Source organism: Streptomyces angustmyceticus, assembly GCF_019933235.1.
Classification (GTDB): domain Bacteria; phylum Actinomycetota; class Actinomycetes; order Streptomycetales; family Streptomycetaceae; genus Streptomyces; species Streptomyces angustmyceticus.
In genome coordinates, this window is sequence record NZ_CP082945.1 from 3872816 (window position 1) to 4332184 (window position 459369).

Consider the following 459369-nt stretch of genomic DNA (forward strand, 5'->3'; position numbering starts at 1 on the left):
GGCCGTACCGGGCGGACAGGGTCACACGACCTCCTGCCGACCCTGATGGGGCTGGTCGAGCTGCTGCTCACGCTTGCGCTGCTCGACACGCAGGGCCTCGACCCTCTCGGCGAACAGTTCCAGGCTCTCCTTCTCGTCGGAGAGGTTGTACGGGGCGATGGCCAGGTCGAGAGCGGTGACTTCCTGCTCGATGGAATCGGCGGTCTGCTGGAGGTTGAAGCCGCGCTCCTTGAACTTGAAGTAGCCCATTACCGAGGTGATGACGGTGACGGTGCCGCCAAGGCCGATGAGAATGCCCTTGCCCGGCTGCGGCGTGTCATACAGAGCGGTGACGCCGGTGACGGCGGCCGAGCAGAGAATGAGCGTCCATTGGAGCCAGTTGTGCCAGCGGCGATAGCTCGCGCTCTCCCCCCGCAGGCGGTCGATCTCCCGGGGGATGGCGTCCCGGTAGGAATACTGCCGATCGAAGGCCGCCCGCGCGACCTTGGACGCGGCCAGAACCCGCTCTTCCTCGGCCAGTTCGAGGTTCAGCTTCAGCTCCGCGACCGAAAGGTCTTGTTGCGTGCGACTTCCCTCCTCGTTCCTAATCCAGGGCTGCGCAGTGTCGAAGTTACTGCTGAACACGGCGCACCCCACGAAGAGGGCCCCGGCAAACACGACACCGAAGACGTTGATCGGCGCCATGTTGTAGTGGCGCCAGGTGAGAGCGGTCGCGCCGACCAGGGAGAGCAGCAGGAACGGAGGCCCGACCACGCCAATGAGGGTGGCGACGCTGACCAGGCGGGTGCGTTTGATCTGACGTTGGAGGTTGGCGACGGTCCGCCGGTGGTCTATCAGTGCGTTGATGCGATCGTCGTCTCCGACGGGGCCGGACTGCGGCATGAGCTGGCTTCCCCCATGAACTGCTCGGCTGATGGCCAGTTCGGCGATCGGGAGACCAGCAGTGCGGACTCTCCGCGGACCACCCGTCAAGGCTCCGCCGTCAATTCCCGACCGCCTCACAGTCCTCTGATATAGCTCGCCCCACGTGGCCAATAGGTCACATTCCGTGAGGCTGACGCAAACTGCGTACTCATGGCTGAATCCACACCCAGCGGCCTTCATTGGGCGTGGTGTCGAGGCCACCGCACGGCCAGCACTCCCGCTCGCCCGGCAGCTCGGAGCTCGCGTGACCAGAGGACCCCGCCGTCAGAAGGTGAGGTCCCACGGGCCGGAACCTGGCCACAGCCTGGCCACACGCGCTGGTCACGACTGGGATCCGAGCGTCTGAGGTGAGACAGCGCACGCAGAAGGAGCGGGCCCCGGAAGAACCGGGACCCGCTCCGACCTGCAGTTTTCCTACCTCTGCGGAGGCTGTGGGATTTGAACCCACGGTGACGTTGCCGCCACGACAGTTTTCAAGACTGTTCCCTTAGGCCGCTCGGGCAAGCCTCCCCGCGGCACCGGCGCGCGGGGCGCTTGGGTGTCGCGGGATCAGACTAGCGCGTCACTTGTCGCCTGTGCGCTGGCCCAGGGTGACGTGGGCGGTGTGCTCCTTGCCGCCGCGCTTGTAGGTCAGGGTGACCTGGTCGCCGGGCTTGTGCTGCCAGATCTCGCTGATGAGGGTGGGGCCGCTGTCGACGACGGTGTCGTCGAGCTTGGTGATGGTGTCGCCGGGCTTGAGGCCCGCCTTGTCGGCGGGGCCGTTCGGGGTGACGGCGTCGGAGCCGTTGTTGCCGGTGCGGGCGATGGTCGCGCCGTTTCCGGTGTCCCGCATGCCGACCTGGACGCCGATCTGGGGGTAGACCGGCTTTCCGGTCCTGATCAGGTCCTGTGCCACCCGCCGCGCCTGGTCGATGGGGATGGCGAAGCCCAGGCCGATGCTGCCGGACTGCTGGGACTCGCCGCCCAGGCCGCCGCCGTTGCCGGCCGACTGGATGGCGGAGTTGATGCCGATGACGTTGCCGGCGGCGTCCATCAGCGGGCCGCCGGAGTTGCCGGGGTTTATCGAGGCGTCCGTCTGCAGGGCGCTCATGTACGAGGCGCTGGTGCCGCCGCCGTCGCTGGAGGCCACCGGGCGGTCCTTGGCGCTGATGATGCCGGTGGTGACCGTGCCGGACAGGCCGAAGGGGGCGCCGATGGCGATCGTGGCGTCGCCGACCTGGACGTTGGAGGACTTGCCGAGCGGGAGCGGGTTGAGCTGGGCGCCGGAGGCGTTCTTCAGCTTGATCACGGCGACGTCGTAGCCCTGGGCGTGGCCGACGACCTCGGCGTCGTACTTCTTGCCGTTGGAGAACGTCGCGGTGAGCTTGCCGCCGTCGGCCGCGCTGGCGACGACGTGGTTGTTGGTGAGGATGTGGCCCTGCTTGTCGTAGATGAAGCCGGTGCCCGTGCCGCCCTCGCCGGTGGCGCCCTGGGCCTCGATCGTCACGACGCTCGGCAGCGCCTTCTGCGCTATCCCGGAGACGGAGGTGGGCTTGCGGTTCAGCGCCCCGGGGTCGCCGGACGCGGAGACCGTCGTCGAGGCGCTGTCGTTCTGGCCCGCGGCCCAGAAGCCGATGCCGCCGCCGATGCCGCCGGCGACCAGCGCGGCCACCAGGACGGCCGCGATCAGGCCGCCGTTGCGCCGCTTGGGGACGGGGCCGCCGGTCGTGCCCCAGGGGTCGCCGCCGCCGTGGGGAGGCTGCTGGCCCCAGCCGCCTCCGCCCGCTCCGGCCCCCGGGTAGGCGGGGATCTGGGCGGTCCGGTCGGCCGTGGGGTCGTCGCCGGGGTGGCCGTAGCCGGGCTGCGGGACGCGTCCGTCGTGGTACGGAGGCATCCGCCCCGGACCGTCGAAGCCGCCGCCGGAGGCCGGGGTGACCGTCGGCGCGAAGTCCGGCGGCGGGGGCGCCGCGGGCGGGGCGCCGGGAGTCTGGGCGCCGGAGGCGGACGCGGAGGCGCGGTCCGGCTGCGGCCCGGTCGGCGGCTTGGCCTCCGACGGGACGGCGGCTCCCTCGTTCTCGGTGCTCACAGCTCTCTCCTCAGCTTCACGACTGTCGGCGCCCACGGCCCCGGCGGGAGGGGTGTTCCCTCCGCCGGGTGCCCGTCCACCTCTCGGTGTCCGGGGGCGATGCCGTTTCTTCCGGGGCTTGCAGTTGGGCCGGACCCTGGGGGTGCGTCCGGGTGGTGCGGTCGGCGGGCCTGGCGGTCCGCCGGTGGTGCGGTCGGGGGCCCGAGGGCCTCCTGGTCGCATTTTCCGGGCCGGGGAGCCCTGCGGGCCCTCCGGGACCGGAGCGTTCCCCGTACGGGACGGGGGATCCGGTACTCCAGCATCAAGGATCCGGGCGGTACGGGCGAGTCCCGGTCCGCGGACCGGGATCCGCGGGCCCTGAACCGCGGGCTCCGGCCCGCGCCTCCCGGCTGTCGTGAGGCCCGGTCCGCGTCCCCGGCCCGGAAAGCGCGGGCCGGAGGGTACGGGCGAGCCTCCCTTTCAGCCTTTCCCACCACGCGTCAGAGCGCCGTAAGCCGAGGCTGTGACTCTGCCCTCATCCTTTATGCCGGACAAAACCGGCGCATCCCCTGTTCCGCACCCCGGGGCACGCGCCCGGCGGCCCGGCGACGGTGGATGGCACGATAACGCGGTGACCTCTGCGCACCCCGCCCAGGACGGCCGTCCGGGCCGTCATGCCATTTCCGTCATCGCCCACCGCGGCGCCTCCGAGGACGCCCCGGAGCACACCCTCGCCGCCTACCGCAGAGCGATCGAGGACGGCGCGGACGCCCTGGAGTGCGATGTCCGGCTGACCGCCGACGGCCACCTGGTCTGCGTCCACGACCGGCGGGTCAACCGCACCTCGAACGGGCGCGGTTCGGTCTCCGCCCTCGAACTCGCCGACCTCGCGACGCTCGACTTCGGCTCCTGGAAGGACGAGGGCACCGGGTACGAGGCACCGGACCGGCAGCACGAGGACCCCGAGCGGACCTCCGTGCTCACGCTGGAGCGGCTGCTGGAGCTGGTCGCCGACGCCGACCGCCGGGTCGAGCTGGCCATCGAGACCAAACACCCCACCCGCTGGGCCGGACAGGTGGAGGAGCGGCTGGTCGAGCTGCTCACCCGGTTCGGGTACGCCGGACCGGCCCCGCGCACCGACCGGACCTCCCCGGTGCGCGTCATGAGCTTCTCGGCGCGCTCGCTGCACCGGGTACGGGCCGCGGCGCCCGGCATCCCCGGGGTCTACCTGATGCAGTTCCTCACCCCGCGGCACCGCGACGGCCGGCTCCCGCCCGGCGTCGGCATCGCGGGCCCGGGGATCCGGATCCTCCGCGCGCACCCCGAGTACGTCGAAAAGGCGCACCGCGCCGGGCACCGGGTGCACGTCTGGACCGTCAACGACAGCGCCGATGTCGAGCTGTGCCGGGAATTGGGCGTGGACGCCGTCATTACAAATCGTCCCAAGCAGGTGCGAAACCAGCTGGGTCTTGGGTAAAGCCCTTCACAGGGTGTGCACCGGCGCATTCGGGCCGTATTCGGTTATGTCCAATGCGTCACCGCGTGTCGCTTGGCCGGTTTCCGGTCCAGTCCATTGGGGCATTCATCCCGTGGCGTGGGGCAAAGGAGGTCTCGGGGGTGGCGTTGGTGGTGGCACAAGAGGTGCCGACGTCGTCGATCATGGCCGTACCCCATGGTCCAGTGGGTGTGGGCATGGCCAGGCGACGCATGCGTGAAGAACTGTTGGCAAGTGGAGTTCAGGACACCGTCGTCGATGACGCGGTCCTCGTTCTTTCGGAACTGTTGAGCAATTCGTGTCGCCATGCGCGTCCGATATACGAAAACGGATCGCCGGATTCCGTAACGCCCGACGCACAGGACACCCCGGCATCCGTACGGGCCTCCTGGCGCATCGACGCACAGGGCAGGCTGACCGTCGCGGTCACGGACGGCGGCGGCCCGACCCGGCCTCTTCCGGCCACTCCGTCGGTCACCGCGCGCGGCGGCCGCGGGCTGGCGATCATCCGGTCGCTCGCCAAGGACTGGGGCGTGCGCGACACGGCCGGCGGCGAGGTGACGGTCTGGGCGGCCCTCTCGCTCCAAGGCGCGTTCGCTACGCGCGTGGACCTCACGCCCGATCTGCCGCCCTCGCTCACCACGGGCGCGGGCGTGCCGGGCGGCCGGCCGCCGGCTCCGGGCTTCCCGGACTTCGACGACCTGCCATAGGGACACGCCGGGACACACCGGCGTGCACGGCACCAGGGGCGGGACACGGCCCGGCGCGCAACCGGGCGCGACCCCGGACGCAATCCTCTAGGCTCGCGCCGAAACGCGTCCGTACGCCCAGGATCGACCAGGAGACACCGTCGCCATGGCCAAGAAGCGCCGTCCCCAGCCCCAGGCCGCAGCACCGCAGACGCAGGACGGCGAGGTGCCGGTCGCCGGCGCCCGTGAGCCCTGCCCGTGCGGCTCCGGCCGCCGGTACAAGGCCTGTCACGGGCGGCAGGCGGCGCACGCCGCCACCGAGCTCGTGCAGCGCCCCTTCGAGGGTCTGCCCGGCGAGTGCGACTGGGTGGCCATGCGCGAGCTGGTGCCCGCCGCCACCGCCCGGCTGACGCTGAAGGGCGGGCTGCCCGAGGGCGTTCCGTCGGTGACGCTGGCGACCGTGCTGCCGATGGCGTGGCCCGCGCTGCGCCGCGACAACGGCGAGGTGCTGCTCGGCCTGCAGAACGACACCGCCTCCGGCGACCTCAGCCGCGACCTCGCGGACACCCTGCAGCGCGCGCTGGCCACGGAGCCCGGCAACCCGGTCGCCGCCGAGCGGCACTCCGCCGACGGCCCGCGGCTGCAGGACCTGCTCGACGCGGACGCGCCTTTCGAGCCGACCGTCCACACCGGCTTCGAGTTCTGGGTGGAGAACGCCGAGCACGCCACCGGCGAGGTCGCCGCCTCCCTGGAGCGGGCCAACGCGGCGGCCGTCCCGACCGCCCGCATCCCCGGCCTGGAGGGCGCCTACTGGTGCGAGGCGCCGGAGAAGAACCACCTGCGCTGGGTCACCGCGCACCCCGAGGAGCGGCTGCTGGACGCGCTGGCGCGGCTGCACGCCGCGGGCGCCGCCTCGCTCGGCGAAGGCACCCGACTGGTGGGCTCGTTCCGCGCCCACGGCCTGGTCGTCCCGGTCTGGGACCTGCCCTCGGAGATGGGCGCCGACGAGGTCGCCAAGCCGGCCGCGGCGTTCGCCGAGCGGCTGGCCGAGGCCCTGGCGTCGGACGCCCCGCTGACCCCCGAGGAGCGCCGGGCGCGCGGCGGGCTCACCAACCGTCAGATCACGCTGAGCTGACCGGCCCGCCCCCGGCCGTGCGGTCCGGACGCCTCAGGGACCTCGGGCGTGACACCTGTCACAACTGCCCATAGCTTCCGGTCAATAGGCGTCCGGAAATCCACGATCGAATTTGCGAACCACCGATCTCTTGTTACGGTTCTAGAAGCCCGGTCGCTGGTGCATCCCCCGTCGCCAGCGACCGGGCGCTTCCATGTCCGGAACCAGGCATTCCGCTCGGTCTCTCCGGCCCCCGGCGGACCCGCCTCGTCAGCGGCCCGAACCGCCGCCTCCCACCGGCGAGTTGCTGCCGGACCGCAGCAGCAGCCGCTCCCCCGCCGCATCGGCGATCTCCGCCACCGCCGCGTACGGCGGCCGGCTCCGGCGCGCCGTCGGGGCGGACGGCGTCTCGCACAGGCCCGGCACGCCGCCGGCCGGCACCTCGCAGGTCACCTGGACGGTCCTGCCGTCCGGCCGCAGCAGGGTCAGCACGGCGCGCAGCCGGTCCCCGGTCCGGTTGCGGTAGTACGTACGCCCCCAGGTCGCACCGCCCTCGGCGAGCACACAGGTCTGGGCCCCGACCCCCTGGGGAGCGGTGAGTTCGGGACCGCAGCGGGAGGTGCGGCCGGAGAGGTACGCCGGGCGGGGGCGGCCGGAGGAGCCGGCCGGCTCCCTCGACCCGGCGGCGGCCTTCTTGCCCGGCTTGGCGCCGTTATCGCCGCTTCTTCCGTTTTCCCCGGGAGAGCGGTTTTCGGCCTTGACCGCGTCCGCGGATCCCGCCGCCGGAGCCGAGGTGCCGGCCGGGCCGGCCATCGCGGCGCCCAGCGGCACGGCGACGGCGAGCAGCGCCACGCCGGCGAGCCCGATCACGCGGAATTTCTGCGCACGCTGCATGGGCCCCACCTGCACTTGATGTGCCGCTGACGACGGCTTGACGGTGGGCCGAACCTATCGGCCGGCGAGGGCGGGCCCGGGCACCCGGACGCCCCGTTCCCCGGGAGACCGGGGCGGGCCGCACCCGAACGGGTGATGGGCTTCGGGGCGTTTGTGTTCGCCCCTCAGGTGTCCGCCCGACGGTTGCGCGGCCGCGGTCCGCGCCCGCGCAGCAGGAGGGCGCCCGAGCCGAGCGGACTTCGGGCGCCCGGGGCATCCGTGGGCGTCAGTAGGCGAGCCGGCTGCCGCCGTCGGGGGTACTGGTGCTCGCGGTGACGAGGGCGTCCACGATCGTGGCCACCTTCGGCAGCCGGGGCGCGGCGGGCACCGCGGCCGGCGGCCGCTCCCAGCGGACCCGGCCGGTGCCGATCTGGGAGGGCGGGAGCACCACGTAGCCGCCCTCGCCGTGGAACCGCAGCGAGCTGGGCACCCAGTCCTGGGAGTGCAGCAGCTCGCCCAACTCCGGGAGGTCGTACGGCGAGACGAGCAGCGACCAGCGGGTGGGCGTGGCCACCACGGGGCCGAGGCGCACACCGAAGTGGTCCAGGGCCGCCAGGGCACGGACCCCGGCGACGGCGGGCAGGCTCACCGCGCAGGGCGCGCGGCCGCCGGTGGCCAGGATGACCGGGGCGTCGGGGCGGTTCGTCCACCACCAGCGCACCATCCGGGCGTCGGTGGTGGCGGCCAGGAGACCGGGGTCGAAGGGGTGCGCGCCGGGCACCACGCACTCCGGGTCCGGACAGCTGCACCGCCGGGCGCTCCGCTCGCCGAGGCCGAGGCGGGCGCCGGCCGGCGGGCGGCCGGGGGATCCGAGTCCCACACCGGGGAGCACCGGCCACTGCCACTCGGTGGCGTAGTGGAGCGCCGCACCGAGCTGCGCCGACTTTCCGCCGCGTCGGAACAGCAGCTTGCGTCGCCTTCCGAGGATCTCGCGCATGAGCGCTCGTTCCTTTCCGTTAACGCCGAGGGCTTTGTCCATCGCACTGCATGGCACTACATGTCCCGTTTCACCAACGTCCGCGCCGTGCCGCTACCTGCCGTTGTGGGGCGTGTCCTGCGGCCCGGCGGTGGAAACCCGGGGTCGATCGCGCATCGATCACGCCACGTGGTCACTGGTCACCGCGTGTACAAAGCAGCGCATCACGCCGTACGCCGGGCGTGAAGCGTGGCGAGGGGTGGCGTGCGTTGGCGCTTGCGCTTCCGTGGTGCAGTCCCCGCCTCTTGGGAGTGCGTCGCGGTCGTCGGCTTGTTAGACGCCGGTGCCCGCCGGAGAGTTCCGGTACGGCACCAACCGGCCCGCACCTTTCCGAGTACGTACCCGCCACTGTGGTGATGACGCGCTGCTGATCGCCGTCAGTCGACCGCAAATTGACGTTCAGGGGGCTTTTTTCAGGCCAATCTACAGACCTCGTTGACACCACAATCCCCATGGGGACAATGCTGGACATCGCCTCTCTGCTCCGTGTACATGTGGAGGCATTCATAGCGGAGCAGCATGACATGGGGGTTTGCGATGCTATTGAGGAAATTGAGCGGCCGTTCGTACCGCACAACGTCACTCAGCAAAATGCCGCACTCCCTACCAAATAGCGGCCTGACCTGGGGCTATACCAGGCGCAACGAGAGCTGTCGGCCATGACCGCCCCGCACGTTCCGAAAGTGGCTGGAATCGAACCAGCTCTTCCCGCCCCCGCGCACACTGTCGCCCCCCACGGGCCGAAAGCCCCCGCGGAACCCGCCGTCGGCGCCTCCCCGGACCACCTGTCCGGCGCCCTCCCCGACCCCTTGGCCGTCGGCCAACTCGCCGCCGTCCAGGACCGGCTGGCCGGCTGGATCTCCGACCTCAGCACCCTGCACGACCTCACCGAACGGCTGGCGCGCACCCGGACGCTGGAGGACGCCCTCCGTGAGCTGCTGCGCGCCGGCGCCGCCCTGGTCGGGGCGCGCCGCGGGCTGGTCGTCCTCGCCCCGTCCGACGGCCTCGGCCCGGAGACCACCGTCGGCCTCGGCCTCGGCCACGCCGAGATCGGTCACATCGAGACCGTCCCGCGCCGCGCCCTGTCGTACGCGCGGATACTGGACGGCCTCCCGGAGCGGGCCACCGCCGACGACACCCGCACCGGCCCGCTCGACGACCCCTGCCACGACGGACCGGCGGGCCCCTGCACCGAGATCGCCGAGCCCGACATCCCCGGCGAGAAGGACCTCGACCCCCGGCTGCGCGAGGTCGCGGCCCGGCTCGGGTACGCCGCCAGTTACGCGGTGCCGCTCTGCGCCGACCTCCTCGGCAGGACCGGCGCCGCGGTCTGGCTCTACGACGAACCGGCCGAGCCCACCGCGCGGCAGCGCCATCTCGTCGGCCTCTACCGCGCGCACGCCGCCGAGCACCTCGCCCTCCTGCTGGCGCTCCACCGCAGCCGCCGGGCCACCGAGACCCTCCGCGAGGAGCTGCTCCCCCAGCGGCTGCCGCGGATCCCCGGCGTACGCCTGGCGGTGCGGCACAGCACCGGGCCGCGCGGCGGCGGGGACTGGTACGACGCGCTGCCGCTGCCCGACGGCGCCCTGGGCCTGGCGGTCGGTTCGGTGACCGGCTCCGGCCCGAGCGCGGTGGCGGCCATGGGACGGCTGCGGGCGTCCCTGCGGGCCTACGCCGTCATGGAGGGGGAGGATCCGGTCGCGGTGCTCTCGGACCTGGAGCTGCTGCTGCGGCTGACCGAGCCGGCCCGCAGCGCCACCGCGCTGTTCGCCTTCACCGAGCCGCCGCCCGGCGCGCCCGGCGGGCCGGCGGCGCCGCCCGGCGGGGTCACCGACCCCTTCTCCCGCAAGCTGGTGCTGGCCGGGGCCGGCCACTGCCCGCCGCTGATCCTCGGCGATCTGCGGACGGAGTTCGTGGAGACCTCGCTGTCCGCGCCGCTGGGCATGCTGGCCTGCTGGGAAGCGCCGAGCGTGGAGATCGAGCCGGCCGGCGGCGAGACCCTGCTGCTCTACAGCGACGGGCTGCTGCACCGCACCGGCGAGCCCATGGACCGCGCCTTCACCCGGCTGCACGCGGCGGCCGCGAGCGTCCCCCGGGCGAGCCGGCACGATCCGGAGGCGGTCGTCGACCACATCGTGCGCACGATGCTGCCGCAGGGACTGGACGATCCCTCGTCGGAGGAGGACGTGGTGCTGCTCGCGGCGTACTTCGAGGAGTAGGGCCGCCGGTCCGGGCGCGGCCCCCGACGTACGGCGGGCCAGGAGGCGCGCGCCGGAGTCCGCCCCGGCCCCGCCGTCCGCCCCGCCCGGCGCCGTGCGGCCGGGAATCGTCGCGCCGGACAGGTCACACCTTTTTGCCCCTGGACCGCTTTCGATCCGCACATACGATGGAACGCGGTTCACTCTTAAAAGGAGGCATGGTGACCGACGAGCTCACGCCGGAGACCCCGGACGAGGACGAGCAGCCGATCAAGCAGCGCAAGAACGGCCTTTACCCGGGCGTCTCGGATGAGCTCGCGGAGAACATGAAGGGCGGCTGGGCCGACACCGAGCTGCGCGACCTGCGGCCGATCGAGCAGGCGGCGCACGCGGCCCGCCGCCGCGCCGCGCTGTCCGCGCGCTTCCCCGGCGAGCGCCTGGTGATCCCGGCGGGCCATCTGAAGACCCGCTCCAACGACACCGAGTACGCCTTCCGCGCCGCGACGGAGTACGTCTACCTCACCGGCGACCAGACCGACGACAGCGTCCTGGTACTGGAGCCCACGCGGGACGGGCACGAGGCGACGCTCCACCGGCTGCCCCGCTCCAACCGCGAGAACGGCGAGTTCTGGCTCGACGGCATGGGCGAGCTGTGGGTCGGCCGGCGCCACAGCCTCGACGAGGCCGAGGCGCTGCTCGGCGTCCCCTGCAAGGACGTCCGCGAGCTGGCCGGCGCGCTGAAGGAGGCCACCGGCCCGGTCCGCGTGGTGCGCGGCCACGACGCCGGCATCGAGGCCGCGCTGACCGACAAGGTCACCGCCGAGCGCGACGAGGAGCTGCGGGTCTTCCTCTCCGAGGCGCGCGCGGTCAAGGACGCGTTCGAGATCGGCGAGCTGCAGAAGGCCGTCGACTCGACCGTCCGCGGCTTCGAGGACGTCGTCAAGGTGCTGGACAAGGCCGAGGCGACCAGCGAGCGCTACATCGAGGGCACGTTCTTCCTGCGCGCCCGCGTCGAGGGCAACGACGTCGGCTACGGCTCGATCTGCGCCGCCGGACCGCACGCCACCACCCTGCACTGGGTCCGCAACAACGGCGAGGTGCGCTCCGGCGACCTGCTCCTGCTGGACGCCGGCGTGGAGACCCACACCCTCTACACCGCGGACGTCACCCGCACCCTGCCGGTCAACGGCCGCTACAGCGACCTCCAGCGCACCATCTACGACGCGGTGTACGAGGCGCAGGAGGCGGGCATCGCGGCGGTCAAGCCGGGCGCCGCCTACCGCGACTTCCACGACGCGGCGCAGCGGGTGCTCACCGAGAAGCTGGTCGAGTGGGGCCTGGTCGAGGGCCCGGTCGAGCGCGTGCTGGAGCTGGGGCTGCAGCGCCGCTGGACCCTGCACGGCACCGGCCACATGCTCGGCCTGGACGTCCACGACTGCGCGGCGGCCCGCACCGAGCAGTACGTCAACGGCACCCTGGAGCCCGGCATGGTGCTGACCGTCGAGCCCGGTCTGTACTTCCAGGCGGACGACCTGACGGTCCCCGAGGAGTACCGCGGCATCGGCGTCCGGATCGAGGACGACATCCTCGTGACGGACGACGGCAACCGGAACCTGTCGGCCGCGCTGCCGCGGCGGTCGGACGAGGTCGAGTCCTGGATGGCGGGCCTGCTCGGCACGTAACGGGCGGGACATGGCGGGCCGTGCGCCCGCCGCAGGTCATGGAGCGAGGGCCGCACGCGCCCGCCGTCGCGGGGCCGAACGGCCCGGTGTGCGGCGCCCGTTGCCCCGCTCCCGCGTCCCCCGGTGGCCTCAGCCGCCGGGGGACGCGCCGTTCGCCGGGCCGTCGGCCGCGCGTCCGTAGGCGCCGGCCCGCGCCGCCGCCCAGACGGCGGTGGCGGCGGACGCGGCGAGATCCTGGTCGACGGGGCGACGGGCGATCAGAATCCGGTAGTAGAAAGGGGCGCCGAGCGCCGCCATCACCTTCTCCGGGTCCGTGTCGGCGGGCAGTTCGCCGCGCTCCACGGCCCGTTGCACCATCCGCCCGGCCAGCGCGAGCCGTTCGTCGAAGAAGGACCGCAGCACCCCCGCCGCCTGCGGGTCGCGGGCCGCGGCGGAGACCACCGCCTCGATGAGCAGGCGCCTGCGCGCCTCCCCGTAGAAGGCGGCTATCGAGCGGGCGAGTTCCCGCAGGTCCCCGGGCAGGGTGCCGGAGTCGGGCAGCGGCACGTCGGAACTCAGGTAGGTCAGCAGATCGCACACCAGGCCCTCGGTGCAGCGCCACCGGCGGTAGAGCGTCGCGACGTGGATTCCCGAGCGCTGGGCGACCTTCTCCATGGTCAGTCCGGCGAAGCCGCCGTCGCCCAACTCCTCGAACACCGCGGTCAATACGGCCTGGCGGGTACGGGCGGTACGACCGCCGGGTCTGGCCTCGCCCGGGGCATGGTGCGCTGTCGTCACGACGGCTCCGTATTGCAGTGCGGGTTCACGCCAAGTATTGTCCGGGAAAGACTAAAGCGAGCAACTTCGCGTTAGTTATGGTGCGCGCTGGTCTCGTAGGGACAGGGGACGCCGCGGGGGAGGTTCTCTCACCGCGAGACCGCGCTGCCCGCCATCTTCAGGGGCACTTTCCAGCCAGTTTTCCGACTGCTGATGTTAGCCCGGATTGACACCTCATACGCGGACATCCCGCAGCATGACTCCGGCCCCCGGCCGCACGGTCAGGGCCGTCCCCGGGACACCCCCTAGGCGCCGCCCCGTCCCGCGTCGGGCCGCTCCCTCCCCAGCGCGAGGCCGCGCAGCCGCCGCCAGTCCATCGGGGGCTTCGCCCGCGGCACCCCGGGACGGCGTCGCGGCACCCGTACGCGCAGCGCCCCGGGCATGATCCGGCAGCGGACCGGGACCGGCAGGGTGAGGGCCTCGCCGTCGACACCGGCCTGGATCTCGGGCTCGTCGGCGTCGACGACGACCTCGCCGGCGGTCAGCGCGGTCAGGCCGCGCCCGTGCCGGCCGCGCAGAACGCCGGCCGCCTGCGCCGCGTTGTCGACCGTGAGGGCAATGACCCCGAGCACGCCCTGGGCCAGGCCCTCCCGCCGCCCCAGCCCGGCCGGGTCGCCCATGCGGTAGGGGTTGTTGCTGACCAGGACCGCCTGGGGCCCGTCGGCGACGGTGCCGGCGGCGCGCACGGTCAGGCGCGGGCCGCGCTGGTGCGTCAGCAGGTCGGGCAGCATCGCCAGGATGGTCCGCACCTTGTCGTCGCGGTAGGCGGGGCTCTGCACGACGGCCGCGTAGGTCCCGAAGGACGCGTTGTTGACGAAGGCCCGCCCGCCCACGAAGCCGAGGTCGACGCGGAGTTCGACGCCGTCGGTCAAGGCGTCGAGGCAGCTCGCCGGGTCGTCCCGGTCCAGGCCGAGGTCGAGGGCGAAGTGGTTGCGGGTGCCGGCGGAGATCACCATGAACGGGACGCCGTGTTCGGCCGCCACCTGGGCCACCTTCGCCTGGGTGCCGTCCCCGCCCGCGACGCCCAGCAGGTCGGCGCCCGCCTCGACGGCGCCGCGCGCGAGGGCGACCACGTCCTCGTGCCAGGCGGTGTCCAGCAGGTGCACCTCGGCGCCGAGTTCCTCCGCCCGCTCCTTCAGGCGGAAGGCGCCCACCTTTCCGCCGCCCGAGCGGGGATTCATGATCAGGAACGGGCGGCGGGGCGGAGCGGCCCGGACCTCAGGGGCGCGGCCGGGCCGGGCCTCCCGGCCGAGCGCGGCCCCTCCGGCGGAGAGCGCCAGCGCCCACAGGCCGAGCGAGACCACCACCACCCACAGCAGACCGGCCCAGACGTAGAGCGCGAGCACCGCGACCGGGGCCGCGACGGCCAGCGTGCCCGCCAGCACCCGCAGGAGTCCGCGCCGCGCCAGCGCCCACCACAGGCCCGCGGCGGTGACGACGAGACCGGCCGCCCCCGCGCCCAGCAGGACGATGCTGCTGAGCCCGGCGAACACCAGCAGGACCAGGGCGGCCGCGGTCGCGGCGGCCAGGGCCAGCCGCGCGGCCCTGCGCCGTGCCCTCCGGTCGCGTGCGGCGGCGTCCGTGCCCATGGGGGACTCCTGGCGGTCATGGCGCCCGGGCGGTCCGGGACCCCGGGGAGCGCGGCCTCGGATGCCACCGCTCCGGTTCCCCTCCGCTGTGGTGCCGGCCGGCCGGGAGGCCCGCCGGCCCCCGCCCGGCCGGTCAGGACGCCATCGGCAGCGCCGCGCCCTCCCGCCACTTGAGGATCTTGTCGAAGCTGACGACCGCGCCGGGACGGCCCGTGCGGTCGCGGTAGTGGACGTGGTCGGTGAGCGCCTCGATCAGAAAGAGCCCCCGGCCGTCCTCGGCATAGGCGGGAGCCTGTGCGGGGGTGGGCACGGGGGCCGGCGGGTGGGCGCGGTCCGCGCTATGGGGCGGGGCGGCGGACGCGGGGCGGCGGCGGAAGCCCGGGCCCGAGTCGGTGACCTCGATGCGGCAGGTGTCGCCGTCGATGTAGGCCGTGACGCGGTAGTCCTCGGTGGTGTCGCCGCCGTGCTCGACGGCGTTCGCGCAGGCCTCGGAGAGGGCCACCGCGAGGTCGTAACAGATGTCCGGGTCGACGCCCGCCGTCTCCATCGTGCCCAGCAGCAGACGACGGGCCAGCGGCACGCTCGCAGCCTCGCGCCGCAAATGGAGTGACCACCAGATGCTCATCGCTCCAGCCTCCTGGCCGCGGCTCGACATATCGATACCTATTGCCGCGCCCCAAGGTCCGTAAGCATGTCCGGGACGTGATACCGCTCATTCGGCGGATGCGAACAGCGAGCGCATCGGTGTAGGCGAAGCGCCGTCCATGCGCTGCCGCGCGCCCCTGTGGCCTCCCTGGACACCGGGCGGGGCGACCTCCCGGCGCGCCCTGCCGTAGGTCGCCCGCCCGGCCAGTGGGATGATGGCGCGGCCATGACTCCACCGCCCGCCTCCACAGCGCGCGCAGCCGCCGATCTCCGGCTGTCGAGGGCCGCGGTCTTCACCGCGGTCTGTGTCGCGTTGTCCACGGGCGCCCACATCGCCGCCTCGTGCGCCGCCGTCCCGTGGTGGGCGCCGGTTCTCGCGGTGGCCGTGGTGTTCGCGGTCGCGGCGCCGCTGGCCGGGCGGGAACGCTCGCTGCCGGGCATCGCCGCAGGTCTCGCCGTGGGGCAGCTCGCCCTGCACGCCCTGTTCGCCTGGAGCCAGCTCCCGATGCCCGCCATGGCGCGCGGCGGGGGCGGCGGGTCCGGTGACGGCGGGCTCTCGGACCGGGCGGCGGTCACCCTCGCCCGGCATGTGAGCTGCGGGCTCGGCGGCGGCCGGATGGACGGCGCCGCGGCGCGCCGGATCCTCGGCTCGGGCGGCTTCGACGCGGCCTCCGCCGCCGGGATCGCCCCTCCGGCAGGCCCCGGCACGGCCGGTGGCGCGAGCGCCGCCGACCCCGCGATGACGCACGGCCTGCTGCCGTCGCTGCCCATGCTGCTGGGGCACCTGCTGGCCGCGCTCGCGGTGGGCTGGCTGCTGCGGCGGGGCGAGGCGGCCCTGTGGCGGCTGGTCCGGCTGTCGGCCCCGGCGTACGAACTCGCGGTGCAGGCGCTGATCGGCACGGTGCGCGGGGCACTCGCCCTGGTTCGTGCCCTGCTCACGGGCCTGAAAGCGGCGCACGACAAGGCGCTGCGCGCCCCCGTTTCGTACGGGGATGACAAACCCGGCCCGAAGAACCTCGCACTCCACCACAGTGTGACCAGGCGAGGGCCCCCCTCCCTGGCCTCCCTGGCCCTCGCGGCCTGACGACGCGAAGCACGCTCCCACCTGGGGGCCCCTTCCGTGCCCTGGTGGCACGGGGAGGGTGTGCGGGCTCACGCGCCGTCTCGCACGTGCGCCACCGAACCGTCACCCGCACCTTCCCCTCCCTGTGGAGTGTTTTCCGATGTCGAAGAATTCGAAGTTGGCGAAGTCGCAGCAGCAGTCGGACGTGTCGTCCCGGCGCCGGCTCGCCCGGCGGCTGCCGCTCGTGGGGGCCGCCGCGGCCGGCAGTGTGCTGCTGCTGGCCGGCCCGGCCTTCGCGCACGTCAGCGTGCAGCCCTCGGGCCCGGCCGCCAAGGGCGGCTTCGCGACCGTCAACTTCAAGGTGCCCAACGAGAAGGACGACGCCTCGACGGTGAAGCTCGAGGTCACGCTGCCCACCGACCACCCGCTGGCGTCCGTGATGCCGCAGCCGGTGCCCGGCTGGAAGGTCTCGGTCACCAAGGCCAAGCTCGCCAAGCCGATCGAGATGGAGGGCGAGAAGATCACCGAGGCGCCCTCGAAGATCACCTGGACCGCTGACGGCAAGGGCGTGGAGCCCGGCCAGTTCCAGCAGTTCCCGGTCTCCGTCGGCCAGCTGCCCAAGGACGCCGACCAGGTCGTCTTCAAGGCCCTCCAGACGTACGACGACAAGGAGGTCGTGCGCTGGATCGAGCCGACGAAGAAGGGCGCCCCGGAGCCGGAGAACCCGGCGCCGGTCCTTGAGCTCGGCCCGGCCGAGGAGGACGGCCACGGCGCCGCCGGCGCGGACGACAAGAGCGGTGCCACCACCGGCATGAAGAACACGGCCGCCGCCTCGGACGCGTCCGCCAGTGACACCACGGCGCGCGTCCTGGGCGCCACCGGCATCGTCGTCGGCGTCATCGGAGTCGGCTTCGGCGTGTTCGCCGGCCGGCGCCGCAGCGCCTGATCACCGGCGGGGCCGGCGTCCGACCCGCGCCGGCCCACCCACCTCATTCCCGGACAAACGGGATACCAAGACACGGGATTTATCTGCAATGCACAGAAGGACCCTGCTCGCGTCCGCCCTCGCGGCGGCCGCGGCTTTCAGCCTGACCGCCTGCAACGACGACGACGGCAAGCCCGCCGCCGCGGTCTCCGGCGGCACCACCGCCAAGCCGATCGTCACCCTCGACAGCCCCATCGAGAAGCCCGACCTCGTCCTGACCGACACCAGCGGCAAGAAGTACGACCTGCTGGAGAGGACCAAGGGCCACCCCACGCTGATCTACTTCGGCTACACCAACTGCCCGGACGTCTGCCCGCTGACGATGGCCAACATCGCGGTCGCGGTGAAGCAGCTGCCGGCGGCCGAACGCAAGGACCTGCGGGTCGTCTTCGTCACCTCCGACCCGGAGCGGGACACCCCGGCCGCGCTCAAGAAGTGGCTCGGCGGCATCGACAAGGACTTCACGGGCCTGACCGGCAAGTTCGACACCATCCAGGCCGGTGCGCGCAGCGTCAACATCGGCATCGAGAAGCCGGTCAAGAAGAAGAACGGCGATGTCGTCTCCACCCACGGCGCGCAGGTTCTGCTGAGCTCCCCCAAGGACGACAGGATCCACTGGATGGGCATGCAGGAGGCGACCTCCGACAACTACACCAAGGCACTTCCGAAGATCGTCAAGGGGCAGAACCCGTGAACCGCCGCACCACCCTCGCCGCCGCCCTCGCCCTCACCGCCTCTCTCGCGCTGGCCGGCTGCGGTGGCGCGGACGGCGCACCGCGGCTCAAGGTCGCCGGCCCGTACATGCCGCAGCCCGTCGACCGGAACATGGCCGGCGCGTACTTCACCGTCGAGAACAGCGGTGGCAGCGCGGACAAGCTCACCTCGGTCACCAGCGACCTGTCGAAGGACATCACGCTCCACAAGACGGTCGGCACCAAGATGGAGCAGGTCGACTCGATGGCGATACCGGCGGGCGGCGAGCTCCGGCTCAGCCGCGGCGGCAACCACCTGATGTTCATGGGGCTGAAGAAGAAGCCGGCCGAGGGCGACACGGTGACCCTCGAACTGCACTTCGCCACCGCCGAGCCGGTCAAGGTCACGGTCCCGGTGAAGGCCGCCACCTACGCGCCGAAGAAGTAACAGGGGGCCGGCGACGCACCGCACCGGCTCCAGGGACAACGGACAACGGGAGTAAGGGGAGCGATCACTATGGTCACCACCGGGCTCGGGCCGCGACGGTCCGCCGTGCTGCGCCTGCTGGTCGTCGCGGTGGCGCTGGCCGGCGCGCTGATCGGCGGGCTCGGCGGCGCCGCCCCGGCCTCGGCGCACGCCGCGCTGACCGGGAGCACCCCGGCACAGGGCTCGGTGGTGGACCACGCCCCCGAGCAGGTGGCGCTCACCTTCTCCGAGGGCGTCGCGATGGGCGACGACTCGATCCGGGTGCTGGATCCGCAGGGCAAACGGGTGGACCGCGGCAAGCTGCGCAACCTGTGCAGCGACAGCGTCGTCAAATACGGCGCGGGGCTGCCGCCGGGGCTCGGCGACGGCACGTACACCGTCTCCTGGCAGGCGGTCTCCGCCGACAGCCACCCCGTCTCCGGCGCCTTCACCTTCTCGGTGGGCGCGCCCTCGAAGACCAGCGCGGCGGTGTCCCAGCAGCAGGCCGGCGGCGGCCTGGTCGGGGCGCTCTACGGGGTCGCCCGCTACCTCGCCTACGCCGGGTTCGTACTGCTCGTCGGCGGCTCCGCGTTCGTGCTGGCCTGCCGGCCCGCCGCGTCGCTCGTCCGGTCCGTGCAACGGCTGGTCGTCCAGGGGTGGGCGCTGCTGACCGGCACCACCGTCGCCATGCTGCTGCTGCGCACCCCCTACACCGGGTCCGGCGACCTCGCCGACGTCTTCGACCTCGCCGGCCTCCAGCAGGTCCTGGTCACCAAGCCGGGCGCGGCACTGATCGCCCGGCTGCTGCTGCTCGCCGCGGCGGCGCTGTTCGTGGCGGTGCTCTTCGGGACGTACGCGCGGCTGCAGGAGCCGGCGAAGGACACGGACGACGGGGAGCAGGACGCGGACGGGGCCGGGGAAGCGGTCGAGGACCCCGCCGAACGCGCCCGGCGGCACCGGGACCTCACCTTCGGGCTCGCGGGCGGCGGGGTGGTCGTCGGCACCGGGCTCGCCGCGACCTGGGCGCTGGCCGAACACGCCTCGACCGGTCTGCAGTCCGCCGTCGCGATGCCGGTCGACGTGCTGCACCTGCTCGCGGTCGCCACCTGGCTCGGCGGGCTGACGGCGCTGCTGGTGTCCCTGTACTGGGGCCCGCCCGTCGAGCGGGCCGCCGTACGCCGCTTCTCGCGGATCGCGTTCGGCTCCGTGCTGGTGCTGGTGGCCACCGGCGTCTACCAGTCGTGGCGGCAGGTCGGCAGCTGGCGCGCGCTGACCGACACCGCGTACGGCCGGCTGCTGCTGCTCAAGGTGGGCCTGGTCGTGGTGCTCGTCGGGCTCGCCTGGGTGTCGCGGCGGTGGACCGGGCGGCTGACGGAGGCGCGGGCGGCCGGGGACCGGTCGTCCGCCGTCCAGGAGGGGCGGGCCCCGGCGGACGAGGAGACCGAGGGCGTCGGGGACGCGCGGGCGGACGAGGACCGGGAGGCGGAGAAGGCGGCCGTCGGCGCCCCGGCCACGGCCGGCGCGGCGTCCGGCCCGGACGGAACGCCGGACCGGGCGGCGGACAGGACCCCGGACGAGGCCCCCGACCCCGCCCGCGCCGCCCAACTCGCCCGCCAGCAGGCCGCGTTGCGCACCGCGCGGGTCAAGCGGGAGCGCGACGGCGATCCGGAGCGGCTGGGCCTGCGCCGGTCCGTGCTGGCCGAGGCGTCGGTCGCCGCCGTCCTGCTGGTGGTGACCACGGTGCTGACCGCCACCGAGCCGGCCCGTACGGAAGAGGCGGTCAAGGCCACCTCGGGCGGGCGGTCCACCGCGGCCAACCAGCCGCAGGTGCTGACCCTCCCGTTCGACACCGGCGGGCCGGGCGGCAAGGGCACCGCCCGCCTCGACCTCGACCCGGGGCGCAGCGGCAGCGCCAACGCGCTGCGGCTGCGGATCTCGGACGCGTCGGGCAAGGCGGTCGACGTGCCCGAGGTGAAGGTCTCCTTCACCCAGAAGTCCCGGAAGATCGGGCCGCTGCCCGTCGTCCCGAAGCACGTCGGCAAGGGACACTGGCGCGCGGACGGCGTCCAGCTGCCGGTCCCCGGGCAGTGGCAGCTCTCGCTGCTCGTCCGGACCTCCGACATCGACCAGGTGACCGAGTTCAAGAACGTGAAGATCGGCTGATGAGCGAGCAGACGTCCAGCAAGAAGGCGCCCGGGAAGAAGGCCCCGGGCGCCCGGTCCGCCGGTCAGGGCGGCACGGCGGCCGTGCCCGCCCCGGCGCCCGCGGCCGACGGCGCCCCCTCCCTGGAGCTCTCCCGCCGCCGGCTGCTCGGCACCGTCGGCGCGGCGGGCGCGGCCGGGCTGGTCGCCGGCGGGGCCGGCGGCGCCCTCGGCGTCTCCGTGGCGCGGTCCGGCCCCGAGGACGCCGCCAAGGCCGTGACCAGCATCGGCGCGACCGAGGTCCCCTTCCGGACGGCGCGCGCCGGGCAGCAGGCGGGGATCACCACCCCGTTGCAGGCCACGGGGCATCTCGTCGCCTTCGACCTGGCGCCGGACGCGGACCGCAAGACGGCAGCCGCGCTGCTGCGCCGCTGGTCGCGGACGGCCGAGGAGCTGATGGCCGGGCGGACCCCGGACGCCGACACGGGGGTCGCGCTCGACGCGGGCCCGTCCTCGCTGACCGTCACCTTCGGCTTCGGCCACAGCTTCTTCGGCCGTACGGGCCTGACGAAGCGCCGCCCCGTAGAGCTCGACCCGCTGCCGGACTTCTCGGCCGACGCGCTGGATCCCGGGCGCAGCAACGGCGACCTGTGGATACAGATCGGCGCCGACGACGCGCTGGTCGCCTTCCACGCCCTGCGCGCGCTGCAGAAGGACGCGGCGGGCGCCGCGCGGCTGCGCTGGCAGATGAACGGCTTCAACCGCACGCCGGGCGCCACCGCGCGCCCGATGACGGCACGCAACCTGATGGGCCAGATCGACGGCACCAACAACCCCAAGCCGTCGGACCAGGACTTCGACCAGCGGATCTTCGTGGGGCAGGACGCCGGGCAGGAGTGGATGCGCGGCGGCTCGTACGCCGTGGTGCGCCGCATCCGGATGCTGCTGGACGACTGGGAAAAGCGCTCCCGGCACGAACAGGAGCGGGTCATAGGGCGCCGCAAGGACAACGGCGCCCCGCTGACCGGCGGTTCCGAGACCACCCCGATGCGGCTGGACGCCAGCGGCCCCGACGGGCTGCCGGTCATCCCGGCCAACGCGCACGCGCGGATCGCGGCGCCGGAGTCCAACCAGGGCGCGGCGATGCTGCGCCGCCCGTTCTCCTTCCACGACGGGTTCCGGGAGGACGGCGCCCCGGACGCCGGGCTGCTCTTCGTCTGCTGGCAGGCCGACCCGCTGCGCGCCTTCACCCAGATCCAGCGGAAGCTGGACCGCGGCGACGCGCTGTCGCCGTTCCTGCGGCACGAGGCGAGCGGGCTGTACGCGGTGCCCCCGGCCGCCGAGCCGGGCGACTACGTGGGCCGGCCGCTGCTGGAGGGCTGACGCCCCGGCCCACGGCCCCGGAAGGGGGGCGGTGGGGCAGACCCGCCCCGGGCTCCACGGGGCTGGGTATCGTGGCAGGACAGGGAGAAGATCGGCGGGGTGCCCCCGCAGTCACGCGAGGGAGTCCTCATCCATGTCGGCCAGCCGCTATACCTATCTCGGCCCCGCGGGCACGTTCACGGAGGCCGCGCTGCGCACCCTTCCCGAGGCGGCGCCCCGCGAGCTGGTGCCGATGGTGTCGGTGCCGGCCGCGCTGGACGCGGTGCGGGCCGGTGAGGCCGCCGCCGCGCTGGTGCCGATCGAGAACTCCGTCGAGGGCGGGGTGACCACCACCCTCGACGAACTCGCCTCCGGCGAGCCGCTGATGATCTACCGCGAGGTGCTGCTGCCGATCGCCTTCGCGCTGCTGGTGCGCCCCGGCACCCCGCTCGGCGGCGTGAAGACGGTGACCGGGCACCCCGTCGCCCAGCCCCAGGTGCGCAAGTGGCTGGCGGCCCAACTCCCGGAGGCGGTGTGGGAGTCGGCGGCCTCGAACGCCGACGGCGCGCGGCTGGTGCAGGAGGGCCGCTACGACGGCGCCTTCGCCGGCGAGTTCGCGGCGGCCACCTACGGGCTGGAGCCGCTGGTCACCGACATCCATGACGCGCAGAACGCGGCCACCCGCTTCGTGCTGGTGGGCCGCCCGGCCCGGCCCGCGTCGCCCACCGGTGCCGACAAGACCTCGGTCGTGCTGTGGCTGGCCGAGGACCACCCCGGCGCGCTCCTCGAACTGCTGCAGGAGTACGCGGTGCGCGGGGTGAACATGATGCGGATCGAGTCCCGGCCGACCGGCGAGGGCATCGGCCGCTACTGCTTCTCCGTGGACTGCGAGGGGCATGTCACCGACCGCCGGGTCGGCGATGTGCTGATGGGCCTCAAGCGGATCTGCCGCGAGGTGCGGTTCCTCGGCTCCTACCCGCGCGCCGACGAGGTGCCGCCGGCCGTGCGCCGGACGATGACGGACGCCGCGTTCACCGAGGCGTCGGACTGGCTGGCGCGCTGCATGGACGGGCGGGGCTGAGCCGGACACCGGCGTTCCGCGGGCCCGTCGGCGGACCCTGCGGAACAGCACGACCTGCGGCTTTGGAAGGGCTGTGGGTTATCCACAAAGTTATCCACAGGCCCGGTTCTCGACCTGTGGGTAAGTCGACACGGGAATCGGACAGAGTCGACATATCGCCCTACTGACCGCACACCCCTCCACAGTGCCCCACGTCGGACACCGTCAGCACAATTCACGCGATCAATCCTTTAGAGCGAGGTAATCCCACACGAAAGAGTGCGTGAACGGGGTTTGGACAGGGAATCCATAGCCGAGCATTTCGGGAGCGGAATGATCTGCTCCGACTTCCACAGATCTCACACACAGCCTGTGGATAACAATCCTGAAACCCTCGCCCCCTGTGGACAACCAGGGGTTCCCCGGGGATAACCGGAGCCCCGAGGGCCGCCACGGAGCCCGCCCAACTCCCGCTTTCCACACCGTGGATCACCCGGCGCCCCGGCCGCGAAAGCCCCCTCACGGACACGGCGAAGATCTCGTGACGGACGCCGCGAAGACCTCCGCCGCCGGCCGCTAAGCCGCCCGGCGAACGCGCCCGGGGGCTCCTTCCCGACCACCCCGCGGCACCGGAATGGACGAGAATTCCCCTGCCTTTCCCTCTCCCGCCCCCAGGGGAATAAACGGTTCAAAACGGGCAAAATGACATGCCGGGGAATATCGCGTCGAGGGGCCGGGCGGGGCCCGGTAGCCTGGTGGGGTGATTGACCTTCGCCTGCTCCGTGAGGACCCCGACCGTGTGCGCGCGTCCCAGCGCGCCCGTGGAGAGGACGTCGCACTCGTCGACGCGCTTCTCTCCGCCGACGAGCGGCGCAGGACGTCCAGCGTCCGCTTCGACGAGCTGCGCGCCGAGCAGAAGGCGCTCGGCAAGCTCATCCCCAAGGCCGCCGGCGACGAGAAGGCCGTGCTGCTGAAGAAGGCCGGTGAGCTGGCCGCCGCCGTCAAGGCCGCCGACGCCGCGCAGGACGAGGCCAAGGACGAGACGCAGGCGCTGCTGCAGAAGCTCGGCAACCTCGTCCACCCCGACGTCCCCGTCGGCGGCGAGGAGGACTTCAGCGTCCTGGAGACGCACGGCACGATCCGCGACTTCGGCGCCGAGGGCTTCGAGCCCAAGGACCACCTGGAGATCGGCGAACTGCTCGGCGCCATCGACGTCGAGCGCGGCGCCAAGGTGTCCGGCTCCCGCTTCTACTACCTCACGGGCATCGGCGCGCTGCTGGAGCTCGCGCTGGTCAACGCCGCCATCGCGCAGGCCACCGCGGCTGGTTTCACGCCGATGCTGACCCCCGCCCTGGTGCGCCCGCGCGCCATGGAGGGCACCGGCTTCCTCGGCCAGGCCGCGGAGAACGTCTACCACCTGGAGAAGGACGACTACTACCTGGTCGGCACCTCCGAGGTCCCGCTCGCCGCGTACCACATGGACGAGATCGTGGACGGCGCCAAGCTGCCGCTGCGCTACGCCGGTTTCTCCCCGTGCTTCCGCCGCGAGGCCGGCACCTACGGCAAGGACACCCGCGGCATCTTCCGGGTCCACCAGTTCGACAAGGTGGAGATGTTCTCCTACGTCGCGCCGGAGGACGCCCAGGCCGAGCACCAGCGGCTGCTGGACTGGGAGAAGCAGTGGCTGACCGGCCTGGAGCTGCCGTTCCAGGTCATCGACGTCGCCACCGGCGACCTCGGCGCCTCGGCCTCCCGCAAGTTCGACTGCGAGGCGTGGATCCCCACCCAGGGCAAGTACCGCGAGCTGACCTCGGCCTCGAACTGTGACGAGTTCCAGGCGCGGCGGCTGTCCGTGCGGATGCGCGAGACCGTCGAGGGCAAGCAGAAGGTCCGGCCGCTGGCGACCCTCAACGGCACGCTCTGCGCCGTCCCGCGCACCATCGTGGCGATCTTCGAGAACCACCAGCAGGCGGACGGCTCCGTGCGCGTCCCCGAGGTGCTCCGCCCCTACCTGGGCGGCCGCGAGATCCTGGAGCCCGTCGCCAAGTGAGCGCACCTGCTCCGCTGCCGTACAAGCTCATCGCGACGGATCTCGACGGGACGCTGCTGCGCCACGACGAGACCGTCTCCGAGCGCACCCGCCAGGCGCTCGCCGCGGCCACCGCGGCGGGCGCGGCACACATCGTCGTCACCGGCCGGGCCGTGCCCTGGACCCGGCACATCCTCGACTCCCTGGGGTACCAGGGCCTCGCGGTGTGCGGCCAGGGCGGCCAGGTCTACCACGCCGGTGAGCACCGCCTGCTGACCTCGGTCACGCTCGACCGCCAGCTGGCCGGTCTCGCGCTGGCCAAGATCGAGGCGGAGGTCGGCCCGCTGCACCTGGCGGCGAGCCGGGACGGCCTGGAGGGCGAGGTGCTGGTCGGGCCCGGCTACCGCGTCCAGGAGGGCCCGCTGCCGAACGTCCTGATGGACGACCCCGGCGAGCTGTGGGCGGCCCCGCTCAACAAGGTCTACATCCAGCACCCGACCCTGGACGACGACGCGCTGGCGCTGGCCGCGCGTCAGGTCGCCGGGGACCTGGTGGGCGTGACGGTGGCCGGCGAGGGCATCGTCGAACTGCTGCCGCTGGGCCTGTCGAAGGCCACCGGCCTGTCGCTGGCCGCCCGCCGGCTGGGCGTCACCGCCAAGGACACCGTGGCCTTCGGCGACATGCCCAACGACATCCCGATGTTCGCCTGGGCCGCCCACAGCGTGGCGATGGCCAACGCCCATGACGAACTGAAGGCTGTCGCGCACGAAATCACCGCCTCCAACGAGGACGACGGCGTCGCGGTCGTGCTGGAGCGCCTCTACCGCTCCTGACGGCTCCCCGGGTCCGGCTCCGGATCCGGGGGCGGCTGCGCGCGGTCCCCGCCCGTCGTCGGCCGCCCGTCGTGGTCCCGTAGCTCCCCGGCGGCCGCCGCCGGGGTCAGCGGCCAGGCCGCGAAGCCCATGACCAGGGCGATGGCGTGGCCGAAGTCGGTGAACGAAGCCCCGGTCAGCAGCGGGACGGCGAAGAAGACCAGCAGCCCGCAGAGGTAGCCGTAGCGCCAGGGCGGCCGCAGCCGGTACGTCAGCACACCGGCGGCCGCGGCCAGCCCGTAGGAGACCCCGATGTCCACGACATGGGTCATCGAGCGCGGCAGCCGATGCCCCTCGATGGCCAGCAGGACCAGCTCCTGGCTGGCGAGGGTCGCGGCGATGTGCGCGCCGCCGACGGTCAGCAGCCAGCGCCCGCTGCCCAGCCAGCGCTCCACGTTGGCGTGCACCAGCTCGAACAGCACCGCGTAGAGCACGAAGGACCCGGGCCGCTCGATCCAGAATCCGCTGATCAGCAGCGACGGCAGCGGATGCTCGTTCAGCTCGTGGATGTTGCTACTGGTCCGGTGGACCAGGAACTGCCCCAGCCCCTCGGACGCGGACGCGATCACCAGGCTGGTGATCCCGATGACCAGCAGCCAGATGTGCGTCCCCGGGCTGCTGCGCACCCAGTCCCTCACCCGGGCCACGGGGCTGCCGGGGGACGGGCCGCGGCCGCCGGGGGGCGGCTGCATCAGGGGCTTCACGGGCGGGGGCCGGGGGCGTCGAAACCGGGCGCGCGGGAACCATGGCCGGGGTGGCCGGTGGCTCTCCCCCGCACCTCCTCGCCGGACATCCCGTCTGTTGTCACCATTCGAGGCTAGCGTGTGCCGGTTTGTCCCGCGGGGAGTACGGCGGCTGGGAGGACGGGCGGCGCGGCGGCGCGCGGCCGGGCTGCTCCGCGCGGGGTGGCCGGGTCGGCGCGGGTCGGCACCCGGAACCGTACGGCCGTGTGTGGTTCCGGGTTGCCGCCCTGGGCCCTGCGACGATCTTCGCGGTGTCCGTACACCCAAGTCAATCCTCGGGTTTTCTTCCAAATCCCTTAGCAACGGCTTGGGTTGGCGGCTACCGTACGCGGGTGACCCTCGATGATCTGCGCGTCTTCGTGGCCGTGTGCGAGGCGGGCAGTCTCAGTGCCGTCGCCCGGGACCTCGGATGCACCCAGTCGGCCGTGAGCCAGCGCGTCAGGCGCCTCGAACGGGAGGCGGGCATCGGCCTGTTGGAGCGCAGGCCGCGCGGGGTGGCGCCGACCCAGGCGGGCCGCATCCTGCACCGTGCCGCCTCGGACGGCATCGACGGCCTGGACCTGGCGCTGCGCCGGCTGGCCGACCTGCGCGCGGGGGACGGCGGGACGGTGCGGGTGACCACCGGCGCCACGACCGTCCGGCACTTCATGGCCGGCGCGGTGGTCGCCTTCCGCGCCCGCCATCCGCGGGTCAACCTGGAGTTCCAGACGGAGAGTTCCAGCCGCCGCTGCTTCGAGGCGGTCGCGGACGGCAGCTCCGAGCTGGCCTGGATCACCCTCGGCCCGCCGGTGCGCGGCATCGAGCAGCATCCGGTGGTCCGGCTGCCCTGGGTGCTCGCCGTACGCGCCGATGACCCGCTGGCCGAGCGGGAGCGGATCGAGCCCGGGGAGCTGGCCGGTATCCGGCACATCCGGCTGCCGGAGAACTCCACCTCCCGTATGCGCCTCGACGGCCACCTCGGCCACCGGGAAGCCGGCCCCGTGCCGCCGCCGAGCACCACCAGCGTCGCCGACTGGGACACCGCCCTGCTGCTCGCCGAACTCGGCGTCGGCCCCGCGGTCGTCCCCCGGCTGCCGGGCCTGCACGCCGCCGCCCATCCGGCGCTGCGGCTGGTCCCGATCGCCGCGCTGCCCCCACTGGCGACCGGCTGGGCGGTACGCCAGTGGGAGGCGCTGAGCCCGGCGGCGGTGGCGTTCGCCGAGACGGTCACGGCGTGCCTGGGCGGCGGCGACGGGACGGAGGGCGAGGTTCTGGGCGGTCGGCAGGATCCGGCTCAGCGGGCCGCGGTGCACCACCGGGGCGGCGCGGTCGAGGGCGGGGAGGGCGACGGCGTCGAGGCCGAGCCCGGCCGCGCCCCGGCGTGACCACCGCCGCACCGTCGGCCACCGGGCAGCAGCATCGCGTCAAGTAGCGCCCACAACCCGTCAATGACGCGTCAGGGACCGTCCGGGTCCCCCGCTTCCCGGGAATAGCGTCAGGGCCGAGCCCCGGCGTACGCGTTTCCCACCGGTCCGGGGCCGTGGTCCCGTGCGAGGAGCAACGCCGTGTCCCACCTTCTGTACGCGGAAGATCCCGAACCTGCCGATCGTGTCCCGGCCGGGCTCTACTTCGTCCCTGTCCGGTCGGGCCCCGCGGGCTGCACGGCCCGCCTGTTCCGCACCCCGCTCGGCGGCCGTACCGCCGTCGGCTTCACCTCGCTGCCGCGGCTGGTCGCGGCCCTCGGCGGCGACCAGCCCTGGATCAGGCTCTCCGAGCCCGCGCTGCGTGCGCTGGCCGAACCCGTCGGAGCGCGGGTCCTGACCGTCGATCCGCGGTTCGCCCCGGGCGCTCCCGGCGTCCCACGCCTACGGGCCGTCGCCGGTGAGCGCCTACGGGCCGGCTGAGGGAGGAGCCACCGTCATGAACCATCGAGCCCTGCCCCGGACCGCCCCCGGACCGGGCGCCCCCTCACCGGCCTCACCGACCGCCCTCGTGGCGGCGGCTGCCTCGGCGGCCGGCGGCATGGCCACCGCTGCCATGGGGACGACCGCCGCCGCGCCGCCTTCTCCGGTCGCGTCGCCGGCCGCCGCTCCGTCACCGCCCGCCGCCGCGCCGCCGTCCCGCACCGGTCCGCTGTCCGTCTGGCCCGGGTCCGCGGCGGCGGTCGGCGACGACGATCTCGCGGTGGCGGGCGTGCCGCTCACCGAGGTCGCCGCCCGCTTCGGCACCCCCGCCTACGTCCTGGACGAGGCCGAGGTGCGCGACCGCTGCCGCGCCTATCTCCGGGCTTTCCCCGGTGCCGACGTCTGCTACGCGGCCAAGGCGTTCCTGTGCCGCGCGATGGCGCACTGGGTGCGGGAGGAGGGACTCGGCCTGGACGTCTGCTCCGCCGGCGAGCTGGAGTTGGCCGTCACCAGCGGGTTCCCGCCCGGACGGATCGTGCTGCACGGCAACGCCAAGAGCCCGGCCGATCTGGAGGCCGCGCTGCGGCTCGGCGTCGGCCGGATCGTCATCGACAGCACCTCGGAGATCGCCCGGCTGGCCGCGGCGGTCCCCGCGGGCAGCCGGCAGAAGGTGCTCGTCCGGGTGGTGCCGGGCATCGCCGCCGGCGGCCACGCCAAGATCCGTACGGGGACCGACGACCAGAAGTTCGGGCTGTCCCTCACCGACGGCTCCGCCCAGCACGCCATCACGCGGGTGCTGGGCCAGCCGCGCCTCGAACTCGTCGGCCTGCACTGCCACTTGGGCTCGCAGATCACCACCGTCAAGCCCTATCTGTCGGCCGTACGGCGGCTGATAGGGCTGCTGGCCCGGATTCACGAGCAGCACGGGCTCACCCTGCCCGAGCTGGACCTCGGGGGCGGCCACGGCATCGCCTACCGCCCCGGTGAGCCCGCGCTCGACCTGGCCTCGCTCGCCCACCGCATCCGCGCCGAACTGGCCCGCGGCTGCGCGGCGGCCGGACTGCCCGTGCCCCGGCTGACCGTCGAACCCGGCCGCGCCATCGTGGGCCCGGCGGGTGTCGTCCTCTACCGGGTGCTGTCGGCCAAACGGACCGGCGCGCACACCTTCGTGGCGGTGGACGGCGGGATGAGCGACAACCCGCGGCCCGCGCTGTACGGGGTGCGCTACGCGCCGCGGCTGATCGGCCGCCGCCCGGCCGCCGCGCCGGAGCCGGTCACCGTGGTCGGACGGCACTGCGAGGCCGGCGATGTGCTCGCCGCGGACGTCCCGTTGCCCGGTGACGTGCGCCCCGGCGACCTGCTGGCCGTCCCCGTCGCCGGCGCGTACCACCTCTCCATGGCCTCCGGCTACAACCTCGTCGGCCGGCCGCCGGTCGTCGCCGTGACCGGAGGACGGGCCCGCCTCCTCGTACGGCGCGAATCCCTCGCGGACATCCAGGAGCGGGACATCGGGCTGTGAGACGGGCGGGGGCGCGGGGGCGCGGGGCCGAGGGGCTGTGAGACGGGCGGGGCCGGATGAGCCTGCGGGCCCGCGGCCGCCGTTTCCCGGCGTCTCTGCGTCCCTCGCCCCGCCGTTCTCCCGCTTTCTCTGCGCCCCCCGCCCCGGCCGTTTCCCCGCGTCCCGCGCCCTCTCGACTTCCGTGTACGATGAAGGCATCAGTTGTAGGATGACCGGGCAAGAAGGAAGGCGCGTCGGACATGGCACTGCAGGCGGCGGGACGGCGCTCCCTCGTGGACACCGTGGTCGATGCCCTGCGGTCCCAGCTGACGGCCGGGGAGTGGCCGGTGGGGTCCCGCATCCCCACCGAGCACGCGCTCGCCGAGCAGCTCCAGGTCGGCCGCAACACCGTCCGCGAGGCGGTGCGGGTGCTCGTCCACGCCGGGATGCTGCGCTCGCGGCAGGGCGAGGGCACCTTCGTGGTCTCCACCACGGACCCGGGCGACATCATGCGCGGCGTCCAACGGGCCGGTATCCGCGACGTACTGGAGCTGCGCATCGCCCTGGAGGCGGAGGCCGCCCGGCTGGCCGCGCTGCGCCACGAGCCCGCCGACCTGGAGCGGATGCGGGCGGCCCTGGACGCCCAGGCCGCGCTGGCGGACGCGGAGGGACAGCCCGCCTCCGGCAGCCTGGAGCTCTACGCCGATCATGACGTCGCCTTCCACCGGGCCGTCGTCGAGGCCGCGCACAACACCGCGCTGACGGCGACCTACGGCTGGTTCAGCAGCTCCGTACGGGAGGCGCTGGTCGGCTATCTCGGCGACCGGGCGATGCCGAAGGTCGTGCACGGCGATCATGTCGCGGTCCTGGAGGCGATCGCGGCGGGCGACCCGGAGGCGGCCGCACGGAGCATCCGCGACGTACTGGAGAAGCCGAAGCAGGCCGTGGAGTCCCTGCTGGCCGGTCGTTGAGGCCCGGGGCCGCACCGGCTCCCGTGCCGCCCCGCCCCGCGTCCCCTCGGGTTCACCGGCGAACTCCCTTTTCTCTCCGTTCCTTTCCGCTCCTTCCACTCCTTCCCGCGCTTTCTTCACCGCTCGTTCCGTCTCCTCATCTTCCGTTTCTCTCCCTTTCCGTTTCTTCTCTTGGCGAGGTACGCACGTATGGCAGGGCCCAGGTCCGAAGCACCCTTGATCGACTCCGCGGCACCACTGATCGACGCCGAAGAGGACCTGGTCGCGGCACCGCCGGTCGCCGCGGCCCGCGGACGGCTGCGGGCCCACCCGGCCCTCCTCATGGCCGGGATCGTCCTTGCCGCGCTCAACATGCGGACGGCGCTGGCCGGGGTCTCACCCTTGCTCGGCGAGATCGGCGAACACTTCGGGCTGACCGCGACGGCCAGCAGTCTGGTGACGACCATCCCGCTGATCTTCATGGGCCTCGGCTCGATCGCGGCGCCCAAGCTGGCCCGCCGCTGGGGCACGGAGGCGGCGCTGTGCGGGGCGCTGGTGGCCCTGTGCGGCGGCATCGTGCTGCGGGTCGCCCCGCCGGTGGTCGCGCTGTTCGTCGGATGCGCCGTCGTCGGCACGTCCATCGCCCTGCTGAACGTGCTGATGCCGGGCCTGATCAAGCGGGACTTCCCGGAGCGGGCCGCGGGGATGACCGCGCTGTACTCGACCGCGATGATCCTGGGCGCCACCGTCTCGGCGGCGTCCGCGGTCCCGCTGGAGAGTGCGCTCGGCAGCTGGCAGGGGGCACTGGTCTCCTGGTCGCTGCTGGCCGCCGTCGCCGCGGTCGTCTGGATTCCGCAGGCGCTCATCGCCCGGCGCGGCACCCGCCATGGCGCGGCCGCGGCCACGCCCCTGCACAGTGGCGAGGACGGTCCGAAGCTGAGCCGTTCCCCGCTGGCCTGGCAGGTCACGCTCTTCATGGGCTCGCAGTCGCTGATCGCGTACGTGACCATCGCCTGGATGCCGACGATCTTCACCGACCACGGCATGGGCAAGGGCGAGGCGGGTCTGGTCTTCGCGTTCAGCACACTGGTGCAGATGGCCGGTTCGTTCGTCGTGCCGATGCTCGCCGGGCGGATGCGGCGTCAGCGGCTGCTGGCCGTGGCCGTGTCCGGGCTGATGGCCTGTGGTGTCGTCGGCCTGCTGCTGGCTCCGGTGGCTGGTGCCTGGCTGTGGGCGACGCTCCTCGGTGTCGGGCAGGGCGGCGCGCTGGGGCTGGCCCTGACGATGATGGTGCTGCGCTCCGGCGATGCCCACACCGCCGCCCGCCTCTCCGGCATGGCCCAGACCGGCGGCTACCTCCTGGCCGCCGCCGGCCCCCTCGTCCTGGGGGCCGTCCACCAGGCCACCCACGGCTGGACCGTTCCCCTCGTGCTGCTGATCGCCGTCTGCGTCGGACTGTCCCTGGTCGGCATGGGCGCGGGACGGGACCAGCGGATCGGTGCGCCGGGCGGCCGGTAGCGGAGACGGGGCCGGGAGCGTGAGGGGACGCGGGGCCGGCCGGGGGCCGCAGTCGGCCCGGCTCCTGGTCGCCCCGGCTCCCCAGCTCCGTGACGCGCGCACGTACGGAGCGGGAGCGGGCGCACACAAAGGCCGGTACCGGCCGCCCGTACGAGCCGGGGCCACCGCAACGTGTGGCCGGTGGATGGCGAGCCGGTGAATGATCTCCGCCGTCGGCAACGATCAGGGAAGCAGCCGCCTCGCGCCCCCGTGGTCTCGCCTACCGTGCCCCCATGAGCGATGTTGAGCGCACCGTTCGCCGGCCAGGACCGCGGCTCTCCCGCACCGGCCGGCTCGTTCTTGTGGCGGTGCTGTGTGTCCTGGTGGTCCTTGCGGCGCTGCTGCTGCCGCGGTTGTTGCGCGGGTTGCGGCCGGGGCAGACACTGACCGTCCCGGAGGGGCAGCGGGCCGCCCAGGTCTACGCGGCCGCCGACAAGGCCCTGCACCGGCCCGCGGGCACCACCGCGAAGGCCGCCAGGAGCGCGCATCTGGCGCTGCCGGCCGAGGCGAAGGGCAACGCCGAGGGCTACCTCTTCCCGGCGACCTACCCCATCGACGCGGACACCACCCCGGCGTCGCTGCTCTCCTACATGGTCAAGACGGCCCGGCAGCGGCTCACCGCCGACGGCATCGGCTCCTACCGCACGGTCGTCATCGCCAGCATCGTGCAGGCCGAGGCGGACCGGCCGGCCGACATGGGCAAGGTCGCCCGGGTCATCGACAACCGGCTGGCGCACCACATGCCGCTGCAGATGGATTCGACGATCAACTACGCGCTGGGCCGCAGCACCCTGCACACCAGCCACGCCGACACCAGGACCAAGAACCCGTACAACACCTACCGGTACCCGGGGCTGCCGCCGACGCCGATCGACAACCCCGGGGCCGACGCGCTGAAGGCGGCCGGCGCGCCGCCCGCGGGCGACTGGCTCTACTTCGTCACCGTCAAACCGGGCGACACCCGCTTCACCGCCGACTACCAGGAGCATCTGCGCAACGTCCGGGAGTTCAACAGCCGGCAGCAGGGCGCGGGAAGCGGGGGAAGCGGCAAGGGCGGAAGCGGTGGTGGCGGGGCTTAGGGGGTTCCCCTTCGCGCCCGCCTCCACGCCCTCGCTCCCACGCCCTCGCTCCCCCGCCGGGCGCGCCTCGGTCCGTCCGGCCGCGCCGCGCCCCGGGCGTCGTTACTCCTCGCCGGCCAGCGTGAGCGCCTTCAGGCGGCGGGCGGCGTACCAGGTGGCGGCGGCCGTGACGGCCACCAACAGGCCGATCGCGAGCGGCATCTGGACATCGGAGGTGATCGCGCCCTCCGCGGCGGCCTTCTGGCCGACCGCCAGCGCCCACTGCTGGACGCTGAGCGTCTTCGCGCCGGGGATGAGGTTGCCCACCAGCGCCTCCCAGACCAGGGCGTAGACCAGGCCGAACACGACGGCGTGGCGGGTGATCGTGCCGAAGAGGAGGAAGAGGGCGCTGTAGGCCACCGAGGCGACGGCCGCCGCCACCGCGTATCCGACCGCCATCTGCTGGCTGTTGCCGTTGAGGAGGAAGCCGGCGAGCAGCACGGGAAGGGCGGAGAAGGCGACCGTGACGCCTATCGCGACGCCGAGTTTGGTGAAGATGATCGTCGACCGGGACACCGGCTTGGAGAGGAGATAGACCACCGAGCCGTCGTCGATCTCCGGGCCGATCGCCCCCGTACCGGCGATGACGCCGATCAGCGGGACCATCGTGCCCAGCGCGAAGCCGCCCAGGATGCCGCCGGCGGTGGAGTCGTCGGCACCGGCCAGCACGCGGACGGCCACCGAGAGCACCACCAGCAGGGCGGGCAGCACGAAGAGGATCAGGGCCCGGCGCCGGCCGAGCAGGGCGCGGTAGGTGAGCCGGGCGACGGTGGGGTGGAACAGTGACGTCTTCGGCGCGCCGGGGGGCGCGGCCGGGGCCGTCGGGGTGGTCGTGGACATGCGTCAGGGCTCCTTTCAGGCCTCAGGCCGCTACGAGGTAGGAGAAGACGGATTCCAGCGACTCGTCGGAGGGCGAGACCGTCAGGAGGCGGATGCCGTGGTCGCGGGCGACCCGCGGGAGGAGTTCGGTGAACCGGCCGAAGTCGATCGCCTGGACGCGCAGGGCGCCTTCGGCGAGGTCCACCTCGATGCCGGCCGTCGAGGGGTCGGCGATCAGCGCGCCGGCCAGCGCCCGGTCGTTGTCGGAGCGGACCAGATAGCGGTGCGGGCGGTCCGTCATCAGCCGGCGGATCTTGCGGAAGTCTCCGGAGGCGGCGTGCCGCCCGGCCACCACCACCTCGATGTGCGAGGCGAGTTGCTCGACCTCTTCGAGGATGTGCGAGGAGAACAGGACCGTGCGGCCCTGGTCGCCCATCTGCCGCAGCAGCTCCATCAGCTGCATCCGCTGGCGGGGGTCCATGCCGTTGAACGGCTCGTCGAGCAGCAGCACGGACGGGTCGTGGACCAGCGCGGAGGCCATCTTCACGCGCTGCCGCATGCCCTTGCTGTACGTCGAGATCTTGCGGTCCTGGGCGTACTCCATCTCGACGGTGGCCAGCGCCCTGGCGGCCTCCGCCCGGCCCAGGCCGTGCAACTCCGCGTTGGCGAGGACGAATTCGCGCCCCGTGAGGAAGTCGTACATCGCCTCGCGCTCCGGGACGACGCCGATGTGGCGGTAGCTGCCGGCCTGACGCCAGATGATGGTTCCGTCGAGGGTGACCGAACCGTTGGAGGGCGCGAGGAAGCCGCCCATCATGTTGATGAGGGTGGACTTTCCGGCGCCGTTGGGGCCGAGCAGGCCGGTCACGCCGGGGCCGATGGTCATGGTGATGTCGTTGACGGCGACGACGTTGCCGAACCAGCGCGAGACGTGGTCGATGGTGAGAGTGCTCATGGGCGCAGCCCATTCCTTTGGAGGGTGGTGGTCGTCGGGCCGGAGACGCGGGCGGCCGGGAGCCCGCGACGAGGGGCGGTCACAGTCCGGCCTTCCGGTAGCGGCGCATCAGCAGGGCGTAGCAGCCGACGATGACGGCCAGCGTGACGAGGAGGTAGACGAATCCCGCCCCGGTCGACGGCTCCAGGCCGTTGGGGAAGGAACTGGTGCCGCCGAGGAGGGTCGACTGCACCCCGTCGATCAGGGTGATCGGGGAGAACAGCCCCAGCCACCCGACGGCGGCCTCGTTGCCCTGGACGAAGGCGATCCCCTGGACGGCGCTCACGGCGGCGTAGGGAATGGTGAGCACGGCGATCACGGCGGCGACGCCGAAGCCCCGGCGCGGCGTCACCGCGGAGACGACCAGTCCTATCCCGGCGAACAGCAGCGACAGCAGCACCACGGAGACCAGTCCCTGGCCCAGCCCCTTGGTCTGGTCGCCGAAGTCCAGCTTCGCCAGCAGCGCCCCGACGTAGAGGACCAGCAGCGGGGCGGCGGTGAGGATGAACAGGGCACTGGCCATCGCCGCGAACTTCGACGCCACGTAGTCGACCCGCTCGATGGGCCGGGAGAAGTACAGCGGGATGGACTTGAAGCGCAGGTCCCGTGAGACCGACTGCGGGGCCTGGGCGGCCAGATAGAGGCCGATGACGGCCTGGAGGTAGACGGCGTAACGGGAGTAGCCGACGGGGAGGCTGGATGCCTTGGTGACCACCGCCACCGCGACCATGATCGCGGCGGGCAGGCACATCACCGCGAAGAGCAGCATCGGCAGCACCTTGCTCTTGGCCGAACGGCCCAGACCGTAGGCGCCGCGCAGGCTCTGCGAGAAGAGCGACCGGCGGGCGTAGGCGCGGCCCAGGCGGGGGCCGTCGTAGTGGCGGTAGCCGATGTTGTGGATGTAGGCGCCGCCCGGCGCGGCGGATACCGGCGCCGCGGACGCGGGCGTCGTGGGCTCAGGCGACATCGTGGGCGCCTCCGTCCTGGGTGGCGTACGGGGCGCTCGGGGCGCCTGCGGTGGCGGGGGTGGCGGCCGCCGTGTCCGCCTCGCGGAAGACCTCGGCGATCCGGTGCCGGCGCTGTTCCATCCGGATCAGGCCGAGCCCGAGACCGGCGACGGCGTCCCGCACCAGGTCGTAGGTCTCCTCCCCGGCCGCCTCGACATACAGGAGGTGCCCGGCGGAGGCGAGACTCTCCGCGGCGGCCGTACCGGTGGTCACCGTGGCTCCGGCGGCGGTCAGGGCCTCGCGCAGCGCCCGGGTGCCGTCCGGGTGCGCGTCGGTGTCCGTGACCTCGACCGCCAGCGAGGCGGTGACCTGGGTGAACTCGTCGGTCGACGAGGAGCGCAGCAGCTTCCCGCCGTCGATGACGACGACGTGGTCACAGGTCCGCTCCAGCTCACCGAGGAGGTGGGAGGTCACCAGGACGGAGATCCCGAAATCGGTGTGCACACGGCGGATCAGGCCGAGCATCTCGTCCCGCCCGGCCGGGTCCAGGCCGTTGGTGGGCTCGTCGAGGAACACCAGCTGCGGGTCGTGGACCAGCGCCTGCGCCAGCTTCACCCGCTGCTTCATGCCCGTGGAGTAGCCGCCGATGGGGCGGTAGCGCTCCTCGTAGAGGCCGACGTGGCGCAGGGTGTCCGCGGTGCGCTCGCGGGCGGCGGCCGGCGGCAGGCCGGACATCCGCGCCATGTGCACGACGAATTCCGTGGCCGAGACGTCCGGCGGCAGGCAGTCGTGCTCGGGCATGTAGCCGACCCGCTCACGGATGGTGGCGCCGTCCTTGGTCACGTCCAGACCGAGGACGTGCGCCGTCCCTTCGGTGGCCGGAGCCAGGCCCAGGAGGATCTTGATCAGGGTGGACTTACCGGCACCGTTGGCACCCACCAGGCCCGTTACGCCGGGGGCGATGTCAAGGGAGAGCCGGTCCAAGGCGGTCACCCGCGGGAACCGCTTGCTCAGGCTTTCGGTCACGATCACAGTCACGTCCTCGACGGTAGTGGCGTCGGCCACAGCGGTCGTCAGACCAGACGATGGGATGTGCCTCCCCCTGCGGTATTACGTGCCCGTAGGGGTCTCCTTCTCCGAGCTGCCATGGCGTCGGGGTCGCGGTGCGGATCCGACGGCCCTCTTGACGCAGCCTCCGGTCATTGTCACATTCATCCATGTCAAGTTACGGGCACGTACCGCGATGCACCGCTCACGGACGGACGGTTGGCGATGGCCTCAGTCACCTCAGCGACCTCACCACGAGCCGGAGAACTCACCGCCGGGCTACGGGGGTTCAGAGAGGTCCAGCGGCTCGCCTACGCCTGCGCGGAGGCGGTGGCCGCGCAGCTCAGGCCCGGTGTCACCGAGCGGGCGGCGGCACGGATGCAGCGCGAGTGGCTGCACGAGCGCGGCGTGCGGGACTGGTTCCACCTGCCGTTCGCCTGGTTCGGCGACCGCACCGCCTTCGTCAACTTCCGGGTACCGCTGCAGTTCTTCCCGACCCACCGCGAGCTGGAGCCGGGGATGCCCTTCATCCTCGACATGGCACCGGTCCACCGGGGCTTCACGGCCGACATCGGCTACTCCGGATGTCTCGGCCTCAACCCCGTGCACGACCGGCTGCTCGCCGACCTCGAAGCGCACCGGGAGCTGATCCTGTGCGAGGTGCGCGAGCGGCGCCCGCTGCGGGAGATCTACGAGGACGTCGACCGGCTGATGACGCGGCAGGGCCACGCCAACCGCCACCGCGCCTACCCCTTCGGCGTCATCGCGCACAAGGTCGACCGGGTCCGGCAGCGCCGCTGGGCCCCGACCCTCTTCGGGTTCGGCACGCGGGCCCTGAAGGGTCTGGCCTCCGACGCGCTGCACGGCCACCGCGAGGGCTGGTCCCCGCTGTGGAGCCCCTACACCTTCTCCGACCACCCGCCGCAGCCCGGGCTGTGGGCGGTCGAACCCCACCTCGGGTTCCGGGGGACGGGCGCGAAGTTCGAGGAACTCCTGGTCGTCACGGACTCCAAGGACCCCCAGGAGAGCGCCTTTTGGCTGGACGACGATCTGCCGCATGTGCGGCGCTGGCAGGAGGAGAAGGCAGCGTGAACACGGGACGTGATCAGGGTCCGGACGAGGGACAGGAGCCGGGGCGGGGGCAGGCGCCCGGGCAGGAGCAGGGGCCGGGGCAAGGGCCGGGGCAGGTGCCTTCGCCTGTGCGCGGGCCCGTGCGGAGCAGGGCGCTTGGCCGGCGGGCGGGTCGGCGGCGGGAGGCTGACCGGCGGCGGCCGGGCCGGGTGCAGCGGACCGGGGCCGGGGCCGGGAGCGGTGCGGGGCTCGACGGGGCGCGGGAGCGCCGGGTGCGGACCGGTGGCATCGAGCTGTGCGTGGCCGAGCTGGGGGATCCTGCACGGCCCACGGTGATGCTGGTGCACGGCTATCCGGACAGCAAGGAGGTGTGGTCCGAGGTCGCCCGCGGCCTGGCCGACCGCTTCCATGTGGTGCTCTACGACGTCCGGGGCTGCGGCCGGTCCACCGCCCCGCGGCCGCTGCGCGGCGGCTTCACCCTGGAGAAGCTGACCGACGACTTCCTGGCCGTCGCCGACGCCGTCAGCCCCGGCCGCCCGGTCCATGTGGTCGGCCACGACTGGGGCTCGGTACAGGCCTGGGAGTTCGCCACGGTGCGCCGTACCGAGGGCCGGATCGCCTCCTTCACCTCCCTGTCGGGACCGTCCCTGGACCACTTCGGCCACTGGATCAAGAAGCGCATGGCCCGCCCCACTCCCCGGCGCGCGGCCCAGCTCCTCAACCAGAGCGCCAAGTCCTGGTACGTCGGCCTGCTGCACACGCCCGTCCTGCCCGAGCTGGCGTGGAAGGGCCCGCTCGGCACGCGCTGGCCGCAGATCCTGCAGCGGATGGAGAAGGTACCGGGCGGCGACTACCCGACCGACTCCCTGCCGACCGACGCCGCCCACGGCGCCTGGCTCTACCGCGACAACGTCCTCCCCCGGCTCCGCCGTCCGCGCACCGACGCCTACGCGCACTGTCCGGTCCAGCTCATCACCCCGACCGGCGACGCCTTCCTCTCCCCGCGGCTGTACGACGACCTGGAGCAGTGGGCGCCGCAGCTGGTGCGCCGCACCCTGCCGGCCAAGCACTGGGTACCGCGCACCCGCCCCGATCAGCTCGTCTCCTGGATCGGCGAGTTCGTCACCGCCAAGGAGGAGGGGGACCCGGCGAAGCGGGTCGTGGCGTCGGGCCCGCACGCCGACTGGTTCGGCGGCCAGCTGGTACTGGTGACCGGTGCGGCCGGCGGTATCGGCCGGGCGACGGCGTTCGCCTTCGCCGAGGCCGGCGCGCGGATCATCGCCGTCGACCGGGACGGCGAGGGCGCGGCGCGCACCGCCGAGATGTCCCGGCTGATCGGTGCGCCGGCGGCCTGGGCGGAGGCCGTCGACGTCTCGGACGAGGCGGCGATGGAGAAGCTCGCCGACAAGGCCGACGCCGAGTACGGCACCGTCGACGTCCTGGTGAACAACGCCGGCATCGGGCTGTCCGGCCCCTTCCTGCAGACCAGCACGGAGGACTGGAAGAAGGTGCTGGACGTCAACCTGTGGGGCGTCGTCCACGGCTGCCGGATCTTCGGCACCCGGATGGCGCACCGCGGACAGGGCGGCCATATCGTCAACATCGCCTCGGCCGCCGCCTTCCTGCCGTCGAGGGTGCTGCCCGCCTACAGCACGTCCAAGGCGGCCGTTCTGATGCTCAGCGAGTGCCTGCGTGCCGAACTGGCCGGTCAGGGCATCGGCGTATCGGCCATCTGCCCAGGACTGGTCAACACCGGCATCACCGCCTCGGCCCGCTTCACCGGTGTCCCGGCCGACGAGGAGAAGCGCCGCCAGGCCACGGCCGCTCGGATGTACCGGCTGCGCAACTACCCGCCGGAGAAGGTCGCCGACGCCATCCTGCGTGCGGTGGTCCGCAACCAGGCGGTGGTGCCGGTCACCCCCGAAGCCCGCGGCGCCCACCTGATGTCCCGCTTCACCCCCCGCGCACTGCGCGCCCTCGCCCGCTTCGAGCCCCGGTTGTAGCCGGGAGGTGGGGACGGGCAGTGGGGAGGAGAGCTTGGTGCGGGAGTTGGAGAGGGGAAGGGAGGGGAGGGGAGCTTGGGCGGGAGGTGCGGCTCCCGGAGGTGCGGCTCCCGGAGGTGCGGCTCCCGGGCCAGGGCGCACCGCCCGGTCCCGCCGCGCCGGGTCTCGCCGCTCCGAGTGCCGTCCGACGGGTAGGAGACGCCGCTCTCGCGAGCAGCACCGGCAGGCGCCCACCAGTTCCGCCGCGCCGTCCGCACCGGGCTGCTGCCCAGTCGGCGTGAGCGGGGAGCGGCGATTCCCCGGTGTCCGCGGCGGCCGTACCATCCCTCGCAGGAAGGGTCACTGCGCACGGCCGTCGCCTGTCCGACGTCCTCCCCGGCCGCACGGGCCACGACGGGCGCGACGGGCCGCGCGGCCCTCTCGTAGCGCACGGCCCGTCGTAAGGAGCACCCCCGTGACCGAGCAGCCGCCGACGGCCGAATACCGCATCGAGGATCTGGCGCACCTCAGCGGCGCCACGGTCCGCACGATCCGCGCCTATCAGGACCGCGGGCTGCTGCCCCGCCCGGAACGCCGCGGCCGGGCCAATGTCTACGGGGGTGCCCATCTGGCCCGGCTGCGCCAGATCGCCGGGCTGCTCGACCGTGGCTACACCCTCGCCAGCATCAAGGAACTCCTCGAAGCCTGGGACGCGGGCCTCGATCTCGGCGGGGTCCTGGGCCTGGTCGCCGAGATCGACGGGCCGTGGACCGACGAGGTGGCGTCCCGCATCAGCCGCCCGGACCTGGCCGCCGCCTTGGGGGGGACCTCCGACGAGGAAGCGATCGCCGAGGCCGTCGAACTGGGCGTCCTGGAACGGATCCCCGGCGAGGGCGGCGAGTTCCTCGTGCCCAGCCCGCAGGAGCTCGCCGTCGCCGTCGAACTGCACTCCGCCGGCGTCCCTCTCCCGGCGATCTCCGGTCATCTGCGGGAGGTGCGGGGCCAGGTCGAGCACATCGCGGCCCGCTTCCTGGACTTCACCACCGAGCATGTCTTCCAGCCCTTCCTGGACCACCCGCCCACCGAGGCCGAAGCCGCGGAGGCCGCCGCCCTCGTCCGCCGGCTGCGCCCCCTGGCCCAGCAGACCATCGACGCCGAACTCGCCCGCGCCATGCGCACTCTGGCCACCCGGTACCTCCGCCACCACCTCAGCGAGGCACTGCCGGCCGAGACGTCGTCGGCAGAGGCCCCACCGACGGAGGCGCTGAGGTCCGTCGAGGCGCGGTCCCCGCGGCGGCCGGCAGGGGACAACGCCGAGCGGGAGCAGGCCGGGTCGGCCGGGGCCGGAACGCCGTCCGAGGCAGGAGCGGGGAGCGTGCCCGGCCCTCGCGCCACCCAAGAGCCGTTGCCGGTCGCCCCGTCGGCCGTACCCGGCCCGGTCGCGGACCCCCGCGCCACGCCGGGCTCCGGTGCGGTGCCGGAAACGGTGGTGCTGCCCGCCGAGGCGGTGCAAGCCGTGCGCGCCCTCGTGGGCGCGGAGAACACGGCCGCCTTCATTGCCGCCGCCGCTCGGCGTGAGGTGCAGGCCCGCACCATGGATGCCCTGGCCTCGGGTGGAAGCGGGACGGCGCCGTCAGACTGAGGCGGGACGGCGCCGCGGGGCGACGCGACCAACGCGGCCCAGGGCCATCAAGGTGGCGACGAGTCCTGGTCCGACCGCGGCCCCGCCGACTGCCGCGACCACACCGCTCCGACGACGGACACCGTGCCATGCCCGTCCCGGGCGTCGGCCCTACGCGGCCCGCCCCACGGCCACCCACGTCACATCCGCCGCCCGCCTGAGGCACGGCCGCAGCAGGCAAGCACCGCTTGCCACTTGCCATCCCGCGACAGCCCGCCCGCCGCCCCCGGTCACCCCTCTTGAGTTGTCAAGGACCAGACAGTCCGCGGCCCACCGCGCCTTCACAGAGCCTCAACCAGTCGGATCGGGCAGCCAGTTGCCGTGGAAGCCGTACGGCACACGCTGCGGGAGATGGACCGTGGCGACCGGGTCGGCGGATATGTCCTCCGCGTCGAGTACGACGAGATCGCTGGTGTCCTTGGCGGCGTCGTAGACGTAGGTGATCAGCCAGCCCGGGCCTCCCGGCCGGTCGTCCGCCGGGGCGAAGACGGCCTCGCCCGGGGTGCGCCCCAGACCGAAGTCGTGCCGGACGGCGGCGCCCGTCCACAGGTCGTAGCGGAGCAGGGAACCGGGTATCGGGCCGGTGCCCGGCAGCTCGCCGGTGGTGGCATGACCGAAGCGGGCCGGCAGTCCGGCGAGCCGGTCGTCCACCCTGGGGAACTCGCAGAACCGGTCGTCGAGTTGTTCCTCGGTGACCGTGCCCGTCGTGAGGTCGAGGGTCCAGCGCCAGAGGTGGGCCGGGGTCCTGCCGCCGAAGTCGGCGTAGCGGGCGACGTGGAGAACGATCCGCTGGTCGCCCTCGTCATGGGCGTTCAGCGCGTGGAAGACGTAGCAGGGGTCGATGGGCAGCCAGCGGACCTCGCCATGGGGGTCGTCACGGCGCAGCACCCCGAGCCGGGCGCCGTACTCCGGGTCCCAGCGGTACGGCATGCCGGGGTGGCTGCGGTCGAAGACGACCGGGAGGTCCATGAAGACGACATGGCCGGCGGTGAGGTGGAAGTCGTGCATCATCGTGTGCCCCGGGACGTCGATGGGGCGGGAGATCACCAACTCCCCGGAGGCGTCGGCACGGTGGTAGGTGAGGTAGGGCGGGGTGGGGCCGCCGTACCCGAAGAAGTGCAGCTCGCCGGTGGTGGGACAGGTCTTGGGGTGGGCGGTCATGGCGGTGGTGAGCCGGCCCCCGAAGTCATGGACGCCGACGGTCTCCAGCTCGTGGCCGGGGCGGCAGTCGATCTCGTAGGGGAACGACGACTCGACCAGGGCGAGAGTGCGTCCGGCGTGGCGGACGACGTGGGTGTTGGCCACGCCTGCCGTCAGATCGCGGCGGCCCTGCGCGTCCACCCCCCGCGCGCCCTCGGTGAGGGCGGAGGTGCGGACCCAGCGGTTGCGGTAGGAGACGGCCCGGCCGTCCTCCAGGCGCAGACCGTGGACCATGCCGTCGCCGAAGAACCAGTGCGGGGTGGCGGCGTCCCGCGGGTTGGGGCCGTTGCGCAGGAACCAGCCGGTGAGTTCGGGCGGGATCGTGCCCGTGACCGGGAGGTCGTAGGCGGTCAGCTCGTCCTTCACCGGGGCGAAGTTGCCGGCCATATGGGGCACGGGGACCCGCGATGCGGTGGCGTTGGTCGGAGATGAGGTGGTCATGAGGCCATGTCTCCCTGGATGTCGTTCCGCGCGCCGGAGTTCCCCATGAAGCGGGCACGGGCCCGCTCCGGGTAGGCGGCGGTGAAGCGGATGGGAAGGACGAATCCGGCTATCTGGATGACGATCGAATAGATGACGTTGCCGTGGTAGGCGGAGACGGCTGTCTGGGCGAGCGCGGTGAGAGTGAAGGACAGTGCCCACGCCGCCGTGAGCACGACGTTGATGCGGCGGAACAGCGGGGTGTGCCAGACCTCCGGCCGGGCCATCCGCCGCGCGATCGCCATCGTGAAGGGGCGCTGCGCGGCGATCGACACCCAGGCGATGAGAGCCAGCCAGCCCGTCGACAGAGCACTGCCGTACATCCGGAGGCCGCTGTCGGGACGGGCGAAGGCCAGCACGCTCAGCGCGGCGAAGAACAGGATCGTGCCGTACTCCAGCAGCCGGTAGTCGAGCGACAGGCCCGCGGCCCGGTCGGCGACGAGCAGCGCCGCCGCTGTCACCAGGCCCGCGAGCGCCCCCCACTGCCAGCCGGCGGAGGACACCGCCGCGAAGACCAGCCACGGAATGAAGCTCCGCAGGTAGTTCATGATTCCCCCTCTTCCTGCACGACCGCGCGCCTCGGCACCGGGACCAGCCGCCACACCGCCGCACATTCCAACTTCGACATGTCGAACATAGAACCTTCAGCTTTGACATGTCAACAGTGGAAGGTAAAGTGCCGACCATGAGCCTGAAACATGCGGTGCTGGGTCTGCTGGCCGAATCCCCGGCGAGCGGCTACGACCTGATGAAGCTGTTCAACGCCTCGCTCTCGAATGTCTGGCCGGCCACCCAGAGCCAGGTGTACGGCGAGCTCACCAAGCTCACGACCGCCGGACTCGTCGAGGTCGCCGCACAGGGCCCCCGCGGGCGCAAGGAGTACGCGATCACCGAGGACGGCCTGGCGGAGCTGCGCCACTGGCTCACCGCGGTCGAGCCCAGCGGTCCCCAGCGTCATGACGGTTTGCTGCGCGTCTTCTTCCTCGGCATCGTCACGCCCCTCGAAGCACAGACGTTCCTCCTGCATCAGGCCGAACGCGCCGCACGGACCCGCGCCGCGCTCGAGCACGTCGAGGAGACCACGGAGTGGGACGAGGACATGATTTCGGTCTACGGGCGGATCGCGCTGGAGTACGGCCTGCGGCTCTCGGCGACCCAGGAGGAGTGGGCCCGCTGGGCGGCCGAGGAGGTGACCAGCGCAAAGGCGAGGAAGGCGAGCGAACTCGCCAGGGCGCGGCACACCGAAGAAGGGCAGCAGGAAGGGGAGTGACGGGCCGGGCGACGGCTGCCGAGACCGGCCGCCCCGCAGACCCGCAGACCCGCGGGGCATCGGCCGTAAGGCGCCGACCGCCCCGCCCCACGCCCTGCACACCCAGCGCCCTCGCGCCCCGGGGCCCACGGCCCCGCAAGCCCGCAGCCTCCCCGGACCGCCCGCAATTCAGGTGCCGTCCCACGCCCCGCGCGGCACTCTGGAGCCATGGACACCAAGCGCTCCGTGCGCATCTCGAAGTATCTGCGCCATGAACCGGAGCGGATCGGCATCACCCTCGACGCCCAGGGCTGGGTTTCCGTCGAGGAGCTCATGGCGGCGGCCGCACGGCACGGATTCCGCTTCTCCCGGGCGGAGTTGGACGCGGTGGTCGCCGGCAACGACAAGCAGCGCTACGCCATCGAGGGCGACCGGATCCGCGCCCAGCAGGGCCACTCGGTCCGAGTCGACCTCGATCTGCCGCCGGCCGTCCCCCCTGCCCAGCTCTTCCACGGCACGGTGGCCCGCAGTGTGGCCGCCATCCGGGAGGAGGGGCTGCGGCCGATGGCGCGGCATGCCGTCCACCTCTCACCGGACCGCGAGACCGCGACCCGGGTGGGTGCGCGGCGCGGCAAGCCCGTCGTGCTGACCGTCGACGCCGGGGCGATGCACCGCGCCGGCCATGTCTTCCGGGTCAGCGGCAACGGCGTCTGGCTCACCAGCCGGGTACCGGCGCAATACCTCCGCTTCCCGGGCTGACCCCCTCGCCCTACGGGACCGGCGGACTCCACGGCGCCCAGAGGGGACGGCCGATCCCGCGCCGCCCCGTAGGCCCCAGGGTCCGGCCCGGAAGCCGCCGCGTCAGAGCCCCGGCGCCCCCCATACCGGGAACCACCGCGACAGATCCTGCTCGATCGTCAGGTCGTCCCCGAGCATCGCCCGCACCTCCAGTTCGAGCGGGTTGTCGCGCCGCTCGGCGCCGCCCTCCTTCGGGGAGAAGGGGTAGAACGTGCCGCGTTTGTAGAGGTAGACCAGCGCCAGCGAGCGCTGCCGCTCATCGCGGAAGCCGACCAGCGAACAGAGCAGCTGCGGACCGAACCCCGCCTCCTCCAGCGAGGAGTTGACCGCGTGCAGGTCGTTGACCAGGCCCGCCACGTCCTGTGGCGCATGCCGCGCGAGCAGCCAGGTGTAGCCGTACGCGTCCTGGGTGAACTCCACCGAACCGTCCAGCAGGGACCGGGCCTCCTCCTGGATGCGCGCGAACGTCCCGCCCTCGACGCTCGCGAAACACACCGACCCCAGGCCGGTGGGTTCGAACCCGGCGGCGGCCTGGAGGGTGACGGCCGCGGAAGGCAGCGCGAAGAGCCGGTCGAGGTCGGGGCGTACCGGTTTGCTGCGGCCGAGGATGGCGTCGAGAAATCCCATGCGCGACTGACTCCTTGCTCGATTCGTCCGGCCCCGGAGGGACGGTCAGCGCGTCCGGCCCTACGAGGACGGTCGTCACTCCCGCCCCCGTCACCACACCCGCCCTGGCATCACGCGCACCCTGGCCGCCCGGTCCCTCACGCCCGGCCCAGCTGCGCGGAAATCCTGGCCAGTTGGTCCAGCCGCTGTTCCAGCGTCGGGTGCGAGGACAGCAGCCGGCTGAAGCTCTCCTTGTTGAACGCCGGGGCGAAGTAGAAGGCGTTGAACGGCTGGGCCTTGCGCAGGTCCTCGGTCGGGATCCGGGCGATCTGGCCGGTGACCTTGGTGAGTGCGGCGGCCAGCGCCGAGGGGCGGCCGGTCAGCAGCGCGGCGGCCCGGTCGGCGGACAGCTCGCGGTAACGGGACAGCAGCCGGGTCAGCAGGAAGCTGATCGCGTAGACGACCACGCTCACCGCGGTCACAACGAGCACCGCGATGGCCGCGTTCTGGTCCCGGTTGTTGCGGCCGATGCCGCTCCACAGGGCGGCCCGGGTGATGATCCCGGCCAGTACGCCGAGGAAGGACGCGATGGTCATCACCGCGACATCGCGGTGCGCGACATGCGAGAGCTCGTGGGCCAGCACCCCTTCCAGCTCCTCCGGCTCCAGCCGCCTGAGCAGCCCCGTGGTGGCGCACACCAGGGAGTTCTTCTGGCCGCGTCCGGTGGCGAAGGCGTTCGGCACGTCCGACTCGGCGATCGCGACCCGCGGCTTGGGCATGTCGGCCAGCGCGCACAGCCGGTCGACGGCGCCGTGCAGCTCGGGTGCCTGCTCCGGGGTGACCTCGCGCGCGCCCATGCTGAACGCCGCGATCCGGTCGCTGAACCAGAACTGCGCGACGAACAGGGCACCCGAGATCAGCAGCACCACCACCCACGCGCCCTTGAGCAGCACCACCAGCACGCCGACGACCACGACGTACAGCAGCCCGATGAAGAACATCGTGGTGACCATGCGCGTGGTGAGCCCGCGGTCCGGGGCGAATCGGGTCTGTGCCATGGCTCCTCCGCAAGCGCCGCAGTTCGCGCAGTGCGCCCACCGCTCGCGCGCCGTCCTCCCACGACGCCGCGCGGTCGCACACTGCGCCGCTGTCCCGATTCTCCCTCTTGAGGGCTATATGTGGGGTAAAGCCCAGGCCAGAGAACTGTCGGGCGCGTCGGGCGGCGGAGCACCCGCGACGCCGACGGGTCCGAAGGCCACGCCGGCGCGGCCGTAACGTCACCGGAGGCGCGGAGAGGACCGGCGGCCCGTATCGGACCGCCGGGCCGTGTGCCGTCTAACGGGCGGCGAGCTGCGCCGCCCCCTCCGTGGCGATCCGCTCGAAGACCGCGACATCCGCCTCGAAGACCGAGTCGGCGATCGGCCAGTGGACGACCAGCTCGTCGATGCCCAGCTCCGCGTGGCGTCCGGCGAAGTCGACGAACGCGTCCACGGAGTCCAGCGGGCGGTCCGGGGTGAAGCCGGTCAGCATGATCTTCCGCAGGTCGGCGAGCTCCCGGCCCTGATCGGCGCAGGCCTTCCCCAGCCGCTCGATCTGCCCGCGGACCGCGTCCCGCGACTCGTCCGACGTCCCGCCCCCGTTGGAGACCTTGGGATCACCGGTCGTCACCCAGGCCTGGCCGTACTGGGCGGCCAGCCGCAGCCCGCGCGGCCCGGTGGCGGCCACGGCGAACGGCAGCCGCGGGCGCTGCACACAGCCGGGGATGTTGCGCACCTCGTGCGCGGAGTAGTGGTCGCCGGCGTAGGAGACGACGTCCTGGGACAGCAGTCGGTCCAGCAGCCCGACGAACTCGGCGAAGCGGTCGGCGCGTTCCCGCGGCGCCCAGGGCTCCTGGCCCAGCGCGGTGGCGTCGAAGCCGTTGCCGCCGGCGCCGATGCCGAGGGTGACCCGGCCCTCGCTGATGTCGTCGAGCGAGATCAGTTCCTTGGCGAGGGTGACCGGGTGCCGGAAGTTCGGCGAGGTGACGAGGGTGCCCAGCCGCAGGCGGGAGGTCGCGGCCGCGGCCGCGGTCAGCGTCGGGAGGGCGCCGAACCAGGCCTGGTCGCGAAAGCTCCGCCACGAGAGGTGGTCATAGGTGTACGCGGCGTGGAAACCCAGTTCCTCGGCGCGCTGCCACGCCTCCCGTCCGCCTGCGGACCAACGGTGGACGGGGAGTATCACGGTGCTCAGTCGCATACCCCCGAGCGTACGGGCGTCCGGGCGGCACCCACGATCCGCTCGGTGCCGCCGGCGGCTCCGCGGCCCCCGTCCGGACGCCTCCAGCCCGGCCGCCACTGGCTCATCCGCGCAACCCACCGCACGCCTGTGCGCGGCAATACGGGAAGATGGCCCCGTGACTGATGCCCCCGCCACGCCACCACGGGCGCCCGAGACGGCCGTTGCGCCCCGGCTGATCGCCACCGACCTCGACGGCACGCTGCTGCACGACGACAAGACGGTCTCCGACCGGACGATCGCCGCGCTGGCCGCCGCGGAGCGGGCCGGCATCGAGGTGTTCTTCGTCACCGGACGTCCGGCCCGCTGGATGGGCGTGGTCAGCGACCATGTGCACGGTCACGGCCTGGCGATCTGCGCGAACGGCGCCGCGGTCGTCGACCTGCACCGCGGCGGCCGGATCGTCGAGGTCAGCCCGCTGGAGCGCAGCGTCGCGCTCGCGGTCGTGGACACGCTGCGCGGCGCCGCGCCCGGCACCTCCTTCGCGGTCGAGCGCACCGGCGGCATCCACTACGAGCCGCAGTACCCGCCCTTGCTCCTGGACCCGGCCGCGGTCGTCGCGCCGGCCGAGAAGCTGCTCGCCGAGGACTTCGTCACGACGCTGTGTCCGCACACGGCGGGGCGGCACGACGACGCCCGGGAGCCGGACGGCCCGCCCCGTGGCCCCCACAGCCCCACCGGCCCCGAGGGCCCCGCCTTCCCCGACCAGCCCGTGATCAAGCTGCTGGCACACCACCCCGAGATGGACCCCGACGCGTTCCTCACGCTGGCCCGTAGGACCGCGGGCGGCCTCGCGTCCTTCACCCGCTCCAGCCCCACCGCCCTCCTGGAGATCAGCGGCCCCGGCGTCAGCAAGGCCGGCACCCTCGCCCGGTGCTGCGCCGAGCGCGGCATCTCCCCGGAGGAGGTCGTCGCGTTCGGCGACATGCCGAACGACATAGAGATGCTGACCTGGGCGGGCACCTCGTACGCCATGGCCAACGCGCACCCGGACGTGCTGGCCGCCACGACGGGCCGTACCGCGTCCAACAACGACGACGGCGTCGCGGCCGTCATCGAGCGGATCCTGCACGACGGCGCACCACGGGACGAGCGGTAGCGCGGAGGAGACGGCGGCGACGCCTGGTCTCACCGCACGCGCCGGCCCCGCCCCCTCACAGCGGCGCCTCCCACCGCACCGTCGTCCCCGTGCCGTTCTCCCCCAGCCCCGGGCCGAACGAGCTGGAGCCACCCAGCGACTCCGCGCGCTGGGCGAGGTTCTTGAGGCCGCTGCGGCGCCCCCCGTCCGCGATGCCGACGCCGTCGTCGGCGACGGTCAGCCGGACGCCGTCGACGCCGTCCGGGAGCCGGATCGTGGCGTCGACGACGACCTCGATCCGGGACGCCTGGGCGTGCCGGAAGGCGTTCGACAGCGCCTCGCGCAGCGCGGCGATCAGGTTCTTGCCGGTCAGCTCGCCGACCCGGGAGTCGACCGGCCCGATGAAACCGGCCGACGGCTGGAAGCCGAGCGGCACGGCGGCGGTGCCGATCTCCCGCAGCACCCGGGTCCGCAGCCCGGACGGCGCCTCGGCCGGGCCCTGCTGCAGGGCGAAGATCGCGGTGCGGATCTCCTGGATGGTGACGTCCAGCTCGTCGACGGCCTTGCCGACGCCCTGGGCCACCTCCGGCACGATCGTCCTGCGCTGGGCGCTCTCCAGGATCATGCCCGTCGCGAAGAGCCGCTGAATGACGAGATCGTGCAGGTCACGGGCGATCCGGTCGCGGTCCTCGTAGACCGCGAGGCGCTCGCGGTCGCGCTGTGCGTCCGCCAGGACCAGCGCCAGTGCGGCCTGGGCCGCGAACTGGATGGCGAGCGTCCGCTCGGCGTCGGTGAACGGGCGGGCGCCCCTGGACCGCGGGACCGCGAGGGTGCCGAGCACCCGTCCGCCGCTCTTGAGCGGCAGCATCATGCTGGGGCCGAAGCGGGACGCGATATCCGTGATCATCCGCGGATCGGTGGCCGAGTCGTGCACGAACACCGGCTCCCCGGCGAGGAGTTGCTCGACGACCGGGCTGTGCGGCGGAATCTGCGTCCCCATGATCCCGGCGGGGTCGTCCGCGGACACCGCGACGATCTCCAGGCCGCCCTCCTCGTCGGGCAGCAGCACGATGCCGGCTGCCGAATCCGCCAGCTTGCGGGCCTGCTCGGCGACCACCGCGAGCGCGTCGTCGACATCGCTGCCGGCGAGGAGTTCGGTGGTCACCGCCACGGAGCCGTCGATCCACCGCTCCCGCTGCCGGGTCGCCGCGTGCACCCGGGCGTTGCCGATCGCGATACCGGCCTCGGTGGCCAGCACCCGCACCATGTGCAGGTCCTCCTCGCTGAACTCTCCGCCGCCGCGCTTCTCCGTCAGATAGAGGTTGCCGAAGATCTCGCCCTGGACGCGGACGGGCACCCCGAGGAAGGTCCGCATCGGCGGGTGCCCGGCCGGGAAACCGGCCGAGCGGGGGTCCTGTGTGAGGTCGCGCAGGCGCAGCGGCTTGGGATCATGGATGAGCGCGCCGAGCAGGCCCTTGTGGCCGTCGGGCAGCGCGCCGATCCGTTGGTGCTGCTCCCGGTGCACGCCGTACGTCACGAAGTCCGACAGCCCCTCGCGGGCGTCGTCGATGATCCCGATCGCGGCGTAGCGGGCATCGGCGAGCTCGGCGGCGGTCTCCACGATCCGGTCCAGGGTGACGTGCAGGTCGAGCCCCGCGCCGACCGTGCGCATCGCCTCCAGCAGCTGCGGCACCCGGGCGGTCAGCTCGGACGACAGGCCCTGCAGACTGCGGGTCGCCTCGGTCGCGGCGTCCATGGGGTCGGGGATCGCAGCATCGCTCCCGGGTTCCCCGGGGTCCGAGGGCGGGGGTTCTGCCGTGACTGCCATGCAATGAGCCTAATAAGGGCTGTTTTCTTGGGAAAGTCCACGTATGCGTAAAGGTCGCGTGCAGCGGGCCGGGACAGGCGCCCGGCCGTGCGGCCGCCTCGCCCCACCGATGCCCCGCCCGCCGATGCCCCGACTCGCAGCTGACCGGCCGCGCGCCCTGCGCCACGGGCTGCGAGCCGCCCTATGCCACCGGCTGCGCGTCGCCCCGCGCCACCGGCTGCGCTTCCCCGTACGCCGAGTCCACCGCCCGCTCGCGCTCCAGCATCCGCCGGAACGGGCCGTCGGCCGCGGCCAGCTCCCCGTACGTCCCGCGCTGCGCGACCCGGCCCGCGTCCAGGACCAGCACCTCGTCGACCGCGTCGAGGCCGGTGAGCCGGTGGGTGATCAGTACCGACGTGCGGCCCTCGGTCGCGGCCAGCAGATCGGCGGTCAGCGCGTCGGCGGTGGCCAGGTCGAGGTGCTCGGCGGGCTCGTCCAGCACGAGCACCGGGAAGTCCGCGAGCAGGGCGCGCGCCAGGGCCAGCCGTTGCCGCTGACCGCCGGACAGCCGGGCACCGTGCTCGCCGACCATGGTGTCCAGGCCGTCGGGCAGCCCCCGCACCCAATCGGCGAGCCGCGCGCGGCGCAGCGCGTCCCACAGGTCCTCGTCGGCGTCGTCCGGGGTGCTGCGCCGGTCCCGGCGGGCGAGCTTGAGGTTCTCCCGCAGCGAGCTGTCGAAGAGGTGCGCGTCCTGTGCGCACAGCCCCACCAGCCGCCGGACCGCGTCGCCGTCCACCGTCCGGGCGTCCGTTCCCGCCAGCAGGTACGTCCCCGACTCCTGGTCCAGGAAGCGCAGCAGCACCTGCGCCAGCGTGGTCTTGCCGGAGCCGGACGGTCCGACGACGGCGAGCCGCCGGCCGGCGGTCACGGTGAAGCCGACGCCGTCCAGCGCCGGGCGGTCCGCTCCCGGGTGGCGCGCGGTCAGGTCCCGTACGGCCAGCGGGAACGGCGTCCCGGGAGCGTCGGCCGGATCGGCCGGCTCCCGCACCGGGACCGGGGCGTCCAGCACCTCGAAGACCCGCTCGGCCGCGTGCCGGGTGCGCCGGCGGTACTGCACGGCGAGCGGCAGCCCGGCCACCGCCTCGAAGGCGGCGAGCGGGGTGAGCACGACCACGGCCAGCGCCACGCCCGCCAGCCGGCCCGCCGCCACCGCCTGGACCCCGGCCACCGCCGACGCGGCGACGGTCAGCCCGCACAGCAGCGCCGACAGCCCGGCGCCGGTCCCGGCAACGGTGGCCGAACGGGAGGCGATCCGGGTCAGCTCCCGGTCGGCGCGCCGCACCGCTTCCGTACGGGCGGGGAGGGCACCGGCCACCGTCAACTCGGCGGTGCCGGTGAGCACATCGACGACCCGGGTCGCGAGCCGCCCCCGGGCGGGCGCCAGTTGACGCTCCGCCCGCCGGGCCAGCGCATCCGAGAGCACCGGAACCCCCACGCCCGCGAGCAGCAGCCCGACGGCGAGGATCGCCCCGGCCTCCGGCAGCAGCCACCCGGTGAAGCCCACCGTGCCCGCGCCGACCAGCACCGCCGCGCCCGCCGGCAGCAGCCAGCGCAGGAAGTAGTCCTGCCCCGCGTCGACATCGGCCACCAGCCGCGACAGCAGATCGCCGCGGCTGCGCTCCTTGAGCCCGGCCGGCGCCAGCCGCTCCAGCCGCCGGAAGACGGCGACGCGCACCTCGGCGAGCATCCGGAACACCGCGTCATGGGCGACCAGCCGCTCGGCGTACCGGAACACCGCACGGCCGATGCCGAACGCCCTGGTCGCGGTCACCGCCACCATCAGATACAGCACCGGCGGCTGCTGCGCCGCCCGCGAGATCAGCCACCCCGAGGTCGCCATCAGCCCGACCGCGCTGCCCAGCGCGAGGCTCCCCAGCAGCAGCGCCACCGCGAACTGCACCCGGTGCGCACGGGCCGTCCGCCGCAGCCGGGTGAGCGCCGAACCCCGGGCACCGGTGGGAAGGATGCCGGACCCGCCGTCCTCCTCCGGAGCCGGATCCGCGGCTGCCGCCTCGGAGTCCACGCCGCGAGCGGCCGGTTCGGCGGACGTCTCGGCAGCCGCCACCTGCCCCGCGGAAGCCGCCGTGCCCGGACCCGGCACGGCGCTCCCCGCATCCACAGACCCCGCCGGATCCGGCAGCCGCACCACCCGGTCCGCCACCGCCAGCAGCGCCGGCCGGTGGACGACGAGCAGGACCGTACGACCGACGGCGAGCCGGCGGACCGCGGCCACGATCGCCTCCTCGCTCGCGCCGTCCAGGTTCGCGGTGGGCTCGTCCAGGAGCAGGACCGGGCGGTCGGCGAGGAAGGCGCGGGCGAGCGCGAGACGCTGGCGCTGGCCGGCCGAGAGCCCGGCACCCGACTCGCCGAGCCGGGTCGCCAGGCCGTCCGGGAGCGCGTCGACGAAGTCCAGCGCGCCCGCGTCGCCCAGCGCGGCGCGCACCGCGGCGTCGTCCGCGTCCGGCCGCGCCAGCCGTACGTTCTCGGCGATGGTGCCGGCGAACAGATGCGGGTGCTGCGGCACCCAGGCGATCCGCTGCCGCCAGCTGTCGGGGGAGAGGGACGCGATGTCCCGGCCGTCGACGAGGGCCCGGCCCGCGTACGGTGCGGTGAAGCCGAGCAGCACGCTCAGCAGGGTGGACTTGCCGGCGCCGGAGGGGCCGACCAGTGCGACGGTCTCGCCGGACCGGACCTCGAACGAGGTCGCCGGGAGCGAGTCGGCGCTCCGCCCGGGGTGGCGGACCACCAGGTCCTCCACGGCCAGCGCGGTGCCCTCGGGCGCGGCGGCGGTGCCGGGCGCCGGCAGCGGCGTCTCCAGTACCGCGAAGACCTCCTCCGCAGCCGCGAGGCCCTCGGCCGCCGCGTGGTACTGCGCGCCCACCTGCCGCAGCGGCAGATAGGCCTCGGGCGCCAGCACCAGCATCATCAGGCCGGTGGAGAGGTCGAGTTCGCCGTGCACCAGCCGCATACCGATACCGACCGCGACCAGCGCCACGGAGATCGTGGCGAGGAGTTCGAGGGCGAAGGAGGAGAGGAAGGCGATCCGCAGGGTGCGCAGCGTCGCCCGGCGGTAGGCGCCGGTGATGGCGCGGATGGAGGCGGCCTGGGCCTTGGCCCGGCCGAAGACCTTGAGGGTCGGCAGGCCCTCGACGACATCGAGGAAGTGGCCCGAGAGCCGGGCGAGCAGCCGCCACTGCCGGTCCATCCGCGCCTGGGTGGCCCAGCCGATCAGGACCATGAACAGCGGGATCAGCGGGAGGGTGAGGACGATGGTGAGCGCCGAGATCCAGTCACCCGTGACGATCCGGGCGAGCACCGCTAGGGGGACGACGACGGCCAGCCCCAACTGCGGCAGATAGCGGGCGAAGTAGTCGTCCAGCGCGTCGATGCCGCGAGTGGCGAGGGTGGTGAGTTCACCGGTACGCATTTCCAGGGTGCCCGCGTCGGCGACGGTTTCCGCGCCCTTGGGGGATCCCTCGCCGCCGGGGCCCGTGCGCCCGGTCGCCGCACCGGGCCCCAGCCGCGCCGCCCGCTCGACCAGCCGCATCCGCAGCTCGGACTTGGCCGCCGCCCCGGCGCGGTGCGCGGCCAGCTCGGTGAGCCAGGAAACCAGGCCGCGCCCGACGGATATCGCGGCGAGCAACGCCAGCGGGGTCGCCAGGGCGCCGGCATCGAGGTGGTGCTGGAACGCCCCGACGACGATCTCGGCGATCAGCATCGCCTGGCCGATGACCAGGCCCGCTCCGGCCAGCCCGAGCACCACCACCGCGACCAGGAAGCCGCGGGTGGCACGGGCGTAGCGGAGCAGACGCGGGTCGACCGGTTTCACGTGAAACATCCGTCCTGCCGAGGCCGCCGGGAAGGCGGCGGCTCAGCTAGTGGGCATCGGCGATGTGCTGGGTGCCGATGCGCTTGCGGAACACCCAGTACGTCCACCCTTGGTAGAGCATCACCAGCGGTGTGGCGAAACCGGCGCACCAGGTGATGATCTTCAGGGTGTAGGGGCTGGACGAGGCGTTGCCGACCGTGAGGCTCCAGCTCTCGTTCAGCGTCGACGGCATGACGTTCGGGAAGAGCGTCAGGAACAGCATCGCGACCGTGGCCACGATGGCGAGACCGGAGAACGCGAACGCCCAGCCCTCACGGCCGAGCCGGTTGGCCCCGAGCGCCGCGACCAGCGCGACCACCACCACGATCACGGCGGCCAGGCTGAGGGCGTCGCCCTTGTCGGCCTGGGTCCAGCCGAGGAAGCCGACCGTCGGCACCAGGGTGAGCACTCCGAGGACGGTCGCCAGCCTGCGCGCCCGCTCCCGGATGTCGCCCGTCGTCTTGAGCGAGGCGAACACCGCGCCGTGGAAGGTGAACAGCGTCAGCGTGACCAGGCCGCCCAGGACCGCGTACGGGTTCAGCAGGTCGAGCACGCTGCCCACGTACTCCTTGTGCGCGTCGATCTTGACGCCGTGCACGATGTTGCCGAACACCACGCCCCACAGCACCGCGGACAGCAGCGAGGTCCAGAAGATCGCGGTCTCCCAGTTCCGCTGCCAGTACTCCTCGGTCCGCTTGTGGCGGTACTCGAAGGCGACCCCGCGCACGATCAGACACACGAGGATCAGCAGCAGCGGCAGGTAGAAACCGGAGAACAGGGTGGCGTACCAGTCGGGGAAGGCCGCGAACGTCGCACCGGCCGCGCTGATCAGCCAGACCTCGTTGCCGTCCCAGACCGGGCCGATGGTGTTGATCAGTACGCGCTTCTCCTGCCGGTCACGGGCGAGGAGCTTGGTGTGGACGCCGATCCCGAAGTCGAATCCTTCGAGGAAGAAGTAACCGGTCCAGAGGACGGCGATGAGGACGAACCAGACGTCGTGGAGTTGCACAGTCGCCTCCTAGTACGAGAAGGCCATCGGCCGGTCGGCGTCCGTGCTGTCGCCGCCGATCTTGGTGGGCGGGTTGAGGTCGGAGTCGGTGAGCTCCTGCGGTCCGGCCTTGATGTACTTCACCAGCAGCTTGACCTCGACCACGGCGAGGATCGCGTAGAGCGCGGTGAAGACGATCATCGAGGTGAGGACCTCCCCCTGCGAGACGCCGGGGGAGACCGCGTCCGAGGTGCGCAGCACGCCGTAGACGGCCCAGGGCTGGCGGCCCATCTCGGTGAAGATCCAGCCCCACGAGTTCGCGATCAGTGGGAAGCCGAGGGTGACGAAGGCGAGCGACCAGTACCACTTGCTGAGGCGGGCGCCGAGCACCTTGTTCTTGGTGAGCGCGAGGTGCGGTGGCTCCTCGTCCCCGGTACGCAGCCCCGGCGCCAGCCAGAACTTCTTACGGGTGAGCCAGAGTCCGGCGAGCCCGATGGCGAAGGACGACATGCCGAAGCCGATCATCCAGCGGAAGCCCCAGTAGGCGACCGGGATGTTGGGCCGGTAGTCGCCGGGCCCGAACTTCTGCTGCTCGGCCTTGTTGACGTCGTTGATGCCGGGGACCGGCGAGCGGAAGTCGTTGTGCGCGAGGAAGGACAGCAGGCCGGGTATCTCGATGGCGACCGTGTTGTGGCCCTTCTCGACATCGCCGTAGGCGAAGACCGAGAACGGCGCCGGCTCCTCCTTGTCCCACAGCGCCTCGGCCGCGGCCATCTTCATCGGCTGCTGCTTGAACATGACCTTGCCGAGCGAGTCACCGCTGACCGCGGTGAGGATGCCCGAGATGACCAGCGTGATCAGCCCGAGCCGCAGCGACGTCCGCATCACCTTGATGTGCTTCTTGCGCATCAGGTGGAAGGCGGCGATACCGACCATGAACGCGGCGCCGGTCAGGAAGGCCGCGGTCAGCGTGTGGAAGGCGACGACCAGGGTGGTGTCCTGGGTCAGCACCTTCCAGAAGTCGGTCAGCTCGGCCCGGCCGTTCGCGGCGTTGTACTTGTAGCCGACCGGGTGCTGCATCCAGGAGTTCGCCGCGAGGATGAAGTACGCCGACAGGATCGTGCCGATCGAGACCATCCACATGCAGAAGCAGTGGATCTTCTTCGGCAGCTTGTCCCAGCCGAAGATCCACAGCCCGATGAAGGTGGACTCGAAGAAGAACGCGATCAGCGCCTCGAAGGCCAGCGGGGCGCCGAAGACGTCACCGACGAACCGCGAGTAGGCGGACCAGTTCATGCCGAACTGGAACTCCTGGACGATGCCGGTGACGACACCCATCGCGATGTTGATCAGAAACAGCTTGCCCCAGAACTTGGTGGCCTTGAGGTACTTCTGCTTCGCCGTGCGTACCCATGCGGTCTCGAGTCCGGCCACCAGAGCGGCGAGGGAGATCGTCAGGGGGACGAACAGGAAGTGGTAGACGGTGGTGATGCCGAATTGCCATCGCGCCAGAGTCTCTGGCGCCATCGCCAGTTCCATGCCGTGCTCCTTACGTCGCCGTTGCACTACGGCAATGCCCCATATGCACCACATAAAGTGGGCCATACAGGGACGCGCTTGTGAACGCGTTCACATTCACAAGCAATTATCTCCTATGGGTCTCAGCCATTTCTGCCGGGGGGTACGTGACCGCGGTCACGCCCGATTCCAGGGGCCGGAACGCCCCTCACCTGCCACGTCCCGGACCACGGCAACGACGCCCGGCGCGGGCCGCCCCCTTCGCAGCGGCGGAAACCAGCACCTCACGCAAAGAGGCCGCGGGTCGGGGACCCACGGCCTCTTCACAACCTCGACGACGCCCTACAACGCCTTGCGGAACTCCTCCGCCGCCTGCAGGAACAGGTCCATCGCCGGACCCTCGCCGATCGTGACCCGTACGCCCTCCCCGGCGAACGGCCGCACGACCACCCCGGCCCGCTCGCAGGCCGCCGCGAAGTCGGTCGTACGGTCGCCCAGCCGCAGCCAGACGAAGTTCGCCTGCGTCTCCGGAACCGTCCAGCCCTGCCCCAGCAGGCCGTCCACCACCCGCGTCCGCTCGGCCACCAGGGCATCGACCCGCTCCAGCAGCGCCGCCTCGCTGCGCAGCGACGCCACCGCCGCCTCCTGCGCCAGCTGGCTCACGCCGAACGGCACCGCCGTCTTGCGCAGCGCCGCGGCCACCGGCTCGTGCGCCACCGCGAAGCCGACCCGCAGCCCCGCCAGGCCGTACGCCTTGGAGAAGGTGCGCAGCACGCACACGTTGGGCCGGTCGCGGTAGAGCTCGATGCCGTCCGGCACCTGGGGGTCGCGCACGAACTCGCAGTACGCCTCGTCCAGCACCACCAGCACATCGCTCGGCACCCGGTCCAGGAAGGACTCCAGCTCCGCGCGGCGCACGACGGTACCGGTGGGGTTGTTGGGGTTGCAGACGAAGATCAACCGGGTCCGGTCGGTGACCGCGGCGAGCATCGCGTCCAGATCGTGCACCTCACCGGAGGTCAGCGGCACCTGTACGGACGTGGCGCCGGAGACCTGGGTGACGATCGGGTACGCCTCGAACGACCGCCAGGCATAGATCACCTCGTCACCGGGGCCGGCCGTCGACTGGACCAGCTGCTGGGCCACACCTACCGAACCGGTGCCGGTCGCCAGATGCTCCAGGGGCACCGAGAACCGCTCGGACAGCTCCGCCATCAGGCCCGTGCAGGCCATGTCCGGGTAGCGGTTGAAGGAACCGGCCGCGGCCACCGCGCTCTCGAGGACGCCCGGCAGCGGCGGATAGGGGTTCTCGTTGGAGGACAGCTTGTATGTGACGGGGCCACCGGCCGCCGCCGGCCGGCCCGGCTTGTAGGTGGGGATGCCGTCCAGCGCAGCACGCAGCTTCGGGGTCTTCTCGCTCACCGCAGGTCCTCCTCGACCGTCCCGCTCCTTCTCCAATACTGCACACCTTATGAGGATTGACCCGTTCGGCGGCAGCCCCCGGCCCGCCGCCAGGCCCGACCCCACGTCGCCGGACCGCTGCCGGGAAGGCCCGCGCAGAGCCTCCAGGGGGCGCCGCCCGATCCGGCGTGCGCCGGTGGCTTACGCCGTGGCGCGCGTCCCCCGTCAAGGTGACTTGAGGCCGCTTCGCAACCTCGACTGATCCACAGGCGAAGGCCCCGTTTCCCCACCGGAATGATCACCTGTAACCCCAACTCCCTGCACTTTCCCGGAAATTGAGGGCCGGTGGCCATGCAGAAACGTGCCTTCTCACCTCGGTCGCCCAACCCCCGCGAGCGGACCCCATGAGCCCTACTATCGGGTCGCCATGACAGCAGCAGGGAAGCACCAGGTGAGCCGGTCGACCGGCCGCCGGCTGGGGCGGGCGGGCATCCGGGACGTGGCCGCCGCAGCCGGAGTGTCGATCACGACTGTCTCCGACGCGCTCAACGGCAAGGGCCGGCTTCCGGATGCCACCCGTAGCCATGTCCGCGAGGTGGCCGACCGGCTGGGCTACCGCCCGTCCGCAGCCGCCCGCACCCTCCGTACCGGCAAGTCGGGGCTCCTCGGCCTGACCGTGACCACCTACGGGGACGAACCTTTCACCTTCACCGAATTCGCCTACTTCGCCGAGATGGCCAGAGCGGCCACCTCCGCGGCCCTGGCCCGCGGCTATGCGCTGGTCATCCTTCCCGCGACCTCCCGCCACGACGTGTGGTCCAACGTCGCCCTCGACGGCACCGTCGTCATCGACCCCGCGGACGGCGACCCCGTCGTCACCGAACTCGTCCGGCACGGCATCCCCGTCGTCTCCGACGGCCGGCCCGGCGGCGCGCTGCCCGTCACCGGCTGGGTCGACAACGATCACGAGGCGGCCGTCCTCGGTCTGCTCGACCACCTCGCCGACGCCGGCGCCCGCCGCATCGGGCTGCTCACGGGCAACACCACCGACACCTACACCCGCCTGTCGACCACCGCCTACCTGCACTGGTGCGAGCGCGTCGGCCAGGACCCGGTGTACGAGTCCTACCCGGCGCACGACCCGTGCGCGGGCGCCGTCGCCGCCGACCGGCTGCTGGCCCGCCCGGACCGCCCGGACGCCGTCTACGGACTCTTCGACCCCAACGGCACCGACCTGCTCGCCGCCGCCCGGCGCTACGGCCTGCGCGTGCCCGAGGACCTGCTGCTGGTCTGCTGCAGCGAGTCCACCCTCTACGCCGCCACCGAGCCGCCCGTCACCACGCTGTCCCTCAAGCCGCGCCGGATCGGCACCGCCGTGGTGCAGATCCTCATCGACGCCATCGAGGGGCTCGGCAACGGCCGGCCCGTGGAACAGGTCATACCGACCGACCTCATCGTCCGGGCCTCGTCCCAGCGACGCCCCCCGAGAACGACCGTCAGCCCCCCACGGGGACCCTCCGGCGACTGAGCGCGCTCCCACATACGAGCGACGGTGTGATCACTTCTACGAGGAAAAAACAGGGTGATCCCGGGATAAATCCGCCGTGAATGCCGGGCTTCGGCGGATTGACCACCCCCGGGTGCGTCACAACCCGCGATCGGCATTCCTATGATGGGCGCACGACACCGCGGACCGCCGTCGACCAGGCAAAGGTCCGAGAGGTGCACGGCGGCGCGACGGTGGAGGGGTCGATGACTCAGGGGGCCAGTCAGGGACCCATGGTGTGGACCATGGCGGGAGAAACTCCGGCGTCTGTTCCGCCGCCCGGAGTGCCTTCCGGCGTGCCCGCAGGGTCCCCCGTGCCGCCCGCCGGCCCGCCGCTCCACCTGCCCGCCGGCGCCCCGGCCGCACCTCCCGTGGTGCCGCCGGCCGAGCTGCCCGAGGAGTACACGCCGACCGCGCGCGACCTCCCGGTCATCGAGCCCGGCCGCACGGACACCCTCATCGACCGCCCGGCCGTCGTCCCGGTGCCCGAACCCGCCCAGGACCCCGACGCGCCCGAGGGCATGGGCCCGCTGTACGTCGTCGGCGATGTGCACGGCTACTACGACGAGCTGCGCGAGGCGCTGGCCGCCGAGGGCCTGATCGACGCCGACGGCAACTGGGCGGCCGGCAACGCCCGGCTCTGGTTCCTCGGCGACTTCACCGACCGCGGCCCGGACGGCATCGGCGTCATCGACCTCGTCATGCAGCTCTCCGCCGAGGCCGCGGCCGCCGGCGGCTACTGCAAGGCCCTGATGGGCAATCACGAGCTCCTGCTGCTGGGCGCCAAGAGGTTCGGCGACACCCCCGTGCAGTCCGGTGCCGGCACCGCCTCCTTCCAGGCCGCCTGGCTGCTCAACGGCGGCCAGAAGACCGACATGGACCGCCTGGAGGACCACCACCTCCAGTGGATGTCCCGCCTGGACGCCGTGATGGAGGAGGACGGGCATCTGCTCGTGCACTCCGACACCACCGCCTACCTCGAATACGGCGACTCCATCGAGGCCGTCAACGACACCGTCCACGACGTGCTCACCCGCAGCGACGCGGACGAAGTGTGGGACCTCTTCCGCAAGTTCACCAAGCGCTTCGCCTTCCGCGACGAGTCCGGCTCGCAGGCCGTACGAGAACTCCTCGACGCCTACGGGGGCGACCGCGTCGTCCACGGCCACAGCCCGATCCCCTATCTGCTGGGCGAGGTCGGCGCCGAGGACGGCGAGAGCGAGGCCGTGGCGGTGGACGGTCCGCATGTCTACGCGGACGGTCTGGCCATCGCCATGGACGGCGGTATCACCATGGCCGGAAAGCTTTTGGTCGTTCAACTTCCGCTGGCGGGCTGAGCGTTAAAGCGGCAGGCGCGCGCCGGGCCGGAGACGGGCGGCCGGCGCGCCGTCGGAGGGACGTACAAGCGGAATCCGGTCGCGGCATTACTCAAATTCCGTAAACTCTCTGTCACCCCGCGCCGGAGTCGCTCTACCATCGGACTATCCGTAGCAGGCTCTCCTCCGTTTCCGCCCACTGCCCGGCCAACGCCGGCCGTACGGCCCTACGGAGCATCGGGGGATCCACATGAACAGCGCTCCGCACCTGCTGAACGAGGACCGCGCGGAATTCGCGCGGATCCTTGATGAGGCGTTGCGCACCGCCGAATACCGTCCGGACGACTTCACCACCGTCGCGGGAAACCATCTCAACACCGAGCAGTTGCGCACGATGGCGCTCAGCGCGACCACCGCCATCGCCGCCTGCGCCACGGCCGAATACCAACGCTATGTACAGCTCCGTGCCGAGCTGCGCGCGCCCGGTCCCGTACCGTCCCGTGTCGCGGTGGACGACGAGGAGCTGAGCCCGGAGGCCGGCGAGGGCACAGGACCGGCCAGTGAACCCGCCCTGGACGAGCCCGGAACCACCGGCGCCGGACTCACCGCCATGATCGCCGTCCTCGCTCCTGTCCTCGCCGGCATCGCGGCGGTCCTCTTCCTCCTCATCGGCTATGTGCTGGGCGCCATCAGCCCCGACAAGTCGCTGGCGCAGCCGCTGATCAGTGTCGGCTGGATCTTCGCGGTACTGACCGCGGCGGGCACCCTCGTCGCGATGGCCGGCCTGGTCGTCACGGCGCTGCGCAACGGCTCGTCCGCCGAGGCCGCCAGAGCCGACGAACTGGGCGAGGCGCTCGACACCGCCCGTGAGGTGTGGCGCCGCGCCCTCCTGGAGCGCGGCGTGCTGCCCTTTCTCCGCGAGGCCCTCACCGACCCCGCGGCCACTCCCGACGACGACCCCTCCCGCTACGTCCCCCGCCGAACCCCGGCGCCGGAGAGCCGGATTCCCACCCTCGGCTACACCCGTCCCGATTTCACCAGCCCCGACAGCGGTTCCTCGGGGCCCCGCCCGCGGTACTCCAGCCCGGACTTCACCAGCCCGGATCACGGAGGGTCCGACCACCCGGTGGATTAATGCGTGGGCCGGCCCGTGGCCGAGGCGAAGCCGAGCCAGGTGTGCCGGTTGCCCGCCCAACACCAGCCGACCTTGGGGGCGTTGCGGCGCTCGCGGCCGTCCCGCCCGGTGCCGTTGCTGATCCAGATCGCCGGGGTGCGGGCGTCCAGGGCGCCGTTGTCCTTGCGCAGCCGGGAGCCGATGGTCATGAAGCAGTGATTGCGCTCCAGGGCGGCCGGCTGCTGCATCACCCAGTGGATGCCCTCGGTGAGCAGCAACGGGGTACGGGCCTCCGCGGTGAGAGCGGGGAGGGCCTCGTCCGGGCTCCAGTTGGCCATCCGGTCTCCGCGGTCGAGGCCGGTGAGGAAGTAGAGCGGGGCGTCGGGCAGTTCGAGGGTGTCGAGCGGCGAGAAGAGATCGGCATCGGTCATGTCGGTGACGACGAAGCCGGGCCTGCCGTCGCGGTGGAGCAGCGGCGCGAGGGCGGAGGCCGGGGCCCGCTCCGGATGCACAGCGAGCAGGGCACCGTGGCCGTCGGGGACGCCGGCTGCCGCGGCGAAGGTACGAAGTTCAGCGGCGGGCAGTCCGGCGATCGTGTGCACCCCGAGCTCGATCAGGCGCTCGGCCTGCGCGGTGAGAGCCGGAAGCAAGGGGAGAACGGTGGCGCTGGTGTTGTCGGACACGAGACTCCCAGGGACGGCGGCGTGACGGGACCCCGGGCCAACGAAACGGCCCGCCGGAACATTCCCGCCGCTGCCCGGTCCGCCCCACGCGCACAGCGGCGGCGAAGGCCCGTCCGGACCTCCGCCGCCCTCATGCGCGCCCGGCAGGATCAGTCGGCCATCGGCAGATAGACCCGGTTGCCCGCGGCCGCGAACTCCTTGGACTTCTCCAGCATTCCGGCCTCGATCTCCCCGGCGGTGGCGCCCTCGTCGCCGCCGAACTGCTCCGTGATGCTCCTACTGATCTTCATCGAGCAGAACTTCGGGCCGCACATCGAGCAGAAGTGGGCCGTCTTCGCCGGTTCGGCGGGCAGCGTCTCGTCGTGGAAGGCGCGGGCCGTGTCCGGGTCGAGGGCCAGGTTGAACTGGTCCTCCCAGCGGAACTCGAAGCGGGCGTCGGAGAGCGCGTCGTCCCACTCCTGGGCGCCCGGGTGCCCCTTGGCCAGGTCCGCCGCATGGGCCGCGATCTTGTACGTGATGACGCCGGTCTTGACGTCGTCGCGGTCGGGCAGGCCCAGATGTTCCTTGGGCGTGACGTAGCAGAGCATGGCGGTACCCCACCACGCGATCATCGCCGCGCCGATACCGGAGGTGATGTGGTCGTAGGCGGGCGCGATGTCGGTGGTCAGCGGGCCGAGCGTATAGAACGGGGCCTCCTCGCAGATCTCCTGCTGGAGGTCGATGTTCTCCTTGATCTTGTGCATCGGGACGTGTCCCGGGCCCTCGATCATCGTCTGGACGCCGTGCCGCTTGGCGATGGTGTTCAGCTCGCCGAGCGTCCGCAACTCGGCGAACTGTGCCTCGTCGTTGGCGTCCGCGATGGATCCGGGGCGCAGACCGTCACCGAGGGAGTAGGTGACGTCGTACGAGGCGAGGATCTCGCAGAGCTCCTCGAAGTGGGTGTAGAGGAACGACTCCTTGTGGTGCGCCAGGCACCACGCGGCCATGATCGAGCCGCCGCGGGAGACGATGCCGGTCTTCCGGCGGGCCGTCAGGGGGACGTAACGGAGCAGCACACCGGCGTGCACCGTCATGTAGTCGACGCCCTGTTCGGCCTGCTCGATGACGGTGTCCTTGTAGATCTCCCAGGTCAACTCCTCGGCCTTGCCGTCGACCTTCTCCAGGGCCTGGTAGAGGGGGACGGTGCCGATGGGGACGGGGGAGTTGCGCAGCACCCATTCGCGGGTGGTGTGGATGTTGCGGCCGGTGGAGAGGTCCATGACCGTGTCGGCGCCCCAGCGGGTCGCCCAGGTCATCTTCTCCACCTCCTCCTCGATGGAGGAAGTGACCGCCGAATTACCGATGTTGGCGTTCACCTTCACCAGGAAGTTCTTGCCGATGATCATCGGCTCGATCTCCGGGTGGTTGATGTTGGACGGCAGCACCGCACGGCCGGCTGCGATCTCGTCGCGGACGAACTCGGGCGTCACGTTCTCGCGGACGGCGACGTACTCCATCTCCGCGGTGATCTCGCCGCGCCGGGCATAGGCGAGCTGGGTGACCGCGGCGCCGTCACGGCCGCGGCGCGGCTGGCGGGGACGGCCCGGAAACACCGCGTCGAGGTTCTTGAGGCCACCGCGGGGCGAGGTGTGCTTGAGGCCGTCGTCCTCCGGCCGCATGGGACGACCCGCGTACTCCTCGGTGTCGCCGCGGGCGATGATCCAGTTTTCCCGCAGCGGCGCCAGACCGCAGCGGACGTCGGTATCGATCTGCGGATCGGTGTACGGCCCTGACGTGTCGTAGAGCGTCACGTCCTTGCCGTTGGTGAGGTGCACCCGCCGGACCGGGACCCGAAGATCCGGGCGCGGTCCGGAGACATAGCCCTTGTGCCAGCCGATCTGCGGCTCACCGCTGCCACTGGCACCGTTTCCGTTTTCGGGCGTGCGTGCATCCTGCAGAGTCATGAGACCCCAACTCCCTACGCCGGCATTACCCGGTAACAGGTTCGGCGGTCGACGCAGCGGCTTCCGTCCATGGGCGTTTCACGTGAAACGCCGCTGGGACGAAGGTCAGCGCCCTCTCAGCCCGGTGCTCCGAGCTCCCGCGATTGCAAAGGTGGCACCACGGTAGCGGCCGAGGCGGCGGAGTGAACAGGGGGCCCGGGCTTCTTGCGATGATCGGGCGGTGAGCCCTCACGAGCACCACCACCCTTCCGCCGCGCACTCCCATGCGCACGGCCATGGCCCCGCGGCACCCGTCTCCCGGCATCTGCGCAAGGTCATCGCGGCAGTGCTGATCCCCTTCGCAACCGCGGTGGCGATCGGCCTGGTCGTGCTCTGGCCGGGCGGCGCACCACCCCACAAACCGTCCGGCGTCGGCTTCGACCAGCCCACGGAGCAGGCGCGGGTCATCAAGGTGGCAGAGGTCAACTGCGCCGATGTCCATGCCGAGCAGCAACCCGAGTCGCCCTCCCCGACCGGACAGCCACCGGCCGGGGGAGCGGACAAGGGCAAGCCCTGTCAACAGACGACGATCAAAGTCACCACCGGAAAGAACGCCGGGCGCACCTTCCAGACGGTGGTGACGCCGGACGCCCTGCGCCACTACACCACCGGTCAGGACGTGGTGGTCTCGTACTCCCCCAAGGCTCCCAAGGAGCTGCAGTACGCGGTGAGCGACGTCGACCGGACACTCCCGATGTGGATACTGGCCGCGATCTTCGCGTTCGCGGTCGTGATCGTCGGCAGGCTGCGGGGAGTGTTGGCGCTGGTGGCACTGGCGGCCAGCTTTGTGGTCCTGACGCTGTTCATCCTCCCGGCGATCCTGCAGGGCTCCGATCCGCTGGTGGTGGCGGTGGTCGGGGGTAGCGCGATCATGCTGATCGCGCTGTACCTGTGCCATGGGCTGACGGCCCGCACCTCGGTGGCCGTCCTCGGCACCCTCGCCTCGCTGCTGCTGATCGGGCTGCTCGGGTCGGTGTTCATCAACTGGGCGCTGCTGACCGGCAATACGGATGACACGACCGGGCTGGTGCACGGGCTGTACCCCGATATCGAGATCCGCGGTCTGTTGCTCGCGGGGATCATCATCGGGTCGCTGGGCGTGCTCGACGATGTGACGGTGACGCAGACCGCGGCGGTCTGGGAACTGAAGGAAGCGGACCCGTCGGCCGGCTGGCGCAAGCTGTACGGCGCCGCGATGCGGATCGGCCGAGATCACATCGCGTCCGTCGTCAACACCTTGGTCCTGGCCTACGCGGGCGCCGCGCTGCCGTTGCTTTTGCTGTTCTCGATCGCACAGAGCAGCGTCGGCACGGTCGCCACGAGCGAGGTGGTCGCGGAGGAGATCATCCGCACGCTGGTGGGCAGCATCGGGCTGGTCGCCGCAGTGCCGCTGACGACGTTGCTGGCGGCCCTGGTCGTCTCGGCGGACCGGAAGGGGACGGGCGCATCGGGGAGTGACAGCGGGGCAGCCATCGGCGAGGAGCCCGCGGCGGGTCACATGGCCGGGGTCGGGGTGGGCACCGATACGCCGACCGGCGCCGCGGAGAGCCGTCCGGGCCGGCGGGGAGGCCGTGGGGGACGCGGCAGGCGCCGTAAGCGGTGACGAGGGGGCGGGCGGCGCCTTCCGGCACACCGGCCGGCCACCGCGAAAGCAGCCGGAGACGGGGCGAGTGAGGTGACGGGCCTTTGGCACGGGCGGGGAGGGGCGCACGACCAGGAGGGGTGCCCGGCCCGGAAGAAGTGCACGGGTACGCGGGACGGCCTGCGTACCCGTCGTGGCGTCGGCCGGACGGGTCCGGCCGGGGGCGGGGTCAGCCGGCCGGTGCTTCCGTGAGGATCCGGTCGAGTACGGCCTCCAGGGTGTCGCAGACCTCTTCCTTGCCCAGCGGCACCAGCCGGTCCGTACGGTCCAGGAAGGCGACCAGCGGCGCCGCGCTCACCCGGAACATCGCACGCTCGGAGCCGACTTGAAGGCTGATGAAGACATCGCTGAGGTGCGCGGGGGAGGCCGGTTCGATACGCACATCGCCCTCACCGGAGGGCCTGCTCAGCCCGTCCAGCAGCAGCTCCCGGCCGAACGCCCAGGTGACGGGCGCGTCGCCGGGCAGATCGAAGGTGAGGCGGACGGCGAACGGATCGGCGCTGGCGAAGTCCAGCTCCACCGGAATCCGGAACGCGAGCTCTTCCGAGACGACGAAGCTCATGATCACTTCGGCCTGAACTGTGTCGGTCATCAACCACTGCCCCGCACTTGATCGGAGATGGCCGGGAGACATCCCCGTAGCCCTATTGGCGCCATCGTCTGCCACGCACCAGCAGATCACAAGGAGTGAGTTTTCAGATACTGACAGAGAAAGCGAGTGTCGTTAGTGTCGCCTCCGCCATTCTTCGTAGCCGGTCTGTAACGGACCGCAATCGATGCAGTTCGTCCCGCCGCGGGGAAACCACCGACACCGTGGCGACCGCCGCAACTCGGACGCGGGAAGTCGCACACGCCGTGCCCAGGGCATATTTGCGACGCTCGAAAGACCGGTGATTGCCACGCACCGTATCCAAACGGTGCAGTAATTTGCCCTCAGATCACACGGAAAAGGGCGATATCAACGGGATCAACGGGTGGGCGTGACGCGCGAGTCGATCTCCGCTCGGGGCGTCGTCGAGCTGCCTCGCGGACGCTGCCCGATCGCGCGGCCGGGGCACGGCTCCTCGGAGGCCGGCCCGCTCCTCCACCGGCGGCCACCACCGCCCCGTCGGCAGACTCTGCCACCTCGACTTCACCCTCCCGGTAGACGGCGAAGTAGACGGTCGCGCGGACTCCCTCGTCACACCCCGGCAGACCGGCGCCCCGGGGCTGTCGGAGGCGTCCGCACCTCGGGCCGGACGCCGACCCGCACGCGAGACGAATTCGCCGTTCACGATCGCCAACACCGAACCCCCGGGTCCGCTCTCGCAGCGGGGCACGGGGGCCGGCCGGCGAAAGGCCCTGGCTTACCAGTCGCTCTTCGACGAGGACGACGAGCCGCCGGCCCTGCGGACGAGGTAGATCACTCCGGCGATCAGGGCCGCCGCTATGAGGACCTTGAACAGCACGCTGATCAGGAAGCCGAGCGCGGTGGTGATCAACCCGCCGAAGACCACGAGCAGAACGACCGGCACCACGACCCAGGTGACCCACCACGGAAGTCCCGCCAAAATCCCCTTACCAGCCACTGTTCTGCCCTGCTTTCTGTCTGTTTGCGCTGTCGTTGTCCGTACCGCGCTATCCGTCTGCTGCGCTGTTTGTCGCGGTGGTGGCGCCATCCACGTGCGGTGTATCCGTCGTCACGCCTCTGGTTCCCCCTGCACCCACGATGCTAGGACGCGGACCGCGGCCGTGGGGGCCTCGCAGCCCCGACCCTTCCCTGAGCCTTCCCCTACGGGTTACGGGGCCGGACCCTTAGCTCTCAGGAGGAGAGAAGACCACCATCACCCGGAGGTCCTCGCTGATGTGATGGAACTTATGGGGCACCCCGGCCGGCACATAGACCACGCTGCCCCGCGCCACCGACTGTGTCTCCATTCCGACGGTGATCGCCGCCCGGCCGCTGACGACGAGATAGACCTCGTCCTGGGCGTGCGGCTGCTGCGGATCGGTGCTGCCCGCATCCAGCGCGTACAGCCCGACCGACATGTTGCGCTCCCGGAGGAACTGCAGATACGCACCGTCGTTCGCGGCCCGTTCCGCTTCCAGCTCGTCCAGTCTGAAAGCCTTCATGCCGATCGCACCCCTCTGATGATTCAGACTCGTCTGCGACGATCTCACCATGAAGCATTTTCTGGTCAAGACGATCGCCAACGCCGCGGCGCTTGCCGTGGCCATCTGGCTGCTCAAGGACATCACGCTCACCGGTGAGAACACCGGCCGCAAAATACTGACCCTGATCCTCGTCGCGTTGATCTTCGGGCTGGTCAATTTCCTGGTCAAGCCCGTGGTGAAGCTGCTCTCCTTCCCTCTGTTCATCCTCACGCTCGGTCTGATCACGCTGGTCGTGAACGCGCTGATGCTGCTGCTGACCTCCTGGCTCGCCGGGAAGGCCGACCTCGCCTTCCATGTGGACGGCTTCTGGACGGCACTGCTCGGCGGCGTGATCATCTCCATCGTCGCCTGGGCGATGCACGTGATCCTTCCCGACGAGGACTGAGCCTTGACCGCCCCCTTCCGCATCTGCTTCGTCTGCACCGGCAACATCTGCCGGTCGCCGATGGCGGAGTCCGTCTTCCGCGCCCGCCTCGCGGAGGACGGGCTCGACGGCCTGGTCGAGGTCGACAGCGCGGGGACCGGCGGCTGGCACGAGGGCGACGGAGCCGACCCGCGCACGGTCGCCGTGCTGTGCGCGGGCGGCTATGAAAGCGTCCACTCCGCCCGCCAGTTCCACGCCTCCTGGTTCGCCCACCTCGACCTGGTCATTGCCCTCGACTCCGGCCACCTGCGCGAGCTGCGCGGCCTGGCCCCGACCGCCGAGGACGCTGCCAAGGTCCGCCTGCTGCGCTCCTACTACACGGGCCCCACGGCCGACGCCGGCCCGGGCCAGGAGTCCGGCCGCACGTCGGCACCCGACCTCATCGACGGCCTCGACGTCCCCGATCCGTACTACGGCGACGTCACCGGCTTCGAGGAGTGCCTGGAGATGATCGAGGAGGCGAGCGACGGCCTGCTGGCAGCGGTTCGCGCCGCGGTCACCGCCCCGGAAACCGGGCAGGCCGTCGCTCGCGAGGCTTCGCAGGACCCGCACGAGCCGCGGGAGAAGGAGAGCGCATGACCGCCGACGGCACCCGCGCCGTGCGCGCCGGACTTCCGGAGCCCGAGCCCTATGAGCCGGCCCTCCCGGGGCCGGTGTTCGCGGCGCACTTCCACCTCCCCGGCGATGCCGTCGGCCCGTACACCTACGGCCGCGACGCCAACCCGACCTGGACCCGTCTGGAACAGGCCATCGGCGAGCTGGAATCACCGGACGAAAGCGCCCATACCGTCGCCTTCGCCTCCGGGATGGCGGCGATCACCGCCGTACTCTTCTCCCAGCTGCGCACCGGCGATGCCGTGGTGCTCCCCAGCGACGGGTACCAGCTGCTGCCGGCCGTCCGCTCCCGACTGGAGAGCTATGGCATCGAGGTCCGTACGGCTCCGACCGCGCACGACGCCCAGCTCGATGCCCTGGACGGCGCCCGGCTGCTGTGGATCGAAACGCCCTCCAACCCCGGCCTCGATGTCTGCGACATCCGGCGGCTGGCCGACGAGGCGCACCGCCGCGGCGCGTTGGTGGCCGTCGACAACACCCTCGCCACCCCTCTCGGGCAGCGGCCGCTCGCGCTCGGCGCGGACTTCTCGGTCGCCAGCGGCACCAAGGCGCTGACCGGCCACGGTGACGTCCTGCTGGGGTATGCCAGCACCCGCGATGCCGCGCTGGCGGATTCCGTGCGGCTGTGGCGCAAGACGGTGGGCGCGATCCCCGGCCCGATGGAGAGCTGGCTCGCGCACCGTTCGCTCGCCACTCTCGCGCTGCGGGTCCGCCAGCAGTCGGAGGGTGCGAGGGCACTGGCCGCGGCGCTGGCCGACCGGCCCGAGGTCACCGGCCTGCGCCACCCGGGCCTCCCGTCCGACCCGTCCCATGAGCTCGCCAGCCGGCAGATGCTCCCGGGCCGCTTCGGCTCCGTGGTGTCCTTCGTGCTGCCCGACAAGGCCCGCGCGGAACGGTTCCTGGCCGCTCTGACCCTGGTCGATGAGGCCACGAGCTTCGGAGGAGTACGGTCCAGCGCCGAGCGACGTGCCCGCTGGGGCGGCGACGTCGTGCCGGACGGCTTCATCCGTTTCTCGGTCGGCATCGAGGAGCCGGAGGATCTGGTCGCGGATGTCATCCGGGCTCTGGACGTGGCCGGACAGAACTGACCGGACCGCCGGCCCGCGCCGAAGCAGGGACCGAGTCGAACAAGCGGCGCGCACCCCACACCCGGGGCACCGGAAACGACAAGTGGGCCGGCAGGGCATCCCCCCTCGTCGCCCTGCCGGCCTGCGGCTCCCATGGCCCCGAGTCCACGCGTTTCACGTGAAACTCGGTGTTCCACGTGAAACGAACCGCTCGAACAAGGCTAGTTGACTGAGCGTCATTGTCCAATCACGCCAACGACACAGCCCTATCGACAAATTTATAGTTGGCTCGCGACCAGGCTTCCGAGAGGCGCGGGAGGTACGCGATGGATCTGGCTCTGCTGCGCACCTTCGTCACCGTGCACCGGGCCGGATCCTTCACTCGTGCCGCGGCCTTACTCGGGCTCTCCCAGCCCGCGGTGACCAGCCAGATCCGGGCGCTGGAACGCCAGTTGGGCCGCCCCCTCTTCCTCCGCTGCGCCCGTGGCGTCACCCCCACCACCATCGGCGATGAACTCGCCCACAAAGTGGCACCGCACCTGGACGCACTCACCGAGATCACCGAGTCCGGTCAGGACCGGGACTCCGTCACCCGTACTCTCCACCTCGCGGGGCCCCCGGAGTTCCTCGCCGAGCGCGCGCTCCCCGCGCTGACCCCGCTGATCGCCCAGGGCCTGTCCATACGCACCGCCTTCGGCTCCGCGGAGGAGTTGCTGAGCGGCCTGGCAGCCGGCCACCACGATCTGACCGTCACCACCACCCGCCCGCGCGGCGGGCTGCTCTCCGCCACCCCGCTCTGCGACGAGGAGCACGTCCTGATCGCCGCACCGCACTGGGCGGCCGAGCTGGGCGGCAGCACCGTGCTGCAGGCCGGGGGAGTCCGCGTGCTGGACCCCGTGCCGCTCGTCGAGGTCCATGAAAGCCTGCCGCTGATCGCCCGCTACTGGTCCGCGGTCTTCGACGCCAAGCCCGCCGCCTCCGCCGCCGTGATCGCCGCGGATCTCCGGGCCGTGCTGTCGTGCGTGACGGCCGGAGCGGGGCTCGCCGTGCTGCCCCGCTATCTGTGCGCCGAGGCGCTCGACAGCGGCGACGTGGTAGCCCTGCTCGACCCGCCGGTGCCCCCGCTGCGGACGTACTTCCTGGCCGTCCGGACCGGAACGCTCGGCCTGCCGCACATCGCCCGGGCCCATGAATGGCTGTTGCGAACCGCTGTCGACTGGTGACCGAGAGGCGTGGGTTTCACGGGGCCATGACTGCGGCATCTGTCCCCTATGAACGTACGGCCAGTCGTCAAACGCACCGCCCGCGCGATTCTGCTCGACGGCGCGGACCTCGTTCTGATCAAGCGCACCAAACCCGGGCGGGCCCCGTACTGGATCACTCCCGGCGGCGGCGTGGAGCCCGAGGACGCCACCGTCATCGACGCCCTCCACCGTGAACTGGACGAAGAGCTGGGCGCGAAGATCAAGGACGTGGTGCCGGTCTTCGTCGACACCGTCGAGCACTTCAGCGACGGCGGGGTGGACGGCGTGAAGGTCCAGCACTTCTTCGTCTGCCGGCTCGACTCGATGGACGTCTCGCGCCGGCACGGCCCCGAGGTCGAGGAGCCCTGCGGGGAGTACGAGATCGTGCGGGTGCCGTTCACCCGTGTCGGCATCGCCTCCGTCGAGGTCGTCCCGCTGTCGCTGCGGCACTACCTGGACGGCAACATCGAGGGCGTGTGGGCCATGCACGCCCCTGACCTGGGCTGAGCGGGATTCCGCGGGCCCGCCCCCAGCGGGCAGCGGGTCAGCCGTCGCGCCGGTCGTCGAACCATCCGCGGAACGCGGGAGCGTCGTCGGCGGGCCGGCGGGGCTGGGCGCGGGCGAGCACCCGCTCGACCCGGTCGAGGAACTCCGCGTTCAGCTCCTCCACGAAGTCGTCCCGGCGCGGAACCCGAGGTGCGCCGGAGTACGCGGGACCGGCCGACGGGGCAGGGGCCGGGCCGGCGCCGTACGCCAGGTCGTCTCCGCACGCCGGAGCCGCGGCCTGGTAGAGCGCGTCGTCCGTGTCCTCGTGCAGTCCGCCCCGGAGGTGCTCGTTCCTGCGCTCCGCGCGCCGGAAGGGCGGCCGCTGCCCCGCCTCCGCCGCCGCGCCGAAGAAGTCACCGCCCTTGCGCTTGGCGTCGTCGGTGCCCCAGGCCCGCGCCCCGCGCTGCTGTGCCGGGACCTTCTGCAGATGGGGAATGTGCTTGGCGCAGTGGATGTACGCCTCTTCGACCTCGACGGTGACCCACAGCTGGGCCCGTCGGCCGGGAACCGGGTCGACCGGCAGACCGGGGTGCTGCGCCCGCATGTCCTCGTCCATGACGACCCGCGCCCGCCCGTTGATGTGGAGCCCGATGCGGTCACGGGTGAAGTCGATCATCAAGATGCCCAGGCGGGGGTTCTCCGAGATGTTGCCGATGGAGGCCATGACACCGTTGCCACGGTATTCCGGGTACGCCAGCGTATGGGCGTCGAGCACCTGGACGAACCCCTGCGGACCGGCCCGGAACGTCGCATCGCATTCGCCGTGCCGGTCGGCCGTGGCCAGGAAGAACATCTCCTGACGGGCCACGAACTCCCGCATCCGCACATTGAGATGGTCCAGTACCTGGTCGCCGTAGAAGCGGTCGGCGCGCTCGGTCGTACCGAGCCGCTGCTGCACGAGGTGCTCGCCGTCGCTCCCGGGGCGCTCTTGCCGTGGCATGCCCCACCCCTCCCCTGTCGGACCGTTGTCGACCTGTGCTGTCACGATCTCAATCTCCCGCCGAGACGAGCTCTTCCACGGAGTCGTGCCGTATGCGCTCGGTCGGGATGCCGACACCCACCAAAGCGTCCACACCACTGCGGATCAACCCCGGCGGCCCGGAAAGATAGGCGTCGTACTCCCGGAACGGCCCGTACTGACGGACCGCGTCCGGAAGCTGGCCGGTCTCGCTGCTCGTGCCGCCGCGGGCCGCGGGTCCGGTGGCGACGACCGGGCGGACGGAGAGCCAGGGGTGGGTCTGTTCGAGGGTCAGCATGGTGTCGAGGTCGTAGAGGTCGTGGTCGCTGCGGGCACCGTAGAACACCTCGACGGGGCGCCGGACACCGTGTTCCGCGACATCCTCGACCAGCGCCTTGATGGGGGCGATGCCGGTACCGCCGCCGACGCACAGCAGACCGCTGCGCTTGCTGTGGTCGACGGTCATCGAACCGCCGGGTGCGCCGAGCCGGATGACATCGCCGGGACGGGCGCGGTGGACCATCGCGTTGGAGACCCAGCCGGCCGGGACCGCCTTGACGTGGAAGGAGAGCAGGCCGTCGGAGCGCGGCGCGGAGGCGAAGGAGTAGTGCCGCCAGACCCGCGGCCACCAGGGGGTCTCCACGCTGGCGTACTGACCGGCAAGGAACGGGTAGGGCTGGTCGGGGCGGACCAGCACCACCGCGATGTCGGGCGTGCGCAGCTCGTGCGAGACGACCTCGGCCTGCCACCAGGCGGGCGCCACGGCCTCGTCCTCGGCCGCCGCGTCGATCATGATCTGCGAGATCGCGGTGTAGGCCCGCACCCAGGCGGCCTGGGTCTCCGGCCCCCAACTGGACGTCGCATAGCGCGCGAGCGCGTTGAGCAGGCACTCGCCGACCGCCGGGTAGTGGTCGGGCTGGGTGCCGTACTTGCGGTGCCCGCGGCCGAGGTTCGCCAGGTAGGCGGTGAGCACCTCGGCGTCGTCGACGTGCTGGGCGGCGGTGAGCAGCGCCTTGAACAGCCGGTCGCGCTGAGTGTCCATCGCGGCCGGGAACAGCGCCCGCAGGTCCGGGTACTGCACGAAGAGCAGCGCGTAGAAGTACGAGGTGACCTTGTCGGCCACGGGCTCGATCTCCGCCATGGTGCGGCGGATGAGAACCGCGTCGGGGGAGGCGGGTGCCGTGGAAGCGGCCGAGGCCTGCAGGGCGTCGAGAGTGGGCTCCGGACCGGGAGCGGCGGGACGCGCCTGGGGCGTGAAGACCGAGGGCGCGGGGCCCTGGCTCTGGGCGGCGGGTCCCGTCGCGGGCGCGGTGCCGGCGGGGGCACCCGCGGGTGCTCCCGTGGCGCGCGCCGATTCGTGTACGGGCTCGGGCTCCCGGCCCGGGGGCGATACGCGCTCCCACTCCGGCGGGCGCGGCGCGGGGGACGCACCGCCCCAGGAGGGCTCGGCCTCGCGGCGGGGGGCGGCATGGCCGGGGGCCGCGGCGGGCTGCTCGGAGTAGGCGGCCGCGGGGAACTGCTGCTCGCCGGAGCCTGCCGCCGGGGACGGACGGCCTGCTTCATAGGGCGACGGCGCCTGCGGCGGCTCCGTCTCGCGCTCGCGTGTGGCGGCGGTGCCTACCGGGCGGATCGGGTTGACCGGTCGGCTGGGTATCGGCTCCCCGTCGTTCCGCCCCTCTCTCTGGTTCCGCTCGTGGTGCTCTCTTCGGTCGCCGCGGTCGTGGTGGGCACTCCCGTCGTCCGGTTCGGCCGGGACGTCGTGGTCCTGCTGCCGGTCCTGGCCGTGGTGCTGCTCCTGCTGTTCTCCGGAGGACTTCTTCGCCGGTGGAGTGAACCAACCCCAATCGCCACTGCTCCCGCCGGAAGAGCCGTTATCGGCCGACGTGGTGGTCGGAGCGTCCATGGTCTGCCTCGCCTCGAACGTCTTTCGGTTGTCTTCGCACTTCCGTTGATCGGAACTGCCCGGAATTCCCCCGTCCTGCCCCGGAATTGTTCATCGCCTCACGCGACTCCGGCAACACCCGCCAAAGCGGACAAATCTCACTCCCTTGCGACAATGCGGAGCAGATGCCGCGTCAGCAGCATGCCACTCCTGCTCATCACATCGGACAAATAGTCGGAAGTCCGGGTGCTGGGGGTCGCTTCGCCGCTAGGCTGACGAGCTTTGAGCCCACCCCTCGCGCTCCCACGGAAGCCCTACCTCCGCCAAGCCGGACTCGACCATACCGGCAGGAGTTAAAACCACAAGCCCTGATCTTGGAACACTCCGCACGGCGCTTCCGATAACAGTGATCCTCCCCACAGACTTCCTTTTCAGCGCCACAGCGGACGAATCCGCCGGGGGAGTTCGGAATTACCGGCCAGTACGGACCAGTTCGTATGCCTCGCGAAGATCCCTGCCCGCATACGCAAATGAGGCCAGCCCACTGACATGGTGATCCGCATTCACGGCCACGGACTGCGGTACTGCCGCGAACAGTTCGGTGTCCGACAGGGAGTCGCCGTATGCCACACAGTCGGCTCGCGTCAGCCCGTACTGCACACAGAGTTCATCCGCGATCCGTACCTTCGCCGCCGACGAGAGGATGCCCGCCGGATCCACCGCCTCCCTGATCGGCAGCGCCGGCCAGCGGGAACCATGCGTCGCGTCGGCGCCCCAGTCCAGCAGCCGTTCGACAAAGAAACCCGGCGAGAGAGAAATCACTGCGCACCGTTCGCCGCGCGCCCGGATATCCGCCCAGACTTCCTGGATTCCGGTCAGCCAGGGTGCGCCGTCAAATGCCGCGGCCACCGTGAGTTCGGTCAACTCGGCGGCCCAGAGATCACATGCGCGTTGAGCGAACTGCGGGGGAGTCAGTTCACCCGCGGCAAATGCGCGTTCCAACTCGGCAATCTCCCGGTCCAGTCCGAGCTGCCGGGAGATCTCAATGGCGGCCGCGGACCCATGGAGCAGGGTCCCGTCCATGTCGAACAGATGCAGCTTGCCCATGCCCCGGAGCCTAGGAGGCACGGTCGCGGCAGGCGAGGGCGGCACCGCGGGAAGGTGCATCCGGCCCGCACGGCCGGCGGGGCCCGGAGAGGATGCGGCCGGCTCGTGGAACCGCCCGTGCCGGGTGCGGGAGTGCGGGCGGTGGTCTGCGCCGCATGTCGGGACTACTCACGCCCGCGTAGGTGCGGATACTCCCGCCGGCAGATGTCCTGCGGGGCACGGGGCGCGACCGTGGACGCCATGCGGCAGCTCAGCCGGCCCGCCCGCCGGGCCCTCCTCGTCCTCCATGTCGCCGTCTCCGTCGGCTGGCTCGGTCTCACCGTCGGACTGCTCGCGCTCGGCATCACGGGCTACACGGCCGGCTCCCCCGAGATGGCCGGCGTCGCCTACCGGGCGATGAAGATCCTCGGGGACTGGCTGGTCCTCCCCGTCGCCCTGGCCTCCCTGGTCAGCGGACTGGTGCTGTCGCTGCGCACCTCCTGGGGGCTGGCCAGATACCACTGGGTCCACGCCAAGTTCTGGCTGACGCTCGTCACCGTCCTGTTGTCGGTCTTCTCACTCCGGCCCGGTATCAACCGCCTCGCCGCCGAAGCCGCCGCGGGCACCGCGCGCCCGGACCTCGGTCTGCTCGTCGCGCCGTCGGTCGCCACGGCCACCTACCTCTTCATGACCGCGATCTCCGTCCTCAAGCCCTGGGGCCCCACCAAGCGCGGCAGCCGACTGCGCGAGGCACAGTCGGCCGCGGCCCGCGCCGGCCGTTCGCGAAGCAGCGGCATCGAGGGCGCGGGCATCGGCTAGCGGACAGCGGCGGGGCGCTGTCGGGCCGGGCGCCCGTCAGGCGAGGCCGACCTCCGCTATTGCCGCGGTGGCGATCCGGTGGTCCTGTTCCGGGGCGCCGCCGCCGAATCCGACCGCACCGATCAGCCGGCCGTCCCGGTGCAGCGGCACCCCGCCCGCGAGGAAGAGCAGCGGCCGGTCCAACGCCGTGGGCAGGGTGTGGAAGAGGCCATCGGGCCGTACGAGTTCGACCAGGTCGGCGGTCGGGGTGTCGAGCTGCACCGCCGTGTACGCCTTGCGTGTGCTGGTCTCCCCCGAGATCAGCACGGCCGCGTCGTCCCGCCGGAAGCCGAGCAGCTGACCGCCCGCGTCCACAACGCTGACGCTGCCCCGCACGTCGAGGTCTTCGGCGGCACGGACGGCGGCATCGATGAGGAGCTCGGTATCGCGCGTGGTGAGGGGACGGATGGCGGGGGCGGTCGGGGCAGAGGTGGTGGTGCTCATGAGGATTCTTCCCTGGGGCGTAGTGGTGCTGGTGGTGCGTGCTGCGCACTGCGTTTGCGCTGGTGGCAGGTGGCGCGTGGTGGGCTGGTGGAAGGTGGTGGCCGATGGGTACGCGTCGGTCCGGTGAGGGCCGTGGCGCCGGTCGTCCGGGGGCGCGGTACGGCCGGAACGTCAGCCGTGTGCCACCGCCACGGGCTCGTCGGCACTCGCGGCGGATCCGCCCGCGGCGACCACACGGCCACGGCCCGTCCGGCGCCGCTCCAGAGCGGAGGCGAATATCGCCACTGCCAGCGCCGCGGCGGTCATCAGCGCACCGACCCAGTTGGGCGCGGTGTAGCCGAGGCCGGCCGAGATGACGATCCCGCCGAGCCAGGCGGCCAGTGCGTTGCCGAAGTTGAAGGCCGCGATATTGCCTGCCGAGGCGAGGGTGGGCGCCGAGGCCGCCTGGTCCATCACCCGCTTCTGCAGCGGGGGAACGGTGGCGAAGCCGAAGATGCCGATCAGCGCGATGGTGACGATGGCGGCGGTCTTGTCGTGCGCGGTGAAGTTGAACGCGGCCAGCGACAGCGCCAGACCGGTCATCGACACGAACAGCATCGGCATCATGGCGCGGTCGGTGAAGCGGCCGGAGACCAGGTTCCCGCCGACCATGCCGAGGCCGAAGACGGCCGTCAGCCAGATCACGGAGGACGGCGCGAAACCGGTGACCTCGGTCATCATCGAGGCGAGGTAGGTGACGGCCGCGAAGACGCCACCGAAGCCCAGGATCGTCATCAGCATCGCGAGGCCGACCTGCGGATTGCGGAACACCGCGAGTTCGCTGCCCAGCGGAGAGGCCGCCTTCGCCTGCTGCGCCGGAACCAGCTTCACGATGCCCAGCAGGCCGATCACGCCGAGCGCGGTGATGGCGTAGAAGGTGGTGCGCCAGTCGAACTGCTGGCTGAGCAGGGTGCCGGCCGGCACGCCCACCACATTCGCGATGGTCAGGCCGCTGAACATCAGCGATATGGCGGTGGCGCGCTTCTGGGGCGCGACGAGGTCGGCGGCGACGAGCGCGCCGATGCCGAAGAACGCGCCATGCGTGAACGCGGCCACGATCCGCCCGACGAGCATGATCCAGAAGCTGGGTGCGACGGCCGTGAGCAGGTTGCCCGCGATGAACAGGCCCATCAGCAGCATCAGCATCTGCTTGCGCGTGAAACGCGTGCCGACGGCGGTCATCAGGGGCGCTCCGATGACCACGCCGAGGGCGTAGACGGTGGTCGCGTAGCCGGCGAGCGGGATGGAGACACCGAAGCCCGCCGCCATGTCGGGCAGCAGACCCATGACCGCGAACTCGGTCGTTCCGATCCCGAAGGCACCGATGGCGAGAGCCAGGAGTGCGAGAGGCATGACGGATCCCTTCAGATGATTGCGTCCGTCCCTTACGAGCGTAGACAATAATTGCAGACGCGGGTTAATTGCAAGCGCTGGATATTTCGCTGGTGCCCTATCCTGGGTGATGTGCCCATGCGGTGCGCCCATGAGGAGGTCGTCGATGACGCAGCAGACGCGGGAGATGCAGGAGAAGCGGGACGCGCAGGAGGCGGTGGAGACGCCGCAGGCGGCCGCACCGGCCGATCCCGGCTGTCCGCCCGCGCCGCCGCCCGGGCTGGCGCAGGGTTGGTGCGCGCTCTCCGCCCTGCACAGCCGCATCGAGTCCCACATCGAACGCGCACTGCAGGCGCACGACCTCAGCGTTCGTGAGTTCTCGGTCCTCAATGTGCTCAGCGAGCAGCACGACGGCCCCGGCGGCCATCTGCGGATGCACCAGGTCGCGGACTCCGTCGTCCTCAGCCAGAGCGCCACGACCCGCCTGGTCACACGGCTCGAGGAGCGGGGGCTGCTCTCGCGCTACCTGTGCCCGACCGACCGGCGCGGCATCTACACCGACGTGACGCCCGAGGGCCTCGCGCTCCTGGTGGAGGCCCGGCCGACCCACGACGGCGCGCTGAGCGAAGCCCTCCAGGACGCCGCGCAGCGCCCCGAACTGGCGCCGCTGGTCACCGCCGTGGAGACGCTTGTTCCGCCGCGGTGACGTAGCGGGGGCAGGAGGAGCCGTCCGCCGAACGGACGGTGTGGTGCCTCTGCCGCCCCCGTGATCACACGGCATAGGGTCGCGCCCATGAGCGATATCGAGATACGCCGCGCGACCGAGACCGACCTTCCCGCCATCGTTGCGATGCTCGCCGATGACCCGTTGGGCGCCACCCGCGAGTCACCGGACGACCTTGTTCCGTACCGCGCCGCGTTCGAGAAGCTGGCAGCCGACCCCCAGCAGCACCAGATCGTCGCCGTCCGGGCGGGGCGGACGGTCGGCACGCTCCAGCTCACGGTGATCCCCGGCCTGTCACGGCGCGGCGCCACCCGCGCGATCGTCGAGGGGGTACGCGTCCACAGCGACGAACGCGGCAGCGGCCTCGGCTGGGTTTGATCCGCTTTGACGGACATCCGAGATCAGGGGCCCTGCCCCGGAAGGATGTCCATCATGGAGAGCATGGGGAAGAAGAAGCCACGCCCTCGCCGCTCGTTCACGCCGGAGTTCAAGGCCGAGATCGTCGAGCTGTGCCGACGCGGTGACCGCTCGGTCGGCCAGGTGGCCAAGGACTTCGACCTGACAGAGACCGCGGTGCGGCTGTGGGTCAGCCAGGCTGAGGTCGACGCCGGTGAGAAGGATGGGCTGACCAGCAGCGAACGCGAGGAACTGGCCGCCTTGCGGCGGGAGAATCGCCGACTGCGCGAGGACGTCGACATCCTCAAGCGAGCCACGGCTTTCTTCGCGAAGGAGACCCGGTGACGGTGCACCCGTTCATCGAGGCGGAGAAACGCGCTGGTCACAGCGTCAAGCGCGCATGTGAACTGCTCAAGGTCTCCCGAACCGCCTTCTACGCCCGCCGTAGCGGCAAGCCCGGTCCCCGCACCGTCCAGGACGCCGAGCTGACCCGGCGGATCGCCGCAGTCCACGAGCATTCACGCGGTACCTATGGGGCCCCGCGCGTTCATGCGGTACTCAAGCAGGAAGGCGCCGGCTGCGGCCGCCGCCGGGTTGCCCGGCTGATGCGGGCGGCCGGTTTGGAGGGCCGGCACCGCAGGCGACGGCACACCACCACGATTCCTGATCCTCGATCCGCCCTCCGGCCCGACCTCGTGGTCCGCGACTTCGCCCCCGACGCCGCGGGACTCGATACCCGCTGGTGCGGCGACATCACCTACGTCCCGACCGACGAGGGCTGGCTCTATCTGGCCACGGTCATCGACATCGCCTCGCGGCGGGTGGTGGGCTGGGCCACCGCCGACCACCTGCGGACCGATCTGGTCGCCGATGCTCTGCGATCTGCCTGCCAGCAGCGTCGCCCTGCCCATCCGGTGATCTTCCACTCGGATCGCGGCTGCCAATACACCAGTCAGCAATTCGCCGCCCTGGCATATGAGTTGGACGTCCGTCTCTCTGTCGGACGCACCGGACAATGCTGGGACAACGCCCTTGCCGAGTCCTTCTTCGCCACCATCAAACGTGAGTTGCTCGGCACCGCCGCCTGGCCCAGTCGGGCCTCTGCCCACACCGCGATCTTCGACTTCATCGAGGGCTGGTACAACTTGCACCGACTGCACAGCAGCCTTGGTTACCGCAGTCCCGCCGACTACGAGACCGCCCTCGCGGCCTGACCACCACACCAAGGGTGTCCGTCAAAGCGGAACAAGCTCAGGCAGCCGGCTCATCGAGTGGGCGGTCGCGGAATCCCACACACTCGGTTGCCAGATGGTGCAGCTCACCTCGGACGCGACCCGAATCGACGCCCACCGCTTCTACGAGCGCCTCGGCTTCGAGGCCTCCCACCTGGGATTCAAGCTCCAGCTGTGACACCCGCGGCGCCCGTGACGACCACGCCCGCTCATCCCTGCCGCGTCCGCCCCCGCGCTCGGTGCGCCTTCTGCCGGCAAGCACCACCGCAGTAGCGCGCAGGCCGGCCCGTACGCGCCGCCGCGAGGGCCGCGCCGCACACTTCACACCATGCCCCGTTACGGTTTCCGGGGAGATCGTCGAGTTTCGTTACGGCCGGCCGGGACCGCAGCCCATCGCACATCAGCGCCGTCATCCGGCCCCGCCCCCCGGCCTCCGTGCCGGTTCCCGCCCTGGCCCGCTCCATCGAGAGGCAGCCCACCAGCAGGGCCCTGAGGTCCGCTATCCCCACGTCCTGCCGTACGGCCCCTGCCTCTTGGGCCCTGCTGAGCAGGACTTCCAGCGCGTCGTCGAAGTCCTCGCCGACCCCCGGCGACGGCTCGAATCGGCCCGCGCCGGCCGCCTCCAACGCGTCACACAACGCCTTGTTGCGCGAGGCGATCCGCACCACGGAGGCGAGGAAACGAAAGAACACCGGGCCTGGGTCCGGCGACTCGGCCAAGTCCCGTGCCGTGTCGGTGAAAAGCTCGATCCGCTCCACGACCGTCGCCCTGAACAGGGCTTCCTTGGAAGGAAAATGGCGGTAGACGGTTCCCGCACCGACGCCCGCACGGCGCGCGATCTCCCCGAGCGGGACGCCCAACCCCTGTTCCTCGAAGGCGAATCGAGCCGCCTGGAGCACCAGCGCCCGGTTGCGCCGCGCATCCGCACGGGGGCGCGTACCCTCACCCTCGATCACCGCCGGACCTCCCTGAAAACGTCGCGACCCCCTACGCGCGCACCGCTGCAGCAAACGGGTCGCTCATTCCGATTCTATGGGAGGCTTCAAACAAGATCGTTAAATGCCCCGGCGAGGCGTCGGCCGGAAAATCGGACCGATCGAGGCGGAGTGCGAGAGCACGTGCCTCATCGACGCTGCCGCCCGTGACTGCCTCCCGAGCCGAGGGCCGCGAGCGCCGGCGCCCACGACGCCTTCCGCATCCAGCCTGCCTCTGCCCACCTGGGCGCGCTACCGGACGATTCCCGGCAGGAGACGGACAGGAACACCGCCGGCCACAGGGTCGCCGACGCCCTCGCCGTGGACGTACGCATCGCGCCCCCGCACTGCCGCCCGGGCACCTCAACTTCGGTCCGCATAAAGGAAGTTGGAGACACCGAGCCATTTGCGAACTCATTCACCGGCATGGCCGTTTCACGTGAAACGAAGCTGCGTCCAGACATGCGTATGGGGCCGCGTTTCACGTGAAACACGACCCCACAACGCCCGTCGCCCTATGTCTGGGCGCCGGCTTCTCTCAGCCTGCAGCCACCGCGTCCCACGCCGCGCCCGCCGCCACGGCAGCGCCTTCGGCGTCCACGGACGCACCCAGCGCACGCAGTCCGCCCGCCAGTGCCGTCAGCGAGGCCGTGACCACCGCCCGGTCGGCGGCACGGCCATAGTGGTTGACCCGGATCATCTCCTTGGCCAGCGCACCAGCCGCGGCCTGAACCGGTACAGATGCGTCCACCGCGAGCGCGGCGGTCACGATCTCGCGGGCGTCCACTCCCTCCGGCGCACGGAGCGTCGTAGCGGCCGGCGCCGCGTCCTCGTCACACACGACGTACGGGGTGAGCCCGCCCAGCGCCCGCACCCCGGCCCTGGTCGCCGCGGCCGCCGCCCGGTGCCGGGTGATGACGGCCTCCAGGCCCTCGGCGTCGATCCGGTCCGCGGCCTGCTCCAGCGCGAGCATCTCCAGCTGCGCCGGGGCGTGCGGCAGTGCCGCGCGTCCGCCGTCGATCCAGCGTTCCTTCCAGTCCAGCAGCGAGAGGTAGGAGCGGCGAGGTGCCTGCTCATTGGCGGCGATCCGCTCCCACGCTCGGGCGCTGACCGACGCCACGGACACTCCGGCGGGCCCCGCCATCGCCTTCTGCCCGCCGATCACACACAGGTCCACGCCCCACTCGTCGGTGAGCAGCGCCTCGGCGCCCACCGAGGCGACCGCGTCCAGCATCAGCAGCGCGCCATGTTCGCGCACCACGGCGCCGATCTCCGCGACGGGGTTGGTGTTGCCCGTCGCCGCCTCCGCGTGCACCAGGCTCACAAAGTCGATCTCGGGGTGCTTCCGCAGGGCGTCCGCCACCTGGCGCGGGTCGACCGCACCCGTGAACGGCGCGGTGAGGGTGACGACCTCGGCTCCGCAGGACCTCAGCCAGCCGCCGAACGTCTCGCCGTACGGTCCGGTGATGATGTTGAGCGCGGTGCTGCCGGGCCGCACCGCCGAGCGGATGCATGCCTCCAGGGGCAGCAGCGCCTCGCCCTGCATCGCCACCACATCGCAGCGGGTGCGCATCAGGGCGGCGACCTTGTCCTCGATCCGCGCGAAGTGTGCCGCGGTCAGCGGCGGCAGGTCGAGCAGATCCGGGGCAGCGGCGTTCGCGTTCGGGTCAGACACGGCAGTCACAGGGCCTTCCAGCGGTAGCGAGCCGACTCGGCGCGGCTCCTGACATGTGGGTCGACTGTACGTCCGCTCTCCAGGCCCCTGCCGTACGGGCCTCACACCCGCCAACCCTCCGGATCCACCCCACCGGGCACCGGTTCCGACGGCGCGTACGGACCGCGGGTGAACACGAAGGTGCCGAGGTCCAGGTGGCTGACCGAACCGTCCTCTTCGCGCACCACGCGCAGCGTCTCCCCCGCGTAATAGCCGTCCAGCCCCGTCCAGGTGCCGTCCGTCTCGGCCCGGAACCGCGAGAGCCGTCCCGTCCCGGACAGCGGCGTGAGTTCCAGCTCCCGCCCGGCCCGCAGCCTCAGCACGTGCGGGTTCGCGCCCCAGTACCAGGGCCCGGTCAACGCCAGCAGTTCCGGATCCAGCGGCCCCGGCAGCGGATGCCAGGGCTCGGGGATCCGGGGCTCGTGCTCACTCACGATCGCGGTGAGGTCGGCGGCGAGGGCCGCGACCGCCGGGCCCGAGGTGCAGTTGGCGAGCACGATCCCGGCAACGTCCTCCGCGGGATCGGTCCACAGCGCCGCCAGAAATCCGGGCATCGAACCGACGTGCCCGGCCAGCGGTTGCCCTTCGTGTCGTAGGAGCTGCATCCCGAGTCCGTACCCCGCGTCCCCTCCGTTCCCCTCCGGCGGGACGGCCGGTGTCCGCATCTCGGCAAGGCTCGACGCCTCGAGCACCCGCTCGTCGCCCCGCAGCAGAAACGCCGCCCACCGGCACAGGTCGTCGAGCGTCGACCACAACTGCCCAGCCGGGCCCATCAACCCGGTGTCCTCGGCAGGCTCGGGCAGCACGGCATCGGCCCACGGGTGGACCGCCCAGCCGCGCGCGTACGGCTGCTCCGGCCGCAACGTCGTACGCCTCATTCCCAGGGGTTCCAGCACCTCGTTGCGCAGCACTTCGTCCCACGGGGTGCCGCCTCGCAGCCGTTCGACCAGCGCGCCGAGCAGCGCATAGCCGGGGTTGGAGTAATGGTGGCGCCGTCCGGCGGCATGACGCTGCGGTCGTTCGCCGAAGAGGTCGGCCGGCTCGGGCCGCAGCGCTCCCGCGGTCCGCTCCCACCACGGGCCCCGTGCCTCGGCCGCCAGTCCCGAACTGTGGGCGAGCAGTTGAGCGACCGTCGCATCCGGCACCGGGGTCCCGTCCAGATGCCTGCCGACGGGGTCCTCCAGGCCCAGCAGTCCCTCATCCCGCAGCCGCATGACCAGCACGGCGACGAAGGTCTTGGTCAGCGAACCGATCCGGTACTGCACATCGCCATCCACTACCTCCCCCTCCACCGAGCCCCGACCGGCCGTCCACACCGTCCGCCCGCCGCGGACGACCGCACCCGTCATGGAGGGCGCCCGCCCCTCCGCCTGCCCGACCGCCAGCCGGCGCAGCAACGCCCGCCGTGTCCGGGGCAGCAGCTCCGCGAACTCCTCGGGTGTGGCGGCCGCCTGCGGCCAAGGGCCCTCCGCCCGCGGCTCGTGGGACTGCGTGGACTCTCCGATGGTCATGGCGCTCCTCAGCAGCGGATCCGGTTCGGCCGGGCCCTATCCTCGCCGCATCACCGTGGGGCTGCCGCCCCGATCGCCGCGCGGAGTTCGGTCTGCTCGTCCGGCGGCGGCCAACGCGCCGCATACCGGACTCCCTTCCCCGTTCCGAGCCGACGAACGGCGCTTCCAGCCAACCGTCCCGCTCAGCCGGCCGGACCGCCCCGCCCCGCCCCGCGCATCCTCAGGCGGTCAGTGCCGCGCCGCTCCGGAAGGTCCGCCGGTACGTCTGCGGCGACACCCCCACCGCACCGTGCAGATGCTGGCGCAGGGAGGCGCCGGTGCCGAAGCCGGCGTGATGGGCGACGAGGTCGATGGGCCAGTCCGTGGTCTCCAGCAGGTGTCGGGCCCGTTCGATGCGCTGGCCTGCAAGCCACTGGCCGGGACTCATGCCGACCTCGTCGCGGAAGCGCCGGGTGAGGGTGCGCACGCTGACCCGAGCGTGGGCGGCGAGGGCGTTCAGGGTGAGCGGCTCGCCGAGACGCTCCAGGGCCCAGGCGCGGGTGGCCGCGGTGCCACCGGCCGAGGGCTCGGGAACGGGCAGCCGGATGAACTGGGCCTGGCCGCCGTCCCGCCAGGGCGGCACCACACACGTGCGGGCCACTTCGTTGGCGACGGCGCTGCCGTGGTCACGGCGCACGAGGTGCACACACAGGTCCACACCGGCAGCCGCTCCCGCGGAGGTGAGGACGTCGCCGTCGTCGACGAAGAGCACATTGGGGTCGACGCGGACGGTGGTGAAGAGGCGCTGCAGTTGCAGGGCCTCCTTCCAGTGCGTGGTGGCCGGCCGGTGGTCGAGGAGCCCGGCGGCGGCCAGGACGAACGCGCCGGTGCAGATCGCCACCATGCGGGTCCCGGGCCGTACGTAGCCCAGCACTTTGCGCAGTTCCTCGGGCAGCCGGCCGTCCTCGGCGATGGTGGCCAGCGCGTGCGACGGCGGGATGACGACGGTGTCCACGCTCGCGAGCACGGAGGCGTCCTCGGCGACCGCGATGTCGTAGTCGGCCTCGGCGCGCACCGGGCGCCCGTCCGGACTGCAGGTCACCACGGTGTAGAGCGGCTCACCGTCGGCGCTGCGCGCGGCGCCGAAGATCCGCGCGGGGATGGCGAGCTCGAAGGGGACGACACCGTCCAGGGCAAGAACTCCAACGCGATACATGACCCGATTCTTTCAAACGTTGGCCATCGGGACACCGCCGTGCCCGGGCCGGCCGCGCAAAGCTGACAGCACCCCGGGAAACGCGGCCGGTCAGCGGCGCGGAACACCCGGTCATCGCCGTAGACACCCGTACCAAGGAGACCCCATGTCCGAGACCCGGACCCCGCAGATGCGCGCCGTCAGCCAGGACACCGCCGGCGGACCCGACGTCCTCAAGGTGATCACGACTGACCGTCCGGTGCCGGGCCCGACGGAGATCCTGGTCCGGGTGCACGCCGCGGGCGTCAATCCGACCGACTGGAAGACACGTGCCCAGGGCGCGTTCCTCACCGGCGCCGAGGCGCCGTTCACCCTGGGCTTCGACGTGTCCGGCGTGGTCGAGGAGGTCGGCCCCGGGGTGACCGTGTTCGCGCCGGGCGACCGGGTCTTCGGCATGCCCCGCTTCCCGCACCCCGCCGGAGCGTACGCGGAGTACGTCACGGCCCCGGCGCGCCACTTCGCCCCCCTCCCGGCCGGCCTGGACCATTTCCAGGGCGCCGCCCTCCCGCTGGCGTCGCTGACGGCCTGGCAGGCCCTTGTCGACACCGCGAACGTCCAGCCGGGCGCGCGGGTGCTGATCCACGCCGCGGCGGGCGGAGTCGGCCACCTGGCCGTGCAGATCGCCAAGTCCCGTGGGGCCTACGTCATCGGCACCGCGCGCCAGGCCAAGCACGACTTCCTGCGCGGCCTGGGTGCCGACGAACTCGTCGACTACACCCAGCAGGACTTCGCGGAGACCGTGCGCGACATCGACGTCGTCCTCGACACCATCAGCGGCGACTACGGCCCCCGCTCGCTGCGCACCCTGCGCCCCGGCGGCACGCTGGTGTCGATCCTGCCGCTGGACGACTCCTTCCCGGCCGCGCGGGCGCGCGAGGCCGGGATCCGCGCCGGGTTCATGCTCGTCGAGCCCGACCGGGCCGGACTGCGCGCCGTCGCCGACCTGGTGAACAGCGGAAAGCTGCAGGTCAACGTCGACACCGTGCTGCCCCTCGAGGAGGCCGCGAAGGCGCACGCCCTCGGCGAGACCGGCCGCACCACCGGCAAGATCGTCCTGTCCGTCGCTCCCTGACGGCGCCGCCTGCCGTCGATCCCCCACCGGCCGTCCCTCCGCCGACCGCCGGGACGGCCACATCGGGCGCGTTCAGGCGCACGCTCCGGGACCGAGGCATGCGTCCTGTGCCCGGCACCGGCGATGCGGGATCTCGGCTTCCCTGTCCTGCGACAGCGCCGTGACCTGGGGGCTTCTTCGCTCCGTCGCCACGGGAATCAGGCACCGTCAGGCACCGGTCCGGTTCTCCGTCGCCGCCAGCACGGCGGCCAGCTCGTCCAAGCCGTTCAGCCGCCAGTCGAACGTGTCGGAGCTCTTCGGAGCGTCCCCGCCCGGTCGCCGCACATAGGCGGTTCGCATGCCCACCGCCTGGGCTCCTCGAAGGTCCCAGGCGTGGGCCGCGACCATCAGGACGCGCTCGGGCGGACATCCTGCCGCGTCGAGCGCGAGCCGGTAGACCTCCGGTGCGGGCTTGTAGGCCCGGACGTCTTCGGCGGACAGGGCCTGGTGCCACCGCAGCCCGGCGTGGGCGTGGAGACGGAGCAGGGTCGCGCGACTGGCGTGGGAGAGGCCCAGTACGGGAAATCGCCCGGCCAGGCGCGCGAGTCCGGCCAGGGAGTCGTGCCAGGGCTCGAGGCGCCGGCTCGCGGTGGCCAGTCGCTCGATGGCCTTCGGGCTGGTGAGCCCGGCGCGGTCGGCTACCCGGTGCGCCGCCTCGCGGTCGATGAGCTCGGAGTTGACGTACGGCCGGTCGCGCTTCCCGATGCGTTGCTGCTCGTGCTCGACATGCTCGCGCCACAGGGTGAGCAGGTGGTCGACGGCGGCGTCATCAGCCGCGGGCACCGCGTCGTGAAGGGCCGCGCGCAGTCCGCCCGGCTCATCGACCATCGTTCCGAGGACATCGAAGACGACGACTTCGATGTCGGATGCCTCGGTCATGTGGCCCCCTCTTCCGATTCAGGGTGGTCGGGCGCGACGCAGCCCGGGTCATCCGGTGGTGTGACCACTGACCACCCCGACCGACCGCGTCACCGGTTCAACAGGTGACGAGCCTTGTCCGGCCCCGCGTCACCTGTCAAGGTGGTGACGTGGATTTCGCATTCGTGAGTGGCAACCCGGCCCTGGACCTGGTCGGTACCGTCGAGTCCCGTCGAGGCGCGGCCGCCGACCTGCTGGCCGCCCCGGCCGACCTCGAACAGTGGGTCCGCGCATGCGACGAACTCCCCGACCAGGTGACCGCCGACGCCGCGGGCTTCGCCTCTGCGCTGCGACTCCGCGAGGCTCTCTACACACTGGCGCTCGACCGCATGCGGAATCGTCGCTTCACACCGGCCGGCCTGGAGATCGTCAATGACGTCGCGTCCGCGCCCGCCCTCGTGGTCACGCTGAGCGACGCAGGAGTGCGGCTGTCAGGAGATCTCCGCGCCACGCTCGCGCACCTCGCACGCAGCGGGATCGCCGTGCTCGCCGACCGCCACGCGCACTTGAAGGAGTGCGGACGTCCGGACTGCACCCGCCTCTATCTCGACCGCTCCCGCGGCGCCCGTCGCAGCTGGTGCGGCATGGAGGCCTGCGGCAACCGCGTGAAGGCCGCGGCCTATCGCGCCCGCAGACAAGCCGCCGAGCAGGGACTCGATCCCCGCTAGCACCCCTCGCGCAGGGCTCCGCTCACGTCTGCGCCATGTCCACGAAGCGCGAGTAGTGGCCCTGGAAGGCGACCGTGATCGTCGCCGTGGGGCCGTTACGGTGCTTCGCCACGATCAGGTCGGCCTCGCCGGCGCGCGGGGACTCCTTCTCGTAGGCGTCCTCGCGGTGCAGCAGGATGACCATGTCGGCGTCCTGCTCGATCGAACCGGATTCACGGAGGTCGGAGACCATCGGCTTCTTGTCCGTGCGCTGTTCGGGGCCACGGTTCAGCTGGGAGAGCGCGATGACCGGGAGCTCCAGCTCCTTCGCCAGCAGCTTGAGGTTACGGGACATGTCCGACACCTCCTGCTGGCGGCTCTCGGCCCGCTTCGAGCCGCCGGACTGCATCAGCTGAAGGTAGTCGATGACCACCAGCTTCAGCTCGTTGCGCTGCTTGAGCCGGCGGCACTTCGCGCGAATCTCCATCATCGACAGGTTCGGCGAGTCGTCGATGTACAGCGGCGCGGCGGAGACGTCCGGCATCCGGCGCGCCAGCCGCGTCCAGTCCTCGTCCGTCATGCTGCCGGAACGCATGTGGTGCAGCGCGACCCGTGCCTCGGCGGACAGCAGACGCATCGCGATCTCGTTGCGTCCCATTTCCAGCGAGAAGATCACGCTCGGCAGATTGCTCTTGATCGAGCAGGCCCGTGCGAAGTCCAGCGCAAGCGTCGACTTACCCATGGCGGGACGGGCCGCGATCACGATCATCTGGCCGGGGTGCAGGCCGTTCGTCAGGGAGTCCAGGTCGGTGAAGCCCGTCGGCACGCCCGTCATCTGGCCCTGGCGGGAGCCGATCGCCTCGATCTCGTCGAGGGCGCCTTCCATGATGTCGCCGAGCGGAAGGTAGTCCTCGCTGGTCCGCTGCTCGGTGACGGCGTAGATCTCCGCCTGGGCGCTGTTGACGATCTCGTCCACATCGCCGTCCGCCGCGTATCCCATCTGCGTGATACGGGTGCCGGCCTCGACCAGCCGGCGCAGCACCGCCCGCTCATGGACGATCTCGGCGTAGTACTCGGCGTTCGCCGCGGTCGGTACGGACTGGACGAGGGTGTGCAGATACGAGGCGCCGCCGACCCGGGCGATCTCGCCGCGCTTGGTCAGCTCCGCGGCGATGGTGATCGGGTCGGCCGGCTCACCCTTGGCGTACAGGTCGAGGATCGCCTGGTAGACCAGCTCATGGGCGGGACGGTAGAAATCCTCGCCCTTGAGGACCTCGACGACGTCCGCGATCGCGTCCTTGGACAGCAGCATGCCGCCGAGCACGGACTGCTCGGCGTCCAGGTCCTGCGGGGGGACCCGCTCGAAGCCGCCGGTCCAGGAACCGCCGTCGTCGTCACGGTCCTGCCGGTCACCGCGGCCGCGCCCCTTGCCCTCGCCCCGCCGGGAGCGGGCGGCCGGCAGCAGGTCGCTGGGACCGGAGTCCGCCCAGGGGTCATCCATGGGCTCGGGAATGCTCACCCCGGCACCTCCTCCCGTCCGCGGCGCGGACCTTGCTGTGCTGTTCTTTCTTACGGCACAGCTCTGACAATCGAGACGCCCGACTCCGGTTACGGCGCGTCGAGTTCGGACGATTTCTCAAGCCGGAACAGGCGGCGGGTGCCGGACCACGGTAGGCCCGTGGGCACCGTCCGCCAATCTGGTTATCCACAGGCCATGTGGATGACTGCCCTACAGCTGTGGAGAAGTCCCCGGATCCTGTGCACGGCACGGGGGAAACTTCTGTGGACAAGCACACAATCACCCCGCCCGCGCCCCACTGACCTGCGCCTTTGTCATCCATAGGCTGTGGGGAAGAAAAACTTCCGCCCGGGGCTCAAGATCGCGACAAACGGCACAGGGGAGGTACCTCCACACAGCGGAAAGTAAGGACCACAATGGGTTTGCATCTCTTACCTGTGGACGATTACATTGAGCGCATGACCCAGGCTCCCGCGACACCGCGGCGCACCGGCCGCCGCCATGACCGCGAGATCATCGCCCTCGCCCTGCCCGCCTTCGGCTCACTGGTCGCGGAACCTCTCTTCGTCATGGTCGACAGCGCCGTCATCGGCCACCTCGGCACCCCTCAGCTCGCCGGCCTCGGCGTCGCCGCCGCCCTGCTCACCACCGCCGTCTCCGTCTTCGTCTTCCTCGCCTACGCCACCACCGCCGCGGTCGCCCGCCGGGTCGGCGCCGGCGACCTGCCCGCCGCCATCCGCCAGGGCATGGACGGCATCTGGCTCGCCCTCCTGCTCGGCACCGCCGTCATCGTGACCGTGCTGCCCACGGCTCCCTGGCTCGTCGAGGCCTTCGGAGCCTCCGCCACCGCCGCCCCGCACGCGACGACATACCTGCGCATCAGCGCACTGGGCATCCCCGCGATGCTCGTCGTGCTGGCCGCCACCGGCGTGCTCCGCGGCCTCCAGGACACCCGGACCCCGCTCTACGTCGCCATCGGCGGCTTCTCCCTCAACGCCGCGCTCAACGTCTGCCTGGTCTACGGCGCCGGGCTCGGCATCGCGGGCTCCGCCTGGGGCACGGTCGTCGCCCAGTGCGGCATGGCCGCCGTCTACCTCGCCGTGGTCATCCGCGGAGCGCGTCTGCACGGCGCCTCGCTGCGCCCCGACGCCGCGGGCATCCGTGCCTCGGCCCAGGCCGGCGTCCCCCTGCTGGTCCGTACGCTCTCGCTGCGCGCTGTGCTGATGATCGCCACCGCCGTCGCCGCCCGGCTCGGCGACGCCGAGGTCGCCGCCCACCAGATCGTGCTCACGCTGTGGTCCCTGCTGGCCTTCGCGCTGGACGCCATCGCCATCGCCGGGCAGGCCATCATAGGCCGCTACCTCGGTGCCGAGGACCGCGACGGCGCCCGGGCCGCCTGCCGCCGCATGGTCCAGTGGGGCATCGCCTCCGGCCTGGTCCTCGGCGTGCTGGTCGCGCTCGCCCGCCCCCTGTTCATTCCGCTTTTCACCTCGGACCCCGCCGTGCAGGGCCCGCTGCTCAGCACACTCCTTGTCGTGGCTGTGACGCAGCCGGTCTCCGGCATCGTCTTCATCCTCGACGGCGTGCTGATGGGCGCGGGCGACGGCCCGTATCTCGCGTGGGCCATGGTCGTGACCCTGGCGCTGTTCGCTCCGGCCGCCCTCGCGGTGCCTGCCCTCGGTGGCGGACTGGTCGCTCTGTGGTGGGCCATGGCCCTGATGATGACCGTCCGCATGCTGACTCTGTGGCTGCGCACCCGCTCGGGCCGGTGGATTGTGACCGGGGCCTCGCGCTGAACCATCTCCCGCAACACACAGCGCGTGTCAATAATGACCGTGTGCGCTCGCTTGCCAGGAATTCCGTGCTGCCCCTGACGTTCATCGTCATCGTGGCTGCTGCCGTGGTGGGCTACGCCTCGGAGGAAGCCGATATCAGCCGCGGCCGCGTCAGCGGTCACAGCAGCTTCGGCAAGTCCGGCGAGGCCGGCCAAGATCCCCAGGACCAGGATCCCGCCGCGACGGCCCCGGCCGACGACGGCAGCGCGTACACCCCGCGCAGAACCGAGCAGAACGCCCGGGTCGGCGCGGTCTTCGAGAAGGACGACTCCGGCGACCACTTCTGCACGGCGAGCGTGGTGCAGAGCCCGGGCCGGAACATGCTCATCACCGCGGCGCACTGTGCCTTCGACGCGGACGCCGGGGCGACCGTGGACGATCTTGTCTTTGCCCCCGACTACCGCGACGGCGACGAGCCCACCGGCCTCTGGAAGGTGAAGAAGGTCATCGTCGACGACCGCTGGGCCAAGTCGCAGGACGAGGATCTCGACGTCGCCTTCCTCGTACTCGACAAGAAGAACGGCAAGCAGATCCAGGACGTCCTGGGCGGCAACACCCTCGGCATCGACCGCGGCTTCGACAACGAAGTCAAGATCACGGGCTACCCGACCAGCCGTGACACCCCGATCTCCTGCCAGAACCGCACCACGAAGTACAGCGACACCCAGCTGCGCATCCAGTGCACCGACTTCGAGGGCGGGACGAGCGGCAGCCCCTGGCTGGCCGACTACGACCCGAGGAGCCACACCGGCACGGTCATAGGTGTGCTCGGCGGCCATGAAGGCGGCGGTGACGAGGACGACGTGTCCTACGCCGCGTACTTCGACGACGACATCGCCAAGCTCTACCGGCGCGCCCAGGACGAGGACTGATTGCGGGCCGTCGGCGCCCGGACACGCCGAAGGGCCGCACCCCGGTGACGGGATGCGGCCCTTCGGCGTGGTGCGGAATTACGCGGCGACGACCTCGACGCCGAGCTTCGCAACGACCTCGGCGTGCAGCCGCACGGAGATCTGGTGCGCGCCAAGGGTCTTGATCGGCGAGCCGAACTCGACACGACGCTTGTCGACGTCCGGACCACCGGCGGCCTTGATCGCCGAGGCGACGTCGGCCGGGGTGACGGAGCCGAACAGACGGCCCGCGTCGCCGGCACGAACGGCCAGCTTCACGCTGACGCCCTCGAGCTGGCCCTTGACCTCGTTGGCCTGCTCGATCGTGGCGATCTCGCGGATCTTGCGACCGCGGCGGATCTGCTCGACGTCCTTCTCGCCACCCTTGGTCCAGCGGATCGCGAAACCACGCGGGACCAGGTAGTTACGGGCGTACCCGTCGCGGACGTCAACGACGTCGCCGGCGGTGCCGAGACCGGAGACCTCGTGGGTGAGGATGATCTTCATGATTCGGTCACCCTTCCCTTATCGCGCGGTGGACGTGTAGGGCAGCAGCGCCATCTCACGGCTGTTCTTCACGGCCGTGGCGACGTCACGCTGGTGCTGAGTGCAGTTGCCGGTGACTCGGCGGGCACGGATCTTGCCGCGGTCGGAGATGAACTTCCGCAGCAGGTTCGTGTCCTTGTAGTCGACGTAGGAGATCTTCTCCTTGCAGAACACGCAAACCTTCTTCTTAGGCTTGCGAGCAGGCGGCTTCGCCATTGTCTCTCTCCAATGAGTTCAAGAAGTTTGTGCTGACGCCCTCAAGGCCCCTGGCCGTCTCACGGCGCTGTTTCACGTGAAACAGCGCGGAGCCGAGCCGGTTGTCCGGACCTAGAAGGGCGGCTCGTCCGAGTAGCCACCGCCGGAGCCGCCGCCCCAGCCACCGCCGCCACCCTGCTGACCACCGCCGGCAGGACCGTTGGTCGCCCACGGGTCGTCGGCGGGAGCACCGCCGCCGCCCTGCTGGCCGCCGCCGGGGCCGCCGCCCCAGCCGCCGCCGCCCTGGCCACCGCCCTGCTGACCGCCGCCGAAGCCGCCGCCCTGACCACCGCGACCGCTGGTCTTGGTGATCTTGGCCGTGGCGTTCTTCAGGCTCGCGCCGACTTCCTCGACGTCGAGCTCGTAGACCGTGCGCTTCACGCCCTCGCGGTCCTCGTACGACCGCTGCTTGAGGCGGCCCTGGACGACCACGCGGGTACCCCGCGTCAGGGACTCGGCGACGTTCTCCGCCGCCTGGCGCCACACCGAGCAGGTCAGGAACAGGCTCTCGCCGTCCTTCCACTCATTGGTCTGGCGGTCGAACGTGCGGGGAGTGGACGCGACGCGGAACTTCGCGACCGCCGCACCGGACGGGGTGAAGCGCAGCTCGGGGTCGTCGACAAGATTGCCGACAACCGTGATGACGGTCTCGCCTGCCATTAGGGGAACCTCTCGGCGGGTGTGCTGCTGGCTGCTGGTGTTGCTGCTACTCGGACCCGGTTACCGCTGGACGCTTGCGCGCTCAGTGGGTCTCGGGACGAAGGACCTTGGTCCGGAGGACCGACTCGTTCAGGTTCATCTGACGGTCGAGCTCCTTGACGACCGCAGGCTCGGCCTGCAGGTCGATGACCGAGTAGATGCCCTCGGGCTTCTTCTTGATCTCGTAAGAGAGACGACGACGGCCCCAGGTGTCGACCTTCTCGACCTTTCCGTTGCCCTCACGGACGACGGAGAGGAAGTTCTCGATCAGCGGGGAGACAGCGCGCTCCTCGAGATCGGGGTCGAGGATGACCATCACCTCGTAGTGACGCATGTAGAACCCACCTCCTTTGGACTCAGCGGCCACGGTCGTTCCGTGGCAGGAGGGTCGTATGCGTTCCGCACCGTGTCCGTCCGGTCCTCCGGGCAGACATAGGCGCAGACCGTACAGAGTACCTGCCTGAAGCCTTCCGGTTGAAATCCGCCCGCCGTACCCCTCAATCTGGAACACAACGGGTGTGAGCGGCGTTACAGTGCGCCGCCCTGTCATCGGAGGTGCCGCATGGCACAGGCAGCACGGACCCAGCGCAACCTGCTCTCGCTCCTCAACAGCGACGGCAAGAGCCATCCCGTCGAGAACACCATCGCCATCGTGACCGTGGTCCTCGGCGCGATCGCCGTCTTCACCACGCTCTCTCCCAGCCTGCACCTGGTCAGCTCCTGGGTCGGCCTGATCGGCATCGGCACCGGCCTGTGGGGACAGTTCATCTCCTCGACGACGGGTGAACGCTTCCTGTTGATCATCGGCCTCGGGGCAGCGGCCGTCGGCTTCTACCTCGGCCTGGCTCACGGCGGCCTCTTCGGCGGCGTGATCGGCTAGCCGGTACGGCATACGGGGCCCCGGCCCGTATGGCCCAGACGGGGCGCTCCACGGTCACAGTAGGCTTCGGCGCGAGAGCCGGAGCCCCGACCATGGGGACACACCTGCCGAGGAGCGCCCCGCATGAGCCTGACCCTGAGGACCATCAGCCGAGAGCAGCATCTGGCATATATCCAGAGTCTGCCCGCGGCCAGCCACATGCAGGTTCCTGCCTGGGCGGACGTCAAGGCCGAATGGCGTTCGGAGAGTCTGGGCTGGTTCGACACGAACGGCCAGCTGGTCGGCGCCGGGCTGGTGCTCTACCGCCAGCTGCCCAAGATCAAGCGCTATCTCGCCTATCTGCCCGAGGGCCCGGTCATCAACTGGTTCTCCCCGAACCTCGAGGACTGGCTGCAGCCGATGCTCGCCCACCTCAAGCAGAAGGGCGCCTTCTCCGTGAAGATGGGCCCGCCGGTGATCATCCGCCGCTGGGACGCCGCCGCGATCAAGTCCGGCATCCAGGACCCCGACGTCAAGCGACTGCGCGACGTCGAGGCGACCCACATCGAGCCCCGCGCCTTCGAGGTGGCGGACCGGCTGCGGCGCATGGGCTGGCAGCAGGGCGAGGACGGCGGCGCCGGCTTCGGCGATGTGCAGCCCCGCTATGTCTTCCAGGTGCCGCTCGCCGACCGCTCCCTGGAAGAGATCCACAAGGCCTTCAACCAGCTGTGGCGCCGCAACATCAAGAAGGCTGAGAAGGCCGGCGTCGAGGTCGTCCAGGGCAGCTACGACGATCTGGCCGAATGGCAGCGCCTCTACGAGATCACCGCGGAGCGTGACCGCTTCCGGCCGCGGCCGCTGGGCTACTTCCAGCGCATGTGGACGGCCCTCAACTCCGAGGACCCCAACCGCATGCGGCTCTACTTCGCCCGCCACGAGGGCGAGAACGTCGCGGCGGCCACGATGCTGATCGTCGGCGGCCACGTCTGGTACTCCTACGGCGCCTCCGCCAACCACAAGCGCGAGGTCCGCCCGTCGAACGCGATGCAGTGGAAGATGCTGCAGGACTCCTATGCGCTGGGTGCCTCGGTCTACGACCTCCGCGGCATCAGCGACTCGCTCGACGAGAACGACCATCTCTTCGGCCTGATCCAGTTCAAGGTCGGCACGGGCGGGCAGGCAGCGGAGTACCTCGGCGAGTGGGACTTCCCGCTCAACAAGCTGCTGCACAAGGCGCTCGACATGTATATGTCGCGTCGCTGACCGCTTCACCGCACCGTCCGTACTCCTGACACACCCAGCCACGAGAAAGGTTCCGGGCCCGGCCATGGCGCTCACCCTCTACGTCGACACCGCGCGCTGGCGGGCGCATCAGCAGAGCGTCCTCCAGCAGTTCCCCGGGCTGGTCCCGGTCTGCAAAGGCAACGGCTACGGCTTCGGCCATGAGCGCCTCGCCGACGAGGCGACCCGCCTGGGTGCCGACATCCTGGCGGTCGGCACGACCTACGAAGCGGCCCGTATCAAGGACTTCTTCAGCGGCGACCTGCTCGTCCTGACGCCGTTCCGCCACGGTGAAGAGCCCGTGCCGCTGCCCGACCGGGCGATCCGTTCGGTCTCCTCGGTCGAGGGCGTGGGCGGCCTGGTCGGCGCCCGGGTCGTCATCGAGGTCATGAGCAGCATGAAGCGCCACGGCGTCCAGCCCGAGGACCTCCCCAAGCTGGCGGCGGCCATCGAGGACGTCCGGCTCGAGGGCTTCGCGCTGCACCTGCCGCTGGACCGCACCGACGGGTCCGACGCGGTCGAGGAGGTCATCGGCTGGATGGACCGGCTCCGCGCCGCCCGCCTCCCGCTGCACACCATGTTCGTCAGCCACCTCAAGGCGGATGAACTCGCCCGCCTCCAGCAGCAGTTCCCGCAGACGCGGTTCCGCGCGCGGATCGGTACGCGACTGTGGCTCGGCGACCACGAGGCCACCGAGTACCGCGGTTCGGTGCTCGACGTCACCCGGGTCGCCAAGGGCGACCGCTTCGGCTACCGGCAGCAGAAGGCGGCCTCCGACGGCTACCTGGTCGTGGTGGCCGGCGGCACCTCGCACGGTGTCGGCCTGGAGTCGCCCAAGGCGCTGCACGGCGTGATGCCGCGTGCCAAGGGTGTGGCCCGGGCCGGCCTGGCCACCGTCAACCGCAACCTCGCGCCGTATGTGTGGGCCGGGAAGCAGCGATGGTTCGCGGAGCCGCCGCACATGCAGGTGTCGATCCTGTTCGTGCCGAGCGACGCACCGCAGCCGCAGGTCGGGGAGGAACTGGTGGCCCATCTGCGGCACACCACCACACAGTTCGACCGCGTCGTGGACCGCTGAGCCGGTAGCGTCCCGCCCGGAACGCACCAGGGCCCGGTGCCGCAGACCTCATCTGCGGCACCGGGCCCTGGCGTATGAGGGCCGGTTCCGGCTCATTCCCGTACGGCGCCCCAGCGCACCTGTGGTACCCCCTCGAACTGCACCGCGTGCCGGGGACGGTGGTGTGCCCGGCCGAGCACGAACACATCGGCGCTACGGTCCAGGACGCCGCCCGACGGATCGTCGTCCCCGTCCCTGCGGACCACATCGCGCTCCGGCAGCAGAATGTCCCGTACGACCACGGCGCACAGGTAGAGCGTCCCCAGAAGGTGCAGCACGATGGCCAGCTGGTAGCCCTCCGGCGGCAGCCCTTGGTGCTTGTCACCGTTGCCGGTGTAGGCGAGGTACATCCAGATGCCCAGGAAGTACATGACCTCGCAGGCCTGCCAGATCAGGAAGTCCCGCCAGCGGGGCCGGGCCAGCACGGCGAGCGGGGTCAGCCACAGGACGTACTGCGGCGAGTAGACCTTGTTGGTGAGGATGAACAGCGCGACGACGAGGAACGCCAGCTGCGCGAAGCGTGGCCGGCGCGGCGCGTAGAGGGTCAGCAGGCCGATGGCGCCACAGCCCAGGATCATCAGCAGCGTGGCGTAGGTATTGGCGTTCTCCAGGGGGTTGCCGGTCCGCTGCGAGATCAGCAGCCAGATCGAACCGAAGTCGATGGGCCGCTCCTGGCTGAACGTGTAGAACTTCGCCCAGCCCTCCCGGATGTGGAATCCCGCGCCATCGTGCGTGATCATCACCGGCAGGTTGACCACCAGCCAGGAGACGACGGCACCGGCCAGCGCCCTGCCGTACGCGCGCCAGGCTCCCGCGCGCCAGCACAGCACCAGCAGGGGGCCCAGGAGCAGCACCGGGTACAGCTTCGCCGCGGTGGCCAGTCCGATGAGGACCCCGGCCGCCAGCGGGCGGCTGCGTGACCACATCAGCATCCCAGCAGCGGTCAGGGCGACCGCCAGCAGATCCCAGTTGATGGTGGCGGTGAGGGCGGCGGCCGGCGCCAGGGCGACGAGGAGGCCGTCCCAGGGGCGTCGCCGGTGGGTACGGGCGACGCACACCGCGAGAACCGCGACGCAGATCATCAGCATGCCGGCATTGACCAGCCAGTAGATCTGTTCGCGCTGCTGGATCCCCCCGCCGTGCGGTGTCATCCAGGAGGCGACCTCCATGAAAAGACCGGTGAGCACGGGGTACTCGAGGTACTCCATATCGCCGGGCAACCGGTCGAAATACGGGATCAGGCCGTCGGCGAAGCCCCGCCCCGCGTAGAGATGGGGGATATCCGAGTAGCAGGCGTGGATGTACTGGCTCGTGGCACCGAAGAACCAGCCACCGTTGTAGCAGGGCAGCTTCTGCACCATGCCCAGCGCGAACATGCCGAGGGCGACGAGCGCGATGACCCGTACCGGCGTCAGCCTGCTGGTCCCGAGCGCTGCGCGTCGGCCGATCGGTCCGCCGATCAGCTCGCTGCCGGCCGCCGCCACCTCATCCCGCCTCGTCGGCCGTACCGACTCGTCCCGTCGCACGCTCGTCATGGGCCCATCCTGCCGTACGACCCTGTGCCGAACACGGCGAAGCCCCCGCCCGGCGTGACCGGGCGGGGGCTTCGTGGCTCCGCGTTTCACGTGAAACCTTCAGCGTTTCACGTGAAACGGTCCGCTAGCCGTTAGGGCCGCCGAACAGGCCTCCACCACCGTTCGCGTCCGTCGGGTCGGGTGTCGGACTCGTGCCTCCGGTACCACCGCCGGGCCCACCCGGCCCGCCCGGTCCACCGCCGTTGGCCCCGCCGTTACCGGCACCGCCACTGTTCTTGCAGTTGATGTCCCACGGAGCACAGGTATCCGTCGGGGTCGGGCTGGGACTGTCCGACGGGGAAGCAGAGTCGCTGGGAGTCTCCGACGGCTTCTCCGAGGGCGTGTCCGACGGCGTCGGAGTCGGCGTCGGAGTCGGCATCCCCGGCTCGTCGACCCGTCGCCCGATGGGCGTAGCAGCCGGGAACGGCTGCCCGGTGACACCGTTCATCGCCTTCAGCATGTACTCGGTCCACACCTCGGTGGGCAGGGCACCACCGTGGATCGAGTCGAAGCCACCGACACCGTTCATGGACAGCTGACGCGGATTCTTCGCGTCCTCGCGGAACATGGTGACGGCCGTCGAAAGCTGCTTGGTGTAGCCGACGAACCAGGCCGACTTGTTCTCGTCGGTGGTGCCGGTCTTGCCCGCCGCCGGCATGTTCAGCCGACGGGCCAGCTTGCCCGTGCCGTTCTGGATGACGTTCTCCAGCACCTTGGTCACGTTGTTGGCGATGTTGGAATCCATCGCCGTCTCCTGCTTGGGCTTGTCGAAGCCCGGCAGGTCTTCGCCCTCGAACGTCACCTTGGTCACCGAGTACGGCTCCACCTTCGTGCCCGACTGGGCGAACGTCGCATAGGCATCGGCCATACGAATCGCGCTCGGTGTGGAGGTTCCCAGCGCAAAGGACGGGTTCAGGTTCTTGTCGAAGCTGGCCGGCGCGATACCTGCGGCCTGCGCCATGTCCCGGACCTTGCTCATCCCGACATCCATGCCGAGCTGCACGAAGGGAGTGTTGACGGACTGCTCCATCGCCTTGGTCAAGGGGATGTAGCCCCAGGGGTGGTTGCTCTCGTTCTCCTGGTAGAAGGGCGAGTCGTCGCGCTTCTTGACGTAGCTGCCGTCGGCGTTCTTCACCTTCAGGTGGTCGTCGCCGTTGTAGCGGCTGTCCGGTGAGATCGGCCCACCGCTCGTGGCCGTTCCGTACTTCATCCCGGCGGCGAGCACGAACGGCTTCCAAGTCGAGCCGACCGGAACGCCGAAGGTGTCGGCGTTGTTGCTGAAGTGCCCCTTGTCGTACCCCTCGCCGCCGTACAAGGCGACGATCTTGCCGTCTCCCGGCACCACGGAAGCGCCACCGAACTGGACGTATTTGTCCTTCGCGCGCTTCTTCGGGTCGATGTACCGCTTGTTGACCTTCTTGACCGCGCCCTCGAGCTCGTTGGTCTTCTTCGCGTCGAAGGTCGTCCGGATCGTGTAGCCGCCCTTGTCGAACTTCGGCTCGCTGATGTGCGCGTGCTTCAGCACGTACTTCTTCGCGGTGTCCATCATGTAGCCGATCTGGCCGCTCTTGCTGGCCACCGGCTTCGGCAGGTTCGGCGTGGGGAAATGCCCCTCGTACTGCTTCCGCGTCGCCTTCGACAGGAAGTGGTTCTCGACCTCCCGGTCGAGGATCCAGGACCACCGCGCCTTGGCGCGCGCGGTGTTTGCCGCCCGTGTGGCTCCCGGGCTGGTACCGCCCGCGGGGTCGTACAGGTCGGCGCCCTTGAGCACGGTGGCCAGGAAGGCGCTCTGGTTCGGGTTCAGCTTGGCGGCGTCCACTCCGTAGTACGCCTGAGCCGCAGCCTGGATTCCGTAGGCCCCGCGACCGTAGTAGCTGGTGTTCAGATATCCCTGAAGGATCTCGTTCTTGCTCTTGGACCAGCCGACCTTGATCGCGATGAACAGCTCCTTGAACTTGCGGTCAAGGGTCTGCTCCTGGCTCAGCATCGCGTTCTTCACGTACTGCTGGGTAATGGTCGAGCCACCCTGGGTCTCGCCCCCCTTGGCCATGTTGACCACCGCACGCGCGATGCCCATCGGGTCGACGCCCGAGTCCGTCCGGAACGATGCGTTCTCCGCGGCGATCGCCGCATTCTGCATCGACGTCGGAATTTCGTTGATCGTGACGTTCTGCCGGTTCGTCTCACCGTCGCGCGCCATGACCTTGCCATTGGCCCAGAGGTAGACATTGTTCTGCGACTTGGCGGCCAGGCTCTCGTCGGGGACCTGCACCACCGCCAGTGCGACGCCGGAGGCACCCACGATCAGCCCTATGAAGCCGACGCTCAGGGTCGCGACCTGCTTCCAGGACGGCACGAAGCGCCGCCACCCGACGCGGTTGGCGCGCGGGTAGTCGATCAGACGCCGCTTGGCGGGCTGCCCGCCCCCGCGGCCGCGTCCCCGGCCTCCCTCTGGGCCACTGCCACCGCCGCCGCCACGCCGGCCACCACCACGGCCGCCGACGCCGTCGCCGGAAGCCACCGCGGAGGCATCGGCCCCCCGTCGGCGGCCGCCGCGCTGGGCAGCTCTGCGGGCCTCGGCACGTCCTCCTTGCCGCGGCTCATGACCGGTCGGCTCGGAGTGTGAGTCGGGACCGGCTGCGGAGCCACGCGAAGAGGCGGATCGGCGCCCCGGTGGCTGCTGTGCGGCGCGTCGGGCCGCGGCACGTCCGCCACTCTGCGGCTGTGGCGGTTTGCGACGGTGCTCGCTCATGGAACGAATACTCCTCGGGCAGGCGCGCTATCTCGTCGCCTGAAGGCGGCAGTTGTCTTCAGGTCCCCCCGATGCACAGCTCGCTCCTGAGGCGCGAGCCGCACTACACCGAGGATGGGGACGCCAGATATCGGCCCACGGTTCCCGGCAGTCTGCATGCCGCACAGACTACGCACGGCCAAAACCTGCCCAGTGTTGAAATTCACTCCAAATCAGTCAGGCGGATGAGAACGATTCGGTGATGTGATGCCGTTCACCGTCCCCCCACTTGTTCCACCCTGGGGACCGCTCTATCGTCTGGATGTATCGAGTCGATACATCAGCACGACATAAAGAGCGCACAGGACCAAGGAGGCGGAGGATGAGCAGGCGTTCCGGCATCCTCGAGTTCGCCGTCCTCGGCCTGCTCCGCGAGTCCCCGATGCACGGCTATGAGCTGCGCAAACGGCTCAACACCTCGCTCGGGGTCTTCCGCGCGTTCAGCTACGGCACCCTCTATCCCTGCCTCAAGGCGCTGGTCGCGAACGGCTGGCTCATCGAGGAGTCGGACGGTGCCGCGGAGGGTGTACCGCCCGCGGCGCTGACGGGGCGGCGAGCCAAGATCGTCTACCGATTGACCGCTGCGGGCAAAGAACACTTCGAGGAGCTGCTCGCCCACTCCGGTCCGGACGCCTGGGAGGACGAGCACTTCGGCGTCCGCTTCGCGTTCTTCGGCCAGACATCCCGGGACGTGAGGATGCGCGTGCTCGAAGGCCGCCGCAGCCGGCTGGAGGAGCGCCTCGAGCGGATGCGCACCTCCCTGGCCAGGTCACGCGAGCGGCTGGACGACTACACCCTCGAACTGCAGCGGCACGGCATGGAATCCGTGGAGCGCGAAGTCCGTTGGCTGAACGAGCTCATCGAGAGTGAGCGCGCCGGGCGTGACCAGCGCCCACCAGGTCCGGCAGCACAGGACAAGAAGAACCAGTCAGGAGATACGGGCGGCCTGCCCCGGCACCGGGGTGGTTCCCGGCCGGACCCGTCCGATGACACCACCACATGAGGGCCTGCTGCGCAGGGCCTCATCGAGAACACAGGGAGCAACCGGAATGGGTTCGGTTCGCGTAGCCATCGTCGGCGTGGGCAACTGCGCCGCCTCGCTGGTACAGGGCGTCGAGTACTACAAGGACGCCGACCCGAAGAGCCGCGTGCCCGGCCTCATGCACGTGCAGTTCGGCGACTACCACGTGCGTGACATCGAGTTCGTGGCGGCTTTCGACGTCGATGCCAAGAAGGTCGGGCTCGACCTCGCGGATGCCATCGGCGCCAGCGAGAACAACACCATCAAGATCTGCGACGTGCCCAACGCGGGCGTGACGGTCCAGCGCGGCCACACCCACGACGGCCTGGGCAAGTACTACCGCCAGACCATCGAGGAGTCCACCGAGGCGCCGGTCGACGTCGTCCAGATCCTCAAGGACAAGCAGGTCGACGTCCTGGTCTGCTACCTCCCCGTCGGCTCCGAGGACGCCGCAAAGTACTACGCCCAGTGCGCCATCGACGCCAAGGTCGCGTTCGTCAACGCCCTCCCGGTCTTCATCGCCGGCACCAAGGAGTGGGCGGACAAGTTCACCGAGGCCGGTGTTCCGATCGTCGGTGACGACATCAAGTCGCAGGTCGGCGCCACGATCACGCACCGCGTGATGGCCAAGCTGTTCGAGGACCGGGGCGTTATCCTGGACCGCACGATGCAGCTCAACGTCGGCGGCAACATGGACTTCAAGAACATGCTCGAGCGCGAGCGCCTGGAGTCCAAGAAGATCTCCAAGACGCAGGCCGTCACCTCCCAGATCCGGGACCGTGAACTCGGCGAGGACAACGTCCACATCGGCCCCTCGGACTACGTGGCCTGGCTGGACGACCGCAAGTGGGCCTACGTCCGCCTTGAGGGCCGCGCCTTCGGTGATGTCCCGCTGAACCTGGAGTACAAGCTCGAGGTCTGGGACTCCCCGAACTCCGCGGGTGTCATCATCGACGCGCTGCGTGCCGCGAAGATCGCCAAGGACCGGGGCGTCGGCGGCCCGATCCTCTCCGCGTCCTCGTACTTCATGAAGTCCCCGCCGGTGCAGTACTTCGACGACGAGGCACGGGAGAACGTCGAGAAGTTCATCAACGGCGAAGTCGAGCGCTGAGACGCCCGACGTACCCTCGCTACGCAGGCCCCCGGGTATTCACCCCGGGGGCCTGCGGGCTGTGTGAGGCTGTGCCCCATGCATGCTGTGCGCGACCTCCGCGTATTACTCCGGCTACGCGACTTCCGTTCGCTCCTTGCCGCACGGCTCCTGTCCCAGGCGGCCGACGGGGTGTTCCAGGTCGCGCTCGCCACCTTCGTCGTCTTCTCTCCCGAGAAGCAGACCTCGCCCGCGGCCGTCGCCTCCGCCATGGCGATCCTGCTGCTGCCGTACTCGCTCCTCGGGCCGTTCACCGGCGTACTGCTCGACCGCTGGCGGAGGCGGCAGGTCCTGCTGTACGGCAACCTGTTGCGCACCCTGCTGGCCATGGGGACAGCGGCACTGATCGTGTCGGGGGTACCCGACTGGCTCTTCTACGCCTCGGCCCTGTCGGTGACCGCCGTCAACCGCTTCGTCCTGGCCGGCCTCTCGGCCGCGCTCCCGCGCGTGGTCGATGGTGAAGAGCAATTGGTCATGGCCAACTCCCTGGCTCCCACGGCCGGAACGCTCGCCGCGACCGCCGGCGGCGGGCTCGCCTTCGCCGTCCGCCTGGCCGGCTCGAACGTGGACGCGTATGTCGTGCTGCTCGCCGCCTTCCTCTACTTCTGTTCGGCCCTCACCGCCCTGCGCATGGCACCCCAGTTGCTCGGCCCCGACCCCGCACGCCTGCAACCTCACGTGCGCGAAGCCCTGTTGAGCACGGTGCGAGGGCTCGTGGACGGGCTGCGCCACCTCGCCGAGCGGCGCACTCCCGCACGGGCGCTGATCGCCATGACCTTGATCCGCTTCTGCTACGGAGCCCTGACGGTCATGGTGCTGATGCTGTGCCGGTACTCCTGGTCCAGCACCGAGTCGGAAGGCCTGGCACTGCTCGGCATCACTGTCGCGGTGTCAGGAGCGGGCTTCTTCACGGCCGCTGTCGTCACCCCCTGGGCCGTGGCCCGGCTCACCGCGTTCGGCTGGATCGGCTGCTGTGCCGCGATGGGCGCCGTGCTGGTGCCGTCCCTCGGGCTGTTCTTCACCCCAGGTCCGATGCTGGCCGCCGCGTTCGTGCTCGGCCTCGGCACCCAAGGGACCAAGATCTCCACCGACACGATCGTGCAGTCGTCGGTCGACGACGCCTTCCGCGGCCGGGTCTTCGCTCTCTACGACGTTCTCTTCAATGCCGCCTTCGTCGGCGCGGCCGGGGTCGCCGCTCTCATGCTGCCTCCGGACGGAAGATCAGCGGCGCTGCTCGGTGTGGTGACCGTCCTCTACGCCGGCGTCACCGTGGCATTGGTCCGCTTCCGGCGCGGCTGAACGCCCGCCCCTCTCACCGGAGCCGATGAGGCCTCTACGGCGAGGCAGCAGGACCAGATACCTTACGGACGTCCTACACCAGCCTGTACACATCAATATCGGGGGAGATCCATGACGACGCCGCCTCACGGCCAGCAGCCATACGGCCAGGCACCGTACGGACAGCAGCCTTACGGGCAACCGCCCTACGGACAGAGCCCGTACCCGCAGGCACCGCCGGCGCCTCAGGCCCCCTACGGCCAGCCCCAGGGCGGATACGCCTACCCCCAGCAGCCGCAGGCTCCGTACGGGCAGCCCCAGCCGGGTTACCCCGCGCCGCCACAGCAGCCCTTCATGCAGGGCGGAGCTCCCGTACCGCCGCCCCAGCCCGCCAAGCGGCGTTCCCCCAAGACGATCCTGAGGATCATCGGAGCCGCTCTCGGAGCGATCCTCCTCGTCGTTGCCTGGATCAGCAGCATGGACGACGCGAGCAGTGCCGAGGTCGGCGATTGCGTGAAGAAGTCCAGCAGCTCGCTCGACGACGGCCTCGAGGTGGTGGATTGCGGCACCTCGGGAGCCCAGTACAAGGTGACCGCGGTGCACGATGACACCTCGGACCCGACCGTGTGCGCCGCCAACGAATCGGCGTACACCAAGAGCGTCCACCGGCGCAGGGGCTCCGACACTCACATGGTGCTCTGCCTGACCTCGGCGAAGTAACGCGCGACAAAGCCCTTGGATACGCCGTGGGGCGGTGTTTCACGTGAAACACCGCCCCACGTTTCACGTGAAACATGGCGGTTCACCGACCGCCGGTTTCACGTGAAACGTCAGCCCTGGGTGGCCCACCACTCCTTCAGAGCGGCGATCGCGGCATCCCGCTCCATCGGCCCGTGCTCCAGCCGGAGCTCCAGCATCTGCTTGTACGCCTTGCCGACCTCGGGGCCCGGGCGGATCCCCAAGACCTGCATGATCTCGTTGCCGTCCAGGTCCGGGCGGATCGCCTCCAGCTCTTCCTGCTCCTGCAGGCGCTCGATGCGCTCCTCGAGCCCGTCATAGGCGCGCGACAGGGCATTGGCCTTGCGCTTGTTCCGCGTGGTGCAGTCCGAGCGCGTCAGCTTGTGGAGCCGCTTCAGCTGCGGGCCGGCGTCCCGTACATACCGCCGGACGGCGGAATCCGTCCACTCTCCCGTCCCGTAACCGTGGAAGCGCAGATGCAGCTCCACCAGTCGCGAGACGTCCTTGACCATGTCATTGGAGTACTTCAGGGCGGTCATCCGCTTCTTGGTCATCTTCGCGCCCACCACCTCGTGGTGGTGGAAGGAGACCCGACCGTCCTTCTCGAAACGCCGCGTCCGGGGCTTGCCGATGTCGTGCAGGAGGGCCGCCAGGCGCAGGACGAGATCGGGCCCGTTCTCCTCAAGATCGATCGCCTGCTCCAGGACCGTCAGCGAGTGCTCGTAGACGTCCTTGTGGCGGTGATGCTCGTCACTCTCCAGCCGCAGCGCGGGCAGCTCGGGCAGGACCTTGTCGGCCAGGCCCGAATCGACGAGCAGCCGCAGTCCCTCGCGCGGGTGCGCCGACAGGACCAGCTTGTTCAGCTCGTCCCGTACCCGCTCCGCGGAAACGATCTCGATGCGGTCCGACATCGCCTTCATCGCGGCGACGACCTCCGGAGCCACCTCGAAGTCCAGCTGAGCGGCGAAACGGGCTGCGCGCATCATCCGCAGCGGGTCGTCGGAGAAGGACTCCTCCGGCGTCCCCGGCGTGCGCAGCACGCGCGCGGCCAGGTCCTCCAGGCCGTCGTGCGGGTCGACGAACTCCTTCTGCGGCAGCAGCACCGCCATGGCGTTCACCGTGAAGTCCCGACGCACGAGGTCGTCCTCGATGGAATCGCCGTAGGACACCTCCGGCTTGCGGGAGGTGCGGTCGTACGCCTCGGAACGGTAGGTCGTGACCTCGATGTCGAACGATTCCTTCTTGCAGCCCACCGTCCCGAAGGCGATGCCCACCTCCCAGACCGCGTCCGCCCACGGCCGGACGATCTTCAGCACGTCCTCGGGGCGGGCGTCGGTGGTGAAGTCGAGGTCGTTGCCGAGCCGGCCCAGCAACGCGTCCCGGACCGAGCCGCCGACCAGGGCAAGCGTGAACCCGGCCTCCTGGAAACGACGGGCCAGGTCATCCGCGACAGGGGACACCCTCAGCAGCTCGCTCACGGCACGGCGCTGCACATGGTTCAGCGCGTTCGTCGACTGCGGGGTCCGCTCGGCGGTCGGGGCGGGGAGGTCATTGTTGGCGTTCGGCACAACAAAACAGGGTACGTGGCCGCGCAGTGCAAAGCGTCACGTAATAAAGGGGACAGGCCGGGCCCGAAACCGGGGACGGCCTGGGCTCATGTCCCTCTGCGCCGAGATCATGTGGAGCAGTCCCTGGCACGCCGTCGCTTCGCGCCTCGTTACCATTCGTGGACGCACATTCCGAACGACCACTGACGACGACGAGGGACGGGCGAGCGCGTGGCCGAGGCGGCAGGGTTCCAGCGGACTGAACGGCCGCGTGGTCGATGGCTGCGACGGACCGTGACACTGCTCACTGGAGTGCTCCTTCTCATGGGATTGCTCCAGGTTCCGCATGCCTCTTCCGCCCAGGCGGCCCCGACCGGCTCCCGCACCGTCGACGTCACCATCGACTCGATGTCCCCGTCCACTCCCGCCAAGGGCGACACGGTCTCCGTCTCCGGCACGCTGACCAATGACGGCCGCAGCACGATCACGGACGCGCATGTCGGCATGCACCGGGGAACCCCGCTCGGCGGGCGTAGCTCCATCGAGACCGCGTCGCGCCGTACCGGCTACCTGCCGGGCACGGACGGCAAGGAGATCAAGGGGCACACCGAGAAGATCGGCAAGCTGGAGCCCGGCGCAAGCCGGTCCTTCAGCATCAGCGTGCCGGTCAAGGATCTCGGCCTCAATGACAACGGCGTGTACCAGATCGGTATCTCTCTGTCAGGGCGCTCGCAGGCGGCGCCCTACGGAGAGGTGCTCGGCTTCGACCGGACTTTCCTGCCCTGGCAGACGGCCAGTGGCGGCAAGAAGACGCAGCTCACGTACATGTGGCCGCTGATCTCCCCCACCCACCTCACCGCCGAGACGGACGCCGACGCCCAGCAGACGCCGGTCTTCCGCAACGACGACCTCGCTGCCGAGCTCGCCCCCGGAGGCCGGCTGCAGCAGATGGTCGCGCTCGCCAAGAACCTGCCGGTGACCTTCGTCATCGACCCCGACCTGCTCGCGACCGTCGACGCGATGACCAAGTCGTACCGGGTGAACGGCCCGGACGGCCCCATGGGCAAGAACCAGGCGGTCGCCAAGCAGTGGCTGCACGACCTCGAGGAAGCGGTCAAGACGCACGAGGTCGTCGCGCTGCCCTTCGCCGATCCCGACCTGGCCTCGCTCGCCCACCACGGCAGGCACGTGCCCAGCGCACTCAGCCACCTCGGCCCGGCCACCGACCTCGCCGACAAGACCGTGGACACGATCCTCGGCGTCAAGCCCCGCACCGACTTCGCCTGGCCCGTCGACGGAGTGATCGACTCGTCCATCGTGGATGTCGCGACGTCCGCCGGCGCACACAACGTGATCACCCGCAGCGACAGCCTGCGCGACGCCGACCGGCTCTCCTACACCCCGACGGCGGCCCGCCCCATCGGCGGCGGCAACACCGCCGTCGTCGCGGACGCGCAGCTCTCACGGGCCTTCGAGGGCGATATGTCGAAGACGGGAAACTCCGCCCACGCGGTCCAGGAGTTCCTCGCCCAGACTCAGATGATCAACCTTGAGGACCCGGGCCGGCAGCGCAGCATCGTGGTCGCGCCGCAGCGCATGCCGTCGGTCAGCCAGGCCCACGCCATGGCCACCGCCCTGCGGAACCTGGACGAGTCCGGCAGCTGGGCCCAGTCGCTGAGCCTCGGGAGCGCGGCCAAGGCCAAGCCCGACCCCTCGGCCAGCCGACGCGTGCCGAGCGGCGCCGCCTACCCGTCCTCGCTGCGCAGGCAGGAACTCCCCGTCAGCGCCTTCAGGCAGATCCAGGGCACCCAGTCCGCCCTGGACGACTTCCAGGTGATTCTGGCCCAGCCGGAACGCGTGGTGACCCCGTTCGGCAACGCCATGATGCGGGAGATGTCGACGGAGTGGCGGGGCGATGCCACCGGCGCCCGAACGTACCGGCACTCCGTGCGCAACTACCTCGACGGCCTGACCAAGAAGGTCCACCTGATCCAGAAGTCGGGGGCGACGCTCTCCGGGCGCAGCGCCACGATTCCGGTGACGGTGCAGAACAACCTGGTCCAGGGCGTCAAGGACATGACGCTGAAACTGTCCTCGTCCCAGCCCAACCGCCTGGACGCGGGGAAGTCGCAGCAGATCACCGTGGACGGCGGGCACAGCCAGTCGTTCAAGTTCGACACCACGGCGAACGCCAACGGCCGGGCATGGGTGACCGCCCAGCTCTACACGGCGGACGGGAAGCCCTACGGTGAGCCGATGATGTTCCAGGTGAACGTCACGGAGATCACCGCAACGGTGATGCTCGTCATCGCGGGCGGTGTGCTGCTGCTCGTCCTCGCCGGTGTGCGGATCTACCTCCAGCGCAAGCGGGCGGCCGCCCGGCGGCCCGAGGACGGGTCCGATGGCGACGAGCCCGATGACGGCGCCGGCACGGACGGCGACAACGGCGGCACCGATGGCGACGAGCCGGAGCAGCCGAGTGACCCCACGCCGGACACCGGATCGGAAAGCTCCGACCCGTCCGGCTCAGGTGAGAAGGTGGACCGTTGATAGATGGCGGGGCCGGATGGCCGGCGACGGATGAGGTGGGGCAGCGATGAATGCGCCGTACGACGGTGACCGGGGCCGGGGCGCCAACGGCGACCCCGCGGGACCGGTCCCTCCGACGCCCCCGCCGCCAGCGGACCAGGACCCGTACGCCCAGGACCCCTATGTCCAGGACGCCTACCGCAACGACCCGCACCGCGCCCAGGACCCGACGGCTCAGGACCCGGTGGCCGAGGCCCTCTACGACCGCGCCGCGCACCCCCCGCCGCCTCCGGGGCAGCCCGCGCACCCGCTCTATCAGCAGCCCGCCGCGGGCCCCCACACACCGGACCCGCAGCTGTGGGCCACGCCCCCGCCGCCCGAGCCGCAGGGTCCGTCCCGCAATCTCCCGTACGGCGACGCCGCCGCGACGACGCAGTTCGTGGGCGTGGACGACCTGATCACCCAGGCGGCCGACGAACGTCCGGAGGCGGACGCCTTCGCGCACCTCTTCCGCGACCAGCAGTCGTACGAGCCCCAGCAGGCCGTTCCGGCATCGGCCGGCCCCGCGGTGGCCGGTGCGGTGCCCGGACCGGAGGCCGTGCCGCAGCAGCCCGCACCGGAGCCGGAGCCGACACCTGTGGCAGCGGCCGGCAAGCCCTCCGGGGGCCGCGCCTCCGGCCTGCTGAAGTCCAGCGCGGTGATGGCCGCCGGCACGATGGTGTCGCGTCTCACGGGCTTCATCCGCTCGGCGCTGATCGTCGCGGCCCTCGGTGGCGCGGTCCTCGGTGACTCCTGGCAGGTCGCCTACCAGCTGCCGACGATGATCTTCATCCTGACCATCGGCGGTGGCCTCAACTCCGTCTTCGTCCCGCAGCTGGTGCGGGCGATGAAGGAGGACGAGGACGGCGGTGAGGCCTACGCCAACCGGCTGCTGACGCTGGTGATCGTGGTGCTCGGCGTGCTCACGGTCCTGGCGGTCGTGGCGGCGCCGCTGCTGGTGAAACTGGTCTCGTTCGACATCTCACGTGACCCGGCGGCCAACGAGGTCGCCGTCGCGTTCACCCGCTACTGCGTACCCACGATCTTCTTCATGGGTCTGCATGTCGTGATGGGACAGATCCTCAACGCCCGCGGCCGCTTCGGCGCGATGATGTGGACCCCCGTCCTGAACAACATCGTCATGATCGCCACCTTCGGCCTGTTCATCTGGGTCTACGGCACGGCGAAGACCTCACACATCGGCGTCACCACCATCCCCGACGAGGGCATCCGGCTCCTGGGGATCGGCACCCTCCTCGGGCTCGTCGTCCAGGCCCTGGCGATGATTCCCTACCTGCGCGACGCCGAATTCAAGCTCCGGCTCCGCTTCGACTGGCGCGGCCACGGCCTGGGCAAGGCCGCCAAGCTCGCCAAGTGGACCGTGCTGTTCGTGCTTGCCAACCAGGCGGGCGTGCTCGTGGTCACCCAGCTCTCCACCTGGGCCGGCAACACCGCCAACGATCAGGGTCACCCGGGCACCGGCTTCATCTCGTACGCCAGCGCCCAGCTGATCTGGAACATGCCACAGGCGATCATCACCGTCTCCGTCATGGCCGCGCTGCTGCCGCGGCTGGCGCGCTCCGCGCACGACGGTGACACCGGTGCCGTCCGCGACGACATGTCGCAGGGCCTGCGCACGTCCGCCGTCGCGATCGTCCCGATCTCGTTCGGCTTCCTCTCCCTCGGCATCCCGCTGTGCACGCTGGTCTACGGCTCGTCCGGCGCCGGCGTCCCGATGGGCTACATGCTGATGGCCTTCGGTGTGGGGCTGATCCCCTTCTCGGTGCAGTACGTCGTGCTGCGCGCCTTCTACGCCTACGAGGACACCCGCACGCCCTTCTACAACACGGTGATCGTCGCGGCCGTCAACGCCGCGGCCTCCGGTCTGTGCTTCCTGGTCCTGCCCGCCCGCTGGGCCGTGGTGGGCATGGCGGCGTCCTACGGCCTGGCGTACATCATCGGCGTGGGTGTGGCCTGGCGTCGTCTGAGCAAGCGGATGGACGGCGACCTGGACACAGCCCACGTCGTGCGGACCTACGCGCGGCTGGCGGGTGCCAGCATCCCGGCGACGATCATCTCCGGAGCCGTGGTGTACGGCATCATGCAGGCACTCGGCACCGGCGTCCTCGGATCGCTGGCCGCTCTGATCGCCGGTGCCGCCGCACTTCTGGCCGTGTTTTACGTGGCCGCACGCAAAATGCGCATCGAGGAACTGAACGCCCTGGTCGGCATGGTCCGGTCGAAGCTTGGGCGTTGATTGAGCACAACCATCGACTGCCACCGTGTGTCGTGCATAGTGGCGGACTGTGGGCACAATTGTCTTGGCTCATTGAGCCTGCAACGGATGGGGAGGCAGGAACGACGGTGGCGGAACGGAGCACGGCTGCCGTCGACGTGGCAGACACGAGCGGTGAGGAACCGCTGACCGCCAAGGCGGGTAAGGCCACGGACGACGGTGCTAAGGCCGAGAAGGTATCCGGCAGGGAAAAAGACGCCGAGGGCACCGACGAGGAGCGTGCCGCGGCGATCGAAGCCCAGCCACCGGAACTGCACAGCGGCCACAAGCTTGCCAGACGCTACCGCCTCGAGGAGTGCGTCACCCGTCTGGACGGATTCAGCAGCTGGCGCGCGGTCGACGAAAAGCTGCGCCGCGCCGTCGGCGTGCATATCCTCCCGGCCGACCACCCGCGGGCCAGGCCGGTGCTCTCCGCCGCCCGTTCCTCGGCGCTGCTGGGCGACCCCCGGTTCGTGCAGGTTCTGGACGCGGTCGAGGAGAACGACCTCGTCTACGTGGTCCACGAGTGGCTGCCGGACGCCACCGAGCTCACCACGGTGCTCGCCAACGGCCCGCTGGAGCCGCACGATGCCTACCAGCTCGTCAGCCAGGTTTCCCAGGCCATGGCAGCCGCGCACCGCGAGGGCCTGTCCCACCTGCGGATCACGCCCGGCTCGGTCCTGCGCACGGAGTCCGGGCAGTACCGCATCCGTGGTCTGGCGGTCATGGCGGCGCTGCGCGGCATCACCTGCGAGCACCCGCAGCGCACGGACACCGAGGCGATCGGGGCGCTGCTCTACGCCGCGCTGACCCAACGCTGGCCGTACGAGAACGATGCTCATGGCCTCACCGGCCTGCCCAAGGGTGTCGGGCTGATCGCGCCCGATCAGGTGCGCGCCGGTGTGCACCGCGGGCTCTCCGAACTCGCCATGCGCGCTCTGATCAACGACGGTGCCACGGCCTCCCGCCAGGAGCAGCCGTGCACCACCCCGGAGGAGCTGGCCAAGGCCGTGGCGGCCATGCCGCGCATCCGGCCCCCGGAGACCGCCTTCACCCAGCCGCCGCCCTACCAGCGGACGGGATACCAGCAGGGCAGCTACGGACAGTCGCCGGCCCGCGCCACCCAGTCGACCCGGGTGACTCAGCCCGTCGCCACTCCGCCGCCGCCGCTGCAGAGCCGCACCGGGCGGGCGCTGAAGTGGTCCGTCTCCGCGCTGCTCATCGCGGCGCTGGGACTGGGCAGCTGGCAGCTGGCGGACACCCTGCTGAAGCGTGAGAAGGACCAAGAGGACCCGCGGAACTCGCAGACGCACGGCGGCACGAAGAAGAAGCCCGCCAAGCCTCTGTCGATCGCCGGAGTCACCGAATTCTCGCCGCTCGCGGAGCCCTTCCACGGCAAGAACGCCTCCAGCGTGTCGGACGGCGACCCGTCGACGGCATGGGTGACCCTGCGTTTCCTGGGCTGGCCGAACTTCGGAAACCTGCCGAACCGCAAGGAGGGCAGCGGCGTCGTCATAGACCTCGGGAGCACCAAGGAGGTCTCCGGCGTCGACGTCAGCATGTACCGCCCGGGACAGACCGCGGAAGTGCTGGCCGCGGATCCTTCCGCTTCCGGCCCGACGAACCTCAGCGACTTCCCCCAGCGGCTCTCCAAGCTCTCGAAGGCCGGGGACAAGCTGTCGGTAAAGCCCGACAAGCCCGTGAAGACGCGGTACGTCCTGATCCACATCACGGAGCTGCCGAGTGACGGGGGCTCGGACGGGTACCGCGGCGGCATCTCCGAAGTGAAGGTGACCGGCTGACCTGCCGCTGATCCCACGACCACGGGCCGCCCGCGGCCCTGTCCGGCGCCGAGTCTCTGTGGCTCGGCGCCGGTCTCATTTCGGGAGCAGCAGGGCGCGTCCACCAAGCTCAGCCGGCTCAGGTGGAAGACACCCCGGGACAAAGTGTTCGCTGCGCTCAAAAACTCTCTTCTCCACGGCTTTCTGGGGTAGTTGATGCCTCGGGCCCTTGCTCAGAGCCGTGAATGGGGGCGGTGTCATAAGCTGAGCAGCGGGCCTTGCGACCGAGGAACGATCTTGGTGAGATCAAGTCAGTCCGAATGGGAGGGGGTCTCCGTGAGCTCGTTGGACGACTGCAGCGATCAAGATCTCCTCACTCGCCACGTCGCCGGCGACCCCGACGCGTTCGGGGAAATCGTCCGACGCCACCGTGACCGGCTCTGGGCCGTGGCAATGCGCACCCTCGGTGATCGCGAAGAAGCTGCCGACGCCGTCCAGGACGCCCTGGTCTCCGCCTACCGCGCCGCTCATACCTTCCGCGGCCAGTCCGCGGTGACGACGTGGCTCCACCGCATCACGGTCAATGCCTGTCTTGACCGGGCCCGTAAGGCCGCCTCACGGCGCACCTCACCCCTCGCCGAGACCGAGCGGCTGGAGCAGCTCCTCGAACCCGAGGAGTCAGCCTCGGCACCCGCCGAGCGTCAGGACCTCCACCGGGAGCTGATCGGGGCGCTCCGCACGCTTCCCGAGGAACAGCGTGCCGCGCTCGTCCTCGTCGATATGCAGGGCTACCCCGTCGCGGAAGCGGCGGCGATCCTCGAGATCCCCACCGGAACGGTGAAAAGCCGCTGCGCACGAGGCCGTGCCAGGCTCCTTCCGTTGGTCACCCATCTGCGCGCCGATGCCGGGGATAGTGAAGCCCCGGGCAGGGGAAGGAACCGGGCGCAGGGGACATCCGTCCCACCGACGGCAGAGCCGAAGGACACAGGTGCCGTGAAGGGCGGAGGTGGGCGAGCGTGACGTCGACAACCGACACGGGTGAGCACCCCACAGGTGAGCACCCGGAGGTCTCCGAGATCTCTGAACTCACCGACGGGCTGGTCTCCCCATCCCGCACTACGGAACTGCGCGCCCATCTCGCAGGCTGCGCCCTCTGTGCCGACGTCTATGCCTCTCTGGAAGAGATCCGGGCGCTGCTCGGCACTCTGCCCGGTCCCCTGCGCATGCCGGCCGACGTCTCCGGCCGCATCGATGCCGCCCTCGCGGCTGAGGCGCTGCTGGATGCCACCACTCCGTCCGCCGGGGGTCATGTTTCACGTGAAACAGCCGCCACCCCTGTCTCGGTTTCACGTGAAACCGAGAACGAGGCGTCCAGCCGGGGAGCATCGTCGACCCGGCCCTCCGGACGGCCCCGCGGGTCCACCGGGCCGGGCCGCCGGACGCCGGGAGGCCGCTCCGCCCGCACACGGCGCTGGCCCCGGGTTCTGCTGGGTACCGCAGCAGCCGCGGCCGTCCTCAGCGTCGGCGGCTTGCTCATCCAGAACGCCGCTGTGGACAGCCCCCAGGCGGGCAAGCCTGGCCGGGGCACTGCCACCGAGCGGAGCACCGGGGGCGGGGACGCCCTGACGGCAGCCAGTCTCGGCTCGCACGTCCAGGAGCTGCTGGCGTCCCAGCACGCCCACAAGTCCCCGGATCTCGGCACCCGAAGCACTCCCGACACCCCGCTCAGCGGAAGTGCCGACACCGTCCCCTCCTGCGTACGGCAGGGCATCGGGCGCCCGGAGGCTCCTCTGGCGTCCAGCCACACGCGTTACGAGGGCAAGGACGCCTACCTCGTGGTCCTGTCGGATCCGGCCGACCCGAAGCGCGTCTCCGCGTACGTCGTCTCCGCCTCTTGTGTCTCCGCCACACCGCCGGCTCCCGGAAAGATCCTGCGGTCTCACTCGTACCAGCGAGACTGAACGACGGGCAGTGCGCTGTGACACTCCGGGAATGCTCGCCCCGTAGGATCCGTTGGGTGGGGTGAGAGTTCCGAAGAGCCCCAGCAAGCAGTCGGCAGAGACAAGGAAGACACCCGTGAGCGACGTCCGCAACGTGATCATCATCGGCTCCGGGCCCGCGGGCTACACCGCAGCGCTCTACACCGCCCGCGCGTCCCTGAAGCCGCTGGTCTTCGAAGGTGCCGTCACCGCCGGAGGCGCGCTGATGAACACCACTGACGTGGAGAACTTCCCCGGTTTCCGCGACGGCATCATGGGGCCGGACCTCATGGACAACATGCGCGCCCAGGCGGAGCGCTTCGGCGCCGAGCTGGTGCCGGACGACATCGTCTCGGTGGACCTCTCCGAGGAGATCAAGACCGTCACGGACACCGCCGGCAATGTGCACCGGGCGAAGACCGTGATCGTCAGCACCGGCTCCCAGCACCGCAAGCTCGGCCTCCCCCGCGAGGACGAGCTATCCGGCCGTGGCGTCTCCTGGTGCGCCACCTGTGACGGGTTCTTCTTCAAGGACCAGGACATCGCCGTCATCGGCGGAGGCGACACCGCGATGGAGGAGGCCACCTTCCTCTCCCGCTTCGCCAAGTCGGTCACGGTGGTCCACCGCCGCGACACCCTGCGGGCCAGCAAGGCGATGCAGGAGCGTGCCTTCGCCGACCCGAAGATCAAGTTTGTGTGGGACAGCGAGGTCGCCGAGATCCACGGTGAGAGCAAGCTCTCCGGTCTGACGCTGCGCAACCGCACCACGGGCGAGACGTCCGAGCTCCCCGTCACCGGTCTCTTCATCGCGATCGGCCACGACCCGCGGACCGAGCTGTTCAAGGGACAGCTGAAGCTCGACGACGAGGGCTACCTCAAGGTCGATGCGCCCAGCACGCGGACCAACCTCACGGGCGTCTTCGCCGCCGGCGACGTTGTCGACCACACCTACCGCCAGGCGATCACCGCGGCCGGCACGGGCTGCTCCGCCGCTCTCGACGCCGAGCGGTTCCTCGCTGCGCTGTCGGACAGCGAGGCGTCCGAGCCGGACAAGACCGCTTCGGTCTGATCCGCTCACCCAGCTTTCCCACCACCCACCGAGTAAGGAGATTGCCATGGCCGGCGCCACGGTGACCGTCACGGACGACAACTTCGAAGAGGTCGTCCTCAAGAGCGACAAGCCCGTCCTCGTGGACTTCTGGGCCACCTGGTGCGGCCCGTGCCGCCAGGTCGCCCCGTCCCTGGAGGCGATTGCCGCTGAGCACGACGAGATCGTCATCGCCAAGCTGAACACCGACGAGAACCCGGCCACCACCGCCAAGTACGGCGTCATGTCGATCCCGACCATGAACGTCTACCAGGGCGGCGAGGTCGTGAAGACCATCGTCGGTGCCAAGCCGAAGGCCGCGATCGAGCGCGACCTGGCGGACTACCTCGCCTGAGTCGCACCGCTACGTTTCACGGGAAACGGGCCCGCCCCTTGAGGGGTGGGCCCGTTCTCTGTTTCACGGGAAACGAGCCCCCTACAGCGGCCGGAGCGCAGGTTCCTTCTGTACCGCTCCCAGCAAACGGTCGAGCGCCAGCTCGACGTCTTCCTTCCACGAGATCGTGGTCCGCAGCTCGAGGCGCAGCCGGGGAAATCGGGGATGGGGACGTACGGTCTTGAAGCCGACCGCGAGGAGGTGATCGGCGGGCAGCACACACGCCGGCTCGCTCCAGCGGGCGTCGCCGAAGGCCTCGATCGCCTTGAAGCCGCGCTGGATGAGGTCCTTGGCGACCGTCTGAACCATCACCCGTCCCAGCCCCTGGCCTTGGTACCCGGGGATCAGCCACGCTGTCAGCAGCTGCACCGCGTCCGGCGAGACCGGGCTGGTGGGGAAGGCCGTGGAGCGCGGCACATAGGCCGGCGGGGCGTACATCACGAACCCGACGGGCACCTCGTCGACATAGACCACCCGTCCGCAGGACCCCCACTCGAGCAGTACTGCCGAGATCCAGGCTTCCTTTTCGAGCTCCGGACGCCCCGCCTTTACCGCGGCCTCACCGCTGACGGGGTCGAGCTCCCAGAAGACACAGGAGCGGCAGCGCTTGGGGAGGTCCGGAAGGTTGTCCAACGTGAGCGGTACGAGCCGACGGCCCATGGAACCAGGTCCTCACTTCTCTCGCCTGCCGCACCACGAAGCCCTGTCAGCGCCGCCTGCTCTCTGAGCAGACCGCCGACGAACCCTCCAAGGGCTGCGAGGCCGAACCCCGCTGCCAACAGTCCGGTGCGGCTCACCGATTGCATGGCCCTCTCCTCGGTGTGAGGTCTCTCCAGATGGATGCGTGCCATACCCGATCGCATCGTATCCACCCTTTACGGGCACGGGTACCGCAAGAGAGCAAAGGGCGGGCCGTGTTCCGGTAGGAGTTCCGGAACACGGCCCGCCCAGGAGCCGAGCGTGTCAGCTCACTCTTCCTCGTCGTTCTCCTCGGTCAGCGAATCGCCCAGCACGCGCCCCTCGCCAGGGGCCAGCGTGCCGAGGATGCGCTCCAGATCGTCCATCGAGGCGAACTCAACGACGATCTTTCCCTTCTTCTGGCCCAGGTCGACCTTCACCCGGGTCTCGAAGCGGTCGGACAGCCGGGAGGCCAGACCCGTGAGCGCGGGGGACACCCGGGCGCCCGCACGGGGGCCCTTGGTCTTGCTCGTGCTCGTGGGGGTGGACCCCATCAGCGTCACGATCTCCTCGACGGAACGAACCGACAGCCCCTCCGCCACAATGCGGCGAGCGAGGTGGTCCTGCTCTTCCGAGTCCTCCACGGACAGCAGGGCACGCGCATGACCTGCGGAGAGCACACCCGCGGCGAGCCGCTTCTGGACGGATGGCGAGAGCTTCAGCAGCCGCAGCGTGTTGGAGACCTGCGGGCGCGAACGCCCGATCCGGTCGGCCAGCTCGTCGTGCGTGCACTTGAAGTCCTTGAGCAGCTGGTCGTAGGCGGCTGCCTCTTCCAGCGGGTTGAGCTGTGCCCGGTGGAGGTTCTCCAGAAGCGCATCGAGCAGCAGCTTCTCATCGTCCGTGGCCCGCACGATCGCGGGAATCTTCTCCAGGCCGGCTTCCCGGCAGGCCCGCCAGCGGCGCTCACCCATGATGAGCTCATACCGCCCCGGTCCCGTCTGACGGACCACCACCGGCTGAAGCAGGCCCACCTCCTTGATGGAGGTGACCAGCTCGGCAAGGGCGTCCTCGTCGAAGACTTCTCGCGGCTGGCGCGGGTTCGGCCTGATCGCGTCCAGTGGCACCTCTGCGAAGTGCGCGCCTGCCACTTCCGAGACACCCGCCGAGGATGCCTCCGTCGCGGCCGGCGCTTCCGTTTCACGTGAAACACCGGGCGTCGGCAGCGACGTGACCTTGGCGGCCGCTACTCCTCGCTCCGGGGCCAATACCGGCGCGGACGACGGCGCCGCCGCCCCCTGCCCCGCGGAACCGGCATGGTCCGTGCTCTGCGGTGCGGCGGGGATCAGCGCACCGAGCCCACGGCCCAGGCCTCTACGTCGTTCGCTCACTGAGTCCCCTCCGGGATGCTGTGCTGTGCTTCATAGTTCACGCTGAGGCCCTGGCCCCCGGTCTGCGGGACCCCACGCAACGCGATCTCGCGGGCCGCTTCGAGATAGGAAAGCGAACCGCTGGATCCCGGGTCATAGGTGAGCACCGTCTGCCCATAGCTGGGTGCCTCGGAGATACGCACCGAGCGGGGGATGCTCGTACGGAGTACTTCGTGGCCGAAGTGGCTGCGCACCTCGTCTGCGACCTGAGAGGCCAGCCGGGTCCGGCCGTCGTACATGGTGAGCAGAATCGTCGAGACATGGAGTTCGGGATTGAGATGCCCTCGTACCAGATCGACATTCCGGAGCAGCTGGCCCAGCCCCTCCAGCGCGTAATACTCGCACTGGATCGGGATCAGGACCTCGGCGCCGGCCACCAGAGCGTTGACCGTCAGCAGGCCGAGCGAGGGCGGACAGTCGATGAAGATGTAGTCCAGCGGCTGTTCATACGCCTTGATGGCGCGGTCGAGCCGGCTCTCACGGGCCACCAGCGAGACCAGCTCGATCTCGGCACCCGCCAGATCAATCGTGGCCGGCGCACAGAACAGGCCCTCCACGTCCACGACCGGCTGCACCACATCGGAGAGCGGCTTGCTCTCCACCAGCACGTCGTAGATGGAGGGCACCTCGGAGTGGTGGTCGATCCCCAGTGCCGTCGACGCATTGCCCTGGGGATCGAGGTCGATCACCAGAACCCGCGCACCGTGCAAGGCCAAGGAGGCTGCCAGGTTCACCGTGGTCGTGGTCTTGCCGACCCCGCCCTTCTGGTTGGCAACCACCATGACCCGAGTCTGTTCAGGCCGGGGCAGCCCCTCACCCGCGCGGCCGAGTGCCTCCACCGCCAGCTGAGCTGCACGACCGATCGGGGTGTCGTCCATCGGGGGCGGCGTTTCACGTGAAACGTCGTCCCCGAACGACTCGCTACGGGGACCGGGGACCGGATCGGTCATCGGTCCCGCGATGTTGGCGTCGGACCGCAAGGATTCACTCTCCTCGACATCAGGCTCGCAATGTTCAGAGCCTGCCATGCTTTCGGCGTCGTGAACCAGTGAGGTCCGTTCTCCTGTGGACGAATCCACTTCTGTGGATACTTCGCTCACCCTTGTGGGTCCAGGGTCGCGCGGCGCAGCGGCCGCACGACCACGATCGATGATCCCTTGCAGCAGAGAACGACGTTTCACGTGAAACACGATGCCAGCGTCGCGCCCGAATGAGCCGCGACACTCCGTCTTGTGTTGCTTTGGCGGCATTGATGAGGTTCGTCCGTCCCTGTTCCATTACGAAACGGACGAACCTTCATCTCCCTGCCGCTCTGTGGTGGTGCTCCGGCACCAGAGCCTCAGCGTCGGCGCCCCCGCGACGCACGGCCCACCCGGGCCGCCTTCGCCCGCTTGGCCGCGAAACGCACACCGCCGGGGCTCTCGCCCACCTCGACCCGCACCACGGTCGACGGCGGATCCACCACACCCTCGCCCACGTGCACCACCGAGGTCTCCACCACGCCGAGCTTGCTCAGCGCCGCCCGGGCGCCCTTGAGCTCCTCCTCCGCGGCATCTCCCTTGAGCGCCAGCATCTCGCCGTAAGGACGCAGAAGCGGCACCCCCCAACCGGCCAGCCGATCGAGCGGAGCGACGGCCCGCGCCGTCACCACATGCACCTGGGGCAGCTTGCCCATGACCTCTTCGGCGCGCCCGCGCACGACGGTGACATGATCAAGCCCCAGCAGCTCGACGACCTCCTGAAGGAAGTTCGTCCGCCGCAGCAGTGGCTCCAGCAGCGTGATCTTCAGGTCCGGACGCACGAGGGCCAGCGGGATACCGGGCAGTCCGGCCCCCGAGCCCACGTCACAGACCGAGACGCCCTCGGGCACGACCTCGGAGAGCACCGCGCAGTTCAACAGATGCCGCTCCCACAGCCGCGGCACCTCGCGCGGGCCGATGAGCCCACGCTTTACGCCGGCATCGGCGAGAAGTTCGCCGTACCGCACGGCCTCCGGAAAGCGCTCGCCGAAAACCTCCTCCGCCGCCTTCGGCGCAGGAGGGAGCTCCGCTGCTGCCTCCGTCACGGGAACCGCCCTTCCTCTGGACTGCTTTTCCTGTCGGGAACCCGGGTTCCGCACCCGGGGTAACACAGAACGCTGACAAGTTTTGGCCCCGCCTGCGAGCAGACGGGGCCAAAGGAAAACGGGAGCGCTGAGCGGTCAGGCCGGGAGAACAACCACTCGGCGCTGCGGCTCCTCACCCTCGGACTCGCTCTGGAGCCCGGCCGCCGCCACCGCGTCGTGGACGACCTTGCGCTCGAACGGGGTCATGGGGTCGAGCTTCAGCGGCTTGCCGGTGCCCTTGACCTCCTCGGCCGCCTTCGCACCGATCTCCGCGAGCTCCTCGCGCTTGCGCGCCCGGAAGCCGGCGATGTCCAGCATCAAACGGCTGCGGTCACCGGTTTCACGGTGAACGGCCAGCCGAGTCAGCTCCTGCAGGGCCTCCAGCACCTCACCGTCGCGGCCCACCAGCTTCTGCAGGTCGCGGCTGGTCGAGTCGCTGATGATCGACACAGCGGCGCGGTCGGCCTCGACGTCCATGTCGATGTCACCGTCGAGGTCGGCGATGTCCAGCAGACCCTCGAGGTAGTCGGCCGCGATCTCGCCTTCCTGCTCCAGACGCGTCAGGGTGTCGGTGCCCTTGGTGGCAGGGGTCGTGTCCGTCACGAAAGGACTCCTTCTTACTTCTTGGACGGGTGCTTGGGGCGCTGCTGGCCCTTGCGCTGGCCGGACTTGGCGGTGCGGGACCCGGAGGCGCCGCCCTTCTCCTTGCCGTCCTGCGCGTCCTTCTTCTCCAGCGACTGCTTCTTCGCAGCACCCTGTCCGGCGCCCGAAGCGGATCCGGCTCGCGTGCGGTTCTGCGCACCGCCGGCCGGGGCCGCGCCGCCGGTCTGCCGCTGGGACTTCGACTGACGCTTGGGCTGCTGGCGGTTCTGGCGCGCCTCCTCGGCGGCCTGCTTCGCCTCGACGGCGGCCGGGTCCTCGACGAGCTTGCCGGCGGCCCGCAGCCGCTCCTGGCGCTCCTCGAAGGCCTTGCTGCCCGGGGTCGGGTTACGACGGATGACGAACATCTGCTGGCCCATGGTCCACACGTTGGTGGTCAGCCAGTAGACGAGAACACCGACGGGGAAGTTGATGCCGAAGACGGCGAACATGATGGGGAAGACGTACATCAGCATCTTCTGCTGCTGCATGAACGGCGTCTTCACCGTGAGGTCGACGTTCTTGGTCATCAGCTGGCGCTGCGTGTAGAACTGCGACGCCGACATCAGGACGATCATGATGATCGTGACCACGCGGACGTCGACCACGGAAGCGCCCAGGCTCTGGATCTTCTCCGCGCTGTCCATGAACTTCGCCGCCAGCGGCGCACCGAAGATGTGCGCCTTCTGCGCGCTCTCCAGCAGGGGCTGGTCGATGACGCCGACGGTCTTGTTCTGCGCGATGTGGCTCAGGACCTGGTACAGCGAGATGAAGAACGGCGACTGGGCCAGAATCGGGAGACAGCTCGAGAGCGGGTTGGTGCCCGTCTCCTTGTAGAGCTTCATCATCTCTTCGGACTGGCGCTGCTTGTCGCTCTTGTAGCGCTCCTGGATCGCCTTCATCTTCGGCTGGAGCGCCTGCATGTTCCGCGTCGACTTGATCTGCTTCACGAAGAGCGGGATCAGGCAGATACGGATCAGCACCACCAGCGAGACGATGGACAGACCCCACGCCGCGCCACTGTTCTTGTCGAAGATGAGGCTGTAGAACGAGTGGAACTGGACGATGATCCAGGAAACAGCGATATAGAGGGGACCGAGGATCGTGTCCACGAATCAGGCTCCTTGGGCGTTGGGCTGAGTCTCGGGCTGGGCGACAGGCTCAGGGACGGTGGGCCCGCCCAGGCGGCTCCTCAGCCGCTGATGCCAAACCGGACGCTTCCGGGGAGGGACGTGGTCGACGCCACCGAGCGACCACGGATTGCACCGCAGGATGCGCCAGGCTGTCAGCGCAGTCCCTTTCACCGCGCCGTGCCGGTCGATGGCCGTGTAGCCATAGTGCGAGCACGACGGGTAGTACTTGCAGACCGGTCCCAGCAAAGGGCTGATGGTCCACTGGTAGATCTTGATCAAAAGCAGCAGCGGGTACTTCACTGTGCGCTCCCTCCCGGGTCCCGTCCGGGGTTCCGGGGGCCTGCGGCGATGCCGCCGCCAGTCACAGCCCCCGGGGGATTGCAGCCTCTCGGCACCCCTCCCAGCAGCCGCTCCAGGGCGGCATCCAGGTCGCGGGCCAGCTGGTCGTGATCCGCATCACCCGCGCAGGGCAGGGCCCGTACGACAACCAGGCTACCGGCGGGCAGCCGGTCCAGCCGGTCGCGCACGAGATGCCGGAGCCTGCGCTTGACCTTGTTGCGCACGACCGCGTTGCCCACTGCCTTGCTCACGACGAAACCCGCACGTGCCGAGGGAACACTTTCCCCCGACCCGTGCGGGTCCGTTGAGCCGCTGCGGAAATGAACGACAAGGAGCGGGCGACCGGCCCTGCGTCCCCGGCGTACCGCGTTCGCGAAGTCCTCGCGCCGCCTCAGCCGATTCTCGGTAGGCAGCACGTCATGGACCTAGGTTCTGGCTGCTCAGGCCGACAGGCGGGCGCGACCCTTGCCACGGCGGGACGCGAGAATCGCGCGGCCGGCGCGGGTCCGCATGCGCAGGCGGAAGCCGTGGGTCTTCGCGCGGCGGCGGTTGTTCGGCTGGAAGGTGCGCTTGCTCACTCGGGGGCTCCAGGAATGCTTGTTGTCTCAAAAGAGACAGATGTGGGGCGTCGACTGGCTGTCACCGTGCGCCCACGAGTAGCTCGCAACGCCTAAGTGCACCGCTACACGATCACTTCGAGCGTGATCTTTGCCCATCGGAGGCAGGCGGCAGCAGCCATCGACAACTCGACCTGGTCACGGTACGCGCGGCTACGCCATCCGGTCAAACCGGCTCTTCGGCAGCGCCGGCCGGCGCCTTGTCAGGACACACTATGCACAGGCTGTGGACAACAACTTGAATCCCCAGGCCCGGCCTGACTACCGTGACGGAACCCCGATTCCTTCCCGCCCGTCCTGAGAATCACACATTCGTGGGACTGCTGAGAGAGCGTGCCCCGTGGCTGATGTACCTGCCGATCTTGCCGCAGTGTGGCCGCGCGTGCTCGACCATCTCCTTCGCGCGGAGGCCGACGGCCTCAAGCCCAAGGACCAGGACTGGCTCAAGCGCACCCAGCCCCTGGCGCTGGTCGCCGACACCGCACTGCTCGCCGTCCCCAACGAGTTCGCCAAGGGCGTGCTCGAAGGCCGGCTGGCGCCGCTGATCGGGGAGGCCCTCAGCCATGAGTGCGGCCGCCCGATCCGGATCGCGATCACCGTCGACGACTCCTCCGAGGAGCCCCCGGCGCAGTCCGCACCGCCCGCGTCCCAGCACCAGCCGTCGCCGCAGCACCAGTCGCCGCAGCAGCACGCGCCGCTCCACCAGCAGCCGCATCAGTCGCAGCAGCAGCACGATGCCTACGACGGCTACGAAGCGCGGCACGAGAACCGGCACGACAGCCGTCATGAGAACCGGCAGGGCTACGGGCACCAGGGCGACGACCTGCCCGGCGTCCGCCCCGCCTATCCGGACTACCAGCAGCCCCGGCACGAGCCCGGCGGCTGGCCGCAGCACTCCTCCGGCATGGCCGGCGGCCCCGGCCCCCGCGAGGACTACGGCTGGCAGCAACAGCACCTCGGCGGCTACCCCGAGCGCGACCCCTATGCCGGCCCGTCGTCCCATGGGTCTCAGCACCAGCAGCGGCAGAACGACTACCGCGGGCAGGCGCCCGAGCGCGGCGGGCCGCCGCAGCACTCCGACGGCCGCTCCCCCTATGACCAGCCGCGCCGTGACCTCTCCGAGCACCAGCCCGGCGGGCACAACGGCCGCGCGGGCGTCTCCGGCCCCGGCGCCGTGCTGCCCGCGCCCAGCGGGGCGCCCAGCCCGCTCGCCGCGCAGCCCGCGCCGGCGACCGGCCCCGGGGAACCGACCGCGCGGCTGAACCCGAAGTACCTCTTCGACACCTTCGTCATCGGCGCCTCCAACCGCTTCGCGCACGCCGCCGCGGTGGCCGTCGCCGAGGCGCCGGCCAAGGCGTACAACCCGCTGTTCATCTACGGGGAGTCCGGTCTCGGCAAGACGCACCTGCTGCACGCGATCGGGCACTACGCGCGCAGCCTCTATCCGGGCACCCGGGTGCGGTACGTGAGCTCGGAGGAGTTCACCAACGAGTTCATCAACTCCATCCGCGACGGCAAGGCGGACGCGTTCCGCAAGCGCTACCGCGACATGGACATCCTGCTGGTCGACGACATCCAGTTCCTGGCGAGCAAGGAGTCGACGCAGGAGGAGTTCTTCCACACCTTCAATACGCTGCACAACGCGAACAAGCAGATCGTGCTCTCCAGCGACCGGCCGCCCAAGCAGCTGGTCACCCTGGAGGACCGGCTGCGCAACCGCTTCGAGTGGGGTCTGATCACCGACGTCCAGCCGCCCGAGCTGGAGACCCGGATCGCGATCCTGCGGAAGAAGGCGGTCCAGGAGCAGCTGAACGCGCCCCCGGAGGTGCTGGAGTTCATCGCGTCCCGCATCTCGCGCAACATCCGCGAGCTGGAGGGCGCGCTGATCCGGGTCACGGCGTTCGCCTCGCTCAACCGGCAGCCGGTGGACCTGGGGCTGACCGAGATCGTGCTGAAGGACCTGATCCCCGGGGGCGAGGACGCGGCCCCGGAGATCACCGCGACCGCGATCATGGCTTCGACCGCCGACTACTTCGGGCTGACCATCGACGACCTGTGCGGCTCGTCGCGCAGCCGGGTGCTGGTCACCGCCCGCCAGATCGCGATGTATCTGTGCCGGGAGCTGACCGACCTCTCGCTGCCGAAGATCGGCGCACAGTTCGGCGGCCGGGACCATACGACCGTGATGCACGCCGACCGAAAGATCCGCGCGCTGATGGCCGAGCGGCGCTCGATCTACAACCAGGTCACCGAGCTCACCAACCGCATCAAGAACGGCTGAAGGCCGGCCACCGCCGGTCCAGCGCGGCCCGCTTCCGGCGCACGCCGGTCACCGCAGGACGTCCGAGGGCACTGCCGGATCCGTTTCCGGCAGCGCCTTTCGTCGTGTCGGAGCGGACCGCGCGGCGAGGCACCCGCGCTCCCTCCCTCTTCCTCCTTCTTTTCCGCTTCCTGCCCCGGCCTGCACCGCCCGCGACGTGACACCCACCGGGCGAGCGTCCCCGAGCGCTCCCGATGAACGCGTCACGCCCCGCTCTCCGTCCCGCTCCGAGGCTCTCCCGGCCCCTCCGACGCCCGTTCCGATCCGTCCCGACGCCGTCCCAAACCTGTGGAGCGCGCCGGCGGTGTTCGATTCCGCGGCCGGTCACGGCCTCTCTCCACAGATTGGGCAAGAATCTTCCGTCCACACGCTGGGGAGGGGAAAGTTATCCCTGTGGGATCCACAGGCAGGTGTTCTGACGGGGCATCGGAGGAGGTCAGCCGCGTGTGGATTTGTGGTCAACCCTTCTCCACAGGGTGTGGACAGCGAATCCGTCCACAGGAGGGGCCGCCGCTTGTCCACCGCCCGCCCACAGGCAAGCCGCTGTTGTCCCCAGCAATCCCCGGCTTCTCCACACCGCTGTCCACTGTTCGGCAACGCAACACCCGCTCTCACCGGGCCGAGTGAAAGCGGTCACACCAAGGTGATGGATTGGGCTGTGGGGAACGGGGGTAAAGCTGGGGATGGCGCTGGGGAGAAGTACCCGTCCCCTGTGCACCGGGTGTGCAGAACTTCCGGCGGTCCACAGAGACGCCGGCTTTTCCACGGCCGCCGCCCACAGGAGCAGTGGACAAAAAATCCGCGTTGACCTGCGCAAAAGCAGTTGTCCACGGTTTCCACAGCCCCTACTACTACGACCACGGATATCTACCGGGGAACTCGTTCGGAAACGGGGCCTGTGCACAAGTTGGCCGCCGGGCGTCCGGCATCGGTCGAGCCGACTTGACCCCGAGCCGCACCGACTGTCGGTGGCGTGCGTCAGACTGGTCTCCGGCAACCCAGCCGACGACGAAGGCCAGCAGGGCGAGAGCCAGCAACAGCAGGAGGCGGTTTCCGGTGAAGATCCGGGTGGAGCGCGATGTACTCGCGGAGGCAGTGGCCTGGGCGGCCAAGAGCCTCCCGGCCCGTCCGCCGGTGCCCGTCCTCGCGGGCCTGCTGCTGAAGGCGGAGGACGGCGCGCTGAGCCTCTCCGGCTTCGACTACGAGGTCTCCGCGCGGGTCTCGGTGGAAGCAGAGGTCGACGAAGAGGGCACGGTCCTCGTCTCCGGCCGCCTGCTCGCCGACATCTGCCGTGCGCTCCCCAATCGCCCGGTGGAGATCTCCACCGACGGTGTACGGGTCACCGTCGTCTGCGGCTCCTCGCGCTTCACCCTCCACACACTGCCTGTGGAGGAGTACCCGTCCCTGCCGACGATGCCCACCGCCACCGGCACCGTCCCCGGTGAGGTCTTCGCCGCGGCCGCCGCCCAGGTCGCCATCGCCGCCGGTCGTGACGACACCCTCCCGGTGCTCACTGGCGTACGCATCGAGATCGAGGGCGACACCGTCACCCTCGCCTCCACCGACCGCTACCGCTTCGCGGTGCGCGAGTTCCTGTGGAAGCCGGAGAGCCCGGACGCCTCCGCGGTCGCGCTGGTCCCCGCCAAGACGCTGCTGGACACCGCCAAGTCCCTGAGCAGCGGCGACACTGTCACGCTCGCGCTGTCCGGCTCCGGCCAGGGCGAGGGCCTGATCGGTTTCGAGGGCGCCGGGCGGCGGACGACGACGCGTCTGCTGGAAGGCGACCTGCCGAAGTACCGCACCCTCTTCCCGACCGAGTTCAACTCGGTCGCCGTGATCGACACCGCCCCGTTCGTCGAGGCCGTCAAGCGTGTGGCCCTGGTGGCCGAGCGGAACACCCCGGTCCGGCTGAGCTTCGAGCAGGGTGTGCTGATCCTGGAGGCCGGCTCCAGCGACGACGCACAGGCTGTGGAGCGGGTCGACGCCGACCTGGACGGCGACGACATCTCGATCGCCTTCAACCCGGGCTTCCTCCTGGAGGGCCTGTCGGCCATCGACTCCCCGGTGGCGCAGCTGTCCTTCACGACCTCCACCAAGCCCGCGCTGCTGAGCGGCCGGCCGGACAAGGACGCCGAGGCGGACGACGCGTACAAGTACCTGATCATGCCGGTGCGGCTCTCGGGCTGACGGCCGGACGGCAAAGGGGTGGCGGCTGTCCGGCGGACACCGGACAGCGCCCTGGCCACGGACCTTGCGGCGACCGGCTGACGGGCCCTGATGAGCGGCTGAGCCCACAGGTGTGCGCGGACCTGCGGGCGTAGGCTCGGACCCGGGTACGAACAGCAACCACTACGTGCAAAGAGGGTCTCTGATGGAGCTCGGTCTCGTCGGTCTCGGCAAGATGGGCGGCAACATGCGCGAGCGCATTCGCCGCGCCGGCCACACCGTCATCGGATACGACCGCAACCCCGACGTGGCGGATGTCAACAGCCTCCAGGGGCTGGTGGACAAGCTCAAGGGTCCGCGGGTGGTCTGGGTCATGGTGCCGGCCGGTGCCGCCACCCAGTCCACGATCGACGAGCTGGCCGAGCTGCTCTCGCCGGGCGACATCGTGGTGGACGGCGGCAACTCCCGCTGGACCGACGACGAGAAGCACGCCGAGGAGCTGAAGGCCAAGGGCATCGGCTTCGTCGACTGCGGCGTCTCCGGCGGCGTCTGGGGCCTGGAGAACGGCTACGCCCTGATGTACGGCGGCGACAAGGACGACGTCGCCAAGGTGCAGCCGATCTTCGACGCGCTCAAGCCCGAGGGTGACTTCGGCTCCGTGCACGCCGGCAAGGTCGGTGCCGGCCACTTCGCCAAGATGGTCCACAACGGCATCGAGTACGCGATGATGCAGGCCTACGCCGAGGGCTGGGAGCTGCTGGAGAAGGTCGACTCCGTCACCGACGTGCGCGAGGTCTTCCGCTCCTGGCAGGAGGGCACGGTCATCCGCTCCTGGCTGCTCGACCTGGCCGTCAACGCCCTCGACGACGACGAGCACCTCGAGAAGCTGCGCGGCTTCGCCGCCGACTCCGGCGAGGGCCGCTGGACGGTCGAGGCCGCGATCGACAACGCCGTGCCGCTGCCCGCGATCACGGCCTCGCTCTTCGCGCGCTTCGCGTCCCGTCAGGACGACTCCCCGCAGATGAAGATGATCGCCGCGCTCCGCAACCAGTTCGGCGGCCACGCGGTCGAGAGCAAGAAGTAGCGGACCACCGCACACACCACCAGCAAGCAGCAGCAACAGCCGGGGGAGGTCGGCGCCCAGCCATGCACGTCACGCACCTGTCCCTCGCCGACTTCCGCTCGTACGCCCGGGTCGAGGTTCCGCTCGACCCGGGCGTCACGGCGTTCGTGGGCCCCAACGGGCAGGGCAAGACCAATCTCGTCGAGGCGGTCGGCTACCTCGCCACGCTCGGCAGCCACCGCGTCTCCTCGGACGCCCCGCTGGTGCGGATGGGCGCCGAGCGGGCGATCATCCGGGCCGCTGTCACCCAGGGCGAGCGGCAGCAGCTGGTCGAGCTGGAGCTCAATCCGGGCAAGGCCAACCGCGCCAGGATCAACAGGTCGTCGCAGGTCAGGCCGCGGGACGTGCTGGGCATCGTCCGGACGGTGCTGTTCGCGCCGGAGGACCTGGCGCTGGTCAAGGGCGATCCGGGCGAGCGCCGGCGGTTCCTGGACGAGCTGATCACCGCGCGTTCGCCGCGGATGGCCGGGGTGCGCTCGGACTACGACCGCGTCCTCAAGCAGCGCAACACCCTGTTGAAGACCGCGGCGCTGGCGCGCAGGCACGGCGGGCGGCAGATGGACCTGTCGACGCTGGACGTGTGGGACCAGCATCTGGCCCGCGCGGGCGCCGAGCTGCTGGCGCAGCGGCTGGACCTGATCGCCGCGCTGCAGCCGCTCGCGGACAAGGCCTATGAGCAGCTGGCGCCGGGCGGCGGGCCGCTGGCGCTGGAGTACCGCGGTTCGGCGGGCGAGGCGATGGCCGCCGCCGCGACCCGCGAGGAGCTGTACGGCGTGCTGCTGGCGGCGCTCGGCGAGGCCCGTAAGGGGGAGATCGAGCGCGGGGTGACGCTGGTCGGCCCGCACCGCGACGATCTGGTGCTCAAGCTGGGGCAGCTCCCGGCGAAGGGGTACGCCAGCCACGGCGAGTCCTGGTCGTATGCGCTGGCGCTGCGGCTGGCGTCGTACGACCTGCTGCGGGCCGAGGGCAACGAGCCGGTGCTGGTGCTCGACGACGTCTTCGCCGAGCTGGACGCGCGGCGCCGCGAGCGGCTGGCGGAGCTGGTGGCCCCGGGCGAGCAGGTGCTGGTGACGGCCGCGGTGGACGACGATGTGCCGGGCGTCCTGGCCGGGGCGCGCTTTGCGGTGTCCGACGGCGCCGCGGAGAAGGTGACCCGGTGAGCGAGGAACAGCCCGACCGGCCGACCCCCGAGCTCTCGGGTGTGGACCTGGCCCGGCAGGCGCTGGTGGCCGCGAAGGAGCAGGCGCGTGCGCGGGGCGCGGCCGCGCAGCAGAAGAAGCAGGCCCGGCGCGGGGGGCTGCGCTCCGGCGCGCGGGCGGACGGACGCGACCCGCTGCCGCTCGGTGCGGCGATCAACCGGCTGATCACGGAGCGCGGCTGGGAGACCCCGGCCGCGGTCGGCGGGGTGATGGGGCGCTGGCCGCAGCTGGTCGGGCCCGAGGTGGCGCAGCACTGCGAGCCGCAGAAGTACGACGAGGACGCCCGGGTCCTGACGGTCCAGTGCGATTCGACGGCCTGGGCGACGCAACTGCGGCTGCTGGCGCCGACGCTGGTCGCCCGCCTCAACGAGGACCTGGGCCACGGCACCGTAAAGATGATCAAGGTGTTGGGTCCCGGGGGCCCCGCGCGCCGGTACGGATCCCTGCGGGCACCGGGCAGCAAGGGCCCCGGCGACACCTACGGCTGACCCCTGGGACGCCCCTTGACGGGTGAGGCGGATGAGACCCCGCTCACGGTAGTCGCCGGTTGACAGTCCGAAGCGCTGAGTGCCCGTGTGAGCGTCCTGAGGCCCCTTCTCGGATATGGGGAGTCGGCGGACGCCAGTTCAGGGCGGCACATGACGACTCAGGTGCCTCCAAACCCCCATGAGTGTCGGCGCTACCGGTAGACTGGTGCCAATCCCGCCCACTCGCGGAACATGTCGAACGACGCAGCCCCGCCCGCCTGTCTTCCCAGGGGTGATCCCCGCAGGCGCGGAAGGGCTCGTGCTGTGCCAGAAAGGGCGCTTCGTGGCCGACTCCGGCGACCTCAACGAGAACAACACGGCTTCTACTGAAGAGGGGGTTCCGGCCGGCGCCCTGGGCGACTCCGCGGTGGAGAAGTCGTACGACGCCAGTGCGATCACCGTCCTCGAAGGCCTGGACGCGGTCCGCAAGCGCCCCGGCATGTACATCGGCTCGACGGGCGAGCGGGGTCTGCACCACCTCGTGCAAGAGGTGGTCGACAACTCCGTCGACGAGGCGATGGCCGGGCACGCGGACACCATCGACGTGACGATCCTGCCGGACGGCGGCGTGCGCGTCGTGGACAACGGCCGCGGCATCCCGGTCGGCATCGTGCCGTCGGAGAACAAGCCGGCCGTCGAGGTTGTCATGACGGTCCTGCACGCCGGTGGCAAGTTCGGCGGCGGCGGCTACGCGGTCTCCGGTGGTCTGCACGGCGTGGGTGTCTCCGTCGTGAACGCGCTGTCGCAGCGGGTGGCGGTCGAGGTCCGCACGGAGGGCCACCGCTGGACGCAGGACTACAAGCTCGGTGTGCCGACCGCGCCGCTGGCGAAGAACGAGGCGGTCGACTCGACCGGCACCTCCGTCACCTTCTGGGCCGACGGCGACATCTTCGAGACCACCGAGTACTCCTTCGAGACGCTCTCCCGGCGCTTCCAGGAGATGGCCTTCCTCAACAAGGGCCTGACGATCTCGCTGACGGACGAGCGCCCGGACCACGTGGACGAGGAGGGCAAGCCGCTCTCGGTGCGGTACCACTACGAGGGCGGCATCGTCGACTTCGTGACGTACCTCAACTCGCGCAAGGGCGAGCTGGTGCACCCGACGGTGATCGCGGTGGAGGCCGAGGACAAGGAGCGGATGCTCTCGGTCGAGATCGCGATGCAGTGGAACACCCAGTACAGCGAGGGTGTCTACAGCTTTGCGAACACCATCCACACCCATGAGGGCGGTACCCACGAGGAGGGCTTCCGCGCGGCGCTGACGGGTCTGATCAACCGCTACGCCCGCGACAAGAAGCTGCTGCGCGAGAAGGACGACAACCTCACGGGCGAGGACATCCGCGAGGGTCTGACGGCGATCATCTCGATCAAGCTCGGCGAGCCGCAGTTCGAGGGCCAGACCAAGACGAAGCTCGGCAACACCGAGGCCAAGACCTTCGTCCAGAAGATCGTCCACGAGCACCTCACGGACTGGCTGGACCGCAACCCCAACGAGGCCGCGGACATCATCCGCAAGGGCATCCAGGCCGCGACCGCGCGGGTGGCGGCCCGCAAGGCGCGGGACCTGACCCGCCGCAAGGGCCTGCTGGAGACGGCGTCGCTGCCGGGCAAGCTGAGCGACTGCCAGTCCAACGACCCGACCAAGTGCGAGATCTTCATCGTCGAGGGCGACTCCGCCGGCGGCTCGGCCAAGTCCGGCCGCAACCCGGAGTACCAGGCGATCCTGCCGATCCGCGGCAAGATCCTCAACGTCGAGAAGGCCAGGGTCGACAAGATCCTGCAGAACAACGAGGTCCAGGCCCTGATCTCGGCCTTCGGCACCGGCGTGCACGAGGACTTCGACATCGAGAAGCTCCGCTATCACAAGATCATCCTGATGGCGGACGCCGACGTCGACGGTCAGCACATCAACACCCTGCTGCTCACCTTCCTCTTCCGCTTCATGCGTCCGCTGGTCGAGGCCGGGCACGTCTACCTCTCCCGCCCGCCGCTGTACAAGATCAAGTGGGGCCGGGACGACTTCGAGTACGCCTACTCCGACGCGGAGCGGGACGCGCTGATCGAGCTCGGCAAGCAGAACGGCAAGCGGATCCGCGAGGACTCGATCCAGCGGTTCAAGGGTCTCGGTGAGATGAACGCCGAGGAGCTGCGCATCACGACCATGGACACCGACCACCGGGTCCTCGGTCAGGTCTCGCTGGACGACGCGGCCCGTGCGGACGACCTGTTCTCCGTGCTGATGGGCGAGGACGTCGAGGCGCGCCGCTCGTTCATCCAGCGCAACGCCAAGGACGTCCGCTTCCTCGACATCTGAGCCCTGTCGGCCCGAACAACAGCCGCAGCTCGAAAGGACTTTGAACCACCATGGCCGACGAGAACCCCCCTGTGACCCCGGACGGCGTGACCGCCGAGGGCGCGCCCGCCGCCATCGAAGGCGTCGGGATGCGTGTCGAGCCCGTCGGGCTCGAGACGGAGATGCAGCGCTCCTACCTCGACTACGCGATGTCCGTCATCGTCTCGCGTGCGCTGCCGGACGTCCGGGACGGCCTCAAGCCCGTCCACCGCCGCGTCCTGTACGCCATGTACGACGGCGGCTACCGCCCCGAGAAGGGCTTCTACAAGTGCGCCCGCGTCGTCGGCGACGTCATGGGTACGTACCACCCGCACGGCGACTCCTCGATCTACGACGCCTTGGTCCGCCTGGCGCAGCCCTGGTCGATGCGGATGCCGCTGGTCGACTCCAACGGCAACTTCGGCTCACCGGGCAACGACCCGGCGGCCGCCATGCGGTACACCGAGTGCAAGATGGCGCCGCTGTCGATGGAGATGCTCCGGGACATCGACGAGGAGACCGTCGACTTCCAGGACAACTACGACGGCCGCAACCAGGAGCCGACGGTCCTGCCGGCCCGCTTCCCCAACCTGCTGATCAACGGCTCGGCCGGCATCGCGGTCGGTATGGCCACCAACATCCCGCCGCACAACCTGCGCGAGGTCGCGGCCGGCGCCCAGTGGGCGCTGGAGCACCCGGAGGCCTCCGCCGAGGAGCTGCTGGACGCGCTGATCGAGCGGATCAAGGGCCCGGACTTCCCCACCGGCGCGCTGGTGGTGGGCCGCAAGGGCATCGAGGAGGCCTACCGCACCGGCCGCGGCTCCATCACGATGCGCGCGGTGGTCGAGGTCGAGGAGATCCAGAACCGCCAGTGCCTGGTGGTCACCGAGCTGCCCTACCAGGTCAACCCCGACAACCTCGCCCAGAAGATCGCCGACCTGGTCAAGGACGGCAGGATCGGCGGCATCGCGGACGTCCGCGACGAGACCTCCTCGCGCACCGGCCAGCGCCTGGTCATCGTGCTCAAGCGGGACGCGGTCGCCAAGGTCGTCCTCAACAACCTCTACAAGCACACCGACCTCCAGACCAACTTCGGCGCGAACATGCTGGCGCTGGTCGACGGGGTGCCGCGCACGCTCTCGCTGGACGCGTTCATCCGCAACTGGGTGACGCACCAGATCGAGGTCATCGTCCGCCGGACGAAGTTCCGGCTGCGCAAGGCCGAGGAGCGGGCGCACATCCTGCGCGGCCTGCTCAAGGCGCTGGACGCCATCGACGAGGTCATCGCGCTGATCCGGCGCAGTGAGACGGTCGACGTGGCGCGCGAGGGCCTGATGGGCCTGCTGGAGATCGACGAGATCCAGGCGAACGCGATCCTGGAGATGCAGCTGCGCCGGCTGGCCGCCCTGGAGCGCCAGAAGATCACCGCCGAGCACGACGAGCTGCAGCGCAAGATCAACGAGTACAACGCGATCCTGGCCTCCCCGGAGCGCCAGCGCCAGATCATCAGCGAGGAACTCGCCGCCATCGTCGACAAGTTCGGCGACGACCGGCGCTCCAAGCTGGTGCCCTTCGAGGGCGACATGTCCATCGAGGACCTGATCGCCGAGGAGGACATCGTCGTCACGATCACCCGTGGCGGCTATGTGAAGCGGACCAAGACCGACGACTACCGCTCGCAGAAGCGCGGCGGCAAGGGCGTGCGGGGCACGAAGCTCAAGGAAGACGACATCGTCGACCACTTCTTCGTCTCCACCACCCACCACTGGCTGCTCTTCTTCACGAACAAGGGCCGGGTCTACCGCGCCAAGGCGTACGAACTCCCCGACGCGGGACGCGACGCCCGGGGTCAGCATGTGGCCAACCTCCTCGCCTTCCAGCCGGACGAGCAGATCGCGCAGATCCTGGCGATCCGCGACTACGAGGCCATGCCGTACCTGGTGCTCGCCACCAAGGCCGGCCTGGTGAAGAAGACGCCGCTCAAGGACTACGACTCGCCGCGTTCCGGCGGTGTCATCGCGATCAACCTGCGCGAGCAGGAGGACGGCACCGACGACGAGCTGATCGGCGCCGAGCTGGTGTCGGAGAACGACGACCTGCTGCTGATCAGCAAGAAGGCCCAGTCGATCCGGTTCACGGCGACGGACGAGGCGCTCCGCCCGATGGGCCGGGCCACGTCCGGTGTGAAGGGCATGAGCTTCCGCGAGGGCGACGAGCTGCTCTCGATGAACGTGGTCCGCGCCAACACCTTCGTGTTCACCGCCACCGACGGCGGCTACGCCAAGCGCACCGCGGTCGACGAGTACCGCGTCCAGGGCCGCGGCGGTCTGGGGATCAAGGCCGCGAAGATCGTGGAGGACCGGGGCTCCCTGGTCGGCGCGCTGGTCGTCGAGGCGACCGATGAGATCCTCGCGGTGACGCTCGGCGGTGGCGTGATCCGTACGCGGGTCAACGAGGTGCGGGAGACCGGCCGTGACACCATGGGCGTTCAACTGATCAACCTGGGCAAGCGTGATGCTGTGGTCGGCATCGCATGGAACGCCGAGGCCGGTCGTGAAGCCGAAGAGGTCGACGGGGGCGCGGTGCCCGACGAGGCCGGCGCGGCCGAGGAGACCGCGCCCACGGCGGCCGAGGGCGAGCAGCCCGCGGCGGAGTAGCACGAGGAGTAGGTCGTGAGTGGAGCCACGGGCGCTGCGGCGGGTCGATCGGGAGCCGGGAAGGATTCCCCGTCCGGACCCGCAACCGTGACGGAGGACAGCGCCCGTGGCTCCGCCGTTTCCGACAGCGGGCCCCGGGACGAGGGCCCGCACGAAGGGGGAGCCGTGACCGAGACCCGTCAGCCGCAACCGCAGCCCCAGGGGAAGGCCGGGGGCGGCACTGAGCAGCCGTACCAGCCGCCTCAGGCGTATCCCACCGGCGGGGGGAAGGGCGGCGGGCAGGCGGTGCGCCTGCCGCGTACGGGTGCCCGTACGGCCCCGCGGACCCGCAAGGCCCGGCTGCGGGTGGCACGGGCCGATCCGTGGTCCGTCATGAAGGTCAGCTTCCTGCTCTCCGTCGCCCTGGGCATCTGCACGGTCGTGGCCGCCGCGGTGCTGTGGATGGTCATGAACGCGATGGGTGTCTTCTCCACGGTCGGCGGGACGATCAGCGAGGCCACCGGCTCCGGCGACGGCGGCGGCTTCGATCTGCAGTCGTTCCTGTCGCTGCCGCGGGTGCTGCTCTTCACGTCGATCATCGCGGTGATCGACGTGGTGCTGGCGACCGCGCTGGCCACGCTCGGCGCGTTCATCTACAACCTGTCGGCGGGCTTCGTCGGCGGTGTGGAACTCACCCTCGCCGAGGACGAGTGACCTCCTCTAGGGAGGGCGTTCGGGAGGCTCCGGGAACCGATTTTGGGAACGCCTCTGAAGTGCGCTAATCTTCTGGTGCAGCGAGCGCGCGGCTATAGCTCAGACGGTTAGAGCGCTTCCCTGATAAGGAAGAGGCCCCAGGTTCAAGTCCTGGTAGCCGCACTGCACAATCGGCCCGGCCGGGGAACTCCCCGGCTGGGCCGATTCGTTGTACGGAGGCGGAAGTTGGCTCGCGGCAGCGGCCTCGGACGAGGTGTCGCCGGCCGTGGGCTAGGTAACCAATCGGTATCGGCCGGTGTGTATCATCGGCCGACATAGGTCCCCTACGTCAACGAAAGACGAGGTCGCGCGGTGAAGAAGCTTCTCCTGGTCGCACTGGCCGCCATCGGCGGGCTCCTCGTGTACCGCCAGATCCAGGCGGATCGCGCCGAGCAGGATCTGTGGACGGAGGCGACCGACTCCGTGCCCGCAGGTTCGGGTGTCTGAGACCCCTCACAGCACAGCAGGTTCGTACGGACCCCGATTGCCCCTGGCGATCGGGGTTTCGTGCGTCTGAGGGGGGACGGGGCGGCCGGGGTGGCGGTTGTGGGGGCCATGGTGGGCTGGCGGGTGGCCGGATGTTGTTGCTGGACCGCGCTCCCTTCCTTTCTTCGCTAAAGCAACTAATTAGCTTGCGATGGCAAATGTTGTGGGGTGGTCGCAGGTCATCAGGGGGGCGGGGCATGGCATGCCGATCGCGCAGCGGGGTGGCGGCGTTGCCGGGGGATGCGGCCTGTCCTGGCCGCCGGACCACTTCAGGCCACCCGCCTCAAGCGGGTGCGAGGCAACTGCCGCGCGACGTCGCCCTGCAGGGCTGCCGCCCAACTCGCTGCATCCGGCGTCGAACTGCGCATCGACGCGGCTCCGTCAGATCGGCCAACATCCGCGTGGTGGCCGATGGGCGGTGGTCGATGGTCGTTGGCCGGTGGAGCTGATGTTTCACGTGGAACATCAGCGGGGGAAGGCGAAGAGCGGTCCGGAGGCCGGGGTGACGGCGGTCCGGACCGATGCCCCGCTGGACGATTACCGGGCCTCGGCAGACGGCACACAGGACGGCGGTGGAGGATGGTCCACAGGACGCGTGGTGGCCGTCGCCATCGGGCGGTGGGCGTAGCGCTGCCGGCTGGTCTCGCGGTTTCCCACGGGGCCCGCGGGAGGCCATGGTCCGGTCCGGGAATTCCGATCCGATGAGGGGTGGCTCGTGGTGACGGGGTGCATGACGCACAGGGGCATGGCCGCACTGACGGCGCTCGCCGCGGTGATGCTCCTGCCGGGGGCGGTGGGCGTGGCCTCGGCCGACAGCGTCCACGGCTACCGGACGGGGGACGGTGCCACGGCGACCAAGGGCGCCTCCGACTCCAGCCAGGCGCCGCAGCTCAAGCCCGGACTGCACACCGACTCCATCAAGAGCGGTGAGCAGAAGTACTACGCCGTCACCCTGGACGACCGGACCAGCGCGTACTTCTCGGCCGTCGCGGCTCCCCGGCCCGGCACCAAGGTCAAGGACTACGGCGACAAACTGACCCTCACCGTCCAGGACAGCGACGGCACGACCTGCGGTGCACAGGCCCGTCCGTCGTTCAACGGCGGCGGCATGGCGTACCCGATCGCCGACTACGCCAGCCGTCGCATCGGCGCCGACCGTACGGAGTGTCAGAAGGCCGGCCGGTACTACCTGGTGATCAGCCGTGAGGGGGCGGCGGCCTCCGGCCCCGGGAGCTGGCCGCTCGAAATCGACTACCTCGTCGAGCCTCCGCTCCGGGGCAGCACCCCCGCCCGGCCGGGCCAGGGCAGTTGGAGCACCGCCACGCCCGCACCGCGCACGGATGCCACGAAGCGCAGCGCCAGGGGCGGCACCGGCTTCAACGACGCGGGTTCGGTCGACACCGGGGTCTGGAAGGACCGGATCACGCCGGGCGAGACCCGCTTCTACCGCGTACCGGTGGACTGGGGGCAGCGGCTCAACCTGAGCGCGGAGCTGCCGAACGCGCCCTCCGGGGCCTCCGGCTTCCTCGCCCGGATGCTCGGTCTGGGGGTCTACAACCCGGCGCGGGGGGCGGTCGGCGACCTCCGCTTCGTCTCGTACACCGGCAAGCCGGCCGCCGCGAAGGCGTTCACCGCGCCTGTCGAGTACGGCAACCGCTTCAACCCGACCCACTCGGTCAGCGCGATGCGGTTCGCGGGCTGGTACTACCTGGAGGTCAGCCTGCACCCCGATGCCGAGCGGTACTTCCCCAAGGGGGCGCAACTCACCCTCCGGGTGGATGTCCGCGGCACCGCCAAGGCCGGGCCCGGTTACGCGAAGCCGACCGGCATTTTCTCCGTCACGCCCGACGACCGGGAGACGGCGGAGAAGGGCCAGACGGCACACGAGGCCGCGAAGAGCGGCACCCTGATGACGGTGGCCTACACCGGGATCGGCACGGGGGTGGTGCTGCTGGCGGGCCTGGGGGCGTGGACGCTGATGGCACGGCGGGCCTACCGGAGCGGTGCACGGGTTGCGGCCGGCGGTGCGGTCTCGGCGGTCGCTCCGGGGGCGGCGAGGGCTCCGGGCACGGCGGGCGGTCCGGGCGATCAGCCCTCGCTGCCGGGACAGGCGACGCAGTCCGCCCAACAGGCCCGGCAGAAGCCGCCGTTCGGCCCGCCACAGGGCTGGTAGCGGGCGGTACGGGGGGCCGCGGTTCCCCGGCCGCTCAGCGCCCGCCTGGCGGGGCCGCCCGGCCGGCTCACCGCGCCGCCTCAGGCGGAGAGCAGTGCCCAGACGCCGACCGCGATGCACAGCAACGCTACGACCAGCACCGGGATCGCGACCTTCGCCGGCGGTCCGGGCTTCCGGTACGCGGCGGGGGCCACCATGGCCGGTGCGGCGGCGACGGCACCGGCCGGAGGCTGTCCCGGGACCGGGTGCGGCCCCGCCGTGTAGGGGCGGGTCGCGGACTGCTCCGGGGGGACGGCGGCCGTGGGCACATACGCGGGCGCCGGGGGCGGGGGAGGAGTCAGGGGCGGACCGGACGCCGGGCCGGACCCGGCCCAGGCGCCGTGCCCCGTGGGCGTACTGCCGTGGCCCGGGGCCGTGGTGCCGTGCCCGGTGGGTGTACGGCCCTGGCCGGTGGACGGACCGCCGTGGCCGGCGGGCGCGGCGGTCCGGCCGGTGAACGCCTCCCTCTGCCCCGTGAACGCATCTCCCTGCCCCGTGGGCACATGTCCGTGTCCGGTGGGCACCGCCCCGTGCACCCCGTGCCCGGTGGGCGCACCGACCGGGCCGGTGGGCGCCCCGCCCGGCATCGGCGGCGGGTGCTGTGCCGACGGGGTGCTCGGCTCCGGCGGGGCGAGCTGGAAACTCCCGGTGTCCGACATGGACACCTGCCCGGTGGTGCCGGTGCCCGCGGCGGCACCGGCCGTCACGGGCCCCTCGGCAGCCCGGTTCCGCAGCGGCCCGTCCGTCCCGAAGCCGGCCGGGAGCGGGCCTATGTGGTCGAAGACCTCGACGATCTCGTCCTCGATCGTTGCGTCCGGCAGCAGTTCGGCCGTCGAGATGACCGCCTTGCGGGCCCCTGTGGCCGTCCTGAACCGCGCTTCCGGGTCGGGGTGCACCAAGGACGCCAGCACCTGCCACAGCGGCTCCGGCACCCCTTCGGGGGCGTTCGGGACGCCGTGCCGGGTGAAGTGCTCGACCAGGGCGTCGGCGTCCGGCTTGGTGCCGGTGACCAGGTAGAGCGCGACCAGGCCGACCGCGAACAGGTCTGCGGGGAAGTCCGGTTCGGCGCCCTGCAACTGCTCCGGCGCGAAGTAACCGGGCGTGCCGACCACGAGGTTGGCCTCGGTGAGCCGCGGCTCGCCCTTGCGCATGGCGATGCCGAAGTCCGACAGCCGCAGGTGCGGTCTGCCGGTGCCGGTGGCCTCCAGCAGGATGTTCGCCGGCTTGATGTCGCGGTGGACCACGCCCTCCGCGTGCACCGCGGTCAGCCCCGCCAGCAGCTGGTCCAGGAGCAGGCACACGAACCGCGGCGGCAACGGGCCGTAGTCCCCGATCAGATGGGCCAGCGAGCCGCCGTGCACCAGGTCCATGGTGAACAGGACCTTGTCGTCGTCCGCGGCCCAGCTCGCCGGGGCCAGCACATGCGGATGGTCGATCCGCAGCGCCTGTTCGCGGACGAAGCGCAGCAGGGTGTGGGCGTCGCTCTGCTGCAGCACCTTGGCGGCGACGTAGCGGCGGCGCCGGGCGTCCCAGGCCCGCCAGACCGCGCCCACCCCGCCCCGCCCGATCGGGTCGACCAGCTCGTACCGGCCGGCGAAGATCTCACCCATGGCGCCCCGTCCGCTTCCCGAACTCGCAAGGTCCCCTGTGGCTAGCTCTGATGCGCCTCGTAATGGGCGACCGCGTCCGCGGTGCGACCGGCACCGTAGACCCGGAGGAACTCTGCCAGTTCGGGGTGAGCGGGGGCGAGGGTGTTCGCCGCATCGATGATGTCCCCGGCGTCGGAGACCGACCGCAGCAGCGACTGGATCTCCCGCACCACACGCCGGACCGTGGTCGCCCCCGTCGACGACGTCTGCTGCGCGGTGTTGTTGAGCACCGAACCCCCCGCCGTCTTCTTGATTTCCTCCATGCGGTCGGTGGCCTCGGCGGCGCTGACGCTGCCGTCGGCGACCTGGCCGGCCAGGTCCTGCAGCGCCTGCACCCGCTGCACCACGGCCGGGTTGCCTATCTTCGCGCGCTGCCCGCTCATCAGCTGCGACAGCATCGGGGCCGACAGGCCGAGCACAGCGGCGAGCCGGGCCTGGTTGAGGCCGAGATCGTCGATGAGACGGCGGAACAGCGCACCCAGAGGCTCCCCGTACCAACTGCGCTGCAGCTCCCGGGCCCGCGCGGTGGCTTCCTGCTGTGCCGTGTCCATACCGTCTCCCCTGTCTCCCCGGTCGCTTCGCTGCCGCGAATCTCGCGAAGCATCCTACGGAGAGCGACGGTGTGCGGCGATACCCGGTCGGGAAAGCGGTCGGACACCGGGTACCCTGGTGCGCGAAGGGGCCTTAGCTCAGTTGGTAGAGCGCTGTCTTTGCATGGCAGATGTCAGGGGTTCGACTCCCCTAGGCTCCACTCCCCAAGCCCTTCCGATCCGCGTAGCCGCTGGTCAGAGGGGCTTTTGTGGTTCCTGACGGGGTGTTGGCCCGCCCGCTGTGGCGCGGTCGCACCCGGTACGCGAACGGGCCGTGCCCGCGCCCCTCGTAGGGGGTGGGGACACGGCCCGTGCAACCTGCGGGGTCCGTGGTCAGGCTGTGGTGCCGCCGCCGCGCTCGTCGGCCTCCGCATCGGCCTGCTTGGCCTGGACCTCGGGGTCGAGTGAGGCGCCCTCGCTGCCGTCGACCGCGCTCAGCCGTCCGCGGTCGCTGACCTCGGTGGGCGCCGGCGGCTCGACCAGCCAGTCCGGGTTGGCCTGCTTGTCCCACCACTTCCAGGCGGCGACCGCACCGCCGGCCAGGATGCCCAGCACGGCCAGGCGCTTGGCGAGCTTGCCGCACTTGGCCCGCCGGCTGTGCTTCTTCTGGAGCTTGGCGATCTCGGCGGCCGTCACCTGGCCGCGGAGGGCGGCGAGGGCCGCGGTGCCGCGGGCGAGGGCCTCCTCGCGCACCGGCTCGGCCGCGGCGCGCGCGTGGGTCACGGCGTTCTCCAGCCTCGGTGCCGTGTAGTCGGCCGCCTGGCGGGCCGCCTTACGGGTCCGGCAGGCCGCGCGGGTCGCCGCCGCGTCCACCTTGGGCGGCAGCGTGCCCCGGGCGTGCTCGATGCGCGGGTGCAGGTGGGTGTCGTACTGCGTACGTGCCTGGTGGGCGGCCTCCGCCACCTTGGGAGCCGCGCGCGTCCGGGCCTCGTGAGCGAAGTGCACGGCGGCGTCCTTCGCCGTACCGGCATAGGGAGCCACCACCTCCGCGGCGTGCCGCACGCTGTCCTTGGCCGAACCGGTCGCGGCGCGCACGCTGTCCTTGCGGGTCACGGGATCCTCCTCCTCGGTGGCGTGTCCGGGGCTTGGGGGCTGGTCCCCCGTGTCTTGCTCTATCGCCTGTCCACCCGTTTGAAGATCATGCCCGCTCATGCGCGGTACGGCATGTGCGAGCGGGCATCCGGGTCATTGCGGACGTTCCGGAGCCTTGTGAACGACAATGCCACGATTTCCCCGTTCAGGCGCAGGAAATCAGTACGAAAGCCTCCACGAGAAGAGGGGCGGACGGCGCGCGCGAGGCGGCCGAGGGCCCGATGGGCGGCCGCGGGCGGGCATCGGCGAAACGCCGCGCGCAGCTCGGTGCGGCGCCGTGGTCGAGCCATGGGAGGGGTCTTCCGTGCGAGGATCGGGAACCGTCAGTGAAGACTTATGGAAGGTTGATCGTGGCTGAGCAGCTCTACGCCACCCTGAAGACGAACCAGGGCGACATCGAGATTCGGCTCCTGCCGAACCATGCACCCAAGACGGTCAAGAACTTCGTCGAGCTCGCCAACGGTGAGCGGGAGTGGACCCACCCGGCGACCGGCAAGAAGTCCACGGACCGGCTCTACGACGGCACCGTCTTCCACCGGGTGATCAGCGGTTTCATGATCCAGGGCGGCGACCCGCTGGGCAACGGCACCGGCGGCCCCGGCTACGAGTTCGCGGACGAGTTCCACCCGGACCTGGCCTTCAACAAGCCGTACCTGCTGGCCATGGCCAACGCCGGTCCGGGCACGAACGGCTCGCAGTTCTTCATCACCGTCGGCGCGACGGCGTGGCTGACCGGCAAGCACACCATCTTCGGCGAGGTCAGCAACGAGGCGGGCAAGAAGGTCGTCGACGCCATCGCCGGCACCCAGACCAACCCGCGTACCGACCGTCCCGTCCAGGACGTCGTCATCGAGTCGGTCGTCGTCGAGACCCGCTGAAGCGCGTCTTGCGCCCCGGCCGGGTCCGGGGAACCATTGCGCCCCGCCCGGTCGTACATCAGGCGGGGCGCGAGCTCGTCCGGAGAAGGACGGCCGGGCGACGTGAAGCGCTGACGCGCCCGGACGGAGAAGAGGACGAGGGGACGATGGACCAGGTGCCAGGCAGCCCGCACACGCCGCAGGACGCGCAGGGGAACGACGGTCTGCCCGGCTGCTACCGCCACCCGGACCGTCCGACCGGCATCCGCTGCACCCGCTGCGAGAAGCCGATATGCCCGGAGTGCATGGTCAGCGCCTCGGTCGGCTTCCAGTGCCAGGCCTGTGTGCGCGGCGGCAGCGGCACCGGCCACGCGCCGCACGCGACGACGCCCCGCACCCTCGCGGGCGGCACCATCGCCGCCGACCCGCGGCTGGTCACCAAGATCCTGCTGGGGCTGAACGCCGCCGTCTTCCTCGCCGTGTGGGCGACCGGTGGCGGGGCGAGCCCGCTGATCGGCCGGCTCGACCTGGTGGGGCTGGCCGCCGACCCGAGCCGGTTCCAGCTGGTCGGGGTCGCGGAGGGCGAGTGGTACCGCCTGCTGACCGCGATGTTCCTGCACCAGCAGATCGCCCACTTCGCGTTCAACATGCTCTCGCTGTGGTGGCTGGGGCCCCCGCTGGAGGCGGCGCTCGGCCGGGTGCGGTACATCGCGCTCTACCTGCTCGCCGGCCTGGGCGGCAGTGCCCTGTCGTACCTCCTCGCCGCGCAGAACCAGCCCTCGCTGGGCGCGTCCGGCGCGATCTTCGGGCTGCTCGGCGCGACCGCGGTGCTGCTGCGGCGGATGAACTACGACATGAAGCCGGTGCTGATCCTGCTCGGCCTCAACCTGGCCTTCACGTTCCTGTGGCCGAACATCTCCTGGCAGGCCCATGTCGGCGGCCTGGTGGTGGGCGCCGCGGTGGCGTTCGGCATGGTGCACGCGCCGCGTGACCGCCGGACCCTGGTGCACGTCGCGACCTGTGCGGTCGCGGGACTCGCGATCGTCGCGGTGGTGTGGGTACGGACCCTTCAGCTGCTGGGCTGAGGGGCCTGCTCCGGCCGGTTGTCCACAGTACGTGGCCGATCTTGTGCAAGCTGTGCGGGACGCGCGCTCCGGGCCGCCCTGACCTGCGTTTCCCCAGTAAGGATGCGGGGAGACGCAGGCCGGGAGACGGGTCCGCCGATCACACCGGCGTCAATCTCCGGAAGGTTATCCACAGATCTTCTGAAGTTTTCCCCGGCTGTGGATAACCGTGTGGATGGCCTTGGGCAGGGCTTGCGCTACTTCCACTGGGTGGATACGCCGAAGCCCACCGCGATGAAGCCGAAGCCGCACACGATGTTCCAGTTGCCCATGGCCGCGATCGGCAGATCGCCCTCGGACACGTAGAACATCACGATCCACACCAGCCCGATGAGGAACATCGCCAGCATCAGGGGCGCCACCCAGCCGCGGCCTGAGTTCATCTTCAGGTTGGTGGTCTTCGCCGGCGGCGGCGTGAAGTCGTCCTTCTTGCGGATCCGTGACTTCGGCACGAGGAACTCTCCTGTCGATGCGCTGCTCCCCCGCTCTCGGGTCGGCGCGAGCGGGCGGTGCCCCCATCCGCGGGGGAGGTACGTGGTGTGTGCCGGGGGCACGGACGCGGTGGGGAGCGGATTCCTTTTCCCGGGCGTCCGTTAGCGTAGTGCTTCCGCGGCGCCGTAAGGAGTAAGGGTACGTTGAGCAATTCCGCTGACTCCCCCGACAGCCCCACTCGGCCCCGCCTGCGGCCCGTGCGGTTTCTCACCCTCATCGTATTCGCCCTCGCCGGGCTGATGTTCTGGCTGAGCTTCGACACCGCGCGGGGCACGAATCTGCGCTCCGACGACTCGATGCTGCGGCTGTCCGACCTCATCCAGGAACGCAGCCACAAGAACGGCTCCCAGGACGAGCGCAACGCCCTCCTGCGGCAGGAGGTCGACGCCCTCGCGCGGCGCGACAACGGCAGCTCCAAGGCCGAGGAAGCCAAGGTCAGGGCGCTGGAGACGAACGCCGGCACCAAGCCGCTCAAGGGCCAGGGCCTGACGGTCACCCTGACCGACGCCCCGCCGAACGCCACCGCCAAGATCCCCGGCGTGCCCCAGCCGCAGCCCAACGACCTGGTCATCCACCAGCAGGACCTGCAGGCTGTGGTCAACGCCCTGTGGCACGGCGGCGCCAAGGGCATCAAGGTCATGGACCAGCGGCTGATCTCCACCAGCGCGGTGCGCTGCGTCGGCAACACCCTGATCCTCCAGGGCCGGGTCTACTCCCCGCCGTACAAGGTCACCGCCGTCGGCGACCGCGAGGCCCTCACCAATGCGCTGACCGCCTCCCCCGCCATCCAGAACTACCTCCAGTACGTGAACGCCTACGGCCTGGGATGGAAAGTCGACCAGCACGAGGCGGTGACTCTTCCCGGCTACTCCGGCACAGTGGATCTGCACTACGCACAGCCTGTGAAGCCGTAGTCCGCGCGCCGCGGGGCGGCGGGAGGGGCGGGGCCGGATGACGCTGCGGGGCCGGACGGCGGTGCGCTGGACCGTACGGACGCTCAGCGAGATCTGCCTCACCGCCGGTGCGCTGATCGTGCTGTTCGTGGTCTACCTCCTCTTCTGGACCGGCGTACGGGCCGACAGCGCCATGGACGGCGAGATCGGCAGGCTTCGGCAGCAGTGGTCCACGGGCGGGGCCGCCGGCCCGGGCGGCACCCCGTCCCCGGACGGGAAGCGGGCCCCCGGCCGCGGACCCGCCCAGGACGCACGGCCCCGCCCCTACACGTCGGGAGCGTCCTTCGCCGTCATGTACATCCCGCGCCTGGGCGCCGACTGGGCCAAGCCGGTGCTCGAGGGCACCACGACCGGCGTCCTCCAGCGCGGCCTCGGCCACTACGACCGCACCGCGCACCTGGGCGAGACCGGCAACTTCTCCGTCGCCGGCCACCGCCGCACCTACGGCGACCCCTTCAAGGACTTCCCCCGGCTGCGCCCCGGCGACGCCGTGGTGCTCACCGACGGCGCGACCTGGTTCACCTACCGCATCGACAACCGGCCCTACACGACGCTGCCCGGCGACATCGGGGTGATCGACCCCGTACCGCGGAAGTCCGGGTTCAACGGCCCCGGCCGCTATCTCACGCTGACGACCTGCGAGCCGGAATGGGGCCACAGCCACCGGCTGATCGCCTGGGCACACCTGGATTCCACCCAACCCGTGGCACAGGGACGGCCGTCGGCTTTGACCGGCTGACCCACCTGGGCCCGCCCTCGCCCCTTACTCTGGTGTCGCAACCGTCATCGTCATCGGCAAGGGGACAGCGACAGCATGTACGGCTGGATCTGGCGGCATCTGCCGGGCAACACATGGGTGAAGGCGCTGATTTCCCTGGTGCTCGTCCTGGCGGTCGTCTTCGTACTCTTCCAGTACGTCTTTCCGTGGGCGGAGCCGCTGCTCCCCTTCAATGACGTCACTGTCGACCAAGGAATGGCAGCCGTCCGATGACCGCACGGATTCTCGTCGTCGACAACTACGACAGCTTCGTCTTCAACCTCGTGCAGTACCTCTACCAACTGGGCGCCGAATGCGAGGTGCTGCGCAACGACGAGGTCGCGCCGCGGCACGCCCAGGACGGCTTCGACGGCGTGCTGCTGTCGCCCGGCCCCGGCACCCCCGAGCAGGCCGGTGTCTGCGTCGACATGGTGCGGCACTGCGCGGACACCGGTGTCCCGGTCTTCGGCGTGTGCCTGGGCATGCAGTCGATGGCGGTGGCGTACGGCGGCGTGGTGGACCGGGCGCCCGAGCTGCTGCACGGCAAGACCTCGCCGGTCCTCCACGAGGGCGCCGGTGTCTTCTCCGGCCTGCCCTCGCCGTTCACCGCCACCCGCTACCACTCGCTGGCCGTGGAGCCGGACACCGTCCCCGACGAACTGATCGTCACCTCCTGGACGGAGGCCGACGAGGTCCCCGGCGGGCGGATCGTGATGGGGCTGCGGCACCGTGAACTGCCGGTCGAGGGCGTGCAGTTCCACCCCGAATCGGTATTGACGGAGTGGGGGCACCGGATGCTGGCCAACTGGCTCGTCGAATGCGGTGACGAGAGGGCGGTGGAGCGCTCCACGGGGCTGGCCCCGGTGGTCGGCAAGGCCGGCGCGTGACCGACCTACGCCCCGGGCGGGAGGGGAGATCCTACGAGCCGGACGGCTCGCAGCAGTCGTACGGGCCGCAGGAAAAGGATCCGTACGGATACCCCGACGCGTTCGAGGCGGCGGTGGAGCAGCTCGTCGACCCGCTGAACGATCCCCTGCCGGGCCAGGCCCCGCCGGCATCCGCGCCCGCCGCGTACGGGCAACCGGGCCGGGGCCGGCGACGGGGCAAGGCGGCCCAGGAAGGCGGGGGACAGGGCTCCCCGTGGTTCCGCCCGCACCTGGAGCCGGAAGCACCATCCCGCCCGGACCGGCAGTCGTACGGCGCCGAGGCCGCCCGCTACGGCCAGGGGCACGGCCCCGGCCAAGACCCCCGCCCCACGGCGCCCGAGGCGATATCCCAGCCTTATGCCACCCCGGAGACGCCGGCCCCGCCCGCCCCCGCACCGCAGGTGCGCCCCGCGCCGAGGGTGAGCCCCGCTCCCGCTGTGAGCCCCGCTCCGGCCGCCGCCACTCCGTGGCTGGACGACAACGAGACCATGGCGCTGCGTCAGGCGGAGCAGCCCGACGACGAGACCGTTTCACGTGAAACCGGCACCTCGGTTTCACGTGAAACCGAGGAATCGTCCGCGGGCGGCCGCGCGGCGAGGCGTAAGGCCGCTCAGGAGGCCGCCAAGCGCGGCGGCGGCAGGCGCCGGCGCCACAGTGGTGCGGCCGCCGCCACAGCGGCCGCACCGACGGCCTCCGAAGCGGCCTCCGCCCCCATGTCCCGGCTGGAGGCCCGCCAGGCCGCGCGAGCCGCCAAGGACAGCCCCAGCCTGATCGCCAGCCGCGCCCTGGGCGAAGTGTTCATCACCCTCGGCGTGCTGATGCTGCTGTTCGTCACCTATCAGCTGTGGTGGACGAATGTGATGGCCGAAGAGGAGGCGGGCGGCGCCGCCACCAACCTGCAGCACGAGTGGGACAAGGGCGGCGGCGAGAAGAAGAACCTCGCGGACGGTGAGCGCTTCGGGATCATGTACATCCCCAAGCTGGACGTGAAGGCGCCGATAGCTGAGGGCATCGACAAGCACCGCGTGCTGGACCACGGCATGATCGGCCACTACGACAAGAACAGCGGGATCAAGACGGCGATGCCCTGGGACAAGAAGGGCAACTTCGCCGTGGCGGCACACCGCAACACGCACGGCGAGCCGTTCCGCTACGTCAACAAGCTCACCAAGGGCGACAAGATCATCGTCGAGACGAAGAACTCGTATTACACCTACGAGATGGAGAGCATCCTCCCGCAGACGTCTCCGAGCAACACCAGCGTGATCGGCCCCGTGCCGCCCGGTTCGGGCTTCACCAAGCCCGGCCGCTACATCACCCTGACGACCTGTACCCCGGAGTTCACCAGTACCTTTCGGATGATCGTCTGGGGCAAGATGGTCGACGAGCGGCCGCGAAGCAAGGGCAAACCGGATGCGCTCGCCGGCTGAGAACACAAGAGGGGTGCTACGCGGTGACAGCAACCGGAACCGACGAGAAGAGCCACCGGTCCGCGCCGCCGCCCAAGCCGCGCCGTGTGCGCCGGACCATTGCCGCCGTTGTCAGCGTCATCGGTGAGCTGCTGATCACGGTCGGCCTGGTACTGGGCCTGTTCGTCGCCTACTCGCTGTGGTGGACCAACGTCCTCGCCGATCGCGCGGCACACCAGCAGGGCGACCAGGTGCGCAAGCACTGGGCCAGCAGCGGGCCCAAGGGGCCGGGGAAGCTGGACACCAGGGACGGCATCGGCTTTCTGCACGTCCCGGCGATGGACAACGGTGAGGTGCTGGTCAAGAAGGGCACCGACTCCGAGATCCTCAACGAGGGCGTGGCCGGTTACTACACCAAGCCGGTCAAGTCCGGGCTGCCGGAGGACAAGAAGGGCAACTTCACCCTCGCCGCGCACCGCGACGGCCACGGCGCGAAGTTCCACAACATCGACAAGCTCAAGGACGGCGACCCGATCGTCTTCGAGACCAAGGACACCTGGTACATCTACAAGGTGTTCGCGTCGCTGCCCGAGACCTCGAAGTTCAACGTGGACGTCCTCGACGAGGTCCCGAAGGAGTCCGGCAAGCGCAAGGCGGGCCGCTACATCACCCTCACGACCTGCACCCCGGTCTACACCTCGAACTACCGCTACATCGTCTGGGGCGAGCTGGAACGCACCGAGAAGGTCGATGCGGAGCGCACACCGCCGAAGGAACTCCGCTAGCCGGAGCCGGAGCCGGAGCCGGAGCCAGACGGGACGGACCGGCCGGACGCGGCCCGGATTCCGTCCGGCCCTGAGGGGACGTGCATCCCGGCGCCCGGGACGCGGAAGCACGAAGAAGCCCCGGCACCCTTCAAGGGTGCCGGGGCTCTGTGCTGCTCGACGTACGGACGGTCAGTTGTGTCCGCCGAACGCTCCGCCGATGAAGCCGCCGCCGCCACCACCGTTGTCGTTCCCGCCGCCGACGGTGGTCAGCGTCACGGTGGTGTTCTTGGGATCGGACGGGGTGTTGGGCTGGGGGTCCTGGCTGATGACGCGGGCCTTGTCGTCCTGCGAACTGCCCCCGGCGAGCTGGAGGTTGGTGAAGCCGGCCTGCTGCAGCGCCTTCTTCGCATCCTTCAGGGTCTGGCCGACTACACCCGGGACCGGCGTCTGCGCCCCTGCCTTGCCGACCGTGAGGGTGACCGTGGATCCGGTCTTGGCCGGGGTGTTGCCCTCGGGGCTCTGCTTGAGCACCTTGCCGACCTGGTTCGGGTCGGGGGTTTCCTGCTCGGTCTTATCGACCTTGAAGCCCAGAGACTGCAACTGATTCTGGGCCGTCTCGAAGTCTTGCCCCGTGACGGACGGGACCGTCTGCTTGGGGGCCTCCTGCGCGACGGTGAGGACGATCACTGTGCTCTTGGCCGCCTCGCTCTGGCCTGCGGGGTTCTGCTTGAGCACGGTGCCCGGTGTCCGCTCGGACTCCTGAGAGACCTTTTTGACGTTCTTGAAGCCCTTGCGCTCGAGACGGGCGACAGCGTTTTCGTACGACAGGTCCTCCACGTCCGGAACGGTGACCTTGACGGCGCCCGTGCACATGGTCACGGTGACCGTGTCATTCTTGGCGATGTCTTCGCCCGACTTGGGGTCCTGCTCGGTGACCTGGCCCTTCTTGACGTTGTCGCAGGCCTTGCGGCCCCCCTCGGAGACCTGGAAGCTGCCGTTCCTGCCGAACGCCTTGGCTTCCTTCAAGGTCTTGCCGACGAGGTTGGGCACGGGCATCGTGCCGCCCTTGTTGTGGCCGGTGAACATCGCCTTGCCGATGAAGATCGCGCCGACCAGGACGAGGACGGCCGCCAGCACCAGCAGGATCGTCGAGGTGTTGCTCTTCTTCTGGCCGCCGCCACGGCGCCGGTCGCCGCGGTCGTCGTAGTTGTAGCCCCCGTCGTCCGGGTTCATCGGCGGCAGCATGGACGTCTGGCCGGCCGGGTCCTGCGGCCGCAGCATGGTGGTCGGCTGGTCCTGGTCGTAGCCGGCCGCGCCCAGGGCGGAGGTCGCCGCGACCGGCTGGCCGTCCAGTGCCGCCTCGATGTCGGCCCGCATCTCGTCGGCCGACTGGTAGCGGTAGTCCGGGTCCTTGACCAGCGCCTTGAGGACGATGGCGTCCATCTCCGGCGTGATCTCGGGGTCGAAGTTGCTCGGCTTCTGCGGCTCCTCGCGGACATGCTGGTAGGCCACCGCGACCGGGGAGTCACCGACGAACGGCGGCCGCACGGTGAGCAGCTCGTAGAGCAGACAGCCGGTGGAGTACAGGTCGGAGCGGGCGTCGACCTGCTCGCCCTTGGCCTGCTCGGGCGAGAGGTACTGCGCGGTGCCGATGACCGCGGCGGTCTGCGTCATCGTCATCCCGGCGTCGCCCATCGCGCGGGCGATGCCGAAGTCCATGACCTTGACCTGGCCGGTGCGCGTCAGCATGACGTTGGCCGGCTTGATGTCGCGGTGGACGATGCCGGCCCGGTGGGAGTACTCCAGCGCCTGGAGGACGCCGGTGGTCATCTCCAGCGACCGCTCGGGCAGCAGCTTTCTTCCGGAGTGCAGAAGCTCACGCAGCGTGGAGCCGTCGACGTACTCCATGACGATGTACGGGATCGAGACACCGTCGACGTAGTCCTCGCCGGTGTCGTAGACCGCGACGATCGACGGATGGTTCAGCGAGGCGGCCGACTGGGCCTCACGGCGGAACCGGGCCTGGAAGGACGGGTCACGGGCGAGGTCCACCCGCAGCGTCTTCACAGCTACGGTGCGGCCCAGGCGGGTGTCATGCGCGAGGTACACCTCGGCCATGCCACCGCGGCCGAGCACCGAGCCCAGCTCGTACCGGCCGCCGAGGCGACGCGGCTCTTCCATAAGCTTCTCCAGCCCTCTCCGTCAGTCCCGACCGCACCGGTGTGTGGTCCGGCGGTGTGCTGTCCGGGCATACCGTACCCGGCACGCCGTGGCGGACCGGGCCGGAGCCGCAACCTGATACGTGACCGGTACTGGCATGATCCGGGTCACTTCTCGCCTTCGAGTACCGCCTGCATGACGCGCTTCGCGATCGGAGCCGCGAGCTTTCCGCCGGCGATGTCGTCGCGAAGGGTGTCGGATCCCTCAATGACGACGGCGACCGCGACGGGGGTGCCCTTGTCGGTCTTCGCGTAGGAGATGAACCAGGCGTACGGGTTGTCCTTGTTGTTCTCGCCGTGCTGCGCGGTACCGGTCTTTCCGCCGACTGTGACGCCCGGGATCTGGGCGCTGGTTCCGGTGCCCTCCTTGACCACGGTCTCCATGATGCTCTGGACCTTCTGGGCGTTCTCGGGGCTGAGCGGCCGGCTCATCTCCTGCGGCGTGTGCTGCTGCACGACGTTGAGGTTCGGCGCGACCAGCTGGTCGACCATGTACGGCTTCATCAGCTTGCCGCCGTTGGCGACCGCCGAGGCGACCATGGCCATCTGCAGCGGCGTGGCGCGGTTGGAGGCCTGGCCGATGCCCGCCATGGCGTTCTGCGGCCGGTTGTCCGTGGGGTAGATGCTCTCCGAGGCGCGGACCGGAGTGTTGATCCCCGGGTCGTTGAAGCCGAACTTCTCCGCCTCGGCCTTCATCTTCTTGTTGCCGAGGTCCGCGCTGATCTTGCCGAACACCGTGTTGCAGGACCAGCGCAGCGCCTCGCGCAGGCTGGCGTCCTTGCAGGGGATGTTGCCCTCGTTCTTCAGCGGCAGGCCCGAGGTGTCGGGGAGCGTGTAGGGCAGCGGCGAGTCGGTCTTGGCGTTGACGTCGTGGTACAGCCCGTTCTCCAGCGCCGCCGAGGCCGTGACGACCTTGAAGGTGGAGCCGGGCGGGTAGGTCTGGCGCAGCGCCCGGTTGAGCATCGGCTCGTCCGGGTCGCTCTTCTTCTGCAGCGCGTTGTACGCCTCGGCGTCCTTGTTGCTCATGCCCGCGAAGGTCGACGGGTCGTAGGACGGGGTGCTGGCCAGGGCCAGGATCGCGCCGGTCTCCGGGTTGATCGCGGCGACCGCGCCCTTCTGCGTGCCGAGACCGTCGTAGGCGGCCTTCTGGGCCTTGGCGTCGAGGGTGGTGACCACGTTGCCGCCCTTCTGCTTGCCGCCGGTGAACATGTCGACCGTGCGGCTGAAGAAGAGCCTGTCGTCGGTGCCGCTGAGTATGCCGTCGTTGAGCTTCTCGAGCTGGTTGGCGTCGAAGGCCTGCGAGGCGTAGCCGGTGACCGGCGCCCACATCTTGCCGTTCTTGTACGTGCGCTTGTACTTGAAGTCGCCGCTGTCGGTGGTCGTGGAGCCGGTGATGGCCTTGCCGTCGACGATGATGTTGCCGCGCGGGGTGCTGTAGCGCTCGATGGCGACCCGGCGGTTGTGCGGGTCGTTCTTGAGCGCGTCACCCTGGACGAACTGCACCCAGTTGACGCGGACGAGCAGAGCGAGGACGAGCAGGCCGCAGAAGATCGCGACCCGGCGCAGGGGCTTGTTCACGGGCGGACCACCTGAGTCATCTCGGCGTCGGTGGACGGGGCGGGAGCCGGCGCCGGGCGGCGCGCGGTGTCGCTGATCCGGAGCAGGATCGCGACCAGTGCCCAGTTGGCGATCACGGACGAGCCGCCCTGGGCGAGGAACGGCATCGTCATACCCGTCAGCGGGATCAGGCCCGTCACGCCACCGGCGACGACGAAGACCTGCAGCGCGAAGGCGCCGGACAGGCCGATCGACAGCAGCTTGCCGAAGGGGTCGCGGGCGGCCAGCGCCGTACGGATACCGCGCTCGATCAGCAGGCCGTACAGCAGCAGGATGGCCATCAGACCGGCGAGGCCGACCTCCTCGCCGACCGTGGCGAGGATGTAGTCGCTCTTCGGGGCGATGCCCAGGATGAGGCGGGAGTAGCCCTGTCCCAGACCGGAGCCGAGGATGCCGCCGGACCCGAAGGAGTACATGGCCTGGGCGGTCTCGGTGACACCGCCGTTGGACAGCTCCAGCGGGTTGAGCCAGTTGTGCACACGCGTCTGGACGTGCGACTCGAACGTCGCCACCGCGACCGCGCCGCCCGCGCTGAGCAGCAGGCCGAACACGATCCAGCTGGTGCGCTCGGTCGCCACGTACAGCATCACGACGAACAGGCCGAAGAACAGCAGCGAGGTGCCCAGGTCGGTCTCGAAGACCAGGATCATCAGGCTGAGCGCCCAGATGACGAGGATGGGCCCGAGGTCACGGCCGCGCGGGAGGTAGAGCCCCATGAAACGGCGGCTGGCCAGCGCCAGCGCGTCCCGCTTCACCATCAGATAGCCGGCGAAGAAGATCGCGATGATGATCTTCGCGAACTCACCGGGCTGCAGTGAGCCGAGACCCGGGATCGTGATCCAGATCTTCGCGCCGTTCACGCCGGGGAAGAACACCGGCGCGACCAGCAGGATCAGCGCGACGACCATCGAGATGTAGGTGTAGCGCTGCAGGACACGGTGGTCCTTGAGGAAGATCAGGATGGCGAGGAAGAAGGCGACACCGAGCGTCGACCACATCAGCTGGTTGGGCGCCATCGCCTTGCCGAGCGAGGGCTCCTGGTCCAGCCGCCAGATGAAGATCAGTCCCAGCCCGTTGAGCAGGGTGGCGATGGGCAGCATCAGCGGATCGGCGTACGGCGCCCACTTGCGGACGACGAGGTGGGCGACGCCGGCCAGCAGGCCCAGGCCGAGGCTGTAGCCCAGCACGCCGGCGGGTACCGAACCGTCCTTTGCCAGACCGACGTTGACGTACGCGAACACCGGAATCAGCACCGCGAAGACGAGCATCGCCAGCTCGGTGTTGCGGCGGCTCGGGGCCCCGATGGTGCCAATGGTGGTGGTGTTGGTGGTGCTGCTCATGGAATCTCCGGCCCCCTACGCCCTCACTGCTGGGTGCTGCAATTCTTTTCCAGCTTCTGCTGGTCCTCGGAGGGGGCCTGGCTGGTGGTGGGTGTGGGTTTCGGAGTCACGGTCGCCGCCAGCGTGCCGGCCGCACCGGTGCCGCTGTCGTTGCCCGCCTTGCCGGTGGAGCCGGGCCGGGTGCTCGGCGTACCGGACTTCGACGGGGTACCGGGCTTGGACGGCGTGCCCGCCTGACCCTTGCCCGGGTGACGCGCCGCCTCGCGTTCGGCTGCCTCCCGCTGCTCCTTACTACGGCAGGCATTGGCCTGCTTGTTCAGTTCGGTGACCTTTTCGCCGGCCTGGGTACGGCTGTCGACCGCGATCGTCTCCTTGACCTGGTTGCGCTGGTACAGCGGCAGGTACTTGAGTTCGATCTCGGGGTGGTCCTCGTCCACGTCGTTGAGCTTTATCCACGCGAGGTCCTGGCTGATGCCCCGGTAGAGCGCGACGTGGTCGTCCTTGGCGCCGACGAAGTACTGGGTCTGCGTCCAGTTGTAGCCCGCGTAGCACCCGCCGCCCACGACGGCGAGCGCCAGCGCGATGAACAGCGACCGCTTGAGCCACCGTCCGCGCCGGCGCGGCTTGACGAAGTCCTCGTCCATGAACGCGCCGAACGAGCCCTGCGGCGGACCGCCGACCTCGTGCTCACCGCTGCCGGGCGGCCCGAAGGCACCTCCGGGACCGGCGGGTGCGCCGCCCGGCCGGCCGAGCTCGGCGGCCCGCGCCGCGGGGGTCTGCAGCGTGCTCGGGTCGCTGAGCTGGTGCTGGTTCTCGGCGACGGCACCGACGACGACCGGGGTGTCGTTGAGCTGCCCGGCCATGGTGTCGTTGCCGTCCACGTCCAGGACGTCGGCGACGATGCAGGTGATGTTGTCGGGTCCGCCGCCGCGCAGCGCGAGCTGGATCAGCTCCTGCACGGTCTCGTGCGGCCCGTGGTAGCTGGCGAGGGTCTCTTCCAGCGTCTGGTGGCTGACCACCCCGGACAGGCCGTCCGAGCAGATCAGGTACCGGTCGCCGGCCCGCACCTCGCGGATCGACAGGTCGGGCTCGACATGATCGCCGCTGCCCAGCGCCCGCATCAGCAGCGACCGCTGCGGATGGGTGGTGGCTTCCTCTTCGGTGATCCGGCCCTCGTCGACCAGCCGCTGCACCCAGGTGTGGTCCTGGGTGATCTGGGTCAGCACGCCGTCGCGCAGCAGGTACGCGCGCGAGTCGCCGACGTGCACGAGGCCGAGGCGCTGACCGGTCCACAGCAGGGCGGTCAGGGTGGTGCCCATGCCCTCCAGCTGGGGGTCCTCCTCGACCATCACCCGCAGCTGGTCGTTGGCGCGCTGGACGGACGTGCCCAGCGACGTGAGGAGGTCGGAGCCGGGGACGTCGTCGTCGAGCTGGACGAGCGTGGAGATCACCTCGGAGGAGGCGACCTCACCGGCGGCCTGCCCGCCCATGCCGTCGGCGATGGCGAGCAGCCGCGGCCCGGCGTAGCCGGAGTCCTCGTTGCCCTCGCGGATCATGCCCTTGTGCGATCCGGCGGCGAAGCGCAGTGACAAGCTCATGTGCACCTCACCCGTCGGCTCGGGGTACAGCCGGTCTCGTCGAGCCACACTGCCCACCCTCCGGTCGGGAGCACGCCCGGGTCCGCCGAGTGGACCGTCGCGGCTCGCTCGCTCCGCTCGCTCATTGTCGTACTACTTCCGCAGCTCGATGACGGTCTTGCCGATGCGGATCGGGGCTCCCAGCGGAATCGGTGTCGGGGTCGTCAGTCGGGTCCGGTCCAGGTACGTGCCGTTGGTGGAACCGAGATCCTCGACGATCCACTGGCCGTCACGGTCCGGGTAGATCCTGGCATGCCTGCTGGACGCGTAGTCGTCGTCCAGCACGATCGTGGAGTCGTGTGCACGGCCCAGGGAGATGGTCTGGCCTTGGAGGGCGACGGTGGTGCCGGTCAGCGAGCCCTCGGAGACCACCAGCTTGGTGGGTGCTCCGCGCCGCTGACGGTTGTTGCCGCGGCCGCCTTCCTGGCGGCGCTGTTGTTGTTGCTGCGACGGCGCAGCCTGCCGCTGCGGACGCGCTTCCTGCCCGCCGCGCCGGGCGGCACCGCGCTGTGTGACGCGCGTGCCGAACAGATCGCTGCGGATGACCTGAACGGCCACGATGACGAACAGCCACAGTACGGCGAGGAAACCCAACCGCATGACCGTGAGGGTCAGCTCTGACATTGCCCCCGCTTCACCCTTCGGCTTGCCGGTAAACGATGGTGGTACTGCCCACGACAATCCGCGAGCCGTCGCGGAGATTAGCGTGAGTGGTGTGCTGCCCGTCTACCACGATGCCGTTCGTGGAGCCCAGATCCTGGATCGTGGGGGGCGTTCCGACCCGGATCTCACAGTGACGCCGGGAGACACCCGGGTCGTCGATCCGTACGTCAGCGTCGGTGCTGCGGCCCAGCACGAGCGTCGGGCGCGAGATCTGGTGGCGGGTGCCGTTGATCTCGATCCAGCGCCGGGTCTGCGCGTGGGGCTGCGGTCCTGCACCGGGCGGTGCCGTACGAGGTACGGGCTGTGCGCCGCCGGGAGGCGGGGACGAAGGCATGGGGGGCGGGCTCACATGGCCGCCGCCGGGGCGGCCGCCGCGGGGTGCGGCGGCGCGTTGGGAGGCCCCGGGACCGGGCTGGTCCTGGGACGAGCTGGAGGCGAGCGTGCGGCTGCGGACGCGGTACAGGCCGGTGTCGAGATCGTCGGCCTTCTCCAGGTGGACCTTGATCGAGCCCATGAAGGTGTACCGCTGCTGCTTGGCGTAGTCGCGGACCATGCTGGAGAGCTCGTCGCCGAGCTGCCCGCTGTAGGGGCTCAGCCGCTCGTAGTCCGGGGTGCTCAGCTCGACGATGAAGTCGTTGGGGACGACCGTGCGGTCGCGGTTCCAGATGGTGGCGTTGTTGTCGCACTCGCGCTGCAGCGCACCGGCGATCTCAACGGGCTGCACCTCGGACTTGAACACCTTGGCGAAGGTGCCGTTGACGAGACCTTCGAGACGCTGCTCGAAACGCTTCAGTACTCCCACGGGGCACCTCCTTCCTCAGTCTTCGTCGGGGTCGTCCTGATCGAGTCGTCCTGATACTGCTTACTGATCGTATCCACGCGTCGGGAAATCGGCTGGTTCCCCTTTCCCGCCTTGAGGACGAGTGTCGCCCCTCACAGGGTTGCCCGGTGCTTGCCTTGCTTGCTTGCTCCTGCCCACTGCTCGTGCACTGCGATCGTAGATGTGCCCCGAAGACAGTGTCCCGCAACCGCCGGGCACTCCCGCCGGGCGGGGGCCGGAGTCGGACAGGACCCGTCTGCCGGCCCGGTCCGGCCGGCCCGGAGGCGGTGCGGACGGCTCCGCTCCTGTTGCGGCTACCGCGAGTGTGAACCCTTTGGGCAGTGCTCGGCGAATGTCCGAGGCACGGCGGGGTGCGGCCCGGGGTTGCCGCAGGTCGGGGGCCGGGGGAAAGGCGTGTGAACGCACCCCCGACAGCGTGCTAGTGTTCTGGATGTCGGAAGGCGGTCGCACAAGACCCGGGCGGAACACCCCGGATCATGTGAGAAAATCAACCGGCAGCACCCATGCGCGGGTGGCGGAATAGGCAGACGCGCTGGATTCAGGTTCCAGTGCCCGAAAGGGCGTGGGGGTTCAACTCCCCCCTCGCGCACAGATGAGACCCCCGGTCTCCGGAGAAATCCGGAGACCGGGGGTCTTTCGTTGTGTTCGTCACGTTGTTGTGTGCGTCACGGGGCGGTGGGAGCGGCGGGTGCGGCGGGGATGACCTCGGGACTTGGGGTGGGGCGGGGTCCTGAGGGGTGCGTCACATGTGTGGTGAGCAGGGGCTCCGGGTGTGGCCTCGGTGGCCTTTTGTGACGCGATTGTCACCGTGTGTGCCCTGGTAGGACCGCGTTCTCGCCGGGCGCTTCCGGGGTGTTGGGTGTGCCGGCCTTCCCGTGGGGCTCCGGTGTGGTCGCGGGGTGGGCGGGGTGCGCGAGGCGATCTGCCGTGTGGGCCGGGGAGTTGGGTGTGGCGTACGCCACGGGGCGGGCGCCGCGGTGGGGCGGCGCCCGCCCCGTGGGGTGGCGGCGGACCGTGTGGCGCTGTGCGACGGGGTCGCGTCGAGGCCGGGTGGGCCGCATGGGGCCGCACGAGCGCTTGAGGCGACGTCAGGCGGCGCTCCTCGGGGAGGGGCCGTCGGGCTCAGGCGGCGAGGCGTGCGGCGAGGGCCTTCGCCTTGGCGGTCGCGTCCTCGTGTGCCTTGTCGCGGGAGGTCTCGTACAGCGGCACCAGCTCGGCCATCGCCGGGTTGCTGGGGGCCATGGTCAGCTCCGGGACGATGAAGTCGACGTCCAGGCCCATCCCGCCGCCCAGTACGGCCTCCAGGTAGTTCTGCACGTACTCGAAGGGCTCACGGGGCGTGCCCGGCGCGTAGGAGCCGCCGCGGCTGGCGACGACGGTGACCGGGGTGCCCTTGGCGGACGGCTGCTCGCCCGCCGTGCGGCCCATGAGGATCACCTGGTCGAGCCATGCCTTGAGCGTGGAGGGGATCGTGAAGTTGTACATCGGGGCGCCGATGACGATCGCGTCGGCCTGCTCCAGTTCCTCGGCCAGCTGCACGCGCAGCGCGAAGGCCGCCTGCTGCTCGGGGGTGTGGGTGGCCGGGTCGGAGAAGCCGGCGGAGGCGGCGACCGCGTCGAGATGCGGCAGCGGGTCGGCGGCCAGGTCGCGGTGGATCACGGTGCCGTCGGGGTGCTGTTCCTCCCATGCCTTGCGGAAGGCCGCGGTGACCGAGCGGGAGGCGGAGCCGCCTTCGGGGAACACGGAGGAGTCGATGAGCAGGAGCGTGGCCATGGGGGGGGGTGCCCTTCGGTACGCGGCCGGGCGATGCGCGGCCGGTGATTGAATTCCGTACGTCCCTATTAATAGCACAGCGGCTTACTTTTCTGCAGTAGCCAACGGGAGGGCGGTACCCTGGCTGTATGGCGGATCATGGCGAGGCGACGTGCAGGCAGGTCGACGGCGGCATGACGCGCGTCTTCGAGCTGTTCGGGAAGCGGTGGACGGGGCTGATCGTCGCCACCCTGATGCCGGCCCCGGTGCACTTCGCCGATCTGCGGCGGGCCATCCCCGGCATCAGCGAGCGCATGCTCTCCGACCGCCTCATGGAGCTGGCGGCGACCGGGCTGGTCGTGCGCGAGGTGGACGCGGGGCCGCCGCTGCGCGTCTCCTACCGGCTCACGGAGGCCGGTCTCGCGATGGAGCCCGCGCTCAAGGAACTGGCGCGCTGGGCGGAGACCTACCTCGCCGACGGCGGGCAGTGTCCGGAACAGTTCCGGAAGTGAGCAGCCCGGGGGCCGTGGCGGGGTGTTGTTGTCGGGGTTGACGGCTCTGGGGGTGGCTTCAGGGGCGGGTGGTTCCGGGTGGGGGTTTTCCGGGGGGCTCGCCGGTTCCGGGGTCTCGCCGGTTCTGGGGGTGCGTCGGTTCCGGGGGTGCGCCGGTCTGCGGGCAGGTGCTTCCGGGTAGGGGTTGAGTGGGGCGTGGGTGCTCGCGTCCGTGGTTGCCCCGTTCCTGGGCCGATGGTTCCCCTATCCCAGCCGTTCCTGGGCGGCGTTGTAGCGCAGCAGGTAGGCGGCGAAGCGGTCGAGGTCGTCCTCGTCCCAGTCGGCCAGTCGCTCCCGGAAGGCTTTGCGGCGGCTGGCGGTGACGTTGGCGAGAACCTGGGCGCCCTTCTCGGTGGGGTGCAGCACCTGGACCCGGTGGTCCTCCGGATCGACGCGGCGTTCGACGAAGCCGAGTTTCTCCAGTGCGGCGATCTGCCGGCTGACCGTGGACTTGTCCAGGAGGTAGTGCGCGGCGAGGTCCGTGGCGCGGCATCCGTGCTGGTCATCGAGGTGTGCCAGCAGGGTGTAGGAGACCAGTGACAGCTCGGGGTGCATCCGGGCGGCGGTCGCGCGGGCCCGGCGGGCGAACGCGGTCATCTCCTGCTGGATGGTCTCGACGGAGTCGTCGCGGTGGGTCACGAGTTGCCTTTCACAGAGGTAGTTGTATAGTACAACGCGTATGAGAGTTGTATTTGCCAACTACTGTTCCCGGCCGGTCAGTGGTGGCGACAGCTGAGCCGACGAGCTGAGAAGGGCTGCCCATGAGTACGGTCCGACGCCCCGACCACCGAAGCGAGCAGCACGGCAGCCACCGTTCCGCGCGCTCCTCCCACTCCGCCGGGCTGCGTCATGTGCTGACGCACCTGATCACGCCGCTGCTGATGTGCATCGGGATGGGGCTGGCGTACCTGGGGGCCTTCGCGAACCCCGCGCCGCACCACCTGCCCGTCGCGGTCGTCGGATCGGGCCGGAGCGCGCAGCTGCTCGCCCAGTCGATCAACGACAAGGCGGACGGTGACCTGGAGGTGCGGACCGTCGCCGACCGGTCCGCGGCGGTCGACCGGCTCAAGCACCAGGAGATCTTTGGTGCGTATGTGATCCATGCGCAGGGGGCGAGGGGCGAGACGTCGGCGAAGGGGGCTTCGGCGAACGAGGCATCGGCTAACGGGGCATCGGCTGACGAAGTGTCGAAGGGCGTGACGCGCCAGAAGGGTGCGATGAAGAGCGCGGCGGGGAGGGCCGGTGACGGCGGAGTCGCGGGCGGCTCGGTGCGGCAGACGCCTGAGCTGTTGGTGGCGACCGCCGGGTCCGACACCAGCGCCTCCGTCGTGCAGAAGGTCTTCACCCCGATCGCGGCGCACCAGGGCGCGCCGCTGAAGGTCACGGACGTGGCGCCGCCGGCCGAGGACGATCCGACGGGCCAGGGCATCTTCTTCCTGCTGGTCGCGATCAGCATCGGCTCGTACGCCTCGGTCGCGGTGATCGGCGGTGCCGGGGCCGTGCTGCCGGTCCGGTGGCGGGCGGCGCTGGCGATCGGCACGTCCCTCGTCGTCAGCCTCATCGGTACGGCGTTCGCCGGTCCGGTCTTCCACCTCGTCGAGCACGGACTCCGGGGCCTGTGGGGCATGGCCTGGCTCTACTCCGCCGGCATCCTGCTGATCGGCACCGGCCTGCACACCTTCCTCAAGCGCTGGACCACGCTCGGCGTGATGGCCCTCTTCGTGATGCTCAACTTCACGTCCTCCGGCGGCATCTTCCGCCCGGAGATGCAGAACGGCTTCTTCGCGGCGCTGCACTCCTTCTGGAACGGTGCGGGCTTCGTGGAGGGCACGCGCAGCCACGTCTACTTCGACGACTACGGCCTGCCGGGGCACGTCTGGACGCTGGTGGGGTGGCTGGTCGCCGGCCTGCTGATGGTCGGGGTGGCGGCACTGGCCGAGAAGCGGCGGCGCAGCGCTGAGGCGGAAGCGGCGGCCCATGCCACGGCGGTGGCGGCGGCCGCGGTGGCGGCGACGGTGCCGGAGCCGATGTCGGAGCGGGGGAGCCGGGCGGTGCGGTCGGCGGGTGCGACAGGGGCTGGTCAGGGCAGTGGGGCCGTGGAGGCTGATGCGGCGGACGCTGCGGAGGCGGAGATGGAGGAGGCTGTGGGGGTCTAGGGGGTGATGTGGGGCGGTGGCGCTTTGGGGCGCTGGCGCTTCGGGGTGGTGGGGGGCGAGGGCGTAGGGCGTGGGCCGGTGGGTGGGGCCTGGTGTTTGGGCTGGGGTCGGTCTCGTCCTGGCCGTTGGTCCGGGGGCCCGGGGCGTGTGCGTTGGGGGAGCCGGAGCATGCGGGTACCGGACTCGGGCGTTTCGAGATCCCGCTCCCAGGCCTCCCGTTGCTTCGAGTGCTTTCGAGACTCCTGCGGTGCGAAGCCTCGGGACTTTTGAGGTCCGGGCTTTCGTGGTGTGAGAGCCGGAGAGTTATCCACAGGCTCTGCGGGTTGTGACGGGATCTCGGTAACGTCATTGCTCGTCGGCGGGCCGGGTTCGCCCGGCGGGTTGATGGACGCAGCGGACAAGGACACAAGAGCGCAGGTCGTGAAGGGGGAGGTGGCCCGCTATGCCGCGTGTGCCGTACGTAACGGGGTTTGCGAAGGCGGATGTGCAGGGATCGTCGCCCAAGGCGGCCGGGCGGGCGTTGCGGGAGCGCGTTCCGCGTGCCGAGCATGCCGCGCTGACGATCGCGGCCGGGCGGCCGGATGCGGTGGCGGCGGTTGAGCGGTCCAATGCCGGCCGTCTGCCCGAACTGACGCCGATACGGGTCGGCCGGATGGCCGCGAGCCCCTTCGCCTTCCTTCGTGGCTCAGCGGGCCTGATGGCGTACGACCTGACGGGCAGCCCCGTGACCGGCATCGGCGCGCAGATCTGCGGAGACGCCCACGCCGCCAATTTCGGACTGTACGGCGACGCCCGCGGCCAGCTCGTCATCGATCTCAATGACTTCGACGAGACCCTGTACGGGCCGTGGGAGTGGGATGTGAAGCGGCTTGCGACGTCGATGGTGCTGGCAGGCCGGGAGGCGGGCGCGGACGAGGACGCCTGCCGCAAGGCGGCACAGGACGCGGCGGGCGCGTACCGGCGCACGATGCGACTGTTGGCGAAGCTGCCGGTGACCGAGGCATGGAACGCGATCGCCGACGAGGCGCTGGTCTCCCACGCTGACGCCAAGGACCTGGTGGGGACGCTGGAGCGGGTCGCGGACAAGGCGCGCAAGAACACCAGCGCGCGCTTCGCGGCGAAGGCGACGGAGGAAACACCGGACGGTGGCCGCCGGTTCGTGGACGCGCAGCCGGTGCTGCGGAGGGTGCCGGACGCGGAGGCGGCAGCGGTGGCCGCATCCCTCGCCGGCTACCTGGAGACGCTCCCCGAAGACCTGCTGCCGCTGATAGCTCGGCACGCGATACACGATGTGGCCTTCCGCGTGGTCGGCACCGGCAGCGTGGGCCTGCGGTCGTACGTGGTGCTGCTGTTGGACCACCGGGGCGAGCCGCTCGTCCTGCAGGTGAAGGAGGCGCGCGCCTCGGTGCTGGCGCCGTTCGTGGCGAAGGTCGGCTTCCCGGTACCGCCGGTGGTGCACGAGGGGCGCCGGGTGGTGCTCGGGCAGCGCCGGATGCAGGTGGTCAGCGACATCCTGCTGGGCTGGACGACGGTGCACGATGCTGCGGCGCCGGGCAATGGAGCGATCGCGGGGAACGGCCGACGGGAAGGACGGGAGTTCCAGGTCCGCCAGTTCCGGAACCGCAAGGGCAGCGTGGACCCGGCGCAGTTGTCCGGCGATCAGATGGACGACTACGCCCGTATGACCGGCGCGCTCCTGGCCCGGGCCCATGCGCACAGCGCCGACCCACGCCTCCTGGCCGGCTACTGCGGCAAGAACGAGGAACTGGATGAAGCGATCGGGAAGTTCGCGGTGTCGTACGCGGACCGTACGGAGGCGGACCATGCGGAACTGGCCGCGGCGGTGAAGAGCGGGCGGATTCCGGCGGAGACGGGAGTGTGAGGGAGAGGGCAGGAGCCGGCGACGCGGGGGAGGAAAGAGACGTCTAGGGGCTGCGGCCGGGCTCCGGAGGCTGGAGCTGGGGTGGGCGTGGGCGCTCGGCCGGTGTCGGAGTGCGGTCGGCTTCTGGGCCGGAGACCGGGGAGTGGGCGGAGGCTCTGACGGGATCGGGGCTGTGCGTGGCGGTCTGCTGGGGGCGTGTGCCGTGGGCGGCGTGTGCGTATACGGGGTGTGGCGTGTGTGAGCTTCTGCCGGGAGCCGGGAGCCGGGAGCCGGGAGCCGGGAGCCGGGAGCCGGGCTGCGGGAGCCGGGCTGCGGGCGTGGGGTGGGAGCGGGGGCCACCGTGCGGCTGGCTGGTGGGCGGAGGGGGCCTGAGGGGGAGGGAGGGCTGGGGGGGCTGGGGGGGGGAGGCCCCCCGGTAGGAAGCGAGGGAATGGCCGTGGAGGGTTGGGTCCGGTGTGGGCCGTACGCTGACCGGGTGACGAACTCGCACGCGGAGAACACGCAGGACGGTCAGCACCGACCGGACGTACCGGGTATCCCGGACGCCTCGGCCGAGCCGCAGGCACCGGACGCCCGCGGCGGCGGTCAGAGAGCCCAGGCCGGGCAGGACGGGGGCCCGAGAGATCAGACCGGGGGGCCCGAGCAGACGGATGCCCACCAGGGTGTTCAGGGCGCCCAGGGTGGTTCGGCCAGCGGTCAGGCGGAGGCCGGGCCCGAGCAGGGTGGCGCGCCGGATGGCAAGGCGGCTCACGACCAGGCGTCTCAGAAGCAGGCGGCTGAGGCCGAGGCGACGCGGCGGCTGGCCAAGGCGGTGCTGGCCGCGGAGCAGGCGCTGATCGAGTTCGAGATCGCCGTGGAGACCTTCCGGGTGGAGGTGGAGAACTTCTCCCGCCTGCACCACCAGCGGCTCGGCCCCATGTACGCGCGGCTCGACGAGCTCGACGCGCAGATCGCCGAGGCGGTGGCGGCGCGTACGGGCGATCCCGAGGACGTCCGTAAGGCGCAGGAGGCTCGTGCGTCGGTGCTGCCGATGCCGGAGGTGGAGGAGCTCTTCCACGGCTGGATGGGCTCGGACGGACTGTTCTCCGAGGCGCAGGCGATGCTCACCGAGCAGCCGGTGCAGCCGCCGCAGAAGGTGCGGCCCAGTGAGGAGGCCCGCAAGGTCTACCGCGACCTGGTGCGCAAGGCCCATCCGGACCTGGCACGGGACGACGCGGAGCGGGCCCGGCGGGACGAGTTCATCGCGCGGGTCAACGCGGCGTACGGCCAGGGCAACGAGGCCGTGCTGCGGGAGCTGGCGCAGGAGTGGGAGGCCGGTCCGGCCCCGGCCGAGGAGCGGCTCAGCGAGAGCGAGGAGCTCTACGCCCGGCTGGAGTGGCTGGCCGAGCGCAAGGAGCTGCTGGCCGCCGCTGCCTCCGAGCTGGAGGAGAGCGCGATCGGCGCGATGATCAAGATGGCGCCGGAGGACCCGGACGCGCTCCTGGACGAGATCGCCGAGAAGCTGCTCGCCGACGTCGCGGAACGTGAGACCTACCTCGCGCAGCTGGTCGGGTAGCGTCGGACCATGCAATTTGGTTCTGTGCCCACGGTCGGTGTCGACGCCCTCACGCCGGAGGACTTCCTCCTCGACGTGCGCGAGAACGACGAGTGGGAGGCGGGGCACGCCGACGGCGCGCTGCACATCCCGATGAGTGAATTCGTCGCCCGCTACGGTGAGTTGACCGAGGCGGCCCCCGCGGACGGCAAGGTGTACGTGCTGTGCCGGGTCGGCGGGCGCTCGGCGCAGGTGGCGCAGTATCTGGTCCAGCAGGGCATCGACGCGGTGAACGTCGCGGGCGGAATGCAGGCATGGGAGGCCGCCGGTCGCCCCGTGTCGGATGGCAAGGGCGGCCCCGGCGCGGTTATCTAGCGGGAGCCGGGAGCCGGGAGCCGGGAGCCGGGAGCCGGGAGCCGGGAGCCGGCCTGTTGGGCTGCTCGGTGGCTGAGGCGGTCGGGCGGCCTCCCGCGGTCGGGCGGGCGATGGCCGCTGCGGACTCGGGGACTCGACGCCGCAGGTGGACACCCGCCGTGGCTTGCCTTCCACCCTGCCCTTGCCCTCAGCGCAGCGGGTGGGCCGCGAGCAGGTCGCCGAGGGCTTCCTCGTGGGCGGCGGCGGGGCCGAGGGAGAGCTCCAGCTGTTTGGCCCAGGCGTGGTAGCGGTGCAGCGCGTAGTCGGTGTCGGCACCGAAGCCGCCGTGGAGGTGCTGGGCGGTCTGGACGACACGGCGTACGCCCTCGGAGGCCCAGATCTTGGCGACGGCGACGTCCCCGGCGGGCGGTAGCGGGCCGGCCGCGTCGGTGGTGATGCGCCAGGCTGCCTGCCAGAGCGTGGCCTCCATGGCGCGCAGGTCGATGAAGCGGTCGGCGGCCTGTACGGCGACGGCCTGGAAGGTCGCCACCGGGAATCCGAACTGCTCGCGCTTGCTGGTGTAGTCGCTGGTCATGGCGAGGACGCTCTCGCCCACGCCCAGGGCGAGTGCACAGGTGCCGGTGGTCAGCACGTTGCGCAGCGACTCCCAGGCGTGTGGGGCAGTGATCGTTTCCTGGGCGCCGAGGCGTACGGCATTCAGCCGGACCTCGGCGAGGCGCTCGCCGGTGGTGGATATCTGGTCGTCGAGCGTGATGCCCGGGTGGGTACGGGGGACGAGGGCGAGTACGGCCCGGCCTTCGGGGGTGTGGGCGGGGAGCAGGATGCGGTCCGCTGTCTGGGCCCAGGGAACGGCTGTCTGGACCCCGTCGAAGATCCAGTCGGCACCCTCTTGGCGGGCGGCTACGGCGAGTTCGGCCGGTTCGTGGCCCGTGCGGCCGGCGGCGGCGACGGTCACGACGAGGTCGCCGGCCGCAAGGAGGGGCAGCACTTCCGCGGAGAGCTCGTCGGTGGCGTACCGCTGGAGGGTGAGTGCGGCGGCGCCGGTCTCCAGCAGGGGTACTCGCGCCAGTACTTTGGCCGACTCGCGGAGTACGAGGCAGAGCGCGATCGGGTCCAGGCCCGCGCCGCCGTGCTCGGGCGCGATCGGCAGGCTCAGCAGGTCGGCGTCGGCGAGCTTGCGCCACAGCACGCGGTCGAAGTCGTCGGCGACCGCACCGGGGGTGAGTGCCGGACTGGGCACGCTGTCCGGAGCGACCCCCGAGAAGACGGCCTTGGCCGCTTCGACGGCAGCCTGCTGCTCCTCGGTGAAGGTGAAGTCCATTGCTCTGTCCTCCCACGCGGCGCCTCGAACTGACGATGCGTCAAGGTAGAACAGGTTGCAGGAATTGGGAATGGCGGAAGCGGGGAAGGGCGGGAGGAGTTGGGGGCGTGGGGCGGCCGCTGGGGCTGCCCGGTGGTGGGCGTGGTTGTTGGCGGAGAGGTGGAGGACTTGGTGCCGGGCGGAGCTGTGTGGCTATGCAGCTGTGTAGGCGCGAGACGTGGCGTACGCAGTTGATGCAGGCCCGGTTGATGGCGGATGCCGCTGTGGGACCGGCGCAGCCTTCTCTGCCTGCTCGGGCGGCCCATGGACCGGCAGGCAGTTGTTCACGGTTGCCGGTCCCATCCCGGACCCGCTCCTGGGGAGGGAGCAGATCGGCGCCCGGCGCCGTACCGCCTGCCCCTGCCTCCGCCTCGGGCCCGCCCCGGAGCGGACCTACCGGTCGAAGTCCAGCTCGACCTTCTCCGTGACCGGGTGGGACTGGCAGGCCAGGACATACCCCGCGTCGACCTCGTCGGATTCCAGGGCGAAGTTGCGGTCCATGCGTATCTCGCCCGACACCAGGAAGGCGCGGCAGGTGCCGCAGACGCCGCCCTTGCAGGCGTACGGGGCGTCCGCGCGGTTGCGCAGGACGGCTTCGAGCAGCGACTCGCTGTCGTGGACCGGCCAGGTGCCGGAGCGGCCGTCGAGGGTGGCGGAGACGGTGCTGTGTGCTGGAGTGGTGGTGGCGGGGGCGGTCGGGGTGCCGTTGTCGACGTGGAAGATCTCTTCGTGGATGCGGGTGCGGGGCACGTCGAGGGCGCGGAGGGCGCGTTCGGCGCCTTGGACCAGGCCGTAGGGGCCGCACAGGTACCAGCCGTCGACGGAGTCGATCTTCAGGAGCGCGGGCAGGAGGGAGCGGAGCCGGGTCTCGTCCAGGCGGCCGGAGGGCAGGCCGGCTTGTTGTTCCTCGCGGGAGAGGGTGTGGATGAGCTGGAAGCGCTGGGGATAGCGGTCCTTGAGGTCGGCCACCTCCTCCAGGAACATCGTCGATGCCGCCGTGCGGTCGCTGCGGATGAGGCAGAAATGGGCGTCCGGCTGCCGGTCGAGCAGGGTGGCGGCGATGGACAGCACGGGCGTGATGCCGCTGCCGCCGACGATGCCGACGAAGTGGCCGGGGCGGGGTTCGAGGGTGAAGCGGCCGGCCGGGGCCATCACGTCCACCGTGTCGCCGACGGCCAGTTCCTTGAGCGCGTAGGTCGAGAAGGCGCCGTCCTCGACGAGGCGGATGCCCACCCGCAGCACGGGCCGGTCGGTGGCGGGGGCGCAGATGGAGTACGTACGGCGGATCTCCTGGCCGTCGACGGATCTGCGCAGCGCGATGTGCTGTCCGGGAGTGTGCCGGAAGGTGGTGTGCAGCTCGGGCGGGACCTCGAAGGTGACGGCCACCGCGTCGTCCGTGAGCCGCTCGATCTCCCGGACCTGGAGCGGGTGGAACATCACAACTCCTTGAAGTGGTCGAAGGGTTCGCGGCAGGACTCACAGCGGCGCAGTGCCTTGCACGCCGTGGAGGAGAACCGGCTCAGCAGGGTGGTGTCGGTCGATCCGCAGTGCGGGCAGCGGATGGTGAGGTCGACGGTGACCGGGCCGTCGGCCGGTCCCGTGGGGCGCGGGGGCGCGATGCCGAATTCGGCGAGCTTGCGGCGGCCCTCGGCGGTGATCGCGTCCGTGGTCCACGGCGGGCTGAGGACCGTACGGACCTCGACCTCGGGCATCCCGTGGTCGTGCAGCACGCGCTCGATGTCGGCCGACATCGCTTCGATGGCGGGGCAGCCGGTGTAGGTCGGGGTGAGGTGCACCTCGACCCGGCCGGGCGCGGTCAGGTGGACATCGCGCAGCACACCGAGTTCGGCGAGGGTGAGTACCGGCAGCTCGGGGTCGGGAACGGAGCCGGCCAGCGCGCGCAGTTCCTCTTCGAGGGCGGCGGTGGTCACCATGCCGCCCCCGGGTGGCTGCGGTGGAGGTGCTGCATCTCGGCGAGCAGCCGTCCGAACGACTCGGTGTGCAGGCCCTGGCGGCCCGCGCCGGCCGTCCAGGCGCCGTGCCGGGGGCCTTCGGGGACGGTGAGGGCGGCCTGCTCCAGGGTGGCGGTGATGCGCGCGGTCCAGCTGTCGTGGAGGGCCGGCCAGGGCACCGTTTCCAGGCCCTCCACCGGTTCGAAGAGTTCGCCGGTGAAGCGCCAGAGGGCGTCCAGGGCGTGTTGCATCCGGGTGTGGCTCTCGTCGGTGCCGTCGCCCAGGCGCAGTGTCCACTGGTGGGCGTGGTCGCGGTGGTAGGCGACCTCCTTGACGGCCTTCGCGGCGAGCGGGGCCAACTCGCTGTCGGTGGTGGCGAGATGACCGAACAGCAGCTCCTGGTAGGTGGAGAAGTAGAGCTGGCGGGCGATGGTGTGGGCGAAGTCGCCGTTGGGCTGCTCGACGAGCTGGAGGTTGCGGAACTGCCGCTCCTCGCGCAGATAGGCCAGTTCGTCCTCATCGCCCACGAGGGAGAGCAGCACACGGGCCTGGCCGAGCAGGTCCAGCGCGATGTTGGCCAGCGCGACCTCCTCCTCCAGGACGGGCGCGTGGCCGGCCCATTCGCCCAGACGGTGGGAGAGGATCAGGGCGTCGTCCCCGAGGGGCAGGGCCGGGGTGGCGGTGACGTTCATCAAAGGTGATGCACCCCGTCCGGAATCTCGTAGAAGGTCGGGTGGCGGTAGGGCTTGTCACCGGACGGCTCGAAGAAGGAGTCCTTCTCGTCCGGTGAGGAGGCGGTGACCTCGGCGGAGGGCACCACCCAGATCGAGACGCCCTCCGAGCGGCGGGTGTAGAGGTCGCGGGCGTTGCGCAGCGCCATCGCGGCGTCCGGCGCGTGCAGGCTGCCGGCGTGGGTGTGGGAGAGGCCGCGGCGGCTGCGGACGAAGACCTCCCACAGGGGCCAGTCCGCGGGCCGGGCGGGCGCGTCCGCGGTGGGCGCGGGGGCCTCGGCGGGGCGTGGAGTCGTCATCGGGTGGCCTCCCCGTGCTTGGCCGCGTGTGCGGCGGCTGCCTCGCGCACCCAGGCGCCTTCCTCGTGCGCCTGCCGGCGGCGGTTGATCCGCTGTTCGTTGCAGGGACCGTTGCCCTTGAGGACCTCGCGGAACTCGGCCCAGTCGATCGGGCCGAAGTCCCAGTGGCCGCGCTCGTCGTTCCACGTCAGGTCCGGGTCGGGAAGGGTGAGCCCGAGGGCCTCGGCCTGGGGGACGCAGATGTCGACGAAGCGCTGGCGCAGCTCGTCGTTGGAGTGCCGCTTGATCTTCCAGGCCATGGACTGGGCGGAGTGCGCGGACTCGTCGTCCGGCGGCCCGAACATCATCAGCGACGGCCACCACCAGCGGTTCACCGCGTCCTGCGCCATGGCGTGCTGTGCCTCGGTGCCGCGGCTGAGGGTCAGCAGGAGTTCGTAGCCCTGCCGCTGGTGGAAGGACTCCTCCTTGCAGATGCGGACCATCGCGCGGGCGTAGGGGCCGTACGAGCAGCGGCACAGGGGGACCTGGTTGGTGATCGCGGCGCCGTCCACCAGCCAGCCGACTGCTCCGACGTCGGCCCAGGTCAGGGTCGGGTAGTTGAAGATCGAGGAGTACTTCTGGCGGCCGGAGTGCAGCTTGTCGAGCAGTTCGTCGCGGCCGGTGCCCAGGGTCTCGGCGGCGCTGTAGAGGTACAGGCCGTGGCCGGCTTCGTCCTGCACCTTCGCCATCAGGATCGCCTTGCGGCGCAGGGACGGCGCCCGGGTGATCCAGTTGCCCTCCGGCTGCATGCCGATGATCTCGGAGTGGGCGTGCTGTGCGATCTGCCGCACGAGTGTCGAGCGGTAGGCGTCCGGCATCCAGTCCCGCGGTTCGATGCGCTCGTCCGCGGCCACGGTGGCGTCGAAGACGGCCTCGCGGGCCGCCGTCTCTTCCGGCGCGATCGTCGTCATATGGTGCCCCCTCGCTCCCGACCGACCGATCGTTCGGTTCAATGGTGAGTGGGCGGACCTCGGGTGTCAAGCCTGTGGATAACCCGGAGAGGGTGTGCCCGCTGCGGCCGCGTAGGTACGGTTCCGGAGCGGAGTCGGCCGCATGGATTCTGGGAACGGGGCGGGAATGCAGTCATACGGGGACGAAACGCGGCCATTGTCCGCGCTCTCGCTGCCCTCGCGGATCGTCATAGGGGTGGCGGCCTGTGCCGTCGCGGTCATCGTCGCGATCCACATCGCCATGATGTTCCTGCACGTCGCGCCGTCGAACACGCTCAGCAAACAGCAGGGCGCCCTGATCAGCGACTACGTCTACCCGGAGTACGAGCAGAACTGGAAGCTGTTCGCACCCAACCCGCTCCAGCAGAACATCGCGGTCCAGGTCCGCGCCCAGCTGCGCACCGGGGACGGCACCTCGCGGACCACCGGCTGGACCGATCTGACCGCCCGCGACGGCCAGGGCATCCTCCACAACCCGCTGCCCAGCCACACCCAGCAGAACCAGCTGCGCCGCGGCTGGGAGCTCTTCCTCAGCACCCACAACGCGCAGAACCGCCCCGTCGGCCTGCGCGGTGAGCTGTCCGAGCGCTACATCCGCCGGATCGTGCTGCTCCGGATGGACGGCGAGTGGACGACGGGCGGCAGCAGGGTCGAGCAGGTCCAGGTCCGCTCGCAGACGACGCCGGTCCGCCCGCCGCCGTGGAGCTCCGAGAAGATCAGCGAGAAGCCCGTGTACCGCGTGCTGCCCTGGTGGCAGGTCACCGCAGACGACCTGCCCGAGGGGGCGAAGAACCAGTGACGTCACCGACTCCCCACCAGCCCCAGCCGACGCCGGGCGCTCAGCAGGCCCCGCACACCACGGACCCGGCCGGCGGCCACAGCGCGGAACCGGCCGACGTGCCGCAGCAGGCGCAGGCACCACAGACGTCCCCGGAGCCCGTCCCCTACCAGGAGACCCGCATCGAGCGCGCCATCGGACGCGGCTTCGGACGGGTCACCAGCAGTGCGCTGGCCCCGTACCAGACGGCCGTGATCCGGATCGGCTTCTCGGCGACGTGGCTGCTCTTCCTGCTGCGCGAATGGCCGCACCGCGCGGTGCTCTACGGGCCCGACAGCCCCTGGAACCTGGACATGGCGCGCCGCCTCCTGGACGGCAACCACGCCTTCTCCGTGCTCCCCTGGTCGGACGGCCGCGGCTGGTTCGAGTGCGTCTACCTGATGGCCGTCGTGGCCAGTGCGCTGCTGATGCTCGGCTGGCGCACCCGCACCATGTCGGTGCTCTTCATGGTCGGCGTGCTCTCGCTGCAGAACCGCAGCATCTTCATAGGCGACGGCGGCGACAACGTCATCCACCTGATGTCGATGTATCTGGTGCTGACCCGGTGCGGGCAGGTCTGGTCGCTGGACGCGCGCCGGGCGAAGCGCGCGGCGGCCGCCTCCGGTGAGGGCGCGAACGCCCCCTCCCGCGACCTGCCCGGCGTCGTCCTGTGGGCCGCGCTCGGCCTCATCCTGGCCGTCGCCCAGCTGAGCGGCAGCTACGGTCTCGACTGGTCCGAGGGAGGACCGTTCCCGCACCTCGGCTGGAGCGTGGTGCTGTGGGGCCTGTGGCTGGCGCACGGCCTGTGGTGGGCGGTGCAGCGCTACGCGCCCGGTGAGCCGCGCACCGTCCTGGACACCCTCGCCAAGCTCGCCCACAACGGCGCGCTGCTGGTGATCGTGGTCGAGGTCTGCCTGATCTACGCCACCGCCGGCTGGTACAAGATCCAGGGCTCGCGCTGGCAGGACGGCACCGCGGTCTACTACCCGATGCACCTCGACTACTTCTCCCCCTGGCCGGCGCTGTCCGAGCTGCTGGGCAGCAACGGCGTGATGGTCATGCTGATCACCTACGGGACGGTGATCGTGCAGGTCGCCTTCCCGTTCACGCTCTTCAACCGCCGGCTGAAGAATGTGCTGCTGGTCGCGATGATCTGCGAGCACCTCTCGATCGCGTTCCTGCTGGGACTGCCGTTCTTCTCGCTCGCGATGGTCGCCGCCGACGCGGTCTTCCTGCCGACGAACTTCCTGACCTGGCTCTCCGGGCGCCTCTCCGACCTGCGCGAACGGCTGTTTCCGCGGGGCGGTGCGACCCGGCGGGGCGACGGTGCCGGGGGCGGCGGGCCGGCGGCCCGTACGGGGCACGACGGCGAGGGCCATACGCTCGTGGGGTGAGCAGCGAGAAAACCGCCCCCGCCGAGCCCCTTCAGTACGACGAGGGGTTCGGGACCCAGATCGGCGTGGGACCCCATCCGGAGCCCTGGCCCGAGGACGACCGCCTGGATCCCGAGCTGCTCGCGCACGGCGACCGCCGCAACGTCGTCGACCAGTACCGCTACTGGACGCGCGAGGCGATCGTCGCCGACCTCGACACCCGTCGCCATGACTTCCATGTGGCGGTCGAGAACTGGGGCCACGACTTCAACATCGGCTCGGTGGTGCGGACCGCGAACGCGTTCCTGGCCAAGGAGATCCATATCGTCGGGCAGCGCCGCTGGAACCGCCGCGGCGCGATGGTGACCGACCGCTACCAGCATGTCCGCCACCACCCGGACACCGCGGACCTCACCGCCTGGGCGGCGGCAGAGGAGCTGCCGATCATCGGGATCGACAATCTCCCCGGTTCCGTGCCGCTGGAGACCACCGCGCTGCCGCGGCGCTGTGTGCTGCTGTTCGGCCAGGAGGGGCCGGGGCTGACCGAGGAGGCGCGCCGGCACGCCTCACTGGTCTGCTCGATCGCGCAGTTCGGCTCCACCCGCTCGATCAACGCGGGGGCCGCGGCCGCCATCGCGATGCACGCCTGGATCGGCCGCCATGCGCGGATCGACGGGCCGGACGGCCGCTGAGGGAGCTTCCGCCCCATCGGCCGCCCGGCGCGGGGCCCGGAGAGCCTCCCGGGCCCCGGTGCCCCGGCCCGTCACGCGGGCCGTCGCACCTCCACCGTCCGGAAGCGGCCGGCGACGAAGGCGCCGTCGCACAGCGCCGCATTGGCCGCCGGGTTGCCGCCCGAGCCGTGGAAGTCCGAGAACGCCGCGGTCTGGTTCACATAGACCCCGCCGGTCAGATTCAGCGACAGCTGGGCGCACTCCTCCAGGCAGGCCTCCTCCACCAGCTGCTCGATCTCGGCGGAGGTGGTGTACGCGCCGACCGTCATGGCGCCCTTCTCGCGGACCGTGCGCCGCAGCAGATCCACCGCGTCGGCCGTGGAGCCGACGGCCACCGCGAAGGACACCGGGCCGAAGCGCTCCTCCAGGCAGGTCGCCTCGGTGCCCGGCTCGGCGCCGTCCAGCTTGACGATCACCGGCGTCCGGACCGTGGCGCCGGGGAACTCCGCATGGGCGACCTCACGGGAGGCCAGGGCCACCTCGCCGAGCCCCGAAGCCGCGTCGATCCGCTCCTTGACCTGCGGGTTGACGATGGCGCCCAGCAGGGCGCTGGCCCGCGCGTCGTCGCCCAGCAGGCCGTTCACCGCGCCCGCGAGATCGCTGACCACCTCGTCGTACGACTTCGGGCCGGCGTCGGTGGTGATGCCGTCGCGGGGGATCAGCAGATTCTGCGGGGTGGTGCACATCTGGCCGCTGTAGAGCGACAGCGAGAAGGCGAGGTTGCCGAGCATGCCCTTGTAGTCATCGGTGGAGTCGATGACGACGGTGTTGACGCCGGCCTTCTCCGTGAAGACCTGCGCCTGCCGGGCGTGCGTCTCCAGCCAGTCGCCGAAGGCGGTCGAGCCGGTGTAGTCGATGACGCGGACCTCGGGTCGGACGGCCAGCGTCTTGGCCAGGCCCTCGTCCGGCCTGTCCACCGCCAGGCACACCAGGTCCGCGGGGAAGCCGGCCTCGGCGAGCACCTCGCGGGCCACCTCGACGGTCAGCGCCAGCGGCAGCACGGCGCGCGGGTGCGGCTTGACCAGCACCGGGTTGCCGGTCGCCAGAGAGGCGAACAGGCCCGGGTAGCCGTTCCACGTCGGGAAGGTGTTGCAGCCGATCATCAGGGCGACGCCGCGCGGCACGGCCGTGAAGCTCTTGCTGAGTTCGAGCGGGTCGCGCTTGCCCTGCGGCTTCGACCACGGCGCCTGCTCCGGGACGCGGACCTGCTCGGCGTACGCGTACGCCACCGCCTCCAGGCCGCGGTCCTGGGCATGCGGGCCGCCCGCCTGGAACGCCATCATGAAGGCCTGGCCGCTGGTGTGCATCACGGCCTGCGCGAACTCATGGGTGCGGGCGCTGATCCGGGCCAGGATCTCCAGACACACCGCGGCGCGCGTCTCGGGGCCGGCGTCCCTCCAGACGGGGAGCGCGGCGCGCATGGCCGGCAGCAGCACGTCCACGTCCGGGTGCGGATAGGTGATCTCCAACTTCAGGCCGTACGGGGAGACTTCCTCGCCGGTCCAGTCGTCGGTGCCGGGCTGGTCGAGCTCGAACCGCTGCCCGCGCAGTGCCTCGAAGGCGGCCAGCCCGTCGGGCGCGGCGGTCTCGCCGTACGCCTTCGGGTGCTCGGGGTGCGGGGACCAGTAGGCGCGGGTGCGGATCGCCTCCAGCGCCTGGTCGAGCGTCGGGCGGTGCTTCTCGATCAACTGCGCTGCGGTCATTTCGGCGGCCATCGATGACCAACTCCTCGTCGAGCCGGGCGGAGAGCGGATAAGGGCTGGGAGCGGACAGGCAACAGAGTTAGAGTAACCGAACGATCGGTCGGGGCAAGAGGTCCCGGCCCGCCTGTGGAAAAGTCGGTCGGGGAGGATCAGCTGGCATGACGGCAATCGGAACCAGCAGCACCGTGGCAGTGGTCGGCACCGGCACCATGGGGCAGGGAATCGCGCAGGTCGCGCTGGTCGCGGGCCATCCGGTACGCCTCTACGACACCGCCCCCGGACGCGCCGGGAAGGCCGCCGGGGAGATCGTGCGCCGACTGGACCGGCTCGTCGAAAAAGGCCGGATCACGGCGGACGAGCGGGATGCCGCCCGCGCGCGCCTCTCCCCCGCCGACGCCCTCGCGGAGCTGGCCGACGCCGCACTCGTCATCGAGGCGATCCTGGAGCAACTCCCCGCCAAACAGGAGCTCTTCACCGCCCTGGAGGGCATCGTGGCGGCGGACTGCCTGCTGGCCACCAACACCTCCTCGCTGTCCGTGACCGCGGTCGCCGGCCGGCTGCGCCATCCCGGCCGCTGCGTGGGCATGCACTTCTTCAACCCCGCGCCGCTGCTGCCCCTGGTCGAGGTGATCAGCGGCTTCGCCACCGACGAGGCCGCCGCCGCCCTCGCGTACGACACCGCGGCGGCCTGGGGCAAGACGCCGGTGCGCTGCACGGACACCCCCGGTTTCATCGTCAACCGCATCGCCCGCCCCTTCTACGCCGAAGCCCTGCGGGTCTACGAGGAGCGCGTCGCCGATCCGGCCACCATCGACGCGGTGCTGCGCGACGGCACCGGCTTCCGGATGGGGCCCTTCGAACTGACCGACCTCATCGGGCAGGACGTCAACGAGGCGGTCACCCACTCCGTGTGGCAGGCCTTCTTCCAGGACCCCAAGTTCACCCCCTCCCTGGCGCAGCGCCGGCTGGTCGAGTCCGGGCTGCACGGCCGCAAGGCGGGGCGGGGCTGGTTCGACTACTCCGAGGGCGCCACCCGGCCCGAACCCCGGACCGCCGCGCCCTGCCCGGCCCCCGCGTCCGTCGGCCTGCACGCGAAGCTCCCCGGCCCCGCGGCGGTGCTGCGCGAGCTCATCGAGGAGGCGGGCATCAAGGTCACCCGCGACCGGACGCCGTGGGAGTCGGAAGGCTTCCTCCGGCTGCCCGGCGGGGCGTGTCTGGCGCTGACCAACGGCTATCCGGCGACGTCCAACGCCTACGGGAAGTACATCCGCTTCGACCTCTCCCTGGACTACCGCGCCGCCACCCGGATCGCCCTGGCGCCCTCGGCGGCGGTCTCCGAGGCGGACCTCGCCGAGGCGGCCGGGCTGTTCCAGGCGCTGGGCAAGCAGGTCAGCGTCATCGAGGACGTACCGGGGATGATCGCCGCCCGGACCCTCGCGATGATCATCGACTTCGCCGTGGACGCCGCGGCCCGCGGGGTCGCCGCCCCCGAGGACATCGACACGGCCATGCGGCTGGGCGTCAACTATCCCGGCGGCCCCATGGAGTGGGTCGAGCGGCTCGGCGCCCAGTGGGTATGGGATCTGCTGGATTCGATGCACCACCAGAATCCCGGTGGACGCTACGTACCGTCCTGGGCGCTGCGGCGCCGTGCGGACCTCGAGGAACAGGTGCTCTAATCATGACCATGGCCAAGCGCGACACCTACACGCCCGATTCGCTGCTCGCGGTCGCCGTCGAGGTGTTCATCGAGCGCGGCTACGACGGCACGTCCATGGAGCACCTCTCCAAGGCGGCCGGCATCTCGAAGTCCTCGATCTACCACCACGTCCGCAGCAAGGACGAGCTGCTGCACCGCGCCATAAGCCGCGCCCTGGACGGGCTGTTCGCCGTGCTGGAGGAGCCGGGCGCCCTGGAGGGGCGGGCGATCGAGCGGCTGGAGCACGTCACCCGGCGCGTGGCCGAGGTGCTGATGGACGAACTCCCCTACGTGACGCTGCTGCTGCGGGTGCGCGGCAACACGGACACCGAGCGATGGGCCATGGAGCGCCGCAGGGAGTTCGACCACAAGGTCTCCGACCTGCTCAAGCAGGCCGCCGCCGACGGCGATCTCCGCGACGACGTGGACGTCCGGCTGGCCACCCGCCTGCTCTTCGGCATGATCAACTCGATTGTGGAGTGGTACCGGCCGGGGCGGGGCGGCGCGGTGAGCCGTGACGAGGTGGCCGAGGCCGTGGTGCGCACGGCGTTCGCGGGACTGCGCAGGCCCTGAAGCGGCCCGGCCGGCCTGGCCGGCGGCGGGTGTCGTGCTGCGCGCCGGCGCCCCTGGACGGGCCCTGTGGCAGGGCGGGCCGTGGTCCGCCCCGGCGGGTGGTCCGCCGCACCCGGCAGGGACGGTCTCCGCCCCGGCGCGGATCAGTCCTCCTCGGGCCCGAGGTCGGTCTCCTCGAAGACCAGCAGGGTGCGGGTGCTGAGCACCTCCGGGATCGACTGGATCCGGGTGAGGACCAGCTCCCGCAGCTCGCGGTTGTCCTTGGTGTGGACCAGCAGCAGCACATCGAAATCGCCGCTGACCAGCGCGATGTGGGTGGCGCCCGGCAGCGCCGTGAGCTGCTTGCGCACGGTCCGCCAGGAGTTCTGCACGATCTTCAGCGTGATGTACGCCGAGGCGCCCTGACCTGCGCGTTCCTGATCGATGAGGGCGCTGAAGCCGCGGATCACGCCGTCGTCGATCAGCCGGTTGATCCGCGCGTAGGCGTTGGCGCGCGAGACGTGGACCCGCTCGGCCACGGAGCGTATCGAGGCCCGGCCGTCGGTCTGGAGCATGCGCAGGATCGAACGGTCGATGGTGTCCAGCGGGCGTGCGGCCGGCGACGGCGGGGCGGGGGCGGGCGCCGCGGGCGGCTGCCCGCCGGAATTGGCCATCTGTTCGTCCGGCATATGGTCCCGCCTCCCCTTCGTGGACGCCCTGTCTTCATCTCAAGCTGTGCAGAACCGTTTGTCCACAGGCTGACCCCGCCTGTAGCCAAAATGCATCGGCGACCGAACAATCGGTAGGGCAGGGCGTACCCGCCCTGGCCGATTCCATCCTGCCCATCCGCCGTCCGCCCACCACCCACATGAGGCGCATCGCGCCACCCCTTCCCTCCGAGGAGGTGCTCGACATGACGGTCCTTGAGCAGCCGGGCAGCAGCAGGCACAAGAGCAGCCTGGCCGGCCCGCCGCCTTCCTGGCGGCCGCGCGTCGATCCCGCGCCCCTCCTGCCCGACGAGGAGCCGTACCGCCTCCTGGGCACGGACGCCGCGGCCCGGCTCGACTCCGGACTGCTGACCCGGCTCTACACCCAGCTGGTGCGCGGCCGCCGGTACAACGCGCAGGCCACGGCCCTGACCCGGCAGGGACGCCTGGCGGTCTACCCGTCCTCCACCGGCCAGGAGGCCTGCGAGGTCGCCGCGGCGCTGGCCCTGGAGGAGCGGGACTGGCTCTTTCCCAGCTATCGCGACACCCTCGCCGCCGTGGCCCGCGGCCTGGACCCGGTGGAGGCGCTGACCCTGCTGCGCGGCGACTGGCACAACGGCTACGACCCGCGCGAACACCGCATCGCCCCCCTGTGCACCCCGCTCGCCACCCAGCTCCCGCACGCGGTGGGCCTGGCGCACGCCGCCCGCCTCAAGGGCGACGAGGTGGTGGCGCTGGCCATGGTGGGCGACGGCGGCACCAGCGAAGGTGACTTCCACGAGGCGCTGAACTTCGCGGCGGTCTGGCAGGCCCCGGTGGTCTTCCTCGTCCAGAACAACGGCTTCGCGATCTCCGTGCCGCTGGCCAAGCAGACCGCCGCGCCCTCCCTCGCCCACAAGGCGGTCGGATACGGCATGCCGGGCCGCCTGGTCGACGGCAACGACGCGCCCGCCATGCACGAGGTGCTGACCGAGGCCGTGCAGCGGGCCCGCAGGGGCGGCGGCCCCACCCTCGTCGAGGCGGTCACCTATCGCATCGAGGCGCACACCAACGCCGACGACGCGACCCGCTACCGCAGCGATGCCGAGGTCGAGACCTGGCGGGCCCACGACCCGATAGCCCTTCTGGAGCATGAGCTGGCCGGCCGCGACCTGCTCACCGACGCATTCGTCTCCGCCACCCGTGACGGCGCCGAGCAGATGGCGGCCGACCTCCGGGAGCGGATGAACGCCGACCCGGAGCTGGACCCGATGGACCTGTTCACCCATGTCTTCGCCGAGCAGACCAGCCAACTGCGCGCCCAGGCGGCGCAGTTGCGTGCCGAGCTGGACGCCGAGGCCGATGGACACACCGACGACGCAGCGGGCGCCGAGGGCTCCGCCGAGGAGGCCAGGCCATGACCACCACCGCTGCTCCGGCGACCGCGCGCAAGCCCGCGACCATGGCGCAGGCACTGACCCGCGCGCTGCGCGACGCCATGGCCGACGACCCGTCCGTCCACGTCATGGGCGAGGACGTCGGCACCCTCGGCGGCGTCTTCCGGGTGACCGACGGGCTCGCCAAGGAGTTCGGTGAGGACCGCTGCACCGACACCGCGCTCGCCGAGGCCGGCATCCTGGGCACGGCCGTCGGCATGGCGATGTACGGGCTGCGGCCGGTCGTCGAGATGCAGTTCGACGCCTTCGCCTATCCCGCGTTCGAGCAGCTGATCAGCCATGTCGCCCGGATGCGCAACCGCACCCGCGGCGCGCTGACGATGCCGTTGACCATCCGCATCCCCTACGGCGGTGGCATCGGCGGCGTGGAGCACCACAGCGACTCCTCCGAGGCGTACTACCTCGCCACCCCCGGGCTCCAGGTCGTCACTCCGGCGACCGTCGAGGACGCCTACGGGCTGCTGCGCGCGGCCATCGCCTCCGACGACCCGGTCGTCTTCCTGGAGCCCAAGCGCCTGTACTGGTCCAAGGCCGACTGGTCGCCCGACGCGCCGACCGAGGTGGCGCCTCTGGGCCGGGCCGCGGTCCGGCGCCGCGGCAGCAGCGCCACGCTGATCACGTACGGGCCGTCGCTGCCGGTCTGCATGGAGGCTGCGGAGGCCGCCGCCGCCGAGGGCTGGGACCTGGAAGTGGTCGATCTGCGCTCGCTGATGCCGTTCGACGAGGACACGGTCTGCGCGTCGGTGCGGCGCACCGGACGGGCCGTGGTCGTCCACGAGTCCAACGGGTTCGGCGGTCCCGGAGGGGAGATCGCCGCACGGATCACTGAGCGCTGCTTCCACCACCTGGAGGCGCCGGTCCTGCGCGTCGCCGGGTTCGACATCCCGTATCCGCCACCCATGCTGGAGCGGCACCATCTGCCGGGCGTGGACCGGATCCTGGACACCGTGGCCCGCCTCCAGTGGGAGTCGGACTGGACCGAGGGACGTGGTGCGTGATGGCCGTGGTCCGCGAATTCACCTTGCCCGACCTGGGCGAGGGCCTCACCGAGGCGACGATCGTGCACTGGATGGTCGAGGTCGGCGAGGTGGTGGCCGTCGACCAGCCGGTGGTGGAGGTCGAGACCGCCAAGGCGATGGTGGAGGTGCCGTGCCCTTACGGGGGCGTGGTGACCGCCCGCTTCGGCGGGGAGGGGGAAGAGGTCCCCGTGGGGGCGCCGCTGGTGACGGTCGCGGTGGGGGCCGTGCCCGATGACCTGGCGGGAGAGGGGCCCGGCTCCGGGGCAGGAACGGCAGAGGGGGCGCCCGGCGGCGGAGCGTCGGCGCCGGCCTCCGCCGGTGCCTCCGGGCCGGCGGCGAACGGCTCGGCGGATGCCGGGTCCGGGAACGTCCTCGTCGGGTACGGCACAAGCGCGGCGGCGGCACGGCGGCGCCGGATCCGTCCGGGGAGCGGTACGGCCCCCGGGGCGGCGGCGCGGACGCCCGGAGGAGCGGCGGAAGGCCCGGCCGGAGCCGGGACGGCAGAGGGCGCGCCTGGTGGGACGGCGGCGGTGGGGGCGGTCGGTGCCACCGGGGCCGCTGGGACCGCTGCGGCCGCCGGGGCCATGAGGGCGGGCGGTCCGGCCGGAGCGCCTGCGGCGAACGGGTCGGCCGAGGTCGGCGCGGCGGACGCCGGCGGTCGTACGGTGGCCGTCATCTCCCCGCTGGTGCGCCGGATGGCCCGGGAAAACGGACTGGATCTGCGGGAGTTGACGGGGTCGGGACGGGACGGGCTGATCCTCCGTACGGACGTCGAGAGTGCGATCCGGGCGCGGCAGGAGCGGGAGTCGGCGGGCGGCGCCGCGGCGGTGACCCCGGAGGGTGCCCGCGGGATGAGCGGTGCCACCGGAATCGTCGGCGCCGGGACGACGGACGCGGTGGGCGCCGCGCCCGCTCCCGGAGGCGTGCGGCCCCTCGGAGCGACCGGAGCCGGTGCCGCGGCGGCCGAGGAGCGGATCCCGCTGCGGGGGATGCTCGGAGCGGCCGCCGAGAAGTTCAGCCGCAGCCGCCGGGAGATCCCGGAGGCGACCTGCTGGGTGGACGCCGACGCCACCGAACTCCTCGCCGCCCGGAGGGCGATGAACGTCCCGGGCGCCCCCAAGGTGTCACTGCTCGCCCTGCTGGCGCGGATCACCACGGCGGCGCTGGCACGGTTCCCCCAGCTCAACGCCACGGTCGACACCAGGACCCAGGAGATCGTCCGGCTGCCCGCCGTCCATCTGGGCTTCGCGGCGCAGACCGACCGCGGGCTGGTCGTGCCGGTCGTACGCGACGCCCAGGCCCGTACGGTCGAGGGGCTGTCCGCCGAGATCACCCGGCTCACCGAGACCGCCAGGGCCGGTGGGCTCTCCCTGGCCGAGCTGACCCACGGCACCTTCACCCTCAACAACTACGGAGTCTTCGGCGTCGACGGCTCCACGCCGATCATCAACCACCCCGAGGCGGCGATGCTCGGCGTCGGCCGGATAGCCGCCAAACCCTGGGTGCACAAAGGGGAGTTGGCCGTCCGGCAGGTCGTCCAGCTCTCGCTCACCTTCGACCACCGGGTGTGCGACGGCGGCACCGCCGGAGGCTTCCTGCGCCATGTCGCCGACTGTGTGGAACAGCCCGCGCTGTTGCTGCGGACGATGTGAGGGCGGTGCGGCGGGCCGGGGCGAGGAGGTGAGGGCGCGCCGGCCGCCGGGAGGCGGGGGCAGCCGTAGCGGGTGTGGCGAGTGTGCCGAACCACCCGTGGCTGCCCCACTCCGTGGTCGTCGCGTTCGCCGTGGTCGCGTCCGTGGCCCCGCCCGTTGCCCGTCCCCACCGTTGCTGTCGCGTCCGCCGTTGTCGCGTCCGCCGTTGTCGCGTCCGCTGTGGCAGAGCCGACAGCGGAAGCGGCTCCGGACCGGTGTGACGCGTCCGCACCCGGCGATACTCAAGGGGTGAACGCCCTCACCGACTACGACACCATCGTGCTGGCCGGAGGCGCGGCCCGGCGGCTCGGCGGGGCGGACAAACCCGCGCTGTCCGTCGGAGGCCGCCCTCTGCTGGACCGGGTGCTCGCGGCCTGCCCCGATGCGGCGATCACCGTCGTCGTCGGCCCGCACCGCCCGACCACCCGCACCGTCGTCCGCGCACTGGAGGACCCGCCCGGCGGCGGTCCGCTCGCCGCACTGGACGCGGGCCTGCGGCACACCACCGCCCCGACGGTGCTCGTTCTCTCCGCCGATCTCCCGTTCCTGACCGCCGCGACCGTGCACACCCTGTTGGCGGCGGCGACGGGAATGTCCGGGGGCGCGGCGCCGGACGGCGGTGCCCGTGCGCAAGACGGTGCCGCGCCGCGTGAGGATGCCGTACTCCCCGGTGCCGACGCGGCCCGCGACGGGGCGATGCTGCGGGACGCCTCGGGGCGGGACCAGCCGCTGGTGGCCGCCTACCGGGCCGAGCCCCTGCGCCGTGAGCTGGCGCGCGTACGGGACGGACACGGCACCCTGGCCGGGCTGCCGCTGCGTGCCCTGGTGAACGGGCTGCGGCTCGAACGGGTCCCGGACACCACGACCACGGCCTCCTTCGACTGCGACACCTGGGAGGACATCAGCGCGGCACGCGCCCGCATCAGGGAGCATGGAAACGTGTTGGACGAATGGATCACCGCAGTCAAGGCCGAACTGGGCATCGAGCTCGATGTCGACACGGCGGCGCTTCTCGATCTCGCGCGGGACGCGGCGCACGGCGTGGCCCGGCCGGCCGCGCCGCTGACGACCTTCCTGATCGGCTACGCGGCGGGCCAACAGGGCCGGGACGTGCAGGAGCTGACCGAACGCGCTACCGCGCTGGCCAACCGCTGGGCGGCGGAGGCCGAGCAGTCCGCCGGACCGGCCGGGGCCGACGGCGGCACGGGTGCCGAAACGAAGCCCGCAGAATGACGGTCGGAGAGTTCGACGGCGACTTCGACTTCGTCGGCGATTTCGGCGGGGAGCCCGGCGGCCCGGCGGGCCGGGCCAGGCGCGGGGCAGCCGCGGACGAGAGGCCCGACGACCCGTTCGAGGAGGCGCTCGCGCTGGCCAACGCCTCGACGCGGGCGCGCGTACGGCCCGAAGCCGGGACCGGAGCGGGGGCAGGGACCAGGGCCGGGACCGGAGCCGGGACCTGGACCGGGACCGGGCACACGACCGCGAGGGGGCCGTCCGCCGGCCGTGAGGCCACGGCAGCCCACTCGTCCGCAGACGGGGGCGGCCGCGACGTCCCCTACACGCCGGACGATCCCTTCTCCCTCGACGACCCCCTCGCCCTCGGGAACAGGCGCTCCGGTGCCTCCGACTCCCCCGACTCCTCCAGCACCCCCAAGTCCCCCAGTTCCCCCGGTTCCCCCGGTTCCTCCGGTTCCCCCGTTTCGCCCCGCTCCCTCGGCTCCTCCCGCTTTTCCGAGCCGTCCGGCTCACCCGAGCCCTCCGGCCCCCACGACCCCTCGGCACCCACCGGCCCCGGCCCCGGCCCTGACCCGGGCTCCGGCCCGGCCCCCGGCCACCGCCCCAAGGCCACCCCGGGCGCCCTCCCCTGGCACACCGCCCGGGAGATCGCCGAGCGCGCCGTATCCGGTCCGCCCGCGCCGGAGAACTCGGCGCTCGGCGAGGCGCTCGGCCGTACGCTCGCGGCGCCCCTCGTCGCGCTCACCGACCTGCCGTCGTTCGACACCTCCGCGATGGACGGCTGGGCGGTCTCCGGCCCCGGCCCCTGGCGCATCGACCACCCGGCCGGCACGGCCGCATCCGATGCCCCTCCCGGCATACTCGCCGGTCACCCCTCTGCCGAGGCGCTCCGCGACGGCCATGCGATCCCGATCGCCACGGGTGCGCGGGTGCCGTCCGGCGCCACCGCGGTGCTCCGCAGCGAGCACGGCGAGGTCCGTGAGCCGAGCGGCGGCGGACGGCGGCTGTACGCACCGCGGCCCGCGCCGCCCGGCCAGGACATCCGCCCGCGGGGCCAGGAGTGCCGGCGGGGCGACCAGCTGCTGCCCGCCGGTTCCCTGGTGACCCCCGCCGTCCTCGGCCTGGCCGCAGCGGCCGGTTACGACGAGCTGACCGCGTACCCCAGGCCGCGCGCCGAAGTCCTCGTACTGGGCGACGAGTTGCTCGACCAGGGCCCGCCCAGGGAAGGCCGGATCCGGGACGCGCTCGGCCCGATGCTCGCCCCGTGGCTGCATGCGCTGGGCATCGAGGCGGTCGCGCCGCGCCATCTTGCCGACGACGCCGACACCCTGTACGCCGCCGTCGACCGGTCCACCGCCGACGTGGTGATCACCACCGGTGGCACCGCGTCGGGCCCCGTCGACCATGTGCACCCCACCCTGCGCAGGCTGGGGGCAGAGGCGCTGGTCGACGGCGTGGCGGTACGCCCGGGGCACCCCATGCTGCTCGCCCGCCTGGCCCCGCACCGGCACCTCGTCGGCCTGCCCGGCAACCCGCTCGCCGCCGTCTCCGGCCTGGTCACGCTCGCCGAACCGCTGCTCCGCGCGCTCGCCGCCCGACCGCCCGCCGCGCCGTTCTTCATGCCGCTGGCCGCCCCCGTCCACGGGCATCCCCAGGACACCCGGCTCGTCCCGGTGGCCTACCGCGAGGACGAACGGCACGGCCTGATGGCGATGCCGCTGCACTTCCACGGCCCCGCCATGCTGCGCGGCATCGCGTCCGCCGATGCGCTGGCCGTCGTCCCGCCCGGTGGCGCGGAGCGCGGCACCGAGATCGAACTCCTGGAACTCCCCTGGGCGGCCGGGCTGTCGGCAGGCTGGTCCCCGGGGTCCTCGACGGGCTGGACCGCACCCGGAGGCGCGTAAGGACGGGGTCCAGGGCAAGGACCGGGGTCCAGCCGCCGCATGGCCTGCCGCGGGCCGTCCGTCGTCGCCCCGCCCGCCGGCCCGGTGTCCCCGTCGCGGCCTCGGCCGGGACGGCGTCAGCTGCTCGGCACCGCCTGGCTGATGGTGATGACGCGGTCGGTGAGTTCGAGCGTCGCGGCCTGCGGGTCGCCGAAGTTCAGCACCCGGTGTCCCCGTACGACGGCCACCACCAGGTCGTCGAGCTCACGGGGAGAGCGGCCCGCCTCGCTCCTCGTCACCGGCCGTTCGTCCAGATCCAGGCCGCTGCCGTAGGTCAGCAGATCCTCCAGGACCGTGCCGACGTACGGGCTGGCCATGGACATACCGAGCAGCCGGCCCGCGGCGCTGGAACTCGTGATGACCAGGTCGGCGCCGCTCTGCTTCAGCAGCGGCACGTTCTCGTCCTCCCGGACGGCCACCACGAGGGATGCGTGCTTGTTGAGCTGCCGCGCCGTCAGCGTGACCAGGGCCGCGGTGTCGTCGCGCTGGGTGGCCACGACGATGCGCGCGGCACGCTGCAGTTCGGCCCTGGTCAGGGTGTCGGAGCGGGTGGCGTCGCCGTGCACGCCCACGAAGCCGTCGCTGCTCGCGGCGTCCACGGCGGCCTTCTGCGGGTCGACGACGACGATCTTCTCCTGCGGGACGCCCTGACCGATCAGGGTCTCGATGGTGTGCCGGCCCTTCGTCCCGTACCCGATGACGACGGTGTGATCTCGCATGCGGGACCTCCAACGGTGGATGCGCACCTGGTGCCGGGTGCGCGCGGTGAGCACTTCGAGCGTGGTGCCGACCAGGATGATCAGGAACAGCACGCGCAGCGGCGTGATGACCAGGATGTTGGTCAGCCGCGCGCTGTCGCTGACCGGAGTGATGTCGCCGTAGCCGGTGGTCGAGAGGGTGACCGTCGCGTAGTAGGCCGCGCTGAGGAAGTCGACGGTCTGGTGGGCGTTGTCGCGGTAGCCGCCGCGGTCCACCCAGACGATCAACGTCGTGAGGGCCAGGACGCCGAGCGCCATCATCAGCCGCCGCAGGACCTGTTGGAGGGGCGGCGCCATGTCCTGGGCGGGCATCACGATGGAGCGGCCGGCCTCGCTGTCGTCCCTGGCCTCGGTCCGGGTGCGCGACCAGAGGGAGCGGAGGACGGCGAATCTGCCGGTCCTGCGGCGTGGTTGCTGCTCGTCGCTCATCCGGTCGGCGCTTCCGGAACGGCCGGAGCGGCGGCGGTCGGTGAAGGTGTCATGCCTCCCATGCTCCGGGATCGCGGTACCCGTGCGGGCGTGGCCGGGGCGGGAGTCGGCGGGCGGCGGCAGGACGCCGCCGTACCGGGGAAGGGGCGGGCCGTCTTCTTGATCATGGAGCGTTGATATCGGCGCCGGCGGGGCGGCCGTGGGCCGATGCCCGGGTGCTCACCCGGTGGAGTGGCAAGTCGTACCGGGAGGCGGGCACCGGTCCCGTCCGAGCGCCGGTGCCCGGCCGCCCCTACGCCGCCCCGTGGACGCCCGAGGGGTGCCCCGCCGAGGCGCCGCCGGCCGCCCGCACCGGGGCCGCCCCGGCACCGGTCCCGCGGCATCGCCGCACTTCATCCGGGGGCCGGCGGCCGACCCGGCGGTGGCCCCGGGACCCCGCACCGTCGCTCCGGACGCGGACGACGAGTAGCCTCGCGCCCATGCGAGCGATCACTATCCCGGAGCCCGGTGGACCCGAAGCACTTGTCTGGGCGGATGTGCCCGATCCGCAGCCCGCCGAGGGCGAGGTCCTGATCGAGGTCGTGGCCAGCGCCGTGAACCGCGCCGACCTGCTCCAGCGCCAGGGCTTCTACGACCCGCCGCCCGGGTCCTCTCTGTACCCGGGGCTGGAGTGCGCGGGGCGGATCGTCGAGGTCGGTCCCGGCGTGCACGGCTGGGCCGTCGGCGACGAGGTGTGCGCGCTGCTGGCGGGCGGCGGCTATGCGGAGAAGGTCGCCGTCCCGGCCGGTCAGGTCCTGCCGGTGCCGAGCGGCCTGGATCTGGTCTCGGCCGCCGCGCTGCCCGAGGTGACCTGCACGGTCTGGTCGAACGTCTTCATGATCGCGCACCTGCGGCCCGGCGAGACGGTGCTGGTCCACGGCGGTGCCAGCGGCATCGGGACCATGGCCATCCAGCTCGCCAAGGCGGTCGGTGCGCGGGTCGCGGTCACCGCGGGCGGTCCCGACAAGCTGGCCCGCTGTGCCGAGCTGGGCGCGGACATTCTCATCGACTACCGCGAGCAGGACTTCGTCCAGGAGATCCGCAAGGCCACCGACGGCAAGGGCGCGGACGTCATCCTCGACATCATCGGCGCGAAGTACCTGCAGCGGAACATCAAGGCGCTGGCGGTCAGCGGGCGGCTGGCCATCATCGGTCTGCAGGGCGGGGTGAAGGCGGAGGTGAACCTCGCCGCGCTGATGGCGAAGCGCGCCGCGATCACCGGCGCCGGGCTGCGCGCCCGCCCGCTGAACGAGAAGGCGGCCATCGTCGCCGCCGTTCGCGAGCACGTCTGGCCGCTGATCGGCAACGGACAGGTGCGGCCGATCGTGGACCGTACGCTCCCGATGTCCGAGGCCGCCGAGGCGCACCGCGTCGTGGACGACAGCGCGCACGTCGGCAAGGTCGTGCTGACGGTCTGAGAAGGTCGTGCTGACGGTCTGAGCAGGCCCGTCATGCCGCTTCCGTAGCCGGTGCCGTCCGGGTCCGCCCTCCCGTGTTGCGTCAGGTAACCCGCCTGATATGTCCGAGATGCCGTGAATCTCATCACATGTGACGCTGGGGTGGTCACTCGACGGCTCGGCACGGGAGGGGCACTGTGGTCGCTCCAGGTTTCCGTTCGCGCATTGCCACCGGTCTGTTGGTGGCCGCCGTCGTCCTGCCCGTGCCGATAGGGGCGACCTCAGCGGCGGCGGCGGACCGGCGGGCACCTTCCGACCGTCCCCCGCATTTCGTCCGCCCGGGCGATCAGCCCGAGGACGACTTCGCGCAGGAGGAAGCCGGGGCCGAGGAGTACGCCTTCGACGGTGACGGGGCCGACGACTTCGCGGGCGACCGTCGTCCGGTCGACGGCCGGGGCGGCGAAGGGCGCCGGAGGTACCACGGGCGCCACGGTCACCCGGGCGCCCCGGCACGCTTCCCCGAGCTGCCGCCTCGCTTCTCCGGCATGCCGGAGTCCTTCCCGGACTTCCCGCACCGGCCCTCGCGCCACTTCGGCGGCCCCCGTATGCACGGACGGTGGCACCATCGCCCGCATCACCCGTTCGGCCCTGCCTTCATCGGGCCGGCCGGCCCGCCCTACCCCCTCCCGGGGTCCGACTACGGCAGCGTGGACTACCCGCGGCGCGGTCATCACGGGCCGTCCGCCGGTGCGGACTCTCCCGACGCCGACCGTGCGTACCAGCGGCCCGGTCGCCGCGCCCCGGCGCCGAAGCACCACAGGCCCTCGGCGTCCGCGGCTCCCGCCACGGGCGAGAGCCCGGCTCGCTCGTCCTCCTCGCGCCGCTTCGACGTCGCGGACCGGCTCACCCAGCACCCCTACGAGGCGCTGCCGCCGCTCCCGACCCCGGCCCCCCCGGACAAGGGCGTGCGCTCCGGGCCGGACAGTGCGGATGGTGACGTGGTCGCCACGGCCGGTCCCTATGCCCTGGAATCCCCGGGCGCGCCGGTCGAGCGGGTCCTTCCGCTGGGCGCCGGTCTCGCGCTCACCGGCCTGGGGCTCGCCTTCTTCGCCCTGCGGCTGCGCCGGAGCTGAGGTCGCTGGTTTCACGTGAAACGGTGGGAATCCGTCGTTTCACGTGAAACGACGGCAGCCGGGTCCGCCCAGAAGGGTGGATCACCTTCTCTCAGGGGCACCACCTTTCATAACCCCTCGTACGAGAGAATGGCGGCATGGATATGCCGATGAATGAACGGTCGCAGGAGAATCCGCACGTCCTGGTCGTCGGCCCGGACGGCATGGCACTCGGCAGCACCGGCTCCGGTGGCGGGGACGACGGCGACGAGCCTCGTGAGACCCCTGTGACGGACATGGTCGAACAGCCTGCGAAGGTCATGCGCATCGGCAGCATGATCAAGCAGTTGCTGGAAGAGGTGAAGTCCGCTCCCCTGGACGAGGCGAGCCGGGTCCGGCTGAAGGAGATCCACTCCAGCTCGGTCAAGGAGCTGGAGGACGGGCTGGCGCCCGAGCTGGTCGAGGAGCTGGAGCGGCTGTCGCTGCCGTTCACCGATGAGTCGGTGCCGACGGATGCGGAGCTGCGGATCGCCCAGGCGCAGTTGGTGGGCTGGTTGGAGGGCCTCTTCCACGGCATCCAGACCGCGCTCTTCGCGCAGCAGATGGCCGCCCGCGCACAGCTGGAGTCGATGCGGCGCGCGCTGCCGCCCGGCGCCATGCCGATGGACGGCGAGGAGGGCAAGCCCGGCCAGGGCGGCGCCCGTTCGGGGCCGTACCTCTGACCCGTATCTCCCGCCCGGGCTTTTGCTTCTCCCCGCTGCCCCAGGACCGTCACGGTCGAGCCGCCGCACCACCTACGGAACAGACAGACGCAGAAAGAAGGGGCCGGCACGCATTCCGCGTGCCGGCCCCTCCGCTGTTCACGGTGGCCCGGGTGGGCCCGCTGCCGTCAGCCGCTACGACCGGTCGAGATCGTCAGCTCGATGGTGGTGTCCTTGCTCGGGTACCACCAGCTGACGGCGGCCGGGGTCTGATTGGTGACGGTGTTCTTGCCCCAGATCGCGCTGTCCTCCTGGCCCACGATCTTGTACTTCCAGCCGGCGGCCGCGATGCACTTCTTCACCGACTCCAGGTTCTTGAAGCGGAAGGACGGCATGAGGACCTTGCCCTTTTCGCTGAAGCTCTTGGTCGGGTTGGTGCACTCGGACGCCAGGATCGTCGCGGTCTTGTCCTCGGGCCGGACGCTCTCGGTGGGCGACGCCGACGTGGAGTCGGAGTACGCCGACGTCGGGGAGAGGTCACCGCCCTCGTCGTCGCTGGAGCCGGCGCTCAGACCGATGCCGATCGCGATCGCGGTCACCACGATCACGCCGACTATCGCCGAGACGACGATCACGGCGGTGTTGCTCTTCCGCCGGCCGGGACCGCCGGTCGACTGCATCGAGGCCGTCACGGGCGGCGGGGTGTACGCCGGCGGCTGGAAGCCACCCGAGTTGAAGGGCGCCGGACCCGGAACGGGCCCCGGAACAGGACCGGGCACGGGCCCCGGCGCGGGCGTCGGGTAGGCGTTGTTCGGCGGCGGGGGCGTCGACGGGCCGAACCCGGCCGCCTGCGTCGGCTGGTACGGCTGCTGCACGCTCGGCGGCGCCGGGGTCTGCAGGTTGCCGGAGGCGGTGGGGAACACCGCGGAGGAGACCGACGAGCCGCTGGTGCGCGCCCGCGGGCCCTCACCGATGATCAGCGGCGTCGCGCCGGACTGCCCGGACCCGACGATCCGCAGGCACTCGTCCCGCATCGCCTCGGAGGTGGGGAAGCGCTCGTTGGGGTTCTTCTTCAGCGCACGGGCCACCAGCGCGTCCACGGCCGGCGGCAGCGAGCTGTTGATGCTCGACGGGACCGGGGGTTCTTCCTGGACGTGGGCGTAGGCGATGGCGAGCGGGGAGTCCGCGTCGAACGGCAGCTGGCCGGTCAGCAGCTCGAAGAGCATGATGCCGACGGAGTAGAGGTCGGAGCGGGCGTCCACCCCGCGGCCGAGGGCCTGCTCGGGCGAGAGGTACTGCGGCGTGCCGACGACCATGCCGGTCTGGGTCATGGACGTCACGCCGGACTGCATGGCGCGGGCGATACCGAAGTCCATGACCTTGACGACGCCCCGCTTGTTCAGCATGACGTTTCCGGGCTTGATGTCCCGGTGGACCAGGCCCATCTCATGGCTGACCTCGAGCGCGGCCAGCACATCGGCCGTGATCTTCAAGGCTTTTTCCGTCGGCATCGCGCCATGCCGGGCGATGTCGTTGTCCAGGTCCGAGCGCAGCGGCTGGCCCGCGACGTACTCCATGACGATGTACGGCACCATGCCGCCGTCGAGCTCGTCCTCGCCGGTGTCGTAGACCGAGACGATGTTGGTGTGCGTGAGTTTCGCCACGGACTGGGCCTCGCGCCGGAAGCGCTCACGGAACGCCTGCTCGCGGCCGAGCTCGGTGTGCAGGGTCTTGATCGCGACCTCGCGATCCAGCACGCTGTCGTAGGCGAGGTGCACGGAGGCCATGCCGCCGGCGCCCAGAAGATCACGAAGCTGGTAACGTCCACCGCCGACCGAACGGCCCTCGATTTGGCCCTGAGCGCCGTCCTGGCTCATCGTTCCGCTTCCCCCTAGGCGCCATACTCGTATGTATAGCGATCAAAATCTGGAATTCCGCAGCCAAGTCTGCCCCAGGCCCCGGACACGTCAAGCCGTGTGCCCGTTCCGTGACCAGATGTGCAAGATCCCGTCACGGCCAGGGGACTTTTGTGCGTCCCATTACCCCAGGTGAGCTTGCGGCATTTCGCTTCCGCCGGGTTTGATGGCCGGTCCACGACGGACCGGCGAGTGCCGCGGAGCCTGTAGCGTGCTCTAGCGAAGACCGATGACCTTACCGCTCTCATGCGGATCGATTCGACGGCGAGGACCGATGGCACCGACGCAGAGCCCCCAGGGCCCGTCCGATCCTGAGGCCACCGGCTCCAATATCCCCGACGCACCGGAGATGTGGGGCAACGGCGGGCTGGTCGGCGATGGCCGCTACCGGCTCACGCGACGGCTCGGCCGCGGTGGCATGGCGGAGGTGTTCGCCGCCGAGGACGTCCGTCTCGGCCGTACCGTCGCCGTGAAGCTGCTGCGTGCCGACCTCGCCGAGGACCCGGTCTCCAAGGCCCGGTTCACGCGGGAGGCACAGTCCGTGGCCGGGCTGAACCACCACGCGGTGGTGGCGGTGTACGACTCCGGCGAGGACCTGGTCGGCGGCAACACCGTGCCGTACATCGTGATGGAGCTGGTCGAGGGCCACACCATCCGTGATCTGCTGCTCAACGCCGACGCCCCGCCGCCGGACCAGGCGCTGATCATCGTCTCCGGTGTGCTGGAGGCCCTGGCCTACAGCCACCAGCACGGCATCGTGCACCGTGACATCAAGCCCGCGAACGTGATCATCACGAACAGCGGCGCCGTGAAGGTCATGGACTTCGGCATCGCCCGTGCGCTGCACGGCGCCCAGTCCACCATGACCCAGACCGGCATGGTCATGGGCACCCCCCAGTACCTCTCCCCGGAGCAGGCGCTCGGCAAGACCGTCGACACCCGCTCCGACCTCTACGCCACCGGCTGCCTGCTCTACGAACTCCTCACGCTGCGGCCGCCGTTCACCGGCGAGACCCCGCTCTCGGTGGTCTACCAGCACGTGCAGGACATGCCGGTGGCGCCGTCCGGCGTCGCCGACACGGTGCCGCCGGAGCTGGACGGCCTGGTCATGCGGTCGCTGGCGAAGGACCCCGACGACCGGTTCCAGTCCGCCGAGGAGATGCGCGGCCTGGTCCAGTACTCGCTGCAGATGCTGCACGAGCAGGGCGGTCACACCGGCACCTGGAGCACCGGACCGGTCGCGATGCACGAGGGCGGTCACCACACCTCCTCGCTCGGTGCCGCGGCCACCACCGCGCTGCCGCACCCCGACGCCGGACGCACCACGGCGCAGCCGATCCTGACCCCCGGCATGCGGGACGACGACGGCGGCTTCGAGGGCGGCCCCCGGCCGGCCAGGGGCGGCCGGGGCAAGGTCTGGCTGATCGCGGCGCTCGCGGTGATCGCCATCGCCGTGGGTGTGGCCTTCGCGCTGCAGAACACCGGTGGCCAGGACAAGAAGCAGCACACCCCCACCACGCAGTCGCCGAAGCCGACCAAGGACGACAAGGCGAGCGAGGAGCCGAGCCAGGAGCCGAGCACGCCGGAGACCGACCCCGGCGGCACCGGCGGTGACGGCAGCACGTACAGCCAGCCGCCCAGCGAGCAGCCCAGCACGCCGGAGACCTCGCAGCCGCCGTCGTCCCAGCCGCCGACGTCGGAGCCGCCGACGTCCGAGCCGCCCACCGACACCGGCGGGACGTCCGACGGCGGCCCCACGGACGGGGGCACCGCCGACGGTGGCACCGACAACGGCGGCACCGACAACGGCGGGGCGAGCGCCGGTACGGACGGCGGGCCCGCCGCGGGCGGCACGGACGCCGGCACCACCACGCTCGGGGCGAACGGCTGACCTGCGCGCCGCCCGCGTTCAGCGGGTGAATGCGCGGTGCACGGCCCGGTATTCGCGGGTCCACCACACGGCCAGGGCGGCCGCCGCCGGGAACTGCGGATCGGTGCGGCGGTCGCCGAGCTGGTAGCGCCAGGTGAGCATCCAGAAGTCGTTCAGCCGCTCCCACCACACCCGGTGGACGGCCGCCGCCAGCTCGTCGGCGCCGGCCTGGCTGGTGTGGCGGTAGGCGCCCGCGTACGCCGCCACCTTCGCCAGGTCCAGAGTGCCGCAGGGGCGGACGAAGAAGATCGCGGCGGCGCGCACCGCCTCCTCGGCGCGCGGCTGGACGCCCAGCCGGTCCCAGTCGACGATCGCGGTCGGCTCCGCGTCCCGGTAGAGCACGTTCAGCGGATGGAAGTCGCCGTGCACCCAGCCCGCCGGGGGCTCCGCTCCGGGGGCCGGACGGTGGTGCGCCAGCCGCGCCAGCAGGGCCCGGCGCTCGAGCAGACGGTGCTCGGCGAGTTCGTCGAAGCTGGTGCGGGGCAGGGCGCCGCGGGCCAGGGCCAGCAGCTCGTCGATCATCTCGAAGGTCCGCTCGGGGTCGGCTCCGGCGTCCGCGCAGGGCGGCCGGGGCGGATGCGGTTCGTCGGCCATGACCTGCTCCAGCGTGGTGTGCACGAGTCCGAGCAGGGCGCCGAGCTGCCAGGACTGGCCGCGGGTCAGGGCGGCGCCGCTCAAGTGATGGCCCTCGACCCAGGGGTGCAGGGCGTAGCAGCGGCCGTCGAGGACGGTGACGGTCCGGCCGTCCGCGTCGGCGACGGGCGGGGCGACCGGCAGGCCGAGCGCGGCGAGCCGGCGGGTGGCGCGGTGCTGGCGGGTGAGGGCCGCGCGGTCGCCGTCGAGGTGGTGTTTGAGGAAGTAGCGGCCGCGGGTGGTGGCGAGGAAGTAGCCGTGGTTGAGCAGGCCCTCGGCGACGGGCTCGCAGGACAGCGGCGCGCCGGCGCCGGTGTAGTGGCGGAGCAGGGATCCGAGGGTGTCTTTGTCGGGCGTTGCCGCCGTCCGGACTACAGATGAGCGCAGCACGCGCCAGATGTTAGATCAACTGCGCCCGTCGGAGTGGGTGCGCCGGAAAGCCTTACGCAGAGTACGCGCAGTGGGCGGCGGGCACCTCGCTCAGGCAGTGCAGGGTCACGAACTCCGGCTCGACGCGCAGGAAGACCGGGTCGAAGGGGGCGCCGTCGGCCAGCAGCGGGGTGCGGCCGAAGAGCGCGCGCTCGGCGGAGGCGGGCTCGGCGACCCGGGAGGTGCCGGTGAACTGCACCGACCAGGTGTCGCGCTCGCCGCTGTTGACGTTGTCGGCCTCGTAGGCGACCACGCTGCCGTCCAGCGCCTGGTGGTAGCCGTAGCCGCGGTGCAGCCGCAGGACCAGCCGCCCGTCGAGGACGAGGTGGCGGGTGACGGTGGTGAAGGGCAGCGCCCGCCGGCTGGCCGAGACGCGCCCGTACGGCGTGCGGCTGAGCAGCTCGATCGCACGGAGGTTGTCGGTGGACATGCCGCCACCATGCCGGGCGGGCCCGGCCGGAAGTAGGGGCCGCCAGCCCCGAGGGGCCGGGCCCATGGTCCTGAATCACCACCAGCCGGGCAGGGCGCGGCCGCGAGGGAACCGGTGCGTCAGTGCCGCTCCGCCTGCCGGCGTGCGACATACGCGGCGGCCTGGGAACGGCGCTCCATGCCGAGCTTGGAGAGCAGGCTGGAGACATAGTTCTTGATCGTCTTCTCGGCGAGGTGGAGCCGCTCGCCGATGGCGCGGTTGGTCAGACCCTCGCCGATCAGATCGAGGATCCGGCGTTCCTGTTCGGTGAGGCCCGCCAGCCGGTCGTCGCTCTTCGTGGCGTTGCCGTCGCGCAGCCGCTCCAGCACCCGGGCGGTGGCCACCGGGTCGAGCAGGGACTTCCCGGCCGCCACCTCGCGGACCGCGGAGAGGAGTTCGTTGCCCCGGATGGCCTTGAGGACATATCCGGCCGCACCGGCCATGATCGCATCGAAAAGGGCCTCGTCGTCCGCGAACGAGGTGAGCATCAGGCATTTGATGTCCTCGTCCTGCGAACGGATCTCGCGGCAGACCTCGACGCCGCTCCCGTCCGGCAGCCGGACATCGAGCACCGCGACGTCCGGGCGCGTCGCCGGGATCCTGACCAGGGCATCTGCGGCGGTGCCGGCCTCGCCGACCACCTCGATGTCGTCCTCGACGGAGAGCATTTCGTGAACGCCACGCCGGACCACTTCGTGGTCGTCGAGCAGGAATACCGTGATTTTTCCGTCTTCGCGCACCACCCCAGTCTCACACATCAACCCTTCCCGTGCTCCAGGTCAGCGATATAACGTGCCGTTGTCCCGGCGGCCTGCAACGCTGTGACCAGGAGTTGTTCCAAGCCTTAGCGATTTACTTGGAAATCCAAGCAAAATCGCAGGTCAGCGCCGTTTCCACTTCGGCTTTGACAATGGGTAACGTGCAATGAGCAGGCCACCTTCCGGGAGCTTTGTTCCACCCGGATCCGGGCCGCGTTCGCACACACCCCGTGCGCCGTATCGGATACCGGGTGAGCCGCAATACGGCCACCGGCGGACCCCGGGGGTCGGACAGACGGAGGAGCAGCACGTGACCGTGGAAGGCACTGCGCAGCGGAAAAACGCCCGCGGCAGCAGCAAGCGCACCACCGCCAAAAAGGCGACGTCGGCCAAGAAGACGTCCCCGGCCAAGACCCGGAACTCAGGTCGGCCCGAGCAGGCGGAGCAGGACCAGCTCGTACAGCTGCTGACCCCCGAAGGGCAGCGGGTCGAGCACCCGGACTACTCGATCGATCTCTCCGCCGACGAGCTGCGCGGGCTCTACCGCGACATGGTGCTGACGCGGAAGTTCGACGCCGAGGCGACCACCCTCCAGCGCCAGGGCGAACTGGGTCTGTGGGCTTCGCTGCTGGGCCAGGAGGCCGCCCAGATCGGCTCCGGGCGCGCGCTGCGCGACGACGACTACGTCTTCCCGACCTACCGCGAGCACGGTGTGGCGTGGTGCCGCGGCGTCGACCCGACGAACCTGCTGGGCATGTTCCGCGGGGTCAATCACGGTGGCTGGGACCCCAACAGCAACAACTTCCACCTCTACACCATCGTGATCGGTTCGCAGACGCTGCATGCGACCGGCTATGCGATGGGCGTGCAGAAGGACGGCGCGGATTCCGCGGTCATCGCCTATTTCGGCGACGGCGCCTCCAGCCAGGGAGATGTCGCGGAATCCTTCACCTTCTCCGCGGTCTACAACGCCCCCGTCGTGTTCTTCTGCCAGAACAACCAATGGGCGATTTCCGAACCCACCGAGAAGCAGACCCGGGTGCCGCTCTACCAGCGCGCCCGCGGTTACGGATTCCCCGGTGTACGGGTCGACGGCAATGACGTCCTCGCCTGTCTCGCGGTGACCAAGGCGGCGCTGGAGCGGGCGCGCACCGGCCAGGGCCCGATGCTCGTCGAGGCGTTCACCTACCGCATGGGCGCGCACACCACCTCCGACGACCCGACGAAGTACCGGGAGGACGAGGAGCGGGCGGCCTGGGAGGCCAAGGACCCGATCCTGCGGCTGCGGACGTACCTGGAGGCCGAGGGCATCGTCGACGAGGCGTACCTCGCCTCGATCGACGAGGAGAGCGAGGCCCTGGGCAAGCGGGTCCGCGACGCCGTCCGTGCCATGCCCGACCCGGACGACATGGCGATCTTCGAGAATGTCTACGCCGACGGGCACGCGCTCGTCGATGAGGAGCGCGCGCAGTTCGCCGCGTACCAGGCGTCGTTCGCCGACGCCCCCGTCGCGGAGGGGAACTGACCATGGCCGTCTTCGAGAAGATCACCATCGCCAAGGCGATCAACGAATCGCTGCGGGCCTCCATGGAGGCCGACCCCAAGGTCCTCGTCATGGGCGAGGACGTCGGCAAGCTCGGCGGCGTCTTCCGGGTGACCGACGGCCTGCAGAAGGACTTCGGCGAGGAGCGGGTCATCGACACCCCGCTCGCCGAGTCCGGCATCGTCGGCACCGCGATCGGCATGGCGCTGCGCGGCTACCGCCCGGTCGTCGAGATCCAGTTCGACGGCTTCGTCTTCCCCGCCTACGACCAGATCGTCACCCAGCTCGCGAAGATGCACGCCCGCGCGCTGGGCAAGGTCAAGGTGCCGGTCGTCATCCGCATCCCGTACGCGGGCGGCATCGGCGCGGTCGAGCACCACTCCGAGTCCCCCGAGGCGCTGTTCGCGCATGTCGCCGGACTCAAGATCGTCACCCCCTCGAACTCCTCCGACGCCTACTGGATGCTCCAGCAGGCCATCGCGGGCGACGACCCGGTCATCTACTTCGAGCCCAAGCGCCGCTACCACGACAAGTCGCGGCTGGACACCGAGTCGATCCCCGACCCCCTGCACAAGGCCCGGATCGCCCGGACCGGCACCGACCTCACCCTGGCCGCCTACGGCCCGATGGTGAAGGTCTGCCAGGACGTCGCCAACGTCGCCGCCGAGGAGGGCAAGTCGCTCGAGGTCGTCGACCTGCGCTCGCTCTCCCCGATCGACTTCGACACCGTGCAGTCGTCGGTGGAGAAGACCGGCCGGCTGGTCGTCGTCCACGAGGCCCCGGTCTTCTTCGGCGCGGGTGCGGAGATCGCCGCCCGGATCACCGAGCGGTGCTTCTACCACCTGGAGGCCCCGGTCCTGCGGGTCGGCGGGTTCCATTCCCCGTATCCGCCCTCCCGTCTGGAGGACGAGTACCTCCCGGGGCTGGACCGGGTGCTCGACGCCGTCGACCGTGCGTTGGCGTACTGAGGGTTTGAGGAGAGTTCGTGACCATGACTGCAAGTACCGCCCAGGCCCAGCGCTTCCGCGAGTTCAAGATGCCCGACGTGGGCGAGGGGCTCACCGAGGCCGAGATCCTCAAGTGGTACGTCCAGCCCGGCGACACCGTCACCGACGGCCAGGTCGTCTGTGAGGTCGAGACCGCCAAGGCCGCCGTGGAACTGCCCATCCCCTACGACGGGGTGGTGCACGAGCTGAACTTCGGCGAGGGCGTCACCGTCGACGTCGGCACCGTCATCATCTCCGTGGACACCGATCCCGGAGCCGGGCCCGCCGCGGCACCGGCTGCGCAGCCGGCGCCGCAGGAGGCCGCCGCCTCCCCGGAGGAGGAGGCCGAGCCGCAGGGCCGGCAGGCGGTGCTGGTCGGCTACGGCGCCGCGCCGTCCTCGACCAAGCGCCGGGCGCGCAAGCCCCAGGCGGGGGTGCCGGCCCAGCCGGAGCCCGCGCGCGCCGCGCTCCAGGCGGAGCTGAACGGGCGGGCCGCCGCCGCACCGGCCGCTGCTCCCGTGGCGCCGGTCGCGAACGGCACGGGTGCCGGGCAGGCCGGCCGGCCGCTGGCCAAGCCGCCGGTGCGCAAGCTCGCCAAGGACCTCGGCATCGACCTGGCGGCGGTCGCCCCGACCGGTCCGGGCGGCCTCATCACCCGTGAGGACGTCCATGCCGCCGCCGCGCCTGCGGTGGCGTCCGTGGCCGCACCGGCCGAGCCCGCCGGGCAGGTCTCCGCCGCCCCGGAAAGCGTCCCGGCCGAGCACGGCGTCGTCGATGCCGCCGCCCGCGAGCGGCGGGTGCCGGTCAAGGGCGTACGCAAGGCCACCGCGCAGGCCATGGTCGCCAGCGCCTTCACCGCGCCGCACGTCACGGAGTTCATCACCGTCGATGTGACCCGCACGATGAAGCTGGTCCAGGAGCTCAAGCAGGACCCCGACATGGCCGGGCTGCGGGTCAACCCGCTGCTGCTCGTCGCCAAGGCCTTCCTGGTCGCCATCAAGCGTCACCCGGAGGTCAACGCCGCCTGGGACGAGGCGCGGCAGGAGATCGTCTACAAGGACTACGTCAACCTCGGGATCGCGGCGGCCACCCCGCGCGGGCTGATCGTCCCGAACATCAAGGACGCCGGGGTCAAGACGCTCCCCCAGCTCGCCGCGGAACTGGGCGACCTGGTCGCCACCGCCCGCGACGGCAAGACGTCCCCGGCGGCGATGACCGGTGGCACGGTCACCATCACCAATGTCGGCGTCTTCGGCGTCGACACCGGTACGCCGATCCTCAATCCGGGGGAGTCGGCGATCCTCGCCTTCGGAGCGGTCAAGCTCCAGCCGTGGGTCCACAAGGGCAAGGTGAAGGCGCGTCAGGTCACCACCCTCGCGCTGTCCTTCGACCACCGGCTCATCGACGGCGAGCTGGGCTCCAAGCTGCTCGCGGATGTGGCGGCTCTGCTGGAACGGCCCAAGCGCCTGATCACCTGGGGCTGAGCCGGGAGGCGGAGCCGGGCGGTTCGGAGCGGCGTTTCACGTGAAACGCCGCCTCGGGGCCGCCCGGGCGTCATGGACGAGCACCCGCTCGCCCGCACCGCGCCTCCGCTGCGGCCGCAGCCGGTTCGGGAATGCTGAGGTCGGCGGCCCGTCAGGGCGCAGACCGACGCGACCGAGGAGATCCGGCGATCATGAACCAGCACCGGTCCGGCACCATCCCCGCACCGCAGGTATGGCCGACGCTGCGGGCCCACGACGCCCACGCCCTGATCCGTTTCCTGGTCGAGGCGTTCGGCTTCGAGGAGACCGTGGTCCACGGCGAGGGGGAACGCGTCGAGCACGCCCAGCTCTCCTGGCCGGAGGGCGGCGGGATCATGCTCGGTTCCGTCCGGGACGCGGACGAGGACCGCTGGCCGCTGCGGCCGGGGACGTTCGGGGCCTATGTGGTCACCGACCACCCCGACGACCTGTGTGCCCGCGCCCGGGCGGCCGGCGCGGAGATCACCGATGAGCTCTCCGACACCGGGTACGGGTCGCGGGGCTTCGGCGCCCGCGACCCGGAGGGCAACCGCTGGTCGTTCGGTACCTATCGCGGCGAGCCGCGGAAGGCGTAGCGGGCGCCCGGTGCCGGTCAGCCGCGGATGAGCTCCACCGCGCGGCTGAAGTGGGCCACCGGCCCGACCGGGCCGGACTCGTCGGGGTGGGTGGCGCCGCGGGTCAGTGCGAAGCCCGCCCACAGGCCGGCGACGATCAATGCCAGCACGACGGAATTCCGCATACGGCGGCCGGCGTTCGTCCTGGGCTGCATGGTCAACTCCCCCTTGAGTGCGGGAGCTCTCCCCGGCTCCCTGTCTCTATTCACCCATGGGATCCGCGCCGATCCGTACGCGGCAGGTATGGAGTCCTGTCCGACTTGAGGCGGACCCGGCGTCGGCCCGGGGTCCCTCTTTCGGCAGAGGCGGGACCCGTGGCGGGAAAGGATTTGCCGCGGTCGGCCGGGCTGCCTACGGTCGGCGAAATGAGCAGCGAAATGATCATCCGGCGTTACCGGGCATCCGACCAGGGCGTGGTCACCGATCTGTGGTCCCGTGCGGTGGAGCGGGCGCATCCGTTCCCCGACGGGGAGGGCCGGGGCGAACGGGCCCGGGTCCTCCGTGAGAGGGACCTCGCCGGGGCGGAGAGCTGGGTCGCCGAGCGCGAGGGCGTCGTCGTCGGGCTCCTCGGGCCGTTACGCGGCGGGTCCGCCGGCGGGGACGGCAACAGGGCCTCGGTCGGCGGGCTGTTCGTGGCGCCCGAGGCCCAAGGGAGCGGTGTAGGGAGCAAGTTGCTGGAGCATGCGGCGGCGTCGCACGGTGCGCTGTCGCTGGAGGTCTTCGAGGGGAACGACGCCGCCCGCGGCTTCTTCGCGCATCTGGGCTTCACGGAGCGCGGGCGGCGGACGGACGCGGAGACCGGCCGTCCGCTGATCGCCCTGGAGCGTGCCGCGCCGCTGAAGTCGGTGGGCTGGCTGCATGTGCGCGACGGGCGGCTGCTGAGCGTACGGACGCGGGGGAACGACACGTTCTATCTCCCGGGCGGCAAGTACGAGCCCGGGGAGACCGCGCGGGAGGCGCTGTCGCGTGAGCTCGGTGAGGAGCTCGGCCTGGTGGTGCCCGCCGAGGAGCTGTCGGAGGCGTTCGTCATCCATGACGTCGCCCATGGCAAGAACGGGCGGCGGCTGCATATGACCTGCTTCACCGGCGGGCCCCAGGACATCGTGCCGGCCCCCGGCCGGGAGATCGCCGAGTTCGCCTGGTTCGACCGCCGGGAGGCGCGTGAGCGCTGTGCCCCCGCCCATTCGCAGGTCGTGAACCGTCTGATCGCGCAGGGGCGGATGCCGGGCTGAGGGCGCGCCCCGGGCGGCGGTCGGCACGAGCCCCGGCCGCCCCCGGCCGGTCGTGGCCCGCGGTTCCGGCGGCGCCTCCACCAGGGCAGCTGTCCGCACCGTTGTCCGCATCGCGAAACGAAGTGTCGGACGCATACCTGTTGTATCTATCCTGTGCGCATGCCCTCCTCCACGCCCACCGCTCCCGTCAGAGAGCCCGCCAAGCAGCCGCCCGCCGCCGAACGGGTCTATGCGCATATCAAGGACGCCGTCCTGGACCGCCGCTACGAGGGCGGGATGCTGCTCACCGAGGGTGAGCTGGCCGATGCCGTGGGGGTCTCGCGGACGCCGGTGCGGGAGGCGCTGCTGCGGCTGGAGGTCGAGGGGCTGATCAAGCTCTACCCGAAGAAGGGCGCGCTGGTGCTGCCGGTCTCCGCGCAGGAGATCGCCGATGTCGTCGAGACCCGGCTGCTGGTGGAGAAGCACGCCGCGGCCAAGGCGGTGCCCGTGAGCGACGCGCTGATCGGCGAGCTGACCGGGCTGCTGGAGACCATGCGGGCACAGGCCGCTTCCGGTGATCTGGCGGCGGTCTCCGTCGCCGACCGCGCCTTCCACGCCGCGATCGTGCGCAGCGCCGGCAATCAGATCCTGGACCGCCTCTACGAGCAGCTGCGCGACCGCCAGCTGCGGATGGGGGTCGCGGTGATGCACGCCCACCCGGACCGGATCGCCAAGAACATCGCCGAACACGCGGAGATCCTTCAGGCCCTGCGGGCCGGGGACGCGGATGCCGCGACCGACGCCGTGCAGCGGCACGTCAGCTGGGTCCGTAACCTCGCGCAGGGAGACGTGCGATGAGCGAGGGGACCGACAGTGCCGGGCGCTCCGGCATAGGCGGCGGCTCCGCACGGCTGCTGCCCGCCGACCCGCCCGGCGGCCGTAGGGCCATGGCCGTCTGGGGCATCGGCGTCGCGGTCTACTTCGTCGCCATCACCTACCGCACCAGCCTCGGAGTGGCGGGCCTGGACGCCGCCGAGCGCTTCCACATCAACGCCTCGGCGCTGTCGACCTTCTCCATCCTCCAGCTGCTGGTGTACGCGGGGATGCAGATCCCCGTCGGCCTGATGGTCGACCGGCTCGGCCCGAAGAAGGTGCTGACCCTCGGCGCGGTGCTCTACACCGTCGGCCAGTTCGGCTTCGCGCTCTCCTCGTCGTACGCCATGGCGCTCGGCTCCCGCGCGCTGCTCGGCTGCGGGGACGCGATGACCTTCATCAGCGTGCTGCGGCTGGGCTCCCGCTGGTTCCCGGCCCGCCGCGGCCCGATGATCGCCCAGATCGCCGCGCTCGTGGGGATGGCGGGCAATCTGATCTCCACCCTCATCCTCGCCCGCTTCCTGCACAGCTTCGGCTGGACCCCGACGTTCGCCGCGAGCGCCGCCGGCGGCATCGTCGTGCTGATCGTGCTGCTGGTCTTCCTGCGGGACCATCCCGAGGGCTTCGAGCCGCCGCCCGCGCCCACCGCGCACACCGGTGCCGGGTTCGTGCGGCGGCAGATCGCGGAGGCCTGGCGGGAGCCCGGCACCCGGCTGGGCATGTGGGTGCACTTCACCACCCAGTTCCCCGCGATGGTCTTCCTGCTGCTCTGGGGCCTGCCGTTCCTCGTCGAGGCGGAAGGGCTCTCGCGCGGCACCGCCGGTGAACTGCTCACCCTCGTGGTGCTCTCGAACATGGCCGTGGGACTGATCTACGGCCAGGTCATCGCCCGTCACCATGCGGCCCGCATGCCGCTGGCGCTGGGCACCGTCGGCGCCACGGCGCTGCTGTGGGCGGTCGTCCTGTGCTGGCCGGCCGATCATGCGCCGATGGGGCTGCTGATCGTGCTGTCCACGGTGCTGGGCGCCTGCGGTCCCGCCTCGATGATCGGCTTCGACTTCGCGCGGCCCGCCAACCCGCCGGAGCGTCAGGGAACCGCCTCCGGCATCGTCAACATGGGCGGCTTCACGGCCTCGATGACGACCTTGTTCGCCATCGGTGTCCTGCTGGATGCGACCGGCGACAACTACCGGATCGCCTTTGCCTCGATCTTCGTACTGGAAGCGGCCGGGGTCTCCCAGATCCTGCGGCTGCGGCGGCGCGCGGCGCGGCGCGAGCGCGAGCGGCTGGTCGTCAGCCGGGTCGAGGCGGTCCACGTTCCCGCATGAGGCCCGTGAGGCGCGCGGGCGGCGGCCGGGTCCGTTTCACGTGGAACGGACAGGGCTGTTTCACGTGAAACGGCGCACTCCGGGGCCATCAGTTCGTGGGCCGGCCGACGGACGGGGCATCGGTGAGGCGGCCCCACCGGAACCGTCCCGCTACGGCGTGATGGCGAAGTTGTCCAGGATGGCCTGGGCCAGTTCCTGATCGCCGTCGATCTTGATCTGCTCGGCGACCGCTGCCGGGCGGACCCGGCCGCAGGCCAGCTGGTGGAAGGTGTCCCAGTCCAGGGCGAGCGTCACCGTCGGGCCGAGCGAGACGCTGCCGTCGATGGTGGCCTTGCCCTCGGCGTCGAGACGGACCGTGCGCAGGAACTCCACCGGCCCGCTGACATCGAAGACCACGGCCGAATCGGCGGGCGCCTGGGCCCGCTTGGCCACGATGCCGGGCAGCACCTTCACCAGCAGATCGCGGGTCACCTGCGCGCCGGGGGAGTCCAGATTGCCAGGCTTGCCGAGCGCCCGGCGCAAGTCCTGCTCGTGCACCCAGACATCGAAGGCCCGCTGCTGCAGCACGAATTCCAGCGAACGGTCCTCACCGAGCGGACTGCGCACCACGGCGTCCGGCTGGCGGGACTCGTTGCGCAGCTGCCGGGAGCGGCGGATGACGGTGTATTCGAGCTCGCTGAGCATCTCCGGCGCGGTGTGGTGCCGGCGGACGTCGACCTGCACCTCCATGCGCCGCGCCGACTCGCTGCGTACGTGGTAGAGGTCGCGCGGCAGCGTGTGGATCGGCCGCGGGTCGCCCAGCATTTCGCATTCCAGGCCGATGACATGGGAGACCACATCGCGAACAGACCATCCTGGGAGGCCCGTCGCCCTGCTCCACTCGCCCTCGACGAGCGGAGTGACCAGCTCGGTTATCGCTTCTATGGAGTGAGTCCAGGCATCGATGGAGGACTGAAGGCTGGGATGGACGGTCACGGGACCCCTCGGACGGTTCGTACGCGGGCTGCTGTCTGTGCAGTTAAGTTACGCTGCGCACGGGCACCCCGGCAGTGCTTTCGGGTGACCATCGTAGGCCGATGCTTCCGGGCCGCAGAGGGGTCCGCCACACGGCCACGCGGCCCGTTCCTCAGTCGTCGCCGCGCTCCCGCTCCGCCAGCCGGATCACACACACCGCGACGGCGATCAGCAGCGCCGGATCGGCATCGTCCCGTACGACGTTGACCACATAGGTGTCGCGTACGGTCAGCCAGCGCCGCGAGATCTCCGCCAGCAGCTCGCCGTCGTACTCGACCGCGAACTCGCGGTCCAGGATCTTTCCGCTGACGTCCAGCTCCGTGCCGTCCACCAGCGCGACGCGGTAGTGGTTGCGCAGCAGCGAGAGCCGCTTGCGCTTGATGGTGGCCAGCGGCTTGTCGTCCCGTTCGATGGTCATCGTGTCGCGCACGCTGAGCATCTTCTTGCGGATGGTGATCAGCACCCGCCGCTCGGTGTCCTTCAGCTCGAAGGTCTCCCGCAGCCGCAGCGCCTTCCCGTCCACGAGGAAGGCGTGCCGCCCCTGCTCGTCGTCGATCCAGTAGTCGTCGCCGATGCCGAAGATCCGGTCGCGCACCGCGTACTTGCCCGAGTGCGGGGGTGCTCCCCCGGGAGATTGCCGCATGGCTGACGTGTTCCCGCGGGGGCCTGCGGAATGTGCGCGCACCGGAGTGACGTTGAATGTGCACATGGCTTCACGTGCACGCGTCCGGGCCCCCGAGCTGATCGGCAAGGGCGGCTGGCTGAACACCGGTAACAAGGACCTCACCCTCTCCGACCTGCGAGGGCGCATTGTCGTCCTGGACTTCTGGACGTTCTGCTGTGTGAACTGTCTGCATGTCCTGGACGAGCTGCGGGAGCTGGAGGAGCGCCACCGCGACACCGTCGTGATCATCGGCGTGCACTCCCCGAAGTTCGTGCACGAGGCCGAGCACCAGGCGGTCGTGGACGCCGTGGAGCGCTACGGCGTCGAGCACCCGGTCCTCGATGACCCCGAGCTCGCCACGTGGAAGCAGTACGCGGTACGGGCCTGGCCGACGCTCGTGGTGATCGACCCCGAGGGGTACGTCGTCGCCCAGCACGCCGGCGAGGGCCATGCGCACGCCATCGAGAAGCTCGTCGAGGAGCTGGAGGCCGAGCATGCGGCGAAGGGCACGCTGCGCCGCGGCGACGGCCCCTACGTCCCGCCGGAGCCGGTCGCCGGCGACCTGCGCTTCCCCGGCAAGGTGGTCCGGCTCCCCACCGGCAGCTTCCTCGTCTCGGACACCACCCGGCACCAGCTGGTGGAGCTGGCCGCGGACGGTGAGCGGGTGCTGCGGCGGATCGGCACCGGCGAGCGCGGCCTGACCCCGGACACCTTCAACGAACCCCAGGGCCTGGCGCTGCTGCCCGACGGACGGGTGGCGGTCGCGGACACCGTCAACCACGCCATCCGCGTCCTCGACCCCGGGACCGGGGAGCTGGAGACGGTGGCCGGCACCGGCAAGCAGTGGTGGCAGGGCTCGCCGACCTCCGGTCCGGCGCGCGAAGTGGATCTCTCCTCGCCGTGGGACCTCGCCTGGTGGCAGGACCGGCTGTGGATCGCGATGGCCGGGGTGCACCAGCTGTGGACCTACGACCCGGCCGCCGGGACGGTCGAGGTCGCGGCCGGCACGACCAACGAGGGACTGGTGGACGGCCCGGCCGCCGAGGCGTGGTTCGCCCAGCCGTCCGGCCTCGCGGCGGCCGGCGACCGGCTGTGGATCGCGGACTCGGAAACCAGCGCGGTCCGCTGGGTGGAGCGCGCCGAGGCGGGCGACGGCCATGTCGTCCGGACGGCCGTCGGCACCGGCCTCTTCGACTTCGGGCACCGCGACGGCGCCGCCGACCAGGCGCTGCTCCAGCACCCGCTGGGCGTGACCGCCCTGCCCGACGGCTCGGTGGCCGTCGCGGACTCCTACAACCACGCCCTGCGCCGCTTCGACCCCGCGACCGGCGAGGTGACGACGCTGGCGACGGATCTGCGCGAGCCGTCCGCCGCGGTGCTCGTCGACGACGACATCGTGGTGGTGGAGTCGGCGCGGCACCGGCTGACCCGGCTGCGGCTGCCCGAGGAGGCGGTCCGGGTCGAGTCGGTGGCGCACCGCACTCAGCGCGCCGCCACCGAGGTCGCCCCGGGCGCCCTGCGGCTGGACGTGGTCTTCCGGGCGCCAGCCGGCCAGAAGCTCGACACCCGTTACGGCCCCTCGACGCGGCTGGTGGTCAGCGCGACGCCGCCGGAGCTGCTCGCCGAGGGCGCGGGCGCGGGCACCGATCTCACCCGGGACCTGGTGCTCGCGGACGGGGTGACCGACGGCGTGCTGCACGTCTCGGCGATGGCCGCGTCCTGCGACGACGCCCCGGACATCGAGTACCCCGCCTGCCATGTGCACCAGCAGGACTGGGGCGTCCCGGTCGAGGTCGCCGAGGGCGGGGTGGCCCGGCTGGGACTCGTCCTGGCGGGGCTGGACGCCGAGTAGCAGCGAGTCCCGGGCCCGTCGGCCGGGCCCGGGGAGCGGGGCGGCCGACGGGCGGGGTGCTGTGCCCGGGAGCCAGGGGCGGCCCGAGGGGGCACGCGCCCTTACACCCCGTCCCGCCCGGAAGCCCTGGTCCTGGCTATTTCGCGACGCCGCCCGCCAGTTGAGCGGCGTGCAGGCTGGAGTTCCAGTTGGTGACCTTGCTGTTGCCGACGGAGAGGTGGAGCCGCTTCTCGGCGAAGTTCACGGTGACCGGCTCAGCGGTGACGGAGTGCGCCGAGGCGCCCATGAAGGCGACGGTCACCGACCTCCGCGTGGTGCCCTTGGCGGCCGCGGTGCGGGTCGGGACGACCGCGTAGGCGTGGCCGTGGGCGGGCACGGTGACGCGGGTGCCGTCGGGGTCTCCGGGCGTGCCCTGCAGCAGGGGCAGCGGGGCCTTGGCGTTGTCGAAGCGCAGCAGCGGCGCGTCGTGGAGCGTGCAGGCACGGCCGCCGGTGTTCTTGAACGTCACCGTCACATGGCTCTTGGGGCCGGTCTGCTGGGCGAACGTGACCCGGTACGTGCTGGGGCGGCAGTCGTGCGCCCGCCGGGACGCCGCCGCTCCCGCGCCCGCCCCTGCCGCGCCCCCGCCGGCGAACCCGCGCTTCTTGCTCTTGAGGGACGACTTGCTCCTGGCGGACGAGGAGAAGGACTTCTTCGACTTCCTCGACTTCGAGGAGTGGCTGTTGCAGCCGGTCAGTGCGAGTGAGCCGGCCAGTGCGAGAGCCAGCGCGGCGTATGCGGCGCGGCGGCTGCGGGAGCGGCGTGCGGTCATGGATGGTCCCCCGTGGAGTGCTGCGAGTGCGGTGCGCCTGTCATGGCACGGACACGATATCCCCGGCCCGTCGATGTACCGGGGCGGGTCCACCGGGCCCTGTGGAGAGGCACGGAGCCCGGTACCGCGCGGGCCGCGGTACCGGACATCGACGGGCGCCGGGCACGCGAAAGGGCGCCCGCTGGGGGATTGCGGGCGCCCTGCTCAAGGGGGATCGTCTCGTGGCGATCCTCGGTCGCGTCGGCCGAAGCCGGCCGGGTGGGTTCGTGCCGTCTTACCGGACGCTGCTCACCAGGCCGCCGCCTCGTTCGCGTCCGGCTGCCAGTACGTCACCCACGCGCTGTCGTCGGCGTACACCGAGCCCCCGGGGAGTGCCACCGCCGCCGGTCCGCCGATGCTGCCCTTGCCGTCGCGGCCGGGGAGGCCGACCGACAGCGAGGTCATGGTGCGGCCGTTGCGGCCGGAGCCGTCGGCGGACGAGGTCAGCACGCCGGCGTATCCGGACGCGCCGGGGGCGAGCGTGACCGTGGACCGCGGCTTGCTGTCCGGCAGGTCGGGGAGCAGGGACGGGGCCCCGCCGAACCGCACGTGGGGGACGGAGTAGAGGTCGCAGGTGGTGCCGGAGGTGTTGGTGGCCTGCAGCAGAAGGTGGTCGACCGGCCGGGTCAGCGGCCGGGCGACGAGGCGGATCTTCGCGGCGTCGCAGGCGGTGTGGCGGACGCCGGGGGCGCCTCCGGACGTGGCTCGCGTGTTCGCTCCGGTGGCTCGCGCGCCCGCTCCGTCGGTCCGGGTGCTCGCCACCGTGCCGACGCGGTTGCCGCCGTGCCCCGCGGACGCCTGCTCCGTCCGGCCGCCGCCGGTCCGTGTGCCGCCCTGCGCGGCCTCCTCGGGCTGCGCCACCGGGGTCCGGGAGACCTGGGGCGTCGGGTGGAACGGCTTGGCGGCGCTGGTCTGGAGCGGGTTGTCCTGGCCACCGCAGGCGGTGAGGGCGAGCGCGGCGACGGCGGTCAGCCCGGCCGCGGCGAGCCGCGGCGCACGGCGGCGCACCCCACGGGAACCGCGCGGAGCACCGGCGGCCGTCTCGACGACGGCCTCGGAGCGGGTGTGGCTGCGCGGCATGTCCGGTCTCCCCCCGGTCGGTGGCCGCACCGCCCCCGCGGTACGTCCTGCGGCCTGCTGGTCTGTCCTGCGTCGATCACCAGACTGCCGCCCGCCGCTGCCGTGCCACTAACGTGCGCCTAACGCTCCCGCCCCCGGGCCGGGGCGCGGCCGCGGATCAGCCGCGCCCGCCGCTCCCCTTGCTCCCGTCGTCCGTCCCGTCCGTGCCACCCTCGCCGCTCTCACCGCGCTCGTCGCGGGCGAACAGCTGCGTCAGCGTGCTGATCGTGTAGACGTCGGTGGCCTCCTCGTCCACCAGGTGCATCTCGGTGAGCCGGTCCAGACCGTCCTGGGTGCGCTCCGGGTCGTACCCGGCGAGTGCCGCCGCCAGCGACGCGTTGAGGTGCCCGTCCGCGCTGGTCGCCAGCGCGCTGAGCAGCTGGGCGTCGTCCGCCGACAGCCGCGCGACGGACATCCGCAGCGCCGCCGCGATGCCGGTGTCCTCCGCCGACAGCAGCGACAGCCGCCGCCGTTCGTCGCGCAGCGCCGACGCCAGCCGGGCCAGCCGCCAGCGCGGCCGGGCGGTCAGCTGGGCGGCCGCGGCCCGCAGCGCCAGCGGCAGACCGTCGCACAGGTCGACCAGTTCGCGCGCCGCGGCGGGATCCTCGGCGACGCGGTCCGGGCCGAGCATGGCGCCGAGCAGCGCCACGCCCTCCTCGTGCCCGAGCGTCTGGAGGCCGACCGGCCGGGCGCAGTCGGTGGCGACCAGACCGTCGAGCCGGCTGCGGCTGGTGACGACCGTGGCGCAGTGCGGGCCGCCGGGCAGCAGCGGCCGCACCTGTGCCGAGCTGCGCGCGTTGTCGAGGACGACCAGCAGCCGGCGCTCCGCCACCAGCGACCTGAACAGGGCCGAGGCGGCCTGCGCCGAGCCGGGCACCCGCTCCGGCGGGGTGCCGAGCGCCAGCAGGAAGTCCCGCAGGATCTCGGCCGCCGGCGCCTCGTCGCCCTCGCCGAAGCCGCGCAGATCGGCGAAGAGCTGCCCGTCGGGGAAGGCCCCGGCCTGCAGATGCGCCCACTGCACGGCGCAGGCGGTCTTGCCGACACCGGCCGGACCGGTCACCACCGCGAGCGGGCTCTCGCCCGTCGTACGGTCCGTCATGACCGAGGTGAGGGCCGAGAGCTGGTCCTCCCGGCCCAGGAAGCGGGCGGGCGGCCGGGGCAGCAGCCGCGGTCCCGCACCGGCCCGGCCGGAGCCGTCCCGTGCGCCGTCCGCCGGGCCGGAACCCGTCCGGCCCGCACCCGGCGCACCAGGGCCCCCGGGCACCTCCTCAGGGCCGGCATCCCCCTGGACGGGCACCCGCGTCTCCCCGTCAACGGGGGGAGCCCCGGCGCCCGTTGCGGAAGGTGCCGCGCCGGAGGAACCGGGGCAGCCGCTTCCGGAAGCCGCCCCGGAGCGGGCCCCTGCCGACGGCGCACCACCGGGAGCGGAGCCCGCCGCTCGCGCACCGCCCGCGGGCTTCGCCGCGGCGGGCCGTGCGCCGGCCGCCTCCGCCCGCAGGATCTCCTCGTAGGCGCCGCGCAGCCGCTCGCCGGGATCGACGCCCAGCTCTTCGTTGAGCAGCCGCCGGGTGCGGTGGAACCACTCCAGCGCGTCGGACTGCCGCCCCGTGTGGAACAGCGCCCGCATCAGCCCGGCGATCAGCCCCTCGCGCAGGGGGTGGTTGACGGCGGCGGAGTAGAGGACGGCGGCGGCCTGTTCGTGCTCGCCGAGCGCGCCGTGGGCCCGCCCCAGCGCCTCCACGGCCGTCAGCCGGCGCTCCTCCAGCGCATGCGCGGCGGCCGCGAACGGCGGGCTGGTGACCGTGCCGGTCAGCGCCGGGCCGCGCCACAGCCCCAGCGCCTCGCGCAGCAGCGGTACGGCATCGGCCGGCGCCGCCTCGGGGCGTGCCAGAGCCACCAGCTCACCGAAGCGGTGGGCGTCGATCAACTCCTCCGGCAGCCGCAGCAGATAGGCCGAGCCGTGGGTGGTCAGCTCGATGCCGTACGCCTCCGCGCCGCCCTCGGCGAGCGTGGCGCGCAGCCGCGAGACATGCCCCTGGACGACCGTACGGGCGTGTTCGGGCGGCTCGTCCTCCCACAGGGAGTCGATCAACTGCTCCAGTGGGACGGTGGTGTTGGGCTGCAGCAGGAGCAGCGCCAGCACACTGCGCCGTTTGGCGGGTCCGAGCGACAGCTCCGCGGAGCCGGTCGTCACGGAGATCGGCCCGAGCAGTGAGAATTCCAACTCAGCCCTCCAGGAAGGCCGTCAGGGCATTTGCCAGCAGGTACGGGTCTTCGGCGCCGCACAGCTCGCGCGCCGAGTGCATGGAAAGGATCGCCACGCCGATGTCGACCGTGGCGATGCCGTGCCGGGCCGCGGTGATCGGCCCGATGGTGGTGCCGCACGGCATCGAGTTGTGGGACACGAAGCTCTGCCACGGCACCCCGGCCCGCTCGCAGGCCGCCGCGAAGACGGCCCGCCCGCTGCCGTCCGTCGCATAGCGCTGGTTGGCGTTGACCTTGAGGATCGGTCCGCCGTTGGGCATCGGGTGGTGCCCCGGGTCGTGCCGTTCGGTGTAGTTGGGGTGGACGGCGTGGCCGGTGTCGGAGGACAGGCAGACGGTGCCGGCGAAGGCCCGTGCCCGGTCCTCGTACGAGCCGCCGCGGGCGAAGACCGAGCGCTCCAGCACCGTGCCGAGCAGCGGCCCGTCGGCGCCGGTGTCGGACTGGCTGCCGTTCTCCTCGTGGTCGAAGGCGGCCAGCACCGGGATGCCGGTCAGGTCGCTCCCGGCGGCCGCCGCCGCGGTGAGCGCGGCCGTGCCGGCGTGCACCGACAGCAGGTTGTCCATCCGCGGTCCGGCGACCAGTTCGCGGTCGCGGCCCAGATAGGCGGGCGCCTCGATGCTGTGCACCATCAGGTCCCAGCCCTTGATGTCGTCGGCGGGGACACCGGCCTCCTCGGCGACGAAGGCGATCAGATCGCCCTCGTCCCCGTCGCCCAGACCCCAGATCGGCGTCATGTGGCGCTGCTTGTCCAGCTTCAGGCCGTCGGCGTTCACCGAACGGTCGAGGTGCACGGCCAGTTGGGGCACTCTCAGCAGTGCCCGGTCGACGTGGACGAGCCGGTGGCTGCCGTCCGCGAGCGTCACCCGCCCGCTCAGACCCAGATCGCGGTCGAGCCAGGTGTTGAGCAGCGTGCCCCCGTAGATCTCCACGGCGACCTGCCGCCAGCCGCGGGAACCGGTGTCCGGAATCGGCTTGACCCGCAAATTGGGAGAGTCGGTGTGAGCACCGACAATTCGGTACGGAGTCGAGGCGCTCGTGCCCTCCGGCACGTACCAGGCGATGATCGCGCCGCCGCGCAGCACATACTTCCCGCCGGTCCCGCCGTCCCACTCGTCGACCTCGGCGACCTGCCGGAACCCGGCCTTCTCCAGCCGCTCCGCCGCATTCGCCACGGCGTGATAGGGCGACGGACTGGCGGCGAGGAAGGACATCAGGTCGTCGGTGTGGCCGCGATCGAAGCGGGCGGAGTTGGTCATGGATTCAGCATAAGGAGCCGGACGCCGCATTCCCCGTGCGCCTGCATGGTGACTCCGCTCCCTTCCGGCCAGGATGTCAGTATTCAGGACCGATGGCCCGCCGGAGCGGGCGAGGGAGGGATTCCCCTCCGACGCCCCGGTGGCGGCCGCCACCTCCGCACCACCGGCACCGTCCGCACCCTGTGTCCCGGCCATGGCGGCCGGTTGCCCTGCCTGCTCCGGGACATGACGGTGCCCGCCTCTCCGGGGGAAGAGAGGCGGGCACCGTCGGTGCGGACGGCTCGTCCGGGAACTCCCGGAGGCGCGCCGCGGGACGCCGCGGGCGCGCGCCCCTAGAACGCGGCCTCGTCGAGCTCCATCAGCGACTGGTCGACGGACTCGGCCAGACCGCGCTGGACGCCCACGCCCGGCAGGACGTTGTGCGCGAAGAACTTCGCCGCGGCGATCTTGCCGGTGTAGAAGGGCTTGTCCTTCGCCGAGGCGCCGGCCAGCTTCTCCGCGGCCACGGCCGCGCCCTTGAGCAGGAGGTAGCCGATGACGACGTCACCGGAGGCCATCAGCACGCGGGTGGTGTTCAGGCCGACCTTGTAGATGGACTTGACGTCCTTCTCGGTCGCCGCGAGGTCGGTCAGCATGGCGCCGACGATCGCCTCCAGGTCGGCGGCCGCCTTGGCCAGCTCGCCGCGGGCCTGCTCCAGCTCCTCGCCGCCGGTGTTGTCCGCGAGGAACTTCTTGATCTCGTCGGAGAGGGCGGTGAGCGCCTGGCCCTGGTCGCGGACGATCTTCCGGAAGAAGAAGTCCTGGCCCTGGATCGCGGTGGTGCCCTCGTAGAGGGTGTCGATCTTGGCGTCCCGGATGTACTGCTCGATCGGGTACTCCTGCAGGTACCCGGAGCCGCCGAAGGTCTGCAGCGACTGCGCCAGCTGCTCGTAGGACTTCTCCGAGCCGTAGCCCTTGACGATGGGCAGCAGCAGGTCGTTGAGGCGGATCGCGGCGCTCGCGTCCTCGCCCGCGGCCTCCTTGACGATGATCTCGTCCTGGACCGTGGCGGTGTAGAGCACCAGGGCGCGCATGCCCTCGGCGTACGCCTTCTGCGTCATCAGCGAGCGGCGCACGTCGGGGTGGTGGGTGATGGTGACGCGGGGGGCGGTCTTGTCGGTGAAGGCCGCGAGGTCCGGACCCTGCACCCGCTCCTTGGCGTACTCCAGCGCGTTGAGGTAGCCGGTGGAGAGGGTGGCGATGGCCTTCGTGCCGACCATCATCCGGGCGAACTCGATGATCTTGAACATCTGGCGGATGCCGTCGTGCTTCTCGCCGAGCAGCCAGCCCTTGGCCGGGTGGTTGGCGCCGAAGGTCATCTCGCAGGTGTTGGAGGCCTTCAGGCCCATCTTGTGCTCGACGTTGGTGGCGTAGGCGCCGTTGCGCTCGCCCAGCTCGCCGGTCTCCCAGTCGAAGTCGTACTTCGGCACGATGAAGAGCGACAGGCCCTTGGTGCCCGGACCGGCACCCTCGGGGCGGGCGAGGACGAAGTGCACGATGTTCTCGGACATGTCGTGCTCACCGGAGGTGATGAAGCGCTTGACGCCCTCGATGTGCCAGGTGCCGTCCGCCTGCTGCACGGCCTTGGTGCGGCCGGCGCCGACGTCCGAACCGGCGTCCGGCTCGGTGAGCACCATGGTGGAGCCCCACTGCTTGTCCACCATCAGCTGGGCTATGCGGTGCTGCTCCTCGGTGCCCTCCTCGAAGAGCACACCGGCGAAGGCGGGGCCGGACGCGTACATCCACACGGCCGGGTTGGCGCCCAGGATGGTCTCGGCGAAGCCCCACAGGAGGGAGCGCGGCGCGGTGGTGCCGCCGAGCTCCTCCGGGATGCCCAGCCGCCACCACTCGGCGTCCATGAAGGCCTGGTAGCTCTTCTTGAAGGTGTCCGGTACCGGCGCGGTGTTGGTGTCCGGGTCGAAGACCGGCGGGTTGCGGTCGGCGTCGGCGAACGACTCCGCCAGCTCGTTCTCCGACAGCCGGGCGATCTCGGACAGCACGCTCTTGGCGGTGTCGACATCCATCTCCGCGAACGGTCCGGTGCCGTACACGCTGTCACGGCCGAGCACCTCGAAGAGGTTGAACTCGATGTCGCGGAGATTCGACTTGTAGTGCCCCATGGATACGGCTCCGTAAGGGTTCGGGAGGGAGGACCTCAAACGCAAATACCAGCAAGTAGCAAGTGCCTACGATGATGCTACCCACCGGTAATAAGAATCAACCCCTACCGCCCATCTGTGACGAGCGTCCCCCGGCGAATCGCCGACTCAGTACGCTGTGGCGCATGTACGGCTACGACCAGAACGCGGGTGCCGGGCAGCAGCAGTACGGAGCGCCGCCCCCGCCGCAGCAAGCGGCCCCCGGGGGCTATGGCGAGGCGCCGCTGTATCCCGAGCCGTCCCCGCCCTCGCTCGCCGACGCGGTGCGCGCCTTCACCACCGGCTCGATGTCGGCCGAGGACTTCCAGGGCATCTTCTCCACGTCCAAGATCTACTGCCCGCGCGGCGACAACCCCGGCTTCCTGGCGCTGCACAACACCCAGCAGCCGGTGATCCCGATGTTCACCTCCCTCAAGGAGCTGCGGCGGTACGCGGGCAAGGAGTCCAAGTACTTCGTGATCACCGGAGCCGAGGTGCTCGATCTGCTGCCGACCGGCTACGGCTTCGTCCTCGACATGGAGGGGGACCACCGGATGGTCTTCGACGCGAAGGCCGTGGAGCAGATGGTCGACTTCGCGATGCGGCGCATGTACGGCTGACGCCGCTTGCTGCGCGGCGGGCCGAGGGCCGTCGCGGTGACCGATCGAGGGCCGGTCCCGGGAGGGGGCCGGCCCGATGTGTGTCCTGGGCCGGCGATCCGGTCCGGCGCACCCTCTTCGACCTGCGCAAACGCGTTCGGGAATGCCGCACGCCTTGCGTGTTGTTCACCATTCAACTAAGTTGGGGAACGACCGAGGAGGCGTCATGCCCGCTGTGACCGTTGAGAACCCGCTGACCCTGCCGCGTGTGGCGGCGCCCGTCGCGGCGCACGCACGTCCCGTGCTGGCCGTTGCCACCGCTCCGAGCGGTTTCGAGGGCGAGGGCTTTCCGGTGCGCCGGGCGTTCGCCGGCATCGACTACCAGCACCTCGACCCGTTCATCATGATGGACCAGATGGGCGAGGTGGAGTACGCGCCGGGAGAGCCCAAGGGCACGCCCTGGCACCCGCACCGTGGCTTCGAGACGGTGACCTACCTGATCGACGGCACCTTCGTGCACCGTGACTCGCACGGGGGCGGCGGTGTCATCAACGACGGCGACACCCAGTGGATGACGGCCGGCTCGGGGCTGCTGCACATCGAGGCCCCGCCGGAGTCGCTCGTGCTGTCCGGCGGTCTCTTCCACGGCCTCCAGCTGTGGGTGAACCTGCCGAAGAGCGACAAGATGATGGCCCCGCGCTACCAGGACATCGGCGGCGGGCAGGTCAAGCTGCTGACCTCGGCCGACGGCGGCGCGCTGCTGCGGCTGATCGCCGGTGACCTCGACGGCCACCAGGGTCCGGGCGTCACCCACACGCCGATCACGATGATGCATGTGACGGTGAATCCGGGTGCCGAGCTGACCATCCCCTGGCGCAAGGACTTCAACGCCCTCGCCTACGCCCTGGCCGGACGCGGTGCGGCCGGTGCGGAGGGGCGCCCGTTCCGTATGGGGCAGGCGGTCGTGTTCGGCGGGGGAGGGGACTCGCTCACCATCCGGGCGGACGAGTCCCAGGAGTCGCGCAGCCCGAACTTCGAGGTGGTGCTGCTCGGCGGGCTGCCGATCCGTGAGCCGATGATGCATTACGGCCCGTTCGTGATGAACACCCACGCCGAACTGGCGCAGGCCTTCGAGGACTTCCAGGCCGGCCGGCTCGGGACGATTCCGGCCGGCGAGCACTGACGCCACGTCGGCGGCAGGGGCGGCGTTTCACGTGAAACGCCGCCCCTGACCCGTTCCAGGGTTCCGGGCGCGGGCCCGCGGCCGTGGTGGACTGTCGGGGTGCACAACGACTCGGATGGAAACGGGCACGGCGCCGAGCGGGAACGGCCGCGGCCCGCCCCGCCGTTGCTGCCGGTCCAGGCCCGCCGTGCCGCGGCCTGGTGCCTGGTAGGGCTGCTGATCGCGGCCGTGGTGGCCCTCGTGGTGTGGCTGTGCGTCGAACTGAGCGCTGCGGTCACGCCCGTCCTGCTGGCACTGCTCGGCAGCGGTTTGCTCGGGCCGCTCTACCGGCGGCTGGTGGCGATGAAGGTCAATCGTTCGCTGGCGGCCGGACTGACCTGTGCCGTCCTTGTGCTGGTGGTCGGCGGTGCCGGGTACATCGTCGTCAGCGCGCTGGTCGACACGGGTGACCAGATCCTCTCCTCGCTCAGGCAGGCCGCAAAGGACCTCTCCCAGCACTTCGGGGCGGCCGGGACCTCGCTCGACGATCTCGCCTCCAAGTCCAAGGGGCTCGTCGCCAAGTTCGGGGGCACCGCGGCCTCGGGGCTGCTGACCGGGGTCAGTGCGGTAGGCCAGTTCCTCGCCGCCGCGGTACTGGCCCTGCTGCTGACCTTTTTCTTCCTGCGCGACTCCGACAAGGCGGTTCGCGCGCTGAACGACTGGGCGCCCGGCAGCTCCGCACCGAAGCTGGAGCGGATGGCCCGCCGCGGCTTCCACTCCATCGAGGGCTTCATGCGCGGGACGACCTTCATCGCGTTGATCGACGCCATCTGCATCACCATCGGACTGCTGATCCTCCGGGTGCCGGGCGCCGTCGGCCTGGGCGCGCTGGTCTTCGTCGGCGCTTACATCCCCTACCTCGGCGCCTTCATCTCCGGCGCCGTGGCGATCCTGGTGGCGCTGGCCGACCGCGGCTTTGTGATCGCGCTCTGGGCGCTCGGCGTCGTTCTGGCCGTGCAAGTGCTGGAGGGGCATGTACTGCAGCCGATGATCCAGAGCCGGACGGTCAAGATGCACCCGGCCACGGTGCTCCTGGCGATCACCGCGGGCGCCAGCGTCGCGGGCATCCTCGGCATGCTGCTGTCCGTGCCGCTGACCGCGGCCGTCATCGGCGTGCTCCACGAGCTGCGGGAGTACTACGTCGCGGGCCCGGACTCCGGCCCCGACGAGACCGGCCCCGCCGCGTCCGCCGCGTCCTCGTAGAGTTCGAACCACGTCGACTTGCCGTCCCCGCGCGGGTCCACGCCCCACGCCCCGGCCAGCAGCTCCAGCAGCATCAGACCGCGCCCCGACGAGGCCAGTTCGCCGGGGCAGCGACGGTGCGGCAGCTCGTCGCTGCCGTCGGCCACCTCGACGCGGACGCGCCGTGCGCCGGGCGCACCGGTGATCTCGGCGACCAGCAGCGCGTCCCCGTCGGTGTGCAACAGGACGTTGGTGACCATCTCCGAGACCATCAGCACCGCCGAGTCCACCTGGTCCGGATCGGCCCAGTCGTGCAGCACGTCACGGACCTGCCGGCGCGCCTCGGCTATCCGCTCCGGCTCGGCCTGCGCGATGGAGAGCACGGTGCGCCGCACCGGCCGCGGCTCCGGTCCGCCGGCCGCGACCCCGCACCCGGCCGCCTCGCGGCCCAGCAGCAGCACGGCGATGTCGTCCTCGCGGCGGTCCACCAACGGCCCGGTGGTGTGGTGCGAGGAGGGTCCGTGCACGGCCTGGACCAGGGCGTCGGCGAGCCGCTCCAGGCTCTCGCCGTCCTCGCCGGGCTCGTGCGCCTCGATGACGCCGCGCAGCCGCGCCCAGCCGGTCTCCAGGTCGTGGCCGCCGGTCTCGATCAGCCCGTCGGTGCAGACCATCATCGTCTCGCCGGGCTCCAGGACGAGCCGGGTGGTGGGGTAGTCGGTGTCCGGGACGATGCCCAGCGGCAGCCCGCCCGCGGTCTGCCGGATCAGCAGGGTGCCGTCGCCCAGCCGGATCGCCGGGTCGGGGTGGCCGGCCCGGGCGATGTCCAGCAGCCCCGTCGCCGGATCCACCTCGATGTAGAGGCAGGTCGCGAAGCGCTGGTCCTCGCCGTGCCCGCGGAGTTCGGTCTCGTTGATCCCGGCCAGGAACCGGGAGGCGCGGGAGAGCACCGCATCGGGGTGGTGGCCCTCGGAGGCGTAGGCCCGCAGCGCGATCCGCAGCTGCCCCATCAGGCCGGCGGCCCGTACGTCGTGCCCCTGGACATCCCCGATGACCAGCGCGATCCGGCCGGACGGCAGCGGGATCATGTCGTACCAGTCGCCGCCGACCTCCAGCCCGCCACCGGTGGGGACATAGCGGGCCGCCACCGTCATCCCCGGGATGTCCGGCTGCACCGTCGGCATCATGCTGCGCTGCAGCCCCAGCGCCAGTTCCTGCTGCTCCTCCTGCACCCCGGCCCGGGCCAGCGCCTGCGCCAGCATCCGGGCGACGGTGGTCAGCACCGAGCGCTCGTCGGGCGTGAAGGCCACCGGCTGGGCGAACGCCGCCATCCAGGCGCCGATCGTCCGGCCCGCGTTCACCAGCGGCAGGAACGCCCAGGACGTCCGGCCGAAGCGGGCGGCCAGCGGCCAGGTGCCGGGGTAGCGGCGGCTGTACTCCTCGGGCGTGGGCAGATAGAGGGCCCGGCCGGTGCGGATGACCTCGGCGGCCGGGTAGTCGGCCGCCAGCGGCATGGCGGCGAACGGCCGCTCGTCGTCGCCGTGGTGGCCGTGGTGGCCGATCACCGACAGCCGGTCGCCCTCGATGCCGAAGACCGCCAGCCCGTCGGGCATGAAACCGGGCATGGACAGCCCGGCGGCGACCCGCAGCACCTCGGCGGTGGACCGCGCCTCGGCCAGCCCCCGGCCCGCGTCCAGCAGGAACGCCTCGCGCGAGCGGCGCCAGTCGCCGGTGATCGGGGTGTGGGCGGCGGAGGTCCCCGGCTGCGGCTCGGGCACCTCCTGCAGGGTGCCGACCAGCTCGAAGCCGCCCTCGACGACCCGGGGGCGGGAACGGGAGCGGACGATGCGCCGCACCCGCCCGCGCTCGTCCACGATGCGCAGCCGGGCCTCGGCGAGCGTCTTCTCGGCGAGCGCGAGCTGCACGATCCCGTTGACCTCGGCGAAGTCGACCGGATGGAAACGGGAGCGCACCGCGGCCTCGGTCAGCTCCGCCGGGGCGGCGGGCAGGCCGAGCAGCCGGGCCGCTTCGGAGTCGAGGGTCACCCGTCCCGATGCGTTGTCCCAGCGCCACAGGCCGGTCGCGATGGCGGCCAGGAGATCCTCGGTGCGCATTGCCTCACTTTATGTGCGTTTGGCGAGGCGCCACCAGCGAGCGGGACGTGACCATCGTCCCAGTCGGGGCGCCGGTTTCCGGGCCCCGCCGAGTTGATGCGTATATGTCAACGAAGGCGTGCGGGCCGGGACGGTAACCTGGAGCGGTTATGTCAATCCTGGGGTGGCCTTTCGGGTGATCCACGGGGAGAGCGACCGGGCATCCGAGCCCGTACTCCTTTTCCTCTCCCTCTCCCGACAACTCCTCACCTCGACCTCGCGACGACTTGGATGAGCGATGCATCGGTACCGGTCCCATAACTGCGGCGAGCTCCGAGCCGCGGACGTCGACACCGACGTCCGCCTCAGCGGCTGGCTGCACAATCGACGTGACCTGGGCGGCATCCTCTTCATCGATCTGCGCGACCACTACGGTCTCGTTCAGCTCGTCGCCCGCCCCGGCACCCCCGCCAACGAGGCCCTCGGCTCCCTGACCAAGGAGACCGTCGTCCGCATCGACGGCAAGGTCAGCGCGCGCGGCGCCGACAACGTCAACCCCGACCTGCCGACGGGCGAGATCGAGATCGAGGTGTCCGCCGTCGAGGTGCTCGGCGCCGCCGATCAGATCCCCTTCACGATCAACGCGGACGACGGCGTCAACGAAGAGAAGCGCCTCGAGTACCGCTTCCTCGATCTGCGCCGCGAGCGGATGCACCGCAACATCATGCTGCGCACCGCCGTCATCTCCGCCATCCGTCACAAGATGGTGGCCCTCGGCTTCAACGAGATGGCGACCCCGATCCTGTCCGCGACCTCCCCCGAGGGCGCCCGCGACTTCCTGGTCCCCTCGCGTCTGCACGCCGGCAAGTTCTACGCCCTGCCGCAGGCCCCGCAGCAGTTCAAGCAGCTGTTGATGATCGCCGGCTTCGACCGCTACTTCCAGATCGCGCCCTGCTTCCGCGACGAGGACGCCCGCGCGGACCGCTCGCCGGGTGAGTTCTACCAGCTCGACATCGAGATGAGCTTCGTCGAGCAGGAAGACGTCTTCCGGCCCGTCGAGAAGCTGATGACCGAGCTGTTCACCGAGTTCGGCAACGGCCGCAAGGTCACCTCGCCCTTCCCGCGCATCCCGTTCCGCGAGGCGATGGTCAAGTACGGCTCCGACAAGCCGGACCTGCGCGCCGAGCTGGAGCTGGTCGATGTCTCCGACGTCTTCGCGGGCTCCGGCTTCAAGGCCTTCGCCGACAAGCACGTCCGCGCCCTGGCCGTGCCGGACACCGCCGACCAGCCGCGCAAGTTCTTCGACCAGCTGGGCGACTTCGCCGTCCAGCAGGGCGCCAAGGGCCTGGCATGGGTCCGCGTGGGCGAGGAGAACGCGCTGACCGGCCCGATCGCCAAGTTCCTCACCGAGGACGACATCAAGGCGCTGGTCGCCGCCCTGGACCTCAAGCCCGGCCACGCCGTCTTCTTCGGCGCCGGCGAGTTCGACGAGGTCTCCAAGATCATGGGCGCGGTCCGCGTCGAGGCCGCCAAGCGCGCCGGTCACTTCGTCGAGGACGAGTTCCGCTTCTGCTGGATCGTCGACTTCCCGATGTTCGAGAAGGACGAGGACACCGGCAAGATCGAGTTCTCGCACAACCCCTTCTCCATGCCGCAGGGCGGCCTGGAGGCGCTGGAGACCAAGGACCCGCTGGACATCCTGGCCTGGCAGTACGACATCGTCTGCAACGGCACCGAGCTGTCCTCCGGCGCCATCCGTAACCACGAGCCCGAGGTCATGTACAAGGCCTTCGCGATCGCCGGCTACGACAAGGAGACGGTCGAGGCGGAGTTCGGCGGCATGCTGCGCGCCTTCAAGTTCGGCGCCCCGCCGCACGGCGGCATCGCCCCCGGCGTCGACCGCATCGTGATGCTGCTGGCCGACGAGCCCAACATCCGCGAGACCATCGCCTTCCCGCTCAACGGCAACGCCCAGGACCTGCTGATGGGCGCGCCGAGCGAGGTCGAGGAGGCCCGCCTCAAGGAGCTGCACCTCTCCCTGCGCAAGCCGCAGGTGAAGTAGGCATCGCCCGGGGGCGGCAGGCCCCCGACAGGCCGAGGGGCGGCGTTTCACGTGAAACGCCGCCCCGGTCCGTATCCGGGCCTGTGCGCCGCAGGCCGGGGCCGGCGATCGGGGGCCAGGCCGGCGGGCGTCTGTCCGCCGGGAGGGGCTCCCGGCCCGGCCCGCGTGCCCCGACCGCCCCGTCCGTGTGGCCGTGTTCCGGTGCGGCACGCACTGTGGTGCCCATGCAGCAAGCCAGTCTCCTCTCCGCCAGGTCCGCCCTGGGGCCGCAGGCCCGTGAGATGCGTCCGGTCCCGAGCGGCGACCTGTGGTGGCTCACCGCCGTGGCCGTCCTCTTCACCGCCTGCCTGCTCGCCTCCGCCGTCGCCGTCCCCGGCCTGGGATGGGACGAGACGGTGTACCTCAGCCAGGTCGACCGCCAGGTGCCGGCCGCGTTCTTCAGCGCCCCGCGCGCCCGCGGTGTCAGCCTCCTGCTCGCCCCGATGGCCGCCCTGACGACCTCGGCGCCCGTGCTGCACTGCTACCTGGCGGTGCTCTCCGGCGCCGCGCTCCTGCTCACCCTGGGCATCTGGCGGCGCCTGCTGCCCGCCCCCGTACCGGCCCTGGGCGGCGCGCTGTTCGCCGGGCTGTGGATCACCCTCTTCTACGGTCCGCAGGCGATGCCCAACCTGTGGACCGCGTACGCCGCGCTCGCCGCCACCGGCTGTTTCCTGCGGGCCGTACGGCAGCCCTCCCGCCAACTGGCCCCGCGCGCCGACCGGCGGGCCGCCGCGGGGCTCGCCGTCGCGGTGGCCGTGGCCGCGCTGATGCGTCCCACCGACGCCGTCTGGCTGGCCGTGCCGCTCTTCGCCGCGGCGCTGTGTGTCCCCTCCTGGCGGCGCCCCGCCGTGCTGCTGGCGCTGCCGGCCGGCCTGGTGCTGGGGTGCGCCCAGTGGGTTGTGGAGGCGTATCTGTCCTACGGCGGGCTGCTGGGCCGGCTGCGGAGGGCCGCGCAGATCCAGGGCGGGCTGGGCTGGCACCTGTCCTTCGACGACCACGCACGGGCGCTCCAGGGCAGGACCCTGTGCCGCCCCTGCCATCTGACCTGGGATCACCCCGTGACGGCGGTGTGGTGGCTGGTGCTGCCGCTGGCGGTCGCCGGGGCGGTGTGGGCGGCGCTCCGCGCCCGCGAGCCCCGCGACGACCTGCACGGGTACGGGCCGGCGGCGCGCAGCGGTGCCCGGCACCCGCTCGGGCTGGCGCCCATCCGGCCCGGCAGCTTCGGCCCCGACCCGGCGGACGACACCACGCCCCACGGCGGACGGAACGGCTACGGTCCCGCCTGGCCGCTGGTGCGGCTGCGCGACTCCCGCGGCCCGCTGCACCGTTACGGTCCGGCCCCCGTCGTCCTTCCGGCGCTGGCCGGCCTCTGCCTCGCCGCCCCCTACCTCCTGACGGTGGACTACGCCGCCCCCCGCTTCCTGTTGCCGGCCTACGCGCTGCTGATGATGCCCGCCGCGTGGTTCCTGTACTGGCTGACCCACCTGCCGCGCCGTCATCACGCCTGGGCGGTGGCCCTCCTCGCCCTCGTGCTGCTGAGCCACCAGGTCGTCCAGCTGGTGGTGTGGCAGAAGATGGTGCGGAGCACCGCCCGTTCGCAGGCCGGTATCGAGCGGATCACCGCGTCGCTGCGGGCGGCCGGGGTGCGGCCGCCCTGTGTGGTGAGCGGCGAGGAAGCGGTACGGGTGGCGTACCGGGCGGGCTGCGCGTCCCGCCAGCCGCAGGGCCATGACGCCAGCATCACCCCCGCGGCGCTGGCCCGGCTGGGCGCGGGCCGCCCGGCCGCCGTGATCGTCGCGGGCGGGCAGCGCCCGCCGGACTACGCCCGGGGCTGGCGGCGGGTGACCCTCCCGCCGGTACCGGGCTTCCGGCTGCTGCACGCCTACCTGTCCCCGCCGGCCCGCCCCGCACCGGCGCACGCCCGCTCCGCACCGGCGGCCTCCCGCTCCGCACCGGCGCCTACCCGTCCCGCACCGGCGGCCTCCCGTCCCGCCCCGGCGCGTACTCACCCCTGACCGGCGAGTGCCCGCTCGGGACCGGTGGCCGTCCGGCCCGGACCGGGGAGTGGCGTCCGTCCCCGGCCACGGCCCGCCCGGCCCCGAACGCGCTCGCGCCCGTCCGGCCGCGAGGGCTGGACGGGCGCGAGGACGGATCTACTGCTCCGCCGCTAGGGCCGGCGGGCCGGGCTTACTGCTCCGCGCCGCCGAAGCGCTCGCGGTAGGACTCCAGGTCCTCCTCGGTGATCTTCGCGAAGAGCACCGGCGGGACCGTGAAGGGCGTCCCGGCGGGCACCGAGGCAAGCGCCCTGGCCTCCTCCGGGGAGACCCACACCGCGGTGTCGTTCTCCAGCGCGAAGGCCCCCCGCATCGCCTTGGCCGACGACGGGATGAAGGGCTCGGAGACGATCGCGTAGAGGTGGATGAGGTTCATCGCCGTACGCAGCGTCAGCGCCGCCGCGTCCTTGTCGGTCTTGATCTCCAGCCACGGGGCCTTCTCCTCCAGGTAGGAGTTGCCCGCGCTCCACAGGGCCCGCAGCGAGGCCGCGGCCTTGCGGAACTGCAGGGCCTCCATGTGGCCCTCGTACTCCGCCAGCAGCCCGGCGATCTCCTCGCCCAGCTTCTGCTCCGCGGCCCCGGGCTCGGCGCCCGCGGGCACCTCGTCACCGAACCGCTTCCGGGAGAACGACAGCACCCGGTTGACGAAGTTGCCGAGGGTGTCCGCCAGGTCCTTGTTGACCGAGGCCGAGAACAGCTCCCAGGTGAAGGAGGTGTCGTCGGACTCCGGGGCGTTGGCGATCAGGAAGTAGCGCCAGTAGTCGGCGGGCAGCAGCTCCAGCGCGGCGTCCGTGAAGATGCCGCGCCGCTGGGAGGTGGAGAACTTCCCGCCGTAGTAGTTGAGCCAGTTGAAGGCCTTGAGGAAGTCGACCTTCTTCCACGGCTCGCGGGTGCCCAGCTGGGTCGCCGGGAACATCACGGAGTGGAACGGCACGTTGTCCTTGGCCATGAACTCCGTGTACCGGACGTCGTCGGCCTCGTACCACCACGACTTCCAGTCGCGGCTGCCGTCGGAGACCGCGTCCGCCCACTCCTTCGTCGCCCCGATGTACTCGATCGGCGCGTCGAACCAGACGTAGAAGACCTTGCCCTCGGCCGCCAGCTCCGGCCACACATCGGCCGGCACCGGCACGCCCCAGTCCAGGTCGCGGGTGATCGCCCGGTCCTGGAGGCCCTCGGTCAGCCACTTGTGCGCGATGGACGAGGCCAGCGTCGGCCACTCCTTGCTGCCGTTGCCGTCCAGCCAGCCCTCGACCTCGTGCTGCAGCTTCGACTGGAGCAGGAAGAGGTGCTTGGTCTCGCGCACCTCCAGGTCACCGCTGCCGCTGATCGCCGAGCGGGCGTCGATCAGGTCGGTGGGGTCGAGCACCCGGGTGCAGTTCTCGCACTGGTCGCCGCGCGCCTTGTCGTAGCCGCAGTGCGGGCACGTGCCGACGATGTAGCGGTCCGGCAGGAAGCGGTCGTCGGCGACCGAGAAGACCTGGCGGATCGCCCGCTCCTCGATGAAGCCGTTCTCGTGCAGCTTGCGCGCGAAGTGCTGCGTCAGCTCCACGTTCTCCTGCGAAGAGCTCCGGCCGAAGTAGTCGAAGTCGAGGCTGAAGCCCTCGTAGATCGCCTTCTGCTTGTCGTGCTGCTCGGCGCAGAACGCGTCGACCGACTGGCCCGCGTCCTTCGCCGCCAGCTCGGCGGGGGTCCCGTGCTCGTCCGTCGCGCAGATGTAGAGGACGTCGTGGCCGCGCCGGCGCATATAGCGCGCGTACACGTCGGCCGGGAGCATGGACCCCACCATGTTGCCCAGGTGCTTGATCCCGTTGATGTACGGAAGGGCGCTGGTGATGAGGTGTCGAGCCATTGCCGGCTGCTCCCAAGTCGCTACGGTGAGTGAGGATTTGCTTTACGGAACGTCAATATCGTACTGGACGGGCCGGGGGTGCCCGCGCGGCCTTTTCCGGGGCGGCCGGCCCGCCCGCCCAGCCCTCTCAGGCCGCCGCGTCCGCCGACTCCGCGCCCTCCGCGGCAGGGGCCCGGCCCTGTTGCGGGGCCCGGCCGTTGACCAGCAGCCCGGCGGCGAGTGCGGCCAGCAGCATGATCGCCGAGCCCACCCCGATGGCCACGGTGAACCCGTGCACCACCCCGCTCTTCACGATCCCGTCCCGCACCGCCGGGGTGAGTCCGAGAGCCCCGCCCCTGCGGGCCGCGTCCGCCAGACGACCCGCGATGAACGTCGCGCTGGTCGAGGTCGCGATGGTGTTCAGCAGCGCCGTACCGATCGAACCGCCCACCTGCTGCGCCGTGTTGACCGTCGCGGAGGTGACGCCGGAGTCGTGCGGCGCCACCCCGGAGGTGGCCGTCGCCATCACCGGCATGAAGGTCAGGCCCATGCCGAGGCCGACGAGCAGCATGGCCGGCAGTACATGGGAGACGTAGGCGGGCTCGGTCGTCAGGAACGTCAGGGTGAAGAGCCCCGCGGACGCGAGGACGGCCCCCGGGACCATCAGGAACCGCGGCGGGATCCGGTGCAGCAGCCGCGCGGAGATCTGCGTCGAACCGACGACGATCGCGACCACCATCGGCAGGAACGCCACTCCGGTCCTGACCGGTGAATACCCGAGCACGGTCTGCAGGTAATAGGTCATGAACAGGAACATTCCGAACAGCCCGATGACCGCCAGCGCCATGGTCAGGAAGGCGCCCCCGCGATTCCGGTCGCGGACGATGTGCAGCGGCAGCAGGGGGTGGCGCGCCCGCGATTGCCACCAGGCGAAGGCGGCCAGCAGCACCACGCCCCCCACCAGCAACCCGAGGACCAGCCCGTCTCCCCAGCCCCGCGGCTCCGCTTCGCTGCACCCGTAGACGATCGCGACCAGGCCGCCGCAGCCCAGCACCACACCCGGGGCGTCCAGGGAGACGCGCCCCCGCTCGGGCCGGTCGCGCAGGAACACCGCGGCGCCGATGAACGCGATCACCGCGATCGGGACGTTCACATACAGGCACCAGCGCCAGTTCAGATACTCGGTCAGCAGCCCGCCGGCGATCAGCCCGATGGCCGCGCCGCCGCCCGCGATCGCCCCGTAGATCCCGAACGCCTTGCTCCGTTCCTTCCCGATGGTGAAGGTGGTGGTCAGCAGGGACAGCGCGGACGGCGCCAGCAGCGCGGCGAAGGCCCCCTGCAGCGCCCGCGCCCCGAACAGCAGCCCGGACCCGGTGGCCGCGCCGCCCAGCCCGGACGCGATCGCGAAGCCGACCAGCCCGATCATGAAGGTCTTCTTCCGCCCCACCAGGTCGGCGACCCGGCCGCCGAGCAGCAGCAGCCCGCCGAACGCGAGCGTGTACGCGGTGATCACCCACTGGCGGTTCGCGTCCGACATCCCCAGGTCCCGCTGGGCCGAGGGCAGCGCGATGTTCACGATGCTGGCGTCCAGCACCACCATCAGCTGCGCGATGGCGATCACCACCAGCGCCCACCAGCGCCGGGGATCGGGCTCGGCCGCAAGGGCCCAGCTGGGAGTGGCGGGCCTGCGCGGTGCCGGAGGCGGCTCGCCGCCCCCCTCTCGGCTCGCCTCACCCATCACGACCCACCTCGCTCGGCTGGTACGGCTACCCGGCACCGCCCCGCCGGCCGGAAACGGGCGCTACGGGGAGGAAACGGGGCGCTTCATCCATTCAGCCTAGGCAGTGGGGCGGGGCGGCGCCTGCTGTGCCGGGGCGGGCCGGGAACGGCGCCGGCCGCGGCGGGCTCGGGGCCGCCGCGGCCGGTCGGGTGTCGTCAGCTGACGGTGCGGACGAAGAGGAACGGGTGAGGGGCCCGGGGGTCAGTCGTCCTTGACGATGCCCGCGGTGCGGGCCTCGGCGAGCCACTCGGGGAACTCGACCATCAGCTGCTGGTAGAGCTCGTCGTGGGAGAGGCCGCGCGGGTCGCGGCCGGCGTGGAAGAAACCGGCGTTGTCGACGGCGCGCTTCTCCGGGACGGCCAGGTCGTCGAGCTTGCGGAGGAAGTCGAAGCCCTTGGCGTCCGGGTCCCCGAAGCCGATGAACTGCCAGAAGATCGGGAGTCCGGCCGCCTCGCAGAGCGCCTTCTCGGCGGCCGGCTTGGAGGTCGGGGCACCGTCGGTCTGGAAGATGACGAAGGCCGGCGCGGTGGAACCGGACTTCTTGTAGTGGTCGACGACGGCGTTGACGGCCCAGTGGTAGTTCGTACGGCCCATGTGGCCGAGACCGGCGTGCAGTTCCGCGATGCGGCCCTCGTAGTTGGCGAGGTCGATGTCGGCGGTGCCGTCGATGTCGGTGGAGAAGAAGACGACCGGGACGGTGGCGTCGTCGTCGAAGTGCGCGGCGAGGCCGAGGGCCTGCTCGGCGAGGTTCTGGACCGTGCCGTCCTTGTAGTAGTTGCGCATCGAGCCGGAGCGGTCGAGGACGAGGTAGACGGCGGCGCGCTGGGTGGCGAGGCCGTGCTTGTCCAGGGTGGCGCCCGCGGACTTGTAGAGGCTGAGCAGCGCGGGGGCGACGGCGGGGAGCGAACCGGGGGCGCCGGGGGTCTCGGGCCGGGGCTCGGCTTCCGCCGTTGCCGGGGCTGCTGCCCGGGGCTCGGGGGCCGTCTGGGGCTCGGGGGCGGCCGACGGGGCGGTGGGGGCGGCTTCGGGCGTCGCGTCCGCCTTTGCGTCCGCCTTCGGCTCCGGCTCGGGCTTCGCCTCCGCGTCGGCCTTCGGCTCCTCGGGCGCCGGGGCGGCAGCTTCGGGCTTCGTCTCCGCTTCGGGCGCCGGCTCCGGCTCGGGCGCGGCCGCCGGCTGGTCCGCGGCCTTTGCCTCGGTCTCGGTCTCGGCCTCGGGCTCCGGGGCGGGCTCCGCCGCCGCCTTCGCTTCCGGCTCGGGTGCGGTCCCGGGCTCTGCCGTCGGCTCGGCAACGGCCGCGGCCTCGGCGACGGCCGCGTCTGCGGGCTCCGCGACGACCTTGGAGTCCGCGGGCTCCGCCACGACCTCCGCCGCGGGCTCGGCCTTGGGCTCCGCCGCGTCGGCCGTCGCCTTCGCCTCGGCCACCGGCTCCGCGTCGGCCGTCGTCTTGGCCTCGGCCACCGACTCCGCCGCAGGCGCTTCCTTCACCTCTGCCGCCGACTCCGCCTGCGGCTCAGGGGCCTCAGCGGCCTCGGCGGGCGCGGCGGCCGGCTCGGCGTCCGCTGCCGGCGTCTGCGTCGGGTTGTCGAACGCCTGGCTCACGAGGTCGGAGGCGGCCGGGGCGGCAGCCTCAGGGGCCTCGGCCTCGGCGTCGTCCCGTCCCGCGGAGGTCTTTTCCGCCTGGTCCGCCCGGCTCACCTGGTCGGCCCGCTCGCCCCGGTCCGCGTGGCCGCCCTGGGCCGGCAGCGTCGGGGTCTTCGGGGCGGGAGCGGGGTCGGTGTCCGGGGTCTCCGTGGGAGCCGTCCGGGCGGCCGGAACCTCGGCCTCCGGGGTCGCGGCACCCGGGGCGGACTCCGCGCGCGCCTCCGGGATGGTCGCGGACTCCGGCTTGTCGGCGCCGCTCGGGGCCGCGCCGGTTTCTTCACGGGTCGCCTTGGAGCGACCGAAAGCGTTGCGCAGCAGACTCCGAATGCCCATCGGCGAACCTCTCTTGCGGGTGCTGGGTGCGGCGTATGTCCGTGAAGCACGGACATGTCCCTGACCAGGACGGATACGTAAGGGTAGCGGCCGGGACCGGCCTCACAGTGGGACCCCGCGCCTGGTTTGGTGGGCCATCCGGGGGTGTTGCGGAGGCGGATGGTTTCAGCCGACCGGGCCCGGCTGCGTTCGCCCTGCGTACGAGGTTGTCCGGCCGCCCGCACCCGTTCCCCGGCCGTCCACAAAACCTCCCCGCAGTCCGTACGAGCACCCTGCCGCGACGTACCACCGCCCCGTCGGCAGCCCGCCCCGACTGCCCCGACCGTACGCACCGCCCGCCCCGCCCCCGTGCACCGCCCCCGCCCCTCGCCCCCGCGCCCGCACAGCACACGCCGCCCTCCCCCCATACGGCATGCGGGTGACCGGGCGAGGAGGTGAGGGGGCCGGGGCGAGCGCGGCGGAGCCCGCGTCGCAAGGGCCGGACACGGAAGGTGAGTTGAGGGGTGCCCCCGTGTGGTGGGTGGGGAGCGGGAGGACGTAACGGGACATCGGGGCGCGAGAGGTCCCGGGCCCCCTGGGGGCGGAGGGTTCTCCCCGTCCCACGGGAGCCCCTCCCCACATCACGCCGCGGAAACGAAGTGGCAAGAGCTGGGTAAGAACTGAGTCGCTCAGGTATCCGATGCGCAGGTGTGCCCGTCTTCTCCGGTGACCATTGTCCGGAGCCGCCCGTTGTGCCATAGGCGGCCGTTGAGAAGGCAAGAACCCTTTCGAGGGTGACGGGAGATGTGGGCGCATGGGGCTGACCAGTCAGTCGCTCGAGTACACGGTGATCGTGCTGGCGGTGGCCTGTGTCGCCGCCACGGTGTGGCTCTGGCCCCGGTTGTCGAGGCGCGGGGTCGGCCCCGTCCTGGGCAGACTGGGCGCCATCGTGGTCACCCAGGTGTCGATCGTTTGTGCGCTCGCCCTCGCCGTGAACACGAACTTCGAGTTCTACGGCGACTGGGACGAGCTGCTCGGCAACAACGACAAGGCCCCGGTGTCCGTGAGCGAGGGCGGCGGGCAGTACGCCTCGGTCGGCAACATGAAGGGCGGGCTGGTCCAGCCGGCCGGTCCGCAGGGCCTCGATCGGGTGACCGGGCTTCCCAAGGGGCCCGCGGACAAGGTGGGCAAGGTCGAGTCCGTACGGATCGTCGGCCGCCGCACCCGGGCCATCAACCCCGGCTTCGTGTATCTGCCGCCGCAGTACTTCCAGCAGCAGTTCCGCCGGCAGCGGTTCCCCGTCATGGTCGTCATCAGCGGCTACCCGGGCGGGATCATGAACCTCGCGCAGCACCTCCAGGTGCCGCAGAACGCCGGCCGGCTGATCGCGCAGGGCCGGATGCAGCCGACGGTGATCGTGATGGTCCGGCCGACGATCGCACCGCCGCGGGACACCGAGTGCGTGGACGTGCCGGGCGGGCCGCAGGCCGAGACGTTCTTCACCAAGGACCTGCCGGACGCCATGAAGTCGGCCTACCGGGTGGGCCACGACCCCAGCGCCTGGGGCGCGTTCGGATACTCGTCCGGCGGTACGTGCTCGCTGCAGCTGGCGATGCGCAACCCGCACGCCTACACCTCCGCGGTCTCGCTCTCCGGCGACTACGCGATCAAGGACGACCTGACCACCGGCAGTCTCTTCGGCCCCGGCGCCCAGGGCGCCCAGCGGGAGCGCGAGCACGATCTGCTGTGGCGGCTGAAGAACCTGCCCGCGCCGCAGATCTCCGCGCTGGTCGCCAGCAGCCGTAAGGGCGAGGCGGACTACGGCGAGACCATGAAGTTCCTCCACGCCGCCAAGTCGCCGATGTCGGTGGACTCGATCATCCTGCCGCAGGGCAGTCACCAGTTCGCGACCTGGCGCCGCGAGGTCGTGCCCGCCCTGGAGTGGCAGAGCCAGCAGCTGACCTTCCCGCAGGACACCGAGGCGGCCGCCCCGCAGCGCAAGCCGAACGCGGGGGCGCCGGGCAAGAGCGGCGCCCCGGGCCCGCAGCGGACCGGGCCGTCCAAGGCGCCGACGACGTCCGACGACAAGGGCCGCCGTCGGGTGGAGGCGGAGCGCCCCCGGGGGTAGCCGCAGGGCAGCTGAGCAGTACCGCGCAGGGGCGCCGGAGTTGTCCGGCGCCCCTGTGGCGTGTGTGCGGCCGTGGCACGGGCCCGCGGCGGCTGCCCGTCGTCCGTCACATGATTCGCCGGACCCCGGGTAACCGAACGTCCCATCGGCGCACTGCGCATCTCGCACACCGGGGAGTGACCTCATGGCGCGTACGCAACAGGGTGACGAGGCGGCGTGGTCCCCCGTGGCCGCGCGGGCCCCGCTGGCCGTTCGGATCCTTCTGCTGGTGCTGGCGTTCGCCGCGATGGTGGCCTTCGCGGTGGCGCTGGCGCGGGTCACGCTGACCCCGTCGGCGGCCTCGGTGCCGCTGACCCATCCCAACCTCCGCCCCGGTGACTCGATCCGGAGCTACCTGGCGCAGCCGCACCTGGCCGACACGGCCAAGCAGCTCGGCGGCAACGTCCTGCTGGGGGTGCCGTTCGGGGTGCTGCTGCCGGTGCTGGTGCCGCGGGCGCGGGGACTGCTCAGGGTCGGCGTGGCGACGGCGGTGGTGATGCTGCTGGTGGAGCTGGTGCAGGGGGCGCTGATCACCGGCCGGGCGTTCGACATCGACGATGTGATCCTCAACTGCTCCGGCGCGCTGCTCGGTTATCTGCTGCTGGGGCTGCGGCTGGGCCGTGCGGTGCATCCGCGGCGCCGGCACTGGTGGCACCGGTTCAGCGGGAAGGGGGCGGCCGTGGGGAGCCCCGGGGCCTCCGAGACGTCCACCCCGTAGGGCCGCCTCACCGGGGGGCCGCTCCGCAGGACCGTCGCGCGAGGTGTGGGCTTACGGGCGCTGCCTTCCTCCCCGGGGGGCGGGCGCTGCGGCCGGTAGACCATCCCCGGCTCCGGCTTCGCCGGGGACAGCAGCTGGGAGACCGTGACGACCGTGTAGCCGCGCTTCTTAGATCACCGTCAGCCGGAGGTGCCGGCCCGCCGGCGGCGGAGGCCGGCGCGGGCGGCCGTCCGCCGTCACCCCGATCGGACGCGTCCGCCGCGACACGCCGCGCCCGCCGGGGTGGACTCGTAGCGTGACCGCACCGCCGCCGGACGACTGCCTGGCCCGTAACGACTGGATCTGCGGCGACTACCTGAGCACCCGTCGGCAGATCCTGCTCGACGCGGTCGGCCAGCACCTCCAGCTGACGGTGATCTCGGTGGCGCTCGGCCTGGTGGTCGCGGTGCCGCTGGCGCTGCTGGCCCGCCGCAGGCGCTGGACGGCCGGACCGGTGCTCGGCATCACGACGGTCCTCTACACCATCCCGTCGCTGGCGATGTTCTCGCTGCTGCTGCCGGTCTACGGGCTGTCCGCCACCCTCGTGGTGGTCGGCCTCGCCCTGTACTCCCTGACTCTGCTCGTACGGAACATCCTGGCGGGGCTGGACGGCGTCCCCGCCGAGGCCACAGAGGCCGCCCGCGGCATGGGGTACGGGCCGCTGCGGCAACTGCTCACCGTCGAACTGCCGCTGGCGCTGCCGGCCGCGATGGCCGGGCTGCGGATCGCCACCGTCTCCGCGGTCGCGCTCACCACGGTCGGGGCGATCGTCGGGTACGGCGGGCTGGGGAACCTCATCTACGCCGGGATGAACTCCTTCTTCAAGGCGCAGGTGCTCACCGCGTCCGTGCTGTGCGTGATCATCGCGGTCGTCCTCGACCTGCTGCTGCTCGGTGCGGAGCGGCTGCTCACCCCCTGGCGCCGGGCCGGGCGCCGGACGCGGGTGCGCGCACGGGCCGGCGCGGGGGCGAAGCGGCCGGTCACGGCCGGGCGGCGGCCGTGAACACCCTCTCCGCGGTCTGGACCTGGCTGACCACGGCCGCCAACTGGTCCGGTGAGAACGGGGTCTGGCACCGCCTCGAACAGCACCTCGTGCTCACCTTCTCCTGCCTGGTCATCAGCGCCCTGATCGCCCTGCCGGTCGCGCTGACCCTCGGCCACCTCGGCCGCGGTGGCGCGCTGGCCATCAACCTCGCCAACATCGGCCGTGCGGTGCCGACCTTCGCCGTACTCGTCCTGCTGCTGCTGACCCCGCTCGGACGGCACGGGCAGTGGCCGACGATCATCGCGCTGGTGCTGTTCGCCATCCCGCCGCTGCTGACCAACGCGTATGTGGGGATGCGCGAGGTGGACCGGAGCGTGGTGCGGGCCGCGCGAGGGATGGGGATGACCGGGACGCAGCTGGTGTGGCGGGTCGAGGTGCCGCTCGCCTTCCCGCTGCTCCTGACCGGCGTCCGGATCGCCGCCGTCCAGCTGGTGGCCACCGCCACGCTCGCCGCGCTGGTGGGCGGCGGCGGCCTCGGCCGGATCATCACCGCGGGCTTCAACCTGGCCAGCACCCCACAGGTGGTCGCCGGGGCGGTCCTGGTCGCGGTGTTCGCGCTGCTGATGGAGGGCGCCTTCGAGCTGGCACAGCGGTGCGCGCCGATCTGGGCACGGGGGCCGGTCCGGTGAGGGCGGCGGCCGCGGCGCTGGCGGCCCTCATGGCCCTCGGGCTCTCGGCCTGCGCCGGCGGTCCTTCCCTGGAGAACCGCTCCGCGATCACCGCCTCCCCCGGTGACAGCCACGACCTGGCCATCGGTTCGGCGGGCTTCACGGAGAGCGAGCTGCTCGCCCAGATGTACGCGGCGCTGCTCCAGCACGCCGGATACCGCACCCGCGTCCTGACGGTCGGCAACCGCGAGCTGTACGAACCGGCGCTGGAGGCCGGGCAGATCGATGTCGTCCCCGAGTACGCCGCGACCTTCGCGGACTGGCTCAACGCCAAGAGCAAGGGGCCCAAGGCGGCCCCGGTCGCCTCGCCGGACCTCGGGACGACCATGACCGCGCTGCGCCGGCTCGCCGGACCCCGCGGTCTGACCGTGCTCCCGGCCGGCCGGGCCGTCGACCAGAACGCCTTCGCGGTGAGCGCCGCCTACGCCCGCAAGCACCACCTCAGGACCCTCAGCGACCTGGGACGCGCCAAGCTGCCGGTGCGGCTGGCGGCGGGCGACGAGTGTGTCCAGCGGCCGTTCTGCGCGCCGGGGCTGAAGAAGACGTACGGGATCGACATCACCGCCGTCGACCCGAAGGGCGTCGGCACCACGCCCGCCAAACAGGCCGTCCAGAACGGGCAGGACCAGATGGTGCTGACGACCAGCACCGATGCCACCCTCGACCAGTTCGGGCTGGTGCTGCTCGCCGACGACAAGAAGCTCCAGAACGCCGACTACGTCGTCCCCGTCGTCAACCGCGCACGGGCGGGCGGCGCACGGGCGGCCGCCGCGCTCGACCGCCTCAACAAGGTCCTGACCACGGCCGATCTGGCACACCTCAACGAGCAGGTGGACAGCTGGCGGCGGCTGCCTGCGGATGTGGCCCGCAACTACCTCCGGTCCAAAGGGCTGTTGCCCAAGGGCTGACCTCTGCCGGCGGGCGGAGCGGGCTGTTTCACGTGAAACGGCCCGCAGGCGGGCAGGGCAGGCGTTTCACGTGAAACCCGCCGTCCCGGACCGCCCCCCATGGCCCGTGCCGCCTTGCCCCGGCCTGTGCCGCCTCGCCCCGCGGGCTCACTCCGTCGGCACGGAATCCACCTCGGCCCGCTCGCGGGGCACTCCCCGTGCGTCGGAGCCGATGGTGCGGCGCAGGGCCTCATGGAGCGTGGTCGGGGTGAGCACGCCCAGGAACCGGTGGCCGTCCAGGACCGCGATCCAGCCGGCATCGTGCTTGAGCATCTCGCTGAAGGCCGCCTTGAGCGTGCCGGTCACCGGGACCCATGCCTCCATCCGGCGGGCGTGACCGGCCACCGTGCCCGGCACCCCGGCCAGTTCCTCCGTGGCCGCCCAGCCGTGCAGCGCGCCGTCCTCGTCGAGCACCACGGCCCAGCGGGCGCCCTCGGCCCGCAGCCGTCTCCCGGCGTCCGCCGCGGGTTCGCCGAGCCGGACCAGTGGAGGGTGTTCGAGGTCGCCCCGGTCGATACCGGTGACCGAGAGCTGCTTCAACGCGCGGTCGGTGCCGACGAATTCGGCGACATAGGACGTGGCGGGGGCGCCGAGGACGCTCGCCGGGGTGTCGTACTGCTCGATCCGGCCCGCTCCGTAGACCGCGATCCGGTCGCCGAGCCGGATGGCCTCCTCGATGTCATGGGTGACCAGCAGCACCGTCTTGTGCAGACCGGCCTGCAGCCGCAGGAACTCCTTCTGGAGCCGGTCGCGGACGACCGGGTCGACCGCACCGAACGGCTCGTCCATCAACAGCACCGGGGGATCGGCGGCGAGCGCCCGCGCCACCCCGACCCGCTGCCGCTGTCCGCCGGAGAGCTGGTCGGGGTAGCGCGAGCCGTGGACCGCGGGGTCCAGGCCGACCAGGTCCAGGAGTTCGGCGGCCCGCTCGCGCGCCCGCGCCTTCTTCCAGCCGCTCAGGAACGGCACGGTGGCGGTGTTGTCGAGGACGGTGCGGTGGGGGAAGAGGCCGGTCTGCTGGATGACGTAACCGATCCGGCGGCGCAGGGCGACGGGATCGACACCGGCGACGTCCGCGCCGTCGACCCAGACCTGTCCGTGGGTGGGGTCGATGAGCCGGTTGACCATCATCATGGTCGTCGTCTTGCCGCAGCCGGACGGTCCGACCAGCGTCACCAGCTCGCCCTCGCCGACCTCGAAGGAGAGGTCGTCGACGGCGGTGGTTCCGTCGGGGTAGCGCTTGGTGACGGAGTCGAACCGGATCATTGCGCCATTGAATCCCGCGGTCTGCGGCCGGACCCGTCATGCGGGCAATCGGGTGGGCGGGCGCCGGAGCCCTCCGCCCTCCCCCGGCGGATCACGGGCCCTCGGCGCCCGCTCCCGGCGTCACGCCCGCGGCCTCGCCGCCGGGCCCCGCGCCGTCCCCCGTCCCGGCCCCGTCCTCCGCCGCCGCCCCGCCACCCATCCGGTAGCCGCCGCCCGGGACGGTCTCGATCACCGGCGGGTCGCCGAGCTTGGCGCGCAGCCTGCCGAGCGCGACGCGTACGGCGTTGGTGCGGTAGCTGGTGTGCTCCTCCCAGACCTCCTCGATCAGCTCGTCGCCGCTGACCGGCGCGCCCTGGGCGCGCAACAGCACCTCCAGCAGCCCGAATTCGGTGCGGGACAGCGCCAGCGGCCGGCCGTCGCGCAGGGCCAGCCGGCGCGCGGTGTCGACGCTGACCCCCGCCCGCTCGATGACCTGCGGCCGGACGGGGCGGCCGGGCCGGCCCAGCGTCAGCACCCTGCCGAGCAGGTCCTCGTGCGCGAACGGCCTGGCCAGGTGGTGACCTGCGCCCGGCTCCGCGTCCTCGGCCCGCTCGTGGCCGGTGCCGGGTGCGGTGAGCAGCAACACCCGCGTCGGCAGGCCCTCTTCCGCCAGGTGCCGGCAGATCTCGTCGGCGTGCGGGCCGGGCAGCTCCTCGTCCAGGACGAGGACGTCGTAGGCGTCCTGCCGGAGGGCGGCCAGCGCCGCGCTCCCGTCGTGGGCGGTGTCCACCGTGAGCGCCGCGCGGCGCAGCGCCGCGGCGACTCCCTCCGCGACCCGATCCTCGGCTTCCGCCACCAGTACGCGCATGGCGTCATATGTACCCGAGGCGGACCGGCCGGGGCCGGAGCCGGGGCCCGCGCGGCCGTGTCCCGCCGCCGGGAGGGCCGTACGGACCCGGCGCGCGGGGCCGTACGAGTTGCTTCCGCCGCACCGCCTCTCCTCCTGCCGCGTCCGGCCCCACCCGCGTGCTTACGATCCCCTTCGGCCACCGGTCGGAAGGGTGGAAGGGAACGCCACGATGAGAGCCGTAGCAGTCAGCGCATTCGGTGAAAAGCCGCAGCTCATGGATCTGCCACAGCCCGAACCAGGGCCCGGTGAGGTTCTGGTGCGGCTGTCCGCCGCCGGACTCAACCCCATCGACTGGAAGATCGCCGACGGCATGTTCGGCGACGCCGTGCCGGCGGCCTTCCCCCTCGTCCTGGGGTCGGACGGGGCGGGCGAGGTGCTCGCGATCGGGAACGGCGTGCGGCGGTTCACCGTCGGCGACGCGGTGTTCGGCCAGTTCCAGCGGCCGGAGCGGGGCGGCGGTTCGTACTGCGAGCTCGCCGTCGCCGACGAGGGCCGCCTCGCGCACGCCGCCCGCAGCGTCACCTACGCCACCTCCGCGGGGCTGCCGACGGCCGGCATGACCGCGTACAACCTGGTCGAGGAGACCCGGGTCACCGAGGGCACCCGGGTGCTGCTCGTCGGCGCGACCGGCGGCGTCGGCACCTTCGTCACCCAGCTCGCGGCCGGCCGCGGCGCCGAGGTGATCGCCACCGCGCGCGCGTCGAAGGCGGAGCTGATGCGGACGCTGGGCGCCGCGGAGACCGTCGACCACACCGCGGGCCCGCTCGACGACCAGGTCCTCGCGGCCCACCCGGACGGCGTCGACGTGCTGATCGACATGATCGGCGGCCCCGCCGAGTTCGCCGGGCTGACCCGGACCGTACGGGACGGGGGCACCGCCGTCTCGCTCATCGGCTCGGCCGACGCCGACGAGCTGACCGACAACAACCTGCGCGGCTTCAACTTCGTCAACCGCCCCTCCCCGCAGTTGCTGGAGATCCTCGCCGGCCAGGTCGACGCGGGCCGGCTGACGGTCCTCGTGGGACGCGAGGTCTCCCTCGAAGAGGCGCCGGAGGCCCTGGAGGCCAGCCGCACCGGCCGGTCGCAGGGCAAGACGGTCCTGGCGATCTGAGCGCGGGTCAGGGCCCGGCGGCGGCGCGGGCGAGGCGGCGGGCGAGCAGCGCACGGGCCGCCGGCGGCCCCGCGGCGGCCAGCCTCGCGGTCAGGGCGCCCGCGCCGGCGAGGAGCCAGACCCCGCCGAGCAACGGCCCGGTGAGCGCGTCGGCGTAGGCGCCCGCGGCGGGCCGGGAGACCACGGCGGGCAGGGCGTCCAGGGCCCGGCCGCGCACCAGCGCCAGCGCGGCGGCCAGCAGCGCGGCGGCGACCGCGCAGCCCAGCCCCGTACAGATCAGCGCCCGCCGCCGGTGCCGCGCCAGCAGCAGCCCGCCGGCCAGGCACAGCACCGCGGCGGGCGGCAGCAGCAGCGCCCCGGTGCGCACGACGCGGTAGACGGCCCGGACCCGCGGCACGTCCGGCGCCTTCAGCAGCACGATCTCCACCCCGGCCCGCGGCACCCGGTGGACGAGGTCGAGCCCCATGCCGTTGTGCGACAGCTGACGCCTGACCCGGTCCACGACCGGGGTGAGGTCGAGGGTGACCGGGGAGCGGCCGGACGCGGCCAGGCTGCCGTCCAGGGTCCGGTGGGCGGCCCGGTGCACCCCGTTCCACATCGCGGGGAAGCCGCGCCCGGTGACGACCTGCCGCACCTGCTTGTCCACGAACCCGCGCAGGCCGCGGGTGACGTGCCGCCGCAGCGCGGGGCGCTCGGCGCGCGGCACGGCGTCCAGCAGCCCGTCCAGCCGGATGTGCGCCATCACCCCGTCCGTCACGTCGTGGACGACCGCGTCCTGGACGGCGGTGTTCCCGGCCAGCGGGGCCACCGACGCCACATAGCTGTCGGTCTGGGACAGTTCGGCCCGCGCCCAGGTCGCGGCCAGCCCCAGCGGCAGCAGCACCACCCCCACCAGCAGCAGCACCCCGCCGGCCACCGCCCGCCCGCGCCGCCACGGCGCCCGCGCCGCCACCGGTCCGCCCGGGGACGCGGGGGCGCTCGCTGGCATCGCGTGGGTCCTTCCTGCCCGGCGGACGGCGGGCGCGTCCGGGGACCGGCCGGACCGGGAGGACCCTCACGACGTGCCCTGTGGCCTGCTTCCAGGCAAGTGCGAACCCCCGTGGCGCGCGAGCGGGACCGGTGCCAACGGGTGACCGCGCGCGGCCCGGACCGGGCTCAGCGCGGCTGCGGGGCGCGCCGCCGCCGTACCGCCCGCACCACTCCGGGACCGAACAGCGCGGTGACCGCGGCCGCCACCGCCCACCCCACCCAGCCGCCGCCGCTCGCGGCCTGCGCGCGCGTCTCCGGCAGGTCGTCCAGATCGCCCGAGCAGGCCGTGGGCGCGTAGGACCCGCCGACGTAGACACAGACCGTGGAGGCGGCGCGCAGGGTGCCGGGCGCGGCGCTGCCGGTGTCCCCGGTGCGGTCGCCGAGCACGGCCGAGGCGGTGAACACCTGGATGTCGTGCGCGGGCAGGTCGGCGCGCCAGACCGCCTTCTGCTCCCGCTCGCCGCGCCCTTCGACGGTGGCGCCGGGCGCGGTGGCGGAGACCGTGGTGGCCGGCATCTCCTGCTCGATGCGGGCCCCGCGGACGGTGGTGGCGCCCAGGTTGTGCACGGTGATGCGGTAGTCGAGCCGTCTGCCGGCCTCGGCGTCGTCCCGGCCGTCGGTGACCGCCACGGTGACCGAGACGGCGGGCGGTGCCTGGGGGGCGTGCCGGGCGGCGGGCGGTGCCTGCGCGGCGTACGCGGCGGACGGTCCGGGGAGCGCGGCGGCGCACAGCAGTGCGCAGACAACGGCGGTTCTCATGCCGTCATCCGAGCATCGCGGCGCCCGTCACCGGCGGCAGGCGGCGTTCTCCCGGCCCGGGTTCACCCGAGTGAGGGGGCGGCGGCCCCGCGGTCGGTGCTCCGGCCCGCGGCTGCCGGTCCCTCAGCGCCGGCGCGGCCCCGACCGGTGCACCGGTCCGTGGGCGTCCTCGCAGTGACCGGCCTGCCGTTCCGGGTCGGCCGCGGGGCGCGGGCCCAGCGTCAGCACGTCGTGGTGCGCGCCCTGCTCGCCGACGTGATCGACCTGGAGGGTGGCGTGGCTGATGCCGTACTCGCCGCTCAGCAGCTCCTGCAGGCTGCGCCGGACCTTGTGGCAGTCGCCGCCCGGCGCCACCAGGATGTGCGCGGACAGCGCCGGCTGCCCGGAGGTGATCTGCCAGATGTGCAGGTCGTGCACCTCGACGACCTCGTCCGTGGCGACCAGGTGCTCGCCCAGCGCGTCCGGGTCGACGCCGGCCGGTGCGGCCTCCATGAAGATCCGTCCGGACTCGCGCACCAGCCCCGTGCCGGCCCGCAGCATCAGCACGACGACCACCAGCGAGGCGATCGCGTCCGCCCGCTCGAAGCCCGTCGTCAGCACGATCAGACCGGCGAGCGCGGTGGCGACGAAGCCGAACAGGTCGGTGAGGATGTGCTGGTAGGCGCCCTCGACGTTGAGGCTGGAGCGGTTGGCGCGGGACAGCAGCCAGGTGCAGATCAGGTTCACCACGATCCCGGACAGCGCGGTGACCAGCACCAGCCCGCCGGTGACCGCGGGCGGCGAGATCAGCCGCTGGACCGCCTCGTACGCCAGCCAGACGGACAGCAGCAGCAGGGTGATGCCGTTGGCCTGGGCGGAGAGGATCTCGGCGCGCTTGAGGCCGTAGGTGTACTCGCCGCGCGCGGGCCGCGCGGCCAGCCGCATCGCGACCAGGGCCAGCACGATCGAGACCGCGTCGGTGAGCATGTGGGCGGCGTCCGAGATCAGCGCCAGGGACTGGGCCACGACACCGATGACGACCTCGACCGCCATGTACGCGGTGAGCAGGATGAGCGCGCTGCGCAGCCAGCGCCGGTCGGCGTCCGGTGCGACCCCGTGGGCGTGGCTGTGACTGTGCCCGTGGCTGTGGGCGTGCTCGGTCATGGGCGCGCTCCTTCCTGGCTCCTCCCTGCGAAGCAAACCGCACTTCGGCGAAAGATCCAAAGGCTGCATCGGTGACCGTTGTCATTACCGTCGAACGGCTCATCGTGCCTGGTCAGAGCGGTGTGAACGGGGACGGGGCGGCGACGGGAAGCGGAGCGCGGATGTCCGCTCCCCGGCGGGCGTGGGAAGCCGGCGCGGCCCCGGCGCCCGGGTAGCATCCGGCGCTATGAGCGCTACGGGCGTCACCGCGCGGCCCGCCCCCGGCAAGGGCCAGATCCTGACGGTGCTGGGCCTGCTGACCGCCGTCGCCGTCCTGTACGGGCAGCACGACGGCCTCCCCTTCTGGCTGGGCGCCCTGACCGGTGTGGTCTCCGTGCTCGGCTACCTGGTCTGCTTCGACTCCCCGCGCGGCATCTGGCAGTGGCTGCCGGCCGGGGTGGGCTTCTGCGCGGCGTTCCTGTTCGCGGGGCAGTTCCTCGTCGCGCTGCTGGCCTGAGGGCCGGCGCGGGCGGCACCGGCGGGCGCCGCGGAGCGCGGGTCCACGGGGGGCAGCGGGACGGCACGACCCGACCGGTCAGTAAAGTTCGGCTCCCGTCCCCCGGACCGGTGCCCCGTCCTCGGGTGCCTCGGGTCCGGCCCTCCCGACCTCTGAGGTACTCGGCAGTGAGCCCCGCACCCCCCGCCCCGGCCGCTCCTGAACCCGTGTCCGTCGTCGGCATCGGGGCCGACGGCTGGGACGGCCTGCCCGCCGCCTCCCGGCAGGCCCTGCGGACGGCCGAGGTGCTGATCGGCGGCCCCCGCCAGCTCGCGCTGCTGCCAGAGGAGTGCGCCGGTGAGCGCGTCCCGTGGCCCTCGCCCCTGCGCCCCGCCGTCCCCGGACTGCTCGCCGCGCACGCCGGGCGCCGGATATGCGTGCTGGCCAGCGGCGATCCGATGTTCTACGGCATCGGGCGGACGCTGACCGAGGTGCTGTCGGAGCAGGAGCAGGAGCAGGAGCAGGGGCAGGGGCAGGAGCCGGCCGCGGCGGGCGGCCCGTCGCGGCCGCGGCTGCGGATCCTCCCCCACCCGTCCTCCGTCTCCTACGCCTGCGCCCGCCTCGGCTGGCCCCTGGAGGACACCGAGGTCGTCACGCTCGTCGGACGGCCCGCCGACAACCTGGCCCGCGCCCTGTACGACGGCCACCGCCTGCTGGTGCTGTCCGCCGGCGCCGGCACCCCCGCCGAGGTCGCCGCCCTGCTGCGCGACCGCGGCTTCGGCCCGACCCGGATGCGGGTGCTGGAGCAGCTCGGCGGTCCCCGCGAACGGACCGCCGAGAGCACCGCCGACGGCTGGGACGCCCCGCCCTCCGACCCCCTCAACGTCATCGCCCTCGACTGCCGCCGCGCGCCCGGCACCCCGCCGCTGGCCACCGTCCCCGGCCTCCCCGACGCCGCCTACGAACACGACGGCCAGCTCACCAAGCGGCATGTCCGCGCCGCCACCCTCGCCGCGCTGGCGCCCGCCCCCGGCGAACTCCTGTGGGACATCGGCGGCGGCTCCGGCTCCATCGCCGTCGAATGGCTGCGCGCGCACCGCACCTGCCGCGCTCTCAGTGTCGAGCGCGACGCCGTACGGGCCGAGCGGATCGGCCGCAACGCCCGCGCGCTCGGCGTCCCCGCGCTGCGCGTCGTCCACGGGTCGGCGCCCGCCGCCCTGGACGGACTGCCGACCCCGGACGCGGTGTTCATCGGCGGCGGGCTGACCGCCCCCGGCCTGCTGGCCGCGTGCTGGGCGGCGCTGCCCGCGGGCGGCCGGATCGTCGCGAACACCGTGACGCTGGAGTCCGAGGCGCTGCTCGCCGACTGGCACCGGCGCTACGGCGGCGAACTGGTCCGGCTCGCCGTCTCGCACGCGGTGCCGGTCGGCGGCTTCACCGGCTGGCGGCAGGCGATGCCGGTCACCCAGTGGTCGGCCGTGAAGCCGCCCGCCGCCTCCCCGTCCCCGTCCGCCCTGCCCCAGGAGACCGAGCAACCATGACCGTCCACTTCATCGGCGCGGGTCCCGGCGCCGCCGACCTGATCACCGTGCGCGGCGCCCGCACGCTCGCCTCCTGCGGGGTCTGCCTCTACGCCGGCAGCCTGGTGCCGCGCGAGCTGCTCGCCGAGTGCCCGCCCGGCGCCCGGCTCGTCGACACCGCGCAGCTGGACCTCGACACGATCACCGCCGAGATGGTCCGCGCCCACGAGGAGGGCCACGACGTCGCCCGGCTGCACTCCGGCGACCCGTCCGTCTTCAGCGCGGTCGCCGAGCAGATGCGCCGGCTGGACGCGGCCGGGGTGCCCTACGAGGTCGTGCCCGGCGTCCCCGCCTTCGCCGCCGCGGCCGCCGCCCTCAAGCGCGAACTGACCGTCCCCACCGTCGGCCAGACCGTCATCCTCACCCGCGTCGCCCAGCGCGCCACCCCCATGCCCGAGGGCGAGGACCTCGCCACCCTCGGCCGCAGCGGCGCGCTGCTGGTCCTCCACCTGGCGGCGATGTACGTCGACCGGGTCGTCGGCGAACTCCTGCCGCACTACGGCGCCGACTGCCCGGCCGCCGTCGTCGCCCTGGCCTCCCGCCCCGACGAACTGGTCCTGCGCGGCACCCTCGCCGACATCGCCGGCCAGGTGAAGGCCGCGGGCGTGGTCCGCACCGCCGTCATCATGGTCGGCCGCACCCTGGGCGCCGAGCAGTTCCGCGACAGCCACCTCTACTCGGCCGACCGCGAGCGGCCGCACGGCGGGTGCGGTGCGGGAGGAGGCGGTGCACAGGATTCCGTGCCCGCTCCCGCCGACACGCCCTGAGCCGGCCGGCACGCCCTGCCCCAGGGCGGACGCGGACGCACCGGAGCCCCGGGACGAAGGTCCCGGGGCTCCGGTGCGTCCGGCTGCGTGAATTGCCGGTCTGCTCAGAGGCCGTTGGCGTGCACCGAGGCCAGGGCGGAGCCGGAGACCTGCGCGGAGACGCCTTCGGGGGAGATCGACGCGCCGGCGCCGACGAAGCCGCCGACGTTCACGGAGGTGCCGTGCCCGGCGATGTCGGCGCCGGCGCCGGCGCCGCCGCCGGCGAGACCACCGGAGATGTTCTCCAGCTCGCTGTCGGAGATCTCCGTGGCAGGGGTGAAGTCGTTGCGCATGGTGTGCCCTTTTCGTGAATGCTGTGGATTGTGAACCAATGCAGGCCGAACTGTGGAGCAACCCGGCCGCAACGTGGTCACCTGGCACCGGACGCCGAAAACCGCGAAATGACGCGTATAACGGCGCCCGTGTGTTCATGAAATGCAATCACGGAGAGGGGTTTCGCCGCAACGTGACGTGGCGATTTTCATCTCCCCGAAAAGTGCCAGCACGACCGCGTTGACGTGCGGCTTCGTCCGACTCTTGCCCGATGGGGAGCGTGGCGTCCCCGTCGCGCGGGATGGTGCGGGATGTCGGCATTTTCCGCGTAACGAGAATTGTGATGCGGGTTGTCGGCCTGGTCGTCACACGGGTTATGAATTTACGGTGAACCCGGAAATACGCGGTAGGTCGCCCGAGATGCGCGCCGTCTCTCGCGGGCGCCGTCGCGCTGTCGGTCCGCTGTTTTCGAATATGGGTTTTCGGTGAAGGGAATGTACCGAAAGGCGGTACGTCCGCCAAAGACACTCCCCCTGCCGCCGGGCGGACCCGCGTCCCGGGCCCGTCCGGCTGACCGCACGACCGCATAGGGGTGAATGTCCGTTACGCGGCAGGCGGGGGCCGGTAAGGAAGCTGCGACACCCCAGGGGGGCCGAAGCAAAGGAGTGCGCCACGATGCGTACCAGACTGGCCGCCGGTGCGGTCGGCGCCGCCGTCCTGCTGACGCTCTTCGGCGGCGGCGTCGCCGGAGCCGACGGCAGGGACCACACCCCGCAGGCGGCGAACACCCCGGCACAGCCCCCGGCGCAGACGCACGACAGCTCGCCGTGGACGCACGACAGCCCGGTCCGGCTCAACACCCGCCCGGCAGGCCGCTACGACCGCCGGCAGGCCGGCTTCGACAGCATGGGGCGCTTCCGCGACAACCCGCTGCAGCTGACCAGCTGCGCCCTCGGCACGGCGCTGGGACGGCTCACCGGCCGCGGCAACGACTGCGTGGCCACCCGGTACGGGCTGCGCACCTGACGGGTGCACAGACAGGGGGAGCCCGTCAGCGGAGCGGGCCTGGCTGACGGGCGTCCCCCGGTCCCCGCGGCTCCGCCCGCCCCACCACCATGCCCGCCCGGTCGATGCAGATGACGTCGACCGCGACGGGCGCCCCCCGCAGCACGGCCAGCGACTCGTCCCGCGCCGTCGCCGCCACCAGATCCCCCAGCGGGACGTCCGCCGCGGCGCACAACTGCAGCGCCGCCAGGCCCGTGTTGGCCTCGGCCACCGCCCGCGCCAGCGCCTCGTCGGCCCCGCCCCGCCGGGCCAGCTCCGCCAGGAACCCCTTGTCGACCTGGGACCGCGCGGAGTGCAGGTCCAGATGCCCGGCCGCCAGCTTGGACAGCTTGGCGAACCCGCCGCAGATGGTCAGCCGCTCCACGGGATGGCGCCGGATGTACTTCAGCACCGCCCCCGCGAAGTCCCCCATGTCCAGCAGCGCGTCCTCGGGCAGGTGGTGCAGGGCGACGGCGACCTTCTCCGACGTCGACCCCGTGCACCCGGCGACATGCCGCCGCCCCGCCGCCCGCGCCACGTCCACGCCGCGCCGGATGGAGTCGATCCAGGCCGAGCAGGAGTAGGGCACCACGATCCCGGTGGTCCCCAGGATCGACAGCCCGCCCAGGATCCCCAGCCGCGGGTTCCAGGTGCTGCGGGCGATCTCCTCCCCGTGATCGACGGAGATCTCCACCTCGATGTCGGCCGCCGCCTCCGCGCCGCCGTACCGCTCCGCGACCCGCGCCAGGTGCTCGCGCATCATCTGCCGCGGCACGGGGTTGACCGCCGGTTCCCCCACGTCCAGCGGCAGTCCGGGCCGGGTCACGGTCCCGACCCCCGGCCCCGCCCGGAACACGACCCCCGACCCGGCCGGCAGCGGCCGCACGGTGGCCCGGACCAGCGCCCCGTGGGTCACGTCCGGATCGTCGCCCGCGTCCTTCACCACGCCCGCCATGGCGGCCGTGCGCCCCGGCGCGAGCTCCTCCACCGCCAGCGCGAAGGACGGCGTCTGCCCCTTCGGCAGGGTGATCGTCACCGGATCCGGGAACTCCCCGCCCAGCAGCGCCGTGTACGCGGCCGTGCTCGCCGCCGTCGCACAGGCCCCGGTCGTCCAGCCGGGCCGCAGCCCGGTGTGCGCGAGCTGCGCGCTGCGCCCGCCCGCGGCCTTGCCCGTCCCCTGCCGCCCCGTACCCTGCGGTTGCGCCTCAGCCACGGAGGAACCCACATCCCATGCCCGACGCAGCCCGCCCGCCACGCCACGTCCTGATCCTCGGCGGCACCACGGAGGCCCGCCGCCTGGCCGCCGCCCTGGCGCCGGAGCCCGCCGGGGCACCGGGGTCCGCCACGGTGCCGGAGCCCGCGCCGCGCGTGACGACCTCGCTCGCCGGCCGGGTCGCCGCGCCGCGGCTGCCCGCCGGGGAGGTGCGCATCGGCGGGTTCGGCGGCCCCGAGGGCCTCGCCCGCTGGCTGCGCGCGCACGCGGTGGACGCGCTCATCGACGCCACCCATCCTTTCGCCGACACGATCAGTCACAACGCGGCCCTGGCCGCCGCCACCGCCCATGTTCCCCTGCTCGTCCTCCGCCGGCCCGGCTGGGTGCCGGGACCCGGCGACGACTGGCATCAGGTCACCTCCCTGGACGAGGCCGCCGCCGCCCTCCCCGCCCTCGGCAACCGCGTCTTCCTCACCACCGGCCGCATGGGCCTCGCCCACTTCGCCCACCTCACCGACCTCTGGTTCCTCGTCCGCTCCGTCGACGCCCCCGAGCCGCCGCACCCGCCCCGGATGACGACCCTCCTGGGCCGCGGCCCCTTCACACTGGAGGGCGAACGGGCCCTGCTGCGGGAGCACCGCATCGACGTCCTCGTGACCAAGGACAGCGGCGCCGCCGCGACCGCCCCCAAGCTGACGGCCGCCCGGGAGGCCGGCGTCCCCGTAGTGGTCGTACGACGCCCACCGCTCCCGGAGGGCGTGCCGGTGGCGACGGACCCGGACGAGGCCGCGCAGTGGCTGCGCCGCGTTTTCAGCGAGGCCAGTGCACGCTGAAGTGATTGGCCTCGCGCACCCTTTTCGCTAATTCCTCGCGGCGGCTCACGGGGCCCTCGGGTCTCTCGGGTTCCCCGGATTTCCGGGCTTCCTCCGAGGCGCCGCTTTCCTCCTCCCCGTCCGGCGCACGGACCGCCGCGGAATCGCCGTTCCCCTCGCTCACGGGGCGGAGGTCCGCACCGCGTCCGCGAGCCGCCGCGCCACCTCCGGCGTACACCGGCCCAGCTCCACGAGCGGCCGCGGAAAGTGATCCGCCAGCGAGACCGCGTCCACGGCCAGGGACGGAAGGGTGATGCCCGCCCCCTTCAGCGCCGTCCGCAGCTCCCCGCACGCCTGCTCCGCGTCCCTGATCTTCCCGGCCACCGGACCGCGCTCCGCCATTCCCATTTCCTCTCCTCGGTTCGAGTCCTGACTGGGCTGCGACAGCCCTTTCACGGTCCTAGAGTCGGCACAACGGACGGCTTCCAAAAGGGAGTTGGCGTTGCCGTCGGGACGGGACAACAAAGGGATCGGGGAATGGTCGAAAAGAATTCCGAGGAGTACGAGGGCTCGGCCCGCTGGGTCCTCGCCTGCGAACTCCAGCGGTTGCGGGAAGAGTCCGGAAAGTCACTGGCCCAGCTCGCCGAGGAGACCAACTACGACCGCACCTACCTGCACCGCCTGGAGACCGGCGAACGCCTCTCCAAGCTCCCGGTCATGGAGGCCCTGGACCGGGCCTACGCCACGGGCGGTCTCCTGATGCGGCTGTGGGGGCTGGCGCGGCTGGATGCCTTCAATGACAAGTACCGGGAGTTCATGAGGCTTGAGGCGAAGGCGACGATTCTCCATACGTACGCGAGTGCCATCCCCGGATTGCTGCAGACCGAGGGCTTCGCACGAGTGGTGCTGTCGTCGGCGACCACGCCCATGGACTCCGATTCGATCGAAGAGGACGTCGCTGCCCGACTGGGCAGACAAGAGCTGCTGCAGCGTCCCCGACCGCCGCATGTGCGGGTCATCCTCGACGAGTCGGCGTTGCGGCGGCCGGCGCGCGACCCCGTCATCTGGCGTGACCAGCTGATGCGGATTTCGGAGGCCGCCAAGTCACCGCACGTGACCGTTCAGGTTCTTCCGTTCTCTGCCGGAGTGCATAGCCTGATGGGTGGTTCGCTCTGGCTCTTGTGGATGGCAGACGGTAGTGCCGTTGCCTACTTGGAAGGCAACAGGTCGGGTGAGCTGATCGAAGAGCCAGAAGGAGTTGAGCAATATCGCCTGTCCTACGATCGGCTCCGCGACGAGGCCCTCTCGCCGTCTGATTCAGCAGCGTTCATCGAGCAGTTGGTGGAGGACAGCAGACCATGAAGACAGTCAGCGACCTGGTCGATCCCGTGTGGCGTAAGAGCAGCTACAGCGATGGCGGAGCCGACAACTGCGTCGAAGTATCCGACGGCTTCCCCGGTGCCGTCCCGGTGCGTGACAGCAAGAATCCGACCGGTGGCGTGCTGCTGTTCCCGGCTGCTGCGTGGTCGGCGTTCATAGCCACGGTCAAGGCGAACCCACTGAGCTGAGGACAATGGGAGGGCAGCAAGCCGTGAGGACGATCCCGAACCCGTCCGTCATCGCGTGGCGCAAGAGCAGCTACAGCGATGGGGGAGCCAACAACTGCGTCGAGGTATCCGACGGTTTCCCCGGTGCCGTCCCGGTGCGTGACAGTAAGAATCCGACCGGTGGCGTGCTGCTGTTCCCGGCCGCTGCCTGGGCGGCCTTCATAGGGGGCGTGAAGGACGGTCGGCTCGGCTGAGACGGAGCGCCAGGGGTACGGGTACGCGCCCGTACCCCTGATGGCTGGCACACGCCTGACCGCGCCCCCGCGAGCGCGCAGGTCGGCCGGGGCCCGTCTGTAAGCCCCGGCCTTCCCGCCCCGGATCACGCCTCCGGATACCTCCGCGGCGTCCACACGATCTCCGTGCCGTCGTCGCGTCGTACCGCCTGGGTCTGGGAGGAGCCGACGATCAGGAGGGTGCGCATGTCGACCTGGGTGGGGTCGAGGTCGGCCAGGTGCACGGTGCGGACGGACTCCTCGGGGCCGCCGATGTCGCGGGCGAGGATGACCGGGGTGTCGGGGACGCGGTGTTCCAGGAGGAGTTCGCGGGCCTTGCCGACCTGCCAGGTGCGGCTGCGGGAGCCGGGGTTGTAGAGGGCGAGGGCCAGGTCGGCGGAGGCCGCCGCGTGGAGGCGTTCGGCGATGACCTCCCAGGGCTTGAGGCGGTCGGAGAGGGAGATGACCGCGTAGTCGTGGCCGAGGGGGGCGCCGGCGCGGGCGGCGGCGGCGTTGGCGGCGGTGACGCCCGGCAGGACGCGTACGGGGATCGCGCGGTACGGGTCCTGGGCGGCGACCTCCAGGACGGCGGTGGCCATGGCGAAGACGCCGGGGTCGCCGCCGGAGACCACGGCCACCCGGCGGCCGCGGCGGGCCAGGTCGAGGGCGAGTTCGGCGCGTTCGGACTCGACCTTGTTGTCGGAGGCGTGGCGGCGCTGGCCGGGGCGCAGCGGGACGCGGTCCAGGTAGGTGGTGTAGCCGACGAGGTCCTCGGCGGCGGCGAGCGCGCCGCGGGACTCAGGGGTCAGCCAGAGGGGGCCGGCCGGGCCGGTGCCGACGACCACGACCTCGCCGGGGAGGGCGGCGGGGGATGCCGGCGCCGTGTCGTCAGAGGCGGTCGGAGCGGTGGGGGGTGCCGACGTCGTCTCGTCGTCGGCGTCCCCGGCGGCGGGCGTCGCGGAGGCACCGGCAGCGGCCCCGGCACCCGACGAAGCCTCCGCCGGCGGCAGGTCCGCGATGCGGCTCGGGACGACGCTGACGGAGAAGTACGGGACGGTCTCCGCGTCGATGTCGGCCAGCTTCCGCGTGCGTTCGCCGGACATCGTGGCGCGTTCGACGTAGTGGGCCTCGGGGAGGCGGCCGGAGCGTTCCATGGCGCGGCGGACGGTGGGGAAGGTGCGGCCCAGCTTCATGACGACGGCGGTGTCGGTCGAGGCCAGGCGGGCAGTCAGCTCCTCCTCCGGGAGCGTGCCGGGGAGGATCGTCAGGACCTCGTCGGCCTCGGCGAGCGGCTTGCCCAGGCGGGCGGCGGCGGCGCTGATGGAGGTGACGCCGGGGACGACCTCGGTCGGGTAGCGGTGGGCCAGCCGCTTGTGCATGTGCTGGTAGGAGCCGTAGAAGAGCGGGTCGCCCTCGGAGATGACGGCGACGGTGCGGCCGGCGTCGAGGTGGGCGGCGAGGCGGGCGGCCGCGGACTCGTAGAACTCGTCCAGGGCGCCGCGGTAGCCGCCGGGGTGGTCGGTCGACTCGGTGGTGACCGGGTAGACCAGCGCCTCCTCGATGTGGTCGGGGCGGAGGTGCTCGGCGGCGATGGAGCGCGCGATGGACCGTCCGTGGCGGGCGCTGTGGTAGGCGATGACATCGGCCCGCGCGATGACCTGGACGGCCCGGACCGTCATGAGGGACGGGTCGCCGGGGCCGAGGCCGACGCCGTAGAGGCGGCCGGGTCCTGCCGGGGTCGCGGCGCTGCTCGCACCGGTTGCCTGCTGCTCGCTCACGCTCACTCTTCCTCGCTCGCCATGGCGTTGATCGCGGCCGCGGCCATGGCGCTGCCGCCGCGGCGTCCGCGCACCACGATGTGGTCCAGCTTCGACGGATGGGCGATCAGCGCGTCCTTGGACTCGGCGGCGCCGATGAAGCCCACGGGTATGCCGATGACGGCGGCCGGGCGGGGCGCGCCCTCCTCGATCATTTCGAGGAACCGGAAGAGGGCGGTGGGGGCGTTGCCGAACGCGACCACGGCGCCTTCCATGCGGTCCCGCCACAGTTCCAGGGCCGCGGCGCTGCGGGTGGTGCCCATCCGGGCGGCCAGGCCGGGGACCGACGGATCGGCCAGGGTGCACAGCACGTCGTTGTCCGCCGGCAGCCGCTTGCGGGTGACGCCGCTGGCGACCATGTTCGCGTCGCAGAGGATCGGGGCGCCGGCGCGCAGGGCCGCGCGGCCACGGGCCACCACGTCGGGGGTGTAGGCCAGGTCGCGCACCAGGTCGACCATGCCGCAGGCGTGGATCATGCGGACCGTGACCTGGCTGACGTCGGCGGGCAGGCCGTCGAGGGCCGCCTCGGCGCGGATGGTGGCGAAGGACTGGCGGTAGATCGCCGCACCGTCCTTCTCGTAGTCGAACGCGGTCACGTGGGCCTCGGGGGTGTCGGGTGCGGGAGGGCTCGGGTGGTTCATGGGGTGGTGCACGGGGCTTGGGGGCGGTTCGGGTCGGTGCGGTGGACCGGGTGGTTCATGGGGCCGGGGGCGGGGCCGTCGTGCCGGGCGCGGCGGGCGGCTCGGTGTCCGGGCCCACCAGGGCTGTCCGGTAGCCCTCGGCCGTGGCGAGTACGTCGACCCAGGCGCCGTGCGGGTGTCCGCAGCGGCGTTCGCAGCCGGACCAGTACACGGGCAGGCCCGCGGGCGGGCGGCCGGCGGGTGCCGCGTCCGGGACCGTCGTGCCGGCGGCGACGGCGGCCGTGGCGTCGGCCCGTACGTCGGTGCGGGACTTGGCGCAGCCGGGGCGGCCGGTGCAGGCGCCGAGGCGGTGCCAGGGGGAGGCCGGGTCGGTGACCAGGCCGGCGGCGGCGAGCCGCGCCAGCCGGTCCGGCGCCGCGGCGGCCGGCAGTCCGGGCAGGACGATGCCGCGCCAGGGGGTGAGGCGCAGCGCGCCGGCGCCGTCCTCGGCCGCGATCGCGGTCAGCAGCCGCCACTGGGCCACCGTCAGCCGGCCCAGCGGCGCCAGGACCGAGAGCGAGCGCGTGCCGCCGGGGCCCTCGACGATGCCGGGGGCGGAGGAGTCGGCGTACGGCGGACGGGTCCGGGCGCCGGGTGCGGGCGGTTCGGCTCCGTAAGCGGGCCCGTGCGCGGCCACGTACGCCGCTTCGAGGCCCGCCGACCGCAGGGCTTCGGCGATGTCCCGGGCCCGCAGCGCGTGTGCGGCGGGGAGTTCGCGGACCCGCCAGGCGCCGCTGCCGCTCGCCCCGGCGGCGGCGAGGAAGGCCCCGGCGGCGGCGAGCGCGGCGCGCGGCGCGTCCGGGCCGGCGATCCGCAGCGCGGCCGGATCGTCGCCGACGCGGAGCAGGGCGCCGCCGCCCGCCGGGCCCGTGCCGTCGTCGCCCGGTCCCGCTTCTGCGAGCAAGGTCACATCTCCGCCGAGCGCCGCCACGTCGCCCCGTCCGTCGTCCAGGACGAACAGGAAACGGCCGGAGAGGGCGGTCGCCCACTCGCCCGCGCAGAGCAGCGCGTCCAGCTCACGGGCCCACCGTCGCACGTCAGACGGGGTGTGCCGGTCCAGTCCGGCCAGCGGCGAGGCGAGGATGTTGCGGATGCGTTCGTGGGCCGCGGAGGGCAGCAGGCCCGCGTCGCGCAGCAGGCCGGCGAGGCGGGCGCCGCAGCCCTCCGCGAGGCCGCGGAGTTCGGCGTTGCTGCGGGAGGTGAGGGAGAGGTGGCCGTCGCCGAGCAGCTCGGCGGCGTCGGCCAGGGCAGCTGCCTGATGCGCCGTCAGATCACCGGCGGGCAGCCGGACTCGGGCGAGTCCGCCGTCGGCGGCCGGATGCAGTCGCAGCGCTCCCGGGCAGGCGTCACCGCGGTCCCGCGGAAGCGGTGCGGCGGCCTGCGGCCGTGTCGAGGGGGAGGGCGGCATGGCCGCGAGCATACCCACGGGTGCGGGCGCCGATCCGGGCCGGATCCGGCCACGCGCGCGGGCCGCCGCGGCCGGTCCGAAGGCCCGCTTACCTCGCCCGGCCACAGCCCTTACTATGCAGGTCGGTGGGTCGGCTGACCCGCCGGACGCCAGCGACGGCGCAGGGGCTGCGGCCCCGGGGAGGAAGCCCGGTGAGAATCCGGCGCGGTCCCGCCACTGTGAACCCGGCAGCTGCCGGGCGAGCCAGGAACTCCCGCCGTCCCTACGACCACCCGGGGCGCGGACACCCCGAGGAAGGCCTGCGCTCGCATGCTTCTGCTGCTGTCGACCTCCGACACCGACCTGCTCAGTGCCCGCGCGGCCACGGGTCCCGTGCCGTACCGGCTCGCCAACCCCGCCCGGCTCGACGTCGACGGGCTGCCCGCCCTGCTGGAGGGCTGTGACCTCGTCGTCGTGCGCCTCCTCGGCGGCATCCGCGCCTGGGAGGAGGGCCTGGAGGTGCTGCTCGCCGAGGACCAGCACCGCCCGGTCGTCGTGCTCACCGGTGAACAGGCCCCCGACGCCCAGCTCATGGAGCAGTCCACGGTCCCGGTCGGCATCGCGGCCGAGGCGCACGCCTACCTCGCGCACGGCGGCCCGGCCAACCTCGACCAGCTCGCCCGCTTCCTGTCCGACACGGTGCTGCTGACCGGCCACGGCTTCGAGCCGCCGGCCCCCGCCCCGAGCTGGGGCCCGCTGGAGTGGGAGCCCCGCAACGCCACCGGCCCGCTGATCGCCGTGCTCTACTACCGCGCGCACCACATGAGCGGCAACACCGGCTTCGTACGGACCCTGTGCGAGCAGATCGAGGCGGCGGGCGGCCGCGCCCGCCCCCTGTTCGTCGCCTCCCTGCGCACCCCCGAACCGGAGCTGATCGAGGAGCTGGGGGCCGCCGACGCCCTGGTCACCACCGTCCTCGCGGCGGGCGGCAGCAAGCCCGCCGACGCCTCGGCCGGCGGCGACGACGAGTCCTGGGACGCGGGCGCGCTGGCCGCCCTGGACGTGCCGATCCTGCAGGCCCTGTGCCTGACCGGGCCGCGCAGCGCCTGGGAGGAGAACGACGAGGGCCTCTCGCCGCTGGACGCCGCCTCGCAGATCGCCGTCCCCGAGTTCGACGGCCGGCTGATCACCGTCCCGTTCTCCTTCAAGGAGGTCGACGAGGACGGGCTGCCGGTGTACGTCGCCGACCCCGAGCGGGCCGCCCGGGTCGCCGGGATCGCCGTCCGGCACGCCCGGCTGCGCCACATCCCGGCCGCCGACAAGCGCCTCGCGCTGGTGCTGTCCGCCTACCCGACCAAGCACTCCCGGATCGGCAACGCGGTCGGCCTGGACACCCCGGCCAGCGCCGTCGCCCTGCTGCGCCGCCTGCGGGCGGACGGCTACGACTTCGGCACCGAGGAGGTGCCCGGCCTGGAGTCCGGCGACGGCGACGAGCTGATCTACGCCCTCATCGAGGCCGGCGGCCACGACCAGGAGTGGCTCACCGAGGAGCAGCTCGCCCGCAACCCGGTCCGCATCCCGGCCGCCGACTACAAGCGCTGGTACGCCACGCTGCCGCAGGAGCTGCGCGACTCCGTCGAGGAGCACTGGGGGCCGCCGCCCGGCGAGATGTTCGTCGACCGCAGCCGCAACCCCGACGGCGACATCGTGCTGGCCGCCCTGCGCCGCGGCAATCTGCTGATCCTCATCCAGCCGCCGCGCGGCTTCGGCGAGAACCCGATCGCGATCTACCACGACCCCGATCTGCCGCCCTCGCACCACTACTTGGCCGCCTACCGCTGGATCGCCGCCTCCGCCGACGACGGCGGGTTCGGCGCGGACGCCATGGTCCACCTGGGCAAGCACGGCAACCTGGAGTGGCTGCCCGGCAAGAACGCCGGCCTGTCCGCGGCCTGCGGCCCGGACGCCGCCCTCGGCGACCTCCCGCTGATCTACCCCTTCCTGGTCAACGACCCCGGCGAGGGCACCCAGGCCAAGCGCCGGGTCCACGCCACCCTCGTCGACCACCTCGTGCCGCCGATGGCGCGCGCCGAGTCCTACGGCGACATCGCGCGCCTGGAGCAGCTCCTCGACGAGTACGCGGCGATCTCCGCCATGGACCCGGCCAAGCTGCCCGCGATCCGCGCCCAGATCTGGACGCTGATCCAGGCCGCCAAGCTCGACCACGACCTGGGCATGGAGGAGCGGCCCGACGACGAGGGCTTCGACGACTTCCTGCTGCACGTCGACGGCTGGCTGTGCGAGGTCAAGGACGCCCAGATCCGCGACGGTCTGCACGTCCTGGGCGGCGCCCCGGCCGGTGAGGCGCGCGTCAACCTCGTCCTGTCCATCCTGCGCGCCCGTCAGATCTGGGGCGGCACCTCCGCCCTGCCCGGTCTGCGCGAGGCGCTCGGTCTCGACGAGTCCGCGGCCACCCGGACGACCGCCGACGCGGCCGAGGAGACCGCCCGCGCGCTGGTCCAGGCGATGGAGGACGCGGACTGGGACCCGGCGAAGGTGGCCGGTGTCGCCGAAGGGCACCCGGCCGCGGTCGCCGACATCCTCGACTTCGCCGCCCGCCAGGTCGTGCCGCGCCTCGCCGCCACCACCGACGAGATCGACCACGCGGTGCACGCCCTGAACGGCGGCTTCGTGCCGGCCGGCCCCTCGGGCTCCCCGCTGCGCGGCCTGGTCAACGTCCTGCCGACCGGCCGGAACTTCTACTCCGTCGACCCGAAGGCCGTCCCCTCCCGCCTGGCGTGGGAGACCGGGCAGGCGCTCGCCGACTCCCTGGTGGAGCGCTACCGGAGCGACAACGGCGACTGGCCGCAGTCGGTCGGTCTGTCCCTGTGGGGCACCAGCGCGATGCGGACCAGCGGCGACGACGTCGCCGAGGCCCTCGCCCTGCTGGGCGTCCGCCCCGTGTGGGACGACGCCTCGCGCCGGGTGAACGGGCTGGAGCCGATCGGTCTCGCCGAGCTCGGCCGCCCCCGCATCGATGTCACGCTGCGCATCTCGGGCTTCTTCCGGGACGCGTTCCCGCACGTCATCGGCCTGCTCGACGACGCCGTCCGGCTGGTCGCCGGCCTGGACGAGCCCGCGGAGTCCAACTTCGTGCGCGCCCACGCCCAGGCCGACCTGGCCGAGCACGGCGACGAGCGGCGCGCCACCACCCGCATCTTCGGCTCCCGCCCGGGGACGTACGGCGCGGGCCTGCTCCAGCTGATCGACTCCCGCGACTGGCGCACCGACGCCGACCTCGCCGAGGTCTACACCGTCTGGGGCGGCTACGCCTACGGCCGCGGCCTGGAGGGCCGCCCGGCCCGGGACGAGATGGAGACCGCCTACAAGCGCATCGCGGTCGCCGCCAAGAACACCGACACCCGCGAGCACGACATCGCGGACTCCGACGACTACTTCCAGTACCACGGCGGCATGGTCGCCACCGTCAAGGCGCTCAAGGGCAAGGCCCCCGAGGCGTACATCGGGGACTCCACCCGCCCCGAGACGGTCCGCACCCGCACCCTCGTCGAGGAGACCTCCCGGGTCTTCCGCGCCCGGGTGGTCAACCCCCGCTGGATCGAGGCGATGCGCCGCCACGGCTACAAGGGCGCCTTCGAACTCGCCGCGACGGTGGACTACTTGTTCGGCTACGACGCCACGACGGGCGTGGTCGCCGACTGGATGTACGACAAGCTCGCGCAGACCTACGTCCTCGACCCGGAGAACCGCGACTTCCTCCAGCAGGCCAACCCCTGGGCCCTGCACGGCATCGCCGAACGCCTCCTGGAGGCCGAGTCGCGCGGGATGTGGGAGAAGCCGGACGCCGAGACGCTGGCGGCGCTGCGGCAGGCGTTCCTGGAGACCGAGGGGGAGCTGGAGGGCGAGGACTGACGTCCGGGCGGGGCGGCGCGTCCGCCCCGCCGGCGCCGCCGTCCGGTCCCGCGGCGAGCCCCGGGTGCGGCCCGTCGAGGCCGGTGCGAGGATTTTCGTGGGGGCGGTTCACGAACTGCTCGGGGGGCGGAACGAGGAGGCTTCCGGTGACTGCCACGAAGACATGGAACGCCGAGATCAGCATCACCGAGACCGGCAGCGAGGTCCGTGCCGAGGCCAGGCTGCGCGGCAAGGCGGGCGGGCAGATGGTCGGCCAGGGGGAGGCCCGCTGCAACCCCGCTGACGAGAACGTCCCGGCGATCGGCGACGAGCTGGCGGTGGCCCGGGCGATGTCGGACCTCAGCCATCAGCTGGTGCAGCGCGCCGCGCACGACATCGAGGTGCACACGGCCCGGCCGGTCGAGCGCCTGCGCTTCTGAGACCACCGGCCGGCCGGGAGCCCGGGGCCGTACGGCCGTGCCGGGCGGCCCCGGCGGAGTCCGGCACGGGGGCCGCCCCGGGGAACGGTGCGGCCGCGGCCGTCCTCCGGGGGCCGGCTAGGGCATCTCGGCCGGGAAGTCCGGACCGATGGTCAGGGTCACCGCGCCCGGTGCCGCCCCGGCCGACTCCGTGGCCTTGACGCCGGGGAGCCGGGAGGCGAGCACCTCGCTCTGCGTCCTGAGCGCGGCCGGGTAGCTGACGCCGGTCTTGTCCGCGGCGGGGGCGTTGCCGGTGCCGACGACGGCGAAGCCCAGCTTGCGCAGCTGCTCGGCGGCGGAGGCGGCCCGGCCGGGGACGCCCGTGCCGTTGAGGACGCGGACCTGCACGGAGTGCGCGGTCACCGGGTTCTTGGCGGCCTCGGCGAGCTTCTTCTTCCCGGCGGCGCCGATCTCGCGGTCGTGCGCGAGGTCGCTGAAGAGCCGACCGGCCTGCGGGTACTGCCACACGACGTTGGCCTTGTCGGTGGGGACGTCGGCCTCGCGGTAGTAGTTGGGGACGGTCAGGAAGGTCAGGCGGTCGGTGGGGATGTCCTTGACGGTCGAGGCCAGGTCGTAGAGCGGCTTGAGACCGGCGAGGTCCTTGTCGGTGGTGATCGACTTGGTCGCCGAGTCCAGGAAGTCGTAGAGCTCCCCGGGGCTGGTGAGCTTGGACTGCGCCCTGGCGGCCAGCGCCTTCATGAACTCCTGCTGGCGGCCGATGCGGCCGAGGTCGGAACCGTCGCCGACGCTGTAGCGGGTACGGACGTAGCCGAGCGCCTTCTCGTCCCGGACGGTCTGGCAGCCCGCGTCCATGTCCAGGTGGGCCTTCTTGTCGTGGATGGCGTGCTTGGGGCAGACCTCGATGCCGCCCAGCGCGTTGACCATCCCCTTGAAGCCCTGGAAGTCGACCGAGGTGAAGTGGTCGATGCGCAGCCCGGTGTTCTTCTCGACGGTCTTGATGGTGCAGGCCGCGGCCTTGCGGATGTCGCCGGAGTCGCCGCCGATCGAGAACGCCTCGTTGATCTTGAAGTGGTGCGGGGCGGACTTCGAGCCGTTGCCGCGGGTGCAGGCGGGGATCTGCACCCACGAGTCCCGCGGGAAGGACAGCGCGGTCGCCCACTGACGGTTGGCGGCGATGTGCACCACCATCAGGGTGTCCGACTGCATGGTGGTCAGGCCCCTGCCGTACTTGGCGTTGGCGCCGGCGCGGCTGTCGGAGCCGACCACCAGGATGTTCTTGGAGCCGGGGCTCAGGTTGACCGGCCGGGCGCCGTCCACCTGGATGTCCGCGCCGTGGATGTTGCCGTCCAGGTGCTGGTAGACCCACGCCCCGACGCCGGCCGTGCCGAGCAGCACTATGCCGAGGGCGCCGCCGGTCCAGGCGAGGATGCGGCCGCGCCGGGTCATCCGGAGCTTGCCCGTACCGCCCGCCGGTGCGCCGTCGCCGGTTCCGCAGGCGGCGCCGGGCGGCCTGCGGCGCGCGCCACCGGACGCGCGGGAGCCACCGGGCGCGCGGGAGCCGTCGCCGCCGGTACGGGACGGTCCCGGCGCGCCGCCGGTGCCCCGCCGGGCCGTCTGCTGGTGCGTCTGCCTGTCATGCACGCCGATGGCCCTTCTGGTCCTTCTGATGCTGGGGGTGCGCTGCGGGGGAGGGGACGGCGGCCGGCCGGAGCGGGCGGGTCAGAGGCCGGTGCTGGGCAGCAGCAGGATGGACTCGGGGTCGTAACGCCGCCACTGCGCACGCGCGCTGCCGGGCAGGGTGCGCAGCCGGCACCACAACTCGCCCGCGCCGTCGGTCCACCAGGCGTTGATCCGCCCCAACGCCCATCCGCCGTCCGGGTATTGGACCTCCACCGGCTGATAGACCCATCGCACCTCCGCCTCCGGGGGCGGGCAGTCCCAGGTCAGGAGTCCGCACCTCGTCGCCATCTCCCCCTCCGGCCGCGCCTGTTGCGCATGTGGGCGGCCACTCTACCGGGAAGATCTACAGGTCTGTAGAAGTTGCCTGGTGCGGGCGGACCACGGCGGGTGCGCCGGGTGTGCCCGGTGAGGGTCAAGGGTCAGTGTGCCCCTAGAGCGGCGTTGCCGCCTTCAGAACAACGAACAGGGCTACCGCCGCGTTGAGCGCGGAGACCGCGGAGGCGGCCGTGCCCGCGGCGGCGACCAGGGCCGCCAGACCGGCCGGGGTCAGCGTCGGCGGCCAGTGGCGGGCCGGCGGCACGGGCCCGAGCAGCGCCGCCACCCGCCGTGGCACCGGCCCCGGTTCGGGCGCCGCGAAGTGCGCCAGCCCGGGGGCCGCGCGCCGGGTGACCAGCGCCGCCTTGCCCACCGCGCGCGCCGTCAGCCGCCGGTCGCCGACCACCTGCGCCGCCTCCTCGTCCGCCCAGCGCTCGGCGGCGAAGGCGACCGCGGAACGCAGCGGCAGCAGCAGCGGGTTGACGCAGCCGGCCAGCCGCACGGCCAGCAGGGCGCGGTGGTGACGGCAGCGCAGATGCGCGTGCTCATGGGCGAACAGGGCGCGCCGCTCGTCGTCGTCGAGGCTGCGCAGCATCCCGCGGGAGACCGCGACCCGGCCGGGCCTTGCGGGCCGTCCGGGCCGGGCCGGGGTGCCGGGCACGGCGTAGGCGTAGGGCTCGTCGTCCGGCAGCACCGCGGGGTCGGCGCCGGCCGGCAGCCCGTCCAGCGCGCGGTGGGTACGGGCCCGGATGCGGCGGTGCCGGCGCAGCGCGGCGGCGCACACGGTGAGCGCGGCGGCCAGCAGCGGGATCGCGGCGACGCCCGCGACCTCGGCGAACGGCACCGCGGCCCGCACCTCCGGGTCCGACCAGCCGTCCGGCAGCGGATTGCCGCGCAGTTGGGCGGTGCCGACGACCACCAGCAGGCCCAGGCAGAGCGTGCTGCACAGGCCGAGGACGGCGGCGAGCAGGGTCAGCAGGCGGGTGGTGGCGCGGGGGTGGAGGTGCTGCTCGGCGAGCCGGGCGATCGGCAGGGCGGTGAGCGGCAGGACGAGCGGCAGGAACACGAAGACGCCCACCGGTCAGGCTCCGTGCGCTTCGTCCGGGCGGTGCTGCCTGCCGGGGGCGGGGGCCGGGCCGTCGGCGGGCGTGGGTGTGCCGGCGCTCCCGCGCGCGCCCAGCGTCCCGGTCCCGTCGGCCGCGTCGCGGTCGAGGAGGGCGCGCAGCAACTGCTCGTCGTGGTGGGAGAGCGCGGAGACGAAGCTGGTCAGGACGGCGTCCCGGTCCGGTTCGCCGTCCAGGACGCGGCGCATGCGCAGCGCGGCGAGCCCGGCCTCGTCGGCGGCCGGGGTCCAGACGTAGGCGCGGCCGGACCGCTCGCGGGTGACGGCCTGCTTGGCGTGCAGCCGGGACAGGATGGTCATCACGGTCGTGTACGCGAGGTCGCCGCCGAGCCGGTCCTGCACCCAGGCGGCGGTGGCCGGTCCCGGCGCGTGGTGCAGCGCGGCCAGCACCTGGGACTCCAGCTGCCCCTGTCCCCGCCTGCGGGCGCGTTCCCGCCCGGAGCCGCCGAAGTTCCCGAAGGACTTCCCGCCCATGCCGTCGCCTCCCGTCGCGCCGGGCGTCCCGCCGGCCGGGACGCCGGGCATCTTGACGTCGGGGCATCTTACTGAGCGCCCGGCCGGGGCGGCGCTCTCCCCGCACGGTGGCCGGACGCCGCGGATTCCGGCCGCTTACTTCTACACTCCTGTAGATTTTGAGGCTCATCCGGAACGCAGGCAACACCTGGAGGGAAGCCATGGGAGTCTCGCTGGCCAAGGGCGGCAACGTCTCGCTGTCCAAGGAAGCGCCCGGACTGACCGCGGTCACGGTCGGCCTCGGCTGGGACGTGCGGACGACGACGGGCGCGGACTACGACCTGGATGCCAGCGCCCTGCTGTGCACCGAGGCCGGCAAGGTCGTCTCGGACGCCCACTTCGTCTTCTACAACAACCTGACCAGCCCGGACGGCTCGGTGCGGCACACCGGCGACAACCTGACCGGCGAGGGCGAGGGCGACGACGAGGCCGTCGAGGTCACGTTGTCCACCGTGCCCGCCGAGATCGCGAAGATCGTCTTCCCGGTCTCCATCCACGACGCGCAGAGCCGCGGGCAGAGCTTCGGCCAGGTACGCAACGCCTTCATCCGCGTCGTCAACCAGGCGGACGGGGCGGAGCTGGCCCGCTACGACCTGAGCGAGGACGCCTCCACCGAGACTGCGATGGTCTTCGGCGAGCTCTACCGGCACGGCGCGGAGTGGAAGTTCCGCGCCGTGGGCCAGGGCTACGCCTCCGGCCTGGCGGGCATCGCGGCGGACTACGGCGTCAACGTCTGAGCGCGGCCGGCGTCCGGGCGGCGCCGACGTCCGGACGGGAGGCCGTGGGGCACCCCCGCGGCCTTCCGCCCATAACCCCCACAACGGGAGATACCCACCCACTGCGGGGTACCTTGGAATCACCGGAACACCGACGGATGCCCAGGGGTACCTGGAGATGCCGCGTATTCGGTGAGGTGAGCACCGTGCAGACTCTGTGGACCGTGGTCGTGCTGCTGGCGCTGGTCGGGCTGGGGGCGCTGTTCATCGCCCGGGTCAATGCCCAGGGAACGGGACGGATGCCCACCCACCGGTACGAGGACTGGAAGCAGTCGATACGGGACCGCAAGCACAAGCCGCCGGACGACGGCTCCGGCCCCGAGCCGCCGGCGCCCCCGGACAGGGCGGGTGGTGACCCGTGACGTCCACCGCGCGAGGCGGCTCGACGGCACCCGACTACGACGGGATCTCACCGTTCCCCGACAGCGGCGCCGAGCCCCCGCCGACCGCCGGCCGCCGGATGTACGTCACGGTGACCGCCCTCATCGTCATCGCCCCGTTCATCGGCCTCGCCGTCGCCGTCCCGCTCCTGTGGGGCAGCGTCGTCCACCTCACCGACCTCGTCCTGCTGGCCGTCTTCTACGTCATCAGCGGCCTGGGCGTCACCATCGGCTTCCACCGCGGCCTCACCCACGGCAGCTACACCGCCGCCCCCGCCCTCCGCGTCGCCCTCGCCCTCGCGGGCTCGCTCAGCTTCCAGGGCGACGTCATCGACTGGGTCGCCACCCACCGCCGCCACCACGCCTACACCGACCGGCCCGGCGACCCGCACTCCCCCTATCGCTACGGCACCAGCCTGCGCGGTCAGTTGCGCGGACTGGTGCACTCGCACATCGGCTGGCTGTTCGGCAACGACCCCACCTCGCACCGCCGCTACGCGCCCGACCTGCTCGCCGACCCGAAGATCCGCGCCGTCGACCGGGCGTTCCCGGTGCTGTGCCTGCTCACGCTCGGCCTGCCGTTCGCACTGGGCTGGGTGCTCGGCGGTTCCTGGGTCACCGGGCTGACCGCCCTGCTGTGGGCGGGGTTCATCCGGATCGCGCTGCTGCACCACGTCACCTGGAGCGTCAACTCGCTCTGCCATGTCATCGGCGAGCGGCCGTTCCGCACCCGGCGCCACGACCGCGCCACCAACCTGTGGCCCCTGGCCCTGCTCTCGTTCGGCGAGAGCTGGCACAACCTGCACCACGCCGACCCGACCTGCGCCCGGCACGGCGTGGACCGCGGTCAGATCGACGTGTCCGCCGCCGTCATCCGGCTCTTCGAGCGCCTCGGCTGGGTCCGGGACGTGCGCTGGCCCGACCCCGCACGGGTGGCGGACCGCCGTGTCAGGAGCACCGCATGACCACCGCCGGGGACCGCCCCCACCCCGCTCCTCCCCCGCACCACGCGCCGCCCCCCGTCGCCCGCCTGACCATCGCCCCGCACACCGGCACGGCGCGGCGCATCGACGGTGTCTGGTGGCCGCACTCCGCCGACCTGCTGGCGGAACTCCCCGAACTGCTGGCCGCGTTGCCCTTCGACTGGCCCCGGATCACCCATGCCACGGTGAACGGCGCGCCCTGGCCCCCGCTCCCGGCCCACATCCTCGTCGAGGGCCATGTCGTCCGCCTCCGCAGGACCACCGGCCGCCCCGGCCCGGACACCGTCTGCCTGGTCTCCCCCGGCCACGGCCGCTGGGACCTGCTGATCATCCCGCCCGGCACCCCCGAGCCGGAGGCCGTCCGCATGATGGCGGAGATGGCGCGCACGGGGGAACTGACACCGGCCTGAGGGGGCTCCGGTACTGAGGGGGCTCCGGTACCAGGGGGAGGGCGCCTGCCCGGGGGCCATAACCCGGGAATCCGTCCTGTGCACCCCGGTGGCACCTCGCCCGCCCCGCTCGAAGCGGTGGCATGCGACGGCCGTCCGGTCCCGCGGCCCGCTCCGGCCCGGCCTCCGACGGCTGTGGCTACTGCGTACGGGTGGTGTTCATCCGAAGAACGCCGATCCGGGGGCGTCGGTCCGTGAATCCTCCCATTGCGTACTCATCATAAGAAAACGCAACAGAAGCGACGCCTATCCAACCGGTGCACCGGAAGCGGCGCAACTGCGGCGAAGCAATCGAGGAAGCACGACGGAAGCAGACGCAACGGATCTCTCGGGGAGATCCCGACCGAAAGTGAGGGGCCATGGCTGCGACCAAGGTCATGAAGTTCTGGGCGGTGTGCCTTGCCATGCTGGGCAAGCTGCTGGCATCACTGGGTGTCTCGGCGACGGCCTCGGCCGCGCGCCGGGATGCCGCACTGTACGAGCGGACCCTGGGCAACGAGAACGGGGGCACCGACGCCCCGGGTGCCGACGCCCCGGAGGTGGTGCGCTGCGCCGCACCGGACCGCGGGCCGGGGACCCGAACCCCCGCGGTGCCCGCTCCGCGCGCCGTACCGCAGTACTGCCACCCCGCCCCCGCCCGGCGGATGTTCGCCCGGCCCGAGCTGCCGCCGACGATCAAGCAGCGCATCAGCGCCGAGGCACACGGCACCTCGCCCGGCCTGCGCACCCGCCTGCGCTCCCGCACCGAGCGGTCGGCCGATGAGCTCGCCGCACCGGCCGGGGCAGCACCGTCCGGTACCGCACCGTCCGAGGCCGCATCGGCGGGGGCCGCACCGGCGGGGGCCGCATCGGCCGGGGCCGCATCGGCCGGGACCGCACCGGACGCCGGTGCCGAGGCGGTTGCCCGTCCCGCGGCGATTCCGGCGGCCCGCCGCCATGCGCACACCGCTCGTGCCGTCTGAACCGGCCCTGAAAAAAGGCGCAGTGGCGCGTGATCGTTCCGCGCCAGGGAAACGGGACGCCGACGCGGTCCACCGGGACCACGCAACCGCGGTTCACCCGGAGCAGGCGCCCCCGCAGAGCGGACGGTGACCCGGCCTCTCAGGCAGGCGCCCCCGCAGATGCCCACGAAGACACCCGCACAGACATCTGCACAGATGCCCGGTGCGGATGAAGGCACAGGCACAGGCACAGACGCAGGCACGGACGTAGCCACACAGGCAGACGTAGACGCAGGCACAGAAGCAGAAGCAGAAGCAGAAGCGGAAGTAGACGCAGACGCAGACGCAGACACAGACGCAGGCACAGATGCCGACGCCGCTACCGGCGCCGGCGCGGACGAGGAAGCGACGCGGATGACGGAGCGGCGCCGACGAGGATGAAGCACCGGTCGGCATGTTCCACGTGAAACATCACCCACAGACCTGAACCACCCCTCCTTCACCCGGAGTTCTCCGGCTCAGCCCCCGACCGGGGCGCCGGTCCCCGGACCCCCTCCCAGCTCCAGCCCGAGCTCCGCACGCAACGCACGCGTGTCGGGCTTTCCGTTGGCCGTGAGCGGGAAGTGGTCGACGACATGGACCGCATTGGGCTGTTCGTACTCCGCCAGGTGCTCGGCGAGCCGCCGGCGCCAGGTGAGGGGGGCCGCCCCTTCCGGGTCGGCGACCACGAAGTGCAGCGCACTGCCGCGGCGTTGGTCCTCGACCGCCAGTACCTTCACCGGCCGGCCACAGGCCTCGGCACGGCGTTCCAGGCTCTCGGGGTAGAGCGTGAAGCCCAGCCGGTGCACGGCCTGATTGCGGCCCACCACGCGTACCGTGCCGTCGGCGTCGACGCTGCCCAGGTCGGCCGTCGGATACCAGGCGTCCGGATCGACGGGCGTCAGCGAGCCGTCTTCCTGGAGGTAGCCGGCCATCAGCCCGGGTGAGCGCACCTCGATGCCGCCGAGCTCGCCGGGTCCGGCAGGCGTGCCGTCGGGCCGCATCACGCGCAGCCGTACGCCGGGCAGCGGACGCCCGCAGCCGTGCGGTGCCTCCGGCGTGGCCAGTGCGACATTGCCGAGTTCCGTCAGGCCGTAGCCGTCCAGGAGCGGGCGGCCCATGGTCCGGTGGAAGTTCTCGGCCAGCGGGGCGGGCAGCGGTGCGCCGCCCACGCCCCAGAGCCGTACGCCCGCGAGTCCGGCGCGCACCTCGGGGCGGCGGCGCACCACGCCGAGGAGCGAGTGGTACGTGGAGGGCGCGGCGTCCACGGCGGTGGCGCCATGGGCCGCGGCCTGCCCGGCGGCCGCGTCGAGCCGCTGGTAGGGGGTGACCAGCAGGGTGCAACGGGCCAGCCACCACAGCAGGATGACGGAGAGTCCGTACTGGTGGGAGAAGGGCAGCAGGGGCGCGAGGACGTCGTCGTCCCGGTAGCCCATGGCCCGCAGGGTGCGCACCGAATTGTCGAGGACGGCCCCGCCCGGCTTGATGATGCCCTTGGGCCTTCCGGTGGTGCCCGAGGACCACAGGACGAGGGCGTCGGGGCGGCGGAACCAGGGAGCCAGGTCGACCGCGGCGGGCGCCGGCGGTGCGTCGGCGGAGGGCCGCGGGTAGGGGACGACGCGCCCGTCGGGGAGGCCGGGGAACGCGGTGGCGCGGTCGGCGGCGGTGACCAGCCAGCGGGCGCGGGCCTGGCGGCCGGCCGCGTCGGCGTCGGCGGGGGAGAGCCGGTGGTCGAGCGGGATGAGCGAGGTGTCGAGGTGCATCAGGGCCAGCAGCGTGACCACGTAGTCGACGCTGTTGTCGCCCTGCACCAGGACCCGGTCGCCGGTGCGCAGGCCGCGCTGCCGTAAGGCGTGCGCGGCCGCGCGTATGCGGCGGTCGAGGGTGGGTCCGTCGAGGCGGCCGGTGCCGCCGAGCGGGGCCGCGGTGCCGTCGACGAGGCGGGCGGCGGCGACCGGAGGGGCGATGGTGTCGGTCATGGGTGTTCCGATCCCGTGGTGTCGAGCGGGTGTGGGCCGGGCGGTGCGGTGGCCGGGCACAGCAGCGTGGACGTGGTGGTGGCCACCGGGTCGCCGTGCGCGTCCCGGAACTCGCAGTCGAGGGTGAGCAGGGGTCGGCCGGCGAGGGTGGTGGCCGCGGCGAGGCGCACGGTCGCGTGCAGGAGGTCGCCGGCGTGGGCGGGGCGGGTGTGGCGCAGGGTCTGTGCGCGGTGCACGACGCCCTCGGGGGCCGGGCATTCGGGCCGGGCGGCCAGGAGCCGGTCCTCGGCGTCGCCGGCGAGGGTGGCCAGGTAGGTGGGCGGGGCGATGACGTCCGGGTGGCCGAGGGCGCGGGCGGCGGCCGGGTCCGTGTAGGCGGGGTGGGGGTCGCCGAGCGCGGCGGCGAAGGCCGCGATCCGCGCCCGTCCGATGGGGTACGGCCCGCAGCACAGGGTGGCGGGCGCCGCCGCTCCGTCCGTCATCGCCGCTCAGTCGCCGATCATGTGGTGGCCGCCGTCGGCGTGCACGATCTCGCCGGTGGTGGCGGGCAGCCAGTCCGACAGCAGCGCCACACAGGTACGGGCGACCGGTTCGGCGTCCTGCGGGTCCCAGCCGAGCGGGGCGCGGGTCGCCCAGCTCTTCTCGAAGGACGGGCCGTCGCCGCCGATACCGCGCGCGGCCAGGGTGCGCAGGGGCCCGGCCGCGACGAGGTTGGCCCGTATGCCGTGCGCGCCGAGGTCGCGCGCCAGATAGCGGGAGCAGGCTTCCAGTCCGGCCTTGGCGACGCCCATCCAGTCGTAGCCGGGCCAGGCACGGGAGGCGTCGAAGTCGACGCCGACGACGGAGGACCGGGGGCGGAGCAGCGGCCGGCAGGCCATGGTCAGCGCCACCAGGGAGTACGTCGAGGTGTGCAGGGCGGCGGACACATCGCGCCACGGTGCGGTCAGGAAGCCGCCGTCGAGGCAGGCGGCCGGTGCGTTGGCGACCGAGTGCAGCACGCCGTCGATGCCGTCGAGGTGCTCGCCGACCCGGTCGGCGAGGGTGCTGAGCTGCGCGTCGTCCGTGACGTCCAGCTCCACCACGGGGGGTTCCTCCGGCAGTCGGCGAGCGAGCCGGGTCACCAGGCTCGGCCGCCCGTAGGCCGTGAGGACGATCTTGGCGCCCTGTTCCTGGGCGAGCCTGGCCACCGCGTAGGCGATCGAGCTTTCCGTGATCACGCCGGTGATGACCAGCTGCTTTCCGTCGAGCAGACCGCTCATGCGGTTCCTCCGTCTGACTCGTTCTCGACTTCGGAGTCAATGAACTCAACTCAGAAGCATTGTCCTGGCTTGGTCTTGAAAGGAAGCCGTTGACAACATATCGGACCTCCAGTTGACTAGAACAGTCAAGTGTAGTCATGGGAATGACTCTGATGTCACGGAGAGGTGAGCGTCATGACCGTCCCGACCGTCCCGACCCGCGAAGAGATCGTTGCTCAACTCGCCGAGATCCTGCACGAGGTGGCCGGCGTGGTACCGGCCGAGGTGACCGAGGAGAAGTCCCTGGTCGAGGAGTTGGACGTGGACTCGCTCGCGATGGCCGAGGTCATCGTCGTCGCCGAGGAGCGCTTCGGGATCGAGCTGCCCGAAGAGGAGATGAAGGACATGCGCACGGTTTTGGACATCGTGATCCGGGTGGAGAAGCGGGCGGCGTCCTGAGGGCGGCCCCGGCGGGCGCGCTTCTGCCGGCGCCGCCACACCGGCAGAAGCGCACCCGTACAAGGGATGTGAAGAGCAGTCAGATTCTTGTCAGCGGAAGAACGGCCCGGCCCGGACTTGCGGTCGCCCGGAGTTCGGCGCGGTGCACCCCGTGCCATGTTGGCGAAATCTGGTAATGCCCCCGGGTAAACCGTAGTTGATTTTCGGTCGTCGCTTGTTGACGCAGGCATAGGCCAGGGTTACCTTTGAGGATCTCCGGAGAACAATCAAATCTACTCAAGGCACTGCTTTCTCGGATGTGACCATTCCGGAAAGGAGACATGGTGCGAGGGGATCTATGCGGGGGGACCAGCCTTCCTGTGGCGCGCATTCGCTCAACCATGACGACAGCCCCGCCGACGTGCGGGAAGAGGGCGTCAGTTGGGAACCGTCCCGCTCCCGGGAATTAGCGGACGGCTGTTTACACATATTCGCGAACATCCCCGTCGACATGAGCCGGGCCCATGGTGTGACGGAATTTCTGGGACGGCTTCTGCGGTGTTCCCCGGGCGATATCCGGGTGACCCGGGACGGTTTCGGACGTCCGGTGTGCGCGGAACCGCCCGCCGCCGTCGGCCGGACCACGGGCGACCGCCTTTTCCTCGACACCGGCGGAGACGCGGGCCGGCAGTTCCTGGCCCTGATCCGGGACCTTCCGGTGGCCCTGTCCGTGCACACCGTGCCGCGCGGACCGGTCGGCGAACTGCTGCGGCCCTTCACCCCGTTGGAGCGCGACTACGTCCAGGAGGCCCCGGTGGGCCTGCGGGCGCGGCGACTGGCCCGGCTGTGGACCCGTAAGGAGGCGGCGCTGCGGCTGACCGGCCGGGGCGAGCTGGCCGCCGCCGACGCGATCGACGCGCTGAGCGGCGCCCGCGACGGCCGGATCGACATCCCCGGGACCCCCGCGGGGCCCGGCTCCCCCGTACGCCCCGGCGGCACCGCCTACGTCCGCGAACTGCCCGCCGGCCCGCAGACCGTGGCCTGCGCGGCGACCCCGTCCCCGGTGCCCGGCGTCCGCGTCTGGCGGGCCGAGTCCCCCGACGGGCCGGACGGCGCGCACCACGGCCGCGGCCCGGCGGCCGGCACGGGCGGCTCCCGGCCCGCGGGCTCGGCCAGGGCGTGAGCCACGGGCTGCTCCCCGGCCGAGGGCTCCACCAGGGCATGAGCAACGGGCGGCTTCCCGGCCACGGGCTCCACCAGGGCATGAGCGACGCGCGGTTCCCCGGTGGCGGGCGCCGCTAGGGCATGAGCACGGCGTGCGGGTCGGGCCCCTCGCCCGTCCGGCCGCCGGCGCTCAGCTCGCGCCAGCTCTCCAGCGCCAGCCGGAACGCGCCGGCCTGCTCGTAGCCCTCGGCGGCCTTCTTGAAGGCGTCCTCCGCCAACTCCCCGGCACCGTCCGCGCGGTGGGCGCGGGCCAGGTGGAGCAGGCAGCGGGCCCGGTCGAGGGGCGTCAGCGCGGCGGCGTCGGGGTCGATCGCGGCGGCGTGCCCGGCGGCCGCCGCCGGCTCTTGCCTGCGCAGCGCCGCGGCCGTCTCCAGGACGGCCAGCCAGATCCGGGTGGACGGGGTGTCGATGAGCGCGGCGGCCTGCCGGGCCCGCTCCAGCAGGGCGTCGGCCTGGTCCTGCGCACCGGCCGCGAGCGCCAGCAGGGTGCGGGCGCGGGCCAGCCGCAGCCGCAGCCGCATCCCGTCGGTCGCGGCGAGCAGTTGCTCCGCCTCGGCCAGCAGCTCCAGCGCCCGGTCCGGACGCCCCTCCAGGTACTGCGCGCCGGCCACGGCCCACAGCGCGCTCGCCCGGAGTTCACCGGGCGGGAGCGGTGCCACCTCCTCCCGCAGCTCCGCCCCGAGCTGCGCGGCGCGGCTCCACTCCCCGCTGTCGACGGACAGGGACAGCAGCGCCACCCGGGCCTGCGCGCGCTCCGGGCGGCCGGGCTCCAGCTCGCCGGTGACCCGTACCGCCTCCTCCGCGAAGCGGACGCCGTCCGCGAGGCGGCCCGCGGCGCGCAGTAGTTGGGCGAGTTCGACGGCGACGCGGGCGTGCAGCACGGGCGCGGAGCGGGTGAGCGGATCGTCGAGCAGCTCCCGCAGCGCCGCTTCGTGGCGGGCCGGTTCGTCGAGCCGCCCCAGGACCGTGGCGAGTTCCCAGCGGGCTTCCCAGCGCACCTCGTCCTGACCGGCGCCGGCCTCGGCCACCACCGACTCCAGCTGCCGCCGGGCCGCCGGCCAGTCCCCGGCCAGCTGGCCGGCGCGGGCGGCCACCAACTGGCCGACCAGGCCCAGGCGCCGGGTCAGCCGGTCGCCGGGCTCGTCGGTGGCGGACAGCGCCTCGACCGTCGTGCCGAGGCGCTGCGCGAGGGAGCGGGCGATCTTGGCGCCGGGGATTCTGCGGCCGTTCTCGACCAGTGAGACATAGCTGGGGGAGAGGTCGTCCCCGGCGAGGTCCCCCTGGGACAGACCCTGAGCGCGCCGGACCTCCCGCACTCGCTTACCGAAAGCAGGCTGCTCAATCGTCAAGAAAATCGCTCGCAGTTGAGTGGGACGGACGGACGGTGACGGGCGCCGGGACGCTGCGGACAGGGGCACTGATGACCGCGATTCTACTCATCGCGGCCCCGCCGAGGGGCGCCTGTGGACGGCCCGACTTCCGGCGGACAGTCATTTTTTGTCACGTTCGGAGCATGGCATTCCCCTTGCTCAAGCGAGGGTATTACGACAGATGAGAAGCCGACTCGTGGGTTGGGCCCCCGAAGAGCAGGGGTGAGGGCGACCTCGCGGCCCGACCGCGGGCGAGGTTGCTTGTCATAGGAGCCAGTCGAGTGCAATGACTTTACTTGACAATAAATGACAATTGGCTGACGCTGACCCTCCATGGACTACGCCCCGAGGAGGGACATATGAGCTCCGCTCCCGCATGGCCGACCGTGGCCGCCGAGCCGGAGGACAGCACCGACAGCCGGCGCGCGGCGGCCGTGCACCGGGTCCGGGACTTCCTGGTGAACGACGCCGGTACCGTGCACGAGCTGCTGTGCGAGATCTCCACCCACCGCGCCGCGGCCTACGAGATCGAGTCGACCATCGCCACCCTCGACGGGGCCCTGGACGAGGTGGCCGCCCACCGGCCCGGCCGGGTCCCCCGGCTGGCCGCCTTCATGCCGTCGAACGTCATCCTCTACTCCTACGCCCTCTACCTGCTGGTCCCGGCGCTCTACACCGACCGGCTGGTCTTCCGCCCCTCCAGCCGGGTCAAGGACCAGATGTGCCGGCTGCACGCCCTGCTCGCCGAGCGGCACGGCCTGCCCATCACCCTCTCCGGCGCCAGCCAGCGGGAGTTCCTGCAGGAGCAGGTGCGCCCCGCCGATGTCGTCGTCTTCACCGGCGCCTACGCCAACGCCGAACAGATCCGGGCCCGGCTCGCCCCCGGGCAGCTCTTCCTCTTCCTCGGCTCCGGCGTCAACCCGTTCGTCGTCGCCCCCGGCGCCGACGTCGAGCAGGCGGCCCGCGACGCCATCGCCATCCGGGTCCTCAACACCGGCCAGGACTGCCTGGGCCCCGACCTGTTCACCGTCCACGAGTCGCTGCTCGACCCGTTCGTCGACGCGCTGGTCAGCGAGCTGAAGGGGCTGCGCTACGGCCCCTACACCGACCCGGACGCCGACTTCGGGCCGATCTTCTACGAGAGCGCGCTGGAGGACGGGGCACAGTTCCTCGCCCGCAACCGCGGCGGCATCGTGCACGGCGGGCACGTCGACTTCCGCGGCCGGCGGCTCGATCCCACCGTCGTCGTCGGCGCCGAGGTCACCCCGCGCACCCATGTGCCGGAGTTCTTCGCCCCGATCTTCAACATCGCCGGCTACCGCGACCAGGACACCCTCGCCGCGACCCTCACCACGGGCATGTTCACCGAACGCGCCCTGGGCTCCAGCGTCTACGGCCACGCCCCCCGCCTCGTCGAGGCGCTGCGCCGGCGCACCACCGTCACCCTCGACACCACCCTGCTGTCCATCGACAACGGCAACGCCCCGTTCGGCGGCTACGGCCGGATGGCCAACTACATCGCCGACGGCGAGGACGTACGGGCCGAACCCGTCCTGATCTCCCAGGCCGTCGCCGCCCACCGACCGGGAGCCGGACGATGACCCCCACCACCCACCCCAACGCCTGGGCCGCGCTCGCCGACCACCTCCGGCACCTGGGCACCGACGTGGTGTTCGGGCTGCCCGGCGACGACATGGCGCTGCTCGGCGAGCTGGAGCGGTCCGACACCACGGTCGTGCTCTGCCGCGACCAGCGCAACGCCGTGTTCATGGCGACCGGTTACGCGCTCGCCGCCGGCCGCCCCGGCGTCTGCGTGATCGGCAAGGGCCCTGCGCTGACCAACGCGCTCACCGGTGTCCTGGAGGCGCGCTCCGCCGGCGCGCCGCTGATCCTCGTCGCCGACGGCACCCGCCTCGACCGGCTCGGCACCGGCGCCTTCCAGGAGCTGGACCAGCTGACCGCGATCCGCCCGTACGTGAAGTGGGCGACCCGCGTCGACCACCCCGAGCGGCTGCCCGCCGCCCTGGAGAAGGCCGCCGCGCTCGCCGTCAACGGCGCCCCGGGGCCGGTCTACGTGGAGCTCGCCGAACAGGTCGCTGCCGAACCGGTCACCCGCGTCGCGCCGTGGCGCCCCGTCCGGCCGCAGCGGACGGCCCCCGACCCGGACGCGCTGGCCGCCACGGCCGCCCGGATCGCCGCGGCCGAGCGGCCGCTGCTGCTGGTCGGCGGCGGCGCCCGGCACCGCAACACGGGCCGCCGCATCGAGCGCCTCGCCGAGCTGCTCGGCGCCGGGCTCTTCAGCACCGCCTCCGGCCGCGGCACGGTCGACGAGGACCACCCGCTGCACTGCGGCGTCAGCGGCCTCTACACCGTCGCCCCGGTGGACGCCCTGTGGCGCGAGGCCGACCTCGTCATCGCGCTGGGCAGCCGCCTGGAGGAGACCGCCACCTTCGGCTGGCCGGAGGAGATGGATCAACTCCCGGTCATCCAGGCGGTGTTGGGTGAGGAGAATCTCGCCATGGAGCGGCCCGGCGACCATGTGCTCGGGGACGCCGGGCGGATCGTCGACGGCTGGGCGGAGCTGCTGGCCGGCCACCGGCCCGCACCGGCCTGGCCGGCCCGCGTCCGGGAGGCACGGGCCGCGCTGGCGCGGCGCGCCGCCGACCGGGCCGAGGAGGCCGCCAAGACGGTGACCGAGGGGGCCGTGCCGGTCGCCCGGGTGCTGGCCGCCCTCGACCGCGCCGTCCCCGCCGACCGGGTCCTGGTCCAGGAGAACGGCCTGCAGGACATGTGGTCGTACTACTTCCCGCACTGGTCGCTGGGGTCCGGCGGCGGCTCGGTGGTGCCCAGCGAGCAGACCCCGCTGGGTTTCGGCGCGGCCGCCGCGGTGGGCGTCCGGCTGGCCGAACCGGCCGGGCGGCCGGTGGTCGCGGTGGTCGGCGACGGCGCCTTCAACCTCTTCCGCGGCGAGCTGCCGACCGTCGCCGACTCGGGCGTCGCCGTCCTCTACGTCGTCCTCGACAACGGCGGCTACGGCTGGCTGCAGTCCAACCTCGACCGGGTCTGTCCCGACGGCTCGCGCTTCGCCTTCACCCGGCCCCGCCCGACCGGCACCGAGGGCCTGGCCGCCGCCCACGGCCTGGGCTACCAGCGGGTGACGGACGCCGACGCGCTGCCGGCGGCGCTGGCGGACGCCTGGCGGCAGGTCGCCGCCGGGACCACGGCCGTGGTGGAGGTGGCGGCCGCGCTCGCCGACCTCCCGCCGGGGATGACCGCCGCCGCGGGGGACTTCCCGGAGCGGGAGTCCGCCCAGGAGGAGTGACACCCCGCAGGCCCCTCTTCGGACCCGCACCCCTGTGGTGGCCGGTCGCCGTCGCGGCGGAAGAACTTCCCCGGGCGGCGCGGCACCGCGGTGGTGCGGGTCCGTTGCGCGGGGCGGTGGTCCGGGTGCGTACGCGGGCGCGGCGCGTACCGGCCCCGGAGGGCCCCGGGTATGCGCGTGCCCGGTCTCCTCGGGCCCGGGGGCGGCCGGAGGAGACCGGGCACGTCTTCTTCGTACGGGGGAGTCACGCCGAGGGCGTGCCGGGGGAGGTCTCCGCTCCGTACGGATCGGTGTCAGGTCTTGGTGCGGAACTTGGCGACGGCCACCGGGGCGGTGAGCGCGGTGAGGCCCACCGACCACACCAGCGTCCAGAACACCGGGCCGGCCACCGGGCCCTCGCCCAGGGCGAGTCCGCGGGCCGCGTCGGCCATATGGGTCAGGGGATTGAAACGGGTGAACGTGTGCAGCCAGTCCGGCATGGTCGAGGTCGGTACGAAGATCGAGGAGCCGAACTCCAGCGGGGTCAGCACCAGGACCGAGAGGCCCTGGATGGCCTGCGCGGTGCGCAGGGTCAGGCCCAGCAGCATGAAGCTCCACACCAGGGAGGTGCCGAAGACGGCGGTCAGGCCGACCGCGGCCAGCAGCCCCGGCCAGTGCCCGGCGACATCGAAGCCGAGCAGCGCGCCGACCACCAGCAGCACCGTGATGGCCACCAGCATCCGGCCGGTCTCCACCACGAGCTTGGCCACCAGCACCGAGGAGCGGCCGATGGGCATCGCCCGGAAGCGGTCCATCACGCCGGTACGGAAGTCGTCGTGGACGCCGACGCCCACGGCCATCGCGATGGTCAGCCCGAGGATCACCATCAGCCCCGGTACCAGGAAGGCGGTGTACTGCGCCCGTCCTCCGTCGCCGCCGATCGAGCCGCCGAAGACGAAGACGAACAGCACGGTCAGCACGATCGGTGTGAGCAGCGCGTCGGTCATCGCCGTCGGGTTCTGCCGGATCTGCAGGACGCTGCGGCGGGCCAGCGCGCCGGTGTGCCGCGCCCGCGCGCGCAGGCCGATCCGGCGCTCGTCGAGGACGGCGGCGGGCGGCGCGGGACGGGGCAGGGCCGGGGCGGACGTCATGGCTTCTCCTCCCCTCAGGCCCGCTTGCGGCGCTCGTCGAGCCACTTCTGCCAGTACGTGCGCCGGTCGCTGTCGGGGTGGGCGACGACGATGTCGCCGAGGACGGCGGAGCCGGTGACGCGCACGAGCGGGGTGATGGCCTCCGGACCGGCGTGCTCGCGGGTCAGGTCGCGCAGATCGCCGAAGACCTTGCTGCAGTTCATCTCGACCCGGACGCCCTCGGGGAGGAGGAGGTGCACGTCGCCGACGATCGCGCGGGCCACGATGGTCAGTTCGCCGGTGGACGGTGCCGGGGAGGAGCGCAGGTCGAGGGTGAGGTCACCGAAGACCGCGGTCGCCTCGATGCCGTGTTCCAGCACGGGGCTGTGGTGGACGAGGTCGCCGAAGGCGGCGCGGAAGGCGCGCTGTCCCGGCTTGCCCGCCGGGGCGGGGGGCGTCACATGCGGCAGGTCCTCGCCGACGGACAGCAACTCCGCGCGGGTACGGGCCAGATAGGCCGCCTCGGACCGCTCGGCCAGCTCCTCCAGGGTTAACCGGCCCTCCGCGGTGGCCTCGCGGAGCTGTTCGACCATGTTCTCCCGCTCGGCGTCCGAGGCCAGCACCGCGGGCGACGAGGTGGCGAGGGACGCCGGATCCTTGTGCAGATCGGGGCGTTGGGGCTGGGTCATGGGGTGGTGCCTCCGCGGAGTCCGGCGGTGGTGGGGGCGCGTGCTGCCTCATCCGACCACGTCGCCGCGGGGTGTGCATCGCCGTGCGGTAGTACATCGAAAGGTTGACCCGGGGTGGCGCGGCACACAGTTCGGTGTACCCGGCGGCCGGTTATCCGGTGTGCGCACCGGACTCCCGTGAACCGCCGGGCGCAATGCGGCGGTCTCCCGAAAATGATCTCGGCGGACCCGGTGAAGAACAGTGGGAGGAATCCGAATATCGGTCGACTTCTTCTTGACTAGTTGGTAAAGTGCCCAGCACTCATTGTGACTCGGCGCGTTTTGAAGCAGCCGGCCGGGGTCATCCACTGTTCGAAATCCGGAGGGCTTGTCGAATGCCTGAGCTGGCGGACACCGGGAGGAGAATCAAAGAGCTCCGGGTCGGCGCTGGAATGACACAGCACGACCTCGCCGGTTCCGACATGTCGTCCAGCTACATCTCGCTGGTGGAACGCGGGAAGCGTATTCCCAGCGGCCGGGCACTCAAGATCCTCGCGGAACGCCTCGGGGTCGGCGTCGACGAAATATCCGGAACCGCCGAGCCGGCCGAAACCACCAGCCGGGTCCGCAGGCTCGACCTCGTGGGGCGATTGGTGGCGGCCCGCAGGCAATGGGACGGCGGCGACGCCGAGGGGGCGCTGTCGGAATTCCGCGCACTGGCCGAGATGGACCCCTCCGGCCGGCAGGACGACGTATTTACCGAGGCGCAGCTCGCCATTGCCGAAATACTGGGCACACTCGGCCGCGCCGACGAGGGCGCCGAGGTCCTGCTGCGGATGCTGGACGCGCCGGCCCCCACGCCGTACGCGGAGCCCCGGCTGCGCGCCCTGATCGCCCTCGCCGACCTGCTGGAGTCGGCCGGCCGGGTCCAGGACGGGCTGCGCCACGCGCTCACCGCCTTCCTCGAATGCGCCGGCCGGGAGCCCGGTACCGGGTTCCACTCGCTGCTGGTCCACGAGGTGCTCACCCGCTGCGCCTATTGGAGCGGCTGCCCCGACTGGGCGCCCGGCGGCGACCACGGCCGGCCCCCGGCGGACGGGGTGCTCCCCGGGCCGCGGGCCGCCATCGATCTGCACCGGGCGCTCGACCTGCGCGACCGGGGCGAGACCGGGCGCGCCGCGGCGCTGCTGGGGGAGTGCGCGCGCCGGGTCGCGCCCGCCGCCGGCTTCCCGCTCTGGGAGAAGATCAACGGCCGGTACGCCCTGCTGTTGCTGCAGAGCGGCGAGCCGGACCGGGCCCGTGGCGTCGTCGAGCGCGGCCTGGTGGTGGCCTCGGTCGCGCAGGAACCGGCGTTCCCGCTGTGGCTGACCACCGCGGACGCGGTGGGGGCGGAGGCGGCCGGTGACACCGGCCGCCTCTTCGCGCTGGGCGAGCGGCTGGCCGCGCTGCCCGATACCGGCCGCGGCCATGAGAAAGCCGCCGCGCTCGGGGAGATCGCGGCGGCGTGTGAGCGGGTGGGGGACCGGGAAAGGGCGGCCGGTTACTTCCGGTATTCCGCCGGGCTGTTCCGGCGGGCCCAGGCCTACCGGCACGCCGAGCGGGCCCGGGAACGGCTGACGGATCTCATCGAAAAGCGGGACTGAGGACCGCCGGGCGGCGGGTGCCGCCGCGGCGCGGATGCCGTCATGGTGAGCAATGCGCGCTTATTTATTAGCTTTCTTTCCCAATCCCAGTAGCGCGAACAGGGCCTCCGCGCCGCCGACGATCGCCAGGATGAGACCGGCCTTGTGAAGCGAGACGATCGGGGTCTCCACTTCCTTTGTGGTCAGCCACAGGACCAGACCTGCGATCGCCAGAACAATGCCGACGGCAATACCCTTCATGATTCCCCTCGTTCCGTGTGACGGGTCGGAGCTCGTTGTACGGACCAGCGTCCCGCGCGGCCGGCGCATTCGGATCATCCGCAGGTAGGCACTTTCCGCCCCGCCGTCTGTCACTTTCTATGTACGCCCGGCCCGGCCGGGGGGCGGCCACGGGGCGCCGGGCGGGGCGCCGGGCGGGGTGCCGAGGGGCCGTCGGGACCGGCCGGGACCCGTCCCAGCAGGGGCCCGACAGTGGTGCGACACCGGTCTGCTGGTGAGCCGGCGGAGCCCCGGCCGCCCCCTGGACGCGGGCCCCGGCACCCCTGTCCGCGCCCGCCGCATGGCCGCCACAGTCAATTTTCATGACTCTCATAGTCATGCCGTTGAGAGCGTTTCCGCTGGTACGGGGCCTGGACTCGCATGGTTGTCGAGCGCGTCAACGGATCGTCTTCGGTGAAGCCTGTTGACACTGCAATGACTCACCTGTCATGTTTCTGGTCATGAGGACGCCCCGAGCGTGACAAAGGGGCAGAAAGTAGGAGGCGGGTTTCATGGAGATGCGCGAGGAGCGGCGGCGCGTTGTCGTCACCGGCTGCGGCGTGGTGTCCCCCGTGGGAAACACCACCGCGGACTTCTGGGACGCCCTCCTGGCCGGCCGCAGCGGCGTCGGCCCCGTCACCCGCTTCGACACCTCGGGCCTCCCGGTCCGGATCGGCGGCGAGGTCACCGGCTTCGACTGGTCCGGCTGCCTCACCCCCCAGGAGGCCCGGCGCAGCGACAGCTTCACCCGGTACGCGGTGGTCGCCGCCACCGAGGCCCTGCGCGACGCCGGCCTCGAACCGCCGGCCGGCGTCGACCCGTACCGCTTCGCCGCGGTGATCGGCTCCGGCTACGGCGCCGCCTCCGCGATCCAGCAGCAGTACGACGTCCTCAAGGGGCAGGGACCGCGCCGGGTCTCCCCCTACCACTCCGTCCTCACCGCCATCGACCACCCGGCGAGCCTGCTGTCCATCAAGTACGGCATCGGCGGCCCCAGTTGCGCGGTCTCCGCGGCCTGCGCCACCGGCGCGGTGGCCATCGGCGAGGCGGCCGAGCTGATCCGCCACGGCCGCGCCGACCTCGTACTGGCCGGCGGGGCGGACGACTCGCTCACCGCCGTCGACCTGGCGGGCACCGCCAACGCCCAGGCCCTCTCGCGCCGCAACGACGACCCCGAAGGAGCCAGCCGGCCCTTCGACCGGGACCGCGACGGCTTCGTGATGGCCACCGGCGCCGCCGTCCTGACCCTGGAGGAGGCGGGCCACGCCGAGCGCCGCGGCGCCACGATCCTCGCGGAGGTCGCCGGGTACGCCGCGACCACGGACGCCCACCACGCGACCGCCCCCGATCCGACCGGCGCCGGAGCCGTCCGCGCGATGCGCGGCGCGCTCGCCGACGCCGGGCGCGCCCCCGAGGACGTGGGGCAGATCAGCGCCCACGGCACCGGGACGGTGCTCAACGACCGCATCGAGGCCGCGGCGCTGCGCGAGGTGCTCGGCCCCGACCACCTGAGCCGTACCCCGGTCACCGCGGTCAAGAGCATGACCGGGCACATGCTCGGCGCCTCCGGGGCAGCCGAGGCCGTCGCCGCGGTGCTCTCGCTCCGCGACCGGCGGATCCCCCCGATCCGCAACTGCGACCACCCCGAGGAGCCCGATCTCGACCTGGTGGTCAAGGGCGCCCGCGACTGGGACGGCGACGTGGTGCTGAGCAATTCCTTCGGATTCGGCGGACACAACGCCGTTCTCGTACTGACCCGCTACACCGGCTGAGGAGGGAGACGCACCGTGCAGGGACGACTGGTGACCTTGGAATGGCCCGGGGACGACGACTGGGCCGCGATCGCCTCCTGGCTGCGGCCCGGCTCGCCGGCCGCCGTGCTCAGCGGGGACTGGGAACTGCTGGGAGCCGCCGAGGTCGAGCAGGCCAACCGCTCGGGCCGGGTCCACCACCTGGTGATCCGGACGAAGGACGGCACGGGTATCGGCACCGTCAGCTACCAGCGCAGCGGCCGGATCGGCGGCTTCACCGTCGGGGGCGCGATCGGCTCCCCCGAGCTGTGGCGGCGCGGCTACGGCGCGGAGGCCGTCGTCCTCCTCGTCGACTACCTCTTCCACCAGCTCGACGCGCACCGCGTGCAGGTCACCACCGCCGGCTACAACAAGGGCATCATCCGGCTGATGACCAAGACCCGGTTCGTGGTCGAGGGCATCCTGCGCGACCACTGCTATCTCGACGGCGCGTACCACGACTCGATCGTGTGGGGACTGCTGCGCGACGAGCACTACGCCTCGCTGAAGCCCAGCGCCGACAACCGCGTACTGGCCGTGGGACTCGCCGACTTCGTGGACGAGGACGACAAGACCCAGGCGCGCGCCATCCTCACCGAGCACCTGGCGGCCACCCGCCGCACCGCGCTCGCCGGGTACCTGGACGACGAGGCCGCCCGCGACCACGACGCCGCCCCGGCCACCGATACCGCCCCCGTCCCCGCGCCCGCCCCGGCCGCCGCCCCCGCGCGAGGTGCCGCATGAGAGACGGCGCCGAGAGCTTCGCCCTGGCCGACCGCACCTTCTTCGACTGGCCCGGCAACTGGGACCTGGAGGCCACCCGCTTCCCCGCCCCGCCGCTGCCCGACGGCTGGACCCGCGACGACAACGAGGCCTGGACCTTCTGCCGCCCGGCCGAGGACCGCCTCCCCGACCAGGGCTGGAAGATCCACGTCAGCGCGGCCCCCGACGACGCCGCGCGCACCCTCGCCGACGTCGCCGCCCACTGCACCGCGCACGGCATCGCCTTCAAGTACCTCAAGAGCGCCAACGTCCTGCGCGCCCTGAGCCGCAAGTACGCCCAGCGCTCCTCGGCCGGCAAGCTGCTGACCGTCTACCCGGTGGACGACGCCGAGTTCACCCGCACCCTCGAAGGGCTCGACGCCGTCGTCGGCGGCCGCCCCGGCCCGTACGTCCTCACCGACCTGCGCTTTCGCGAGGGCCCGCTCTACGTCCGCTACGGCGGCTTCCGCACCCGCTACATGGAGGACGACCACGGCGAGCTGGTGACGGCCTTCCGGCGGCCCGACGGCACACCGGAACCGGACCGCAGGACCCCGGTCTTCCACACCCCCGACTGGGTCACGGTGCCCGACGTCCTCAAGGACTCGCTGGCCGCCCGGCAGGCCGTGGACGACTTCCCCTACCGGATCACCGGGGCGCTGCAGTTCTCCAACGGCGGTGGCGTCTACCGCGCCGCCCCCGTCGGCGACCAGGCCCTCGGCGCCGGCCAGGCGAGCGTCGTCCTCAAGGAGGGCCGGCCCCTCTCCGGGACCGACGGCGTCGGCCGCGACGCCGTCAGCCGGCTCGCCCACGAGCACCGGATGCTGGAGCGGCTGGCCGGACTGCCCGGCATCCCGCGCACCTTCGGCACCCTCCAGGTCCGCGACCACCTCTTCCTGGTCCTGGAGGACATCGCCGGACAGGACTTCCAGACCTGGCTCGCCGCCCACCACCCGCTGACCGTCCCCGACCCCGACGAACAGGCCGTCGCGGCCTACCGGGACCGCGCGCTGGCCCTGCTCGGCCGGATCGAGGCGCTGGTCGCCGCGGTCCACGCCCGCGGCATCCGGATCGGCGACCTGCACCCGGGCAACCTCATCATCAGGGACGGCGACGAACCCGTCCTGATCGACTTCGAGGTGGCCGACGAGGCCGATCAGGCCACCCCGAGCAGCCTCGGCGCCCCCGGCTTCCACCGGGCCGACGCCACCGGCACCGACGGCGACCACTACGCCCTCGCCGCCATCGGACTGTGGCTGTTCCTGCCGCTGGCCGCGCTCGGCGGCCTCGCCCCCGACAAGGCCCCCGCGCTGCTGGCCACCGCGGCCGAGCGGTACGGGCTGCCGGACCACCTGGTCGCACGACTGGCGCCGCAGCTGGCCCCCAACGACAACACCACCTCCGAACTCGCCTCGCCACCGGGGCCGTGGCCGCCCTCCGGCCTGCTCGCCTCCCTCGGCCGCGGGCTGCGCGCCGCCGCCACCCCGGACCGCACCGACCGCCTCTACCCCGGCGACTTCGAGCAGTTCATCGAGGGCGGCGCGGGCTTCGGACACGGCGCGGCCGGCGTCCTGTGGGCCCGGCACACCGCGCTCGGGGAGCGCGACGAAGCCGGCACGGCCTGGCTGCGCGCCGCCGTCGACCGGGTGCCCGCCGAACGGACCGGCTTCTACGACGGACTGCACGGCATGGCCTACGTCCTGCACGAACTGGGCGACGAACCGGCCGCGCTGCACGCCCTCGACCGGGCCGCCGGCCAACTCGCCGCACGCCACTGCCCCAGCCTCTACCGCGGGCTGTCCGGCGTCGGCCTCAACCTCCTGCACTTCGCCGCCGCACTCGGCAGCGACACCCTGCGCCGGCAGGCCCTCGGCCTCGCCGACCGCGTCACCGGGCAGCTGACCGCGGCCCGCGGCGAACCGGTCGCCCGCAGGCGCCGGCACGGCTCGAAGGACGCCGCCGGCCTGATGTACGGCTGGTCGGGCGCCGCGCTCTTCCTGCTGCGCGCCCACCAGGCCACCGGGGATCCCGGTCTGCTGGACGAGGCGGTCCGCGCCGTCCACCGCGACCTCGACCGCTGCTCCCCCGGCCCCCAGGACACCCTCCAGGTCGACGAGGGATTCCGGCTGCTGCCCTACCTGGACAACGGCAGCGCGGGGATCGCGCTGGTCGCGGCCGAGCTGCTGGACCACCGCGACGACGACCGGATCCGCGAGGCACTGCCCGCGCTGCTGCGCGCCTGCGCCGCCGACTTCGTCATCGAGTCCGGGCTGCTGGGCGGCCGCGCGGGACTGCTCGCCACCATGGCGGCGCTGCGCGGACGGGTGCCCCTGCCCCCGGAGGCCACCGAGCGGCATCTGCGCCGCCATCTGACCAACCTCGGCCAGCACGCCATGACATGGCGGGGCACGACCGTCTTCCCCTGTGACGGCCGCGCCCGGATCTCCATGGACCTGGCCGGCGGCGGCGCCGGAGTGCTGCTGGCGCTGTCCGCCACCGAACGGGGCACCCCGCTGCTCCCGTTCCTCACCGACTCGCGCCCCGCGACGGCCGGTTTGCCGGCCGCCCCGGGACGCGCCGGCGGCGCCACGAGCGCCGCCACCCCCACCGCCCCGTCCGGGGCAGCGGGCACTGCGCACCGCGGAAGGGAGGTGTCGTCAGATGACCATCATGGACCTGCAGGGCCTGGAGGTGCCGGGCGAGCGTGACGCCCAGGCGCTCGGCTCGACCGTCTCCGGCGGCTGCTGACGCGACGCCGGGCGGACCGCGCACCTCTCGTGCACGGCCCACCGGCTCCAGGTGTCCCGCAACGGCACCTGGTACGTCATCACCGTGTTCCCTTGCCACGACGAGCCCTCGGAAGGAGGTGTCGTCAGATGACCATCATGGACCTTCAGGGCCTGGAGGTGCCGGGCGAGCGTGACGCCCAGGCTCTCGGCTCCACGATCAGCGGCGGTTGCTGACGCGACGCCGGCTGGACCGTGCACCTGTGATGCACGGTCCACCGGCTCCAGGTGTCCCGCAACGGCACCTGGTACGTCATCACCGTGTTCCCTTGCCACGACGAGTCCCCGGAAGGAGGTGTCGCAATGACCATCATGGATCTTCAGGGTCTGGAGGTGCCGGGCGAGCGTGACGCTCAGGCGCTCGGCTCCACCATCTCCGGCGGCTGCTGACGCAGTCGGCCACACGGTGTGGGTGTTCCACCACACGCCGTGTATCTCACCGTACACATGTCCACCGATCCGCGGAAGGGAGGTGTCGAGATGACCATCATGGATCTTCAGGGTCTGGAGGTGCCGGGCGAGCGTGACGCCCAGGCTCTCGGCTCCACGATCAGCGGCGGCTGCTGACACGGCGCCCGGTGGTCCCGTGCTGCGGCACGGGCCACCGGGCCCCTGTGTTTTCCGGACGAAGGCCCATGGACGGAGGCCAGTTGAACGACCAAGCGGGCGCGGCACGCACCCTCTGCCTCATCGGCTGCGGCCCGCGCGGCGCCTCGATCGTCGAGCGGATCCTCGCCAACGTCCCCGCCCTGTACGGCGGCCGGCCCCTCGACCTGCACGTCGTCGACCCCTGCCCGCCGGGCGCCGGCCGCACCTGGCGCACCGACCAGCCGGAACTGCTGTGGATGAACTCCGCCGCCGAGCAGGTCACGATGTACCCCGACGAGAGCGTGGACTGCGCCGGGCCGCCGCGCCCCGGCCCCACCACCGCCACCTGGCTCGGCTCCCCGCTCCACGACGGCGCCTACGCCGCCCGCCGCGACCAGGGCCGCTATCTGCGGCACTTCTTCGAGACCGTCACCCGCGAACTTCCCCCCGGCGTACGGCTGTTCGTCCACCGGGCCCGGGCGGTCGACCTGCGGCGCACCGGCGGCGCCGGCGCGCCGGACGGGGGCGGCCGCCAGCAGGTGGTCCTCGACTCCGGCGAACCGCCCTTCCTCGCCGACCGGGTGGTGTTCGCCCAGGGCCACACCCCGGTCCTCGCCGAGCCGGTGCCGGCCGGGCTGACCCGGATCGGGCCCGGCCCCGCCGACCCGGACGCGCTGGAGCGCATCCCGCCCGGCGCCCCCGTCGTCGTCCGCGGCCTCGGCCTGGTCTTCATCGACTGCCTGGCGCTGCTGACCGAGGGCCGCGGCGGGCGCTTCGTCCGCGCCCCCGGCGGCACGCTGCGCTACCTGCCGTCCGGGCGCGAACCCCGGCTGTACGCCGGCTCCCGCCGCGGCGTCCCGCTGCCGCCGAAACCGGCGTACCCGGCACCGGCCGGCGCCCCGGCGCCGCCCGCCGCCCCGCGCTTCGCCACCGTCGAGGGCTGCCGGGCCCGGCTGTCCGCGCCCGGTGCCTCCTTCGGCCGCGAGGTCTGGCCGCTGGTGGTGGCCGAACTGGGCTGGTGGCACTACCGCGCGCTCTTCGCCGGGCAGCCCGGCCGGACCCGTACGACCTGGCAGGACTTCGACGCCCAGTACGCCCTGCTGCTCACCGACCCCGACGGCCTGGCCAAGCTCGCCCGGTCGGCGGTGCCCGACCCCGCCGACCGGTTCGACCTGGACCGGCTGGCCGCCCCGCTCGCCGGCGCGCGCTTCGACGGCACCGACGCGCTGCAGCGGCGGCTGCGCGGCCACCTCGCCGAGGTCCTGCGCCGCCGCACCGGCCCGGCACGCGGCGTGGAGACCGCGCTGGTCGACGGCCTGCAGCGGGTCGGCGCGGTGATCGAGGAGCTGTGGCGCTCGGGTGATCTGGACGCCGACCAGGTCGCGGAGGCGCTGGAGAGGTTCGCGCTCGGCACCTACCTCAGCTCGGGCCCGCCGCCGCTGCGCGCCGCACAGCTGCTGGCGCTCGCCGAGGCGGGGATCGTGACGTTCGTGGGGCCCGGGATGCGGGTGGAGGCCGTCGAGGGGGACGGGGCGTCGGGCGGCGCCGTCTTCCGGGCGTCCGGGCCCGCCGTCCCGGGCGCCGTCCACGAGGCGGCCGTGCTCCTCGACGCCCGGCTGGCGGCCCCCGCCTCCGACCGGGTCACCGACCCGCTGCTGCGCGCCCTGTTCGCCCGCGGCGAGCTGTCCGAGGACGGCGCGGGCGGGATGCCGCAGCTGTCCGGGGCCGGTCTGCACCCCGTCGACGCGTCCGGCGCCGTGCACCGGGACCGGATCGTCGCCGGGCCCGCGCAGTTCCCCCGTCCGGGCACCAACGCGGTCTACTTCCGCCAGAACGACGCCCTGGCGCGCCTGCTGCTCACCGACGAGTGAGGCCGCCGGGGGCCGCACCCCCCGTGCCCGGCCCGCTCAGCCCCGCAGGGCGATCCCGTGCTGCTGCGCCAGGATCGCGGCCTGCACCCGGCTGCTCAGGTGCAGCTTCGACAGGATGCGGCTGGTGTGCGTCTTCACGGTGCCCTCTGCGAGGTGCAGGGTCTCCGCGATGGCGCTGTTGGCCAGCCCGCGGGCGATGCAGGCCAGCACCTCCAACTCCCGTTTGGTCAGGGTGTCCAGGGCCTGCGCGGCGCCCTCCGGCAGGGTGGGTCCGGCGGCCGGAGGGCGGCCGGCGAACTCCGTGATCAGCCGCCGGGCGATGGCCGGGGTGAGGAAGCCGTCCCCGTACGCCACCTCCCGTACCGCGCCCACCAGTACGGCCGGCTCCGCGTTCTTGAGGATGAAGCCGCCGGCGCCGGCCCGCAGCGCCCCGAAGATGTACTCGTTGAGGTCGAAGGTGGTCAGCACCAGCACCTCGGCGAGGCCGCGCTCCACGATCCGGCGGGTGGCGGCGACCCCGTTGAGCTGCGGCATCTGGACGTCCATCAGCACCACGTCGGGCCGCAGTTCGGCGGCCATCCGCACCGCCTCCGCACCGTCACCGGCCTCGCCGACCACGGTGATGCCCGGATCGGTCTGCAGCACCAGGACGAGCCCGGACCGTACGGCGGCCTGGTCGTCGGCCACCAGCACCCGTATGCACTCGGGCCGCTCCACCGGGTCCGGGTCCGGGGCCGGGGCCTGGCCCGGCCGGCTCCCGCGCTCGTCCGCCACCAGCTCGTCCACTAGCTCCTCCACTGGCTGCGCCACCTTTCTCGTCGGAATCTCTGGAAACGCCCCAGGGGGTGTCTTCCCGGTCGGTCCGGATCACGGAGACCCTCCCTAGGAGTTCTGTGTCAGCGGGAGCACGGCCCGCACCCGCCAGCGTCCGGGGGCGGTGCGGTCGGGGCCCGCGTCGAAGATGCCGCCGACCAGCGCGGCCCGCTCGGACATCCCGGTGAGCCCGGCGCCCGCCCCGGTGGTCAGCTGTTCCACGGGGCGCTGCCGGACCCGGCCGTCCGGCAGGGTCAGCGGGCTGTCGACCGAGATGGTCAGCTGCTCGGCGCCCGCCTCGCAGCGGATCCGCACCCGCCCCGACGAGGCGTGCTTGAGGACGTTGGTCAGCGCCTCCTGCACGATGCGGTACGCCGTCACCTCGATCACCGACGACACCTCGGGGAAGCGCTCGGGGAACTCGGTGTGCAGGGTCAGCGCCGCCGCGTCCGCGGCCGGCCTGGCCTGCTCGACCAGCGCCCCCAGCGCGTTCAGCTGCGGCCGGTCCCAGTCGTCGTCCACCCCCCGGTCGGACCGCAGCAGCACCACCATCCGCCGCATTTCGGCCAGCCCCTGCACGCTGTTCTCGCGGATCACGGCCAGCGCCCGCAGCACCGGGTCGTCCTCGGCGGCGCCCTCCCCGGACACCTTCGACTCGGTCAGGGAGAGCACGGCGCTGGAGTGGATGGCGATGGCGCTGAGGTGGTTGGCCACCAGGTCGTGCAGTTCGCGGGCCATCCGGGTGCGCTCGGTCTGCAGCACGGTCTTGCGGTCCAGCTCCGCCAGCCGGTTGATCTGCGCGGCGCGCTGCCGTTCGCTGTCCGCCCGTTCCTTGTGGTTCCGTATCAACACCCCGGTCCACACCGGGGAGATGAGCAGCAGCGCGACGATGACACCGGTCGTCACCCCCTCCGAGCGGTCGCCGGTGAGGACGAGGACGACGGTGGTGGCGAGGGTGGCCGTGACGGTCCCGACCTGCAGCAGCCGGCACAGCCAGGGGGCGCCGTACAGCGCGGCGGCGTAGAGCAGGTCGGTGTAGATCAGCACGGGGCCCAGGCCACCGCTGGACGTGGTCTCCACGGTCACGGTGAGGGTTCCGACGGCGACCGCGACCGGCGGGGCCACGCTGCGCAGGGCGGTCGCGGTGCACAGCACCGCGACCGGCAGGACGGCCTGCCAAGCGGGGATATCGCCCCCCATCACCTGGGAGCCGCCCACGACATACAGAATCAGACAGCCGGCGAAGAAACCCACTGCCAATCTGAGGTCACGGAGCGGGACGGGGCGGCGGCGCGCGTGCGTACTGGGGAAAAGGCGTAACCACACACGAGGACAGTACTTCGGTGGGTTGCCCGTTCTCCTGGCCCTGGCGCCCGAATTTGGGGAGGTCCCTCGTACATCGAAGTATGTAGCCGTACATCAGCAGGAGGGATGACTCGAAGCTTCCGGAGGATCTGCAAACCTTGGGCTGTCTGTATCGATCGATGTAGGCGAAAAAGGGGGAGAGAAGCACCGCACGACAGGCCGCCACTCTCCCAGTGCGGCCCTGGTACCGCTCACCTGTGGAGGACGGAAAGTACGTGGAAACGAACGCCGCTCTTCTCGAACTCTGTCCGGAGCCCCTCGACCTGGGCGTTCCCGGCCAGTCGTCCCGTCACGGCCGGGCCCGCCCGGCCCCGCTCGCCGCCGCGCCCCCACCCGCTCACGACCACCCGGACGTCCCCGCCACCCCCGTTCCGGTCTTCGTCGTCCCCATCGGACCCGCCCCGTCCCGCGGCGCGGGAGAGGCCCTGTCCCCCGACGGCTGCCTGGGCCTCAACGGCCACTCCAGGGCGACGCTCGACGGCGCGTCCCGCAGCTGGCTGCAGGCCCGGCTCCCCGACCGGGTGAGCGCCGCGATGGCCGCCGCCCCCCACTGGGAGCTGTACGGCACCCGCGGCCTGCTGGTCGTGGCCTGCGGCGACGACGCCCGCCGGATGGGCTTCTCGGTCGAGTCGGTCCGCCCCACGTCCTCGCCGCACACCCCGTGCGAGGTCCTGACGGCCCAGGAGTCCCGCACCGCCGCGGGCCGCCCGTCCGCCGAGCGCGAGCGCCTCATCACCCGTTTCTGGGTCCGCAAGGACGCCGCGCTGCAGGCCGTCGGCAGTGGCCTGTCCATCGCGCCGGAACGCGTCGAGGCCGGCTTCCCCGCCGACCGCGGCACGGTCACCGTCCCCGGACCGTACGGCACCGAAGTCCCCGTTTACGTCCGGAACTTCACCTTCTCGCCCGCCTACGAGTTCGCCGTCGCCGTCCCGGAACCCCTCGCGCTCACCCCCTCATTCGCCTATTCGGTCAGGTAAATGCCCGTTCCCACAGGGGCGGCGGGGCGCACCGGACCGGAATTGCCGGGCGCGGCCGGAATTCGGGCCTTGCCGCCGGGTGGCGGCGCGGAAATGTGCGGTGCAATCACGGCCCGACGGGCAATGGGAAGCGGGGATTCCGCGCTGCGCCCACCCGGGTGAAACTCGCGCATGTCGCGCTCACCGGGGCCACGGAAAACCATATTGCCGGGTTAGTTGGTGCGTGCCCACCGGTCGTGGCGAGTACTCCGTCACGGCGCTGCCGGAGCACCGCGGAGGTTTCCCGTCATGCCGTCGCCCCTCGCCCAACGGTCCGTCGACACGCTCCTGTCCGTGCTGCTGGTCCTCGTCGGCGGCGTGGGCCTGGCCGCCCTCACCGGACCGAGCGCCGCGGCGGCCGGCCCGAACGCCGCCGACACCGTCCCGTCCGCCGACTCGCCCGGACCCGACTGGGAGCGCATCGCCGCCTGCGAGAGCAGCGGCCGCTGGCACATCAACAGCGGAAACGGCTACCACGGGGGCCTGCAGATCGACCTCCCCACCTGGCGCGCCTACGGGGGCAGCCGCTACGCCCCGCGCGCCGACCTCGCCACCCGCTCCCAGCAGATCGCCGTCGGCGAGCGCATCGCCCGCGACCGCGGCCTGTCCGCCTGGCCCAACTGCGCCCGGACGGCCACCAACGGCTCCGCCGGCAGCTCCGCCCCCGACGCCCGGCAGTCCCCGGCGGCCGCCGGGGACTCCGCCCCGCGCGCCCGCACCACCTCCTCCGGCCCCAGAGCGCGCAGCTATGTCGTCCGGCCCGGCGACTGCCTCTCCGCCATCGCCCACCGCACCCACGCCCCGGGCGGCACCAAGGGCCTCTACCACCGCAACAAACACCACCTCGACCAGGGCCCCGACCACATCTATCCGGGGCAGCGGCTGCGGCTGCGGGGGTGAGGAGCGGCGCCACCGCCCGGCACGGGCGAAAGGGGCGCACACCGCGGGCGGGGCCCGTCCGCACGGTGACGCAGGGAGCCGTCACGGTGAATCCACTGATCGTTCAGAGTGAATGCGCGGGACGGGCCGTTGCTCAGGCTTGGTGGACGGGGCAACGCCCGGTAGCAAGACCGCGGGGTACCCAACCGCGAGGTGCAGGAGCACACAGTGAAGAACATGGCACGCGTCAACTTGGTGATCGCAGGAGCTTGCGGCCTGCTCCTGGCGGCCGGTACGGCGTCGCCCGCCCAGGCATGGGACGGGGGACCGTACGGCCTCGACGGGGTGTGGAACAGCGACACCGTGGCGAGCTTCCACGCCGGCTTCAGCTGCCGCAACCGGGCGAGGATCTGCATCAACGGCCCGCTGAACAGCGGCAACGTCGCGAACTCGCAGAACGTCCACCTGTCCGGCAACAACAGCAACAGCGGTAGCCCGACCAACGTCAACGGCAACACCAACGACGACGCCGGCGGCACGACCGGAGCCGAGAACAAGACCAGCAACGACATCCAGCACATCGGCCGCGGCGGCCGGCAGATCCTGTGATCCGGCGCTGATCCGGCCCTCCGGCCCCGGTTCGTCCGGGGCCGGAGGCGTGCGCGGCGGTTTCCCTTCCCGGGCCGCCGCCCGCGGACACGGCGATCGCCCGGCGGGTGGGTCCGCCGGGCGATCGCCGGACGGCTCCGGTCGTGGCCCGCAGCCGTGTGGGGGAGGTCAGGCGCCGGTCAGTGCAGGAAGCCTCCGAGGATGCGCTGGATGTTGTTGTTGCTGCCCGCCGAGGCGCCGGTGGCGGAGTTCGCGCTGTTGGTCGACCCGTTGGTGTTGTGGATGTTGCCGCTGTTGTTCGGATTCCCGTGGTTCAGGAAGTTGCCGCTGTTGAGGCTGTTGCCACTGTGGACCGGGCCGTTGATGCACGGGTGCGGCGACTTGACCACCGGGGACTTGTAGTTGAAGTCGGCGAGCCGGTTGTTGCAGACCACCCCGGAGACCATGCCCGTCACCGTGCCGAGGTCGGCGCCCACCGCGGCCGCGAGCAGCGACTCGCCCGGAATGCTCTGCGCACCGGCCACCCCGCCGCCGAACAGCACCAGCCCGCACGCCCCGAGGACACTTCCCGCCTTCACGATTCTTCTCACGTCGCTCCTCGCCGATTCGTCCTTCTGATGCCAGACGTATCGTGCTGCCGGTGGCGGCCCGCATCATCGTTCAACCCGCAGGAGCGAAACGCTTGTCGGCGATAATCATTCGGGTGGCCCAACCCTTCGCGGGGGTTCGCGGGGCGGCGCCGGCGCGTACGCGGGCACGCCGGCGGGCCGGGCGGAGGCCCTCTAGAGCACCAGGCGTTCCGGCATCGGCTGCTCCACACCGTCCAGCTCCAGCGTGCAGCGGGGCATGGACGGGACCAGGTGCGGCTGGCGCAGCAGGACGCGGAAGGGGTGGGCGGGCTCCTCGGGGAGCTCGCCGGTGAGCACGTTCATGCCGGGGCTGTGGTGCTTCTGGTACGCGACCACCTTGCCGTCGACCAGCAGCTCGATCTCCCCGGACCGTCCGGGCCCGACGTTCACCGTGATCGAGTGATCACCCTGGTCCAGGTGGAAGTGGTGGCTGTGTCCCATGGCGCACCTCCGGCGGTTCGGTCCGTACCCCCCAGCGTGCCACCCGGACCGCGCGCGGGCCTTTCGTACCGCCGGTGCGGGCCGTGCGAGCGACAATTGTGGTGGGCGCCGGAGCACGGAGCGCGGGCCGCCAGGGCCCGCCCGCGGGGCCGGGCGCCGGGCCGGCGGGAGACGACGATGAACGGCTCGGTCCGTGTGGGACATGTGGTCGGGGTGCCGCTGCGCGTGCACTGGAGCGTGCCGCTGCTGGTGGGCCTGTTCGCGTACGGGCTCGGCCACCAGGGCCTTCCCGTCTGGACGCCGGGCCGCTCGGACGGGGTCTACGCGCTCGCCGGTGTCGTCGGGGCGGCGCTGCTCATGGGCAGTCTGGTGCTGCACGAGACAGCCCATGCCAGGGCCGCGCTGCGCCGGCAGATCTCGGTCCAGGACGTGACGCTGTGGGCGCTGGGCGGCACCACCCGGATGGGGCGGCCGCAGTCCGCGGCGGCCGCCTTCGCCGTGGCCGTCAGCGGGCCGCTGACCAGCCTGGTCATCGGGGGTGTCGCGCTCGGGGCCGGGTTCGGGCTGCACGGGCTGTCCGGCTGGGCGGTGCCCGCCGTCGTCCTGGCGTGGCTGGGCTGGGCGAACCTGTTCCTGGGCGTGTTCAACCTGCTGCCCGCGGTGCCGCTGGACGGCGGGCGGGTGCTGCAGGCGGCGCTGTGGTGGCGCACCGGGGACCGCGACCGGGCAGATCTGGCGGCGTCCCGGGGCGGCCAGATCATGGGGCTGCTGCTGGTGGCCGCCGGCTGGATCTCGGTGCTCCGCGGGGCACCGGGCGGGCTGTGGATCGTCTTCATCGGCCTCTTCGTCCTGATCGTCGCCGGGGCGGAGCGGCGCCGCGCCGCCGTGCACACCGCGCTGCGGGGCATCCGGGTCGCCGATGCCATGTCGAGCCCGGTGGTGACCGGCGCCGACTGGCTGACCGTCGGCCGTTTCATCGACGAGGTGGCCGTGCACGCCCACCACTCCGCGCTGCCGCTGCTGGACTTCGAGGGCCGCCCCAGCGGCATCGTGCAGCTCAGCCGGCTCGCGGCGGTGCCGGGGCCGAGCCGGGAGACGGTGCGGGTGCGCGAGGCGGCGCTCCCGCTGTCCCAGTGCGCGACGGCCGCTCCGGACGATCCGCTGAGCGAGGCCCTGGAGCGGATCAACCTGCGCACCGGCGCGCGGCTCCTCGTCGTGGACGCGGGACACCTGGTGGGGATCGTCACCGGGAAGGACATCGCCCGGCTGATGCGGCGCACCACCCTGAGCGGCGGGGGGACCGGCTGACCGGACCGCGCCGCCGGTGCCGGTGCCGCCGGCGGGCGCGCGGGGCCGGCCGGTGGCCACAATGGGGGTACGGCACGCCACGGGGGCACGGGGCGTGGCGGTAGCGGAGCACCGGAGCCGGGAGATGCCCTACCTCACCGTGACCGCCCTGAGCCACACCGGGCTGATCCGCGAGCACAACGAGGACAGCCTGGTGGTGGGCCCGTGGACGCTCTGCGGCACCGTGACCGAGAACCCGCAGACCCTGGTGTTCCCCCTCGGCAACCCGCTGGTCGTCGCGGTCGCCGACGGCATCGGCGGGCAGCCGGCCGGGGAGGTGGCCAGCGCGCTCGTCGTCCGGCACCTGGCCGCGCTCGGCCCGTCGCTGGAGACCGACGAGGCGGTCCAGGACGTCGTCGAGCTGTGCAACCGCGCGGTGTACGCGGCCGCCGAGCGGGACCCGGAGCTGACCACCATGGGCACCACCGTCGCCGGCGCGGTCGTGCGGGAGAAGTCCGTGGTGGTGTTCAACGTCGGTGACAGCCGGGTGTTCGCGAGCGCCGGGGAGGAGCTGCGCCAGGTGAGCGTGGACGACAGTCCGCCGCTGCCGCCGGGGCGGCGCACCACCTCCGTCGTCACCCAGGCGCTGGGCGGCGCACCGGAGTTCAGCGCCGTCACCCCGCACCTCACCACCGCGCCGCTCACGGTGGGCGACCGCTATCTGGTGTGCACCGACGGGCTGACCGACCCCGTCCCCGAGGACGAGGTCGGCGAGCTGCTGCGGCGCCACAGCGGCGGCCGGGCGGCCTTCGAGCTGTGGAAGTCCGCCATCGAGGCGGGCGGCCCCGACAACATCACGCTGGCCCTGCTCACCATCGGGGAGTGACCGACCGGGGAGCGATCCGCTCGCCCCCGGGGCGCCACCGTGCGGCGGCACCGGCCGGCGGGCCCTCGGGAGAACCCCACCACGGTGCTACCGGCAGCCGGATGGGCACCGGGGAGCCGCTCGACAACCCTTGCCCCATGACGACTCACCCGCCCCGCGCCCTGGCGCTCACGCTCTCCGCCGCGGCCGTCGCCGCCACCCTGGCCGCCCTCGCCCCGGCGGCCCGCGCCCAGACGTCGGGCACGGCGGTGCCCGCCCTCACCTGGGGGCCGTGCGCCCCTCCCGCCCTTCCGGGACAGGAGTGCGCGAAGCTGCCCGTACCGGTCGACTACCGCGACCCGCGGGGCCCGCGGCTCACCCTCGCCGTGTCCCGGGTGCGCAGCGACCGGCCCGCGGCGCGGCGGGGCACGCTGCTGATGATCCCCGGCGGGCCGGGCGGGGCCGGGGTGCCGCGGCTGACGGCGAAGCGGGCGGCGCTGGGCAGGGAGCTGGCCGGCGCCTACGACCTCGTCACCTTCGACCCGCGGGGCACCGGCGGCAGTTCGACGGCGGGCTGCGGGCTCGACGCGGCCGACCGGCACCTGGTGGCCCTGCGGTCGTGGCCCGCGCCGGACGGCGGCATCACGGAGAACGCCGCCAGGGCCCGGCGGATCGCCGACGCCTGTGCCCGGCAGGGCGGTGCCGTGCTGCGCGGCATGTCCAGCGCGAACGAGGCGCGCGACATCGACCGCCTCCGCCGGGCCCTGGGCGAGGAGAAGCTGTCGGCCTGGGCGACCTCGTACGGGGCCTACGTCGGGGCGGTGTACGCGCAGAAGTACCCGCGGCACACCGACCGCTGGGTGCTGGACAGCTCCGGCGACCCCGATCCGTCCCGGGTGGAGCGGGGCTGGCTGGCGAACCTGGCGGTGGGCGCCGACGACCGGTTCCCCGACTTCGCGGCCTGGGCCGCCGACCCGGCCCGGAAGGACGAGGGGCTGCGGCTGGCCGAACGCCCCGGGGACGTAAGGCCGTTGGTCCTCGCGCTGGCGGCGGAGCTGGACCGGGCGCCGAAGCGGTCCACCACCCAGGGCGTCCCGCTGACCGGCAATCTGCTGCGCCAGGCCCTGCAGGACACCCTGCAGAGCGACGCCTCCTTCCCCGGATTCGCCCGGCTGGTCCGGCAGGCCCGGGACCCGCACGCGACGCCGGTGCTGCCCGCCGCCCTCGCCGGGCCCCTGCCCGACGAGAGCGCCGCGGCCGTGCTGCTCCCCCTCTGCAACGACGTGCGCTGGCCGGCGTCGGTCCCCGCCCACCGGCGCGCGGTGGCCGCCGACCGCGCCCGGCACCCGCTCACGGCCGGGATGCCGGCGAACATCACGCCCTGTTCCTTCTGGAAGGAGGCGCCGGCGGAGCGGCCCACGCGGATCACCGACCGGGGCCCGTCCAACATCCTGATGCTCCAGAACCGCCGGGACCCGAACACCCCGTACGCCGGCGCCCTGAAGATGCGGCGGGCCCTGGGCGGCCGGGCCCGCCTGGTCACCCTGGAGCACGGCGGCCACGGCGCCTACCTCGCCAACGGCACCGCCTGCGGCGACCGGGCGGTCACCGCCTTCCTGACGACGGGCCACCGCCCGGGGCGGGACGTGCGCTGCGCCGGCTGACCCGGCGCCGGTGAACCGGCCCGCGCGGCACGGGCGGACGGGCGACATGTCCGGCCGCGTGCGCCGTGCGGGCCGCTCCCGCGTCTAGGTTGGCCGGATGAGCGCGGCAGGGGTCACCGTCCGGGGCGAGGTGCTCCTGGGCACGCTGGGCTCCGTGCTGCTGGGCGTCGGCGGATGGGGGGCGGGGGCGCTGCCGCACGGCGTGCCGGACGGTCTGTGGGGACGGCCCGGCGAGGTGCTGCGGTGCGCGGGCGTCGCCGTGTCGTACGCCGGTCTGGTGCTGCTGATCGCCGCGTGGTGGCGGCTGGGCACCCGCGTCGCGGACGGCACGGCGGGCGGGGGGCGGCCGCTGCGCACGGCGGTGTGGTGCTGGGTGCTGCCGCTGCTGCCGGGCCCGTTGCTGGGCAGCAGCGACGCCTACAGCTACCTCGCCCAGGGCGCGCTGGCGGACCGCGGGCGCGATGTGTACGCGCTGGGCCCGGCGGCGCTGGGCGGCCCGCTCGCGGCGAACGTGCCCGGGATGTGGCACGACGCCCCCGCCCCGTACGGACCGCTGTCCGTCGCCGTGGCGCGGGCCGTGGTGGCTCTCACCGGGGAACAGCACGTGGTGGCCGCGGCCCTGGGCCTGCGGCTGGTGGCGGCGGCCGGGCTGGCGCTGACGGTGTGGGCCCTGCGGCGGCTGGCGGCCGCGTCGGGCTCCGACGAGGCCGGGGCGCTGTGGGCCGGGGCGCTCAGCCCGCTGGTGCTGCTGCACCTGGTCGGCGGGGCGCACAACGAGGCCCTGATGCTCGGGCTGCTGACGGCCGGTCTGCTCGCGTTCCGGCGGGGGCGCTGGGCCGTGGGCACCGTCGTGCTGACCGCGGCGGTGCTGGTGAAGGCGCCCGCCGTGGTGGGCCTGCTGTGCGCGGCGGCGGTGTCCGTGGCGGGGCGGGACGGCGCCGGGCGGCGGGCGCGGCGGGCGGCCGGGATCGCCGCGCTGGCCGCCGCCGCGCTGGTGGCGGGGGTGTTCCTCTGCGGCCAGGGCTGGGGGTGGCTGTGGACCCTGCGCACACCCGCCGCGGTGCACACCCTGCTGTCCCTGAGCACGGACGCGGGCCATGTGCTGGGGTGGCTCGCGCGGGGACTGGGGTGGGGCACGGCGGCCGGGGCGATGACGGCGGCGCGGCTGGCGGGGCTGCTGGTGGGGCTGGGAGCGGTGGGTTACTGGGTGCGGCGCGCCCCGCGCGCCGGCGCCGAGCGGGCGACGGGGACGGCGCTGCTGGTGCTGGTCGCGGCCGCGCCGGTGGCGCAGCCCTGGTACGCGCTGTGGGCGCTGGTGCCGCTGGCGGCGGTGTCCTGGCGGCGGCTGGCGGGGGGCGGCGCCAAGGCGGCGGTGGCGGCGCTGACGCTGGTGGTGATGCCGTCGGGGCAGGGGCCCACCTGGGCGACCGGGCTGGCGGCCGCCGCCGGGGGAGCGGTGGCGCTGGCGGTGGTGCTGCGGTGGGCGCCTAGGGAGCGGCCGGGGCCGGTGCCGGCCGCCGTCGTCCCGCCCGCAGCAGCCAGAGCGCGCCGGTGAGCGCGCCGAGCGGGATCTCCAGCAGGTGCGTGAACGTGGCGAAGAGCAGCATGGCGGAGGCCACGGCGGCCGGGACGCCGCCGAGGGCGACCAGCGCGACGGCGGCGGCGCACTCGGTCACGCCGATGCCGCCGGGCGTCACCGCGATCTGGGTCAGCAGCCGGCTGGCCGCGAACACCGCCAGCGCCTCCCCCGTGCCGCTGCCGGCGCCCGCCGCCTGCAGACAGGCCAGGAACAGGGCGCCCTGCGCCGCCAGGGTGGCGGCCATGCCGCACACCAGCCGCACCCAGGAACGGCGGACCACGTCCCGGCTCTCGTCGCGCAGCCGCACCGCGAGCTGCCGGGCCCGCCGGGCGGCGTGCCGCAGCGGTCCGGCCGGGGCCGGCGGGCGACGGGTGCCGGGAGCCCGGCGGCGGTGGCGCAGGGCGGGCCACCCGGCCGCGAGCGCCACGGGCAGGGCGAGCACCACGCCGCCCGCGGCCGCCGCCCAGCCGATGCCGGGGACGGGGCTGCCCGCCAGCAGCAGCGCGCCCACCGCCGACAGCGCCAGCCGGGCGGCCACGTTGCACACCCCGGTGAGCGCGACGCACACGGTCACGGCCCGCGGCGGATGCCCCCAGCGGCGGGTCATGGCGTAGGTGACGGCGACGCCCGCACCGCCGCCGAGCGGCAGCAGATTGCTCACCGCGCTGCCCGTGCAGTTCACCAACAGCGCCTGACGAAGCGTCAGGCCGGGGAGGGCGGCGCTGAGGACGTAGGTGTAGCTCCACAGGGCGGCGCCGGCCAGCGCGCACAGCAGTGCCACCTGCGGGCCGCCGACGTGCCCGAGCTGGGCGCGGACGGCGGCCCAGTCGGTGCCGGCCGCCCGCGGCAGGGCCAGGGCCAGCAGGATCAGGCCGGCGGCGGAGGAGAGCAGGCCCAGCAGCCGCAGGGCGGACTTCGGCAGCCGCGCGGTGAGCGGTGTCATCGGCCGCGCGCCGCCGCCCCGGCGCCCGGCAGCGTGGCCAGCGGATCGCGCAGGACGGGCCCGGCGGGCAGCCCGCGCTGGATGTACCACTCGGTGCCCAGCACCTGGCGGAAGGCCGGTCCGGGCAGCCGGCCCAGGGCGGCCAGAGTGCGTTCGGAGTCGCCGCCGCGGGCCTGGCTGAGGTGCGCGGACATGCTGGCGCGCTTGGCCCGCCAGTGCCGTCTGACCGGCACCCGGTGGGTGATCTCGGCGCGTGCGCCGTACGCCTGCCGGAAGGAGTCCCGGTCGAAGTGCGGCGGGAAGCGGTGGATCCAGGAGGCGGCGCGCAGCCCGCGCAGCAGGAGGGTGCGGTCGACGGTGGCCTCCAGCACCACCGGGGTGCCCGCCAGGCGCGCGGCGCGGTAGCCGACCCGGTGGACCTGGACGTGATCGGGGTGCCCGTAGCCGCCCGCCGGGTCGTAGACGGTCAGCAGGTCGGCGCGCTCCTCGGTGAGCAGGGCCGCCAGGCGCGCGGCCGCCTCGTCGACGTCCGCCGCGGCGAACGGCTCGGCGCCGGCGCGGGCGGGGGCCGGGGCGGGCCCGTGCCCGGAGTCGGCGTAGCCGAGGAAGGCGACCCGGGAGCAGCCCAGGATCCGGGCGGAGGCGTGCGCCTCGGCGCGGCGCACCGCGCCCAGGCCGCGCTCCCGCAGGTCCTCGGGGGCCAGGCCGCGCTCGCCCGCCGTGGCCAGCACGAGCACCACACGGTGTCCCTGACCGGCCAGGCGCGCCATGGTCCCGGCGGTCAGCAGCGCCTCGTCGTCCGGATGCGCGTGAAAGAACAAGCACGTATGTCTCACGAACCATGCTTTACCACCCCATACTGGGGAACTTCACGCCCCATGTCGGAAGTGCAGCCATGATCCTTCACATTTCAGACTGCTTCGCTCCGCGGACGGGAGGTATCGAGATCCAGGTCGCCGCCCTGGCCGCCGCGCAGCACCGGGCGGGCCAGGCCGCCGAGGTCGTCACCGCGACGCCCGCCGCCCCGGGGGCGCCGGCGGCCGGATGGCCCTACCCCGTGCACAGGATCAGTGCGCGGCTGCCCGGGCACCTGCCCGTTCACCCCAGGGCGGGACACGCCATCGACCGGTTGTTGACGGAGCGTCACCCACGGGTGGTGCACGTCCACCTGGGCGCGGCCTCCCCGTTCGCCTGGGCCGCGCTGGCCTGCGCCCGGCGGCGGGGCATCCCCGCCGTGGCCACCGTCCACAGCATGTGGGACCCGGTGGTGCGCGCCCTGTACCGGCTGCTGAGCCGGACCGGGCACGGCCCCACCGCTCCGGTGGCCGTGACGACCGTGAGCACCTCGGCCGCCCGGCTGATCCGGCAGGCCCTGCCGGACGTCCGCCCGCGCGTCATCCCCAACGGCATCGACGCCGCGTGGTGGCGCGGCACCCAGGGCGCGGCCGAGCGCCAGGACGGCCGGGTGCACATCGTCGCCGTCGGGCGGCTCGTCCCGCGCAAGGAACCCATGGAACTGCTGGCGGCGCTGCACTCCGCCCATGCCCGGATGTCCCGCCGGGGCACCGCGCTGCGCGCCACGTTCGCCGGCGCCGGGCCGAGCCTGCGCCCGATACAGCGCTATCTGCGCCGCCACGGGATGGACAGCTGGATCCGCCTCGCGGGCCGGCTGCAGCCCGGGGAGGTGCGGGAACTGCTGGCCGGCGCCGACCTGTTCGTCAACCCCTGCCGGCGGGAGTCCTTCGGGATCGCCGCCCTGGAGGCGCGCACCAGCGGACTGCCGGTCCTCGCCCGCGCGCACACCGGCGTCGCCGACTTCGTCCGGCACAACCGCGAGGGCGCGCTGTGCGGCCACTCGGCCTTCGCCCTGGCCGACGAGGTGCTCTGGCTGGCCCGCACCCCCGGGGCCCGGCGCAGCCTGGCCGCACACAACTGGGAGACCGAGCCGGTGCACTGCACCTGGCCCGTGGTCACCGAAGCGTTCGCGCACGCCTACGACGACGTCACCCGCTGACGCCCCGTCATCCCGCAGACATCCGGCGGCCTCCCGGAAGCGTGGCCACCGCACCGGCCCGGAAGGTTCTCATGCACCGCCTCCTCGACCGCGCGCACCGCGCCCTCTTCGCCGCGCTCTCCCTCATCGGCCTCCGCGGCCAGGGACGGGTCCTGCACTGGTACTTCGACTGGTGGCACCGGCGGCCCGACCCGTGGGGGCTGGCCGTGGACGACTACGAGCAGTTCAAGTACGCGACGACCCTGCGGCTGCTGCCCCATCGCCCCTACCGGCGGATCCTGGACGTCGGCTGCAGCGAGGGCGCCTTCACCCACCGCCTCGCGGCCGCGTTCCCGCAGGCCGAGATCACCGGGGTGGACATCTCCGAGCGCGCGCTCGCCCGCGCCCGCACCCCCGTGCAGGGGCGCGCCGCCGCGCCCCGGTTCACCCGGCTCAACATCCTCACCGCGCCGCCCGAGGAGCGGTTCGACCTCGTCTTCTGCGCCGAACTGCTCTACTACCTGGGCCGGCCCCCGCACCTGCGGCGGGCCTGCGCCCATCTGACCCGGGCCGTGGCGCCCGGCGGGCTGCTGGTCCTGGTCCACCCCTGGCCGGAGTCCCGCCGGTTCTGCGCGTACTTCGAGACCGTGGCCGGGCTGCACCGCGTGATCGAGCACGTGGAACCGGACTCCTTCCGCCCGTTCGCCGTCACCGTCTACGAACGGCCCGCCGCGCCCCGGCCCGGACTTCCCCGGGACGTCCGCGCCACCGCGGACCCGGGCCGCGGAGCGTGAGGCCCGCGCCGCGCGCCCCGGCCGCCGGCCCGCCGCCCGCCGCACCGCCGGGGACGCGGCCGGGCCGGCGGCGCGTCGAGGAGGCGCGCCGCCTGGCGGCCCGCCGGCCGGGCACGGTGCTGCTCGTCGCCGCCGCGGCGATGCTGCTGCTCACCTGGATCCCGGCCTGCCTGCGGCCGGGCATGGTGGACCTGCGGGTCTACCGGAGCGCGGCCCCGCACCTCCTCGGCGGCGACCTCTACGCCTTCCGCCTGAACCTGCCGGGCACCGACCTCTTCCCGCTGCCGTTCACCTACCCGCCCTTCGCCGCGCTGCTGTTCCTCCCGCTCTCCCGGGTGCCGTGGCCGCCGGTGAGCGCCGCCTGGACCGCGGCCTCGATCGCGGCACTGTGCGTCCTGGTCCACTGCTGCCTGCGGATGGCCGACCCGGACGCGGCCGCCGCCCGGCACCGCCGGCGCGTCCTGCTGTGGAGCGCCGCCCTGCTGTGGACCGAGCCGGTCGCCGGCACCCTCGCGCTGGGGCAGATCAACCTGCTGCTGGCGGCGGGCGTCGCGTACGCGGTCGGGCGGCGCCCGGCGGCCGCCGCCGGGCTCGGGGTCGGCCTCGCCGCCGGCGTGAAGCTGGTCCCGGCCGTCACCGGCGTCTACTTCCTGGCGCAGCGGCGCTGGGCGGCGGCGTGCTGGACGGCCGCCGCGGGCGCCGCCACCGTCGCGGCCGGCTGGTGGGCGGCGCCCGGGGCCGCGGCCGACTTCTGGCTGCACGCGGTCGGCGACGCGGCCCGGGTCGGGCCGGTCGGCTCGGTGCTCAACCAGTCGCTGCGCGGGGCGCTGTCGCGCACCCTCGGCCACGACACCGGATGGTCGGCCGCGTGGTGGGCCTGCGCCGTCCCGGCCGTGCTGCTGGCGCTGGCGGCCGTGGTGCGCGCGGTCCGCCGCGCCGATCCGCTCGGCGCCCTGCTCGCCGTGCAGCTCCTCGGCCTCCTGGTCAGCCCCATCTCCTGGTTCCACCACTGGGTCTGGGCCGTCGCCGCCGTGCTGTGGCTGGCCCACGCCCCGCACCGCACCCGGGGCCGGACCGCGGCACTGACCGCCTGGGGCCTCGCCCTGGGCGGGCACCTCGTCCACTGGCTGGGGATGGCCCAGCCGGACATCTGGCAGTTCGGCCGCCCCTGGTACCTCGCCGCGCTCGGCTGGGGCTACCCCGCCTGCGCCGCGCTCACCCTCGTCACCCTGCTGCGGCCCGCGGCGGGCGAGTGCGCGGGGAACGGCCCGGGGAGCGCCTCGGGGAGCGCCTCGGGCGGGCCCGAGGGCAGGAGCCGCCGGGGGCGCCGGGGCCGCCGGAGGCCGGAGCGGGTGCCGGCGGCCGGCACCGGGCCGCGCCCGGATGGTGCCACCTAGATGGCACCTGTCGCCATCGTGGCGTCACTTAACGCCTTGGTGGCGCCACAAAGGCTTGCGGTGGCGCCATGATGGTGCCACTATGGCGGACATGGACCTCACGCCGTACGTCGACACCCTCCGGAACGAACTCGCCATCGCCGCCGACGCGGGCGGCCAGGACGCCCGCGCCCTGGCCGAACGGCTCACCGCGCCCCTGGAATCGGCCGCCCGGCTGACCCTGCTCAACGCCCTGTCCTCCGCCATGGCCGAGGTCACCCGCGAGCTGGCGCCGGGCTCGGTCGACGTCCGGCTGCGCGGGCTCGACCCCGAGTTCGTGGTGACCCCGTCGCCGGCCCCGGAGCCGTTCGGGGAGGCCGGGCCGCCCGAGAGCACGCCGGCCGGCCCGGCGGCACCGGCGCCCGCCGCCCCGGTGGACGGCGACGAGGGCGGCACCGCCCGCATCAACTTCCGCCTGCCCGCCCCGCTCAAGGCCCGGGTCGAGGACGCCGCGGGCCAGGAGGGCCTGTCGGTCAACGCCTGGCTGGTACGGGCCGTCGCCGGCGCCCTGGAACCGGGGGAGAGCCCCCGCCCCGCCGGCCGCAGCCGCCACGGGGGCCGGCAGGGCTACACCGGCTGGGTCCGCTAGGGCCCCGCCCGGCCACCGAGGCCCGCCCCCGTCGACAGGGGCCGGCCCCGGCCGTCAGGGGGCCGACCCCGGCCGCGCGCCCGGCGCACCGCACTCCACCACTCTTCACCTCCCCCGCCCCACCGGCGGGGAGGCACTCCACAGTCACGAGGACGGGACAGCCATGCCTTCTTTTGAGACCCCCGAACCGATCACCGTCACCCTCGAATTCGACCTCGGCACCGCCCGGATCACCGCGGGCAAGCGCACCGACACGGTCGTCGAGGTGCGCCCGGCCGACGCCACCGCGGACGCCGACGTACGGGCCGCCCAGCAGACCAAGGTCACCTGCTCCGGCGGCCGGCTGGTCGTCAAGGGCCCCAAGAAGCGCTCGATCTTCGGCAAGTGCGGCTCGCTCGACATCACCATCGAGCTGCCGGCCGGCTCGGACGTCCAGGGCACCTCGCCCATGGCGGACTTCACCTGCGCGGGCCTCCTCGGCGAGTGCCGGCTCAAGACCTCGCTCGGCGACCTCCAGGTCGACGAGGCCGAGACCGTGAACCTGCGGACCGACTACGGCGACATCCGGCTGGGCCGGGCGGCCGGGGACGCCGAACTCGTCGCCGCCGGCCGGATCGAGGCCGGTGAGATCGCGGGAGCCGCCGTGGTCAAGAACGGCAACGGCGCGACCACGATCGGCGAGGTCACCGGCGCGCTGCGGGCGAGCGCGTCCAACGGCCTGATCTCCGTCGGCGTCGCCCGAGCCGGGGTCGACGCCAAGTCCGCCAACGGCCCCATCCGGATCGGCGAGGCGGCGCGCGGCCGGGTCGTGCTACGGGCCGCGGCCGGCGACCTGGAGGTCGGCATCCCCGGGTCCACCGCCGCCTGGCTCGACGTGGCCACCGGTGTCGGCAGCGTACGCAACTCCCTCGGCCCGTCCGACGGTCCCGGTGACGCCGCCGAGACCGTCGAGGTGCGCGCCCACACCAGCCTCGGCGACATCGTGATCCACCGCGCCTGACCACGGGCCGCCGGCCGCTCCCGGCCGGCCACCGCCCCTCTTCGAGAGAGGAAGTGTCATGACCATGATCAACACCCCGGCCCGTCCCCGCCCCGCGGCCGTCACCGCGGAGGGGTTAACCAAGTCCTACGGCGACAAGGCCGTGCTCGACGGCATCGACCTGCACATCCCCCAGGGCACGGTCTTCGCCCTGCTCGGGCCCAACGGCGCGGGCAAGACCACCACCGTCCAGATCCTCTCCACCCTGATCCCCGCGAGCGCCGGACGGGTCCGGGTCGCGGGCCACGACCTGGTCCGCGAGGCCGGCGCGGTGCGCGCCGCCATCGGCGTCACCGGCCAGTTCTCCGCGGTGGACAACCTGCTCGACGCCCGGGAGAACCTGCTCCTGATGGCGGACCTGCACCACCTCGACCGCCGCGAGGGCCGCCGGCGCGCGAGCGAACTCCTCGCCCGCTTCGAGCTGACCGAGGCCGCCGCCCGGCCCGTCGCCACCTTCTCCGGCGGGATGCGGCGCAAGCTCGACCTCGCGATGACGCTGGTCGGCCGCCCGCGCCTGATCTTCCTCGACGAGCCGACCACCGGCCTCGACCCGCGCAGCCGGCGCACCATGTGGGAGATCATCCGCGGCCTGGTCGCCGACGACGGCGTCACCGTCTTCCTGACGACGCAGTACCTGGAGGAGGCCGACCAACTCGCCGACCGCATCGCCCTCCTGGACCACGGCACGCTCGTCGCCGAGGGCACCGCGGACGAGCTGAAGCGGCAGATCCCCGGCGGCCACCTCCGCCTCCGGCTCCCCGGCCCGCCCGAACTCGCCGCGGCCGCCGCCCTCTTCCCCTCCGCCGCCCGCGACGACGACGCGCTCACCCTCGACATCCCCGGCGACGGCGGCATCCCGGCGCTGCGCGCCGTCCTCGACACCCTCGACCGCGCCTCGGTCCGGGCCGAGGCGCTCACCGTGCACACCCCCGGCCTCGACGAGGTCTTCCTCACCCTGACGGGCCGGTCTCCGCAGGCCGGCGCCACGGTCGATTCCTCCCGGGAGAACGCCCGATGAGCACCCACGCCCACGCCCTGCGCGACTCGATGACGATGCTGCGCCGCAACCTCACCCGCGCCCGGCGCTACCCGTCCCTGACGCTCCAGGTCGTCGCCATGCCGATCGTGATGCTGCTGCTCTTCGTCTTCGTCTTCGGCGGCGCCCTCGGCAACGGCATCGGCCTGCCGGGCGCGGCGACCGACCGCGGCGCCTACGTCGACTACGTCACCCCGGGCATCATCCTGATGGCCGTGACCTCCGGCGCCATCTCGACGGCCGTGTCCGTCTCCCTCGACATGACCGAGGGCATCATCAACCGCTTCCGCACCATGGCGATCTCCCGGGCCTCCGTGCTGACGGGCCATGTGGTCGGCAGCGTCATCCAGACCATGGTCAGCCTGGTCCTGGTCGTCGCCGTCGCGCTGGCGGTGGGCTTCCGGCCGCACGCCACCCCCGCCGGGTGGCTCGCCGCCCTCGGCCTCCTCACCCTGCTCGCCTTCGCCCTCACCTGGCTGGCGGCCGCGATGGGCATGGTGGCCAGGACCGTCGAGTCCGCGAGCAACGCCCCCATGCCGCTCACCTTCCTGCCCTTCCTCGGCAGCGCCGTCGTCACCCCCGACTCCATGCCGGCCGGACTGCGGTGGTTCGCCGAGTACCAGCCCTTCACCCCCGTCAACGAGACGCTGCGCGGCCTCCTGCTGGGCACCGGGACCGGCAACAACGGCCCCATCGCCGTGGCATGGGGCGTCGGCCTCTCCCTGGCGGGCTACCTGTGGGCACGGTCCGCCTTCCGGCGCGGCGGCACGCGCTGACCCTCCCGCCCCGCACCTCCCGCCCCGCACCCACGCCTCGCACTCCGCACTCCGTACCGGAGGGACACCCATGCATCCCGAACCGCTCACCCCTGCCCGCGCCCCCGTCGCCGGCCCCGGCCCCGGCCCCGTCACGCTCCCGACGGCCCGTGCCGAGGGCTGCCCCTTCGACCCGCCCGCCGGCCTGGCCCGGCTGCGCGCCGGACGGCCGCTCGCCCGGATGCGCTACCCCGACGGGCACCTCGGCTGGCTGGCCACCGGCTACTCCGTGGTCCGCGCGATACACGCCGACCCCCGCTTCAGCTCCCGCTACGAGCTGCTGCACAACCCGTTCGAGGGCGGCCCCACCGGCCCGCTGCCACCGGCTCCGGTCGGTGACCTCACCGGGCTCGACGCACCCGAGCACACCCGCTACCGACGGCTGCTCATGGCCAAGTTCACCGTCCGCCGGATGCGCGCGCTCACCGCCCGTTTCACGGAGATCACCGACGCGCACCTCGACGCCATGGAGCGCCGGGGACCGGCGCTGGACCTGGTGGAGGCGTACGCCAAGCCCCTCCCGGCGCTGATGATCTGCGAACTCCTCGGTGTCCCGCACGCCGGCCAGGAGGACTTCCAGCGTCATACGGCGACGCTGATGACCCGCGGCTCCACCCGGGAGGAGGTGGTCGCCGCCATGACCGCGCTGCAGGACACCCTGGCCGCGCTGGTGACGGCCAAGCGCGCCGCCCCCACCGACGACCTGCTCGGCGACCTGACGACCACCGACCTCACCGACGACGAACTCGCGGGCATCGGGAGCTTCCTGCTCGCCGCCGGCCTCGACACCACCGCCAACATGCTCGCCCTCGGCACCTTCGCGCTGCTGTCCCACCCCGGCCAACTGGCCGCCCTGCGCGCCGATCCGGCCCTGGCCGCCCCGGCGGTCGAGGAGCTGCTGCGCTACCTGACCATCGCCCACACCGGGGCGCGGACCGCGCTGGAGGACGTCGAGGTGGCCGGCCACCTCATCAGGGCGGGTGAGACCGTGACCCTCTCCCTGGAGGCCGCCGACCGCGACCCGGCACGGTTCCCCGACCCCGACACCCTCGATCTGCGCCGCCGGGCCACCGGGCACCTGGCGTTCGGCCACGGCATCCACCAGTGCCTGGGCCAGCAGTTGGCCCGCGTCGAGCTGCAGGTCGCCCTCCCCGCGCTGGTCACCCGCTTCCCGACGCTGCGCCTGGCGGTCCCGCCCGAGGACGTGCCGCTGCGCGAGGGCATGAACATCAACGGGGTGCACCGGCTCCCCGTCACCTGGGACGAGACGTAGCCGGCACGAGGAGCGCGGCCACCCGGCGGCCGCGGACGCCACGGGGGCGGCCGCGACCGCCGCCACGAGCGCGGACGCGGCCACCGACCGCCCACGGAGGAACCCGTTCGCACTCCAGTACGTCTTCCCGCGTACGTGTGGATGTCGAAGGTCCCTGGAGGAACCCGGTGGAGCACAGGATGTTGGGCCGGCGCTACGAGCTGGTGGAGCGGCTCGGGAACGGCGGGATGGGCACGGTGTACCGGGCGGTCGACCACCGGTTGCGCCGTACCGTCGCCGTGAAGACCCTCTCCGCCGAGCTGGCGCTGCAGCCCGAGTTCCTCACCCGCTTCCAGCGGGAGGCGCACGCCGCCGCCGCGCTCAACCACCCCAAGGTGGCCACCGTGCACGACGTGGGCGAGGACGCCGAGGGCGGCGCGGCCGAGCCGTACCTGGTCATGGAGTACGTCGAGGGCCGCAGCCTCGGCCACGTCCTCCAGGACGGCGCGCTGCCGGTGGCGCAGGCGGTCGGCATCGCGGGCCAGGTGCTGGAGGCCCTGGAGCACAGCCACGGGCACGCCATCGTGCACCGCGACATCAAGCCCGCCAACGTCATGCTCACCGGCACGGGCCAGGTCAAGGTCGTCGACTTCGGCATCGCCAAGGCGCTCACCGAGGCGGCCACCCGGCTGACCGGCACGGGCGTGGCGGTCGGCACCCCCGCCTATCTGGCCCCGGAGCAGATCAACGGCGCCGCGACCGACCACCGCACGGACCTCTACGCCGTGGGCTGCCTGCTCTACGAGCTGCTGACGGGCCGTCCCCCGTACACCGGCGACTCCCCGTTCTCCGTCATGCACCAGCACCTGGCCGCGGAGCCGGTGCCCCCCTCGCAGCTCCGCCCGGAGCTGCCGCCCGCCGTCGACGCGGTGATCGTCCGCGCGCTGCGCAAGGACCGGGAGGACCGCTTCACCCGGGCGTCCGAGATGCACCGGGCGCTCGACGAGGCGTCCCGCGCCCCCGCCGCACCGGCGCCCCTCGTCCGGACCCCGACGACCGTCGACCCGGCGCCGGCCCGTCACGCCGCGCCGGGACCGGGCGGCACGTCCCCCGCGCCGGGCGGCTCCTCCGTGCCGGGCGGTTCCCCTGCGGCCCCGGCCGCCGGCCGCGCCGCGGCCCCGCCCGCCCGCCGGAGACCGGCGCGGGTGGTCTTCCGCCCGACGGCCGAGGGCGCGGTCGCCCTGCTCGGCTGCTTCCTGTCGCTGGTGATCTCCCGGACCGACATGATCGAGACCGGCCAGTTCACCCGGGTCGCGCTGCTCGCCGCCGTGGCCGGCGCGGTGCTCCTGCTGTGGTCGGCGCGGCTCGCCTGCGCGGTGGCCTGGGGACCGGTGGCGGAGGCCGTCGCCACCTGGTCCGAGCTGGCCCGCGCCAACGTCGGCTGGGAGACGCGCTACGTCGTCATCGCCCTGGTCCTGGGCATCGTCGCCGCCCTCTGCCTGACCGCCGGACTCCGCGACGAGGAAACCGGCGGCTTCGCCCTGGTGGCGTTCTGGTTCACCGCCCTGGCCTCGGTCTGGTTCTTCCTCGACGACCTCCGCAAGATCGGCGTGTTCTACGTCCTGCTCCTCGCCGTCCCGCTCGCCGTCGGCGCCCAGGTGCTCAAGTCCCGCACCCGCCCGCGCCATCCGCTCCCGGCGCCGGCCCCGTCAGACCGGGCGCAGCCCACCGCGGGGCGCACACCCGGCACCGCGTGAGCCGGACCCACCGGGGCCCGTGACCCCGCGTCGGGACGGGCCGCGAGCGGCTCTCACTCGACGCAGACGAGCCCCAGCAGGCACACATGCGACGGCGAGGTCGGCTGGGCGGCCGGCGCCGTCGGGGTGCTCGGCGCGGGCGAGGCGGCCGGCGCGCTGTCCGACGGTGCCGTGAGGCCCGAGCCGTGGCTCGTGTGCCCGCCGGAAGCGGGGGCGGACGCCGTCGGCGTGGCCGCGTCGGTGTGGCCGACGTGCGTCGTCCCGGACGAGCCGGGCGTGCTGCTGTGCCGCGTCGTGCCCGAGGACACCTGCTGCCGCGCGGGGGCGTCGTGGTGCGGCTGCTGCCGGGGCGCCGGTGTGGCGGCGGGCGGCGTGGCCGCGGCGCTGTCCGGCCGGTGGTCCGTCGTGTGCGGACGCGCCGGGGAATGCCCGGGCGCCTCGGCATCCGGCTGCTCCGACGAGGAGGCGGCCGTCTCCGTACGGGGCGTGCCCACGCTCCCCGGCTCCGGCGACGAGGCCGCCTGCGCATGGCCGGCCGACGGCTTGTTCTGCAGCAGCGAGACGGTCAGACCGCCGCCCACCAGGGCGAAGGCGGTAGCGGCCGCGGCCCGCCGCCGGTGCTTCTTCCACCGCGCCAGCTGCCGGCGCCTCGCCGCCCGGCCCTGCCCGGTACCGGCGGCGACCCCGGCGGCACCGTCGGACGGCCCGTCGTCCCCGGCATCGGCCCGCGCCGCACCGTCCGGCTCCGGCGCACCGCTCCCGAACGCCCCGGCCTCGAACGCCGAGGCCCCGAACGCCCCGGTGCCGAAGGCGGTGGCCCCGGCCGGCGACGCGGCGGCATGCTGCCCCGCACCCCGCGAGAACCCCGCGGTGTCCTCCTCCGCGCGCTGTGCCTCCCACTTCTCGGCAGCGGACATCGCCCGCTCGCGGCGGTGGGAGGGCGGTGCTATGTCGGGCGCGTAGTCCCCGCATCCGGGGCACACGAGGGCCCCGTTGAGACTGCGGCGGCACGAGGTGCAGTAGTCCATCTGCGATCTTTCTGTGCTGACTGCGCCGCCAAGGACGCCGGCGACCTGATCAAGTTCGCACGCGGGATCGAGCGGGCTGTAACGCTAACGGCACCCCCGTCAGGCAAAGCGAAGACCGTGTGACGCTTCCGTGCAGATCCCTCACCAACGGACCCCACCGTTCCGGACATACCCCGAGGAATCCGGTGATGGGCCGCGTCGACGACGCCGACAACGCGACATGCCCTGGCCCCCGGAGCGGAAGCGCCGGGGCCCAGGGCGGCCCTGCCGGTACAGGAGGGGGCCGGCGGGGTGTCACAGCGGACCGGGGTGGTCCTTGGTGCGTGGTGTCTCAGACGGTGAGGCCGCCGGAGAAGCCCGTGCTGCCGGAGACCGGGCCCAGGTGGGCGTTCAGGCCGCCCGCGACCGAGCCGCTCGCGGAGGGCAGGGCGGGCAGGCCGGGCAGGCCGGGCAGCGCGGAGGTCGCACCGTTCGTGAGGTTCTCGGTGCCGAGAATTCCGCCGGAGATGTTCTCCAGGTCGCTGTCGGCGATCTCGCGGGTCTCGTTCTGGGGCATGGCGTCCTTACGCATGGCAGGCCCTTCTCTTTCGTTTTGTGCGGTGATCGTGAGCCATATCGAGCGACCCGGCGCCGAGCTGATGCAACCGGTTCGACGGTCGTCCGACATCCGGAAGCGAAGGAGCAACTCCCGCCTGGTTGGCGGAGATGCAACTTCCGAATGACGCGGATCAAACCACGGTCCACCGCCGCTCGGCCACCCCGATCCGTCCGAAATTTCTGCAGACGTTTCGGTATCGCGGCATGTCGGCGAGCCGGATTTTCGACCGGATGGTGACAACTCCTTCACGGACTTTTCCAAGGCCGGGTCTTGCGACGGAAGACGCTGTGGTCGAGCAGGGGACATAACAACCCCTGACGCGGGCGTGCGCACCGCGACTTGTGTGCACCGGACGTGCGTGTGTGCCCTTTCTGTGTGGAGAATGCGCAGAGTTGCCCGGCCGCCGTGCCGTGGGAATGTGTCGCCGAATTTCGGTTTCACGCGCTGTGTCGTGGTCGGAGAGGCTCCCTTTGGGGTTGGGGTGTTCGCGGGGGTTTCGCCACCGGCGGGGTGCCGGGCTCCCGCCGGTCAGGGGCCTGCGGGAGCCCGGTGACCAGGGGCCGGAAGCGCGGTGGCCAGAGGTCTGCCGGAGCCCGGTGGCCCGAGAGCCCGAAAGTCCCCTCTTTCCGCAGGTCGAGGCGGTGGCGAAGGAATGCCTTCGGAGGGGGCGTCTCGGCTCTCTTGCCGAGCCCGGGTAACGCAATGACGCACTCATGGCGCAGAAGGGAATGCGGGTGTGCCCAGTGACCCGTAGGCGGCCGCCGACGTGATGCCTCTGGAGGAGGAAAGAAAAGCGCCCGGCCGTGTCCGCCTTGCCGTCATGGTCTCGTACGCGTCAGATTGGGAAGCCGTGAATAACATCGAACCCCTGCCGGGAAACCAGCCCTTCGACTACTACGCCCCGAGCGACCCCTACCGCTCCGAACGTCATCGGGACGGATCCGCCGCACGGCGTTCGGCCTTGATCATTCACACGATCGCCGATATCGCCGCCGTGTTCCTCGGCCTGTGGATCTTGCTCTACCTTCTCGAAGCGAACCGGGCCAATGTCTTCGTCGGTTTTGTGCAGGGCGTGGCGGACTTTCTGGCCTGGTGGTCGCAGGACATCTTCACCATGGACGCCGAAGGATTTCGGGTCTTCCTCAATTACGGCCTGCCCGCCGTGATCTACCTGCTGGTCGGACACGGCATCGCCGCCCGGCTGCGGCGCCTTTGAACGGTGCGAGGGGCGGTTCCCCGGGCGGACGACGCCGGCGCACCGTGCGGCCGGAGGCTGCCGCCCCGCCCCTGCTCGGCTACTCCGCCCGGTCCACCCGCACACTGCCGTTCTGACTCGTCAGCTCGATCTTGCGGTCGCTGCCCGTGCTGTTCGGCACCGACGAATGCGCCTGCCCGTTCGTCGCCTTCGTCGCCACCCGGTACGCGTCGTCGCCCTTCGGCAGCGTCACGTTCACGTTCCCGTTGGCGGCCGACGCGGTGACCGTCCGCGGTGCCGCCCCGAACGTGGCGTTCACGCGCCCGTTGGACGTGGTCGCGGAGAACTCCTTCGACGTGATGCCCGTCGCCGACGCGTTGCCGCCCGACACCGTCATCGCCAGTTTCCCGGACACGTCGGACACCGCTGCCGAGGCGTCCTCGACGCGGAGGTCCAGCGGCTGTGCGAGGCCCTGTGCGCTGACCGGGCCCGCGGTGCTCTCCAGCGCCACGGCCGCGCCCTTCGGCACGAACACCGTGTAACTCCCCTCGCAGGAAAGGGAGATGCCGCGGCAATCGGTCCGCAGGGTCAGGGTGGAGCGGTCCAGGGACCACGTGGAGTTGCCCGGGTCCCCGGCCTTCCCCTTCAGCGTCCGCTCCACGCGCACCGTGCCGTCGGCGGCGCCGGCCTTCAGCCGCACCGACGCATTGGTCGCCCTGATGGAGAGCTTCTCGCCCGCGTAGGAGAAGTCCCGCTTTTCGCTTCGGCTTTCCTCGTCGGCCGTCGTGCCGCACGAACTCACCGCAAGAGATACGGCCAACGCTCCCAGCGCGGCAGGAATCACACGTGCACGATGGAACATCGTTCCCCCCTCGGCCGACGGTGACCTGCCCCGCCCCTTATGGCATGGCATACCGTCATGTCCTCGTGGCGGCCCGGCCTTCCGGACCGCGCACCGGCCGATTCACTTTATGCGCACTGGTACCTGATTTCCCCGCTGTGACCGAAAAGCGGTGCCTGGTCGCCACATTCGGGACTTTCTGTCCCTTGCCCATGGCGAGGGAACCTCCCGGGCAACCCTCGTGACACCCGCTGCGTCCCGGCGGAATCGCCTCGCCCCATGACGCTGTCTGCCGCCCCGCCGCCCCTCGCCGTCGGGCCGCCCCTCGTCGTCCCGCCGCCCCGTCAGCCGCGTCCGGTGAACTGCTGTCCCACGTCGAGCCGGCGCAGGTCGGCGAGGACCTTCGGGTCCTGGGCGTCCAGCCAGTCGCAGAGCTGGCGGAAGGACACCATCCGGACGTCCTTGTGCTTGGCGTCGGCGATGTACTTGATCGCCTCCTCGACGGCGTCCATGTAGATGCCGCCGTTCCACTGCTCGAAGTGGTTGCCGACGAAGAACGGCGCGCGGTTGGTCTCGTAGGCCCGCTTGAAGCCGTTGATGTAGGAGTCGGTGGCCTGCTTGCGCCAGGCGGGGTAGTTGGCCGGCGGGGCCTTGGTGGAGTTCTTCGACTGGTTGGCCAGGATGTTGTAGTCCATCGAGAGGACCTCGAAGGTGTGGCCGGGGAACGGCATCTTCTGGAGCGGGAAGTCCCACAGGCCCTGCTTCTTGCTGGGCCAGATCTGCGAGCCGCCGGGGGAGCTCGCGTCGTAGCGCCAGCCGCGCTTGCGCGCCGTCGGCAGCAGGTTGTCCTGCCCGAGCAGACACGGCGTACGGCTGCCGACCAACTCCTTGCTGTAGTCGAAGGGCAGCGGTTCGACGTCGGTGAAGCCGGTGTTGGTCCGCCACTTGGTGACGAAGGACATGGCCTGCTCGATCTCGTCGTCCCACTGGGCGGGGGTCCAGTACTTCACCGAGCCCGAGGCGTCGCCGCAGAAGTGGCCGTTGAAGTGGGTGCCTATCTCGTGGCCCTCCAGCCACGCCGCGCGCACGTTCTTCAGCGTCGCCTTGATGTGCTCGTCGGTGAGGAAGTCGATGTCGGAGTGGCCGACGGGGTTGTTCGGCGGGCGGTACATGCGCCGCTTCGACTCGGGCAGCGTGTACAGCCCGGAGAGGAAGAAGGTCATGGAGGCGTTGTGGTCCCTGGCGAGCTTCCGGAACCGGGGGAAGAGCCCGTTGCCCACCTCGCCCGCGCCGTCCCAGGAGAAGACGACGAACTGCGGCGGCTTCTGGCCCGGCTGCAGCTTCTCCGGCGTGGACGGCTGGTGGGGCTGCTTCCCGGTGTACGCCGTGGAGCCGTCACCGATCGGCTTGCCCTGCCTCTTCTGGCCGGGCTGGGTTCCGACCTTTCCGGAGGCCGACGATCCGGAAGAGGTGCAGCCGGCGACGGAGAGAGCGGCTGCCGCTCCTATTCCGAGCCCGAATATCCCTCGGCGGCTGATTTCACGCATGACGGTCCCCATTGCATTCGTTCGGAGTTCTGGTGAGCGGGGCGCCCGGAGAAGCGGGACGCCCAGAGAGATGAGAAGGCAGCCCCCGAGGTTCCCTTTCGGCCACGAGAAGCGGAATTCTCCACGGAGGGTTGCGAATTGCTTACGCTCCGAATTCCCCGGAACGGGAATGGTGGCTGCCCTCGGGCGACTGCGGTCCGCGGTGGCCCGGCGATGCTCCGCGGCCTCCCGCCGCCGGCGGAGCCTGCCCCGGACCAGGGTTGCCCGATCCGTGCCGCGACCGGCCCGGACCCGGGGGACCCGGACGCACCCCGGGCGTCGCCTAAGCGGTGGAGCCGGCGCGACAGCCCCTGCTGTCCGGCGTCATCTCCTGCATCACGCACCCCCCTATGAGTTGGACGGGGCGAATACCCGAAGGCCGCACCGCCCCCCGAACAACGCCCTTGGACGCCCATGACTCTGTCGGGGACCGCTAGCGAGCCATTAACGCCTCACTAACAAGGGGGCGCCGCGGCAGGGAGCGGCAGAACCGCACCGCACAGCGGCGGTCTCGGCGGCGCTCCGAAGGCAACGCGGCGGTGCTCGCTCGGCCGGGGCCCGTCATTTTCCTCAACCACCGTGCGGGCGCGTGGTGTTCGCGAAAACGGAATAGCGGATATCGCTGAGGGGGAGGGCGTAGGCGCGCCTCACACAAAAAGGGAGTGTCGCGCGACGGGGCAGGGGCCGGTGGCGGCAGTTCGGATTCCCGACCCGCACCGCTCCCGCCGACGACGACCAAGCCCCAGGTACATGACCTGGGGCTTGCCGAGGGAGCGGGCGGTTACTGCCGGGCCTGCGTCATCGTCGGGTAGTCCGTGTAGCCGTGGTGGTCGCCGCGGTAGAAGGTGGTGTGGTCGGCCTCGTTGAGGGCGGCGCCGTTGCGGAGACGGTCGACGAGGTCGGGGTTGGCGATGAAGTGCGTGCCGAAGGAGAGGATGTCGGCGAGCCCGTCGTCCACCAGGTGCAGTTGGCGGGGGCCGGCGGGCCAGTCCTCGGGGGCCGCGTGCGGGTTGAGCATGAACACCCCGTCCCAGCGGCGGCGCAGCTCCACCGTGAGGTCGCGGTGGCCGGGGAACTCGAAGACGTGCAGGTACGCCAGCTGCCGGGGCAGCGCGTCGAGCAGTGCCGGGTAGAGCTCGCGCAGGTCGGGCTCTTCGAGGCCGAACGCGGTGCAGCCGGGGCTGATCCGCAGCGCCAGCCGCTCCGCGCCGATGCGTGCGGCCACGGCTTCGACGAGTTCGACGGGGAAGCGGACGCGCCCGGCGACGCTGCCGCCGTAGGCGTCGGTGCGGAGGTTGGCGTTGCCCGAGAGGAACTGCTGGACGAGGTAGCCGTACGCGCCGTGCAGCTCGACGCCGTCGAACCCGGCGTCGATCGCGCGCGCGGCCGCGTCGGCGAAGTCGGCGATGGTGTCGGCGATCTGCTGGGTGCTGAGGGCGTGCGGCACGGGGTAGGGCCTGCGGACGGCCGGCTCGCCTCCGTGGACGCGCACCATGCCGTCGGCCGCGACCGCCGACGGCGCGACGGGGTGCAGGCCGCCGCCCAGGAGTTCGGGGTGGCTGTTGCGGCCCGCGTGCATCAGCTGTGCGTAGATGCGGCCGCCCGCGTCGTGGACGGCCCGGGTGACGGGGCGCCAGGACTCGACCTGGCGGGCGTCGTGCAGGCCGGGGGTGTCGGTGTAGCCCTGGCCGACGCGGCTGGGCTGGAGGGCCTCGGCGATGATCAGGCCGGCGGTGGCGCGCTGCCGGTAGTACTCCGTCATGAGCGGGGTCGCTGACAGCCCCTCGCCGTACGCGCGGCGGCGGGTCAGCGGCGCCATGGCGATCCGGTTGGGGAGGGTGAGCGGGCCGACGGTGATCGGGTCGAACGCGGTGTGCATCGGGCGGTTCCTTCGGTACGGGCGGATCTCGCCCGCACACCGTCGCCGAGCCCGGCGGCCGCGGCCAGGAAAACCGCCCGCATCGGCGCTATCCGACGCGTGCGGGCCCTTCCCCGGCGCTATCCGACGACGGTGGCGGCCTGCTTGAACACCCGCATGCTGGGCGCGGTCTCCACCGACCGCACCCCGGGCAGCGCCGCCACCGGCCCCGTCAGATACGCGTACAGCGCCGTGCTGTCGCCGCACTGCACGCTCGCGTAGAGGTGGGACGCGCCGGTGGTGGCCGCCGCGAAGCCCACTTGCGGGTGTGCCGCCAGCGCCTCGCCCGCCGCGGCCAGGTGGCCCGGCGCGACGCTCAGCCACAGCGCCGCGCTCGTCCGCAGGCCGAACGGCGCCGGATCGAAGTCCACGTCGAAGTAGACGATCCCGCCCGAGCGGAGTTCGGCCAGCCGGCGCCGCACCCTCGTCTGCGACCAGCCGGTCGCCTCGGCCAGTGACCGGAACCCGGCCCGCCCGTCGAGGGCCAGCGCCGACAGCAGCGCGTGGTCCGCCGCGGACAGGTCCACCGGCGAGGTCACCGGCTCGGCCGCCGGCGGTCGCAGCCGGGCCCGCTGTCCGGATGTCAGCGGCCCGTTCTTCGTCAGCGGGCTGGTGCTGCCGCCGAAGAACATGTGCAGGACGCAGTGCGCGCTGACCTCGGTCACCCGGGGCGTGCGCGGCAGACGGGAGAGCAGCGCCGACTCCTCGGCCGGGGCGTCGGCCGGTGCCTGCACCATGCAGATGATCTCCGAGCCGCCCGAGGCGATCTGCACCCAGGAGGTCTCCGGCTGCCGCGCCAGCGCCCGCGCGAGCCCCACGGCCGCCTCCGGCACACACCGCACCCGCACCACCCACACCTGCCGCCCCACGGCCTGCGGCAGCACCGCCCCGAGCACCCGCACCCCCGCCTCGGCCCGCAGCCGCGCGTACCGGCGCGCGATCGTCTGGTCCGACACCCCCAGCACCTCGCCGACCAGCGAGAACGCCACCCGTCCGTCGATCTGCAGCGCCTGCAGCAGCCCGCGGTCCAGCACGTCCAGCATGTGTCCCCCTTCCCGATGGCGCCGACCACGCTGCCCGGCGCCGCCGCGGGCACCGCCCCGGTCCGTCACCGCACCCGTCCGCGGCCGGCCGCTACGAGCCACCCTCCCCCGAACGTGCCGCCACCCGCGCGAGGTTGTCCTCGATGCGGCGCAGGGTGTCCAGGGCTTCGGTCTGCTGGTCGGGGGTGAGGCCGCCCGCGGAGGCGTCCTCCAGCTCGGCCCAGATGCGTTCGACCTCGCGGCGCAGCGCCTGGCTGGCGGCGGTCGGTTCGATGAGGACGGCGCGCCTGTCGTCGGGGCAGGGGCGGCGGCGGACGAAGCCGGCGTTCTCCAGGCGCTTGATGCTGCGGGTCATGGTGGCGGCATCGGAGTCGATCAGGCGCACGAGGTCGGTCTGCCGCTGGGGGCCGAGTTCCCACAGGTGCATCATGACCAGCTCCTGGCCGAGGTGGAGGCCGAGGGGGCGCAGGAGCTGCCCGGCGATCATGCGGTGCAGGCGGGCCACGCGGAAGATCGCGTGGCTGACGGGCCCCGCGTGGGCGGCGGCGGGCACCGGCACCGAGGCGTCGGCCGGTGCGGATGCCGGCGGGGTGCTGGGCGTGTCCCGGTTGGTCGTCCGGCTCATCTGATCGTCATCGTCCCTTCCCGGCTGAACTTTGCCGGACAGTGATCCGGCTCCCATGGCGCCGATACAGCCAGGATAGCGACCCTCCGCGCTCCGCGGCCCCCTTGTGCCCGCCGGGCGTAACCCGTACGTCAAACAGGGGTTTTCCAGGGAACGGGGCGGCGGGTGACGTGGTTCACGCGGGGATCGGGATGGCCGCGAAGCATTTTGCTTGTTCGGACAGGTAATGGTGTGCTGGGCACCGCACGCCGAGGGCGCGCCGCCAGGCCGGCGGCCTCCCGCTCCCTACGAAAGGAATGATCATGACGACCGCGTTCGACCCGATCGAGCTGGGCGGCAAGCGCCTGGCCAACCGCATCGCGATGGCACCGATGACCCGCAGCCGCGCCTACGGGCCGGGGGCCGGTGCGACGGAGCTGATGGCGGACTACTACGCCCAGCGGGCGAGCGCCGGCCTGATCATCACCGAGGGCGTCCAGCCGTCGGTGGTCGGCCAGGGCTACCCCGACACCCCGGGCCTGCACTCCGCGGAGCAGGTCGCCGCCTGGCGGCAGGTGACCGACGCGGTCCACCGCGAGGGCGGAGTGATCTTCGCGCAGCTGATGCACACCGGCCGCATCGGCCACCCCAGCCTGCTGCCCGACGGCCTGATCCCGGTGGGCCCCTCCGCCGTCGCCGCGACGGGCCAGGTCTACACCCACCAGGGCCCCCAGGACTTCGTCACGCCCAAGGAGCTGGCGCACGACGAGATCGTGCGGACGATCGCCGACTTCGCCGACGCCGCGCGCAACGCCATCGCCGCCGGCTTCGACGGGGTGGAGCTCCACGGGGCGAACGGCTACCTGATCCACCAGTTCCTCGCCCCGAACGCCAACCAGCGCACCGACGCCTGGGGCGGCGACGCCACCGGCCGGGTGCGCTTCGCCGCCGAGGCCGCCCGCGCCGTCGCGGACGCCATCGGCGCGCACCGGACCGGCATCCGCATCTCCCCCGGAGCCCCCTTCAACGACATCGCCGAGACCGACCCGGCGGACCTGGAGCAGACCTACACGTCCCTGGTGGCCGCGCTCGCCCCGCTGGACCTGGCCTACCTGCACGTCCTCGAAGGCCCCGACCGGAGTCTGACCGAGCGCCTGCGCAAGGACTGGCCCGGCACGTTCGTCCTCAACCCCTTCACGCACCCCGAGCCGACCGGCCACGACTCCCTCGACCTGATCGAGAACGGCACCGCGGACCTGGTCGCCTTCGGCGCGCTGTTCCTGGCCAACCCCGACCTCCCCCGCCGCCTCGCCTCCGGCGGCCCCTACAACGCCCCCGACCGCGCCACCTTCTACGGCGGCGACGCACGCGGCTACACCGACTACCCGCCCCTGCCGGCCTGACCGGCCACCCTCCGACGAACGGGCCCGGCGCGTCTGCCGGGTCCGTTCGTCGTGCCGGGGGAGAGGCCGGGGTCCCCCACCCCCCCCGGACTTTGCGGGAACGTTGAACCACTTCCGGACCGGGCACGTGGTCAGCAGTGATAGCTGTATGCCGTACGTCCCGGGGAGATTCATGACGCGCAGATGGTCGCTCATCACCACCATCGTCGTACTGACCGTCGCGCTGGCCTTCGTCGTCGCCCAACTGGTGCGCGGTCAGGGGGCCGAGAAGTCCGGGAAGGACCAGGCCGGGGGGAGCTCGGCCGGGCCCGGGGACGGCGCGGGGGCGCTGCGCGGGGTCGGGTGGTGGCCGCTGCACCGGTCGGGCACCGCGAAGGCGGGGGAGCACGACGCCCTCGTCAATGGCGGCGGGCGGTGGATCGACGGGCCGCAGGGCGGTGCCCTGAAGCTGGACGGGGCCAGCGGATTCGCGGACACCGGGACCCGGATCGACACCGCGGGCAAGGACTACTCGGTCGCCGCGCGGGTGCGGCTCGCGCCCGAGGACATGAACGGCTTCCACACCGTGCTGTCCCAGGACGGCGACCGGGCCAGCACGTTCTTCCTCCAGTACTCCGGCCAGGACCAGAACTTCGCGTTCAGCTTCACCGGCGCCCGCACCCTCGCGGAGAAGGCGGGGCAGCCGCAGGCCGGCCGCTGGTACCACCTCACCGGCACGTACCGGCAGAAGGACCACCGGATGCGGATCTACGTGGACGGCCGGCTCGCGGGAAGCAGGACGGCCACCGGCACGGTGCGGCCCAACGGCTCCGTGGTGATCGGCCGCGGCAAGTTCGACGGGAAGGCCGCCGACGCGTGGAACGGGGCGGTCTCCGATGTGCACCTCTACGACCGGGAGCTGACGCCCCGTGAGGTGAGTGCGCTTTCCTCCCGCGAACCGGGCTGACGGCGGTACCGGGCGGGTTCACCGCCGCCGCGGACACACCGACGGGCACGCCGTACGCAGCGAACGACCGCTCGCGACGGCGCGCTCCGGCGTGTCCGCGGCCGGCCGCGCCCGTCTCCCCACAGACGACCGGAGAGGAACAGGCCTTTGTCGGCCAGCGCTTCGACCGAAGACTGCATACCCCGCACCCGCGCAGCGGAACTCCGCCCCGACGAGTTCCTCAGAGCCCTCTACCACTTCCACGGCAGCGCGCTGCTGCAGTTCGCCGCGCGGCGGCTGGGGGGCGACTGGCACCGCGCCGAGGACGTCCTCCAGGAGGTCGCGATACGGGCCTGGCGCCACGCCGGGGAGCTCGACCCGACCGCGGACTCGGCGCGGCCGTGGCTGTTCACCGTGCTGCGCAACCTCGTCATCGACGGCCACCGGGCCCGCCAGGCCAGACCGCCGGAGGTCGGCGACCCGGAACTCGCCCACCTCCCGGTCTCCGACGAGGTGGACCACATCCTCACCTCCCAGGTGCTGATCGAGGCGCTGCGGGAGCTGCGGCCGCCGCAGCGCGAGGTCCTGCTGCACGTGCACTACCTGGGGCGCAGCGTCAACCAGACGGCCCGGGTCCTCGGCGTGCCGCCGGGCACGGTCAAGTCCCGGACGTACTACGCCGCCCGCGCCCTGCGGGAGGCGCTGCACAGCCGCGGACTGCACGCGGGCGGTCAGGACCGGGCCGCCGGATGAGTCATGCGAGCCGCCCCGCGTGCCGGGTGACCGCCAGGCCGAGCGGCCCGGTGTCGAGGGTGCCGTCCGGACCGGCCCGCCAGGGCCACCCCGCGGGCGCGTCGCCGAGCACCAGCAGCGCGTCCCCGCGCCGCAGACCGTCCAGCGCCCCTTCACGGCGCGGCAGCTGTGAGGCGTCCACGACGAACAGGTGGGGCGCCTCGCCCTGGACGGCGATCCGGCTGCTGCCCTCGATCAGCCGGAAGATCTGGGTGACCTCGGACGCGCCGGGCGCGGGCGCTCCCGGGGCCGCCGAGGCTGCCCTGGCGAACGCCTCCTCCAGGCTCGCCGCGCTGTGCAGCCGCGAGGTCCGCGGCACGGCGCCGGCGAGGAACCCGTCGCCGGCCAGGGAGCCCACCAGGGTGACCTCGGCGAGCGCGCCCACCGGGCCGGCGAGCGCCTCGGCGACGACGGCCTCGGCCAGGCTGCGCACCTCCTCGTCCGGGCCCGACACGGCGACCGGTCCCGCCGCCCGGGAGAGGTCGACCAGCACCCGGTCGGCGCCGTCCAGCCCGACCGTCACCGTCAGCGCGTACGGCAGGGCCGGTTCGCCCTCCGGGCCGGGGCGGTGCAGGTCGTCGGGCGAGACCGTCCAGCGCTCGCCGTCCGCCTCGGCGGTCCAGGGGGCGGGGGCGGTCTCCTCCGGGCCGGCCAGCAGCAGGCCGAGGCGCTCCTCGGAGTAGACGACGGCGTACAGGTCGGGCAGCGACCGGCCGGAGCGCAGGCACTCGCCCGTCAGCCGGCGCAGGCCCGCGTTGACCACGTCCAGCGCCTCCCGCCCCACGACGGCGGCCGAGGCGGTGGCGGGCTTCGGCGGGCGGGGCCGCCGCTCGGTGACGATCAGCGCGGCCACCGCCCCGATCAGCGCCAGCCCCAGCACCACGGCCAGGACGTACCAGATCATCTTCTGACTCCTTGTCGGGTCGCCCCGGCGGCGGAGCCGGGGCGGGCGGAAGCGGGGGCGGCACCGCGGCGGCGTCGCGGTGCCGGGTACCCGAAGGCCACTACGGCGCCCGCCCGCGGATGGTTCACGCACCGGGGACGGCCGGGCCCGTGAACCATCCGCGGGCGGGCGCCGTAGGTCCCCTCAGTGGCACGGGAGCCGTCGATCAGGACTCCCGCGGCCCCCGTTCACGCCGGCTGGAGGACGTTTTCGTGTCGTTGATGTTGACCGTGGTCGAGGGGGGCGGTGAGGCGTTCGACGTCCACCTCGACGCCGACCCCGACACGCCCGTGGGGGCCGTCGCGGAGGCGCTGGCCAAGGCGGGCGGCGTCCCCCGGCCCCCGGAGGGCCTCGGCCTGTACGCCGGTGACCGGCTGCTGCCCGCGGACCTGCGGCTGCGGGAGGCGCCGCTGCAGCACGCGGCGGTCGTGGGCCTGGGGCGCCCGGCGGGCACCGCGTCCGCCGAACCGGACGGGCTGGTGGAGGTCCGTGCGGTCGGCGGGACCGGGGCGGGCGCGGTGCACCGGCTCGACATCGGCGAGTACCGGATCGGCCTGGCGCCCGACGGCACCGCCCAGGTGCTGCGCGCCGCGCCGCACCGTCCGTTCGCCGTCCTGACCGTGGGCCCCGGGGGACGCTGCCGGGTGGCGCCCGACGCGGCGGCGGCGCCGGACGGCCCCGCGCAACTGGACCGCGAGGTCCTCGCCGGGGCCACCGCCTGGCCGGCCGGCGCCCAGCTCCTCGTCGGCGGCTGCCTGCTCGAACTCGCCCTCCCGCAGCCGCCGGACGCGGCGCTGCAGCCGTCGGAGGACGGCACCGGGCGGGACTACAACCGGCCGCCGCGGCTGCGTCCGGCCGAGAACGCCACCCGCTTCACCCTGCCCTCCCCGCCCGCGACGCCCGCCGCCCGGCCGCTCCCGTGGATCACCGCGGCCGCCCCGCTGGTGATGGCGGTCGTCGGGGCGCTGGCCCTCGGCCGTATGCAGATGCTGTTCTTCGGGCTGCTCTCCCCGGTCGTGATCGTCGGCAATTACCTGATGAGCCGGCGCAACGGACGCCAGTCGCACTCCGACGAGGTCGCCGCCTACGAGGAGAAGAAGGCGCGCATCGAGGGCGAGGCGGAACAGGCCCTGGCGGCCGAACGCACCGCCCGGCGCCGCGGCTTCCCGGACCCGGCCGAGGTCGTGCTGACCGCCGTCGGCCCCCGGCGCCGCCTGTGGGAGCGCCGCACCTCGGACGCCGACTTCCTGGAACTGCGCATCGGCACCGCCGACCTGCCCTCCGACGTGGTGCTGACGGACCCGACCAAGGACGAGCACCGCCGCCAGGACCCGTGGACCGCGTACGACGTCCCGGTGACCGTGCCGCTGCGCGAGCACGACGTCCTGGGCATCGCCGGCGAGGGCGAGGCCGCGCGCGCCGTGGCCCGGTGGGCCATCGCCCAGGCCGCCGTCCTGCACAGCCCCCGCGACCTGCAGATCCACCTGCTGACGACCGGCGGCCCGGGCCGCGACGGCTGGTCCTGGCTGCGCTGGCTGCCGCATGTGCGCAAGAAGTCCGGCGACACCCCGGCGAGCATCGGCTACGGCACCGAGACCTGCGCCCGGCGGGTCGCCGAACTGAGCGCGCTGATCGCCGAGCGCGCCGGGCGGGAGGACCGGCGCGGCCGGACCGCCGGGCCCGATGTGCTGGTCGTCCTCGACGGGGCCCGCAGGCTGCGCTCGCTGCCCGGCGTGGCGCAGATCCTGCGCGACGGCCCGTCCGTCGGCGTCCGCGCGGTCTGCCTGGACGCCGAGGAGCGGCTGCTGCCCGAGGAGTGCCACGCCGTCGTCGCCGAGGAGCCCGGCGGCACCGTGCGGGTGGGCCGCTCCGGCCGGGGCACCGTCGGGGGCATCCGGCCCGACGTGGTGTCCCCGGACTGGTGCCGTTCGCTGGCCCGCGCGATGGGGCCGCTGCGGGACCCGGGCGGCGACGCCGAGGAGGCCGCGGTGCTCCCCAACTCCGCGCGGCTGCTCGACGTCCTCGCCCTCGACCCGCCGCAGGCCGCCGGCATCAGGGCGCGCTGGACGGCCGGCGGCCGCTCGACCCGGGCCGCCGTCGGCGTCTCCCTGGACGGCCCGTTCCACCTGGACCTGCGGCGCGACGGCCCGCACGGGCTGGTCGCCGGCACCACCGGCTCCGGCAAGTCCGAACTCCTCCAGACGCTGGTCGCCTCGCTCGCGGTGGCCAACCGCCCGGACGCGATGACGTTCGTCCTCGTCGACTACAAGGGCGGCTCCGCGTTCAAGGACTGTGTGCACCTGCCGCACACCGTCGGCATGGTCACCGACCTCGACGCCCACCTCGTCGAGCGGGCCCTGGTGTCGCTGACGGCCGAACTCACCCGGCGCGAGCACATCCTCGCCGCGGCCGGCGCCAAGGACATCGAGGACTACGTCGACCTGCTGGAGCGCGAGCCGGCCGCCGGCCGCCCCCCGATGCCCCGGCTGCTCATCGTCATCGACGAGTTCGCCTCGATGGTGCGCGACCTGCCGGACTTCGTGAAGGGCCTGGTCAACATCGCGCAGCGGGGCCGCAGCCTCGGCATCCACCTGATCCTGGCGACGCAGCGCCCCAGCGGCGTGGTCTCCTCGGAGATCCGCGCCAACACCAACCTGCGCATCGCACTGCGCGTGACGGACGCCGGCGAGAGCCAGGACGTCCTCAACTCCCCGGAAGCCGCCGGGATCTCGCAGAGCACCCCCGGCCGCGCCTATGTGCGCCTGGGCCAGAACTCCCTGGTGCCGTTCCAGTCCGGCCGGGTCGGCGGCCGGCGGCCCGGCGCCGCGGCGGCCTCGCTGCCGGCGCCGTGGGCGGTGGCGGTCGGCTGGGAGCGGCTCGGCGAGCCGCTGCCGGCCCGGCCGCGCGCCGCGGCCGCGCCCGCCGAGGTGGAGACCGACCTCACCGGCCTCGTCGCGGCGATCCGCGCCGCGGACCGGGAGATGGGCATCCCCGCGCAGCACAGCCCCTGGCTGCCGCCGCTGCCCGACCAGCTGGTCACCGGCGACCTGCCCCCGGTCCCGCCCTCGGACTACGACCTGCCGCCCGTCGCGTACGGCGTGGTGGACCTGCCCGCACAGCAGGCCCGGCTCCCGCTGGTGATCGACCCGGCGACGCTCGGGCACCTGCACGTGGTCGGCTCGCCCCGGCAGGGCCGTTCGCAGACGCTGCGCACCCTCGCCGGCACGCTGGCGAGCGTCCATTCCCCGGACCGGCTGCACATGTACGGCATCGACTGCGGCAACGGCGCGCTGCTGGCCATGGAGGGCCTGCCGCACTGCGGCGCCGTCACCCAGCGCACCCAGCCCGACCGGGTGGCCCGGCTGCTCGTCCGGCTGACGGCGGAGCTCACCCGGCGCCAGGAGATGCTCGCCGCCCGCGGCAGCGCCGACCTGACCGAGCTGCGCCGCGCCCTGCCCGAGCACGAACGGCCGCCGCACATCGTGCTGTTCGTCGACCGGTGGGAGGTCTTCGACAAGCAGCTCGGCGAGTACGACGGCGGGAACCTGCTGAACTCCGTGCTGACCCTGCTCAGGGACGGCGCCAGCGCCGGCATCCACCTGGTGATGACCGGCGACCGGGCGCTGTTCTCCAGCCGGGTCAACAGCTCCACCGAGGACAAGCTCGTGCTGAAGCTGAACGAGAAGTCCGAGTACGGGATGATCGGCATCACCCAGCGGAACGTGCCCGACGAGATCCCGCCGGGCCGCGCCTTCCGCGCCGCCGACAAGGCCGAGGTGCAGATCGCGCTCCTCACCGGCAATCCGGAGGGCCAGGCGCAGGCCGCGGCGCTCCAGCAGATCGCCGAGCAGTGCCGGCAGCGGGCCGCCCACCTGCCGGCCGCCACCCGGCCGTTCCGCGTCGACACCCTGCCGGACCGGCTCACCTTCGAGGAGGCCGCCCGGTTCGTCCCGGCCCGGCGCTCCGCGCGCTGGGCCCTGGCCGGCGTCGGCGGCGACGAACTCACCGCGCTCGGCCCGGACTTCACCGTCACGCCGACGTTCCTGGTCGCCGGGCCCGCCCGCTCGGGCCGCAGCACCGTCCTGTCGACGCTGGCGCTGGCCCTGCTCTCGGCCGGCACCCCGGTCGTGATCGGGGCCCCCGCCCGCTCGCCGCTGCGCCACCTCGCCGGGCGGCCCGGCGTGCTCGCGGTGTTCGACGACGCCGACCTCGACCCCACTGCCCTGGAGACGGCACTGTCCTCCGCGCCCGACGGGGCCGTGGTGCTCCTCGACGACGCCGACCTGCTGCTGAAGACGAAGGCCGAGCCGGTCCTCACCAAGATCGCCAAATCCGGCGCCGAGACCGGCCGCGGCCTGGTGATCGCCGGCCAGACCGACCGCCTCTCCTCCGGCTTCTCCGGCTGGCACACCGAGGCCCGCCGCAACCGGTGCGGCCTGCTGCTCAAGCCGCAGAACATGAGCGACGGCGAACTGATCGGCGTCAAGGTCCCCCGCAGCCGCCTGGGCGCGACCCGTCCGGGCCGGGCGATCCTGCACCTGGGTGACGGCGTCCTGCGCACCGTGCAGGTCCCGGAGACGGTACTCCCGGCACCCGAGGGCTGATCCCCACGGGTTGCGCGACAGAGGGCTCCCGCCGACGAGTTCGGCGGGAGCCCTCTGTGGTGTGCGGACGGCGTTCGCTACTGCGCGATGCGCCGGCGTTGAACGTCGTCCCCGTTCAGATTCGCCTTGTGTACGCGGCTATGTCACGCGCAACCTCGAATGCGATAAGGCTCGCGGCAGGAGAATCGGCGTCGCCCGAGTCACTTCGTGTTGCGTACTTGCCAGCCTTCTCCGTACATGTGGGCGCCCTGCTTGTCGTACACCGTGGCGTAGCACGAGAGGTACTCGGGAATCAGCGACGAATAGTTCCGGTCGATGTCGGCGGCAACCTGGCCAGTGGCCCCCAGGTCCGCCCCGGAGACCTTCCCGTAGTGCGCGATGACCTCGTACTCCACCGTGTTTCCTGCTGCCACTTCCTTCTTTACCGTCCGTTCGATGGAGTTGAGGTGGTTCAGGTTTCCGGTCTTCGTCAACGGGGTCAGATTGCTCAGGGTGTGGCCCGGCCCGCCGAGATGCTCGTTCAGCAGATGTCCTTGCACCATCTGCTTCTGGAACCACAGCGCTGTGGGCCCCTGTCCGGTCGGCCACCAGGCGGGCTTAATCGTCGGGGGCTTTCCGGCCAAGTTGGAGTTGGGCCCCAGCTTGACCTTCATGGAGCTGCCGGCGCCGTTGGTCAGAGGGCCGTACGTCGCAGTGCAGGGCGCGAGGCCGAGGGGGTCGGTCCACGCCAGGGGATTCTTGACGTAGGTGTGGTGGTTGAGGGCGGGTTTGAGACCGAGCGGGTCCGGCGTCGTGTAGCGGGCGGTCTCGGGGTCGTAGTGCCGGAAGTAGTTGTAGTGCAGGCCCGTTTCGGGGTCCTCGTACTGCCCCGGGAAACGCAGCGGTGTGTGAGCGATCGCGTTCCGATTGCGTGTGGTGACGCCCCACAGCGTGGCACGGGAGCGCCAGGCGATGGTGCCCTGCTCATCGACCAGTTCGGTGGGGGTGCCGACGAGGTCGGTGACGACGGCGAAGAATCGGGAGTCGAACTCGTCCTGGCGTCCCGGCTTGCGCTCCAGCTGCGTGAGGGGGCGGTGGCCGTCGTGGTCCCAGGTGAGGATGACGCCGGTGGTGCCGTCCGTCTGCTCGGCGAGGCGCGTTTCGTCCCAGGTGAAGTGCACCGCTTCGGCCGCGGTGACGCCGTCCTCCGCCATGCGGTACTTGGCGGTGCGGCGGCCCATCGGGTCGTAGGTGTAGTGCCACCGGGTGCCGTCGGGGGTGACGCAGGCGACGAGGTGGTCCTCGGCGTCCCACTCGTAGCGCCAGGTGTCGGGCTTCTTCGACAGGCGGCGCTTCTGCCGCAGCACCATGCGGCCCGCGTCGTCGTATTCGTACCGGACCGTGCCGGCGGAGAGCAGACGGGTGTCGGTGTAGGTCCGGGAGCCTCGGGCCTCGGTGCGCGGCGCCTTGTCGGGCCAGTTGGCCACGGTCTGGTTGCCTGCCTGGTCGTAGGCGTAGGACTCGGTCCAGCCTTCGGCGGTGACCGTCAACGGGCGTCCCACCCGGTCCAGTTCCATCTCCTTGCTCGTCCCCGTCACCTCGTCGGTGATGGCGGAGACGTAGTTGTCCGCCCGGTACGCGTAGGTGCCGGCCCGAACGACCCCGCCCGGAGTGGTAAGCCCCTGTGCGACGGGGCGGCCAGCCATGTCCCAGGCTGTGGTCATGGCGACCTGCGAGGCGGTCGCGCCCAGTGCGCGGACGAGTTCATGGCCGAGGAGGTCGTGAGTGAACTCCATCCGGTGGCCGTCGGAGGTCAGGGAGGTACGGTTGCCTGCCTGGTCGTAGGCGAGTTCGGTGTACGCGCCGGTGGGCGTGGTGCGGGAGGTGCGACGCCCCATGAAGTCGTAGGTGTAGCGGGTGGTGCGTCCGTCGACGGTTTCCGACAGCAGGTTCCCCGTGATGTCCCGCTCGAAAGTGAGCGTGGAGGTGGGGGACACCGCGCGGAGGAGCGCGCCTGCGGCGTCATAGGTGTAGTCGGTCCGCACCCCGGCCACGTCCTTGGACGTCAGCTGACCGAGTTCGTTGTACGTGTAGCCGATCTCCTCGCCGAGCGGTGTCGTGCGGGAGGTGATCCGGCCCAGCGCGTCGTGGGCGTAACGGATTTCGCGGTTGTCGAAGTCGGCCTCCTTGATGAGACGGCCGACGCGGTCGTAGGTGTAATCCCAGGTCAGGCCCTGCGGGTTGGTGACTCGGGTGGGGCGGAGCTCGGCGTCGTAGACGAAGGTGGACCGGGCGCCGTCGGGGTCGGTACGCGCCGCGAGCCGGTCGAAATGCGTGTACTCGAAACGGGTGGTGGCACCTGCGGGGTTGGTGTGCGTGAGGCAGTTGCCCTCGCCGTCCCAGGTGAGGCGTTCGGTGCGGCCATCGATTGCTGTGCGCTCCGCTACGCGGCCTTCGACGGTCCATACCGTGCGGGTGATCGCACCCAGTGGGTCGGTGAGGACGGTGGGGCGGCCGAACGAGTCGCGTTCGAGCAGGGCGGTTCCGCCGGAGGCATCCGTGATGGAGAGGGGCAGACCGGCGGCGTCGTTGTCATACGTGGCTGCTGCGCCCGAGGCGTCAGTCGCGGTCGCGATGGCACCCGCGCGGTCGTGGGTGAACCTGAGGGTGCCCCCGTCCGGCCCGGTCATGGCAGTGGGATTGCCCCGCTCGTCGTACGCACAGTGCCAGGTCGTCCCGTCGTGACCGGTCGAGGACACCGGAAGGTTCAGCTCGTTGTACGTCGCCGTGGACCGGCTGCCGTCCGGGAGTTCGATGACGGTGGGGTTGTGGGCCCGGTCGTACGCGAAGCGGGTGGTGTGGCCGAGGGCATCGGTGCGGGCGAGGAGGGCGTCGTAGCGGTCCCACTCGGAGGTGGTGGTGTGGCCCAGCGGGTCCGTCTCACCGACGACCTGGTAGAGGTCGTTGAGCTGGTAGACGGTGGTGGCGCCGCAGGCGTCGGTGTAGTGGGTGCGGTGCTCGACCGTGTCGTAGGACCACTGCGAGGAGAGGCAGCCGTCGGGGCCGACGGTCTCGGTGATGCGGTTCTCGTCGTCGTGGACGTAGCGGTACGTGGAGGCGTTCCGGTCCGTCCAGGAGGTGATGCGGGACTGCTCGTCGTAGCCGAACAGCAGGGGCCGGCCGGAGGAGTTGACGACGTGGGTGAGGTTGCCGTCCGCGTCGTGCTCGTAGGACATGACCTCGACGGGGCCGTCGGGTGTGGCGACCGAGAGGCCGGTGATCAGGCCGGCGATGCAGCGGACGTCGACGCGGTAGCCGCCGGAGTGCAGCAGCGTGGTCGGGGTGCCGTCTTCCAGGCGCTCGACGGTGACCTCGTTGCCGTTGCGGTCGTGCCAACCGCTCAGCCAGTACAGGCCGTTCTCGTCGTCGGGGTGGTCCGCGAAGGTCCGCACGAGACCCGTGTGCGGGTCGGCGACGCGATAGGTGGCTCGGTCCTCGGTGCCGGTTCCCGCACGGGCCAGCGGGAGACGCGGACCTTCCTCGGGCAGCACCCCCTCGCGCTCGCCCGATTCGGCACCGGGAAGCCCCGCGTAGAACAGAATCGACCCGTCCTCACGGGTCCATGACACCCGCCCCCGCTCGTTGACCTCCAGGCGCTCGTCGAGGGTGGAGGCCCAGGAGGGGCCGAAGAACTGGCCGTAGCGGTAGGACGACAGATACGTACGGGAGACCGCGAGCGGCAGGACGCCGGGCAGCGCCAGATCGGTCTGCTGCAACAGCATTTCGCCGCTGGCCACATCGACCGGGTCGGTCGCACACGTGCGCTTGTCGACGCCGCGTCCGGTGAGACGGGAGTTTGGCGATTTGACGGAGTTGGGCTTGACGTTCTTGAGGGCCGAGCCGATCCCCTTGACGCCCTTGAGGAGCGCGCCGCCGCCCGCGACCAGGCCGACGACGTCGAGGACGATTTCGCCGATGTTCCAGTCGCCGGTCTCGGCCATGATCGACATGTTGATGCCCAGTGATGCCGCGCCGGCGACGAAGGCCCCGATGGTGAGCGCGATCCCGAGTCCTTGCAGGCCGGGTACCAGCATTGCCAGCACGCCGAGCACGGCGCTGATGATGGCGAGGGCCTTGCTGAAGGTCTTTTTGATCTTGTCCCAGAGGCTGTAGCCGTCGACGGATTCGTCGCGGGCGTCGTCCAGTTTCCCGGCGGCGACGGCGGCGTCTTCCTCGCGGATCTGGCGGGCGTCCTCGGCGAGCATGCGGGCGGCGTCGAGGTCGGCCTGGGCGTCGTCGGCCTGTGCCTGGGCGCTGGACTGTTTGCTGTGGGCCTCGTCGAGGGCGCGGCGGGTGCTGGCGCGGGCTTCCTTGTCGTCCGGCGGGTGCTTCTGGCCGTCGAGGTGGCTGATGTCGGCGCCGGCCGCCTTGACCACGTCGGTGGCGGACTCGAGGCGGTCCTTTGCCTCGCGTCCCTTCTCCAAGGCGTTGTCGGCGTTGCGCTGCTGATCACGTAGCGAGTGGACGTATGTGTCGAGCGCGCCGGCGGCCTGGTCGTAGGAGCTGTGCAGCTTGCGCACCTGGTTGGCCAGGTCGCCCAGCTTGTCCCGGAGTTTGTCCATCGTCTTGCCCTCGCCGACCTGGTTGTTCTCCAGGCCGGAGACGAGGGGCAGGGCGTCGCCCGCGTTGTCGGCGACGGAGCGGTACTGGCGGGCCAGATCGCCGAGCATGTCCGCATCGCCGGGGGTCGGGTCGTCCGAGAACCCGAAGACGTCTTCCCAATCGGACACCGCTGGACGCGCCATGGTCGCGACCTCACTTTCCCTGTGCTGCGTCGGTCGTGTCGGCTGCGTCGCTCGTGTCGGCCTGGACGTCGAAGCGGAGCGACTCGGCGATCGCGTCGAAGACCTCGTAGAACTGCTCCGCCAGGTCCACGTTGGGAGTGGAGCTGGCGATCACCAGGTAGTCGTGGGTGTGGGGCACCGGGACGAGGGTGTGCCGCACCGCGGTGGGAACCCGCTTCCCCTGGTAGTCCACGTCCTCGACGCGGGAGATCCGCCCGGCCGCCCCGGCATGCGGCAGTTCCACCAACTCCACCTCGCCGGGCGGCAGTCCGGTGCCTTCCGCCTCGGTGCCGAGCTGCACGCCGGCGGCCATGACGAGGTCCGCCAGATCCTCCGACTCCCCCTCGGGAACGGTGATCCGCAGCACCACCGTCGTGGCGCTGAGCACCAGCGGCCCGCTGCCCGCGCGGAGAATCCTGATCATTCCCGAGGCTCGCAGCGCACCCTGCGCATGCGCCTCGCGGGCGATGCGCCGGGTGTTGCGGATCAGCCCGTCCACCCGCTCGCGGGGGAGCTGGGGGGACTTCTCCACCTGTGCCTCGATGCGACGGCGGATCGACGCGTCCCGCGTGCTCGGGTCGAGGTCGAGATGCCACCACGAATCGGGGAACCTCAGGCTGTATTCCGCGGGCGCGGCCGCCTCCGGCTGCTCCGTGGTCGGTTCCGACATGGCGCTGTTCCCTTCGGCGCGACGTTCCTCCGTCACGCGTCCTGCTGGTCTTCGTCCAGCGACTTGATGGTCTCGTCGTCCGTCTGCGTGAAGTTCTCGACGATCGTGTCCGTGTTGTCGGCGAACGTCTTCACGTTGTCGTGAACCCGCTCGTGACCCGCCACCCACGCCTTGTCGAACGCGTCGAGGGCGTCCGCGAGCGTGCTGTCGCCGGCCACGCTCTTGAAGTCCCCCGAGCCGCCGGCGGCGTGGTAGAGCGTCGCGGAGTTCCCGATCAGATCCCCGATGTTCTGGAGCTCCTTGACGGTGTCCTTCAGATCCTGCACGGGAACGCTGATGCGACCCACCGGTGTCTCCTCTCCGGCCGTCCGGCCGTCCGGCCCCGCCCTCACCGCGAGGACGGGGCCGGACGGTACGGGGCACGTCAGCCGATGGAGCCGGACGTCTGGTCGTCGGTGTCGACGAACGCGTCGGCGACCTGCTTGATGAACTCGCTGACACCCTGCAGGCCCTCGATCGCCTTCTCGGTGCCGTTCTTGTACTCCTCCCAGTACGGGCGGAACTTGCTCTCCGAACCGGGGGTGGCGTAGGCCGCCTCGACCATCTCGTCCATCTTGGTGTTGGCCTCGTGCAGGCTCTGCTGCATCAGTTCCTTCTGGTTCTGCAGCCAGGTCGACGCCTCCCGCATCTCCTCCGGGCTGATCTGGATGTTGCCGCCGGCCATGCCGATTCCTTCCCTCGCTCCGTATCGCCGCGGCCAACTGGGCCGCACACACGGGGCTGTACGAGCCACCCGCCCACCCGGTTCACACCTGTTGCGGAACGGTGACGAAGCGGCGGGCGGGGGCGCTGACCAGCGGGTCATGCCGGAACCCGCCCGGCCCTGACAACGCAAAAGGCCCAGGTCGCCGGCCTGGGCCTCAACTGCGGTACGGGTGACGGGAGTCGGCCCTACTGCCCGGTGGACATGCCGCTGGACGGGAGCCGTTCGCCGAGGGCGCGGTTACTTCTCCGGCCGTAGCCGGTCCAGCGTCCCGGTGACGAGCGGGTGTTGGGGGTCGATGGCGCCGACGACGCGGCGGCCGATCGTGGCCAGTTGGCGGACCTGCGCCTGGGTGAGGGCGTCGAAGACGCAGGTGCGCACGGTCTCCACATGGCCGGGGGCGGTGGCGGCCACCTTGTCGAACCCGTCGTCGGTGAGGGTGGCCACGGTGTAGCGGCCGTCGGCGGGGTCGGGGTTACGGCGTACCCAGCCGCGCTTCTCCAGCCGTCCGACGACCTGGGACAGCCGGGGAAGCGAGCCCTCCACGAACGCGGCGAGCTCGCTCATCCGCAGGGTGCGCTCGGGGACCATCGACAGCCCGGCCATCACCTGGTACTCGAAGTGGCTCAGACCGGCGTCGCGCTGCAGCTGCGCGTCCAGTGCCGCAGGGAGCCGCATCAGCATGCTGCTGAGCGCGATCCATGCCTGATCTTCCTCATCGTCCAGCCAGCGGGGCTCCTGCGGGGTCTCCATGCTCGCGATTATAGCTTCACGCGTGAAGTGATCAATTTAATGGATGACTTGCATCTTGAAGTGAATGAGCCCTAGCCTTCACTTCACGCTTTAAGTCATTGAAAGGTTTTGATCATGGTGAATGTTCTGTTGTGGGTCCTCGCGGGCGTACTCGCGGTGGCATTCCTGGCGGCCGGGGCGATGAAGCTGTCCCAGCCGAAGCAGAAGCTGGCGGCCTCGGGCATGGGCTGGACCGAGGGCGTGGGCGCGGGAACGGTGAAGCTGATCGGGGGCCTGGAGATGCTGGCCGCGCTCGGCCTGGTCCTGCCGCCCGCGCTCGGCACCGCACCGGTACTGGCGCCCCTGGCGGCCCTCGGCCTGGTGCTGGTCATGCTCGGCGCCATGGCCGTGCACGCCCGCCGCAGCGAGGCGCAGATGATCGCCGTGAATGTGGTGCTGCTCGCGCTCGCGGCCGTCGTGGCGTGGGGCCGGTTCGGGCCGTACGCCCTCTAGGCCAGGGACGGCCGGGCGGCGCGTCCCGCTGCCCCGGACGGCCGCCCGCCGTACGAACCCCGGGGCCTGAGGTCGCTCGCTGAGCTCTGGTCAACAGGGCCGCGTACGTGGGTCAGTTGGAGGCCGGAGCGCCCGGGCGGCGCCACCACGACCGGTCTCCGGTGGCGCGCCTTCCGTCACTCCAATGGGGCGCATCGGATGGCGGTTCCGTCCGCCCCATTCCTAGCCTGGGCTGGTGCGTTCGATTCGCAGAGAACGCACGAACCACTCAGAGAGGTCACAGCATGTCCCGCACCACGCTCCTCGCCCTGGCCGCTGTACCCGCGTTGGCCGTCACCCTGGCGTCCCCCGCACTGGCCGATGACGAAACCCACCCCCGCGTCGTCACCGCAGAGAGCCCGGTCCGTTCCATCGGGGCCAACCAGACCGAGACCGTCACCGTCACCTGCCCCAGGGGCACCTTCGCCGTCAGCGGTGGCTGGCTCGTGTCCTCGTCCGACATCGACGTGACGGGCAACCGCGCGGTGAGCGACAGACGGTGGTCGATCCGGTTCGAGAACGAGTCGAACCAGTCCGGCAGGGTGCAGGCCTTCGCCCGTTGCGCGACCTGACAGCTGGCACGCGCCGGGCAGGCGGACGGCCAACCAGGCCCAGGTCGCTGACCTGGGCCTCAACCATGGAGCGGGTGACGGGAATCGAAGCCGGGCTTCGAGAGCGGCTTCGGGTCCCCCGGCAGGCGTCGGCCGGGCCGGCCCATGAGCCGGCTGAAGTCGCGGGCACCGGGGACCGGTTCCGTCACTCGGTTCCGTGCCCGGGACATCACCGGCGACACGAGACAGCCCTGAAACCCCGGGAGCGCGATCCGGCCAGGAACCGTTTTCCCGGGCTGCTGCGGCGGGGATACAGTCCGGCCAGGGACCGCAGCACGGGACCAGGGGAGGGGTCGGCGTGTTCGAGATCGTGACGGTGGGGGCGCTCACCGCATTCTTCACCGCGGTGGGGAACGGTGCCGCGGGGGAGATGGGCAAGCAGGTGCTGGTGTCCACGGGTGCTCTGGTGAGACGGACCCTGGGGCGCGAGACGCCGGCTCCGGCCGGCCCGGTGGGGTGGGAGACGCTGGCGCGGGAACTGCACGCGCGGCTGAGCCGGGACCAGCAGCAGAACGACGAGTGGGCCCAACTGCTGCGGAGCATGCCGGAATCCGCGCTGCTGCTGCACCCGGGAGCCGGGCTGCCGCCTGCCACCAGAAACTTCACCGATCGCCAGCGGGTGCTGAAGCAGCTGACACGAGAGGCGGTCCGGCCGGCAGACGGGAGGCCAAGGGTCGCCCTCCTCCACGGACCGCCCGGAATCGGAACCACCGCGGTGGGTCTGTACTGGGGTGCCGGCCGGCCTGCCCGGTACCCCGATGGACAGTTCTACGTCGATCTCCGGGACGCGGCCACCGAGAGCGGACCCGGCCCGTCGGCCGTCCTGCTGCGCCTGTTGCTGAAAATGGGGGTCGAGCGGGAGCGCGTTCCGCCCACGGAGGCCGGGCGGGAGGAGCTGTACCGGCGGCTGACAGCCGGCCGAAGGGCGCTGGTGGTGATCGACCATGCCTCGTCCGTCGCGCAGGTCCGCCCTCTCGTCCCCGCCACCCCGGAGGTCTTCCTCCTGGTCATCGCGTCCGGACCGGCCTTCGCACTGGAGGCGGAGCGCATCGCCGTGCCGCGGCTGAAGGACCGGGACGCGGTGACGATGCTGAGGAAGGTCGCCGGACCGGAGAAGGTCGCTCTCGCCAAGCCCCGGCTGCCGGAGCTCCTGGGCCACTGTGCGGGCAACGCCTTCGCCCTGAAGGCGGCGGCGATGAGCCTGCTGACCGGGGAACGGCCGCTCCCGGATCCGGCGGCCGGCCCCGCCGGGCGGTCTCCGGTGCACGCGATGGCCCACGCTTTGTGCCGGGGGCTCGGACCGGAGACCGCACGGCTGTGCCGGCTGACCGCGGTGGGCGGCTGGCCCGCGTTCGACGCCGGCCTGGCCGCCGCCGTCGCAGGCGTCGCGCCCGAGGAGGCCGACCGCATGCTGGCCGACGCGGCGGTCACGGAGCTGGTGGAGCCCCTGCACGAAGGCCGTTACCGCTTCCGCCCCGACGTACGGCGCTTCCTGGCGGACGCCGCGGGTCCCGAACACGGAGTCGCGGAGTGTGCCGCGGCCGTGTCCCGAGGACTTGACTGTGTGCTGAACCGGGCACTGCACGCCGCCCACGCCGCCCTGCCACGGAGCTGGCGGGTCGAGCCCGCCCCGACGGACGACAGGCCCTACCGCGATGAAGCCGCGGGCATGGCGGCCCTGCGGGCCGACGCGGCGAATGTGATCCGGGCGGTCTTTGTCGCCCACGAATACGGACATCCCGGCAAGGCACTGAAGCTGGCCCGTGCGCTGTGGCCGCTGCAGCTGAAGGCCGGGCACTGGGACGAGGTGCTGCCCGCTCTGCAGCTCGCGGCCCGGTGCGCCGATGAGCTGGAAGCGGACCCCCGCACGGCAGCCGGGCTCCACTTCCAGCTCGGTCACTGCCTCGGCGAGCTGCGGCGATGGGACGAGGCCGACCGCGAGGCGCACCGCGCCGTCGCAGGCGAGCGAGCGGCGGGCCACGTCAGGGGCGAAGCGTCGTCCGTGGAACTGCTCGGCCTGTTGCTGTTGAGCCGGTGGCAGTACCCCGCGGCCTACGAGCGGTTCGTCGAGGCGGAACACCTGTACCGGCGGATCTCCGCCGGGCAGGACGGCGCGGACGACCTGCCGCGCGCCCTTGCCCTCGCCGAGCGCCACCAGGGGCGTGCCCTGCGCGGAGTGGATCGCCTGGAGGAATCGCGCACCCATCTGGAGAGGTCGCTGGACTTCTTCGTGGGACAGGGCGAGGCGTACAACCAGGGCCGCGTCCTCACCGACCTCGCGGAGACGCTGCACGACGCCGGCGACGACGCCGCGGCGCTCGCCAGGATCGCCGAGGCGGAACGTCTGCTCGTGCCGGAGGGGGCGGCTCCGCACCTGGAATACCTCGCTCGCCTCCGGCAGCGATGCGAAGCGGCGCGGTAGCAGGAGAGGCCGTCATCTGGCGCACACCACCGGATGCACGCCGCCGGCCACGTGCACCCGGAGCGTCGCCCCGTCCGGCGGTGCCTCGCCGCTGCGCGTCAGCCATGCGTGCAGTGCCGACGCATACACCGCCGGGTCGGCGTCCGCCTCCGGTCCCGCTGACAGCTGGAGGACACCGAGACCACGGACCCGTACGGTGCACCGGTCCGGCCCGCTGACATACGCGGCGAGAGAACAGTGCGGGTGCTGGTGCAGGACGTCCGCTGTCCACGCGGCCGGGTCCCCGAAGCGGGGATCATCCGGCGGTCCGTCACGCCAGATCACGTCAGCCGTCGCCAGGTCACCCGGATCACGCGTGTCCTCGTGAACGGCGCGGTGCGCCTCGCCGCCGGCGTCGTACGGATGCCCGGCGGACCGCTCGATCACGACGTCGGGGCCGCGCACACGGGCACGGACATCCAGCGGATGCGTACGCAGCGGAGGGTCGTGCTGCGGCAAGGGCAGCGGCTCCAGCAGCGCGGGACCCACGGGCTCCGGGAGGTCCATCAGCGCGTAGAAGTGCCGTCGCAGCAGTTCCGCCGAGGCTCCGGGGGCCGAGGTGGTGAACTCGGCCGGCCCGGCGAGCGGCCGGTGGCGTGCCAGCAGTGCTTCGAACTGTTCGCGCAACGGGCCCTGCGGGTCCAGCCGCGGAGCTTCCCGGACGAACGCCGCAAGCGGTGCCTCGGGGTCCAGCCGCTCCTCCCCGGTGGCGGCCAGCAGCACAGGGCGGCCCAGTGCCGCGGCGTAGTAGCTGACCGCCCCGAAATCACCCAGGACGATGTCCGCGGCCAGGAGGGCCTGGCGCCACGCGTGCACCGGATCGATCAGGGTCAGTCCGCTGCGGCGGGCCCGGTCCAGCCACACCCGGATCTGTCCCGGGCCGTGCCCGTACCAGATGTTCGGGTGCAGGACGGCCGCGAGCCGGTAGTCGTCGGCCGGCAGCTCGGCCGCGAGCCGCGGCAACAAGCTCGGCAGGACGTCCTGGCCACCGCCGTTCCCGAAGAGCCCTTCCGGGTTCCACGTGGAGTTCACCACGACGAGTCGCTGTCCGCGCCGGATTCCCAGAGCGCGCCGGAAACGCTCCCGATGGGGGCGGGCGGCCAGTATGCGGTCGAAACAGGGGTCGCCGGCGAGCACGGCCGCCTTCTCGGCCTCCGGGCAGACCACGCGCAACCGCTCCAATTGCTCCGGATGGGACAGCACGAGACCGTCCACGAACGGCTCGCCGTCCGCCAACAGCCAGTCCGGCGACAGCCCGAACGTCGGCTCCCGGCTCCCGGCTCCCGGCTCCCGGCTCCCGGCTCCCGGCTCCCGGCTCCCGGCTCCCGGCTCCCGGCTCCCGGCTCCCGGCTCCCGGCTCCCGGCCAGCCTTTTAGTGTATCCGACACCATGCGACAAAATAGTCAAATGGCTTTTGAGGCAGTGCAGTTGGCCGCCGAAACTGGCGGAGATCGCAAGGTCCACGGGCGTGCGCAGGGCCTGAGCCCAGGGCATCACAGGCAGGTTCAACTCGGCGAAGAGGTTCCGGATTCCACCTTGGAACACAGACGAATCCGTCGAGGTGATCAGCAGTTGCACCCGGAAGTCGTCGTGGAACAGCGGCAGTACGTCCAGCAGGCGCCCGGCGGAGGCGATGTTGTGCACCACCAACAGAACCCGGCGATGTGCGGCCCGGCTGACCCAACGACCGGAGCCTTCCCCGACCGGCACACGTATCACCGGGGGATCGGTTGGCCCCACTGGTCACCTCCTGTTGGCTGCACAGCGCCTGCCGCACGTCCCGATCACCCTAGCCAGGCCCGGCCGGCGGCATGGCTCTGCCACGTCTCGCGGCGTCGGGCCCCCGAAGGCGCCAGTCGCCCGGGACGCGGTGGAAGGTCACGCCGCCTGGTACTGAGCGTCGCTCGCCGGGAGGTGTTCCTCCGCCCAGACGATCTTGCCGTCGGTCGTGTACCGGGTGCCCCAGCGGCGGGCCAGCTGCGCGACGAGGAAGAGGCCGCGGCCGCCCTCGTCGGTGGTCCGTGCGTGGCGCATCCGGGGTGAGCTGCTGCTGACGTCGGAGACTTCGCAGATGAGCGCGTCCTGCCGGATCAGGCGCAGCCGGATGTGTCCGTTGCCGTAGCGGATGGCGTTGGTGACGAGTTCGCTGACGATCAGCTCGAAGGGGAAGACCAGACCGTCCAGTCCCCAGGCGGTGAGGCGGTCCGCGGTCAGCGTGCGGGCGTCGGCGACGACCGACGGGTCGGACGTCAGCTCCCAGGAGGCCATTTGGTCCGCGCAGAGGGCGTGGGTGCGGGCGAGGAGCAGTGCGACGTCGTCGTCGGGGCCACCGGTGAGCACCTCGTTCAGGACGGTTCCGCAGAGTTCGTCGAGCCGCGCCCCGGGGGAGGCCAGTGCGGTGCGCAGCCGGGCGAGGCCCAGTTCCATGTCCTGGTCGCGGGTCTCGATCAGGCCGTCGGTGTAGAGGGCGAGGACGCTGCCGTCGGCGATGTCGAATTCGGCGGATTCGAAGGGCAGGGCGCCCAGGCCGAGCGGGGGCCCGGCGGGCAGGTCGGGGAAGGTCACCGAGCCGTCCGGGGCGATGACGGCGGCAGGAGGGTGGCCGGCGCGGCACATGGCGCACTTGCGGGTGGCCGGGTCGTAGACGGCGTACAGGCAGGTGGCGCCGAGTGCGGCGGGGGCCAGTGACGGGTCGGCGGTCTGTTCCTCGTCGATCAGGCGCAGCACCAGGTCGTCCAGGTGGGCCAGCAACTCGTCCGGAGGGAGGTCCATGTCCGCCAGGGTGCGGACGGTGGTGCGAAGCCGTCCCATGGTGGCCGCGGCGTCGATCCCGTGGCCCACGACGTCTCCGACGACCATGGCCACCCGGGCCCCGGACAGGGGTATCACGTCGCACCAGTCGCCGCCCGCGCCGTCGGAGGCATGGGCGGGCAGGTAGCGCCAGGCGACATCGAGGGTGCTGCCGCCGGTGAGACTGCGCGGGAGCAGGCTGCGCTGCAGGGCCAGCGCGGTGCTGTGCTGCCGGGTGTAGCGGCGGGCGTTGTCGATGCTCACCGCCGCGCGGGCCACCACTTCTTCCGCGAGGAGCAGGTCGTCCTGCTCGAAGGGGTCGCGCAGCTGCCAGCGGATGAACCTGACGACGCCCAGCACATCACCGAGGGCGAGGATCGGGACGAGGATCAGGGAGCAGAAACCGAATTCCTGGATTTTCGCGGCTCGGGCCGGGTCCGTTGCGAACCAGCTGCTGGTCGAGGCCCCCGGCATGGCCTCCAGACGGGAGCGCCCGTCGAGCATGCACTGCGTTTCGGGCGAGTGAGGGTGGAACACGACGGCCTGTCCGGTCGCCGCGACCGACTCGGGCACGCCTTCGTGGATCGACTGCTGGCCCGCACGGCGCATCTGCGGCGGATGGAGGTGAGCGCAGGGGCGCGGTGCCTCGCCGCGTATCACCGACTCCAGGAGATCGACGGCGACGAAGTCGGCCAGCCGCGGGACGCTGATGTCGGCCAGGGTCTGCGCGGTGTCCATGACGTCCAGGGTGCTGCCGGTCTGCGCTCCGACCTCGTTCAGCAGAGCGAGCCGCTCCCGAGCACGCCAGCGGTCGGTGACGTCGAGGATGATGAAGGACACGCCCAGCACCCGGTTCGTGGCGCTGTGCAGTCGGAAGACGGACAGCGAGTAGGCGTGCGGTCGGTGGGGGTGCGCCTTGGTACCGCCGCGCAGCAGGTGATCGACCAGGGGCCGGCCGGTGTCGAGCACGTCCCGCGTGAGCGACTCGATCCCCTCGATGTCCAGCCGGAAGTCCAGGTGGGGCAGCACGTCCCGCAGCCGCTTGCCCAACCGCTGGTCACGGGGGACGCCCCCGAGGCGCTCCAGAGCCGCGTTGACCCAGACGAAGCGCAGATCCCGGTCCAGCACGGCCATACCTGCCGGCGAAAGGGCGAGAATCCGCTCCAGCATCGGCGGATTCGCCTGCCACCACTCGTCGGAGGGCTCCGGGCCACGGCCGGCCGCACCTGCGCTGTCAGAGCTATCCATGTGCCTGCACCATCGTCCGCGAGAGGCAGCACCTGACGTATCCGGCGCGCTGGACTTCCGGACGCGCCAGAGATTCCTCCTTCAAGGATCGCACCGGCCTCCGAAGCCGTCGCAGCAGCCGAGCCCGGCCCGTCGGCCGATCCGCTGGAGCCGGCCTCGGTGGCTCTCCGCAGCGCCGGCTGGACAGCTGCGGCGTCACGACGCACGGACCGTCGCCCCACCAGCAACGGCATCCATGATCACCTCGCCGCCAAGGGGTCGCGGGTGCCAAGTCGGCGCGTCAGTCGATGGGTCAGGTCACGCGAATGGCACGCGGGCGCGAAACGGCCCGGACCACGAACCAGGCCCAGGTCGGCGACCTGGGCCTCCCGCGGTCTGTGGTTCAGCCGATGGCGGCCGCGCTCGGGCAGGTGCGGTGGCGGACCCAGGCGGCGCCGGCGGCGGTGGCGCCGATCATTGCGGCCAGCGCGGCGGGGACGGTGAACAGGAGCTGGAAGTACCCCACCGCGTAGGACCCGAAGAAGCCGAGGGCGACGCCCAGCCCGGCCGCCGCCACGAGAATGACGGGAAGCGCCTTGGTCAGGGCCGGCACGGTCGCGTCGGTCGCAGCGGCGTGGTGGTAGCGGAGCGTCAGGCGCACGGCCCGCCGGACCAGGAAGAAGGCGGCAAGCGCGCACACGGGCAGGCCCACCCACATCAACGCGACGCCGGGGTTGGCGAACGTGTGCACCTCCCTCAGTACCTGTCCGTCGGCCGTGGTGGTCAGGGATTCGCCGCTGGGGTCGAGGAGGTGGGACCAGCACACGTACCAGAAGGCGACGGCGGCAAGGGCGGGCAGAGCGGCGCCCTGGGCCGCCGCGACGGCGGTCTCCTTCAGGTGCCGGTGCGCCGGCCGCAGACCGCGTTCGTCCGCCCAGGAGGTGGCCAGCGCCTCGACGTCCCCGCCGAGGTAGTCCGTGACCGACCGGCCGTCCGAGGCGGCCGCGGCCAGGTCCGCGGCCAGCTCCTCAGTCATCTCGTCGGCCGTGTCCTGCGCGATGCCGAGACGGCGCCACGTCTCCGTGGCCTTCTGTAGGGCGTCCTCGACCGTCAGTGTCATGATTTCTCCCGCCCGGGTGGGCCGACGATGGTGTCGATGCTCATGGCGAATTCGCCCCAGTCGCGGCTCCAGGACCGGAGCAGCCGGAGGCCCGCTTCGCTGGGCCGGTAGTAGGTGCGGGCGGGGCCCCCGCCCCCGCTGCGGCGCTCGATCTCGACCAGTTCGCGCTTCCGCAGGCGCGCCAGCGCCGGGTAGATCGAGCCGTCCGCGACGTCGAGCCCGGCCTTGGCGAGCCGGACGGTCATCTCGTAGCCGTAGACCGGGCCCTCCGCCATCAAGGACAGCAGGCACATATCCAGTACCCCTCGCAGCCACTGGGCGCGGGGGGCGGATGTCTCTTCCATGGCCGGTACCGTACACAGCATGATTCATGCACTGCAAGCTAGTGCGGTGCACGATAGTGCCGCCGTTTGGTCACGGGCCGACGACCGGTCGTCGTGACCCTGGTGGCCCGGTCCGGACAGCAAACAAGGCCCAGGTCGCTGACCTGGGCCTCAACTGTGGAGCGGGTGACGGGAATCGAATCCGCGCTCCGAGCCTGGGAATCAACGGGGGCTGTCACCATCGTTGATTGCCGGCCCCCGGGGGTCCGACGAGGAGGATTCGCATCAGCGGAGGAACCCTTCGTAGTTGCGCTGCTGAAGCTGGCTCTCGATCTGTTTCACGGTCTCCAGGCCCACACTCACGATGATGAGGATGCTCGTCCCGCCGAACGGGAAGTTCTGGTTCGCATGGAAAAGCACCAACTCCACTGTTGGTACGAGCGCGATCAGCCCCAGGTACAGCGAGCCCGGCCACGTGATCCGGTTGAGCACGTAGCTGAGGTACCCGGCCGTCGGGCGACCGGCCCGGATACCCGGGACGAAGCCACCGTGCGTCTTCATGTTGTCGGCGACTTCTTCGGGGTTGAAGCTGATGGCCACGTAGAAGAAGGCGAAGAACACGATCAACAAGACGTACGCGGTGAGGTAAACAGGGTGGTCTCCCTTGGTGAAGACGGTGGCGGTCCAGGTCGCCCAGGCCGCCTTCGACCCGCTGAACTGTGCGATGAGCGCCGGGACGGAGAGCAGTGACGACGCGAAGATGACGGGAACCACACCCGCCTGGTTCACCTTGAGCGGGATGTAGGTGGACGTACCGCCGTAGGACCGGCGCCCGATCATGCGCTTCGCGTACTGCACGGGGATGCGCCGCTGGGCCTGCTCGACGAAGACCACCAGGGCGACCATCGCCAGGCCCACCAGGATCACCGCGAAGAACTCGATCCAGCCGCCGGCGAGCTTGCCGGTGAGCTTGACCTGCCACAGCGCGCCCGGGAAGCGGGCGGCGATCGAGATGAACATCAGGATCGACATGCCGTTGCCGATGCCGCGGTCGGTGACCAGCTCACCGAGCCACATGGTCAGGCAGGTGCCGGCGGTCATGGTGATGACCATCGTGATGGTGGTGAAGGCCGAGTCGTCGGGCACGATCTGGCGAGTGCAGCCCTGGAAGAGCGAACCGGCGCGGGCTGCGCTCACCAGCGCGGTGCCCTCCAGGGCCGCGAGCGCCACGGTCAGATAGCGGGTGTACTGGGTGATCTTCGCCTGGCCGGACTGTCCCTCCTTCTTGAGGGCCTCCAGCCGCGGGATCACCACGGTCAGCAGCTGGAGGATGATGCTCGCCGTGATGTACGGCATGATCCCCAGCGCGAGAATCGTGATCTGCAGCAGCGCACCACCACTGAACATGTTCACCAGGCCGAACAACCCGCTGTTGGCGTGGGTCCGATCCATGCAGAACTCGACGTTCGCGTAGTTCACCCCTGGGACCGGGATGTGCACCCCGATCCGGTAGAGCACGATGACGCCCAACGTGAACAGCAGCTTCTTGCGCAGGTCGGGCGTCTTGAACGCTCGGGCGAACGCGGTGAGCACGGTGCCTCCTGCGCCTCCCGCCACTTTGGGGCCGGGAGGCGACGGTCTTGAGGATCAACGAATACGTAGCGGCTGTACTGCGCGGAACTCGCCCGCACGAGGGGTTCCGAGGCAGGATTTTGTGGCCGGCTTGGTTGCCCAGGGCGCGGTGCGCGCGCAGACGACGTCGCCGTCTCCCCCTCGCCCAGGTGCACGGACACCGGGCTTCCTTGCACACCCATCGGGACCGCTTGAACGCGGCCAGGGCGCTACCTGGCAGTCGAGGTTCGTGTCGGCGTCGGAACCGGCTCGGCAGTTGAGGGACGGTACGGCATCGGCACCGGACCGGTAGTTGAGGCGCAGCTCGGCATCGGAACCGGCCCGGGGGGTGACGTACGGGTGGGCATCGAAGGACCGGAGGACGAGGGGCGATACGGCATCGGCACCGGCCGGGTGACAGACGTGCAGGTCGGCATCGGCGCCTCCGTGGTACTGGGCACGGGGCGGGGCGTCGACGGCATCGGGACCGACTCCGCGGGGGTGCCGGGACGGTGCTGGGGCCCGGTGGAGTCGTCCTGAGCGAAGGAACTCGGCAGGACCATCAGTCCGACTCCGAGTCCGGCAACGGTCAGCACGGATCCGGTGGCCGCCCAGGCTGCCCGAGCCCGCCGGCGTGCGCGAACGCCGGCGTGCAGCCGGTCTCGGTGCCGGTCCTCGTAAAGCGTGTCCTCCTGGCTGTCGCGCATCATCCGCGCCAGCTCCTGCTCGAAGTGATCCATAGCTCCCTCTTCACTCCACCGGCTCTGCCTCAGCCAGAAGCTGACGCAACCGTGCGACGCCGCGGGTTGTCAGTGAACGGGCGGTACCCACCGGACAGCCCAGCACCTCCGCGACATCCCGCTCGGGCAGGTCCTGGTAGTAGCGCAGCACCACCGCAGCCCGCTGCCGCGCCGGCAACAACGCCAACACGGCCTCCAACCGGGTCTGTTCGTCCACGGCAGCGGTCTCATCTGCCACCTCGGGCGGGTCGGGCAGCTGGTCCACAGGGTGCTCGCCCCACCAGCGACGCCGTGCCGAGCGAGCCGCAGCACGGGCCAGGACCCTGCGCACATACGCCTCGGGCGCCTGCTCGGCCACCTTCGGCCAGGCAAACCACAGTTTGACGAGCGCTTCCTGCAGCAGATCCTCGGCCCGGTGCCGGTCTCCGCCGGTGAAAAGCCGCGACAGGTGAAGCAACGCCGACCACCGAGCCGCCACGAACCGGTCGAACTCATCGGCCCGCAACTGCCCCATCAGCGTCACCCCTCACCTCAACACGCCCCTACACCCTCAATAAAGACACTGGCCCCTGCCCTGCTATGCACCCCGACAAGTGACATGGCTCACGCCCGCCATCCCGGCCGTGCCACGGCGCGACTTGTCCGGGTCGGCGTCGGCAGGTCAGACGGGATGTTTGCGGGTGGTGGGCGCGTCAGACCGAGGCGCCTGCGGGGAGGCATGGCGTTCCTCCTTCCAAGCCGGGAGTTCGGCCTGACCGCGCTGACGGCGGGGGGCGTTTCTCGACACAGTCCGTGCGGTCATGGGGTAGCCCACCGCGGAGCTCCGGAGATCTTTTACGGGACAGCCCTCAGCTGAAGCGGTCAGTTCTCCAGGGCGATCAGTACGCAGGCGCCGAGGAAGGCCATTCCGTCGAGCAGCAGGGACACCGCCGGCCCCCATCATGTGCCGCCACATGTACACCTGGCACAGATGGTCGACGACGTCGTACCCTGCCGGTCCGGTGCGCGACGCCCAGCCCGGCCCGGACAACAAACAAGGCCCAGGTCTCCGACCTGGGCCTCAACTATGGAGCGGGTGACGGGAATCGAACCCGCGCTCTGAGCTCGGGAATCAATGGGTCCTGGAGCGAGCATCCGGCTCTGACCTGTGGAAACGCTGCTTAGTGGTGTCGTCCGACGGTGCCCTTTCGTGCCCCTCGTGACCGTTGTTGACCGGGCTGAAGGGCACGGATGGGGCACGGGCATTCGTGACGCCTTTTCGTGCAGTGTTCCGGGCGCTGGTCGGTGAAGAAAGTTGGCTTCCGGAAGCCCGCCGTGCGGGCGGGGTCGCGCAGGCAAGGCCGGCGCAGCGAGTCGGGGGCTCCTGCATCGTCATGCCGGGTCCTTCTCGTCCGGTGCCTCCTGGGTGCAGCTGTTGCCGGGGGGGAGTGCCGGGCATCAGCTACCGCAGGCGCAACCCGCGACGGGCTCTGCGTCGACGGTCTTGCTCGCACAGCAGGCGTCACCGCCGGTGCTTGCGGACGGGTCGGCGCTCGTGCCGAGTGCGTCGGCGTCGGCCTTGACGACGTAGACCTCCCACGGCTCCTTGCCGGGGCCGTGCACCCACACCTTGTCCTGGAGGGCGTAGCAGCAGGAGGTGTCGTTCTCCTCGAATGTGGCGAGGCCGGCGTCCTTGAGGCGGGTGGTGGCGGCCGTCACCTGGTCCGTGGACGCGACCTCCACGCCGAGATGGTCGAGGCGGGTCTCCTGTCCGGGCTCGCCCTCGATCAACACGAGCTTGAGCGGTGGCTCGGTGAGGGCGAAGTTGGCGTAACCCTCGCGTCGCTTGGCCGGCTCGGTGCCGAACAGCTTCGAGTAGAAGGTGATCGACGCTTCGAGGTCGCTGACGCGCAGGGCGAGCTGTGCACGTGACATGGCGAGACTCCGATCGGCTTGCATTGATGTCTGTCGATTCAAGGTTGCGTCCTGATTCGAGAAACGTCAACATAGAGAAATGTCGAATCAGGAGCTCGTGGTGATCGAGCGGACCAGCGAAGCCGGTGAATGCTGCCCCGGCCTGCTTTCGGCCCCGCTCGATGAGGGCCAGGCCGTGGAACTGTCGAAGGTGTTCAAGGCCCTGGGCGATCCGGTGCGGCTCCGGCTGCTGTCGATGATCGCTTCGAAGGCCGGCGGCGAGGTGTGCGTGTGTGACCTCACTCCCGCGTTCGACCTGTCGCAGCCGACGATCTCGCATCACCTCAAGCTGCTTCGGCAGGCCGGACTCATCGACTGCGAGCGGCGGGGTACGTGGGTCTACTACTGGCTGCTGCCCGAGATGACCGACCGCCTCGCGGGCATCCTCACGCGTCCCGCGGGCGAGCCGCTGCCCGCCCGTGCCGAGGCGGACGGGGTGAGCGCGTGAGTGCCGCGTCCGAGAAGGCGGTCGCGGGCCGGCTGTCCTTCCTCGACCGCTACCTCGCCGTGTGGATTCTCGCCGCGATGGCGCTCGGCCTTGGCCTCGGGCGCCTCGTGCCCGGCCTCGGGGATGCTCTCGCCAAGGTGACTGTCACGGGGGTATCGCTGCCGATCGCGCTCGGTCTGCTCGTGATGATGTACCCGGTCCTCGCCAAGGTGCGTTACGACCGGCTCGACACCGTCACCCGTGACCGTCGGCTGCTGCTGCCCTCGCTCCTGCTGAACTGGCTCGTCGGCCCGGCGCTCATGTTCGCGCTGGGGTGGCTGTTCCTTCCCGATCTGCCCGAGTACCGCACTGGCCTGATCATCGTCGGGCTGGCCCGCTGTATCGCCATGGTCATCATCTGGAACGACCTCGCGTGCGGCGACCGTGAGGCCGCCGCCGTTCTGGTCGCGCTGAACTCGGTGTTCCAGGTGATCGCATTCTCGGCGCTCGGCTGGTTCTACCTGTCCGTGCTGCCGGGGTGGCTCGGCCTTGAGCAGTCCGGCGGGTTGGGGTCTCCCCTGCTCGAGCGGAGCCGAGAGCTTGGGGACGTGTCCGTATGGGAGATCGCCCGCAGCGTGCTGATCTTCCTCGGCATCCCGCTCGCCGCCGGCTACCTCACCCGCCGCATCGGAGAAAAGGCCAAGGGACGCACCTGGTACGAGTCCACGCTGATCCCGCGCATCGGGCCGTTCGCCCTGTACGGCCTGCTCTTCACGATCGTCATTCTCTTCGCGCTGCAAGGCGACGCGATCACCTCGCAACCGCTCGACGTCGCCCGCATCGCGCTGCCGCTGCTTGTGTACTTCGCTCTCATGTGGGCCGGATCCATGGCACTGGGGCGCTCGGTCGGCTTGGACTACCCGCGTGCGACGACACTCGCGTTCACGGCCGCCGGCAACAACTTCGAGCTGGCCATCGCGGTAGCCATCGCCACCTTCGGCGCCGCCTCCGGACAGGCCCTCGCCGGAGTGGTCGGCCCGCTCATCGAGGTGCCTGTGCTGATCGGCCTCGTCTACGTCGCGCTGTACGCCCGGCGCTTCTTCACCGCCCGCACGTCCCTGACCGAGGAAGACCCCGCGCATGTCTGACACCGCCCTGCCCTCCGTGCTGTTCGTCTGCGTCCACAACGCCGGCCGCTCGCAGATGGCCGCCGCGTTCCTCACGCACCTTGCGGGCGACCGCGTACAGGTGCGGTCCGCCGGGTCCGCCCCCGCCGACACCCTGAACCCGGCCGTTGTCGCGGCGATGGCCGAGGTGGGAATCGACGTCTCGGCCGAGGTGCCCAAGGTGCTCACCGTCGAGGCCGTACAGGCATCCGACGTCGTGATCACCATGGGCTGCGGCGACACCTGCCCGGTCTTCCCCGGTAAGCGGTACCTCGACTGGCAGGTGCCCGACCCGGCCGGGCAGGGCGTCGAAGCCGTGCGCCCCATCCGCGACGAGACCGAGCAGCGGATTCGCGGACTGCTCGACGAGATCGCCCTTGAGGGACAGGCATGAGCAGGCCGCCAGGCCGCTGACGCCGGAGCGTGATCACTGGGGAGACCTGTGCCCGCGCTTCCCGGATGCGGCCGGATGGCGGGACCGCCTGTCGACCGTGGTGGCCACACACCCTGCCGACCGCGGCGATCTGTCGGCCGCGCTCATCCGTTCCGACGGCATCGTCGCCTGGGCCGGCGCCCCGGACCTGTCCGCGGACACCGCAGCTCTCGCGACCGCGCTGCGCACCTGGCCCGGCGAACCGCACACGTGCACGACGAACGGCCAGAAAGGTGAACCTGGTCAACCTGCAGGCAGGAAAAGCACCGGGCAACACAGAGGGAAGGTCTGATGGTGTGCGATCCACTCTGACGGTCGGTTCGGCACAGATCTGCCCGCATGCTGTCGAAAGGCCGTCCCCCCTCCGCACCGGCAAAACATCCGAGGAGCAGGAACGACGATGGCACTCGACCCGACAATCTCCCAGGTGAACATGACCCTGGCCGCCCTTGCAGCCACCGGGGCCACCCCGCGTCCGTCCGGGGAATCCCTGGAGCAGCAGACCAAACGCATCATCAGCGGCATCGACGCGCAACTGAGCGATCCCCGCCTTGCGACGCAGGACTCGTGGGAGCTGGTGTGGCTGGCCCTGAGCGAGGCCAACGCCAATATGGCCTACCTCGTACGGAGCACCAGCGGCTCGAACGAGTTCGCCGTGGTCGCTCGCGGAACGGACGCCGATTGGACCGACATCCTCGAAGACCTCGAAGTCGGCACGGTCGTCCAGTTCCCCGAAAGCGGATCGCCGAAGCCCATCTACGTTTCCAAGGGGGCAAAGGACGCGTTCACACGAGTGGTCACCGCCCGCTCGATCGCCTCTCCCTCCCCGAACGTCACGCTCGCTCAGGCGCTCTCCGTCGCGCTCAAGGCGGCGCCCTCCTCGCCACAGCCGACCGTCTATCTGACCGGCCACAGCCTGGGCGGTTGCATCGCCAGCATGCTCGCGCCCTACCTGCAGGCACAGACCTGGACGAACCAGCCGAAGTTCGCGGTGATGACCTACGCCGCTCCCACCGCCGGCGTGCAGAGCTTCGTCGACTACTTCGACTCCATTCCGTGGGTCATCGACGAGCGCCAGAACAACGCCTACGACCTGGTACCGCACGCGTGGGCCGATCTCGACACCACCGCCGACTGGTACCCGAGCCCGGGACCGCAGGCGACCGAAGAAGTGAAGCTGCTCATCGGGAAGATCGCCAGGCGCACCAACGGCAACGTCTACGTCCAGCCCGGCACGCTCTGCCTGATGAACACCGGATACACGAGCTTTTCCGAGAAGCTGATCCGCAAGACCATGCAGGACTTCCTCGGCCAGGTCGCCTACCAGCACGCCAACTCCACCTACCTGGACCTGGTGGGGGCACCTGACGTGCCTTCCCCGCCGGTGGTGACCGACCTGAGCCCCACCTTCGGCGCGGCAGGCGACACGGTGACCATCAACGGCACGGGTTTCAGTAAGGACAGCATGGTCGACTTCGGCCGCTTCGCCTGCACCGAGCCGCCCACCATCGACCCCTCCGGCCTCAAGATCACCGCCAAGGTCCCCACCGGAACAGGCGTCGTCCACGTCCGCGTCACCAACACCCTCGGCACCTCCGCGGCAATCCCCATGAGTCAGTTCGCCTACGGCGGACCCGCACCTGTAGTGGTCAGTTCGGTCAGCCCGACCAGCGGAAAGGTCGGCACCCCGGTCACCATCAACGGCGAGGGCTTCGCCCAGGGCGCCACCGTGCACTTCAAGGACAAGGCATCCGACTCGGTCACGTTCGTCTCCCCCCGCCAGCTCACCGCAACAGCGCCCGGTCTGCTCGACGTCCAACAGACGGTGAACATCACCGTGACGGTCGGCAAGGCCACCTCTCCCACCAGCCCGGACGACGAGTTCACCTACACCGGACGCTAGCGCCCGCACGCCCCGTTCCCGCTTGGCGCCGTTGAGTAGCCCCGGGCCCCTGCCGCCGCCCGGCCGACCTGTGCCCGGGCAAGGATCGCCGCAGGAGCATCCGACCTGCGGCGAGCCGGCTTCCAGAGCTGATGCTGATGGCGGGCCCCGACGACTGGGCGAATTTCAGCCCGACCAACGTGGCCCCGCACGGCGTCAGCGCGGCTGTTGCCTTCGGCGACGCGGGAATCGCGCTGCAGACCGCCCGCCCTGCGTGCGACGCCACATCCCCGTGCCTGAGCGCCGTGCTGCCCTCTGGGGTGAATCCGCTTCCCGTTGCGCAGCGGCCCTGGCCGGCAGGGCGGTGGTGCCGTGGCCGACGCGTTCGGCCTGGCGGGCAACTCCCCCTTCGGGCAAGCGAATTCGCACGCACGAGCCAGGCCTGTGGCGCAGGCCACGAAGAATGCGTCGCGCGATCCGAGATGGGTGCACGTTCCCGGGACGCGGGCGGGGTGTCAGGCCCCGTCCGCCCGGGGCGTTTTGGCGCCATCGGGCACGCGGAGGGCATGCCCACCCCGGAGAGGGCCGGACAACGAACAAGCCCCGGGGCCCTGACCTGGGGCTTGCATATGGAGCGGGTGACGGGAATCGAACCCGCGCTCTGAGCTTGGGAATCAATGGGGCTTTGGCTGTTCATTCAGTGCTGACCTGGCGAAATGCTGCTTTCGTGGTCCTCCGGTGGTGTCCCGTCGTGCCCCTCGTGACCGGTGTTGACCGGGCTGAAGGGCACGGACGGGGCACGGTCGTTCGCGATACTTGTGGGGTGGCGCCTTTGGCCGCCGATCAGTGATGAAGGATGGTTCCCAGGAAACCGCCGTACCGTCGGACCGCGCACACAACGTTGGCGCGAATTCGGGGACTTCCCCATCGCCCCGCCAGTGCCTTGTCGTCCGTGGCCTCCTGGCCGCAGCTAGGGGTCAGCTCGGCTGGTCTCCGGTGTAGCGGTAGATCCCCCCGCCCGAGTTGACGTGCCAGACGGTGCCGTCGGCGGCGACGCCGATGTCCACGGCTTTGCCGGGGATGCCGATCCAGGGGTTGGAGTCGTGTCCGGTGTATCGGTACATCTGGCCGAGGGAGTTGACTCCCCACACGTGGGTCCTGGACCCGACCGAGATCGTTGTGAGACCACCGGAGATCTGCTTCCAGTCAGCCATGTTCGTGTCCCCTCCTTGGCTCGAACGTTGCAAGGAGGAATCTGGTGCTCGACAGGTCGACCCAAACAGCTGGATATGCGGATTGACTGCGGAGATAATCTAAAAATCGCTGTTTGTTTGCTTTCGTGCCTAGTGTCTCCAAGGTTCGGCGCGCCCCCACCGCAAGCAGGAGACCGGAAACGCCGTAACTCACATGGCCGCTGCTTTCGCATCGCCTGGAAGGCGGCCCCGGCCGACGGGTGCGCCGCGCCGTGCCGCCAAACACGGTTGCGGGTATGCGACTTGTGGTCCTGCCGGCCTTCCTCGACGCCCCTCGACTGGTACGCGGAGAAGGTTCGGGACGGACTGCCGTGTGTGGAGGAGAGGGGCAAGCCGTACCGGCGGTCCACCTCCGGGCGGAAGTGGCGCAAGGTGCGGGCACTCGTCGGCATGCCGGAGGGCTTCCGCTTCTACGGCCGGTGGCACACCGGCCACCCCCTGGCGACCCGATCCGGGGCCACCCTCAAGGACACGACGGTCCGCGCCGGCCAGACGTCGGAGAGGGCCGCGCTGATCCACCAGCACTCGGATCTTGAGCGACAGCAGGAAGTCGCGAGCGGGCTGGACGGCCTCGTGCGGGCCGCTCGCAGCAAGGCCCGCCAGAAGCCTGCTGGTGCTGATCTGCTGTGCGACGCCTGAACTGGTCCGGACAACAAACAAGGCCCAGGTCACTGACCTGGGCCTCAACTCTGGAGCGGGTGACGGGAATCGAACCCGCGCTCTGAGCTTGGGAATCACCGGCGGTTTGGCTCGCTTATGGGCGCTGACCAGGAGAAACGGCTCGCTGTGGCACTGCTGCGAACCCCGGGGTCGAACCACTGTTGACCGTGGTTCTCCGCCCCAACTGGTGCGCTTCTGGTGCGCTGGGGCGCCTCCGGTGAGTCACCCCATGACCCACCGGACAGCTCCTATGGAGGGCCTACGTTCGCCGACCACCTGCGAGCGGGACTTACATCAGCCCTTGTCTTCTTTCTTCACTTTGTACAGTTCGAGGTCTCTGTTCACGAACAGGTGCACATAGCCGCAGCTCCAGCAGATCAGCCCGGTCGCCGACTCGTTCGCCCAGCCGAAGTTCATGAGCTCCATGCCGGAGCTGTTGAGCTTCACCTCACGGTCCCGAAACAGATCGCCCTGACAGAAAGTGCACTTGATCCACACCTTCCCGACAGCCGCACGCACAGGCTTGGCCACACCCACACCTCTCCCAAGAGCAACCGGAGTGGCGCAACCGTCTCGCACCCACCGCGCAGCGGTCAGCATAGTCAGAGACTCGAACAGGGCCGCGACCTGGAGGGGCCGCGGAGCGCCCCGGCTACCGCGTCATCCCGGCGACCACCCAACGGTCAGCTTCGCCGAGGGGCGCTCGTAAGTCGCGCGACCCATCGGACAGGCCCCTGGACGTGCGGCAATATCGGGCGCCGAGTTCCAGAAGCGCGGCGCCCTCCACTTCCGCGCGGTGATCCGCATCGACGGACCGGACGGCCCCGGAACACCGCCGCCGTCCTGGGCAAGCGTCGACCTGCTGACCGACTCGATCCGCGCCGCCGCCACGCACCCGTACACCTCGGTCACGGCCCCGGCTGCCGGCGACCAGCCCACCCGGACCTTCCCTGGAGCGGCAACAGGAAGTCGCGAGTGGGCTGGACGGTCTGGTGCGGGCAGCCCGCAGCAAGGCTCGCCAGAAGCCTTCCGGTGAGCCTTCTGGTGCGGATCTGGTGCGCGACGCTTAGCCCGGTCCAGACAACGAACAAGGCCCAGGTCTCCGACCTGGGCCTCAACTATGGAGCGGGTGACGGGAATCGAACCCGCGCTCTGAGCTTGGGAATCAGGGGGCTTTCGGATGGCCAACAGCTTCCTGACCAGCAGAGACGCCGTGACTGGGGTGGGTATGCGCGGTTGAATCTCTGGCCCTTGTTGACCCTTGTTGACCGCCTCATCTGGCACGGTACTGGCACGACGAACGGCGTGGCTGGGCCGTGGGAGCGATCCAGCAGAGGCGGGGCCGCTGGGGTGCCGCGGTACTGCTGCTGAGTGTAGGCCGATTGTGTGCGCAATGGGCTGTACTACTGGGCCGGCGGCATGCCATACCTCGACACGGACCTATGGCTGGAGCGTACGGCTTCAGCGACTGCCCCCCGACCACCAACCGCAGATCCTCGGCCTGCTCGTCGGCCTCGTCACCGCGGGACTGAGGGCACATGGCGCCGTGGCCTGTAAACGACCTCCGCGCTCGTACGTAAGGCAGCCCGTCCTGCTGCTGCTGGTGCCGCCGCTGACCGGAGCCTTGGCCAGGAAAGCGACCGATCCTTGGAGGCAACGGGGAACGGGCCGGCGCCAGGGTGCACCCGTCTCTACAGCCTGCGACATCTTGGCAAGTCCCCCGAGGTGCCGAGGAAAACCGTTGGGCTGCCCGACTTGCTTCAGGCACGATCGACTCGTGGACACCTACCTGGAGACCGAGCGCCTGGCCCTGCGCCGCTTCACTGCCGATGACGCGGACCTGCTGATCGAGCTGGACAGTGACCCGGCAGTGATGCGCTACCTGACCGGCGGCAATCCGACCGCTCCTGAGGTCGTCCGCGAGCGCTACCTGCCGAGAATCCTCGCCGGCTACGAGAAGTGGGGCGGCGACCTCGGGCTGTTCGCCGCGCACGAGAAGGACGGTGGCGCGTTCATCGGCTGGTTCATCCTGCGTCCCGAGCCGGAGGGCCCGCTGGACGAAGTCGAACTCGGTTACCGGCTGCGGCAGGCGGCTTGGGGCAAGGGCTATGCCACCGAGGGCTCGCGGGCCTTGGTGGGCAAGGCGTTCACGGAGCTTGGTGTGCGCATGGTCTGGGCTGAGACGATGTCCGTGAACCACGGTTCGCGCAACATCATGGAGAAGCTTGAAATGACGCTCGTGGGCACCATCCCCACTCCGTCCGACATGGGGATGGTCGAGGGCTCCGAGCATGGAGGCGTACGGTACGAGATCACCAAGGAGCAGTGGAAGCAGCAGTAGCCACGGCGTGAACGCCGTTCTGCATCCATGCTCATCGGAACCGGTAGCTGGCACGGCAGGAGCCGTACCAGGGTGAACCCGAGGCCCGCCACGGACTGTCGGTTACCGTCGACGACACCCCTTACTGGGCGATCAGCGACCGGGCCGGCAGCAGTAGCCGCGGCGCTGACACGGCAGCCCTACCCTGCCAGCAGCCTCGATGGACAACGAACAAGGCCCAGGTCGCTGACCTGGGCCTCAACTATGGAGCGGGTGACGGGAATCGAACCCGCGCTCTGAGCTTGGGAATCAACGGGGCGTGTACGCGCCATTGCGGATCTGACCTGCGCAAACGCTTGCCGTGGGGCAGAGTGAAGAGGGTCGGTGGGGACCCGTATTGACCGTGATTCACCGCTCGTTGGGGCATGCGGAGGGCACGGACGCCTTCGGGAGGCGACTGCTTGCCGTCAAAATTCCCTTGCAGGCAGGGTCGGACGATTCCCCAACTGTCAGGGCCACATCGCGGCGCGGCACGAACTGTACCGGCGCGGTGCGGCCAGGCACGGATGGTGCCCGGCCCGTGCCTGCGGAGCCTGGGCGGTGGCCGAGGAGGGCGGCGCATTTCCGGTCGAATAGAGGCGAGCGCCGGTGCTGAATATCTCATACCGCAACTGTAGAAATGGCCACGGGGGCGGTAGTTGTTTTTTACCCTCTCGAAAGCGTCGGGATCATGTGCCGCGCACGGCCGCCAGTACCGTGCTACCGTCGATCTCAGTTGCAGTTGTGGTTCCCAAGACTTCAAGCGTGCTCGCTGTCGTACACGGCGGAGCGTTTTCGTATTTCCGGTGTTTGTTTCCGGACGGGCAATCAACGCAGCGATACGGAGCCCGCACGGTGTGGGCTCCGGGCACTGCCCCGAAGGAGATATGACATGGCTACTGGCACCGTGAAGTGGTTCAACGCGGAAAAGGGTTTCGGCTTCATCGAGCAGGAGGGTGGCGGCGCCGACGTCTTCGCCCACTACTCGAACATCGCAGCCCAGGGCTTCCGCGAGCTGCAGGAAGGCCAGAAGGTGAACTTCGACGTCACGCAGGGCCAGAAGGGCCCGCAGGCCGAGAACATCGTTCCCGCCTGACGCTGACGCGTACACCGTAGCTGGGGCCCGCACCTTGGGTGCGGGCCCCAGCTCGTTGCTTTTCGGTGTTTCCCGTGTGCCCCACAACGGCCGCACACGCGGCGTGCGGGCAGCCAGTTCGACTTCCCGACGCTATGACACGGCGGGCAATCCGCCCGCATTCATGCTCCGGCAACTGTTTCGCTCTTCTTTGCAGCGTTGCCGGTCCCGCTTCTGCGTGCAGGGTCGACATATTTCCGCCCCGCTTCGTTTCATCTCAATTCATCGGTTCGTTCTTGCGATTCTTTGTGTGCGGCTCATTGCCGCCGGGAATTCCTCGACGTACCGCATCGAGGAAGGTTCTCCATGAACCGCACAGCTCGCACGAATGACCGCTACTCCCGCTCTGCCGGCTCGTCCGGCTCAGGCCGCGGCGGCTACCGCTCCGGCGGGCCGAACCGCTCGGGCACGGGCCGTTCCGGGGGCCCCGGACGGCGTCCCGCGACACTGCAGGGAGAGTTCGCCCTGCCCGTCACCCACACTCCCGCCCTGCCCCCGGCCGAGACTTTCACCGAGCTGGACATGCCGTCGGCGCTGCGGGCGGCCCTCACCGCGGAAGGCATGTCCGCCCCGTTCCCCATCCAGGCCGCCACGCTGCCGAACTCGCTGGCCGGACGCGATGTTCTCGGCCGCGGACGCACCGGATCGGGCAAGACGCTGGCCTTCGGTCTGGCCCTGCTGGCCCGCACCGCCGGACAGCGCGCCGAGCCCCGCCAGCCACTGGCCCTGGTCCTGGTCCCCACCCGGGAGCTGGCCCAGCAGGTCACCGACGCACTCACCCCCTACGCCCGGCCGCTGAAGCTGCGGCTGGCCACCGTGGTCGGCGGGATGTCGATCGGCCGTCAGACAAGCGCACTGCGCGGTGGGGCCGAAGTGGTCGTCGCCACGCCGGGACGGCTCAAGGACCTCATCGAGCGCGGCGACTGCCGACTGAACCAGGTCGCCATCACCGTGCTGGACGAGGCCGACCAGATGGCCGACATGGGCTTCATGCCTCAGGTCACCGCCCTGCTCGACCAGGTCCGGCCCGAGGGGCAGCGGATGCTCTTCTCGGCCACCCTGGACCGCAATGTGGACCTCCTGGTCCGCCGCTACCTCACCGACCCGGTGGTCCACTCCGTCGATCCCTCGGCGGGCGCCGTGACCACGATGGAGCACCACGTGCTGCACGTCCACGGTGCCGACAAGCACGCCACCACCACCGAGATCGCGGCCCGCGAAGGCCGGTCGATCATGTTCCTGGACACCAAGCACGCGGTCGACAACCTCACCCAACACCTGCTGAACAGCGGCGTGCGCGCCGCGGCCCTGCACGGTGGCAAGTCCCAGCCCCAACGCACGCGCACCCTGGCCCAGTTCAAGACCGGCCAGGTCACCGTCCTGGTGGCCACCAACGTCGCCGCCCGCGGCATCCACGTCGACAACCTCGACCTCGTCGTCAACGTCGACCCGCCGAGCGATCACAAGGACTACCTGCACCGCGGGGGACGCACCGCCCGCGCCGGCGAGTCCGGCAGCGTCGTCACCCTCGTCCTGCCCAACCAGCGCCGCACCATGAATCGCCTGATGGCCGACGCGGGCATCACCCCGCAGTCCACCCAGGTCCGCTCCGGGGAGGCCGAACTGAGCCGCATCACCGGCGCCCAGGCACCCTCCGGCATTCCGGTCACCATCGCCGCACCGGTCGTCGAACGCGCCAAGCGCAGCGGCTCCCCCACGCGCGGCCGCCGCAGCCGCCCCGCCCAGGCCCGCCGTGCCGCCGGATCAGCCCGAACCGCGACACCGACTGCGCGGCAGACCTCCTCGGCCCCGGCCGCCTAGGCCGGTCCCGGACAATCACGCTCAGCTCGTCGGATCGCCACCCTCGTCACGGAGGCTTTCGTCGATGCTTCGGAGCCACCCCCAAGCGGACCACTCCGGCAAGGCAGCCGGCGACGCAATGCGCGCTGTGGGACCTCGCCCGTGATCGGTGAGGACGGGCACGCCCTGAGCGTCGTCGTCCTCACCCGTTGATACCGCTCCCGCCCGGCCGGCGATCCGTTTCCGGCTTCTCTTCGACCTTGTAGAGGCACTATGCGCGTCGTCATCGCCCGCTTCCCCTTCGACCTGCTCAAGACCGAGGTGCAGGATGCGATGAAGGGCATCAAACCCGAACCCGTTACGGGTGAGTCCGTGCTCATCGGTCGCCGCCATTACCCCGTCAAGCAGGTCGGGGAGATCATCACCCGGCAGGATCGCCGTGACTTCTCCGCCGGTGAAGTGACCCGAGCCCTGAGCCGCCTCGGCTTCGTGTGCCGCCCAGCCGCCGCGCTCGTGCCCCCGACCGCTCTCACACCACTGGAGACGGCGTCGGCCTTGCTGGGGCACCCGGCCCGGGCCTGACCTGACGGCTGTGGCGATGCAGGCCCGACGGTCCGAGGCTGACCTCCCCAAACGCTGTTGCGGGGTCACTCCTGCCATGGCTACCTGGTTGTCAGCGAGGCCCGACAGCACGAAGGAGGACGGAAGCCGTGTCCCGCGACGCCGCCGAATCCGCAAGTGTGCCCCTCGCCCCGGTGAGGGGAGCACATGCTCCAGCCGGCCAACCCCGCGAAGCGCACCGCGCCAGTGCCGGTGAGGGCCCTCACCCGATTGCCGCTCTGGTGGAGCGAGGGGCCGACCTGGTGGAGCCGATCAAACCGAAGCTTCGTGGCTGGCTCCACGCCGCAACGGTCCCCGCCGCGCTGATTGCTGGCGTCGTCCTGATCCGCCTGGCCCGGACCCCGCAGGCTGCCCTGGCCTGCACTGTGTACGCCGTCACCGCCTTGCTGCTGTTCGGGACGAGCGCCATCTACCACCGCGGTACCTGGGGGTCGCTCGGTGAGGCCGTTCTGCGTCGTCTCGACCACGCCAATATCTTCCTCATCATCGCCGGCACCTGCACCCCCCTGGCCGTGCTCCTCCTCACTTCGGCTCAGCGACCCGTCCTGCTGTGGGTCGTGTGGACGGGGGCGCTGGTCGGCATCGCCTTCCGCGTCCTGTGGGTCGGAGCTCCCCGCTGGCTGTACACCCCCTGCTACCTGGCCCTGGGCTGGGCACCGGTGCGCTACCTGCCCGACTTCTTGCACACCGGCGGAGTGGCCGTACTCACCCTGGTCGTGACCGGCGGTCTCCTCTACAGCGTGGGCGCGGTGGTCTACGCCCTCCAGCGCCCCGACCCCTCACCTCGCTGGTTCGGCTTTCACGAGGTCTTCCACGCCCTGACGGTGGCAGGCTTCACCGCGCACTACATCGCCATCTCCCTCGCCGTCGGCTGACCACTGCGGTCTGCCGGCTCGTGGGCCTCATCGGTCCCATGTCCCGATGGCCCGCCCGGCCCGGAGGAATCAGAGGCGCGGAGCCTCGGACGCTGCCGCCAGATCAGGGGACATCTCGACCGCGGTGCTCAGCCCGTTTGGCGTCAGGCTGACGGCGAAGAGCTCCGGCGGCGATATCGACGGAGCTCGTCTGCGTGCTGATGCGGGGCAGCTGTGACGCCGGCCTGTCCGACGCCGACTGAACGTCCCCGGCGCGGCCGCCGTGCGCGGGCGCGGAAGCGGACTTCAGACGTCGGTCTTGAGGTGGGGACCGGAGGGTGAAGCGCGCAGTTCTTCGTTGATGCGCTGAGCTTCGTCGAGCTGGTCTTCGAGGATGACGATGCGGCAGGCGGCCTCGACGGGGGTCCCCTGGTCGACGAGTTCGCGGGCGCGTGCGGCGATACGCAGCTGGTAGCGGGAGTAGCGGCGGTGGCCGCCCTCGGAACGCAACGGCGTGATCAGCTTGGCCTCACCGAGGGCCCGCAGGAAGGCGGGGGTGGTGTCGAGCATTTCGGCGGCTCGACCCATGGTGTAGGCGGGATAGTCCTCGTCGTTGAGACGGTCGTGAGAGATTTCTGCGGTCATTTGCACCTCTGATGGGGGAATGCATCGTGGGGCCCTGGTGCCGAACACGCACCAGGGCCCCGAGGGATTGAACACCATCTGCCGACTTACTGCGGTGCCGGCTTTCTGTTTCCGCACCGTCGCCCGGGAGAGGGCGGGAAGTGCGGGGATCGCGGATGCGTGACCGGGGACCACCTTCCAATCCGGGGCCTGCGGTACCCGAGCGGACTCACTTCCTCGCCCGGGCGATCCTGATGGCGCCTGCCTCCTTCTCATCCTTCTTCTGGCTTGCTTGCTACTGCGGATCCTGTGATCCCGCTCGCGGCCCCAGGGGCCGCCCGGCCCGGCAGTCAGTCGCGGGGCCCACCTGCGTACTTTCGGCCCCGCGACTCCACTGCCGTGCCTCTTCTGGACTGCACGCGCGGCAGTTCGACCTCTGCCGCGCCTTTCGATCTCTTGGCTACGACGAAAAGCCTAACCCCCGGGGGGCGGCATGTCTACCACCGCCGTGACAGGTTTTCTCTGAAGGTGATGGCCGAGCTTCTGTCGTCCACGCCTGAGGGAAGCTGCACCAGGAAGTGGCGGCGGGCCGTGACGCCCTCCACCTCTTTGCCGGCCCGGACGCGCTGACCGCCGCGGTCGGCGACCTCAGCTCAGCCCCCGCGACCGCACACCTGATCTCAACGGCGGCAGCGGTGGATTCGGCTGGCGCATGATCCGCCACCTCACCAGCCACCTGGCCATCACCCCCACCCCCGGAGCCGGCAAGACCATCCAGGCCCAACTCCCGTGCTAGCGGGGCCCTGTGGCCCCGGGGCCCATGCGGCAGGAGGAGCAGGCCGATTTGCGCTCAAGGTGACCGAGGGCAACACCGGACTTGCGGGGGACAAGCCGTTGCTGCACCTGCGATGCCACCCGATAGCCCACGTACCCGTGGTGGAACCGGTCAGCCCTGAACCGGGCTCCTGCAGCACGCGGCCGGGCCCGTAGCTCCGATCAGCTGGCGCCGCCGACTGCTGGTGGCGTCGGCCGCTCAGCGAGCTGCGCGTGGGGCGGTGGCCTACCGGTGGGCGGCTCGGTGCCCGAACCAGTGCAGTCTGCTGCGATGCCCGCCGTGCGGTTCGACAGGCCGGTCGCTTCGGGGCGAGTCGTTTACCGTCGCTGTCTTCGCCGACCGGCAGCATGGGCGCGGCCCGTCGGCCGACCGTGGCCGCGTTGTGGCCCTGTGACTCTGCTTCGGCAAGCACGGTGGCGAGCGCATCCCAGGCCCGGTCCTGCACGATGCGCTCGGCGTGCTCGGGGATGGCTTGCCGGAGGTGGTGGGCGTAGCGGTGCTTGGCCTGCTGGCCGGGAGCGCTGCGGGCGAGGTCGCCGAGTACGGGTTCGGCGACCGGTCCGTATGCGGCCCGGAGGTGGAGAGGGCTTGCTGGGCCGCCGCCTCCTGCTGGGCGTGCTGGTGCTTGCGGTGCCAGTGGATCGTGAAGGCCACTGCGGTGAGTGCGGCGTCGAGCAGCATCGCCGGCCCCAGCTCAAGGCCATCATGGAGACCGCGGTCGACGACGAGCTGATCCGCCGCAACCCCTGCCGTATCAGGGGCGCCGGAAAGGAGTCCTCCGCCGAACGCCAGATCGCCACCGTCGACCAGGTCGACGCACTCGCCAACGCCCTCGGCCCTCGCTGGCGGCTGATGGTCTTCCTCGGCGCGTACGGTCCCATGCGGCCGGAGGAACAGGCCGAGCTGCGCCGCAAGGACGTGGACCCGGACGCCATGACCATTCGCGTCCGCATGGCCGCCCCCGAGCTGACGACCGGTCGTCGTGCGCCTGGCGACACCAAGTCGGACGCGGGCAAACGACTTGTGGTGGCATGCCGGAGGGCTTCCGCTTCTACGACCTTCGTCACACCGGTCACACCCTGGCGACGCGGTCCGGAGCGACGCTCAAGGACACGATGGTCCGCGCCGGCCAGTCGTCGGAGAAGGCCGCGTTGATCTACCAGCACTCGGATCTGGAGCGGCAACAGGAAGTCGCCAGCGGGCTGGACAACCTGGTGCGGTCCGCCCGCAGCAAGGGCCGTCAGAAGCCTTCCGAAGAGCCTTCTGGTGCGGATCTGGTGCGCGATGCTTAGCCCGGTCCAGACAACGAACAAGGCCCAGGTCTCCGACCTGGGCCTCAACTATGGAGCGGGTGACGGGAATCGAACCCGCGCTCTGAGCTTGGGAAGCTCATGTTCTACCATTAAACTACACCCGCGTTACTCCGCCTCGGATCGAGGGCGGAACATCGTCGCACACTCTACCCCATCGCCGCGTCGCGGTGCATTTGGCATGCCCGGGTGGGATGTCCGGGGGGTCCGGCGGGGGTTGCCGGAGGGGGTTCCGGGGTGTGTGGGCGGGTGGTGTGCGGGGTGGGATGCGGGTGCGGGGTGCGGGAGTTGAGGCGTACCGTGGGGCGTCGGAGTGCCGCGTGCGGAGGCGCCCAGTTCATCCCCTAATGTGGCTTTTGTTGTCCACGCAGTTGGGAGAGGGACTTGATGGAGCGCACCGTCGTACGTTGTGCCGAGGGCCACGTGTTCAGCACCGCTTCGTTCCCGATGCAGACCACCGACCGGCTCGGTCCCGGACGGCTGTTGCGCTGCCCGCGCTGTGCTCGGCTGCGGCACTCGGTGCCCGTCGAGCACGCCAAGCGGTAGCGGTCGAGAGGCGCAGCGGTACGTCGCGGAAAGCGCGGCCGGGCGCCGGTACAGACGCAGTGGTACGTCGCGGCAGACGCGGCCGCAGGCCGTCGGAGGCGCTGCGGTACGTCGTCGGACACGCGGCGGCAGGCAGAAGAAGCGAGGAGTGATCAGGGCCCGGCTCCCCCGGTGGGGGCCGGGCCCCTCGTCGTGTGGTGGGGGTGGTGCGGGCGCGTATCCTCATCTGCGTGCTTCTCTCAGACAAGGACATCCGGGCCGAGATCGATGCTGGTCGGGTGCGCATCGACCCCTACGACGAGTCGATGGTGCAGCCGTCCAGCATCGACGTGCGGCTCGACCGCTATTTCCGGGTGTTCGAGAATCACCGCTACCCGCACATCGACCCCGCCACCGAGCAGACCGACCTGACCCGTGAGGTCGTGCCCGAGGGCGACGAGGCGTTCATCCTGCACCCGGGCGAGTTCGTGCTGGCCTCGACGTACGAGGTCATCACGCTGCCCGACGATCTTGCGTCCCGGCTCGAGGGAAAGAGCTCGCTGGGACGGCTGGGGCTGCTGACGCACTCGACCGCCGGGTTCATCGACCCGGGGTTCAGCGGGCACGTGACGCTGGAGCTGAGCAATGTCGCCACGCTGCCGATCAAGCTGTGGCCGGGCATGAAGATCGGGCAGCTGTGCATGTTCCGGCTGACGTCGCCGGCCGAGCACCCGTACGGCAGCGAGAAGTACGGCTCCCGCTACCAGGGGCAGCGCGGTCCGACGCCGTCCCGGTCGTTCAGGAACTTTCACCGGACGCAGGTGTGACACAGCCGCTCCGGTGCGGGGGGCGCGTTCGACAGGGCGGGCGCGTGGCAGGGCGCAGGGACACAGAAGGTCTGAGAGAGATACGTGAGTGACGTGCGGGAGAACCTGACGTACGAGCGGTTCGGCGGGGCGATCCGTGAGCTGGCGCAGACGATCGCCGATGACGGGTACGAGCCCGATGTCGTGCTGTCCATCGCCCGGGGCGGCGTCTTCGTCGCGGGCGGCCTGGCGTACGCGCTGGACTGCAAGAACATCCACCTGGTGAACGTGGAGTTCTACACCGGGGTGGGCACCACCCTGGAGATGCCGGTCATGCTGGCGCCGGTGCCGAACGCGATCGACTTCTCGGAGAAGAAGGTGCTGATCGCCGACGACGTCGCGGACACCGGCAAGACGCTGAAGCTGGTCCACGACTTCTGCCAGGGGACCGTGGCGGAGGTCCGCAGCGCGGTGATCTACGAGAAGCCGCACTCGCTGGTGAAGTGCGAGTACGTGTGGAAGCGCACGGATGAGTGGATCAACTTCCCGTGGAGCGTCGAGCCGCCGGTGGTGCGGCGTGAGGGGCAGGTCCTCGACGCCTGACGGTCCCGCGGGCCGGGACCGTATCGCCGACCGCCGCTCCTGGTGAGGGAGTTGGCAGTCGGCGCCTTTGTGCTGCGCGGGTTCCGGCCAATTCCGTTCCGGGTGTTCCGCTGTGGGCTACCTGCGAGTACAAACCCGCGGTAACAGCAGACCGGAGGGGAGGTCTCATGGTGCGTGCGAGACGCGGGCGGTGGGCGTTACGCGGGCGGCCGGCGGGAGCAGGGTCCCGTACGGGAGCAGGGGCGCGGACGGGAGGCGGGGCGCGGCGCGGGCGGCGGCTGCGGGGCGCGGTGACGGTCTCGGCGGTGGCGCTGGCCGTGGTGTTCTCCGGGGCGGTGAGCGGGGCGAGTGCCGCCGGGAGCCGCGGGCCGGCCCCTACCGCCAAGCCGCTGGCGGGCGGGCTGGAGGAGGTCCGGGCGCGGGAGGCGGTGAAGCTCTACGGGGACCCGGCCGTGCGGCCCCTCGCGGAGCGGAAGACCTCGTTGATCTCGCTGGGCGACAGCGAGATCTCGGGGGAGGGCGTCGGGACGTACGAGCCCGGCACGGACGGCCCCACGAACTGGTGCCACCGGTCGCCGGACGCGGCGATCCACCGGACCGGCATCGCGGCGGACGTGACGTACAACGCCGCCTGCTCGGGCGCGGGCACCGGCAACATCGTGATCGGCGGCAGCAAGCAGTACGGCGATGAGCCGGTGCAGAGCGACGCGCTCGCGGTCGCGGCCCGCAACACCCGGCTGAAGATGGTGCTGCTGGTGGCCGGCGCCAACGACGATCTGCAGTTCGGGCCGGTGATGACGGACTGCGTGGTGCGCTGGTTCACGCTCCAGGGCACCTGCGAGCCGAAGTACCAGCCGGGGTGGCAGGCGCGGGTGGACGGGCTGGTGCCGAAGGTCGAGCGGACGGTCGGCGACCTGCGGACCGTGATGCGCGACGCGGGGTACGCGGACGGCGACTACCGGCTCGTGGTGATGTCGTATCCGAGTCCGATCGGGCCGGACGTGGAGGACAACCCGCGCTACCCGGGGAAGCTGATCGGCGGCTGCACGGGCTACACCTCCGACGCCGGCTGGGGGCGCAACACCGCCGTGCCGGCCTTCGAGCGGGGCATGCGCCGGGCCGCGCTGAACGCGGGCGCCACCTACCTCGACGCCTCGCGGCTGTTCCACGGGCACGAGGTGTGCATGGAGGACACCTGGGCCCGCGGGCTGTATGTGAACCTCACCAACCCGATTCCGCCGGACTCGAACTCCGTGCGGCAGTCCTTCCACCCCAACGCCCGCGGGCACGGCGCCTTCGCCTCGTGCCTGACCCAGCTCTACGCCACCACGCTGCGCGAGGCCGCCTGCGCCGACTCCGCGAGCACCGGGCGGCCGACGCTGTACGCGGGGGCCTGGGACGAGGCGTACCGGCCGCTGCGGAACGCCGGCACCGGCAGCTGTGTGGACGCGACCGGCGGCGCCAGCCGCAACGGCACGGCGGTCGGCGGCTGGGACTGCCACGGCGGACGCAACCAGGACTGGTGGTACGACGACGCGCGGGGCTCGCTGCACGTGGGCCTGACCCAGGACCGGTGCCTGGACGTGCCGGGCGCGCAGTACCGGGCCGGGGCCCAGCTGGTGCTGTGGAACTGCTCGGGCGCGGCCAACCAGCAGTTCGTCCGGGACGGCGGCGGCACGATCCGGCCCGCCGCCGCGCCGTCGCTCTGCCTGACGCTGGGGGCGGCGAAGGAACCGCTGCGGCTGCAGGGGTGCGACGGGTCGGCGGGGCAGCGGTTCGGCCGGGACGCCTGACGCCGCGCGCCGGGCCGGGTCCGCGAGGCGCCCGGCCCGCCGTACGGCGAGGGGCCCGCTCCGGAGTCTGGTGCTCCGGGGCGGGCCCCTCGCGGTGGCCGGGACGGACCCCTACAGGGTGCCGAGCTTCAGCAGGGCGAGCAGGGCGACCAGCTGGATCGCGGAGGCGCCCAGGGCCTTGGGCCACGGGAGGTCGTGCGACTTGCTGACCATGGAGGTCAGGAGGTAGCCGGTGGCGAGCCAGGTCAGCCAGCCCAGGACCTGGACCAGGGTGCTGTCGCCGCCGAGGAACATCGCGAACAGCAGCCGGGGCGCGTCCGAGATCGTCATGATCAGCATGGCCAGGCCGATGGTCGGCTGCCAGGCGCCGTCGCCGCCGAGCTGGCGGGCCAGGGTGTGGGTGACCGTGCCCAGGATCAGGCTGCCGATGATGAACATCACGGCGGTGATCGCGACCCACGGGATGCTGTTGGAGAGGGTGGCGTTCAGCACGTCCTCGCGGGCCTTGTCGAAGCCGAAGACCGCGAGCAGGCCGTAGACGAACGTGACGAGGAGCGCCGGGGCCCACACCGCGTGGTCGCGCATCTGCCAGAAGGTGGCGTCGGGGCGCAGCACGATGCCGGACAGCAGCTGCTTCCAGTGCAGCCGGGGGCCGGCCGGCGCGCCGGCCTGGCCGGCGCGGTAGGTGCCGCCGGACGCGTACGCCCCGTCGGCGCCGTCGTCGTACTGGCCCTGCGGCCCGTCGTAGGCGTCCGGGCCGTCGCCGACGCTGAACTGCTGGGTGTGACCCGGGTTGTTGTCGTTGGAGTACGGCGCGAAGGACTGCGGGGGCTGATAGCCGCCGTCGCCGAAGTACTCGGGCTCGCCGTGCTGCCCGTGCGGCTGTCCCTGCGGTACGCCGCCGTACTGCTGCGGTGCCTGCTGCCATTGCCCGTGCGGCGGCGGGGGCTGCTGCCCGTACGGCCCTTGTCCGTACGGGGCCTGCTGCCCCTGCTGCCCCTGCTGTCCGTTCTGCGCGGGGCGGGTGTCCCGTCCGCGACCCATCCTGAATCCAGCCACGTAGTCGAAAGTACCTGGTCCGCGCGGATCCGGTGACGGAGCAGGGGGATCGGGGCCCGGTTTGCATCTGACCTGTGACATCCCCTAAGGGGTTCCCCGAAGGGGACGGGGGACCGGGGACGGGGTCCAGCGGAGGGTGAGGTCGGGCAGGTTCTCCATGTTGGCGCTGCCGTCGTTGACGGCCACGACGCGGAAGCCGTGGTGCGCGTAGAACGCCCTTGCGCCGGTGTTGAGTTGGAAGACGTGCAGGTACAGGCCGCCGGGACGGAGGCGTTGTGCCTCGGCGAGGAGGCGGGAGCCGATGCCGGCGCGCCGGACGTCCGGGCGGAGGTAGAGCTGTTCGAGCAGCTCGCCCTGGAGGGCCGCGTAGCCGAGCAGCTCCGGGCCACGGACGGCGACCAGGGTGTGACACTGCGGCAGCACGATCTCCCTGATCCAGCGCGTGACCTCCGCGTGGGTGCGGCGCTGGGGCGGCAGGTACGGCATGGTGACCTGCCGTGACGCCTGGTGGACGGCGGCGATCGCGGGGGCGTCGGTGGGGAGGGCGAGCCGGACCGTGACGGGCGGGGCGGACGGCGTCGCGCGGGGGGCGGGGTGTTCCGGGGCGCTCGGGTCGTCGGCCGTACCCCTGCCCGTGTCTGTGTTCATGGCGTCATGCTGGGATGCGTCCCGCCGCCGCGACAACTGTATTAGCCACGGACCACAAGTGTCTGGCGGTCCGTCAGGGAGCCCTGAAATCCGCCGTGGTGAAGGAGAGGGCGGGCCGCGCCGCGAGCCCTGACGGGGTGCCGGGCCAGACCGTCACCCGGTCGTGGGTGCGGCCGCGCCGGGTGAGGAGGACGAGGTCGGCGCGGTGGTCGCCGTCGAGGTCGGTGAGGGCGAGAACCGTGGAGTGCGGGCGCCCGGGGCCGGGGAGACGGGGCGCGGGCAGGCGGCGGACGGTGGCGGAGAGCCCGTGCGCGGTGCCGCGCAGCAGGGCGGGGCGGGTGCCGCCGACGACGAGGTCCGGGTGCCCGTCGTGGTCCGTGTCACCGGCGGCGAGGGTGGGGACGCCGCCCGTGCCGGTGCGGATCGTTCCGGGGCGGCCGCCGACGGAGAGCAGGCCGCCGGTATCGGCGGTGACGGAGGTCACGCCCCGGCCGGCCCCGGTGAAGCTGCCGAAGACGGTCGCGTAGCCGGGCGGGGAGGCGGCCGGGCCGGCGCGCAGCGGGCCCCGGGGGCCGCCGAGGGCGAGCCGGGCGCGGGCGCGGCGGCCGGGGGCGTCGGAGCGGACGAGGAGGTCGTCGGCGCCGTCGTGGTCGACGTCGGAGGACGGGGCGAGAGGGCCGGGGGCGGCGAGGGCGGTGCCGGGGACGGCGAGGGGCGCGCCGGCCGCCGCGGGGGCGCCGGCGCGGGTGAACGGGCCCCGCAGGTAGCTGATGCGGGGGCCGGAGGCGGTGACGGCCAGGTCGGCCGCGCCGTCGCCGTCGAAGTCGCCGCAGACCGGCTGGTCGGGCCACTCGTTGCCGAACCGCGCGCGGTCGGGGATGCGCAGCCGCACGGCGCGGGCGGTGCCCAGGCCCTGCGGCGAGCCGAAGAGGAGCTGGACGGGGACCGGCGGGCGGCCCACGCCGTCGTAGGGCGGGTCGGTGGTGACGACGAGGTCGCTGAAGCCGTCCCGGTCGAGGTCGCAGACGGCCTCGGCGTCGAAGGCGGCGGGGACGGCCCGGCCGGTGGGGGTGGCGTTGCGGGCCGGGGTGAGCAACTCCCGGGCGGCCGGGGCGAGTCCGTGCGCGGAGCCGTAGACGATGCCGATGCCCGGGTCGTCGTCGCGGCCGCCGGCGGGGGCGAGCAGGCGGTCGAGGACGAGGTCGGGGTGGCCGTCGCCGTTGAAGTCGCCGGCCGTCCTGCTGCCGTAGCCGGCCGGGACCGGGCGGGCGGCGGGCAGCGAGGAGGCGCGGTGGCGGGCGGCGTGGCGCGCGTCGCCGGAGTCGTCGCTCGGGCCGCAGGAGGTGAGGAGCAGGACGAGCCCCAGGCCCGCCGCCGTGACGATCCGTCGTCCCATACCGTCCCCGCCCCGCCCGTCTCGCTGTTGTCGTGGTGTCGTGCTGTTCCCGTGCGCGGCCCCGATGTTCGCCGGTGGCCCGCGGCGCCGCAATGCCCGCCCGCCCGGTACGCCGACGGCCGGCCCCCGAACAGGGACCGGCCGTCGGCCGACGCGGGTGTCCGCGCCGTTACTTCACCGGCTCCGGCTCCGGCGCGTCCTCGGGCTCCTCGTCGCCCGCCGGGTCGACCGGCGTCCTGACGGAGTCCAGCAGCAGCTGGGCCACGTCGACGACCTGGACGGACTCCTTCGCCTTGCCGTCGTTCTTCTTGCCGTTGACCGAGTCGGTCAGCATCACCAGGCAGAACGGGCAGGCCGTCGAGACAATGTCGGGGTTGAGCGACAGGGCCTCGTCGACGCGCTCGTTGTTGATGCGCTTGCCGATGCGCTCTTCCATCCACATCCGGGCGCCGCCGGCGCCGCAGCAGAAGCCGCGCTCCTTGTGGCGGTGCATCTCCTCGTTCCGCAGGCCCGGCACCTTGGCGATGATCTCGCGCGGCGGGGTGTAGACCTTGTTGTGGCGGCCCAGGTAGCAGGGGTCGTGGTAGGTGATCAGACCCTCGACCGGGGTGACGGGGGTGAGCTTGCCCTCGTCGACGAGGTGCTGGAGCAGCTGGGTGTGGTGGATGACCTCGTACTCGCCGCCCAGCTGGGGGTACTCGTTCGCGATGGTGTTGAAGCAGTGCGGGCAGGTCGCGACGATCTTCTTCGACGACTTCGGCTTCTTGGTCGACTCGTCTTCGTCGTCCTCACCGAAGGCGGCGTTGAGCGTCGCGACGTTCTCCGCGCCGAGCTGCTGGAAGAGGAACTCGTTGCCCAGGCGGCGCGGCGAGTCACCGGTGCACTTCTCGTCGCCGCCCATGATCGCGAACTTCACGCCGGCGATGTGCAGCAGCTCCGCGAAGGCCTTGGTGGTCTTCTTGGCGCGGTCCTCCAGGGCGCCGGCGCAGCCGACCCAGTAGAGGTACTCGACCTCGGTGAGGTCCTCGACGTCCTGGCCGACGACCGGGACCTCGAAGTCGACCTCCTTGGTCCAGGCCAGGCGCTGCTTCTTGGCCAGGCCCCAGGGGTTGCCCTTCTTCTCCAGGTTCTTGAGCATCGTGCCCGCCTCGCTGGGGAAGCTGGACTCGATCATGACCTGGTAGCGGCGCATGTCGACGATGTGGTCGATGTGCTCGATGTCGACCGGGCACTGCTCGACGCAGGCGCCGCAGGTGGTGCAGGACCACAGGACGTCCGGGTCGATGACGCCGTTCTCTTCGAGGGTGCCGATCAGCGGGCGCTCGGCCTCGGCCAGGGCGGACGCGGGGACGCCGGCGAGCTGCTCGGCGCTCGCCTTCTCGTTGCCCTCCTCGTCCTTGCCGCCGCCCGCGAGCAGGTACGGCGCCTTGGCGTGGGCGTGGTCGCGCAGCGACATGATCAGCAGCTTGGGCGACAGCGGCTTGCCGGTGTTCCAGGCGGGGCACTGCGACTGGCAGCGGCCGCACTCGGTGCAGGTGGAGAAGTCGAGCAGGCCCTTCCAGGAGAAGTGCTCGACCTGCGAGACGCCGAACTGGTCGTCCTCGCCCGGGTCCTCGAAGTCGATCGGCTTCCCGCCGGAGGTCATCGGCTGCAGGGCGCCCAGCGCCACGCCGCCGTCCGCCTCGCGCTTGAACCAGATGTTGGGGAAGGCCAGGAAGCGGTGCCAGGCCACACCCATGTCGGTCTTGAGGGAGACCGTGATCATCCAGATGAAGGACGTCGCGATCTTGAGACCGGCGAAGAAGTAGGTGAGGTTCTGGACCGTGCCCAGGCTCATGCCCTTGAACGCCACGACCAGCGGGTACGACACGAAGTACGCCGGCTCGTAGTGGTCGACGCCGTGCTGGGCGCCCTCCAGGGCGTGCAGCGTCACGATGCAGATGCCGACGATGAGGATGACGGTCTCGACGAAGTACGCCTGGCCGGTGTTGGAGCCGGCGAAGCGGGACTTGCGGCCCGCGTTGCCGGGGCGGCTCAGCTGGCGGACGACGATCAGGACGATGATGCCCAGGGTCGTCAGCGTGCCCATCGCCTCGACGTACATCTCCCACGGCAGCCAGTCGCCGAGGAACGGGATCAGCCAGTCGGCCTTGAAGAGCTGGCCGATGGCGTTGACGATCGTCAGCAGCAGGGTGAGGAAGCCCACCGCCACGAACCAGTGCGCGACGCCGACGACGCCCCAGCGGTTCATCCGGGTGTGGCCGACGAACTCCTTGGCCACCGTCACGGTCCGCTGGGCGGGGGCGTCGGTCCGGGTGCCGGCGGGCACCGGCTGGCCCAGTCGCATCTGGCGGTAGATCTGCAGGAGGGCGCGGCCGAACAGCGCCACGGCGACCGCGATGAGCACCAGCGACACGATGATCGCGGCGAGTTGCATGGGAGGCTCCTCGTACCTGCGAGAGCGGAAATTAGGAGAGGTCTACTAAGCGGTAACTTTTTGGGTCTGCCGCTGAGGTTACCCATTCTCCTCTGTGCCATGAAGCCGCCCGGCCGGTGATCTGCGTCGCCAAGGCAACCCTGCGTGCGGCCCGTACGCCGTTCGCCGCGCCGCCGGTGACGATAAGCGCCTGATAAAACTTGAGTGCCTCCGACTCAGGTCTGTTGACAGGTTTTCCTCCGTGCTGCACTCTTGAGCCTGTTCCACTCAAGTCAGCTGGAGGAATTGAAATGGCACGTGCGGTCGGCATCGACCTGGGCACGACGAACTCCGTCGTCAGTGTTCTCGAAGGCGGTGAGCCCACCGTCATCACCAACGCCGAGGGCGCCAGGACCACGCCGTCCGTTGTCGCCTTCGCCAAGAACGGCGAGGTGCTGGTCGGCGAGGTCGCCAAGCGTCAGGCGGTCACCAACGTCGACAGGACCATCCGGTCGGTCAAGCGCCACATGGGCACCGACTGGAAGATCGACATCGACGGCAAGGGCTTCAACCCGCAGCAGATGAGCGCCTTCATCCTGCAGAAGCTCAAGCGGGACGCCGAGGCGTACCTGGGCGAGAAGGTCGTCGACGCGGTCATCACCGTTCCGGCCTACTTCAACGACTCCGAGCGCCAGGCCACCAAGGAGGCCGGTGAGATCGCGGGCCTCAACGTCCTGCGCATCGTCAACGAGCCCACCGCGGCCGCCCTGGCCTACGGCCTGGAGAAGGACGACCAGACCATCCTGGTCTTCGACCTCGGTGGCGGCACCTTCGACGTCTCGCTGCTGGAGATCGGCGACGGCGTCGTCGAGGTGAAGGCCACCAACGGTGACAACCACCTCGGTGGTGACGACTGGGACCAGCGCGTCGTCGACTACCTGGTCAAGCAGTTCCAGAACGGCCACGGCGTCGACCTGTCCAAGGACAAGATGGCGCTCCAGCGCCTGCGCGAGGCCGCCGAGAAGGCGAAGATCGAGCTGTCGTCCTCCACCGAGACGACGATCAACCTTCCCTACATCACCGCCTCCGCCGAGGGCCCGCTGCACCTGGACGAGAAGCTCACGCGCTCGCAGTTCCAGCAGCTCACCTCGGACCTCCTGGACCGCTGCAAGACGCCGTTCCACAACGTGATCAAGGACGCGGGCATCAACCTGTCCGAGATCGACCACGTGGTCCTGGTCGGCGGCTCCACCCGTATGCCCGCCGTCGCCGAGCTCGTCAAGGAGCTGACCGGCGGCAAGGACGCCAACAAGGGCGTCAACCCGGACGAGGTCGTCGCCATCGGCGCCACCCTCCAGGCCGGTGTCCTCAAGGGCGAGGTCAAGGACGTCCTCCTGCTGGACGTCACCCCGCTGTCCCTCGGTATCGAGACCAAGGGCGGCATCATGACCAAGCTCATCGAGCGCAACACCACGATCCCGACCAAGCGGTCCGAGATCTTCACGACGGCCGAGGACAACCAGCCGTCCGTGCAGATCCAGGTCTACCAGGGCGAGCGCGAGATCGCGGCGTACAACAAGAAGCTCGGGATGTTCGAGCTGACCGGTCTGCCGCCGGCCCCCCGCGGGGTCCCGCAGATCGAGGTCTCCTTCGACATCGACGCCAACGGCATCATGCACGTGACCGCGAAGGACCTGGGCACGGGCAAGGAGCAGAAGATGACCGTCACCGGCGGCTCCTCGCTGCCGAAGGACGAGGTCGACCGGATGCGCCAGGAGGCCGAGCAGTACGCGGACGAGGACACCAAGCGCCGCGAGGCCGCCGAGACCCGCAACCAGGCCGAGCAGCTCGTCTACCAGACCGAGAAGTTCCTCAAGGACAACGAGGAGAAGGTCCCGGGCGAGGTCAAGACCGAGGTCGAGGAAGCCGTCACCGAGCTGAAGGAAAAGCTCAAGGGCGAGGACACCGCGGAGATCCGCACCGCCACCGAGAAGGTCGCGGCCGTCTCGCAGAAGCTGGGCCAGGCCATGTACGCCGACGCCCAGGGCGCGGCCGGTGCCGAGGGCGCCGCGGGTGCCGAGGGCGCCGGGCAGGCCCAGTCCGACGCCGCCGACGATGTCGTGGACGCCGAGATCGTCGACGACGAGAAGCCGAAGAAGGATGGTGCCGCGTGACGGAGGAGACCCCGGGCTTCGACGAGAAGCCCGACGTCCCTTCCGACGCCGCTCCCGAAGACGCGGCGCAGGCCGAGTCCGCCGACAAGGCGGGCTCGGCCCCGGCCGGGGACGTAACGGACGTAGCGCTCCAGGCGCAGCTGGACCAGGTGCGTACGGCGCTCAACGAGCGCACGGCGGACCTCCAGCGGCTCCAGGCGGAGTACCAGAACTACCGCCGTCGGGTGGAACGGGACCGGGTGACGGTCAAGGAGATCGCCGCGGCGAACCTCCTGTCCGAGCTGCTTCCCACCCTCGACGACGTCGGCCGTGCCCGTGAGCACGGCGAACTGGTCGGCGGCTTCAAGTCGGTGGCCGAATCGCTGGAGACCGTGGTCGCCAAGCTGGGTCTGCAGCAGTTCGGCAAGGAGGGCGAGCCCTTCGACCCGACGATCCACGAGGCGCTGATGCACTCGTACGCACCGGATGTCACCGAGACGACGTGCGTGGCGATCCTGCAGCCCGGGTATCGCATCGGTGAGCGAACGATCCGCCCCGCGCGGGTCGCCGTCGCCGAGCCGCAGCCGGGCGCGCAGAGCGCCAAGTCCGATGACGAGGTCAAGGGTGCCAAGGCTTCGGACGAGGAGAGCGGTGGCCCGGACGAGGGCTGACGTGAGGACAGACAGGGAATCCGCGCGGGAGGAGGGACGTCGGGGATGAGCACCAAGGACTTCGTCGAGAAGGACTACTACAAGGTCCTCGGCGTCCCGAAGGACGCCACCGAAGCGGAGATCAAGAAGGCGTACCGCAAGCTCGCCCGCGAGTTCCACCCGGACGCCAACAAGGGCGACGCCAAGGCCGAGGAGCGCTTCAAGGAGATCTCCGAGGCCAACGACGTCCTGGGCGACAGCAAGCGCCGCAAGGAGTACGACGAGGCGCGGGCGCTGTTCGGCAACGGCGGCTACCGGCCGGGCCCGGCCGGAGGCGGCGGCTCCTTCAACTTCGACCTGGGCGACCTCTTCGGGGGTGCCCAGGGACAGGGCGGGGGCGGCGGCTTCGGCGGCGGGCTCGGGGACGTCTTCGGCGGCCTGTTCAACCGCGGCGGCGCCGGGACACGCACCCACGCGCGCCGTGGCCAGGACATCGAGTCCGAGGTGACGCTCAGCTTCACCGAGGCGGTGGACGGGGCCACGGTCCCGCTGCGGATGTCCAGCCAGGCGCCGTGCAAGGCGTGTTCGGGCACCGGCGACAAGAACGGCACGCCGCGGGTCTGCCCGACCTGTGTCGGCACCGGCCAGGTCAGCCGGGGCGCGGGCGGCGGCTTCTCGCTCACCGACCCGTGCGCCGACTGCAAGGGCCGGGGCCTGATCGCCCAGGACCCCTGCGACGTCTGCAAGGGCAGCGGCCGGGCGACCAGCGCCCGCACGATGCAGGTCCGCATCCCCGCGGGCGTCTCCAACGGGCAGCGCATCCGGCTGCGCGGCAAGGGCGCTCCGGGCGAGCAGGGCGGCCCGGCGGGCGATCTGTACGTCGTCGTGCATGTCGACGCCCACCCGGTCTTCGGCCGCAAGGGCGACAACCTCACCGTCACGGTGCCGGTCACCTTCCCGGAGGCCGCTCTGGGCGGTGAGATCAAGGTGCCGACGCTGGGCGGCCCGCCGGTCACGCTGAAGCTGCCGGCCGGCACCCCCAACGGACGCACCATGCGCGCCCGCGGCAAGGGCGCGACCCGTAAGGACGGGACCCGGGGGGATCTGCTGGTCACCATAGAGGTGCTGGTCCCCGGTGACCTCAGCGACAAGGCGAGGGAGTCGCTGGAGTCCTATCGCGAGGCGACCGCGGGCACGGACCCGCGGGCGGAGCTGTTCCAGGCCGCGAAGGGAGCTTGAGATGGACAGCCGGGGCGGGCAGCGTCGTAACCCCTATGAACTGACCGATGAGTCGCCGGTGTACGTCATCTCCGTCGCGGCTCAGCTCTCCGGCCTGCATCCGCAGACCCTTCGGCAGTACGACCGGCTGGGGCTGGTCTCGCCCGACCGTACGGCCGGGCGGGGCCGCCGCTATTCGGCCCGGGACATCGAACTGCTCCGTACGGTGCAGCAGTTGTCCCAGGACGAGGGCATCAACCTCGCCGGCATCAAGCGCATCATCGAGCTGGAGAACCAGGTCACGGCGCTGCAGCAGCGGCTCGTCGAGCTGCAGGGCGCCCTGGAGGGCGCGGCCAGCGCGATGCAGCAGCGGGAGGCGGCGGTGCACGCCTCCTACCGGCGCGACCTGGTGCCGTATCAGGATGTGCAGCAGAGCAGCGCGCTGGTGGTGTGGCGGCCCAAGCGGCCGGAGTGATCCGGTCCGCCGGGGCGCGGACCGCCGGTGTGTGAGGTGGCGAAGGGCCGGGGAAACCCGGCCCTCGTCGCGTTTCCGGGCGCCGCCCGCCGCCGTGCGCGCCCTTCGCCCGGGGCCGCCCCGCTCGGCTCAGCAGCCGTTGTAGCCCGCCGTCGGCATCGACAGCCGGCGGTGCACCTGCGACTTCATCGCCAGGGTGTAGACGGGCTCGTCGAGGTCGGCGGTCTCCAGGCGTACGCCGGCCTCGGCGCAGCGTGCGGTGAACTCGGCGGTGCCGTCGATGGCGTTCTCCAGCGCCCGGCGGTTGGGCGCCACGAACACGTCCACCAGGCCCGCCGCGACGTCGCGCCACAGGGCGCTGTGGTCGGCCCGCAGGTGGTGCAGGCTGAGCTGGCAGGTCAGGTGGTAGTCACGGGCTGCCGCCCACTGTTTGCACATGTCGTGCTGGCTGCGGTCATCGACCAGGAACGGATCCTCGTCCAGCTCGGACAGCGGCATCAGGCAGGCGATCGCCGTGACTCGGACCGAGTTCATCGTGCCCTCCGGGGCGTGGCGACTGTGGGGGCGACGATACCCCCGCGGGTGGCCCGTGGAGGAGGGGCTGTACCGGGCGGCGAAGCGTAACCGCAGGCGTGGCAGATCTTCCAGCCGTCCTGATTGACGGCCAGTTGGCCGCCGCAGCGCGGGCAGAGCTCGGCGTGCGGGCGTCGCCGGGTGGGGGACGGACGGCGCGGAGCGGTCGTCACGATGCGCACTGCCGACGCCATGCGGCCTCCAGCTGCCGTCTTTTGCCTGGGGCAGGCCCGATGCCGTCCGTCGTTGCACGGAGCTGTTCGGTTCCCGTCGCTCTTGAGTACCAGGTGGACGGCCCCCGGCGGAGCGGAAGGGTCCGTTTTCGGCCAGGCGGCCGGCGGCCGGGCGGGAGAGCCGGCGGTCCGGCGGGCGCGGGGAGGCGGCGGGCCGGCGGCCGGAGGAATGCGGTGGTCCGCGCTCAGGCCCGCCCCATCGCCTTGGTCACCGCGATCTCGATCATGACGCGGTCGGGGTTGGGCGTCGGGGTCCGGCCGTAGCGCTCGGCGTACCGGCGCACCGCGTCGGCCACCGACTCGCTGTCCGTACGCACCCGTGCGATGCCCTCCAGCGTCGCCCAGCGGCCCTTGTCGACCTGGCACACGGCGACGGTGGCGCCGTCCGCCCCCGCGGCGACGATGTTCTTGACCTTGGCGCTGTCCTTGCGGGTGATGATCCGCGCGATCCGCTGCCCGGCGTCGTAGGTGACGCCCACGGGGACGACGTGCGGCGTCCCGTCGGTCCGCAGCGTGGTGAGCGTCGGCATCAGGTACTCGCCCCAGAAGGCGAGGTACTCCGGGCTGAGGGCGCTGAGGTCATGAGCCATGGGAGCAAGGGTAGGCCGGGGCCCGGGGGTCAGAGGAAGTCGGTGGTCTCCAGCTCGAAGGAGAAGGGGGCGGGGAGGGGGAGGGGTTTGCCGGCAGGGGCGGTGTTGTGCCCCGCGTAGTCGTCCCCGGAAGGGTCGCTGAACAGCGTGATCTCGGCCCTGCCCCGGTCCACGAGCAGGCAGAGCGGGATGCCGGCTCGGGCGTAGCAGTGCCGTTTGGCGACGCGGTCGCGCTCCGGATTGCTCGATGTCACCTCGACGACCATGGCGACTCCGTCGCTGGGCATCCAGGGGGCCGCGCCGCGGAACAGGCTGATCTCACTGGGCGCGACGGTGGCATCGGGGATCACATGATTCTTGGGGCACCTGCCGCCGCGAGGCATCTCCAGCCCCTTGTAGCCGGAGACGTCCATGTCCACCGCGGACCTTCGCATGATCTGCGAGAGCACCCTGCTGAAGCAGTGCTCGTGAGTGCCGTCCGTGGGCCGTGTCACAACGATCTCCCCCTCGATCAGCTCGGCTCGGAAGCCCAGGGGCGTTTCCAAGGCGAGGAAGTAATCCAGGAGGGTTTCTTCGTCGGTGGGCATAGGCGCGTGTGCCATAGCCGTCAGGCTGCACCTCCTCGTGGTCGAAGGCCAGTGTCACCGGGTGGTGTGGGCCGCGACGGCGCGTTGGACGGGATTACCTCGCACGAGTGAGCGAGGGTGGGGTCGGGCGGGGCTCCCGGAACAACCTTGAGTGGAATAGACTCAACTTATCGCACGTTGGCATGAGCAGGGTGGGTGCCGTACGGGCGTGTGGACGGGCCCGGACCGGGCCCGCAGAGGCTGTTGAGGACGAGTCGAGGAGGATCGCGAGGACGTGGACGCCGAGCTGACCAACAAGAGCCGGGAGGCGCTGAGCGCCGCCAATGAGCGGGCGGTGACCGCCGGGCATGCGGACATGACGTCCGCGCATCTCCTGCTCGCGCTGCTGGCCGGGCAGGACAACGAGAACATCATGGACCTGCTGTCCGCCGTGGAGGCGGACGCCGCCGTGCTGCGCAACGGCGCCGAGCGGCAGCTCGCCGGGCTGCCCAGCGTGCAGGGCTCGACGGTCGCGCCGCCGCAGCCCGACCGCGACCTGCTCGCCGCCATCGCCGACGCCACCCAGCGCGCCAAGGAGCTCGGTGACGCCTACGTCTCCACCGAGCACCTCCTCATCGGGATCGCCGCCAAGGGAGGGCGCACCGGTGAGCTGCTGGCCGACCAGGGCGCGAGCGCCAAGAAGCTGCTGGCCGCCTTCGAGGCGAGCCGGGGCGGCCAGCGGGTGACCAACGCCGACCCGGAGGGCACGTACAAGGCGCTGGAGAAGTTCGGTACGGACTTCACGGCGGCCGCCCGCGAGGGCAAGCTCGACCCGGTCATCGGCCGGGACCACGAGATCCGGCGCGTGGTGCAGGTGCTCTCCCGCCGGACCAAGAACAACCCGGTGCTGATCGGCGAGCCGGGCGTCGGCAAGACCGCCGTCGTCGAGGGGCTGGCCCAGCGGATCGTCAAGGGCGACGTGCCCGAGTCGCTGCGGGACAAGCGGCTGGTCGCGCTCGACCTCGGGGCGATGGTCGCGGGCGCGAAGTACCGCGGCGAGTTCGAGGAGCGGCTGAAGACCGTCCTGGCGGAGATCAAGTCCAGCGAGGGCCAGATCATCACCTTCATCGACGAGCTGCACACGGTCGTCGGCGCGGGCGCCGGCGGCGACTCCTCGATGGACGCCGGCAACATGCTCAAGCCGATGCTGGCCCGCGGCGAGCTGCGGATGGTCGGCGCGACGACGCTGGACGAGTACCGCGAGCGGATCGAGAAGGACCCGGCGCTGGAGCGGCGCTTCCAGCAGGTGCTGGTCGCCGAGCCGACCGTGGAGGACACGGTCGCGATCCTGCGCGGGCTCAAGGGCCGCTACGAGGCCCACCACAAGGTGCAGATCGCGGACTCCGCCCTGGTCGCCGCCGCCTCCCTCTCCGACCGCTACATCACCTCCCGCTTCCTGCCCGACAAGGCCATCGACCTGGTCGACGAGGCCGCCTCCCGCCTCCGTATGGAGATCGACTCCTCGCCCGTGGAGATCGACGAGCTCCAGCGCGCCGTGGACCGCCTCAAGATGGAGGAGCTGGCGCTGCGCAACGAGACCGACGCCGGCTCGCTGCAGCGCCTGGAGAAGCTGCGCAAGGACCTCGCCGACAAGGAGGAGGAGCTGCGCGGCCTGACCGCCCGCTGGGAGAAGGAGAAGGAGAGCCTCAACCGGGTCGGCGCGCTCAAGGAGCGGCTCGACGAGCTGCGCGGCCAGGCCGAGCGGGCCCAGCGCGACGGCGACTTCGACACCGCGTCCAAGCTGCTCTACGGCGAGATCCCGGGCGTCGAGCAGGCGCTGGAGGAGGCGGCCGCCGCCGAGGCCGAGCAGGAGGCGTCCAAGGAATCCATGGTCAAGGAGGAGGTCGGCCCCGACGACATCGCCGATGTGGTCGGCGCCTGGACCGGCATCCCGGCCGGCCGGCTGCTGGAGGGCGAGACCCAGAAGCTCCTGCGCATGGAGGAGGAGCTCGGCAAGCGCCTGATCGGCCAGACCGAGGCCGTCCGCTCCGTCTCCGACGCCGTACGCCGCACCCGCGCCGGCATCGCCGACCCGGACCGGCCCACCGGCTCCTTCCTCTTCCTCGGCCCGACCGGTGTCGGCAAGACCGAGCTGGCCAAGGCGCTCGCGGACTTCCTCTTCGACGACGAGCGGGCGATGGTCCGGATCGACATGTCGGAGTACGGCGAGAAGCACAGCGTCGCGCGGCTGGTCGGCGCGCCGCCCGGCTACGTCGGCTACGAGGAGGGCGGCCAGCTCACCGAGGCGGTCCGCCGCCGCCCGTACTCCGTCGTCCTGCTGGACGAGGTCGAGAAGGCGCACCACGACGTCTTCGACATCCTGCTCCAGGTCCTCGACGACGGCCGGCTCACCGACGGCCAGGGCCGCACGGTCGACTTCCGCAACACCATCCTCATCCTGACCTCCAACCTCGGCTCCACCTTCCTGATGGACCCGCTGCTCAAGGAGGAGCAGAAGAAGGAGAAGGTGCTGGAGACGGTCCGGGCCGCCTTCCGGCCCGAATTCCTCAACCGGCTCGACGACGTGGTGGTCTTCCACCCGCTCGGCACCGACCAGCTCCAGCGGATCGCCGCGATCCAGCTCGATCACCTGCAGCGCCGCCTCGGCGACCGCCGTCTGACCCTGGACGTCACCGACCGCGCCCTGACCTGGCTCGCCTGGCTCGGTCAGGAGCCGGTGATCGACGCCCCGGCGCCGGACCTGTCCTACGGCGCCCGGCCGCTGCGCCGGCTGGTCCAGACGGCCATCGGCGACCCGCTCGCCCGCGCCATCCTGGCGGGCGACGTGCTGGACGGGGACACCGTGCGGGTGGACGTGGACGGCGACCAGCTGTCGGTGGAGCCGGCCGGACGGACCGCGGGCTGACCGGCCCCGCGATCCGGGCGTACGGCTGCGCCGCCCGCCCCCGTCCGTGATCCTTTCCTTGACCGACACCTTGCCCGCATCCGCTCCGTCCCGGGTTGCCAGGACGGGGCGGATGTGGGGGAGGATGGCAGGGACCATACGAAGGGAATTCCACGGTGAGCATCGACCCGTCCTCGATTCCGAATTTCGGGGGCCAGCCCGAACCCGAGCCCTCGGGGCCTGAGGGCCCCGTCGTGCCTGACCAGGACCTGGTCAAGCAGCTCCTCGACCAGATGGAGCTGAAGTACGTCGTCGACGAGGAGGGTGACCTCGCCGCTCCGTGGGAGCAGTTCCGCACGTACTTCATGTTCCGGGGCGAGGAGGAGCAGCAGATCTTCTCCGTCCGTACGTTCTACGACCGTGCCCACGGCATCGACGACAAGTCGAAGCTGCTGGAGGCGATCGACGACTGGAACCGCCGGACGCTGTGGCCCAAGGCCTACACCCACACCCACGACGACGGCACGGTCCGTCTGATCGGTGAAGCATCGATGCTGATCGGCACCGGTGTCTCGCTCGAACACTTCGTGTCGAGCACGGTCAGCTGGGTGCGCGCCTCGATCGAATTCGACAAGTGGATCGTCGAGCAGCTCGGCCTCGAAGCCGAGATCGAAGGCGACTCCGACGAGAAGCCGGGCGACGACGAGGCCTGAGCCTCACACGCCGCCACCCCGGCTGCGCGGGCCCCGGAGCTTTCGGCTCCGGGGCCCGCGTCTGTCTGCGGTGGGGCGAGGGCCGGCGGTGCGGGGCGCGGCCCGCGCTTCGGCTCCGGACCCTGGGTGATTCCGCTCCCGGCCGGACTTGATCACTTTCGGTCGCGCATGGAACCGTACGGGGCACATCGCTCGTCCGTATACGCGGAGTTGAGCGGACGCGGAGCCAAGGGGGAGGCCGGCGGTGTCCATCGAACTGCCTGGTGAAGTCGTCTGGATCATGGAGTTGATGGGCCTGGAGTGGCCCGACATCGACGAGGACGAACTGCGGGCCTGGGGCGGGCACGTGCGGGAGTTCGGCCAGGGGTTGAAGGAGTCCCACGACGGGATGGACGGGGCTTTGAAGGGCCTCGCCGACGCCTATGAGGGCGCGTCCTACGACGCCTTGCTCAGCAAGTGGAACCAGGTCTCCGGCGAACACCACGTGGTCCTGGCCAATTGCTGCGAAGTGCTCGCCACGGCACTGGAGGCCGCGGCCGTCGGCGTGGTCGCGGCCAAGGGCGTCGTCATCGCCCAACTCGTCATCACCGCGGTCGAAATGGCGGCCGCGGCCGCCGCGACGGTGGCGACCCTCGGCATCGCGGCGGCCGCCGAGGCGGCGGCCATCGAGGTCGGCAAGCGCATCATCAGAGAGGTCATCCAGGAGATCGAGGACGTCCTCATCGCCGAACTCGTCTCCATGGCGATCGAACCTTTCCAGGCCGAGATCGAGAAGGCCGTCTCCGGTCTCGTCTTCAAGGGCGTCGACGCGGCGCTGGGTGCTGCGGGGGGTGCGGCATGAGCAAGGGGTTCCGGGCGCACCCGGACAATCTGGCGAAGGCGGCGAAGGACGCCCACGGGCATGCGGAGCGGGTGGAACGCCACAGCAGCAATCTGGACTCGAAAACGCGCGGCAGACTGCTCGGCAAGGGCAGGTTCGGGTTGGTCGTGGAGAAGGCGGTCCGCCCGATCATCGATTCCATGATCACCGACATGTCGAAGGCGATGGCCAGGGGGCACCGGTCGATCGGGCACGGGCTGGACATCACCAAGAAGAACATCGACGACGCCGAAGAGGCGATCCGCAAGAACATGCGGCGTCACCACGACGAGCGGGACGCGGTTCACCTGAAGCTCGGCCAGCGGGTGCTGGGCGAGGACGACCTTCGTGACAAGCACAAGAAGCGCGTTGGCGAGCGCGTCGATGACCTCCGCCGGCAGGGTCACGGCCCGCAGCGGCATCTCGATCCGACCGACGACATGCTGAAGGACCGGCTGGGCACACCGACCGGGCCCAAGGACGTGAACGGGGATCTGCTCAAAGACGACGACGGTAATCCGCGCATTGCCCGTCAAGGCGGCTATGTGCAGACCGAAAACAAGATCGACCCAGTGCACGGACCGAACGCCAAGGAGCGGTTGGGGGAGGACGCGCACCTGGATGCGGAGACGGGAAAGAAGCATAAGTGTGATTCCTTCTCCACGGCCTTTGGAGAGGGCCAAGGCGAAGCGTTTATGCATGCCGACGAGCACGCCAGGGGTAGAATTGACGGCGATCGAACGCGAATGCCCAACTCTAACAGGCATGAAGTCGTATTCTCGCCCGAAGATGCCTGGGGACCCGGCGATCACAGTCACAGGTTCCGCGGATTTTACATCGACCCCGACAATCCGATGAATCCCGATAAGAGCATCAACTATAAACCGGTGGACTTTCAGCAGGCGAAGATCAAGGCGATCTATGCACCGGATGGCAACGGTGGACATAAATTGGTGACCATGTTCCCGGAGCCGGTAAGAGTCTTTAACAGGTGAGGTGGGGATGTACTCCAGAAAATTCAGACCGTCGAGTATCCCGCATTTTTTCGCGGAGGTGGGCGGGGTCGGTAAATTCTTCAGGTCCTCCCTCAATATTGAGTTCATCGATGACGTTCCCGTTTACAAGTCGTACATCGTCCGAAACCCTAAATCGCCAGACGCCCGGAATCTGCGCGAGGCGTTGGAGTACTTGCTGCGTGAGCGGTCTGCCACCGTGGAGGACTGGTACGAGCTGACCAGGGTCAATTTCTGGCGCGATGACCTTCTGTACGCCTACCTGCAGGATCTCTACGACTACTTCTACGGTGACCGCAAGGAGCCACCGGAGTCCCCGGATGATGTCCCGCCTCCCGGCTACGAGGTCTGACGCCCCGTCGCGCCGCAGGTTGCTCGTGGGAAGATTGGCCACGCCCGATCGGCTCGAACTCTCGATGGACGGAGTCTCCGTTTCATGACAATGCGCGACGAACTGCCGCCCCGCACCGGCCCGTGGGCGAGCCGTTTCGACTCCGAGGAGGCCATGGTCCGGGCGGACGATGCCCTGCGTGAAGCGGCGCTGAAGAATCACGACCTCTCGCCGGTTCTGCCGTTCGAGGCGGTTTACGGAGAGGGCGAGAACTGCCTGGGAAAGGCCACGGCGATCACCATCGATCCCCGGCGGCCGTACAGTCCCAGCGGTGAAGTGAACTACGTCTACGCGGACTTCTCGACGCGCGGCCTGCTGTACGGGGTGTACCGGCCGGCGCGGGATCTGGAGCGCGAGGACGGGCCGGAGAACGACGCCGACCTGCGGAACACCACGCTCTACCCGTACCCGGGCGGCTACGAGGAAATAGACCCGGTCACCGTCTCGCTGGCCGATATCGGGCTGGACGTCCCCGGTGTCGACCGGCGCCTGGTGAACTTCTGCGCCGGAGTGCTCGGCGTCGAAGCCGTCGATGACCTCGGCATGCTGCGGGAGGTTTTCGACCTGGCCTGGCCCGACTATCAGGACACGATCCGGGCGGGGCTGCGGCACCTCGTGGCGAATGAGCCGCTGACGGTGGCGCAGTGGTTCGGGCTGACCTATGTGCAGTTCCCCGACCAGCGGGAACTGCGGGCCTATCTCGCGCAGGTCTACGCGTACCTCTTCGACGGCTTCGACGCCATGCCGGTCGCCCCTCAGTGACGCGCGGCCCGGAACGCGGGCCCGGGTCCCCGCCGCCCGAGGCGTACTGGACCTGACGGCGGGGGCTTGGGCCGGGGCGCGCTGCGGGGCCTCGGGTCAGAGCTTTTGCAGGCGGTTCGCTGCGTCCCGTAGGACGGACTCCTGTTTGCAGAAGGCGAAGCGGACGTAGGGGGCGCCCTGGTCCTTGTGGTCGTAGAAGACGGCGTTGGGGATGGCGACGACGCCGGCGCGTTCGGGGAGGGTGCGGCAGAAGGCGAAGCCGTCGTCGTGGCCGAGGGGGCGGATGTCGGTGGTGATGAAGTAGGTGCCGGAGGGGCTGAAGACGCCGAAGCCGGCCGCGGTCAGGCCGCGGGCCAGGACGTCGCGCTTGGCGCGCAGGTCGTCGCGCAGCCCGGTGTAGTAGCTGTCGGGGAGGGCGAGCGCCTCGGCGACGGCGTACTGGAACGGTCCGGCGGAGACGTAGGTGAGGAACTGCTTGGCGGAGCGGACGGCGCCGACCAGTTCGGGGGGCGCGGTGACCCAGCCGACCTTCCAGCCGGTGAAGGAGAAGGTCTTGCCCGCCGAGCCGATGGTGACGGTGCGCTCGCGCATCCCGGGGAACGACGCGAGGGGGATGTGCTCGCCCTCGAACACGAGGTGCTCGTAGACCTCGTCGGTGATGACGAGGAGGTCGCGCTCGCGGGCGAGGCGGGCGATCTCGGCGAGCTCCTCGCGGGTCAGCACGGTGCCGGTGGGGTTGTGCGGGGTGTTGAGGAGGATCAGGCGGGTGCGGTCGGTGACGGCGTCGCGCAGTTCGTCCAGGTCGAGGCGGTAGGTGCTGGACGCGGGGTCCGCGCGCAGGGTGACCGGGACGCGGCGGCCGCCCGCCAGCGCGATTCCGGCCGCGTACGAGTCGTAGTACGGCTCCAGCGCGATGACCTCGTCGCCCGGCTCCAGCAGGGCCAGCAGGGAGGCGGCGAGGGCCTCGGTGGCGCCCGCGGTGACCAGGACCTCGGTGTCGGGGTCGTAGGAGAGGCCGAGGTGTCCGTAGAAGCGCTGTTGGTGGGCGGCGACGGCGTGGCGCAGCTCGGGGACGCCGGGGCCGGGCGGGTACTGGTTGCCGCGGCCGTCGCGCAGCGCGCGCACCGCCGCCTCCCTGACCTCTTCGGGGCCGTCGGCGTCGGGGAAGCCCTGGCCGAGGTTGATGGAGCCGGTCCGTACGGCGAGTGCCGACATTTCGGCGAAGATCGTGGTGCCGAATTCGGCGAGGCGGCGGTTCAGCAGCGGTCGGTCCATGGGCGCCATCCTCCGCCGAACCTCTGGAGTTCCTCAACTGTGCTTTGAGACCGCCGGGCCAGGGCATCAGCCCCGCACCAAGGATGCGGACGGCCGTCGACGAGGACGGCCACCGGCGCGGGACGGCGCCGGAACGGCGCACCGGGCGCCGGACGGAGCGGGTGCCTCGCTTCGGGGGAAGAAAGGAATGTGAGGCAGATGGGGATCGTGATTTTCCTGGTGATCTGCGCGGCGGTGATCGGCCTGGTGGCCCTGGCCTCGCGGGGCGGCGCCGGCGGACGGGGTTCCGGCCGCGGCCTCGGCCGGAGCTCGGCCGGTGCGGGCGGCGCCAGCTGGTGGGCCGGTGGTGACGGCGGTTCGAGCCTGGGCGGTGGGCACCACGGTGGGCACCACGGCGGCGGGCACCACGGGGGCGGCGGCTGCGGCGGCGGTTCCTCATGTGGTGGCGGCGGCTGCGGCGGCGGTGGTGGCTGCGGTGGTGGCGGCGGCTCCTGAGCCGACGGTTGCGCCAACTCCACTGGCGCGAAAGGGCTGTTGCTGTGCGCATATGCGTCTGGCGGGTGCTGGTGAACGCATCAACACCCGCTGGACGCTTGGTCGTTGAACAGTTGAACTGCAAGGCCCCCGGGCGGATGGAAACCCGGAGAAGATGGGTAAAAGCGCTGTGGGCGGCAGGGCTTTCATGATTCCCTCTCCCTGGAGAATCCCCCACGTTCTCCGTTCCCGCGTGGGCACGAGCCGGCAGGCATTCGGACATTTCCAGGCCTTCAACGGGCGGGCCGGCCCACCATTCCACTGCGTGCTTGCGGAGCCGACCCATGCTCACCACTTTGCAGACGGCGTACACCGATACCCGTGCCTCCGATCTGGCCTGGGCGCTGGGCAGGGAACCCCTGCCGGCCCTCGCCGTGCTCGATCTCGAACTCCACGGCGCACAACTGCAGTTGAGGCTGCTCGGCGCCTCTCACCAGGTGCTTCTCGAAGAGGAGCGCGGCACTTGCTCCGAAACCGTCGCCTGTATGCCGGGCAGCAGCACGCCGCTGCCGCTGGGCGTGGCGAAGCAGCTCGGCGACTGGGAATACGAGTTCGCGGCCCATGTGGAGACGCTGTCGCGCGGCTCGTTCGCGGGGCGGGCGCAGGAACTGCTCGCGCTGGTGGCCGAGCATCCGCACGGCCTCGCCGGGACGTTCCCCGGTTCGCCGCACGCCTTCACCGCGATGCTGGCGCAGTGCCAGCAGGGGCAGGTGCGCTGGCGGACCTGGCACGCGTACCCCCAGGAGGGCCGGTTGGTGGCCACCCGTACCCGCGTGGGCGTACGGGCGGCGGTCGCGGCGGTCTAGTCGGGGCCGGCGAAGGGGACCGGTCCGGTCGGCGGGACGGTGTGGGGGCCTGGGCGGCGCGAGGGGCGTGCGGGCGGGTTGTGCGCCGGGGTGTGGATGTCCGGCGGGGCGTGGGTGGTGTGGAGTGTGCGGTCGGGGCGGCCGGCGGGGCGTGGAGATGTGCCGCGCGCCCCTCGCGAGGGCCGTGCCGCGACCGGCGCGTGCAGCGGGCAGACTGCACCCGTGTGAGTGACAGAGGGCCACGGAATCGTCACGTAGCGTTCACTTTATGATCGACCCGCCAGAGCCCGTCCTCACCGGCGTCCCCGGGCCGCCGGAGGCCATGACACCGGCGCGCCTGCCCGTGCCGGCCGGGCCCGGCCGGCTGCTCGTCCTCGCCGTCGTCTTCGTCTGCGCCGCCTGCGGCCTGGTCTACGAACTCGAACTGGTCGCGCTGGCCACCTACCTGGTCGGCGACTCCGTCACCCAGGCGTCGATCGTGCTGTCCGTCATGGTCTTCGCGATGGGCGTCGGCGCGCTGCTCGCCAAGCGGATGCGCTGCCGGGCGGCGGTCGGCTTCGGCGCGGTCGAGGCCGGCCTGGCGCTGGTCGGCGGCAGCTCCGCGATGGCGCTCTACGCCTGCTTCGCCTGGTTCGGCCAGTCCCGCTCCGCGCTCGTCGGCTTCTCCCTGGCCATCGGCATCCTGATCGGCGCCGAGGTGCCGCTGCTGATGACGCTGATCCAGCGGGTGCGCCGGCAGGACGCGGGCGGCGCGGTCGCCGACCTCTTCGCCGCCGACTACGTCGGCGCGCTCGTCGGGGGCCTGGCCTTCCCCTTCCTGCTGCTGCCGGGCTTCGGCCAGCTGACCGGTGCCCTGCTCACCGGCGGGGTCAACGCGGTGGCCGGCGCCGTGCTGGTGCTGTGGCTCTTCCGCGACGATCTGAGCGCCCGCGCCCGCTGGACGCTGCTGGCCGCCAATGCCGTGGTCCTCGCGCTGCTGGCCGCGGGGGTGCTGCTGGCCGCGCCGTTCGAACGGGCCGCGCGGCAGGCGGTGTACGGCTCCTCGGCGCGGGTCGCGGTGCAGACCGGCATCCAGGAGGTGGTGATGACCGGCGGCACGGGCGCCGGAGGCGGTGCGGGGCGGGGGAGGAAAGGTTTAGGCGGACCGCTGGCGCTCTATCTGGACGGCCGGCTCCGGGTCAGCGCGGAGACCGAGTACCGCTACCACGAGGCGCTGGTGCATCCGGCGATGGCGGGCGGGCCGCACGGCCGGGTGCTGGTCCTCGGCGGCGGCGACGGCCTCGCGGTGCGCGAGATCCTGCGCCACCGCGCGGTCCGCTCGGTCACCGTCGTCGAACTCGACCCCGGTGTCCTGCGGCTCGCGCGCACCGACCCCGGTCTCTCCCGCCTCAACCACCACTCGCTCCTCGATCCACGGGTGCGGGTGGTGACCGCCGACGCCTTCGACTGGCTGCGGCAGCAGGGCCTGCGCGGCCGCGGCCGGCGGGAGGCGCCGTACGACGTCATCGTCTCCGACCTCCCCGACCCGGGCATCGCCGCGAGCACCAAGCTCTACTCGCAGGAGTTCTACGGCCTCGCGGGACGCATGCTGGCGCCCGAGGGGCGGCTGGTGGTGCACGCCGGGCCGCCGGTCGAACGGGCGCGTCTGTACTGGACGGTGGACGCGACGGTCCGGTCGGTGGGCCTGGAGACGGTGCCGTACCGCCTGGCCGGCCGGCCCGCGTCGTTCTACGGCGGCCCGGACCGCGCGGCCCGTCCCCTTCCGCCGGTGGACGCCGAGGTGCCCGCCGCCGCGCCGTTGGCCGGCGGGGGCCGCTACTGGGGCTTCGTGCTGGCCGCCCGGCACCGCCCGCGGTTCGGCCTGGCGTCCGATGCGCCGCCGCCGGCCGGTCTCACCCGCGCGGAGCTGCAGGCCGGCCGGCGTGGGGAGGCCCGCGACCGGATGTCCGGGCTGCCGCCGTCGACGCTGATACATCCGCGCTATCTCGGCTGATCCGTGCGGCCTCGACCGGGCGGGCCGGTGCGGGGGGCCGGTGCAGCGCGGGGCCGGGGTTGCCGCGCAGAAAGTCTGTGTGCGCGGGCACGGGGTGCGGGGGCGCTGGGTAGGCTCCTATGCCATGGAGCATGAGGTGTACGTTCCGTTTCCCGTCGGGACCGTGCGGCAGGCGCTGACCGAGCCGGAGCGGGTGGCGCGCTGTGTCCCGGGAGTCCAGCTCGACGCCGACGCGGCCCCCCGGACGCCGGCCGGCCGGCTGCGGCTGCGTGTCGGAAGCTCCACCATCACCTACCGCGGGACGCTGACGGTCGGCGCGGCCGCGGACGACGGACCGGACGACGACGGCGCCGCGGTGACCGTCGAGGCGAAGGGCACCGAGGTACGGGGCGACGGATCGGTCACGGTGACCCTGGCCGTACGCCTCTCCCCGGCCACCGAGCCCGGCCCCGGTACGACGCTGGCCTGCTCCGGCACGGTCCACGGCGACGGCCGGATCGCCGAGGCCGGCGACCAGTCCGCCGCCTCCGCCGGCCGCCGGCTGCTCGACCGCTTCGCGGACAACCTCGCGGCCGACCTGCGCCGGCGGCCGACGGCCGGGCAGGCCGGCGAGGACACCACGGACGGCGGTCCGGCGGAGAGCGGTCCGGCGGATGGTGCGGCCGGTGCCTCCGGGCCGGATGCGGCCGACGACGGGGCGACGCCGGCGACTCCGGGCCGCGACGCGGACGCGGAAGCAGCGGCGGACGGCGACGGGGCCGAGGGCGTCGAGGACCTCGGTGCGGGCGACGCCGGGGACGCGTTCCACGCGGCGCGTGCCCCGCACCCCGAGCACGCCTACGGCCATGACGCGGACGGCCTCGCCCCCGCCGAGGCCGCGCACGCCCGCCGGACGATGATCGGGCGCAGCGCGGAGGAGGTCGATCACGCGCCGCCGCGCGGACGGTACGCGCCGGTGCCCGCGCCCGAGCCGGGCGGCACCTCGGCGGCCCTGCGCTGGGCGGCGCCCGCCGCCGCGGTGGTGCTGGCGTCCGCCGTGGTCGTCGGCCGGGTGCTGCGCCGGCGGCGCTGACCCCGCAGGCCGCCGGCCGCCCGCGCCCCGTCCCGGCGTCCCGCGCCGGGCGCCGGCGCACCGTTAGGGTCGGTCCCGTGAGTACCGACGAGACCACGCAGAGCGCAGCGTCCGCACCGGCGTCCCCCGGCGTACGACTGGCCGCGGGGGACACCGAAGTGACCGTCCGTCCGGACAACGGCTGCCGGATCGCCGGCCTGCGCGTCGGCGGTACGGAGCTGCTGCGGCAGGGCGACAAGTACGGCTGTTTCCCGATGGTCCCGTGGTGCGGCCGGATCGCGCACGGGCAGTTCCGCAACGGGGGCGAGCTGCACCAGATGCCGCTCAACGCCGCGCCGCACGCCATCCACGGCACCGGCCGCGACCTGCGCTGGCGGACCGCGCGGGCGAGCGCGACGGAAGCGGTCTTCACCTACGATCTCGCCGATCCGGCGGCGCCCTGGCCGTATCCCGGGCGGGTGACCCAGCTCGTGGAGCTGGCCGCGGACGGCGGCTCGCTCACCCTCACCCTGTGCGTCGAGGCGACCGGCGACTCGTTCCCGGCGCAGGCCGGATGGCACCCCTGGTTCCTGCGGAACCTCGGCGAGGGGGGCGAGGACGTCCGTCTCGACTTCACCCCCGAGTGGCAGGAGGAGCGGGGCGACGACCACCTCCCGACCGGCCGGCGCATTCCGCCGCGGCCGGGGCCCTGGGACGACTGCTTCGGGATGCCGCAAGGGGTCGGTGCCACCCTCACCTGGCCGGGCCGGCTGGAGCTGGCGGTCGCCAGCCGCGCCGAGTGGGCCGTGGTCTACGACGAGCAGGAGGCCGCGGTCTGTGTCGAGCCGCAGTCCGGCCCGCCGAACGGTCTCAACACCCTGCCGCGCCTGGTCACCCCCATCGACCCGCTGGAGATCTCCATGACCTGGAGCTGGCGGAGCCCGGCGGGGGACACCGCCTGAGGGCCGCCTCGTGCGCCTGCGGGGGCCTGCCGGGCAGCCCGTAAGCTCGTGCGCATGAGTGACGACGTGCGCGGCGAGCTGCTGCAGCAGATCAAGGACAAGGCCGTGGTGCACGGCAAGGTGACGCTTTCCTCCGGCAAGGAGGCCGACTACTACATCGACCTGCGCCGGATCACCCTGGACGGCCAGGCCGCGCCGCTGGTCGGCCGGCTGATGCTGGAGCTGACCGCCGATCTCGACTACGACGCGGTCGGCGGGCTGACGCTCGGTGCCGACCCGGTCGCGACCTCGATGTTGCACGCCTCCGCCGCGCGCGGCGGCCGGCTGGACGCCTTCGTGGTCCGCAAGGCGCAGAAGGCGCACGGTATGCAGCGCCGTATCGAGGGTCCGGACATCGCGGGCCGCCGGGTCCTGATCGTCGAGGACACCTCCACCACCGGTGGCTCCCCGCTGACCGCCGTCGAGGCGGCGCGCGAGGCGGGCGCCGAGGTCGTGGCGGTGGCGACGATCGTGGACCGGGGTGCCGCGTCGGCCATCGCGGACGCCGGGCTCCCCTATCTCACCGGCTACCAGCTCGGCGACCTCGGCCTCGGCTGACCTCGGGGGCCGACGGGCCGACGGGCCGACGGGGCGACGGACCGATGGGCCGCGCGGAATCGGGAAAGCGGCGCTGAACTGCGGCTTTGCCGAGGGGCGGCTGGTTTCACGTGAAACCGGCCGCCCACACTGCGGGACGGCCGGGCGCGGAATGTGGAGCAATTCGCCGAGTCTGGGAAGATGTGCTCGGCGAAGTCCTCGCCCCCTGGTCAGGGCCAAGAAAAGCACACCCGCATACCTGAAGGAGCGGACAGATGCCCATCGCAACCCCCGAGGTCTACAACGAGATGCTTGACCGGGCGAAGGCAGGAAAGTTCGCCTACCCGGCCATCAACGTCACCTCGACGCAGACGCTGCACGCCGCGCTGCGTGGGTTCGCCGAGGCGCAGAGCGACGGCATCATCCAGATCTCCACCGGTGGTGCGGAGTTCCTGGGCGGCCAGTACAACAAGGACATGGTGACCGGCGCCGTCGCGCTCGCCGAGTTCGCACACGTCGTCGCCGAGAAGTACGACGTCACCGTCGCGCTGCACACCGACCACTGCCCCAAGGACAAGCTCGACGGCTACGTCCGTCCGCTGCTGGACATCTCCGCGGAGCGCGTCGCCAAGGGCCAGAACCCGCTGTTCCAGTCCCACATGTGGGACGGCTCGGCCGAGAACCTGGCCGACAACCTGGCCATCGGCCAGGAGCTGCTCGCCAAGGCCGCCGCCGCCAAGATCATCCTTGAGGTCGAGATCACCCCGACCGGTGGCGAGGAGGACGGCGTCACCCACGAGATCAACGACGAGCTCTACACCACGGTCGACGACGCGCTGCGCACCGCCGAGGCGCTGGGCCTGGGGGAGAAGGGCCGCTACCTGCTCGCCGCCTCCTTCGGCAACGTCCACGGCGTCTACAAGCCGGGCAACGTCGTGCTCCGCCCCGAGCTGCTGAAGGACCTGCAGGAGGGCGTCGGCGCCAAGTACGGCAAGACCGCCCCCTTCGACTTCGTCTTCCACGGCGGCTCCGGCTCCACCCCGGAGGAGATCGCCACCGCGCTGGAGAACGGCGTGGTCAAGATGAACCTGGACACCGACACCCAGTACGCCTTCTCCCGCCCGGTCGCGGACCACATGTTCCGCAACTACGACGGCGTGCTGAAGGTCGACGGCGAGGTCGGCAACAAGAAGGCCTACGACCCGCGCAGCTGGGGCAAGCTCGCCGAGGCCGGGATGGCCCAGCGGGTCGCCCAGGCCTGCGAGAACCTGCGCTCCACCGGCACCAAGATCAAGTAACCGCGGGCCGGCCGCCCGGCCGGCTCCGTTGGGCAGAAGGCTCCGCATCCCCGGGATGCGGAGCCTTCCGCGTGCCCGGGGCCGTCGGCGCGTGCCCGGACCCGTGGGTCGCCGGATGCCTCAGGGCGGGCGAGCGGCTGCGGATGCGGGCATGCTCGCGGTATGAGCGAACCGCGCGCGCCCGGCGGGGTCCGGCTGGCCTCGGCACAGGGACGGTGGGTGCTGGCGACGGCCGTGCTGGGGTCAGGCATGGCGATGCTCGACAGCACCGTCGTCAATGTCGCCCTGCCCAGGATCGGCGAGGACCTCAACGCGGATCTGGCGGTCCTGCAGTGGACCGTCACCGCCTACATGCTCACCCTCTCCTCGCTGATCCTGCTGGGCGGCGCCCTCGGCGACCGCTTCGGCCGCCGGCGGGTGTTCGTCATCGGGGTGGTGTGGTTCGCCGCGGCCTCGCTGCTGTGCGGGCTCGCGCCGGACGACGGGGTGCTGATCGCGGCCCGCGCGCTGCAGGGCGTCGGCGGGGCGCTGCTGACCCCCGGTTCGCTGGCCCTGATCCAGGCCGTCTTCCACCCCGACGACCGGGCGCGGGCGGTCGGCGCCTGGTCGGGGCTGGGCGGGGTGGCCGCGGCGGTCGGCCCGTTCATCGGGGGCTGGCTGGTGGACGGCGCCGGGTGGCGCTGGGTGTTCTTCCTGAACGTGCCGCTGGCGGCGGTGTGCGTTCCGGTGGCGCTGCGGCACGTCCCCGAGACCCGGGAGCGTGACGCCCGCGAGCGCGGCGGCTTCGATGTGCGGGGCGCGGTGCTGGGGGCGCTGGCGCTGGCCGGGGTGACCTATGCGCTGATCGCCGCGCCGGGCGGGGGCGCCGGGGCCGGCGTGCTCGTGCCCGCGGTGGCCGGGGTGCTGCTCGGGGTGCTCTTCGTCCACGTCGAGCGGCGGAGCCCGGACCCGATGCTGCCGCCGGCCATCTTCGGCATCCGGCTGTTCTCGGCGGTCAACGCCGTGACGGTGTGCGTCTACGCCGCGTTCGGCGGGTTCTTCTTCCTGGCCGTGCTCCAGCTCCAGGTCGTGGTCGGGTACTCGGCGCTGCAGGCCGGTACCGCGCTGCTGCCCACCACGCTGCTGATGCTGCTGCTGTCGGCCCGCTCCGGGCAGCTGGGGCAGCGCATCGGGCCGCGCGTTCCGCTCACCGTCGGCCCGCTGCTGTGTGCCGGCGGGATGCTGCTGATGCTGCGGGTCGGCCGGGGCGCCTCGTACGTCACCGACGTGCTGCCCGCGCTGGTGGTGCTGGGCGCGGGGATGGTGACGCTGGTCGCGCCGCTCACCTCGACCGTGCTGGCGTCGGTGGACGTGGACCGGGCGGGCCTGGCCAGCGGCATCAACAACGCGGCGGCGCGGGCGGCGAGCCTGATGGCGGTGGCCGCGCTGCCACTGCTGGCGGGCATCGGCCCGGAGGCATACCGGTCGGCGGCCGAGTTCGGCGCGGCCTTCCGGCGGGCCATGCCGCTGTGCGCGGGCATCCTGGTGATCGGCGCGCTGATCGCCCTGCTGACCGTGCGCACCAACGTCCTGCGCCCCGAGGCGGGCGCCGAGGAGCCGTGCCACGCGGAGACGACCTACCACTGCGGGGTGAGCGCGCCGCCGCTGGACCCGGGCGAGGCCACGGCCCCCAGGCCGGTGCTGCCGCCGCCGGGAGGCAGGGGACCGGGGCGGCCGGCCGAGGGGACCTGAGGGGCCGCGGTGGCCTCCGGGGGAGCGGCCGGCGGCGGGGAAGAAGCCCGCGCGACCGGGCCCGAGGGTCTCCGAGCCCCCCGAGATCCCCGCGGGCCCTGGTGGGGGCGGTCGCCGGCCCGTGTCCGCCGCCCGTCCCGCCGTACCACCGGGCGCATGATCCCGGCTGCCCCCCACCCGTCCCGCACGACCAGGCAGACTGGGAACCATGGCCATTCACGAGAACCTGCTCGGGGGACCGCCCCCGACCCATCTGCCCGACGACCCCGAGCCGCGCGAGCTGCTCGCCGCCGGCACGGCGCCGTCCGACGTCGCCGCGAAGTACCCGACCTCCTCCCTGGCCTGGGCCCAGCTCGCGGACGACGCCTTCGAACAGGGCCGGGTCGTCGAGTCGTACGCCTACGCCCGCACCGGCTACCACCGCGGGCTGGACGCGCTGCGCCGGGCCGGCTGGAAGGGCCACGGCCCGGTGCCCTTCGAGCACGAGCCCAACCGCGGCTTCCTGCGGGCGCTGCACGCCCTCGCCCGCGCCGCCCAGGCGATCGGCGAGCAGGAGGAGTACGAGCGCTGCGCGGCCTTCCTGCGGGACTCCTCGCCGACCGCGGCCGACACCCTCACCTGAGGCGTCACCGGTTCTCCCCGCGCCGGGGCGGGACCGACGGGCCGGCCGCGTGCTCTCGCGGTCGGCCCTTGCGCGCTCGCCCGCGGGCACGGATGATTTCCAGTGGGCCGGGTCATCCCGCGCCCGAGGGGACCGGGGCTCCCGAGCCGACGAGGAAGGGGCGGACCGCTACCCGGTAGTTCGCACTTGAGGAGTCCCTCATGTCGCAGCCGTCTCCCGTCGGCCCCGTCGAGAGCATGCCGACCGCCCCCGCGCCGGGCCTCGCACCGGCCGCCGAGCCCGACCCGCCGTTCGCCCCGGACCTCAGCATCGGCAGCAGCAGTACGACCCCGTACGAGGACTACGTCCAGGCGGACGTCCTCACCCACCTGCAGCACCCGCTCTCCGACGACCCCGGCGAGATGGTCTTCCTGGTCACCACCCAGGTCATGGAGCTGTGGTTCACGGTCATCGTCCATGAGTGGAGCACCGCCGCCGAGGCGCTGCGCCGCGACGACCTGCCGGTGGCGATGGCGGCGCTGGGCCGCTCCATCCACGAGCTGGAGGCGCTGAACGCCGCCTGGAAGCCGCTCGCCCGGCTGACGCCCGCGCAGTTCAACTCCTACCGCAGCGCGCTCGGCGAGGGCTCCGGCTTCCAGTCGGCGATGTACCGGCGGCTGGAGTTCCTGCTGGGCGAGAAGTCCGCGTCGATGCTGGTGCCGCACCGCGGCGCCCCGCGCGAGCACGCCGAACTCGAAAAGGCCCTCCAGGAGCCGAGCCTGTGGGACGAGGTGCTGCGGCTGCTGGCCCGCCGCGGCCACGCCGTGCCCGAGGCCGTGCTCCGGCGGGACCCGGCGCTGCGCTACGAGGCGGACCCGGCCGTGGAGGAGGTCTGGTCCGCGGTCTACGCCGGGTCGCAGGAGTCCGACCTCGTCCGGCTCGGCGAGGTGCTGACCGATGTCGCCGAGCTGGTCTGGCGCTGGCGCAACGACCATCTGGTCGCGACCCGGCGGGCCATGGGCGCGAAGGTGGGGACCGCCGGCTCCGCGGGGGTGGCCTGGCTGGAGAAGCGGGCCCGCAAGAACGTCTTCCCCGAGCTGTGGACGGCGCGCAGCCATGTCTGAGACCCCCGGGTTCCCCGCCGGCGCCGGCTCGCACGAGCCCTCCGGGGCCCGCCGACTGGCCGCCCGCGCCGCCGCCCTGGACGCCGCCGACCCGCTCGCCGCGGTCCGCGACCGCTTCGTCCTGGACGCCGCGCCCGACCACGCCTCCGGCGACGCCGCCGTCTACCTCGACGGCAACTCCCTGGGCGCGCTGCCCCGTACGGTCGCCGGCCGGGTCGCCGATGTCATCGCCCGCGAGTGGGGCGAGCTGCGCATCCGGTCCTGGACCGAATCGAGCTGGTGGACCGCGCCCGAGCGGGTCGGCGACAAGATCGCCCCGCTGATCGGGGCGGCACCGGGCCAGGTGGTGGTCGGCGACTCGACCAGCGTCAACCTCTTCAAGGCCGTGGTCGGCGGCGTCCGGATGGCCGGCAAGGGCTGTACGGAGATCCTCGTCGACGCCACGACCTTCCCCACCGACGGCTACATCGCCCGCTCGGCGGCCCGGATGACGGGCCTGGCGGTGCGCCCGGTCGAGCCCGCGCGGATAGCCGACGAGGTCACCGAGCGGACGGCGCTGGCGCTGGTCAACCACGTCGACTACCGCACCGGCCGGCTCAACGACCTGCCCGGCATCACCCACGCCCTGCACTCCGCGGGCGCGCTCGCCGTCTGGGACCTGTGCCACAGCGCCGGCGCCCTGCCGGTCGGCCTCGACGCGCACCACGTCGACCTCGCCGTCGGCTGCACGTACAAGTACCTCAACGGCGGCCCGGGGGCGCCCGCCTTCCTCTACGTCCGCGAGAGCCTCCAGGAGCGGTTCGAGTCGCCTCTGCCGGGCTGGAACTCGCACGCCGACCCGTTCGCCATGGACCCCGCCTACGCCCCCGCCGAGGGCATCGCGCGCGGCCGGGTCGGCACCCCCGACATCCTGTCGCTGCTCGCGCTGGAGGCGGCGCTGGAGGTCTGGGACGGGGTGTCCGTCGACGCCGTCCGCACCAAGAGCCTGGCGCTGACCGACTTCTTCCTGGAGTGCGTGGGCGCCTATGTGCCGCCGGACCGGGCCCGCTCCGTCACGCCGTACGACCACCGGCGGCGCGGCAGCCAGGTGTCGCTGGAGTGCTCTCCCAAGCTCTCCGCCTCGGCCGAGCAGCAGGGCACCCCGACCGCCGGCGAGGTGATGGACGAGCTGATCCGGCGCGGGGTGGTCGGCGACTTCCGCCGGCCCGACGTGCTGCGCTTCGGCTTCACCCCGCTCTACACCTCCTTCGCGGACGCGGAGCGCGCGGCCCGGGTGCTCGGCGAGGTGCTGGGGGCGCTGCCCGAGGTCGGGACCGGGGCGGCCGGGACCGGCGGGTGAGCGCCGCGGACGAGGAGGCGGCGCTGCTGGGGCTCGCCCCGGTGGCGCCGGACCGGACGGTGGCGTACGGGCCGCATCCGGACCAGCTCGTCGACCTGTACGTGCCGCGGGCGGTCGGCGGCGCACCGACGGCGCCGGCCGGTCCGCGGGTCGTCCTCCTGCACGGCGGCTTCTGGCGCGCGGCGTACGACCGCCGCCATCTGTCGCCGCTCGCCGCCGCCCTCGCCGCGCGGGGCCTGCCGGTCGCGCTCGCCGAGTACCGCAGGGTCGGGGCGGGCGGCGGGGCGCCCGCGACGTTCGAGGACGTCGCGGCGGGTCTCGCGGCGGCGGTGCGCGCGCTGCCCGGGGACGGGGCGCCGGTCCTGGCGGGGCACTCCGCGGGCGGCCACCTCGCGCTGCTCGCCGCCGCCGGACCCGGCGCCCCCGTGAGCCGGGTCCTGGCCGTCTCGCCGGTCGCCGACCTCGCCCGCGCCCATGCGCTGGGCCTGAGCGGCGGCGCGGTCGCCGAGCTGCTCGGCGACGGGACCGGCCTCGCGGAGCGCCTCGCCGCGGCCGACCCGGCGCGCCGTCCGCCGTCCGCGGTCCCGGTCACGATCCTGCACGGCACCGACGACGGGGACGTCCCCCTGGAACTCTCCCGCCGCTACGCCGCGCACCGCCCCGGCACGGAGCTGCACGAGCTGCCCGGCGTCGGTCACTACGCCCCCGTCACCCCCGGCAGCCCCAGCTGTCACACGCTGTTCCGTCACCTGCTCGCACCCCGTAGTACTTGAGGCGGACACCGGCAGATCCCCACTGATGGGGACGCCCTGAGGGGCTGCCGTTGCTTACCTTTGTCAGCGTGAACGAGACGACCCAGACGCAGAACACGCTGCGCTCGGAGGCCCGGATAGCCCACGGCGGGCTCCACCGGCTGCGCCAGGACCTGTTCGTCGGCGCCTTCGCCTTCCGCCCGATGCCGCCGCTGGAGGACGCCAAGGTGTCCCGCTGGGTGCCGTGGCTCCCGGAGCGGCTGCGGTACTGGGCGCGCTGGCTGCCGCACTTCGCCGTCGGCTTCTTCGCGGTCTGCGTCTTCCTGGCGACGCTCGCCGACAACGACGGTGGCGGCGTGCGGGCCCTGCTGGCCACCGGCTTCGGCGCGGTGGTCGCCGCAGGACCGCTGCTCACCCTCTTCCGCCCGGTGGGCGCCTACTGGCTGTCGCTGTGCGCGTTCGTGGTGTCGGTGGTCGTCCATATGGGCTTCTCGTCCCCGTTCAGCAGCATCTTCGGGGACCTGGCCTTCCCCGCGCACCTCGCCGTGATGGTCCTCGTGGTGCTGCGCACCCGGCCCCGGCTGGCCATCGAGATGTGGCTGGTCACCTTCGCCACGGCGGCTGTGCTGACGGCGCTGCTCGGGAGGGACCCGGGCGATCTGCCGCCGGTCGCGGTGTTCTGCGGCGTGGTGCTGGTCTCCGCCGCCGCGGTCCGCGCCTGGCGCGAGGAGCGCCGGCAGGTCGTCGAGACGCAGACCGTCACGGCCGAGGAGCGCTCCCGGCGCACGCTGCTGGAGGAGCGCGCCCTGATCGCCCGAGAGCTGCACGACGTGGTCGCCCACCACATGTCCGTGATCGCCATCCAGGCCGAGGCCGCGCCCTACCGCGTCAAGGACACCCCGCCCGAACTCGCCACCTCCTTCTCGACGATCCGGGAGAACGCCGTCGCCGCGCTCGCCGAGCTGCGCCGCATCCTCGGCGTGGTCCGCTCCGAGGACCCGGACGCCTTCGTCGAGCACGACCCGGAGGCCCCGCAGCCGACGCTGGCCGGCCTCGACGCGCTGTACGAGAGCCTGCGCAGCACGGGGCTGACCGTCGAGTCCGTGATCACCGGCGCGCCGCGGCCGCTGCCGCAGGGCGTCGAGCTGTCCGCGTACCGGATCGTGCAGGAGGCGCTGAGCAACGCGCTGCGGCACTCGCCGGGCGCCGATGCCCGGGTCGAGATCTCCTACGTACTGGGCGGGCTGGGCGTCCGGATCGTCAACGGACCGCCGAGCCGGCTGGCCAAACCGTCCCCGGGCGCGGGGCACGGTGTCCTGGGGATGCGCGAGCGGGTACAGATGCTGGGCGGCGAGATGACCGCCGACCACACCGAGGACGGCGGCTTCGAGGTCGCCGCGTTCATCCCCGTGTCGCACACGGCGGGCGAGACCACTGCGGGGGGCAGGGCATGATCCGGGTACTGATCGTCGACGACCAGGTGATGGTCCGCGAGGGCTTCTCCGTCCTGCTCAACGCCATGCCGGACATCGAGGTCGTCGGGGAGGCGGTGGACGGCCGCCAGGCGGTGCACAAGGTCGGGGTGCTCAAGCCCGATGTCGTCCTGATGGACATCCGGATGCCGGAGATGAACGGCCTGGAGGCCACCCGCGAGATCGTGGCCGCCGACGCGGACGCCAAGGTGCTGGTGCTGACCACCTTCGACCTGGACGAGTACGTCTACCAGGCGCTGCGCTCCGGGGCCAGCGGCTTCCTCCTCAAGGACGCCTCGGCCGGCCAGCTCGCCGACGGCGTGCGCATCGTCGCGTCCGGCGAGGCGCTGCTCGCCCCCACCGTCACCAAGCGCCTGATCTCCGAGTTCTCCCGGCTGGGCACGCCCCGCGCCCCCGCCCAGGAGCGGATCGCCGACCTCACCGAGCGCGAGACCGAGGTGCTGGTGCTGGTGGCCCAGGGCCTGTCGAACGGCGAGATCGCCGAGCATCTCGTCGTCGCCGAGTCCACGGTCAAGACCCATGTCAGCCGCATCCTGGTGAAGCTGGGGCTGCGCGACCGCACCCAGGCGGCGGTGTTCGCGTACGAGGCGCGGCTGGTGACGCCGGGGGGCTGAGGCCGCCGCCCGCGGACCGCCGGCGGCCGGGTCCCGGCCGCCGGCCCGTGCCCCCGCCCTACGGCTGGGGCACCTCCCGCACCAGCTTCGACGTCCACGGGCACCAGACCAGTCCGGGCAGGAAGGCGCCGCCGGCCTCGTCGAGATGTTCCTCGACGTAGGGCGTGGTGGCGTCGCAGACCTCGACGGCGAAGTCGAAGAAGTCGATGGTCTCGGGGCGGAGATGGAAGCTCCAGCGCCAGTTGTAGGGGACCGGGCGCTTGTCGATCCGGCCGACGACGTGCGGCTCCGAGTGGGACGCGCCGCTCAGCAGGTCCCGGGCGTGCCGGATCTTGTGCGGGTCGGTGAGCTTGATGACGAATTCCGCGCGGGTGACGTCGGTCATCACGAAGTAGGCCGCCGCATCGGCGGGGGCGCGGTGCGCGCCGCCCGCCTGCCTGCCCTGGGCGGGCCCGGCCGCCGCGACGGCGAGCAGCGCCGCCGCCGCGAGCATCCCGATCCTGGTGCTGATACGTCGCATGAACCCCTCCGGTGCCGCGGGCCGTGGACACGGCCGTGCATGCGGAAAGTAGTGGCGTGCTCACACACCGCTCCAGCGTTACTCCGGGTTATCGCGCGGGCAGGTGAAATGGCGAAGAGTGACGCCCGGCCGTCAGCCGAGATCGCGCCGGCGCAGCCCCGCCAGGCCCCCGAGCGCGAGGACGGCGGAGAGGGCCGTCAGCCAGACGAACGGGGCGGCGGTGGCCTCGGCGCCGGGGAGCTTGGGGAGGTGGCTGTACGGGGAGAGGTCCATCGCCCACGCGGGGAGCCGCAGGGCGGGGCCGATCCAGCCGAGGGCCAGGCAGCCGCCGGTCAGTGCCCAGACCGCGCCGGTGGCCCGGGGTACCAGGCCGACGACGAGGACCGCCAGGCCGGTGAGCGTCCACACGGCCGGGACCTGGCAGAGGGCCGCGGCCAGGACCGAGCCGAGCGCGCCGCCGAGGTCGTGCGCCGCGAGGCCGTAGCCGGCCCCCAGGGCCAGGCCGCCGGAGGCCAGGACGACGACGGTGCCCCCGTACGCGAACGCCAGATGGCCGGCGGCCCAGCGCAGCCGCCCCACCGCGCAGGCCAGCACCGGCTCCGCGCGCCCGCCGGTCTCCTCGCCGCGCAGCCGCAGCACCGCCCCGGCCGCGTAGAGCGCCGCGACCATGCCGAGCAGGCCGGTCATCGTGGCCAGGAAGGCGTCGGTCAGGCCCTGCTGACCGCCCATCCGCTCGACGATCTCGCGGGTCTGCCGGTTGCCGCCGACCAGATCGGCGGCGCCCTCGGCGAGTTGGCCGAAGAGCGCGCCGGCGCACAGGAAGCCGAGGGTCCAGCCCAGCAGGGTGGTGCGCTGGAGCCGCCGGGCGAGACCGAAGGCGCTGTTCAAGGAGCGCGGCGCGCGCGCCGGTCCGGGGCGGGCCGGCAGGAAGCTCATGCCGGTGTCGCGGCGGGCGGCCAGCGCGTAGGCGGCGCCGGCGGCCAGGGCGGCCGCCGCCGGGAAGAGCGGGGCGGCCCACCAGCGTTCGCCCGCGTACGGCCGGAGGTTCTCCGCCCAGCCGATCGGCGAGGCCCAGGTGAGCGGGGACACCGCCTCCTGGCCGGCGGCGTCGCCCGCGGCGCGCAGGACGAAGGCGAGGCCGAGGACCGCGCCGGTCAGGCCCCTGGCGAGCCGGGCGCTCTCGGTCAACTGGGCGGCGACGGCGGCCAGTGCGGCGAAGACCAGGCCGGTGCCGCCGATGGCGGTGCCCAGCGCGAGCGAGCCGGCGCCCGGCAGGCCGGAGGCGGCCAGACCGCCCGCGATCACGACGGCGAGCCCGGCATCGGCGGCCAGGGCCGTCAGCAGGGCCGCGGTCAGCGGCGCGCGGCGGCCTGCCACGCCGGCGGACAGCAGCTCCTGACGGCCCGTCTCCTCCTCCTCGCGGGTGTGCCGGACCACGATCAGCAGGCTCATCACCGCGGCGAGGACGGCGCCGAAGCCGGCCATCCGCCAGGCGACCAGGCCGCCGAGGGAGTCGTCGAGGACCGGTCCGTACAGCGCCCGCATCGAGCCGTTGGCGTTCATCGAGGCGGCCAGGTGGGCGCGCTCGGCGGCGGTGCCGTAGACCGCTTCGAAGGACGCGCCCATGGCGGCGACGACCGGCCCGAGGGTCAGTGCCCAGGCCGGGATCAGCACCCGGTCGCGGCGCAGCGCGAGACGCACCAGGGTGCCGGTGCCCGCCAGATGGCCCGCGCGGGCGGCGGGTGCGGCCGGCGCCGCGGCCACGGCGGTCATCGCGCGACCGCCGCGGTGCCGCGGGCGTCGTCCTGGTAGTGGCGCAGGAAGAGCTCCTCCAGGGTGGGCGGGGTGCTGGTGAGGCCGCGGACGCCGGAGGCGGTGAGCGCGCGCAGGACGGCGTCGAGCCGGTCGGTGTCGACCTGGAGCTCGACGCGGTGGCCCGCGCCTTCGCGGATCGGCCCGGTGGCCAGGCCGTGGACGCCGGGGAGCGCGGCCAGGTCGCCGGGCGGGCCCGCGAGTTCGGCGACGACCGAGGTGCGGGTCAGGTGCCGCAGCTCGCCCAGCGTGCCGGATTCGACGGTCCGCCCCTTGCGGATGATGCTGACGCGGTCGCAGAGCGCCTCGACCTCGGACAGCACATGGCTGGAGAGCAGCACCGTCCGGCCGCGGTCGCGCTCCTCGGCGACACAGCTCTGGAAGACCTCCTCCATCAGCGGGTCCAGCCCGGAGGTCGGCTCGTCGAGGACGAGCAGTTCGACCTCGGGGGCGGAGGCGAAGGCGGCGACCAGGGCGACCTTCTGCCGGTTGCCCTTGGAGTAGGTCCGCCCCTTCTTGGTGGGGTCGAGTTCGAACCGCTCCAGGAGCTCGGCCCGCCGGGCGGCGTCCAGCCCGCCGCGCAGCCGGCCGAAGAGGTCGATGACCTCGCCGCCCGAGAGGTTGCGCCACAGGGTGACGTCCCCGGGGACGTAGGCGAGGCGGCGGTGCAGCTCGACCGCGTCCCGCCAGGGGTCCTTGCCCAGGAGCCGGGCGGTGCCGCCGTCGGCGCGCAGCAGGCCGAGCAGGACGCGGATCGTCGTGGACTTCCCGGCGCCGTTGGGTCCGAGGAAGCCGTGTACCTCACCGGCCTCGACCCGCAGATCGAGGCCGTCCAGCGCGTGGGTGCGGCCGAAGGTCTTGTGCAGGCCGTCGATCCGGATCGCGGGAGCGGGAGACAGTGCCGTGGTCATGTTTTGGAAGCTACGCTAGTTTCACAAATTTGTGAAGTTAAGAAACCGTATAAACTTGAGGTGGGTGGCTCTGATCAGGGGAGATGATGCGGACATGAGCGAGCAGCAAGAGCAGAGCGCGACCCGGACCGCCCCACCACCCCGGGACGGGCACGCGGCCGGCCGCGACGACGAGGCGGTCTCGCAGTTCGTCGAACGGTTCGCCGCGCAGCTCGTCGACGCCGGGATGCAGCGGATGTCCGCCCGCGTCTTCGCCTGCCTGCTGGCCTCCGACTCCGGCGTGCTGACGTCCGCCGAACTCGGCGAGCGCCTCCAGGTCAGCCCCGCCGCGGTCTCCGGCGCGATCCGCTACCTCTCCCAGGTCGACATGGTCAGCCGGGAGCGCGAGCCGGGCTCCCGCCGCGACCGCTACCGCGTGCACAGCGACCAGTGGTACGAGGCCCTGGCGCGCCGGGACAACGTCCTCACCCGCTGGGAGGGCACCCTGCGCGAGGGCGTCGAGAGCCTCGGCGAGGACTCCCCGGCGGGCCGCCGGATGGGCGAGACGCTGGTCTTCTTCGAGTTCCTGCAGAAGGAGCTCACCGGGATGCTGCAGCGCTGGCGCGAGCACCGCGACCAGCTGCGGGCCGAGCTCGACGCCGCCGGGCGCTGAGCCGCCCGCCGGCGTTCATCCCCGCGGCAGCTGGAGCCGCCAGGCGCCCGGCTGCAGGGTCCAGGTACGGGTCCGCACCGGGCCGCCGACCACCGCGTCCGCCCGGTAGTGGAAGTCCGCGCCGGACACCGTCACCGCCCGCGCCCGGGTCCGCACCGGGCGGCCCCCGCCCGGCCAGTGCACCACGACCTCGGCCAGCGGCCCGCCGTCCCCGGCCCCGGGCCGCGGCCCGTCCGCCCCGGCCCGCCCGCCGGGCACCACCGACACCCCGCGCACCGGCCGGTCCAGATCCGCCAGCAGCACCCCGTCCGCCTCGATCCGCAGCCGCTGCCCCGGCACCCGTGCGCGCCGCCCGCCCAGCCCGGTGGCCGGCGCGGCCAGCAGCGACAGCGCGGTGCGGGCGGTCCGCGCGGCCGGCTGCCACCACGGCCGGGGCCCGTCGGGGCCGCCCGCCGGGCCGTCCGGCCCCTCCGCGGCGTCCCGCGGGCCGGCCGGCGCCACCGCGGGAGCCGCCGGCACGTACGCGCCGTGGCCCTGCCGGGTCGGCGCGCTCCCGCAGGGGATCCGCAGCGCGCCCAGCACGATGCCGTCGCTGTCGTCGGTGAGCAGGTCCCGCGGGCGCTCGCCGCCGTCCAGGACGGTGCGCGCGGCGGCGACCGTGTCCGTGGGGATGCCCAGGGCGCGGCTCAGCGCGACGGCCGACGGCGCGCCCACCGGGACCATCGACAGCGGCACCGCGGCCAGCTCGCGTTCCTTGTGCAGCAGGCCCACCACGCGCAGCAGCGCCCGGTCGTCTCCGATCACCACCGGGCGCCGGTGGCCGCGCCGGGCCAGGATCCGCGCGAATTCCTCCGGCCCGTCCGGCAGGCAGATCTTCGCCCCCGCGCCCGCGCACAGGACATCCTTCGCGATGCGCACGGACTCGCCGTCCGTGCTGCGGGCGACCGGGTCGATGACCACGAGCAGGGGGTGCCCCCGAACGGAGTCCACGGGAGAGTGCCCAGAAGGCTGCGCCGACACCTCGGTCCTTCCTCAGGTAGCATCTCGGTGCAAGAGCCCCTTGCGCTATTGCGCCAGGGGCTTCGTCTATTCCGGGGCACCGGTCCGACGGCTCTGGCGATGACGTACGCGTGAACACGCACGTTGTCGCCGTCCACGCACGTTGGACATGCCCCGCCCGGAAGGGGTGTACGCCTGTGCCCGCACTTGTGCTGCTCGGTGCTCAGTGGGGTGATGAGGGCAAGGGAAAGGCCACCGATCTGCTCGGTGGGTCCGTTGACTATGTGGTGCGCTACCAGGGCGGCAACAACGCCGGCCACACGGTCGTCGTCGGCGACCAGAAGTACGCGCTGCACCTTCTCCCTTCCGGAATCCTCTCGCCGGGGTGCACCCCGGTCATCGGCAACGGTGTCGTGGTCGACCCGGCGGTCCTGCTCTCCGAGCTGAGCGGACTCAACGAGCGCGGTGTCGACACGTCCAAGCTGCTGCTCAGCGGTAACGCGCACCTGATCACGCCGTACAACATCACCGTCGACAAGGTGACGGAACGGTTCCTCGGCAAGCGGAAGATCGGCACCACCGGGCGCGGCATCGGCCCGACCTACGCCGACAAGATCAACCGCGTGGGCATCCGGGTGCAGGACCTCTACGACGAGTCGATCCTCATGCAGAAGGTCGAGGCGGCCCTGGAGGTCAAGAACCAGCTCCTGTCCAAGCTCTACAACCGCCGCGCCATCGAGGCCGGCCAGGTCGTCGAGGAGCTGCTCGGCTACGCCGACAAGATCAAGGGCTATGTCGCCGACACCACCTTGATCCTCAACAAGGCCCTCGACGACGACAAGGTGGTCCTCTTCGAGGGCGGCCAGGGCACGCTGCTGGACATCGACCACGGCACGTACCCCTTCGTCACGTCCTCGAACCCGACCGCGGGCGGCGCCTGCACCGGCGCCGGCGTCGGCCCCACGAAGATCAACCGCGTCATCGGCATCCTCAAGGCCTATACGACGCGCGTCGGCGCCGGCCCGTTCCCGACCGAGCTGTTCGACGAGGATGGCGAGGCGCTGCGCCGGATCGGCGGCGAGCGCGGTGTCACCACCGGCCGCGACCGCCGCTGCGGCTGGTTCGACGCGGTCATCGCCCGCTACGCCACCCGCGTCAACGGCCTGACGGACTTCTTCCTGACCAAGCTCGACGTGCTCACCGGCTGGGAGCAGATCCCGGTCTGCGTGGCCTACGAGATCGACGGCAAGCGCGTCGAGGAGCTGCCCTACAGCCAGTCCGACTTCCACCACGCGAAGCCGGTCTACGAGACGCTGCCCGGCTGGTCCGAGGACATCACCAAGGCGAAGTCCTTCTCCGACCTGCCGAAGAACGCCCAGGCGTACGTCAAGGCGCTGGAGGAGATGTCCGGCGCCCCGATCTCCGCGATCGGCGTCGGCCCCGGCCGCGACGAGACGATCGAGATCAACTCGTTCCTGTCGTAGGACTGTTGTCCACCCGTGGTGTGCCCGTCTGCTTCTCAAGAGGCAGGCGGGCACTGGGCAACATCGTTACGCTGTGCTCCATGAAGGAGACGGAATGCTGCTGAGATTCCGGACGGCAAATGTACGGTCCCTGCGTGCGGAGCAGGAGCTGTCGTTCGTCGTGCCCGAAGAAGAGGAAGGCGCGGCCGCCAAGCTGCTCCCGCTCTCCGACGGCAAGCAACTCTCCGTCTACCCGGTCCTCGGCGTCTTCGGCGCCAACGCCTCCGGCAAGTCGAACGTCATCACCGCCCTGAAGAAGATGCGGGAGGCCGTTCTCAGCTCGTACGCGGCGTGGACGTCGCACGACGGCATCCCGCGTGAAGAGTTCGCGCTCGACCCCAAGGCGGCGGCGGAGACCACCCTCTACGAGGCGGATTTCGTCATGGCGGACGGTGTCCGCTGGTCGTACGGCTTCGAGCTGGGCGAGCGCCGGGTGGAGGCGGAGTGGCTCTTCGCCTACCCCAAGGGGCGGCGGCAGGTCTGGTTCGACCGGGACGCTTCCCGTGAGAAGGAATTCGACTTCCCCGGCGACCGGCTGCAGGACCGCACCCTGTTGGCGCGCATGACCCGCCCCAACGCGCTGCTGCTGACCCGCGCGGCCAACGACGGACATCCGCAGCTCACCCCCCTCTACGACTGGTTCAAGCAGAACCTCTGGGACGTCACTCCGGAGACCGAGCGGCGGCAGCGCGAGGCGTACACCGCACAGCGCCTCCTGGAGAACGAGGAGTCGCGGCGGCGGGTGGAGGAACTGCTGCGCGTCGCCGATCTCGGTATCTCGGGGGCCGAGGTGGAGCGCGACTCCGGAGGCCGTCCCAGGGTCCGGCTGATCCACTCCGGCAGCGGCGAGGAGACGGTACTGGACTGGGAGGCGGAGTCCTTCGGTACCCGCTCCTGGTTCGCCCTGATCGGGCCGCTGCTGCTCGCCCTCGACACAGGCGCGGTCCTGCTCGTCGACGAACTGGACGCCAGCCTGCACTCCCGCTTCGCGGCCGAGGTCGTACGCCTCTTCCAAGCGCCGTGGGTGAACCCCAAGGGCGCACAGCTGATCTTCACCGCACATGATCCGTCGCTGCTGCGGGTTCCCGGCGGCGGGCGTCTGCTGGAGCCGGGGCAGCTCTGGCTGACCGAGAAGGACGCGGGCGGCGCCACCGAACTGTTCCCGGTATCCGATTGGGAGCCGACGGAAGACGAAGACCTGATGGCGTCCTATCTGGCGGGCGCTTTCGGTGGTGTGCCCAAGGTGTCGGAGGGCCAGGTCGGACGGCAGTTGCTGCAGACGAACGAGACGGCGGAGCTGGAGGCGGAAGAGATCTGATGGCGAGAGCCAAGGGAGGGGACCAGGTCCACCGCCGCAAGAACGCGGCAAAGGGGCGCCAGAACCGCGCGCGGCAGGTCTATGTCTTCATCGAGGGAGAGGTCACCGAGAAGCAGTACATCGACCTCATCGTCAAGCACGGACAGCGGGCGGATCCCCGGCGAGGCGTCGAGTACCACATCGAGAACGCCACGGCCACGGGCAAGCACCGCAAGCCTCTTCCCATGGTGCAGGACGCCGTCCGCGTGCTGCGCAAGGTCGAGCGGGAGGCGAGGGACGCCGGGCTGGACAAGAAGAAGGACTGGAACTGGCCGCAGGTGTGGGTCCTCTTCGACCGTGACGATCACCTGGGCATTCCGGAGGCGAGGAAGCTCGCCGACGAGTACGGCGTGAGCATTGCCTACTCACACCCCTGCTTCGAACTCTGGCGCCTGCTGCACTACCAGAATTACACCAGCACTTTCGGCAGGGAGTGCAGCAGCGCCAACTCTCGGCTGCGCCAGCAGCCCGGCTTCGCGCAGACGTACGGCAAGAACGCCAGGACCGTCTCCGAACAGCAGTCGAAGCACATGAAACCGGAGCAGATTCTCGGCGACGGCAAATACGCCACTGCCAAGAAGTACGCCCAGAAGATCAACAAGCAGCACAGTGGCGGGAACCCGAACGACTGGGATCCGTACACCGATGTGTGGAGCTTCGTGGAGGACGGCTTGCTGCTCAGCGGCTACTAGGCTGCTCGGCGCGCCGACACCGGGCGCGCCATGAGATCCGGACCCACACCATCCGCCTCACCCCACCCCCAGACCGCCCTCTTCTTCGGACCAAGGAATCAGGGAGCCGTACGTGGCCAAGCTCACCCTCGCCCAACTGGAGCGCCACCTCTTCGCGGCGGCCGACATCCTGCGCGGCACCATGGACGCCGCCGAGTACCGCGACTTCATCCTGGTCCTCCTCTTCCTCAAGCGGGTCAACGACGAGTACGAGGCCGCGCGTGAGGCGATCATCGCCGAGGCGCGTGAGAAGGACTACTCCGAGGAGGACGTCGCGGAGGAGGCTGAGGAGCCCCGGAACTACAGGACCCGCAAGGTCATGTACGTCCCGAAGGAGGCGCGTTGGGCCGAGCTCGCGGGTGCTGTCGACGACGTCGCCACCCGGCACCTGCAGCCCGCACTCGCCGGGCTGGAGGCCCACAACGAGGGGCTTCGCGGTCTGTTCACCCACGTCAACTTCAACCGCATCGGCGGTGGCGGTGGCAGCGGCGCCTCGGCCGCCAAGCTCGCCGACAAGCGTCTCGCGGCGCTGATCGAGCACTTCGGCAGCCTGCGGCTGCGCGGCGGGGACTTCGAGTTCCCGGACATGATCGGTGCGGCCTACGAGTACCTGCTCAAGGACTTCGCGGACTCCGCCGGCGCCAAGGGCGGCGAGTTCTATACGCCGCGTGCCGTCGTGCGCATGATGGTCGAGCTGGCCCAGCCGACGGCCGGTCAGCTCGTCTACGACCCCTGCGTCGGCTCGGGCGGCATGCTGATCCACGCCAAGGAATACATCGAGGAGCACGGGGGCGACTCCGACAACCTCGGGCTGGCCGGCCAGGACGCCAATGGCGGTTCCTGGGTCATGGCCACCATGAACATGCTCTTCCACAGCGCCCGCCACTTCAGCCTGAAGACCGGTGACACGCTCAGCAACCCACAGCACCTGGACAAGTCGTACGACATCGTCCTGAGCAACCCGCCGTTCTCCATGGACTACTCGGCGGACGAGGTGATGCAGGTACTGGAAGAGCGGATGCCGTACGGCGTGACGTCCGAGCGGGGCAAGGCCGACCTGATGTTCCTGCAGCACATGCTGTACATGGTCGGTGGGCGCGGCGGCTCGGTCTTCACGGTCATGCCGCACGGTGTGCTCTTCCGCGGCGGCGCCGAGCAGGCCATCCGGTCCAAGCTGATCGAAAAGGACCTGCTGGAGGCCGTGATCGGCCTGGCACCCAACCTCTTCTACGGCACCGGCATCCCGGCGTGCGTGTTGGTGCTGCGTGCTCCCGGGAAGAAGGATCCGGAGCGTCGCGGCAAGGTTCTCTTCATCAACGCGGACCGCGAGTACCACGCCGAGCGGGCGCAGAACGTTCTGTTGCCGGAGCATGTGGAGAAGATCGTCTCCACCTTTCACCTGCCGTTCGACCGCTGCGAGGTCGACCGCTTCTCCCGTGTGGTCAGCAAGGAAGAGCTCGCTGCCAACGACTACAACCTCAACATCCGCCGGTACGTGGACAACACCCCGCCGCCGGAGCCGCAGGACGTGCGCGCTCACCTGGTGGGCGGCGTACCGCGTGCGGAGATCGAGGCGAAGAAGCCGCTGCTCGATGCGTACGGGGTAGGCATCGGAGATCTCTTCTCGGAGCGCGCGGACGACCCTGCGTATCTCGACTTTCTGCCGGAGGAGCGGCGCCCCGACGCCGACCGGCTCGCGCAGCTTGCCGAGGCCCGGGAGCGGGTGCTCTGGGAAGCCTTCGAGAAGTGGTGGACGTCCGAGACCGAACAGATCGAAGCGCTCGCCCCGTACGACGGTGACGACCGCACGGAGTCCGAGAAGCGCGGCCAGCTCGCCCGGCTCCGGGCCGACTTGATCACCTCGTTCCGCGACCGTCTGCTCGGCGTCGGCCTCCTCGACGAGCACGCGCTCGCGGGCGCGGTGGCGGGCTGGTGGCAGGAGGCCCGCAACGACCTCAAGGCCCTCTCCACGAACGGTTTCCGTGGCGTGGTGGAAGGCTGGGTCGAGATGGTCGAGACGCTGCTGTCGCCCGAGCCGGACCCGCGCACGGGTGGCGCCCGCAAGCGCTCGGCTTCCGAGCGCCGTCAGGCATACGACCACAAGGTGGTCGCCAAGATCGATCCGGATTTCCTGCGGGAGCTGGCGGAGGCCGACCGGAAGAAGGCGGAGCTGGACGCCAAGCTGAAGGCCGCGGAGGAGGCGGAGGCCGCGCGGGCGGCGGCTGCGGCCGGGGTGACTGCCGAAGACGGGGACGAGGCGGCGGAGGACGTCACGTCCGACGCGCCGACCGCCCTTGATCCGGCGGTGGCGGAGAACCTACTCAGCGAAGCCGAGTTGAAGAAGCTGAAGAAGGACCGGACGGCGGCCGGCAAGGCCGTCAAGGAGCTCGAAGACGACTTCTGGCCCTTGGAGAGCGGTCGTCGGGCAGTAGCCAAGCCGAAGAAGGCGGCGGCGAAGGGGAAGCGGGCGCTTGCGGCGGAGGCCGAAGCCGGTGGTGCGGCGGCACAGGCGACGCTGGATCTCGTCATCGCCGAGGACAGCGGAGCCGAGGAGGAAAAGAAGCCCGATCCTCGCTTGTACCGCGCCCGAGACGGCCTGGGTGATGCGGGTCGTCGCGAGACGGTGCTGGGAATTCTCCGGGACGATCTCGCCTCGAAGCTGGTAGGGCATGTCGTGCGCCGACGCCGCGAACTGATTGATATGTATCGCGTTTTGGAGGACAAGTACGGGGTGTCGCTCCGAAACATTGAGGCCCAGCGGGCGGAAGCTGCCGAGCGCCTGGACGGGTTCTTGAAGGAGCTGGGCTATGTGGGCTGACGGCGATGACATCCGGTGGGTGCCCGTCGGAGACGTTGGCGAGGTCCGCATGGGCAAGCAGCTGTCTCCGGCGAGCCGGGCTGCGGCTGGGCAGATGCCGTATCTGCGTGTGGCCAATGTTCATGATGGTTACATCACCTACCGTGATGTCAAGGCCATGGGGTTCACTTCGGCAGAGCGTGAGATCTATGGGCTTATCCCTGGGGACATTCTGCTGAATGAGGGGCAGAGTCTGGAGCTGGTTGGAAGAAGCGCAATTTATACGCGCGGAGTGGGTGAATTCTGTTTCCAGAACACGCTTGTCCGTTTTCGCTCGGGGCCTGGTGTGCTACCGCAGTATGCGCAGGCAGTGTTCAGGCGCTGGCTGGCTACGGGCGTCTTCGCCAGCATCGCTAAGAAGACCACGAGTATCGCGCATCTAGGCGGCGATAGATTCGCACGTCTTCTCTTTCCTTTGCTTTCTCTTGAACAGCAGCGGCGTATCGTTGAGGCCATTGATGCAGTAACGGAGAGAGTGGAAGTTGAGAGGGAAACTCTGGCAAAGGAGATGCTGCTGTGGGAGGGACTTCTGAACCACGAACTATTCTCACACGTTCAGGAGTACGGCACCGAGCCTCTACGGGATGTATGCCTATCAGGCGGTGCGTATGGAAGTAACGCGGCTGCGGTTCCAAGCGACTTGACAATGCCGCGCTATGTGCGCATCACTGACATCGACGATCACGGGTGCCTTGCCACGGACGCGACATCCACAGTCAGTATCCCTTGGGAGAGCGCCAGGCCTCATCTCCTCGCTGATGGCGACCTGCTCATTGCCCGAACTGGGTTTACTACGGGCAAGTCCTACCTGTATCGCTCATCCGACGGGATCTGTGCGTACGCGGGATATCTCGTCCGCTTCCAGGTCAACCCCGAGAGGATGCTTCCCGAATACGCATTCCTGTGGACCCGTGGAAACGGCTTCTTGTCCTGGGTATCTCAGAATGTCCGTGAAGTGGGCCAGCGAAACATCAGTGCTCGGGAATACAACGAGCATGAGATCGCAGTCCCTCCGCTGGAACAGCAGCGCAAGCTCGTCAACGCCTGGCACGCGGCACGTGAGTCCCACTCGCTTCGGCAGCTGGGAGTCGAGCGACTGCGCACGCTAAGGCAGGCGGTTTCCGATGATCTCCTGAGCGGCAAGGTGCGCGTACAGGGCATGGCATAGGTGGAGTTTTGCGCGGCTCACAATTGGGTTGCGGGAGGAAGAGCGACTGATGGCAGTAACGAAAGCCCCCGACCGAGCGCCAGCGCCGGTTGGGAGCCGAGCTGCGCAAGATGCGTGAGCACGTTGGACTGTCGCTGACCGAGGCCGCCGCCCTGCACGGTACTGACCGGACCACCGTCAGCAACATCGAGGCCGGCCGCTTCGGCGTAAGCGCTGACCGCGTTCGCGTCTGGGCGGCCAACTATTCGTGTCCCGACGCTGCGTATATCGACGCGCTCTCGCAGATGGCCAGAGAGCGGCGCGCGGTGAGCGCGAACTGGTGGGAGTCGTACCGCGACAGGCTCGCCGTCACAGCCCTGGACCTTGCCGAGATGGAGCACCACGCGTCTGCCCTCCGTGGAGCGCAGATCACTCACCTTCCGGGGCTTCTGCAGCACGAGGACTATGTCCGCGCTGTCTTCCGGGAGGCCGTCCCGCCGCTGACGCCCGAGGCGCTGGAGAGCAGGGTCGAGTTCCGGGTGCGGCGCCGCGCGGTGCTCGACGGGGCGGAAGCTCCGGAGTGCACGTTCCTCATCCATGAGGCGGCGCTCCGTATGCGGTTCGGCGAGGATCGGATGATCAAGAGTCAGCTGGACCACCTGCTGAACCAGTCCGATCGGAAGAACGTGACGATCCGCGTGATGCCGTTCGCGGCAGGTGGGTTTCCCAGCGCGGGAAGTTCGACGCTCTACGTGAGCGGGCCCGTACGGCAGCTCGATACCGTGCAGCTGGACGTCCCTACAGGGTCGGCCTTCCTGTCCGCGGACACTCACCTTGCGAACTACCGTTCCGTGCTGGACCGCATGGAGGAGCGTTGCCTCGGCCCGGACCCTTCCCGGGACTTCATTCGCGATGTGATGCAGGACCTATGAGGGTGTGATGAGAGTGCACATTGAGTGGCGCAAGTCTTCGTTCTCCGAGCAGGGGGACAACTGTGTGGAACTCGCTCTGTACGACGGCGAGATCCTGGTGCGCGAGAGCGACATACCTGATGTGGTCGTCAGGACAACCCCGGACAAACTCCGGGCCTTCCTCGCCGGGGCGAAGGCCGGAGAGTTCGACAGCCTTCTGGCCTAGTTGCGCCGCTCGATTGACTGGCTCCCTCATCGCCGCAGGTGAGGGAGCTTTCTGCTGTCGGCGGCCGTGCTGCATGCGCTCTTTCGTGTGGACCTGGATACAACACGTTGTAAGTTCACCAGTGTTGTCGCTACCGTCATTCTCAACACGGCTCACTGGCAGGTGAGTTGAGTGGAGACGCAAGACGCCCCGGCGGCGTGAGCGCGCCCCGGGGCCGGCCAACGCTTATGAGGAGCGTCAGCATGTCCCACCGTATCCAGATCGCTCTTGAACGAGCACTTGTCGGGATCATCGAGTTCTTCTTCCCCGTCGGTAAGGGGAGCCGCCGAGCAGCCCCCGGCACCCACCCATCCCACCCCACCCGCACCTCACGGACATCCGCCCATACGCCCGCCGCGCCCCGAAGCCGAGCGTCCGCACCCCACCCTCGCGCCACGTCCTCCGCCGACGCCCCCACCCTCGACCACCCCAGCCCACTCGTCCGCCCCTACCTCCTCGCGCACGAACAGCACGCCCGCCGTGCCGAGTTGGCGCTCGCGCTCGACGGCATTGACGTCGGCCCGTGGGTCATCCACGGGCACCTCATCGGCACTCCGGGCACATGCCGCCCCGTCCTGGCGGGGGTGGCGGCCTGATGGACAGTGCCCGTGACCGCCGCACACCGACGACGCATACCGGCAGCACCCTCCGCGGGCTGCGCATCAGTCGCGTGCCCGGCAAGCCCGTACAGCGGGAGGACGACGGGCAGATCGCGATCCACCTGTGGCTGCGCCGCGACGGCGCGTTCGACGGGGATGTCGCGCTGCGGCTCGCGCCCGGCGAGGCCGAGCTCCTGCATGCCCAGCTGTGTTACGCGCTCGATGACCCGCCGGTGACGGTGGCCGCACCCACCTCGGCCGGCCCGGCATCCGAGGGTCCGCTTCCGGACTGCCGGAGGAGCGTCCAAAAGAGCCAGGGGGTACGTCACTTGTAAGCCAAGTTTTTCGGAGGACGCGGGAAGCGACGGCATCCCACACATGCCTCCTGGCCCGTCCGGCCCCGCACACCTTCTCCCCAGGTGCCGGACGGGCCGTTCCCCAGCGCGCCCCAGGAACCTGCGCCCAGGCGCACAATGGACCGGCGGGTGATGCCAGTTGGTCCAGGGGAGAGGCACGTACGCATGGCGGTCAGGGGAACGGTCGAGCGGGACGAGGCGGAGCTGCCGCTTCTGACGCACCTCAAGAAGATGGGGTGGCGGCACATCCCCGGGCCGGACCTCCAGAGCGCCGAGCAGCGTGCGTACGGCGACATCTTTCTGGCCGAGCGGACGATGTCCGCAGTGCGGCGTACGAACAGGCTGCCCGGTGCCGCACATGGCTGGATGAGCCAGACTGACGCGCTCCGCTCCCTCGACCGGCTGAAGCAGGCCGCGCGGAACGTGGTCACACGGACGCTCGAAGAGGCCAACGAGGAAGTCACCACGTTGCTGCTGCACGGTGTCCTGGAGAAGGGGCCCGACGAGCGCGACGTGAAGGTGCAGTTCGCCGACTGGGGAACGGAGGCGCTCGAAGGCAGCCGGGAAGAGGCGCTGGCGCGCAACGACTTCCTCGTCGTCGACCAGCTGTGCGTCCGCGACGCCGATGGCAAGGACGTGTTTCTCGATCTGGTGCTGTTCGTCAACGGCATCCCGGTCGTGGTGATCGAGTGCAAGTCTCCCGACCGGCAGGATCCTCTGGGCGAGGCCATCCGGGACCTGCGGGGTTATACGGGCAGGCCGTTGGATGACGGCATACGGGAGCGTGGAAGCATCCCGCGTGGCGCTCCGGAGTTCTTCGCGCCCGTACAGCTGCTGGTGGCCGCCGACGGCAAGAACGCGGTGCTCGGGACGATCTCGTCCGAGGAGGAGCATTACGCGCTGTGGCGGAGCACCGAGCCGGACTACGAAAAGCTGGACGTACTCCGGGAGGAGCTGCGCGGCTGGAAGCTGCTCGGACCCGAGGAGCAGCCCACGCTTCAGCACCAGTTGACCGCGATGGTGCTGAAGCCGCAGAACCTGCTCAACATCATCCGTCACTACGTCTTCGAGATGCCGCTCAAGAGCCGGAAGGGCGCGAAGGGCAGCAAGGGCGCGGGGGCGCGGCCGGTCGGCAAGGCCGGCGCCGGGATCTCCGCGCAGAAGGCGAAGACCGCCAAGGTGGTCTGCCGGCACCAGCAGTACCGGGCCACGGAGAAGATCGTCCGCAAGCTGCGTACCGGCCGGAGCCTGCTGGACCCGGGCGCGGAGCGGGACGAGCGCGGTGGCGTGATCTGGCACACGCAGGGCGCGGGGAAGAGCTTCACGATGAAGTTCCTGGCCAGGCGGCTGCACATGAGCCGGGACCCGGAGCTGAACCAGATCACCCTCGTGGCAATCACCGACCGCAGGGATCTCCAGCGGCAGCTCAAGAAGTCCGTCGCGCTGAGCGGCAGCGAGGTACGGCAGGCGACGTCCCGGGCGGACCTGGAGGGGATGCTGCGACGGGCCGGGAAACACGGCGGCCGGGCGGTGATCTTCGCGACCATCCAGAAGTTCCTCGGCGACCTCCCGGGGATTCCCCGGGAGACGGAGGGCGCGGACGGCGTCGGCGCGGAGGCTTCGGACGAGCCGGAGCGGAGCCCGGGTACGGCTGCGGGCGCGGCTGACGGTGAGGAGCAGTCGCTCACCGCGAAATTCGAGCGTGCGCGGGACCGTATCGACGCCGGTGCGAGCCCCGAGGAAGTGGCGGATCCGTCGCCGGACGAAAAGACGCTGAAGGACGCCGCACGGATCTTCCCCGAGTGCAGTGACTCGGTGAAGGTGCTGGTCCTGGTCGACGAGGCACACCGCTCGCACACCTCCGTCCTGCACGCCTGTCTGCGCAAGGCGCTGCCGAACGCCGCCCGGGTCGGTTTCACCGGTACCCCGCTGATGCAGGGGCGGCTGTCCGACACCGGCCGGATCTTCGGGCTGGAGCCGAGCCGGGAGCCGGGCGGCAAGCCCGCATTCCTCGACACCTACCGGATGGACGAGGCGGAGAAGGACAAGGTGATCGTTCCGGTCCGCTACGAGGGACGCGCCACCTCGGCTGAAGTCCGGGAGAAGCAGAAGCTGGACGAGTGCTTCGCCGACCTCATCGAGCCGCTGGACGAAGCGGAGCGGCAGCGCATACGGGATGCGTACGGAACGCCTTCGGGCCGGGACGTGGCCGAGTCCGCGCCGCTGATCCGGAGCAAGGCGTACAACATGCTCGCCCACTATGTGACGGGGCCGCTCACCGGAGGCTTCAAGGCGCAGCTGGCGGTCGTCAGCAGGCGTGCGGCCGTGTGGTACCGGCACGCGCTGAGGGATGCCCGGGCGCAACTCCTCGCGGAGGTCCAGGAGTTCGACGGGTCCGGTCGGCGCGAGGCGCTGCGGGGGCGCGCCCCCGAGTCGTACACCGAGGAGGAAATGCGGCTGCTGCGTGCCTGGCAGTACCAGGCGGTGCTGCGACGGATGGACTTCGTCCCCGTCATCTCCGCCGGATCGGAGCGGAAGGCGGGCACCTGGCGGGAGTGGACCGACGAGACCTGCCAGCGCGACCACATCGAGCGCTTCCTCCAGCCGTTCCCGGAGCTGCCGCCGGACAACCCGTGGATGGTCACGCACGTACCGGAACCCGACCCGGTGATCGCCGGACGGGTCGCCAGCATGAACCCCTGGAGCGAACTTCCCCCGCACAACGGGGCGGAAGACGGTGAGCCCCCGATCGCCTTCCTGATCGTGAAGTCCATGCTGCTCACCGGCTTCGACGCGCCGATCGAGCAGGCGCTGTATCTGGACCGGCCGATCCAGGATGCCGAGCTCCTGCAGGCGATCGCCCGCGTCAACCGGCCCGCCCCCGAGAAGAAGGAAGGGCTGGTCGTCGACTACTACGGCGTCCTGAACAACCTGGGCACCACCCTCGCCGCGTACCGGAACGATCCGCCTGTGGTCGCCTCACTGCGGGACCTGGCCGAGGAGGCACGGAACATGGGGCACGCGGCCGAGGAGGTCGCGGGGTTCTTCGCTGGGGCGGGGATCGACAAGGAAGATCTCGGCATGCGGGGTGGCCTCTCGCGCGCGGTGCTCGCCCTGCACGACCCGGCTCGGCGGGCCGATTTCGACCGGCGGCTGGGAACTTTCCTGGACGCGGTGGACCGCGTCTTGCCTCATGAGAAGGCGCTTGAACACCTCGCGGACGTCCGTCGCTGGAGCGTCCTCCAGATGCGGGTGCGCCGGCACTACCGGGACGCCCCGGGCGGCGGCTTCTCGATGCGCGGGTACGGCCGGAAGGTCCGCGCGCTGATCGCCGACCATCTGGAGGTCCAGAAGATCGAGCAGGTCATCGCACCCGTTTCGATTCTGGCTCCGGATTTCGACGAGATCGTGGACCGACTGCCGGTACGGGAGGCCGCGGCCGAACAGGTGCAGGCCCTCCGGTACCACTTGGAGGAGCGGATCGAGCGGGATCAGGAGGGCAGCACGGTCTACCGGCAGCTGTCCGAAGAGCTGGAGCGGGTCCTGCAAGAGTTCGAGGGGCGCTGGGAGGACATCAGGCGGGAGGTGGGCCCCCTGGTCGAGCGCGCCCGGCGAGCGGAAGAGGCGGATCCCGAGGCGGCCGGTCTGTCGGCGATGGAACAGCGGCTGTACGTGCTCCTGAAAGAGAAGCTGGAGCAGGACTCGCGCTTCGATGATCCGACGCAGGATCTCCTCCGCCGGCTCGTCGTCGAGGTCAAGGACGTGATCGTCGGCTATGTCACCCGTGCCTCCTTCGCGGCGGAGGCCGCTCACGTCACCGAGCTCGACGCGCACATCTGGCAGTGCCTGCGCACGTCGGGGTTGCGTCCGAGCAGCGGAAACCGTTCCGCGCTCGGGGAGCTGTCGGAGCGTCTGGCGGCGTTCGGTGCCGAGAAGCATGCGGACTTCCGAGCCGAGGGCAGGCGACAATAGGTGGGTGTCCCGCCCGTCTGCCCCTGCCGCCGAGGATCCCTGCGACGAGCGTCTTGCCGAGGGGCAGACGCTCGTCGTGGACGGGCTGTCCCTGCGTGTGCGGGTCAGCGCGCGCCGTGCCCGGCTGGGGCTGACCGTCGAGAGAGACGCCTCGCTCACGTTGCGCACTCCCGAGGACTGCCGCCTTCGCCGGGCCGAGAAGTTCGTCCGGGACAACAGGCCGTGGATCGAGAGCAAGCTGCTGCTGAGCGAGGAACGACGGCAGTTGCACCCCGTGCGGTCGCTGTACGACGGCGAGATACACCGTTATCTCGGGCGGGACTACCCGCTGCTGCTCGTGGACGGGCCGGCGGGTCAAGAGGACGACGGCCAGGGCCGGTCGGATGCGCCGGTGCGCCTGGTGGCGGGCCGGCTGCGGCTGAGCAGGTCGGTGGCCGCAGACCCGCAGCAGGCGCGGAAGGCCATCGCCGCCTGGTACAGCAGAGCGGGTCAGCGTTGGATGCGGGGCCGGTTGCAGCCGTGGGCTGCACGTATGGACGTGGCCGAGCCGCCTGTAGAAGTCCGGGACCTGGGCCACCGGTGGGGGACTTACCGCGCCGGGCCGGACGGCAGCGGCCGCGTGGCGCTGCACTGGGCCGTCTTCCAGCTGCCGATCCATCTCATCGACTACGTGGTCGCCCATGAACTGGCCCATGTCCGGGTGGCAGGACACGGACCTGATTACTGGCGGTTGTTGGGCAGAGCGTTGCCGGAGTGCCGCCGTTTGAAGGCTGAGCTGGACGAGCTGGGACGGCGTGTGTGGATGGGGGACGTGGGCACGCAGCCGTAGCGGACAGGAAGCCGGAAGTCTCCCGGCGGCAGCCGCGTGCCTACTCCGCCCTGGAGTAGGTGCGCGGCTGTTCGTCGTCGCCCAGGAACTCGCGGCGCAGGGTGCCGTCGCCGTTCAGGCGCAGGACGGAGGTGCTGTCCGGGGCGCAGCCGGGGGCGGGCCGGTCGACGACGGACGGGCCGACGGTCAGCCCGCCGTCCCGGGCCGCGAAGAAGTCGGCGTGCGCCGTGCAGCGGCCGCCGCGGCCCTCGGCGACGGTGGTGAGCACCGTGCTGCCCGCCGGGGCGCGCCGGAGGGTGAGCCGCAGGCTGCCCCGGCCGTCGTCGTCCGGCCGCCGCCAGGTGCCGAGGTAGCCGTCCGGGACGGTCTCCTCCGCCGGGCCGGTGCGGTGCAGCGTCGCGGTGCGGCCGGCGGCCGCCCAGACCAGGGTGCCGTCGCGGCCCTCCCGGAGGGTGTGCTCGCCCAGCGCGGCGCAGCGGCCGGCGGGCACGGACCGGACGACGGTGGTGTCCAGCCGGAGCGCCGGGTGCCCGTCGTGCCCCGTGACGGACACCAGCTTGCCGTCGCTGCGGCACTCGTAGGTCGTACCGAGGCTGGTGCTGTTGGCGACCACCTCGCCGACCGTCCCGTTGGTGATCACGAACCGGCGCTGCCCCCCGGTGGGCTCCCCGTCCCGCAGCACCGGGCCCGACCAGGTGCCGAGATAGCGGGCGGGGATGTCGGACGCGCTCCGTCCGGCGTCCGCGCCGCCGCTCAGCAACGGGACCGCGACGGCGGCGCCGGCCGCGGCGAGCGCGGCGGCGAGCAGCGGGAGCCGGCCGGGGCGGCGGCGGGCCGGTGCGGCCCCGGCCGGGGGCGACGGGGGCGGGGGCGATCCCGGCGGGGGAGTGACGCGGGTGGCGGTGGCCGCCGGGGACCGGCCCCCGGGCGGGGTGTCGGTGTCCAGGAGGCGCACGGCGTGCTGCCCCAGGCTCGCGATCAGCTCGGCCGGCAGCCAGGGCGCCGCCGGGGAACCGCCCGGCACCGGCCCGAGGCGGTCGGCGATCTCCCCCGGGGTGGGCCGCGCCGCCGGGTCCTTGGCCAGGCAGTCCAGGATCAGGCCGCGGATGCCGTCCGGCGTCCCGGTCAGCTCGGGCTCCTCCTGCGCGATCTTGAACATCACCGCGTGGAAGCCCGAGTCGGGGCTGCCGAACGGCTGCCGCCCGGTCGCCGCGTACGCCAGCACCGACCCCACGCAGAAGACGTCGCTCGGCGGGCCCGCACGGTGCCCCCGGACCTGCTCGGGCGACATGAAGCTGGGCGAGCCGAGCACCGTGCCGGTACGGGTCCTGGTCCGGTCGCCGACCGCGTCCAGGGCCCGCGCGATGCCGAAGTCGATGACCCGCGGCCCGTCGATGGTCAGCAGCACGTTGGACGGCTTGAGGTCGCGGTGAATGATGCCGGCGGCGTGGATGTCGCGCAGCGCGCAGGACAGCCCGTACGCCAGCCGCCGCAGCGAGTGCTCCGGCAGGGGGCCGCCGCTCCCGGGGAGGCCGTACAGGCCGCTGACGACCTCGCCCAGCGTGGGGCCCGCGATGTAGCCGGTGGCGACCCATGGGACGGCCGCTTCGGTGTCGGCGTCCAGCACCGGGGCGGTCCAGCGCCCGCCGACCCGGCGCGCGGCCGCGACCTCGGCGCGGAAGCGGTCCCGGAACTCCTCCTCCGCGGCGAGTTCGGCCTTCACCAGCTTCACGGCGACGGTCCGGCCGCCCTCCGACCGGGCGAGGAAGACCCGCCCCATCCCGCCGCTGCCGAGACGGCTGAGCAGCCGGTAGTCCCCGATCCACTGAGGATCGCCGGCCATCAGCCCCCGCAGGCCGTCCATCGCGCGTCCTCCCCCGTCTCGTGGCGTGCCTGAGGCGTTGTGGGCAGCAGGCGTCCTCCGAGCGTAGGCGGCCGCGGATCGCGCCCCGGCCGAGAGATCGTCACGACGGGAGAACAATCGGTGCGCGGCGGGGAGCGAGGGAAGCAGCGGGGCGCGGGAAGGGGAGCGCGGCCGGTGCCTGCCGGGCCGTCAGCTCTTCGTGCTGTCCGGCAGCCTGTGGTACGTGAGGGCCTTCCCGTCGTCGGAGGTGCGGCGGAGCTTGCCGTGGACCATCTCCAGGGTGCTCGGCGAGCCCGGGGAGCAGCCGTCGGGACCGGAGACCACGGTGGAGGGGCCGAGGCGGACCGGCGGGCCCGCCTGGGCCAGGGCGGCGGCGAACTCACAGCGGTAGTCCTTCCCGGTCGCCGTCATCGTCAGCACGATGTCCCCGGCCTTGCCCTGCCGGAGGGTGAAGCGCCGTACCTCGTCGGGGAAGTGAGTCAGCGTCGCCTCCCAGGTGCCGAGGTAGGACGCGGGGAGCCCGGCCGCCCTGGCGCTGGCGCGGTCCGCGCCGCCGGCCGGGGCGTCCGTCGACCGCAGGCCGCCGCCGTCCGCGCTCATCAGCGTGTACACGGTGCTCGCGCCGGCCCCGGCGAGCACCAGCGCGGCCGCGCCGGCGGCCAGGGCGGCACCCCGCCGGCGCGACGGCTTGCGGGCCGGGGCGGGAGCCGACGCCGCGTCAGAACGGCGGGAGCGGGCGGCGGGTGCGGGCACGACGGCGGTGAGCGACGCGGGCGGCCCGGTGTCGCCGGCGGTGCCGCGCGTCCCGTCGCGGTCCCCGGGGTGCTCGGCCGCCAGCAGCTCCACGGCGTGCCGCCCCAGCCGGGCGGTCAGCGCCCCCGGCAGCCAGGGCTCGTCGTCCGCCGCAGGACCGCCGCCGCGCTCCGCCCGCGCCACCAACTGCGCGGGCGTGGGCCGTTGTGCCGGGTCCTTGGCCAGCGCCCCGGCGATCAGCTCGCGCAGCCCCTCGGGCACCTCGGAGAGATCGGGCTCCTCCTGGGCGACGCGGAACATCACCGCGTGCGCGATGCTGTCCGGCGTGCCGAACGGCTGCCGCCCGGTCGCCGCGTACGCCAATACGGAACCGAGGCTGAAGACGTCGCAGGCCGGGGTGAGCGGCGTGCCGCGCACCTGCTCGGGCGACATGAAGCCCGGCGAGCCGATCGCCGCGCCGGTGTGCGTCACGCCGTTGCCGGACACCGCCTCCAGGGCCCGCGCGATGCCGAAGTCGATGACCCGCGGTCCGTCGATGGTGAGCAGCACGTTGGACGGCTTGAGGTCGCGGTGGATGATGCCGGCGGCGTGGATCGACTCCAGCGCGCGGGCCAGCCCGGCGGCCAGGATCCGTACCGTCCGCTCGGGCAGCGGGGTGCCGCTGCGGCCGACGACCTGCTGCAGGGAAGGGCCCGCGATGTAGCCCGTGGCGAGCCAGGGGGTCTCGGCCTCGGTGTCCGCGTCCAGCACGGGCGCGGTCCACTCCCCGGCGACCTGCTGGGCGGCCCGCACCTCCCGCCGGAAGCGCGCCCGGAACTCCTCCTCTCCGGCCAGTTCAGCCCGCACCAGCTTGACCGCGACCGTCCGGCCGCGGTCCGAACGGGCCAGGAACACCCGCCCCATGCCGCCCTCGCCGAGCCGCCCGATCAGGCGGTAGTCCCCGATCCGCGGCGGGTCCTGCGCGCCCAGCGGCATCAGCCCCGCGGGCGCTTCCGCGCGCCCCTGCCATCCCCGCTGCCCCGTTTGTCCTGGCTGTTCCACGATCCGCCACCCCTTCCCCCCGAATCCGCCCCCTGCGGGCGAGCGGGCGGGCCGCCCCCGCACCCGGCTGCCCGCGCCCCTTTTCCCCCGCGGTGAGGATAGCGAGGGCGCCGCGGGCCCCGGCAGGCCGTGGGCCCGTCCCGCCCCGCCAAGAAGCGCTCCAACGGCCCGCCCGTGGCCGGGACATGACGTTCCCGGATGTCTGTTTCCGCGTCCCGGAACTTTCCGCGGGCGACGATCGTCGTACGCGTACCCCGACGCCCACCGCGCCCACGGCGGACACCCGGGCCACTCCGGTACGGACCCCGGCACCGCCCCCGGCACCCCACCCGCGCAACAGCACCCGCACACCGACGGAACAGCGCCTCCCGGCCCGCACGCCCCCTCTCCCGTCCCCGCCCGACCGCCAAGGAGACCGTGTGATCCCCGCCGTACGCGCCCTCGCCCGCGCCGCCATGGCCGCACGCCCCGTCCCGCTCGCCGATGTCCAGGCGCGGGCCGCGTTACCCGCCCGCTTCGACCGCCGCTACCTCGTCCCGGTCGAGGTCTTCGCCGCCGTCGCGGCCGAACTCACCGACCACCGCAGGCCGGGCGGCCCGTTCGCGGCGCTGTGCATCAACGGACGCCGCTGGTTCCAGCACCGCTCCGTCCACTACGACACTCCCGACCTGCGGTCCTTCCACGACCACCGGCAGGGCCTGCCGGTGCGCTACACGATCCGCGAGCGGCGCTACGAGGACACCGGGGTGCGGCAGCTGGAGATCAAGCTCCGGGGACGCCGCGGCGAGACGGTCAAGCACCGCAGGCCGCTGCTCGCGGACGCCCCCGCCCTCGGCGCGGCCCCGCGCGGCTTCCTCACCGCCGTACTGGACCGCGCCTACGGCCTCCCGGCCCCCACCGACCTCGGCGGCGCCCTGGAGACCGACTACACCCGCACCACCCTCGTCGCGGACGGCCAGCGCATCACCTGCGACGCGGCGCTGCGCTGCCGGGACCTGGCCTCCGGACGCACGGTGCGCGCCGACGGCGGGCTGGTCCTCGTCGAGACCCGGACCACCGGCCGCCCGACCGAGGCGGACCGGCTGCTCGGCGGTCACGGCATCCCGGCCGCCGCCTTCACCCGGTACTGCGGCGGACTGTCGGCGCTGCGCCCGGACCTGGCCGCCGAGCACTGGCGGCGGGCGGTGCGGACAGCCTTCCCGGCGGCGGCCTGACGGCGTGCGCGGCGCCGCGGCCGCCTCCCGCACGGCCCGCGATTCTGGACAGAATGTCCGCGCGTCGTGGGTGGACTCACACACAGTGTCGGTACCGTCCGGCGGACCGTGATCCCTACGCTGAGAGCGTTCGCCGGACCGTTCCACGGCGGACCCGAGCGACCCGATCCGAGGTACTGACCGTGACCACGACGCCCTCCGCCTCCGCCGCCGACCCCGCCACCGGCGCGGCCGTCAAGGCCGCCGACCGCGCGCACGTCTTCCACTCCTGGTCCGCGCAGGGCCTGATCGACCCGCTGCCGATCGCCGGCGCCGAGGGCTCGTACTTCTGGGACTACGACGGCAACCGCTACCTCGACTTCTCCTCGCAGCTGGTCAACACCAACATCGGCCACCAGCACCCCAAGGTCGTCGCGGCGATCCAGGAGCAGGCCGCGAAGCTGTGCACCATCGCGCCCGGATTCGCCGTGGACGTACGGTCCGAGGCCGCCCGGCTGGTCGCCGAGCGCACTCCCGGCGACCTCGACAAGATCTTCTTCACCAACGGCGGCGCGGAGGCCGTGGAGAACGCGGTCCGCATGGCCCGGCTGCACACCGGCCGCGCCAAGGTGCTCTCCGCCTACCGCTCGTACCACGGCGCCACCGCCACCGCGATCAACCTGACCGGCGACCCCCGCCGCTGGCCCTCCGACACCGCCTCGGCCGGCGTGGTGCACTTCTGGGGCCCGTTCCTCTACCGCTCCGCCTTCCACGCCGAGACGCAGGAGCAGGAGTGCGAGCGCGCCCTCGCGCACCTGGAGCAGACCATCGCCTTCGAGGGACCGCAGTCGATCGCGGCGATCATCCTGGAGACCGTCCCCGGCACCGCCGGGATCATGGTCCCGCCGGCCGGCTACCTCGCCGGGGTCCGCGAGATCTGCGACCGCCACGGCATCGTCTTCATCCTCGACGAGGTCATGGCCGGCTTCGGCCGCACCGGCCACTGGTTCGCCGCCGACCACTTCGGTGTCACCCCCGACCTGCTGACCTTCGCCAAGGGCGTCAACTCCGGCTACGTCCCGCTGGGCGGCGTCGCGATCAGCGCCGAGATCGCCGCGACCTTCGACCAGCGCCCCTACCCGGGCGGGCTGACCTACTCCGGACACCCGCTGGCCTGCGCCTCCGCCGTCGCCACCATGAACGCGATGGCCGAGGAGCGGATCGTGGAGAACGCCGCCGACATCGGCGAGCGGGTCATCGGCCCCGCCCTGCGCGAGATCGCCGAGCGCCACCCGTCCGTCGGCGAGGTCCGCGGCCTGGGCGTCTTCTGGGCGCTCGACCTGGTCAAGAACAAGGAGACCCGCGAGCCGCTGGTCCCCTACAACGCCGCCGGCGCCGCCAACGCCCCGATGGCCGAATTCGCCGCGGCCTGCAAGCGCGGCGGCCTGTGGCCGTTCGTGAACATGAACCGGACGCATGTCGTCCCGGCCTGCACGATCACCGAGGCCGAGGCCAAGGAGGGCCTCGCCGCCCTCGACGAGGCCCTCGCGGCGGCCGACGCCCACACCGTCTGAGCCCTCCCCGACGACGCCGCCGGGGGAGCGGAACCGCAGGTCACGGACGTGCCGTCCGGCAGACCGACGGTAACCTCGGGCGGCACCGGAGTACGGCCCTCGCCTATCGTGGGCGGGGGCCGCTCCCATCTGCGCGGTCAGCGACGTCGAAGGAGACGCACACGATGGCCGCCGGCGGAGACAGCTCAGTCATACGACGCAGCACCCTGCGCCAGCAGATCGCCGACGCGCTGCGCGACGAGGTCCTGGCCGGCCGGCTGCCGTCCGGCCACCCCTTCACCGTCAAGGAGATCGCCGAACAGTACGGCGTCTCCGCCACCCCCGTGCGCGAGGCGCTCCTCGACCTCTGTGCCCAGGGCCTGCTCGACGTCGAACAGCACCGCGGCTTCAAGGTGCACGCCTTCACCGCCGACGACTTCCGCGCCATGGTCGAGGCCCGCACCCTGATCATCGAGGGCATCTTCCGCAGCGGCGCCGACCGGGCGCTGCGGGACACCCCCGCCGGGGTCCTGATCTCCATCCGCCGCCGCGCCGACGAGGCCGAACGGGCCGCGCGGGGCGGCGACCTGGACGTCCTGATCGGCTACGACCTGCGGTTCTGGCGCGAGCTGAGCAGCATCGTGAACAACGCCTACATCAGCGATTTCCTCGACCGGATCCGCGTCCAGACCTGGATGTTCGCGGTCCCGCTGCTGCGCCGCGAACCCGACCTCAAGGGGCTGCTCTGGCACGGCCACAGCGCCCTGGCCGACTCTCTGCTCCAGCACGACCTGGCCACCGCCCAGCGGCTGATCGCCGAGTACAACGAGCACTCCCTCGCTCTCGTCGGAACGCGCGGCTAGCACTACGCTGTCCCGACCATCGGCCGTAATGGGCCGTACCCGTAGCTGTACGTGCGCCGGTGTCCCCGTCCCCGACCGGAAGCGAGCCCACACTCGTGGCATGTGACCTGTGGCTGGTACCCCTCGTCGATGTGCTGTGCCACAGCCCCGACAACCCGTTCTCCGAAGAGATCGCCGCCTACGACAAGGCCCTGACGGAAGCGGGCCTGCCACCGGTCCCGGTCTTCAGCTACATGCCCGGCCTGTCGGGCGACGTCGCCCCGGTCGCCGGCTTCGACTACGACGCCCTGCACTTCCTGCGCCGCGCCTACCTGCTGCGCCTGTGCGGCCTGGAGGTGACTCCGGTCGACGAACTGGGCGGCGACTACGAGCAGTTGCTGGAGATGTTCGAGGCCACCGCGCAGCAGTCCCACCTGGTGTGGCACTACGACCACGCCGGCGCCTACGTCCCGGTCGACTTCCCGCACCCGCTCGCCAACGACGAACTCCTGGAGGGCGGCGGCCCGCTGGGCTCCTCCCACGGCCTCCTGCGCGACCTGGAACTGGTTGCGCCATCCCTCGGTATCGATCCGGCCAATCCGCCCGCCGCCCCCGCACCCCCCGCAGGCCCCACCTCCCTGGAGGAGCGCTCCGCCGCCACCCCCCTGGACGACAGCCCCTTCGCCCGCGAACGCCACGTCTGGCTCGGCCTCCACGCCGCCGCCACCCGAAGCCTCAGCCAAGGCTCCATGATCGTCTTCAGCTGACCCTCACCCTTCAGGTCCCCATCGACCACCTGGCCCCACCCACCCACGGTGCCCACCCACGACCTCACCCACCCACCCACGGTGCCCACCCACGACCTCACCCACCCACCCACGGGAGGGGACGGGCCGGAGGGGCAGGGGTGTGGGACGTAAAGCGAAGCAGTCCCACACCCCTGCCCCTCCGGCCCGGCACCGGCACGTACAGCCCCGCGCAGCGGACCCCGCCCGCCGCTGGGGGTACCTCCCACGCCCTTTAGGCAGTGGGGGAGCAACGGCGACAAGCCCCCACGGCGGGACAGCCGAAAACGCGGCAAGCCAAGCGCTCAGCGCGGCGCCTCCGGCGGCCGCTGCCGCGGCATATTCGCCCGAGGCAATGGCGGCACCACGAACCGCCCGGCCACCCCCGGCTCCTCCTGCCGCGCCCCCACGGCGGCAAAGCCGCCCCCGCGCGCCGCGGCACACCGCAGCGCATCGGCCCGGAACTGCGCCATCCAGTCGGCGGTCTCGGCCCGCACCAGCTCCCCGACGTCCTCGGTGAACCGCCGCAGCACGCCCAGGCACCGCTCCGCCGCCTCGCCCGCGGTGCCCTCGGTCGGCCCGAGCACCTCGCGCACGCTCTCCACCGCCCAGTCGAACTGCAGCGCCTCCAGCCGCCGGTGGATCGCCTGGGCGGTCGCCAGGTCCCGCATCCAGCCGGTGGTCATCCCGAAGTACCGGTCGCAGCCCACGCACACGGCCGCCAGCAGCAGCGACAGCGCGCCCCAGGGCGCCCCGCCCGCCCAGAACCCGGCGAGGTCCAGCAGCGGGAGCACCCCGCCCGCCGTCGCCCCGGCGGCGGCCCCCAGCCGCAGCGCCCGCGCGCCGCGGCGCTTGGCCAGCCGGCCCCGCAGGTACCAGTCGGCGCTGCGCAGCGCGCCCTCCTCGCACCAGAGGTAGAGCGCGTCGAGGCGCTCGGCGGGCTCCCCCCAGTCGCCGAGCGGGAAGACCCGCCCCGCAAGATCCCTCCGGGCGCTGCCCCGGCCGCCGCTCTCCCCGGCGGGACCGCCGCCCTCCCGAGGGGGCCCCTCGGGCTGCATCTCCGGATGACTCACCCGTGCACTCCCTCTCTGTCTCCACGACCCCGCGGCCCACGTGCCGCGGACGAGACGCTCCGTCCCCTGTCTGCATGCCGCAGACGCATATATCCGTGCACATCCGCGCACACCCATGCATCCGAGTACATCCGAGACGCACATGACGAAACGAACGAGGAGGCCGTCACACCCAGCCCCTTCCTACCGCCGAACGGCTGGCGTCGGCCCCACGATCACGCTCTTTCCGCCCGGAAGGGGCGCGTGATCGGATATAAGGCGGCCGACCGCCTCACCCGAAAGAGTTGCCACCGCGGCGACGCGCGGTTTCCGGCCGCCCCGGACCCGTGCGCCGGCCCCGGCCCGGCCGACGTCGGGGCGGCGCGCGCTCTCGTCTAGGCTGCCACCGTGAAGGTCCTCGTCATCGGCGGCGGCGCCCGCGAACACGCCCTGTGCCGCTCTCTGTCCCTCGACCCCGACGTCACCGCGCTGCACTGCGCTCCCGGCAACGCCGGCATCGCCGAGGTGGCCGAATTGCACGGGGTCAACGCCCTCGACGGCGCGGCCGTCGCCGAACTCGCCGTCGGCCTGCAGGCCGACCTGGTCGTCGTCGGCCCCGAGGCCCCGCTGGTGGCGGGCGTCGCGGACGCCGTGCGCGACCGCGGCATCCCGGTCTTCGGCCCCTCGGCCCAGGCCGCCGAACTGGAGGGCTCCAAGGCCTTCGCCAAGGACGTGATGGCCGCCGCGGCCGTCCCGACCGCCCGCAGCTACGTCTGCACCACGCCCGCCGAGGTCGACGCGGCCCTCGACGCCTTCGGCGCGCCGTACGTCGTCAAGGACGACGGCCTGGCGGCCGGCAAGGGCGTCGTGGTCACCGACGACGTCGCGGCGGCCCGTGCGCACGCCCTGGCCTGCGACCGCGTGGTCATCGAGGAGTTCCTCGACGGCCCCGAGGTGTCCCTCTTCGCGGTCACCGACGGCGAGAGCGTCGTCCCGCTGCAGCCCGCCCAGGACTTCAAGCGCGCCTACGACGGCGACGAGGGCCCCAACACCGGCGGCATGGGCGCGTACAGCCCGCTGCCCTGGGCCGACCCCAAGCTGGTCGACGAGGTCCTGGCCACCGTCCTGCAGCCCACCGTCGACGAGCTGCGCCGCCGCGGCACCCCGTTCTCCGGGCTGCTCTACGCGGGCCTGGCGATCACCTCCCGCGGGGTGCGCGTGATCGAGTTCAACGCGCGCTTCGGCGACCCGGAGACCCAGGTCGTCCTCGCCCGCCTCAAGACCCCGCTCGCCGGCCTGCTGCACGCCGCGGCCACCGGCACCCTCGCCACGTTCCCGCCGCTGCGCTGGAGCGACGGCGCCGCGGTCACCGTCGTCATCGCCTCGCACAACTACCCGGACACCCCGCGCACCGGCGACCCGATCGACGGCCTCGCCGACGTCGCGGCGCAGGACGGCCCGGAGGCGTACGTCCTGCACGCCGGCACCAAGCGCGACGACTCCGGCGCGGTGCTCAGCGCGGGCGGCCGGGTGCTGTCCGTCACGGCCACCGGCTCCGACCTCACCACCGCCCGGCGGCGTGCCTACGACGCCGTCGGCCGGATCTCCCTGGACGGCTCCCAGCACCGCACGGACATCGCCGCCAAGGTCGCGGCCGACGCGGCACAGGCGCCGGGCGCCTAGGACCGCCACGACCTCCCGGGCCGTGCCCCGCGCGCACCGCGCGGGACACGGCCCGCGCGGTGCGCGCGGCCGCGCCCGTCGCGCATCCGGCACCCGTCGCGGACGCTGCGGTCGGTGGCATCTCTCCTGGGGCATATGCCACATACGGTGACATATGCCCCAGTCCTGCGTGTGCCGACCGGGCCGACGTGTCCATCGCCCACACCTGCCCGGCGCCGGTTCCCGGCTTTCCCCAAAGCCATTCCATCGAGTGACCGCACCAGGTATACGGCTGACGGGGCCCGCACCCCCAACTAGGGTGCCGCGCAAGCGTCCTGTGGTCGCCGGGCCGGATTCCGGCGCGGTTGCCGCGGCGGCGTCCGGCAAGTGGCTCACCGGCATTGCGATGTCAGTGGCCGGTGCCACAGTGGTGGTGGAGTGCCCGCGCTCGACCCACCGCGCATTTTCTCGTACGTCCGTCCCGTGTTCTCTCCGTCCGGCTCCAGCAGGACAGCAGGGGGTGTACAGGCTCGTGGCAAGTCCGGAAACAGGCGTCCTGGCGGCGCGTGCCCGCGCCCTCGCCGTGCTGCGGATCCGCAGCACGGCGCTGGCCGTCGCGCTGCTGCCGGCGGCCGTGGCCGTGGTGCTGTTCGCCGGCCGGGTCACCGGCCGCCTCGGCACGGGCCCCGGCTGGGAGCTCGCCGGCTGGATCACGGGCGGCCTCGCGGTGCTCAGCCTGCTCCTGGCCACGCTCGTCACCCTCGTCGTCGCCCGCGCCAGACCCGCGCTCAGCCCGTCCGTGCCGATCGCCGAGGAGTCGGCCCCCGATCTCTACCGCCTGGTCCGCGACCTCGCCGACCGCCTCGACGTCCCCGCACCCTCGGCCATAGCGCTCACCCCGGACTGCGACAGCTGGCTCGAGGACCGCACTCACCGCGCCCACGGCCCGCCGCGCCGCGGGGGAGCGGCGGCCGGTGAGGGGCGCCGGACACCCGAGGCGCCCGTCCTGGTCATCGGCTCACCGTTCCTGTGGTGGATGCGGGTCGCCGAGCTGCGCGCCCTGCTCGCCCCCGTCGTCGCCGGCACCGGCCCGTCCGCCCACCCCGACATAGCCGCCGCCCGCCGCTTCATCCGCGGCCTGGACGCCGCCGTCGCCGTATCGGCCCGCGCCCGGGGCCCGCTGCGCGCGCTCCCGCTGCGCTTCGTCGGCCGGGTGGCGCGGCTGCTCCTGCGGGCGGGCCGCGAACACGCCACGATCATGGAACGCGCCGTCGCGGCCGCCGCGTCCGAGCGGGCCCAGGGCGTCGACTACGGCCTGCGGATCGTCGCCCAGGAACAGGTCGGCCTCGCCTACGCGGGCTGGGACCGGCTGCTGACCCGGGTCGCGCTGCCCGCCTGGCGGATGGGCCGCTGGCCGTCCCGGCTGGACGCCGGGGTGGTCTCCGCGCTCACCGAACTCTCCCGCCGCGACCGCCTCGCCAACGGCTTCGCCTCCCGCCTCGGCGAGCGCCCCGCCTGCGACCTCCTGGAGGAGCCGGGCGCCATCGACCGCGCCGCCTCCCTGCTGGCGGCCCGCCTCTTCCACGGCGGCCCGGCCGAGCCCGGACCCGACTGGTCGCCGGTCGGCTGGAGCCAGTACCCGGAAGAGGTCGTGGACCGGAAATGGCGCCTGGAGGCCGCCCGTCTCCACCGCGTTCTGGACACCCTCCCGGCGACCGCGCTCCCGGCGGCCCCGCCCGCGCCGGCGCCCTCGGACACCTGCGCCCCGCACCTCTCGTACGCCCGCTCCGCCCCCGGCCACCCTCCGGACCGCCCGGCCGGCGGCCCGCCGCCCGCCGGCCGTCACGACGCCCCGCCGGCCGCACCGCCCCCGGGCCCGACCCTGGCCCGGGTCATCGACCGGCTCGCGCAGGACGAGCGGGCGGGCGATCTGGTCGCCGCCCGGCTGGGCGCGGAGGTCGAGCGCGAGGAACGCGAGGAGGCGGCCCGCCAGGCCGCCCGCGGCGGCCCGGCGCAGGACGCCGGCATCGGGGTGGCCTGGGGCGACGGCCTGGTGTCCGAGGGCGGTCTGCCGCTGTTCCCGCTGCAGCCGCCCCGTACGGGCCGTGAACTCCTCGCCGACCACGTCACCGCCATGGTCTGCTGCGCCGCCGTCGACACCGCGGGCGCCGCCCCCGGCCTGGACTGGCTCGACGGCCCGGCGCTGCTGGTCGACGGCGCCCGCCGCGCCGACCTCGGCCGCCCGGTGCTCAGCCTGGTCGACGACGGCGACGCGGAGCCGCTCCGCGGCTGGCTGACGACGGTCGGGGTGCGCCCCGAGAAACCGGTCAGGTTGGTATGACCGGAAAGCCGCACTTATCCGCCGGGCGGGGGCCGGGCGCCTCGCTCCTGACCTCCCGCACCACCGGCTGAATGTTCCCTTCCAGTTCGCATTTCGGGGGCGCTGCCCTCTAAATTCACGACGAAGGGTGACGAAGTGAGTGCGTAATGTGATGTGCTGGGGGATGGCCGGCCGGGTTCGCCGGGCCGGACGCAGCACCGGCCCGATCGGCCGAGGCCGACCGGGGACGCGGGAGGGGAGTGGAAGGTGGCGACGGATCAGATCAGGCGCTGGGAGTCGGGTGCGCTCGCCCACGCGGTCACGGACCCGTTCGGCCAGGGCCCGCTGCCCTGGCTGCGCGGCAGCGAGAACTACTTCGACTCCGGCCGCATCATCCCCTGGTACGTCGACCCCGCCGTCGCCCAGGGCGACCTGGCGGTGCCCGCCCCCAGCAAGCACAACGGCCCCCGCACCGCCGACGACGTCCACCGCCAGATCAAGGGCTTCGCCGGCCCCGGCGCGGTGGCCCCCGGCGAGGCCATCGACTTCCGCGTCTCGGTGGACCCGCCCCAGCCGTTCAACATCGACATCTACCGCATCGGCCACTACGCGGGCGCCGGCGCCTCCAAGATCACCAACAGCCCCCGCCTGGCCGGCATCGTCCAGCCGCCCCCGCTGACCGCCGACCGCACGGCCTCCTGCCACCACTGGTGGCTCTCCTGGCGCCTCCAGGTCCCCACGTTCTGGCAGCTCGGCGCCTATGTCGCGGTGCTCACCACCGCCGACGGCCGTTACCGCTCCCACATCCCCTTCACGGTCCGCGACAACCAGCCCGCCGACCTCCTCCTGCTCCTGCCCGACATCACCTGGCAGGCCTACAACCTCTACCCCGAGGACGGCCGGACCGGCGCCAGCCTCTACCACGCGTGGGACGAGGAGGGCGCGCTGCTCGGCGAGGGCGACGCCGCCACCACCGTCTCCTTCGACCGCCCCTACGCCGGCGCCGGACTGCCCCTGCACGTCGGCCACGCCTACGACTTCATCCGCTGGGCCGAGCGCTACGGCTACGACCTCGCCTACGCCGACGCCCGCGACCTGCACGCCGGCCGCGTCGACCCGTCCCGCTACCGTGGCCTGGTCTTCCCCGGCCACGACGAGTACTGGTCGGTGCCCATGCGCCGCACGGTCGAGCGCGCCCGCGACACCGGTACCTCCCTCGTCTTCCTCTCCGCCAACACCATGTACTGGCAGGTCGAACTCTCCCCCTCGCCGTCGGGCCCGGAGGCCCTGCTCCACTGCCGCAAGCGCCAGGGCCCCGGACGTCCCGCGCTCTGGCGGGAGCTGGGCGACCCCGAACAGCGGCTGATGGGCATCCAGTACGCCGGCCGGGTCCCCGAACCGGCCCCCCTGGTCGTCCGCAACGGCGAACACTGGCTGTGGGACGCCACCGGCGCCCATGAGGGCGACGAACTCCCCGGCCTGGTCGCCGGCGAGGCCGACCGCTACTTCCCGCGCACCAGCCTCCCCGAGCACACCAGCCGCACCCTCCTCGCCCATTCCCCGTACCACGACAGCGAAGGCGCCCGCCGCCACCAGGAGACCTCCCTCTACCGCGCCCCCAGCGGCGCCTGGGTCTTCGCCTCCGGCACCTTCGCCTGGTCCCCCGCCCTCGACCGCCCCGGCCACGTCGACGAACGCATCCAACGCGCCACCGCCAACCTCCTCGACCGCATCTGCAAACGCGACTGACCCCACGACGCCCGCCCCGGCCCACATGCCGCCGGCCCCGGGGCGTCGGGCTCCACTCCCGCGCCGCCACGACCGCCGCGCCGGGACACCGGCCCGTTCGGCCCCGGCCACGGTGCCGCTCGGGGCACTGGCCCCGGCTGCTGCCGCCCGTCGGCCGCCCGCGCGTCGATCGCTCGCTGGGGCGCCTCGCCCGCGGCCCGGCGCCCGCCCCGTTCGCGTACCCCAGCCCCCGTCCGTCACCACCGGCCCGCGTAGGGGAGAATCGATATGACTCCTGGATCAACCTACGCGGAGGAAGCGTGCCCGGTTTTGTAGAAAAGCCTGAGCCGGTGGAGGTTCCCGGGCTCACCCACCTTCACACCGGCAAGGTGCGCGACCTCTACCAGAACGCCGCCGGCGACCTGATCATGGTCGCCAGCGACCGCACCTCCGTCTACGACTGGGTGCTGCCCACCGAGATCCCCGAAAAGGGCCGCATCCTCACCCAGCTGTCCCTGTGGTGGTTCGAGCAGCTTGCCGACCTGGCCCCCCACCACGTCCTCTCCACCGACGTCCCGGCCGGCGCCCCCGCCGACTGGGCGGGCCGCACCCTGGTCTGCAAGTCGCTGCGGATGGTGCCCGTCGAGTGCGTGGCCCGCGGCTACCTCACCGGCTCCGGCCTCGCCGAATACCGCCAGACCCGCACGGTCTGCGGGCTCGCCCTCCCCGAGGGCCTCGTCGACGGCTCCGAACTCCCCGCGCCGATCTTCACCCCGGCCACCAAGGCCGCCGTCGGCGACCACGACGAGAACGTCTCCTACGAGGAGGTCGTCCACCAGATCGGCGCCGAGGTGGCCGCCCAGCTCCGGCAGACGACCCTCGCCGTCTACAGCCGGGCCCGCGACATCGCCCGCGAGCGCGGCGTCATCCTGGCGGACACGAAGTTCGAGTTCGGCTTCGACGGCGAGCAGCTGACGCTGGCCGACGAGGTCCTGACGCCCGACTCCTCGCGCTTCTGGCCCGCCGACCTCTGGGAGCCGGGCCGCGCCCAGCCGTCCTTCGACAAGCAGTTCGTCCGCGACTGGCTGACCTCCCCCGCCGCGGCCTGGGACCGCACGGGCACGCTGCCGCCGCCCGCCCTCCCGCACGAGATCGTCGAGAGCACCCGCGCCAAGTACGTCGAGGCCTACGAGCGCCTCACGGGCCTCAGCTGGTCATGACCCGCCCCCGGCCCGGGTCCGCCCCGGGCCGGGACCGTGACGGGCTGGGATCGTGCCGGGCAGGGGCACCGGGTGAGACGGTCCGGTCCCGCACACATACGAAAAGGCCCCGTCCGGCATCACTGCCGGCCGGGGCCTTCTCCTTCTGAGCGGACGACGAGGCTCGAACTCGCGACCTCAACCTTGGCAAGGTTGCGCTCTACCAACTGAGCTACGTCCGCATGCTCCGTGCAAGGCTCCTGAAACCAGTCGCCGGCGCGCGGTGCGGGCACCACTATAGCCAACCTCGCTCGCGGGCGAGACGCGCCGCGGCATGGCGGTTCTCCGCGCCCAGCTTCGCGGTCGCCGAGGAGAGGTAGTTCCGCACCGTCCCCGGCGACAGCGACGCCCGCTCCGCGATCTCCGCGACCGGCGCCCCGTCCTCGGCGCACTCCAGCACTTCCGCCTCCCGGACCGACAACGGTGACTCCCCGGCGCTGATCGCGTCCGCCGCCAACTCCGGGTCCACATAACGGTTTCCGGCGTGGACCGTGCGTATGATCTCCGCCAGCCGCTGCGCCGACACCGTCTTCGGCACGAACCCCCGCACCCCGGCTTCCAGCGCCCGCTTCAGATGTCCCGGCCGCCCATGACTGGTCACGATCATGGACCGGCACCCCGGCACCTCCGCCCGCAAGGATGTGGCCACCGCCACACCGTCCGCGCCCGGCATCTGCAGATCCAGCACCGCCACATCCGGCTCGTGCGCCCGGGCCATCGCCCGCGCCTCCGGCCCCGACGCCGCCTCGGCCACCACTTGCAGATCGTTCTCCATCGACAACAGCGCCGCCAGCGCGCCCCGGATCAGATGCTCGTCATCCGCGAGCAGCACCCGGATCACCTCGCCACGCACCCCGTCACTCACCCGCCACCCTGCCTCTCACCCATGACGCCTCCTCACTCACCGGGCCCCCGCCCACCCCGCTCCCTCGCCCCTGCCCCGCAGCCCCGAGCGGCAGCTCGACCGTCAGGCGGTAGGAGCTCTGCAGCACCGGGCCCGACGTCAGGGTGCCGCCCAAGGGGTGCAGGCGTTCGCGCAGTCCCTTGAGGCCGCTGCCGGGCAGCGAGCCGGCCCGGGCGGTGTCCGGCTGGAGGGCGACACCGTCGTTCTCCATGGTCATCACGAGGACCGAGCGGTGCCGATCGATCAGGGTCCGCAGCGCACAGTGCCGCACCTCGGCGGCGTGCCGCAGGATGTTGGTGGTGCCTTCCCGTACGACCCAGCCGAGTGCCGACTCCACCTCCGGCGGCAGCTGCGCCTCGTCCTCGCCGTCGATACGGCAGTCCACCCCGGCCGCCCGGAGGATGGAGCGGGCCCCGGCCAACTCCGCCTGCAGATCGGCCTTCCGGTAGCCGCGCACCACCTCCCGTACCTCCCGCTGGGACTCCTGGGCGATCCGCTGCACCTCCACCATCTGCTCCACGGCCTCCGGCCGCTCCCGCCGGGCCAGCTGGACCGCCAGCTCGCTCTTCAGGGCGATCACCGCCAGATTCCGGCCCATGACGTCGTGCAGGTCCCGGCCGAACCGCAGCCGTTCCTCGGCGACCGCGAGCCGCGCCTCCGTACTGCGCGCCGCGTCCAGCTTCCGGACCACGCCGAGCAGCCAGCCCGTGGGCCGCGCTATCACCAGGCTCCACATGCCGGCGAAGAGCAGCAGACACGCCATCGCCACCGATCCCGGCCAGGAGCCCGTGAACAACCCGAACAGCAGGATCATCCCCGCCGTGGCGGCGGCCACCCCCGCCAGGAACCTTCGCTTGGACACCACCAGGCACTGCGCCATGAAGTACGTGGTGAGGCTGGCGCCGATCGCGATGAGCACCGTGGCCACATCGTCGCGGTGACCGAGGCCCCGGACCGCGATCAGCGCGATCAGCGCGACTTCGGACGCGAGCGTCAGCACACCCGAGGCGAGCAGCAGGCCGCGCGGCGTCGCCCCCAGCTTCAGATAGCGGTTCAAGGACCTGTTCAGCAGCGGAACGGCCAGCACTCCGTGGACCACGTTCAGCCCGCCGGCGACGACGGCCAGGGCGACCGGCACCGGGCGGCCGCCGGTGGTGCCCATGACGGGCAGCACCCCGCCGAAGACGGGAAGCCACGGTATGGCGTACAGAGTCCAGCGGAAGTACGCCTCGACCATGCCCACTTGGCTCCGTCGTCGCCACATCGCCCGTAGCCGCCCGATCATGTGCTGCCCGCCCCCGTCGTCCGATCGCCTGCGTCGTCAGCGCCGCGGCTCCCACCGGAACCACCGCTGCACAGCAAACAGCGCGAGTCCGGCCCAGGCCAAGCCGGTGAGCAGCTGCCCCAGCGTCTCCTTGACGTCCCCGCCGCCGGTCCAGCCCTCCCGTATCAGCTCCATCGCCGGGGACAGCGGCAGGAACCCGAGGACCGTGGCGACCTTCTCCGGAAAGAGGTCCAGGGGAGCCATCACCCCGGAGCCGGCCATCGACAGCAGCATGAAGGGCAGCACGGTGAGCTGCGCGGCCTCGCTCGACCTCGCGAAGGCCGAGGTCGCCGCCGCGAGCCCGACGACCGTGACCATGCCCAGCAGCACCCCGGCGGTCAGGAGGTGCGGCGCGGTGGGCAGGTCGGTGTCCAGCGCCAGGCTGCCGAGGACGGCGAGGAGCGCGCACTGCGCCAGCCCTGTCAGCACCGATGGGAGCGCGGTGCCGGCGAGTATTTCCTGATCCCGCAGTTCCCCGGTGCGCAGGCGCTTGAGCACCAGTTCCTCGCGCCGGGCGACATAGGCGCCGGTGACGTTGGAGTAGACGGCGAAGAGCAGAACGCAGCCGAGGGTGCCGGGCAGCATCACCGTGCCGACCGAGAGCCCCGTGCCGGCGAGGTTCATCGAACCGACCGCCTGTTTGATGGCGAACGCCATGGCAATCGGGAGGAAGAGCGAGGTGTACAGCGCGGACTTGTTGCGGCCGAGAAGTGTCAACTCGGCCCGTGCCAGGGAGAGTAGACGGCCCGTGGAACGGGTTTCCGCGGGACTTTTCTCCGCCGCATAGCCGATCGCCTGGCTCGTACTGGCACTCATGAGTTCTCCAGCCCCTTTGCGATGTGCAGAAATGCCTCTTCCAGGGATGCGGATCTGACGTCCAGCCCGCGCAGCGTTATCCCCTTGTCCTGCGCCCAGACCAGCACTCCGGTCGCGGCCCGCTGCAGCTCCTCCGTCCGCAGCCGGACCGAGCGCCCGTTCGTCTCATGGGAGAGGACGCCGAGTTCCGCCAGCGGCGGGAGATCGCCGAGATGGAATCCCTCGGGCAGCTCGAAGGAGAGATGCGAGGGATGGGCGGCGACCACGTCCGCCACATGTCCCGCCGTCGCTATCCGTCCCTCGTGCAAAATCGCCAGCCGGTCCGCCAGCTCCTCGGCCTCTTCGAGATAGTGCGTGGTCAGCACGATCGTGGTCCCGGCGTCCCGCAGCTCGCGGATCAGTTCCCAGGTGACATGCCGCGCTTCGGTGTCCAGCCCCGTCGTCGGCTCGTCGAGGAACAGCACCTCGGGCCGCCCCAACAGCGCCAGCGCGAGATCCAGCCGCCGGCGCTCACCGCCGGACAGCTGCTTGACCCGCACATCCCGGCGCCGGTCCAGCCCCACGGAACCGAGCGCCTCCTCGACCGGGCGCGCCCCGGTGGTGCACCCCGCCCACATCCGCAGGGTTTCCTCGGGCGTCAGCTCGGCGGGGAAGCCGCCCTCCTGCAGCATCACGCCGATGTGCGGCCGCACCCTGCCGCGCTCACGGAACGGATCATGACCGAGGACCCGGACCCGTCCGGCGGTGGGCGCGGCCAGGCCCTCCAGCAGTTCGAGGGTGGAGGTCTTGCCCGCGCCATTGGTGCCCAGCAGCGCGAACAGCTCGCCCCGGTCGACGCTGAAGTCGATACCGCTCACGGCCTCGTAACTCTCCCGGGCGCCGGACCGGCCCCGCCCTTTTTTGCTCTGCTCCCCCTTCGCGCGCCGCCCGGCCGGGCCGTAGCGCCTGCGCAGTCCGGTGACTTCGATCACACCGATGCCGGAACCGGCGCCCCCGGCGCCGCCGCGGCCGGCCTCCGCGATGGTTTTCTCCCCGATGTTCATGACTCCAGCGTTTCGCCGGATCAGGCTTCCGGGCAGTGCGAGCTGTCATCGCAGCCGATGACAAATGTCAGTTGCCCCCGCCGGAGCCCGGCAGGCGAGGCAAGCAAGAGAGGTAAGCCGGAGAGGCAAGAGAAGCGAGGGCGGGGAGAGGGAGGAGAGGGGAGAGGGGGAGAGAGGGAAGAGAACAGAGGGGACGGTGAGAAGGAAGGGGAGCCGGGGCGCGATCTGACCGCGCCGATCGCGGACAAAAGAAGAAGGCCCCGGTCGCATTGACCGGGGCCTTCTTCATTCTGAGCGGACGACGAGGCTCGAACTCGCGACCTCAACCTTGGCAAGGTTGCGCTCTACCAACTGAGCTACGTCCGCAGGCATCCACTCGGCTTTCACCGAGCGGCGCGACAGCTACTGTACCTGATCGTTTGACCGGTCGAGCTGTCAGAGCGGGTGACAGGGATTGCACACTGCGCCTCCCTCTTGGAAAGAGGGCGCTCTACTACTGAGCTACACCCGCGTGACTCCGTGAGGTCCGGCCTTTCGGCCTCGCCCCTCGGCGTGCTCCAGACTCTAGCTGATCAGTAGGGGTGCTGTGCAAGTCGGCTGCGCCCGGGCCGCGGGACGCGCTGAAGTCGGTTAGTGGTTGGCGGCGTTGAAGGCCTCGTAGACCTTCTTGGGGATCCGGCCGCGCGGGGGGACGTCCATCTGGTGGGAGCGGGCCCAGGCGCGGACGGCCGCGGGGTCGGGGTTCACCGCGGTCCGGTGGTAGGCCTTGCCGGACTTGGCCCGCTTGCGGCCGGCCTCGACGAACGGTGCGAGGGCGCCGCGCAGTTTCTTCGCATTGGCGGGATTGAGGTCGATCTCGTACGACTTCCCGTCCAATCCGAAGGCGACCGTCTCTGCGGCTTCTCCTCCGTCGATGTCATCGGAGAGCGTTACTACTACGCGCTGCGCCACGGATATCGGTCCTTTCGGGGAGCGACCCCTTGTTGACATGGGGTGATGCTCCGGATCCGGCTGATTGGGATCAATGCTTTTTCATTTGTACAGCGATGGGCATTGCATTGTGAAGCCCAGTTAATTTCGTCAGCGTGTCTTCCCGCAATCCGGACCCCGGATCTTTTCGAGAATTTTTCCTGGGCCGCACTCCCTCCGATACCGGGCCGTGATCGGGCCCGCTGCATATCTATGCGCGTAGATTTTCGAACACGGTACTGTGAGGACACCGCCTTACGCACCACACCACCGGGAGTGCCAGTGGCACGCGTCGTAGTCGACGTCATGCTCAAGCCGGAGATCCTCGACCCGCAGGGGCAGGCGGTGCAGCGCGCACTGCCACGCCTGGGATTCGAGGGGATCGCCGACGTCCGTCAGGGCAAGCGTTTCGAACTCGAGGTGGAGGGTCCGGTCGACGAAGCCGCCCTCGCTCGCATCCACGAGATGGCCGAGACCTTCCTCGCCAACACCGTCATCGAAGACTTCACCGTGCGGGTCGACTCATGACCTCGCGCATCGGAGTCATCACCTTCCCCGGCACGCTCGACGACCGCGACACGCAGCGCGCGGTCCGGGTGGCCGGCGCCGAGGCGGTGCCGCTGTGGCACCGCGACAAGGACCTCAAGCAGGTCGACGCCGTGGTGCTGCCCGGCGGTTTCTCCTACGGCGACTATCTGCGGGCCGGGGCCATTTCCCGGTTCTCGCCGGTGATGGAGACCGTGATCGAGCAGGCCAGGGCCGGTATGCCGGTCCTCGGTATCTGCAACGGCTTCCAGGTGCTCACCGAGACCCACCTGCTGCCCGGCGCCATGCTGCGCAACAACCATCTGCACTTCATCTGCCGCGACCAGAAGCTGCGGGTGGAGAACGCGGAGACCTCCTGGACGTCGGACTACGCGGCCGGCCAGGAGATCAGCGTCCCGCTGAAGAACATCGACGGCCGGTACGTCGCCGACGAGCGCACGCTCGACATGCTCGAGGCCGAGGGCCGGGTCGCCTTCCGCTACCTGGACGGCAACCCCAACGGCTCGCTCCGTGACATCGCCGGCATCACCAATGAGGCGGGCAATGTCGTCGGCCTCATGCCGCACCCCGAGCACGCCGTGGAGCCGCTGATCGGTACGGGCCGTACCGACGGCCTGGGATTCTTCACCTCGATCCTGAAGAAGCTGGTCAACGCATGAGCGACGCACGTGTGGCCGCCGGGCCGCAGCCGACGACGAATGCCGCACCTCTGCGCCGCACGGGCGGAGAAGCGAGTGAAAGGTGCGGGGCATGACTCTCGACACCGTCAAGCACGCAGCCGAGACGCCGGACACCGACCAGCCGTGGGCCGAGCTCGGCCTCAAGCAGGACGAGTACCAGCGCATCCGCGAGATTCTCGGCCGCCGTCCCACCGGCGCCGAACTCGCCATGTATTCGGTCATGTGGTCCGAGCACTGCTCCTACAAGAGCAGCAAGGTCCACCTGAAGCAGTTCGGCGAGAAGGCCCCCGAGAACGACGCGCTGCTCGTCGGCATCGGTGAGAACGCCGGTGTCGTCGACGTCGGCCAGGGCTACGCCGTCACGTTCAAGGTGGAGTCCCACAACCACCCCTCGTACATCGAGCCCTACCAGGGCGCGGCCACCGGCGTCGGCGGCATCGTCCGCGACATCCTCGCCATGGGCGCCCGCCCCGTCGCCGTCGTCGACCCGCTGCGGTTCGGCGCCGCCGACCACCCCGACACCAAGCGCGTCCTGCCGGGCGTGGTGGCCGGGATCGGCGGCTACGGCAACTGCCTGGGCCTGCCCAACATCGGCGGCGAGGTCGTCTTCGACGCCTGCTACCAGGGCAACCCGCTGGTCAACGCCGGCTGCATCGGCGTGATGAAGCACGAGGACATCCACCTCGCCAAGGCGTCCGGCACGGGCAACAAGGTCATCCTGTACGGCGCCCGCACCGGCGGCGACGGCATCGGCGGCGTCTCGGTCCTGGCGTCCGAGACCTTCGACGACACCAAGCCCGCCAAGCGCCCCGCCGTCCAGGTCGGCGACCCCTTCCAGGAGAAGCTGCTCATCGAGTGCACCCTGGAGATCTTCAAGGAGGACCTGGTCGCCGGCATCCAGGACCTCGGCGGCGCCGGGCTGTCCTGTGCCACCAGCGAGCTGGCCTCGGCCGGCTCCGGCGGGATGCGCGTCGAGCTGGACACCGTGCCGCTGCGCGACTCCTCCCTCTCGCCCGAGGAGATCCTCATGAGCGAGTCGCAGGAGCGGATGTGCGCGATCGTCGAGCCCGGCAAGGTCGACCGCTTCCTGGAGATCTGCGAGAAGTGGGACGTCATCGCGACCGTCATCGGTGAGGTGACGGACGGCTCGCAGCTGGAGATCTTCTGGCACGGCGAGCAGATCGTGGACGTCCCGCCGCGCACCGTCGCCCACGAGGGCCCGGTCTACCAGCGCCCCTACGCGCGCCCCGACTGGCAGGACGCCCTCCAGGCCGACGACGCGGCCAAGCTGGCCCGCCCGGCGAACGCGGACGAGCTGCGGGCGCAGGTCCTGCAGCTGGTGGCCTCGCCGAACCAGGCGTCCAAGGCGTGGATCACCGACCAGTACGACCGGTTCGTGCAGGGCAACACCGTCCTCGCGCAGCCGGAGGACGCCGGCATGGTCCGCATCGACGAGAACAGCAACCTCGGCGTCGCGCTCGCCACCGACGGCAACGGGCGCTACGCCAAGCTCGACCCGTACGCGGGCGCGCAGCTGGCGCTGGCCGAGTCGTACCGCAATGTCGCCGCGTCCGGTGCCAAGCCGCTGGCGGTCTCCGACTGCCTGAACTTCGGCTCGCCCGAGGACCCGGCCGTGATGTGGCAGTTCGCCGAGGCCACCCGTGGTCTCGCCGACGCCTGCCAGACCCTCGGTACGCCCGTCACCGGCGGCAATGTGTCGCTGTACAACCAGACCGGCGAGGTGGCGATCCACCCGACCCCGGTCGTCGCGGTGCTCGGCGTCATCGACGATGTGAACCGCCGCACCCCGATCGCGTTCGCGGAGGAGGGCCAGCTGCTCTACCTCCTCGGCGACACCCGCGAGGAGCTGGGCGGTTCGGCCTGGTCCCAGGTCGTGCACGACCACCTCGGCGGCCTGCCGCCGCAGGTCGACCTGGAGCGCGAGCGGCTGCTGGCCGAGGTGCTGATCTCCGCCTCCCGCGACGGCATGATCGACGCCGCGCACGACCTCTCCGACGGCGGTCTGGTCCAGGCCGTGGTGGAGTCGTGCCTGCGCGGCGGCAAGGGCGCCCGCCTCGTCGTTCCCGACGGGCTCGACCCCTTCGTGCTGCTCTTCTCCGAGTCGGCGGGCCGGGCCGTCGTGTCCGTGCCGCGCAGCGAGGAGCTCCGCTTCACCGACATGTGCGGTGCGCGGGGCCTGCCGGCCACCCGGATCGGTGTGGTCGACGGCGCGGAGATCGACGTCCAGGGGCAGTTCAGCATCCCGCTGAGCGAGCTGAAGGACGCGCACGAGGCGACGATCCCGGGCCTGCTGGCCTGATCCGGAGCCCGGGCGCGGCGCCGCGCCCCTGACGGTCCGACGGTCCGTCCCCACTACGGGGGCGGGCCGTCGCCGTTTTCCGGCACCGGCAGCCATGGCCGGGAATCGCCTCACCCATTGCCAGAGATTACGTAATTACGTAATCTCTCACCATGGATCTTGAGCAGCGGGTGGCCGACCTGGAACGCCGGCTGGCCGCGCTGGAACAGTCCGCCGCCCGCCCCGTCACCCCGCCCGAGCGGGGCGGGGACGAGGAGCTGTGGGCGCTGCGGGGCCTCAAGGAGCAGTGGGCCGAACTCGGCGCCGACAACGGCGGAGTGCTCTTCACCGGCGCCGTGCGCACCCCGGCCGGACTGCGCTACGAGTGGCAGTACGGCCTGGCCACCGACACCCTGCTGGACGACGACTGGGCGGCCGCCGCCGAGTCGTTCGCCGCGCTGGGCCAGCCCGTACGGCTGCGGCTGCTGCGCGAGATCCTCGGCGGCCGCTGCACCGCCGCCGAACTCACCGAGCTCGACGGCACGGGCACGACCGGCCAGATCTACCACCACCTGCGGCAGCTGACCGCGGCCGGCTGGCTCCAGACGGCCGGCCGCGGCCGCTACGAGGTGCCGGCCGGCCGCGTCGTACCGCTGCTGGTGATGCTCACCGCCGCCGGGTGCTGAAGCCCGGCCACACCGACCTCACGGGGGAGACGGAATGACGCCCGCAACCGAGCGCAAGCTCGCCAGGAACGCCGCACGCGCCTGCCTGCTGATCTTTCTCGCGATCGTCGTCGCGCGCTTCTTCGTCGACATTCCCTACGGGTGGGGCTGGATCCCCCTGGGCCTGTGGATACTGATCACGCTCGGCGCGAACCGCCGGGCGGCCCGCGCCGAGGGGGACGGTCCGACGGGCCCGGCCGTGGCACCGGTGGCCGTCGCCGCCCCGGTCACCGGCCGCTGGAAGGCCCTCAACAGCCCCGCCGACAAGGTCCCCAGCCATGGCACCCGGGCCTACGGGCAGACGTACGCGATCGACATCGTGGCGGAACCGGAGCCGGGTTCCAGGCCCGCCTTCGGCTGGTGGCCCCTGGTCCGGCGCAACGAGGACTTCCCCGCCTTCGGCGCGCCCCTGTTCGCCGTCGCCGACGCCACCGTCGTCCACGCCGAGGACGGCAGCCGCGACCACCTCAGCCGCACGTCCTGGCCCGCGGTCGTCTATCTGCTCGCCCTGGAGGGCCCGGCCCGCGCGCTCGGCGGCACCCGCCCGATGCTCGGCAACCACGTGATCCTCGACCTGGGCAACGGCGTCCACGCGCTCTACGCCCATGTGCGCCGCGGTTCGCTCACCGTCCGTACGGGCGACCGGGTGCGGGCCGGGGACACCCTCGGCCAGTGCGGCGACTCCGGCAACAGCAGCGAGCCGCACGTCCACTTCCAGCTCATGGACGCCGCCGACCCGGTCACCGCCCAGGGCATCCCGTTCACCTGGCAGGGCATCGGTGTCCCGCGCAACGGCGAGGCGTTCGAGGCCGGGACGACACGGACGACACCGGCGGGCTGACCGGCCGGCAGGTCCCTCGGCCGCTCCCGTGTGCCTGCTGTCCGCCCAACCGTCCTACGGGGGAGCGGAGTTGACCGCCGGTCCCGGTGCCCGCGAGGAGGCGCCGGGGCCGGCCGCTGCCGGCCGCTGCCGGCCCCGGCCGGTCCCCCGTCCCCCGAATCCGGCGGCGCCTGTCGGTGCCGCCTCGTAGGCTGGCGTACATGCCTCCCGCCGCCCGGAAGCCGCGCCCGCGCCGGTACGACCCGAAGAAGACCCGCAGCGCCGTCACGGCCCAGCTCGCTCACGTCCAGCAGGCCGTACGCGCCCTCGCACCCGGCCAGTTGGCGCTGCCGACCCGGCTCGGCGACTGGACGGTGCGCGAGCTGGTGGCGCATCTGTCCATGGCCGTGGGGAGCGTGGCGCGCAGTCTGGAGGGGCCGGTTCCGGAGCGGGCGGAGGCCACCCTGCTGGAGTGGTCGTCGGCGACCGCGCCGCGCGCCGTCGACATCGACGAGCGCACCCGCGCCCTGGCCGCCGCGCACGACCCCGTGGCGCTGCTGGAGCGCACCGCGGCGGAGTTCGCCGAGACGGTCGCGACGGTGCCGGACGACCGGCTGCTGCCGGTCCGCCCCGGCGCGATGCCGCTGGCCGAGGTCCTCGTCACCCGCTGCGTCGAACTCGTCGTGCACTCCGACGACCTCGCGGCCGCGACCGGCACGGTGATCCCCTTCGACCGCCAGGCACTGGCTGCCACCACCCGCCTGCTGGCCGACACCCTGGCGGACCGGGCGCCCGGCGGATCGGTGGAGCTGCGCATTCCGCCGTTCGCCGTGGTGCAGTGCGTGGCGGGCCCCCGGCACACCCGCGGCACCCCGCCGAACGTCGTCGAGACCGACCCGCTGACCTGGATCCGGCTGGCCGCCGGCCGGACGTCCTGGGCCGAGGAGCTGGGAGCCGCCACCATCAGCGCCAGCGGCGAACGCTCCGGCCTCGGCGGCCTCCTGCCGCTGCTGAGCTGACGGCCACGGGCCGGGCGCCCCGCACCGCCGGCGGCGAACGGCCGGGCGCCCGGCCCGCGCCGGCCGCGGCCGAGGGGGCGTCGCGCATCTCACACGAAGCGGAACCCGCCCCCGCACCGCAAGATCCACACCGGCCGCGTCGCGCGCCCCGCACCCCGCGGCGCACCAGGTGGGCCAAGGGATCCGGGGCGTGCGGCGCAGCCGGCACGCGCCCCTTGGACGCCGTGGCCACGTCAAATCCCACCCGTGTGATTCATGCACTCATCCAGGTCCGGGGCCATCCCCGGTTCGGATGAATGCGCGACCTGCCCTAGACTCGGTGCCGTGCCACGTGGTGACGGACGACTCAACCACGACCTGCTCCCCGGCGAGAAGGGCCCCCAGGACGCTTGCGGCGTCTTCGGTGTCTGGGCTCCGGGTGAAGAGGTCGCCAAACTCACCTATTTCGGGCTGTATGCGCTGCAGCACCGTGGACAGGAGTCCGCGGGCATCGCGGTGAGCAACGGCTCCCAGATCCTCGTCTTCAAGGACATGGGCCTGGTGTCCCAGGTCTTCGACGAGACTTCCCTCGGCTCTCTCCAGGGCCATATCGCCGTGGGCCATGCCCGCTACTCCACCACCGGTGCCTCGGTGTGGGAGAACGCCCAGCCGACGTTCCGTGCGACCGCGCACGGCTCGATCGCGCTCGGCCACAACGGCAACCTGGTGAACACCGCCGAGCTGGCGGATCTGGTCTCCGCGCTGCCCCGTGAGGGCGGCCGGGCGACCCAGGTCGCGGCCACCAACGACACCGACCTGGTCACGGCGCTGCTGGCCGGCCAGGTCGACGAGGACGGCAAGCCGCTGACCGTCGAGGAGGCCGCCCCGCGCGTCCTGCCGAAGGTCCAGGGCGCCTTCTCGCTCTGCTTCATGGACGAGCACACGCTCTACGCCGCCCGCGACCCGCAGGGCATCCGCCCGCTGGTCCTCGGCCGCCTGGAGCGCGGCTGGGTGGTGGCCTCCGAGACCGCCGCCCTCGACATCTGCGGCGCCAGCTTCATCCGGGAGATCGAGCCCGGCGAGATGGTCGCCATCGACGAGAACGGCCTGCGCAGCAGCCGCTTCGCCGAGGCCCGCCCCAAGGGCTGTGTCTTCGAGTACGTCTACCTCGCCCGCCCGGACACCGACATCGCCGGCCGCAATGTGTACCTCTCCCGCGTGGAGATGGGCCGCAAGCTGGCCGCCGAGGCCCCGGCCGACGCCGACCTGGTGATAGCGACGCCGGAGTCCGGCACGCCCGCCGCCGTCGGATACGCCGAGGCCAGCGGCATCCCCTACGGCTCCGGCCTGGTCAAGAACTCCTACGTCGGCCGGACCTTCATCCAGCCCTCGCAGACCATCCGCCAGCTCGGTATCCGTCTCAAGCTCAACCCGCTCAAGGAAGTCATCCGCGGCAAGCGCCTGGTGGTCGTCGACGACTCGATCGTCCGCGGCAACACCCAGCGCGCCCTGGTGCGGATGCTGCGCGAGGCCGGTGCGGCCGAGGTCCACATCCGGATCTCGTCCCCGCCGATCAAATGGCCGTGCTTCTTCGGCATCGACTTCGCCACCCGCGCGGAGCTGATCGCCAACGGGCTGAGCGTGGAGGAGATCGGCAAGTCGCTGGGCGCCGATTCGCTCGCGTACATCTCCATCGACGGCATGATCGAGGCGACCACCATCGCGAAGCCGAACCTCTGCCGCGCCTGCTTCGACGGCGAGTACCCGATGGACCTGCCCGACCCGGACCTGCTGGGCAAGCACCTCCTGGAGTCGGAGACCGCGAGCCGGACGAAGTCCGATGTGGACGGCGTCCAGACGCTCACCGCCGGGGTCGGCGGCGCCGACGCGCTGCGTCGCCCGTAGAGCTCGTTCACACACGACAGGAAAGTGCTCAGCCATGTCCGCTGAATCCTCCGGTGCCAGCTACGCCGCCGCGGGCGTCGACATCGAAGCCGGCGACCGCGCCGTGGACCTCATGAAGGAGTGGGTGAAGAAGGCCACCCGCCCCGAGGTCGTCGGCGGCCTGGGCGGCTTCGCCGGCCTCTTCGACGCCTCCGCCCTCAAGCGGTACGAGCGCCCGCTGCTCGCCTCCGCGACCGACGGCGTCGGCACCAAGGTCGACATCGCCCGCAAGATGGGCGTCTACGACAGCATCGGCCACGACCTCGTCGGCATGGTCGTCGACGACCTGGTCGTCTGCGGCGCCGAACCGCTGTTCATGACCGACTACATCTGCGTCGGCAAGGTCTACCCGGAGCGGGTCGCCGCGATCGTCAAGGGCATCGCCGAGGGCTGTGTGCTGGCCGGCTGCGCGCTGGTCGGCGGCGAGACCGCGGAGCACCCGGGGCTGCTGGGCGCGGACGAGTTCGACGTCGCCGGCGCCGGTACGGGCGTCGTCGAGGCGGACCGGGTGCTGGGCGCGGATCGTATCCGTACGGGCGACGCGGTGATCGCCATGGCGTCCTCCGGGCTTCACTCGAACGGGTACTCGCTGGTCCGCCATGTGCTGTTCGACCGGGCCGGAATGGCTCTGGACCGGGAGGTTCCGGAGTTCGGCCGCACGCTCGGCGAGGAGCTCCTGGAGCCCACCAAGATCTACTCGCTGGACTGTCTGGCGCTGACCCGCACGACCGAGGTGCACGCCTTCTCGCACATCACCGGTGGCGGCCTCGCCAACAACCTCGCCCGGGTCATCCCGGACGGCCTGCACGCCACCGTCGACCGCACCACCTGGACGCCGGGCCCGGTCTTCGACCTGGTCGGCGCGGCCGGCTCGGTCGCCCGCCCGGAGCTGGAGAAGACCCTGAACATGGGCGTCGGCATGATGGCCGTCGTGCCGCAGGGCTCGGTGGAGGCCGCCTTGACCACGCTGGCCGACCGGGGTGTGGACGCCTGGGTCAGCGGCGAGATCACCGACCGCGGTGACCGCGCCGAGGCAGTGACCCTGACCGGTGACTACGCGAGCTGAGCGGACGGATCTCTCCCGTGGCCTCCGGGCCGCGGGAGGGGCCACCCTCCCGGGAAGCCGTCGCTACGGCCGCGGTCCCCGGGGTCATCCGGGCAGCACAGAACCCGGTCCGGGCAAAGCCCAGGACCGGGTCCGTGATGCTGTTATGGGTGCCGCGAGCAGAGACTCAAGCGCGACGACGCTGGTCCGACGAGTCGCCCTCGTCCTCTTCGTCGTCGTTGTACAGCTCTGCGTACCGTGCGTACGGGTCGTCGTCCTCGTCATCCTCGAACGGCTCTCCGTTCGGAGGCTGCTGGTTCGACTGCGTTGCACCCAGCTCGTCGGCCAGTCGTGAGAGATCCGTCCCACCGCTGCTGTACTTCAGCTGGCGGGCGACCTTTGTCTGCTTGGCCTTGGCCCGGCCGCGCCCCATGGGTCGACCCCCTCAATGACGGGGCTCGATGGCCCCAGAGTCTTGACACGCGTTCATGGATCAGAGCGGGCTCTCGACAGAGAGACCGGCCCGTAGGGCTTTAACGGTACCTGCTTCCGCGGCCATACGGTACGTCGCCCGCATCACCCGCCGCTCGGCACGACCGGCAAGGTGCCCCGTCCCCGCTGGTCAACTGCGATTTTAACCTGTCCTGTACGGCGACCCGCCGACGGGTGGTGAGGGATATCTCCCCCGACCGTCCGCGGCGGGCCGCGCAAGGCTGTGTTTTTGGCCGATCGGGCCGCCGTCCGGCCGGGTCAGACCCGCCGCGCCTCCGCCATGCGCTGCTCGGCCAGACGGTCGGCGGCCGCGGCGGGCGGAATGCCGTCGGCCTTCGCACGGGCGAATATCGCCAGCGTGGTGTCGAAGATCTTCGCCGCCTTGGTCTTGCAGCGGTCGAAGTCGAAGCCGTGCAGCTCGTCGGCCACCTGGATGACGCCGCCGGCGTTCACGACGTAGTCGGGGGCGTAGAGGATGCCGCGGTCGGACAGGTCCTTCTCGACGCCGGGGTGGGCGAGCTGGTTGTTGGCCGCGCCGCAGACCACCTTCGCGGTCAGCACCGGCAGCGACTCGTCGCTCAGCGCGCCGCCCAGCGCGCATGGCGCATACACGTCCAGGCCCTCGGTACGGATCAGTTCCTCGGTGTCCGCAACCGCCGTGACCTGCGGGTACTTGGCGCGGACCCGGGCCACCGAGTCGGCGCGGACATCCGTGATCACGACCTCGGCGCCGTCCTGGAGGAGGTGCTCGACGAGGAGGTGGCCGACCTTGCCGACGCCCGCGATGCCCACCTTTCGGCCGCGCAGCGTCGGGTCGCCCCAGGCGTGCTGGGCCGAGGCGCGCATGCCCTGGAAGACGCCGTAGGCGGTCAGGACGGAGGAGTCGCCGGCGCCGCCGTTCTGGGGGGAGCGGCCGGTGGTCCACTTGTTCGTACGGGAGACGACGTCCATGTCGGCGACGTAGGTGCCGACGTCGCAGGCGGTGACGTAGCGGCCGCCGAGCGAGGCCACGAACCGGCCGTAGGCGAGCAGGAGTTCCTCGGTCTTGATCAGGTCGGGGTCACCGATGATCACGGCCTTGCCGCCGCCGTGGTCCAGCCCGGCGAGGGCGTTCTTGTAGGACATGCCGCGCGAGAGGTTCAGGGCGTCCAGCACGGCCTCCTCCTCGGAGGCGTAGGCGTGGAAGCGGGTGCCGCCGAGGGCGGGGCCCAGGGCGGTGCTGTGGATGGCGATCACGGCCTTCAGGCCGCTGGCACGGTCCTGGCAGAGAACGACCTGCTCGTGGCCCCCCTGCTCCGATCGGAACAGGGTGTGCAGAACGCCGCCGTCGGTGCCGGCGTGGGCCGGACGTACGTCAGTCACTGTGGTGACTCCCATAAGTCGCGAAGGACGCCCTCCTTCGGGTGGGGAGGGCCGGTTGAAAAGAGCGTAAGACCTGCGGGGCCGGTTGATCGGTCGGGTGCCCAGGATCACCCTCTCCCGGGGGACGGGCATGGGACGATCTGGTCGTATCGCAGGCCGGCGGGGGCCCTCCGGATCTCCCGGCGGTGGACTTCCCCTTTGAAGGAGCGGGCGTGGCCCTGGCGTCGTCGGTGAAGGTCCCGTACATGGCATATCTGCGGGTCTACGAGCCGCTGGCCGCGTTCCCCGAACCGGAGCGCTCCCATTGGGCGCGCTATGCCAAACGGGAGGACACCCCCACCGCCCAGGACGAGCAGCGCCGGGCGCTGGCCGACCTGCTGGCGACCCCGCCGGTGCCGGTCCCGGTGCACGAGAGCGCCGACGCCTTCGTCGCCGTGGTGGACGAGGTGACCTGCGTCTGCCCCTGGCGCACCCGGCTGCGCGGCTGGCAGGCCCTGGAGGCGCTGGACGAGCTGCTCCCGGCGTCGGTGCTGGACGCGGCGCTGCCGCCGGTGGTGCGGATGCAGGCGGCCGGCGACTACGAGCGGTGGCGGGAGCGCAACCCGGACGCCAGGCCCTGGATCCGCGGCGCCGCCTGGCACGTCCCGGTCCGCTGGTTCGTGCTGTTCGACGACGACGAGCGGGAGTACACGAAGGGTGAGCAGGCGCCCGTGATGCGTTACCGCACGCCCATGGTCGAGGCGCGGCGACGGGTCGCCCGGGGGCTGCGCACGCTGCGCGACGCCCTGGAAGAGGGGCCGCTGATCGACGGCCTGGTAGATGTGGGGCGCTGGCTCGAGGAATTCCATCCGCGCTCGCTCGTGGAGCTGGACTACGGAGGGCTGGTGCACGCGGTGCCCGAGGAACAGCTCGCCGAGGACCGCTCCGCCGCCGAGGTGGCGGAGGGGCTCGCGGCGCTGCGCGAGGGGGACGGCGAGCGGGCCGGGGTCGCGTACGAGAAGCTTTCCCAGCGGTGGCGGGCGGTGCGGGAACGCCAGTTCTCCAGCTGAGTGCCGGTGCGGTGCAATGGTAGGTATGCGGAATCGGTTCCTTCGCTTCGTGGTGGCCGGGCGGTAAAGGACGTAGGTCCCTATCCGGGCGATTGCCTCAAGCGTGACCTAAAGCACTGACTTCGGGTCTTGCTCCCAAGCCATACCCTCGTGCCAAAATAGGACAAGGAGCCCGACGTGGGCTCCTTCCGTCCAACTAAGGGCGGATAGATCGGTATTGCGCTCCTTGAGGGGTCTCGTGGCGACTGATCATGCTGTGACTGATCGTCACGGACGGGTGACTGTCCGCTATGGCACGGTCCATCGGCTTCCGCCGAGGTTGAACACCTGAGAGGGCAATTCCATCGGTTTGGCCGACGTGGCTGGACAGATGGTGTAGTTGTAGTGCCGAGGACAAGCCGTTCGTCCTATAACCGACTCGGCCCGCGTCCGCCATTTCGGGCAACGCGGGTCAAGGTGCAGAATTTAGAGGAAAGAACCGTGATGGTTCGGTTCTCCCGAGGAGGCCGCTCATGACCGCTCGCACCCCTGACGCCGAGCCGCTGCTTACCCCTGCCGAGGTTGCCACGATGTTCCGCGTGGACCCGAAGACGGTGACCCGTTGGGCCAAGGCAGGCAAGCTCACGTCCATCCGCACGCTCGGAGGGCATCGGCGTTACCGCGAGGCTGAGGTCCGCGCACTGCTCGCGGGTATCCCGCAGCAGCGCAGCGAGGCCTGAACAACCGCATAACCAGGTCGTTTTCGGGGCCCCCAACCCGAAAGCGCCTGCTTTGCACCCCTGGCTTTGCCTGCTTCACCACGCTCCACACAGCTCCATATGACGCGGCGCCTGCCCCAACAGGCCCCACACCCGCTCCATCTGGGTACGTCACCGATCGCGCTGGACTCCGCCGGGTCCAGCGCGATCTTTTTTGTGTGCGCCCGCTCCAGGGCCCCTCAGGGCGCTCGGGTCGCCCCGGCGCCGACACCGCCCCGGACGCCGGTCAGGGTGCCTTCACGGGCCCCGTGAGGGCCTTCGTGCGCGGACCCTGCGGACTCGTTACTGAGTCGTTCACAGGTGGTGCAATTGCACATATTAAATTGACCGGTTGTAGGCGAGGTGTAAGTTCCGCATCGCGTCAAACTTGTTCGGTGACACCCGTCACACTACGCGGCGCTTGAAGACGATACGTCCGCTGCGGTAGAGAACTTCCCCCGCCACGCCCAACAGCGTGTCACCGCGCGGACGGTGACGCATGCGTCGTTGGTCATCCGGCCACGGGACTTTCGCCCTCGGCTGCCGGCGGCTCACAGACGGCCGGCGACGGCGCGGGGGCGGGCGACG

At 71.8% G+C, this 459369-nt stretch carries 397 protein-coding genes, 8 tRNA genes, 9 pseudogenes and 1 riboswitch (2 of these 415 only partly in view); of the genes and pseudogenes, 242 read left to right on the forward strand and 172 right to left on the reverse strand.

The genetic code is table 11. From position 1 onward, the window contains the following. The 4 genes from K7396_RS17380 to K7396_RS17395 form a co-directional block, all read right to left on the reverse strand. Positions 1–25 carry the beginning of a hypothetical protein gene (locus K7396_RS17380; RefSeq protein ID WP_086716377.1) on the reverse strand. It extends 176 nt beyond the left edge of the window, so 25 of the gene's 201 nt are visible here — the first part of the coding sequence; its start codon is at positions 23–25; the stop codon falls past the left edge of the window. Continuing rightward, positions 22–882, reverse strand: a complete 861-nt coding sequence (locus K7396_RS17385) for an SLATT domain-containing protein (RefSeq protein ID WP_208629095.1) — start codon at positions 880–882, stop codon at positions 22–24. Before K7396_RS17385 ends, K7396_RS17380 begins: the two co-directional genes overlap by 4 nt. Positions 883–1347: 465 nt before the next feature. Further along, positions 1348–1434 (reverse strand) — tRNA-Ser (locus K7396_RS17390). Between the two features lie 52 nt (positions 1435–1486). Next, positions 1487–2989: a S1C family serine protease gene (locus K7396_RS17395; protein ID WP_086716378.1), complete on the reverse strand. Its 1503-nt coding sequence runs from the start codon at positions 2987–2989 to the stop codon at positions 1487–1489. A gap of 610 nt (positions 2990–3599) precedes the next feature. Here K7396_RS17395 and K7396_RS17400 point away from each other — a divergent pair. The 3 genes from K7396_RS17400 (at position 3600) to K7396_RS17410 (ending at position 6287) form a co-directional block, all read left to right on the forward strand. After that, complete coding sequence (locus tag K7396_RS17400) at positions 3600–4445, forward strand: glycerophosphodiester phosphodiesterase (RefSeq protein WP_086716379.1); 846 nt, start codon at positions 3600–3602, stop codon at positions 4443–4445. Between the two features lie 53 nt (positions 4446–4498). Beyond that, the gene (locus K7396_RS17405) at positions 4499–5173 is read left to right on the forward strand and encodes an ATP-binding protein (protein ID WP_086716380.1); all 675 of its coding nucleotides are present in this window, start codon (positions 4499–4501) and stop codon (positions 5171–5173) included. A 145-nt stretch (positions 5174–5318) separates the two neighbouring features. Beyond that, on the forward strand, positions 5319–6287 hold the full coding sequence (locus K7396_RS17410; RefSeq protein ID WP_086716381.1) for a DUF5926 family protein: 969 nt from the start codon (positions 5319–5321) through the stop codon (positions 6285–6287). Positions 6288–6536: 249 nt separating this feature from the next. Here the strand turns inward: K7396_RS17410 and K7396_RS17415 are convergent, their stop codons facing one another. Then, entirely contained in the window at positions 6537–7160 is a 624-nt protein-coding gene (locus K7396_RS17415) for a hypothetical protein (RefSeq protein ID WP_086716382.1), read from the reverse strand. 265 nt (positions 7161–7425) lie between these two features. Further along, a complete protein-coding gene (locus K7396_RS17420; RefSeq protein ID WP_086716383.1) occupies positions 7426–8136 on the reverse strand; it encodes a bifunctional DNA primase/polymerase in 711 nt (236 codons plus the stop codon). Between the two features lie 722 nt (positions 8137–8858). On the opposite strand from K7396_RS17420, the gene K7396_RS17425 reads away from it, so the two are divergent. Both K7396_RS17425 and K7396_RS17430 read left to right on the forward strand, forming a co-directional pair. Continuing rightward, positions 8859–10394, forward strand: a complete 1536-nt coding sequence (locus K7396_RS17425) for a PP2C family protein-serine/threonine phosphatase (RefSeq protein WP_086716387.1) — start codon at positions 8859–8861, stop codon at positions 10392–10394. 200 nt (positions 10395–10594) lie between these two features. Next, positions 10595–12055, forward strand: coding sequence for an aminopeptidase P family protein (locus K7396_RS17430; protein ID WP_174886934.1), 1461 nt, complete (start codon positions 10595–10597; stop codon positions 12053–12055). A 129-nt stretch (positions 12056–12184) separates the two neighbouring features. Here the strand turns inward: K7396_RS17430 and K7396_RS17435 are convergent, their stop codons facing one another. From K7396_RS17435 to K7396_RS17445, 3 genes are all read right to left on the reverse strand, one after another. Further along, the gene (locus K7396_RS17435; RefSeq protein ID WP_086716385.1) at positions 12185–12832 is read right to left on the reverse strand and encodes a TetR/AcrR family transcriptional regulator; all 648 of its coding nucleotides are present in this window, start codon (positions 12830–12832) and stop codon (positions 12185–12187) included. A gap of 284 nt (positions 12833–13116) precedes the next feature. Further along, positions 13117–14460, reverse strand: coding sequence for a diacylglycerol/lipid kinase family protein (locus tag K7396_RS17440; protein ID WP_152104608.1), 1344 nt, complete (start codon positions 14458–14460; stop codon positions 13117–13119). 133 nt (positions 14461–14593) lie between these two features. Continuing rightward, complete coding sequence (locus K7396_RS17445) at positions 14594–15085, reverse strand: ATP-binding protein (protein ID WP_152104607.1); 492 nt, start codon at positions 15083–15085, stop codon at positions 14594–14596. A 246-nt stretch (positions 15086–15331) separates the two neighbouring features. Here K7396_RS17445 and K7396_RS17450 point away from each other — a divergent pair, with 246 nt between their 5' ends. From K7396_RS17450 to K7396_RS17490, 9 genes are all read left to right on the forward strand, one after another. Further along, complete coding sequence (locus K7396_RS17450) at positions 15332–16189, forward strand: hypothetical protein (RefSeq protein ID WP_152104606.1); 858 nt, start codon at positions 15332–15334, stop codon at positions 16187–16189. 139 nt (positions 16190–16328) lie between these two features. Next, positions 16329–17114, forward strand: a complete 786-nt coding sequence (locus K7396_RS17455) for a YcnI family copper-binding membrane protein (RefSeq protein ID WP_086717639.1) — start codon at positions 16329–16331, stop codon at positions 17112–17114. 88 nt (positions 17115–17202) lie between these two features. Further along, positions 17203–17847, forward strand: a complete 645-nt coding sequence (locus K7396_RS17460; protein WP_086717641.1) for an SCO family protein — start codon at positions 17203–17205, stop codon at positions 17845–17847. Continuing rightward, entirely contained in the window at positions 17844–18293 is a 450-nt protein-coding gene (locus K7396_RS17465) for a copper chaperone PCu(A)C (protein WP_086717643.1), read from the forward strand. Before K7396_RS17460 ends, K7396_RS17465 begins: the two co-directional genes overlap by 4 nt. Before the next feature lie 69 nt (positions 18294–18362). After that, positions 18363–20474: a copper resistance CopC/CopD family protein gene (locus K7396_RS17470; protein ID WP_086717645.1), complete on the forward strand. Its 2112-nt coding sequence runs from the start codon at positions 18363–18365 to the stop codon at positions 20472–20474. Continuing rightward, positions 20474–21835, forward strand: coding sequence for an iron uptake transporter deferrochelatase/peroxidase subunit (gene efeB / locus K7396_RS17475; protein WP_167392748.1), 1362 nt, complete (start codon positions 20474–20476; stop codon positions 21833–21835). The genes K7396_RS17470 and efeB overlap by 1 nt, the downstream gene beginning before the upstream one ends. Before the next feature lie 133 nt (positions 21836–21968). Beyond that, positions 21969–22895 (forward strand): prephenate dehydratase, encoded by a 927-nt coding sequence (pheA, locus tag K7396_RS17480; protein ID WP_086717646.1) that lies wholly within the window; start codon positions 21969–21971, stop codon positions 22893–22895. Between the two features lie 739 nt (positions 22896–23634). Continuing rightward, positions 23635–24924 (forward strand): serine--tRNA ligase, encoded by a 1290-nt coding sequence (serS, locus tag K7396_RS17485; protein WP_086717649.1) that lies wholly within the window; start codon positions 23635–23637, stop codon positions 24922–24924. Then, a complete protein-coding gene (locus tag K7396_RS17490) occupies positions 24921–25736 on the forward strand; it encodes an HAD family hydrolase (RefSeq protein WP_086717651.1) in 816 nt (271 codons plus the stop codon). The genes serS and K7396_RS17490 overlap by 4 nt, the downstream gene beginning before the upstream one ends. Here the strand turns inward: K7396_RS17490 and K7396_RS17495 are convergent. After that, positions 25724–26467, reverse strand: coding sequence for a rhomboid-like protein (locus tag K7396_RS17495; RefSeq protein WP_152104605.1), 744 nt, complete (start codon positions 26465–26467; stop codon positions 25724–25726). The genes K7396_RS17490 and K7396_RS17495 overlap by 13 nt on opposite strands. 383 nt (positions 26468–26850) lie before the next feature. On the opposite strand from K7396_RS17495, the gene K7396_RS17500 reads away from it, so the two are divergent. The 6 genes from K7396_RS17500 (at position 26851) to mltG (ending at position 33485) form a co-directional block, all read left to right on the forward strand. After that, complete coding sequence (locus tag K7396_RS17500; RefSeq protein ID WP_223660053.1) at positions 26851–27882, forward strand: LysR family transcriptional regulator; 1032 nt, start codon at positions 26851–26853, stop codon at positions 27880–27882. 180 nt (positions 27883–28062) lie between these two features. Beyond that, the gene (locus K7396_RS17505; RefSeq protein WP_086721352.1) at positions 28063–28401 is read left to right on the forward strand and encodes an SAV_915 family protein; all 339 of its coding nucleotides are present in this window, start codon (positions 28063–28065) and stop codon (positions 28399–28401) included. A gap of 133 nt (positions 28402–28534) precedes the next feature. After that, positions 28535–29920: a diaminopimelate decarboxylase gene (gene lysA, locus K7396_RS17510; protein WP_152104656.1), complete on the forward strand. Its 1386-nt coding sequence runs from the start codon at positions 28535–28537 to the stop codon at positions 29918–29920. Between the two features lie 239 nt (positions 29921–30159). Beyond that, positions 30160–30870 carry a FadR/GntR family transcriptional regulator gene (locus K7396_RS17515; protein WP_086716070.1) on the forward strand — a complete coding sequence of 237 codons (711 nt, stop codon included), beginning with the start codon at positions 30160–30162 and terminating at the stop codon, positions 30868–30870. Between the two features lie 189 nt (positions 30871–31059). Next, a complete protein-coding gene (locus K7396_RS17520) occupies positions 31060–32367 on the forward strand; it encodes a CynX/NimT family MFS transporter (protein WP_086716068.1) in 1308 nt (435 codons plus the stop codon). Positions 32368–32639: 272 nt separating this feature from the next. Next, complete coding sequence (gene mltG / locus K7396_RS17525; protein ID WP_086716066.1) at positions 32640–33485, forward strand: endolytic transglycosylase MltG; 846 nt, start codon at positions 32640–32642, stop codon at positions 33483–33485. Between the two features lie 102 nt (positions 33486–33587). Here mltG and K7396_RS17530 read toward each other — a convergent pair whose 3' ends face one another. The 4 genes from K7396_RS17530 to K7396_RS17545 form a co-directional block, all read right to left on the reverse strand. Beyond that, positions 33588–34307: an ABC transporter permease subunit gene (locus tag K7396_RS17530; RefSeq protein ID WP_167392706.1), complete on the reverse strand. Its 720-nt coding sequence runs from the start codon at positions 34305–34307 to the stop codon at positions 33588–33590. A gap of 79 nt (positions 34308–34386) precedes the next feature. Beyond that, entirely contained in the window at positions 34387–35298 is a 912-nt protein-coding gene (locus K7396_RS17535) for an ABC transporter ATP-binding protein (protein WP_086716062.1), read from the reverse strand. Between the two features lie 79 nt (positions 35299–35377). After that, complete coding sequence (locus K7396_RS17540) at positions 35378–36304, reverse strand: ABC transporter permease (protein WP_223660055.1); 927 nt, start codon at positions 36302–36304, stop codon at positions 35378–35380. After that, positions 36294–37349 (reverse strand): ABC transporter ATP-binding protein, encoded by a 1056-nt coding sequence (locus K7396_RS17545; RefSeq protein WP_086716060.1) that lies wholly within the window; start codon positions 37347–37349, stop codon positions 36294–36296. Before K7396_RS17545 ends, K7396_RS17540 begins: the two co-directional genes overlap by 11 nt. Before the next feature lie 207 nt (positions 37350–37556). Between K7396_RS17545 and K7396_RS17550 the strand changes: the two genes are divergently transcribed. From K7396_RS17550 to K7396_RS35975, 4 genes and pseudogenes are all read left to right on the forward strand, one after another. Further along, a complete protein-coding gene (locus K7396_RS17550) occupies positions 37557–38423 on the forward strand; it encodes a M24 family metallopeptidase (protein ID WP_086716058.1) in 867 nt (288 codons plus the stop codon). 188 nt (positions 38424–38611) lie between these two features. Continuing rightward, on the forward strand, positions 38612–40405 hold the full coding sequence (locus K7396_RS17555; protein WP_086721969.1) for an SDR family oxidoreductase: 1794 nt from the start codon (positions 38612–38614) through the stop codon (positions 40403–40405). Positions 40406–40639: 234 nt separating this feature from the next. Beyond that, positions 40640–40831: pseudogene (locus tag K7396_RS17560) on the forward strand (metal-dependent hydrolase); the annotation flags it as partial. A gap of 28 nt (positions 40832–40859) precedes the next feature. Then, entirely contained in the window at positions 40860–42026 is a 1167-nt protein-coding gene (locus K7396_RS35975) for a MerR family transcriptional regulator (protein ID WP_152104604.1), read from the forward strand. Between the two features lie 330 nt (positions 42027–42356). Here the strand turns inward: K7396_RS35975 and K7396_RS17570 are convergent, their stop codons facing one another. Together K7396_RS17570 and K7396_RS17575 are read right to left on the reverse strand one after the other, a co-directional pair. Then, positions 42357–43706 (reverse strand): carotenoid oxygenase family protein, encoded by a 1350-nt coding sequence (locus K7396_RS17570; protein ID WP_086718499.1) that lies wholly within the window; start codon positions 43704–43706, stop codon positions 42357–42359. Beyond that, the gene (locus K7396_RS17575) at positions 43703–44293 is read right to left on the reverse strand and encodes a DUF3159 domain-containing protein (protein ID WP_086718498.1); all 591 of its coding nucleotides are present in this window, start codon (positions 44291–44293) and stop codon (positions 43703–43705) included. The genes K7396_RS17570 and K7396_RS17575 overlap by 4 nt, the downstream gene beginning before the upstream one ends. A gap of 137 nt (positions 44294–44430) precedes the next feature. Here K7396_RS17575 and K7396_RS17580 point away from each other — a divergent pair, with 137 nt between their 5' ends. Continuing rightward, positions 44431–45015: a PadR family transcriptional regulator gene (locus K7396_RS17580; protein WP_086718501.1), complete on the forward strand. Its 585-nt coding sequence runs from the start codon at positions 44431–44433 to the stop codon at positions 45013–45015. Between the two features lie 207 nt (positions 45016–45222). After that, positions 45223–45753 carry an RNA 2'-phosphotransferase gene (locus K7396_RS17585; RefSeq protein WP_086718497.1) on the forward strand — a complete coding sequence of 177 codons (531 nt, stop codon included), beginning with the start codon at positions 45223–45225 and terminating at the stop codon, positions 45751–45753. 102 nt (positions 45754–45855) lie between these two features. On the opposite strand, the gene pspAB is transcribed toward K7396_RS17585, so the two are convergent. The 3 genes from pspAB to K7396_RS17600 all read right to left on the reverse strand — a co-directional run bounded on the left by pspAB (position 45856) and on the right by K7396_RS17600 (position 48633). Beyond that, positions 45856–46419: a PspA-associated protein PspAB gene (pspAB, locus tag K7396_RS17590; protein ID WP_086718496.1), complete on the reverse strand. Its 564-nt coding sequence runs from the start codon at positions 46417–46419 to the stop codon at positions 45856–45858. 137 nt (positions 46420–46556) lie between these two features. Beyond that, positions 46557–47456: a zinc metalloprotease HtpX gene (htpX, locus tag K7396_RS17595; RefSeq protein ID WP_086718495.1), complete on the reverse strand. Its 900-nt coding sequence runs from the start codon at positions 47454–47456 to the stop codon at positions 46557–46559. A 277-nt stretch (positions 47457–47733) separates the two neighbouring features. Continuing rightward, a complete protein-coding gene (locus K7396_RS17600) occupies positions 47734–48633 on the reverse strand; it encodes an LLM class flavin-dependent oxidoreductase (RefSeq protein WP_086718494.1) in 900 nt (299 codons plus the stop codon). Between the two features lie 157 nt (positions 48634–48790). Here K7396_RS17600 and K7396_RS17605 point away from each other — a divergent pair, with 157 nt between their 5' ends. After that, positions 48791–49771 (forward strand): HAD hydrolase family protein, encoded by a 981-nt coding sequence (locus K7396_RS17605; RefSeq protein WP_152104603.1) that lies wholly within the window; start codon positions 48791–48793, stop codon positions 49769–49771. A 55-nt stretch (positions 49772–49826) separates the two neighbouring features. Here K7396_RS17605 and K7396_RS17610 read toward each other — a convergent pair whose 3' ends face one another. The 5 genes from K7396_RS17610 to hisC form a co-directional block, all read right to left on the reverse strand. Beyond that, positions 49827–51506 (reverse strand): GAF domain-containing sensor histidine kinase, encoded by a 1680-nt coding sequence (locus K7396_RS17610; RefSeq protein WP_086718918.1) that lies wholly within the window; start codon positions 51504–51506, stop codon positions 49827–49829. Positions 51507–51759: 253 nt separating this feature from the next. After that, positions 51760–55455, reverse strand: coding sequence for a thiol reductant ABC exporter subunit CydD (gene cydD / locus K7396_RS17615; RefSeq protein ID WP_223660058.1), 3696 nt, complete (start codon positions 55453–55455; stop codon positions 51760–51762). Positions 55456–55492: 37 nt separating this feature from the next. Then, positions 55493–56494, reverse strand: coding sequence for a cytochrome d ubiquinol oxidase subunit II (gene cydB / locus K7396_RS17620; RefSeq protein ID WP_086718915.1), 1002 nt, complete (start codon positions 56492–56494; stop codon positions 55493–55495). A gap of 9 nt (positions 56495–56503) precedes the next feature. After that, a complete protein-coding gene (locus K7396_RS17625; RefSeq protein WP_086718913.1) occupies positions 56504–58012 on the reverse strand; it encodes a cytochrome ubiquinol oxidase subunit I in 1509 nt (502 codons plus the stop codon). Between the two features lie 321 nt (positions 58013–58333). Next, positions 58334–59413: a histidinol-phosphate transaminase gene (gene hisC / locus K7396_RS17630; RefSeq protein WP_086718911.1), complete on the reverse strand. Its 1080-nt coding sequence runs from the start codon at positions 59411–59413 to the stop codon at positions 58334–58336. A 406-nt stretch (positions 59414–59819) separates the two neighbouring features. On the opposite strand from hisC, the gene K7396_RS17635 reads away from it, so the two are divergent. The 3 genes from K7396_RS17635 (at position 59820) to K7396_RS17645 (ending at position 63389) form a co-directional block, all read left to right on the forward strand. Next, positions 59820–60920 (forward strand): LacI family DNA-binding transcriptional regulator, encoded by a 1101-nt coding sequence (locus tag K7396_RS17635; RefSeq protein WP_086718909.1) that lies wholly within the window; start codon positions 59820–59822, stop codon positions 60918–60920. A gap of 251 nt (positions 60921–61171) precedes the next feature. Further along, the gene (locus tag K7396_RS17640) at positions 61172–62275 is read left to right on the forward strand and encodes a metallophosphoesterase (protein ID WP_174886924.1); all 1104 of its coding nucleotides are present in this window, start codon (positions 61172–61174) and stop codon (positions 62273–62275) included. 229 nt (positions 62276–62504) lie between these two features. Further along, entirely contained in the window at positions 62505–63389 is an 885-nt protein-coding gene (locus K7396_RS17645; protein WP_174886923.1) for a G protein-coupled receptor family protein, read from the forward strand. Here K7396_RS17645 and K7396_RS17650 read toward each other — a convergent pair. Both K7396_RS17650 and thiC read right to left on the reverse strand, forming a co-directional pair. Then, on the reverse strand, positions 63386–64051 hold the full coding sequence (locus tag K7396_RS17650) for a DUF5701 family protein (RefSeq protein WP_086718905.1): 666 nt from the start codon (positions 64049–64051) through the stop codon (positions 63386–63388). The two genes, K7396_RS17645 and K7396_RS17650, sit on opposite strands and share 4 nt — an antisense overlap. Positions 64052–64200: 149 nt before the next feature. Beyond that, on the reverse strand, positions 64201–65994 hold the full coding sequence (gene thiC / locus K7396_RS17655) for a phosphomethylpyrimidine synthase ThiC (protein ID WP_086718903.1): 1794 nt from the start codon (positions 65992–65994) through the stop codon (positions 64201–64203). Positions 65995–66214: 220 nt separating this feature from the next. On the opposite strand from thiC, the gene K7396_RS17660 reads away from it, so the two are divergent. After that, positions 66215–67636 (forward strand): YibE/F family protein, encoded by a 1422-nt coding sequence (locus tag K7396_RS17660; protein ID WP_152104602.1) that lies wholly within the window; start codon positions 66215–66217, stop codon positions 67634–67636. Between the two features lie 208 nt (positions 67637–67844). On the opposite strand, the gene K7396_RS17665 is transcribed toward K7396_RS17660, so the two are convergent. The 3 genes from K7396_RS17665 to K7396_RS17675 form a co-directional block, all read right to left on the reverse strand. Continuing rightward, the gene (locus K7396_RS17665) at positions 67845–68267 is read right to left on the reverse strand and encodes an SsgA family sporulation/cell division regulator (protein ID WP_086719049.1); all 423 of its coding nucleotides are present in this window, start codon (positions 68265–68267) and stop codon (positions 67845–67847) included. 754 nt (positions 68268–69021) lie between these two features. After that, positions 69022–69243, reverse strand: a complete 222-nt coding sequence (locus tag K7396_RS17670; RefSeq protein ID WP_086719048.1) for a DUF5326 family protein — start codon at positions 69241–69243, stop codon at positions 69022–69024. A 226-nt stretch (positions 69244–69469) separates the two neighbouring features. Beyond that, positions 69470–69787 carry a cupin domain-containing protein gene (locus K7396_RS17675; RefSeq protein ID WP_086719047.1) on the reverse strand — a complete coding sequence of 106 codons (318 nt, stop codon included), beginning with the start codon at positions 69785–69787 and terminating at the stop codon, positions 69470–69472. 49 nt (positions 69788–69836) lie between these two features. Between K7396_RS17675 and K7396_RS17680 the strand changes: the two genes are divergently transcribed. The 5 genes from K7396_RS17680 to K7396_RS17700 all read left to right on the forward strand — a co-directional run bounded on the left by K7396_RS17680 (position 69837) and on the right by K7396_RS17700 (position 73686). Then, entirely contained in the window at positions 69837–70214 is a 378-nt protein-coding gene (locus K7396_RS17680; RefSeq protein WP_086719046.1) for a phage holin family protein, read from the forward strand. Positions 70215–70274: 60 nt separating this feature from the next. Next, positions 70275–70832 (forward strand): low molecular weight protein-tyrosine-phosphatase, encoded by a 558-nt coding sequence (locus tag K7396_RS17685; protein WP_373866926.1) that lies wholly within the window; start codon positions 70275–70277, stop codon positions 70830–70832. Beyond that, positions 70829–71956 carry a cystathionine gamma-lyase gene (locus tag K7396_RS17690; protein ID WP_086719044.1) on the forward strand — a complete coding sequence of 376 codons (1128 nt, stop codon included), beginning with the start codon at positions 70829–70831 and terminating at the stop codon, positions 71954–71956. Before K7396_RS17685 ends, K7396_RS17690 begins: the two co-directional genes overlap by 4 nt. Before the next feature lie 305 nt (positions 71957–72261). Then, entirely contained in the window at positions 72262–73158 is an 897-nt protein-coding gene (locus K7396_RS17695; protein ID WP_086719043.1) for a LysR family transcriptional regulator, read from the forward strand. 48 nt (positions 73159–73206) lie between these two features. After that, entirely contained in the window at positions 73207–73686 is a 480-nt protein-coding gene (locus K7396_RS17700; protein WP_086719042.1) for an NUDIX domain-containing protein, read from the forward strand. 37 nt (positions 73687–73723) lie between these two features. On the opposite strand, the gene K7396_RS17705 is transcribed toward K7396_RS17700, so the two are convergent. From K7396_RS17705 to K7396_RS17715, 3 genes are all read right to left on the reverse strand, one after another. Next, a complete protein-coding gene (locus tag K7396_RS17705; protein ID WP_174886922.1) occupies positions 73724–74665 on the reverse strand; it encodes a pyridoxamine 5'-phosphate oxidase family protein in 942 nt (313 codons plus the stop codon). Between the two features lie 49 nt (positions 74666–74714). Beyond that, positions 74715–76586: a globin domain-containing protein gene (locus K7396_RS17710; protein WP_152104601.1), complete on the reverse strand. Its 1872-nt coding sequence runs from the start codon at positions 76584–76586 to the stop codon at positions 74715–74717. 450 nt (positions 76587–77036) lie between these two features. After that, entirely contained in the window at positions 77037–77672 is a 636-nt protein-coding gene (locus K7396_RS17715; protein WP_086719074.1) for an HAD family hydrolase, read from the reverse strand. Positions 77673–77912: 240 nt separating this feature from the next. Between K7396_RS17715 and K7396_RS17720 the strand changes: the two genes are divergently transcribed. Continuing rightward, positions 77913–78470 (forward strand): DUF2269 domain-containing protein, encoded by a 558-nt coding sequence (locus tag K7396_RS17720; RefSeq protein WP_086719077.1) that lies wholly within the window; start codon positions 77913–77915, stop codon positions 78468–78470. A gap of 36 nt (positions 78471–78506) precedes the next feature. Here the strand turns inward: K7396_RS17720 and K7396_RS17725 are convergent, their stop codons facing one another. Further along, a complete protein-coding gene (locus K7396_RS17725) occupies positions 78507–78953 on the reverse strand; it encodes a GlcG/HbpS family heme-binding protein (protein WP_086719075.1) in 447 nt (148 codons plus the stop codon). Positions 78954–79124: 171 nt separating this feature from the next. After that, on the reverse strand, positions 79125–80345 hold the full coding sequence (locus tag K7396_RS17730; protein ID WP_086719076.1) for an MFS transporter: 1221 nt from the start codon (positions 80343–80345) through the stop codon (positions 79125–79127). A gap of 145 nt (positions 80346–80490) precedes the next feature. Between K7396_RS17730 and K7396_RS17735 the strand changes: the two genes are divergently transcribed. The 5 genes and pseudogenes from K7396_RS17735 to K7396_RS17755 all read left to right on the forward strand — a co-directional run. Then, positions 80491–81030 (forward strand): MarR family winged helix-turn-helix transcriptional regulator, encoded by a 540-nt coding sequence (locus K7396_RS17735; RefSeq protein WP_223660060.1) that lies wholly within the window; start codon positions 80491–80493, stop codon positions 81028–81030. An 87-nt stretch (positions 81031–81117) separates the two neighbouring features. Further along, positions 81118–81417 (forward strand): annotated as a pseudogene (locus tag K7396_RS17740) (N-acetyltransferase family protein); the annotation flags it as partial. A 63-nt stretch (positions 81418–81480) separates the two neighbouring features. Further along, positions 81481–81789, forward strand: coding sequence for a transposase (locus tag K7396_RS17745; RefSeq protein WP_223659499.1), 309 nt, complete (start codon positions 81481–81483; stop codon positions 81787–81789). Then, a complete protein-coding gene (locus K7396_RS17750; RefSeq protein WP_107421206.1) occupies positions 81786–82658 on the forward strand; it encodes an IS3 family transposase in 873 nt (290 codons plus the stop codon). The genes K7396_RS17745 and K7396_RS17750 overlap by 4 nt, the downstream gene beginning before the upstream one ends. A 40-nt stretch (positions 82659–82698) precedes the next feature. Then, positions 82699–82854 (forward strand): annotated as a pseudogene (locus K7396_RS17755) (GNAT family N-acetyltransferase); the annotation flags it as partial. A 31-nt stretch (positions 82855–82885) separates the two neighbouring features. Here the strand turns inward: K7396_RS17755 and K7396_RS17760 are convergent. The 4 genes from K7396_RS17760 to K7396_RS17775 all read right to left on the reverse strand — a co-directional run bounded on the left by K7396_RS17760 (position 82886) and on the right by K7396_RS17775 (position 88070). Further along, a complete protein-coding gene (locus K7396_RS17760; protein WP_174886950.1) occupies positions 82886–83632 on the reverse strand; it encodes a TetR/AcrR family transcriptional regulator in 747 nt (248 codons plus the stop codon). 556 nt (positions 83633–84188) lie between these two features. Continuing rightward, positions 84189–85334 carry a pyridoxal-phosphate-dependent aminotransferase family protein gene (locus K7396_RS17765; protein ID WP_086719399.1) on the reverse strand — a complete coding sequence of 382 codons (1146 nt, stop codon included), beginning with the start codon at positions 85332–85334 and terminating at the stop codon, positions 84189–84191. Positions 85335–85426: 92 nt separating this feature from the next. Further along, a complete protein-coding gene (locus K7396_RS17770) occupies positions 85427–86875 on the reverse strand; it encodes a serine hydrolase domain-containing protein (RefSeq protein ID WP_086719400.1) in 1449 nt (482 codons plus the stop codon). Positions 86876–87095: 220 nt separating this feature from the next. Then, positions 87096–88070: a GlxA family transcriptional regulator gene (locus K7396_RS17775; RefSeq protein ID WP_086719401.1), complete on the reverse strand. Its 975-nt coding sequence runs from the start codon at positions 88068–88070 to the stop codon at positions 87096–87098. A 145-nt stretch (positions 88071–88215) separates the two neighbouring features. Here K7396_RS17775 and K7396_RS17780 point away from each other — a divergent pair, with 145 nt between their 5' ends. Further along, complete coding sequence (locus K7396_RS17780) at positions 88216–89181, forward strand: NADP-dependent oxidoreductase (protein WP_086719402.1); 966 nt, start codon at positions 88216–88218, stop codon at positions 89179–89181. 207 nt (positions 89182–89388) lie between these two features. Here the strand turns inward: K7396_RS17780 and K7396_RS17785 are convergent, their stop codons facing one another. Then, positions 89389–90099: a haloacid dehalogenase type II gene (locus K7396_RS17785; RefSeq protein WP_086719403.1), complete on the reverse strand. Its 711-nt coding sequence runs from the start codon at positions 90097–90099 to the stop codon at positions 89389–89391. Between the two features lie 149 nt (positions 90100–90248). On the opposite strand from K7396_RS17785, the gene K7396_RS17790 reads away from it, so the two are divergent. Then, on the forward strand, positions 90249–90806 hold the full coding sequence (locus K7396_RS17790) for a CGNR zinc finger domain-containing protein (RefSeq protein WP_086719404.1): 558 nt from the start codon (positions 90249–90251) through the stop codon (positions 90804–90806). Between the two features lie 22 nt (positions 90807–90828). Here K7396_RS17790 and dnaB read toward each other — a convergent pair whose 3' ends face one another. Continuing rightward, positions 90829–92286: a replicative DNA helicase gene (dnaB, locus tag K7396_RS17795; protein ID WP_174886960.1), complete on the reverse strand. Its 1458-nt coding sequence runs from the start codon at positions 92284–92286 to the stop codon at positions 90829–90831. A 476-nt stretch (positions 92287–92762) separates the two neighbouring features. Between dnaB and K7396_RS17800 the strand changes: the two genes are divergently transcribed. Together K7396_RS17800 and K7396_RS17805 are read left to right on the forward strand one after the other, a co-directional pair. Continuing rightward, entirely contained in the window at positions 92763–94100 is a 1338-nt protein-coding gene (locus K7396_RS17800; protein ID WP_086719406.1) for an MATE family efflux transporter, read from the forward strand. Positions 94101–94141: 41 nt separating this feature from the next. After that, positions 94142–95011 carry a trypsin-like serine peptidase gene (locus tag K7396_RS17805; protein ID WP_086719407.1) on the forward strand — a complete coding sequence of 290 codons (870 nt, stop codon included), beginning with the start codon at positions 94142–94144 and terminating at the stop codon, positions 95009–95011. Positions 95012–95089: 78 nt separating this feature from the next. On the opposite strand, the gene rplI is transcribed toward K7396_RS17805, so the two are convergent. From rplI to rpsF, 4 genes are all read right to left on the reverse strand, one after another. Next, entirely contained in the window at positions 95090–95536 is a 447-nt protein-coding gene (gene rplI / locus K7396_RS17810) for a 50S ribosomal protein L9 (RefSeq protein ID WP_086719408.1), read from the reverse strand. Between the two features lie 18 nt (positions 95537–95554). Next, a complete protein-coding gene (rpsR, locus tag K7396_RS17815; protein WP_003978893.1) occupies positions 95555–95791 on the reverse strand; it encodes a 30S ribosomal protein S18 in 237 nt (78 codons plus the stop codon). A 111-nt stretch (positions 95792–95902) separates the two neighbouring features. Next, positions 95903–96490 (reverse strand): single-stranded DNA-binding protein, encoded by a 588-nt coding sequence (locus K7396_RS17820; protein WP_086720975.1) that lies wholly within the window; start codon positions 96488–96490, stop codon positions 95903–95905. An 82-nt stretch (positions 96491–96572) separates the two neighbouring features. After that, on the reverse strand, positions 96573–96863 hold the full coding sequence (gene rpsF / locus K7396_RS17825) for a 30S ribosomal protein S6 (protein ID WP_006604399.1): 291 nt from the start codon (positions 96861–96863) through the stop codon (positions 96573–96575). 228 nt (positions 96864–97091) lie between these two features. On the opposite strand from rpsF, the gene K7396_RS17830 reads away from it, so the two are divergent. The 3 genes from K7396_RS17830 (at position 97092) to K7396_RS17840 (ending at position 99747) form a co-directional block, all read left to right on the forward strand. Beyond that, entirely contained in the window at positions 97092–97409 is a 318-nt protein-coding gene (locus K7396_RS17830) for a hypothetical protein (protein ID WP_086720974.1), read from the forward strand. Positions 97410–97532: 123 nt separating this feature from the next. Next, on the forward strand, positions 97533–98651 hold the full coding sequence (locus tag K7396_RS17835; protein WP_086720973.1) for a lipid II:glycine glycyltransferase FemX: 1119 nt from the start codon (positions 97533–97535) through the stop codon (positions 98649–98651). Positions 98652–98715: 64 nt separating this feature from the next. Then, positions 98716–99747: an alanine racemase gene (locus K7396_RS17840; RefSeq protein ID WP_086720972.1), complete on the forward strand. Its 1032-nt coding sequence runs from the start codon at positions 98716–98718 to the stop codon at positions 99745–99747. Between the two features lie 92 nt (positions 99748–99839). Here the strand turns inward: K7396_RS17840 and K7396_RS17845 are convergent, their stop codons facing one another. Together K7396_RS17845 and K7396_RS17850 are read right to left on the reverse strand one after the other, a co-directional pair. After that, complete coding sequence (locus K7396_RS17845) at positions 99840–101321, reverse strand: glycosyltransferase family 87 protein (RefSeq protein ID WP_086720971.1); 1482 nt, start codon at positions 101319–101321, stop codon at positions 99840–99842. Positions 101322–101445: 124 nt separating this feature from the next. Next, positions 101446–104112: a transglycosylase domain-containing protein gene (locus tag K7396_RS17850; RefSeq protein WP_373866941.1), complete on the reverse strand. Its 2667-nt coding sequence runs from the start codon at positions 104110–104112 to the stop codon at positions 101446–101448. Between the two features lie 361 nt (positions 104113–104473). Here K7396_RS17850 and K7396_RS17855 point away from each other — a divergent pair, with 361 nt between their 5' ends. The 4 genes from K7396_RS17855 (at position 104474) to K7396_RS17870 (ending at position 108320) form a co-directional block, all read left to right on the forward strand. Further along, complete coding sequence (locus tag K7396_RS17855; RefSeq protein WP_086719263.1) at positions 104474–105154, forward strand: PadR family transcriptional regulator; 681 nt, start codon at positions 104474–104476, stop codon at positions 105152–105154. Positions 105155–105200: 46 nt separating this feature from the next. Continuing rightward, positions 105201–106283, forward strand: a complete 1083-nt coding sequence (locus K7396_RS17860; protein ID WP_086719262.1) for an inositol-3-phosphate synthase — start codon at positions 105201–105203, stop codon at positions 106281–106283. Between the two features lie 78 nt (positions 106284–106361). After that, positions 106362–107621, forward strand: coding sequence for an MFS transporter (locus K7396_RS17865; RefSeq protein WP_086719261.1), 1260 nt, complete (start codon positions 106362–106364; stop codon positions 107619–107621). Positions 107622–107732: 111 nt separating this feature from the next. Continuing rightward, positions 107733–108320, forward strand: a complete 588-nt coding sequence (locus tag K7396_RS17870; protein WP_170314289.1) for an LppU/SCO3897 family protein — start codon at positions 107733–107735, stop codon at positions 108318–108320. A 110-nt stretch (positions 108321–108430) separates the two neighbouring features. Here the strand turns inward: K7396_RS17870 and K7396_RS17875 are convergent, their stop codons facing one another. Beyond that, positions 108431–109906, reverse strand: coding sequence for a CCA tRNA nucleotidyltransferase (locus K7396_RS17875; RefSeq protein ID WP_152104762.1), 1476 nt, complete (start codon positions 109904–109906; stop codon positions 108431–108433). Positions 109907–110209: 303 nt separating this feature from the next. On the opposite strand from K7396_RS17875, the gene K7396_RS17880 reads away from it, so the two are divergent. The 7 genes from K7396_RS17880 (at position 110210) to trxA (ending at position 119930) form a co-directional block, all read left to right on the forward strand. Continuing rightward, a complete protein-coding gene (locus K7396_RS17880) occupies positions 110210–112435 on the forward strand; it encodes a DUF6049 family protein (RefSeq protein WP_233476812.1) in 2226 nt (741 codons plus the stop codon). A 46-nt stretch (positions 112436–112481) separates the two neighbouring features. Beyond that, positions 112482–114710 carry a murein biosynthesis integral membrane protein MurJ gene (gene murJ, locus K7396_RS17885; RefSeq protein WP_152104764.1) on the forward strand — a complete coding sequence of 743 codons (2229 nt, stop codon included), beginning with the start codon at positions 112482–112484 and terminating at the stop codon, positions 114708–114710. Between the two features lie 107 nt (positions 114711–114817). After that, positions 114818–116530, forward strand: a complete 1713-nt coding sequence (locus tag K7396_RS17890) for a protein kinase family protein (RefSeq protein WP_152104765.1) — start codon at positions 114818–114820, stop codon at positions 116528–116530. A gap of 315 nt (positions 116531–116845) precedes the next feature. Further along, positions 116846–117529: an RNA polymerase sigma factor SigM gene (gene sigM / locus K7396_RS17895; protein WP_086715579.1), complete on the forward strand. Its 684-nt coding sequence runs from the start codon at positions 116846–116848 to the stop codon at positions 117527–117529. 509 nt (positions 117530–118038) lie between these two features. Next, positions 118039–118470, forward strand: a complete 432-nt coding sequence (locus K7396_RS35825; RefSeq protein ID WP_308686908.1) for a hypothetical protein — start codon at positions 118039–118041, stop codon at positions 118468–118470. 115 nt (positions 118471–118585) lie between these two features. Next, entirely contained in the window at positions 118586–119557 is a 972-nt protein-coding gene (gene trxB, locus K7396_RS17905; protein ID WP_086715545.1) for a thioredoxin-disulfide reductase, read from the forward strand. Between the two features lie 46 nt (positions 119558–119603). Next, complete coding sequence (gene trxA / locus K7396_RS17910) at positions 119604–119930, forward strand: thioredoxin (RefSeq protein WP_030615259.1); 327 nt, start codon at positions 119604–119606, stop codon at positions 119928–119930. Between the two features lie 81 nt (positions 119931–120011). Here trxA and K7396_RS17915 read toward each other — a convergent pair whose 3' ends face one another. From K7396_RS17915 to rpmH, 9 genes and pseudogenes are all read right to left on the reverse strand, one after another. Then, positions 120012–120629 (reverse strand): GNAT family N-acetyltransferase, encoded by a 618-nt coding sequence (locus K7396_RS17915; protein ID WP_030075726.1) that lies wholly within the window; start codon positions 120627–120629, stop codon positions 120012–120014. Positions 120630–120937: 308 nt separating this feature from the next. After that, a complete protein-coding gene (locus tag K7396_RS17920) occupies positions 120938–122035 on the reverse strand; it encodes a ParB/RepB/Spo0J family partition protein (protein WP_086715548.1) in 1098 nt (365 codons plus the stop codon). Further along, a complete protein-coding gene (locus K7396_RS17925) occupies positions 122032–123102 on the reverse strand; it encodes an AAA family ATPase (protein ID WP_086715550.1) in 1071 nt (356 codons plus the stop codon). The genes K7396_RS17920 and K7396_RS17925 overlap by 4 nt, the downstream gene beginning before the upstream one ends. Positions 123103–123413: 311 nt before the next feature. After that, positions 123414–124139, reverse strand: coding sequence for a 16S rRNA (guanine(527)-N(7))-methyltransferase RsmG (gene rsmG / locus K7396_RS17930; RefSeq protein WP_086715553.1), 726 nt, complete (start codon positions 124137–124139; stop codon positions 123414–123416). A gap of 135 nt (positions 124140–124274) precedes the next feature. Then, positions 124275–124781, reverse strand: a complete 507-nt coding sequence (locus K7396_RS17935; RefSeq protein WP_086715555.1) for a Jag family protein — start codon at positions 124779–124781, stop codon at positions 124275–124277. 14 nt (positions 124782–124795) lie between these two features. Further along, positions 124796–125929: a membrane protein insertase YidC gene (gene yidC, locus K7396_RS17940; RefSeq protein WP_086715557.1), complete on the reverse strand. Its 1134-nt coding sequence runs from the start codon at positions 125927–125929 to the stop codon at positions 124796–124798. 3 nt (positions 125930–125932) lie between these two features. Further along, positions 125933–126250 carry a membrane protein insertion efficiency factor YidD gene (gene yidD, locus K7396_RS17945; protein WP_006604423.1) on the reverse strand — a complete coding sequence of 106 codons (318 nt, stop codon included), beginning with the start codon at positions 126248–126250 and terminating at the stop codon, positions 125933–125935. A gap of 86 nt (positions 126251–126336) precedes the next feature. Next, a pseudogene (rnpA, locus tag K7396_RS17950) lies at positions 126337–126705 on the reverse strand (ribonuclease P protein component); the annotation flags it as partial. 24 nt (positions 126706–126729) lie between these two features. Continuing rightward, positions 126730–126867 (reverse strand): 50S ribosomal protein L34, encoded by a 138-nt coding sequence (gene rpmH, locus K7396_RS17955; protein ID WP_003949374.1) that lies wholly within the window; start codon positions 126865–126867, stop codon positions 126730–126732. A 379-nt stretch (positions 126868–127246) separates the two neighbouring features. Here rpmH and dnaA point away from each other — a divergent pair, with 379 nt between their 5' ends. The 11 genes from dnaA (at position 127247) to K7396_RS18010 (ending at position 142621) form a co-directional block, all read left to right on the forward strand. Continuing rightward, entirely contained in the window at positions 127247–129187 is a 1941-nt protein-coding gene (gene dnaA / locus K7396_RS17960; RefSeq protein ID WP_086715564.1) for a chromosomal replication initiator protein DnaA, read from the forward strand. A 1095-nt stretch (positions 129188–130282) separates the two neighbouring features. Further along, on the forward strand, positions 130283–131413 hold the full coding sequence (gene dnaN, locus K7396_RS17965) for a DNA polymerase III subunit beta (protein WP_086715567.1): 1131 nt from the start codon (positions 130283–130285) through the stop codon (positions 131411–131413). 184 nt (positions 131414–131597) lie between these two features. After that, complete coding sequence (gene gnd, locus K7396_RS17970) at positions 131598–132476, forward strand: phosphogluconate dehydrogenase (NAD(+)-dependent, decarboxylating) (RefSeq protein ID WP_086715569.1); 879 nt, start codon at positions 131598–131600, stop codon at positions 132474–132476. A gap of 62 nt (positions 132477–132538) precedes the next feature. Then, positions 132539–133675 (forward strand): DNA replication/repair protein RecF, encoded by a 1137-nt coding sequence (recF, locus tag K7396_RS17975; protein WP_086715571.1) that lies wholly within the window; start codon positions 132539–132541, stop codon positions 133673–133675. Next, positions 133672–134202, forward strand: coding sequence for a DUF721 domain-containing protein (locus K7396_RS17980; protein WP_086715573.1), 531 nt, complete (start codon positions 133672–133674; stop codon positions 134200–134202). The genes recF and K7396_RS17980 overlap by 4 nt, the downstream gene beginning before the upstream one ends. A 322-nt stretch (positions 134203–134524) precedes the next feature. Further along, positions 134525–136555, forward strand: a complete 2031-nt coding sequence (gene gyrB / locus K7396_RS17985; protein WP_373866942.1) for a DNA topoisomerase (ATP-hydrolyzing) subunit B — start codon at positions 134525–134527, stop codon at positions 136553–136555. A 50-nt stretch (positions 136556–136605) separates the two neighbouring features. Continuing rightward, positions 136606–139230 (forward strand): DNA gyrase subunit A, encoded by a 2625-nt coding sequence (gene gyrA, locus K7396_RS17990; protein WP_086715577.1) that lies wholly within the window; start codon positions 136606–136608, stop codon positions 139228–139230. Positions 139231–139245: 15 nt separating this feature from the next. After that, the gene (locus tag K7396_RS17995) at positions 139246–139923 is read left to right on the forward strand and encodes a DUF3566 domain-containing protein (protein WP_174886952.1); all 678 of its coding nucleotides are present in this window, start codon (positions 139246–139248) and stop codon (positions 139921–139923) included. An 88-nt stretch (positions 139924–140011) separates the two neighbouring features. Then, a tRNA-Ile gene (locus K7396_RS18000) sits at positions 140012–140085 on the forward strand. A gap of 189 nt (positions 140086–140274) precedes the next feature. After that, the gene (locus tag K7396_RS18005; RefSeq protein WP_003958712.1) at positions 140275–140409 is read left to right on the forward strand and encodes a DLW-39 family protein; all 135 of its coding nucleotides are present in this window, start codon (positions 140275–140277) and stop codon (positions 140407–140409) included. Between the two features lie 784 nt (positions 140410–141193). Further along, positions 141194–142621, forward strand: a complete 1428-nt coding sequence (locus K7396_RS18010) for a hypothetical protein (protein WP_223660063.1) — start codon at positions 141194–141196, stop codon at positions 142619–142621. A gap of 80 nt (positions 142622–142701) precedes the next feature. Here the strand turns inward: K7396_RS18010 and K7396_RS18015 are convergent, their stop codons facing one another. Both K7396_RS18015 and K7396_RS18020 read right to left on the reverse strand, forming a co-directional pair. Next, positions 142702–144270 (reverse strand): serine/threonine protein kinase, encoded by a 1569-nt coding sequence (locus K7396_RS18015; RefSeq protein WP_152104767.1) that lies wholly within the window; start codon positions 144268–144270, stop codon positions 142702–142704. A gap of 41 nt (positions 144271–144311) precedes the next feature. Next, the gene (locus K7396_RS18020; protein ID WP_086718572.1) at positions 144312–144860 is read right to left on the reverse strand and encodes a helix-turn-helix domain-containing protein; all 549 of its coding nucleotides are present in this window, start codon (positions 144858–144860) and stop codon (positions 144312–144314) included. Between the two features lie 127 nt (positions 144861–144987). On the opposite strand from K7396_RS18020, the gene K7396_RS18025 reads away from it, so the two are divergent. Beyond that, a tRNA-Ala gene (locus K7396_RS18025) sits at positions 144988–145060 on the forward strand. A 172-nt stretch (positions 145061–145232) separates the two neighbouring features. Here the strand turns inward: K7396_RS18025 and K7396_RS18030 are convergent. Continuing rightward, positions 145233–145952, reverse strand: coding sequence for a DUF5324 family protein (locus K7396_RS18030; protein ID WP_086718573.1), 720 nt, complete (start codon positions 145950–145952; stop codon positions 145233–145235). Positions 145953–146341: 389 nt separating this feature from the next. On the opposite strand from K7396_RS18030, the gene K7396_RS18035 reads away from it, so the two are divergent. Then, the gene (locus K7396_RS18035; protein ID WP_086718574.1) at positions 146342–146869 is read left to right on the forward strand and encodes a peptidylprolyl isomerase; all 528 of its coding nucleotides are present in this window, start codon (positions 146342–146344) and stop codon (positions 146867–146869) included. Between the two features lie 146 nt (positions 146870–147015). Beyond that, on the forward strand, positions 147016–147933 hold the full coding sequence (locus tag K7396_RS18040) for a rhomboid family intramembrane serine protease (RefSeq protein ID WP_086718575.1): 918 nt from the start codon (positions 147016–147018) through the stop codon (positions 147931–147933). 236 nt (positions 147934–148169) lie between these two features. On the opposite strand, the gene crgA is transcribed toward K7396_RS18040, so the two are convergent. Continuing rightward, positions 148170–148424 carry a cell division protein CrgA gene (crgA, locus tag K7396_RS18045; RefSeq protein ID WP_086718576.1) on the reverse strand — a complete coding sequence of 85 codons (255 nt, stop codon included), beginning with the start codon at positions 148422–148424 and terminating at the stop codon, positions 148170–148172. A gap of 183 nt (positions 148425–148607) precedes the next feature. On the opposite strand from crgA, the gene K7396_RS18050 reads away from it, so the two are divergent. From K7396_RS18050 to K7396_RS18075, 6 genes are all read left to right on the forward strand, one after another. Further along, positions 148608–149378, forward strand: a complete 771-nt coding sequence (locus K7396_RS18050; RefSeq protein WP_086718577.1) for a DUF881 domain-containing protein — start codon at positions 148608–148610, stop codon at positions 149376–149378. Between the two features lie 37 nt (positions 149379–149415). Next, a complete protein-coding gene (locus K7396_RS18055) occupies positions 149416–150156 on the forward strand; it encodes a class E sortase (protein ID WP_086718578.1) in 741 nt (246 codons plus the stop codon). Between the two features lie 75 nt (positions 150157–150231). Next, positions 150232–150408: a hypothetical protein gene (locus K7396_RS18060; protein ID WP_033266980.1), complete on the forward strand. Its 177-nt coding sequence runs from the start codon at positions 150232–150234 to the stop codon at positions 150406–150408. Next, positions 150405–151061 (forward strand): aminodeoxychorismate/anthranilate synthase component II, encoded by a 657-nt coding sequence (locus K7396_RS18065; RefSeq protein ID WP_086718579.1) that lies wholly within the window; start codon positions 150405–150407, stop codon positions 151059–151061. Before K7396_RS18060 ends, K7396_RS18065 begins: the two co-directional genes overlap by 4 nt. Further along, on the forward strand, positions 151058–152530 hold the full coding sequence (locus tag K7396_RS18070; protein WP_152104768.1) for a class E sortase: 1473 nt from the start codon (positions 151058–151060) through the stop codon (positions 152528–152530). The genes K7396_RS18065 and K7396_RS18070 overlap by 4 nt, the downstream gene beginning before the upstream one ends. Before the next feature lie 23 nt (positions 152531–152553). Then, positions 152554–153294: a class E sortase gene (locus tag K7396_RS18075; RefSeq protein WP_086718443.1), complete on the forward strand. Its 741-nt coding sequence runs from the start codon at positions 152554–152556 to the stop codon at positions 153292–153294. Positions 153295–153465: 171 nt separating this feature from the next. Here the strand turns inward: K7396_RS18075 and pknB are convergent, their stop codons facing one another. From pknB to K7396_RS18105, 6 genes are all read right to left on the reverse strand, one after another. Then, on the reverse strand, positions 153466–155457 hold the full coding sequence (pknB, locus tag K7396_RS18080; RefSeq protein ID WP_086718444.1) for a Stk1 family PASTA domain-containing Ser/Thr kinase: 1992 nt from the start codon (positions 155455–155457) through the stop codon (positions 153466–153468). A 146-nt stretch (positions 155458–155603) separates the two neighbouring features. Continuing rightward, a complete protein-coding gene (locus tag K7396_RS18085; protein WP_086718445.1) occupies positions 155604–157073 on the reverse strand; it encodes a peptidoglycan D,D-transpeptidase FtsI family protein in 1470 nt (489 codons plus the stop codon). Next, complete coding sequence (locus tag K7396_RS18090; RefSeq protein ID WP_086718446.1) at positions 157070–158452, reverse strand: FtsW/RodA/SpoVE family cell cycle protein; 1383 nt, start codon at positions 158450–158452, stop codon at positions 157070–157072. The genes K7396_RS18085 and K7396_RS18090 overlap by 4 nt, the downstream gene beginning before the upstream one ends. 23 nt (positions 158453–158475) lie before the next feature. Further along, the gene (locus K7396_RS18095) at positions 158476–160050 is read right to left on the reverse strand and encodes a PP2C family protein-serine/threonine phosphatase (protein WP_086718447.1); all 1575 of its coding nucleotides are present in this window, start codon (positions 160048–160050) and stop codon (positions 158476–158478) included. Between the two features lie 132 nt (positions 160051–160182). Then, positions 160183–160713 (reverse strand): FHA domain-containing protein FhaB/FipA, encoded by a 531-nt coding sequence (locus tag K7396_RS18100; RefSeq protein ID WP_086718448.1) that lies wholly within the window; start codon positions 160711–160713, stop codon positions 160183–160185. A 10-nt stretch (positions 160714–160723) separates the two neighbouring features. Further along, positions 160724–161554, reverse strand: a complete 831-nt coding sequence (locus K7396_RS18105) for an FhaA domain-containing protein (protein ID WP_086718449.1) — start codon at positions 161552–161554, stop codon at positions 160724–160726. Between the two features lie 544 nt (positions 161555–162098). On the opposite strand from K7396_RS18105, the gene K7396_RS18110 reads away from it, so the two are divergent. Further along, positions 162099–162182 (forward strand) — tRNA-Leu (locus K7396_RS18110). Between the two features lie 533 nt (positions 162183–162715). Here K7396_RS18110 and K7396_RS18115 read toward each other — a convergent pair. Next, on the reverse strand, positions 162716–163366 hold the full coding sequence (locus tag K7396_RS18115) for an FMN-dependent NADH-azoreductase (RefSeq protein WP_086721585.1): 651 nt from the start codon (positions 163364–163366) through the stop codon (positions 162716–162718). 128 nt (positions 163367–163494) lie between these two features. Between K7396_RS18115 and K7396_RS18120 the strand changes: the two genes are divergently transcribed. Next, complete coding sequence (locus K7396_RS18120; protein ID WP_086721584.1) at positions 163495–163857, forward strand: winged helix-turn-helix transcriptional regulator; 363 nt, start codon at positions 163495–163497, stop codon at positions 163855–163857. Positions 163858–164100: 243 nt separating this feature from the next. On the opposite strand, the gene K7396_RS18125 is transcribed toward K7396_RS18120, so the two are convergent. Further along, a complete protein-coding gene (locus K7396_RS18125) occupies positions 164101–164535 on the reverse strand; it encodes a MarR family winged helix-turn-helix transcriptional regulator (RefSeq protein ID WP_086715089.1) in 435 nt (144 codons plus the stop codon). A 122-nt stretch (positions 164536–164657) separates the two neighbouring features. Between K7396_RS18125 and K7396_RS18130 the strand changes: the two genes are divergently transcribed. The 4 genes from K7396_RS18130 (at position 164658) to K7396_RS18145 (ending at position 169843) form a co-directional block, all read left to right on the forward strand. Continuing rightward, the gene (locus K7396_RS18130; RefSeq protein WP_152104769.1) at positions 164658–166052 is read left to right on the forward strand and encodes an ABC transporter permease; all 1395 of its coding nucleotides are present in this window, start codon (positions 164658–164660) and stop codon (positions 166050–166052) included. Between the two features lie 442 nt (positions 166053–166494). Further along, on the forward strand, positions 166495–167934 hold the full coding sequence (locus tag K7396_RS18135; protein ID WP_086721071.1) for a DUF2252 domain-containing protein: 1440 nt from the start codon (positions 166495–166497) through the stop codon (positions 167932–167934). 475 nt (positions 167935–168409) lie between these two features. After that, positions 168410–169489, forward strand: coding sequence for a J domain-containing protein (locus K7396_RS18140; protein WP_086720992.1), 1080 nt, complete (start codon positions 168410–168412; stop codon positions 169487–169489). A 9-nt stretch (positions 169490–169498) separates the two neighbouring features. After that, positions 169499–169843 (forward strand): rhodanese-like domain-containing protein, encoded by a 345-nt coding sequence (locus K7396_RS18145; protein WP_167392832.1) that lies wholly within the window; start codon positions 169499–169501, stop codon positions 169841–169843. 187 nt (positions 169844–170030) lie between these two features. On the opposite strand, the gene K7396_RS18150 is transcribed toward K7396_RS18145, so the two are convergent. The 6 genes from K7396_RS18150 to paaA all read right to left on the reverse strand — a co-directional run bounded on the left by K7396_RS18150 (position 170031) and on the right by paaA (position 175135). After that, a complete protein-coding gene (locus K7396_RS18150) occupies positions 170031–171164 on the reverse strand; it encodes an acyl-CoA dehydrogenase family protein (protein ID WP_152104770.1) in 1134 nt (377 codons plus the stop codon). Positions 171165–171596: 432 nt separating this feature from the next. Next, the gene (locus tag K7396_RS18155; protein WP_086719467.1) at positions 171597–172640 is read right to left on the reverse strand and encodes a 2Fe-2S iron-sulfur cluster-binding protein; all 1044 of its coding nucleotides are present in this window, start codon (positions 172638–172640) and stop codon (positions 171597–171599) included. Beyond that, a complete protein-coding gene (gene paaD, locus K7396_RS18160; protein WP_086719468.1) occupies positions 172640–173137 on the reverse strand; it encodes a 1,2-phenylacetyl-CoA epoxidase subunit PaaD in 498 nt (165 codons plus the stop codon). Before paaD ends, K7396_RS18155 begins: the two co-directional genes overlap by 1 nt. Further along, a complete protein-coding gene (gene paaC, locus K7396_RS18165) occupies positions 173131–173847 on the reverse strand; it encodes a 1,2-phenylacetyl-CoA epoxidase subunit PaaC (protein WP_086719469.1) in 717 nt (238 codons plus the stop codon). The genes paaD and paaC overlap by 7 nt, the downstream gene beginning before the upstream one ends. Then, positions 173847–174185 carry a 1,2-phenylacetyl-CoA epoxidase subunit PaaB gene (paaB, locus tag K7396_RS18170; protein WP_223660066.1) on the reverse strand — a complete coding sequence of 113 codons (339 nt, stop codon included), beginning with the start codon at positions 174183–174185 and terminating at the stop codon, positions 173847–173849. The genes paaC and paaB overlap by 1 nt, the downstream gene beginning before the upstream one ends. Then, positions 174182–175135 (reverse strand): 1,2-phenylacetyl-CoA epoxidase subunit PaaA, encoded by a 954-nt coding sequence (gene paaA / locus K7396_RS18175; protein WP_086719470.1) that lies wholly within the window; start codon positions 175133–175135, stop codon positions 174182–174184. The genes paaB and paaA overlap by 4 nt, the downstream gene beginning before the upstream one ends. Positions 175136–175301: 166 nt before the next feature. Here paaA and K7396_RS18180 point away from each other — a divergent pair, with 166 nt between their 5' ends. From K7396_RS18180 to K7396_RS18190, 3 genes are read left to right on the forward strand one after another with little or no spacing between them, the layout of a single operon-like run. Next, the gene (locus K7396_RS18180) at positions 175302–175973 is read left to right on the forward strand and encodes a DUF5819 family protein (RefSeq protein WP_086719471.1); all 672 of its coding nucleotides are present in this window, start codon (positions 175302–175304) and stop codon (positions 175971–175973) included. Continuing rightward, complete coding sequence (locus tag K7396_RS18185; protein ID WP_086719472.1) at positions 175970–177385, forward strand: HTTM domain-containing protein; 1416 nt, start codon at positions 175970–175972, stop codon at positions 177383–177385. The genes K7396_RS18180 and K7396_RS18185 overlap by 4 nt, the downstream gene beginning before the upstream one ends. Further along, positions 177382–178056, forward strand: coding sequence for a TrmH family RNA methyltransferase (locus K7396_RS18190; protein WP_086719473.1), 675 nt, complete (start codon positions 177382–177384; stop codon positions 178054–178056). Before K7396_RS18185 ends, K7396_RS18190 begins: the two co-directional genes overlap by 4 nt. A 71-nt stretch (positions 178057–178127) precedes the next feature. Here K7396_RS18190 and paaN read toward each other — a convergent pair whose 3' ends face one another. Next, the gene (gene paaN, locus K7396_RS18195) at positions 178128–179810 is read right to left on the reverse strand and encodes a phenylacetic acid degradation protein PaaN (RefSeq protein ID WP_086719474.1); all 1683 of its coding nucleotides are present in this window, start codon (positions 179808–179810) and stop codon (positions 178128–178130) included. Positions 179811–179956: 146 nt separating this feature from the next. Between paaN and K7396_RS18200 the strand changes: the two genes are divergently transcribed. Then, positions 179957–181477: a 3-hydroxyacyl-CoA dehydrogenase gene (locus K7396_RS18200; protein WP_086719475.1), complete on the forward strand. Its 1521-nt coding sequence runs from the start codon at positions 179957–179959 to the stop codon at positions 181475–181477. A 2-nt stretch (positions 181478–181479) separates the two neighbouring features. Further along, complete coding sequence (locus tag K7396_RS18205; protein ID WP_086719476.1) at positions 181480–182070, forward strand: TetR/AcrR family transcriptional regulator; 591 nt, start codon at positions 181480–181482, stop codon at positions 182068–182070. 143 nt (positions 182071–182213) lie between these two features. Here the strand turns inward: K7396_RS18205 and K7396_RS18210 are convergent, their stop codons facing one another. Then, on the reverse strand, positions 182214–182738 hold the full coding sequence (locus tag K7396_RS18210; protein WP_086719477.1) for an Lrp/AsnC family transcriptional regulator: 525 nt from the start codon (positions 182736–182738) through the stop codon (positions 182214–182216). A gap of 224 nt (positions 182739–182962) precedes the next feature. On the opposite strand from K7396_RS18210, the gene pdhA (K7396_RS18215) reads away from it, so the two are divergent. The 5 genes from pdhA (K7396_RS18215) to K7396_RS18235 all read left to right on the forward strand — a co-directional run bounded on the left by pdhA (K7396_RS18215) (position 182963) and on the right by K7396_RS18235 (position 190042). Continuing rightward, positions 182963–184156, forward strand: a complete 1194-nt coding sequence (gene pdhA, locus K7396_RS18215) for a pyruvate dehydrogenase (acetyl-transferring) E1 component subunit alpha (protein ID WP_086719478.1) — start codon at positions 182963–182965, stop codon at positions 184154–184156. Next, complete coding sequence (locus tag K7396_RS18220) at positions 184153–185190, forward strand: alpha-ketoacid dehydrogenase subunit beta (protein ID WP_086719479.1); 1038 nt, start codon at positions 184153–184155, stop codon at positions 185188–185190. Before pdhA (K7396_RS18215) ends, K7396_RS18220 begins: the two co-directional genes overlap by 4 nt. Next, positions 185190–186863 carry a dihydrolipoamide acetyltransferase family protein gene (locus tag K7396_RS18225; RefSeq protein ID WP_086719480.1) on the forward strand — a complete coding sequence of 558 codons (1674 nt, stop codon included), beginning with the start codon at positions 185190–185192 and terminating at the stop codon, positions 186861–186863. Before K7396_RS18220 ends, K7396_RS18225 begins: the two co-directional genes overlap by 1 nt. Before the next feature lie 288 nt (positions 186864–187151). Continuing rightward, complete coding sequence (locus K7396_RS18230; RefSeq protein ID WP_086719481.1) at positions 187152–188135, forward strand: DUF6457 domain-containing protein; 984 nt, start codon at positions 187152–187154, stop codon at positions 188133–188135. Next, positions 188132–190042, forward strand: a complete 1911-nt coding sequence (locus tag K7396_RS18235; RefSeq protein WP_152104771.1) for a molybdopterin molybdotransferase MoeA — start codon at positions 188132–188134, stop codon at positions 190040–190042. Before K7396_RS18230 ends, K7396_RS18235 begins: the two co-directional genes overlap by 4 nt. A gap of 116 nt (positions 190043–190158) precedes the next feature. Here K7396_RS18235 and K7396_RS18240 read toward each other — a convergent pair whose 3' ends face one another. Next, entirely contained in the window at positions 190159–191268 is a 1110-nt protein-coding gene (locus tag K7396_RS18240; RefSeq protein ID WP_086719012.1) for a potassium channel family protein, read from the reverse strand. Positions 191269–191747: 479 nt separating this feature from the next. Here K7396_RS18240 and K7396_RS18245 point away from each other — a divergent pair, with 479 nt between their 5' ends. The 3 genes from K7396_RS18245 (at position 191748) to K7396_RS18255 (ending at position 194538) form a co-directional block, all read left to right on the forward strand. After that, positions 191748–192725 carry an NAD(P)H-quinone oxidoreductase gene (locus tag K7396_RS18245; protein WP_086719013.1) on the forward strand — a complete coding sequence of 326 codons (978 nt, stop codon included), beginning with the start codon at positions 191748–191750 and terminating at the stop codon, positions 192723–192725. A 176-nt stretch (positions 192726–192901) separates the two neighbouring features. Then, positions 192902–193837, forward strand: coding sequence for a chromosomal replication initiator protein DnaA (locus tag K7396_RS18250; protein ID WP_143589135.1), 936 nt, complete (start codon positions 192902–192904; stop codon positions 193835–193837). A 137-nt stretch (positions 193838–193974) separates the two neighbouring features. Further along, complete coding sequence (locus K7396_RS18255; RefSeq protein ID WP_174886953.1) at positions 193975–194538, forward strand: bacterial proteasome activator family protein; 564 nt, start codon at positions 193975–193977, stop codon at positions 194536–194538. Between the two features lie 167 nt (positions 194539–194705). Here K7396_RS18255 and K7396_RS18260 read toward each other — a convergent pair whose 3' ends face one another. Further along, positions 194706–196394, reverse strand: coding sequence for a protein kinase domain-containing protein (locus K7396_RS18260; protein ID WP_086719016.1), 1689 nt, complete (start codon positions 196392–196394; stop codon positions 194706–194708). A 313-nt stretch (positions 196395–196707) separates the two neighbouring features. Here K7396_RS18260 and K7396_RS18265 point away from each other — a divergent pair, with 313 nt between their 5' ends. Further along, entirely contained in the window at positions 196708–198324 is a 1617-nt protein-coding gene (locus K7396_RS18265) for a protein kinase domain-containing protein (RefSeq protein ID WP_086719017.1), read from the forward strand. Between the two features lie 18 nt (positions 198325–198342). Here K7396_RS18265 and K7396_RS18270 read toward each other — a convergent pair whose 3' ends face one another. The 3 genes from K7396_RS18270 to K7396_RS18280 all read right to left on the reverse strand — a co-directional run bounded on the left by K7396_RS18270 (position 198343) and on the right by K7396_RS18280 (position 200634). Continuing rightward, complete coding sequence (locus tag K7396_RS18270; RefSeq protein WP_086719018.1) at positions 198343–199386, reverse strand: phosphotransferase; 1044 nt, start codon at positions 199384–199386, stop codon at positions 198343–198345. A gap of 52 nt (positions 199387–199438) precedes the next feature. Next, positions 199439–199855 carry a pyridoxamine 5'-phosphate oxidase family protein gene (locus K7396_RS18275; protein WP_086719019.1) on the reverse strand — a complete coding sequence of 139 codons (417 nt, stop codon included), beginning with the start codon at positions 199853–199855 and terminating at the stop codon, positions 199439–199441. 119 nt (positions 199856–199974) lie between these two features. Further along, on the reverse strand, positions 199975–200634 hold the full coding sequence (locus K7396_RS18280) for a response regulator (protein WP_086719036.1): 660 nt from the start codon (positions 200632–200634) through the stop codon (positions 199975–199977). A gap of 328 nt (positions 200635–200962) precedes the next feature. Between K7396_RS18280 and pdhA (K7396_RS18285) the strand changes: the two genes are divergently transcribed. From pdhA (K7396_RS18285) to K7396_RS18300, 4 genes are all read left to right on the forward strand, one after another. Further along, positions 200963–202177: a pyruvate dehydrogenase (acetyl-transferring) E1 component subunit alpha gene (gene pdhA, locus K7396_RS18285; RefSeq protein WP_086719020.1), complete on the forward strand. Its 1215-nt coding sequence runs from the start codon at positions 200963–200965 to the stop codon at positions 202175–202177. Between the two features lie 2 nt (positions 202178–202179). Continuing rightward, positions 202180–203163, forward strand: a complete 984-nt coding sequence (locus tag K7396_RS18290) for an alpha-ketoacid dehydrogenase subunit beta (protein WP_086719021.1) — start codon at positions 202180–202182, stop codon at positions 203161–203163. Positions 203164–203186: 23 nt separating this feature from the next. Continuing rightward, complete coding sequence (locus K7396_RS18295) at positions 203187–204665, forward strand: dihydrolipoamide acetyltransferase family protein (protein ID WP_086719037.1); 1479 nt, start codon at positions 203187–203189, stop codon at positions 204663–204665. A gap of 191 nt (positions 204666–204856) precedes the next feature. Next, on the forward strand, positions 204857–205279 hold the full coding sequence (locus K7396_RS18300; protein WP_086719022.1) for a VOC family protein: 423 nt from the start codon (positions 204857–204859) through the stop codon (positions 205277–205279). Positions 205280–205296: 17 nt separating this feature from the next. Here K7396_RS18300 and K7396_RS18305 read toward each other — a convergent pair whose 3' ends face one another. Further along, positions 205297–205473 (reverse strand): hypothetical protein, encoded by a 177-nt coding sequence (locus K7396_RS18305; RefSeq protein WP_167392787.1) that lies wholly within the window; start codon positions 205471–205473, stop codon positions 205297–205299. 210 nt (positions 205474–205683) lie between these two features. Between K7396_RS18305 and K7396_RS18310 the strand changes: the two genes are divergently transcribed. The 3 genes from K7396_RS18310 to K7396_RS18320 all read left to right on the forward strand — a co-directional run bounded on the left by K7396_RS18310 (position 205684) and on the right by K7396_RS18320 (position 208730). Beyond that, positions 205684–206550 (forward strand): GNAT family N-acetyltransferase, encoded by an 867-nt coding sequence (locus K7396_RS18310; RefSeq protein ID WP_086719023.1) that lies wholly within the window; start codon positions 205684–205686, stop codon positions 206548–206550. A 159-nt stretch (positions 206551–206709) separates the two neighbouring features. Then, entirely contained in the window at positions 206710–207387 is a 678-nt protein-coding gene (locus tag K7396_RS18315; protein ID WP_086719038.1) for a GntR family transcriptional regulator, read from the forward strand. A gap of 89 nt (positions 207388–207476) precedes the next feature. After that, positions 207477–208730 carry an MFS transporter gene (locus K7396_RS18320; RefSeq protein WP_167392788.1) on the forward strand — a complete coding sequence of 418 codons (1254 nt, stop codon included), beginning with the start codon at positions 207477–207479 and terminating at the stop codon, positions 208728–208730. A 150-nt stretch (positions 208731–208880) separates the two neighbouring features. Here K7396_RS18320 and K7396_RS18325 read toward each other — a convergent pair whose 3' ends face one another. Further along, complete coding sequence (locus K7396_RS18325; RefSeq protein WP_086719025.1) at positions 208881–209705, reverse strand: maleylpyruvate isomerase family mycothiol-dependent enzyme; 825 nt, start codon at positions 209703–209705, stop codon at positions 208881–208883. 151 nt (positions 209706–209856) lie between these two features. Next, complete coding sequence (locus K7396_RS18330) at positions 209857–210387, reverse strand: LURP-one-related/scramblase family protein (RefSeq protein ID WP_086719026.1); 531 nt, start codon at positions 210385–210387, stop codon at positions 209857–209859. A 64-nt stretch (positions 210388–210451) separates the two neighbouring features. Here K7396_RS18330 and K7396_RS18335 point away from each other — a divergent pair, with 64 nt between their 5' ends. Further along, positions 210452–212260, forward strand: a complete 1809-nt coding sequence (locus tag K7396_RS18335; protein ID WP_086719027.1) for an NHL domain-containing thioredoxin family protein — start codon at positions 210452–210454, stop codon at positions 212258–212260. Between the two features lie 136 nt (positions 212261–212396). Here the strand turns inward: K7396_RS18335 and K7396_RS18340 are convergent, their stop codons facing one another. From K7396_RS18340 to K7396_RS18360, 5 genes are all read right to left on the reverse strand, one after another. Next, positions 212397–213071: a DUF4232 domain-containing protein gene (locus K7396_RS18340; protein ID WP_086719028.1), complete on the reverse strand. Its 675-nt coding sequence runs from the start codon at positions 213069–213071 to the stop codon at positions 212397–212399. A gap of 288 nt (positions 213072–213359) precedes the next feature. Next, positions 213360–214190, reverse strand: coding sequence for a DUF4232 domain-containing protein (locus tag K7396_RS18345; RefSeq protein WP_086719029.1), 831 nt, complete (start codon positions 214188–214190; stop codon positions 213360–213362). A 157-nt stretch (positions 214191–214347) separates the two neighbouring features. After that, the gene (locus K7396_RS18350; RefSeq protein ID WP_086719030.1) at positions 214348–216453 is read right to left on the reverse strand and encodes an AfsR/SARP family transcriptional regulator; all 2106 of its coding nucleotides are present in this window, start codon (positions 216451–216453) and stop codon (positions 214348–214350) included. Between the two features lies 1 nt (position 216454). After that, complete coding sequence (locus tag K7396_RS18355; RefSeq protein ID WP_086719031.1) at positions 216455–217750, reverse strand: M18 family aminopeptidase; 1296 nt, start codon at positions 217748–217750, stop codon at positions 216455–216457. Positions 217751–218082: 332 nt separating this feature from the next. Further along, a complete protein-coding gene (locus tag K7396_RS18360) occupies positions 218083–219909 on the reverse strand; it encodes an acyl-CoA dehydrogenase (protein ID WP_086719032.1) in 1827 nt (608 codons plus the stop codon). Between the two features lie 164 nt (positions 219910–220073). On the opposite strand from K7396_RS18360, the gene K7396_RS18365 reads away from it, so the two are divergent. The 3 genes from K7396_RS18365 (at position 220074) to K7396_RS18375 (ending at position 222951) form a co-directional block, all read left to right on the forward strand. Then, positions 220074–220547, forward strand: coding sequence for an SseB family protein (locus K7396_RS18365; protein WP_086719033.1), 474 nt, complete (start codon positions 220074–220076; stop codon positions 220545–220547). Positions 220548–220752: 205 nt separating this feature from the next. After that, entirely contained in the window at positions 220753–221709 is a 957-nt protein-coding gene (locus K7396_RS18370) for a pirin family protein (protein ID WP_086719034.1), read from the forward strand. 99 nt (positions 221710–221808) lie between these two features. Then, entirely contained in the window at positions 221809–222951 is a 1143-nt protein-coding gene (locus K7396_RS18375) for an AI-2E family transporter (protein ID WP_152104772.1), read from the forward strand. On the opposite strand, the gene K7396_RS18380 is transcribed toward K7396_RS18375, so the two are convergent. Next, positions 222885–225041: an ATP-binding SpoIIE family protein phosphatase gene (locus tag K7396_RS18380; RefSeq protein WP_152104773.1), complete on the reverse strand. Its 2157-nt coding sequence runs from the start codon at positions 225039–225041 to the stop codon at positions 222885–222887. The two genes, K7396_RS18375 and K7396_RS18380, sit on opposite strands and share 67 nt — an antisense overlap. A gap of 277 nt (positions 225042–225318) precedes the next feature. Between K7396_RS18380 and aspS the strand changes: the two genes are divergently transcribed. Further along, on the forward strand, positions 225319–227082 hold the full coding sequence (gene aspS, locus K7396_RS18385; protein ID WP_152104774.1) for an aspartate--tRNA ligase: 1764 nt from the start codon (positions 225319–225321) through the stop codon (positions 227080–227082). Positions 227083–227306: 224 nt separating this feature from the next. Next, positions 227307–229136, forward strand: a complete 1830-nt coding sequence (locus K7396_RS18390) for a hypothetical protein (RefSeq protein ID WP_143589262.1) — start codon at positions 227307–227309, stop codon at positions 229134–229136. Between the two features lie 172 nt (positions 229137–229308). Here K7396_RS18390 and metG read toward each other — a convergent pair whose 3' ends face one another. The 3 genes from metG to K7396_RS18405 form a co-directional block, all read right to left on the reverse strand. After that, positions 229309–231027 (reverse strand): methionine--tRNA ligase, encoded by a 1719-nt coding sequence (gene metG, locus K7396_RS18395; protein ID WP_086721324.1) that lies wholly within the window; start codon positions 231025–231027, stop codon positions 229309–229311. Positions 231028–231154: 127 nt separating this feature from the next. Further along, a complete protein-coding gene (locus K7396_RS18400; protein ID WP_174886955.1) occupies positions 231155–232744 on the reverse strand; it encodes an MFS transporter in 1590 nt (529 codons plus the stop codon). A 243-nt stretch (positions 232745–232987) separates the two neighbouring features. Continuing rightward, positions 232988–234760: a vWA domain-containing protein gene (locus K7396_RS18405; protein WP_152104775.1), complete on the reverse strand. Its 1773-nt coding sequence runs from the start codon at positions 234758–234760 to the stop codon at positions 232988–232990. A gap of 793 nt (positions 234761–235553) precedes the next feature. Here K7396_RS18405 and K7396_RS18410 point away from each other — a divergent pair. After that, entirely contained in the window at positions 235554–236867 is a 1314-nt protein-coding gene (locus tag K7396_RS18410) for an alpha/beta hydrolase (RefSeq protein ID WP_152104776.1), read from the forward strand. A 184-nt stretch (positions 236868–237051) separates the two neighbouring features. Beyond that, complete coding sequence (locus K7396_RS18415; protein ID WP_174886956.1) at positions 237052–237624, forward strand: VanZ family protein; 573 nt, start codon at positions 237052–237054, stop codon at positions 237622–237624. A gap of 89 nt (positions 237625–237713) precedes the next feature. Here the strand turns inward: K7396_RS18415 and K7396_RS18420 are convergent. Next, a pseudogene (locus K7396_RS18420) lies at positions 237714–237794 on the reverse strand (polysaccharide deacetylase family protein); the annotation flags it as partial. A 125-nt stretch (positions 237795–237919) separates the two neighbouring features. Between K7396_RS18420 and K7396_RS18425 the strand changes: the two are divergent. The 3 genes from K7396_RS18425 to K7396_RS18435 are packed head-to-tail and all read left to right on the forward strand — an operon-like array spanning position 237920 to position 240284. Then, positions 237920–238666, forward strand: coding sequence for an ABC transporter permease (locus K7396_RS18425; protein WP_086717427.1), 747 nt, complete (start codon positions 237920–237922; stop codon positions 238664–238666). Further along, the gene (locus K7396_RS18430) at positions 238663–239337 is read left to right on the forward strand and encodes an ABC transporter permease (RefSeq protein WP_086717426.1); all 675 of its coding nucleotides are present in this window, start codon (positions 238663–238665) and stop codon (positions 239335–239337) included. Before K7396_RS18425 ends, K7396_RS18430 begins: the two co-directional genes overlap by 4 nt. A gap of 29 nt (positions 239338–239366) precedes the next feature. Continuing rightward, positions 239367–240284 (forward strand): ABC transporter substrate-binding protein, encoded by a 918-nt coding sequence (locus K7396_RS18435; RefSeq protein WP_086717429.1) that lies wholly within the window; start codon positions 239367–239369, stop codon positions 240282–240284. 147 nt (positions 240285–240431) lie between these two features. Here K7396_RS18435 and K7396_RS18440 read toward each other — a convergent pair whose 3' ends face one another. Continuing rightward, positions 240432–241589, reverse strand: coding sequence for an ABC transporter ATP-binding protein (locus tag K7396_RS18440; protein WP_152104777.1), 1158 nt, complete (start codon positions 241587–241589; stop codon positions 240432–240434). 91 nt (positions 241590–241680) lie between these two features. Continuing rightward, complete coding sequence (locus K7396_RS18445; RefSeq protein ID WP_152104778.1) at positions 241681–242436, reverse strand: response regulator transcription factor; 756 nt, start codon at positions 242434–242436, stop codon at positions 241681–241683. Positions 242437–242647: 211 nt separating this feature from the next. Between K7396_RS18445 and K7396_RS18450 the strand changes: the two genes are divergently transcribed. Next, on the forward strand, positions 242648–243589 hold the full coding sequence (locus K7396_RS18450; RefSeq protein ID WP_223660068.1) for an NADP-dependent oxidoreductase: 942 nt from the start codon (positions 242648–242650) through the stop codon (positions 243587–243589). Positions 243590–243596: 7 nt separating this feature from the next. Here K7396_RS18450 and K7396_RS18455 read toward each other — a convergent pair whose 3' ends face one another. From K7396_RS18455 to K7396_RS18465, 3 genes are all read right to left on the reverse strand, one after another. Continuing rightward, a complete protein-coding gene (locus K7396_RS18455; RefSeq protein WP_223660070.1) occupies positions 243597–244577 on the reverse strand; it encodes a hypothetical protein in 981 nt (326 codons plus the stop codon). A gap of 167 nt (positions 244578–244744) precedes the next feature. Further along, positions 244745–245377 carry a hypothetical protein gene (locus tag K7396_RS18460; protein WP_086719535.1) on the reverse strand — a complete coding sequence of 211 codons (633 nt, stop codon included), beginning with the start codon at positions 245375–245377 and terminating at the stop codon, positions 244745–244747. Between the two features lie 123 nt (positions 245378–245500). After that, positions 245501–246520: a cation diffusion facilitator family transporter gene (locus K7396_RS18465; RefSeq protein ID WP_086719536.1), complete on the reverse strand. Its 1020-nt coding sequence runs from the start codon at positions 246518–246520 to the stop codon at positions 245501–245503. 226 nt (positions 246521–246746) lie between these two features. Here K7396_RS18465 and K7396_RS18470 point away from each other — a divergent pair, with 226 nt between their 5' ends. The 3 genes from K7396_RS18470 to cobM all read left to right on the forward strand — a co-directional run bounded on the left by K7396_RS18470 (position 246747) and on the right by cobM (position 249342). Then, the gene (locus tag K7396_RS18470) at positions 246747–247016 is read left to right on the forward strand and encodes a hypothetical protein (protein WP_223660071.1); all 270 of its coding nucleotides are present in this window, start codon (positions 246747–246749) and stop codon (positions 247014–247016) included. A gap of 167 nt (positions 247017–247183) precedes the next feature. After that, complete coding sequence (gene cbiE, locus K7396_RS18475; protein ID WP_086719537.1) at positions 247184–248536, forward strand: precorrin-6y C5,15-methyltransferase (decarboxylating) subunit CbiE; 1353 nt, start codon at positions 247184–247186, stop codon at positions 248534–248536. Beyond that, positions 248533–249342, forward strand: a complete 810-nt coding sequence (gene cobM, locus K7396_RS18480) for a precorrin-4 C(11)-methyltransferase (RefSeq protein ID WP_086719538.1) — start codon at positions 248533–248535, stop codon at positions 249340–249342. The genes cbiE and cobM overlap by 4 nt, the downstream gene beginning before the upstream one ends. 104 nt (positions 249343–249446) lie before the next feature. On the opposite strand, the gene K7396_RS18485 is transcribed toward cobM, so the two are convergent. Further along, positions 249447–249674, reverse strand: coding sequence for a bacteriocin (locus tag K7396_RS18485; protein WP_086719539.1), 228 nt, complete (start codon positions 249672–249674; stop codon positions 249447–249449). Positions 249675–250329: 655 nt separating this feature from the next. On the opposite strand from K7396_RS18485, the gene K7396_RS18490 reads away from it, so the two are divergent. Next, positions 250330–250680, forward strand: a complete 351-nt coding sequence (locus tag K7396_RS18490; protein ID WP_086719540.1) for a hypothetical protein — start codon at positions 250330–250332, stop codon at positions 250678–250680. A gap of 25 nt (positions 250681–250705) precedes the next feature. Here the strand turns inward: K7396_RS18490 and K7396_RS18495 are convergent, their stop codons facing one another. Next, positions 250706–251911 carry a cobalt-precorrin-5B (C(1))-methyltransferase gene (locus K7396_RS18495; RefSeq protein ID WP_152104779.1) on the reverse strand — a complete coding sequence of 402 codons (1206 nt, stop codon included), beginning with the start codon at positions 251909–251911 and terminating at the stop codon, positions 250706–250708. Positions 251912–251928: 17 nt separating this feature from the next. On the opposite strand from K7396_RS18495, the gene K7396_RS18500 reads away from it, so the two are divergent. Next, the gene (locus tag K7396_RS18500; protein ID WP_086721132.1) at positions 251929–252744 is read left to right on the forward strand and encodes a cobalt-precorrin-6A reductase; all 816 of its coding nucleotides are present in this window, start codon (positions 251929–251931) and stop codon (positions 252742–252744) included. 159 nt (positions 252745–252903) lie between these two features. Here the strand turns inward: K7396_RS18500 and K7396_RS18505 are convergent, their stop codons facing one another. After that, on the reverse strand, positions 252904–253131 hold the full coding sequence (locus K7396_RS18505; protein WP_086721131.1) for a hypothetical protein: 228 nt from the start codon (positions 253129–253131) through the stop codon (positions 252904–252906). A gap of 129 nt (positions 253132–253260) precedes the next feature. Between K7396_RS18505 and K7396_RS18510 the strand changes: the two genes are divergently transcribed. The 3 genes from K7396_RS18510 to K7396_RS18520 are packed head-to-tail and all read left to right on the forward strand — an operon-like array spanning position 253261 to position 254524. Next, positions 253261–254085, forward strand: coding sequence for a helix-turn-helix domain-containing protein (locus K7396_RS18510; RefSeq protein ID WP_223660073.1), 825 nt, complete (start codon positions 253261–253263; stop codon positions 254083–254085). Next, positions 254082–254291 carry a DUF397 domain-containing protein gene (locus K7396_RS18515; RefSeq protein ID WP_086721129.1) on the forward strand — a complete coding sequence of 70 codons (210 nt, stop codon included), beginning with the start codon at positions 254082–254084 and terminating at the stop codon, positions 254289–254291. Before K7396_RS18510 ends, K7396_RS18515 begins: the two co-directional genes overlap by 4 nt. A gap of 5 nt (positions 254292–254296) precedes the next feature. After that, positions 254297–254524 (forward strand): DUF397 domain-containing protein, encoded by a 228-nt coding sequence (locus K7396_RS18520; RefSeq protein ID WP_086721128.1) that lies wholly within the window; start codon positions 254297–254299, stop codon positions 254522–254524. A gap of 125 nt (positions 254525–254649) precedes the next feature. Here K7396_RS18520 and K7396_RS18525 read toward each other — a convergent pair whose 3' ends face one another. The 3 genes from K7396_RS18525 to cobG are packed head-to-tail and all read right to left on the reverse strand — an operon-like array spanning position 254650 to position 258447. Next, positions 254650–256326 carry a precorrin-2 C(20)-methyltransferase gene (locus K7396_RS18525; RefSeq protein ID WP_086721127.1) on the reverse strand — a complete coding sequence of 559 codons (1677 nt, stop codon included), beginning with the start codon at positions 256324–256326 and terminating at the stop codon, positions 254650–254652. Further along, positions 256323–257000 carry a precorrin-8X methylmutase gene (locus tag K7396_RS18530; protein ID WP_086721126.1) on the reverse strand — a complete coding sequence of 226 codons (678 nt, stop codon included), beginning with the start codon at positions 256998–257000 and terminating at the stop codon, positions 256323–256325. Before K7396_RS18530 ends, K7396_RS18525 begins: the two co-directional genes overlap by 4 nt. 55 nt (positions 257001–257055) lie before the next feature. After that, positions 257056–258447, reverse strand: a complete 1392-nt coding sequence (cobG, locus tag K7396_RS18535; protein ID WP_223660075.1) for a precorrin-3B synthase — start codon at positions 258445–258447, stop codon at positions 257056–257058. A 180-nt stretch (positions 258448–258627) separates the two neighbouring features. Beyond that, a riboswitch (cobalamin riboswitch) is annotated at positions 258628–258700 on the forward strand. Between the two features lie 56 nt (positions 258701–258756). On the opposite strand from cobG, the gene cobN reads away from it, so the two are divergent. Together cobN and K7396_RS18545 are read left to right on the forward strand one after the other, a co-directional pair. Further along, positions 258757–262359: a cobaltochelatase subunit CobN gene (gene cobN / locus K7396_RS18540; protein ID WP_086720576.1), complete on the forward strand. Its 3603-nt coding sequence runs from the start codon at positions 258757–258759 to the stop codon at positions 262357–262359. Positions 262360–262505: 146 nt separating this feature from the next. After that, on the forward strand, positions 262506–262778 hold the full coding sequence (locus K7396_RS18545; RefSeq protein ID WP_086720575.1) for a DUF1876 domain-containing protein: 273 nt from the start codon (positions 262506–262508) through the stop codon (positions 262776–262778). Positions 262779–262895: 117 nt separating this feature from the next. Here the strand turns inward: K7396_RS18545 and K7396_RS18550 are convergent, their stop codons facing one another. From K7396_RS18550 to K7396_RS18565, 4 genes are all read right to left on the reverse strand, one after another. Next, positions 262896–264224 carry an LCP family protein gene (locus tag K7396_RS18550; protein WP_086720578.1) on the reverse strand — a complete coding sequence of 443 codons (1329 nt, stop codon included), beginning with the start codon at positions 264222–264224 and terminating at the stop codon, positions 262896–262898. A 273-nt stretch (positions 264225–264497) separates the two neighbouring features. Beyond that, positions 264498–264746 (reverse strand): hypothetical protein, encoded by a 249-nt coding sequence (locus tag K7396_RS18555; protein ID WP_223660077.1) that lies wholly within the window; start codon positions 264744–264746, stop codon positions 264498–264500. Between the two features lie 142 nt (positions 264747–264888). Next, on the reverse strand, positions 264889–265851 hold the full coding sequence (locus K7396_RS18560; protein ID WP_086720574.1) for a M56 family metallopeptidase: 963 nt from the start codon (positions 265849–265851) through the stop codon (positions 264889–264891). 3 nt (positions 265852–265854) lie between these two features. Further along, positions 265855–266370 carry a BlaI/MecI/CopY family transcriptional regulator gene (locus K7396_RS18565; RefSeq protein WP_086720573.1) on the reverse strand — a complete coding sequence of 172 codons (516 nt, stop codon included), beginning with the start codon at positions 266368–266370 and terminating at the stop codon, positions 265855–265857. Positions 266371–266570: 200 nt separating this feature from the next. On the opposite strand from K7396_RS18565, the gene K7396_RS18570 reads away from it, so the two are divergent. The 5 genes from K7396_RS18570 (at position 266571) to K7396_RS18590 (ending at position 269959) form a co-directional block, all read left to right on the forward strand. Then, complete coding sequence (locus K7396_RS18570; RefSeq protein WP_086720572.1) at positions 266571–267146, forward strand: TerD family protein; 576 nt, start codon at positions 266571–266573, stop codon at positions 267144–267146. Positions 267147–267331: 185 nt separating this feature from the next. Next, a complete protein-coding gene (locus K7396_RS18575) occupies positions 267332–267547 on the forward strand; it encodes a hypothetical protein (RefSeq protein WP_223660079.1) in 216 nt (71 codons plus the stop codon). Beyond that, positions 267544–268530 (forward strand): acyl-CoA desaturase, encoded by a 987-nt coding sequence (locus tag K7396_RS18580; protein ID WP_152104780.1) that lies wholly within the window; start codon positions 267544–267546, stop codon positions 268528–268530. The genes K7396_RS18575 and K7396_RS18580 overlap by 4 nt, the downstream gene beginning before the upstream one ends. Continuing rightward, the gene (locus K7396_RS18585) at positions 268527–268958 is read left to right on the forward strand and encodes a DUF5994 family protein (protein WP_152104781.1); all 432 of its coding nucleotides are present in this window, start codon (positions 268527–268529) and stop codon (positions 268956–268958) included. Before K7396_RS18580 ends, K7396_RS18585 begins: the two co-directional genes overlap by 4 nt. 398 nt (positions 268959–269356) lie before the next feature. Further along, the gene (locus K7396_RS18590; RefSeq protein WP_086720699.1) at positions 269357–269959 is read left to right on the forward strand and encodes a DUF6344 domain-containing protein; all 603 of its coding nucleotides are present in this window, start codon (positions 269357–269359) and stop codon (positions 269957–269959) included. A gap of 497 nt (positions 269960–270456) precedes the next feature. On the opposite strand, the gene K7396_RS18595 is transcribed toward K7396_RS18590, so the two are convergent. From K7396_RS18595 to fabI, 3 genes are read right to left on the reverse strand one after another with little or no spacing between them, the layout of a single operon-like run. Then, positions 270457–271956 carry a class I adenylate-forming enzyme family protein gene (locus tag K7396_RS18595; RefSeq protein WP_086720698.1) on the reverse strand — a complete coding sequence of 500 codons (1500 nt, stop codon included), beginning with the start codon at positions 271954–271956 and terminating at the stop codon, positions 270457–270459. Beyond that, positions 271953–272438: a MaoC family dehydratase gene (locus tag K7396_RS18600; protein ID WP_152104782.1), complete on the reverse strand. Its 486-nt coding sequence runs from the start codon at positions 272436–272438 to the stop codon at positions 271953–271955. Before K7396_RS18600 ends, K7396_RS18595 begins: the two co-directional genes overlap by 4 nt. 6 nt (positions 272439–272444) lie before the next feature. Further along, positions 272445–273215, reverse strand: a complete 771-nt coding sequence (gene fabI / locus K7396_RS18605) for an enoyl-ACP reductase FabI (protein WP_086718720.1) — start codon at positions 273213–273215, stop codon at positions 272445–272447. 174 nt (positions 273216–273389) lie between these two features. Between fabI and K7396_RS18610 the strand changes: the two genes are divergently transcribed. Both K7396_RS18610 and K7396_RS18615 read left to right on the forward strand, forming a co-directional pair. Continuing rightward, a complete protein-coding gene (locus tag K7396_RS18610; RefSeq protein WP_086718719.1) occupies positions 273390–273653 on the forward strand; it encodes an acyl carrier protein in 264 nt (87 codons plus the stop codon). Between the two features lie 559 nt (positions 273654–274212). After that, positions 274213–274815, forward strand: coding sequence for a 4'-phosphopantetheinyl transferase family protein (locus tag K7396_RS18615; protein WP_086718718.1), 603 nt, complete (start codon positions 274213–274215; stop codon positions 274813–274815). 115 nt (positions 274816–274930) lie between these two features. Here K7396_RS18615 and K7396_RS18620 read toward each other — a convergent pair whose 3' ends face one another. Then, the gene (locus K7396_RS18620; protein ID WP_086718717.1) at positions 274931–276205 is read right to left on the reverse strand and encodes a helix-turn-helix domain-containing protein; all 1275 of its coding nucleotides are present in this window, start codon (positions 276203–276205) and stop codon (positions 274931–274933) included. Between the two features lie 380 nt (positions 276206–276585). On the opposite strand from K7396_RS18620, the gene K7396_RS18625 reads away from it, so the two are divergent. Both K7396_RS18625 and K7396_RS18630 read left to right on the forward strand, forming a co-directional pair. Further along, on the forward strand, positions 276586–277827 hold the full coding sequence (locus tag K7396_RS18625; protein WP_086718716.1) for an aldehyde dehydrogenase family protein: 1242 nt from the start codon (positions 276586–276588) through the stop codon (positions 277825–277827). Then, entirely contained in the window at positions 277824–279548 is a 1725-nt protein-coding gene (locus K7396_RS18630) for a thiamine pyrophosphate-binding protein (protein ID WP_086718715.1), read from the forward strand. Before K7396_RS18625 ends, K7396_RS18630 begins: the two co-directional genes overlap by 4 nt. Positions 279549–279841: 293 nt before the next feature. Here K7396_RS18630 and K7396_RS18635 read toward each other — a convergent pair whose 3' ends face one another. Together K7396_RS18635 and K7396_RS18640 are read right to left on the reverse strand one after the other, a co-directional pair. Beyond that, on the reverse strand, positions 279842–280678 hold the full coding sequence (locus tag K7396_RS18635) for an ABC transporter permease (protein WP_086718714.1): 837 nt from the start codon (positions 280676–280678) through the stop codon (positions 279842–279844). Between the two features lie 14 nt (positions 280679–280692). Beyond that, positions 280693–281346, reverse strand: a complete 654-nt coding sequence (locus tag K7396_RS18640; protein WP_086718713.1) for a DUF1707 SHOCT-like domain-containing protein — start codon at positions 281344–281346, stop codon at positions 280693–280695. A gap of 374 nt (positions 281347–281720) precedes the next feature. Here K7396_RS18640 and K7396_RS18645 point away from each other — a divergent pair, with 374 nt between their 5' ends. Then, positions 281721–282968, forward strand: coding sequence for a helix-turn-helix domain-containing protein (locus tag K7396_RS18645; RefSeq protein ID WP_152104783.1), 1248 nt, complete (start codon positions 281721–281723; stop codon positions 282966–282968). A 60-nt stretch (positions 282969–283028) separates the two neighbouring features. Here K7396_RS18645 and K7396_RS18650 read toward each other — a convergent pair whose 3' ends face one another. Continuing rightward, positions 283029–283208, reverse strand: a complete 180-nt coding sequence (locus K7396_RS18650) for a DUF5708 family protein (protein WP_152104784.1) — start codon at positions 283206–283208, stop codon at positions 283029–283031. Between the two features lie 530 nt (positions 283209–283738). Between K7396_RS18650 and K7396_RS18655 the strand changes: the two genes are divergently transcribed. The 6 genes from K7396_RS18655 to K7396_RS18680 all read left to right on the forward strand — a co-directional run bounded on the left by K7396_RS18655 (position 283739) and on the right by K7396_RS18680 (position 291023). Then, a complete protein-coding gene (locus tag K7396_RS18655; protein WP_218039128.1) occupies positions 283739–284998 on the forward strand; it encodes a beta-ketoacyl-[acyl-carrier-protein] synthase family protein in 1260 nt (419 codons plus the stop codon). Positions 284999–285013: 15 nt separating this feature from the next. Next, complete coding sequence (locus tag K7396_RS18660; RefSeq protein ID WP_152104785.1) at positions 285014–285760, forward strand: GNAT family N-acetyltransferase; 747 nt, start codon at positions 285014–285016, stop codon at positions 285758–285760. Next, positions 285757–288486 carry a class III lanthionine synthetase LanKC gene (lanKC, locus tag K7396_RS18665; RefSeq protein ID WP_086720620.1) on the forward strand — a complete coding sequence of 910 codons (2730 nt, stop codon included), beginning with the start codon at positions 285757–285759 and terminating at the stop codon, positions 288484–288486. Before K7396_RS18660 ends, lanKC begins: the two co-directional genes overlap by 4 nt. Before the next feature lie 306 nt (positions 288487–288792). Then, entirely contained in the window at positions 288793–288954 is a 162-nt protein-coding gene (locus K7396_RS18670) for a hypothetical protein (RefSeq protein WP_158101187.1), read from the forward strand. A 57-nt stretch (positions 288955–289011) separates the two neighbouring features. After that, positions 289012–289131, forward strand: coding sequence for a class III lanthipeptide (locus K7396_RS18675; protein WP_208629161.1), 120 nt, complete (start codon positions 289012–289014; stop codon positions 289129–289131). 83 nt (positions 289132–289214) lie between these two features. Then, a complete protein-coding gene (locus K7396_RS18680; protein ID WP_158101188.1) occupies positions 289215–291023 on the forward strand; it encodes an FAD/NAD(P)-binding protein in 1809 nt (602 codons plus the stop codon). A gap of 36 nt (positions 291024–291059) precedes the next feature. Here the strand turns inward: K7396_RS18680 and K7396_RS18685 are convergent, their stop codons facing one another. Next, entirely contained in the window at positions 291060–291722 is a 663-nt protein-coding gene (locus K7396_RS18685; protein WP_174886961.1) for a response regulator, read from the reverse strand. A gap of 183 nt (positions 291723–291905) precedes the next feature. After that, complete coding sequence (locus K7396_RS18690) at positions 291906–293054, reverse strand: sensor histidine kinase (RefSeq protein ID WP_143589220.1); 1149 nt, start codon at positions 293052–293054, stop codon at positions 291906–291908. Between the two features lie 362 nt (positions 293055–293416). Between K7396_RS18690 and K7396_RS18695 the strand changes: the two genes are divergently transcribed. The 3 genes from K7396_RS18695 (at position 293417) to K7396_RS18705 (ending at position 295705) form a co-directional block, all read left to right on the forward strand. Then, complete coding sequence (locus K7396_RS18695; RefSeq protein ID WP_152104786.1) at positions 293417–294178, forward strand: 4'-phosphopantetheinyl transferase family protein; 762 nt, start codon at positions 293417–293419, stop codon at positions 294176–294178. A gap of 288 nt (positions 294179–294466) precedes the next feature. After that, positions 294467–295117, forward strand: a complete 651-nt coding sequence (locus tag K7396_RS18700; protein ID WP_152104787.1) for a transglycosylase family protein — start codon at positions 294467–294469, stop codon at positions 295115–295117. A gap of 216 nt (positions 295118–295333) precedes the next feature. Next, positions 295334–295705 carry a hypothetical protein gene (locus K7396_RS18705; protein ID WP_373866943.1) on the forward strand — a complete coding sequence of 124 codons (372 nt, stop codon included), beginning with the start codon at positions 295334–295336 and terminating at the stop codon, positions 295703–295705. Between the two features lie 179 nt (positions 295706–295884). Here K7396_RS18705 and K7396_RS18710 read toward each other — a convergent pair whose 3' ends face one another. Both K7396_RS18710 and K7396_RS18715 read right to left on the reverse strand, forming a co-directional pair. Then, positions 295885–296283: a hypothetical protein gene (locus K7396_RS18710; RefSeq protein ID WP_086721670.1), complete on the reverse strand. Its 399-nt coding sequence runs from the start codon at positions 296281–296283 to the stop codon at positions 295885–295887. Positions 296284–296487: 204 nt separating this feature from the next. Continuing rightward, the gene (locus K7396_RS18715; protein ID WP_086721669.1) at positions 296488–296775 is read right to left on the reverse strand and encodes a hypothetical protein; all 288 of its coding nucleotides are present in this window, start codon (positions 296773–296775) and stop codon (positions 296488–296490) included. 177 nt (positions 296776–296952) lie between these two features. Here K7396_RS18715 and K7396_RS18720 point away from each other — a divergent pair, with 177 nt between their 5' ends. The 4 genes from K7396_RS18720 (at position 296953) to mptB (ending at position 302146) form a co-directional block, all read left to right on the forward strand. Beyond that, positions 296953–298083: a site-2 protease family protein gene (locus K7396_RS18720; protein ID WP_086721668.1), complete on the forward strand. Its 1131-nt coding sequence runs from the start codon at positions 296953–296955 to the stop codon at positions 298081–298083. Positions 298084–298207: 124 nt separating this feature from the next. Then, positions 298208–298948, forward strand: a complete 741-nt coding sequence (locus K7396_RS18725; protein ID WP_086721667.1) for a PP2C family protein-serine/threonine phosphatase — start codon at positions 298208–298210, stop codon at positions 298946–298948. Between the two features lie 137 nt (positions 298949–299085). After that, complete coding sequence (locus K7396_RS18730) at positions 299086–300591, forward strand: alpha/beta hydrolase (RefSeq protein WP_086721666.1); 1506 nt, start codon at positions 299086–299088, stop codon at positions 300589–300591. A 97-nt stretch (positions 300592–300688) separates the two neighbouring features. Then, positions 300689–302146 carry a polyprenol phosphomannose-dependent alpha 1,6 mannosyltransferase MptB gene (gene mptB, locus K7396_RS18735; protein ID WP_152104788.1) on the forward strand — a complete coding sequence of 486 codons (1458 nt, stop codon included), beginning with the start codon at positions 300689–300691 and terminating at the stop codon, positions 302144–302146. Here the strand turns inward: mptB and K7396_RS18740 are convergent. Continuing rightward, positions 302079–303113 (reverse strand): lysylphosphatidylglycerol synthase transmembrane domain-containing protein, encoded by a 1035-nt coding sequence (locus K7396_RS18740; protein ID WP_086720347.1) that lies wholly within the window; start codon positions 303111–303113, stop codon positions 302079–302081. The two genes, mptB and K7396_RS18740, sit on opposite strands and share 68 nt — an antisense overlap. Next, positions 303110–303934: a PIG-L deacetylase family protein gene (locus tag K7396_RS18745; protein WP_086720346.1), complete on the reverse strand. Its 825-nt coding sequence runs from the start codon at positions 303932–303934 to the stop codon at positions 303110–303112. The genes K7396_RS18740 and K7396_RS18745 overlap by 4 nt, the downstream gene beginning before the upstream one ends. 74 nt (positions 303935–304008) lie before the next feature. Between K7396_RS18745 and K7396_RS18750 the strand changes: the two genes are divergently transcribed. The 9 genes from K7396_RS18750 to K7396_RS18790 all read left to right on the forward strand — a co-directional run bounded on the left by K7396_RS18750 (position 304009) and on the right by K7396_RS18790 (position 313824). Then, positions 304009–305127: a glycosyltransferase family 4 protein gene (locus tag K7396_RS18750; protein ID WP_086720345.1), complete on the forward strand. Its 1119-nt coding sequence runs from the start codon at positions 304009–304011 to the stop codon at positions 305125–305127. A gap of 71 nt (positions 305128–305198) precedes the next feature. Next, on the forward strand, positions 305199–305900 hold the full coding sequence (locus K7396_RS18755) for a class I SAM-dependent methyltransferase (protein WP_143589203.1): 702 nt from the start codon (positions 305199–305201) through the stop codon (positions 305898–305900). Continuing rightward, positions 305897–307297: a glycosyltransferase 87 family protein gene (locus K7396_RS18760; protein ID WP_086720343.1), complete on the forward strand. Its 1401-nt coding sequence runs from the start codon at positions 305897–305899 to the stop codon at positions 307295–307297. The genes K7396_RS18755 and K7396_RS18760 overlap by 4 nt, the downstream gene beginning before the upstream one ends. Positions 307298–307388: 91 nt before the next feature. Further along, positions 307389–307925: a hypothetical protein gene (locus K7396_RS18765; protein ID WP_086720349.1), complete on the forward strand. Its 537-nt coding sequence runs from the start codon at positions 307389–307391 to the stop codon at positions 307923–307925. A gap of 163 nt (positions 307926–308088) precedes the next feature. After that, positions 308089–308925 (forward strand): DUF4097 family beta strand repeat-containing protein, encoded by an 837-nt coding sequence (locus tag K7396_RS18770; protein ID WP_086720342.1) that lies wholly within the window; start codon positions 308089–308091, stop codon positions 308923–308925. A gap of 58 nt (positions 308926–308983) precedes the next feature. Next, complete coding sequence (locus K7396_RS18775; protein ID WP_152104789.1) at positions 308984–309982, forward strand: ATP-binding cassette domain-containing protein; 999 nt, start codon at positions 308984–308986, stop codon at positions 309980–309982. Next, positions 309979–310776, forward strand: coding sequence for an ABC transporter permease (locus K7396_RS18780; protein WP_152104790.1), 798 nt, complete (start codon positions 309979–309981; stop codon positions 310774–310776). Before K7396_RS18775 ends, K7396_RS18780 begins: the two co-directional genes overlap by 4 nt. 70 nt (positions 310777–310846) lie before the next feature. Continuing rightward, on the forward strand, positions 310847–312088 hold the full coding sequence (locus K7396_RS18785) for a cytochrome P450 (RefSeq protein WP_152104791.1): 1242 nt from the start codon (positions 310847–310849) through the stop codon (positions 312086–312088). Between the two features lie 179 nt (positions 312089–312267). Then, positions 312268–313824 (forward strand): protein kinase domain-containing protein, encoded by a 1557-nt coding sequence (locus K7396_RS18790; RefSeq protein ID WP_086721031.1) that lies wholly within the window; start codon positions 312268–312270, stop codon positions 313822–313824. Between the two features lie 53 nt (positions 313825–313877). On the opposite strand, the gene K7396_RS18795 is transcribed toward K7396_RS18790, so the two are convergent. Together K7396_RS18795 and K7396_RS18800 are read right to left on the reverse strand one after the other, a co-directional pair. Further along, positions 313878–314852: an SCO2400 family protein gene (locus tag K7396_RS18795; RefSeq protein WP_143589236.1), complete on the reverse strand. Its 975-nt coding sequence runs from the start codon at positions 314850–314852 to the stop codon at positions 313878–313880. A gap of 331 nt (positions 314853–315183) precedes the next feature. Continuing rightward, positions 315184–315423 (reverse strand): hypothetical protein, encoded by a 240-nt coding sequence (locus tag K7396_RS18800; protein WP_086721029.1) that lies wholly within the window; start codon positions 315421–315423, stop codon positions 315184–315186. An 877-nt stretch (positions 315424–316300) separates the two neighbouring features. Between K7396_RS18800 and K7396_RS18805 the strand changes: the two genes are divergently transcribed. Then, complete coding sequence (locus tag K7396_RS18805; protein ID WP_174886957.1) at positions 316301–316666, forward strand: hypothetical protein; 366 nt, start codon at positions 316301–316303, stop codon at positions 316664–316666. A 79-nt stretch (positions 316667–316745) separates the two neighbouring features. Here the strand turns inward: K7396_RS18805 and K7396_RS18810 are convergent, their stop codons facing one another. From K7396_RS18810 to K7396_RS18830, 5 genes are all read right to left on the reverse strand, one after another. Then, positions 316746–317489, reverse strand: a complete 744-nt coding sequence (locus K7396_RS18810) for a DUF4097 family beta strand repeat-containing protein (protein WP_223660083.1) — start codon at positions 317487–317489, stop codon at positions 316746–316748. 341 nt (positions 317490–317830) lie between these two features. After that, complete coding sequence (locus K7396_RS18815; RefSeq protein WP_086721033.1) at positions 317831–319033, reverse strand: polysaccharide deacetylase family protein; 1203 nt, start codon at positions 319031–319033, stop codon at positions 317831–317833. Between the two features lie 820 nt (positions 319034–319853). Continuing rightward, positions 319854–320951 carry an alkene reductase gene (locus K7396_RS18820; RefSeq protein ID WP_086721027.1) on the reverse strand — a complete coding sequence of 366 codons (1098 nt, stop codon included), beginning with the start codon at positions 320949–320951 and terminating at the stop codon, positions 319854–319856. 119 nt (positions 320952–321070) lie between these two features. Beyond that, the gene (locus tag K7396_RS18825) at positions 321071–322033 is read right to left on the reverse strand and encodes an Lrp/AsnC family transcriptional regulator (RefSeq protein WP_167392835.1); all 963 of its coding nucleotides are present in this window, start codon (positions 322031–322033) and stop codon (positions 321071–321073) included. Positions 322034–322124: 91 nt separating this feature from the next. Continuing rightward, positions 322125–322658 carry a MarR family winged helix-turn-helix transcriptional regulator gene (locus K7396_RS18830; protein ID WP_086721026.1) on the reverse strand — a complete coding sequence of 178 codons (534 nt, stop codon included), beginning with the start codon at positions 322656–322658 and terminating at the stop codon, positions 322125–322127. Between the two features lie 302 nt (positions 322659–322960). Here K7396_RS18830 and K7396_RS18835 point away from each other — a divergent pair, with 302 nt between their 5' ends. The 3 genes from K7396_RS18835 to K7396_RS18845 all read left to right on the forward strand — a co-directional run bounded on the left by K7396_RS18835 (position 322961) and on the right by K7396_RS18845 (position 325718). Further along, positions 322961–324040 carry an alkene reductase gene (locus tag K7396_RS18835; protein ID WP_152104792.1) on the forward strand — a complete coding sequence of 360 codons (1080 nt, stop codon included), beginning with the start codon at positions 322961–322963 and terminating at the stop codon, positions 324038–324040. Positions 324041–324212: 172 nt separating this feature from the next. Beyond that, the gene (locus K7396_RS18840) at positions 324213–324986 is read left to right on the forward strand and encodes a LamG domain-containing protein (RefSeq protein WP_152104793.1); all 774 of its coding nucleotides are present in this window, start codon (positions 324213–324215) and stop codon (positions 324984–324986) included. A 147-nt stretch (positions 324987–325133) separates the two neighbouring features. Continuing rightward, on the forward strand, positions 325134–325718 hold the full coding sequence (locus K7396_RS18845; RefSeq protein WP_152104794.1) for a sigma-70 family RNA polymerase sigma factor: 585 nt from the start codon (positions 325134–325136) through the stop codon (positions 325716–325718). A 1-nt stretch (position 325719) separates the two neighbouring features. On the opposite strand, the gene K7396_RS18850 is transcribed toward K7396_RS18845, so the two are convergent. After that, positions 325720–326661 (reverse strand): hypothetical protein, encoded by a 942-nt coding sequence (locus tag K7396_RS18850; protein ID WP_152104795.1) that lies wholly within the window; start codon positions 326659–326661, stop codon positions 325720–325722. A gap of 260 nt (positions 326662–326921) precedes the next feature. Here K7396_RS18850 and K7396_RS18855 point away from each other — a divergent pair, with 260 nt between their 5' ends. Then, on the forward strand, positions 326922–331304 hold the full coding sequence (locus tag K7396_RS18855; protein ID WP_152104825.1) for an FtsK/SpoIIIE domain-containing protein: 4383 nt from the start codon (positions 326922–326924) through the stop codon (positions 331302–331304). A 200-nt stretch (positions 331305–331504) separates the two neighbouring features. Here the strand turns inward: K7396_RS18855 and K7396_RS18860 are convergent, their stop codons facing one another. The 5 genes from K7396_RS18860 to K7396_RS18880 all read right to left on the reverse strand — a co-directional run bounded on the left by K7396_RS18860 (position 331505) and on the right by K7396_RS18880 (position 338313). After that, positions 331505–336073 (reverse strand): DUF6531 domain-containing protein, encoded by a 4569-nt coding sequence (locus K7396_RS18860; RefSeq protein WP_086715223.1) that lies wholly within the window; start codon positions 336071–336073, stop codon positions 331505–331507. A gap of 25 nt (positions 336074–336098) precedes the next feature. Further along, positions 336099–336797: a hypothetical protein gene (locus K7396_RS18865; RefSeq protein WP_086715225.1), complete on the reverse strand. Its 699-nt coding sequence runs from the start codon at positions 336795–336797 to the stop codon at positions 336099–336101. A gap of 32 nt (positions 336798–336829) precedes the next feature. After that, the gene (locus K7396_RS18870; protein ID WP_086715227.1) at positions 336830–337144 is read right to left on the reverse strand and encodes a hypothetical protein; all 315 of its coding nucleotides are present in this window, start codon (positions 337142–337144) and stop codon (positions 336830–336832) included. A 77-nt stretch (positions 337145–337221) separates the two neighbouring features. Then, positions 337222–337521 carry a WXG100 family type VII secretion target gene (locus tag K7396_RS18875; protein WP_086715229.1) on the reverse strand — a complete coding sequence of 100 codons (300 nt, stop codon included), beginning with the start codon at positions 337519–337521 and terminating at the stop codon, positions 337222–337224. 279 nt (positions 337522–337800) lie between these two features. Beyond that, positions 337801–338313 carry a MarR family winged helix-turn-helix transcriptional regulator gene (locus K7396_RS18880; RefSeq protein ID WP_086715230.1) on the reverse strand — a complete coding sequence of 171 codons (513 nt, stop codon included), beginning with the start codon at positions 338311–338313 and terminating at the stop codon, positions 337801–337803. A 114-nt stretch (positions 338314–338427) separates the two neighbouring features. On the opposite strand from K7396_RS18880, the gene K7396_RS18885 reads away from it, so the two are divergent. From K7396_RS18885 to K7396_RS18895, 3 genes are all read left to right on the forward strand, one after another. Further along, a complete protein-coding gene (locus tag K7396_RS18885) occupies positions 338428–338805 on the forward strand; it encodes a DoxX family protein (protein WP_308686909.1) in 378 nt (125 codons plus the stop codon). Positions 338806–339089: 284 nt separating this feature from the next. After that, complete coding sequence (locus K7396_RS18890; RefSeq protein ID WP_086715233.1) at positions 339090–339416, forward strand: hypothetical protein; 327 nt, start codon at positions 339090–339092, stop codon at positions 339414–339416. Positions 339417–339753: 337 nt separating this feature from the next. Further along, positions 339754–341877, forward strand: coding sequence for an ATP-binding protein (locus tag K7396_RS18895; protein WP_086715236.1), 2124 nt, complete (start codon positions 339754–339756; stop codon positions 341875–341877). 12 nt (positions 341878–341889) lie between these two features. Here K7396_RS18895 and K7396_RS18900 read toward each other — a convergent pair whose 3' ends face one another. The 5 genes from K7396_RS18900 to secY all read right to left on the reverse strand — a co-directional run bounded on the left by K7396_RS18900 (position 341890) and on the right by secY (position 348969). Then, on the reverse strand, positions 341890–343563 hold the full coding sequence (locus K7396_RS18900) for a hypothetical protein (protein WP_308686910.1): 1674 nt from the start codon (positions 343561–343563) through the stop codon (positions 341890–341892). 231 nt (positions 343564–343794) lie between these two features. Beyond that, positions 343795–345954 carry a SpoIIE family protein phosphatase gene (locus K7396_RS18905; protein ID WP_086715238.1) on the reverse strand — a complete coding sequence of 720 codons (2160 nt, stop codon included), beginning with the start codon at positions 345952–345954 and terminating at the stop codon, positions 343795–343797. Positions 345955–346336: 382 nt separating this feature from the next. Continuing rightward, entirely contained in the window at positions 346337–347053 is a 717-nt protein-coding gene (locus K7396_RS18910) for a hypothetical protein (RefSeq protein ID WP_086715240.1), read from the reverse strand. Then, a complete protein-coding gene (locus K7396_RS18915; protein WP_086715242.1) occupies positions 347050–347397 on the reverse strand; it encodes a PadR family transcriptional regulator in 348 nt (115 codons plus the stop codon). Before K7396_RS18915 ends, K7396_RS18910 begins: the two co-directional genes overlap by 4 nt. A 264-nt stretch (positions 347398–347661) precedes the next feature. Further along, positions 347662–348969, reverse strand: a complete 1308-nt coding sequence (secY, locus tag K7396_RS18920) for a preprotein translocase subunit SecY (protein WP_086715244.1) — start codon at positions 348967–348969, stop codon at positions 347662–347664. 378 nt (positions 348970–349347) lie between these two features. Here secY and K7396_RS18925 point away from each other — a divergent pair, with 378 nt between their 5' ends. Next, the gene (locus tag K7396_RS18925) at positions 349348–349527 is read left to right on the forward strand and encodes a hypothetical protein (RefSeq protein ID WP_086715246.1); all 180 of its coding nucleotides are present in this window, start codon (positions 349348–349350) and stop codon (positions 349525–349527) included. Positions 349528–349737: 210 nt separating this feature from the next. Here the strand turns inward: K7396_RS18925 and K7396_RS18930 are convergent, their stop codons facing one another. Together K7396_RS18930 and K7396_RS18935 are read right to left on the reverse strand one after the other, a co-directional pair. Then, positions 349738–350241 (reverse strand): SigE family RNA polymerase sigma factor, encoded by a 504-nt coding sequence (locus tag K7396_RS18930; protein WP_086715269.1) that lies wholly within the window; start codon positions 350239–350241, stop codon positions 349738–349740. 923 nt (positions 350242–351164) lie between these two features. Beyond that, the gene (locus K7396_RS18935; protein WP_086715248.1) at positions 351165–351641 is read right to left on the reverse strand and encodes an ArsI/CadI family heavy metal resistance metalloenzyme; all 477 of its coding nucleotides are present in this window, start codon (positions 351639–351641) and stop codon (positions 351165–351167) included. A 79-nt stretch (positions 351642–351720) separates the two neighbouring features. Between K7396_RS18935 and K7396_RS18940 the strand changes: the two genes are divergently transcribed. The 6 genes and pseudogenes from K7396_RS18940 to K7396_RS18960 form a co-directional block, all read left to right on the forward strand. After that, positions 351721–352128, forward strand: coding sequence for an ArsR/SmtB family transcription factor (locus K7396_RS18940; protein WP_086715250.1), 408 nt, complete (start codon positions 351721–351723; stop codon positions 352126–352128). Further along, the gene (gene arsB, locus K7396_RS18945; RefSeq protein ID WP_086715252.1) at positions 352125–353255 is read left to right on the forward strand and encodes an ACR3 family arsenite efflux transporter; all 1131 of its coding nucleotides are present in this window, start codon (positions 352125–352127) and stop codon (positions 353253–353255) included. Before K7396_RS18940 ends, arsB begins: the two co-directional genes overlap by 4 nt. Next, a complete protein-coding gene (locus K7396_RS18950) occupies positions 353248–353667 on the forward strand; it encodes an arsenate reductase ArsC (RefSeq protein ID WP_086715255.1) in 420 nt (139 codons plus the stop codon). Before arsB ends, K7396_RS18950 begins: the two co-directional genes overlap by 8 nt. After that, positions 353651–353998: an aromatic-ring hydroxylase C-terminal domain-containing protein gene (locus tag K7396_RS35980; RefSeq protein ID WP_359489030.1), complete on the forward strand. Its 348-nt coding sequence runs from the start codon at positions 353651–353653 to the stop codon at positions 353996–353998. Before K7396_RS18950 ends, K7396_RS35980 begins: the two co-directional genes overlap by 17 nt. Positions 353999–354106: 108 nt before the next feature. Then, positions 354107–355609: an IPT/TIG domain-containing protein gene (locus tag K7396_RS18955; protein WP_086715257.1), complete on the forward strand. Its 1503-nt coding sequence runs from the start codon at positions 354107–354109 to the stop codon at positions 355607–355609. A 146-nt stretch (positions 355610–355755) separates the two neighbouring features. Next, positions 355756–355919, forward strand: a pseudogene (locus K7396_RS18960) (helix-turn-helix domain-containing protein); the annotation flags it as partial. A 646-nt stretch (positions 355920–356565) separates the two neighbouring features. On the opposite strand, the gene K7396_RS18965 reads toward K7396_RS18960, so the two are convergent. Then, positions 356566–356802, reverse strand: a complete 237-nt coding sequence (locus K7396_RS18965; RefSeq protein ID WP_223660087.1) for a tectonin domain-containing protein — start codon at positions 356800–356802, stop codon at positions 356566–356568. Positions 356803–357056: 254 nt separating this feature from the next. Here K7396_RS18965 and K7396_RS18970 point away from each other — a divergent pair. Continuing rightward, positions 357057–357480: pseudogene (locus tag K7396_RS18970) on the forward strand (tyrosine-type recombinase/integrase); the annotation flags it as partial. Positions 357481–357795: 315 nt separating this feature from the next. Here the strand turns inward: K7396_RS18970 and K7396_RS18975 are convergent. Then, on the reverse strand, positions 357796–358032 hold the full coding sequence (locus K7396_RS18975; RefSeq protein WP_086715259.1) for a hypothetical protein: 237 nt from the start codon (positions 358030–358032) through the stop codon (positions 357796–357798). 226 nt (positions 358033–358258) lie between these two features. On the opposite strand from K7396_RS18975, the pseudogene K7396_RS18980 reads away from it, so the two are divergent. The 6 genes and pseudogenes from K7396_RS18980 to trhA all read left to right on the forward strand — a co-directional run. Then, positions 358259–358450: pseudogene (locus K7396_RS18980) on the forward strand (replication initiator); the annotation flags it as partial. 828 nt (positions 358451–359278) lie between these two features. Further along, complete coding sequence (locus K7396_RS18985) at positions 359279–359842, forward strand: GNAT family N-acetyltransferase (RefSeq protein WP_086715261.1); 564 nt, start codon at positions 359279–359281, stop codon at positions 359840–359842. A gap of 910 nt (positions 359843–360752) precedes the next feature. Continuing rightward, on the forward strand, positions 360753–360956 hold the full coding sequence (locus K7396_RS18990) for a cold-shock protein (protein WP_006604711.1): 204 nt from the start codon (positions 360753–360755) through the stop codon (positions 360954–360956). Positions 360957–361301: 345 nt separating this feature from the next. Next, positions 361302–362816 (forward strand): DEAD/DEAH box helicase, encoded by a 1515-nt coding sequence (locus K7396_RS18995; RefSeq protein WP_086715262.1) that lies wholly within the window; start codon positions 361302–361304, stop codon positions 362814–362816. A 252-nt stretch (positions 362817–363068) separates the two neighbouring features. Then, positions 363069–363377 carry an SCO5918 family protein gene (locus K7396_RS19000; RefSeq protein WP_042151598.1) on the forward strand — a complete coding sequence of 103 codons (309 nt, stop codon included), beginning with the start codon at positions 363069–363071 and terminating at the stop codon, positions 363375–363377. Between the two features lie 173 nt (positions 363378–363550). Then, the gene (gene trhA, locus K7396_RS19005) at positions 363551–364291 is read left to right on the forward strand and encodes a PAQR family membrane homeostasis protein TrhA (protein WP_373866947.1); all 741 of its coding nucleotides are present in this window, start codon (positions 363551–363553) and stop codon (positions 364289–364291) included. A 285-nt stretch (positions 364292–364576) separates the two neighbouring features. Here the strand turns inward: trhA and K7396_RS19010 are convergent, their stop codons facing one another. Beyond that, complete coding sequence (locus K7396_RS19010) at positions 364577–364915, reverse strand: MerR family transcriptional regulator (protein WP_086715264.1); 339 nt, start codon at positions 364913–364915, stop codon at positions 364577–364579. A 1507-nt stretch (positions 364916–366422) separates the two neighbouring features. Here K7396_RS19010 and K7396_RS19020 point away from each other — a divergent pair. Further along, positions 366423–367021: pseudogene (locus tag K7396_RS19020) on the forward strand (tyrosine-type recombinase/integrase); the annotation flags it as partial. Positions 367022–367072: 51 nt separating this feature from the next. Here K7396_RS19020 and K7396_RS19025 read toward each other — a convergent pair. After that, positions 367073–367146 (reverse strand) — tRNA-Gly (locus K7396_RS19025). A 280-nt stretch (positions 367147–367426) separates the two neighbouring features. On the opposite strand from K7396_RS19025, the gene K7396_RS19030 reads away from it, so the two are divergent. The 4 genes from K7396_RS19030 to K7396_RS19045 all read left to right on the forward strand — a co-directional run bounded on the left by K7396_RS19030 (position 367427) and on the right by K7396_RS19045 (position 370766). Then, positions 367427–367585 carry a hypothetical protein gene (locus K7396_RS19030; protein WP_016573140.1) on the forward strand — a complete coding sequence of 53 codons (159 nt, stop codon included), beginning with the start codon at positions 367427–367429 and terminating at the stop codon, positions 367583–367585. A gap of 230 nt (positions 367586–367815) precedes the next feature. Continuing rightward, on the forward strand, positions 367816–368391 hold the full coding sequence (gene dcd / locus K7396_RS19035) for a dCTP deaminase (protein WP_086719340.1): 576 nt from the start codon (positions 367816–367818) through the stop codon (positions 368389–368391). Positions 368392–368475: 84 nt separating this feature from the next. Next, on the forward strand, positions 368476–368973 hold the full coding sequence (locus K7396_RS19040) for a phosphoribosyltransferase (RefSeq protein ID WP_086719339.1): 498 nt from the start codon (positions 368476–368478) through the stop codon (positions 368971–368973). A gap of 290 nt (positions 368974–369263) precedes the next feature. Continuing rightward, positions 369264–370766, forward strand: coding sequence for a ricin-type beta-trefoil lectin domain protein (locus tag K7396_RS19045; RefSeq protein ID WP_086719338.1), 1503 nt, complete (start codon positions 369264–369266; stop codon positions 370764–370766). Between the two features lie 111 nt (positions 370767–370877). On the opposite strand, the gene K7396_RS19050 is transcribed toward K7396_RS19045, so the two are convergent. The 4 genes from K7396_RS19050 to K7396_RS19065 all read right to left on the reverse strand — a co-directional run bounded on the left by K7396_RS19050 (position 370878) and on the right by K7396_RS19065 (position 376306). Then, entirely contained in the window at positions 370878–371810 is a 933-nt protein-coding gene (locus K7396_RS19050; protein WP_152104796.1) for a Yip1 family protein, read from the reverse strand. A 99-nt stretch (positions 371811–371909) separates the two neighbouring features. Beyond that, positions 371910–372473: a GNAT family N-acetyltransferase gene (locus tag K7396_RS19055; RefSeq protein ID WP_152104797.1), complete on the reverse strand. Its 564-nt coding sequence runs from the start codon at positions 372471–372473 to the stop codon at positions 371910–371912. 73 nt (positions 372474–372546) lie between these two features. Next, on the reverse strand, positions 372547–373869 hold the full coding sequence (locus K7396_RS19060) for an FG-GAP repeat domain-containing protein (RefSeq protein WP_152104798.1): 1323 nt from the start codon (positions 373867–373869) through the stop codon (positions 372547–372549). A 169-nt stretch (positions 373870–374038) separates the two neighbouring features. Beyond that, positions 374039–376306: a (Fe-S)-binding protein gene (locus tag K7396_RS19065; RefSeq protein WP_086720318.1), complete on the reverse strand. Its 2268-nt coding sequence runs from the start codon at positions 376304–376306 to the stop codon at positions 374039–374041. Positions 376307–376596: 290 nt separating this feature from the next. Between K7396_RS19065 and dnaK the strand changes: the two genes are divergently transcribed. Genes dnaK through K7396_RS19085 form a run of 4 tightly spaced genes read left to right on the forward strand, consistent with a single transcriptional unit; the run spans position 376597 to position 380781 of the window. Further along, positions 376597–378459, forward strand: a complete 1863-nt coding sequence (dnaK, locus tag K7396_RS19070; RefSeq protein ID WP_086720319.1) for a molecular chaperone DnaK — start codon at positions 376597–376599, stop codon at positions 378457–378459. Further along, positions 378456–379109, forward strand: coding sequence for a nucleotide exchange factor GrpE (grpE, locus tag K7396_RS19075; protein WP_086720320.1), 654 nt, complete (start codon positions 378456–378458; stop codon positions 379107–379109). The genes dnaK and grpE overlap by 4 nt, the downstream gene beginning before the upstream one ends. A gap of 45 nt (positions 379110–379154) precedes the next feature. Further along, positions 379155–380327: a molecular chaperone DnaJ gene (gene dnaJ / locus K7396_RS19080; protein ID WP_086720321.1), complete on the forward strand. Its 1173-nt coding sequence runs from the start codon at positions 379155–379157 to the stop codon at positions 380325–380327. 1 nt (position 380328) lies between these two features. Continuing rightward, entirely contained in the window at positions 380329–380781 is a 453-nt protein-coding gene (locus K7396_RS19085) for a heat shock protein transcriptional repressor HspR (protein WP_086720322.1), read from the forward strand. Positions 380782–380910: 129 nt separating this feature from the next. On the opposite strand, the gene K7396_RS19090 is transcribed toward K7396_RS19085, so the two are convergent. The 3 genes from K7396_RS19090 to K7396_RS19100 all read right to left on the reverse strand — a co-directional run bounded on the left by K7396_RS19090 (position 380911) and on the right by K7396_RS19100 (position 382779). Further along, on the reverse strand, positions 380911–381315 hold the full coding sequence (locus tag K7396_RS19090) for a hypothetical protein (RefSeq protein WP_086720323.1): 405 nt from the start codon (positions 381313–381315) through the stop codon (positions 380911–380913). A 457-nt stretch (positions 381316–381772) separates the two neighbouring features. Beyond that, the gene (locus K7396_RS19095) at positions 381773–382177 is read right to left on the reverse strand and encodes a pyridoxamine 5'-phosphate oxidase family protein (protein ID WP_086720325.1); all 405 of its coding nucleotides are present in this window, start codon (positions 382175–382177) and stop codon (positions 381773–381775) included. A gap of 29 nt (positions 382178–382206) precedes the next feature. Further along, complete coding sequence (locus K7396_RS19100) at positions 382207–382779, reverse strand: Uma2 family endonuclease (RefSeq protein ID WP_152104799.1); 573 nt, start codon at positions 382777–382779, stop codon at positions 382207–382209. Positions 382780–383038: 259 nt separating this feature from the next. Here K7396_RS19100 and clpB point away from each other — a divergent pair, with 259 nt between their 5' ends. The 6 genes from clpB to K7396_RS19130 all read left to right on the forward strand — a co-directional run bounded on the left by clpB (position 383039) and on the right by K7396_RS19130 (position 389386). Next, positions 383039–385669, forward strand: a complete 2631-nt coding sequence (gene clpB / locus K7396_RS19105) for an ATP-dependent chaperone ClpB (protein ID WP_086718881.1) — start codon at positions 383039–383041, stop codon at positions 385667–385669. 155 nt (positions 385670–385824) lie between these two features. Continuing rightward, positions 385825–386361 (forward strand): YbjN domain-containing protein, encoded by a 537-nt coding sequence (locus tag K7396_RS19110; protein ID WP_086718879.1) that lies wholly within the window; start codon positions 385825–385827, stop codon positions 386359–386361. A gap of 244 nt (positions 386362–386605) precedes the next feature. Beyond that, on the forward strand, positions 386606–387202 hold the full coding sequence (locus K7396_RS19115) for a WXG100 family type VII secretion target (protein WP_086718875.1): 597 nt from the start codon (positions 386606–386608) through the stop codon (positions 387200–387202). Then, positions 387199–388215 (forward strand): hypothetical protein, encoded by a 1017-nt coding sequence (locus K7396_RS19120; RefSeq protein WP_086718874.1) that lies wholly within the window; start codon positions 387199–387201, stop codon positions 388213–388215. The genes K7396_RS19115 and K7396_RS19120 overlap by 4 nt, the downstream gene beginning before the upstream one ends. A 184-nt stretch (positions 388216–388399) precedes the next feature. After that, positions 388400–388585 (forward strand): hypothetical protein, encoded by a 186-nt coding sequence (locus tag K7396_RS19125; RefSeq protein WP_223660089.1) that lies wholly within the window; start codon positions 388400–388402, stop codon positions 388583–388585. 84 nt (positions 388586–388669) lie between these two features. Next, positions 388670–389386 carry a hypothetical protein gene (locus K7396_RS19130; RefSeq protein WP_086718872.1) on the forward strand — a complete coding sequence of 239 codons (717 nt, stop codon included), beginning with the start codon at positions 388670–388672 and terminating at the stop codon, positions 389384–389386. A gap of 96 nt (positions 389387–389482) precedes the next feature. Here the strand turns inward: K7396_RS19130 and K7396_RS19135 are convergent, their stop codons facing one another. Continuing rightward, positions 389483–390661: a pyridoxal phosphate-dependent aminotransferase gene (locus K7396_RS19135; protein WP_086718870.1), complete on the reverse strand. Its 1179-nt coding sequence runs from the start codon at positions 390659–390661 to the stop codon at positions 389483–389485. A gap of 198 nt (positions 390662–390859) precedes the next feature. Between K7396_RS19135 and K7396_RS35695 the strand changes: the two genes are divergently transcribed. From K7396_RS35695 to K7396_RS19205, 14 genes are all read left to right on the forward strand, one after another. Continuing rightward, positions 390860–391156 (forward strand): hypothetical protein, encoded by a 297-nt coding sequence (locus K7396_RS35695; protein WP_086718869.1) that lies wholly within the window; start codon positions 390860–390862, stop codon positions 391154–391156. Positions 391157–391479: 323 nt separating this feature from the next. Beyond that, the gene (locus K7396_RS19145) at positions 391480–392001 is read left to right on the forward strand and encodes a DUF2617 family protein (RefSeq protein WP_152104800.1); all 522 of its coding nucleotides are present in this window, start codon (positions 391480–391482) and stop codon (positions 391999–392001) included. 268 nt (positions 392002–392269) lie between these two features. Further along, a complete protein-coding gene (locus tag K7396_RS19150) occupies positions 392270–393994 on the forward strand; it encodes a polyamine aminopropyltransferase (protein WP_152104801.1) in 1725 nt (574 codons plus the stop codon). A 124-nt stretch (positions 393995–394118) separates the two neighbouring features. Then, positions 394119–395066, forward strand: a complete 948-nt coding sequence (locus K7396_RS19155) for an SRPBCC domain-containing protein (RefSeq protein ID WP_152104802.1) — start codon at positions 394119–394121, stop codon at positions 395064–395066. 77 nt (positions 395067–395143) lie between these two features. Then, a complete protein-coding gene (locus K7396_RS19160; RefSeq protein WP_086717226.1) occupies positions 395144–396007 on the forward strand; it encodes an aldose epimerase family protein in 864 nt (287 codons plus the stop codon). A gap of 54 nt (positions 396008–396061) precedes the next feature. Beyond that, positions 396062–396604: an orotate phosphoribosyltransferase gene (gene pyrE / locus K7396_RS19165; protein ID WP_086717225.1), complete on the forward strand. Its 543-nt coding sequence runs from the start codon at positions 396062–396064 to the stop codon at positions 396602–396604. Positions 396605–396858: 254 nt separating this feature from the next. Beyond that, the gene (gene fbaA, locus K7396_RS19170) at positions 396859–397881 is read left to right on the forward strand and encodes a class II fructose-bisphosphate aldolase (RefSeq protein WP_086717224.1); all 1023 of its coding nucleotides are present in this window, start codon (positions 396859–396861) and stop codon (positions 397879–397881) included. Between the two features lie 162 nt (positions 397882–398043). After that, positions 398044–399612, forward strand: a complete 1569-nt coding sequence (locus K7396_RS19175) for an MFS transporter (RefSeq protein ID WP_086717223.1) — start codon at positions 398044–398046, stop codon at positions 399610–399612. 208 nt (positions 399613–399820) lie between these two features. Continuing rightward, positions 399821–400234, forward strand: coding sequence for a DUF3151 domain-containing protein (locus tag K7396_RS19180; RefSeq protein WP_086717222.1), 414 nt, complete (start codon positions 399821–399823; stop codon positions 400232–400234). A gap of 200 nt (positions 400235–400434) precedes the next feature. Continuing rightward, positions 400435–401337, forward strand: a complete 903-nt coding sequence (locus K7396_RS19185; RefSeq protein ID WP_086717221.1) for a tryptophan 2,3-dioxygenase family protein — start codon at positions 400435–400437, stop codon at positions 401335–401337. Beyond that, positions 401330–402676, forward strand: a complete 1347-nt coding sequence (kynU, locus tag K7396_RS19190) for a kynureninase (protein WP_086717220.1) — start codon at positions 401330–401332, stop codon at positions 402674–402676. The genes K7396_RS19185 and kynU overlap by 8 nt, the downstream gene beginning before the upstream one ends. Then, complete coding sequence (locus K7396_RS19195) at positions 402673–403449, forward strand: alpha/beta hydrolase (RefSeq protein ID WP_086717219.1); 777 nt, start codon at positions 402673–402675, stop codon at positions 403447–403449. Before kynU ends, K7396_RS19195 begins: the two co-directional genes overlap by 4 nt. Before the next feature lie 68 nt (positions 403450–403517). After that, the gene (locus K7396_RS19200) at positions 403518–404882 is read left to right on the forward strand and encodes a sensor histidine kinase (RefSeq protein WP_167392739.1); all 1365 of its coding nucleotides are present in this window, start codon (positions 403518–403520) and stop codon (positions 404880–404882) included. Continuing rightward, positions 404879–405535: a response regulator gene (locus tag K7396_RS19205; protein ID WP_086717218.1), complete on the forward strand. Its 657-nt coding sequence runs from the start codon at positions 404879–404881 to the stop codon at positions 405533–405535. The genes K7396_RS19200 and K7396_RS19205 overlap by 4 nt, the downstream gene beginning before the upstream one ends. A 58-nt stretch (positions 405536–405593) precedes the next feature. Here the strand turns inward: K7396_RS19205 and K7396_RS19210 are convergent, their stop codons facing one another. The 3 genes from K7396_RS19210 to K7396_RS19220 form a co-directional block, all read right to left on the reverse strand. Next, on the reverse strand, positions 405594–406055 hold the full coding sequence (locus tag K7396_RS19210) for a BP74-related protein (RefSeq protein WP_086717217.1): 462 nt from the start codon (positions 406053–406055) through the stop codon (positions 405594–405596). A 132-nt stretch (positions 406056–406187) separates the two neighbouring features. After that, complete coding sequence (locus tag K7396_RS19215) at positions 406188–407828, reverse strand: ABC transporter permease (RefSeq protein WP_086717216.1); 1641 nt, start codon at positions 407826–407828, stop codon at positions 406188–406190. Further along, the gene (locus K7396_RS19220) at positions 407825–408778 is read right to left on the reverse strand and encodes an ABC transporter ATP-binding protein (RefSeq protein ID WP_086717215.1); all 954 of its coding nucleotides are present in this window, start codon (positions 408776–408778) and stop codon (positions 407825–407827) included. Before K7396_RS19220 ends, K7396_RS19215 begins: the two co-directional genes overlap by 4 nt. Before the next feature lie 94 nt (positions 408779–408872). Here K7396_RS19220 and K7396_RS19225 point away from each other — a divergent pair, with 94 nt between their 5' ends. Beyond that, positions 408873–409430, forward strand: coding sequence for a GbsR/MarR family transcriptional regulator (locus K7396_RS19225; RefSeq protein WP_086717214.1), 558 nt, complete (start codon positions 408873–408875; stop codon positions 409428–409430). A 15-nt stretch (positions 409431–409445) separates the two neighbouring features. Here the strand turns inward: K7396_RS19225 and K7396_RS19230 are convergent, their stop codons facing one another. Further along, positions 409446–410420 (reverse strand): diacylglycerol kinase catalytic domain-containing protein, encoded by a 975-nt coding sequence (locus K7396_RS19230; protein WP_086717213.1) that lies wholly within the window; start codon positions 410418–410420, stop codon positions 409446–409448. Positions 410421–410626: 206 nt separating this feature from the next. Here K7396_RS19230 and K7396_RS19235 point away from each other — a divergent pair, with 206 nt between their 5' ends. The 11 genes from K7396_RS19235 to K7396_RS19285 all read left to right on the forward strand — a co-directional run bounded on the left by K7396_RS19235 (position 410627) and on the right by K7396_RS19285 (position 424976). Continuing rightward, positions 410627–411913 (forward strand): adenylosuccinate synthase, encoded by a 1287-nt coding sequence (locus K7396_RS19235; protein WP_086717212.1) that lies wholly within the window; start codon positions 410627–410629, stop codon positions 411911–411913. A gap of 94 nt (positions 411914–412007) precedes the next feature. Next, complete coding sequence (locus K7396_RS19240; protein ID WP_086717211.1) at positions 412008–413270, forward strand: AAA family ATPase; 1263 nt, start codon at positions 412008–412010, stop codon at positions 413268–413270. Further along, positions 413270–414001, forward strand: a complete 732-nt coding sequence (locus tag K7396_RS19245; RefSeq protein WP_086717210.1) for an RloB family protein — start codon at positions 413270–413272, stop codon at positions 413999–414001. The genes K7396_RS19240 and K7396_RS19245 overlap by 1 nt, the downstream gene beginning before the upstream one ends. A 112-nt stretch (positions 414002–414113) precedes the next feature. Further along, positions 414114–416858, forward strand: coding sequence for a type I restriction-modification system subunit M (locus tag K7396_RS19250; RefSeq protein ID WP_086717209.1), 2745 nt, complete (start codon positions 414114–414116; stop codon positions 416856–416858). Beyond that, positions 416848–418065 carry a restriction endonuclease subunit S domain-containing protein gene (locus K7396_RS19255; protein ID WP_086717208.1) on the forward strand — a complete coding sequence of 406 codons (1218 nt, stop codon included), beginning with the start codon at positions 416848–416850 and terminating at the stop codon, positions 418063–418065. The genes K7396_RS19250 and K7396_RS19255 overlap by 11 nt, the downstream gene beginning before the upstream one ends. Before the next feature lie 89 nt (positions 418066–418154). Beyond that, positions 418155–418976, forward strand: coding sequence for a Scr1 family TA system antitoxin-like transcriptional regulator (locus tag K7396_RS19260; protein ID WP_223660092.1), 822 nt, complete (start codon positions 418155–418157; stop codon positions 418974–418976). A 7-nt stretch (positions 418977–418983) separates the two neighbouring features. Further along, positions 418984–419181 carry a DUF397 domain-containing protein gene (locus K7396_RS19265; protein WP_086717227.1) on the forward strand — a complete coding sequence of 66 codons (198 nt, stop codon included), beginning with the start codon at positions 418984–418986 and terminating at the stop codon, positions 419179–419181. Positions 419182–419423: 242 nt separating this feature from the next. Beyond that, entirely contained in the window at positions 419424–419816 is a 393-nt protein-coding gene (locus K7396_RS19270; protein ID WP_152104803.1) for a hypothetical protein, read from the forward strand. Beyond that, the gene (locus K7396_RS19275) at positions 419816–420154 is read left to right on the forward strand and encodes a hypothetical protein (RefSeq protein WP_086721811.1); all 339 of its coding nucleotides are present in this window, start codon (positions 419816–419818) and stop codon (positions 420152–420154) included. The genes K7396_RS19270 and K7396_RS19275 overlap by 1 nt, the downstream gene beginning before the upstream one ends. A 186-nt stretch (positions 420155–420340) precedes the next feature. Next, complete coding sequence (locus K7396_RS19280) at positions 420341–424147, forward strand: type I restriction endonuclease subunit R (RefSeq protein WP_158101121.1); 3807 nt, start codon at positions 420341–420343, stop codon at positions 424145–424147. Between the two features lie 4 nt (positions 424148–424151). Continuing rightward, a complete protein-coding gene (locus K7396_RS19285) occupies positions 424152–424976 on the forward strand; it encodes a M48 family metallopeptidase (protein ID WP_223660094.1) in 825 nt (274 codons plus the stop codon). Positions 424977–425016: 40 nt separating this feature from the next. On the opposite strand, the gene K7396_RS19290 is transcribed toward K7396_RS19285, so the two are convergent. Together K7396_RS19290 and K7396_RS19295 are read right to left on the reverse strand one after the other, a co-directional pair. Next, positions 425017–426840, reverse strand: coding sequence for a serine/threonine-protein kinase (locus K7396_RS19290; protein WP_170314293.1), 1824 nt, complete (start codon positions 426838–426840; stop codon positions 425017–425019). Positions 426841–427029: 189 nt separating this feature from the next. Then, positions 427030–428634 (reverse strand): serine/threonine-protein kinase, encoded by a 1605-nt coding sequence (locus K7396_RS19295; protein ID WP_373866944.1) that lies wholly within the window; start codon positions 428632–428634, stop codon positions 427030–427032. Positions 428635–429053: 419 nt separating this feature from the next. Here K7396_RS19295 and K7396_RS19300 point away from each other — a divergent pair, with 419 nt between their 5' ends. The 4 genes from K7396_RS19300 to K7396_RS19315 all read left to right on the forward strand — a co-directional run bounded on the left by K7396_RS19300 (position 429054) and on the right by K7396_RS19315 (position 432989). Beyond that, positions 429054–429848, forward strand: a complete 795-nt coding sequence (locus K7396_RS19300) for a VTC domain-containing protein (RefSeq protein ID WP_152104805.1) — start codon at positions 429054–429056, stop codon at positions 429846–429848. A 182-nt stretch (positions 429849–430030) separates the two neighbouring features. After that, on the forward strand, positions 430031–431401 hold the full coding sequence (locus K7396_RS19305; protein ID WP_086721847.1) for an aspartate aminotransferase family protein: 1371 nt from the start codon (positions 430031–430033) through the stop codon (positions 431399–431401). A gap of 164 nt (positions 431402–431565) precedes the next feature. Then, positions 431566–432243: a GntR family transcriptional regulator gene (locus tag K7396_RS19310; RefSeq protein ID WP_086721846.1), complete on the forward strand. Its 678-nt coding sequence runs from the start codon at positions 431566–431568 to the stop codon at positions 432241–432243. Between the two features lie 95 nt (positions 432244–432338). Further along, positions 432339–432989 carry a hypothetical protein gene (locus K7396_RS19315; protein ID WP_152104806.1) on the forward strand — a complete coding sequence of 217 codons (651 nt, stop codon included), beginning with the start codon at positions 432339–432341 and terminating at the stop codon, positions 432987–432989. A 323-nt stretch (positions 432990–433312) separates the two neighbouring features. Here the strand turns inward: K7396_RS19315 and K7396_RS19320 are convergent, their stop codons facing one another. Continuing rightward, complete coding sequence (locus tag K7396_RS19320; protein ID WP_086721845.1) at positions 433313–434080, reverse strand: SLATT domain-containing protein; 768 nt, start codon at positions 434078–434080, stop codon at positions 433313–433315. Between the two features lie 387 nt (positions 434081–434467). Here K7396_RS19320 and purD point away from each other — a divergent pair, with 387 nt between their 5' ends. The 4 genes from purD to K7396_RS19340 all read left to right on the forward strand — a co-directional run bounded on the left by purD (position 434468) and on the right by K7396_RS19340 (position 440989). Continuing rightward, the gene (gene purD, locus K7396_RS19325; RefSeq protein ID WP_086721844.1) at positions 434468–435742 is read left to right on the forward strand and encodes a phosphoribosylamine--glycine ligase; all 1275 of its coding nucleotides are present in this window, start codon (positions 434468–434470) and stop codon (positions 435740–435742) included. Positions 435743–436253: 511 nt separating this feature from the next. Next, positions 436254–438062 (forward strand): hypothetical protein, encoded by a 1809-nt coding sequence (locus K7396_RS19330; RefSeq protein WP_223660096.1) that lies wholly within the window; start codon positions 436254–436256, stop codon positions 438060–438062. A 246-nt stretch (positions 438063–438308) separates the two neighbouring features. Next, complete coding sequence (locus K7396_RS19335) at positions 438309–439790, forward strand: N,N-dimethylformamidase beta subunit family domain-containing protein (RefSeq protein ID WP_152104807.1); 1482 nt, start codon at positions 438309–438311, stop codon at positions 439788–439790. A 299-nt stretch (positions 439791–440089) separates the two neighbouring features. Further along, positions 440090–440989 (forward strand): phosphoribosylaminoimidazolesuccinocarboxamide synthase, encoded by a 900-nt coding sequence (locus K7396_RS19340; protein ID WP_086720959.1) that lies wholly within the window; start codon positions 440090–440092, stop codon positions 440987–440989. A 148-nt stretch (positions 440990–441137) separates the two neighbouring features. Here K7396_RS19340 and K7396_RS19345 read toward each other — a convergent pair. The 8 genes from K7396_RS19345 to K7396_RS19380 all read right to left on the reverse strand — a co-directional run bounded on the left by K7396_RS19345 (position 441138) and on the right by K7396_RS19380 (position 446066). Continuing rightward, a tRNA-Gly gene (locus K7396_RS19345) sits at positions 441138–441210 on the reverse strand. A 53-nt stretch (positions 441211–441263) separates the two neighbouring features. After that, positions 441264–441893, reverse strand: coding sequence for a response regulator transcription factor (locus tag K7396_RS19350; protein WP_223660098.1), 630 nt, complete (start codon positions 441891–441893; stop codon positions 441264–441266). Further along, positions 441886–443169 (reverse strand): sensor histidine kinase, encoded by a 1284-nt coding sequence (locus tag K7396_RS19355; RefSeq protein WP_223660100.1) that lies wholly within the window; start codon positions 443167–443169, stop codon positions 441886–441888. Before K7396_RS19355 ends, K7396_RS19350 begins: the two co-directional genes overlap by 8 nt. 84 nt (positions 443170–443253) lie before the next feature. After that, on the reverse strand, positions 443254–444072 hold the full coding sequence (locus tag K7396_RS19360; RefSeq protein WP_086720557.1) for an ABC transporter permease: 819 nt from the start codon (positions 444070–444072) through the stop codon (positions 443254–443256). Next, positions 444069–445115, reverse strand: a complete 1047-nt coding sequence (locus K7396_RS19365) for an ABC transporter ATP-binding protein (protein WP_086720558.1) — start codon at positions 445113–445115, stop codon at positions 444069–444071. Before K7396_RS19365 ends, K7396_RS19360 begins: the two co-directional genes overlap by 4 nt. Positions 445116–445408: 293 nt before the next feature. Continuing rightward, positions 445409–445481: transfer RNA gene (locus K7396_RS19370), tRNA-Gly, on the reverse strand. Between the two features lie 73 nt (positions 445482–445554). Continuing rightward, positions 445555–445626: transfer RNA gene (locus tag K7396_RS19375), tRNA-Gly, on the reverse strand. 119 nt (positions 445627–445745) lie between these two features. Further along, positions 445746–446066, reverse strand: a complete 321-nt coding sequence (locus tag K7396_RS19380) for a histone-like nucleoid-structuring protein Lsr2 (RefSeq protein ID WP_086720559.1) — start codon at positions 446064–446066, stop codon at positions 445746–445748. Positions 446067–446366: 300 nt separating this feature from the next. On the opposite strand from K7396_RS19380, the gene purS reads away from it, so the two are divergent. The 8 genes from purS (at position 446367) to purM (ending at position 455162) form a co-directional block, all read left to right on the forward strand. Then, positions 446367–446612: a phosphoribosylformylglycinamidine synthase subunit PurS gene (gene purS, locus K7396_RS19385; RefSeq protein WP_042151546.1), complete on the forward strand. Its 246-nt coding sequence runs from the start codon at positions 446367–446369 to the stop codon at positions 446610–446612. Continuing rightward, positions 446609–447289: a phosphoribosylformylglycinamidine synthase subunit PurQ gene (gene purQ, locus K7396_RS19390; RefSeq protein WP_086720560.1), complete on the forward strand. Its 681-nt coding sequence runs from the start codon at positions 446609–446611 to the stop codon at positions 447287–447289. Before purS ends, purQ begins: the two co-directional genes overlap by 4 nt. A gap of 91 nt (positions 447290–447380) precedes the next feature. Beyond that, positions 447381–449630 carry a phosphoribosylformylglycinamidine synthase subunit PurL gene (gene purL / locus K7396_RS19395; RefSeq protein ID WP_086720561.1) on the forward strand — a complete coding sequence of 750 codons (2250 nt, stop codon included), beginning with the start codon at positions 447381–447383 and terminating at the stop codon, positions 449628–449630. A gap of 152 nt (positions 449631–449782) precedes the next feature. Next, on the forward strand, positions 449783–450295 hold the full coding sequence (locus tag K7396_RS19400) for an ArsR/SmtB family transcription factor (RefSeq protein WP_086720562.1): 513 nt from the start codon (positions 449783–449785) through the stop codon (positions 450293–450295). Positions 450296–450329: 34 nt separating this feature from the next. Beyond that, on the forward strand, positions 450330–451175 hold the full coding sequence (locus K7396_RS19405; RefSeq protein WP_086720563.1) for a M23 family metallopeptidase: 846 nt from the start codon (positions 450330–450332) through the stop codon (positions 451173–451175). Positions 451176–451375: 200 nt separating this feature from the next. Next, the gene (locus tag K7396_RS19410; protein WP_086720564.1) at positions 451376–452173 is read left to right on the forward strand and encodes a maleylpyruvate isomerase family mycothiol-dependent enzyme; all 798 of its coding nucleotides are present in this window, start codon (positions 451376–451378) and stop codon (positions 452171–452173) included. A 324-nt stretch (positions 452174–452497) separates the two neighbouring features. Next, positions 452498–454057, forward strand: a complete 1560-nt coding sequence (gene purF, locus K7396_RS19415; RefSeq protein WP_086720565.1) for an amidophosphoribosyltransferase — start codon at positions 452498–452500, stop codon at positions 454055–454057. A 34-nt stretch (positions 454058–454091) separates the two neighbouring features. Beyond that, the gene (gene purM / locus K7396_RS19420) at positions 454092–455162 is read left to right on the forward strand and encodes a phosphoribosylformylglycinamidine cyclo-ligase (RefSeq protein ID WP_086720566.1); all 1071 of its coding nucleotides are present in this window, start codon (positions 454092–454094) and stop codon (positions 455160–455162) included. A gap of 166 nt (positions 455163–455328) precedes the next feature. Here the strand turns inward: purM and K7396_RS19425 are convergent, their stop codons facing one another. After that, positions 455329–455574 (reverse strand): DUF3073 domain-containing protein, encoded by a 246-nt coding sequence (locus tag K7396_RS19425; protein ID WP_042151574.1) that lies wholly within the window; start codon positions 455572–455574, stop codon positions 455329–455331. Positions 455575–455891: 317 nt separating this feature from the next. Then, positions 455892–457010: a Leu/Phe/Val dehydrogenase gene (locus K7396_RS19430; RefSeq protein ID WP_086720567.1), complete on the reverse strand. Its 1119-nt coding sequence runs from the start codon at positions 457008–457010 to the stop codon at positions 455892–455894. 197 nt (positions 457011–457207) lie between these two features. Between K7396_RS19430 and K7396_RS19435 the strand changes: the two genes are divergently transcribed. Beyond that, complete coding sequence (locus K7396_RS19435) at positions 457208–458044, forward strand: hypothetical protein (protein ID WP_086720568.1); 837 nt, start codon at positions 457208–457210, stop codon at positions 458042–458044. A gap of 512 nt (positions 458045–458556) precedes the next feature. Next, positions 458557–458763 carry a developmental transcriptional regulator BldC gene (gene bldC / locus K7396_RS19440; protein WP_003949541.1) on the forward strand — a complete coding sequence of 69 codons (207 nt, stop codon included), beginning with the start codon at positions 458557–458559 and terminating at the stop codon, positions 458761–458763. 529 nt (positions 458764–459292) lie between these two features. Here the strand turns inward: bldC and K7396_RS19445 are convergent. After that, positions 459293–459369, reverse strand: the 3' end of a protein-coding gene (locus K7396_RS19445) for a DUF6274 family protein (RefSeq protein WP_086720569.1). The gene runs 157 nt beyond the window's last position; the window shows 77 of its 234 coding nt (coding positions 158–234); its start codon lies off the right edge, out of view; its stop codon occupies positions 459293–459295.

What these genes read in the sequence shown, in the direction of transcription:
- K7396_RS19410 (WP_086720564.1), top strand. Translation starts at nt 451,376, where the DNA reads ATGCCTCCCGCCGCCCGGAAGCCGCGCCCGCGCCGGTACGACCCGAAG.
- cydD (WP_223660058.1), bottom strand. Translation starts at nt 55,455, where the DNA reads ATGTTTCACGTGAAACCGGTCGACCCGCGTCTGCTCCGCTACGCCCGT.
- K7396_RS18205 (WP_086719476.1), top strand. Translation starts at nt 181,480, where the DNA reads ATGACCATGGCCAAGCGCGACACCTACACGCCCGATTCGCTGCTCGCG.
- K7396_RS17725 (WP_086719075.1), bottom strand. Translation starts at nt 78,953, where the DNA reads ATGAGCACCACCACCTCTGCCCCGACCGCCCCCGCCATCCGTCCCCTC.
- K7396_RS17785 (WP_086719403.1), bottom strand. Translation starts at nt 90,099, where the DNA reads ATGACCGAGGCATCCGACATCGAAGTCGTCGTCTTCGATGTCCTCGGA.
- K7396_RS19360 (WP_086720557.1), bottom strand. Translation starts at nt 444,072, where the DNA reads ATGAGTGCCAGTACGAGCCAGGCGATCGGCTATGCGGCGGAGAAAAGT.
- K7396_RS17520 (WP_086716068.1), top strand. Translation starts at nt 31,060, where the DNA reads ATGGCAGGGCCCAGGTCCGAAGCACCCTTGATCGACTCCGCGGCACCA.
- K7396_RS18320 (WP_167392788.1), top strand. Translation starts at nt 207,477, where the DNA reads ATGGCCGTCTGGGGCATCGGCGTCGCGGTCTACTTCGTCGCCATCACC.
- K7396_RS17625 (WP_086718913.1), bottom strand. Translation starts at nt 58,012, where the DNA reads ATGGAACTGGCGATGGCGCCAGAGACTCTGGCGCGATGGCAATTCGGC.
- K7396_RS19425 (WP_042151574.1), bottom strand. Translation starts at nt 455,574, where the DNA reads ATGGGGCGCGGCCGGGCCAAGGCCAAGCAGACAAAGGTCGCCCGCCAG.
- K7396_RS19030 (WP_016573140.1), top strand. Translation starts at nt 367,427, where the DNA reads ATGGAGCGCACCGTCGTACGTTGTGCCGAGGGCCACGTGTTCAGCACC.
- lysA (WP_152104656.1), top strand. Translation starts at nt 28,535, where the DNA reads ATGGGGACGACCGCCGCCGCGCCGCCTTCTCCGGTCGCGTCGCCGGCC.
- K7396_RS18720 (WP_086721668.1), top strand. Translation starts at nt 296,953, where the DNA reads ATGAACGGCTCGGTCCGTGTGGGACATGTGGTCGGGGTGCCGCTGCGC.
- K7396_RS18220 (WP_086719479.1), top strand. Translation starts at nt 184,153, where the DNA reads ATGACCACCACCGCTGCTCCGGCGACCGCGCGCAAGCCCGCGACCATG.
- K7396_RS18630 (WP_086718715.1), top strand. Translation starts at nt 277,824, where the DNA reads ATGACCCCCACCACCCACCCCAACGCCTGGGCCGCGCTCGCCGACCAC.
- K7396_RS18635 (WP_086718714.1), bottom strand. Translation starts at nt 280,678, where the DNA reads ATGACGTCCGCCCCGGCCCTGCCCCGTCCCGCGCCGCCCGCCGCCGTC.
- K7396_RS17715 (WP_086719074.1), bottom strand. Translation starts at nt 77,672, where the DNA reads ATGGGCAAGCTGCATCTGTTCGACATGGACGGGACCCTGCTCCATGGG.
- K7396_RS19240 (WP_086717211.1), top strand. Translation starts at nt 412,008, where the DNA reads ATGCTGCTGAGATTCCGGACGGCAAATGTACGGTCCCTGCGTGCGGAG.
- K7396_RS18290 (WP_086719021.1), top strand. Translation starts at nt 202,180, where the DNA reads ATGGCCGTCTTCGAGAAGATCACCATCGCCAAGGCGATCAACGAATCG.
- K7396_RS17705 (WP_174886922.1), bottom strand. Translation starts at nt 74,665, where the DNA reads ATGCCACGGCAAGAGCGCCCCGGGAGCGACGGCGAGCACCTCGTGCAG.
- K7396_RS19245 (WP_086717210.1), top strand. Translation starts at nt 413,270, where the DNA reads ATGGCGAGAGCCAAGGGAGGGGACCAGGTCCACCGCCGCAAGAACGCG.
- K7396_RS17645 (WP_174886923.1), top strand. Translation starts at nt 62,505, where the DNA reads ATGAACAGCGCTCCGCACCTGCTGAACGAGGACCGCGCGGAATTCGCG.
- K7396_RS19150 (WP_152104801.1), top strand. Translation starts at nt 392,270, where the DNA reads ATGATCGACCCGCCAGAGCCCGTCCTCACCGGCGTCCCCGGGCCGCCG.
- K7396_RS17535 (WP_086716062.1), bottom strand. Translation starts at nt 35,298, where the DNA reads ATGAGCACTCTCACCATCGACCACGTCTCGCGCTGGTTCGGCAACGTC.
- K7396_RS18510 (WP_223660073.1), top strand. Translation starts at nt 253,261, where the DNA reads ATGGTCGAAAAGAATTCCGAGGAGTACGAGGGCTCGGCCCGCTGGGTC.
- dnaB (WP_174886960.1), bottom strand. Translation starts at nt 92,286, where the DNA reads ATGGATGACCCCTGGGCGGACTCCGGTCCCAGCGACCTGCTGCCGGCC.
- K7396_RS17840 (WP_086720972.1), top strand. Translation starts at nt 98,716, where the DNA reads ATGGCGCTCACCCTCTACGTCGACACCGCGCGCTGGCGGGCGCATCAG.
- purM (WP_086720566.1), top strand. Translation starts at nt 454,092, where the DNA reads ATGTCCGCTGAATCCTCCGGTGCCAGCTACGCCGCCGCGGGCGTCGAC.
- K7396_RS17685 (WP_373866926.1), top strand. Translation starts at nt 70,275, where the DNA reads ATGGCGGAGTCCGTCTTCCGCGCCCGCCTCGCGGAGGACGGGCTCGAC.
- K7396_RS18790 (WP_086721031.1), top strand. Translation starts at nt 312,268, where the DNA reads ATGTTGGGCCGGCGCTACGAGCTGGTGGAGCGGCTCGGGAACGGCGGG.
- K7396_RS19180 (WP_086717222.1), top strand. Translation starts at nt 399,821, where the DNA reads ATGGCCATTCACGAGAACCTGCTCGGGGGACCGCCCCCGACCCATCTG.
- K7396_RS18455 (WP_223660070.1), bottom strand. Translation starts at nt 244,577, where the DNA reads ATGCCAGCGAGCGCCCCCGCGTCCCCGGGCGGACCGGTGGCGGCGCGG.
- K7396_RS17680 (WP_086719046.1), top strand. Translation starts at nt 69,837, where the DNA reads ATGAAGCATTTTCTGGTCAAGACGATCGCCAACGCCGCGGCGCTTGCC.
- K7396_RS17720 (WP_086719077.1), top strand. Translation starts at nt 77,913, where the DNA reads ATGCGGCAGCTCAGCCGGCCCGCCCGCCGGGCCCTCCTCGTCCTCCAT.
- K7396_RS19155 (WP_152104802.1), top strand. Translation starts at nt 394,119, where the DNA reads ATGGAGCATGAGGTGTACGTTCCGTTTCCCGTCGGGACCGTGCGGCAG.
- K7396_RS18520 (WP_086721128.1), top strand. Translation starts at nt 254,297, where the DNA reads ATGGGAGGGCAGCAAGCCGTGAGGACGATCCCGAACCCGTCCGTCATC.
- K7396_RS18755 (WP_143589203.1), top strand. Translation starts at nt 305,199, where the DNA reads ATGCACCGCCTCCTCGACCGCGCGCACCGCGCCCTCTTCGCCGCGCTC.
- K7396_RS19270 (WP_152104803.1), top strand. Translation starts at nt 419,424, where the DNA reads ATGTCCCACCGTATCCAGATCGCTCTTGAACGAGCACTTGTCGGGATC.
- K7396_RS18095 (WP_086718447.1), bottom strand. Translation starts at nt 160,050, where the DNA reads ATGAGCTTGTCACTGCGCTTCGCCGCCGGATCGCACAAGGGCATGATC.
- paaB (WP_223660066.1), bottom strand. Translation starts at nt 174,185, where the DNA reads ATGACGACTCCACGCCCCGCCGAGGCCCCCGCGCCCACCGCGGACGCG.
- K7396_RS18655 (WP_218039128.1), top strand. Translation starts at nt 283,739, where the DNA reads ATGGAGATGCGCGAGGAGCGGCGGCGCGTTGTCGTCACCGGCTGCGGC.
- K7396_RS17450 (WP_152104606.1), top strand. Translation starts at nt 15,332, where the DNA reads ATGACTCCACCGCCCGCCTCCACAGCGCGCGCAGCCGCCGATCTCCGG.
- K7396_RS18840 (WP_152104793.1), top strand. Translation starts at nt 324,213, where the DNA reads ATGACGCGCAGATGGTCGCTCATCACCACCATCGTCGTACTGACCGTC.
- K7396_RS18235 (WP_152104771.1), top strand. Translation starts at nt 188,132, where the DNA reads ATGACGGTCGGAGAGTTCGACGGCGACTTCGACTTCGTCGGCGATTTC.
- K7396_RS17710 (WP_152104601.1), bottom strand. Translation starts at nt 76,586, where the DNA reads ATGGACGCTCCGACCACCACGTCGGCCGATAACGGCTCTTCCGGCGGG.
- K7396_RS18055 (WP_086718578.1), top strand. Translation starts at nt 149,416, where the DNA reads ATGACGCTGCGGGGCCGGACGGCGGTGCGCTGGACCGTACGGACGCTC.
- K7396_RS18555 (WP_223660077.1), bottom strand. Translation starts at nt 264,746, where the DNA reads ATGGCGACGAGGTGCGGACTCCTGACCTGGGACTGCCCGCCCCCGGAG.
- K7396_RS18935 (WP_086715248.1), bottom strand. Translation starts at nt 351,641, where the DNA reads ATGTCACGTGCACAGCTCGCCCTGCGCGTCAGCGACCTCGAAGCGTCG.
- K7396_RS18210 (WP_086719477.1), bottom strand. Translation starts at nt 182,738, where the DNA reads ATGCCGGACGAACAGATGGCCAATTCCGGCGGGCAGCCGCCCGCGGCG.
- K7396_RS18565 (WP_086720573.1), bottom strand. Translation starts at nt 266,370, where the DNA reads ATGGGCGGGAAGTCCTTCGGGAACTTCGGCGGCTCCGGGCGGGAACGC.
- cobM (WP_086719538.1), top strand. Translation starts at nt 248,533, where the DNA reads ATGACCGTCCACTTCATCGGCGCGGGTCCCGGCGCCGCCGACCTGATC.
- K7396_RS19430 (WP_086720567.1), bottom strand. Translation starts at nt 457,010, where the DNA reads ATGGGAGTCACCACAGTGACTGACGTACGTCCGGCCCACGCCGGCACC.
- K7396_RS18200 (WP_086719475.1), top strand. Translation starts at nt 179,957, where the DNA reads ATGACGGCAATCGGAACCAGCAGCACCGTGGCAGTGGTCGGCACCGGC.
- K7396_RS18505 (WP_086721131.1), bottom strand. Translation starts at nt 253,131, where the DNA reads ATGGGAATGGCGGAGCGCGGTCCGGTGGCCGGGAAGATCAGGGACGCG.
- K7396_RS17695 (WP_086719043.1), top strand. Translation starts at nt 72,262, where the DNA reads ATGGATCTGGCTCTGCTGCGCACCTTCGTCACCGTGCACCGGGCCGGA.
- rpsF (WP_006604399.1), bottom strand. Translation starts at nt 96,863, where the DNA reads ATGCGTCACTACGAGGTGATGGTCATCCTCGACCCCGATCTCGAGGAG.
- K7396_RS18820 (WP_086721027.1), bottom strand. Translation starts at nt 320,951, where the DNA reads ATGCACACCGCGTTCGACCCGATCACCGTCGGCCCGCTCACCCTCCCC.
- K7396_RS19050 (WP_152104796.1), bottom strand. Translation starts at nt 371,810, where the DNA reads ATGGGTCGCGGACGGGACACCCGCCCCGCGCAGAACGGACAGCAGGGG.
- metG (WP_086721324.1), bottom strand. Translation starts at nt 231,027, where the DNA reads ATGGCTCGACACCTCATCACCAGCGCCCTTCCGTACATCAACGGGATC.
- K7396_RS17925 (WP_086715550.1), bottom strand. Translation starts at nt 123,102, where the DNA reads ATGGCAGGCTCTGAACATTGCGAGCCTGATGTCGAGGAGAGTGAATCC.
- K7396_RS19205 (WP_086717218.1), top strand. Translation starts at nt 404,879, where the DNA reads ATGATCCGGGTACTGATCGTCGACGACCAGGTGATGGTCCGCGAGGGC.
- K7396_RS17745 (WP_223659499.1), top strand. Translation starts at nt 81,481, where the DNA reads ATGGAGAGCATGGGGAAGAAGAAGCCACGCCCTCGCCGCTCGTTCACG.
- K7396_RS17415 (WP_086716382.1), bottom strand. Translation starts at nt 7,160, where the DNA reads ATGCAGCGTGCGCAGAAATTCCGCGTGATCGGGCTCGCCGGCGTGGCG.
- K7396_RS18610 (WP_086718719.1), top strand. Translation starts at nt 273,390, where the DNA reads ATGACCGTCCCGACCGTCCCGACCCGCGAAGAGATCGTTGCTCAACTC.
- K7396_RS17585 (WP_086718497.1), top strand. Translation starts at nt 45,223, where the DNA reads ATGGACACCAAGCGCTCCGTGCGCATCTCGAAGTATCTGCGCCATGAA.
- K7396_RS17730 (WP_086719076.1), bottom strand. Translation starts at nt 80,345, where the DNA reads ATGCCTCTCGCACTCCTGGCTCTCGCCATCGGTGCCTTCGGGATCGGA.
- K7396_RS18485 (WP_086719539.1), bottom strand. Translation starts at nt 249,674, where the DNA reads ATGCGCAACGACTTCACCCCTGCCACGGAGATCTCCGACAGCGAGCTG.
- K7396_RS18145 (WP_167392832.1), top strand. Translation starts at nt 169,499, where the DNA reads ATGCAATTTGGTTCTGTGCCCACGGTCGGTGTCGACGCCCTCACGCCG.
- dnaK (WP_086720319.1), top strand. Translation starts at nt 376,597, where the DNA reads ATGGCACGTGCGGTCGGCATCGACCTGGGCACGACGAACTCCGTCGTC.
- K7396_RS17410 (WP_086716381.1), top strand. Translation starts at nt 5,319, where the DNA reads ATGGCCAAGAAGCGCCGTCCCCAGCCCCAGGCCGCAGCACCGCAGACG.
- purL (WP_086720561.1), top strand. Translation starts at nt 447,381, where the DNA reads ATGACTCTCGACACCGTCAAGCACGCAGCCGAGACGCCGGACACCGAC.
- K7396_RS18245 (WP_086719013.1), top strand. Translation starts at nt 191,748, where the DNA reads ATGCGAGCGATCACTATCCCGGAGCCCGGTGGACCCGAAGCACTTGTC.
- K7396_RS19175 (WP_086717223.1), top strand. Translation starts at nt 398,044, where the DNA reads ATGAGCGAACCGCGCGCGCCCGGCGGGGTCCGGCTGGCCTCGGCACAG.
- rpsR (WP_003978893.1), bottom strand. Translation starts at nt 95,791, where the DNA reads ATGGCGAAGCCGCCTGCTCGCAAGCCTAAGAAGAAGGTTTGCGTGTTC.
- K7396_RS19220 (WP_086717215.1), bottom strand. Translation starts at nt 408,778, where the DNA reads ATGACCACGGCACTGTCTCCCGCTCCCGCGATCCGGATCGACGGCCTG.
- K7396_RS18010 (WP_223660063.1), top strand. Translation starts at nt 141,194, where the DNA reads ATGGCCGCACTGACGGCGCTCGCCGCGGTGATGCTCCTGCCGGGGGCG.
- K7396_RS17800 (WP_086719406.1), top strand. Translation starts at nt 92,763, where the DNA reads ATGACCCAGGCTCCCGCGACACCGCGGCGCACCGGCCGCCGCCATGAC.
- K7396_RS18700 (WP_152104787.1), top strand. Translation starts at nt 294,467, where the DNA reads ATGCCGTCGCCCCTCGCCCAACGGTCCGTCGACACGCTCCTGTCCGTG.
- K7396_RS18590 (WP_086720699.1), top strand. Translation starts at nt 269,357, where the DNA reads ATGGCTGCGACCAAGGTCATGAAGTTCTGGGCGGTGTGCCTTGCCATG.
- mltG (WP_086716066.1), top strand. Translation starts at nt 32,640, where the DNA reads ATGAGCGATGTTGAGCGCACCGTTCGCCGGCCAGGACCGCGGCTCTCC.
- aspS (WP_152104774.1), top strand. Translation starts at nt 225,319, where the DNA reads ATGCATCGGTACCGGTCCCATAACTGCGGCGAGCTCCGAGCCGCGGAC.
- K7396_RS18150 (WP_152104770.1), bottom strand. Translation starts at nt 171,164, where the DNA reads ATGGACTTCACCTTCACCGAGGAGCAGCAGGCTGCCGTCGAAGCGGCC.
- K7396_RS17405 (WP_086716380.1), top strand. Translation starts at nt 4,499, where the DNA reads ATGCGTCACCGCGTGTCGCTTGGCCGGTTTCCGGTCCAGTCCATTGGG.
- K7396_RS17735 (WP_223660060.1), top strand. Translation starts at nt 80,491, where the DNA reads ATGACGCAGCAGACGCGGGAGATGCAGGAGAAGCGGGACGCGCAGGAG.
- K7396_RS18910 (WP_086715240.1), bottom strand. Translation starts at nt 347,053, where the DNA reads ATGACACTGACGGTCGAGGACGCCCTACAGAAGGCCACGGAGACGTGG.
- K7396_RS19365 (WP_086720558.1), bottom strand. Translation starts at nt 445,115, where the DNA reads ATGAACATCGGGGAGAAAACCATCGCGGAGGCCGGCCGCGGCGGCGCC.
- K7396_RS18410 (WP_152104776.1), top strand. Translation starts at nt 235,554, where the DNA reads ATGGGGCTGACCAGTCAGTCGCTCGAGTACACGGTGATCGTGCTGGCG.
- K7396_RS18955 (WP_086715257.1), top strand. Translation starts at nt 354,107, where the DNA reads ATGGCACTCGACCCGACAATCTCCCAGGTGAACATGACCCTGGCCGCC.
- K7396_RS19225 (WP_086717214.1), top strand. Translation starts at nt 408,873, where the DNA reads ATGAGCGAGCAGCAAGAGCAGAGCGCGACCCGGACCGCCCCACCACCC.
- bldC (WP_003949541.1), top strand. Translation starts at nt 458,557, where the DNA reads ATGACCGCTCGCACCCCTGACGCCGAGCCGCTGCTTACCCCTGCCGAG.
- K7396_RS17550 (WP_086716058.1), top strand. Translation starts at nt 37,557, where the DNA reads ATGGCCTCAGTCACCTCAGCGACCTCACCACGAGCCGGAGAACTCACC.
- K7396_RS17780 (WP_086719402.1), top strand. Translation starts at nt 88,216, where the DNA reads ATGTCCGAGACCCGGACCCCGCAGATGCGCGCCGTCAGCCAGGACACC.
- K7396_RS17855 (WP_086719263.1), top strand. Translation starts at nt 104,474, where the DNA reads ATGAGCAGGCGTTCCGGCATCCTCGAGTTCGCCGTCCTCGGCCTGCTC.
- K7396_RS17445 (WP_152104607.1), bottom strand. Translation starts at nt 15,085, where the DNA reads ATGAGCATCTGGTGGTCACTCCATTTGCGGCGCGAGGCTGCGAGCGTG.
- K7396_RS17820 (WP_086720975.1), bottom strand. Translation starts at nt 96,490, where the DNA reads ATGGCAGGCGAGACCGTCATCACGGTTGTCGGCAATCTTGTCGACGAC.
- K7396_RS18300 (WP_086719022.1), top strand. Translation starts at nt 204,857, where the DNA reads ATGAACCAGCACCGGTCCGGCACCATCCCCGCACCGCAGGTATGGCCG.
- K7396_RS17580 (WP_086718501.1), top strand. Translation starts at nt 44,431, where the DNA reads ATGAGCCTGAAACATGCGGTGCTGGGTCTGCTGGCCGAATCCCCGGCG.
- K7396_RS18265 (WP_086719017.1), top strand. Translation starts at nt 196,708, where the DNA reads ATGGCACCGACGCAGAGCCCCCAGGGCCCGTCCGATCCTGAGGCCACC.
- efeB (WP_167392748.1), top strand. Translation starts at nt 20,474, where the DNA reads ATGAGCGAGCAGACGTCCAGCAAGAAGGCGCCCGGGAAGAAGGCCCCG.
- K7396_RS19055 (WP_152104797.1), bottom strand. Translation starts at nt 372,473, where the DNA reads ATGAACACAGACACGGGCAGGGGTACGGCCGACGACCCGAGCGCCCCG.
- K7396_RS18885 (WP_308686909.1), top strand. Translation starts at nt 338,428, where the DNA reads ATGGTGAATGTTCTGTTGTGGGTCCTCGCGGGCGTACTCGCGGTGGCA.
- K7396_RS17455 (WP_086717639.1), top strand. Translation starts at nt 16,329, where the DNA reads ATGTCGAAGAATTCGAAGTTGGCGAAGTCGCAGCAGCAGTCGGACGTG.
- K7396_RS18595 (WP_086720698.1), bottom strand. Translation starts at nt 271,956, where the DNA reads ATGACCGACACCATCGCCCCTCCGGTCGCCGCCGCCCGCCTCGTCGAC.
- K7396_RS17540 (WP_223660055.1), bottom strand. Translation starts at nt 36,304, where the DNA reads ATGTCGCCTGAGCCCACGACGCCCGCGTCCGCGGCGCCGGTATCCGCC.
- K7396_RS18015 (WP_152104767.1), bottom strand. Translation starts at nt 144,270, where the DNA reads ATGGGTGAGATCTTCGCCGGCCGGTACGAGCTGGTCGACCCGATCGGG.
- purQ (WP_086720560.1), top strand. Translation starts at nt 446,609, where the DNA reads ATGACCTCGCGCATCGGAGTCATCACCTTCCCCGGCACGCTCGACGAC.
- paaD (WP_086719468.1), bottom strand. Translation starts at nt 173,137, where the DNA reads ATGGTGACCACCGCCGCCCTCGAAGAGGAACTGCGCGCGCTGGCCGGC.
- K7396_RS18775 (WP_152104789.1), top strand. Translation starts at nt 308,984, where the DNA reads ATGACCATGATCAACACCCCGGCCCGTCCCCGCCCCGCGGCCGTCACC.
- K7396_RS18815 (WP_086721033.1), bottom strand. Translation starts at nt 319,033, where the DNA reads ATGCGTGAAATCAGCCGCCGAGGGATATTCGGGCTCGGAATAGGAGCG.
- K7396_RS18275 (WP_086719019.1), bottom strand. Translation starts at nt 199,855, where the DNA reads ATGTCCACCGACAACCTCCGTGCGATCGAGCTGCTCAGCCGCACGCCG.
- K7396_RS17575 (WP_086718498.1), bottom strand. Translation starts at nt 44,293, where the DNA reads ATGAACTACCTGCGGAGCTTCATTCCGTGGCTGGTCTTCGCGGCGGTG.
- fbaA (WP_086717224.1), top strand. Translation starts at nt 396,859, where the DNA reads ATGCCCATCGCAACCCCCGAGGTCTACAACGAGATGCTTGACCGGGCG.
- K7396_RS17665 (WP_086719049.1), bottom strand. Translation starts at nt 68,267, where the DNA reads ATGACCGACACAGTTCAGGCCGAAGTGATCATGAGCTTCGTCGTCTCG.
- K7396_RS18835 (WP_152104792.1), top strand. Translation starts at nt 322,961, where the DNA reads ATGACGACCGCGTTCGACCCGATCGAGCTGGGCGGCAAGCGCCTGGCC.
- K7396_RS18515 (WP_086721129.1), top strand. Translation starts at nt 254,082, where the DNA reads ATGAAGACAGTCAGCGACCTGGTCGATCCCGTGTGGCGTAAGAGCAGC.
- K7396_RS19085 (WP_086720322.1), top strand. Translation starts at nt 380,329, where the DNA reads ATGGACAGCCGGGGCGGGCAGCGTCGTAACCCCTATGAACTGACCGAT.
- K7396_RS17470 (WP_086717645.1), top strand. Translation starts at nt 18,363, where the DNA reads ATGGTCACCACCGGGCTCGGGCCGCGACGGTCCGCCGTGCTGCGCCTG.
- K7396_RS18850 (WP_152104795.1), bottom strand. Translation starts at nt 326,661, where the DNA reads ATGATCTGGTACGTCCTGGCCGTGGTGCTGGGGCTGGCGCTGATCGGG.
- K7396_RS17610 (WP_086718918.1), bottom strand. Translation starts at nt 51,506, where the DNA reads ATGGACGCCGCGACCGAGGCGACCCGCAGTCTGCAGGGCCTGTCGTCC.
- K7396_RS19265 (WP_086717227.1), top strand. Translation starts at nt 418,984, where the DNA reads ATGAGAGTGCACATTGAGTGGCGCAAGTCTTCGTTCTCCGAGCAGGGG.
- K7396_RS17385 (WP_208629095.1), bottom strand. Translation starts at nt 882, where the DNA reads ATGCCGCAGTCCGGCCCCGTCGGAGACGACGATCGCATCAACGCACTG.
- K7396_RS18800 (WP_086721029.1), bottom strand. Translation starts at nt 315,423, where the DNA reads ATGCGTAAGGACGCCATGCCCCAGAACGAGACCCGCGAGATCGCCGAC.
- K7396_RS18715 (WP_086721669.1), bottom strand. Translation starts at nt 296,775, where the DNA reads ATGGGACACAGCCACCACTTCCACCTGGACCAGGGTGATCACTCGATC.
- K7396_RS19135 (WP_086718870.1), bottom strand. Translation starts at nt 390,661, where the DNA reads ATGGACCGACCGCTGCTGAACCGCCGCCTCGCCGAATTCGGCACCACG.
- K7396_RS18750 (WP_086720345.1), top strand. Translation starts at nt 304,009, where the DNA reads ATGATCCTTCACATTTCAGACTGCTTCGCTCCGCGGACGGGAGGTATC.
- K7396_RS18795 (WP_143589236.1), bottom strand. Translation starts at nt 314,852, where the DNA reads ATGGACTACTGCACCTCGTGCCGCCGCAGTCTCAACGGGGCCCTCGTG.
- K7396_RS18765 (WP_086720349.1), top strand. Translation starts at nt 307,389, where the DNA reads ATGGACCTCACGCCGTACGTCGACACCCTCCGGAACGAACTCGCCATC.
- K7396_RS18065 (WP_086718579.1), top strand. Translation starts at nt 150,405, where the DNA reads ATGACCGCACGGATTCTCGTCGTCGACAACTACGACAGCTTCGTCTTC.
- K7396_RS19405 (WP_086720563.1), top strand. Translation starts at nt 450,330, where the DNA reads ATGACGCCCGCAACCGAGCGCAAGCTCGCCAGGAACGCCGCACGCGCC.
- K7396_RS18855 (WP_152104825.1), top strand. Translation starts at nt 326,922, where the DNA reads ATGTTGACCGTGGTCGAGGGGGGCGGTGAGGCGTTCGACGTCCACCTC.
- K7396_RS18450 (WP_223660068.1), top strand. Translation starts at nt 242,648, where the DNA reads ATGAGAGCCGTAGCAGTCAGCGCATTCGGTGAAAAGCCGCAGCTCATG.
- K7396_RS18360 (WP_086719032.1), bottom strand. Translation starts at nt 219,909, where the DNA reads ATGGGGCACTACAAGTCGAATCTCCGCGACATCGAGTTCAACCTCTTC.
- pyrE (WP_086717225.1), top strand. Translation starts at nt 396,062, where the DNA reads ATGAGTGACGACGTGCGCGGCGAGCTGCTGCAGCAGATCAAGGACAAG.
- kynU (WP_086717220.1), top strand. Translation starts at nt 401,330, where the DNA reads ATGTCTGAGACCCCCGGGTTCCCCGCCGGCGCCGGCTCGCACGAGCCC.
- pknB (WP_086718444.1), bottom strand. Translation starts at nt 155,457, where the DNA reads ATGGAAGAGCCGCGTCGCCTCGGCGGCCGGTACGAGCTGGGCTCGGTG.
- K7396_RS19060 (WP_152104798.1), bottom strand. Translation starts at nt 373,869, where the DNA reads ATGGGACGACGGATCGTCACGGCGGCGGGCCTGGGGCTCGTCCTGCTC.
- K7396_RS18355 (WP_086719031.1), bottom strand. Translation starts at nt 217,750, where the DNA reads ATGACCAACTCCGCCCGCTTCGATCGCGGCCACACCGACGACCTGATG.
- K7396_RS17460 (WP_086717641.1), top strand. Translation starts at nt 17,203, where the DNA reads ATGCACAGAAGGACCCTGCTCGCGTCCGCCCTCGCGGCGGCCGCGGCT.
- K7396_RS18625 (WP_086718716.1), top strand. Translation starts at nt 276,586, where the DNA reads ATGAGCTCCGCTCCCGCATGGCCGACCGTGGCCGCCGAGCCGGAGGAC.
- K7396_RS18740 (WP_086720347.1), bottom strand. Translation starts at nt 303,113, where the DNA reads ATGACACCGCTCACCGCGCGGCTGCCGAAGTCCGCCCTGCGGCTGCTG.
- pdhA (WP_086719478.1), top strand. Translation starts at nt 182,963, where the DNA reads ATGACGGTCCTTGAGCAGCCGGGCAGCAGCAGGCACAAGAGCAGCCTG.
- K7396_RS18405 (WP_152104775.1), bottom strand. Translation starts at nt 234,760, where the DNA reads ATGGGCATTCGGAGTCTGCTGCGCAACGCTTTCGGTCGCTCCAAGGCG.
- K7396_RS18640 (WP_086718713.1), bottom strand. Translation starts at nt 281,346, where the DNA reads ATGACCCAGCCCCAACGCCCCGATCTGCACAAGGATCCGGCGTCCCTC.
- K7396_RS17635 (WP_086718909.1), top strand. Translation starts at nt 59,820, where the DNA reads ATGACAGCAGCAGGGAAGCACCAGGTGAGCCGGTCGACCGGCCGCCGG.
- K7396_RS18905 (WP_086715238.1), bottom strand. Translation starts at nt 345,954, where the DNA reads ATGGATAGCTCTGACAGCGCAGGTGCGGCCGGCCGTGGCCCGGAGCCC.
- K7396_RS19255 (WP_086717208.1), top strand. Translation starts at nt 416,848, where the DNA reads ATGTGGGCTGACGGCGATGACATCCGGTGGGTGCCCGTCGGAGACGTT.
- K7396_RS18340 (WP_086719028.1), bottom strand. Translation starts at nt 213,071, where the DNA reads ATGACCGCACGCCGCTCCCGCAGCCGCCGCGCCGCATACGCCGCGCTG.
- K7396_RS18435 (WP_086717429.1), top strand. Translation starts at nt 239,367, where the DNA reads ATGGCCCTCGGGCTCTCGGCCTGCGCCGGCGGTCCTTCCCTGGAGAAC.
- K7396_RS18730 (WP_086721666.1), top strand. Translation starts at nt 299,086, where the DNA reads ATGACGACTCACCCGCCCCGCGCCCTGGCGCTCACGCTCTCCGCCGCG.
- K7396_RS18650 (WP_152104784.1), bottom strand. Translation starts at nt 283,208, where the DNA reads ATGAAGGGTATTGCCGTCGGCATTGTTCTGGCGATCGCAGGTCTGGTC.
- K7396_RS18440 (WP_152104777.1), bottom strand. Translation starts at nt 241,589, where the DNA reads ATGATCCGGTTCGACTCCGTCACCAAGCGCTACCCCGACGGAACCACC.
- K7396_RS18310 (WP_086719023.1), top strand. Translation starts at nt 205,684, where the DNA reads ATGAGCAGCGAAATGATCATCCGGCGTTACCGGGCATCCGACCAGGGC.
- thiC (WP_086718903.1), bottom strand. Translation starts at nt 65,994, where the DNA reads ATGACTCTGCAGGATGCACGCACGCCCGAAAACGGAAACGGTGCCAGT.
- K7396_RS18120 (WP_086721584.1), top strand. Translation starts at nt 163,495, where the DNA reads ATGGCGGATCATGGCGAGGCGACGTGCAGGCAGGTCGACGGCGGCATG.
- K7396_RS17700 (WP_086719042.1), top strand. Translation starts at nt 73,207, where the DNA reads ATGAACGTACGGCCAGTCGTCAAACGCACCGCCCGCGCGATTCTGCTC.
- K7396_RS18780 (WP_152104790.1), top strand. Translation starts at nt 309,979, where the DNA reads ATGAGCACCCACGCCCACGCCCTGCGCGACTCGATGACGATGCTGCGC.
- K7396_RS17440 (WP_152104608.1), bottom strand. Translation starts at nt 14,460, where the DNA reads ATGGGCACGGACGCCGCCGCACGCGACCGGAGGGCACGGCGCAGGGCC.
- K7396_RS18675 (WP_208629161.1), top strand. Translation starts at nt 289,012, where the DNA reads ATGTCCACCGATCCGCGGAAGGGAGGTGTCGAGATGACCATCATGGAT.
- K7396_RS18725 (WP_086721667.1), top strand. Translation starts at nt 298,208, where the DNA reads ATGCCCTACCTCACCGTGACCGCCCTGAGCCACACCGGGCTGATCCGC.
- K7396_RS18380 (WP_152104773.1), bottom strand. Translation starts at nt 225,041, where the DNA reads ATGCGCACCGAGGATCTCCTGGCCGCCATCGCGACCGGCCTGTGGCGC.
- K7396_RS18890 (WP_086715233.1), top strand. Translation starts at nt 339,090, where the DNA reads ATGTCCCGCACCACGCTCCTCGCCCTGGCCGCTGTACCCGCGTTGGCC.
- K7396_RS17600 (WP_086718494.1), bottom strand. Translation starts at nt 48,633, where the DNA reads ATGCGACTGAGCACCGTGATACTCCCCGTCCACCGTTGGTCCGCAGGC.
- gyrA (WP_086715577.1), top strand. Translation starts at nt 136,606, where the DNA reads ATGGCCGACGAGAACCCCCCTGTGACCCCGGACGGCGTGACCGCCGAG.
- K7396_RS18930 (WP_086715269.1), bottom strand. Translation starts at nt 350,241, where the DNA reads ATGGGGCAGTTGCGGGCCGATGAGTTCGACCGGTTCGTGGCGGCTCGG.
- K7396_RS19130 (WP_086718872.1), top strand. Translation starts at nt 388,670, where the DNA reads ATGACAATGCGCGACGAACTGCCGCCCCGCACCGGCCCGTGGGCGAGC.
- murJ (WP_152104764.1), top strand. Translation starts at nt 112,482, where the DNA reads ATGAATGCGCCGTACGACGGTGACCGGGGCCGGGGCGCCAACGGCGAC.
- K7396_RS18995 (WP_086715262.1), top strand. Translation starts at nt 361,302, where the DNA reads ATGAACCGCACAGCTCGCACGAATGACCGCTACTCCCGCTCTGCCGGC.
- K7396_RS18585 (WP_152104781.1), top strand. Translation starts at nt 268,527, where the DNA reads ATGACCACCGCCGGGGACCGCCCCCACCCCGCTCCTCCCCCGCACCAC.
- K7396_RS18390 (WP_143589262.1), top strand. Translation starts at nt 227,307, where the DNA reads ATGCAGCAAGCCAGTCTCCTCTCCGCCAGGTCCGCCCTGGGGCCGCAG.
- K7396_RS17870 (WP_170314289.1), top strand. Translation starts at nt 107,733, where the DNA reads ATGACGACGCCGCCTCACGGCCAGCAGCCATACGGCCAGGCACCGTAC.
- K7396_RS18400 (WP_174886955.1), bottom strand. Translation starts at nt 232,744, where the DNA reads ATGGGTGAGGCGAGCCGAGAGGGGGGCGGCGAGCCGCCTCCGGCACCG.
- K7396_RS19090 (WP_086720323.1), bottom strand. Translation starts at nt 381,315, where the DNA reads ATGAACTCGGTCCGAGTCACGGCGATCGCCTGCCTGATGCCGCTGTCC.
- K7396_RS17640 (WP_174886924.1), top strand. Translation starts at nt 61,172, where the DNA reads ATGGTGTGGACCATGGCGGGAGAAACTCCGGCGTCTGTTCCGCCGCCC.
- K7396_RS18940 (WP_086715250.1), top strand. Translation starts at nt 351,721, where the DNA reads ATGTCGAATCAGGAGCTCGTGGTGATCGAGCGGACCAGCGAAGCCGGT.
- K7396_RS18460 (WP_086719535.1), bottom strand. Translation starts at nt 245,377, where the DNA reads ATGAGAACCGCCGTTGTCTGCGCACTGCTGTGCGCCGCCGCGCTCCCC.
- K7396_RS18785 (WP_152104791.1), top strand. Translation starts at nt 310,847, where the DNA reads ATGCATCCCGAACCGCTCACCCCTGCCCGCGCCCCCGTCGCCGGCCCC.
- K7396_RS17775 (WP_086719401.1), bottom strand. Translation starts at nt 88,070, where the DNA reads ATGTATCGCGTTGGAGTTCTTGCCCTGGACGGTGTCGTCCCCTTCGAG.
- K7396_RS17675 (WP_086719047.1), bottom strand. Translation starts at nt 69,787, where the DNA reads ATGAAGGCTTTCAGACTGGACGAGCTGGAAGCGGAACGGGCCGCGAAC.
- fabI (WP_086718720.1), bottom strand. Translation starts at nt 273,215, where the DNA reads ATGAGCGGTCTGCTCGACGGAAAGCAGCTGGTCATCACCGGCGTGATC.
- K7396_RS18965 (WP_223660087.1), bottom strand. Translation starts at nt 356,802, where the DNA reads ATGGCTGACTGGAAGCAGATCTCCGGTGGTCTCACAACGATCTCGGTC.
- K7396_RS18550 (WP_086720578.1), bottom strand. Translation starts at nt 264,224, where the DNA reads ATGACCCGGCGCGGCCGCATCCTCGCCTGGACCGGCGGCGCCCTCGGC.
- paaN (WP_086719474.1), bottom strand. Translation starts at nt 179,810, where the DNA reads ATGGCCGCCGAAATGACCGCAGCGCAGTTGATCGAGAAGCACCGCCCG.
- K7396_RS18345 (WP_086719029.1), bottom strand. Translation starts at nt 214,190, where the DNA reads ATGCCGCGCAGCCACACCCGCTCCGAGGCCGTCGTCGAGACGGCCGCC.
- pheA (WP_086717646.1), top strand. Translation starts at nt 21,969, where the DNA reads ATGTCGGCCAGCCGCTATACCTATCTCGGCCCCGCGGGCACGTTCACG.
- K7396_RS18295 (WP_086719037.1), top strand. Translation starts at nt 203,187, where the DNA reads ATGACTGCAAGTACCGCCCAGGCCCAGCGCTTCCGCGAGTTCAAGATG.
- K7396_RS18530 (WP_086721126.1), bottom strand. Translation starts at nt 257,000, where the DNA reads ATGAACCACCCGAGCCCTCCCGCACCCGACACCCCCGAGGCCCACGTG.
- gnd (WP_086715569.1), top strand. Translation starts at nt 131,598, where the DNA reads ATGGAGCTCGGTCTCGTCGGTCTCGGCAAGATGGGCGGCAACATGCGC.
- K7396_RS19275 (WP_086721811.1), top strand. Translation starts at nt 419,816, where the DNA reads ATGGACAGTGCCCGTGACCGCCGCACACCGACGACGCATACCGGCAGC.
- K7396_RS17690 (WP_086719044.1), top strand. Translation starts at nt 70,829, where the DNA reads ATGACCGCCGACGGCACCCGCGCCGTGCGCGCCGGACTTCCGGAGCCC.
- K7396_RS18645 (WP_152104783.1), top strand. Translation starts at nt 281,721, where the DNA reads ATGCCTGAGCTGGCGGACACCGGGAGGAGAATCAAAGAGCTCCGGGTC.
- K7396_RS18100 (WP_086718448.1), bottom strand. Translation starts at nt 160,713, where the DNA reads ATGTCAGAGCTGACCCTCACGGTCATGCGGTTGGGTTTCCTCGCCGTA.
- K7396_RS19210 (WP_086717217.1), bottom strand. Translation starts at nt 406,055, where the DNA reads ATGCGACGTATCAGCACCAGGATCGGGATGCTCGCGGCGGCGGCGCTG.
- K7396_RS17850 (WP_373866941.1), bottom strand. Translation starts at nt 104,112, where the DNA reads ATGAGCGAGCACCGTCGCAAACCGCCACAGCCGCAGAGTGGCGGACGT.
- K7396_RS18335 (WP_086719027.1), top strand. Translation starts at nt 210,452, where the DNA reads ATGGCTTCACGTGCACGCGTCCGGGCCCCCGAGCTGATCGGCAAGGGC.
- K7396_RS17770 (WP_086719400.1), bottom strand. Translation starts at nt 86,875, where the DNA reads ATGACCATCGGAGAGTCCACGCAGTCCCACGAGCCGCGGGCGGAGGGC.
- K7396_RS17570 (WP_086718499.1), bottom strand. Translation starts at nt 43,706, where the DNA reads ATGACCACCTCATCTCCGACCAACGCCACCGCATCGCGGGTCCCCGTG.
- K7396_RS19065 (WP_086720318.1), bottom strand. Translation starts at nt 376,306, where the DNA reads ATGCAACTCGCCGCGATCATCGTGTCGCTGGTGCTCATCGCGGTCGCC.
- K7396_RS19120 (WP_086718874.1), top strand. Translation starts at nt 387,199, where the DNA reads ATGAGCAAGGGGTTCCGGGCGCACCCGGACAATCTGGCGAAGGCGGCG.
- K7396_RS19000 (WP_042151598.1), top strand. Translation starts at nt 363,069, where the DNA reads ATGCGCGTCGTCATCGCCCGCTTCCCCTTCGACCTGCTCAAGACCGAG.
- K7396_RS19145 (WP_152104800.1), top strand. Translation starts at nt 391,480, where the DNA reads ATGCTCACCACTTTGCAGACGGCGTACACCGATACCCGTGCCTCCGAT.
- cobN (WP_086720576.1), top strand. Translation starts at nt 258,757, where the DNA reads ATGCTTCTGCTGCTGTCGACCTCCGACACCGACCTGCTCAGTGCCCGC.
- K7396_RS18445 (WP_152104778.1), bottom strand. Translation starts at nt 242,436, where the DNA reads ATGCGCGTACTGGTGGCGGAAGCCGAGGATCGGGTCGCGGAGGGAGTC.
- K7396_RS18915 (WP_086715242.1), bottom strand. Translation starts at nt 347,397, where the DNA reads ATGGAAGAGACATCCGCCCCCCGCGCCCAGTGGCTGCGAGGGGTACTG.
- K7396_RS19095 (WP_086720325.1), bottom strand. Translation starts at nt 382,177, where the DNA reads ATGGCTCATGACCTCAGCGCCCTCAGCCCGGAGTACCTCGCCTTCTGG.
- rplI (WP_086719408.1), bottom strand. Translation starts at nt 95,536, where the DNA reads ATGAAGATCATCCTCACCCACGAGGTCTCCGGTCTCGGCACCGCCGGC.
- K7396_RS18950 (WP_086715255.1), top strand. Translation starts at nt 353,248, where the DNA reads ATGTCTGACACCGCCCTGCCCTCCGTGCTGTTCGTCTGCGTCCACAAC.
- lanKC (WP_086720620.1), top strand. Translation starts at nt 285,757, where the DNA reads ATGAGAGACGGCGCCGAGAGCTTCGCCCTGGCCGACCGCACCTTCTTC.
- K7396_RS18090 (WP_086718446.1), bottom strand. Translation starts at nt 158,452, where the DNA reads ATGAGCAGCACCACCAACACCACCACCATTGGCACCATCGGGGCCCCG.
- K7396_RS18500 (WP_086721132.1), top strand. Translation starts at nt 251,929, where the DNA reads ATGCCCGACGCAGCCCGCCCGCCACGCCACGTCCTGATCCTCGGCGGC.
- K7396_RS18260 (WP_086719016.1), bottom strand. Translation starts at nt 196,394, where the DNA reads ATGAGCCAGGACGGCGCTCAGGGCCAAATCGAGGGCCGTTCGGTCGGC.
- dnaJ (WP_086720321.1), top strand. Translation starts at nt 379,155, where the DNA reads ATGAGCACCAAGGACTTCGTCGAGAAGGACTACTACAAGGTCCTCGGC.
- K7396_RS18470 (WP_223660071.1), top strand. Translation starts at nt 246,747, where the DNA reads ATGAGCGCTACGGGCGTCACCGCGCGGCCCGCCCCCGGCAAGGGCCAG.
- K7396_RS35695 (WP_086718869.1), top strand. Translation starts at nt 390,860, where the DNA reads ATGGGGATCGTGATTTTCCTGGTGATCTGCGCGGCGGTGATCGGCCTG.
- K7396_RS18570 (WP_086720572.1), top strand. Translation starts at nt 266,571, where the DNA reads ATGGGAGTCTCGCTGGCCAAGGGCGGCAACGTCTCGCTGTCCAAGGAA.
- pspAB (WP_086718496.1), bottom strand. Translation starts at nt 46,419, where the DNA reads ATGGGATTTCTCGACGCCATCCTCGGCCGCAGCAAACCGGTACGCCCC.
- K7396_RS17865 (WP_086719261.1), top strand. Translation starts at nt 106,362, where the DNA reads ATGCATGCTGTGCGCGACCTCCGCGTATTACTCCGGCTACGCGACTTC.
- K7396_RS18865 (WP_086715225.1), bottom strand. Translation starts at nt 336,797, where the DNA reads ATGTCGGAACCGACCACGGAGCAGCCGGAGGCGGCCGCGCCCGCGGAA.
- trxA (WP_030615259.1), top strand. Translation starts at nt 119,604, where the DNA reads ATGGCCGGCGCCACGGTGACCGTCACGGACGACAACTTCGAAGAGGTC.
- K7396_RS18990 (WP_006604711.1), top strand. Translation starts at nt 360,753, where the DNA reads ATGGCTACTGGCACCGTGAAGTGGTTCAACGCGGAAAAGGGTTTCGGC.
- K7396_RS19010 (WP_086715264.1), bottom strand. Translation starts at nt 364,915, where the DNA reads ATGACCGCAGAAATCTCTCACGACCGTCTCAACGACGAGGACTATCCC.
- K7396_RS18365 (WP_086719033.1), top strand. Translation starts at nt 220,074, where the DNA reads ATGTACGGCTACGACCAGAACGCGGGTGCCGGGCAGCAGCAGTACGGA.
- K7396_RS19400 (WP_086720562.1), top strand. Translation starts at nt 449,783, where the DNA reads ATGGATCTTGAGCAGCGGGTGGCCGACCTGGAACGCCGGCTGGCCGCG.
- K7396_RS19280 (WP_158101121.1), top strand. Translation starts at nt 420,341, where the DNA reads ATGGCGGTCAGGGGAACGGTCGAGCGGGACGAGGCGGAGCTGCCGCTT.
- K7396_RS19185 (WP_086717221.1), top strand. Translation starts at nt 400,435, where the DNA reads ATGTCGCAGCCGTCTCCCGTCGGCCCCGTCGAGAGCATGCCGACCGCC.
- K7396_RS17515 (WP_086716070.1), top strand. Translation starts at nt 30,160, where the DNA reads ATGGCACTGCAGGCGGCGGGACGGCGCTCCCTCGTGGACACCGTGGTC.
- K7396_RS18415 (WP_174886956.1), top strand. Translation starts at nt 237,052, where the DNA reads ATGGCGCGTACGCAACAGGGTGACGAGGCGGCGTGGTCCCCCGTGGCC.
- K7396_RS18330 (WP_086719026.1), bottom strand. Translation starts at nt 210,387, where the DNA reads ATGCGGCAATCTCCCGGGGGAGCACCCCCGCACTCGGGCAAGTACGCG.
- K7396_RS19215 (WP_086717216.1), bottom strand. Translation starts at nt 407,828, where the DNA reads ATGACCGCCGTGGCCGCGGCGCCGGCCGCACCCGCCGCCCGCGCGGGC.
- K7396_RS19100 (WP_152104799.1), bottom strand. Translation starts at nt 382,779, where the DNA reads ATGGCACACGCGCCTATGCCCACCGACGAAGAAACCCTCCTGGATTAC.
- K7396_RS18830 (WP_086721026.1), bottom strand. Translation starts at nt 322,658, where the DNA reads ATGAGCCGGACGACCAACCGGGACACGCCCAGCACCCCGCCGGCATCC.
- K7396_RS19290 (WP_170314293.1), bottom strand. Translation starts at nt 426,840, where the DNA reads ATGGACGGCCTGCGGGGGCTGATGGCCGGCGATCCTCAGTGGATCGGG.
- K7396_RS17835 (WP_086720973.1), top strand. Translation starts at nt 97,533, where the DNA reads ATGAGCCTGACCCTGAGGACCATCAGCCGAGAGCAGCATCTGGCATAT.
- mptB (WP_152104788.1), top strand. Translation starts at nt 300,689, where the DNA reads ATGAGCGCGGCAGGGGTCACCGTCCGGGGCGAGGTGCTCCTGGGCACG.
- K7396_RS18465 (WP_086719536.1), bottom strand. Translation starts at nt 246,520, where the DNA reads ATGACCGAGCACGCCCACAGCCACGGGCACAGTCACAGCCACGCCCAC.
- K7396_RS18040 (WP_086718575.1), top strand. Translation starts at nt 147,016, where the DNA reads ATGGACCAGGTGCCAGGCAGCCCGCACACGCCGCAGGACGCGCAGGGG.
- K7396_RS18600 (WP_152104782.1), bottom strand. Translation starts at nt 272,438, where the DNA reads ATGACGGACGGAGCGGCGGCGCCCGCCACCCTGTGCTGCGGGCCGTAC.
- K7396_RS18875 (WP_086715229.1), bottom strand. Translation starts at nt 337,521, where the DNA reads ATGGCCGGCGGCAACATCCAGATCAGCCCGGAGGAGATGCGGGAGGCG.
- K7396_RS18305 (WP_167392787.1), bottom strand. Translation starts at nt 205,473, where the DNA reads ATGCAGCCCAGGACGAACGCCGGCCGCCGTATGCGGAATTCCGTCGTG.
- K7396_RS17495 (WP_152104605.1), bottom strand. Translation starts at nt 26,467, where the DNA reads ATGCAGCCGCCCCCCGGCGGCCGCGGCCCGTCCCCCGGCAGCCCCGTG.
- K7396_RS18770 (WP_086720342.1), top strand. Translation starts at nt 308,089, where the DNA reads ATGCCTTCTTTTGAGACCCCCGAACCGATCACCGTCACCCTCGAATTC.
- K7396_RS18130 (WP_152104769.1), top strand. Translation starts at nt 164,658, where the DNA reads ATGAGTACGGTCCGACGCCCCGACCACCGAAGCGAGCAGCACGGCAGC.
- K7396_RS19310 (WP_086721846.1), top strand. Translation starts at nt 431,566, where the DNA reads ATGGCCGCCGGCGGAGACAGCTCAGTCATACGACGCAGCACCCTGCGC.
- K7396_RS17420 (WP_086716383.1), bottom strand. Translation starts at nt 8,136, where the DNA reads ATGCGCGAGATCCTCGGAAGGCGACGCAAGCTGCTGTTCCGACGCGGC.
- htpX (WP_086718495.1), bottom strand. Translation starts at nt 47,456, where the DNA reads ATGGCACAGACCCGATTCGCCCCGGACCGCGGGCTCACCACGCGCATG.
- K7396_RS18880 (WP_086715230.1), bottom strand. Translation starts at nt 338,313, where the DNA reads ATGGAGACCCCGCAGGAGCCCCGCTGGCTGGACGATGAGGAAGATCAG.
- K7396_RS17880 (WP_233476812.1), top strand. Translation starts at nt 110,210, where the DNA reads ATGGGATTGCTCCAGGTTCCGCATGCCTCTTCCGCCCAGGCGGCCCCG.
- K7396_RS18825 (WP_167392835.1), bottom strand. Translation starts at nt 322,033, where the DNA reads ATGCTGGACGTGCTGGACCGCGGGCTGCTGCAGGCGCTGCAGATCGAC.
- recF (WP_086715571.1), top strand. Translation starts at nt 132,539, where the DNA reads ATGCACGTCACGCACCTGTCCCTCGCCGACTTCCGCTCGTACGCCCGG.
- K7396_RS18135 (WP_086721071.1), top strand. Translation starts at nt 166,495, where the DNA reads ATGCCGCGTGTGCCGTACGTAACGGGGTTTGCGAAGGCGGATGTGCAG.
- paaA (WP_086719470.1), bottom strand. Translation starts at nt 175,135, where the DNA reads ATGACGACGATCGCGCCGGAAGAGACGGCGGCCCGCGAGGCCGTCTTC.
- K7396_RS18490 (WP_086719540.1), top strand. Translation starts at nt 250,330, where the DNA reads ATGCGTACCAGACTGGCCGCCGGTGCGGTCGGCGCCGCCGTCCTGCTG.
- K7396_RS17845 (WP_086720971.1), bottom strand. Translation starts at nt 101,321, where the DNA reads ATGACGAGCGTGCGACGGGACGAGTCGGTACGGCCGACGAGGCGGGAT.
- K7396_RS18060 (WP_033266980.1), top strand. Translation starts at nt 150,232, where the DNA reads ATGTACGGCTGGATCTGGCGGCATCTGCCGGGCAACACATGGGTGAAG.
- paaC (WP_086719469.1), bottom strand. Translation starts at nt 173,847, where the DNA reads ATGAACGTCACCGCCACCCCGGCCCTGCCCCTCGGGGACGACGCCCTG.
- cobG (WP_223660075.1), bottom strand. Translation starts at nt 258,447, where the DNA reads ATGCCGCCCTCCCCCTCGACACGGCCGCAGGCCGCCGCACCGCTTCCG.
- K7396_RS18180 (WP_086719471.1), top strand. Translation starts at nt 175,302, where the DNA reads ATGCAGTCATACGGGGACGAAACGCGGCCATTGTCCGCGCTCTCGCTG.
- K7396_RS17860 (WP_086719262.1), top strand. Translation starts at nt 105,201, where the DNA reads ATGGGTTCGGTTCGCGTAGCCATCGTCGGCGTGGGCAACTGCGCCGCC.
- K7396_RS18315 (WP_086719038.1), top strand. Translation starts at nt 206,710, where the DNA reads ATGCCCTCCTCCACGCCCACCGCTCCCGTCAGAGAGCCCGCCAAGCAG.
- K7396_RS18115 (WP_086721585.1), bottom strand. Translation starts at nt 163,366, where the DNA reads ATGGCCACGCTCCTGCTCATCGACTCCTCCGTGTTCCCCGAAGGCGGC.
- K7396_RS18370 (WP_086719034.1), top strand. Translation starts at nt 220,753, where the DNA reads ATGCCCGCTGTGACCGTTGAGAACCCGCTGACCCTGCCGCGTGTGGCG.
- K7396_RS18225 (WP_086719480.1), top strand. Translation starts at nt 185,190, where the DNA reads ATGGCCGTGGTCCGCGAATTCACCTTGCCCGACCTGGGCGAGGGCCTC.
- K7396_RS17915 (WP_030075726.1), bottom strand. Translation starts at nt 120,629, where the DNA reads ATGGGCCGTCGGCTCGTACCGCTCACGTTGGACAACCTTCCGGACCTC.
- K7396_RS18255 (WP_174886953.1), top strand. Translation starts at nt 193,975, where the DNA reads ATGGATATGCCGATGAATGAACGGTCGCAGGAGAATCCGCACGTCCTG.
- K7396_RS19355 (WP_223660100.1), bottom strand. Translation starts at nt 443,169, where the DNA reads ATGGTCGAGGCGTACTTCCGCTGGACTCTGTACGCCATACCGTGGCTT.
- K7396_RS18020 (WP_086718572.1), bottom strand. Translation starts at nt 144,860, where the DNA reads ATGGACACGGCACAGCAGGAAGCCACCGCGCGGGCCCGGGAGCTGCAG.
- K7396_RS17830 (WP_086720974.1), top strand. Translation starts at nt 97,092, where the DNA reads ATGGCACAGGCAGCACGGACCCAGCGCAACCTGCTCTCGCTCCTCAAC.
- K7396_RS18240 (WP_086719012.1), bottom strand. Translation starts at nt 191,268, where the DNA reads ATGAGCGACGAGCAGCAACCACGCCGCAGGACCGGCAGATTCGCCGTC.
- K7396_RS18155 (WP_086719467.1), bottom strand. Translation starts at nt 172,640, where the DNA reads ATGTTCCACCCGCTCCAGGTCCGGGAGATCGAGCGGCTCACGGACGAC.
- K7396_RS18705 (WP_373866943.1), top strand. Translation starts at nt 295,334, where the DNA reads ATGGCACGCGTCAACTTGGTGATCGCAGGAGCTTGCGGCCTGCTCCTG.